434 protein-coding genes, 2 tRNA genes, 7 pseudogenes and 1 other annotated feature (2 of these 444 running past the window's edge) are annotated in these 461,373 nt (G+C 50.9%); of the genes and pseudogenes, 223 read left to right on the forward strand and 220 right to left on the reverse strand.

The annotated features are described in order from the left end of the window. Together ompW and JQN59_RS10980 are read left to right on the forward strand one after the other, a co-directional pair. On the forward strand, positions 1–88 hold the 3' end of the coding sequence (gene ompW, locus JQN59_RS10975) for an outer membrane protein OmpW (protein ID WP_003833354.1). It extends 551 nt beyond the left edge of the window; the window shows 88 of its 639 coding nt (coding positions 552–639); its start codon lies off the left edge, out of view; its stop codon occupies positions 86–88. Between the two features lie 441 nt (positions 89–529). Further along, positions 530–1,246, forward strand: coding sequence for a YebC/PmpR family DNA-binding transcriptional regulator (locus JQN59_RS10980; protein WP_003020658.1), 717 nt, complete (start codon positions 530–532; stop codon positions 1,244–1,246). 416 nt (positions 1,247–1,662) lie between these two features. Here JQN59_RS10980 and JQN59_RS10985 read toward each other — a convergent pair whose 3' ends face one another. After that, positions 1,663–2,100: a hypothetical protein gene (locus JQN59_RS10985; protein ID WP_223240868.1), complete on the reverse strand. Its 438-nt coding sequence runs from the start codon at positions 2,098–2,100 to the stop codon at positions 1,663–1,665. A gap of 258 nt (positions 2,101–2,358) precedes the next feature. Between JQN59_RS10985 and JQN59_RS10990 the strand changes: the two genes are divergently transcribed. Together JQN59_RS10990 and JQN59_RS10995 are read left to right on the forward strand one after the other, a co-directional pair. Beyond that, entirely contained in the window at positions 2,359–2,634 is a 276-nt protein-coding gene (locus JQN59_RS10990) for a hypothetical protein (RefSeq protein ID WP_003833349.1), read from the forward strand. A 186-nt stretch (positions 2,635–2,820) separates the two neighbouring features. Continuing rightward, positions 2,821–4,293: a GGDEF domain-containing protein gene (locus JQN59_RS10995; RefSeq protein WP_149607723.1), complete on the forward strand. Its 1,473-nt coding sequence runs from the start codon at positions 2,821–2,823 to the stop codon at positions 4,291–4,293. A 32-nt stretch (positions 4,294–4,325) separates the two neighbouring features. Here JQN59_RS10995 and trpA read toward each other — a convergent pair whose 3' ends face one another. From trpA to trpL, 6 genes are all read right to left on the reverse strand, one after another. After that, positions 4,326–5,132, reverse strand: a complete 807-nt coding sequence (trpA, locus tag JQN59_RS11000) for a tryptophan synthase subunit alpha (protein ID WP_008784942.1) — start codon at positions 5,130–5,132, stop codon at positions 4,326–4,328. Next, entirely contained in the window at positions 5,132–6,325 is a 1,194-nt protein-coding gene (gene trpB / locus JQN59_RS11005; RefSeq protein WP_003020645.1) for a tryptophan synthase subunit beta, read from the reverse strand. The genes trpA and trpB overlap by 1 nt, the downstream gene beginning before the upstream one ends. 10 nt (positions 6,326–6,335) lie before the next feature. Then, entirely contained in the window at positions 6,336–7,697 is a 1,362-nt protein-coding gene (gene trpCF / locus JQN59_RS11010) for a bifunctional indole-3-glycerol-phosphate synthase TrpC/phosphoribosylanthranilate isomerase TrpF (protein ID WP_239484222.1), read from the reverse strand. After that, complete coding sequence (trpD, locus tag JQN59_RS11015) at positions 7,698–9,293, reverse strand: bifunctional anthranilate synthase glutamate amidotransferase component TrpG/anthranilate phosphoribosyltransferase TrpD (RefSeq protein ID WP_003020639.1); 1,596 nt, start codon at positions 9,291–9,293, stop codon at positions 7,698–7,700. Then, complete coding sequence (locus JQN59_RS11020) at positions 9,293–10,855, reverse strand: anthranilate synthase component 1 (RefSeq protein WP_008784939.1); 1,563 nt, start codon at positions 10,853–10,855, stop codon at positions 9,293–9,295. The genes trpD and JQN59_RS11020 overlap by 1 nt, the downstream gene beginning before the upstream one ends. A gap of 23 nt (positions 10,856–10,878) precedes the next feature. Then, positions 10,879–10,973: a sequence feature (Trp leader region), on the reverse strand. Beyond that, positions 10,950–10,994: a trp operon leader peptide gene (gene trpL, locus JQN59_RS11025; protein ID WP_012905981.1), complete on the reverse strand. Its 45-nt coding sequence runs from the start codon at positions 10,992–10,994 to the stop codon at positions 10,950–10,952. Its footprint overlaps the feature before it by 24 nt. A 135-nt stretch (positions 10,995–11,129) precedes the next feature. Between trpL and rnm the strand changes: the two genes are divergently transcribed. From rnm to rluB, 3 genes are all read left to right on the forward strand, one after another. After that, positions 11,130–12,008: an RNase RNM gene (gene rnm / locus JQN59_RS11030; protein ID WP_008784938.1), complete on the forward strand. Its 879-nt coding sequence runs from the start codon at positions 11,130–11,132 to the stop codon at positions 12,006–12,008. Next, positions 12,005–12,625 (forward strand): L-threonylcarbamoyladenylate synthase, encoded by a 621-nt coding sequence (locus tag JQN59_RS11035; RefSeq protein WP_003833336.1) that lies wholly within the window; start codon positions 12,005–12,007, stop codon positions 12,623–12,625. Before rnm ends, JQN59_RS11035 begins: the two co-directional genes overlap by 4 nt. A gap of 100 nt (positions 12,626–12,725) precedes the next feature. Beyond that, positions 12,726–13,601 (forward strand): 23S rRNA pseudouridine(2605) synthase RluB, encoded by an 876-nt coding sequence (gene rluB, locus JQN59_RS11040; protein WP_003020625.1) that lies wholly within the window; start codon positions 12,726–12,728, stop codon positions 13,599–13,601. Between the two features lie 83 nt (positions 13,602–13,684). Here rluB and cobO read toward each other — a convergent pair whose 3' ends face one another. Continuing rightward, on the reverse strand, positions 13,685–14,275 hold the full coding sequence (cobO, locus tag JQN59_RS11045; RefSeq protein WP_149607725.1) for a cob(I)yrinic acid a,c-diamide adenosyltransferase: 591 nt from the start codon (positions 14,273–14,275) through the stop codon (positions 13,685–13,687). After that, entirely contained in the window at positions 14,272–15,033 is a 762-nt protein-coding gene (locus tag JQN59_RS11050; RefSeq protein ID WP_008784935.1) for a YciK family oxidoreductase, read from the reverse strand. Before JQN59_RS11050 ends, cobO begins: the two co-directional genes overlap by 4 nt. 221 nt (positions 15,034–15,254) lie before the next feature. Between JQN59_RS11050 and sohB the strand changes: the two genes are divergently transcribed. Further along, on the forward strand, positions 15,255–16,301 hold the full coding sequence (gene sohB, locus JQN59_RS11055) for a protease SohB (protein ID WP_048216263.1): 1,047 nt from the start codon (positions 15,255–15,257) through the stop codon (positions 16,299–16,301). Between the two features lie 108 nt (positions 16,302–16,409). On the opposite strand, the gene JQN59_RS11060 is transcribed toward sohB, so the two are convergent. Continuing rightward, entirely contained in the window at positions 16,410–16,661 is a 252-nt protein-coding gene (locus tag JQN59_RS11060; RefSeq protein WP_003020616.1) for a YciN family protein, read from the reverse strand. Positions 16,662–17,059: 398 nt separating this feature from the next. Here JQN59_RS11060 and topA point away from each other — a divergent pair, with 398 nt between their 5' ends. The 5 genes from topA to acnA all read left to right on the forward strand — a co-directional run bounded on the left by topA (position 17,060) and on the right by acnA (position 24,460). After that, positions 17,060–19,657, forward strand: coding sequence for a type I DNA topoisomerase (gene topA / locus JQN59_RS11065; protein WP_149607726.1), 2,598 nt, complete (start codon positions 17,060–17,062; stop codon positions 19,655–19,657). A 208-nt stretch (positions 19,658–19,865) separates the two neighbouring features. Then, positions 19,866–20,840, forward strand: coding sequence for an HTH-type transcriptional regulator CysB (cysB, locus tag JQN59_RS11070; protein WP_003020610.1), 975 nt, complete (start codon positions 19,866–19,868; stop codon positions 20,838–20,840). Positions 20,841–21,162: 322 nt separating this feature from the next. Continuing rightward, positions 21,163–21,303 (forward strand): YmiA family putative membrane protein, encoded by a 141-nt coding sequence (locus JQN59_RS11075; protein WP_213732144.1) that lies wholly within the window; start codon positions 21,163–21,165, stop codon positions 21,301–21,303. Between the two features lie 2 nt (positions 21,304–21,305). Continuing rightward, on the forward strand, positions 21,306–21,476 hold the full coding sequence (locus JQN59_RS11080) for a hypothetical protein (RefSeq protein WP_188110103.1): 171 nt from the start codon (positions 21,306–21,308) through the stop codon (positions 21,474–21,476). 308 nt (positions 21,477–21,784) lie between these two features. Then, a complete protein-coding gene (gene acnA / locus JQN59_RS11085) occupies positions 21,785–24,460 on the forward strand; it encodes an aconitate hydratase AcnA (protein ID WP_149607727.1) in 2,676 nt (891 codons plus the stop codon). A gap of 49 nt (positions 24,461–24,509) precedes the next feature. Here the strand turns inward: acnA and ribA are convergent, their stop codons facing one another. After that, entirely contained in the window at positions 24,510–25,100 is a 591-nt protein-coding gene (ribA, locus tag JQN59_RS11090) for a GTP cyclohydrolase II (protein ID WP_003020601.1), read from the reverse strand. A gap of 201 nt (positions 25,101–25,301) precedes the next feature. On the opposite strand from ribA, the gene pgpB reads away from it, so the two are divergent. From pgpB to yciH, 5 genes are all read left to right on the forward strand, one after another. After that, positions 25,302–26,066 carry a phosphatidylglycerophosphatase B gene (gene pgpB, locus JQN59_RS11095; RefSeq protein WP_032943604.1) on the forward strand — a complete coding sequence of 255 codons (765 nt, stop codon included), beginning with the start codon at positions 25,302–25,304 and terminating at the stop codon, positions 26,064–26,066. A 149-nt stretch (positions 26,067–26,215) separates the two neighbouring features. Further along, the gene (locus tag JQN59_RS11100; RefSeq protein ID WP_003020595.1) at positions 26,216–26,524 is read left to right on the forward strand and encodes a LapA family protein; all 309 of its coding nucleotides are present in this window, start codon (positions 26,216–26,218) and stop codon (positions 26,522–26,524) included. Positions 26,525–26,530: 6 nt separating this feature from the next. Continuing rightward, complete coding sequence (lapB, locus tag JQN59_RS11105) at positions 26,531–27,700, forward strand: lipopolysaccharide assembly protein LapB (RefSeq protein ID WP_008784929.1); 1,170 nt, start codon at positions 26,531–26,533, stop codon at positions 27,698–27,700. A gap of 190 nt (positions 27,701–27,890) precedes the next feature. Then, positions 27,891–28,628, forward strand: a complete 738-nt coding sequence (gene pyrF / locus JQN59_RS11110; protein WP_149607732.1) for an orotidine-5'-phosphate decarboxylase — start codon at positions 27,891–27,893, stop codon at positions 28,626–28,628. Then, positions 28,629–28,955 (forward strand): stress response translation initiation inhibitor YciH, encoded by a 327-nt coding sequence (gene yciH, locus JQN59_RS11115; protein ID WP_003833315.1) that lies wholly within the window; start codon positions 28,629–28,631, stop codon positions 28,953–28,955. It abuts the gene before it with no gap. 90 nt (positions 28,956–29,045) lie between these two features. Here the strand turns inward: yciH and osmB are convergent, their stop codons facing one another. The 7 genes from osmB to fabI all read right to left on the reverse strand — a co-directional run bounded on the left by osmB (position 29,046) and on the right by fabI (position 37,175). Further along, entirely contained in the window at positions 29,046–29,264 is a 219-nt protein-coding gene (osmB, locus tag JQN59_RS11120) for an osmotically-inducible lipoprotein OsmB (RefSeq protein ID WP_003020583.1), read from the reverse strand. A 268-nt stretch (positions 29,265–29,532) separates the two neighbouring features. After that, positions 29,533–30,285 carry a DNA-binding transcriptional regulator YciT gene (gene yciT, locus JQN59_RS11125; protein ID WP_003020580.1) on the reverse strand — a complete coding sequence of 251 codons (753 nt, stop codon included), beginning with the start codon at positions 30,283–30,285 and terminating at the stop codon, positions 29,533–29,535. A gap of 95 nt (positions 30,286–30,380) precedes the next feature. Continuing rightward, positions 30,381–30,563, reverse strand: coding sequence for a YciZ family protein (locus tag JQN59_RS11130; RefSeq protein ID WP_048223997.1), 183 nt, complete (start codon positions 30,561–30,563; stop codon positions 30,381–30,383). A gap of 183 nt (positions 30,564–30,746) precedes the next feature. After that, a complete protein-coding gene (gene pdeR / locus JQN59_RS11135) occupies positions 30,747–32,738 on the reverse strand; it encodes a cyclic di-GMP phosphodiesterase (RefSeq protein WP_048216266.1) in 1,992 nt (663 codons plus the stop codon). 265 nt (positions 32,739–33,003) lie between these two features. Then, the gene (locus tag JQN59_RS11140) at positions 33,004–34,938 is read right to left on the reverse strand and encodes an exoribonuclease II (protein WP_048216267.1); all 1,935 of its coding nucleotides are present in this window, start codon (positions 34,936–34,938) and stop codon (positions 33,004–33,006) included. Positions 34,939–35,027: 89 nt separating this feature from the next. Beyond that, a complete protein-coding gene (locus JQN59_RS11145; protein WP_103015355.1) occupies positions 35,028–36,173 on the reverse strand; it encodes a carboxymuconolactone decarboxylase family protein in 1,146 nt (381 codons plus the stop codon). 213 nt (positions 36,174–36,386) lie between these two features. Next, entirely contained in the window at positions 36,387–37,175 is a 789-nt protein-coding gene (fabI, locus tag JQN59_RS11150; RefSeq protein WP_020996373.1) for an enoyl-ACP reductase FabI, read from the reverse strand. A 442-nt stretch (positions 37,176–37,617) separates the two neighbouring features. Between fabI and JQN59_RS11155 the strand changes: the two genes are divergently transcribed. Continuing rightward, a complete protein-coding gene (locus JQN59_RS11155) occupies positions 37,618–38,310 on the forward strand; it encodes an EAL domain-containing protein (RefSeq protein WP_032943595.1) in 693 nt (230 codons plus the stop codon). A gap of 38 nt (positions 38,311–38,348) precedes the next feature. Here the strand turns inward: JQN59_RS11155 and sapF are convergent, their stop codons facing one another. The 6 genes from sapF to JQN59_RS11185 all read right to left on the reverse strand — a co-directional run bounded on the left by sapF (position 38,349) and on the right by JQN59_RS11185 (position 44,362). Then, a complete protein-coding gene (gene sapF, locus JQN59_RS11160) occupies positions 38,349–39,155 on the reverse strand; it encodes a peptide ABC transporter ATP-binding protein SapF (protein ID WP_003020558.1) in 807 nt (268 codons plus the stop codon). Position 39,156: 1 nt separating this feature from the next. After that, on the reverse strand, positions 39,157–40,149 hold the full coding sequence (sapD, locus tag JQN59_RS11165; protein WP_003020556.1) for a peptide ABC transporter ATP-binding protein SapD: 993 nt from the start codon (positions 40,147–40,149) through the stop codon (positions 39,157–39,159). After that, positions 40,149–41,039, reverse strand: a complete 891-nt coding sequence (gene sapC, locus JQN59_RS11170; protein ID WP_003833291.1) for a peptide ABC transporter permease SapC — start codon at positions 41,037–41,039, stop codon at positions 40,149–40,151. The genes sapD and sapC overlap by 1 nt, the downstream gene beginning before the upstream one ends. Continuing rightward, positions 41,026–41,991, reverse strand: a complete 966-nt coding sequence (sapB, locus tag JQN59_RS11175; RefSeq protein ID WP_003020545.1) for a peptide ABC transporter permease SapB — start codon at positions 41,989–41,991, stop codon at positions 41,026–41,028. The genes sapC and sapB overlap by 14 nt, the downstream gene beginning before the upstream one ends. After that, positions 41,988–43,631 carry an ABC transporter substrate-binding protein SapA gene (gene sapA, locus JQN59_RS11180; RefSeq protein ID WP_048223989.1) on the reverse strand — a complete coding sequence of 548 codons (1,644 nt, stop codon included), beginning with the start codon at positions 43,629–43,631 and terminating at the stop codon, positions 41,988–41,990. The genes sapB and sapA overlap by 4 nt, the downstream gene beginning before the upstream one ends. Positions 43,632–43,969: 338 nt before the next feature. Continuing rightward, the gene (locus JQN59_RS11185) at positions 43,970–44,362 is read right to left on the reverse strand and encodes a YdeI family stress tolerance OB fold protein (RefSeq protein WP_008784920.1); all 393 of its coding nucleotides are present in this window, start codon (positions 44,360–44,362) and stop codon (positions 43,970–43,972) included. A 247-nt stretch (positions 44,363–44,609) separates the two neighbouring features. Here JQN59_RS11185 and JQN59_RS11190 point away from each other — a divergent pair, with 247 nt between their 5' ends. Then, complete coding sequence (locus tag JQN59_RS11190) at positions 44,610–45,518, forward strand: SDR family oxidoreductase (RefSeq protein ID WP_149607728.1); 909 nt, start codon at positions 44,610–44,612, stop codon at positions 45,516–45,518. A 91-nt stretch (positions 45,519–45,609) separates the two neighbouring features. Here JQN59_RS11190 and JQN59_RS11195 read toward each other — a convergent pair whose 3' ends face one another. Further along, positions 45,610–46,254: a quinolone resistance pentapeptide repeat protein QnrB6 gene (locus JQN59_RS11195; RefSeq protein WP_001749994.1), complete on the reverse strand. Its 645-nt coding sequence runs from the start codon at positions 46,252–46,254 to the stop codon at positions 45,610–45,612. Between the two features lie 94 nt (positions 46,255–46,348). Further along, positions 46,349–47,338, reverse strand: a complete 990-nt coding sequence (pspF, locus tag JQN59_RS11200) for a phage shock protein operon transcriptional activator (protein WP_161495982.1) — start codon at positions 47,336–47,338, stop codon at positions 46,349–46,351. Between the two features lie 155 nt (positions 47,339–47,493). On the opposite strand from pspF, the gene pspA reads away from it, so the two are divergent. The 4 genes from pspA to pspD are packed head-to-tail and all read left to right on the forward strand — an operon-like array spanning position 47,494 to position 49,039. After that, positions 47,494–48,162 (forward strand): phage shock protein PspA, encoded by a 669-nt coding sequence (gene pspA, locus JQN59_RS11205; RefSeq protein ID WP_003020532.1) that lies wholly within the window; start codon positions 47,494–47,496, stop codon positions 48,160–48,162. 54 nt (positions 48,163–48,216) lie between these two features. Further along, complete coding sequence (gene pspB / locus JQN59_RS11210) at positions 48,217–48,441, forward strand: envelope stress response membrane protein PspB (RefSeq protein ID WP_003020509.1); 225 nt, start codon at positions 48,217–48,219, stop codon at positions 48,439–48,441. After that, the gene (gene pspC, locus JQN59_RS11215) at positions 48,441–48,800 is read left to right on the forward strand and encodes an envelope stress response membrane protein PspC (protein WP_003020497.1); all 360 of its coding nucleotides are present in this window, start codon (positions 48,441–48,443) and stop codon (positions 48,798–48,800) included. The genes pspB and pspC overlap by 1 nt, the downstream gene beginning before the upstream one ends. Before the next feature lie 8 nt (positions 48,801–48,808). Then, positions 48,809–49,039 (forward strand): phage shock protein PspD, encoded by a 231-nt coding sequence (gene pspD, locus JQN59_RS11220; RefSeq protein ID WP_003833267.1) that lies wholly within the window; start codon positions 48,809–48,811, stop codon positions 49,037–49,039. Positions 49,040–49,204: 165 nt separating this feature from the next. Here pspD and JQN59_RS26955 read toward each other — a convergent pair. Next, positions 49,205–49,330 (reverse strand): annotated as a pseudogene (locus JQN59_RS26955) (LacI family DNA-binding transcriptional regulator); the annotation flags it as partial. A 155-nt stretch (positions 49,331–49,485) separates the two neighbouring features. Between JQN59_RS26955 and pspE the strand changes: the two are divergent. The 4 genes from pspE to tyrR all read left to right on the forward strand — a co-directional run bounded on the left by pspE (position 49,486) and on the right by tyrR (position 54,093). Continuing rightward, positions 49,486–49,803 (forward strand): thiosulfate sulfurtransferase PspE, encoded by a 318-nt coding sequence (gene pspE, locus JQN59_RS11225; RefSeq protein WP_149607284.1) that lies wholly within the window; start codon positions 49,486–49,488, stop codon positions 49,801–49,803. Between the two features lie 142 nt (positions 49,804–49,945). Then, positions 49,946–51,343 (forward strand): YcjX family protein, encoded by a 1,398-nt coding sequence (locus tag JQN59_RS11230; protein ID WP_149607283.1) that lies wholly within the window; start codon positions 49,946–49,948, stop codon positions 51,341–51,343. After that, positions 51,340–52,401: a YcjF family protein gene (locus JQN59_RS11235; RefSeq protein ID WP_032943592.1), complete on the forward strand. Its 1,062-nt coding sequence runs from the start codon at positions 51,340–51,342 to the stop codon at positions 52,399–52,401. Before JQN59_RS11230 ends, JQN59_RS11235 begins: the two co-directional genes overlap by 4 nt. 147 nt (positions 52,402–52,548) lie before the next feature. Beyond that, positions 52,549–54,093, forward strand: coding sequence for a transcriptional regulator TyrR (gene tyrR, locus JQN59_RS11240; protein WP_008784910.1), 1,545 nt, complete (start codon positions 52,549–52,551; stop codon positions 54,091–54,093). 53 nt (positions 54,094–54,146) lie between these two features. Here the strand turns inward: tyrR and tpx are convergent, their stop codons facing one another. Continuing rightward, positions 54,147–54,653 (reverse strand): thiol peroxidase, encoded by a 507-nt coding sequence (gene tpx, locus JQN59_RS11245; RefSeq protein ID WP_003020437.1) that lies wholly within the window; start codon positions 54,651–54,653, stop codon positions 54,147–54,149. A 115-nt stretch (positions 54,654–54,768) separates the two neighbouring features. On the opposite strand from tpx, the gene ycjG reads away from it, so the two are divergent. Then, a complete protein-coding gene (ycjG, locus tag JQN59_RS11250; protein WP_149607282.1) occupies positions 54,769–55,734 on the forward strand; it encodes an L-Ala-D/L-Glu epimerase in 966 nt (321 codons plus the stop codon). Here ycjG and mpaA read toward each other — a convergent pair. Next, positions 55,709–56,437: a murein tripeptide amidase MpaA gene (gene mpaA, locus JQN59_RS11255; protein ID WP_048216283.1), complete on the reverse strand. Its 729-nt coding sequence runs from the start codon at positions 56,435–56,437 to the stop codon at positions 55,709–55,711. The genes ycjG and mpaA overlap by 26 nt on opposite strands. Before the next feature lie 184 nt (positions 56,438–56,621). Here mpaA and mppA point away from each other — a divergent pair, with 184 nt between their 5' ends. Next, positions 56,622–58,235 carry a murein tripeptide ABC transporter substrate-binding protein MppA gene (gene mppA / locus JQN59_RS11260; protein WP_008784907.1) on the forward strand — a complete coding sequence of 538 codons (1,614 nt, stop codon included), beginning with the start codon at positions 56,622–56,624 and terminating at the stop codon, positions 58,233–58,235. 37 nt (positions 58,236–58,272) lie between these two features. On the opposite strand, the gene JQN59_RS11265 is transcribed toward mppA, so the two are convergent. After that, positions 58,273–58,836 (reverse strand): MarR family winged helix-turn-helix transcriptional regulator, encoded by a 564-nt coding sequence (locus tag JQN59_RS11265; RefSeq protein ID WP_128317132.1) that lies wholly within the window; start codon positions 58,834–58,836, stop codon positions 58,273–58,275. 114 nt (positions 58,837–58,950) lie between these two features. On the opposite strand from JQN59_RS11265, the gene JQN59_RS11270 reads away from it, so the two are divergent. After that, positions 58,951–59,181: a glutaredoxin family protein gene (locus tag JQN59_RS11270; RefSeq protein WP_008784905.1), complete on the forward strand. Its 231-nt coding sequence runs from the start codon at positions 58,951–58,953 to the stop codon at positions 59,179–59,181. Positions 59,182–59,247: 66 nt separating this feature from the next. Next, the gene (locus JQN59_RS11275) at positions 59,248–59,532 is read left to right on the forward strand and encodes a Rho-binding antiterminator (RefSeq protein ID WP_149607281.1); all 285 of its coding nucleotides are present in this window, start codon (positions 59,248–59,250) and stop codon (positions 59,530–59,532) included. Here the strand turns inward: JQN59_RS11275 and JQN59_RS11280 are convergent. After that, a complete protein-coding gene (locus JQN59_RS11280) occupies positions 59,529–60,299 on the reverse strand; it encodes a DeoR/GlpR family DNA-binding transcription regulator (protein ID WP_149607280.1) in 771 nt (256 codons plus the stop codon). The two genes, JQN59_RS11275 and JQN59_RS11280, sit on opposite strands and share 4 nt — an antisense overlap. Before the next feature lie 120 nt (positions 60,300–60,419). Here JQN59_RS11280 and JQN59_RS11285 point away from each other — a divergent pair, with 120 nt between their 5' ends. The 4 genes from JQN59_RS11285 to JQN59_RS11300 all read left to right on the forward strand — a co-directional run bounded on the left by JQN59_RS11285 (position 60,420) and on the right by JQN59_RS11300 (position 63,141). Beyond that, positions 60,420–60,803 carry a VOC family protein gene (locus JQN59_RS11285; protein ID WP_048223950.1) on the forward strand — a complete coding sequence of 128 codons (384 nt, stop codon included), beginning with the start codon at positions 60,420–60,422 and terminating at the stop codon, positions 60,801–60,803. Between the two features lie 172 nt (positions 60,804–60,975). Beyond that, on the forward strand, positions 60,976–61,605 hold the full coding sequence (locus tag JQN59_RS11290; RefSeq protein ID WP_239484223.1) for a carboxymuconolactone decarboxylase family protein: 630 nt from the start codon (positions 60,976–60,978) through the stop codon (positions 61,603–61,605). Between the two features lie 32 nt (positions 61,606–61,637). Then, entirely contained in the window at positions 61,638–62,045 is a 408-nt protein-coding gene (locus JQN59_RS11295; protein WP_149607278.1) for a cupin domain-containing protein, read from the forward strand. Between the two features lie 43 nt (positions 62,046–62,088). Beyond that, positions 62,089–63,141: an NAD(P)-dependent alcohol dehydrogenase gene (locus JQN59_RS11300; RefSeq protein ID WP_126957483.1), complete on the forward strand. Its 1,053-nt coding sequence runs from the start codon at positions 62,089–62,091 to the stop codon at positions 63,139–63,141. Between the two features lie 38 nt (positions 63,142–63,179). Here the strand turns inward: JQN59_RS11300 and JQN59_RS11305 are convergent, their stop codons facing one another. Continuing rightward, on the reverse strand, positions 63,180–64,211 hold the full coding sequence (locus tag JQN59_RS11305) for a mechanosensitive ion channel family protein (protein WP_003843943.1): 1,032 nt from the start codon (positions 64,209–64,211) through the stop codon (positions 63,180–63,182). A 245-nt stretch (positions 64,212–64,456) separates the two neighbouring features. On the opposite strand from JQN59_RS11305, the gene JQN59_RS11310 reads away from it, so the two are divergent. Continuing rightward, positions 64,457–64,717, forward strand: coding sequence for a DUF2534 family protein (locus JQN59_RS11310; protein WP_003020403.1), 261 nt, complete (start codon positions 64,457–64,459; stop codon positions 64,715–64,717). 48 nt (positions 64,718–64,765) lie between these two features. Here JQN59_RS11310 and uspE read toward each other — a convergent pair whose 3' ends face one another. From uspE to ogt, 4 genes are all read right to left on the reverse strand, one after another. After that, positions 64,766–65,716 carry a universal stress protein UspE gene (gene uspE, locus JQN59_RS11315; RefSeq protein ID WP_003833229.1) on the reverse strand — a complete coding sequence of 317 codons (951 nt, stop codon included), beginning with the start codon at positions 65,714–65,716 and terminating at the stop codon, positions 64,766–64,768. A gap of 206 nt (positions 65,717–65,922) precedes the next feature. Further along, entirely contained in the window at positions 65,923–66,738 is an 816-nt protein-coding gene (locus JQN59_RS11320; protein WP_149607277.1) for an APH(3')-I family aminoglycoside O-phosphotransferase, read from the reverse strand. Between the two features lie 146 nt (positions 66,739–66,884). Continuing rightward, positions 66,885–67,637 carry a fumarate/nitrate reduction transcriptional regulator Fnr gene (gene fnr, locus JQN59_RS11325; protein ID WP_003020397.1) on the reverse strand — a complete coding sequence of 251 codons (753 nt, stop codon included), beginning with the start codon at positions 67,635–67,637 and terminating at the stop codon, positions 66,885–66,887. A 194-nt stretch (positions 67,638–67,831) separates the two neighbouring features. Continuing rightward, the gene (ogt, locus tag JQN59_RS11330; protein WP_048216289.1) at positions 67,832–68,347 is read right to left on the reverse strand and encodes a methylated-DNA--[protein]-cysteine S-methyltransferase; all 516 of its coding nucleotides are present in this window, start codon (positions 68,345–68,347) and stop codon (positions 67,832–67,834) included. A gap of 225 nt (positions 68,348–68,572) precedes the next feature. On the opposite strand from ogt, the gene smrA reads away from it, so the two are divergent. Then, positions 68,573–69,136: a DNA endonuclease SmrA gene (smrA, locus tag JQN59_RS11335; protein WP_048216290.1), complete on the forward strand. Its 564-nt coding sequence runs from the start codon at positions 68,573–68,575 to the stop codon at positions 69,134–69,136. A 12-nt stretch (positions 69,137–69,148) separates the two neighbouring features. On the opposite strand, the gene JQN59_RS11340 is transcribed toward smrA, so the two are convergent. Beyond that, positions 69,149–70,381 carry a GGDEF domain-containing protein gene (locus tag JQN59_RS11340; protein WP_149607276.1) on the reverse strand — a complete coding sequence of 411 codons (1,233 nt, stop codon included), beginning with the start codon at positions 70,379–70,381 and terminating at the stop codon, positions 69,149–69,151. Positions 70,382–70,447: 66 nt separating this feature from the next. After that, on the reverse strand, positions 70,448–72,562 hold the full coding sequence (locus JQN59_RS11345; RefSeq protein ID WP_111465508.1) for a putative bifunctional diguanylate cyclase/phosphodiesterase: 2,115 nt from the start codon (positions 72,560–72,562) through the stop codon (positions 70,448–70,450). A 411-nt stretch (positions 72,563–72,973) separates the two neighbouring features. On the opposite strand from JQN59_RS11345, the gene JQN59_RS11350 reads away from it, so the two are divergent. From JQN59_RS11350 to dbpA, 4 genes are all read left to right on the forward strand, one after another. Next, positions 72,974–74,083, forward strand: a complete 1,110-nt coding sequence (locus JQN59_RS11350) for a methyl-accepting chemotaxis protein (RefSeq protein ID WP_032943572.1) — start codon at positions 72,974–72,976, stop codon at positions 74,081–74,083. Positions 74,084–74,237: 154 nt separating this feature from the next. Beyond that, positions 74,238–75,221: a zinc transporter ZntB gene (gene zntB / locus JQN59_RS11355; RefSeq protein WP_149607275.1), complete on the forward strand. Its 984-nt coding sequence runs from the start codon at positions 74,238–74,240 to the stop codon at positions 75,219–75,221. A gap of 275 nt (positions 75,222–75,496) precedes the next feature. Beyond that, positions 75,497–75,664, forward strand: coding sequence for a proline-rich small protein YnaL (gene ynaL, locus JQN59_RS27175; protein WP_095533097.1), 168 nt, complete (start codon positions 75,497–75,499; stop codon positions 75,662–75,664). A gap of 28 nt (positions 75,665–75,692) precedes the next feature. Beyond that, on the forward strand, positions 75,693–77,066 hold the full coding sequence (dbpA, locus tag JQN59_RS11360) for an ATP-dependent RNA helicase DbpA (RefSeq protein ID WP_149607274.1): 1,374 nt from the start codon (positions 75,693–75,695) through the stop codon (positions 77,064–77,066). 78 nt (positions 77,067–77,144) lie between these two features. Here dbpA and ttcA read toward each other — a convergent pair whose 3' ends face one another. The 5 genes from ttcA to nifJ form a co-directional block, all read right to left on the reverse strand. Then, positions 77,145–78,080 (reverse strand): tRNA 2-thiocytidine(32) synthetase TtcA, encoded by a 936-nt coding sequence (gene ttcA, locus JQN59_RS11365; protein ID WP_149607273.1) that lies wholly within the window; start codon positions 78,078–78,080, stop codon positions 77,145–77,147. Between the two features lie 198 nt (positions 78,081–78,278). Further along, positions 78,279–78,713 carry a universal stress protein UspF gene (gene uspF / locus JQN59_RS11370; RefSeq protein WP_003833207.1) on the reverse strand — a complete coding sequence of 145 codons (435 nt, stop codon included), beginning with the start codon at positions 78,711–78,713 and terminating at the stop codon, positions 78,279–78,281. An 81-nt stretch (positions 78,714–78,794) separates the two neighbouring features. After that, complete coding sequence (locus JQN59_RS11375; protein WP_103015385.1) at positions 78,795–79,007, reverse strand: KTSC domain-containing protein; 213 nt, start codon at positions 79,005–79,007, stop codon at positions 78,795–78,797. Positions 79,008–79,154: 147 nt separating this feature from the next. Continuing rightward, entirely contained in the window at positions 79,155–80,282 is a 1,128-nt protein-coding gene (ompC, locus tag JQN59_RS11380) for a porin OmpC (protein ID WP_149607272.1), read from the reverse strand. 367 nt (positions 80,283–80,649) lie between these two features. Further along, the gene (gene nifJ, locus JQN59_RS11385) at positions 80,650–84,174 is read right to left on the reverse strand and encodes a pyruvate:ferredoxin (flavodoxin) oxidoreductase (protein WP_103015383.1); all 3,525 of its coding nucleotides are present in this window, start codon (positions 84,172–84,174) and stop codon (positions 80,650–80,652) included. Between the two features lie 274 nt (positions 84,175–84,448). Between nifJ and JQN59_RS11390 the strand changes: the two genes are divergently transcribed. Then, positions 84,449–84,715 (forward strand): putative hemolysin, encoded by a 267-nt coding sequence (locus tag JQN59_RS11390; protein WP_003833199.1) that lies wholly within the window; start codon positions 84,449–84,451, stop codon positions 84,713–84,715. A 13-nt stretch (positions 84,716–84,728) separates the two neighbouring features. Here JQN59_RS11390 and hslJ read toward each other — a convergent pair whose 3' ends face one another. Both hslJ and JQN59_RS11400 read right to left on the reverse strand, forming a co-directional pair. Further along, positions 84,729–85,148: a heat shock protein HslJ gene (hslJ, locus tag JQN59_RS11395; protein ID WP_048216300.1), complete on the reverse strand. Its 420-nt coding sequence runs from the start codon at positions 85,146–85,148 to the stop codon at positions 84,729–84,731. Positions 85,149–85,260: 112 nt separating this feature from the next. Beyond that, entirely contained in the window at positions 85,261–86,250 is a 990-nt protein-coding gene (locus tag JQN59_RS11400) for a 2-hydroxyacid dehydrogenase (protein WP_003833196.1), read from the reverse strand. A 616-nt stretch (positions 86,251–86,866) separates the two neighbouring features. On the opposite strand from JQN59_RS11400, the gene JQN59_RS11405 reads away from it, so the two are divergent. The 4 genes from JQN59_RS11405 (at position 86,867) to JQN59_RS11420 (ending at position 90,344) form a co-directional block, all read left to right on the forward strand. Next, the gene (locus JQN59_RS11405; RefSeq protein ID WP_103015382.1) at positions 86,867–89,506 is read left to right on the forward strand and encodes a YdbH family protein; all 2,640 of its coding nucleotides are present in this window, start codon (positions 86,867–86,869) and stop codon (positions 89,504–89,506) included. Then, complete coding sequence (locus JQN59_RS11410) at positions 89,503–89,694, forward strand: YnbE family lipoprotein (RefSeq protein ID WP_008784882.1); 192 nt, start codon at positions 89,503–89,505, stop codon at positions 89,692–89,694. The genes JQN59_RS11405 and JQN59_RS11410 overlap by 4 nt, the downstream gene beginning before the upstream one ends. Positions 89,695–89,701: 7 nt before the next feature. Then, on the forward strand, positions 89,702–90,028 hold the full coding sequence (locus JQN59_RS11415) for a YdbL family protein (RefSeq protein WP_032943562.1): 327 nt from the start codon (positions 89,702–89,704) through the stop codon (positions 90,026–90,028). 124 nt (positions 90,029–90,152) lie between these two features. Beyond that, the gene (locus tag JQN59_RS11420; protein WP_032943560.1) at positions 90,153–90,344 is read left to right on the forward strand and encodes a hypothetical protein; all 192 of its coding nucleotides are present in this window, start codon (positions 90,153–90,155) and stop codon (positions 90,342–90,344) included. A 44-nt stretch (positions 90,345–90,388) separates the two neighbouring features. Here the strand turns inward: JQN59_RS11420 and azoR are convergent, their stop codons facing one another. After that, on the reverse strand, positions 90,389–90,994 hold the full coding sequence (gene azoR / locus JQN59_RS11425) for an FMN-dependent NADH-azoreductase (RefSeq protein ID WP_003020341.1): 606 nt from the start codon (positions 90,992–90,994) through the stop codon (positions 90,389–90,391). A 201-nt stretch (positions 90,995–91,195) separates the two neighbouring features. Between azoR and hrpA the strand changes: the two genes are divergently transcribed. From hrpA to aldA, 3 genes are all read left to right on the forward strand, one after another. Next, positions 91,196–95,098 carry an ATP-dependent RNA helicase HrpA gene (gene hrpA / locus JQN59_RS11430; RefSeq protein WP_149607271.1) on the forward strand — a complete coding sequence of 1,301 codons (3,903 nt, stop codon included), beginning with the start codon at positions 91,196–91,198 and terminating at the stop codon, positions 95,096–95,098. Positions 95,099–95,183: 85 nt separating this feature from the next. Next, positions 95,184–95,975, forward strand: coding sequence for a YdcF family protein (locus JQN59_RS11435; RefSeq protein WP_149607270.1), 792 nt, complete (start codon positions 95,184–95,186; stop codon positions 95,973–95,975). Between the two features lie 199 nt (positions 95,976–96,174). Beyond that, positions 96,175–97,614 carry an aldehyde dehydrogenase gene (aldA, locus tag JQN59_RS11440; protein WP_149607269.1) on the forward strand — a complete coding sequence of 480 codons (1,440 nt, stop codon included), beginning with the start codon at positions 96,175–96,177 and terminating at the stop codon, positions 97,612–97,614. A gap of 41 nt (positions 97,615–97,655) precedes the next feature. Here aldA and JQN59_RS11445 read toward each other — a convergent pair whose 3' ends face one another. Further along, complete coding sequence (locus JQN59_RS11445; protein WP_149607268.1) at positions 97,656–98,582, reverse strand: alpha/beta hydrolase; 927 nt, start codon at positions 98,580–98,582, stop codon at positions 97,656–97,658. A gap of 126 nt (positions 98,583–98,708) precedes the next feature. Continuing rightward, complete coding sequence (gap, locus tag JQN59_RS11450; protein WP_149607267.1) at positions 98,709–99,710, reverse strand: type I glyceraldehyde-3-phosphate dehydrogenase; 1,002 nt, start codon at positions 99,708–99,710, stop codon at positions 98,709–98,711. A gap of 189 nt (positions 99,711–99,899) precedes the next feature. On the opposite strand from gap, the gene cybB reads away from it, so the two are divergent. Continuing rightward, the gene (gene cybB / locus JQN59_RS11455) at positions 99,900–100,430 is read left to right on the forward strand and encodes a cytochrome b561 (RefSeq protein WP_008784870.1); all 531 of its coding nucleotides are present in this window, start codon (positions 99,900–99,902) and stop codon (positions 100,428–100,430) included. A gap of 38 nt (positions 100,431–100,468) precedes the next feature. Here cybB and JQN59_RS11460 read toward each other — a convergent pair whose 3' ends face one another. Beyond that, positions 100,469–101,395, reverse strand: a complete 927-nt coding sequence (locus JQN59_RS11460) for a DMT family transporter (protein ID WP_149607266.1) — start codon at positions 101,393–101,395, stop codon at positions 100,469–100,471. A gap of 260 nt (positions 101,396–101,655) precedes the next feature. Between JQN59_RS11460 and JQN59_RS11465 the strand changes: the two genes are divergently transcribed. From JQN59_RS11465 to JQN59_RS11480, 4 genes are all read left to right on the forward strand, one after another. Continuing rightward, complete coding sequence (locus JQN59_RS11465; RefSeq protein ID WP_149607265.1) at positions 101,656–102,075, forward strand: translesion error-prone DNA polymerase V autoproteolytic subunit; 420 nt, start codon at positions 101,656–101,658, stop codon at positions 102,073–102,075. Between the two features lie 2 nt (positions 102,076–102,077). Then, on the forward strand, positions 102,078–103,346 hold the full coding sequence (locus JQN59_RS11470; protein WP_048214134.1) for a Y-family DNA polymerase: 1,269 nt from the start codon (positions 102,078–102,080) through the stop codon (positions 103,344–103,346). 150 nt (positions 103,347–103,496) lie between these two features. Then, the gene (gene ompA, locus JQN59_RS11475) at positions 103,497–104,543 is read left to right on the forward strand and encodes a porin OmpA (RefSeq protein ID WP_008784866.1); all 1,047 of its coding nucleotides are present in this window, start codon (positions 103,497–103,499) and stop codon (positions 104,541–104,543) included. 185 nt (positions 104,544–104,728) lie between these two features. Beyond that, complete coding sequence (locus tag JQN59_RS11480; protein ID WP_149607264.1) at positions 104,729–105,517, forward strand: hypothetical protein; 789 nt, start codon at positions 104,729–104,731, stop codon at positions 105,515–105,517. Between the two features lie 113 nt (positions 105,518–105,630). Here the strand turns inward: JQN59_RS11480 and JQN59_RS11485 are convergent, their stop codons facing one another. Continuing rightward, positions 105,631–106,032: an ion channel gene (locus tag JQN59_RS11485; protein ID WP_149607263.1), complete on the reverse strand. Its 402-nt coding sequence runs from the start codon at positions 106,030–106,032 to the stop codon at positions 105,631–105,633. 455 nt (positions 106,033–106,487) lie between these two features. Here JQN59_RS11485 and JQN59_RS11490 point away from each other — a divergent pair, with 455 nt between their 5' ends. The 3 genes from JQN59_RS11490 (at position 106,488) to JQN59_RS11500 (ending at position 109,772) form a co-directional block, all read left to right on the forward strand. After that, entirely contained in the window at positions 106,488–106,763 is a 276-nt protein-coding gene (locus JQN59_RS11490; RefSeq protein WP_003833178.1) for a metal/formaldehyde-sensitive transcriptional repressor, read from the forward strand. Between the two features lie 32 nt (positions 106,764–106,795). After that, positions 106,796–107,914 (forward strand): S-(hydroxymethyl)glutathione dehydrogenase/class III alcohol dehydrogenase, encoded by a 1,119-nt coding sequence (locus JQN59_RS11495; RefSeq protein ID WP_008784862.1) that lies wholly within the window; start codon positions 106,796–106,798, stop codon positions 107,912–107,914. 169 nt (positions 107,915–108,083) lie between these two features. Further along, positions 108,084–109,772: a methyl-accepting chemotaxis protein gene (locus tag JQN59_RS11500; protein ID WP_048214135.1), complete on the forward strand. Its 1,689-nt coding sequence runs from the start codon at positions 108,084–108,086 to the stop codon at positions 109,770–109,772. A 40-nt stretch (positions 109,773–109,812) separates the two neighbouring features. Here the strand turns inward: JQN59_RS11500 and pcaQ are convergent, their stop codons facing one another. Continuing rightward, complete coding sequence (gene pcaQ / locus JQN59_RS11505) at positions 109,813–110,736, reverse strand: pca operon transcription factor PcaQ (RefSeq protein WP_003020288.1); 924 nt, start codon at positions 110,734–110,736, stop codon at positions 109,813–109,815. Positions 110,737–110,967: 231 nt separating this feature from the next. Here pcaQ and JQN59_RS11510 point away from each other — a divergent pair, with 231 nt between their 5' ends. The 4 genes from JQN59_RS11510 (at position 110,968) to JQN59_RS11525 (ending at position 115,575) form a co-directional block, all read left to right on the forward strand. Next, positions 110,968–111,870: a manganese-dependent inorganic pyrophosphatase gene (locus JQN59_RS11510; RefSeq protein WP_128316883.1), complete on the forward strand. Its 903-nt coding sequence runs from the start codon at positions 110,968–110,970 to the stop codon at positions 111,868–111,870. A gap of 120 nt (positions 111,871–111,990) precedes the next feature. After that, on the forward strand, positions 111,991–113,334 hold the full coding sequence (hglS, locus tag JQN59_RS11515) for a 2-oxoadipate dioxygenase/decarboxylase HglS (protein WP_003020282.1): 1,344 nt from the start codon (positions 111,991–111,993) through the stop codon (positions 113,332–113,334). 193 nt (positions 113,335–113,527) lie between these two features. Next, complete coding sequence (locus JQN59_RS11520) at positions 113,528–115,183, forward strand: glucan biosynthesis protein D (RefSeq protein WP_100272422.1); 1,656 nt, start codon at positions 113,528–113,530, stop codon at positions 115,181–115,183. A 167-nt stretch (positions 115,184–115,350) separates the two neighbouring features. Next, positions 115,351–115,575, forward strand: coding sequence for a YdcH family protein (locus JQN59_RS11525; RefSeq protein WP_003833168.1), 225 nt, complete (start codon positions 115,351–115,353; stop codon positions 115,573–115,575). A gap of 66 nt (positions 115,576–115,641) precedes the next feature. Here the strand turns inward: JQN59_RS11525 and alr are convergent, their stop codons facing one another. Beyond that, positions 115,642–116,868: an alanine racemase gene (gene alr, locus JQN59_RS11530; RefSeq protein WP_149607262.1), complete on the reverse strand. Its 1,227-nt coding sequence runs from the start codon at positions 116,866–116,868 to the stop codon at positions 115,642–115,644. Between the two features lie 218 nt (positions 116,869–117,086). Here alr and rimL point away from each other — a divergent pair, with 218 nt between their 5' ends. Then, on the forward strand, positions 117,087–117,632 hold the full coding sequence (gene rimL / locus JQN59_RS11535) for a 50S ribosomal protein L7/L12-serine acetyltransferase (RefSeq protein ID WP_149607261.1): 546 nt from the start codon (positions 117,087–117,089) through the stop codon (positions 117,630–117,632). Here rimL and ydcK read toward each other — a convergent pair. Further along, positions 117,624–118,604, reverse strand: coding sequence for a YdcK family protein (gene ydcK, locus JQN59_RS11540; protein WP_048214140.1), 981 nt, complete (start codon positions 118,602–118,604; stop codon positions 117,624–117,626). The genes rimL and ydcK overlap by 9 nt on opposite strands. Positions 118,605–118,717: 113 nt before the next feature. On the opposite strand from ydcK, the gene tehA reads away from it, so the two are divergent. From tehA to JQN59_RS11555, 3 genes are all read left to right on the forward strand, one after another. Further along, positions 118,718–119,719: a dicarboxylate transporter/tellurite-resistance protein TehA gene (gene tehA, locus JQN59_RS11545; RefSeq protein ID WP_008784854.1), complete on the forward strand. Its 1,002-nt coding sequence runs from the start codon at positions 118,718–118,720 to the stop codon at positions 119,717–119,719. Continuing rightward, positions 119,719–120,315: a tellurite resistance methyltransferase TehB gene (tehB, locus tag JQN59_RS11550; protein WP_048227574.1), complete on the forward strand. Its 597-nt coding sequence runs from the start codon at positions 119,719–119,721 to the stop codon at positions 120,313–120,315. The genes tehA and tehB overlap by 1 nt, the downstream gene beginning before the upstream one ends. Before the next feature lie 155 nt (positions 120,316–120,470). After that, a complete protein-coding gene (locus JQN59_RS11555; protein ID WP_048214142.1) occupies positions 120,471–121,145 on the forward strand; it encodes a DUF3313 domain-containing protein in 675 nt (224 codons plus the stop codon). A gap of 37 nt (positions 121,146–121,182) precedes the next feature. Here JQN59_RS11555 and JQN59_RS11560 read toward each other — a convergent pair whose 3' ends face one another. Beyond that, entirely contained in the window at positions 121,183–122,091 is a 909-nt protein-coding gene (locus JQN59_RS11560) for a DMT family transporter (protein WP_032943534.1), read from the reverse strand. A 184-nt stretch (positions 122,092–122,275) separates the two neighbouring features. Here JQN59_RS11560 and JQN59_RS11565 point away from each other — a divergent pair, with 184 nt between their 5' ends. Next, a complete protein-coding gene (locus JQN59_RS11565; protein ID WP_048214144.1) occupies positions 122,276–123,145 on the forward strand; it encodes an AraC family transcriptional regulator in 870 nt (289 codons plus the stop codon). Here the strand turns inward: JQN59_RS11565 and JQN59_RS11570 are convergent. Then, positions 123,128–124,294 (reverse strand): benzoate/H(+) symporter BenE family transporter, encoded by a 1,167-nt coding sequence (locus JQN59_RS11570; protein WP_149607260.1) that lies wholly within the window; start codon positions 124,292–124,294, stop codon positions 123,128–123,130. The genes JQN59_RS11565 and JQN59_RS11570 overlap by 18 nt on opposite strands. 105 nt (positions 124,295–124,399) lie before the next feature. On the opposite strand from JQN59_RS11570, the gene JQN59_RS11575 reads away from it, so the two are divergent. Both JQN59_RS11575 and rlhA read left to right on the forward strand, forming a co-directional pair. Beyond that, positions 124,400–124,936, forward strand: a complete 537-nt coding sequence (locus JQN59_RS11575; RefSeq protein ID WP_048227578.1) for a helix-turn-helix domain-containing protein — start codon at positions 124,400–124,402, stop codon at positions 124,934–124,936. Positions 124,937–125,015: 79 nt separating this feature from the next. Further along, positions 125,016–126,977, forward strand: coding sequence for a 23S rRNA 5-hydroxycytidine C2501 synthase (gene rlhA / locus JQN59_RS11580; RefSeq protein ID WP_048227579.1), 1,962 nt, complete (start codon positions 125,016–125,018; stop codon positions 126,975–126,977). A 3-nt stretch (positions 126,978–126,980) separates the two neighbouring features. On the opposite strand, the gene JQN59_RS11585 is transcribed toward rlhA, so the two are convergent. The 4 genes from JQN59_RS11585 to JQN59_RS11600 form a co-directional block, all read right to left on the reverse strand. After that, on the reverse strand, positions 126,981–127,211 hold the full coding sequence (locus JQN59_RS11585; protein ID WP_003020233.1) for a DUF2554 family protein: 231 nt from the start codon (positions 127,209–127,211) through the stop codon (positions 126,981–126,983). Positions 127,212–127,400: 189 nt separating this feature from the next. After that, the gene (locus JQN59_RS11590; protein ID WP_003020230.1) at positions 127,401–127,526 is read right to left on the reverse strand and encodes a DUF2474 domain-containing protein; all 126 of its coding nucleotides are present in this window, start codon (positions 127,524–127,526) and stop codon (positions 127,401–127,403) included. After that, a complete protein-coding gene (gene cydB, locus JQN59_RS11595; protein WP_048214147.1) occupies positions 127,526–128,536 on the reverse strand; it encodes a cytochrome d ubiquinol oxidase subunit II in 1,011 nt (336 codons plus the stop codon). Before cydB ends, JQN59_RS11590 begins: the two co-directional genes overlap by 1 nt. Beyond that, positions 128,536–129,939: a cytochrome ubiquinol oxidase subunit I gene (locus JQN59_RS11600; RefSeq protein ID WP_060682173.1), complete on the reverse strand. Its 1,404-nt coding sequence runs from the start codon at positions 129,937–129,939 to the stop codon at positions 128,536–128,538. The genes cydB and JQN59_RS11600 overlap by 1 nt, the downstream gene beginning before the upstream one ends. 558 nt (positions 129,940–130,497) lie before the next feature. Between JQN59_RS11600 and JQN59_RS11605 the strand changes: the two genes are divergently transcribed. Further along, the gene (locus JQN59_RS11605; protein WP_149607259.1) at positions 130,498–131,175 is read left to right on the forward strand and encodes a hypothetical protein; all 678 of its coding nucleotides are present in this window, start codon (positions 130,498–130,500) and stop codon (positions 131,173–131,175) included. Here the strand turns inward: JQN59_RS11605 and JQN59_RS11610 are convergent. Next, complete coding sequence (locus JQN59_RS11610; protein WP_149607258.1) at positions 131,154–131,369, reverse strand: hypothetical protein; 216 nt, start codon at positions 131,367–131,369, stop codon at positions 131,154–131,156. The two genes, JQN59_RS11605 and JQN59_RS11610, sit on opposite strands and share 22 nt — an antisense overlap. A 347-nt stretch (positions 131,370–131,716) precedes the next feature. Here JQN59_RS11610 and JQN59_RS11615 point away from each other — a divergent pair. The 7 genes and pseudogenes from JQN59_RS11615 to patD form a co-directional block, all read left to right on the forward strand. Further along, positions 131,717–131,986: pseudogene (locus tag JQN59_RS11615) on the forward strand (type II toxin-antitoxin system HicB family antitoxin); the annotation flags it as partial. 92 nt (positions 131,987–132,078) lie between these two features. Beyond that, entirely contained in the window at positions 132,079–133,488 is a 1,410-nt protein-coding gene (locus tag JQN59_RS11620; protein ID WP_149607257.1) for an aminotransferase-like domain-containing protein, read from the forward strand. Positions 133,489–133,815: 327 nt separating this feature from the next. After that, positions 133,816–134,961, forward strand: coding sequence for a putative ABC transporter substrate-binding protein YdcS (ydcS, locus tag JQN59_RS11625; RefSeq protein ID WP_008784842.1), 1,146 nt, complete (start codon positions 133,816–133,818; stop codon positions 134,959–134,961). Positions 134,962–134,977: 16 nt separating this feature from the next. Next, positions 134,978–135,994, forward strand: a complete 1,017-nt coding sequence (locus tag JQN59_RS11630) for an ABC transporter ATP-binding protein (protein WP_003833135.1) — start codon at positions 134,978–134,980, stop codon at positions 135,992–135,994. Next, positions 135,995–136,939 (forward strand): ABC transporter permease, encoded by a 945-nt coding sequence (locus tag JQN59_RS11635; protein WP_003833133.1) that lies wholly within the window; start codon positions 135,995–135,997, stop codon positions 136,937–136,939. Then, positions 136,929–137,735 (forward strand): ABC transporter permease, encoded by an 807-nt coding sequence (locus tag JQN59_RS11640; RefSeq protein ID WP_149607256.1) that lies wholly within the window; start codon positions 136,929–136,931, stop codon positions 137,733–137,735. Before JQN59_RS11635 ends, JQN59_RS11640 begins: the two co-directional genes overlap by 11 nt. Positions 137,736–137,756: 21 nt before the next feature. Continuing rightward, complete coding sequence (patD, locus tag JQN59_RS11645; protein ID WP_204528201.1) at positions 137,757–139,184, forward strand: aminobutyraldehyde dehydrogenase; 1,428 nt, start codon at positions 137,757–137,759, stop codon at positions 139,182–139,184. A 193-nt stretch (positions 139,185–139,377) separates the two neighbouring features. Here the strand turns inward: patD and JQN59_RS11650 are convergent, their stop codons facing one another. Continuing rightward, positions 139,378–140,505, reverse strand: coding sequence for a multidrug effflux MFS transporter (locus tag JQN59_RS11650; protein WP_204528202.1), 1,128 nt, complete (start codon positions 140,503–140,505; stop codon positions 139,378–139,380). Positions 140,506–140,606: 101 nt separating this feature from the next. On the opposite strand from JQN59_RS11650, the gene JQN59_RS11655 reads away from it, so the two are divergent. Continuing rightward, on the forward strand, positions 140,607–141,386 hold the full coding sequence (locus JQN59_RS11655; protein WP_048214153.1) for an AraC family transcriptional regulator: 780 nt from the start codon (positions 140,607–140,609) through the stop codon (positions 141,384–141,386). A 119-nt stretch (positions 141,387–141,505) separates the two neighbouring features. On the opposite strand, the gene yncL is transcribed toward JQN59_RS11655, so the two are convergent. Beyond that, on the reverse strand, positions 141,506–141,601 hold the full coding sequence (gene yncL, locus JQN59_RS11660; protein ID WP_071524268.1) for a stress response membrane protein YncL: 96 nt from the start codon (positions 141,599–141,601) through the stop codon (positions 141,506–141,508). A 192-nt stretch (positions 141,602–141,793) separates the two neighbouring features. Here yncL and JQN59_RS11665 point away from each other — a divergent pair, with 192 nt between their 5' ends. Continuing rightward, positions 141,794–141,967 carry a GhoT/OrtT family toxin gene (locus tag JQN59_RS11665; protein ID WP_003020198.1) on the forward strand — a complete coding sequence of 58 codons (174 nt, stop codon included), beginning with the start codon at positions 141,794–141,796 and terminating at the stop codon, positions 141,965–141,967. A gap of 19 nt (positions 141,968–141,986) precedes the next feature. Here JQN59_RS11665 and JQN59_RS11670 read toward each other — a convergent pair whose 3' ends face one another. The 3 genes from JQN59_RS11670 to JQN59_RS11680 are packed head-to-tail and all read right to left on the reverse strand — an operon-like array spanning position 141,987 to position 148,439. Continuing rightward, positions 141,987–144,149 (reverse strand): virulence factor SrfC family protein, encoded by a 2,163-nt coding sequence (locus JQN59_RS11670; protein WP_149607255.1) that lies wholly within the window; start codon positions 144,147–144,149, stop codon positions 141,987–141,989. After that, positions 144,146–147,127, reverse strand: coding sequence for a virulence factor SrfB (locus tag JQN59_RS11675; protein WP_103014936.1), 2,982 nt, complete (start codon positions 147,125–147,127; stop codon positions 144,146–144,148). Before JQN59_RS11675 ends, JQN59_RS11670 begins: the two co-directional genes overlap by 4 nt. 4 nt (positions 147,128–147,131) lie before the next feature. Then, complete coding sequence (locus JQN59_RS11680) at positions 147,132–148,439, reverse strand: SrfA family protein (protein WP_149607254.1); 1,308 nt, start codon at positions 148,437–148,439, stop codon at positions 147,132–147,134. 282 nt (positions 148,440–148,721) lie between these two features. Here JQN59_RS11680 and JQN59_RS11685 point away from each other — a divergent pair, with 282 nt between their 5' ends. Both JQN59_RS11685 and JQN59_RS11690 read left to right on the forward strand, forming a co-directional pair. After that, positions 148,722–150,320 carry an ABC transporter substrate-binding protein gene (locus tag JQN59_RS11685; RefSeq protein WP_048227591.1) on the forward strand — a complete coding sequence of 533 codons (1,599 nt, stop codon included), beginning with the start codon at positions 148,722–148,724 and terminating at the stop codon, positions 150,318–150,320. 17 nt (positions 150,321–150,337) lie between these two features. Beyond that, the gene (locus JQN59_RS11690; protein WP_003020183.1) at positions 150,338–150,571 is read left to right on the forward strand and encodes a YdcY family protein; all 234 of its coding nucleotides are present in this window, start codon (positions 150,338–150,340) and stop codon (positions 150,569–150,571) included. A gap of 64 nt (positions 150,572–150,635) precedes the next feature. Here the strand turns inward: JQN59_RS11690 and JQN59_RS11695 are convergent, their stop codons facing one another. Continuing rightward, positions 150,636–151,085 carry a DMT family transporter gene (locus tag JQN59_RS11695; RefSeq protein WP_048227592.1) on the reverse strand — a complete coding sequence of 150 codons (450 nt, stop codon included), beginning with the start codon at positions 151,083–151,085 and terminating at the stop codon, positions 150,636–150,638. Beyond that, complete coding sequence (locus JQN59_RS11700; RefSeq protein WP_048214158.1) at positions 151,082–151,600, reverse strand: GNAT family N-acetyltransferase; 519 nt, start codon at positions 151,598–151,600, stop codon at positions 151,082–151,084. The genes JQN59_RS11695 and JQN59_RS11700 overlap by 4 nt, the downstream gene beginning before the upstream one ends. 37 nt (positions 151,601–151,637) lie before the next feature. On the opposite strand from JQN59_RS11700, the gene JQN59_RS11705 reads away from it, so the two are divergent. From JQN59_RS11705 to JQN59_RS11720, 4 genes are all read left to right on the forward strand, one after another. Then, positions 151,638–152,213 (forward strand): helix-turn-helix domain-containing protein, encoded by a 576-nt coding sequence (locus JQN59_RS11705; RefSeq protein WP_149607253.1) that lies wholly within the window; start codon positions 151,638–151,640, stop codon positions 152,211–152,213. A gap of 58 nt (positions 152,214–152,271) precedes the next feature. After that, positions 152,272–153,306: an NADP-dependent oxidoreductase gene (locus JQN59_RS11710; protein WP_149607252.1), complete on the forward strand. Its 1,035-nt coding sequence runs from the start codon at positions 152,272–152,274 to the stop codon at positions 153,304–153,306. A gap of 252 nt (positions 153,307–153,558) precedes the next feature. Beyond that, the gene (gene yncE, locus JQN59_RS11715; protein ID WP_149607251.1) at positions 153,559–154,620 is read left to right on the forward strand and encodes a 7-bladed beta-propeller protein YncE; all 1,062 of its coding nucleotides are present in this window, start codon (positions 153,559–153,561) and stop codon (positions 154,618–154,620) included. Positions 154,621–154,757: 137 nt separating this feature from the next. Beyond that, a complete protein-coding gene (locus tag JQN59_RS11720; protein WP_003020157.1) occupies positions 154,758–154,979 on the forward strand; it encodes a YgdI/YgdR family lipoprotein in 222 nt (73 codons plus the stop codon). 41 nt (positions 154,980–155,020) lie between these two features. On the opposite strand, the gene ansP is transcribed toward JQN59_RS11720, so the two are convergent. Both ansP and JQN59_RS11730 read right to left on the reverse strand, forming a co-directional pair. Further along, entirely contained in the window at positions 155,021–156,463 is a 1,443-nt protein-coding gene (ansP, locus tag JQN59_RS11725) for an L-asparagine permease (protein WP_149607250.1), read from the reverse strand. Positions 156,464–156,742: 279 nt separating this feature from the next. After that, positions 156,743–158,284 carry a methyl-accepting chemotaxis protein gene (locus JQN59_RS11730; protein ID WP_149607249.1) on the reverse strand — a complete coding sequence of 514 codons (1,542 nt, stop codon included), beginning with the start codon at positions 158,282–158,284 and terminating at the stop codon, positions 156,743–156,745. Between the two features lie 515 nt (positions 158,285–158,799). On the opposite strand from JQN59_RS11730, the gene JQN59_RS11735 reads away from it, so the two are divergent. From JQN59_RS11735 to JQN59_RS11765, 6 genes and pseudogenes are all read left to right on the forward strand, one after another. Then, the gene (locus JQN59_RS11735) at positions 158,800–159,798 is read left to right on the forward strand and encodes an LLM class flavin-dependent oxidoreductase (protein ID WP_149607248.1); all 999 of its coding nucleotides are present in this window, start codon (positions 158,800–158,802) and stop codon (positions 159,796–159,798) included. Next, positions 159,798–160,919 carry an amidohydrolase gene (locus tag JQN59_RS11740; RefSeq protein ID WP_048227597.1) on the forward strand — a complete coding sequence of 374 codons (1,122 nt, stop codon included), beginning with the start codon at positions 159,798–159,800 and terminating at the stop codon, positions 160,917–160,919. Before JQN59_RS11735 ends, JQN59_RS11740 begins: the two co-directional genes overlap by 1 nt. 25 nt (positions 160,920–160,944) lie before the next feature. Beyond that, a pseudogene (locus tag JQN59_RS26960) lies at positions 160,945–163,203 on the forward strand (NtaA/DmoA family FMN-dependent monooxygenase). Positions 163,204–163,213: 10 nt separating this feature from the next. Next, on the forward strand, positions 163,214–163,723 hold the full coding sequence (locus JQN59_RS11755) for a GNAT family N-acetyltransferase (protein WP_149607246.1): 510 nt from the start codon (positions 163,214–163,216) through the stop codon (positions 163,721–163,723). A gap of 9 nt (positions 163,724–163,732) precedes the next feature. Then, on the forward strand, positions 163,733–164,659 hold the full coding sequence (locus tag JQN59_RS11760; protein WP_008784820.1) for an amino acid ABC transporter permease: 927 nt from the start codon (positions 163,733–163,735) through the stop codon (positions 164,657–164,659). After that, positions 164,643–165,416 carry an amino acid ABC transporter ATP-binding protein gene (locus JQN59_RS11765; protein WP_149607245.1) on the forward strand — a complete coding sequence of 258 codons (774 nt, stop codon included), beginning with the start codon at positions 164,643–164,645 and terminating at the stop codon, positions 165,414–165,416. Before JQN59_RS11760 ends, JQN59_RS11765 begins: the two co-directional genes overlap by 17 nt. A gap of 35 nt (positions 165,417–165,451) precedes the next feature. Here the strand turns inward: JQN59_RS11765 and JQN59_RS11770 are convergent, their stop codons facing one another. Next, entirely contained in the window at positions 165,452–166,441 is a 990-nt protein-coding gene (locus JQN59_RS11770) for a zinc-dependent alcohol dehydrogenase family protein (protein WP_149607244.1), read from the reverse strand. A gap of 89 nt (positions 166,442–166,530) precedes the next feature. Next, positions 166,531–167,460 carry a LysR family transcriptional regulator gene (locus tag JQN59_RS11775; protein ID WP_149607243.1) on the reverse strand — a complete coding sequence of 310 codons (930 nt, stop codon included), beginning with the start codon at positions 167,458–167,460 and terminating at the stop codon, positions 166,531–166,533. A gap of 112 nt (positions 167,461–167,572) precedes the next feature. Here JQN59_RS11775 and JQN59_RS11780 point away from each other — a divergent pair, with 112 nt between their 5' ends. Beyond that, positions 167,573–168,190 (forward strand): glutathione S-transferase family protein, encoded by a 618-nt coding sequence (locus tag JQN59_RS11780; RefSeq protein WP_103014870.1) that lies wholly within the window; start codon positions 167,573–167,575, stop codon positions 168,188–168,190. A gap of 69 nt (positions 168,191–168,259) precedes the next feature. Here JQN59_RS11780 and JQN59_RS11785 read toward each other — a convergent pair whose 3' ends face one another. Then, entirely contained in the window at positions 168,260–169,570 is a 1,311-nt protein-coding gene (locus tag JQN59_RS11785) for an MFS transporter (protein ID WP_149607242.1), read from the reverse strand. Positions 169,571–169,644: 74 nt separating this feature from the next. After that, positions 169,645–170,841, reverse strand: a complete 1,197-nt coding sequence (locus JQN59_RS11790; protein WP_032943493.1) for an L-talarate/galactarate dehydratase — start codon at positions 170,839–170,841, stop codon at positions 169,645–169,647. Between the two features lie 321 nt (positions 170,842–171,162). Between JQN59_RS11790 and JQN59_RS11795 the strand changes: the two genes are divergently transcribed. Both JQN59_RS11795 and pptA read left to right on the forward strand, forming a co-directional pair. Next, on the forward strand, positions 171,163–172,167 hold the full coding sequence (locus JQN59_RS11795; protein ID WP_188110082.1) for a LacI family DNA-binding transcriptional regulator: 1,005 nt from the start codon (positions 171,163–171,165) through the stop codon (positions 172,165–172,167). Positions 172,168–172,201: 34 nt separating this feature from the next. Then, positions 172,202–172,429, forward strand: coding sequence for a tautomerase PptA (gene pptA / locus JQN59_RS11800; protein WP_048214171.1), 228 nt, complete (start codon positions 172,202–172,204; stop codon positions 172,427–172,429). Between the two features lie 37 nt (positions 172,430–172,466). Here the strand turns inward: pptA and JQN59_RS11805 are convergent, their stop codons facing one another. Continuing rightward, a complete protein-coding gene (locus tag JQN59_RS11805) occupies positions 172,467–174,443 on the reverse strand; it encodes an alkyl/aryl-sulfatase (RefSeq protein WP_057068212.1) in 1,977 nt (658 codons plus the stop codon). 213 nt (positions 174,444–174,656) lie between these two features. Continuing rightward, positions 174,657–175,229: a flavin reductase family protein gene (locus JQN59_RS11810; protein ID WP_003833054.1), complete on the reverse strand. Its 573-nt coding sequence runs from the start codon at positions 175,227–175,229 to the stop codon at positions 174,657–174,659. 157 nt (positions 175,230–175,386) lie between these two features. Here JQN59_RS11810 and nhoA point away from each other — a divergent pair, with 157 nt between their 5' ends. Further along, entirely contained in the window at positions 175,387–176,232 is an 846-nt protein-coding gene (gene nhoA / locus JQN59_RS11815) for an N-hydroxyarylamine O-acetyltransferase (protein ID WP_149607240.1), read from the forward strand. Between the two features lie 58 nt (positions 176,233–176,290). Here the strand turns inward: nhoA and JQN59_RS11820 are convergent, their stop codons facing one another. From JQN59_RS11820 to JQN59_RS11850, 7 genes are all read right to left on the reverse strand, one after another. Beyond that, a complete protein-coding gene (locus tag JQN59_RS11820; RefSeq protein WP_149607239.1) occupies positions 176,291–177,184 on the reverse strand; it encodes a PhzF family isomerase in 894 nt (297 codons plus the stop codon). A gap of 99 nt (positions 177,185–177,283) precedes the next feature. Beyond that, the gene (gene narI / locus JQN59_RS11825; protein ID WP_003833047.1) at positions 177,284–177,964 is read right to left on the reverse strand and encodes a respiratory nitrate reductase subunit gamma; all 681 of its coding nucleotides are present in this window, start codon (positions 177,962–177,964) and stop codon (positions 177,284–177,286) included. Beyond that, the gene (gene narW, locus JQN59_RS11830; protein WP_048214176.1) at positions 177,961–178,656 is read right to left on the reverse strand and encodes a nitrate reductase molybdenum cofactor assembly chaperone; all 696 of its coding nucleotides are present in this window, start codon (positions 178,654–178,656) and stop codon (positions 177,961–177,963) included. Before narW ends, narI begins: the two co-directional genes overlap by 4 nt. Continuing rightward, positions 178,656–180,200, reverse strand: a complete 1,545-nt coding sequence (gene narH / locus JQN59_RS11835) for a nitrate reductase subunit beta (protein ID WP_008784807.1) — start codon at positions 180,198–180,200, stop codon at positions 178,656–178,658. The genes narW and narH overlap by 1 nt, the downstream gene beginning before the upstream one ends. Further along, a complete protein-coding gene (locus JQN59_RS11840) occupies positions 180,197–183,937 on the reverse strand; it encodes a nitrate reductase subunit alpha (protein ID WP_008784806.1) in 3,741 nt (1,246 codons plus the stop codon). Before JQN59_RS11840 ends, narH begins: the two co-directional genes overlap by 4 nt. Positions 183,938–184,033: 96 nt before the next feature. After that, positions 184,034–185,419 (reverse strand): NarK family nitrate/nitrite MFS transporter, encoded by a 1,386-nt coding sequence (locus tag JQN59_RS11845; RefSeq protein WP_008784805.1) that lies wholly within the window; start codon positions 185,417–185,419, stop codon positions 184,034–184,036. A 212-nt stretch (positions 185,420–185,631) separates the two neighbouring features. Then, complete coding sequence (locus tag JQN59_RS11850) at positions 185,632–186,210, reverse strand: TetR family transcriptional regulator (protein ID WP_048214178.1); 579 nt, start codon at positions 186,208–186,210, stop codon at positions 185,632–185,634. A gap of 117 nt (positions 186,211–186,327) precedes the next feature. On the opposite strand from JQN59_RS11850, the gene JQN59_RS11855 reads away from it, so the two are divergent. After that, the gene (locus JQN59_RS11855; RefSeq protein ID WP_149607238.1) at positions 186,328–187,812 is read left to right on the forward strand and encodes an MFS transporter; all 1,485 of its coding nucleotides are present in this window, start codon (positions 186,328–186,330) and stop codon (positions 187,810–187,812) included. 3 nt (positions 187,813–187,815) lie between these two features. Here JQN59_RS11855 and JQN59_RS11860 read toward each other — a convergent pair whose 3' ends face one another. The 3 genes from JQN59_RS11860 to yddG all read right to left on the reverse strand — a co-directional run bounded on the left by JQN59_RS11860 (position 187,816) and on the right by yddG (position 190,768). Then, the gene (locus tag JQN59_RS11860; protein WP_149607291.1) at positions 187,816–188,196 is read right to left on the reverse strand and encodes a GFA family protein; all 381 of its coding nucleotides are present in this window, start codon (positions 188,194–188,196) and stop codon (positions 187,816–187,818) included. A 143-nt stretch (positions 188,197–188,339) separates the two neighbouring features. After that, positions 188,340–189,425 carry a porin OmpD gene (ompD, locus tag JQN59_RS11865; protein ID WP_048214180.1) on the reverse strand — a complete coding sequence of 362 codons (1,086 nt, stop codon included), beginning with the start codon at positions 189,423–189,425 and terminating at the stop codon, positions 188,340–188,342. Positions 189,426–189,886: 461 nt separating this feature from the next. Continuing rightward, a complete protein-coding gene (gene yddG, locus JQN59_RS11870) occupies positions 189,887–190,768 on the reverse strand; it encodes an aromatic amino acid efflux DMT transporter YddG (RefSeq protein ID WP_048214181.1) in 882 nt (293 codons plus the stop codon). A gap of 288 nt (positions 190,769–191,056) precedes the next feature. On the opposite strand from yddG, the gene fdnG reads away from it, so the two are divergent. From fdnG to JQN59_RS11890, 4 genes are all read left to right on the forward strand, one after another. Further along, the gene (fdnG, locus tag JQN59_RS11875) at positions 191,057–194,104 is read left to right on the forward strand and encodes a formate dehydrogenase-N subunit alpha (protein ID WP_095533095.1); all 3,048 of its coding nucleotides are present in this window, start codon (positions 191,057–191,059) and stop codon (positions 194,102–194,104) included. Between the two features lie 13 nt (positions 194,105–194,117). Beyond that, positions 194,118–195,002, forward strand: a complete 885-nt coding sequence (gene fdnH, locus JQN59_RS11880; RefSeq protein ID WP_003833024.1) for a formate dehydrogenase N subunit beta — start codon at positions 194,118–194,120, stop codon at positions 195,000–195,002. Continuing rightward, positions 194,995–195,651 (forward strand): formate dehydrogenase-N subunit gamma, encoded by a 657-nt coding sequence (gene fdnI / locus JQN59_RS11885; protein WP_003020054.1) that lies wholly within the window; start codon positions 194,995–194,997, stop codon positions 195,649–195,651. The genes fdnH and fdnI overlap by 8 nt, the downstream gene beginning before the upstream one ends. Before the next feature lie 129 nt (positions 195,652–195,780). After that, positions 195,781–196,383, forward strand: a complete 603-nt coding sequence (locus JQN59_RS11890; protein ID WP_003833020.1) for an inorganic diphosphatase — start codon at positions 195,781–195,783, stop codon at positions 196,381–196,383. A gap of 39 nt (positions 196,384–196,422) precedes the next feature. Here JQN59_RS11890 and JQN59_RS11895 read toward each other — a convergent pair whose 3' ends face one another. From JQN59_RS11895 to sra, 5 genes are all read right to left on the reverse strand, one after another. Beyond that, complete coding sequence (locus JQN59_RS11895) at positions 196,423–196,707, reverse strand: HigA family addiction module antitoxin (RefSeq protein ID WP_149607237.1); 285 nt, start codon at positions 196,705–196,707, stop codon at positions 196,423–196,425. Then, on the reverse strand, positions 196,707–196,985 hold the full coding sequence (locus JQN59_RS11900; protein WP_149607236.1) for a type II toxin-antitoxin system RelE/ParE family toxin: 279 nt from the start codon (positions 196,983–196,985) through the stop codon (positions 196,707–196,709). Before JQN59_RS11900 ends, JQN59_RS11895 begins: the two co-directional genes overlap by 1 nt. Before the next feature lie 220 nt (positions 196,986–197,205). Next, complete coding sequence (locus JQN59_RS11905) at positions 197,206–198,921, reverse strand: ABC-F family ATP-binding cassette domain-containing protein (RefSeq protein WP_149607235.1); 1,716 nt, start codon at positions 198,919–198,921, stop codon at positions 197,206–197,208. Positions 198,922–199,230: 309 nt separating this feature from the next. Beyond that, the gene (gene maeA / locus JQN59_RS11910; protein ID WP_071446387.1) at positions 199,231–200,928 is read right to left on the reverse strand and encodes a malate dehydrogenase; all 1,698 of its coding nucleotides are present in this window, start codon (positions 200,926–200,928) and stop codon (positions 199,231–199,233) included. Positions 200,929–201,107: 179 nt separating this feature from the next. After that, complete coding sequence (gene sra, locus JQN59_RS11915; protein WP_003833009.1) at positions 201,108–201,248, reverse strand: stationary-phase-induced ribosome-associated protein; 141 nt, start codon at positions 201,246–201,248, stop codon at positions 201,108–201,110. A gap of 227 nt (positions 201,249–201,475) precedes the next feature. Between sra and JQN59_RS11920 the strand changes: the two genes are divergently transcribed. Continuing rightward, positions 201,476–201,847 carry an OsmC family protein gene (locus tag JQN59_RS11920; RefSeq protein ID WP_204528203.1) on the forward strand — a complete coding sequence of 124 codons (372 nt, stop codon included), beginning with the start codon at positions 201,476–201,478 and terminating at the stop codon, positions 201,845–201,847. Positions 201,848–201,991: 144 nt separating this feature from the next. On the opposite strand, the gene JQN59_RS11925 is transcribed toward JQN59_RS11920, so the two are convergent. Genes JQN59_RS11925 through JQN59_RS11950 form a run of 6 tightly spaced genes read right to left on the reverse strand, consistent with a single transcriptional unit; the run spans position 201,992 to position 207,706 of the window. Continuing rightward, positions 201,992–202,762, reverse strand: coding sequence for a 3-hydroxybutyrate dehydrogenase (locus JQN59_RS11925; RefSeq protein ID WP_149607234.1), 771 nt, complete (start codon positions 202,760–202,762; stop codon positions 201,992–201,994). An 11-nt stretch (positions 202,763–202,773) separates the two neighbouring features. Continuing rightward, positions 202,774–204,168 carry a GntP family permease gene (locus tag JQN59_RS11930; RefSeq protein ID WP_196776256.1) on the reverse strand — a complete coding sequence of 465 codons (1,395 nt, stop codon included), beginning with the start codon at positions 204,166–204,168 and terminating at the stop codon, positions 202,774–202,776. A gap of 43 nt (positions 204,169–204,211) precedes the next feature. Further along, the gene (locus JQN59_RS11935; protein ID WP_149607233.1) at positions 204,212–205,135 is read right to left on the reverse strand and encodes a 3-hydroxyacyl-CoA dehydrogenase family protein; all 924 of its coding nucleotides are present in this window, start codon (positions 205,133–205,135) and stop codon (positions 204,212–204,214) included. Then, on the reverse strand, positions 205,125–206,330 hold the full coding sequence (locus JQN59_RS11940) for an acetyl-CoA C-acetyltransferase (protein WP_008784790.1): 1,206 nt from the start codon (positions 206,328–206,330) through the stop codon (positions 205,125–205,127). Before JQN59_RS11940 ends, JQN59_RS11935 begins: the two co-directional genes overlap by 11 nt. A gap of 10 nt (positions 206,331–206,340) precedes the next feature. Beyond that, positions 206,341–206,997 carry a CoA transferase subunit B gene (locus tag JQN59_RS11945; protein WP_008784789.1) on the reverse strand — a complete coding sequence of 219 codons (657 nt, stop codon included), beginning with the start codon at positions 206,995–206,997 and terminating at the stop codon, positions 206,341–206,343. 1 nt (position 206,998) lies between these two features. After that, positions 206,999–207,706: a CoA transferase subunit A gene (locus JQN59_RS11950; RefSeq protein WP_003020020.1), complete on the reverse strand. Its 708-nt coding sequence runs from the start codon at positions 207,704–207,706 to the stop codon at positions 206,999–207,001. 142 nt (positions 207,707–207,848) lie between these two features. Between JQN59_RS11950 and JQN59_RS11955 the strand changes: the two genes are divergently transcribed. Next, positions 207,849–208,739, forward strand: a complete 891-nt coding sequence (locus JQN59_RS11955) for a LysR family transcriptional regulator (RefSeq protein ID WP_003020016.1) — start codon at positions 207,849–207,851, stop codon at positions 208,737–208,739. Positions 208,740–208,758: 19 nt separating this feature from the next. Here the strand turns inward: JQN59_RS11955 and JQN59_RS11960 are convergent, their stop codons facing one another. Genes JQN59_RS11960 through JQN59_RS11990 form a run of 7 tightly spaced genes read right to left on the reverse strand, consistent with a single transcriptional unit; the run spans position 208,759 to position 215,676 of the window. Beyond that, a complete protein-coding gene (locus JQN59_RS11960) occupies positions 208,759–209,694 on the reverse strand; it encodes an ABC transporter ATP-binding protein (RefSeq protein ID WP_149607232.1) in 936 nt (311 codons plus the stop codon). Next, on the reverse strand, positions 209,687–210,673 hold the full coding sequence (locus tag JQN59_RS11965; RefSeq protein ID WP_048214188.1) for an ABC transporter ATP-binding protein: 987 nt from the start codon (positions 210,671–210,673) through the stop codon (positions 209,687–209,689). Before JQN59_RS11965 ends, JQN59_RS11960 begins: the two co-directional genes overlap by 8 nt. Next, complete coding sequence (gene ddpC, locus JQN59_RS11970; RefSeq protein WP_003832993.1) at positions 210,670–211,566, reverse strand: D,D-dipeptide ABC transporter permease; 897 nt, start codon at positions 211,564–211,566, stop codon at positions 210,670–210,672. Before ddpC ends, JQN59_RS11965 begins: the two co-directional genes overlap by 4 nt. Continuing rightward, the gene (locus JQN59_RS11975) at positions 211,563–212,585 is read right to left on the reverse strand and encodes an ABC transporter permease (RefSeq protein ID WP_003020008.1); all 1,023 of its coding nucleotides are present in this window, start codon (positions 212,583–212,585) and stop codon (positions 211,563–211,565) included. Before JQN59_RS11975 ends, ddpC begins: the two co-directional genes overlap by 4 nt. Positions 212,586–212,629: 44 nt before the next feature. Continuing rightward, the gene (locus JQN59_RS11980; protein ID WP_048214191.1) at positions 212,630–214,192 is read right to left on the reverse strand and encodes an ABC transporter substrate-binding protein; all 1,563 of its coding nucleotides are present in this window, start codon (positions 214,190–214,192) and stop codon (positions 212,630–212,632) included. Positions 214,193–214,207: 15 nt separating this feature from the next. Next, the gene (ddpX, locus tag JQN59_RS11985) at positions 214,208–214,795 is read right to left on the reverse strand and encodes a D-alanyl-D-alanine dipeptidase (protein WP_003832991.1); all 588 of its coding nucleotides are present in this window, start codon (positions 214,793–214,795) and stop codon (positions 214,208–214,210) included. Between the two features lie 14 nt (positions 214,796–214,809). Beyond that, positions 214,810–215,676, reverse strand: a complete 867-nt coding sequence (locus JQN59_RS11990) for a MurR/RpiR family transcriptional regulator (RefSeq protein WP_048226494.1) — start codon at positions 215,674–215,676, stop codon at positions 214,810–214,812. Between the two features lie 401 nt (positions 215,677–216,077). Between JQN59_RS11990 and hdeB the strand changes: the two genes are divergently transcribed. The 5 genes from hdeB to JQN59_RS12015 all read left to right on the forward strand — a co-directional run bounded on the left by hdeB (position 216,078) and on the right by JQN59_RS12015 (position 220,837). Then, a complete protein-coding gene (hdeB, locus tag JQN59_RS11995; RefSeq protein WP_003019999.1) occupies positions 216,078–216,407 on the forward strand; it encodes an acid-activated periplasmic chaperone HdeB in 330 nt (109 codons plus the stop codon). A gap of 155 nt (positions 216,408–216,562) precedes the next feature. Continuing rightward, positions 216,563–218,509, forward strand: a complete 1,947-nt coding sequence (locus JQN59_RS12000; protein ID WP_149607231.1) for a methyl-accepting chemotaxis protein — start codon at positions 216,563–216,565, stop codon at positions 218,507–218,509. A 176-nt stretch (positions 218,510–218,685) separates the two neighbouring features. Beyond that, positions 218,686–219,000 carry a helix-turn-helix domain-containing protein gene (locus tag JQN59_RS12005; protein ID WP_048214194.1) on the forward strand — a complete coding sequence of 105 codons (315 nt, stop codon included), beginning with the start codon at positions 218,686–218,688 and terminating at the stop codon, positions 218,998–219,000. Further along, positions 218,993–220,264, forward strand: a complete 1,272-nt coding sequence (locus JQN59_RS12010; RefSeq protein WP_048214195.1) for a type II toxin-antitoxin system HipA family toxin — start codon at positions 218,993–218,995, stop codon at positions 220,262–220,264. Before JQN59_RS12005 ends, JQN59_RS12010 begins: the two co-directional genes overlap by 8 nt. A gap of 54 nt (positions 220,265–220,318) precedes the next feature. Continuing rightward, positions 220,319–220,837, forward strand: a complete 519-nt coding sequence (locus JQN59_RS12015) for a hypothetical protein (protein WP_071446395.1) — start codon at positions 220,319–220,321, stop codon at positions 220,835–220,837. Here the strand turns inward: JQN59_RS12015 and JQN59_RS12020 are convergent. The 5 genes and pseudogenes from JQN59_RS12020 to JQN59_RS12040 form a co-directional block, all read right to left on the reverse strand. Then, positions 220,834–222,201: a glycoside hydrolase family 10 protein gene (locus JQN59_RS12020; protein ID WP_032943455.1), complete on the reverse strand. Its 1,368-nt coding sequence runs from the start codon at positions 222,199–222,201 to the stop codon at positions 220,834–220,836. The genes JQN59_RS12015 and JQN59_RS12020 overlap by 4 nt on opposite strands. 12 nt (positions 222,202–222,213) lie before the next feature. Continuing rightward, positions 222,214–222,501, reverse strand: a complete 288-nt coding sequence (locus tag JQN59_RS12025; protein WP_032943454.1) for a VF530 family DNA-binding protein — start codon at positions 222,499–222,501, stop codon at positions 222,214–222,216. Positions 222,502–222,635: 134 nt separating this feature from the next. Continuing rightward, complete coding sequence (locus JQN59_RS12030; RefSeq protein ID WP_188110081.1) at positions 222,636–223,964, reverse strand: HlyD family type I secretion periplasmic adaptor subunit; 1,329 nt, start codon at positions 223,962–223,964, stop codon at positions 222,636–222,638. After that, positions 223,964–225,703, reverse strand: coding sequence for a type I secretion system permease/ATPase (locus JQN59_RS12035; protein ID WP_149607229.1), 1,740 nt, complete (start codon positions 225,701–225,703; stop codon positions 223,964–223,966). Before JQN59_RS12035 ends, JQN59_RS12030 begins: the two co-directional genes overlap by 1 nt. A 10-nt stretch (positions 225,704–225,713) precedes the next feature. After that, positions 225,714–231,047 (reverse strand): annotated as a pseudogene (locus tag JQN59_RS12040) (peroxidase family protein). A gap of 632 nt (positions 231,048–231,679) precedes the next feature. Here JQN59_RS12040 and JQN59_RS12045 point away from each other — a divergent pair. After that, positions 231,680–232,867: an OmpP1/FadL family transporter gene (locus tag JQN59_RS12045; RefSeq protein WP_149607227.1), complete on the forward strand. Its 1,188-nt coding sequence runs from the start codon at positions 231,680–231,682 to the stop codon at positions 232,865–232,867. A 239-nt stretch (positions 232,868–233,106) separates the two neighbouring features. Further along, positions 233,107–233,736 (forward strand): winged helix-turn-helix transcriptional regulator, encoded by a 630-nt coding sequence (locus JQN59_RS12050; protein ID WP_008784772.1) that lies wholly within the window; start codon positions 233,107–233,109, stop codon positions 233,734–233,736. A 117-nt stretch (positions 233,737–233,853) separates the two neighbouring features. On the opposite strand, the gene JQN59_RS12055 is transcribed toward JQN59_RS12050, so the two are convergent. After that, a complete protein-coding gene (locus JQN59_RS12055) occupies positions 233,854–234,240 on the reverse strand; it encodes a hypothetical protein (RefSeq protein WP_149607226.1) in 387 nt (128 codons plus the stop codon). 243 nt (positions 234,241–234,483) lie between these two features. On the opposite strand from JQN59_RS12055, the gene JQN59_RS12060 reads away from it, so the two are divergent. The 4 genes from JQN59_RS12060 (at position 234,484) to JQN59_RS12075 (ending at position 238,963) form a co-directional block, all read left to right on the forward strand. Further along, on the forward strand, positions 234,484–236,466 hold the full coding sequence (locus JQN59_RS12060) for an alkyl/aryl-sulfatase (RefSeq protein ID WP_071692396.1): 1,983 nt from the start codon (positions 234,484–234,486) through the stop codon (positions 236,464–236,466). Positions 236,467–236,619: 153 nt separating this feature from the next. Further along, positions 236,620–236,886 (forward strand): type II toxin-antitoxin system TacA family antitoxin, encoded by a 267-nt coding sequence (locus tag JQN59_RS12065; protein ID WP_008784769.1) that lies wholly within the window; start codon positions 236,620–236,622, stop codon positions 236,884–236,886. After that, complete coding sequence (locus JQN59_RS12070) at positions 236,874–237,356, forward strand: GNAT family N-acetyltransferase (protein WP_048214201.1); 483 nt, start codon at positions 236,874–236,876, stop codon at positions 237,354–237,356. Before JQN59_RS12065 ends, JQN59_RS12070 begins: the two co-directional genes overlap by 13 nt. Before the next feature lie 203 nt (positions 237,357–237,559). Continuing rightward, complete coding sequence (locus JQN59_RS12075; protein ID WP_001567368.1) at positions 237,560–238,963, forward strand: ISNCY-like element ISKpn21 family transposase; 1,404 nt, start codon at positions 237,560–237,562, stop codon at positions 238,961–238,963. Positions 238,964–238,991: 28 nt separating this feature from the next. Here the strand turns inward: JQN59_RS12075 and JQN59_RS12080 are convergent, their stop codons facing one another. The 3 genes and pseudogenes from JQN59_RS12080 to JQN59_RS12090 form a co-directional block, all read right to left on the reverse strand. Beyond that, a complete protein-coding gene (locus tag JQN59_RS12080) occupies positions 238,992–239,624 on the reverse strand; it encodes a DUF6904 family protein (RefSeq protein ID WP_001567369.1) in 633 nt (210 codons plus the stop codon). 312 nt (positions 239,625–239,936) lie between these two features. Then, positions 239,937–240,152: pseudogene (locus tag JQN59_RS12085) on the reverse strand (fatty acid transporter); the annotation flags it as partial. A gap of 74 nt (positions 240,153–240,226) precedes the next feature. After that, positions 240,227–241,840 carry a mechanosensitive ion channel family protein gene (locus tag JQN59_RS12090; protein WP_103014885.1) on the reverse strand — a complete coding sequence of 538 codons (1,614 nt, stop codon included), beginning with the start codon at positions 241,838–241,840 and terminating at the stop codon, positions 240,227–240,229. 382 nt (positions 241,841–242,222) lie between these two features. Here JQN59_RS12090 and JQN59_RS12095 point away from each other — a divergent pair, with 382 nt between their 5' ends. Next, the gene (locus JQN59_RS12095; protein ID WP_149607225.1) at positions 242,223–242,600 is read left to right on the forward strand and encodes a hypothetical protein; all 378 of its coding nucleotides are present in this window, start codon (positions 242,223–242,225) and stop codon (positions 242,598–242,600) included. 52 nt (positions 242,601–242,652) lie between these two features. Further along, positions 242,653–243,489 (forward strand): DMT family transporter, encoded by an 837-nt coding sequence (locus JQN59_RS12100; protein WP_125363450.1) that lies wholly within the window; start codon positions 242,653–242,655, stop codon positions 243,487–243,489. Positions 243,490–243,498: 9 nt separating this feature from the next. On the opposite strand, the gene JQN59_RS12105 is transcribed toward JQN59_RS12100, so the two are convergent. Then, positions 243,499–244,020 (reverse strand): GNAT family N-acetyltransferase, encoded by a 522-nt coding sequence (locus JQN59_RS12105; protein ID WP_048226507.1) that lies wholly within the window; start codon positions 244,018–244,020, stop codon positions 243,499–243,501. A 110-nt stretch (positions 244,021–244,130) separates the two neighbouring features. On the opposite strand from JQN59_RS12105, the gene tam reads away from it, so the two are divergent. Continuing rightward, positions 244,131–244,889: a trans-aconitate 2-methyltransferase gene (tam, locus tag JQN59_RS12110; RefSeq protein ID WP_032943429.1), complete on the forward strand. Its 759-nt coding sequence runs from the start codon at positions 244,131–244,133 to the stop codon at positions 244,887–244,889. Positions 244,890–245,020: 131 nt separating this feature from the next. Continuing rightward, on the forward strand, positions 245,021–245,398 hold the full coding sequence (locus tag JQN59_RS12115; protein ID WP_003832953.1) for a GFA family protein: 378 nt from the start codon (positions 245,021–245,023) through the stop codon (positions 245,396–245,398). Here JQN59_RS12115 and JQN59_RS12120 read toward each other — a convergent pair. From JQN59_RS12120 to sad, 7 genes are all read right to left on the reverse strand, one after another. After that, positions 245,395–246,309, reverse strand: coding sequence for a bestrophin family protein (locus JQN59_RS12120; RefSeq protein ID WP_032943428.1), 915 nt, complete (start codon positions 246,307–246,309; stop codon positions 245,395–245,397). The genes JQN59_RS12115 and JQN59_RS12120 overlap by 4 nt on opposite strands. A gap of 215 nt (positions 246,310–246,524) precedes the next feature. Continuing rightward, entirely contained in the window at positions 246,525–247,976 is a 1,452-nt protein-coding gene (locus tag JQN59_RS12125) for a tagaturonate reductase (protein ID WP_008784755.1), read from the reverse strand. A 106-nt stretch (positions 247,977–248,082) separates the two neighbouring features. Next, positions 248,083–248,610, reverse strand: coding sequence for a GNAT family N-acetyltransferase (locus JQN59_RS12130; protein ID WP_149607224.1), 528 nt, complete (start codon positions 248,608–248,610; stop codon positions 248,083–248,085). Between the two features lie 80 nt (positions 248,611–248,690). Further along, positions 248,691–249,050, reverse strand: coding sequence for a DUF4186 domain-containing protein (locus JQN59_RS12135; protein ID WP_008784753.1), 360 nt, complete (start codon positions 249,048–249,050; stop codon positions 248,691–248,693). Further along, positions 249,050–249,976 carry a glutaminase B gene (gene glsB, locus JQN59_RS12140; protein WP_003832944.1) on the reverse strand — a complete coding sequence of 309 codons (927 nt, stop codon included), beginning with the start codon at positions 249,974–249,976 and terminating at the stop codon, positions 249,050–249,052. Before glsB ends, JQN59_RS12135 begins: the two co-directional genes overlap by 1 nt. A 62-nt stretch (positions 249,977–250,038) precedes the next feature. Next, on the reverse strand, positions 250,039–251,616 hold the full coding sequence (locus JQN59_RS12145) for a methyl-accepting chemotaxis protein (protein WP_149607223.1): 1,578 nt from the start codon (positions 251,614–251,616) through the stop codon (positions 250,039–250,041). A 103-nt stretch (positions 251,617–251,719) separates the two neighbouring features. Beyond that, positions 251,720–253,108: a succinate-semialdehyde dehydrogenase gene (gene sad, locus JQN59_RS12150; RefSeq protein WP_149607222.1), complete on the reverse strand. Its 1,389-nt coding sequence runs from the start codon at positions 253,106–253,108 to the stop codon at positions 251,720–251,722. Positions 253,109–253,210: 102 nt separating this feature from the next. Here sad and ptrR point away from each other — a divergent pair, with 102 nt between their 5' ends. Further along, the gene (gene ptrR / locus JQN59_RS12155; protein WP_008784750.1) at positions 253,211–254,086 is read left to right on the forward strand and encodes a putrescine utilization regulator PtrR; all 876 of its coding nucleotides are present in this window, start codon (positions 253,211–253,213) and stop codon (positions 254,084–254,086) included. A 222-nt stretch (positions 254,087–254,308) separates the two neighbouring features. Then, on the forward strand, positions 254,309–255,505 hold the full coding sequence (locus JQN59_RS12160) for a sugar transporter (RefSeq protein WP_149607221.1): 1,197 nt from the start codon (positions 254,309–254,311) through the stop codon (positions 255,503–255,505). A 37-nt stretch (positions 255,506–255,542) separates the two neighbouring features. Here the strand turns inward: JQN59_RS12160 and JQN59_RS12165 are convergent, their stop codons facing one another. Then, the gene (locus tag JQN59_RS12165) at positions 255,543–256,208 is read right to left on the reverse strand and encodes a MarC family NAAT transporter (protein ID WP_003832936.1); all 666 of its coding nucleotides are present in this window, start codon (positions 256,206–256,208) and stop codon (positions 255,543–255,545) included. A 257-nt stretch (positions 256,209–256,465) separates the two neighbouring features. On the opposite strand from JQN59_RS12165, the gene marR reads away from it, so the two are divergent. Genes marR through marB form a run of 3 tightly spaced genes read left to right on the forward strand, consistent with a single transcriptional unit; the run spans position 256,466 to position 257,551 of the window. Then, positions 256,466–256,900, forward strand: coding sequence for a multiple antibiotic resistance transcriptional regulator MarR (gene marR / locus JQN59_RS12170; protein WP_003832935.1), 435 nt, complete (start codon positions 256,466–256,468; stop codon positions 256,898–256,900). Positions 256,901–256,918: 18 nt separating this feature from the next. Continuing rightward, positions 256,919–257,302 carry an MDR efflux pump AcrAB transcriptional activator MarA gene (marA, locus tag JQN59_RS12175; RefSeq protein ID WP_003032424.1) on the forward strand — a complete coding sequence of 128 codons (384 nt, stop codon included), beginning with the start codon at positions 256,919–256,921 and terminating at the stop codon, positions 257,300–257,302. Positions 257,303–257,332: 30 nt separating this feature from the next. Further along, on the forward strand, positions 257,333–257,551 hold the full coding sequence (marB, locus tag JQN59_RS12180; protein WP_008784747.1) for a multiple antibiotic resistance protein MarB: 219 nt from the start codon (positions 257,333–257,335) through the stop codon (positions 257,549–257,551). Between the two features lie 30 nt (positions 257,552–257,581). Here the strand turns inward: marB and eamA are convergent, their stop codons facing one another. Next, positions 257,582–258,481 carry an O-acetylserine/cysteine exporter gene (gene eamA, locus JQN59_RS12185; protein WP_032943417.1) on the reverse strand — a complete coding sequence of 300 codons (900 nt, stop codon included), beginning with the start codon at positions 258,479–258,481 and terminating at the stop codon, positions 257,582–257,584. A gap of 198 nt (positions 258,482–258,679) precedes the next feature. Between eamA and ydeE the strand changes: the two genes are divergently transcribed. Then, positions 258,680–259,867 carry an efflux MFS transporter YdeE gene (gene ydeE, locus JQN59_RS12190; protein WP_032943415.1) on the forward strand — a complete coding sequence of 396 codons (1,188 nt, stop codon included), beginning with the start codon at positions 258,680–258,682 and terminating at the stop codon, positions 259,865–259,867. A gap of 40 nt (positions 259,868–259,907) precedes the next feature. On the opposite strand, the gene urtE is transcribed toward ydeE, so the two are convergent. From urtE to urtA, 5 genes are read right to left on the reverse strand one after another with little or no spacing between them, the layout of a single operon-like run. Then, positions 259,908–260,606 carry an urea ABC transporter ATP-binding subunit UrtE gene (urtE, locus tag JQN59_RS12195; protein WP_048214207.1) on the reverse strand — a complete coding sequence of 233 codons (699 nt, stop codon included), beginning with the start codon at positions 260,604–260,606 and terminating at the stop codon, positions 259,908–259,910. 9 nt (positions 260,607–260,615) lie between these two features. Next, positions 260,616–261,413, reverse strand: a complete 798-nt coding sequence (urtD, locus tag JQN59_RS12200) for an urea ABC transporter ATP-binding protein UrtD (protein ID WP_008784743.1) — start codon at positions 261,411–261,413, stop codon at positions 260,616–260,618. Next, on the reverse strand, positions 261,413–262,486 hold the full coding sequence (gene urtC, locus JQN59_RS12205) for an urea ABC transporter permease subunit UrtC (RefSeq protein ID WP_103014892.1): 1,074 nt from the start codon (positions 262,484–262,486) through the stop codon (positions 261,413–261,415). The genes urtD and urtC overlap by 1 nt, the downstream gene beginning before the upstream one ends. Beyond that, positions 262,486–264,060, reverse strand: a complete 1,575-nt coding sequence (urtB, locus tag JQN59_RS12210) for an urea ABC transporter permease subunit UrtB (protein ID WP_149607220.1) — start codon at positions 264,058–264,060, stop codon at positions 262,486–262,488. Before urtB ends, urtC begins: the two co-directional genes overlap by 1 nt. A 43-nt stretch (positions 264,061–264,103) precedes the next feature. After that, complete coding sequence (gene urtA / locus JQN59_RS12215) at positions 264,104–265,375, reverse strand: urea ABC transporter substrate-binding protein (protein ID WP_003832925.1); 1,272 nt, start codon at positions 265,373–265,375, stop codon at positions 264,104–264,106. A 486-nt stretch (positions 265,376–265,861) separates the two neighbouring features. Between urtA and mgtS the strand changes: the two genes are divergently transcribed. Next, positions 265,862–265,957: a protein MgtS gene (gene mgtS, locus JQN59_RS12220; protein WP_003032406.1), complete on the forward strand. Its 96-nt coding sequence runs from the start codon at positions 265,862–265,864 to the stop codon at positions 265,955–265,957. A 284-nt stretch (positions 265,958–266,241) separates the two neighbouring features. Here mgtS and JQN59_RS12225 read toward each other — a convergent pair whose 3' ends face one another. The 3 genes from JQN59_RS12225 to dcp all read right to left on the reverse strand — a co-directional run bounded on the left by JQN59_RS12225 (position 266,242) and on the right by dcp (position 269,848). Beyond that, positions 266,242–267,168: a diguanylate cyclase gene (locus tag JQN59_RS12225; protein ID WP_149607219.1), complete on the reverse strand. Its 927-nt coding sequence runs from the start codon at positions 267,166–267,168 to the stop codon at positions 266,242–266,244. Between the two features lie 155 nt (positions 267,169–267,323). Next, positions 267,324–267,584, reverse strand: coding sequence for a hypothetical protein (locus tag JQN59_RS12230; protein WP_020996405.1), 261 nt, complete (start codon positions 267,582–267,584; stop codon positions 267,324–267,326). Positions 267,585–267,802: 218 nt separating this feature from the next. Then, complete coding sequence (dcp, locus tag JQN59_RS12235; RefSeq protein WP_149607218.1) at positions 267,803–269,848, reverse strand: peptidyl-dipeptidase Dcp; 2,046 nt, start codon at positions 269,846–269,848, stop codon at positions 267,803–267,805. A 137-nt stretch (positions 269,849–269,985) separates the two neighbouring features. On the opposite strand from dcp, the gene ydfG reads away from it, so the two are divergent. From ydfG to ydfZ, 3 genes are all read left to right on the forward strand, one after another. Beyond that, a complete protein-coding gene (gene ydfG, locus JQN59_RS12240) occupies positions 269,986–270,732 on the forward strand; it encodes a bifunctional NADP-dependent 3-hydroxy acid dehydrogenase/3-hydroxypropionate dehydrogenase YdfG (RefSeq protein WP_048214214.1) in 747 nt (248 codons plus the stop codon). Between the two features lie 86 nt (positions 270,733–270,818). After that, positions 270,819–271,505 carry a GntR family transcriptional regulator gene (locus JQN59_RS12245; RefSeq protein WP_003032396.1) on the forward strand — a complete coding sequence of 229 codons (687 nt, stop codon included), beginning with the start codon at positions 270,819–270,821 and terminating at the stop codon, positions 271,503–271,505. Between the two features lie 191 nt (positions 271,506–271,696). Next, complete coding sequence (ydfZ, locus tag JQN59_RS12250; RefSeq protein WP_016156477.1) at positions 271,697–271,900, forward strand: putative selenium delivery protein YdfZ; 204 nt, start codon at positions 271,697–271,699, stop codon at positions 271,898–271,900. Positions 271,901–271,974: 74 nt separating this feature from the next. On the opposite strand, the gene JQN59_RS12255 is transcribed toward ydfZ, so the two are convergent. The 5 genes from JQN59_RS12255 to JQN59_RS12275 form a co-directional block, all read right to left on the reverse strand. Beyond that, positions 271,975–273,441: a mannitol dehydrogenase family protein gene (locus tag JQN59_RS12255; protein WP_149607217.1), complete on the reverse strand. Its 1,467-nt coding sequence runs from the start codon at positions 273,439–273,441 to the stop codon at positions 271,975–271,977. A 165-nt stretch (positions 273,442–273,606) separates the two neighbouring features. Continuing rightward, positions 273,607–274,986 (reverse strand): MFS transporter, encoded by a 1,380-nt coding sequence (locus JQN59_RS12260; RefSeq protein WP_111465661.1) that lies wholly within the window; start codon positions 274,984–274,986, stop codon positions 273,607–273,609. Positions 274,987–275,039: 53 nt separating this feature from the next. Continuing rightward, positions 275,040–276,059, reverse strand: coding sequence for a Zn-dependent oxidoreductase (locus JQN59_RS12265; RefSeq protein WP_048214216.1), 1,020 nt, complete (start codon positions 276,057–276,059; stop codon positions 275,040–275,042). A gap of 13 nt (positions 276,060–276,072) precedes the next feature. Beyond that, positions 276,073–277,287: a starvation-sensing protein RspA gene (gene rspA, locus JQN59_RS12270; RefSeq protein ID WP_204528078.1), complete on the reverse strand. Its 1,215-nt coding sequence runs from the start codon at positions 277,285–277,287 to the stop codon at positions 276,073–276,075. Positions 277,288–277,394: 107 nt separating this feature from the next. After that, the gene (locus tag JQN59_RS12275) at positions 277,395–277,721 is read right to left on the reverse strand and encodes a YnfA family protein (protein ID WP_008784733.1); all 327 of its coding nucleotides are present in this window, start codon (positions 277,719–277,721) and stop codon (positions 277,395–277,397) included. Between the two features lie 153 nt (positions 277,722–277,874). On the opposite strand from JQN59_RS12275, the gene JQN59_RS12280 reads away from it, so the two are divergent. Further along, the gene (locus tag JQN59_RS12280) at positions 277,875–278,216 is read left to right on the forward strand and encodes a DUF1283 family protein (RefSeq protein WP_003032382.1); all 342 of its coding nucleotides are present in this window, start codon (positions 277,875–277,877) and stop codon (positions 278,214–278,216) included. A gap of 35 nt (positions 278,217–278,251) precedes the next feature. Beyond that, positions 278,252–278,812, forward strand: a complete 561-nt coding sequence (gene speG, locus JQN59_RS12285) for a spermidine N1-acetyltransferase (RefSeq protein WP_008784731.1) — start codon at positions 278,252–278,254, stop codon at positions 278,810–278,812. Positions 278,813–278,818: 6 nt separating this feature from the next. Here speG and JQN59_RS12290 read toward each other — a convergent pair whose 3' ends face one another. After that, on the reverse strand, positions 278,819–279,529 hold the full coding sequence (locus tag JQN59_RS12290) for a YnfC family lipoprotein (RefSeq protein WP_149607216.1): 711 nt from the start codon (positions 279,527–279,529) through the stop codon (positions 278,819–278,821). Between the two features lie 102 nt (positions 279,530–279,631). Here JQN59_RS12290 and JQN59_RS12295 point away from each other — a divergent pair, with 102 nt between their 5' ends. The 6 genes from JQN59_RS12295 (at position 279,632) to clcB (ending at position 286,077) form a co-directional block, all read left to right on the forward strand. Then, positions 279,632–279,940, forward strand: coding sequence for a DUF1161 domain-containing protein (locus JQN59_RS12295; RefSeq protein ID WP_008784729.1), 309 nt, complete (start codon positions 279,632–279,634; stop codon positions 279,938–279,940). A 148-nt stretch (positions 279,941–280,088) separates the two neighbouring features. Then, the gene (ynfE, locus tag JQN59_RS12300; RefSeq protein ID WP_149607215.1) at positions 280,089–282,527 is read left to right on the forward strand and encodes a selenate/tellurate reductase subunit YnfE; all 2,439 of its coding nucleotides are present in this window, start codon (positions 280,089–280,091) and stop codon (positions 282,525–282,527) included. Between the two features lie 10 nt (positions 282,528–282,537). Beyond that, positions 282,538–283,155, forward strand: coding sequence for a dimethylsulfoxide reductase iron-sulfur subunit DmsB (dmsB, locus tag JQN59_RS12305; RefSeq protein WP_008784727.1), 618 nt, complete (start codon positions 282,538–282,540; stop codon positions 283,153–283,155). Between the two features lies 1 nt (position 283,156). Continuing rightward, on the forward strand, positions 283,157–284,011 hold the full coding sequence (locus tag JQN59_RS12310; protein WP_048214220.1) for a dimethyl sulfoxide reductase anchor subunit family protein: 855 nt from the start codon (positions 283,157–283,159) through the stop codon (positions 284,009–284,011). Positions 284,012–284,053: 42 nt separating this feature from the next. Beyond that, positions 284,054–284,668: a Tat proofreading chaperone DmsD gene (dmsD, locus tag JQN59_RS12315; protein WP_048214221.1), complete on the forward strand. Its 615-nt coding sequence runs from the start codon at positions 284,054–284,056 to the stop codon at positions 284,666–284,668. 119 nt (positions 284,669–284,787) lie between these two features. Further along, positions 284,788–286,077, forward strand: a complete 1,290-nt coding sequence (clcB, locus tag JQN59_RS12320) for a voltage-gated ClC-type chloride channel ClcB (RefSeq protein ID WP_048216317.1) — start codon at positions 284,788–284,790, stop codon at positions 286,075–286,077. Here clcB and bioD read toward each other — a convergent pair. The 3 genes from bioD to JQN59_RS12335 form a co-directional block, all read right to left on the reverse strand. After that, positions 286,033–286,728, reverse strand: coding sequence for a dethiobiotin synthase (gene bioD, locus JQN59_RS12325; protein WP_020996409.1), 696 nt, complete (start codon positions 286,726–286,728; stop codon positions 286,033–286,035). The two genes, clcB and bioD, sit on opposite strands and share 45 nt — an antisense overlap. A 125-nt stretch (positions 286,729–286,853) precedes the next feature. Continuing rightward, entirely contained in the window at positions 286,854–288,074 is a 1,221-nt protein-coding gene (gene mlc / locus JQN59_RS12330) for a sugar metabolism global transcriptional regulator Mlc (protein WP_048214222.1), read from the reverse strand. A gap of 128 nt (positions 288,075–288,202) precedes the next feature. Next, positions 288,203–289,102, reverse strand: coding sequence for a LysR family transcriptional regulator (locus tag JQN59_RS12335; RefSeq protein WP_048214223.1), 900 nt, complete (start codon positions 289,100–289,102; stop codon positions 288,203–288,205). A gap of 107 nt (positions 289,103–289,209) precedes the next feature. On the opposite strand from JQN59_RS12335, the gene JQN59_RS12340 reads away from it, so the two are divergent. After that, a complete protein-coding gene (locus tag JQN59_RS12340; RefSeq protein WP_003832886.1) occupies positions 289,210–290,463 on the forward strand; it encodes an MFS transporter in 1,254 nt (417 codons plus the stop codon). A gap of 33 nt (positions 290,464–290,496) precedes the next feature. Here JQN59_RS12340 and JQN59_RS12345 read toward each other — a convergent pair whose 3' ends face one another. From JQN59_RS12345 to JQN59_RS12355, 3 genes are all read right to left on the reverse strand, one after another. After that, positions 290,497–291,183 carry a CPBP family intramembrane glutamic endopeptidase gene (locus tag JQN59_RS12345; RefSeq protein ID WP_048214224.1) on the reverse strand — a complete coding sequence of 229 codons (687 nt, stop codon included), beginning with the start codon at positions 291,181–291,183 and terminating at the stop codon, positions 290,497–290,499. Positions 291,184–291,326: 143 nt separating this feature from the next. After that, positions 291,327–292,817 (reverse strand): sensor histidine kinase, encoded by a 1,491-nt coding sequence (locus JQN59_RS12350; RefSeq protein ID WP_149607214.1) that lies wholly within the window; start codon positions 292,815–292,817, stop codon positions 291,327–291,329. Next, complete coding sequence (locus JQN59_RS12355) at positions 292,814–293,536, reverse strand: response regulator transcription factor (RefSeq protein ID WP_008784719.1); 723 nt, start codon at positions 293,534–293,536, stop codon at positions 292,814–292,816. Before JQN59_RS12355 ends, JQN59_RS12350 begins: the two co-directional genes overlap by 4 nt. A gap of 189 nt (positions 293,537–293,725) precedes the next feature. Here JQN59_RS12355 and msrP point away from each other — a divergent pair, with 189 nt between their 5' ends. The 5 genes from msrP (at position 293,726) to JQN59_RS12380 (ending at position 298,517) form a co-directional block, all read left to right on the forward strand. Continuing rightward, positions 293,726–294,730 (forward strand): protein-methionine-sulfoxide reductase catalytic subunit MsrP, encoded by a 1,005-nt coding sequence (msrP, locus tag JQN59_RS12360; RefSeq protein ID WP_032943379.1) that lies wholly within the window; start codon positions 293,726–293,728, stop codon positions 294,728–294,730. Then, the gene (msrQ, locus tag JQN59_RS12365; protein WP_149607213.1) at positions 294,731–295,357 is read left to right on the forward strand and encodes a protein-methionine-sulfoxide reductase heme-binding subunit MsrQ; all 627 of its coding nucleotides are present in this window, start codon (positions 294,731–294,733) and stop codon (positions 295,355–295,357) included. Positions 295,358–295,404: 47 nt separating this feature from the next. Beyond that, a complete protein-coding gene (locus tag JQN59_RS12370; protein WP_149607212.1) occupies positions 295,405–296,892 on the forward strand; it encodes a carboxypeptidase M32 in 1,488 nt (495 codons plus the stop codon). Positions 296,893–297,029: 137 nt separating this feature from the next. Continuing rightward, positions 297,030–297,425 carry an acid resistance repetitive basic protein Asr gene (gene asr / locus JQN59_RS12375; protein WP_048214236.1) on the forward strand — a complete coding sequence of 132 codons (396 nt, stop codon included), beginning with the start codon at positions 297,030–297,032 and terminating at the stop codon, positions 297,423–297,425. A gap of 270 nt (positions 297,426–297,695) precedes the next feature. Continuing rightward, a complete protein-coding gene (locus JQN59_RS12380; protein ID WP_149607211.1) occupies positions 297,696–298,517 on the forward strand; it encodes a trypsin-like serine peptidase in 822 nt (273 codons plus the stop codon). A gap of 34 nt (positions 298,518–298,551) precedes the next feature. On the opposite strand, the gene mdtI is transcribed toward JQN59_RS12380, so the two are convergent. The 3 genes from mdtI to JQN59_RS27250 all read right to left on the reverse strand — a co-directional run bounded on the left by mdtI (position 298,552) and on the right by JQN59_RS27250 (position 299,511). Continuing rightward, positions 298,552–298,881, reverse strand: coding sequence for a multidrug/spermidine efflux SMR transporter subunit MdtI (mdtI, locus tag JQN59_RS12385; RefSeq protein WP_149607210.1), 330 nt, complete (start codon positions 298,879–298,881; stop codon positions 298,552–298,554). Further along, positions 298,868–299,233, reverse strand: coding sequence for a multidrug/spermidine efflux SMR transporter subunit MdtJ (mdtJ, locus tag JQN59_RS12390; protein WP_165612493.1), 366 nt, complete (start codon positions 299,231–299,233; stop codon positions 298,868–298,870). The genes mdtI and mdtJ overlap by 14 nt, the downstream gene beginning before the upstream one ends. A gap of 107 nt (positions 299,234–299,340) precedes the next feature. Further along, positions 299,341–299,511 (reverse strand): protein YdgV, encoded by a 171-nt coding sequence (locus JQN59_RS27250; RefSeq protein ID WP_087050578.1) that lies wholly within the window; start codon positions 299,509–299,511, stop codon positions 299,341–299,343. A gap of 138 nt (positions 299,512–299,649) precedes the next feature. On the opposite strand from JQN59_RS27250, the gene JQN59_RS12395 reads away from it, so the two are divergent. After that, positions 299,650–300,684 carry an AI-2E family transporter gene (locus tag JQN59_RS12395; protein ID WP_103014905.1) on the forward strand — a complete coding sequence of 345 codons (1,035 nt, stop codon included), beginning with the start codon at positions 299,650–299,652 and terminating at the stop codon, positions 300,682–300,684. A 31-nt stretch (positions 300,685–300,715) separates the two neighbouring features. Here JQN59_RS12395 and JQN59_RS12400 read toward each other — a convergent pair whose 3' ends face one another. After that, positions 300,716–301,912 (reverse strand): multidrug effflux MFS transporter, encoded by a 1,197-nt coding sequence (locus tag JQN59_RS12400; RefSeq protein ID WP_048235417.1) that lies wholly within the window; start codon positions 301,910–301,912, stop codon positions 300,716–300,718. Between the two features lie 262 nt (positions 301,913–302,174). On the opposite strand from JQN59_RS12400, the gene JQN59_RS12405 reads away from it, so the two are divergent. Next, positions 302,175–303,026, forward strand: coding sequence for an aldo/keto reductase (locus tag JQN59_RS12405; protein WP_149607209.1), 852 nt, complete (start codon positions 302,175–302,177; stop codon positions 303,024–303,026). 41 nt (positions 303,027–303,067) lie between these two features. Here JQN59_RS12405 and pntB read toward each other — a convergent pair whose 3' ends face one another. Next, a complete protein-coding gene (pntB, locus tag JQN59_RS12410; RefSeq protein ID WP_071446485.1) occupies positions 303,068–304,456 on the reverse strand; it encodes a Re/Si-specific NAD(P)(+) transhydrogenase subunit beta in 1,389 nt (462 codons plus the stop codon). Positions 304,457–304,466: 10 nt separating this feature from the next. Further along, entirely contained in the window at positions 304,467–305,996 is a 1,530-nt protein-coding gene (gene pntA, locus JQN59_RS12415) for a Re/Si-specific NAD(P)(+) transhydrogenase subunit alpha (RefSeq protein WP_149607208.1), read from the reverse strand. 524 nt (positions 305,997–306,520) lie between these two features. On the opposite strand from pntA, the gene ydgH reads away from it, so the two are divergent. The 6 genes from ydgH (at position 306,521) to folM (ending at position 312,981) form a co-directional block, all read left to right on the forward strand. Continuing rightward, complete coding sequence (gene ydgH / locus JQN59_RS12420; protein ID WP_003832856.1) at positions 306,521–307,465, forward strand: DUF1471 family protein YdgH; 945 nt, start codon at positions 306,521–306,523, stop codon at positions 307,463–307,465. Between the two features lie 245 nt (positions 307,466–307,710). Continuing rightward, positions 307,711–309,093: an amino acid permease gene (locus JQN59_RS12425; RefSeq protein WP_149607207.1), complete on the forward strand. Its 1,383-nt coding sequence runs from the start codon at positions 307,711–307,713 to the stop codon at positions 309,091–309,093. A 654-nt stretch (positions 309,094–309,747) separates the two neighbouring features. Beyond that, complete coding sequence (locus JQN59_RS12430; protein ID WP_149607206.1) at positions 309,748–310,887, forward strand: hypothetical protein; 1,140 nt, start codon at positions 309,748–309,750, stop codon at positions 310,885–310,887. Positions 310,888–310,932: 45 nt separating this feature from the next. Then, positions 310,933–311,460 (forward strand): hypothetical protein, encoded by a 528-nt coding sequence (locus tag JQN59_RS12435; protein ID WP_048214242.1) that lies wholly within the window; start codon positions 310,933–310,935, stop codon positions 311,458–311,460. Positions 311,461–311,513: 53 nt separating this feature from the next. Continuing rightward, positions 311,514–311,993, forward strand: a complete 480-nt coding sequence (locus tag JQN59_RS12440) for a hypothetical protein (protein WP_048214243.1) — start codon at positions 311,514–311,516, stop codon at positions 311,991–311,993. 265 nt (positions 311,994–312,258) lie between these two features. Continuing rightward, entirely contained in the window at positions 312,259–312,981 is a 723-nt protein-coding gene (gene folM, locus JQN59_RS12445) for a dihydromonapterin reductase (protein ID WP_048214244.1), read from the forward strand. Here folM and JQN59_RS12450 read toward each other — a convergent pair. Then, positions 312,978–313,313, reverse strand: coding sequence for a GlpM family protein (locus tag JQN59_RS12450; protein WP_008784705.1), 336 nt, complete (start codon positions 313,311–313,313; stop codon positions 312,978–312,980). The two genes, folM and JQN59_RS12450, sit on opposite strands and share 4 nt — an antisense overlap. A 117-nt stretch (positions 313,314–313,430) precedes the next feature. Between JQN59_RS12450 and rstA the strand changes: the two genes are divergently transcribed. Continuing rightward, positions 313,431–314,174: a two-component system response regulator RstA gene (gene rstA / locus JQN59_RS12455; protein ID WP_003832842.1), complete on the forward strand. Its 744-nt coding sequence runs from the start codon at positions 313,431–313,433 to the stop codon at positions 314,172–314,174. 91 nt (positions 314,175–314,265) lie between these two features. Here the strand turns inward: rstA and JQN59_RS12460 are convergent, their stop codons facing one another. Beyond that, positions 314,266–315,294: a HoxN/HupN/NixA family nickel/cobalt transporter gene (locus JQN59_RS12460; protein ID WP_149607205.1), complete on the reverse strand. Its 1,029-nt coding sequence runs from the start codon at positions 315,292–315,294 to the stop codon at positions 314,266–314,268. A gap of 120 nt (positions 315,295–315,414) precedes the next feature. Continuing rightward, on the reverse strand, positions 315,415–316,257 hold the full coding sequence (locus JQN59_RS12465; protein WP_149607204.1) for an aminoglycoside phosphotransferase family protein: 843 nt from the start codon (positions 316,255–316,257) through the stop codon (positions 315,415–315,417). A 189-nt stretch (positions 316,258–316,446) separates the two neighbouring features. Here JQN59_RS12465 and JQN59_RS12470 point away from each other — a divergent pair, with 189 nt between their 5' ends. After that, positions 316,447–317,238: an MBL fold hydrolase gene (locus tag JQN59_RS12470; protein WP_048214249.1), complete on the forward strand. Its 792-nt coding sequence runs from the start codon at positions 316,447–316,449 to the stop codon at positions 317,236–317,238. A 26-nt stretch (positions 317,239–317,264) separates the two neighbouring features. Here the strand turns inward: JQN59_RS12470 and JQN59_RS12475 are convergent, their stop codons facing one another. Then, the gene (locus JQN59_RS12475; RefSeq protein WP_048216318.1) at positions 317,265–317,609 is read right to left on the reverse strand and encodes a DUF1294 domain-containing protein; all 345 of its coding nucleotides are present in this window, start codon (positions 317,607–317,609) and stop codon (positions 317,265–317,267) included. 234 nt (positions 317,610–317,843) lie between these two features. Here JQN59_RS12475 and JQN59_RS27180 point away from each other — a divergent pair, with 234 nt between their 5' ends. From JQN59_RS27180 to tus, 3 genes are all read left to right on the forward strand, one after another. After that, the gene (locus tag JQN59_RS27180; protein ID WP_103014909.1) at positions 317,844–318,362 is read left to right on the forward strand and encodes a hypothetical protein; all 519 of its coding nucleotides are present in this window, start codon (positions 317,844–317,846) and stop codon (positions 318,360–318,362) included. A gap of 232 nt (positions 318,363–318,594) precedes the next feature. Continuing rightward, positions 318,595–319,896: a two-component system sensor histidine kinase RstB gene (gene rstB / locus JQN59_RS12485; protein WP_032943359.1), complete on the forward strand. Its 1,302-nt coding sequence runs from the start codon at positions 318,595–318,597 to the stop codon at positions 319,894–319,896. Between the two features lie 75 nt (positions 319,897–319,971). Beyond that, positions 319,972–320,901 (forward strand): DNA replication terminus site-binding protein, encoded by a 930-nt coding sequence (gene tus, locus JQN59_RS12490; RefSeq protein WP_103014910.1) that lies wholly within the window; start codon positions 319,972–319,974, stop codon positions 320,899–320,901. Here tus and fumC read toward each other — a convergent pair. Together fumC and fumB are read right to left on the reverse strand one after the other, a co-directional pair. Continuing rightward, the gene (gene fumC / locus JQN59_RS12495) at positions 320,898–322,301 is read right to left on the reverse strand and encodes a class II fumarate hydratase (RefSeq protein WP_048214253.1); all 1,404 of its coding nucleotides are present in this window, start codon (positions 322,299–322,301) and stop codon (positions 320,898–320,900) included. The two genes, tus and fumC, sit on opposite strands and share 4 nt — an antisense overlap. A gap of 141 nt (positions 322,302–322,442) precedes the next feature. Continuing rightward, on the reverse strand, positions 322,443–324,089 hold the full coding sequence (gene fumB, locus JQN59_RS12500) for a class I fumarate hydratase (protein WP_149607203.1): 1,647 nt from the start codon (positions 324,087–324,089) through the stop codon (positions 322,443–322,445). 262 nt (positions 324,090–324,351) lie between these two features. Here fumB and manA point away from each other — a divergent pair, with 262 nt between their 5' ends. Both manA and JQN59_RS12510 read left to right on the forward strand, forming a co-directional pair. Further along, positions 324,352–325,527, forward strand: coding sequence for a mannose-6-phosphate isomerase (gene manA / locus JQN59_RS12505; RefSeq protein WP_149607202.1), 1,176 nt, complete (start codon positions 324,352–324,354; stop codon positions 325,525–325,527). A gap of 106 nt (positions 325,528–325,633) precedes the next feature. After that, positions 325,634–327,142: a YdgA family protein gene (locus JQN59_RS12510; protein WP_100272901.1), complete on the forward strand. Its 1,509-nt coding sequence runs from the start codon at positions 325,634–325,636 to the stop codon at positions 327,140–327,142. 47 nt (positions 327,143–327,189) lie between these two features. Here JQN59_RS12510 and JQN59_RS12515 read toward each other — a convergent pair whose 3' ends face one another. Further along, a complete protein-coding gene (locus JQN59_RS12515) occupies positions 327,190–328,218 on the reverse strand; it encodes a Mal regulon transcriptional regulator MalI (RefSeq protein WP_048226587.1) in 1,029 nt (342 codons plus the stop codon). 169 nt (positions 328,219–328,387) lie between these two features. Here JQN59_RS12515 and malX point away from each other — a divergent pair, with 169 nt between their 5' ends. From malX to JQN59_RS12530, 3 genes are all read left to right on the forward strand, one after another. Further along, the gene (gene malX, locus JQN59_RS12520) at positions 328,388–329,980 is read left to right on the forward strand and encodes a maltose/glucose-specific PTS transporter subunit IIBC (protein WP_149607201.1); all 1,593 of its coding nucleotides are present in this window, start codon (positions 328,388–328,390) and stop codon (positions 329,978–329,980) included. Positions 329,981–329,990: 10 nt separating this feature from the next. Continuing rightward, complete coding sequence (locus JQN59_RS12525; RefSeq protein WP_149607200.1) at positions 329,991–331,163, forward strand: MalY/PatB family protein; 1,173 nt, start codon at positions 329,991–329,993, stop codon at positions 331,161–331,163. 374 nt (positions 331,164–331,537) lie between these two features. Beyond that, the gene (locus JQN59_RS12530; protein WP_239484185.1) at positions 331,538–332,710 is read left to right on the forward strand and encodes a GGDEF domain-containing protein; all 1,173 of its coding nucleotides are present in this window, start codon (positions 331,538–331,540) and stop codon (positions 332,708–332,710) included. A gap of 44 nt (positions 332,711–332,754) precedes the next feature. On the opposite strand, the gene JQN59_RS12535 is transcribed toward JQN59_RS12530, so the two are convergent. Continuing rightward, entirely contained in the window at positions 332,755–333,171 is a 417-nt protein-coding gene (locus tag JQN59_RS12535) for a DNA breaking-rejoining protein (protein ID WP_239484186.1), read from the reverse strand. Between the two features lie 442 nt (positions 333,172–333,613). On the opposite strand from JQN59_RS12535, the gene add reads away from it, so the two are divergent. Further along, the gene (gene add / locus JQN59_RS12540) at positions 333,614–334,615 is read left to right on the forward strand and encodes an adenosine deaminase (RefSeq protein WP_048214260.1); all 1,002 of its coding nucleotides are present in this window, start codon (positions 333,614–333,616) and stop codon (positions 334,613–334,615) included. Positions 334,616–334,719: 104 nt separating this feature from the next. Here add and JQN59_RS12545 read toward each other — a convergent pair whose 3' ends face one another. Beyond that, the gene (locus tag JQN59_RS12545) at positions 334,720–335,760 is read right to left on the reverse strand and encodes an oxidoreductase (protein ID WP_048214261.1); all 1,041 of its coding nucleotides are present in this window, start codon (positions 335,758–335,760) and stop codon (positions 334,720–334,722) included. A gap of 241 nt (positions 335,761–336,001) precedes the next feature. Between JQN59_RS12545 and blr the strand changes: the two genes are divergently transcribed. The 12 genes and pseudogenes from blr to gstA all read left to right on the forward strand — a co-directional run bounded on the left by blr (position 336,002) and on the right by gstA (position 346,259). Beyond that, positions 336,002–336,127, forward strand: a complete 126-nt coding sequence (blr, locus tag JQN59_RS12550) for a division septum protein Blr (RefSeq protein ID WP_003029134.1) — start codon at positions 336,002–336,004, stop codon at positions 336,125–336,127. Positions 336,128–336,418: 291 nt separating this feature from the next. Next, complete coding sequence (gene ydgT / locus JQN59_RS12555; RefSeq protein ID WP_008784684.1) at positions 336,419–336,634, forward strand: transcription modulator YdgT; 216 nt, start codon at positions 336,419–336,421, stop codon at positions 336,632–336,634. 91 nt (positions 336,635–336,725) lie between these two features. Continuing rightward, complete coding sequence (locus tag JQN59_RS12560; protein WP_020996422.1) at positions 336,726–337,166, forward strand: DUF2569 domain-containing protein; 441 nt, start codon at positions 336,726–336,728, stop codon at positions 337,164–337,166. Positions 337,167–337,241: 75 nt separating this feature from the next. After that, on the forward strand, positions 337,242–337,823 hold the full coding sequence (rsxA, locus tag JQN59_RS12565) for an electron transport complex subunit RsxA (RefSeq protein WP_048214262.1): 582 nt from the start codon (positions 337,242–337,244) through the stop codon (positions 337,821–337,823). After that, positions 337,823–338,401, forward strand: a complete 579-nt coding sequence (gene rsxB, locus JQN59_RS12570; RefSeq protein ID WP_032943340.1) for an electron transport complex subunit RsxB — start codon at positions 337,823–337,825, stop codon at positions 338,399–338,401. The genes rsxA and rsxB overlap by 1 nt, the downstream gene beginning before the upstream one ends. Further along, positions 338,394–340,418: pseudogene (gene rsxC, locus JQN59_RS12575) on the forward strand (electron transport complex subunit RsxC). The gene rsxB and the pseudogene rsxC overlap by 8 nt, the downstream one beginning before the upstream one ends. Beyond that, entirely contained in the window at positions 340,419–341,471 is a 1,053-nt protein-coding gene (gene rsxD / locus JQN59_RS12580; protein ID WP_008784680.1) for an electron transport complex subunit RsxD, read from the forward strand. Between the two features lie 9 nt (positions 341,472–341,480). After that, the gene (rsxG, locus tag JQN59_RS12585) at positions 341,481–342,101 is read left to right on the forward strand and encodes an electron transport complex subunit RsxG (protein WP_103014918.1); all 621 of its coding nucleotides are present in this window, start codon (positions 341,481–341,483) and stop codon (positions 342,099–342,101) included. 2 nt (positions 342,102–342,103) lie between these two features. Next, positions 342,104–342,796, forward strand: a complete 693-nt coding sequence (locus tag JQN59_RS12590) for an electron transport complex subunit E (RefSeq protein ID WP_008784678.1) — start codon at positions 342,104–342,106, stop codon at positions 342,794–342,796. Beyond that, a complete protein-coding gene (gene nth / locus JQN59_RS12595; protein WP_003029161.1) occupies positions 342,796–343,431 on the forward strand; it encodes an endonuclease III in 636 nt (211 codons plus the stop codon). The genes JQN59_RS12590 and nth overlap by 1 nt, the downstream gene beginning before the upstream one ends. Positions 343,432–344,044: 613 nt before the next feature. Beyond that, positions 344,045–345,550, forward strand: coding sequence for a dipeptide/tripeptide permease DtpA (gene dtpA, locus JQN59_RS12600; protein WP_020996425.1), 1,506 nt, complete (start codon positions 344,045–344,047; stop codon positions 345,548–345,550). A 103-nt stretch (positions 345,551–345,653) separates the two neighbouring features. Further along, positions 345,654–346,259, forward strand: a complete 606-nt coding sequence (gene gstA, locus JQN59_RS12605; RefSeq protein WP_003832787.1) for a glutathione transferase GstA — start codon at positions 345,654–345,656, stop codon at positions 346,257–346,259. A gap of 76 nt (positions 346,260–346,335) precedes the next feature. On the opposite strand, the gene pdxY is transcribed toward gstA, so the two are convergent. From pdxY to anmK, 5 genes are all read right to left on the reverse strand, one after another. Then, positions 346,336–347,196, reverse strand: a complete 861-nt coding sequence (gene pdxY, locus JQN59_RS12610; RefSeq protein ID WP_048214264.1) for a pyridoxal kinase PdxY — start codon at positions 347,194–347,196, stop codon at positions 346,336–346,338. Between the two features lie 64 nt (positions 347,197–347,260). Further along, positions 347,261–348,535 carry a tyrosine--tRNA ligase gene (gene tyrS, locus JQN59_RS12615; protein WP_020996426.1) on the reverse strand — a complete coding sequence of 425 codons (1,275 nt, stop codon included), beginning with the start codon at positions 348,533–348,535 and terminating at the stop codon, positions 347,261–347,263. A gap of 126 nt (positions 348,536–348,661) precedes the next feature. Next, entirely contained in the window at positions 348,662–349,318 is a 657-nt protein-coding gene (pdxH, locus tag JQN59_RS12620; protein ID WP_003029169.1) for a pyridoxamine 5'-phosphate oxidase, read from the reverse strand. A gap of 59 nt (positions 349,319–349,377) precedes the next feature. After that, complete coding sequence (mliC, locus tag JQN59_RS12625) at positions 349,378–349,707, reverse strand: C-type lysozyme inhibitor (RefSeq protein ID WP_003029170.1); 330 nt, start codon at positions 349,705–349,707, stop codon at positions 349,378–349,380. Between the two features lie 87 nt (positions 349,708–349,794). After that, entirely contained in the window at positions 349,795–350,916 is a 1,122-nt protein-coding gene (gene anmK / locus JQN59_RS12630) for an anhydro-N-acetylmuramic acid kinase (RefSeq protein WP_048214265.1), read from the reverse strand. A 274-nt stretch (positions 350,917–351,190) separates the two neighbouring features. Here anmK and slyB point away from each other — a divergent pair, with 274 nt between their 5' ends. Next, positions 351,191–351,658, forward strand: coding sequence for an outer membrane lipoprotein SlyB (slyB, locus tag JQN59_RS12635; protein ID WP_003029175.1), 468 nt, complete (start codon positions 351,191–351,193; stop codon positions 351,656–351,658). 46 nt (positions 351,659–351,704) lie between these two features. On the opposite strand, the gene slyA is transcribed toward slyB, so the two are convergent. After that, positions 351,705–352,145 carry a transcriptional regulator SlyA gene (gene slyA, locus JQN59_RS12640; protein ID WP_008784672.1) on the reverse strand — a complete coding sequence of 147 codons (441 nt, stop codon included), beginning with the start codon at positions 352,143–352,145 and terminating at the stop codon, positions 351,705–351,707. Positions 352,146–352,337: 192 nt separating this feature from the next. Between slyA and JQN59_RS12645 the strand changes: the two genes are divergently transcribed. The 3 genes and pseudogenes from JQN59_RS12645 (at position 352,338) to JQN59_RS12655 (ending at position 355,477) form a co-directional block, all read left to right on the forward strand. Beyond that, positions 352,338–352,574 carry a DUF1656 domain-containing protein gene (locus tag JQN59_RS12645; RefSeq protein ID WP_003029180.1) on the forward strand — a complete coding sequence of 79 codons (237 nt, stop codon included), beginning with the start codon at positions 352,338–352,340 and terminating at the stop codon, positions 352,572–352,574. 2 nt (positions 352,575–352,576) lie between these two features. Further along, positions 352,577–353,440 carry an efflux RND transporter periplasmic adaptor subunit gene (locus tag JQN59_RS12650; protein WP_048214266.1) on the forward strand — a complete coding sequence of 288 codons (864 nt, stop codon included), beginning with the start codon at positions 352,577–352,579 and terminating at the stop codon, positions 353,438–353,440. Then, positions 353,437–355,477, forward strand: a pseudogene (locus JQN59_RS12655) (FUSC family protein). The gene JQN59_RS12650 and the pseudogene JQN59_RS12655 overlap by 4 nt, the downstream one beginning before the upstream one ends. On the opposite strand, the gene sodC reads toward JQN59_RS12655, so the two are convergent. The 3 genes from sodC to JQN59_RS12670 all read right to left on the reverse strand — a co-directional run bounded on the left by sodC (position 355,453) and on the right by JQN59_RS12670 (position 357,244). Beyond that, a complete protein-coding gene (sodC, locus tag JQN59_RS12660; RefSeq protein WP_048214268.1) occupies positions 355,453–355,977 on the reverse strand; it encodes a superoxide dismutase [Cu-Zn] SodC in 525 nt (174 codons plus the stop codon). The pseudogene JQN59_RS12655 and the gene sodC sit on opposite strands and share 25 nt — an antisense overlap. Positions 355,978–356,058: 81 nt before the next feature. Beyond that, positions 356,059–356,955, reverse strand: coding sequence for an aldo/keto reductase (locus JQN59_RS12665; protein WP_048214269.1), 897 nt, complete (start codon positions 356,953–356,955; stop codon positions 356,059–356,061). A 49-nt stretch (positions 356,956–357,004) separates the two neighbouring features. After that, a complete protein-coding gene (locus tag JQN59_RS12670) occupies positions 357,005–357,244 on the reverse strand; it encodes a DUF1289 domain-containing protein (protein ID WP_003832768.1) in 240 nt (79 codons plus the stop codon). 101 nt (positions 357,245–357,345) lie between these two features. On the opposite strand from JQN59_RS12670, the gene JQN59_RS12675 reads away from it, so the two are divergent. The 4 genes from JQN59_RS12675 (at position 357,346) to rnt (ending at position 360,344) form a co-directional block, all read left to right on the forward strand. After that, positions 357,346–357,945, forward strand: a complete 600-nt coding sequence (locus JQN59_RS12675; RefSeq protein ID WP_003832766.1) for a TetR/AcrR family transcriptional regulator — start codon at positions 357,346–357,348, stop codon at positions 357,943–357,945. Positions 357,946–357,998: 53 nt separating this feature from the next. Next, a complete protein-coding gene (locus tag JQN59_RS12680) occupies positions 357,999–359,096 on the forward strand; it encodes an alkene reductase (RefSeq protein WP_032943320.1) in 1,098 nt (365 codons plus the stop codon). Positions 359,097–359,193: 97 nt separating this feature from the next. Next, entirely contained in the window at positions 359,194–359,601 is a 408-nt protein-coding gene (gloA, locus tag JQN59_RS12685) for a lactoylglutathione lyase (RefSeq protein WP_003832762.1), read from the forward strand. A gap of 95 nt (positions 359,602–359,696) precedes the next feature. Then, entirely contained in the window at positions 359,697–360,344 is a 648-nt protein-coding gene (rnt, locus tag JQN59_RS12690) for a ribonuclease T (protein ID WP_048226615.1), read from the forward strand. Positions 360,345–360,397: 53 nt separating this feature from the next. On the opposite strand, the gene grxD is transcribed toward rnt, so the two are convergent. Further along, positions 360,398–360,745 carry a monothiol glutaredoxin 4 gene (grxD, locus tag JQN59_RS12695; RefSeq protein ID WP_003832760.1) on the reverse strand — a complete coding sequence of 116 codons (348 nt, stop codon included), beginning with the start codon at positions 360,743–360,745 and terminating at the stop codon, positions 360,398–360,400. Between the two features lie 334 nt (positions 360,746–361,079). On the opposite strand from grxD, the gene JQN59_RS12700 reads away from it, so the two are divergent. Beyond that, positions 361,080–361,910 carry a C40 family peptidase gene (locus JQN59_RS12700; protein WP_008784666.1) on the forward strand — a complete coding sequence of 277 codons (831 nt, stop codon included), beginning with the start codon at positions 361,080–361,082 and terminating at the stop codon, positions 361,908–361,910. A gap of 127 nt (positions 361,911–362,037) precedes the next feature. Continuing rightward, entirely contained in the window at positions 362,038–362,619 is a 582-nt protein-coding gene (gene sodB / locus JQN59_RS12705; RefSeq protein WP_003029205.1) for a superoxide dismutase [Fe], read from the forward strand. Between the two features lie 39 nt (positions 362,620–362,658). On the opposite strand, the gene JQN59_RS12710 is transcribed toward sodB, so the two are convergent. Together JQN59_RS12710 and cydH are read right to left on the reverse strand one after the other, a co-directional pair. After that, a complete protein-coding gene (locus JQN59_RS12710; protein WP_008784665.1) occupies positions 362,659–363,828 on the reverse strand; it encodes an MFS transporter in 1,170 nt (389 codons plus the stop codon). A gap of 175 nt (positions 363,829–364,003) precedes the next feature. Further along, positions 364,004–364,093 (reverse strand): cytochrome bd-I accessory subunit CydH, encoded by a 90-nt coding sequence (cydH, locus tag JQN59_RS12715; RefSeq protein WP_003029209.1) that lies wholly within the window; start codon positions 364,091–364,093, stop codon positions 364,004–364,006. A 297-nt stretch (positions 364,094–364,390) separates the two neighbouring features. Here cydH and purR point away from each other — a divergent pair, with 297 nt between their 5' ends. After that, complete coding sequence (purR, locus tag JQN59_RS12720; RefSeq protein WP_003832757.1) at positions 364,391–365,416, forward strand: HTH-type transcriptional repressor PurR; 1,026 nt, start codon at positions 364,391–364,393, stop codon at positions 365,414–365,416. On the opposite strand, the gene punR is transcribed toward purR, so the two are convergent. Further along, the gene (gene punR / locus JQN59_RS12725) at positions 365,413–366,345 is read right to left on the reverse strand and encodes a DNA-binding transcriptional activator PunR (protein WP_003029215.1); all 933 of its coding nucleotides are present in this window, start codon (positions 366,343–366,345) and stop codon (positions 365,413–365,415) included. The two genes, purR and punR, sit on opposite strands and share 4 nt — an antisense overlap. 112 nt (positions 366,346–366,457) lie before the next feature. On the opposite strand from punR, the gene punC reads away from it, so the two are divergent. Next, positions 366,458–367,663: a purine nucleoside transporter PunC gene (punC, locus tag JQN59_RS12730; RefSeq protein ID WP_032943314.1), complete on the forward strand. Its 1,206-nt coding sequence runs from the start codon at positions 366,458–366,460 to the stop codon at positions 367,661–367,663. Between the two features lie 290 nt (positions 367,664–367,953). Continuing rightward, positions 367,954–369,102 (forward strand): cyclopropane fatty acyl phospholipid synthase, encoded by a 1,149-nt coding sequence (gene cfa / locus JQN59_RS12735; RefSeq protein ID WP_048214272.1) that lies wholly within the window; start codon positions 367,954–367,956, stop codon positions 369,100–369,102. A gap of 41 nt (positions 369,103–369,143) precedes the next feature. On the opposite strand, the gene JQN59_RS12740 is transcribed toward cfa, so the two are convergent. Next, positions 369,144–369,791 carry a riboflavin synthase gene (locus tag JQN59_RS12740; protein WP_003832752.1) on the reverse strand — a complete coding sequence of 216 codons (648 nt, stop codon included), beginning with the start codon at positions 369,789–369,791 and terminating at the stop codon, positions 369,144–369,146. A 217-nt stretch (positions 369,792–370,008) separates the two neighbouring features. On the opposite strand from JQN59_RS12740, the gene mdtK reads away from it, so the two are divergent. Beyond that, positions 370,009–371,382, forward strand: coding sequence for an MdtK family multidrug efflux MATE transporter (gene mdtK / locus JQN59_RS12745; RefSeq protein WP_149607195.1), 1,374 nt, complete (start codon positions 370,009–370,011; stop codon positions 371,380–371,382). A gap of 36 nt (positions 371,383–371,418) precedes the next feature. Here the strand turns inward: mdtK and JQN59_RS12750 are convergent, their stop codons facing one another. Next, positions 371,419–372,117: an RluA family pseudouridine synthase gene (locus JQN59_RS12750; RefSeq protein ID WP_008784660.1), complete on the reverse strand. Its 699-nt coding sequence runs from the start codon at positions 372,115–372,117 to the stop codon at positions 371,419–371,421. Positions 372,118–372,246: 129 nt separating this feature from the next. Here JQN59_RS12750 and JQN59_RS12755 point away from each other — a divergent pair, with 129 nt between their 5' ends. From JQN59_RS12755 to JQN59_RS12785, 7 genes are all read left to right on the forward strand, one after another. After that, entirely contained in the window at positions 372,247–373,038 is a 792-nt protein-coding gene (locus JQN59_RS12755; protein ID WP_048214274.1) for a PhzF family phenazine biosynthesis protein, read from the forward strand. 36 nt (positions 373,039–373,074) lie between these two features. Next, complete coding sequence (locus tag JQN59_RS12760; RefSeq protein WP_008784658.1) at positions 373,075–373,383, forward strand: monooxygenase; 309 nt, start codon at positions 373,075–373,077, stop codon at positions 373,381–373,383. Positions 373,384–373,628: 245 nt separating this feature from the next. Then, entirely contained in the window at positions 373,629–374,024 is a 396-nt protein-coding gene (locus tag JQN59_RS12765; protein ID WP_003832744.1) for a RidA family protein, read from the forward strand. A 27-nt stretch (positions 374,025–374,051) separates the two neighbouring features. Beyond that, positions 374,052–375,020 carry a threo-3-hydroxy-L-aspartate ammonia-lyase gene (locus tag JQN59_RS12770; RefSeq protein ID WP_149607194.1) on the forward strand — a complete coding sequence of 323 codons (969 nt, stop codon included), beginning with the start codon at positions 374,052–374,054 and terminating at the stop codon, positions 375,018–375,020. A 127-nt stretch (positions 375,021–375,147) separates the two neighbouring features. Then, complete coding sequence (locus JQN59_RS12775) at positions 375,148–375,789, forward strand: helix-turn-helix transcriptional regulator (protein ID WP_008784655.1); 642 nt, start codon at positions 375,148–375,150, stop codon at positions 375,787–375,789. Positions 375,790–376,200: 411 nt separating this feature from the next. Next, on the forward strand, positions 376,201–376,695 hold the full coding sequence (locus tag JQN59_RS12780) for a molybdopterin-dependent oxidoreductase (protein WP_003832739.1): 495 nt from the start codon (positions 376,201–376,203) through the stop codon (positions 376,693–376,695). A 17-nt stretch (positions 376,696–376,712) separates the two neighbouring features. Continuing rightward, positions 376,713–378,641, forward strand: coding sequence for a putative bifunctional diguanylate cyclase/phosphodiesterase (locus JQN59_RS12785; RefSeq protein ID WP_048235445.1), 1,929 nt, complete (start codon positions 376,713–376,715; stop codon positions 378,639–378,641). A gap of 12 nt (positions 378,642–378,653) precedes the next feature. Here JQN59_RS12785 and JQN59_RS12790 read toward each other — a convergent pair whose 3' ends face one another. From JQN59_RS12790 to JQN59_RS12820, 7 genes are all read right to left on the reverse strand, one after another. Next, the gene (locus tag JQN59_RS12790; protein WP_149607193.1) at positions 378,654–379,613 is read right to left on the reverse strand and encodes a YbgA family protein; all 960 of its coding nucleotides are present in this window, start codon (positions 379,611–379,613) and stop codon (positions 378,654–378,656) included. A 149-nt stretch (positions 379,614–379,762) separates the two neighbouring features. Then, the gene (locus JQN59_RS12795; RefSeq protein WP_149607192.1) at positions 379,763–380,713 is read right to left on the reverse strand and encodes a bifunctional helix-turn-helix transcriptional regulator/GNAT family N-acetyltransferase; all 951 of its coding nucleotides are present in this window, start codon (positions 380,711–380,713) and stop codon (positions 379,763–379,765) included. A gap of 309 nt (positions 380,714–381,022) precedes the next feature. Beyond that, positions 381,023–382,150: an alpha/beta fold hydrolase gene (locus JQN59_RS12800; protein ID WP_204528080.1), complete on the reverse strand. Its 1,128-nt coding sequence runs from the start codon at positions 382,148–382,150 to the stop codon at positions 381,023–381,025. Positions 382,151–382,537: 387 nt separating this feature from the next. Then, a complete protein-coding gene (locus JQN59_RS12805) occupies positions 382,538–383,254 on the reverse strand; it encodes an SDR family oxidoreductase (RefSeq protein WP_149607191.1) in 717 nt (238 codons plus the stop codon). A 91-nt stretch (positions 383,255–383,345) separates the two neighbouring features. Beyond that, complete coding sequence (locus tag JQN59_RS12810; RefSeq protein WP_149607190.1) at positions 383,346–384,380, reverse strand: NADP-dependent oxidoreductase; 1,035 nt, start codon at positions 384,378–384,380, stop codon at positions 383,346–383,348. Between the two features lie 83 nt (positions 384,381–384,463). Continuing rightward, the gene (locus JQN59_RS12815; protein WP_188110079.1) at positions 384,464–385,066 is read right to left on the reverse strand and encodes a TetR/AcrR family transcriptional regulator; all 603 of its coding nucleotides are present in this window, start codon (positions 385,064–385,066) and stop codon (positions 384,464–384,466) included. A gap of 101 nt (positions 385,067–385,167) precedes the next feature. Next, a complete protein-coding gene (locus tag JQN59_RS12820) occupies positions 385,168–386,577 on the reverse strand; it encodes an MATE family efflux transporter (protein WP_149607188.1) in 1,410 nt (469 codons plus the stop codon). Between the two features lie 219 nt (positions 386,578–386,796). Here JQN59_RS12820 and dsbA point away from each other — a divergent pair, with 219 nt between their 5' ends. From dsbA to trpS, 5 genes are all read left to right on the forward strand, one after another. Then, entirely contained in the window at positions 386,797–387,420 is a 624-nt protein-coding gene (dsbA, locus tag JQN59_RS12825; protein WP_149607187.1) for a thiol:disulfide interchange protein DsbA, read from the forward strand. A 304-nt stretch (positions 387,421–387,724) separates the two neighbouring features. Next, positions 387,725–388,090, forward strand: a complete 366-nt coding sequence (locus tag JQN59_RS12830) for a VOC family protein (RefSeq protein WP_149607186.1) — start codon at positions 387,725–387,727, stop codon at positions 388,088–388,090. Between the two features lie 299 nt (positions 388,091–388,389). Then, positions 388,390–389,499, forward strand: coding sequence for an AI-2E family transporter (locus tag JQN59_RS12835; RefSeq protein WP_003832733.1), 1,110 nt, complete (start codon positions 388,390–388,392; stop codon positions 389,497–389,499). A gap of 119 nt (positions 389,500–389,618) precedes the next feature. Further along, entirely contained in the window at positions 389,619–391,403 is a 1,785-nt protein-coding gene (locus JQN59_RS12840) for a diguanylate cyclase (protein WP_048214281.1), read from the forward strand. 215 nt (positions 391,404–391,618) lie between these two features. After that, positions 391,619–392,623, forward strand: coding sequence for a tryptophan--tRNA ligase (trpS, locus tag JQN59_RS12845; protein ID WP_032943285.1), 1,005 nt, complete (start codon positions 391,619–391,621; stop codon positions 392,621–392,623). A gap of 109 nt (positions 392,624–392,732) precedes the next feature. Here trpS and JQN59_RS12850 read toward each other — a convergent pair whose 3' ends face one another. The 4 genes from JQN59_RS12850 to JQN59_RS12865 form a co-directional block, all read right to left on the reverse strand. Beyond that, positions 392,733–393,776, reverse strand: coding sequence for a ParB/Srx family N-terminal domain-containing protein (locus JQN59_RS12850; RefSeq protein WP_149607185.1), 1,044 nt, complete (start codon positions 393,774–393,776; stop codon positions 392,733–392,735). 155 nt (positions 393,777–393,931) lie between these two features. Beyond that, on the reverse strand, positions 393,932–395,626 hold the full coding sequence (locus JQN59_RS12855; RefSeq protein WP_149607184.1) for an NAD-dependent malic enzyme: 1,695 nt from the start codon (positions 395,624–395,626) through the stop codon (positions 393,932–393,934). Between the two features lie 40 nt (positions 395,627–395,666). After that, on the reverse strand, positions 395,667–397,049 hold the full coding sequence (gene dcuC, locus JQN59_RS12860) for a C4-dicarboxylate transporter DcuC (protein ID WP_149607183.1): 1,383 nt from the start codon (positions 397,047–397,049) through the stop codon (positions 395,667–395,669). Between the two features lie 114 nt (positions 397,050–397,163). Next, positions 397,164–398,306: a M20 family metallopeptidase gene (locus JQN59_RS12865; RefSeq protein ID WP_149607182.1), complete on the reverse strand. Its 1,143-nt coding sequence runs from the start codon at positions 398,304–398,306 to the stop codon at positions 397,164–397,166. A gap of 114 nt (positions 398,307–398,420) precedes the next feature. On the opposite strand from JQN59_RS12865, the gene JQN59_RS12870 reads away from it, so the two are divergent. After that, on the forward strand, positions 398,421–399,335 hold the full coding sequence (locus tag JQN59_RS12870) for a LysR family transcriptional regulator (protein ID WP_149607181.1): 915 nt from the start codon (positions 398,421–398,423) through the stop codon (positions 399,333–399,335). A gap of 439 nt (positions 399,336–399,774) precedes the next feature. Here the strand turns inward: JQN59_RS12870 and JQN59_RS12875 are convergent, their stop codons facing one another. Then, positions 399,775–400,149: a winged helix-turn-helix transcriptional regulator gene (locus tag JQN59_RS12875; protein ID WP_149607180.1), complete on the reverse strand. Its 375-nt coding sequence runs from the start codon at positions 400,147–400,149 to the stop codon at positions 399,775–399,777. A 188-nt stretch (positions 400,150–400,337) separates the two neighbouring features. Between JQN59_RS12875 and JQN59_RS12880 the strand changes: the two genes are divergently transcribed. From JQN59_RS12880 to JQN59_RS12910, 7 genes are all read left to right on the forward strand, one after another. Further along, complete coding sequence (locus tag JQN59_RS12880; RefSeq protein ID WP_149607179.1) at positions 400,338–401,345, forward strand: zinc-binding alcohol dehydrogenase family protein; 1,008 nt, start codon at positions 400,338–400,340, stop codon at positions 401,343–401,345. A 44-nt stretch (positions 401,346–401,389) separates the two neighbouring features. Continuing rightward, entirely contained in the window at positions 401,390–402,367 is a 978-nt protein-coding gene (locus JQN59_RS12885) for a zinc-dependent alcohol dehydrogenase family protein (protein WP_149607178.1), read from the forward strand. A gap of 285 nt (positions 402,368–402,652) precedes the next feature. Further along, positions 402,653–402,985 (forward strand): EmrE family multidrug efflux SMR transporter, encoded by a 333-nt coding sequence (locus JQN59_RS12890; protein ID WP_063941528.1) that lies wholly within the window; start codon positions 402,653–402,655, stop codon positions 402,983–402,985. A 32-nt stretch (positions 402,986–403,017) separates the two neighbouring features. Continuing rightward, positions 403,018–403,566, forward strand: a complete 549-nt coding sequence (locus JQN59_RS12895) for a GNAT family N-acetyltransferase (RefSeq protein ID WP_048235455.1) — start codon at positions 403,018–403,020, stop codon at positions 403,564–403,566. A 168-nt stretch (positions 403,567–403,734) separates the two neighbouring features. Then, a complete protein-coding gene (locus tag JQN59_RS12900) occupies positions 403,735–404,217 on the forward strand; it encodes a glutathione peroxidase (RefSeq protein ID WP_149607177.1) in 483 nt (160 codons plus the stop codon). 199 nt (positions 404,218–404,416) lie between these two features. Then, positions 404,417–404,493: transfer RNA gene (locus JQN59_RS12905), tRNA-Val, on the forward strand. A gap of 4 nt (positions 404,494–404,497) precedes the next feature. Then, positions 404,498–404,574, forward strand: a tRNA-Val gene (locus JQN59_RS12910). Between the two features lie 178 nt (positions 404,575–404,752). Here the strand turns inward: JQN59_RS12910 and JQN59_RS12915 are convergent. The 3 genes from JQN59_RS12915 to JQN59_RS12925 all read right to left on the reverse strand — a co-directional run bounded on the left by JQN59_RS12915 (position 404,753) and on the right by JQN59_RS12925 (position 411,063). Continuing rightward, positions 404,753–406,414 carry a hypothetical protein gene (locus tag JQN59_RS12915; RefSeq protein WP_149607176.1) on the reverse strand — a complete coding sequence of 554 codons (1,662 nt, stop codon included), beginning with the start codon at positions 406,412–406,414 and terminating at the stop codon, positions 404,753–404,755. A 72-nt stretch (positions 406,415–406,486) separates the two neighbouring features. Next, a complete protein-coding gene (locus tag JQN59_RS12920; protein WP_219987902.1) occupies positions 406,487–407,149 on the reverse strand; it encodes a ZirU family protein in 663 nt (220 codons plus the stop codon). Between the two features lie 50 nt (positions 407,150–407,199). Beyond that, positions 407,200–411,063 carry an inverse autotransporter beta domain-containing protein gene (locus tag JQN59_RS12925; protein WP_149607175.1) on the reverse strand — a complete coding sequence of 1,288 codons (3,864 nt, stop codon included), beginning with the start codon at positions 411,061–411,063 and terminating at the stop codon, positions 407,200–407,202. Positions 411,064–411,616: 553 nt separating this feature from the next. On the opposite strand from JQN59_RS12925, the gene JQN59_RS12930 reads away from it, so the two are divergent. Together JQN59_RS12930 and JQN59_RS12935 are read left to right on the forward strand one after the other, a co-directional pair. Further along, entirely contained in the window at positions 411,617–412,552 is a 936-nt protein-coding gene (locus JQN59_RS12930) for a LysR family transcriptional regulator (protein WP_149607174.1), read from the forward strand. An 80-nt stretch (positions 412,553–412,632) separates the two neighbouring features. Further along, complete coding sequence (locus JQN59_RS12935) at positions 412,633–413,355, forward strand: substrate-binding domain-containing protein (RefSeq protein ID WP_149607173.1); 723 nt, start codon at positions 412,633–412,635, stop codon at positions 413,353–413,355. On the opposite strand, the gene JQN59_RS12940 is transcribed toward JQN59_RS12935, so the two are convergent. The 4 genes from JQN59_RS12940 to puuE all read right to left on the reverse strand — a co-directional run bounded on the left by JQN59_RS12940 (position 413,342) and on the right by puuE (position 417,577). Further along, the gene (locus JQN59_RS12940) at positions 413,342–414,094 is read right to left on the reverse strand and encodes an ABC transporter ATP-binding protein (protein ID WP_071446922.1); all 753 of its coding nucleotides are present in this window, start codon (positions 414,092–414,094) and stop codon (positions 413,342–413,344) included. The genes JQN59_RS12935 and JQN59_RS12940 overlap by 14 nt on opposite strands. Beyond that, a complete protein-coding gene (locus JQN59_RS12945) occupies positions 414,091–415,095 on the reverse strand; it encodes a FecCD family ABC transporter permease (protein ID WP_149607172.1) in 1,005 nt (334 codons plus the stop codon). Before JQN59_RS12945 ends, JQN59_RS12940 begins: the two co-directional genes overlap by 4 nt. After that, positions 415,082–416,137 carry an ABC transporter substrate-binding protein gene (locus tag JQN59_RS12950; protein WP_149607171.1) on the reverse strand — a complete coding sequence of 352 codons (1,056 nt, stop codon included), beginning with the start codon at positions 416,135–416,137 and terminating at the stop codon, positions 415,082–415,084. Before JQN59_RS12950 ends, JQN59_RS12945 begins: the two co-directional genes overlap by 14 nt. Before the next feature lie 177 nt (positions 416,138–416,314). Continuing rightward, a complete protein-coding gene (gene puuE, locus JQN59_RS12955; RefSeq protein WP_048214296.1) occupies positions 416,315–417,577 on the reverse strand; it encodes a 4-aminobutyrate transaminase in 1,263 nt (420 codons plus the stop codon). A 106-nt stretch (positions 417,578–417,683) separates the two neighbouring features. On the opposite strand from puuE, the gene pdxR reads away from it, so the two are divergent. Next, positions 417,684–419,159 carry a MocR-like pyridoxine biosynthesis transcription factor PdxR gene (gene pdxR / locus JQN59_RS12960; protein WP_149607170.1) on the forward strand — a complete coding sequence of 492 codons (1,476 nt, stop codon included), beginning with the start codon at positions 417,684–417,686 and terminating at the stop codon, positions 419,157–419,159. 43 nt (positions 419,160–419,202) lie between these two features. On the opposite strand, the gene JQN59_RS12965 is transcribed toward pdxR, so the two are convergent. The 4 genes from JQN59_RS12965 to JQN59_RS12980 form a co-directional block, all read right to left on the reverse strand. After that, a complete protein-coding gene (locus tag JQN59_RS12965) occupies positions 419,203–420,411 on the reverse strand; it encodes a c-type cytochrome (protein WP_149607169.1) in 1,209 nt (402 codons plus the stop codon). 3 nt (positions 420,412–420,414) lie between these two features. Beyond that, positions 420,415–422,307 carry an NAD(P)-binding protein gene (locus tag JQN59_RS12970; protein ID WP_103014628.1) on the reverse strand — a complete coding sequence of 631 codons (1,893 nt, stop codon included), beginning with the start codon at positions 422,305–422,307 and terminating at the stop codon, positions 420,415–420,417. An 88-nt stretch (positions 422,308–422,395) separates the two neighbouring features. Then, complete coding sequence (locus JQN59_RS12975) at positions 422,396–422,869, reverse strand: ester cyclase (protein ID WP_032943249.1); 474 nt, start codon at positions 422,867–422,869, stop codon at positions 422,396–422,398. Positions 422,870–422,880: 11 nt separating this feature from the next. Further along, a complete protein-coding gene (locus tag JQN59_RS12980) occupies positions 422,881–424,308 on the reverse strand; it encodes a gamma-aminobutyraldehyde dehydrogenase (RefSeq protein ID WP_149607168.1) in 1,428 nt (475 codons plus the stop codon). Between the two features lie 315 nt (positions 424,309–424,623). Here JQN59_RS12980 and JQN59_RS12985 point away from each other — a divergent pair, with 315 nt between their 5' ends. Continuing rightward, positions 424,624–425,349, forward strand: a complete 726-nt coding sequence (locus tag JQN59_RS12985) for a FadR/GntR family transcriptional regulator (protein ID WP_008784630.1) — start codon at positions 424,624–424,626, stop codon at positions 425,347–425,349. Between the two features lie 24 nt (positions 425,350–425,373). Then, positions 425,374–426,072, forward strand: a complete 699-nt coding sequence (locus tag JQN59_RS12990) for a cache domain-containing protein (protein ID WP_111465715.1) — start codon at positions 425,374–425,376, stop codon at positions 426,070–426,072. Positions 426,073–426,093: 21 nt separating this feature from the next. On the opposite strand, the gene JQN59_RS12995 is transcribed toward JQN59_RS12990, so the two are convergent. Then, the gene (locus tag JQN59_RS12995) at positions 426,094–427,575 is read right to left on the reverse strand and encodes an APC family permease (protein ID WP_149607167.1); all 1,482 of its coding nucleotides are present in this window, start codon (positions 427,573–427,575) and stop codon (positions 426,094–426,096) included. A gap of 332 nt (positions 427,576–427,907) precedes the next feature. On the opposite strand from JQN59_RS12995, the gene JQN59_RS13000 reads away from it, so the two are divergent. Next, on the forward strand, positions 427,908–428,048 hold the full coding sequence (locus tag JQN59_RS13000; protein WP_003832695.1) for a hypothetical protein: 141 nt from the start codon (positions 427,908–427,910) through the stop codon (positions 428,046–428,048). A gap of 52 nt (positions 428,049–428,100) precedes the next feature. Here the strand turns inward: JQN59_RS13000 and JQN59_RS13005 are convergent, their stop codons facing one another. Then, positions 428,101–428,994 carry a LysR family transcriptional regulator gene (locus JQN59_RS13005; RefSeq protein WP_048214301.1) on the reverse strand — a complete coding sequence of 298 codons (894 nt, stop codon included), beginning with the start codon at positions 428,992–428,994 and terminating at the stop codon, positions 428,101–428,103. A 305-nt stretch (positions 428,995–429,299) separates the two neighbouring features. Here JQN59_RS13005 and JQN59_RS13010 point away from each other — a divergent pair, with 305 nt between their 5' ends. From JQN59_RS13010 to JQN59_RS13025, 4 genes are read left to right on the forward strand one after another with little or no spacing between them, the layout of a single operon-like run. Continuing rightward, positions 429,300–430,133, forward strand: coding sequence for an ABC transporter substrate-binding protein (locus tag JQN59_RS13010; RefSeq protein ID WP_149607166.1), 834 nt, complete (start codon positions 429,300–429,302; stop codon positions 430,131–430,133). Position 430,134: 1 nt separating this feature from the next. Further along, positions 430,135–430,953, forward strand: a complete 819-nt coding sequence (locus tag JQN59_RS13015) for an amino acid ABC transporter ATP-binding protein (RefSeq protein ID WP_149607165.1) — start codon at positions 430,135–430,137, stop codon at positions 430,951–430,953. After that, positions 430,953–431,738: an amino acid ABC transporter permease gene (locus JQN59_RS13020; protein ID WP_149607164.1), complete on the forward strand. Its 786-nt coding sequence runs from the start codon at positions 430,953–430,955 to the stop codon at positions 431,736–431,738. The genes JQN59_RS13015 and JQN59_RS13020 overlap by 1 nt, the downstream gene beginning before the upstream one ends. Beyond that, positions 431,728–432,405 carry an amino acid ABC transporter permease gene (locus tag JQN59_RS13025; RefSeq protein ID WP_003832686.1) on the forward strand — a complete coding sequence of 226 codons (678 nt, stop codon included), beginning with the start codon at positions 431,728–431,730 and terminating at the stop codon, positions 432,403–432,405. The genes JQN59_RS13020 and JQN59_RS13025 overlap by 11 nt, the downstream gene beginning before the upstream one ends. A gap of 9 nt (positions 432,406–432,414) precedes the next feature. Here JQN59_RS13025 and ydhT read toward each other — a convergent pair whose 3' ends face one another. The 9 genes from ydhT to ttrS all read right to left on the reverse strand — a co-directional run bounded on the left by ydhT (position 432,415) and on the right by ttrS (position 441,360). Beyond that, positions 432,415–433,227 (reverse strand): protein YdhT, encoded by an 813-nt coding sequence (gene ydhT / locus JQN59_RS13030; protein ID WP_149607163.1) that lies wholly within the window; start codon positions 433,225–433,227, stop codon positions 432,415–432,417. Between the two features lie 3 nt (positions 433,228–433,230). Then, positions 433,231–434,016, reverse strand: a complete 786-nt coding sequence (gene phsC, locus JQN59_RS13035; protein WP_032943228.1) for a thiosulfate reductase cytochrome B subunit — start codon at positions 434,014–434,016, stop codon at positions 433,231–433,233. Further along, a complete protein-coding gene (locus tag JQN59_RS13040; protein WP_020996435.1) occupies positions 434,013–434,681 on the reverse strand; it encodes a 4Fe-4S dicluster domain-containing protein in 669 nt (222 codons plus the stop codon). Before JQN59_RS13040 ends, phsC begins: the two co-directional genes overlap by 4 nt. A gap of 64 nt (positions 434,682–434,745) precedes the next feature. Next, positions 434,746–435,411 carry a YdhW family putative oxidoreductase system protein gene (locus JQN59_RS13045; protein WP_149607162.1) on the reverse strand — a complete coding sequence of 222 codons (666 nt, stop codon included), beginning with the start codon at positions 435,409–435,411 and terminating at the stop codon, positions 434,746–434,748. 10 nt (positions 435,412–435,421) lie between these two features. After that, positions 435,422–437,524, reverse strand: coding sequence for an aldehyde ferredoxin oxidoreductase (locus JQN59_RS13050; protein ID WP_003832676.1), 2,103 nt, complete (start codon positions 437,522–437,524; stop codon positions 435,422–435,424). A 120-nt stretch (positions 437,525–437,644) separates the two neighbouring features. Further along, positions 437,645–438,271, reverse strand: a complete 627-nt coding sequence (locus JQN59_RS13055) for a ferredoxin-like protein (RefSeq protein ID WP_003029338.1) — start codon at positions 438,269–438,271, stop codon at positions 437,645–437,647. A 494-nt stretch (positions 438,272–438,765) separates the two neighbouring features. Beyond that, complete coding sequence (gene fumD / locus JQN59_RS13060; RefSeq protein ID WP_003029345.1) at positions 438,766–438,975, reverse strand: fumarate hydratase FumD; 210 nt, start codon at positions 438,973–438,975, stop codon at positions 438,766–438,768. A 92-nt stretch (positions 438,976–439,067) separates the two neighbouring features. Continuing rightward, a complete protein-coding gene (gene ttrR / locus JQN59_RS13065; protein WP_000974596.1) occupies positions 439,068–439,652 on the reverse strand; it encodes a tetrathionate respiration response regulator TtrR in 585 nt (194 codons plus the stop codon). Continuing rightward, a complete protein-coding gene (gene ttrS, locus JQN59_RS13070; protein ID WP_149607287.1) occupies positions 439,627–441,360 on the reverse strand; it encodes a tetrathionate respiration histidine kinase TtrS in 1,734 nt (577 codons plus the stop codon). Before ttrS ends, ttrR begins: the two co-directional genes overlap by 26 nt. Before the next feature lie 227 nt (positions 441,361–441,587). Here ttrS and ttrB point away from each other — a divergent pair, with 227 nt between their 5' ends. The 3 genes from ttrB to ttrA are packed head-to-tail and all read left to right on the forward strand — an operon-like array spanning position 441,588 to position 446,403. After that, positions 441,588–442,322: a tetrathionate reductase subunit TtrB gene (gene ttrB / locus JQN59_RS13075; RefSeq protein ID WP_000378466.1), complete on the forward strand. Its 735-nt coding sequence runs from the start codon at positions 441,588–441,590 to the stop codon at positions 442,320–442,322. Next, on the forward strand, positions 442,323–443,345 hold the full coding sequence (ttrC, locus tag JQN59_RS13080; protein WP_100272552.1) for a tetrathionate reductase subunit TtrC: 1,023 nt from the start codon (positions 442,323–442,325) through the stop codon (positions 443,343–443,345). Further along, on the forward strand, positions 443,338–446,403 hold the full coding sequence (ttrA, locus tag JQN59_RS13085) for a tetrathionate reductase subunit TtrA (protein ID WP_149607161.1): 3,066 nt from the start codon (positions 443,338–443,340) through the stop codon (positions 446,401–446,403). Before ttrC ends, ttrA begins: the two co-directional genes overlap by 8 nt. 93 nt (positions 446,404–446,496) lie before the next feature. On the opposite strand, the gene JQN59_RS13090 is transcribed toward ttrA, so the two are convergent. From JQN59_RS13090 to JQN59_RS13100, 3 genes are read right to left on the reverse strand one after another with little or no spacing between them, the layout of a single operon-like run. Further along, positions 446,497–447,309, reverse strand: coding sequence for a MetQ/NlpA family ABC transporter substrate-binding protein (locus JQN59_RS13090; protein WP_003029358.1), 813 nt, complete (start codon positions 447,307–447,309; stop codon positions 446,497–446,499). Between the two features lie 21 nt (positions 447,310–447,330). Further along, positions 447,331–447,999, reverse strand: a complete 669-nt coding sequence (locus tag JQN59_RS13095) for a methionine ABC transporter permease (RefSeq protein ID WP_048214308.1) — start codon at positions 447,997–447,999, stop codon at positions 447,331–447,333. Further along, a complete protein-coding gene (locus tag JQN59_RS13100; protein ID WP_149607160.1) occupies positions 447,992–449,014 on the reverse strand; it encodes a methionine ABC transporter ATP-binding protein in 1,023 nt (340 codons plus the stop codon). Before JQN59_RS13100 ends, JQN59_RS13095 begins: the two co-directional genes overlap by 8 nt. A 375-nt stretch (positions 449,015–449,389) precedes the next feature. On the opposite strand from JQN59_RS13100, the gene ynhH reads away from it, so the two are divergent. The 3 genes from ynhH to lpp all read left to right on the forward strand — a co-directional run bounded on the left by ynhH (position 449,390) and on the right by lpp (position 451,550). Further along, complete coding sequence (gene ynhH, locus JQN59_RS27185) at positions 449,390–449,584, forward strand: protein YnhH (RefSeq protein ID WP_244293978.1); 195 nt, start codon at positions 449,390–449,392, stop codon at positions 449,582–449,584. A gap of 7 nt (positions 449,585–449,591) precedes the next feature. Continuing rightward, positions 449,592–451,004, forward strand: coding sequence for a pyruvate kinase PykF (gene pykF / locus JQN59_RS13105; protein ID WP_003029366.1), 1,413 nt, complete (start codon positions 449,592–449,594; stop codon positions 451,002–451,004). Between the two features lie 309 nt (positions 451,005–451,313). Further along, entirely contained in the window at positions 451,314–451,550 is a 237-nt protein-coding gene (gene lpp, locus JQN59_RS13110; protein ID WP_003029373.1) for a murein lipoprotein Lpp, read from the forward strand. A 68-nt stretch (positions 451,551–451,618) separates the two neighbouring features. On the opposite strand, the gene ldtE is transcribed toward lpp, so the two are convergent. The 8 genes from ldtE to JQN59_RS13150 form a co-directional block, all read right to left on the reverse strand. Beyond that, entirely contained in the window at positions 451,619–452,623 is a 1,005-nt protein-coding gene (ldtE, locus tag JQN59_RS13115; protein ID WP_032943210.1) for a L,D-transpeptidase LdtE, read from the reverse strand. A gap of 123 nt (positions 452,624–452,746) precedes the next feature. Then, positions 452,747–453,163: a cysteine desulfuration protein SufE gene (sufE, locus tag JQN59_RS13120; protein WP_003832654.1), complete on the reverse strand. Its 417-nt coding sequence runs from the start codon at positions 453,161–453,163 to the stop codon at positions 452,747–452,749. Positions 453,164–453,175: 12 nt separating this feature from the next. Continuing rightward, on the reverse strand, positions 453,176–454,396 hold the full coding sequence (gene sufS / locus JQN59_RS13125; protein ID WP_008784609.1) for a cysteine desulfurase SufS: 1,221 nt from the start codon (positions 454,394–454,396) through the stop codon (positions 453,176–453,178). Continuing rightward, entirely contained in the window at positions 454,393–455,664 is a 1,272-nt protein-coding gene (gene sufD / locus JQN59_RS13130; protein WP_149607159.1) for a Fe-S cluster assembly protein SufD, read from the reverse strand. The genes sufS and sufD overlap by 4 nt, the downstream gene beginning before the upstream one ends. Continuing rightward, complete coding sequence (sufC, locus tag JQN59_RS13135; RefSeq protein ID WP_003832649.1) at positions 455,639–456,385, reverse strand: Fe-S cluster assembly ATPase SufC; 747 nt, start codon at positions 456,383–456,385, stop codon at positions 455,639–455,641. Before sufC ends, sufD begins: the two co-directional genes overlap by 26 nt. A 16-nt stretch (positions 456,386–456,401) precedes the next feature. After that, positions 456,402–457,889: a Fe-S cluster assembly protein SufB gene (sufB, locus tag JQN59_RS13140; RefSeq protein ID WP_020996440.1), complete on the reverse strand. Its 1,488-nt coding sequence runs from the start codon at positions 457,887–457,889 to the stop codon at positions 456,402–456,404. 8 nt (positions 457,890–457,897) lie between these two features. Continuing rightward, positions 457,898–458,266, reverse strand: a complete 369-nt coding sequence (sufA, locus tag JQN59_RS13145; RefSeq protein ID WP_003832645.1) for a Fe-S cluster assembly scaffold SufA — start codon at positions 458,264–458,266, stop codon at positions 457,898–457,900. A gap of 488 nt (positions 458,267–458,754) precedes the next feature. After that, a complete protein-coding gene (locus JQN59_RS13150; protein WP_048214311.1) occupies positions 458,755–459,630 on the reverse strand; it encodes a LysR family transcriptional regulator in 876 nt (291 codons plus the stop codon). Between the two features lie 121 nt (positions 459,631–459,751). Between JQN59_RS13150 and JQN59_RS13155 the strand changes: the two genes are divergently transcribed. Continuing rightward, a complete protein-coding gene (locus JQN59_RS13155; RefSeq protein WP_032943195.1) occupies positions 459,752–460,603 on the forward strand; it encodes a Vmh family MBL fold metallo-hydrolase in 852 nt (283 codons plus the stop codon). A gap of 67 nt (positions 460,604–460,670) precedes the next feature. Here the strand turns inward: JQN59_RS13155 and JQN59_RS13160 are convergent, their stop codons facing one another. The 3 genes from JQN59_RS13160 to ydiJ form a co-directional block, all read right to left on the reverse strand. Then, positions 460,671–460,859: a YdiH family protein gene (locus JQN59_RS13160; RefSeq protein ID WP_003030540.1), complete on the reverse strand. Its 189-nt coding sequence runs from the start codon at positions 460,857–460,859 to the stop codon at positions 460,671–460,673. A gap of 77 nt (positions 460,860–460,936) precedes the next feature. After that, positions 460,937–461,347 (reverse strand): 1,4-dihydroxy-2-naphthoyl-CoA hydrolase, encoded by a 411-nt coding sequence (gene menI, locus JQN59_RS13165; RefSeq protein ID WP_008784603.1) that lies wholly within the window; start codon positions 461,345–461,347, stop codon positions 460,937–460,939. Then, on the reverse strand, positions 461,344–461,373 hold the end of the coding sequence (ydiJ, locus tag JQN59_RS13170; protein ID WP_149607157.1) for a D-2-hydroxyglutarate dehydrogenase YdiJ. Its footprint extends 3,027 nt past the window's final position; only the last 30 of its 3,057 coding nucleotides appear in the window; its start codon lies beyond the right edge, outside the window — the gene reads right to left on this strand; it ends in the stop codon at positions 461,344–461,346. The genes menI and ydiJ overlap by 4 nt, the downstream gene beginning before the upstream one ends.

Genomic DNA, 461,373 nt, shown 5'->3' on the forward strand with positions numbered 1-461,373 from the left:
AAGCTATAAAATGGGTGGCGTCCAGCAGCGAGACAGTGTACGCCTCGATCCGTGGGTGTTTATGTTCTCTGCGGGTTATCGTTTTTAAGTTCTTCTGCAAAACCCCTGCAAAACCTTTCTGCAAAACTGGTCATCAAATGACCAGTTTTTTTCATTCTTTTCCGCGCGTGTCGTTGTCTTGAACGGCCATTATTTTGCGCCCCTGGCCTGACAAAATTTGTGTGTCGATACCTCGCTATAAGCAGTACTGCGCTAACTATAATAGCCAGTGTGTTTATCTGGAATATCACTTTTGTTTCTCTTCTCTTATGCATTATTGTTGCGGTTCATTTATTACGCACAAAAAAACCTGAAGATAGTCAGGGGATAATTTATCCAAAATGTTAACTATTGATAAAATTAAAGTAACATATCGTAAAATTTGGATATTTTATTTTTCATGGACGAGGATTTATACATCATGATATAATGTAATGCTAGGTTATTTACCTGTCGACTATGTAAATGAATTTTCGAGGAGATCATTCCAGTGGGACGTAAGTGGGCAAATATTGTTGCTAAAAAAACAGCTAAAGACGGTGCAACGTCTAATGTATATGCAAAATTCGGTGTAGAAATTTATGCTGCTGCTAAACAAGGCGAACCAGACCCAGAATTAAATACATCTTTAAAATTCGTTATTGAACGTGCTAAACAAGCGCAGGTTCCAAAACACGTTATTGATAAAGCCATTGATAAAGCCAAAGGCGGCAGCGATGAAACGTTCGTGCAAGGGCGTTATGAAGGTTTTGGTCCCAGTGGCTCACTGATTATCGCTGAAACATTGACTTCAAATGTTAACCGTACGATTGCTAATGTCCGCTCAATTTTTAATAAAAAAGGCGGGAATATCGGAGCGGCTGGTTCTGTCAGCTATATGTTTGATAATACCGGAGTGATTGTATTTGAAGGGACAGATCCTGACCACATTTTTGAAATTTTGCTTAATGCTGAAGTAGATGTTCGTGATGTAACCGAAGAAGAAGGAAACATCGTTATTTATACAGAATCTACAGATCTTCACAAAGGCATTGCAGCTTTAAAAGCCGCAGGGATTACTGAATTCTCTACCACAGAATTAGAGATGATTGCTCAATCAGAAATTGAACTTTCACCAGAAGATTTAGAAGTCTTTGCAGGGCTTGTTGATGCCCTTGAAGATGACGATGATGTTCAAAAAGTATATCATAACGTTGCTAATCTCTAATGATAGATTAAAAGAATCTGTCATTATGGCAGATTTTTTTAACTCATAAAGTTGTTATGAATAAGAATGTCTAGCCAGGTATGGCAATTCTAAAAAACAGATAAAAACCACTATCTTAAAAAATGTAATAATTAAAACCTATGGTCTTAACTTCTTAGGTACGCGATAAACGTTATACGTCCAATATGCCCCGCGATATCCTGCATCTACTCAGCGCCGCTATGAACAATTGAGATGTTAACTCCATCATTCCAGATCATTCTGATGCAAGCACAACGTGAGTTCCTCACTTATCGCTGTCCCGACATTATGAGTGAAGCTTTTCATCAGATAGTGTGGTCCGCTTCACGCTCAGAGTCGTCCAGCGATTGACAGTCTCAGGCAGTATGGAAACAATGAGTACAAGTACACTGTTATTACAAACTCGGATATTTTCCATCGTCATCAACTAAAAAAATCTGAGATAGATACCAGGTATCATTTTCTTTGGACAACTGATATTCATAAATAGGTGAATAATACTGCCTTGATAATTTTGTCGTTACGACCGCTATTTTTTCAGTAATCTGAACCGATATGATCTTCTCTTGCTCAGGGTCATGACTAGACTCAGAACCAAAAGCTATAGGCTCGCCCTGAAAACCAGGTTTTGTATATTTTTTCAAAAGCTCATTCCAACCCTTCTGGGCCTGGAGCATAACTTCTTGCTTTCCATCGTTCTGATTTCTCTGAAATGACTGGTCATTCCAATATTTATAATCCCTCTGGAAAGCGGTGACTACCTGTTCCGGAGTATTTGCCAGTATGTCCCCAGCGCTTAAAAATCCAACGCTTAACACAACTAATTTAATCAACAGATGTCTCAACAAGTTCACCCATATTTGGTATGATTTAAAGCAGTGTCTCGCAAGGGACTTTTTGAAGTCAACTTAATTAATAGCTGCACAACCAGGATGATTGAACTGTATAGATTCCGAGCATGCCTGACAGTGGTTAGCAACCAGGAAACATTCCCCTCGTTCTTCATTTAAACATTCTGGGGAAAACATCGAGCCTTTCTCCCTTTGATGTAGTGCTACTCTTTAAGCAAACCAACTTTGAGGGTATTGCTGATGATGTTGACCCGCCATCTGCTACAGCAAAAAATCACACTTCTGGAACCGTTCTCCGAAGACCAAACGGCAGCGTTTGCCGTGAGTGCTGCACGTGAGTTATTGCTTTACATGGATAAAATTGAGGCGCTGGAGAAAATTATTGCGACTCCGGTTACACTACCTTATTGCAGCGCAAGTCCGGTTTGTGAGATTGAGGCGGGCTATGCCGCAGGCGTAAACGACTGCCGCGAGGCCATCCGGCGGGCAGGATATCCTATCGAAGGTGATGATTAGTTTGCGCTTATGTTAACAAATATGTGCTTTTATTGTATAAAACTGTAACCTAAGCGCGCGGCTGTGGGCTACATCAACTTACCTGCTTCGGAGTGGCAAACATTCTCTATCAACGTACAACGCTGTTATGCAACAACATAAACGGGTAACCGATTTGGCAATACTGTTAACTATCAGGGTGGACTCGTGAAGATTGTGCAGGATAAGCTCAGAAACAGGCAGGCACTGCTGGTATCAGGGCTCATTACGTTGATATTTACTTCGTTGTTTCTGTTTATTATTTATGAACAGCGAATGGCCGCTGCCAGCGAAGGTGTCAACCGCCTGCAAGCGCGCATGATGGACATTTTTAACGATAACGAGCTGATCGCCGATGCGATTGGTGAGCGTTATCACCATATCAAAACGGGGGAACAATGCGGCGATATTTCAAAATTTGTTCTCCGGGATGAGGATGAATGGGGAATTAACGCCGATCCAAAGCGGCTGCATTCGGCGACGGGGACAATGGTTGCCCAGCAAACCAGTCACAACGCGCTGTGTATGTATACGGCGGCTGAATTTATTCGCGGTATGGTCAATGAGCTAAACCCGGGCAGCTTCGATGCACATCGTTATATCATCGCCAAAAATTCAGATTATTTTTACTGGTTTATGGCTTCCGATTCGCGCAATTTCAGTTTCTCTAATTCTGAAATGGCACGGGATATCACCAACTTTTTCTATCCTCCGGTCGATTTCTATACTCGATTACTGCAAAAAAACGTCAAAAACAAAGCCCTTAGTTCGACGAATTTTTATACCGATAAAATTACCGGTGAAAAAGCTTACAGCGTGGTGAGTTATATCTACGATCTGTCTGGCAAAGAGATATCAGACCAAATCGTAGCCTATCTGGTCTATGACCATTCAAAGCCCGAATTGCAGGAAGCGTTAGCCCAGGCATTTGACAACCAAATTCCACCGGAGCTGAATGTGGAGTTGGTGAATTTAACAAACCATGAGAGTCTCTGTTTATCCGGTAAATGTACCGGTCAATCCCGCTTTATGGTGCGCAATTTTTCGGAGAAATATGCGCTGCACTATTCGCTTTCATTAGGCCGTTTTATGGCGCGCGACGCACATGCCGGGATTGTTATCCTGCTGGCGCCGTTCTTTTTCATCATCATTAGCTTCTCGTTAAAGTCATGGCTAAACGAAAGCGACCTAAAAGTTTATATCGATACTCTGACCGGCTGTTTTAACCGCCGAATTCTCGACATCATCAAGCGTCGGGATTTATCACACTGCTCGGTGGTGCTACTTGACTGTAATAAGTTCAAGGCCGTCAATGACACCTGGGGCCACGCGGCAGGCGATCGTGCGCTGCAAATTATCGCCAACAGAATGCTGTCAAACACCCGCACCAGCCACGATATTGTGATTCGTACCGGTGGGGATGAATTTATGATCCTGCTGTTTCGATCGCAGGCAACTGACGCCATAGCAATCGCGCAACGTATTAGCGGGCAGGTGACCAGCCATGTGTTTGTGGTGGATGGCCATACCGTGCCATTGTCAGTATCGTGGGGAATTGCAGAGGTGAACGGTGAACTGGATGTGGCCATTCAGAATGCGGATAGCGCTATGTATAGAATGAAGCACACGAAAGAAGGATAAAACCGCCAGAAATTTCTGGCGGTTGATTTAGCTTACTGGTGGGTGGCGGCTTTCATCGTGCTGACAAACGCTTTCAGCTCAGCCAGCATCTGTTCCGGTGCCGCAACATTTTTCTCAATGATTTTCACAATTGCCGAGCCGGAAATTGCACCGGCGGCACCGGCTTCAATAGCACCAGCGACCTGTTCAGGCGCAGAAATACCAAAGCCCTGTAAAGAAGGTGGCGCACCATATTCTTTCAGCTTTTCGACCAGATGATGCAGCGGTAATGCCGCACGATTTTCGGCACCGGTCACGCCGGCACGTGAAAGCAGATAAGTGTAGCCACGACCATAAGAGGCAATCTGGCGTAGCAGTTCTTCATCAGCGTTCGGCGGGCAGATGAAAATCGGCGCGATGTTGTGGCGCAGCGCTGCAGTTCTGAACGGAGCTGACTCCTCAACCGGCACATCGGCTACCAACACAGAATCCACACCGACTTTCTCACAATGGGCGTAAAATTCATCAATGCCCTTACTAAAGACCAGGTTGGCATACATCAGCAACCCAATGGGAATCGTCGGATGCTTCTGGCGAATCAGCGCCAGCATTTCAAAGCATTGCGACGGTGTAACGCCGGCGGCAAACGCTCGCAGGGTGGCTTCCTGTATGGTCGGACCGTCTGCCAGCGGATCGGAGAACGGAATGCCGAGCTCAAGCGCGTCGGCACCGGCTTCAATCAGCGTATCAATGATTTTCAGTGACTGCTCAACAGACGGATCGCCCAGGGTTACGAAGGGGACAAAAGCGCCTTCTTTGCGGTCCTTCAGCTGTGCAAACAGGTTTTCGTAACGTTCCATCAGATTTCCCCTCGCGCTTTCAGAATATCGTGTACGGTGAAAATGTCTTTGTCTCCGCGACCGGAGAGATTAACCACCAGTAACTGCTCTTTTTCCGGATTCTCACGCATCATTTTCAACGCGTGCGCCAGGGCATGGGAGGACTCCAGTGCCGGAATAATTCCCTCGTGCAGACACAGCGTTTTGAAGGCTTCCAGTGCTTCATCATCGGTGATTGAAACATAATCAGCGCGACCAATGCTGTTCAGGTACGCATGCTGTGGCCCAACTGACGGGAAGTCCAGTCCTGCAGAAATAGAGTAAGACTCTTCAATCTGTCCTTCTTCGGTCTGCATCATCGGGGACTTCATGCCGAAGTAAATCCCGACACGACCATGCTTCAACGGCGCGCCGTGTTCTCCAGACTCAATCCCATGACCGCCTGGCTCTACGCCAATCAGACCGACGCTGGTTTCATTGATAAAGTCGGCGAACATACCGATGGCATTAGAACCGCCGCCCACGCAGGCGATAACGGCGTCCGGCAGACGACCTTCTTTTTCCAGAATCTGCGCCTTGGTTTCTTCACCGATCATGCGCTGGAATTCACGCACAATGGTCGGGAAGGGGTGCGGGCCAGCCGCCGTACCGAGCATGTAGTGCGCGGTATCGTAGCTGCCAGACCAGTCGCGAAGCGCTTCGTTACAGGCATCTTTAAGCGTTGCGGAACCGCTGTGAACGGGGATAACTTCAGCGCCCATCAAACGCATACGGAAAACGTTAGGCGACTGACGTTCAACATCTTTCGCGCCCATATAAATACGGCATTTCAACCCCAGCAGTGCGCTGGCGAGAGCAGATGCAACACCGTGCTGACCCGCGCCTGTTTCGGCGATGATTTCCGTTTTACCCATGCGCTTCGCCAGCAACGCCTGACCCAGCACCTGGTTGGTTTTGTGCGCGCCGCCGTGCAGTAAGTCTTCACGCTTGAGATACAGCGTTGTGTTGGTGCCTTGAGTAATGTTCTGGCACTTGGTCAGTGCGGTTGGGCGACCCGCATAGTTTTTCAGCAGATCTGTAAACTGCGCCTGAAATTCAGGATCCTTTTGTGCGCTGACAAAAGCTTCTTCCAGCTGGCGCAGGGCAGGCATCAGAATCTGTGGCACATACATACCGCCAAATTCACCAAAGTACGGATTGAGTAATGTTGTCATGTCCTTTTCCTTAATATGCGCGCAGCGTCTGAAAGACCGAAGCCAGAAGACGTGCATCTTTGATGCCCGGCTGTGACTCTACGCCAGAATTGAAATCGAGACCGGCACAGCCGGTTTTTGCCGCGTCAACGCAGTTATCTGCGCCGAGTCCGCCAGCCAGTAAAACGTTATTCAGCGATTGTCCGCCTAAAAGTGACCAGTCGAAGCGTTGACCGCTGCCGCCCTGGCCGTTGTCGAAGACGTATTTATCGACATGCTGATAATCACGGGCTGGCAACGTCTCGCTGACGCTGAGTGCCTTCCAGATTTGCACCTGTGCGGGCAGTAAGTCGCGCAGGGCGTCAACATAGGACTGGTCTTCGTTACCGTGCAGTTGCACGGCAGTTAGTCCCAGCTCCGCCGCTGTTGCGCTCACGTCGGCAATATCTGAGTTGCGAAACACCCCGACGTATTGCAGCGGCGCGCCGGTCATGACCTCTCGCGCCTGTGCAACGTTGACCGCGCGCGGTGATGTGGGGACAAAAATCAAGCCGCCGTAAATGGCGCCTGCTTCGTATGCCGCATTTGCATCCTGAGCCCGGGTTAAACCGCAGACTTTATTCTCGCCGAGCAGTACGCGACGCACGGCGGTATGCAGATCGTCATGCGACATCAGCGCAGAGCCAATCAGAAAACCGTTGGCGAAGTGGCTGAGCTCGCGCACCTGACCGTAAGTATTGATGCCGGACTCGCTGATGACGGTCACACCGTGACCCAGACGCGGTGCCAGTTGACGAGTGCGATTCAGATCAATCGACAGGTCGCGTAAATCACGGTTGTTGATACCAACGACTTTGGCGCCCAGTGCGATAGCACGCTCCAGCTCTTCTTCGTTACTGACTTCGGTCAGTACGCCCATTTTCAGGCTGTGGGCGACGGCGGCGAGTTGACGATATTGCTCATCATCGAGCACCGACAGCATCAGCAAACAGGCGTCCGCCTGGTAGAAACGCGCCAGGTAAATCTGGTAAGGATCGATAATAAAGTCCTTGCACAGAATCGGCTGCGGTGCGATGCGGCTGACGATAGGCAGGAAATCAAAGCTCCCCTGGAAATACTTCTCATCGGTCAGTACGGAGATCGCGGAAGCATAATGTTTATAGATGTTCGCAATCTGTGCCGGATCGAAGTCATCACGGATCACGCCTTTTGATGGAGATGCTTTTTTGCATTCCAGAATAAAGGCGGTGCGTGCACCTTGCAGCGCATCGTAGAAATCACGTGAGCCAGGCTGAACATCATTTTGAAAGCTGGCCAGCGGTTGTTGCTGTTTGCGGGCTTCTACCCAAATCGCCTTGTCTGCGACAATTTTCGCTAAAACGGTTTGCATCATTTACCCTCTTGCTGCCAGTGCAGTGACGCGGTCATAGGCCGCACCGCTACGCAGTACATTAATCACGGTTTGCGCATTGGCTTTTAAATCTTCTTCACCGTGCAGGCGCATTAACATGGCGACATTCGCGGCAACAGCAGCTTCATGAGCGGCTTCACCTTTACCTTGTAACAAGCGACTAAGAATGTCACGGTTTTCTTCCGGCGTGCCGCCAGCCAGCTGTTCTTGGTGGTAAGGCGTCAAACCAAAGTCTTCTGCCGTCAGTTGATAACTCTTGATTTCCCCATCGTGCAGCTCTGCCACAATGGTCGGCGCATGCAGCGAAACTTCGTCCATGCCACCACTGTGCACCACGGCTGCTCGTTGATATCCCAGCACGCGCAGCGTTTCAGCAATCGGTAGCACCAGTTCCGGGCTGTAAACGCCGATCAGCGCCAGCGGTGGATGCGCCGGGTTAATCAACGGGCCGAGCACGTTAAACAGCGTGCGGGTTTTCAGCTGCTGGCGTACCGGCATGGCATGGCGAAAACCGGTGTGATATTTCGGCGCAAACAGGAAGCACACCCCGAGGTCGTCTAGCGCCTGACGGGATTTATCAGCGTTCATATCCAGATTGATGCCAAATGCCGCTAACAGATCCGAAGAGCCAGACTTGCTGGAGACACTGCGGTTGCCGTGTTTGGCAACTTTCAGTCCGCAAGCCGCCGCAACAAAGGCGCTGGCGGTAGAAATATTGATGCTGTTGCTGCCGTCGCCGCCGGTACCGACAATATCGGCAAACAGATAATCAGGGCGCGGGAACGGGGCGGCGTTTTCCAGCAGCGCGGTTGCCGCACCGGCAATTTCATTCGGGTGTTCGCCACGAATTTTCATGCTCACCAGCGCCGCAGCCAGTTGTTCCGGCTTCAGTTCACCGCGAACGACTGCGGAAAACAGCTGGTGGCTTTCCTGCTGGGACAGCGTCTGGGCCTGATACAGTTTCTCCAGAATGGGTTGCAGCGTATTAGTTTGTTCAAGCTTCTGTTGCGCCCAGGCCAGCGTTTGTTCCAGCAAACGCGCGCCTTGGGTGGTCAGAATTGATTCCGGATGGAACTGGAAGCCGCAGACGCGATCGGTATCGTGACGCACCGCCATCACCATGCCGTTAAAGTGGGCGTTAATGGTCAATCCAGCAGGTACGTTGCTGCCAACCAGCGAATGATAGCGTGCCACCGGCAGCGGATTCGCCAGACCAGCAAACATCGCCTGACCGTCGTGTTCAATGCTGGACGCTTTGCCGTGCAGGATCTCTCCGGCCTGGCCCACATATCCACCATAGGCTTCAACAATGGCCTGGTGTCCCAGACAAATACCGATGATTGGCAGCTTGCCGCGCAAACGGGTTAACAGCTCCGGCATGCAACCTGCTTCGCTTGGCGCACCTGGTCCTGGAGAAAGCATCAGCACCGGATTTTTCATGGTTGCTAAGCGGTCAATCAACGTCTGGGCCGGAATATGGTTGCGGTAAATCACCACGTTGTGGCCATTAGTACGCAGCTGATCCGCCAGGTTGTAGGTAAAAGAATCGATGTTATCAAGCAGCAGAATGTCAGCCATTAGAAGGTCTCCTGTGCGTGGTGCGCGGTAGCGATAGCACGCAGAACCGCACGCGCTTTATTACGGGTTTCATCGGCTTCAGACTGCGGTACAGAATCCAGAACAATCCCGGCACCGGCTTGTACGGTGGCAATACCGTCTTCCACGAGGGCGGAGCGAATGACAATACAGGTATCCAGATCGCCATGCGCCGTGAAGTAACCTACCGCACCGCCGTAGCTGCCACGGCGACGACCCTCTGCCTCGGCGATAAGCTGCATGGCGCGAACTTTTGGCGCTCCGCTTAACGTGCCCATATTCATACAGGCGCGGTAAGCATGCAGAACATCCAGATCGCTACGCAATTCGCCGACCACGCGCGAAACCAGGTGCATAACGAAGGAGTAACGATCGACTTTTGTGAGGTCAGCAACATAGCGGCTGCCAGGCGTACAGATGCGCGCCAGGTCGTTACGCGCAAGGTCAACCAGCATCAGGTGCTCAGAAAGCTCTTTATGGTCGGTACGCATCTCCAGCTCGATACGGCTGTCGAGATCGCGATCAAGCGAACCGTCCGCACGACGACCACGCGGGCGAGTACCAGCAATCGGGTAGATCTCTATCTGGCGGCTGGTGGCATCATATTTCAGCGAGCTTTCCGGGGAGGCGCCAAACAGCGTGAAATCGTTGTCCTGCATGAAAAACATGTATGGGCTGGGGTTACTTTTCTTCAGCACATAGTAGGCCGCCAGAGGAGATGGGCAGGGCAGCGAGAAACGGCGGGATGGCACCACCTGGAAAATTTCGCCTGCGCGAATCGCTTTTTGCATGCCACGAACTACGGCGCCAAACTCTTCATCGCTCTGATTGCACTCGCAGCGCATCTGCGGGACTTCAGTGACCGGCAACGGCGGCGCAGGCTCGGTAAGCTGCTGGCTCAACTGCGCCAGCCGAGCGTTAAGACGCTGTTTTTCCGCATCATTGGGGGTAAAAATACTGGCCTGAATACGGGTGCTTTTTTTCTGGTGGTCGATAACCATCAGCGTTTCTGCCAGATAGAAGCAGTAGTCAGGGCAACGGTTGCCCGCTTCAAGCTGAGGTAAATCTTCAAAACCGGCAACCAGGTCGTAGGAAAAAAGACCGCCGAAGAACATCGCTTCACGTTCTTGCACAGGAACATTCACCAGCTCCTGCAATAAACGGAATGCATCAAATACGGACAGGGAGCATAAGCGGGCGTCTTCATCGAGCAGTGGGCTGACGGCAGGGAATCGCAGATGACGACCATTCGGCTGTTGTTCGTTCTCAACGCCAGCGGGCAGGGCAGCATCCAGCAGGGGCAGCAGCGATGCGCCGTTTGCGGACAAAGCCTGAATAGTGACAGTGTCACCGAGAGCGGTAATGCGTAATGCGCTGTCAACCAGCAGCAGGCTCTTCAGATCGTCTTTGCTGTCGATGTCTGCAGATTCCAGCAGCAGTGTTGCTGGACGTGCGCCACACACCTGATGAAACAGCGCCGTCGGATTCTCACGGTAGGCGGCATCGCAGGCAAGCAGTTCGAGTGTCGGTTTTTGAGTTTGCATCGTTATTCTCATTAATTTTGTTCAAAAAAAAGCCCGCTCATTTGGCGGGCCGGGTATCTGGTTGCATATTGCAGACGTAAGACACTGCCCGAAATCAGGAAGTGCGCCACCAACCGTGCAGAACAAATGTTGCTTTCATCTCAGATACCTTCTTCATGTGAACTTGCGTACTAGTTAACTAGTTCGATGGAATAAAGTCAACACCTGATTTCAGTATATTTGTCGAAACCGCTATGATGGGCGTGATACGACATTTATTGAAATGGGAGCCGCCTTGAGCGACACGAATTACGCAGTGATTTATGACCTGCACAGTCATACTACAGCCTCCGATGGGCGGTTAACGCCAGAAGCCTTAGTACACCGTGCGGTAGAGATGCGAGTCGGTACACTGGCGATCACCGATCATGACACCACGGCCGGCATTGCGGCGGCAAGAGAAGAAATTTCACGTTCAGGTTTAGCCTTAAATTTGATCCCTGGCGTAGAGATATCAACGGTCTGGGAAAACCATGAGATCCATATAGTGGGTCTGAACATTGATATCGCCCATCCCATGATGTGTGAATTTCTGGCGCAACAAACGGAACGTCGTCAGCAGCGTGCGCGCCTGATTGCCGAACGACTCGACAAAGCGCATATCCCCGGCGCGTGGGAAGGGGCGTTACGCCTGGCTGATGGCGGGGCGGTTACGCGGGGCCATTTTGCGCGTTTCCTGATGGAATGCGGAAAAGCCACAACCATGGCGGATGTCTTTAAAAAATATCTTGCCCGTGGGAAAACCGGTTACGTTCCGCCACAGTGGTGTACAATAGAACAAGCTATTGATGTCATTCATCATTCTGGCGGTAAGGCTGTTCTGGCTCATCCTGGGCGGTACGATCTTAGCGCTAAGTGGCTGAAAAGACTGGTTGCGCATTTTGCTGAACATCGCGGCGACGCGATGGAAGTAGCACAGTGCCAGCAGTCGCCCAATGAACGCACCCATCTGGCGACGCTTGCGCGTTCGCATCAACTGTGGGCATCGCAAGGGTCTGATTTTCATCTACCCTGCCCATGGATTGAGTTGGGTCGTAAACTTTGGTTGCCCGCAGGCGTAGAAGGTGTCTGGCAACTTTGGGAGCAGCCCGAGATCACAGAGAGGAAAGTATGAGTCAGTTTTTTTATATTCATCCCGAAAACCCGCAGCAGCGACTGATCAATCAGGCCGTTGAAATCGTGCGTAAAGGTGGGGTGATCGTCTATCCAACCGATTCCGGCTATGCGTTGGGCTGCAAAATTGAAGATAAAGGCGCCATGGAGCGCATTTGCCGCATCCGTCATCTGCCGGACGGGCACAACTTTACGCTGATGTGTCGTGACCTGTCCGAACTGTCGACCTATTCGTTTGTCGACAACGTGGCATTCCGTTTAATTAAAAACAACACGCCGGGTAACTACACCTTCATCCTGAAAGGGACGAAAGAAGTTCCGCGCCGTTTGTTGCAGGAAAAACGTAAGACCATCGGCCTGCGTGTGCCATCGAATCCGATTGCGCTGGCGCTGCTGGAAGCACTGGGCGAGCCGATGCTCTCTACATCGCTGATGCTGCCGGGCAGTGAATTTACTGAGTCAGACCCGGAAGAGATTAAAGACCGTCTGGAAAAACTGGTGGATTTGATTATTCACGGTGGCTATCTCGGTCAGCAGCCGACCACAGTCATCGATTTAACCGACGATTCCCCGGTGGTGTTGCGTGAAGGCGTCGGCGACGTTAAACCTTTCTTATAAGGGCGCGAACCGCTATACTACGCGGCCTTAAAATGGCGCTGACTGGCGCCGTTGATTCTCCTGTTCGACGCCTGTGAAGGCGACATCTAAAGGAAGCTCTATGAGCGAAAAGTTACAAAAAGTGCTGGCGCGCGCTGGCCACGGTTCTCGCCGTGAAATCGAATCTATTATTGCCGCGGGTCGCGTGAGCGTTGATGGCAAAATTGCCACGCTCGGCGATCGCGTTGAAGTCACTCCGGGTCTGAAAATCCGTATCGACGGTCATCTGATTTCGGTTAAAGAGTCTGCAGAGCAAATCTGCCGCGTTCTGGCCTATTACAAACCAGAGGGTGAACTGTGTACCCGCAACGACCCGGAAGGTCGTCCGACCGTGTTCGATCGTTTGCCAAAACTGCGTGATGCGCGCTGGATTGCCGTAGGGCGTCTGGACGTGAATACCTGCGGTTTACTGCTGTTTACCACCGATGGTGAACTGGCTAACCGCCTGATGCATCCAAGCCGTGAAGTTGAACGTGAATATGCGGTACGTGTGTTTGGTCAGGTTGATGATGCAAAACTGCGCGATCTGAGTCGTGGTGTACAGCTGGAAGATGGTCCGGCGGCATTTAAAACGATCAAGTTCAGCGGTGGTGAAGGGATCAACCAGTGGTATAACGTCACGCTGACCGAAGGGCGTAACCGTGAAGTCCGTCGCCTGTGGGAAGCTGTAGGTGTACAGGTAAGCCGTCTTATTCGTGTTCGTTACGGTGATATCCCGCTGCCGAAAGGCCTGCCGCGTGGTGGCTGGACCGAGCTTGACCTCGCGCAGACCAACTATCTGCGTGAACTGGTGGAATTGAAGCCGGAAACAACCTCTAAAGTTGCCGTCGAGAAAGATCGTCGTCGCATGAAGGCAAATCAGATCCGTCGTGCGGTGAAGCGCCACTCACAGGTCGGTAGCAGCCGTCGTCCGGGGGGGCGTAGCAACAACGGTTAATTATGAGTAGGCCTGATAAGCAAAGCGCCATCAGGCGTTAGCGTGGAGCCGGATGCGGCGCAAGCGCCTTATCCGGCCTGCTGTCAGTAATCAATCCCTATCTGGGCCTTCACGCCCGCTTCAAACGCATGCTTGACCGGGCGCAGCTCGCTGACCGTATCCGCTAACTCCAGAATATCGCGATGACATCCACGGCCGGTGATAATCACCGTTTGATGGGCAGGGCGCGCGTTTAGGGCAGTGATGACCTCTTCAAGCGGCAGATAGTCGTATGCCACCATATAGGTCAGCTCGTCCAGCACCACCATATCCAGTTCATCGTCGGCTAGCATCCGCTTGCAGTGTTCCCACACGGCCATACAGGCCGCGGTGTCGGACTCACGGTTTTGCGTTTCCCAGGTAAATCCTGTCGCCATAACCTGAAACTCTACACCGTGGGGTTCAAGTAAGTTACGTTCTCCGTTTGGCCACGTACCTTTAATAAATTGTACGACGCCGACTTTTTTACCGTGGCCCACCGCGCGCGTGGCGGTACCGAATGCGGCGGTGGTTTTACCCTTACCATTTCCGGTGAATACGATGATGATCCCGCGCTCGTCCGTAGCGGCGGCAACGCGTGCGTCAACCCGATCTTTTACGCGCTGTTGACGTTGCTGATAGCGTTCTTCACTCATTGGGCAATTCCTGGTTTACGGCCCGGCTGGGCGTCAAAAGTCATACCGGTTTTACGGCGGCTGTCATCGCCCATCAGCCACAGGTAGAGCGGCATAATATCGGCGGGAGTTTTCAATTTTTGTGGATCTTCCGTGGGGAATGCGCTGGCTCGCATGCCAGTTCGTGTTCCACCAGGATTGATACAGTTTACGCGCAGATGACGGTTTTGATACTCATCAGCCAGAACCTGCATCATCCCTTCGGTAGCAAATTTTGATGTGGCATACGCCCCCCAATTGGCGCGTCCCTGGCGGCCAACGCTGGAAGAGGTAAAGACCAGCGATCCGGCATCGGATTTGAGTAACAACGGCAGCAATGCCTGAGTCAGCATAAAAGTGGCATTCACATTTACCTGCATCACATCCTGCCAGACCTGCGGGTTTTGTTCACTCATTGGGCAAATATCGCCGAGTAATCCGGCGTTATGCAGTACGCCATCCAGACGTGGGAAATGTGCGGCAATGCGCTGTGCAAGCTGGTGACATTCTTCAGAGGTACAGGTCAGTAAATCCAGTGTAAACCACTGTGGTTGTGTTCCGTTTTCATCGGCGATAGTACGGGCAACCTGACGCAGTTTTTCTTCGTTACGCCCAAGCAGGATAACGGTCGCGCCATAGCGTGCATAGGTCTGCGCGGCTTCGCGTCCGATACCATCGCTGGCACCGGTGACAAGAATAATGCGGCCCTGTAAAAGGTCTTGTTTAGGTTGGTAATGCACGGCTACTCCTCGGCGACGCCCTGGCCATCTCGTTCGCAATAACTTTTGGGCTTTATGCCTTAAACCCTGTTCTTTTTCAATCAGCCAAAGGCAATAACACCGCAAAATGAACGCTTTGTCATGCTTTTTACTGATTCAGCACTGGATGTATGAAGCAAGACGAGGTGACACACCTGTTGTACACTGAGCGGAAGTCGCGTTGTTTAACCAAGGTGGGTCTTGTGGAATTGTTGTCTGAATATGGGCTGTTTTTGGCAAAAATTGTCACTGTCGTGGTGGCTATTGCAGTGGTGGTGATGCTGATCGTAAACGCGACACAACGCAAACGTCAGCGTGGGGAATTGCGGGTTATTAACCTCAGCGATCAATATAAAGAGATGAAGGAAGATCTGTCGCTGGCCTTATTGGATGGGCATCAGCAAAAATTCTGGCATAAGGCGCAGAAAAAGAAACAGAAGCTGGAGGCGAAGGCCGCCAAGGCAAAAGCGAAACTGGGTGACAGTACGTCATCAGATAAACCTCGTGTATGGGTGCTTGATTTTAAAGGCAGTATGGATGCCCATGAGGTCAGCGCATTACGTGAAGAGGTGACGGCGGTGCTGGCGGTTGTTAAACCTCAGGATCAGGTGGTGGTTCGTCTGGAAAGCCCGGGCGGTGTGGTACATGGTTATGGCCTGGCTGCGTCCCAGTTACAACGCCTGCGCGATAAGCAGATCCCACTGACCGTCACGGTAGATAAAGTCGCTGCTAGCGGCGGATATATGATGGCCTGCGTGGCAGATAAAATTGTTTCGGCGCCGTTTGCTATCGTCGGCTCAATTGGCGTGGTGGCGCAGATCCCGAACTTTAACCGCTTCCTGAAAGGGAAAGATATTGATATCGAACTGCACACCGCCGGACAGTACAAGCGTACGCTGACGTTGCTTGGCGAGAACACGGAAGAAGGGCGGCAGAAATTCCGTGAAGATCTGAACGAAACACATCATTTGTTTAAAGATTTTGTCCATCGTATGCGCCCGACTCTGGACATTGAGCAGGTTGCCACGGGTGAACACTGGTTTGGTCAACAGGCGCTGGCAAATGGGCTGGTGGATGAGATCAATACCAGCGATGAGGTGATCCTCGGGCTGATGGACGGTCGTGAAGTGTTGAACGTTCGCTATCTGCAGCGTAAAAAGCTGATGGATCGTTTTACCGGTAGTGCGGCGGAGAGCGCCGATCGTTTGCTGATGCGCTGGTGGCAGCGGGGGCAGAAGCCACTGATGTAAAATTGTCATTGCCGGATAGCGATGCTCACATATCCTATCCGGCCTACAAATAGGCATCAATGTAGGCTAGATAAGGTGTTGCCGCCATCCGGCAAGTTATTTCTCGAGTTAATCGATCAAGTGATACTTTTCAGAAAGTACGTGCGCCAGGTGTTTAAACATATTAAACACAGCCGTACTTTTGGGCGTTGGTAGCCCTTGCTCGTCTAAAAAGTAATCTCCGCTGAAAACCAGCACGCCGTTTCGCTGCGTAACGCCGGTGGCGACAATCCCCGCCAGCGTGTCCTCATGCTCACGAATGATTTTGTTGGCTTCAATCAGCAGTGTTTCGCGATCGATGGGTTGAGTGTCTTTATGCATGATTTACTCCTTAAACAAGGACATTAGTCTACGCTGAGCCCGCCTTATGGGTAAATATTCCCTGACATAAATGAAGGTTTTACGACAGTGTTACAACTGGCGAGATTTGTTTTTGCATGCTAATAAAGTTGCGTAACGCATTTTATCAGGTACAGTGTGACGCTTTCGTCAATCTGGCAACAGATTTGCTTGACATTCGACCAATACTTCGTCGTGCTAGAGCGTTTGTGAGAAAAAAAGCCTGTTAACTCAGTTACATGAGAGTTACATTACAAGCGCGAAACAGTTTAAGGGGTTGATATCCGCCGACGCAGAGACCATATCGATGTCTCGTCGCCAGTGGAAGGTGAATCAACGTGCGACGCATTCTGGAAGAATCAAATTAGGTAAAGGTGAATATGGGTAAAGCTCTTGTCATCGTTGAGTCCCCGGCAAAAGCCAAAACGATCAACAAGTATCTGGGTAATGACTACGTGGTGAAATCCAGCGTCGGTCATATCCGTGATTTGCCGACCAGTGGCTCAGCAACTAAAAAGAGCGCCGACTCAACCTCCACCAAAACGGCTAAAAAGCCCAAAAAGGATGAACGTGGCGCTCTCGTCAACCGTATGGGTGTTGACCCGTGGCACAACTGGGATGCGCGCTATGAAGTGCTGCCTGGTAAAGAGAAAGTTGTTTCTGAACTGAAGCAACTGGCTGAAAAAGCCGACCACATCTATCTCGCAACCGACCTTGACCGCGAAGGGGAAGCCATTGCATGGCACCTGCGGGAAGTCATCGGTGGCGACGACACCCGCTACAGCCGCGTGGTGTTTAACGAAATTACCAAAAATGCTATTCGCCAGGCGTTTGAAAAACCGGGCGAGTTGAACATCGATCGTGTTAATGCGCAACAGGCGCGCCGCTTTATGGACCGTGTTGTGGGCTATATGGTGTCGCCACTGCTGTGGAAAAAAATTGCGCGTGGTCTGTCTGCCGGTCGCGTACAGTCTGTGGCTGTGCGTCTGGTGGTTGAGCGTGAACGCGAAATCAAAGCATTTGTTCCAGAAGAGTTCTGGGAAATTGATGCTAACACGACCACGCCGGGCGGCGACGCGTTGCCGCTTGAGGTGACGCATCAAAATGACAAACCGTTCCGTCCTGTAAATCGGGAACAAACGCTTGCCGCCGTTAGCCTGTTGGAAAAAGCGCGCTATAGCGTCCAGGAACGTGAAGATAAACCGACAAGCAGCAAGCCGAGCGCACCGTTCATTACCTCCACGCTACAGCAGGCTGCGAGCACGCGTCTGGGCTTTGGTGTGAAGAAAACCATGATGATGGCGCAGCGCTTGTATGAAGCGGGTTACATCACTTACATGCGTACTGACTCAACCAACCTGAGCCAGGATGCTGTCACCATGGTTCGCGATTACATCAGTGATAATTTTGGCAAAAAATATTTGCCGGAGAGCGCGAACCAGTACGCCAGCAAAGAGAACTCGCAGGAAGCACACGAAGCTATCCGTCCTTCCGATGTCGCCGTACTGGCGGAGTCGCTGAAAGATATGGAAGCCGATGCGCAAAAACTGTATCAGCTGATCTGGCGCCAGTTTGTAGCTTGTCAGATGACGCCAGCGAAATATGACTCTACCACCCTGACCGTGGGTGCGGGTGATTTCCGTCTGAAAGCGCGTGGTCGTATTCTGCGCTTCGATGGTTGGACCAAAGTGATGCCAGCACTGCGTAAGGGCGATGAAGATCGCATCTTACCGGCGGTGGACAAAGGCGATACCTTGACGCTTATCGAGCTGACACCTGCGCAGCACTTCACCAAGCCGCCTGCACGCTTCAGTGAAGCTTCGCTGGTTAAAGAGCTTGAAAAGCGTGGCATTGGTCGTCCATCCACCTATGCGTCGATCATCTCTACGATTCAGGATCGCGGTTATGTTCGCGTTGAAAACCGTCGCTTCTACGCTGAAAAAATGGGTGAAATCGTCACCGATCGTCTGGAAGAAAACTTCCGCGAGCTGATGAACTACGATTTTACCGCGCAGATGGAAGACAGCCTCGACCAGGTGGCGAATCACGAAGCCGAATGGAAGGGCGTACTCGACAACTTCTTCACTGATTTTACTCAGCAGTTAGATAAAGCCGAGAAAGATCCTGAAGAAGGCGGTATGCGTCCGAACCAGATGGTGCTGACCAGCATTGATTGCCCGACCTGCGGACGCAAGATGGGTATTCGTACCGCCAGTACCGGCGTTTTCCTTGGTTGCTCCGGCTACGCACTTTCCCCGAAAGAGCGTTGCAAAACCACCATTAACCTGGTGCCGGAAAACGAAGTATTGAACGTGCTGGAAGGCGATGACGCGGAAACGAACGCATTGCGCGCCAAACGCCGCTGCCAGAAGTGCGGTACGGCAATGGACAGTTATCTCATCGATCCTAAGCGTAAATTGCATGTGTGTGGTAATAACCCAACCTGCGACGGCTACGAGATCGAAGAGGGTGAATTCCGTATCAAGGGTTATGACGGTCCTATCGTAGAGTGCGAAAAATGTGGTTCTGAAATGCACCTGAAAATGGGACGTTTCGGCAAATACATGGCGTGTACCAACGACGAGTGTAAAAATACCCGTAAGATCCTGCGTAACGGTGAAGTTGCTCCGCCGAAAGAAGATCCGGTTCCGCTACCGGAACTGCCGTGTGAAAAATCTGACGCGTATTTCGTGTTACGTGATGGTGCTGCAGGTATCTTCCTGGCGGCCAATACGTTCCCGAAATCACGTGAGACTCGTGCGCCGTTGGTGGAAGAGTTGTACCGCTTCCGCGATCGCCTGCCGGAAAAACTGCGTTATCTGGCAGATGCGCCGCAAACTGACCCGGATGGTAACAAGTCTATGGTTCGTTTCAGCCGTAAAACCAAGCAGCAATACGTTGCCGCTGAGAAAGACGGTAAGGCGACTGGCTGGTCCGCGTTCTTCGTTGACGGTAAATGGGTAGAAGGGAAGAAATAACAGCGTTTCGGCTGAATTTCTCCTCAAAGGGTCGCGTAAGCGGCCCTTTTTGTTTCTGGCATATTATTTTTTGTCATACCTATACAGCGTACATATAAATGATATAGTGGTTATAGTTAACAGACTTTTTATTATTAAATCGTATTAGCAGCGCCCACGAGCCTGCACTGAAACGATGATTTGATGGCGCGAATCGGGATGGCATAACATGAAATTACAGCAGCTTCGCTACATTGTTGAGGTGGTGAACCACAACCTTAATGTCTCCTCAACGGCGGAAGGGCTTTATACCTCTCAGCCCGGTATCAGTAAGCAAGTTCGTATGCTGGAAGATGAACTTGGCATCCAGATTTTCGCCCGTAGCGGTAAGCATCTGACCCAGGTTACGCCTGCGGGGCAGGAAGTTATCCGTATTGCGCGCGAAGTACTGTCTAAGGTAGATGCTATTAAGTCCGTTGCTGGCGAACATACCTGGCCGGATAAAGGCTCGCTGTATATCGCCACCACGCACACCCAGGCACGTTACGCTTTGCCGAACGTGATTAAAGGTTTTATTGAGCGATATCCTCGTGTTTCATTGCATATGCATCAGGGATCGCCGACGCAAATTGCCGAAGCCGTCTCGAAAGGGAATGCGGATTTTGCCATCGCGACGGAAGCCCTGCATCTGTATGACGATCTGGTGATGTTACCTTGCTACCACTGGAACCGTTCGATTGTCGTCACGCCGGATCATCCGCTGGCGGGAAAATCCTCGGTTTCTATTGAGGAACTGGCACAGTATCCACTGGTAACCTACACCTTTGGATTTACCGGGCGTTCGGAGCTGGACACCGCGTTTAACCGTGCGGGTCTGGAGCCGCGTATTGTTTTTACCGCGACCGATGCCGATGTTATTAAAACCTATGTCCGTCTGGGGCTCGGCGTGGGTGTAATTGCCAGTATGGCGGTTGATCCTGTTTCCGATCCTGACCTGGTACGTGTGGATGCGCACGATATCTTCAGCCATAGCACCACCAAAATTGGTTTTCGTCGCAGCACCTTCTTACGCAGTTACATGTATGATTTCATTCAACGTTTCGCGCCGCATCTGACGCGTGATGTGGTGGACACGGCGGTGGCTCTACGTTCCAACGATGATATTGAAGCCATGTTTAAAGATATTAAATTGCCTGAGAAATAATAACGGTTGTTACCTTGTCGGTATCCGTAAGCCGTAAGCATAAAGTGATACCGACGGGAGAGTCTTAATTTATTCATTATTTCTCCTCCTATATATTAACCATATATTATTTATGGAAAAAGTTCTCTAAAGTAGTTTCAAATTAGTCAGCTTGCCAAAAATCACTCTCAAATATTCATAATTGATCAAACAATTGATTTATTTATCAGATCGAGTCCGAAAATTAACTGGCTTTTTTTCGCCTTTTTTATTAGGATTCCTCCTATCTGATGATTAATTGTACCAATTGTTTGGTGCCTAAATGATAAGTGATTTCGATAGTATGAGGTTAGCGATGCCTTCAGGAAACCAGCCTGCACGCCGGGATCCCGCGATGAAACGTAAAGCCTGGTTCGCCGTGTTTCTTGGCTCTGCGATATTCTGGATTATTGTCGCACTCGTGGCCTGGAACGTGTGGGGGTAAGTATGTCCGCACCGGAGCAGCACTCTACCGTGACGCCAGCGTCTCATGACCATGAGCAAGAGAGCAAAACCGTAGCCGAGAAGGATCCAAAGATACCCGAATCCTGGAATCTCTCTCCTGAACAACGGGCGTTTATTGATCTCTTAACCGGTGATGATGAACAGAAACAATAATTCGTACGTATTTTATAATAATAACGATTACCTCGTGGCCTTAAATATCGAATCGTTTATCCCATGTATTCACCATCAGCCACCTAATCAACGTATTATCGATTGCGCTATTGCCTGCTGAATATTCATCCTATTCATCTACACGGCTAGATCTTACTCCCTACCATTGACCTCACTTCGCGCTTTTGTATCGCGCGCTACTTTTATCAATTTGGGTTGTTATCAAAGCGTTACATTTTGTTTGTGTTATCTTTAATACTAACCCTGAGGAAATCAGGGGATCCAACCCTGTCATTTAAGGAGGAGCTATGTCGTCGACCCTACGAGAAGCCAGTAAGGACACATTGCAGGTTAAAGATAAAACCTACCGCTACTACAGTTTACCTCTGGCCGCTAAATCACTGGGTGATATCACCCGACTACCCAAATCGCTGAAAGTGTTACTGGAAAACCTGCTTCGTTGGCAGGATGGTAATTCCGTAACCGAAGATGATATTCATGCGCTCGCACATTGGCTGAAGACTGCCCATGCCGATCGTGAAATTGCCTATCGACCCGCTCGTGTTCTGATGCAGGATTTTACCGGCGTGCCGGCGGTGGTCGATCTGGCTGCCATGCGCGAAGCGGTGAAACGTTTGGGCGGAGATACAGCAAAGGTGAATCCGCTTTCGCCAGTGGACCTTGTCATTGACCACTCGGTAACGGTGGACCGTTTTGGTGATGATGATGCTTTCGAAGAAAACGTACGCCTGGAAATGGAACGTAACCATGAGCGTTATGTGTTCCTGAAATGGGGACAGCAGGCATTTAGTCGCTTCAGCGTTGTACCACCAGGAACGGGGATTTGCCACCAGGTTAATCTTGAATACCTCGGCAAAGCCGTCTGGAGCGAGTTACAGGACGGTGAGTGGGTGGCTTACCCTGACACGTTGGTCGGAACCGATTCCCATACGACAATGATTAATGGTCTCGGTGTGCTGGGATGGGGCGTTGGAGGCATTGAGGCCGAAGCAGCAATGCTGGGTCAACCGGTCTCTATGCTTATCCCGGATGTTGTGGGCTTCAAACTGGTGGGAAAACTGCGGGAAGGCATCACCGCTACTGACCTGGTTTTAACCGTCACCCAGATGCTGCGTAAGCACGGCGTGGTCGGTAAATTCGTTGAATTCTACGGTGATGGGCTGGACACCTTACCGCTGGCCGATCGGGCAACCATTGCGAACATGTCACCGGAATACGGCGCAACCTGCGGTTTCTTCCCGATCGATAGCATCACTCTTGAATATATGCGTCTGAGTGGGCGCAGTGAGGAGCAGGTTGAGCTGGTCAGCGCCTATGCCAAAGCGCAGGGAATGTGGCGTAATCCTGGGGATGAACCCGTATTTACCAGTTCACTGGAGCTGGATATGGGCAGTGTAGAAGCTAGCCTTGCCGGACCGAAGCGTCCGCAGGATCGGGTGGCACTGGCTGATGTCCCGAAAGCGTTTTCGGCGAGTAATGAACTCGAAGTGAATAGCTCGCTGAAAGATCGCCAGCCAGTGGACTATACAATGAACGGTCACCAGTACCAGCTGCCGGATGGTGCTGTGGTTATTGCAGCGATCACTTCCTGTACCAACACCTCTAACCCAAGCGTATTGATGGCGGCGGGGCTGCTGGCGAAAAAAGCAGTGACGCTTGGTCTGAAACGTCAGCCATGGGTGAAAGCCTCGCTGGCGCCAGGATCGAAGGTGGTGTCTGATTATCTGGCGCAGGCAGGGTTCACGCTGTACCTTGATGAGCTGGGATTTAACCTTGTAGGTTATGGCTGTACCACCTGTATCGGTAACTCGGGTCCGTTACCCGATCCTATCGAGACTGCTATCAAAAAAGGCGACCTCACCGTTGGTGCTGTGCTTTCCGGCAACCGAAACTTTGAGGGGCGTATCCATCCGCTCGTGAAGACCAACTGGTTGGCGTCTCCGCCGCTGGTGGTGGCCTATGCGCTGGCGGGGAATATGAATATCAATCTGACTAAAGATCCGTTAGGGCATGACAGAAAGGGCGATCCCGTATATCTGAAAGATATCTGGCCGACGGCTCAGGAAATTGCCCGTGCCGTGGAGCAGGTCTCTACCGCCATGTTCCATAAAGAGTATGCTGAAGTGTTTGAAGGCACGCCGGAATGGAAAGCAATCCAGGTCGATCGGGCTGATACCTATGGCTGGCAGTCTGACTCAACCTATATCCGCTTGTCGCCGTTCTTCGATGGTATGCAGGCGACGCCGGATCCGGTCCAGGACATTCATGGTGCGCGTATCCTTGCAATGCTTGGAGATTCCGTCACCACTGACCATATTTCTCCTGCAGGTAGTATTAAGCCGGACAGCCCGGCGGGGCGTTATCTGCAAAGCCACGGCGTGGAGCGTAAAGATTTTAACTCCTACGGTTCACGACGCGGGAATCATGAAGTCATGATGCGTGGTACCTTTGCCAATATTCGTATTCGCAATGAGATGGTACCCGGCGTGGAAGGTGGGATGACGCGTCATTTGCCGGGAACTGAGGTAGTGGCTATCTATGATGCGGCTATGCAATATCAACAAGAGAATATTCCCCTGGCGGTTATTGCCGGGAAAGAGTATGGCTCTGGCTCCAGCCGCGACTGGGCGGCGAAAGGCCCGCGCTTGCTGGGGGTTCGCGTGGTTATCGCAGAGTCCTTTGAGCGAATTCACCGTTCTAATCTGATTGGTATGGGGATTTTACCGCTGGAATTCCCGCAGGGCGTCACGCGTAAAACGCTGGGACTAACCGGTGAGGAAGCGATCGATATTACGGATCTGCAAAACATCAAACCGGGTGCAACAGTGCCGGTGAGTATGGTTCGCTCGGATGGACGTAAAGAAGTTGTTTTATGCCGCTGCCGTATCGATACCGCGACGGAGCTAACGTACTACCAAAACGATGGCATTCTGCACTACGTGATTCGTAATATGTTGAGCTAGAATGTAAAAAGCCTGCGAGAGCAGGCTTTATTATCGGCGGTAACAACTATTACTTGCCCAGCAAATGTCCCATCTTGGCGGCTTTGGTGTCCAGGTAATGTTCATTGTTCGGGTTACGACCCACAATCAGCGGCACGCGTTCAACAATATTGATTCCCGCTTCGGTCAGAATTTCCACTTTTTTCGGGTTATTGGTCAGCAAACGAACTTCGTCCACACCAAGCAGCTTGAACATATCCGCACACAGCGTGAAATCACGCTCATCTGCCGCAAAGCCCAACTGATGGTTAGCTTCAACGGTATCATAACCCTGGTCCTGCAACGCGTAGGCGCGGATTTTATTGAGCAGGCCGATATTGCGTCCTTCCTGACGATGATAAAGCAGGATACCGCGCCCTTCTTCAGCAATATGGGTGAGAGCCGCTTCGAGCTGGAAACCGCAATCGCAACGCAGGCTAAACAATGCATCGCCAGTCAGACATTCGGAGTGGACACGGGCCAGGACAGGCGTTTGGCCTGTGATATCGCCAAAAACCAGTGCGACGTGATCGTGTCCGGTTGCCAGTTCTTCAAATCCCACCATCAGGAAATCACCCCAGGGGGTTGGCAGTTTGGCTTCTGCCACACGTTTAAGCTGCATGTAATTCTCCAGATTATGCTGGCACTGTCGTGCCGTCGCCTGTTGGCTTCTGTTCTATATTGCACTATTTTGCCATAAGGCAACGATGTTCACCTAATCGCGACAACGGATTCGCTTTTGGAATGGCACAAAATTGTCAATTTCCCCGGCATGCGCTTTTTTCAGTTATGATTGTGAGACTTATCGACGAAAGGAGAGGCAATGCTGTCAATTGCAAAGCGCACTGCGGTCGGGGCTGGGCTGCTACTTATTATGCCGGTTGCCGTATGGGTATCGGGCTGGAGCTGGCAGCCGGGACATAACGTTTGGTGGCTAAAATCTCTGTACTGGATAACGGAAACGGTGACGCAGCCGTGGGGCATTATCACTCACGTTGTTCTCTGTGCATGGTTTCTGTGGTGTCTGCGTTTTCGTCTGAAAGCTGCGGTAATGCTGTTTGCGATCCTGGCTGCGGCCATTTTAGTCGGTCAGGGCGTGAAGTCCTGGGTTAAAGACAGGGTGCAGGAACCTCGGCCCTTTGTCGTGTGGCTGGAAAAAACGCACCATATTCCGGTTGATGAGTTCTACACTTTAAAACGTAAAGAACGTGGTCACTTAGTTAAAGAGCAATTGGCCGAACAACAGGATATTCCGACGTTTCTACGTAAGCACTGGCAAAAAGAAACAGGGTTTGCCTTTCCGTCAGGGCATACGATGTTTGCCGCCAGTTGGGCTTTACTGGCCGTAGGGCTGTTATGGCCACGCCGACGTACGCTGACAATTGTGTTTTTACTTATCTGGGCTACGGGCGTTATGGGCAGTCGCTTGCTATTAGGCATGCACTGGCCCCGTGATTTGGTTGTTGCAACGCTGATTTCATGGTTGCTGGTAACGCTGGCGACATGGCTTGCGCAGCGGGTATGCGGACCATTAACGCCGCCTGTGCAGGAGGAAAAAGAAATCGCTCAGCGTGAACAAGAAAGTTAGCCATGATTGATTTTTCGAATTTTGCCCTTAAATCAGAAAGGGGAAAGCGCTTTTCCGTTTCGCACTCGTTGTGAAAATGGTAATTTAAAGGGCTCAACGCGGTAAGTTGTACACGATTTATTCGCTCAAACCACATAACGGGAAGTAATGTGAAATATTTACTCATTTTCTTACTGGTGTTGGCGATTTTTGTTATTTCGGTGACATTAGGTGCGCAAAACGATCAACAGGTTACGTTTAATTACCTGCTGGCTCAGGGTGAGTATCGTATCTCTACGCTGCTTGCTGTATTGTTTGCCGCAGGTTTTGCGATTGGTTGGTTAATTTGCGGCCTTTTCTGGCTGAAGGTTCGTGTGTCTCTTGCGCGTGCCGAACGTAAAATCAAACGACTGGAAAACCAGCTTACGCCTGCGACCGACGTTGCGGTTTCTGCCGATTCGTCGGTTGTGAAGGAATAATTATTTATGTTGGAGTTGTTGTTTCTGCTTTTGCCTGTAGCCGCTGCCTATGGGTGGTATATGGGTCGCAGAAGTGCGCAACAAACCAAGCAGGATGAAGCTAACCGTCTTTCCCGTGACTATGTCGCCGGGGTTAACTTCCTCCTGAGCAACCAACAAGACAAAGCGGTGGATCTGTTCCTCGATATGCTAAAAGAGGATACGGGCACCGTTGAGGCTCATCTCACCCTCGGAAACCTGTTTCGCTCGCGCGGTGAAGTCGACCGCGCAATCCGCATCCATCAAACGTTAATGGAAAGTGCTTCGCTGACCTACGAGCAGCGTTTGTTGGCCGTACAACAGCTGGGGCGCGACTACATGGCCGCAGGTCTGTACGACCGCGCGGAAGACATGTTTAATCAGCTTACCGATGAAACAGATTTTCGCGTCGGTGCATTACAGCAACTGCTGCAAATTTATCAGGCGACCAGCGAATGGCAGAAAGCGATTGATGTTGCAGAACGCCTGGTGAAGCTCGGTAAAGATAAACAACGTATCGAGATAGCTCACTTCTACTGCGAACTGGCCTTACAGCAGATGGGCAGCGACGATATGGATCGCGCCATGACGCTGTTGAAAAAAGGGGCTGCGGCAGACAAAAACAGTGCACGTGTTTCCATCATGATGGGCCGGGTGTACATGGTGAAAGGTGATTACGCGAAGGCCGTTGAAAGTCTGCAACGCGTGATTTCTCAGGATAAAGAACTGGTCAGCGAAACGCTGGAAATGCTGCAAAGCTGCTACCAGCATCTGGGGAAAAATGATGAGTGGGCCGAGTTTTTACGTCGGGCCGTTGAGGAGAATACTGGCGCCGCCGCAGAGCTGATGCTGGCCGATATTCTTGAAGCGCGTGAGGGGACTGATACCGCTCAGGTTTATATTACCCGCCAGCTACAACGCCATCCTACGATGCGCGTGTTCCACAAGTTGATGGATTACCATCTTAACGAAGCAGAAGAAGGGCGCGCGAAAGAGAGCCTGATGGTTCTGCGCGATATGGTTGGGGAGCAGGTGCGCAGCAAGCCGCGCTATCGTTGCCAGAAGTGCGGATTTACCGCATATACACTGTACTGGCACTGCCCATCCTGTCGCTCATGGTCAACCATTAAGCCTATTCGCGGACTTGATGGGCTGTAATTTTTAAAAAAACCTTACTTTAGTTACAACATACTAATGATGTGTAACCAATCCATCCTCAACCTCCGTTGCCAAATTCGCCTGGCAGAAATGTAATCGCGCCTGTTAATTTTCTATTGCCGCAGGTAGAATGCACGCCGTTTACCCATTTTGCGCCGCTGATGGCGCCCATCCTCAGGAAGGTCTGGTCATGACGTTTACTGCTTCATCTTCTTCTCGTGCTGTTACTGATACTCCTGTCGTTGTCGCTCTCGATTATTCCAATCGTGATAAAGCATTAGCTTTTGTCGACAGAATTGATCCTCGTGATTGCCGTTTGAAAGTGGGCAAAGAGATGTTCACGCTTTTTGGACCTCAGTTGGTTCGCGATCTACAACAGCGTGGCTTTGACGTCTTTCTTGATTTGAAATTTCATGATATTCCCAACACTACCGCGCATGCCGTTGCGGCAGCTGCCGAGCTTGGCGTGTGGATGGTTAACGTTCATGCTTCAGGTGGGGCGCGTATGATGACCGCTGCACGTGAAGCCCTGGTGCCTTTTGGTAAGGATGCGCCGCTGCTGATTGCAGTAACAGTTCTGACCAGTATGGAAGCCAGCGATCTTGCCGACCTTGGCGTGACGTTGTCACCTGCGGAGCATGCGGAAAGGCTGGCGCGCTTAACCCAACATTGTGGTTTGGATGGCGTCGTATGCTCCGCGCAGGAAGCAGTGCGATTCAAGCAGGCATTTGGCCAGGCATTTAAACTGGTAACGCCGGGTATTCGCCCTGAAGGTAGCGAGGCAGGCGACCAGCGTCGCATTATGACGCCGGAACAGGCACAGTCAGCTGGCGTGGATTATATGGTTATTGGTCGTCCGGTCACACAGTCGGCAGATCCGGCTCAGACGCTGAAGATGATCAATGCCTCCCTGAAACGAGGTGCGTAAATGAACGACTCAAATTCTCGTCTGGTCTACTCAACTGACACCGGGCGTATTGATGAACCGAAAGCCGTCCCAGAGCGTCCCAAAGGCGACGGCATTGTCCGTATCCAGCGACAGACCAGTGGCCGCAAAGGTAAGGGCGTGTGCCTGATTACTGGAATAGATCAGGACGATGCTGAACTGACCAAATTAGCTGCGGAACTGAAGAAAAAATGTGGTTGCGGCGGGGCAGTGAAGGATGGCGTGATTGAGATACAGGGTGATAAACGCGATCTGATTAAATCGCTGCTGGAAGCCAAAGGAATGAAAGTTAAATTGGCTGGCGGTTAATAAAAAAAGCCACGGAATTTTCCGTGGCTTTTTAATAATACAGACCTGAAAAAGTAAACGTATTATTATATCGAGCCGTTTAACCGTAAATTATTTACCCACCTGGTGGCCAATAATACCACCTACTGCAGCACCACCCAGCGTGCCCAGCGTGCTGCCGTCAGTCAGGACTGCACCACCGATTGCACCAGCACCAGCACCAATTGCGGTGTTACGGTCACGTTTGGACCAGTTAGAGCAGGCACTCAGCGACATTGCCAGAGTAATCGCCAAAATGGCAGCGGTCATTTTTTTGCTCGTTACTAACATAATACTTTCTCCTGAATTATTGATTCACGGAATCCAGTTTTCTTTAAGAATAGCGCTAAATTTAGGCTAACGAAGATATTTCCGTGAAACCGTTTAGCGAAGGCATGACAAACACTATCCTGAGATTGGAGGTTCGTTCCTGTTATATCGCTAACATTAATTTTACGACTTAATCCTGTTAACGACAGGTAAAAAGTCTTAATTGGACTGTCAGATAACTCTCAGAGAGGAGATGATTTGCCGACTGACAAATCATCTGCTGAAGATTTTATGCGTGCGCATCAATGATATTGACGGTTAATCCTGAATGCTCGAGCTGCATTTGTACGCTGGCGCTGAGTCTGGAATCCGTGACTACGCGGCTGAATCGCTCTAATGGACCCAGCGTGTAAGGGTGAATGGCTTCGAATTTTGAGCTGTCAGTAAGTACAATAACTTCTGCACCTTTTTCCAGCACCGCGTTAACCACATCAGAACGCATCATGTCGCGTCCGGTGAAGCCGGTGTCAGCCTGCCAGCCATCAATGCCGATAAAGGCCTTGCTGAAGTGTACCTGCTGGATGAACTGGCGAGTTAAGGGCCCCACCATGCTTTCGCTTTTTTTCTGATAGATGCCGCCAAGGAGAATCACTTCGCAGGGGGTTTCTTTCAGCAGATGGGCTATATAGCTGCTGACGGTAATGATGGTGACATCTTTTTGCTCCGCCAGCGTTCTGGCCAAGAGCGCATTGCTGCTGCCGTTTTCAATGAATACGGACTCGCCAGGGCTTACCAAAGATGCGGCAAATTCGGCCAGCTCACGCTTCAGCGTAAAATTAGTCATCATGCGCGTTTCCACATCATCACTGTTCAATGAAACAGCAAAACCGTGCGCACGGCGTAAATAGCTCTGTTTCTCCAGTGTGTTCAGATCCTGTCGAATCGTCACTTCTGAGACACCGGTGATTTTTGCCAGTTCGGCAACGCTCATCTGACCTTTATCAGTCACCATCTGCAAAATAGATTGTTGTCGGGAATTCATAATATTAATTTTATTGCGATATCGTATCGGAAATTAAACGGAAACTGCCTCATATGCAGTTTGCTGATAGCAGCGACATTAAAGGGTTAATGTCATCAGATCTCCCAGGGAGCCTTGTGATTTTTGGGCAAAGACTCGGCATCTTCTTTGGCCGTGTCTAGCAGCTCAGCCTTCAGAATTTCGAGATTGTGGATGGCTGAGTGGTAATCACCTGCAACGAGGATATCCAGCACGGTATCAATGCGTTCGGCCAGACGCTGAGCGTCGATATCAGACATGGTTATCATCCTAATGGCAATCGAGTTTGAATTTCATGATGCAGAATTTCATGGCAAAAGAGAAGGGAAAAATAGTATTAACTATCAATGATAGAAGAATATTATATATTCCGTGATTACATGCAGATAGGATCGTTACGTTATGTCCATTTATGGCTATTAACGACGTTTGATCCCACTGCGTTAGCGCGTTTTTTTATTCAGATGTCGTCGATACCAACGTTCAAATGCAGCCGCTGGCATTGGTTTGGCAAACAAAAAACCCTGACGTTCGTTGACGCCATTTTTGGTTAAAAAGGCATCCTCTTTCGCGCTTTCAACACCTTCGGCGATGACCTGCAGATTGAGTGCTTGTGCGACCGCAACAATGGCACGTACAAGCGACTGCGAAATAGGTTGTTTGTGTACATCCCTGACAAAGGTTTGATCCAATTTAATTGCATCAAGCGGGAAGCGGGCCAGTTGAGACAGTGACGAATATCCAGTACCAAAATCATCCAAATGGATTTGCGCCCCCAACTGGCTAAACTGCTGAATGACGGACAGTGCCAACTGCTCATTTTCAATCAAACTGCTTTCCGTTAACTCGACATCAATGGGGCAATATTCAAAGTCGAGTTCATGAAGCACCTGTTTGAGATCGGTAAATAGCGTCTGATCGGCGAGCTGGCGGGCAGAAACGTTTACCGCCACGCGCAGATTGATTCCCTTGGCGCGCCATTTTGCGACCTGACGCACAACGTCCAGAATAACCCAGCGACCCAGCGGAACAATAAGCCCTGATTCTTCGGCGTAGGAGATAAATTCCAGTGGTGGAATGAGGCCGCGTTCCGGAGACTGCCAGCGTACCAGCGCCTCCAGGCTGCGCACCTCGCCTCGCCAGGTTATCTTTGGCTGATAATGGATAACCAGTTGATCGTTTTCCAGCGCCTTGCGCAGGTTAGTATCCAGCCACAGGTATTCAAATACCCGCTGATTCATTTCCGGAGAGAAAACACAAAACTGTCCGCGGCCGCCTTCTTTCGCGGTGTACATGGCCGTATCGGCGTTACGAATGACGCTCTCGCAGTCCTGACCATGCTGTGGAGCGAGGGAAATACCAATAGAGCAGCCGGTATAGACTTCAATCAGGCCAATGCGAAAGGGTTGACGCAGGCGTGTCAGAATGCGCGATGCGGTAGCTTCCAGAGTGCTCTGGGACGTTTCGGTGGCAAGGACGATAAATTCATCACCGCCAAACCGAGCCAATAGCTGGTTGTCGTCAAGACAACTGAGAATTGCCAGCGACACGCTCTGCAACAGCTGATCGCCAAACATGTGCCCGTAGGCATCGTTCACCTTTTTGAAGTTATCCAGATCGAGATATACAATCCCAACCTGAGTATCACCTGCGTTCTCAATCGCATCGCTTATCAGCTCATGAATGGCGTTGCGGTTCGGTAATCCGGTGATGGAGTCGGTATTAGCCAACATCCGCAGGCGTTCCTGCGCGCGACGTTCTTCAGTGATATCGGTGCCGGAACAGATCAGAAATATTTCGTTCTTGCCGCTACCGTTATGTACAAACTTATTGCGAAAAAGAAACAGGCGCTGACCTTTGCAGGTCTTCACCCATCGTTCGACCTCATATGAGTTACCTTCGCGAAAAAAGACCTCGATGTTGCGTCTGGAGGCTGCGGCTTCACGTCGACTCATAAATAATGTGAATACACTTTGGCCAATAACTTCACGTTCTTTGAGGCCGGTGTACTCTTCACACAGGCGATTAAAACGCTGAATGTTGCCCATGCGGTCAAGAATGACAATAACGGAATTGGCTTCAGAAACGACCTGTTCGGCAAAAGAGAGCCCGTGAGCCAGGTCGCGGGCGACGGAAGGGGTGTCATCCCAGGCGGATGCGCTACCGGCCCATTCGCGTTTATTGATTTTTCGACCGACCAGATGCACAGATATGTCGTCATCTTCAATGGGTAACGTCATTAACAGACTTGACGTAATCACCGTCATCTCGCGAATGCGGTCGGCCTGCTCGGGTGATAATTCGATGGTCTGCTCAGCTTCTGCTGTTTCATCAATAGAGAAATGCAGGATGTTGCAATCCTCTGACAAACGCCAGTAGGGGTTATGAGTGCCCACATAGCTATACAACGTAACCAGCTCCCGGACGTCTTTCATGATGTGTACTATCCCGTTTAAAGCGCATAGAGCCTCAAAAGTAAGGGTAGCCATGATTCATTCAGGGTGATTATGGCTGAACGTATTGTTTTTTTTATATATTTATGTGTAATCCAGAATCCGTAAAAAGCAAAGCAAACGGAACTGAAAATAGTAAAAAAATAATTTTGACCGATTGAAAGAAGTGTAGTGCCTGGTGGGAATTTGGGCGGAAAAAAGAAAACGACCTTTCACAAAATGAGAAAGGTCGCTGGGTTACGACATTTTACATAGCGGGACGTGCGATAACGCTGCGGGTTTCCATGCGAACTTCGGCGATAGTTACGTCAATCACATCTGTGACTTTGTAAACCACTTCACCTTTGATTTGTACGGTACCACTTTCCTGGCTGCAGACCAGTTCGTCACGCACGGCGTGCAGGAAGGGGGCAGGAATAAAGGCAACAGCGCCATTATCAACCAAACGTACGCGCATGCCGCCGCGGCTGACGTCGATGATCTCGGCCGCAAAGCGGGTGTCGGTTCCGGCTTTATCACTCAGGAAACGGGCGTATAGCCAGTCACCCACGTCACGCTCAGCCATCCGGTTCAGGCGACGACGTTCCGCCATTTGCACAGTGGTATCATCCTGAGGTCGAGCGACGGTTTCGCCTTTGATGACAGCCTTAAGCAGACGGTGGTTGATCATATCGCCGTACTTACGGATTGGGGAAGTCCAGGTGGCATATGCCTCCAGACCAAGCCCAAAGTGTGGACCTGGCTCAATACTAATTTCAGCGTAAGACTGGAAGCGGCGAATTCGGCTGTCGAGGAAACCGGATGGCTGAGCATCTAGTTCGCGGCGCAGTTTGCAGAAACCTTCCAGTGTTAGTACTTCTTCGGCATCGACGTGCATACCGTGGGTTTTCAGCAGCGAGGCCAGAGCGTCGGCGTTGGCCGGGTCGAATCCCATATGGACGTTATAAATACCGAAGCCCAGCTTGTCGCGAAGCACACGGGCGGCGCAAATATTTGCCGCAATCATGGATTCTTCCACGATACGGTTTGCGATGCGGCGTGGCTCAGCGACGATGTCCAGTACTTCACCTTTTTCACCGAGAACGAAACGGTAATCCGGGCGATCTTTAAAGACCAGCGCGTGGTTATGACGCCACTCTCCTCGGCTCAGGCAAATACGGTGTAGCAGACGGATTTGTTCCGCAATCGCGTCGTTTTCTGGTTGCCACTCGCCAGTACCTTCCAGCCAGTCGGAAACATTGTCATAGGCCAGCTTCGCTTTAGACTCGATGGTTGCGGCGAAGAAGGTGATGTTGTCTTCAATCGTGCCATCGGCGGTAATGCTCATACGACAAGCTAAAACCGGGCGCACTTCGTTCGCGCGCAGAGAGCAGAGATCGTCAGACAATTCACGTGGTAACATCGGGATATTGAACCCCGGTAAATAATTGGTGAACGCGCGAATTTTTGCCGTTTTATCCAGCTTGCTGCCTTCTGCAATCCAGGCTGTTGGGTCGGCAATGGCGACGGTTAATTGTAGCGAGCCGTCAGCTTGTTCTTCAGCATACAGCGCATCGTCCATATCTTCGGTGCTGGCGCTGTCGATGGTGACGAAATTGAGGGCGGTTAAATCTTCACGAACCAGGCCTTCGTCCAGCATTTCGGTTGCTACACCGTCTGGGGCTTCTTTTTCCAGATTATGGCGTGCCAGTGTGACCCACCACGGGACAAAGTGGTCATCAGCAAAAGTGATAAATTGGGTTAACTCGGCGTAGAAGGTGCGATCGCCTTTCAGCGGATGGCGGCGCATTTCTGCAACAGCCCAGTCGCCTTCTTTAAATTCATGTTCAACGCCGCGGGTTGCACGACAAGGAATAGCATCTTTCAGTAACGGATGATCCGGCACAATGGACAGACGGTCATTTTTGCCCTGAACTTTACCCACGAAGCGCGTCAGGAAGGGTTCGATCAGTTCTTCCGGCTCAGCAGACTCACGATCTTTTTCTGTATGGATAACCGCAACAATACGGTCGCCATGCATCACTTTTTTCATCTGCGGCGGTGGAATGAAATAGCTTTTTTGTGCATCGACTTCCAGGAAGCCAAAGCCTTTTTCCGTGGCTTTTACCACCCCTTCAGCACGTGGCGTCTGGGAATGTAGTTGCTGTTTAAGCTGCGCTAGCAGCGGGTTGTCCTGAAGCATAATTGTCTATTTTCGTGGCTAAAAGAGCGGCTGACAGTTTTACGCGATTCTGCCAGTGGCAGCAAGCGCTCTTTCAGTAAGTGGATCGGTTAATCAGTGTCGCCCAGCGCGATTTTCAAGCGATTCAACCATCCGCACAATCCACTCCAGGCTAGCAGGTTAATGGCCTGCTCTGAAGAGATTCCCTGATCGAACAAAGGCGTTAACAGTGCGGTGCTAAAGCGGTCGGGCGCCCGGGTCAGCCATTGTACCGCCTGTAGGGTGACGCGCTCAACCGGATGTCGTTGTTCCCACCGTTGTAATTCACGTTCATCCTGACGAAGAACGGTAATGGCCTCGGTTAATTCATGAGCTGAATACGCATGTTCATTAAAACAGGCCACGCTGCCATTAATCCGTGAAGTCATCAGCGTCGCCAATGAAAATGCCTGCACTGGTATTCCGCTATGTTGCGTGCTGGAAATGAGCGACCCGAGTAAATCCAAAATGACGGGGGAATGTATCAGTAATGGCAGTAACGCTTGCAGTTCCTCGGGATAACGTCTGTCTATCGACTCATCATGATTAAGATGTTTTTCTATCGGGAATGGCGCAGCGTGCCAGGTTGTGTTTGTTGCATTAAATGGCGCAGCGTGAGCGAATTGTTGTATATCGAGACCCGGAATTCGGCGCACCGGATGTCCACACCAGGCCTGAAACAGGGCCACGATACGGGCCTGAAAACCGACGAATCCGATAATTTGATTCATCAGAATGCTATCGCTGGTGGTTAGCCCGACTGCATCCAGATGCTGGCGATCGCGCGCGCCTATCACGGCTGGAGAGCTGGCAAGTTGACGAGCATATTGGGTGATTTGCGCCAGTCGATGGTTACTTTCCCGCGAGGAGTCCGGCCCAGGAAGCGGTGTTAGACGCGCGGCATAGTGATTACATAATCGCTGGACGCCATATACCTGAGCGACGGTTAACGCCGTACTCATCCGTTCATAGGCACTGAATGTGTGCATCTGACTCAGATTTACGTGGGTCGGGAAGAGGATCTGTGCAAGTTTACGGGCAGGGATTAACCAGGATTGAAAAGGTAAAAGGGCGTCATCAGATATCGCCAGATCCAGTAAAAAGCAGTCGTCGACATGAGCGGCTTCCGGCACCAGCGGCAGAACATCTTGTGGATACATGCTGGATTGCGTCTCATGATACCAGTGGCTTTTGCCTTCAATTCGGCGTTGTTCCATGGGCGGTCCTTGGTCTAAAAAGTGGCGACCCGGACACGTCGTCATACCACTACGCCGGATCGTTTGCGCTGCAATATCCTGACGTAAGCAGAAGAGGGGATGAAAGATTGTTACGTGATAATAAATATCAGAAAAGCATATATGGGACAGGGTAGAGGGGAATTAAAAACGAGCATCATGGGCGACAGTGGGCCGCCCAGAAAGAGTGGAAGATTATTTCAGTTCTAGTTCATTCATTGCAGCGATGCTGAAACCACCGTCAACGTGTACGACTTCACCAGAGATACCGGCAGAAAGATCGGAACACAGGAATGCCGCAGAGTTGCCCACATCTTCAATGGTAACAGTGCGGCGAATCGGCGTAACAGCTTCGCAATGGGCCAGCATTTTACGGAAATCTTTGATACCGGAAGCGGCGAGGGTGCGGATTGGACCTGCGGAAATTGCGTTTACGCGTACGCCTTCAGGCCCCATTGCGTTAGCCATATAACGGACGTTTGCTTCCAATGAGGCTTTCGCCAGGCCCATCACGTTATAGTTAGGGATTGCACGCTCTGCGCCCAGATAGGACAACGTCAGTAGTGCAGAACCAGGGTTTAGCATGGAACGACATGCTTTTGCCATCGCAACAAAGCTATAAGCGCTAATGTCATGCGCAATTTTAAATCCTTCGCGGGTAACTGCGTTCACATAATCGCCATCCAGTTGGTCAGCAGGTGCGAAGCCGATGGAGTGTACGAAACCGTCGAATTTCGGCCAGGCTTTGCTCAGTTCAGCAAACATGGCGTCAATGCTGGCATCTTCAGCTACATCACACTGCAAAACAATGTTGGAGCCTAACTGCGCTGCAAATTCTTCCACACGACCTTTCAGCTTGTCGTTCTGGTAGGTGAACGCCAGTTCGGCACCTTCGCGATGCATCGCCTGAGCGATTCCCCATGCGATAGACAATTTACTGGCAAGGCCTGTCACCAGAATGCGCTTACCTGATAAAAAACCCATGGCTTTAATCCTTTTGGTTAACACTTATCTTTTATCAATCAATGAGTTATGATTGACACATTAAACACACTCGAAATTGGCCTGAAATTATATCCCACGCTTTTTCCCTGGAGAATGGTTATCCGCCTCACGTGACCTGTCACTTCATTACATGTGAGGAGTATATCATCCCCCTCCGCTTATGCTTCGTTCAGGCATCTAACGTCGGTGAATCAGAGAAAATACGAGGTTTCAAAGGCATTGAAATGGTATTATTTCATTGCTAGCTGATGTTAATAAACATAGCAAGGTAGGAACTTTCTTAAAACAAAAAATATGACAATATTCAGCTTGTTATGATATATTGTTTTTATCGATCAATATCGATTCATTGATCGATATTATTGATTGATTGTGATTAGAAGTGCATTATCAGGATGTTATGATCAATTGGAGTGGTCTTATGCACTATCATTTCATCGCGGAACCGATGAGAGACACAACAGATAAATTACTGGGTGTAGAGATTAACGCCCGGTTTACTTCAGATACGGTTCACCCGTTGCATCCAGATTTCATCATTTCAGCGTGGGATAGCGAACAAAAGCGTAATTTCATGCTCGAGCAAATTCGACTAATTGCCGAAAAGCGTGACTGGTTTGAGCGCAACAGCCTTATTTGCACCCTGAACCTCATTGACGAAATGGCGCTGCTGGCGATTGGTGATCCAGCCATCAAGTCGGCCTTACATGCTCTACCATTTATTGCACTGGAACTTTCAGAACGTTTTCTGTCGAATACCGTGTGCCTGAATAATTTGCTGATTAATTCACTTCGCGACGGCCCAAACGCATTGTGGTTGGGCGATCTTGGCTCCGGCAGCGTAGGGGCCAGTCCGCTGGTTTGCGGTCATTTTGACGTTGTGAAACTGGATCGCGGTTTCTTCCTGGAACAGGTAGAAAAACCGATGTTCCCGGTGCTTATCAAAAATATCAGGGAATATTGCGACCGTGTTGTGGTGAAGGGAGTAGAAACAGTACGACTTATCGACGAGGCCAGTACCGCAGGTGTCTGGGCAATGCAAGGTGGTGCCCTTTACCCGTCAGTCGCGTTTACCGAAGTTGATACGCTGCTCTTACCTACGTTGTGTCACTGATAGCAGATTGCCCCCCGGTTGAGGAGGGCAGCCGTATGCTAACGATCTTTTCGCCAGGCATCAGCGGTGAGCGCTTCGCCGAAATGACCTGCAATCAGGCGGCGGGTAAGTTCATGAAGAGGGGACGCCAGAACATCCGCTGTACTGCCGCGTTCTACCACTTCGCCCTGATGCATGACTAATACCTGATCGCTGATGTGCTTCATCATGCCAATATGTTGGGTCACATAGATATACGAAATCCCCTGTTTTTCCTGCAATTCCAGCATCAGATTTATGAGCTGTGAACGCATCGACATGTCCAGAGAGGCCAGGGCTTCGTCGGCGATAATGACTTTGGGGCGTAAAATGAGCGCACGGGCAAGGCCCAGACGCTGTTTTTGCCCTGGGGCCAACATATGTGGGTAATAGCTTACGTGATCGGGCAGCAGCCCGACCATGCGCATGGTCTCCACGATCTGTTTACGACGCTGCTCAGGCTCGAGGTCGGTATTCAGACGTAGCGGAAAATCGAGGATTTGCGAGATACGTTGCCGCGGATTAAGCGATGTTGACGGATCCTGGAAAATCATACGGATCCGCTGACTACGAAATGAATAATCGCCATATTTTAACGGATGATCGTCAATCAGCAGCTCACCGCTGGTGGGTTCAATCATACCCGCCAACATTTTAGCCAGCGTAGATTTCCCCGAACCGTTTTCACCAATGACGGCGAGCGTCTGACGTTCACGCAGGGTGAAACTCAGGGGCTTAACGGCCTCAACGGTCTGGCGGCGAAATAAACCTGTCCGGTAGCGAAAGGTTTTGCTCAGATTACGAACTTCGAGCAGGGTTTCTACCATCTCACTCTCTCTCCATGTTCAGCGGGAAATGACAGGCGTAGAGATGATTTTTTGCTCCGGTCAGTCTTGGAGTTTCAATACATTCGCGTTGTGCATAAGGACAGCGTGGCCCCAGACGGCAGCCGATGGGTAATTGTTCCAGCAATGGAATAGCTCCTGGCATGGTATTCAGGCGGCTTTTGTGCGGCATTGCGCTACCAAAATCCGGAATAGCGCGAATCAACGCTTGAGTATAAGGATGATGCGGAATTGTCACCAAATCTTTACTTGGCGCGGTTTCGACCGTTTGTCCGCAGTACATCACGTTGATTTTGTCAGCCCACTGGCTGAGCATTTGAAGGTCATGGCTTATCAACAAAATGGTAGTATTGCTGTTTTGATTCAGACGGGTTAGCAGACGGAAAATTTGCGCCTGGGTGGTTGGCTCCATCGCGTTCGTTGGTTCATCGGCAATCAGCAAACGCGGCTGATTCGCTAATGCGATAGCGATCATGACCTTCTGGCATTCTCCATCGGTCAGCTCATATGGAAAGCTGCGCATGGCGTCTTTATGGTCTTTTATCCCGACGCGGTGCAAGAGTTCAATCGCACGGCGTTTGCGCCAACCGATGCGCTGCCACCAGCGACCTTTGTAGGTCCATGCCGGAATATTTTGCATCAGTTGACGTCCGATACGCTCGGACGGATCGAGACATGACTGCGGCTCCTGAAAGATCATGGAGACGTTATGACCGACCAATTTGCGTCGTTCACGCGCCGAAAGGCGTAGCAGATCGATATCATCAAAACGCATACGGTCTGCGGTTACGCGCCAGTTATCTTTAGCAACCCCGCAAATGGCCTTAGCGATCAGACTTTTGCCTGATCCAGATTCACCGACCAGCCCGCGGATTTCACCCTCATTCAAGGTCATGCTGACACGATCAACAGCCTTAACCCAGTCGTCACCGGTTCTGAATTCAATGGTCAGGTTGCGGATATCCAGTAATGGCATTACTCCACCCCCGCAATAATTGCGCGGCGCACGCCGTCACCCAGTAGGTTAACCAGCAACACGCTTATCATAATTGCCGCGCCTGGCAGCATCACCGTCCACGGTGCGACATAAATCAGCTCCAGCGCGTCGCCGAGCATGGCTCCCCATTCCGGGGACGGCAGCTGTGCGCCAAGGTCGAGAAAACCCAGCGCGGCGATATCCAGAATCGCCATCGACAGTGCGCGGGTGATTTCAGTAATAAGGCCAGCGGTAATATTGGGCAGAACGGCGAACCACAGAATATTCAGTGTGGTTGCACCGTCCAGGCGAGCGGCAATGACGTACTCTTTCTCCAGCTCGTCATGCACCATGCTGTAAACGGAGCGCACCATGCGCGGCAGCAGCGCCAGCCAGACGGCAAACATGGCGTGTGTCAGATGCGGCCCGGCAAAGGCCACCACAATAATCGCCAGCAGCAGAGAAGGGATCGACAGCAGGGTGTCCAGAATGTGGTTCAGCACCGCAGAGCGCAAGCCGTGCGTCGCACCGGCAACTACGCCCAATACCAGGCCACACAGCGTGGCGGCAAGAGTAACGACAAACGCGCCGCCAACGGTCGGGGCCGCGCCGCTGAGCAGACGACTTAAAACGTCACGTCCCAGATCGTCAGTCCCGAGGAAGAATGAGACTTCGCCATAGCGCGACCATGACGGCGGTAAAAGCTGATAGCCGAGAAATTGCTGATCGATGCCGTAAGGGGCAAACCAACCACCAAAAATACACAGAATAGCCAGTCCCGCACAACCGTACAGGCCAATCATCGCAGTCGCATCACCATAGAAATTGCGCCATGCGGTGCGCAACGTACCTGGCGGGCGTTTTTCGCTATAGACGCTATCGTAAGGCATACCATTCCTTATGTTTCAGAGGGTTAGCCATAGCACCCAGAATATCAGAGATGACGTTAACGATGATAACCAGTGAACCAATCACCATCACGCCCGCTGAAATCGCCGCGTAATCCTGCTGGCGAATCGCGTTAATCAGCCAACGACCAAGACCTGGCCAGCTAAAGACCATCTCGGTGATCATCGCCAATGTCAGCATGGTGGAAAACTGTAAGCCCAGACGCGGGATCACCGGCGGAAGGGCATTGTGCAGGACGTGACGACGCAGAATCGTTAATCGTGACAAACCGCGCGTGGCCGCCGCTTTGACGTAGTTCTGATCAAAGACCTCAATGGTGCTGATACGCATCAGGCGGATGACTTCGGTGGTGGGCGCAACGGAGAGCGTCAGCACCGGGAGCACCATATGACGGATAGCGCTGACCAGCATTTCATCGCGCCAGGGCGAGTCGGAGATCCACGCATCAATAATGGCAAAACCGGTAACGGGTTTCACCTCGTAGAGAAGATCAAAACGCCCGGAAACGGGTAACCAGCCGAGGGTCAGCGAGAAGAGCAATGTCAGCAGCAGCGCCAGCCAAAAAACGGGGATAGAAAATCCCATCAGAGCCAATGCGCTGATGCAGCGGTCCTGCCATTTGTTCCGCGTGATACCGGCCAGCATACCAACGGGGATCCCAACCATTAGTGCAAAACCAAAGGCAAGAATGCACAGTTCCATTGTGGCCGGGAACACCTCTTTCAACTGCTCTGAGATTAACTGACCGTTGATACTGGATACGCCGAAATCCCAGTGAATGAGACCATTGAACCAGAATACCCAGGCGTTCCACAGCGATGCACCCTGTAACGGCGCATGAGGCGTGAAGTAGCTCAGGCTGAAGCCAATAAAGGTCAGGAAGAACAGGGTTACCAATAGCAATAAAAATCGACGCAAGGTGAAGATAATCATGGTTTTTTCACCTCATCTTTCTTTTCCCTGGAAACGCCGGCAAAAGAGGCATTACCGAATGGACTGAGCACCAACCCTTTTATGTCGTAACGATAAGCCTGCAGACGTAGTGAAGAGGCCAACGGCAGAATCGGTAACTCTTGTGCAAGAATATTTTGCGCTTCGTCATAGGCATCAATTCGCGATGAAAGCTGCTGTGAAGAGAGGGCCTTGCGAAGAATGCTGTCAAACTGCGGATTACACCAGTGGGCAAAGTTGGTCTGCGAATTGATGGCGGCACAGCTGAGCAACGGCCGGAAAAAACTGTCAGGATCGTTACTGTCCGTCGCCCAGCCGGATAACGTCAGATCATGGTTCATATCCATTAATCTCGCCTCCTGAAAACGACCTTCTACCGGGATGATCTTCACTTTCACACCCACCTGAGCCATATCTGCCTGAATCAGCTCGGCAGTTTTCAGCGGACTGGGGTTCCAGGCTTGAGAGCTGGTAGGGACCCAAAGTTGTAACGTCAGATTCTCCAAACCCAGCGCTTTTAGCTGCTCGCGCGATTTTGCCGGGTTGTATTCTGTAATTTTAGCTTCGTTATCATAAGCCCACGAGGCGCGAGGCAAAATAGATGCCGCGGTTTCTGCCGTCCCGTAGTAGATAGACTGCATTAAGCGCTGGTTGTTGATCGCTAGCGCCAGCGCATGCCGCACGGCAGGGTTATTCAACGGCGGTTTATTGGTGTTGAACGCCAGATAGGCAATGTTCATCCCCGGGCGCAGCGTCAGACGCAGGCGAGGGTCATCACGCAATATGCTGAGCTGGCTGGCGGCAGGCCAGGCCAGGACGTCGCACTCGCCAGTGAGTAATTTAGATAATCGTCCGGTTCCACCAGAGCCGAGATCCACTACGACCTGCGGCATCAGGGGGGTACCACGCCAGAATTTTTCATGTCGCTGCAACCGAATATATTGGCCGGCACGATTCTCTGAAAGCTGGTACGGGCCTGTGCCGACGGGTTGTCTGTCGAGCAACTCCTGGCGATCCTGTTTTGCCAGGTTAGCGGCATATTCGGCCGACATTACGGAGGCATAGTGTGTGGCAAGGTGCCACATAAAGGAGGCATCCGGTTGCGTTAAGCGGAATTCAACGGTGTTGTTGTCCAGTTTGCGCACACTTTGGACGTTATCGGCAAACTGCAGGCTGTCGAAGTAGGGGAAACTGCTGCCGTTCACATTGTGCCACGGATGGTGGCGATCAAAGATGCGCTGGAAGGTAAACACCACATCGTCTGCATTTAGTTTGCGGGTGGGGGTGAACCAGGCAGTCTTCTGAAACTGAACGTCACGACGCAGATGGAAGCGGTAGGTTGCGCCGTTATCCAGCACCTCCCAGCTTTCAGCCAGCTCAGGCACCAGCCGATAGGTGTAGGGATCTACATCAAGCAGTCGGTCATACAATTGGGCCGCTAACGTGTCGACGATGAGACCGCTGCTCGTTTTTTGTGGGTTGAACGTATTGACCTGCCCGCTGACGCAATAGACAAACCCACTGTCACGAATATCAGCGTGCGGAGGTTGCTCAGGCGCAGCAGCAGCCTGACCACTCAGAAATCCAGCCATCACGATCAGAGATGATAAAACCAGGCGCATAATTTTAATGGATTATATAAAGAGGCTATCTTACTAATACTTAATGACATTTGCCATTACCGTTTGTTTTTGGGAGTAACAGGCTCGATAAGCGCGAGTTCAACACCGCGACATGGTCAAAATTTATACCCGCTATCCACTTTGAATCTACTCTGTTAACTATCTTAGCATTTTCATGGCCCATCTGACTTGCTATAAACGCGTGATTCGCGGGTAGAAAGAAAAATGTGAGGGGAAAGAGGGAGGAAATCACCATGACGGGCAGAAGAGAGCATTCGCAAAATCGTGGGAATAAAGAAAATCGACCGGGAAGAGCGGCTTTCTTCCCGGTTATTGCGTTACTTCTGGATCTTATTTACGCGTACTACTGGTGGTTGCATTTTAGCGTCGAGGCTACCGTTAATACTGATCATTTGATCGGGTTTAACCGTTCGACCATCGAAAACCGCGTGTGGAATTAAAGTCAGGATACTGCCGGTTTTATCACGAAAGACAAATTTGTCTCCGTCTTGATCCTCGATGAGATTACCTCGCAGAGAAATGGTCGCACCGTCATGCATCGTTTTGGCCTGTTCGACAGTCATGATTCTTGCATCTTCAGTCCCACGATAACCTTCATCCAGAGCGTGGGCTGGCGGTGGAGCTGTATCATTTTTCAACCCACCGTTATCATCAGCAAGCGCTGGCGACAATAAAAAACAACATAATAATGGCGTTATGGATAATTTCATACGTTCTCCTTTTGCCAAGGTTGAAATGTTAAGTGTGGTTGCTATTTATTAACACTGCGAACTGGATAAGTCTCAAATAATATTGTTTAAATTAAATCTAACGTTGGTGGGGATATAAGCGCAACGGTAGAGGAAAGTAGGGGGGTAATATTCCGGGAAAATTAAGTGCAGCTTGATAATATAGGTCATGCCATTCATTTTGGTCTACGCTTATTAGTCTTTGTGATAAATAATGAGAGGTAATTGAATGGCTGGCTTAAACAAGGAAAAAAAGACCATTAATAAAACCAATTCTGCGCGTTTTCCGGCGCCGCCTTTTCAACAGCAGCAGCAGCCCTTTCCCGGGCTGGCGGGGAAAATGCAACCGCGCCCCGATCATGGAGAAGACAGCTATCAGGGAAGCGGTCGCCTGAATGGGCGCAAGGTATTAATTACCGGTGGGGATTCAGGGATTGGTCGTGCTGTTGCTATTGCCTATGCTCGTGAAGGCGCAGATGTTGCGATTAACTATTTACCTGAAGAAGAAGACGATGCGCGTGAAGTGGTCGATCTGATAAAAAAAACAGGCAGAAATGTTTTGGCCATCCCCGGAGATATCCGTGATGAGGCTTTTTGCGGTCATCTGGTAACACAGGCGGTAAAAGGACTGGGAGGGTTGGATATCCTCGTCAATAATGCGGGTCGTCAGCAATTTTGTGAGTCAATTGAGGAACTCACCACAGAAGACTTCGACGCAACATTCAAAACCAATGTTTACGCTATGTTTTGGATCACCAAAGCGGCCATACCCCATCTTTCACCAGACAGCGTGATAATTAATACCTCCTCCGTACAGGCTTATGAGCCAAGTGAAATCTTGCTTGATTATGCTCAGACTAAAGCAGCTATCGTGGCATTTACTAAATCGCTGGCGAAACAGCTGGCCCCGAAAGGGATCCGTGTCAATGCCGTCGCGCCGGGTCCATACTGGACTGTACTGCAGTGCTGTGGTGGTCAACCGCAGGAAAAGGTGGAGAAATTTGGGGCAAATGCGCCGCTGGGACGCCCTGGTCAACCGGTGGAAATCGCGCCGCTTTATGTCACCCTGGCCGCTCGGGAGAACAGCTATACGTCTGGTCAGGTCTGGTGTTCTGATGGGGGGACCGGAACCCTCTAACGTTTACGCTCTGTGCGTCGAAAGTGACTTTTAAGGCAAGGGCGGACACTATTGTATAAGGGCGGGAGCGGTACTTACCGCTCCGTGAATGCTAACCAATCACCGCGATGCCAAGCCGCTCCATGAGCAACGACGCCTGGTAGTTGTCCAGCTTAACGCCTTGTAAATCAACGCCCCGAATATCTAAGTCACCCAACTCCGAATTGGTCAGATCGCAATGTGTGAAGTTCGCTGCTCGCCAGTCGAAAGTCGAAAACTCGCCGCCGGAGAGATCTGAACCACTGAACGTCGCGCCCAGTACCTGGGCACCCATCCAACGGTTTTCCCACAGCTCACACTTTTCCAACACGACTTTCGAAAAATTGGCGTAGCTTAGATTGGTATTCGTGATATATGCGCTACAAAACCAGGTGCGCGTGGTGATCATATTCATAAAGCTTGCGCCGCGGAAATCTGCGCCTTGCGCACGACAGTGGCGAATTTCAATGCCAAGCGCACTGGCATTGCGAAAATCCGCCATGGATAAATCACAGCTTTTAAAAATGGCATCTTTCAGCATCGCACGACTAAAATTGCACCCTTTCTGGCTTTCACGATCATAGAACTGACAGCCGATAAATTCAGTGCCGCTCAGGTCGGCACCTGAAAAATCACAGTTAAAAAATGTACTATTTTCAATTTTCTCACCAGTGAAACGGTTTCTGTCAATTTTTTCGCCAACGAGTGCCAGAGCCATATTTGTACCTGTTTTTTTATACAGTAATGGCGTCATGGTAAACCCTGATGGGGTTATGCGTCAAATCCGCCAATATGACATCTGCAAATGTGCGTTAAATCTGGTGTTTTTTCAGCAAAGCGCGAAGCTGATGGTAAGTCAGCCCCAGTAATTCAGCGGCTTTTTTCTGGTTAAATTTTGCCTGCTGTAAGCTGGTTTGTAGAAAGTCTTTCTCTTGCTGCTGCTGGAATTCACGCAGATCCAGCGGTAACCCTACAGACATCGGTTTAGTTTCCGGCGCCTGCGGCTGCGTAGTGTGGCGGCGGAAGGGGTCAATGATTATCTCATCCAGCGGGTAATCACTGGTTCCATGCCGGTAAACGGATCGCTCCACGACGTTTTTCAGTTCACGAATATTGCCCGGCCAACGGTAGTGGAGGAGCGTTTCTCTGGCCTCGGCACTAAAACCCGGAAACAGAGGTAATCCGATCTCGCGGCACATCTGAATGGCAAAATGTTCGGCCATTAACATAATGTCACTTTGACGCTCGCGTAACGGTGGGAGTTGCACCACGTCAAAGGCCAGGCGATCCAGCAGGTCCGCGCGGAAAGTGCCTTCGCTAACCATGCGAGGTAAGTCGGCATTGGTCGCACAAACAAGTCGTACGTTAACCTGTAATGGTTGGCTACCACCTACGCGCTCCAGCTCGCCATATTCAATAACGCGCAGCAATTTTTCCTGTACCAACATCGGGGCAGTTGCCAGTTCATCGAGAAACAGCGTACCGCCGTCGGCGCGTTCGAAACGTCCTGGATGGCGTTTTTGCGCGCCGGTAAAGGCACCCGCTTCGTGACCAAACAGTTCGGAATCAAGCAAATTTTCGTTTAGCGCCGCGCAGTTAAGCGAAATAAACGGGCCTTGCCAGCGGGTGGAGAGGTAGTGCAGGCGGTTGGCGATAAGTTCTTTCCCGGTCCCGCGCTCACCTATAACCAGTACTGGTTTATCCAGCGGCGCGAGATGAGAAACCTGCTCCAGCACTTCAATAAAGCTGTTCGCTTCGCCCAGAAGATTATCTTTGTATCCTGCCATGATGAAATTCACCATTTGTTAGTGTTATTCACCAATTTACCCTAATTTTCGCAACAGGTAAAATTAGATATAATTAATAGAATCAATTAGATAAAAAGTTGGCACGCCCCGTGCATTACGAAAATAGCAGGGCATTGCCCGATATCAGAACAGTAAGTGAGGATTACATTATGGGTATTTTTTCTCGTTTTGCCGACATCGTGAACGCCAACATTAACGCGTTGCTGGAAAAGGCTGAAGATCCGCAGAAGCTGGTGCGGTTGATGATCCAGGAAATGGAAGACACGCTGGTTGAGGTACGTTCCAACTCAGCGCGTGCGCTGGCAGAAAAGAAACAATTATCTCGCCGTATTGAACAGGCCAGCGCGCAACAGGCAGAGTGGCAGGAAAAAGCTGAACTGGCGCTGCGTAAAGAGAAAGAAGATTTGGCGCGTTCTGCGTTAATTGAAAAGCAGAAACTGACCGATTTAATTGCCTCTCTGGAGCATGAGGTGACGCTGGTTGACGATACGCTGGCGCGTATGAAAAAAGAGATCGGTGAGCTGGAAAACAAACTTAGTGAAACCCGTGCTCGTCAGCAGGCGCTGATGCTGCGCCACCAAGCGGCGAGCTCTTCCCGTGATGTTCGTCGTCAACTGGACAGCGGTAAACTCGATGAAGCGATGGCGCGCTTTGAATCTTTCGAGCGTCGTATCGATCAGATGGAAGCCGAGGCTGAAAGCCATAACTTCGGTAAACAGAAGTCTCTGGATCAGCAATTTGCTGACCTGAAAGCAGATGATGAAATCAGCGAGCAGCTGGCGCAACTTAAAGCCAAAATGCAGCAAGACAAGCAATAATAACATCTGGCGGCGCCCGAACGCGCCGCCGCTCATCACCTGTAAGGAGTACTCATGAGCGCGCTATTTCTGGCTATCCCGTTAACCATCTTTGTGTTGTTCGTTTTACCGATTTGGCTCTGGCTGCACTACAGCAACCGTTCCAGTCGTGGCGAACTGTCGCAAAGTGAACAGCAACGCCTGGTTGAACTCAACGATGACGCACAGCGGATGCGCGAGCGCATTCAGGCGCTGGAAGACATCCTCGATGCTGAACATCCAAACTGGAGGGACCGCTAATGGGAGGCGTTAACCTGAACAAAAAACTGTGGCGTATTCCGCAGCAGGGCATGGTGAAGGGGGTTTGCGCAGGTATTGCGCATTATCTCGATGTGCCTGTGAAGCTGGTACGGATCCTGGTGGTGTTGTCAGTCTTTTTTGGCCTGGCCTTTTTCACCTTCGTCGCCTACATCGTGCTGACCTTTGTGTTGGATCCGATGCCGGATAATGTGGTTTCCGGCGAGCAGCAGCCATCAAGCGGTGAGCTGTTGGATGCCGTCGATCGCGAGCTGGCGGCTAGTGAAAAGCGTTTACGTGAAATGGAGCGTTATGTGACCTCCGATACTTTTTCCTTACGTAGTCGCTTCCGTCAATTGTGAGGACAGAAATGAACAATCGCTGGCAACGTGCCGGGCAAAGGGTTAAGCCGGGCTTTAAAATAGCAGGTAAGCTGGTGCTCCTGACCGCGCTGCGCTACGGCCCGGCGGGTGTAGCAGGGTGGGCGGTGAAGTCCGTCGCCCGACGCCCGCTAAAAATGCTGCTGGCGTTGGTTCTGGAACCGGTGTTGAGTCGGGCTGCGGCAAAATTGTCGAAACGCTATTCAGGTAATCAACCCTGATATTTGAATCAGCAAAAGCAAGCAACAATTAATCAACATTCCCTCAGTTAATTTGCGGCAGCTTACAAATATAATTTGGGGGCTGTCAGAATTCTTTTGGGTCGTTTCCACGGGTATTGAGGGTGAACTAAAAAATCTATTTCGCTGAGCATTAATACCCAGGTTTTATATCAGGAAGTCGGTCAGCAATATTTGTGTTCCTATCGTGATATTATGTAATCCTTTCTCTCCTGCAATCAGATTAAATAATAAATTACAGCTTTGCTCACCTAATTGTTGGGTAGGAACATCAAATGCGGGTAGAAAAATCAACAGGCTAACTGCGGCATGGGTAATCTGAGGAACAATCGTCCGCGCCTGCAGACGGTGATAATACGGTCGCAATATTTTCTTAAGAACTGGCGTATAGTGTAGAGGTAAATCCAACTATCAGTCAGGAAGATATTATGTTGAAAAAAGGTGTATTAGCATTGGCTCTGGTCATCGGCATGCCGGTTTACGCAGCCGAATACTGGATCGATGTTCGCGTTCCTGAACAGTACCAACAGCAGCATATTCAGGGGGCCGTCAATATTCCGTTAAAAGAAATGAAGGCACGTATTGCAGCTGAAGTTCCTGATAAGAACGACACTGTGAAGCTGTACTGCAACTCCGGGCGTCAATCGGGACAAGCGAAGGATATGTTGACTGAAATGGGCTATACGCAGGTGACGAATGAAGGTGGCATCAACCAGATCTCGCTTCCTAAAGTAGAGAATAAATAAGCCGTACGCAGTTCTTCTGCTCCTGGCGGTAAGAATAATGCCGCCAGGTACCGCCCAGGTAGTTGATAAGTAAGAATTGACCCCTATCTTTACTTCCTGTTTGTTATAATTTCTTCGGTTCCTTCAGCAAAACGGGATGGCGATGAAGCGACTTAAAAATGAACTCAATTCGCTGGTTAATCGCGGCGTAGACCGGCATTTACGCCTGGCTGTCACCGGACTTAGCCGCAGCGGTAAGACGGCGTTTATCACTGCGATGGTAAACCAGTTACTCAATATTCATGCCGGTGCGCGTCTGCCGTTGCTCAGCTGCGTGCGCGAAGAGCGTTTGCTCGGCGTAAAACGGGTTCCTCAACGCGATTTTGGCATTCCGCGCTTTACCTATGATGAGGGACTGGCGCAACTGTACGGCTCTCCGCCAACCTGGCCGACCCCTACGCGCGGCGTGAGTGAAATACGTCTGGCGCTGCGCTATAAATCCAATGACTCTTTACTGCGCCACTTTAAAGACACCTCCACGCTGTACCTGGAGATCGTCGATTATCCGGGGGAGTGGCTGCTCGATTTACCGATGCTGGCCCAGGATTATCTGAGCTGGTCGCGGCAAATGACCGGATTATTGCAGGGGCAGCGGGGCGAATGGTCGGCAAAATGGCGGCAGTTATGCCAGGGGCTGGATCCGTTGGCGCCTGCTGATGAAAACCGTCTGGCGGAAATTGCTGCCGCCTGGACGGAGTATCTGCATCAGTGTAAACAGCAGGGCCTGCATTTTATTCAACCGGGCCGTTTTGTCCTGCCCGGAGATATGGCGGGCGCGCCTGCGCTGCAATTCTTCCCGTGGCCGGATGTCGATGCCTGGGGGGAATCAAAGCTGGCGCAGGCTGACAAACACACCAACGCGGGCATGTTGCGCGAAAGATTCAATTATTACTGCGAAAAGGTCGTCAAAGGGTTTTATAAGAATCACTTCCTGCGCTTTGACCGCCAGATTGTGCTGGTCGATTGCCTGCAGCCGCTCAACAGCGGGCCACAGGCGTTCAACGACATGCGTCTGGCGCTTACCCAGTTGATGCAAAGCTTCCATTACGGGCAGCGTACGCTGTTTCGTCGGTTATTTTCTCCAGTGATCGACAAGCTGCTGTTTGCCGCCACCAAAGCCGACCACGTCACAGTCGATCAGCACGCCAATATGGTGTTGTTATTGCAGCAGCTGATCCAGGACGCATGGCAAAACGCGGCGTTCGAAGGTATCAGCATGGATTGTCTGGGGCTGGCATCGGTGCAGGCAACCACCAGCGGCTTGATCGATGTGAAAGGTGAAAAGATCCCGGCGCTGCGTGGTAATCGTCTGAGCGATGGCGAACCGCTGACCGTTTATCCTGGTGAAGTGCCCGCGCGACTGCCAGGACAGGCGTTCTGGGACCGCCAGGGATTTCAGTTTGAAGCATTTCGCCCGCAGGTTATGGATGTCGATAAACCCTTACCACATATCCGCCTCGATGCCGCGCTGGAGTTTTTAATAGGAGATAAATTGCGATGAGCGAGCCGTTAAAACCGCGTATCGACTTCTCAGGTCCGCTGGACGTGGAACAAAACACGGCGTTTAAAGCGCAGCAAATGTTCAACGAAACGGAGGCGCAGACTTTTTCTCCGGCGAAAGTGGATGAACCCCTGGAAGACGAAGGTCAGGCGGAGGCCGTCATTGATGCGGCCTTACGCCCCAAACGCAGTCTGTGGCGCAAGATGGTGATGGGCGGGCTGGCGCTGTTTGGCGTGAGCGTTGTTGCTCAGGGTGTGCAGTGGACCATGAACGCCTGGCAGACTCAGGACTGGGTCGCGCTGGGAGGATGTGCCGCAGGCGCATTGATTATCGGCGCAGGTGTCGGATCGGTGGCGACCGAGTGGCGCAGATTGTGGCGATTGCGTCAGCGCGCGCACGAACGTGATGAAGCGCGAGACTTGCTCCACAGCCATGGAACCGGAAAAGGTCGTGCATTTTGTGAAAAACTGGCGCAGCAGGCGGGTATCGATCAGTCTCATCCAGCATTGCAGCGTTGGTATGCCTCAATTCATGAAACACAGAACGATCGCGAAGTGGTCAGCCTGTATGCCCATCTGGTGCAGCCGGTGCTGGATGCGCAAGCCCGGCGTGAGATCAGTCGTTCAGCGGCAGAGTCCACGCTGATGATTGCAGTCAGTCCGTTGGCGCTGGTGGATATGGCGTTTATCGCCTGGCGAAATCTGCGGCTGATTAATCGCATTGCATCGCTGTATGGCATTGAACTTGGTTATTACAGCCGTCTGCGCCTGTTCCGCCTGGTGTTGTTGAATATCGCTTTTGCCGGGGCCAGTGAGCTGGTGCGGGAAGTAGGGATGGACTGGATGTCGCAGGATTTAGCCGCCCGCTTATCAACGCGTGCCGCACAGGGCATTGGCGCGGGGTTATTAACGGCGCGTCTGGGCATTAAAGCTATGGAGCTTTGCCGACCGCTGCCGTGGATCGATGATGATAAGCCACGACTGGGCGATTTTCGCCGTCAACTGATTGGTCAGGTGAAAGAGACCTTACAAAAGAACAAATCTCCGCGCGAAAGTTAGCTATAAAACAGGCGCCGATCGTATAACTTTACGCCCCGGCGCCTAATTTTCCAGCGCGCTGTCAATATTTGTTGACAGAGTTCTTCCTGCAAACCAAATACTGTCTTATCATTTAACACATAATCCCTTGTCCAGGTGAAGGTTCCTATGCGTTTGGAAGTCTTTTGTGAAGACCGTCTTGGTCTGACCCGCGAATTGCTCGATTTACTGGTGCTGAGAAGCATTGATTTACGCGGTATCGAGATTGACCCCATCGGGCGAATTTACCTTAATTTTGCGGAGCTGGAGTTCACCAACTTCAGCAGTCTGATGGCTGAAATCCGCCGTATTTCAGGGGTTACGGATGTGCGTACCGTACCCTGGATGCCTTCCGAACGTGAACATCTGGCGCTGAGTGCTCTGCTTGAAGCGTTGCCAGAACCGGTCCTTTCTCTTGATATGAAAAGCAAAGTTGAGATGGCGAACCCTGCGAGCTGTCAACTTTTTGCGCACACCCAGGAGCGGATGCGCAACCATACCGCAGCCCAGTTAATCAATGGGTTTAACTTTCAGCGCTGGCTGGAAAGCAATCCGCAGGATTCCCATAGCGAACATGTCGTGATTAACGGGCAGAATTTCCTGATGGAAATTACGCCTGTCCATTTGCAGGGCGAAAATCAGGAGCAGATGCTGACCGGCGCGGTGGTGATGTTGCGCTCCACCATCCGAATGGGACGTCAGCTGCAAAATATGACAACGCAGGATCTCAGTGCGTTTAGCCAGATTATTGCCGTCAGCGCCAAAATGAAACACGTCGTAGAACAGGCGCGCAAGCTGGCGACGCTGAGCGCGCCGCTGCTGATTACTGGTAATACCGGCACCGGCAAAGATCTCTTTGCTCACGCCTGCCATCTGGCAAGCCCACGTGCGTCGAAACCGTATCTGGCGCTGAACTGTGCATCAATCCCTGAAGATGCGGTTGAAAGCGAGCTGTTTGGCCATGCGCCGGAAGGCAAAAAAGGGTTCTTTGAGCAGGCGAATGGCGGTTCGGTTCTGTTAGATGAAATTGGCGAAATGTCGCCGCGTATGCAGACCAAATTGCTGCGTTTTCTCAATGACGGCACGTTCCGTCGCGTGGGAGAAGATCACGAAGTTCATGTTGATGTCCGTGTGATTTGCGCGACGCAAAAGAACCTTGTGGAGCTGGTGCAGAAAGGACTTTTCCGTGAGGACCTCTATTATCGTCTGAATGTACTGACGCTAAACCTGCCGCCGCTGCGCGATTGCCCACAAGATATTATGCCGCTTACCGAACTGTTTGTGGCGCGTTTTGCCGATGAACAGGGCGTGCCGCGTCCGAAGCTGTCCGCCGATCTCAGCACGGTGTTAACCCGTTACGGTTGGCCGGGCAACGTGCGTCAGCTTAAAAACGCTATCTACCGGGCGCTGACCCAGCTTGAAGGCTATGAGCTGCGGCCACAGGATATTTTGCTGCCGGATTATGATGCGGCAACGGTTGCGGTCGGAGAAGAGGTGATGGAAGGGTCGCTGGATGAAATTACCAGCCGCTTTGAACGCTCCGTGCTGACGCAGCTGTATATGAATTATCCCAGCACACGCAAGCTGGCCAAGCGCCTCGGCGTTTCGCATACCGCGATTGCCAATAAATTGCGCGAGTACGGCCTGAGCCAACAGAAAAAAAGCGAAGAGTAATACCGTAAATGAAAATGCCTCCATCCGGAGGCATTTTTGTATGCAAACGCAGCTTACGCTTTCAGTACGTCCAGCGCCGCTGTGTAGTCTGGTTCGTTGGTGATTTCATTGACCAGTTGGCTGAAAACAACATTGTCATTTTCATCGATAACAACTACGGCACGTGCGGCCAGACCTTTCAGCGGGCCTTCAGCGATTTCAACACCGTAGTTTTTCAGGAATTCTGCGTTGCGCAGGGTGGACAGCGTGATAACGTTGCTCAGACCTTCCGCGCCGCAAAAACGAGAGTGGGCGAATGGCAGGTCGGCCGAAATACACAGTACGACGGTATTGTCGATTTCTGTCGCCAGTTGGTTAAACTTACGTACCGATGCCGCGCAAACGCCAGTATCGATGCTTGGGAAAATATTCAGCACTTTGCGCTTGCCTGCAAACTGGCCCAGCGTAACGTCAGACAGGTCTTTAGCCACAAGGGTAAAAGCCTGAGCTTTGCTTCCAGCCTGAGGAATGGAGCCGGCAACTGCAACCGGGTTGCCCTGGAAATGAACGGTTTGTGACATGGTTATCTTCCTGTTTACATATAGTTAACGTCGAGGCTAGTTTATGCCATCAACAGTTAACACGGCAAACGCTATTTGCGGATATCCGCTTCAGGGACTGCATTAAGGAAAACAAATGAGAACAGTTAAGGTATATGAGGAAGCCTGGCCGCTGCACACTCCCTTTGTCATCGCCCGTGGGAGCAGGACCGAAGCGCATGTGGTTGTCGTCGAATTGACAGAAAATGGCGTCACAGGTATTGGCGAGTGCACACCGTACCCGCGCTACGGTGAAAGCGATGCCTCTGTCCTGGCGCAAATAATGAGCATTGCGCCACAACTGGAAAACGGACTGACGCGTGAAGAGCTGCAAAAGCTGCTGCCAGCAGGGGCTGCGCGAAATTCCGTAGACTGCGCGTTGTGGGATCTAAGTGCGCGTCAACAGCAGAAGTCGCTGGCGGAATTGGTGGGAAGTGAACTGGCGGAGGTGGTGACGACGGCGCAAACCGTAGTGATTGGCTCGCCGGAACAAATGGCTGCGAGCGCGGCTGCGCTGTGGGGAAATGGCGCAAAACTGCTGAAAGTTAAACTGGATGCTCGCTTAATTAGTGAGCGGATGGTTGCCATTCGTGCGGCTGTTCCTGACGCCACGATTATTGTCGACGCCAACGAATCCTGGCGGGCAGAAGGCCTTGCGGCACGCTGTCAGCTGCTGGCTGATTTAGGGGTGGCGATGCTGGAGCAGCCGCTGCCGGCCCAGGATGATGCCGCGCTGGAGAATTTTGTGCATCCGCTGCCCATCTGCGCAGATGAAAGTTGCCACACTCGCAGTAGCCTGAAAGCGCTGCACGGACGCTATGAAATGGTCAATATCAAACTGGACAAAACAGGCGGTCTGACGGAAGCACTGGCGCTGGCAACGGAAGCCCGCGAGCAGGGATTTGCGCTGATGCTGGGCTGCATGCTGTGTACCTCCCGGGCTATTGGTGCGGCGTTACCGCTTACGCCGCAGGTTAACTTTGCCGATCTTGATGGCCCTACGTGGCTGGCCAGCGATGCGGAGCCAGCCCTACATTTTACGACCGGGCAGCTCCATCCCTAGGGTGCCAGCGCAGCAGATTGGACATGGCCAGCAGGTATTTTTCGCTCGCTTCATCCGATGAAATGGGCGGAAATTCGGCGGTTATGCAGTGTAAATTCAGGTCTGCGCACCAGCTCCCAAAAGAGCCGGGCGTTTCATAACCTACGCTGGTGACCAGAGGCAATTCAAACGACTGTGCCAGCCACGAACCCAGCTCGCTGCTTCTGGGATCTTCAATACAGGCCAGTGGATCGTGAAAAGAGACTACCCAGGCGGGATGAATTCGGTGAATAAGCTGACACAACGCCTGGGTTTCTGGTTCCGAACCCGGACTTTCGCCGGTCAACAACACCACATCACGCTCTTCTGCGCTACTGTTCCAGCGATACACCGTTTCTCCCGCTTTCCAGTTTGCGGCGGGAAAATTACGGTTCAGATCGACGCCGTTCGCATTTGCGCGCAGTCCAAGCTGGCAACCGTCAGGGTTTACGGCCAGCACTACATGGTGGCGACGCAAGGAAGGGTTAAGCGTACGCAATGCGCAAGAAAGGGTAACGATCGAGGAGTTTTCGTCGCCGTGCGTTCCCGCCAGTATCAGGCCGCTTTCACGATCGGCTGCCAGTGCAGGAAACCAGATTAGCGGTGCGCCTAACAATGAACGTCCGTAATGTTCGGTTCCAGGTGGGAATGCGCCGCGCTCGGCACGGGGACGGGTAACGGTCATAGTCATCTCTGAATGCTTGGATTGTTACTCGCAGTGTTGTGCAAAATGTATGGATAATCAAATCGTTTTCACACACTTATCTTTTCAGGTGTAATATCACTTTCTTGTCGGAAGTTAATTGCATTTCCTGCTGGCGATACAAATAATTACACATTCACTTAGTAGCCGGAATTGAGGGTATCTTATGCAGCATTCTGTTTCAGTAACCTGTTGTGCGTTGTTGGTTAGCAGCATTTCTTTATCCTGGGCTGCTGATGTTCCCAGCGGAACGGTACTGGCAGAGAAACAAGAACTGGTGCGTCATATAAAAGACGAACCGGCGTCGCTTGATCCGGCAAAAGCCGTAGGGCTGCCTGAAATACAGGTTATTCGTGATCTATTTGAAGGGCTGGTCAACCAGAATGAGAAGGGTGAGATCGTGCCTGGCGTCGCTACCCAGTGGAAGAGTAACGATAACCGCATCTGGACGTTTACGCTGCGTGACAATGCGCAATGGGCGGATGGTACGCCGGTAACGGCGCAGGATTTTGTCTATAGCTGGCAGCGTCTGGTTGACCCAAAAACGCTGTCGCCGTTTGCCTGGTTTGCTGCGCTGGCGGGTATTAATAATGCTCAGGCTATTATCGATGGCAAAGCCACGCCTGATAAACTTGGCGTTAGTGCTGTCGATGCACGGACATTGAAAGTTCAACTAGATAAACCGCTGCCCTGGTTTGCCAATCTGACAGCGAGTTTTGCATTCTATCCGGTACAAAAAGCTAACGTTGAGAGCGGCAAAGAGTGGACCAAACCAGGCAATCTTATTGGTAACGGCGCCTATGTGCTCAAAGATCGCGTCGTGAACGAAAAACTGGAAGTGGTACCAAACACACATTATTGGGACAACGCCAAAACAGTGCTGCAAAAAGTCACCTTCCTGCCGATCAACCAGGAATCAGCTGCCACCAAGCGCTATCTTGCTGGTGATATTGATATCACGGAATCCTTCCCGAAAAATATGTACCAGAAACTGTTGAAGGATATCCCGGGTCAGGTTTACACCCCGCCGCAGCTTGGTACTTATTATTATGCTTTCAATACCCAGAAGGGACCGACCGCCGACTCACGCGTGCGGCTGGCACTCAGCATGACTATCGATCGTCGTCTGATGGCGGAGAAGGTATTGGGTACAGGTGAGAAGCCGGCATGGCATTTTACGCCGGATGTAACGGCAGGATTTGTGCCGGAACCTTCACCGTTTGAGCAAATGAGTCAGGAAGAACTGAACGCGCAGGCAAAAACGCTGCTGCGTGCGGCGGGCTATGGCCCACAGAAACCGCTTAAACTGACGCTGCTGTACAACACCTCAGAAAATCATCAGAAGATTGCTATCGCAGTGGCTTCTATGTGGAAGAAGAACCTCGGTGTTGACGTAAAACTGCAGAATCAGGAATGGAAAACGTATATCGACAGCCGTAATACCGGTAATTTTGATGTGATCCGCGCCTCATGGGTGGGTGACTACAATGAGCCTTCTACGTTCTTGTCGCTATTAACATCGACCCATACGGGCAATATCTCCCGATTTAATGATCCGGCGTACGACAAAGTGTTGACCCAGGCAACTCTGGAGAATACAGAGAAAGCGCGCAATGCCGATTATAACGCCGCGGAGAAAATTCTGATGGAACAGGCACCTATTGCACCGATTTATCAGTATACCAACGGGCGTTTAATTAAACCGTGGCTGAAAGGGTATCCGATTACTAACCCTGAAGATGTGGCCTATAGCCGCACAATGTATATCGTTAAGCACTAACAGAGATAATGGCTGGTGTGATTTTGCACCAGCCATTTTAAGTTTCCGGAGGCTGGTGCTCCCGGCAAATCAGCAACGCATCCTCTTCACTCAATCTCTCTTTCGTCAGATTACAATATCCCTGACCACCCGTTTTTTGGTGGAAGCGACAGCTATGGCAAAGTCCAAAGCCAGGCACATTGTTGGTCCTCTGGATCCCACGTAAAAGTTCAAACAGTAGCTCCTTAAGTACAGTCGCGCGTTCACCCATCGCCGTTTCACCCGCCACCAAAAACGTTGGCGGGAGCAGGGCGTCCAGTAACGTACCGGCTGATTCAGTTAACTGTAAATGTACGCTGCGTTTATCGCGGGCATCCTGCTTACGAACAATCAGTCCTTTGCTTTCTAGCAGCTTCAGCGATTGCGATACGGTGCCTTTGGTGAGGCCAAGGTAGTCCGTTACGCCAAGCGGCGTATTGGAATAACGGTTGCAACGGGCCAGATACATTAACGCGCTGAGTTGTACTGGCTGTAGATCCGCCAGTAAAGGGTGCTGGCGAAACCACATCCTTGTCAGGCTGGAAAGCCGGTCAAGTACGTCGAAAAGTGACATGTCGGGCATAACAAATCCTCCTCGGCATATAGTATCGATTAAAAACTATATTGACAAAGGATAAAAGCAGCGTAGCATGAATTATAGTATCGAATCGATACTATAATTTAAAGGAGATGTATTATGACTAAAGCTCGTTTCTATCATGCAGGTTGCCCGGTTTGTGTTTCCGCAGAACAGACACTTCTGCAGCATTTGTCTGCGGATGTTGAAATCGATGTGGTTCATCTGGGAGAGCAACCTGATCGGGTTGCTGAGGCTGAAGTGGCTGGCGTGAAATCTGTTCCGGCGCTGGTGATTGACGGCAATGTGCTGCATATTAATTTTGGCGCTCCCATTGAAGCGTTGAAATAGCTGGATAGTTCGGGAAGTTGCGTTGGCGATTTCCCGAATATACAAGACGTTGGGGAAGGTAGTGTGATGAAAACGACCGAAGAGTACCACCCGATAGATTGCGATCTTCATGATTATCTGGAAATCGCCTGCATGTACCACTATTGGTTGCGCATTGAACTAACGGATGGCGCATGTTTTGATGCTAAAGCGCTGACGACGTGTACCACCGTGGAAAAAGAAGAATTTCTGGTAGTGGAGCAATCTGAAAACCAGCAAAAAATCCGTCTGGATTGTCTGTCAGCGATCACCGCGCTGACGCCCGGAGCGACGTTTAGCACAGTTAGTTTTCAGCGAGCCTACCGCGGTTAGACTGTATAAATTCGAATGTCGTGCGCCTGGAACGCTGCGGCGTACTCTTTGCTGATGTTGTCCTCTACAACAATCACATCGATATTGCTGCTTTCGGTAACGACATATCGGGCGACGGCTGGGATTTTTTCAGCCGTTAGCGCGACGATAGTTTCATTACATTGTTTAATCACCGCTTTTTTGAACTCACAATCCGCATAATCAAATCCCGTTAAGCCGGATTCAGGCGACATCGCGCAGCCGCCAATAAATCCCTGATCGAATAAAATGTCCTGCACTTGCGCGATGGCGGAAGCTCCCACGCACCCACCTGAAGATCTCTGCACCACGCCACCCAGCATAATGACTTCAAACAGCGGTTTTTTTAGCAAAACGGCGGCAATCTCCGGTGAATTTGTCACCACGGTTAACGCCAGTTCGGCGGGCAGAGCTTCTGCCATTGCCAGATTGGTGCTACCCGTGTCGATAAAAATACAGCTTCCAGATTTGACCAGTCGGGCACATCTCTGCGCGATGTTGCTCTTTTTGGCTACATTAATACTCTTGCGTACGTCGATGTCTTCGGATTCAGGGAGTGTAATGACCGCGCCACCATAAACTTTTTTACACACGCCATCTTTGCTCAATTCATGCAAATCACGACGAATTGTATGTTCAGAAACGCCTAATCGGTTAGCGAGTTCAGAACAAATGACCCTGCCGTTTTCTTGCAGGATCTGAAAGATAAGCGCCTGGCGCTGTTCCGGGAATGCGGCGTAATCGAGCATAGATACTCCAGGTGAAATAAACATCGAGCAATAGAGTGCATGATCGTGCATTATGATTAACGATGTCAACATCCCTTACAGGGGCTGTACTATTCTGGATACAACGGGAAGAGGTTCGCTATGAAGATTGCGCATATGGCGTTATGGACACAGGATCTCGAGCAGCAAGCTCGCTTCTGGGTCTCGTTTTTTGACGGCAAGATCAACGAGAAATACCGCAGTAAAACCAATCCTGGTTTTGAATCTTATTTTGTCAAAATTGGCGAGGAAATTGCGATTGAGTTAATGACCAAACCGGGTCTTATCGGGCAGCAATCTGACAATAATCGTTGCGGATGGGTACACCTCGCCATTTCTGTTGGCGGCAATGAAAATGTTGATGCCATTGCATTGCAAGCGCAGGAACAGGGGATATTAGTCTCAGGTCCGCGCACTACTGGCGATGGTTATTACGAAGCGGTGATAAAAGATCCTGACGGCAATTTAATCGAGATTGTGGCGTAAGTCTTCATTCAGTTACCTGCAAATAAAGAGTACCTGCTGCTCATTATTGATGAGCACAGCTCATAAGTTTGTCCTTCTTTTCCTCTCTAATCACCGACACGTCGAGTCTCTATAATTTTACTGTTTTCAGCCCCCGGTGGTGCAATGTTGCCACCGTTTTGGAGAGTCGGATATGCAATACCAACTGAATGTCAGACAACAGGCAATCATTCCCATTGCGGCATTCACTGCCACAGGACAGATGGAAAAGTTGGACGTCGCGCTCAACGCCGGACTGGATGCAGGACTCACGCTCAATGAAGTAAAAGAGATCCTGCTACAGCTCTACGCATACTGCGGTTTCCCTCGCAGCCTGAACGGTCTGTCCTGCTTTATGTCGGTGGTGAAAAGTCGAAGCGAGAAAGGGCTTTCAGACGACGAAGGTAGAACGGCCACGCCGCCACCTGCAGACTGGAACAGTGTTCAGGCTGGGAGCCTAACTCAGACGCAACTGGTTGGACAGCCTGTAAGCGGTCCGCTGTTTGACTTTGCACCCGCTATTGATGTCTGGCTTAAAGCACATCTGTTTGGCGATATTTTTCAGCGAGATGTACTTGACTGGCAGGACCGTGAATGGGTGACCGTTTCGGCGCTGGCCGTTCTGGGCGGCGTTAACAGCCAGCTGAAAAGCCATTTTGCGATATGCCTTAACATCGGGATCCTCCCTGAGCAACTCAGTGAGTTTATTACGATACTCGAACAGCACTGTGGAGCCGGGATTGGGGAAAATGCCCGTACGGTTCTTGATGAATGTCTGGTATGAACACCGCGGACATTATCCATACTGGAGTCACTATGAACGAACAATTTGATGGTAACAGCGTCTTTCCACGTGGAGAGAAAAATGAAGCGTATGCGAAGTATTTCACTGGCGACAGCTATCTGACCATGCTCTCCATGGAAGGCGTGGTAATTGGCAATGTCGCATTTGAACCGGGTTGTCGTAACTTCTGGCATGTTCATCATGAGGGTGGACAAATATTGCTGGTGACCGGTGGCAGAGGCTGGTATCAGGAGTGGAATAAACCGGCACGTGAGCTGAAAACCGGCGATGTCGTGCACATTCCGGCGGGAATGAAACACTGGCACGGCGCCGCGCGTGATAGTTGGTTTGCCCATATCGCCTTGGAAATCCCGGCCCCTGGCGCGTCGAACGAATGGCTGGAACCGGTTAGCGACGCTGAGTACAACCTGCTGCCCTGAACTATGCTGGTTCTGGTAACACCTAATCCCTGAGGAGATCTCAATGGTCATGAATGTGAAGGGTTATGCTGCTCTGGCGGTGAAAGAAGATTTAGTCCCCCATAATTTTGTTCGTCGCGATCCGCGTGAAGATGATGTGGTTATCGATATTTTATACAGCGGTGTATGCCACTCGGATATTCACAACGCCTACAACGATTGGGGCGGTGCTAAATATCCGATGGTACCAGGGCATGAGATCATTGGCCGCGTGGTGCATGTTGGTAAGTCGGTAACAAAATTCAAAGTGGGCGATCTCGCAGGGGTCGGCTGCATGGTTGATTCGTGTCAACACTGTAGCGCCTGCGAGCAGGGGCTAGAGCAGTATTGCGAAGAAGGTAACACGCTAACGTATAACGATATCGACCGTCATGACGGTCTGCCTACTTTCGGCGGCTATTCTGACAAAATTGTCGTTACCGAAAAGTTTGTGGTGAAGGTCCCTGAAGGGATCGATTTACGCGGTGCGGCGCCGCTGCTTTGCGCCGGGATCACAACATGGTCGCCTCTGCGCCACTGGCAGGTAGGCGAGGGCAGTAAAGTCGCGGTTGTCGGTCTGGGTGGACTCGGGCATATGGCAATCAAACTTGCAAATGCGCTGGGCGCGGAAGTTACGCTGTTTACGCGTTCACCGGGCAAAGAAGCTGATGCCAGACGTTTGGGTGCCAGTCACGTTGTGCTTTCCACTGACAGTGAACAGATGAAAGCGACAGCGAATCAGTTTGATCTGATTATCGATACTGTGCCCTACGTTCATGACCTGAACCCTTATATCCCAACCCTGGCGCTAAGCGGTACGCTGGTGCTGGTTGGTTATCTTGGTGCGTTGGATCCGTTGCTGAATACGGTTCCCCTGATCCTTGGGCGTAGATCCGTGGCGGGTTCAGTTATCGGCGGTATTGCCGAAACGCAGGAGATGATGGATTTTTGCGGTCAGCATGGTATTACCGCCGATGTTGAAGTGATCGATATTCAGGATATTAATCGTGCCTGGCAGCGGATGTTGAAAAGCGATGTGAAATACCGCTTTGTAATTGATATTGCCTCATTGAAATAAGTACGAAAAAGACGCGGATTTCCGCGTCTTTTCTTTTGTTAGTGTGTCGATGGCGATGCTTCAGGATTATCCATATACAGCGTCTGGCTGGGGAATGCAAAGTCGGCACCGTTTGCCTGGACTATCGTGATAATCTTTAAATAAACGTCTTGCTGTACCGCGAGCCATTCCTTCCAGACGGTGGTTTTCGTGAAGCAATACACCATGATATTCAACGATGAATCGGCAAATTCATTAAAATAGACCAACAGAGTTTGTTTCTGGTCTATTCCAGGATGGTTTTGCAGCATTTCTCTGACCGACTCGACAACGGCACCGACTTTATCGGCATCCTCATATCGTAACCCGATCACCGTTTTAATTCGCCGGTTGGTCATGCGCCCTGGGTTTTCTACGCTGATGGAGGAGAAAATCGAGTTTGGCACATACAACGGACGATGGTCGAAGGTGTTTATTTTAGTCATTCGCCAGCCAATTTCTGCTACCGTGCCTTCAATATTGCGGTCCGGGGAGCGGATCCAATCGCCTATGCTAAACGGTCTGTCGAAATAGAGCATAATGCCTGAGAAAAAGTTGCTCAGAATATCTTTCCCCGCCATACCCACTGCGATACCGCCAATACCGCCAAAGGTTAACAGACCGGATAAGCTCATACCGAAGTGTTCGCCATACAGTAAAATGATGGCAACCACGATGGTAATCTTGATGATACGCGACAGGATCCTCGCGCTGGTGATATCTCTGCCTTTATTAATCTGCGTCTTTTCAAACTGATTAATCACCAGAAAAAGTTTGATGGTCAGGATCAACGCAATCAACGAGGTGCAGATAAAGTCGACCACGCTGGGGGAGATAAATTTCAGGCTGTAACTTTCGATAACGTTATTAGCAATGCTGCCAAACGTCCCAATGATAATGGCATAGACAAAAAATTGTGCGGCATGAAATATGAATCCTTTGCAGCGACGCTCTCCACGATGATACCAGACGCTCATCAGGACCAGCGCGGCACAGCAGCTAAGAATTACCGTCAAATTAAACGCATTATTCATAAACAGTTCAGCGATCATGATTCTTCCTGGCAACTCCGTGTTAGCTAAATATCATCTGACATCCTAATCCCCAGATATTTTACTCAGTTAAGGCGGTCAGATCATTAATCAAAAGGAGAGATAAATAATGCAATCAGCGCTATTTTCAGCGAAATAGCGCTGACGTCAACCCTGCATGCGGTTTATGTAGCAGACAGTCAGTTGATGTCATGGTATTGTTAGCGCAAAGTAACAAGGTTTTTCATTTGCAAAAGGACAGTACTATGATCATGGCTAAGCTGAAAACAGCGAAGGGACGGAAGTTTCTGTTGTGCCTGCTTGGAGTGTTTATTATCGCAGCGTCGGTCGTGACGCGAGCGACGATCGGTGGCGTTATTGAACAATATGACATTCCGCTATCCGACTGGACCGCTTCAATGTACGCCATTCAATCTGCAATGATTTGTGTCTACAGCATGGTGTTTACGATTCTGTTGGCTATCCCGCTTGGTATCTATTTCCTCGGCGGTGAGGAGCAACACTAGGCGTTTAAAATGCCGGATGATATCGCCATCCGGCATTTCATTGTGTGGTTAATCGTCTTCTTCGTCGTCCAGTTCAACTGGCGTCTGATATTCATCCGGCTTGATGACCAGCAGGTCACAGCGTAGATGATCGATAACCTGTTCCGCGGTATTACCAAGAAACGCAGCAGAAATACCGGTACGTCCGACGGTCCCCAATACCACAATACCCGCCTGCAAGTGCTCGGCTAAATCAGGAATGACCTCTTCAGGTAAGCCTTTTTCAACGTGCGTCACTTTCTCATCAATACTGAATTTCTGGCGTAGCGCCTTCATGGCCAGCAGATGCTGTCCACGGATTGCGTCGTTATAAACGCTGGGATCAAATTCAGGCAGTTCAATCGCGATGTTGATTGGTGTGACAGGGTAGGCGCCAACCAGATGCACTTCGGTATGGTTAACCTGTTCTGCAAGCTGTAGCGTCTCTTTGACCAGTTTTTCATTGAGCGCGTTGTGATAAGCCTCTTCACTGGCGAGGTTTACGGCAACCAGTGCTTTACCCCCTTCAGGCCATGGCTGGTCTTTCACCATCCATACCGGACTTGGACATTTACGCAATAAATGCCAGTCGGTTGGCGTAAATATTACGGCTTCGAGGCGGTCGTGTTGGTGCGCCATCTTGAGGACCAGATCATGCCTGGCACTGATGACTTCCTGGATGATGGCTTCAAAGGGTCGGTTATGCCAGACCACTTTAATCTCCAGAGGGATCCCTGCTTCGATGTAGTATTTCGCTTGTTCACGTATCCATGCAGTTCGCTGGCTGATGACCCCCTGACGCATTGCCGTACGCTCATCAGGCGACAGCAGGGTAGTCATTTCATAGGAAAAGTCATAGATCGGCAAAAAGGCTTTAATTTTGCCACCAATCCGTTGATGCAAATAAACAGCTCGCCGTAATGCTGGTTGATCGTCCTGGTTAGGGTCGATGACGACCAGCATATTTTTATACATAGCCATACAGGGTCTCCTTACAACTGTCATCGCAGTTTGTAACTAAAAGAGTAACCCAATAATGTGGTTTGAAACAGGGGAGAACCTCTAGCCAGATCAATAAATTGGGGAAATCTCCAGCTTTTATCTACATCCCGCTCAATTTAAACAATTTTTCTCAGCCTGTAGTGCACCGAATCTTCCGCTCGCTTTGGCAGTAATGCGCTGTAAATTTAAAAAAACTCATCAAGCATCAAGTGAAACTGCAATTTTTTCTCGTCGGGTTGAGGAATGCCATATTGTTGAAAAAACCTGTTTTGCAGTGAATGTGAAAATTCACCGAGGCAGTTCCAGAGAATAGCGAGATCCTGGTATTGATCGGCGATGCCAACTCGTCCCACATCAAGACACCCCACTATTTCATCATTACAAAAAATAATGTTATCCAGTGAAAAGTCACCGTGAGTAACAACAGGAACAGATGAGAAGGGCAAAAGAGTGTGCATCTTTTTCCAGACCTGTTCAACAGAACAGCCATTGCGTCCATCATCAAAATCTTCGGCATCAACAAGATTATTTTTCATCCGGTTTTGTGCCAGTGTGAGACGAAATTGGTGATTGCTGTTAAAGGGGCAGTTATTTACTGGAATGGCATGTAACCGACGCAAAAATGTCGCCAAAGCATCAACAATATCATCACTCATATCAGGGTGATCTTCTAACATCTGGAAGGCAGTTTTCCCTGGTATTGCCGTGGTGAGTAGCAATACTACGTCAGGCGTTCGGGAAAAATGCTTAACGTTTGGCAGCGGGATGTAATCTTTCAACCAGATGAGCCTGACCATTTCATCCGTAATATCATTGGCAACGCTACCGTTACCTTGCTTCAGATATAATTCAGGGGCATCCACTTTGTCGTAAAGTCGGTAGATGGCAGCACCAGATTGACCGACATGGTCGCGTGCCCATTTATAGCCATCAAGCTCATGGTCCAGGCTTGAGTTTAATTGCAAACGCGCGCAGGTGCTTTCCCTGTGAATATGATTCATAACATTCCTTTGTCTGAGTATGGATAAACGGCGGGTGCACACATTACAAGTTGATTATTAAAACAGGGAATAACCTCCTGCCAGATCAATAAATCGGGAAAATTTAGCGATTTGACAGAAGGATAACAGAGAGGCTTGCGGAAAGATTACGCAACGTTACGCGTGTGGCCGGCAAGAACTGCCAGCGCGTCGCTGTTCTCAATAGTGATATATTTGCCTTTCACCGCCAGCATGCCGCTTTTCTGGAAACGACCCAGCAGGCGGCTGATGGTTTCAACCGTCAGACCGAGGTAGTTACCGATGTCGCCACGGGTCATGGTCAGGCGGAATTCACGAGGCGAGAACCCACGCTGGGCGAAGCGACGAGACAGATTGTAGATAAAGGCCGCCAGGCGCTCTTCAGCGTTTTTCTTCGACAGCAACAGGATCATATCCTGGTCGCCTTTGATTTCGCCACTCATCAGACGCATCATCTGCTGACGCAGGTTCGGCATCTTACCGGACAGGTCATCAAGGGTTTCGAAAGGAATTTCGCATACCATTGAGGTTTCCAACGCCTGAGCAAAGCTCGGGTGATGGCCGCTGCCAATGGCGTCAAAACCTACCAGGTCACCCGCCAGATGGAAACCGGTAATTTGCTCATCGCCTTGTTCGGTAATGGTATAGCTTTTTATCGTTCCGGAGCGGATAGCGTAGAGTGATTTAAGCTCATCACCTGCTTTAAAGAGCGTCTGCCCTTTTTGGATAGGCTTTTTGCGCTCGATGATGTTATCGAGCTGGTCAAGCTCATGCTCGTTAAGTGTGAACGGGATGCAAAGCTGGCTGATGCTGCAATCCTGGCAATGGATAGCACAACCGCCAGACTGAATGCGCCGTATAATTCGCTTTTCCGGGATCATAGGTCTGCTCAAGCCGTAATTGATATTTGTCAATTTTTACATCTTTTTGGTGAGCACGTAAGCCTGAGCTACTCCCAATAGAGAATAATTCAGGCATAACTGGAGCGAATGTTTGTATCTGCTTGATTAACCACACTTAATCTGGGGCCGCATTATGCGGAAGTGTGATGAATAAGGCATTAATTGCCTGGAATCTAGAGTAGCAAATAACCTTCGTGGCGCAATAACCACTCTTTTCGTTGTACACCGCCGGCATATCCGGTCATGGTGCCGTTACGTCCAATGACGCGATGACAGGGGACCACAATGCTTACTGGATTGGAGCCATTAGCAGCGCCGACGGCTCTTGCAGCGCCGGGGCGCCCCAACTGTTCGGCCAACTGACCATAATGCATGACCTGCCCGCAGGGGATAGTGCGTAATGCTTGCCAGACTTCACGCTGGAAAGGCGTCCCAGCGGTTGCCGTTTCCAGCGTGTCAATTATGCTGAGGTTTCCGGCAAAATACTCAGAGAGTTTGTCGCTTAATCCACCAGGATTTTTGGCGGTAATGCGCTGATAACCTTCTGTACGGTAATGAATATCAAGCAATTGTGCCATGCGATCGCTGTGCTGATCCCATTCCACTGCGCGCAGGCGAAATTGCTCATCACAAATAACCCACAGCGGGCCCAGCGGCGTGTCGATGGTGTCTTCCAGTAAGTTAAGCATCCGTTTCTCTCATTACAGCATTCAGGCGAGGCTACACATTATCACGCCAGTGACCGTCGCAGCTATACCCCTAAAAACGGATATCAATTTGTCGTGAGTAGGTCGGTTCAGCGCGGAGGGTCCGGTTAATTATTGGAAATAACCGTAAACCGTTACCGGTATAGTTGTCGGTATAATAGTGCGCGGTTATGATAATGCTCGTCGCAATACGCTGGAGGATGAAACATGAACCTTGATGATGCATCGCTGTTTCTTGACGCTATGGGGGATGTTCAACCGCTGAAAAAACATGCCGATGTGCACTGGCAGCCCATGCGCAATCTTCGCACTCCGGCGCGTATTGATACGCTTCAACTGGATAATTTTCTCTCGACGGGATTTCTCGATATTGTCCCGTTGAATGTGCCGCTTGAGTTTCGTCGCGAAGGTTTACAGAACGGCGTGACTGACAAGCTGCGAAACGGAAAATACCCGCAGCAGGCGAGCCTTAATCTTATTCGCCAACCTGTTGAAACATGTCGCCAGATGCTCTTTAGCTTTATTCTGCAGGCGCAGCAGGAAGGGTTGCGTAACGTGTTGGTGATACACGGCAAGGGACGTGACGATAACTCCCATGCCAATATTGTTCGCAGCTACGTGGCGCGCTGGTTGACGGAATTTGACGACGTGCAAGCATACTGCGCCGCACTGCCGCATCACGGCGGCAGCGGGGCATGTTATGTGGCATTGCGTAAAACCGCACAGGCAAAACAGGACAACTGGGAGCGTCACGCTAAACGCAGTCGCTGAACGACGTAAACATCAGGCGGCCAGCACTCTGTTCCTGCCTTCGTTCTTGGCTTTGTACAACGCGTCGTCAACGCGTTTGAATAACTCATCGATGCTTTCATTTGTTTCGTGCCGAGCTACGCCAATGCTGACGGTAAAGCGGGGAAGGCCAGGGAGAGTCACTTTGGCCACTGTCGCCCGTATCACTTCTGCGAGATTGAGGGCAATATCTAACGAGGTTCGCGGCAGCAGCAGCACAAATTCTTCACCTCCCCAGCGAAAAATCAGATCGTCCTTTCTTGCACAAGATTCCAGTGTGCGTGCCAGAGCGCAAAGTACCTCATCACCTTTTAAATGACCAAAAAGATCGTTAATGCTTTTAAAGCGATCGGTGTCGATCAACAGCAGGCTGTAATCCTGTGTCAATGACATCGCGTGGGTCTGTTCCGGCTCGGTTACCTGATAAAAATGTCGGCGGTTAAGCAATCCCGTTAAGGCGTCACGCAGGGCCGCACGCTCAAGCTCCTGTTCCAGCCGCTTTTGCTCGGTAATATCATGAATAATGCACAACATGAGCTTATTACCGTAGATTTCGATTGGCCCGGCGTAGGTTTGTACGTGACGGGATGTGCCGTCTGCCAGTTTATGCACAAAATGCAAAGGCTTATGGCCACCGGGAAGATGGGCGATTTCATGCATCACCGGGAGTATATGACGGCCCAGCGTATTGATTTCCCATGTATGTTTCTGGCACATCGTATCATGGCTATAGCCATAAAAATTTAGCGCACTGAGATTTGCATCAACGATCAGCCCATCACGGGACGGATCGATAAGCAACATTGGGGCCGAGTTGGTCTGGAAAAAACGCGCGTAAAATCCCTGTTTTTTTCGCTGATAATTCGCTGAACGGCTCGCTTTCAGACCTTGCGAAGTCGGTGTTTCAATGCCTTCGAAAAGAATGACGTCACCTGATTCCGGCAGAGAGCGGATGGACAGGCGGCTGGCCATCGCGACGTCTTCACCTTCGCGGCAAACCGTAAGGATTTCTACAATGTCGTGATGATTTCTCAAATCGCTGAGATACATGGTTAAATCATTCTGGGCATGAGTTGAAAATATGCCCTTGCGGAGTAGAGAAAAGCAGGGGGACTGCATCAGTTCCCGTGCAACGGTATTAGCGAACACCAGTTCTTCGGTATGCGGCGAAACAATCCACACCGGCAGGGTTAATAAATCCAGTGAATGCAGCTCGGTTGTGCTCATCGATAATCCCGTTATCTTTATCTGCTGTGTTGCCCGTTTAATGGCATCTGTTTTTATATTACAGTCTCATAATGTTATTGATTGTTGAGGAGACAAAGACTGTACGATTCGCTGCTGCTTAATGTTGCTTTCCGTTGGAATCAATTCATGGATCTGATGCGCAGGCAACGGTTTTGCAAACAAGAAACCTTGCAGCACACCACATCCCATCTGGGTCAGGAGTATTTCCTGCTCCTGGGTCTCTATTCCTTCAGCCACCACTTGCATATTCATGGAGTGGGCTATGTCAATAATAGTAGACACAATCTTTGTATTTTTGCTGTTCTCGCTGATATCTTTAACAAATACTCTGTCAATTTTTAATTCCCGTGCCGGAAGAGACTTCAACATCAATATATTTGAATAACCGGTACCGAAATCATCAATAGAAACGGTGATCCCTAAAGCTGAAAATGCATTTAAGACTTCAGCGCTACGTTTTAAATTTTTAAGTGCTGTACTTTCAGTCAATTCCAGCGTGAGATATGCAGGTGACAGTTGATATTGTGCAAGGGCGCTGCAAACCACATCAACGATGTCATGTTGTTCAAACTGGGAAGGGGAAAGATTAACGGCGAGGGTCCATTCCGCATGGCCCTGTAACTTCCATTGATGTAACTGCTGGCATGCCTGCTGGATAACCCATTTCCCGACCGGAATGATAAGGCCTGTTTCTTCCAGCGCAGGCAGAAACTCTGCGGGTAACAGCATGCCGCGTTCCGGGTGATGCCAGCGTAATAACGCTTCAAAACCGGTCAGGGAATGATCTCCGGCGGTGTATTTGGGTTGGTACCAAAGCTCAAATTGATCGTGTTCCAGTGCTTGTGACAGTTCCTGTAAAAATGTCGGCGGTGTATCGGCGATAGCTTCCATTTCCGGGCTATAAATAGCCCAACCGTTTCTGCCAGCCTGTTTGACATGATACATCGCCATATCAGCCTTTACTTTTAACTCATGCAACGTGGAACCATGTTCAGGATAAATACTGCTTCCCGCACTTAACGAAACCCGAATGGTGTACCCAAACAGCGTGAAAGGATCACCAATCGCAGCCGCAATCCGGGTCAGCAGAGCGGTGATATCCTCTTTATTACAGTCAGGAACCAGAAGAATAAACTCATCTCCCCCCAGCCTCGCCAGCGTCATGGTGTCATCAAGGCAGCTGTAGATTCGCTGCGTACTGGCGATCAGCAACTGATCGCCGATGTGATGTCCCCAGGTATCGTTAACGACTTTGAAGCGATCGAGATCGATGAATACCAGAGCAAATTGATGCTGATGCAGTTTGGAATGCTGCAGACAGGCCTGTAAGCAGGCATCTATCTGTGTGCGATTGGCAAGTCCAGTAAGTGCGTCGAAGTGGACCTGATGCTCAAGCTGGCAGTTAAGTTGATGTAAGTTGTCTGCAAGTCGGGAGGTACGCAGTTGCGAATCCACCATCGACACCACCAGCATGATACCCAAAATAACCAGCGTGACGGCGCAGACCCAGACTGAGAGTTCCAGTGTGCTGAGTCCATTGTGTACCGTGTGTCCAAAATGGGTGAATGTTGCCGCTCCCATCCCGGTGTAATGCATAGAGGCAATCGCCAGCGCCATAATAAGGGCGGCGACAAGCCGATTGATCAGGGCTCGACGGGTATTTTGGCGTAAATGAAACGCCAGCCACAAACCTACACCAGATGCAACGATGGCAATCATCACTGAGAGCAGTATCAGCGAATGACTCCATAGGATGGCAACATGCTCAATGATGGCATACATGCCAACGTAGTGCATGGTGACGACACCGGCGCTTAATATTCCTGTGGCTACGACTAATCGTTTTGTTGAAAGCGTATTACCGGAAATGGCGATATTAATGGCGAGAGTTGCAGAAATGAGCGCAATAAAGAAAGAAAATGCCGTGAGCGAAAAATGGTAATTGATCGGCATACTCATTTTCATGGCCAGCATACCGATAAAATGCATTGACCAAATACCCATCCCTAGCGTAGCCCCGCCAGACAGGCGCCAGAAGGTTGATTCACGTCGATTGGAGATTGCCACCTTGCCCGCACTATCGAGAGCAATAAAAGAGGCAATAAACGCGACAACAAAGGAAATCCCAATCAATACAGGGTCCCACGACACGTTCAACATCATACTACCTATCGAAAAAAAGCCGTGGTAATAAATCTAGCAGGTTTTGTCCAGTTAACATGATAAAACCGGGAATGTTCTTATGTTTTTACACTGGTATTAGAGGAAACAGGAAGATAGTGAAAATAACGAGCCATTACTTATATAAACATTCACCAAATTTATAGTTCTGTGTGTTTTATGCTCTCCATGTGCTTGTCATCACAATAACCTGATGACTGGCATCATCACAGCCATTTGATGGAATAAAACACTGAACTAACAGGAATAAAAGGTGTAATTTCTTGCCTTAAGTAAAAGGATTGCAGGCTCTCATTGAAAGTTCAGCTTTCGTCGCAGAGCAATGGCATTCTGCATTGCAGGTGCTATAAAAAATAATATCTACATAATTTCTTAGTGCACAGGACTAAAATGTTAAATGATATTAGCGTCAGAACCTTCATTATTTTATTTCTGCTCATTTCGGCAGTTGCTCTCAATATTGTTGAGATGATTTTCTCGGCCGCGCCGGAAATTATAATTGGTACAAATGTGGTAAGCGTTATTTCTATATTATGCTTATGGTGGTATATGACGAAATACCTGGTCATGCCGATCAATACGGTAAAAAGGAGCATTGAGGAAGTGACGTCTGGGAATCTGGCGATCAGTATTCCTGAGTTTGGTAATAATTGTGCAGGTAGACTAATACCGGGCATCAATAGTTTATCGAGTAATATTTCAACACTCGTTAATGAGATCAGAACATCCTCACAAACGGCGATGGCGCTCTCTGAACAGCTTGCGGAACGCAGCGCCGAGCTTTCAGTGAAAACGGAACAACAATCCGGAGCATTGATGCAGACGGCTGCTAATATGGATGAGATAGCCGTTAATACGCGAAATAATGCTGACAACACGCAAATCGCCAGCGTCCAGGCAACAGTTGCCACGCAATGCGCCATTCAGGGTGGCGAATTAATGGTGCAGGTTGCGACAAATATGCGTTCAATCACCGAATGTGCACAGCAGATGACGGAAATTATTACGCTAATTGATGGTATCGCATTCCAGACAAATATTCTGGCATTGAATGCTGCCGTGGAAGCGGCGAGGGCCGGTGAACATGGCAAAGGTTTTTCCGTGGTGGCCGGTGAGGTCAGAATGCTTGCACACCGAAGTGCGGATGCTGCTAAGAATATTAAGCAGCTGATTGCGCAAACCCATCAAAATGTTCAGCAAGGTGCAGCTATTGTGCGTGAAGCAGAAAAAAATATGCATGATATTGTCGGTGGTGCCGGTCAATTAAACCAACTGATGGGCGAGATATTAACCACTACACAGGAGCAGGAGAAAGGAATTATCAGAATTACTCATGCACTGGCCGAACTGGAGAATGTAACCCAAAGTAATGCCATTATGGTTGATGAGCTTTCTGATTCCTCAGGTATCCTGAAAAACCAGGTGATTGATCTCCAGTCGCGAACACATAAATTTCGCTTAAGTAACGCTCTTGAGTCAGCGAGATGGCAGCGGGCTTAACCGGGTATCTCGAAGCAAGCGTCGTATTCGTTAGCGCTTTTCCTGTTATCAGAGACTTTTATGAATCATTTCAGCACAATGGGACAATGAGATATTGCTTAACATATTCTGACAGCTAGACTAACGAAAAAGGCTGAATGTTTGTGGAGGCGCTGTGGAAGCCATTAAGGGAAAGGATGTTAATGTGCCGGATGCCGTGTTTGCCTGGCTGCTGGATGGTCGAGGTGGCGTAAAACCGCTGAGCGATAATGATGTAATTGATAGTCAGCATCCCTGCTGGCTACACCTTAATTACACTCATCCTGAAAGCGCCCAATGGTTGGCGACAACACCTCTTCTTCCCAACAATGTGCGTGATGCGCTGGCGGGCGAAAGCACCCGACCACGCGTAAGCAAAGTAGGGGAAGGTACCTTGATCACGTTGCGCTGTATTAACGGCAGCACCGACGAGCGTCCTGACCAACTTGTGGCGATGCGTTTATATATGGATGAACGTCTGATTGTCTCAACCCGCCAGCGCAAAGTGCTGGCACTGGATGATGTGGTCAGCGATCTCCAGGAAGGGACAGGACCGGCTGATTGTGGCAGTTGGCTGGTGGATGTGTGTGATGCGCTAACCGACCATGCCAGCGAATTTATCGAACAGCTGCACGACAAGATTATTGATCTGGAAGATAACCTGCTCGATCAGCAGATCCCACCGCGTGGTTTTTTGGCTTTACTGCGTAAGCAGCTAATTGTGATGCGCCGTTATATGGCACCACAGCGTGATGTCTATGCCCGTCTGGCGAGTGAACGTTTACCCTGGATGACCGACGACCATCGGAGACGGATGCAGGATATCGCTGACAGGCTGGGGAGAGGGCTGGATGAAATAGACGCCTGTATTGCCCGGACCGGTATTATGGCGGATGAAATTGCGCAGGTGATGCAGGAGTCTCTGGCTCGCCGAACGTATACAATGTCATTGATGGCTATGGTTTTTCTTCCCAGCACATTTTTAACTGGGCTTTTCGGCGTTAACCTCGGCGGTATCCCCGGCGGTGGTTGGCAGTTTGGTTTCTCACTTTTTTGTATTCTGTTAGTGGTCCTGATTGGTGGTGTTACTTTATGGTTGCACCGTAGTAAATGGTTGTAACAACAACGTTTTTTAGTGGATTTTGCGCATGAAAACGTCCTGATTTTTGAGCGAAGTCAATAAACCATCTACCTATTCGGGGCAATATCTCTCTCGCAGGTGAATGCAACGTCAAGCGATGGGCGTTGCGCTCCATATTGTCTTACTTCCTTTTTTGAATTACTGCATAGCACAATTGATTCGTACGACGCCGACTTAGATTAGTCGGCTTTTTTTTGCCTGCAGGAAATCAGCGTCTACCCTAAAAGAGTCAACCTGAATGACTGGAGGGGTATATGACCTGTCTGATTGCAACGTCGAACACTGATTCGCTACCGACCGATCCGGTTCCCATTCCCGATCCCATACCTCGTCCGCAGCCCATGCCGGATCCGCCGCCGGATGAAGAACCGATTAAATTGTCGCATCACGGGCACAGATCTGCGAGGATACGCGCCTGCTGAATGTGAGTTTTTACCGCGAGATTAAATTGTGACCGCTTTTTCAACCCTGAATGTTTTACCTGCTGTTCAACTCGAGAATCTTAACGAGCTGGGCTATCTTGAAATGACGCCTGTTCAGGCTGCTGCGTTACCGGCAATCCTGGCGGGTAAAGATGTTCGCGTGCAGGCTAAAACCGGCAGTGGCAAAACGGCTGCTTTTGGTCTTGGGCTATTACAGCATATTGATGCCGCGCTGTTTCAGACGCAGTCTCTGGTACTGTGCCCAACGCGCGAGCTTGCCGACCAGGTGGCGGGTGAACTGCGTCGTTTAGCGCGCTTCCTGCCAAACACCAAGATCTTAACGCTGTGCGGTGGGCAACCTTTTGGCGCACAGCGTGACTCCCTGCAACATGCACCACATATTATTGTTGCCACACCGGGTCGTTTACTTGACCACCTGCAAAAAGGCACCGTTTCTCTGGATACCCTGAATACGCTGGTTATGGATGAAGCCGACCGCATGCTGGATATGGGCTTTAGCGATGCGATTGATGATGTCATTCGCTTTGCGCCTGCGTCACGTCAGACTTTGCTGTTTTCCGCAACCTGGCCGGAAGCCATTGCTGCTATCAGTGGCCGGGTACAGCAAAATCCATTAACGATTGAAATTGATACGGTCGATGCGTTACCGGCGATTGAACAGCAGTTTTTCGAAACCTCCAGCCACGGAAAAATTCCGCTGCTGCAAAAGCTACTCAGCCAGCATCAACCTGCATCGTGCGTGGTTTTTTGTAACACCAAAAAAGATTGTCAGGCCGTTTGTGATGCACTGAATGCGGCAGGGCAAAGCGCACTGTCATTACATGGCGACCTGGAACAGCGCGATCGCGATCAGACGCTGGTTCGTTTTGCCAACGGTAGCGCGCGCGTCCTGGTCGCAACCGATGTGGCTGCACGTGGCCTGGATATCAAATCACTTGAGCTGGTAGTTAACTTCGAACTGGCGTGGGATCCGGAAGTCCACGTCCACCGTATCGGACGAACTGCGCGTGCCGGCAACAGCGGTCTGGCGATTAGCTTCTGTGCGCCGGAAGAAGCGCAGCGTGCCAACATTCTTTCTGAAATGCTGCAACTGAAGCTGAATTGGCTAACTGCGCCAGTTAACGGCTCAATCCTGCCGCTGGAAGCAGAGATGGCGACGTTATGCATTGATGGCGGTAAAAAAGCGAAAATGCGTCCTGGCGATGTTCTGGGGGCTCTGACCGGTGACATTGGCCTGGATGGCGCTGATATCGGCAAAATTACTGTTCATCCGGCACACGTCTATGTCGCCGTCCGCCAGAACATAGCGCACAAGGCGTGGAAGCAATTACAAAACGGTAAGATTAAAGGCAAGACTTGCCGGGTCCGGTTATTGAAATAACTACCCGTTGGGGCGCCTGATGGCGCTCCGCTTATCAGGCCTACAGGCGCTTATGCACGTTGTAGGCCTGACAGACGCTTACTTCACTTCCACCACGTTCAGGCGTAATTCATTCAGTTGAGCATCATCTTCTTCTGGCTGCCAGCCCGCAGGCTGCAGCGGGATCTCTTCACGATCGAACGCTAAATCACCGCCGTTCACAACCTCTGAGCCGTGCTTAATGCCTTTAAAATCGAACAGATTGATATCGCTCAGATGTGAAGGTACAACGTTTTGCATTGCGCTGAACATGGTTTCAATGCGGCCTGGATAGCGTTTGTCCCAGTCACGCAGCATGTCGGCAATGACCTGACGCTGCAGGTTAGGCTGTGAGCCGCACAGATTGCACGGAATAATCGGGAAACCTTTCGCCTCGGAGAAACGCTCGATATCTTTCTCACGGCAGTAAGCCAGCGGGCGGATCACGATGTGCTTACCGTCATCACTCATCAGCTTCGGCGGCATGCCTTTCATTTTCCCGCCGTAGAACATGTTTAAAAACAGCGTTTGCAGGATGTCGTCGCGATGGTGGCCGAGCGCAATCTTGGTGGCACCTAACTCGGTTGCCGTACGGTACAGAATGCCGCGACGCAGGCGAGAGCAGAGCGAGCAGGTCGTTTTGCCTTCAGGGATTTTGTCTTTGACGATCCCGTAAGTGTTTTCTTCAACAATTTTATACTCAACGCCCAGCTGTTCCAGATACTCTGGCAGAATGTGCTCCGGGAAACCGGGTTGTTTTTGATCGAGATTAACCGCAACTAAGGAAAAACTGATCGGGGCGCTTTGCTGCAAATTACGCAGGATCTCCAGCATGGTATAGCTGTCTTTCCCGCCGGAAAGGCACACCATAATGCGATCGCCGTCTTCAATCATATTGAAATCGGCAATGGCTTCGCCCACGTTACGACGCAGACGTTTTTGCAATTTGTTCAGGTTGTATTGTTCTTTCTTGCTAATATCTTGATTTTGCGACATTTAATAGAGGCTCAATTCATAGTGTGGCATCAGAAGAGTATGCATCACGCCGGATAGTCCGGCAAAAGAAGTCTGATATAAAAACTGTGGCGTGTATGGTACGGATAAGCGGGAAAAATGTCAGCACATTTAGGACAGGAATCGAGGGGGATAAGGCGTAGAAACAAAAAGCCCGCAACGATGTGCGGGCCAGAAAGCTTAGCGGACTACCAGTACCGAACACTCCGCGTGACGCACTACCGCCGCGGCGTTAGAGCCCAGCAGGTAGGTGGTGATGTCAGGTCGGTGTGAGGCAATAATGACCATATCAGCCGGTAATTTTTTAGCGATCTCCAGAATCTTGTCTTTCGGCGCACCTTCTGCGACATGAACGTGCACTCGGTCCGTTGGGATATTGAACTTCTTGATAATCTCTTCCAGTTGAGATTTCGCTTCGGCTTTCAGATCGTCCATGGCCGGTAACTCTGCCGAGTAGGCCAGTCCCAGGGAAGCGTAATAGGGCAATGACGGAATGACGGTCAAAAAATGAACCTGTGCATCGTCGATCTTTGCTTCTGCTTCAACATGGGCAATAACGCGTTGAGTTAATTCTGAGTCTGAAATATCGATGGGTACAAGAATCGTTCTGTTCATAAAACCTCCTGTTTAAGTATCCACGTAAAGCTTACCGCGTAATGGCACTTTATGTACAATGACAACGATCACATTTTGGCATCACTTTATTTTGATTTCAGGAAATTTGCCTTTTATTACCCCATCGTAAAATCGGCCTTTAGAGACCACGATCAGGAAATCACGAAAAATACGGGCAGGGACCTGCTGATATTGCAGCGTAGCCAACTGGTGAAAGCGAATTTCTAGCGTGCAAGAGGATTCGTCATATCCGATGGATGCAATACGGGATGATTTTACAGGATGATGATTCATTGCAGGTATCCTCTACTACAGACCTTAATGCAAGATATCATCTATCAGAGATGTGTTTTAACGCAACAGATATAATGTTTTGAATGAGATAAAACAGAGTTACACAGAAAATAAGGATAGCCCGCCGTTGCCAGCGGGCTGACGAACTTAGAACTGGTAAACCAGGCCTACAGCAACTACGTCATCAGTAGAGATGTTTTTGCTGGTGTAGAAGCTATCGTCTTCATCCAGCAGGTTGATTTTGTAATCAACGTAGGTAGACATGTTTTTGTTGAAGTAGTAAGTCGCACCGATGTCTGCGTATTTAACCAGATCTTTGTCGCCGTCAGATCCGTTAGCGCCCAGATCCTGACCTTTAGACATCAGGAAGGAAACGGACGGACGCAGACCAAAGTCGAACTGGTACTGTGCAGTTACTTCGAAGTTCTGAGTTTTGTTGGCTACGCCGCTATCACCGTATGGAGTCATGTTGCGAGTTTCTGCATACATGGTTGCCAGATAGATGTTGTTCGCGTCGTATTTCATACCGACAGTCCAGGAATCAGCTTTGTCACCGCCAGCAACGTCGCCACCCGCAGTGGTCTGCTCGTTAGTACGGTCAGACGTGGTGTAAGCCGCACCGAAGCTTACGCCCATACCCAGATCGTAGGTAGAGGAGAGACCGAAGCCGTCACCGTTAGAGTTCTGAACGTTACGGCCAGTACCATTGCCGGTACCTTCCTGGTTGTATTCGTCGCTTTTCTGCTCGTTCGCACCCTGGTACTGCAGCGCGAAGTTCAGACCGTTCACCATACCGAAGAAGTCGGTGTTGCGGTAGGTTGCAACACCGTTTGCACGGCCGGTCATGAAGTTGTCGGCTTTGGTGTAAGAGTCGCCACCGAATTCTGGCAGCATATCGGTCCAACCTTCTACGTCGTACATAACGCCGTAGTTACGACCGTAGTCGAATGAACCGTAGTCGCCGAATTTCAGACCTGCAAAGGCCAGACGAGTAAAGTTGTTGCTGCGGTTGCTTTCAGTAGTGTTGGCATTTACCTGATATTCCCACTGGCCATAGCCGGTGAGCATATCGTTAATCTGAGTTTCGCCTTTGAAGCCGCCACGGAAATAAGTCTGATCGCCATCATTGCTGGCATCGTCAGAGAAGTAACGCAGACCATCAATTTTTCCGTAGAGATCTAATTTGTTGCCGTCTTTATTATAAACTTCTGCAGCGTGAGCAGCGCCTGCAGCCAGCAGGGCAGGAATTACGAGAGCCAGTACTTTTCTGTTCATTGAAATAATCCTTTAGTTTTTTTATTAACCTGTGACTACCCATGTAGGGAGTAAAAGCATGCTAAAGGAGAAGTTCCGTAAAGAGATAAATATGAATTGTTACGTCTTAAGTAAAACCTTAAACAAATAATTCTACGGAAATAGTGATAGTTGACATGAATGAGTTAATGAAAATATATATAAAATAAAAATTATACAATTGAATTTTGTTGGGCTATTCTGCGCGTGTTATATGCCTTTATTGTCACGTTTTATTTTTCGTTGGTATATTGATGACACTTATTAATTAGCCAGCGAATAAATTGACAAGCCCGAACAACTGTTCGGGCTTTTTTTTTGGTTCCGGGCTAATACTGAGAAAAACGTATTATTCGGTACCGCTCTTTTCCGCTTTGCCTGCCAGTTGGGCCAGGAAGTCGTAGCGTTTTTGCAAATCAGCCGTCGCATCCTTCCACAGCTGTTCTGCAACTTCTGGCTGTTGGGCGTTCAGGCGGCGGAAACGCTGCTCGTTAAGCAATGTTTCGGCCAGCGCATCTGACGGTGGGCGCGAGTCGAGCGCCAGCGGCAGCTTACCTTCGTCTGCTCGGCGTGGGTCAAAGCGGTACAGCGGCCAGAATCCGGTAGCCGTGAGTTGACGCATCTGATCGTGGCTTAGCGCGAGATCATAGCCATGCTCCTCACATGGGCTATACGCGATAATCAGCGACGGGCCGGGGTAGGATTCAGCTTCCTGGATAGCTTTGACCGTCTGATTCAACTGGGCGCCCAGAGAAATCTGTGCGACATAAACATGCCCGTACATCATCATGCTGACGCCAAGATCTTTGCGAGCCTTGCGCTTGCCATGCTCACCAAACTTGGTAACCGCCCCAAGCGGTGTGGCTTTCGACGCTTGTCCACCCGTGTTGGAGTAACACTGGGTATCCAGCACCAGAATATTGACGTTCTCGGTCAGACTCAGGACGTGATCCAGTCCGCCAAAACCAATATCATAAGCCCAGCCGTCGCCGCCAATCAGCCAGATGGACTTCTCGACCAGCGCGTCGGCATCGGTTAACAGTTGTTGTGCACCTTCGACATCTTTCAGATGCTGGCGCAGCGCAGCAACTTGCTCACGGCGTACTTCTGGCGTCGCTTCAGCATGCAGGGCGTCATTCAGTTCAGACGGAATATTATCCGCAAACTGCTCCAGCAAACGCATGACGCGCACACGGTGTTGATCCACCGTCAGGCGGAAGCCCAGACCAAACTCGGCGTTATCTTCGAACAGAGAGTTTGCCCACGCAGGTCCACGACCATTGACATCGGTCGTATACGGCGTTGAAGGGAGGTTACCGCCATAAATCGATGAACAGCCGGTCGCGTTAGCGATCAGCATGCGGTCGCCATACAGCTGCGTAAGCAGTTTGATATACGGTGTTTCACCACAACCAGAACAGGCGCCGGAATATTCAAACAGCGGAGTGATTAACTGCGAGGTACGGATATCAATGCGTTCAAGCTTGCTGCGGTCGATCTCCGGCAGATTGAGGAAGAAGTCATAGTTAACTTTTTCTTCTTCAACATGCTCAAGGCGCGACATCATATTGATGGCCTTGATTTCCGGGTTTTGGCGATCTTTTGCCGGGCAAACTTCGACACACAGATTACAGCCAGTGCAATCCTCTGGTGCAACCTGCAGGACATACTTCTGACCGCGCATATCGCGTGATTTCACATCCAAAGAATGCAGACTGGCAGGGGCGTTTTCCATCGCTTCAGGTGAAACCACTTTGGCGCGGATTGCCGAGTGCGGGCAAGCGGCAACGCAGTGGTTACACTGGGTACACAGTTCTTCCTTCCAGATGGGGATCTCTTCGGCGATATTGCGTTTTTCCCAACGCGTGGTGCCCATTGGCCAGGTACCGTCTGGCGGCAGCGCGGATACGGGGAGGGCATCACCCAGACCGGCGAGCATTGCCGCGGTGACGGTTTTCACGAAATCAGGTGCGGCATCAGAAACCACCGGTGGGCGGTTTGCGCTGTGCGGATCAACCGGCTGGAGTGCTACTTCGGCGACGGATTCGCGCGCCAGGGCCAGAGCCTGCCAGTTACGTTCAACCAGGTCCTGTCCTTTACTGCTGTAACTTTTCGCAATCGCCCCCTGCAATTCAGCCAACGCGCTGTCGCCGGGTAAGATTTGCGTCAAATGGAAGAAGGCCATTTGCATAACGGTGTTAATACGCGCTGCCAGACCGCATTCGCGGGCGATTTTGGCCGCATTAATCACGTAGAAATGGGCTTTCTTCTGATTCAGTACCGCCTGAACTTCCTGTGGCAGACGACCCCAGACTTCATCCACACTGTATGGCGTATTAAGCAGGAAGATACCGCCTGGTTTCAGGCGCTCGGCCATCTGATACTTATCGATAAATTGCAGCTGGTGACAGCCAACAAAATCGGCTTGTGAAACCAGATACGCTGATCGAATAGGCTGCTCGCTAACGCGCAGGTGGGAGACTGTCAGACCGCCTGCTTTTTTCGAGTCGTAGACGAAATAACCTTGCGCATACCATGGCGTCGAGTTACCAATAATTTTGATATTGTTTTTGGTGGCTGACACGCTACCGTCGCTGCCCAGCCCGTAAAACAGCGCTTCGAGCTTAGCCGTACCGGGCAGGGTGTTTTCCGGTAACGGTAGCGACAAGTTGGTGACATCATCATAGATACCGACCGTAAAGCGAGGTTTCGGCTTCGCGCTGCTCAGCTCATTAAAGACTGCCATCACGCAGTCTGGACCGAACTCTTTGGAAGAAAGGCCATAACGTCCGCCAATCACGCGCGGTAGCGTTTCTCGCTCGCCACAGTTAAAGGCTTCTGCTAACGCGGTCATTACGTCCAGATACAACGGTTCTGCCTGTGCGCCGGGTTCTTTGGTGCGATCCAGGACGGCGATGCTGCGTACGGTTTCCGGCAGCGCGCGCAGTAAATGTCTGGCAGAGAATGGACGGAACAGACGCACTTTCAGAACGCCAACTTTCTCGCCACGTGCCAGCAGATCTTCAACGACTTCTTCGCAGGTTCCAATCGCCGAGCCCATTAAGATAATGACGCGCTCAGCCTGAGGATGGCCGTAATATTCAAATGGCTGGTACTGGCGACCTGTCGCTGCGGCGAAATCGTTCATCGCCTGTTCTACATGATCGTAAACCGCGTTGTACCACGGGTTTGTTGCCTCGCGTGACTGGAAATAGGTGTCCGGGTTCGCAGACGTACCGCGAATAACCGGATGCTCAGGATTAAGCGCCCGAGCGCGATGAGCATCGATTTCCGCCTGCGGCATCAGTCCGAGGATCGTGTCGTCGGCCAGTGGCACAATTTTATTGATTTCATGGGATGTACGGAAACCATCAAAGAAATGAATAAACGGAACCCGGCTTTTCAGGGTGGCTATTTGCGAAATCAGCGCAAAGTCCTGTGCTTCCTGAACGCTGCTGGCACACAGCATCGCACATCCTGTCTGGCGCACCGCCATCACGTCGGAATGATCGCCAAAGATTGATAATGCGTGAGTAGCAATTGTACGAGCCGCAACGTGCAGTACAAACGGGGTCAACTGACCGGCCAGTTTGTACAGCGTTGGGATCATCAGCAACAGGCCCTGCGATGAGGTAAACGACGTAGAGAGCGCACCGGTCTGCAACGCGCCATGAACGGTTGCGATCGCGCCACCTTCTGACTGCATTTCTACGACGCGAGGGGTATCCCCCCACACGTTCTTAAGCCCGTTCCCGGCCCAGGCATCTGCCTGTTCAGCCATCGTCGAACTGGGCGTAATCGGGTAGATGGCGATAACCTCGCTGGTACGAAATGCGACTGAAGCAACCGCACCATTACCGTCAATTGTGATCATACTGACACCCTTACATTGCGCAAAAAGAGGGACACGCGTAACAGCGGCGAGTCCTGTAGTTATCTTTCTATTTTAGCAAAAGCGCTAAAGACAGATTTTCGCTTTTGTGTCCCTGGAATAAACAGAATGAATGGTTTGATCAAAGGAGCAGGCAAAAAATTGCCAGAAAATGTAAACAGTACGCATAAATGCGTATTTTGCCTCTCGACGGCGGTGTTTCCGCTGCCTATTATTTATGGCTGTGTCGTTTGGTTAATATTCAGAGGGGAGTAAGATGCGCGCAGCGTTTTGGGTAGGATGTGCCGCGTTATTATTATCGGCTTGTAGCAGCGAACCTGTTCAGCAGGCAACCGCCGCGCATGTCGCACCGGGCATGAAGGCAGCAATGTCCAGTTCAGGAGAAGCTAATTGCGCCATGATTGGCGGTTCGCTCTCTGTTGCTCGTCAACTGGATGGTTCTGCTATCGGGATGTGTGCGCTACCCAACGGCAAACGCTGTAGTGAGCAGTCGCTTGCCGCCGGAAGTTGTGGGAGCTATTAAGCCACCACGTTTCCTACATTAAATCCGCGAGTTTATACGTCAGCGTTTGTTCTGCTGTCGCCAGCGTTAACTGGTCAGCAGTCAGATCGACCTGTGCGCCTTGCTTAAACATTTCGCTGACGATCCCGTCGAGCGCGTTAAGCTGTGGATCGGCGCACATCATACGCGTCATCGCCATATCTTTTACCTTCAACTCACCGTCGGACAGCTTGCCCTGGCCGTGGAATTGATTACACATCTTTCCTGATACCGTCATGTTTTCGCCAAAACTTAACTCAGGTGGGTTGTTGGTGGCGGTGACGGCTTTACCATTCACGCTTTGCAAAACGAAGCGGTGATGCTGCAACTGTTCGCGATTGACGGAAACTTTTCCATTGCTCACACAGCCAGCCATCAGCATGCTGAGCGCAATCAACGTGACAACTTTCTTCATTAAATTTCTCTACGTTTGTGACGGGAATACATTCAATATAATAATGATACTGAATGTTTTATCATCGGTGATTGTCTGAAAATGCTCCCCTGACGCCAGGGGAGCACAGGTATTAGAAGAGGGCGTTTGGACAGGTCTCGCCTTTAGAGATTTGGGCCAGATTCTGCAGCGTGGTCTCAGAAATGCTGGTTAACGCTTCTGCGGTCAGGAATGCCTGATGACCGGTAAACAGCACGTTATGGCAGGCTGACAGACGACGGAATACATCATCCTGAATGACATCATTAGATTTATCTTCAAAGAACAGGTCGCGTTCGTTCTCATACACGTCCATACCCAGAGAACCAATTTTCTGGTTTTTCAGCGCATCGATAGCGGCTTGTGAGTCGATCAATGCACCACGACTGGTATTAATGACCATCACGCCGTTTTTCATTTGCTCAAAGGCTTCGTGATTGAGCAAATGATAATTCTCCGGTGTTAACGGGCAGTGCAGAGAGATGACATCTGACTCTGCAAACAGCGTTTTAAGATCGACATATTCAACGCCTAACTCCAGCGCAGCAGCGCTCGGGTAAGGATCGAACGCCAGCAGACGCATACCAAAACCTTTCAGGATCCGCAGCGCAGCGATACCGATTTTACCGGTACCGATCACCCCAGCGGTTTTGCCATACATAGTAAAACCGGTCAGCCCCTCAAGAGAGAAGTTGGCATCACGGGTACGCTGATAAGCGCGGTGAATACGGCGATTCAGCGTCATCATCATGCCAATCGCATGCTCAGCGACGGCCTCTGGTGAATAAGCTGGAACACGAACCACCTGCAGACCCAGCTCTTTTGCTGCGTCGAGATCGACGTTATTGAACCCGGCACAACGCAGCGCAATGTATTTCACGCCATGCTTTTTCAGTTCTTCCAGAACGGGGCGGCTGCCATCGTCGTTGACGAAAATGCACACAGCTTCACAGCCATGGGCGGTTTTCGCTGTTTTTTCCGTCAACAGAAAGTCAAAGAATTCAAGTTCAAAACCAAAAGCCTCGTTAACCTGCTGCAGATACTTCTTGTCGTACTGTTTTGTACTATAGATGGCGAGTTTCATAAGACTTTCTCCAGTGATTTTGACGTCACATTAATCCAATTCAAATTATTTTACAAAATCTAAAAAGTTATTGATAGTCATAGGCGTAATGAATAATTTCAGCGTATCTGTTGTTAGTGTGGGCAGGTTACACAATTTCAACAACTGGATATTTTTCTATCCAACTCAACACCTGAATATCGCGGCAGGTAAAAAGCCAGCCGAATCACATCCGGACAGCTACGCTTATACAGGTAGCAATTATCGGGAGGGGTTATGCTGACTCACTCTGAAGCAAAACGATGGGCCACCCTAATGCTCAAGGCGGCATTATGCGATGGTATGAAACCTGATGAGATTTCCCGGCAGGTACATCTGGTCTGCGATCATCATGGTAGGGAGTGCCTCGAAGAACTCATTGAGGAAATTCTGATAGAAGCAGGTCGTATCGGACCTAAACATAGCGATGGACAACTTAGGCCTCATTGAGTCTGAATCTTAATATCCCAGACGGCACGTGTAACAGCGTGCCTAGAAATCGGTTATCTATCCTTAATGTGGGCATATCCAGTTAAACATGCCACAATACAGGCCTAAACCGGCTTAAATTTTTGCTAAATCAGGATATTAACTACCCATGAAGGGTAAATATAAAGCCGTTCTGGCACTCCTCTTATTATTGATTCTCGTGCCGCTGACGCTAGTGATGACGCTTGGCCTGTGGGTGCCTACGTTGGTGGGTATCTGGTTACCCGTTGGAACACGCATCGCGCTGGATGAAAGCCCGCGGCTGACACGGCATGGGTTGCATATACCTGAACTCCGCTATCTGGTTGAAGATTGCCCGCTAGCACGCATCACTCAGGCGGATCTGTCTCACCCCAGCCGCTGGTTGCTCAATGTCGGGACCATTGAGTTGGATTCAGCTTGCCTGGCCAAATTGCCGCAGGCAGAGCCATCGCCGGCAGCGCCTAAAACGCTGGCTGAATGGCAGTCAATGCTGCCCAATACCTGGATTAACATCGACAAACTTATTCTTTCTCCATGGCAGGAATGGCAGGGAAAACTGTCACTCTCGCTCACTCCCACCACTCAACAGCTGCGTTACCAGGGGGAAAAAGTTAAATTCCATGGGCGTTTGCACGGGCAAAACCTCACGGTAACTGAGCTGGATGTTGCGGCATTTGAAGGCCAGCCGCCGGTAAAATTGGTCGGTGAATTTACTATGCCACTGGTTCCCGATGGGCTACCGGTAAGCGGTCATGCGGTTGCGACGTTAAGTCTGCCGCAAGAGCCTACGCTTGTGGACGCCGAACTGGAGTGGCAAGAAAACAGCGGACAACTGATTGTCATGGCGCGTGATAATGCCGATCCGCTGCTGGACCTTCCGTGGGAAATAACACGCCAGCAACTGACCATCAGCGACGGACGCTGGAACTGGCCTTATCAGGGATTCCCGTTAAGCGGGCGGTTGGGCATAAAAGTTGAGAACTGGCAGGCCGGACTGGAAAACGCGGTGGTGAGCGGGCGTCTGAACGTTCTGACGCATGGCGACGCCGGTAAAGGAAATGCCGTATTAACGCTGGGGCCGGGTAAGCTTGGCATGGATAGTAGCGAGATGCCGCTACAGTTGATCGGTGAAGCGAAACAGGGCGATCTGATCTTCTACGCGAAATTGCCCGCCAGACTTACCGGAAGTCTGAACGATCCACAATTGGCTTTTGAGCCAGGAGCGCTGCTGCGCTCACGTGGGCGGGTGATTGATTCGCTGGATATTGACGAGATTCGCTGGCCGCTGGCAGGCGTAAAAGTCACGCAACGTGGTGTGGATGGGCGTCTGCAGGCTATTTTACGTGCGCATGAAAACCAGATGGGGGGCTTTGAACTGCATCTGGATGGCCTGGCAAATGATTTTCTTCCTGATGCCGGTCGTTGGCAGTGGCGATATTGGGGAGAAGGCAGCTTTACGCCGATGCATGCCCGTTGGGACGTAGCGGGTAAGGGAGAATGGCATGACAACACCCTGAAGCTATTTGATCTTTCTACCGGATTTGATCATCTGCAATACGGCACGATGAAGGTGGAAAATCCGCGTCTGGTGATGGACGAACCGATAGTTTGGGTGCGGGATGCAACCAAACCGACATTTAGCGGCGCGCTGTCGCTGGACGCAGGGAACACCACCTTCACCGGGGGAAGCGTGTTACCACCATCGACGCTGAAGTTCAGCGTGGAAGGTAGCGATCCGACAATTTTCCAGTTCAAAGGCCAGCTTCACGCTGGGGCGATTGGGCCCGTACAGCTGAATGGTCGTTGGGACGGTATCCGCCTGCGCGGACAGGCCTGGTGGCCAAAACAATCGCTCACCGTATTCCAACCTCTGGTTCCACCTGACTGGAAAATGAAGCTACGTGAAGGTGATCTGTATGCGCAGGTCGCATTTTCGGCAGCCCCGGAGCAGGGCTTTGAAGCAGGCGGTCATGGGGTGTTAAAAGGCGGTAGCGCCTGGATGCCCGATAACCAAATCAACGGTGTCGATTTTGTATTGCCTTTCCGGTTTAGTGAAGGCGCATGGCAACTGGGTACGCGTGGACCTATTTCACTGCGTATTGCGGAAGTGGTGAATCAGGTGACGGTGAAGAATATCGCCGCCGATCTGCAGGGGGCGTACCCCTGGAGTGAAAACAACCCGTTACTGTTGAGCGATGTTAGTGCCGACCTGCTGGGTGGCAAAATCATCATGCAGCAACTGCGGATGCCGCAGCACGACCCGGCCTTATTGCGGGTGCAGAATATCTCTTCCAGCGAGCTTATCAGTGCGGTTAACCCCAAACAGTTCGCCATGTCTGGCCCGGTCAGTGGTGCGTTGCCATTATGGCTGGACAACGAAAAATGGATCATTAAAGACGGCTGGTTGACTAATCCAGGGCCGATGACGTTGCGTATTGATAAGGACACAGCGGATGCGGTCGTCAAAGATAACATGGCGGCGGGGGCGGCCATTAACTGGCTGCGTTATATGGAAATAAGCCATTCGTGGACGAAAATAAATCTGGATAACCTCGGTGTCTTAACCATGCAGTCAACCGTGACTGGCAATAGTCGGGTAGATGGCAAAGTAGGTACGGTTAATTTGAATTATACCCACGAGGAAAACGTCTTTACGCTATGGCGCAGTTTGCGTTTTGGCGACAATTTACAGGCATGGCTTGAACAAAATGCAGCGCTGCCGGAAACCCATTGCCCGGAAGGCAAGGAATGTGAGGAACAACAATGAAAACGATAGCTGCCATGCTAGGTCTGCTGACTTCATCTCTGCTGGTAGGATGTACTCCCAGAATCGAAGTGGCTGCGCCAAAAGAGCCCATCACCATTAATATGAACGTCAAAATCGAGCATGAGATCCATATCAAAGTTGATAAAGACGTCGAAAGTTTATTGAAATCGCGCAGCGATTTGTTCTGAGGTCATGATGAGAAAACAGTTTGCAGTGGCGCTGGTCGTCCTAAGTTTACTCAGCAGCAATACGTGGGCATTGACCCTGAATGAAGCCAGAACTCAGGGGCGAGTAGGGGAAACGCTCAATGGCTATCTGGTCGCATTGCAAACCGATGCCGAAACGCAGGCGCTGGTGAGTGAGATTAATAAAGCGCGCAACGCCAGCTATCAGCAACTGGCAGAGAGCAATAATATTCCGCCAGATGAAGTGGCAAAAATGGCCGGGCAAAAGCTGGTTGCTCGCGCTAAACCGGGAGAGTATGTGCAGGGTATAAATGGTAAGTGGTTGAGAAAAGAGTAAATCGCTTTTTCACACTGCCAGAGGGACACGACGCTGGATTATTCATCGACATCGCAATAGTTGCCACACGGCATAAAATGGATGCTGGTATAGTCCAACACCGGTCGCGTCGTAGGGTGAAATCATGTGGCTTCTCAAGTGGTACGTCTGGAATCGTTGGGTATTCAAGCTGTTAAGCCGGGATGTCGCGGAGCCTGAACAGTTTTTGCTTCATTGTTGGGAAGAGAATCTGGCGAAATGCAGGGATTATGCACCTATCTGGCGTGATATTAATCGCATTCACGGCAAACAGATACAGATGCAGGGAAAGAAGTAAGTGTCGGAGAAACCCTCCCACCGGATGGTGAGAGGGGGGAATTATCAGGCAGCTACCACGCTGTCGATAGCGGCTTTCGCGTCGGACTGTGCTTTAGACGCCACTTCCGGGCCGTAAGCAATACCTTCAGCAAAGACAACATTCACGTCGGTGATGCCGATAAAGCCCAGGAATACGTTCAGGTACGGCGTGATCAGGTCGGTTGGTGTGTCTTTATGAATACCACCACGGCTGGTCAGCACCACCGCGCGTTTACCTGTCACCAGACCTTCCGGGCCTTTCTCGGTATAACGGAAAGTCACACCTGCACGGGCAATCAGGTCAAAGTAGTTTTTCAGCTGCGTTGGGATGTTGAAGTTGTACATCGGCGCGGCGATAACAATCACATCATGCGCTTTCAGCTCAGCAATCAGCTCATCGGACAGCGCCAGCGCTTCTTGCTGACGCGGCGTCAGCGGTGTATCGCTCGGGCGCATCGCACCCACCAGTTCGCCGTCCAGTACCGGTACAGGATTTGCAGCCAGGTCACGGACAGTGATTTCATCAGCAGAGTGCTTTTCACGCCACTGTTCAACAAAATAATCAGACAACTGACCAGACTGAGAGTACCCTGCCAGAATACTGGATTTAAGAACTAATACCTTGCTCATGGGTGTTTCCTTTTATGTGTTTGAAGGGGTGGTGCCCCGTTGCTTGTTGACACTTTATTCACAATCCTGTCGCAGTGATAGCGCAATATATCGAATCCTATGTTCGAAATTATTGAACAACACATGAAAAGCGCCGATGTGGTACTCTATACCCATCATCTAAAAGAGATTTAACCCGGCAGAGCACTGCCTTTTAACGCTATGACAGAACAACAAAAATTAACCTTCAACATGTTGCAGCAACAGCTGGACTCACTGATGCTGCGTGACAGACAGCGTTTTTCCCGCCGCCTGCACGGTGTGAAGAAGGTTAAAAATCCTGATGCACAACAGGCCATTTACCAGGAGATGGCGAAAGAGATTGAGCTGGCAGCCGGTAAAGTTGTGCTGCGTGAAGCGGCGCGTCCGGAAATCCGCTACCCGGAAAACCTGCCCGTCAGCCAGAAAAAACAGGATATTCTGGAGGCAATCCGCGACCATCAGGTGGTGATTGTCGCCGGTGAGACCGGTTCGGGGAAAACCACCCAGTTACCCAAAATATGTATGGAACTGGGGCGCGGGGTAAAAGGGCTGATAGGCCATACCCAGCCGCGCCGTCTGGCGGCGCGTACTGTGGCGAATCGTATCGCGGAAGAACTGCAGACCGAGCCGGGCGGCTGTATCGGTTATAAGGTACGTTTCAGCGATCATGTAAGTGATAACACCATGGTCAAGCTGATGACGGACGGTATCCTGCTGGCAGAAATCCAACAGGATCGGCTGCTAATGCAGTACGACACCATTATCATCGATGAAGCGCATGAACGCAGTCTGAATATCGATTTTCTGCTCGGCTATCTGAAAGAACTTCTACCGCGTCGCCCGGATCTAAAAATTATCATCACTTCGGCGACCATCGATCCTGAACGTTTTTCAAAGCATTTCAATAACGCGCCGATTATCGAAGTCTCCGGCCGAACGTATCCGGTGGAAGTGCGCTATCGTCCAATTGTTGAAGATGCAGATGACACTGAGCGTGACCAGCTGCAGGCAATTTTTGATGCCGTAGATGAACTGGGGCGTGAAGGGCCAGGCGACATTCTGATCTTCATGAGCGGCGAACGTGAAATTCGCGATACCGCCGATGCGCTGAATAAGCTGGATTTGCGCCATACCGAAGTGCTACCGCTGTATGCGCGTCTTTCAAACAGCGAACAGAACCGCGTGTTCCAGTCGCACAGCGGTCGCCGTATCGTGCTGGCGACCAACGTGGCGGAAACGTCGCTGACCGTTCCGGGAATCAAATACGTAATTGACCCGGGCACCGCGCGTATCAGCCGTTACAGTTACCGCACCAAAGTTCAGCGCTTGCCGATTGAACCGGTGTCGCAGGCCTCTGCTAACCAGCGTAAAGGCCGCTGCGGTCGTGTTTCGGAAGGGATCTGTATTCGTCTGTATTCCGAAGACGATTTCCTGTCGCGTCCGGAGTTTACCGACCCGGAGATCCTGCGTACCAACCTGGCATCCGTTATTTTGCAGATGACCGCGTTGGGTCTGGGCGATATCGCGGCGTTCCCGTTTGTTGAAGCGCCGGATAAGCGCAATATTCAGGACGGTGTGCGCCTGCTCGAAGAGTTGGGGGCGATAACCACCGACGAACAGGCAACCGCATACAAGTTAACGCCGTTGGGCCGTCAGCTGTCGCAACTTCCGGTGGACCCACGGCTGGCGCGAATGGTGCTGGAAGCACAAAAACATGGTTGTGTGCGCGAAGCGATGATCATCACCTCGGCGCTGTCCATTCAGGATCCGCGCGAGCGTCCAATGGACAAGCAGCAGGCATCCGATGAGAAGCATCGCCGTTTCCACGACAAAGAGTCTGATTTTCTTGCATTTGTGAACCTGTGGAACTATCTCGGCGAGCAGCAAAAAGCGCTGTCGTCAAACCAGTTCCGTCGCCAGTGCAAACTTGATTTTCTGAACTACCTGCGCGTGCGTGAGTGGCAGGATATCTACACGCAACTGCGCCAGGTGGTGAAAGAGTTGGGTATTCCGGTCAACAGCGAACACGCTGAATATCGGGAGATCCACGTCGCGTTGCTGACCGGTTTACTGTCGCACATCGGGATGAAAGATACCGATAAACAGGAGTTTACCGGGGCGCGTAACGCTCGCTTCTCGATCTTCCCGGGTTCAGGTTTATTCAAAAAACCACCGAAGTGGACGATGGTGGCAGAGCTGGTGGAAACCAGTCGCCTGTGGGGACGTATTGCCGCGCGTATCGATCCCGAATGGGTGGAACCGGTAGCCCAGCATCTGATCAAACGTTCGTACAGTGAACCGCACTGGGAACGCGCGCAGGGCGCGGTCATGGCGACAGAAAAGGTCACCGTCTACGGCTTACCGATTGTTGCCGCCCGTAAGGTGAACTACAGCCAGATCGACCCGGCGCTGTCACGTGAACTGTTCATTCGTCATGCGCTGGTGGAAGGCGACTGGCAAACGCGCCATGCGTTTTTCCGTGACAATCTGAAGTTACGGGCTGAAGTGGAAGAGTTAGAGCACAAATCACGCCGTCGCGACATTCTGGTCGATGATGAGACGCTGTTTGAGTTTTACGACCAACGCATCAGCCATGACGTGGTTTCTGCTCGTCACTTTGATAGCTGGTGGAAAAAGGTCAGCCGTGAAACGCCGGATCTGCTCAACTTTGAAAAGAGCATGCTTATCAAAGAGGGTGCGGAGAAAATCAGTAAGCTGGATTATCCGAACTTCTGGCATCAGGGTAACCTTAAGCTGCGCCTGAGCTACCAGTTCGAACCTGGAGCCGATGCGGACGGTGTGACCGTACATATTCCACTCCCGCTGCTTAATCAGATCGAAGAGAGCGGTTTTGAATGGCAAATCCCGGGGCTGCGCCGCGAACTGGTGATCGCCCTGATTAAGTCGTTGCCAAAACCGGTACGACGCAACTTTGTGCCCGCGCCGAACTATGCGGAAGCGTTTTTAGGCCGCGTCACACCGCTGGAACTGCCGCTGCTGGACTCGCTGGAGCGTGAACTGCGCCGCATGACCGGCGTTACCGTTGACCGTGAAGACTGGCACTGGGATCAGGTGCCCGATCACCTAAAAATCACCTTCCGGGTGGTGGATGATAAAAATAAGAAGCTACAGGAAGGACGTTCGCTGCAAGATTTGAAGGATGCGCTGAAGGGTAAAGTTCAGGAAACATTGTCTGCGGTGGCCGATGACGGCATTGAACAGAGTGGGTTGCACATCTGGAGCTTCGGTCAGCTTCCGGAAAGTTACGAACAAAAACGCGGTAACTATAAGGTGAAAGCGTGGCCGGCGCTGGTCGATGAGCGTGACAGCGTTGCCATCAAACTGTTTGATAATCCGTTGGAACAACAGCAGGCGATGTGGTGCGGTTTACGCCGCCTGTTGCTGCTGAATATTCCTTCGCCAATCAAATATTTGCATGAGAAGCTGCCCAATAAAGCCAAGCTGGGGCTGTACTTTAACCCATACGGTAAAGTTCTGGATTTGATTGACGACTGTATCTCCTGCGGTGTGGATCAGTTAATTGACGCCAACGGTGGCCCGGTGTGGACTGAAGAAGGCTTTACCGCGCTGCATGAGAAAGTGCGGGCTGAACTGAACGATACGGTGGTGGAGATTGCGAAGCAGGTCGAACAGATCCTGACCGCAGTGTTTAATATCAATAAACGTCTGAAAGGGCGCGTGGATATGACCATGGCGCTGGGTCTCGCGGATATCAAATCGCAAATGGGCGGACTGGTGTATCGCGGGTTTGTTACCGGCAATGGTTTCAAACGCTTGGGCGATACGTTGCGTTATTTGCAGGCTATTGAAAAACGTCTGGAAAAACTGGCTATCGATCCGCACCGTGACCGTGCACAGATGCTGAAAGTGGACAGTGTGCAGCAGGCCTGGCAGCAGTGGTTCAATAAACTGCCTCCCGCGCGCCGTCAAGATGCCGATGTCAAAGAGATCCGCTGGATGATAGAAGAGCTGCGCGTCAGCTATTTTGCCCAGCAGCTTGGTACGCCGTATCCGATCTCCGATAAACGTATTCTGCAGGCGATGGAGCAGATTTCGGGATAAATCGGTGCAGGGCCGTAGGCCGGATGAGGTGTAGCCGCCACCCGGCATCTGTACCCGGTAAAGATAAACACCAGGAGTCATCAATATGAGTCAGTTTCCGACACTTTCCGCAACCACCCTTGCGGCTATCAATACCGTAGGGCGATGGCTAGCGCAGAATGATTTTACGGGGAATATCACCGTTCAGTCAGATTGCGTGATTCTGGCAGGGAACGCGGTTATTCCTACCATCGACGCCGCCTGTCGGATCGCGAAAGAGCAACAGGTTCCCTTGCTGATTAGCGGTGGTATCGGTCATTCCACGCGCTTTCTGTATGATGCGATTGCCCAGCATCCGCGTTATAGCATCATTCGTACTACCGGACGCGCGGAAGCGGCGATCCTTGCCGATATTGCTCACCAGTTCTGGCAAATTCCGGGTGAGAAAATTTGGGTGGAAGATCAGTCGACAAACTGCGGTGAGAATGCCCGGTTTAGCTGTGCATTACTGAATCAGGCGGCAGAAAGTATTCATACCGTCATTGTGGTGCAGGATCCCACGATGCAACGCCGCACAATGGCCACGTTTCAGCGCGTCACCCGCGATGAGTCGCATGCGCCGCGCTGGTTGAGTTTCCCTGGTTTCATCCCTGAACTGGCCCAACAGCACGACGGCGTGGATTTTGTGCCCGCCGCAGAAGGTCTGTGGTCGGTAGAACGCTATCTTTCTCTCATTACCGGTGAACTTCCGCGCCTGCGTGATGATGCAACCGGCTACGGGCCCTGTGGACACGATTTTATCGTACATGTTGATATACCCCAGGACGTCGAGCAAGCCTGGCAGCAGCTAAAAAATGATACCGCGTTGACCGACTTACTGGAGAGCCGTTCTCTGTAATTCTTGCTGCCCGTTTGTCGGTGTTTTACGGCAAACGGGCAGAAATCCCACCTGGTTTTTCTCTTTATTCTTACTTTTCCAGACGCTTTTATGAAGCAGTTCACAGAACCGCCACTCCAGCGATAATGCGTCATGCATGATTGATATTAATTAACAATAGTTTTACTTGTTAAAAACAAATCAATCACAGGAGAGCCGCATGTCAGTACCCGTACAACATCCTATGTATATCGATGGGCAGTTTGTGACCTGGCACGATGACGCCTGGATTGATGTCGTCAATCCGGCCACGGAAGAGATTATCTCGCGTATTCCCGATGGGCGTGCCGAAGATGCGCGTAAAGCGATCGATGCCGCGGATCGCGCTCAGCCGCAATGGGAAGCGTTGCCTGCCATTGAACGGGCAAACTGGTTACGCAAAATTTCTACAGGTATCCGCCAGCGAGCCGATGAAATCAGCGCGTTGATTGTGGCGGAAGGTGGAAAAATTCAACAACTGGCTGACGTTGAAGTCGCGTTTACCGCTGACTATATCGATTACATGGCGGAGTGGGCGCGTCGCTATGAAGGCGAGATCCTGCAAAGCGATCGCCCAGGTGAGAATATATTGCTGTTTAAGCGTGCACTGGGCGTGACGACGGGCATTCTGCCGTGGAACTTCCCGTTTTTCCTGATTGCCCGCAAACTGGCCCCCGCCTTGCTGACGGGAAATACCATCGTCATTAAGCCGAGTGAATTCACACCGAATAACGCCATCGCCTTTGCCAAAATTGTTGATGACATTGGTTTACCGCGCGGAGTCTTTAACCTGGTGCTGGGACGCGGTGAAACGGTCGGGCAGGAGCTGGCCGGAAACCCGAAGGTCGCCATGGTGAGCATGACCGGTAGCGTCGGTGCGGGTGAGAAAATTATGGCCGCAGCGGCCAAAAACATCACCAAAGTTTGTCTGGAGTTGGGTGGCAAGGCCCCGGCTATCGTGATGGACGATGCTGACCTTGAGCTGGCGGTGAAGGCTATTGTTGACTCGCGGGTGATCAATACCGGACAGGTATGCAACTGTGCCGAGCGCGTATACGTTCAGAAAGGTATCTATGACCAGTTCGTTAATCGTCTGGGTGAGGCGATGAAAGCCGTGCAGTTTGGCAATCCGGCCGAACGCAATGACATTGCGATGGGGCCGCTGATTAATGCCGCTGCGCTGGCGCGTGTAGAGCAAAAAGTCGAGCGAGCGGTGCAGGAAGGCGCCCGTGTGGTGCTGGGTGGTAAAGCCGTTGCTGGTAAAGGTTATTACTATCCGCCGACATTACTGTTAGACGTGCGCCAGGATATGGCGATTATGCACGAGGAGACGTTTGGTCCGGTGCTGCCGGTGGTGGCATTTGATACGCTGGAACAGGCGTTGACGATGGCCAATGACAGCGACTACGGACTGACCTCATCGATCTATACGCAGAATCTGAATACGGCAATGAAGGTGATTAAGGGGCTGAAGTTTGGCGAAACCTATATTAATCGCGAAAACTTCGAGGCGATGCAGGGCTTCCACGCTGGCTGGCGCAAGTCCGGGATTGGCGGGGCAGATGGTAAACACGGTCTGAATGAATACCTGCAAACACAGGTAGTGTATTTGCAGTCTTAAGTTTTTCGCCGGGTGAGCCTGTACGCCACCCGGCGCAATTCTCACACTTTGGTGGCGATCCAGTTCATCATCATTTCAGGCCAGATGGCCAGCGGTAACCCTTGCGCATCGCGAATACCAAATCCGTGCTTACCGCGTTCAAACAGATGCATTTCGACCGGAACGCCCAGCCCACGTAGCGAATTAAAGAAAACCAGGCTGTTTTCTACTTTCACCGCCGGATCGTCGATGGCGTGTAGCAGGAATGTCGGCGGTGTCGTGTTATCCACTCGATCTTCCAGAGAATAGTGGCGCAGATCTTCCTTTTCGGGCGTAGCGCCAACCAGCTCAAGACGAGAGCCCGGGTGGCCGATGTCTTCACGCAGAGTAATCACCGGGTAGACCAACGCCATGAACGCAGGACGCGTTGGTTGCTCGTCTATGCTATCAATCGGTGTATAAACCGGTTCGGCAAACCGGGTTCCCAGACTGGCGGCTACGTGACCACCGGAAGAGAAGCCCAACACACCGATACGATCAGGGTTAATTTTCCATTCATGGGCGTTGGCGCGAATGTAGCGCATGGCGCGCTGGGCATCGGCCAGCGGCGCGTTTGCACCTTCCTCATGGCCATCACCCGGCATGCGGTAGGTCATCACAAACAGGGTATAACCGCGGGCGTTAAAGAATGGTGCCAGTACGCTGCCTTCTTTATCCATCACCACGCGACGGTAAGAACCTCCCGGTGTAACAAGGATCCCTACGCCGTTAGGTTTTTCGGGGGCATAAACGGTAATTTCCGGGGCGCGAATACCGGTGACAGCACGATCATACTGAGATGTTCCTGTATGTCGGGGTTCTGGCGTAAAGACCGCATCGCTGTTTTTTGCTCCGGGGGCTTCACTCTGCGGCCAGAATGAGACGGTGGTTGCGTGGGCAACGGCTTGCTCCATCATGTTTTCTAACGTTTCACGACTCAGTGCTTCCATTACTATGCTCCCTCAGTGGCAAAGGTTAGCTATAGCACAGTCAGTGAATTGAAAACGGGGAGAGACTCACAACGTATTGAATTCGCGGGAAATGAAAGAGGGCGGAGGCAGGCCTCCGCCAGAACATTAGAGCTTGATAAATTTATCCAGCGTACGAATAAGCTGGGTGACAAAACCGTATTCGTTATCGTACCAGGCGACAATTTTTACCAGTTGCAGATCGCCCACTTCGGTAATCTCGGTTTGTGTTGCATCAAATACCGAACCGAAATGCGAGCCAATGACATCTGACGAGACGATTTCCTCGTCGGTATAACCAAACGACTCATTATTTTGCGTGGCTTTTTTCAGCGCGTTGTTGACCTCTTCAGCAGTGACTTTTTTCCCCAATATCGATACCAGTTCCGTGACAGATCCTGTTTTCACCGGAACACGCTGGGCATGGCCTTTTAATTTTCCGCTCAACGCCGGAATAACCAGACCAATGGCCTTGGCGGCACCAGTGGTATGGGGAATGATGTTCTCTGCTGCTGCCCGCGAGGCGCGCAGATCTTTCCCGCGTGGACCATCAACTAGCGACTGCGTTCCCGTGTAGGCGTGGATGGTGGTCATAGTGCCAAGCTGAATACCGAAGCTATCGTGCAGCGCTTTCGCCATCGGTGCCAGGCAGTTGGTGGTGCACGATGCGACCGAGATAACCCGATCGTTCGCATCCATTGTGTCGTCGTTGACGTTAAAGACAATGGTCTTCATGTCGCCAGCCGGGGCGGATATCAGCACTTTTTTGGCACCTGCATCCAGGTGCGCGTTGGCTTTTTCTGTCGAGGTATAAAAACCGGTGCATTCGATGATTATCTCAGCGCCAGTGGTTTTCCACGGGATATTTTTGGCCTCTTTTTCTGCGTAAACCGCGATTTTTTTACCGTCGACAATCAGCGCGTCTTCGGTAAAGTCGATGCTCCAGGGAAACGGGCCGTAGTTTGAATCGTGCTTTAACAGATAGGCGAGAATTTTGGGCGAGGTGAGGTCATTAATGGCCACAACCTCCACGTTGCTTTTGACTTCCAGTAGCCGACGCAATACCAGACGGCCGATACGACCAAAACCGTTAATGCCAATTTTACTCATGGTTTTCTCCTGTCAGGATGAGGCGGTACGACATATTTTCCTTACCAGGCTTAGTCCAGACAGGCATCCTCGGCAATAGCGGTTCTTGCGGTTAAGCGTAAGCGACTGAAAATGGGTGAACAAAAGTTAATGAATTTTTAACAAAAGCCCGTTATGTTGACGCATTATTGTTTTTATTCAGGAAGTGTTATGGGGAATAAGTATTCTGGCCTGCAAATCGGTATTCACTGGCTGGTCTTTTTGTTAGTTATTGTGGCCTATAGCGCCATGGAGTTTCGCGGATTTTTCCCGCGCAGCTATCGTCCCTTATTCAACATGGTGCACGTATCCTGTGGTATCACGATATTAACGCTGATGGTGGCGCGTCTGCTGGTCAGGCTGAAATATCCGGCACCGCCGATTGTGCCAAAACCAAAGCCAATGATGACCGGCATGGCGCATCTGGGGCATCTGGTTATCTATCTGTTGTTTATTGTGCTGCCTATTATTGGGCTGGTGATGATGTACAACCGGGGTAATCCGTGGATTGCATTCGGCATCGTTATGCCGCATGCGGCAGAGGCTAACTTTGATTTAGTGGATATGCTGAAGTCCTGGCACGTGACGCTGGCAAACCTGGGTTATTTTGTTATTGGTCTGCATGCCGTTGCCGCCCTGATGCATCACTATTTCTGGAAGGATAATACGCTGTTGCGCATGATGCCGCGTAAACGCTCCTGAGGTAATGCCCCGCAAATGCGGGGCATTTTTTTAGCCGATTAATTTTCGCAGGGTGGTGCTTTTCGTACGCTTTGAACCTGGGAGACGCGTTTTTTCAGGCTGACGATAGCCAGCGCAACAACAATCAGCACAATACCGCAGCCTTCAACAACGCCAGGCTCTTCACCCAGCAACCACCAGGAAAACAGAACGCCACAGACAGGTACCGCCAGCGTACTTAAGCTGGCAATACTGGCTGGTAAGTTACGCAACACAAACAGCCATAAACTCCATGCCAGCGCCGTCGCCAGCACGGCGCTATAAGCTAATGCCCAGAAAACGACAGGTTGCCAGTCTGGATCTCGCTGTGGAACCAGCCAGGCCACCAGGCTCATCACCAGCGCGGCATACAGCATCTGCCATGCGGTCAACGCTAACAGATCGATATTCGGATGGCGGGTATACATTCGCTTGGCGACAATCGCGCTGGCCCCCCAACTGATCCCAGAAAGGATCGCCAGTAGCGCGCTCTGCATTGAGGCAAAGTTCAGTTGCCATGGCTGTAAAACCAGCAATAATCCCGCTGCCGCCACGGCAATGGCGAAATACTGTAAACGCCGCATGCGTTCACCGAGGAAAATGGCGGCCATAATCACCACCCAGAATGGCATGGTATAACTCAGTATGGCTACTTTACCTGCACCGCCGCTGACTAGCGCCCATTGTGATAATCCAACCATGCCGCATGTTTGTAGCAAGGCGATCGCTAACGTATAGCCGAAAGGTGTCGGGCGCATTCCTCGGCCACGCAGTAACAGAACGATGAATAACAATAATGCGCCAAAAGAACAGCGTAGTGCGGTGAAGTCGAACGCGCCGATGTAGTGCGTGACCTGTTTCATCGCGATCCAGCTGTAGCTCCAGATGAGCGTTAAGGTGATGAGGCCGCCAATGGCCAGCGGATGATTTTTCCCTGCGGTGGTCATAATGTGTCCGTTTTAATGATTTTAGTACGCCACTATACGCGCTTTCAGGGCGCCGTAGTCGTTATCATTCCGGCTGAGTACATGTCGCGAAAATTTGTACTTTCTTCTGTGGAATAAAACCAAAAATTATTTTTCCAGATAGCATAAACGCTTACCGGCAAGATGATTAAACAACGCTCAGTTAGCCACGTCTGTCACTTGATCACTGTCCTCATTAAAACTACTGTATATAAATACAGTTATATGAGAGGCAGATTATTATGTTGTTTTTCCAGCCAGTTGAACATCCCGAAATCAAAAACTTCCCGCTATTTAGCGATCTCGTGCCCTGCGGTTTTCCTTCTCCGGCGCAGGATTACGTTGAGAAACGTATCGATCTTAACGACCTGTTGGTGCAGCATCCCAGCGCAACCTATTTTGTAAAATCGTCTGGCGACTCCATGATGGGGGCAGGGATCGGTGCTGGCGACTTGTTGGTAGTCGACAGTGCCAGAAAAGCGGCCCACGGAGACATTGTGATTGCTGCTATTGAAGGCGAATTCACCGTTAAGCGCCTGCAATTGCATCCGGTGGTGATGTTGAAGCCAGAGAACAGCGCCTACGCACCGATCATGATCGGCAGCGAGGACACGCTGGATATATTTGGCGTGGTGACATTTATCATTAAATCCGCGGGCTGATCATGTTTGCGCTGGTGGATGTTAATTCGTTTTATGCCAGTTGTGAATCGGCATTCCGACCGGACCTGAAAGGTAAACCCGTTGTTGTTCTTTCAAATAATGATGGCTGCGTCATTGCCAGCAGCGCGGAAGCGAAGGCGCTTGGCGTCAATATGGGAGCACCATACTTCAAACAGAAAGATCTGTTCAGGCGCTGCGGCGTGTTCTGCTTTAGTTCGAACTACGAGCTGTATGCGGATATGAGCAGCAGGGTAATGTCGATTCTGGAGGAGCTGTCTCCGCGCGTGGAAATGTACAGTATCGATGAAGCCTTTTGTGATTTAACTGGCGTGCGAAACTGCAGGGATCTTACAGATTTTGGTCGTGAAATCAGAGAAACCATTTTACAGAAAACGCGCCTCACGGTTGGGGTCGGTATCGCCCAGACCAAAACCCTGGCCAAGCTGGCGAACCATGCTGCCAAAAAGTGGCAGGAACAGACTGACGGGGTGGTGGATCTCTCGAATATTGAGCGTCAGCGTAAGCTGATGGCTGCGCTCCCGGTTGATGAAGTCTGGGGTGTCGGACGCCGTATCAGTAAAAAACTGGACGCTATGGGCATTAAAACGGTCTGCGACCTAGCGGATACCGATATTCGCTTTATCCGCAAACATTTCAACGTTGTGCTTGAGCGCACTGTGCGGGAATTGCGCGGTGAACCGTGCCTGGCGTTGGAAGAGTTTGCGCCAGTTAAGCAGGAGATCATTTGTTCAAGATCGTTTGGTGAAAAACTCACGGATTACAATGCGATGAGAGAGGCTATTTGTACCTATGCTGCACGTGCTGCGGAAAAATTACGCAGAGAGCACCAGTTCTGCCGGTTTATCTCTACGTTTATCAAAACCAGCCCATTTTCCCTGAATGAACCGTATTACGGTAACAGCGCATCGATAAAACTGCTGACACCAACCCAGGATAGTCGGGAAATTATAAGGGCGGCCACACGTAGTCTGGACGCAATATGGCGGGAGGGGCTGCGTTATCAAAAAGCAGGGGTCATGCTGGGCGATTTTTTTAGTTCTGGCGTTGCGCAGTTGAATCTGTTTGATGACAACGCCCCACGGCATAACAGCGATAAGCTGATGGCCGTTCTGGATACGCTCAATGCTGAAAAAGGTAAAGGAACGCTCTATTTTGCCGGACAAGGTATACAACAACCGTGGGCTATGAAGCGAGATATGCTTTCACCACGTTATACAACGAGATATAGCGATTTACTGCGGGTGGGATAGTCATTGTTATCGTAAATAAGCGTCCAGAGCGATTCTAAAACTGTCCAGAAATAAATAAAAAAACGATTATCAGCCTTCATTAAAAATCTTATTGTAGCGCCGACTAACAGATAACTAACTGACAAACGGCAAGTCTATAATAGGAAATTTATGAAAAAGACGCTTATTACACTCATTATTGCAAATGCACTGACCGCGACTACGGCATTTGCCGCAGCGGATGCGGGAACCTGGTATGCTGGTGGGAAATTTGGTTGGTCGCATTACTTTGATACCAGCGCAAGCCAGCAAACGGGGGCTAATGGTAATAAATATGGTGATGTCGGTTTTGATAGCGATAACGTCGGTGGTGGTGTATTTACAGGCTATCAGATTACTCCATGGCTGGCAGTTGAAGGCGGTTATGACTATTTAGGCAACATGCAATTCAACGGTAAAAATGGCGCATCTGGTTCTCAAATGAAAAGTCAGGGCCTGCAATTATCTCTGAAGGCAAGTTATGGTCTGACAGATAATTGGGATCTCTACGGCCGTGCAGGGGCAATGGGATATCGCGCGGAGTCAGATATTAAAGGCAATAACCGCTTTGATACCGGTGTGCGTCCGGTTGTGGCTGTTGGTACGGAATATGCCTTTAACAAGAACTGGGCTGGCCGCGTGGAATATCAATGGGTGAGCAATGTGGGTAATGAAAACCAGATTGGCGTATCAAGCGATGTTAGTTCCGTTACCGCTGGGTTGTCATATCGCTTTGGCCAGCATGACGACGCGGAGGTTACGCCTGCACCGGCAGTTGCCGCAACTCCTGCGCCTGAACCTCAGCGTTTTAACTTAAAATCTGATGTGATGTTTGGTTATGATTCAGCAGCATTAACCCCAGAAGGGAAAGCGGCGATTGCGCAGTTATACCGAAATCCCGGTCTGCAACCGGCCAAAGACAAAGCGACCGTTGTTATTGGCTATAGCGATCGCACCGGAGCCGCTGATTATAACCAGCAACTGTCAGCCCAGCGCGCGCAGGCTGTTGCCGATGAATTAGTCGCGTTAGGCATGCCAGCTGCAAATATTACTGCACAAGGACATGGTTCGAGTGATTCTGTCACGGGATCCAGTTGTGATGGGCAGACCGGACAGCAGCTGATTAATTGCCTTGCTCCAGATCGCCATGTCGTTGTTGAGATTACTGATAAGCACTAAATCGGTGTACAAAAGCCCTCCTCATTATTGAATGGGGAGGGCTTTTTTATTCGCACAGTGAACTATCATTAACTGTGACAAATTAAAGATGTTAGAGCGTAATTATGTTCATAGAATCCTTAGTTTCGAGAGCTAAAGGTAGATTATGGCGTTATTTTCTGCCACGGTTTACTCTGAAAAATCATGTGGATGATCAAGTATATAATTGCTATGGTGTTTATTTTTCGGATGTAAAACAAGAAAAATATCAGCTTGTGAATCTAAGAGGCAAAAATGTTGTGCTTGAAAAATGGCATGCTGAGCAGCACGCCTATATGGAGAAAATAAACCTTCCACTCAATGATATTGAAAAAATGAATGTTGAGATTATTCATTGGAGAAAGCAAGGTCCGTTAAGGTTTGATTCGATTTTTCTTTTTGCAATAAATTATTTTACGCGTATTGCTTATGCAAAAAATGCTCTGGCGAGAGCAAAAAGCAATCTCTTTTCTTCATTCGCCAGTAACAAGGCGTTGAATGGACTTGATCGTATAATGTTGCTACAGATGCTGGTGAACGAATATGTACATCAATCGCCAGAGAAAACTCACACTGGAGTGACATGTGATAAGGTTATTGATCTATTGTACGGGACGCTTTGGTATAAACATATCAAGAATGAAGATTTCAGGAGGAAGGTCTTTCTACTGCTCCAGTCACTTGTAATTACAGAGGATGTCAGATTTAGTAATGAAAAATATTATATACAAGGCAAGGCTATTTCAACAATTGTTTCATGGGAATCTGAAGATAAACGGGAAAAGCAGCAGATCAGGATCCAGAAAAATATTAGTCGTTTGATGCTTGTGATTACCGCGTCCACATTGATGATCACCCTAGCAATACTGGCTCAGGCAGGCCTTATTAATTTACATAATCTTTGGGTGCATCTGACACAGTTAAAACCAATCAGGGTGTTGTTCAAACTAATATGATAATAATCATCAATAGTCATTTTGTTTCTGGCGATCCGACAGGGGCTTCACGAGATGCTACGCCACCGTGTTTCTGTCAGATCGCCGAACCGCACATTCAAATTGTCACTTTATTATTTTTTAAACATGAATTTTAATTGCTGAAGAAACACCACCAGTACGGCTACGGACCAGCCTACCATGAGGGCACCGACAAGCCCTTCAGCTGCGCCAATCAATCGCCATTCTGCCGGTAATGTCACATCACCATAGCCAAGAGTTGCATAGCTTACGAGAGAGAAGTAACTGGCTGACTCCCAGTTTTCCAGCGCACCAGAAATTATGTAAAAAATTGCAAAAACGCCAGCTTCTGCGAGGTGTGCCATAAGAGCAGTTGCAACAACAATTACATTTCTGAATATGAAGTGAAATGTTGATTTTTTATTTATACGTAGTTTTTCCATTACCCATAACATCCAAAACGTATGAATTATAACGGTAATAGTTAATAGTGCGAAAACAAATAAAATTATCATGCTGGCTCTTTGGACGGTTAAGGGTATAGGGTTGAGTTGATATTTCTGGAATGTACACGGAAGGAAATATAAAGCCAAATACTATTCATGCAGATGATTATTAATGAATGTTGTTATTTAATTGTTTATTGTATAAAAAATTAAATTGGCTAGTTAAACGTGTTAAGAATCTGATGGTGATACTTTCATTGCAGAGAAAATAAAGCAATGCCATTCTTAAATCCTGCCTCGTCTTGCATATAAGTTGGTATCGACTTTGAAAATGCTGGAATAAAAAGGGCATTGTATGGATCGAGCAGCACCCTTGAGGGCACGTATGGGGCACCGAAAGGCTGCATATGTTCACACATGGCTGAAAGTGACTTAACCTAATCTACTGATATTAAATAAATCATATATTTTACAGCCAAATAACAAATCTGATAGTATACCACCCTATAGTATCTGGAGGGCGTATGCCGCATTCACCTGAAGACAAGAAACGCATTCTCACCCGTGTACGCCGTATTCGCGGTCAAGTTGATGCGCTTGAGCGTGCACTGGAATCTGGCGAACCGTGTCTGGCAATCCTGCAGCAAATTGCCGCCGTGCGCGGTGCATCCAATGGCCTGATGGGCGAAATGGTTGAGATCCATCTGAAAGACGAGCTGGTCAGCGGAGAAACAACGCCAGACCAGCGTGCCGTGCGCATGGCTGAAATCGGCCATCTTCTGCGTGCTTATCTAAAATAACATCATCACCTCGCAATAATGGGAAGAGACAAATGAAATCACGTGCAGCAGTTGCATTCGGCCCCGGCCAACCGTTAAAAATTGTCGAAATCGACGTCGCACCGCCAAAGAAAGGTGAAGTGCTGGTTAAAATTACCCATACCGGCGTGTGCCACACCGACGCCTTTACGCTCTCTGGCGACGATCCGGAAGGCGTATTCCCGGCGGTACTTGGCCATGAAGGTGGCGGCATTGTGGTTGAAGTAGGCGAAGGCGTCACCAGTCTGAAGCCGGGCGATCATGTGATCCCGCTGTACACCGCAGAGTGCGGCGAGTGTAAGTTCTGTAAATCGGGTAAAACCAACTTGTGCCAGGCCGTACGTGCGACCCAGGGCAAAGGTCTGATGCCGGATGGCACAACGCGCTTCTCGTATAACGGTGAGCCGATTTATCACTATATGGGCACCAGCACCTTCAGCGAATACACCGTTTGCGCGGAGATCTCTCTGGCGAAGGTTAACCCGCAGGCCCCGCTGGACAAAGTGTGTCTGCTGGGTTGTGGCGTGACCACCGGTATCGGAGCAGTCCATAACACCGCAAAAGTGAAAGAAGGCGACACCGTCGCCGTATTTGGTCTGGGCGGTATTGGTCTGGCGGTAATTCAGGGCGCGGTGCAGGCGAAAGCCGGGCGTATTCTGGCCGTTGATACCAATCCGGAAAAATTTAAGCTGGCAGGTGAAATGGGCGCGACTGATTTCATCAACCCGAAGGATTACGACAAACCGATTCAGGATGTGATCGTTGAGCTGACCGATGGCGGCGTGGATTTTAGCTTTGAATGTATCGGCAACGTTAACGTGATGCGCGCGGCACTGGAATGTTGCCATAAAGGATGGGGTGAAAGCATCATCATTGGCGTGGCAGGAGCAGGGCAAGAGATCAAAACGCGTCCGTTCCAACTGGTTACCGGGCGCGTCTGGCGCGGTTCCGCATTTGGCGGCGTGAAAGGGCGTACTCAACTTCCTGGCATGGTTGAAGAAGCAATGAGCGGGAAAATTCAGTTGGATCCCTTTATTACCCACCGTTTACCGCTGGAGCAGATTAACGAAGCGTTCGATTTAATGCATCAGGGTAAGTCCATCCGTACCGTTATCCACTTTGGCGATAACTGATTCATTGGCCAGCGGATTTAACCGCTGGCACTTTCCTGAATTTTTTAGAATTATGTTGTGAAAGTGTGACGAATCCGGCGCTTTTCACGGTAAGTAAACTTCCCGGATTGCCGATGACTATCTAACGGGCGTGTTTTCACGCATAAACCCTACAAGAGAGTCGACGGTCATGGACAACACTACATCGATGCAAGCCCAGCATAAACTGGGCTTTCTGCATCAAATCCGGCTGGTTCCGCTGTTTTCCTCCATTCTCGGTGGCATCCTTCTGCTGTTCGCCTTAAGTTCCGGACTGGCAAGCTATTTTCTTATGCAGGCCGATCGCGATCAGCGCGACGTGACCGATGAGATTCAGGTCAGGATGGGGTTATCTAACAGCTCTAACCATTTACGTACCGCACGTATCAACATGATCCACGCCGGCGCGGCGAGCCGTATTGCCGAAATGGATGACATGAAGGCCAATATTGCCGAGGCCGAAAAACGGATCAAGCAGTCGCAGGACGGTTTCAATGCTTATATGTCACGCGCGGTAAAAACGTCTGCCGATGAAGCGTTAGATGCTGAACTGAGCGCCAGCTTCAAAGCCTATATCGACGGCTTACAGCCTATGTTGAAGTACGCTAAAAACGGCATGTTTGAAGCGATCATCAACCATGAAAATGAACAGGCCAGACCGCTGGACTCTGCTTACAACAAGGTGTTGTTAAAAGCGATCGACATTCGTACCGCAAGGGCGAACCAGTTAAGCGAACAGGCGCACCAGCGTACACAGCTCGGCATGGCTTTTATGCTGGGTGCATTCGTTCTTGCGCTGGCGCTGACCGTGATGACGTTCATTGTTCTGCGTCGTACCGTCATTCACCCTCTGTTACGCGCGGCCAAGCGTATTGAGCAAATTTCCGCGGGCGATCTGACCATGCAAGATGAACCGACCGGGCGCAGCGAAATTGGTCGCCTGAGCCGCCATCTGCAGACAATGCAACGATCGTTGGGGAAAACGGTGGGTACGGTACGTCAGGGTGCGGAAGAAATATACCGCGGTACCAGTGAGATTTCGGCGGGTAATACCGATTTGTCTTCACGTACTGAACAACAGGCCGCAGCGATTGAACAAACGGCAGCCAGCATGGAAGAGCTGACCGCCACGGTGAAGCAAAACGCCGACAACGCGCATCACGCAAGTAAGCTGGCGGAAGATGCGTCCGGTAAGGCCAGTCGGGGCGGTCAGATGGTTTCTGGCGTGGTGAAAACCATGGGCAATATCTCAACGAGCTCGAAGAAAATCTCCGAAATCACAGCCGTGATTAATAGCATTGCTTTCCAGACCAATATCCTGGCGCTGAACGCGGCGGTTGAGGCGGCGCGGGCAGGAGAGCAGGGGCGTGGATTTGCCGTGGTCGCCAGTGAAGTCCGTACGTTGGCAAGCCGCAGCGCTCAGGCGGCAAAAGAGATTGAAGGATTGATCAGCGAATCGGTCCGACTGATTGACCAGGGCTCCGGAGAAGTCGTCGCGGCGGGCAATACGATGACGGATATTGTCGATGCGGTAAAACGCGTGACCGATATCATGCTGGAAATCGCGGCGGCTTCTGATGAGCAGAGCCGAGGTATCGTACAGGTGAGCCAGGCGATATCAGAAATGGATAAGGTGACGCAGCAAAATGCCTCGCTGGTTGAAGAAGCATCGGCTGCGGCGGCCTCTCTCGAAGAGCAGGCGGCGCGCTTAACGGAAGCCGTAGGTACATTTCGCTTAACGGGAACGAGTGCAATTAAACGCCCTCCCGTAACCACTACGCCTGACCATTCGCGTCCGCAGACGGCAACGGCCAGTGGCGATAACTGGGAAACGTTTTAACAATAAATTAAGGGACCTGATGGTCCCTTAATATTTGGCATCAAAACGGTACGGTTTTGCGTATTGCGGCGATGAGGATCTGCGCGGCCTGAGAGAGTTGCACATCGACACGGGTAAGAATACCGATGGGTTCACCCGCACCATGGGTAGGTATCGGCAACGACACCAGCGTCGCCTGGCGTAAATCCTCTCTAACCGCGCCTGAAGGGACAAACCACACATAGTCGTAATCAACCGTCAGCTGGCGGGAAAGCGATGCTGACAGCGTTTCAATGCAGCCTGGCGGCATTTTACAACCCTGACTTTGCAACAATGCTTCTGCGTGCTGGCGAGGCGCGGTTCCTTTTGGCGAAACCACCACCGGCCACTCCATTACCCGACTTAACGTGATGGTTTCCTGCAACAGCGGATGGTTAGGGCGCACGACCAGTTTAAGTGATTCCAGAAACAACAATTCATAGTTCAGACCGACCATTAATTCCGGATCGGCCATGCGACCAATGCCAAGATCGATTTCCCCGGATTTTAAACCTGCCAGAATCATCGGATTGCTCATGGTGGCGACCTGTAGCGTGGTCTCCATTTGCTGCTTGTGGAAAGGACCAATTACCGCAGGCAGAATGCCCAGTGCCGCGGTGGGTAAGGCCCCGATCCGTACGACATCAGTCTGCGATTCTTCGCGCTGATTTAACGCTTGTCCGGCGGTGTTGAGCGCATCCAGCACTCTTACCGCGTGGGTAAGAAACTGTTCTCCGGGCAGCGTTAACTGCGCGCCAAGGCGGCCACGTTCAAAGAGCCGGGTACCGGTCAGTTGCTCCAGTTCATTTAGCGTTTTGGAGAGAGCCGGTTGGCTCAGGTTAAGGGTCTCAGCCGCGCGCCCCAACGTTCCCTGCTGTGCAACGGCGACAAAAGTATGAAGGTGGCGCAAGCGAATGCGCTGATTGAACAGAACATTTTTTTCCATAAGCGATGTTAAAAACAGAGCCGTATCGGTGACAAGTAAAGTTGTTTGTTTTTGATAACCTGATAGCAAAATATTATTAACATTTATCATGTTTTACTTACAACTGATTTATTTTGCTTATGTTTTGTACAGCATTGCTGGGTGGTGGGATCATGGAAGGGAGTGTGCCCAGTCGTTATACTTTGGTGATTGTTTACTTTTGAACGATTTCTCTTCACAAGGCACTGATGAATGATACATGTAATAGGGCACCTTAATCCCGATAGCGATGCCATCTGCACCGCCGCAATGACGGCGCGTTGGCTTAGTTTACGTGGCCAGCAGGCGACGGCATGGCGTTTGGGCGAGCCTAATCGCGAAACGCAGTTTATCTTTGAGCATGCGGGGCTGACGATGCCTGAGCGGTTGACGTTTGAACTGACCGATCGTGATGTCTGGCTGGTCGATTTCACCGAGCCGGCCCAGGGACCGGAATCGTTAACAGAAAGTAACGTGGTGGGAATTATCGATCATCACCGACTTGGTGGGTTAGTCACCCGTCTGCCACCGGAAGTGTGGGTGAAGCCCGTCGGCAGTAGCGCAACCCTGCTGTGGCACCTGATGACGGAGGATGAACGCAACCAGTTATCTTCCGCTGAGGTTGTTTTACTGCTCGGTGCCGTATTGAGTGACACTGTCACGCTTCGTTCACCAACGACGACCACTGACGATCGCCAGGCGGTTGATGCGCTGGCCCAAAAAACCGGAGTGGATCTTGACGCTTTCAGTCGCGACCTGCTGTCAGCCAAAACAAGTGTGGAAGGGATGAGCGCCCGCGAGCTTCTGCAGAAAGACATTAAAACCTTCACCATCCATGGGCATTCAGTTTGTGTAGCGCAGCTTGAACTGTATGCGCTGCAACAGGTGGATGCGGTGCTGGACGATCTCCGTCAGGAAATGGCGCGCTATGCAGAAGAAAAGAACGCTGCGTTAGTCGTGCTGATGCTCACTGACATCAATCTGGGTGATACCAGCTTATGGTTTGCTGGAGCAGAACTTTCAGACATCCCGCAGCCTTGCAAGGTAGAAGGTATGCTTAGCCGTAAAAAACAGATGCTGCCCTGGCTGGAAAGTCATTTGAAACCACGCCAGTAGGTACTGTTCATCGTTTGTATGGGTGGGAAGTTTACGCGGGGTCACACTTTGTAAATTCTTCCCACCGGAGTCAGCGGCGTTTTCTACACTCCAGGTAATATTCACTGGAGGCATGACATTATGGCGAACACCATCACGGCAGATGAGATTCGGGAACAATTTTCGCAGGCAATGTCAGCAATGTACCAGCAGGAAGTCCCGCAGTACGGCACGTTGCTGGAACTTGTCGCTGATGTGAATCTGGCGGTACTGGAAAATAATCCGACGCTGCATGAAAAACTGGCGAATGCGGATGAACTGGCCCGGCTAAACGTTGAGCGTCATGGCGCCATTCGAGTGGGTACCGCGCAGGAGCTTTCTACGCTGCGCCGGATGTTTGCCGTTATGGGCATGTATCCGGTGAGTTATTACGATCTCTCCCAGGCGGGCGTCCCCGTACATTCCACAGCCTTTCGTCCCATCGACGATGCCTCGCTATCGCGCAACCCGTTTCGGGTATTCACCTCGTTATTACGGCTCGAACTAATCGAAAACGCCGCGCTGCGGCAAAAGGCCGCTGAGATCCTCGCGAAACGCGATATTTTCACTCGCCGTTGCCACGAACTACTGGATGAATTTGATGCGCAGGGCAGTTTTACATCTGAACAGGCGCAAGAATTTGTGCATGAAGCGCTGGAAACATTCCGCTGGCATCAGCACGCCACGGTCGATGAAGAGACCTATCACGCATTACATAACGAACACCGGCTGATTGCTGATGTAGTGTGCTTCCCCGGTTGTCATATCAACCATCTGACACCGCGAACGCTGGATATTGACCGGGTGCAGTCGATGATGCCGGAATGCGGCATTGAACCGAAAATACTGATTGAAGGGCCGCCGCGCCGCGAGGTGCCCATTTTATTGCGTCAGACCAGTTTCAAAGCGCTGGAAGAACCGGTGTTGTTTGCCGGTGAAATGCGCGGCACTCACACGGCACGTTTTGGTGAAATCGAACAGCGCGGCGTGGCCCTGACACCGAAAGGCAGAGCGTTGTACGACGAATTGCTGAATAAAGCGGGAACGGGGAAAGACAATCTGACGCACCAGCTACACCTTCAGGAAGTATTCAAGGCCTTCCCGGACAGCGAATTCCTGCTGCGCCAGCAGGGGCTAGCCTGGTTCCGCTATCGTCTGACGCCATCGGGTGAAGCGCATCGGCAGGCGATTCGCCCGGATGACGATCCGCAGCCGCTTATTGAACGGGGCTGGCTGGTTGCGCAACCCATCACCTACGAAGATTTTTTACCGGTGAGCGCCGCAGGAATTTTCCAGTCCAATTTGGGTAATGAAACACAGGCTCGCAGCCACGGAAATTCCAGCCGCGACGCGTTTGAACAGGCGCTGGGTTGCGCGGTTTATGATGAGTTTGCGCTGTATCAGGAGGCTCAAGAGCGAAGTAAACGTCGGTGTGGTTTACTTTAATGGAATTTACATGGGATTCGGTCTGTTCCCATCGACATAAAATATTTTCGATTTTGTACAGATAATCGGCGACCAACAATTGGATTATTAATGAATTTTGTCTAGAGTGAGCGGTCAGAAATGTGCACTCTCATGCCGCAGATTTTGACCGGCGCGGGACCATTTACACGACCAGAAGGACTCACTTTCAGGCATGAATCGCAGACGATTTATTAAAGGTTCAATGGCAATGGCCGCCGTGTGCGGAACCAGTGGTATTGCATCACTCTTTTCCCGCGCCGCCTTTGCGGCAGAGTCTGACATTGCAGACGGAAAAACCGTACGTTTTGATTTTTCCGTTCTGCAATCGATGGCCCATGACTTAGCACAGAAGCCCTGGGGCGGCGCACCGCGCGCGTTACCGGAAACGCTGGCGAAACTGACGCCGCAGGCCTACAACAGCATTCAATATGACGCAGAGCAGTCTCTGTGGAACAATGTTGAAAATCGTCAGCTTGATGCGCAGTTCTTCCACGTGGGAATGGGCTTCCGTCGCCGTGTACGCATGTTCTCGGTTGATGGTAGTACGCATATGGCGCGTGAAATTCACTTCCGTCCGGAACTGTTTAAATACAACGACGCGGGTGTGGATACCAAACAATTGGAAGGGCAGACTGACCTCGGATTCGCTGGATTCCGCGTGTTTAAAGCGCCAGAACTGGCCCGCCGCGATGTCGTTTCTTTCCTGGGCGCCAGCTATTTCCGCGCCGTGGATGACACCTATCAGTACGGTTTATCGGCCCGTGGTCTGGCGGTAGATACCTACACCGACAGCAAAGAAGAGTTTCCTGATTTCACCTCTTTCTGGTTTGAAACGGTTAAACCGGGCGCAACCTCTTTTACCGTGTATGCGCTTCTCGACAGCCCAAGCGTAACCGGCGCATTCAAGTTCGTGATCCACTGCGAGAAAACGCAGGTGATTATGGATGTACAAAACCACATCTATGCGCGCAAAGACATCAAGCAGCTCGGCATTGCGCCGATGACCAGCATGTTCAGCTGCGGCAACAATGAGCGTCGGATGTGCGACACTATTCACCCGCAAATCCATGACTCCGATCGTCTGGCGATGTGGCGGGGCAATGGCGAGTGGATCTGCCGTCCGCTGAATAACCCGCAAAAGCTGCAGTTCAACGCCTATACCGATAACAACCCGAAAGGGTTTGGCTTGCTGCAACTCGATCGCGACTTCTCCCATTATCAGGACATCATGGGCTGGTATAACAAGCGCCCAAGCCTGTGGGTGGAACCGCGCAACCAGTGGGGCAAGGGGACCATTGGTCTGATGGAGATCCCGACGACCGGCGAAACGCTGGATAACGTTGTCTGCTTCTGGCAGCCGGACAAGAAGATCAAAGCCGGCGATGAGCTGGAATTCAAATATCGCCTGTACTGGAGCGCTCAACCGCCGGTGCGTTCACCGCTGGCTCGCGTGATGGCGACCCGGACAGGCATGGGCGGTTTCCCGGAAGGATGGGCACCGGGCGAGCATTACCCAGAAAAATGGGCGCGTCGTTTTGCCGTTGACTTCGTTGGTGGCGATCTAAAAGCGGCTGCGCCGAAAGGCATTGAACCGGTGATTACGCTCTCCAGCGGTGAAGCGAAACAGATTGAGATCCTCTACGTGGAGCCTATCGATGGTTATCGCATTCAGTTTGACTGGTATCCGACCTCTGACTCAACCGAACCGGTAGATATGCGTATGTTCCTGCGTTGTCAGGGTGACGCCATCAGCGAAACCTGGCTGTATCAGTACTTCCCGCCAGCGCCGGATAAACGTCAGTACGTTGACGACCGCGAGATGCGTTAATCACGCCCTTTACGGCTCTCCTGATGGGGAGCCGTATCTGCAATCATCCTCATAACGACTCTGTACACTATTTACTCGATCCTGTTCGCATTTTTCTGTATGGCAAATGGGTACTCTGTGGGTGTGTATTTCTTATACACGTTCTTGTCCACTAACAGGGAGAAAGTATGTTTCCAGAATACAGAGACCTTATTTCCCGACTGAAATCCGAGAACCCTCGCTTTCTGTCCTTATTCGAAAAACACAACAGCCTTGATCATGAGATCTCCAGACTGGAAGGTTCGGATGGTCGGGGGTATAGTTTGGACATTGTTCGTCTTAAGAAACAGAAACTCCACCTGAAGGAAGATCTGCTCAAAATATTGCAAAAAGAGAGTGTCAGTGAGAGCTAAGTAGAACGGCGCTTGCTGTGTAAAAGGGCTTCCTGCGAGAAACGGAAGCCCTTCCTGTTTTAGGTGTTAATCGACCATCACGCGTTTGTTCGTCGCCCCCCAGAGGATCGACATTTCAGTGAACAACGCGCCGCTAATTTCTTCGACTTCTTCTGCACTAACCTGCGCATTTCCCTGTTTACCGAACAGCACCACTTCATCACCGGATGCAACCTGCGGCAAATCGGTTACATCGACGATCACGGTATTCATGGATGTTTTACCCAGTACCGGAACCCGCTGGCCGCGGATCAGCACGTGCCCTGCATTACTGAACACACGGCGATAACCATCGGCATAACCTGTCGGGATATTGGCCAGAACGGAATCACGTTTAAGGGTATAGGTTCTGTCATACCCGACGGTGTTTCCTTTGGGGTAATGGTTTACCGACGCGATGGCAGATTTAAACGTCATGACGCGTTTGTATTCGGTGCTGGCGATGGTATCGCCATAGAAAATACCGCCAACACGCACCATGTCGAGCCAGGATTCTGGAACGGTCAGGGTAGCGAACGTATTCGCGACATGCAGGGTGACATTTTCGCGCTTAAGCCCGGTAATTTTCAGTACCTGGGCTGATTGCGTATTGAAACGGGCCAGATCGCGTTTTACCACTGCCGCATCTTCTTCCGGGAAATGCGACATGATGCCGACAATTTTCAGGCCGGGTAATGCGGAAATAGCGCGTGCTTCTTCCAGACCTGCAGCGGTACTGACTTCCAGACCGTTACGCGACATACCGCCAGAGTTCAGCGCAAGATGGATACGAATAGTTTTACCTTTCTCTTGAGCGATTGCACTTAGACGCTTAGCCATATCCAGATTACCGATAAGCTCTTCGGTATCGAAATCCGCCGCCTGGCGCATCTCTTTTTCCGTCGCGTTACGCACGCGCATGAGCTGCGATGTATAGCCTGACTGGCGAACGGTACTAATCTCCTCGTTGCTGGCGATGCCAATACATTGTACGCCGTTTTGCATCATCACCGGTGTTACCAGTGAGAGATCGTGGCCATACGCGTCGCCTTTAAGAATGGCGCACATCCGGGTTTTATCTCCCAGCAGTTGCTGAACTTTATGAATGTTATATTCCAGCGCGCTACGGGAAATTTCCAGCGTGGTATTATCCACGACCTGTTGCTTATTGACGGCAAAGGGAACGGGGCCCGCTTGCGTGGTAGAAACAGGTTGGTGACAGGCGGTAATCAGTAAAAGCGGAATAAGTGCTAAACGACCCAAAGGTGCTGCCATGCTTGCTCCTTAGCAATAGAATGAAAGTGTTATTGTCATCATTACGGTCTATCCATGAGGGGATACCCGGATCACCAGAGTAACGGGTTCCACGCCAGAGATTCTTTCTAAGTGATTGCTGTTACAGCATAAAAATAAGACATCCTCGGTGCTAAACAGAGTAATATCGGCTACTGCCAGTCAGAAATGCCCCGTTTACGATCGCAAAGGAGATAAACATGTCAGAAATAATTATCGTTAGTGACGCGCTGGAACTGCGGGCGGTAGAAGAACACCACGTCACCCCTCTGCATCAGTTGGTGCTTAAAAATAAAACCTGGCTCCAACAGTCACTGAACTGGCCGCAGTTTGTCGAATCTGAGGACGACACGCGTAAGAACGTGCAGGGGAATATGATGTTGCACCAGCGCGGCTACGCCAAAATGTTCCTTATTTTCGAACAAGGGGAGGTGGCTGGCGTTATCTCGTTTAACCAGATAGAGCCGCTGAACAAAGCCGCTTATATTGGTTATTGGCTGTGTGAAGAGCACCAGGGCAAAGGCATTCTGTCTCAGGCGCTACAGGCAATGATTCATCATTATGCGCAGCGCCAGGAGATTCGCCGCTTCGTGATTAAATGTCGTGTAGATAACGTCAAGAGCAACCAGGTTGCACTGCGCAATGGCTTCCGACTGGAAGGATGTATGCAACAGGCGGAGTTCCTTAATGGCGATTACCATGACGTGAATCTCTACGCCCGCATCATTGATGGCTCTTCAGAATAAACCGGCGATAGGGGTGCGCGTGATACGTTGTTCGCCGTTGATCACTTTTGGCCCGCGCAGATGGATCGCATCACCATCAAAGGCTTCAACTTGGGCCTGATCGGTTATCTCAATATGATGCTCGATCAGCACTTCACCCAGAATACAGGCATAGCCTTCAATCAGGATGTGACCGTCAAGCTGGAGCGGTCCGCCACGTAATTGCGCATGCCCCCCAACCAGCACGTGGTGTTTCAGCACGCAGTTACCTTCAACCACCGCGTGTTCCGCCACCTGCGAGCTGTAGCGCAGGGTAGGAATGGCGTCTTCATCCGTTCCGGCGATGACGCGTGCATGCCCATAGACTTTGGCGCAATCGCAGATCCAGACATTATTCTCTTCGTTGCCTTCTATCCGTGCAAAATCAAAAACTTCAGCCCGATGTTCTATAAAGGCATAATTGATCATCGCATCGCCATAGATTTGCGCCTGATGCACCACGCGTGAATTGCTGACTGCCGCCCGCTCGTAAATTTGCAGGAGCTGGTCGCTTTCACGGGTTAACCCTCTGGCCGCAATGATTTCAGAGTCACACACAATGCGTGCATCACCGCAGATGAGGCACTCACCGCGAACAACAGAATCCTGAATGGTGACGTTGTCACGTATTTGCGCGTTATGGCTGATTTCTGCTCGGTCAATCCAGACGGCATCACCAATCTGCGCTCCATCTCTGACCACGCTTGCCTGTGTAATACGGGCGTCTCCGGTTATCGTCGCGCCGGAAAACGCGAGCGCATTCTCATCGTATATCCAGCAATTACCGCTTTGCGACAGAACGCTTTCATCATCAATCCAGCCGCCGGGCGTACCGGATCTAACATCATTAAAATCAATGAGTGCGATGATTTGGCGTAGTAATACACTTTTTTTATTGCCATTATCCAGGTAACTAAAGGAGCGAGATTCATCGCTTAGACGGTATTTGGTCATAGCTCATTTCCATGTTGCGCACCTTAGTTAAACGTAGCAAAGTTTTCTGCACTGGCTAAACCGGCAGATATTCCATAAAATGCATTTCAAATATACTTTAAAAAATAAACAAAATGAGTAAGAACAAACAGAGTGAACGGGTCCTCAATCTTCCGGCCGGTTATTTTGGCATGGTACTGGGTACAATTGGGATGGGATTTGCGTGGCGTTACGCCAGCCAAGTGTGGCCGGTGAGCCACTGGATTGGTGATGGCTTAGTCATCCTTGCAATGGTCATCTGGGGATTGCTGACGCTGGCCTTTCTGAGCCGTTTACTGCGTTTTCCGCATAGCGTACTGGCGGAAATTCGTCATCCGGTGATGAGTAGCTTTGTCAGTCTGTTTCCGGCCACCACGATGTTGGTCGCGATTGGATTTGTTCCGTGGTATCGACCGCTGGCGATTGGGTTATTCAGTATTGGCGTGGTCATACAGCTGGCATACGCAGCCTGGCAAACGGCAGGGCTGTGGCGTGGGGAGCATCCGGAAGAGGCCACCACGCCGGGTCTGTATCTGCCAACCGTTGCCAATAACTTTATCAGCGCCATGGCCTGTGGTGCACTTGGGTTCAACGATGCCGGATTGGTGTTTTTGGGCGCCGGGGTATTTTCATGGCTCAGCCTGGAGCCAGTGATTCTGCAACGTCTACGAAGCTGCGGCGAGCTGCCGACGGTTTTACGGACTTCACTTGGTATTCAGTTGGCACCCGCGCTGGTCGCCTGTAGCGCCTGGCTTAGCGTCAACGGTGGCGAGGGGGATACGTTAGCCAAAATGTTGTTCGGCTATGGTTTGCTGCAACTTCTGTTCATGCTACGCCTTATGCCGTGGTATTTGTCACAGCCGTTTAATGCGTCTTTCTGGAGCTTCTCGTTTGGCGTGTCGGCCCTGGCGACAACGGGATTGCATCTTGGACACGGCAGCGAATCAGGATTTTTTCATACGCTGTCTATCCCACTGTTTATTTTTACCAATTTTATCATTGCATTATTACTGATACGTACGTTTGCATTGCTGATGCAGGGGAAACTGCTCATCCGCACGGAGCGTGCTGCATTACTGAAATCTGAGGATAAATAATGACCCTTTGCGACGAAAACTACTTTACTGAAAAATATGATTTAACCCGTACGCATTCCGATGTCGTTGAAGCGGCAAAAGTGGTTGCGCCAGGTAAAACGTTAGATCTGGGCTGCGGTAACGGCCGAAACAGCCTGTACCTGGCGGCAAATGGCTATGACGTTACCGCATGGGATAAAAACCCCATGAGCATCGCTAACCTTGAGCGCATCAAAGCGGCTGAGGGGCTGACCAACCTGAACGCGAAGGTCGCTGACCTTAATGCGTTGCGTTTTGAGGGTGAATACGATTTTATTCTTTCTACCGTTGTACTGATGTTCCTTGAAGCCAAAACGATCCCTGGCCTTATTGAGAATATGCAACGTTGTACTAAACCGGGTGGATATAACTTAATCGTCGCAGCGATGGATACTGATGATTTTCCGTGCACAGTTGGTTTTCCGTTCGCGTTTAAAACCGGAGAATTACGCAACTATTACAGTGGGTGGGATCTGCTGAAATATAACGAAGACGTAGGTGAACTTCATCGTACAGATGAAAACGGTAATCGAATTAAACTGCGCTTTGCCACCATGCTGGCACGCAAAACTGCCTGAACCTCGCGTCTGGGTTAACTCTTTCTGCGTTCAGCATTTTTTGTGCTGAGCGCAGAGATAAAATTGTGCGGTGCTTACCATTTTTAGTACATCCAAAATGAAACTGTTTTGCTATCCTTTTTAGGCATCATTGCGAAAACTAAAGGGATCGTTTCATGCGTACTCAAACTTTATTTAAAGTTGCAGCGCTTACTGGCTTGTTGGCATTATCCGGCTGTGCGTCAAAAGTGACCGAGCCGGATAAATATTCTGGGTTTTTAAAAAATTACTCTGATCTGAAGGAAACAAAATCAGCCTCGGGACAAACGGTACTCCGTTGGGTTGACCCGAGCTACAACGAATCCAAATATGACAACATCGTGTATAACCCGGTAACGTATTATCCGGTTCCGAAACCTACTACGCAGGTAGGGCAGCAGGTTCTTGATCAATTACTGACCTATACCAATACACAGTTGAAATCCGCCATCAGCAAGCGTAAGCCTCTGGTTACGACCCCTGGACCGCGTAGCCTGATTTTCCGCGGGGCGATTACCGGTGTAGCGACCAGCAAAGAAGGACTGCAGTTCTATGAAGTGGTCCCGGTTGCACTGCTCGTTGCGGGAACGCAAATGGCGACGGGTCACCGTACCATGGATACCAACCTCTATTTCGAGGGTGAGTTGATTGATGCAGCGACCAATAAACCGGTGATTAAAGTTGTACGTAAGGGTGAAGGTAAAGACCTGAACAACGAAAGTACGCCGATGGCGTTCGAAACGTTGAAGAAAGTTGTTGATGACATGGCGACCGATGCCTCCATGTTTGATGTGAACAAAAAACCACAATAAAAATGATGAACGCACCATCTCAGGATGGTGCGTTTTTTTATGCCACACGACGACGATAGAGTAGTTTACCCATCAGCGCTTCCGGTCGGGCAAACATCACCAGATTTCCCAGTAAGATCAACACCAATCCGGCAATTGCATTAACTTGCCAGATGTATCCTTCATACAATGTTGACAGCGTCAGCGCCACCAGCGGGAACAGCAGCGTGCTGTATGCCGCCTTACTGGGACCAATGCGACCTACCAGCGTGAAATAAGCGCCAAAGGCAATCACTGAGCCGAAAATAGCAAGATATAACAGCGCGCTAAGATAGCTGAATGTCCACTGTGGCGTGAAGTTGTCGCCGCGCACCAGAGCAATGGCCGCGATCAGCAATGTGCCGTACAGCATGGCCCAACTGTTGGTGGTCAGTACTTCCAACCCTTTTTTCTGGTGACGCAGACTGATCATATTACCCAGTGAGAAGCCGAAGGTTCCCAGAGCGCTCAAACCGATGCCCAGCAGCAGTGAATGATTAAACCCGCTGTTGAGCAAATCCTGCCAGAACAGAGTCACGATGCCCGTCAGTCCCAGACCCGCTGCAATATAGAAGCGCAGCGGTGGTTTTTGACCAAAAAAGATGAAGCTATTGACTGCATTGAACAGGACGGCCATTGAGAAAATCACCGACTCCAGGCCGGTATTAATCCACGCCGCAGCCGTATAAAAACACCAGAAGTTAAAGCAAAAAACGCATCCACCCTGTAACAGACAAAACAGATGATCGCGACCAGACAGTTTGCGTAATTTACCGCTTAGCAACAGGATCACTATCATCACCGAGCTGGCAACGGCGAAGCGCCAAAAGATAGAAACCGGTGCAGAAACCGGACCTTGCTGCAAATAAATCGCAATCCATGTCGTTCCCCAAATAACCACCACCAGGCAGTACAACAGTGCGTTCATACGACTCTCTCTTTATGCTTTCAGACTTACACTGTGTCACGACGGAATGCAGGAGACTTTCATCGGCTTGCGGTGGACTTGCAAAATCTTGCGCTTTTTTTAGCGTAATAGTGAAAAGGCAGCTGTTAACGATATGTAGCTGATATAGACTGAAAGCCTGCTAACTTATTTTGAATGTGATGGTATGTCTCAGCCCTACGGTGCCTTTGAAAACTTGCGCAAACATAATGCCGTGCTGCATGAATCGGTTGCGTTACATTCAGGGATCCAACTGGCGGCCTGGTCGAACAAACGCGATACCATCACCCAGTATTGCGATCATCATACGCTCAGTTTATACATCGCAGATGGTTACGAGAGTTACCACAAGACGGCGGGAGGCTGGAAGAATGGCGGGGGACCAGACCGTTTTTGCCTGATGCCGAAGGAGAGTGAGTCCAGTTGGGATATTCGTGACGATCTTTCCTTTGTTCATCTCTATTGTACAGACGCCCATTTGCGCGAAGTGGGTGAAAAAGTCTGGGACAAAAGCCCCTATAGTTTCACGCTGGACGAGCATACGTTTGGCAGTGACCCGGGGATCACGGCGGTTTACCGTCAGTTTTTGCTTGGTAATGACTGGCAGCAACCGGCCAATCACCTCACGCTTAGCGCGGCATCTTCACTACTGTTAACGCATCTGATCCAGCATTACAGCAATGTGCAATGGCGACTTCCCGTTGTCACCGGAGGGCTTGCGCCTGCCACATTGCGCAACGTGCTGGCCTATATTGAAGCACATCTGGCGTATCCCATAACGTTGAGCGATCTGGCAGGTGAAGCAGCGCTAAGTGAATTCCATTTTGCCAGAATGTTTCGCCAGTCGATGAATATGGCGCCTCATCAGTACGTCATGCAACGCCGTATGGCGCTGGCGCAGCAACTGGTCTGTTGTTCATCACGCAGCTTGTCGGATATTGCAATGGCCTGTGGGTTCAGTTCGGCGAGCCATTTCAGTAACCGGTTTAAACAAGTGACGGGTAAAACGCCAACGCAGCTACGCGCGGCGAAATAACGTCAACACTGAGTAGCAGATACCGCCGACGACCAGCCCCCAGAATGCAGACCCAACACCAAATACCGTCAGACCACTGGCCGTAACCAGAAAAGTGACGATGGCCGCATCGCGTTCTGCTTCAATATGTAAGGCTTGAAATAAACTACCGCTAATCGTGCCGAGTAATGCCAGACCAGCAAGCATCTGGATCCAGCTTACGGGCAGGGCTGCCATCAGTCCTGTGACCGAACCGCCAAACACCCCAGCCAGAATGTAAAAGACACCCGCTGCCGCTGCGGCGAGCCAGCGTCGATTTGCATCTGGATGGGCTTCGGGGCTTTGGCAAATTGCTGCGGTTATGGCGGCGATGCAGATGGAATAGACGCCAAACGGCGAAAATAGCAGTGCCAGCAGACCCGTAAAAACAATCAGGGGTGAAACGGGTAACGAATATCCCGATGCTTTCATGGTCGCAATACCGGGGGCATTTTGCGAAGCCATAGTAACCAGAAACAGCGGTAGCGCAATGCTGATACAGTGGGCTAATGAAAAGTGTGGGGCAATAAACGCTGGCAATACCGGTGACAGATTAACACTATCGGTGACAATGTCACCTTTAACCAGGGCGATGGCTATACCTACCAACATTGCGGCGATTACGGCATACCGTGGGGCAATCACTTTTAGTACTAACCACGCCAGCAGCATGCTGCCGCACAAGATAAGCTCACTGTTCAGGCTATTGAACGCCTGCAAACCAAAACGCAGCAAGATCCCGGCCAGCATGGCCGATGCCAGCGAGTGGGGAATAATTTTCATCAGGCGGGCAAACAGCCCGGTTATACCGCACAGCACAATCAATGCATTAGCTACGATAAAAACACCGATAGCATCCTGAATCGATACCCCGTGCAGGCCCGTCACCAGCAGCGCGGCACCGGGCGTTGACCATGCGGTGAGTACAGGGGCGCGATACCACAATGTCAGCGCCAGCGTACTGACCCCCATTGCTAGCCCCAGTGCGGTCATCCAGCCTGCGATTTGTCCGGTCGTCGCACCTGCGGCGAGCGCCGCTTGCCAGATAATGGCCGCTGAACTGGCGTAGCCGACCAGGACAGCCACAAAACCCGACAAAACTGTAGGCAAGGGGATGGAAAATGTGCGCATAGCAACTCCGCGTGCGTTATAACGGTCAGTCACTGTAGCACTGTGCGTTATAGCGTACAAGTGCTAAGCTGTAGCCCCGAGAAAGGAGAGCGACGAAGGAGAAAAATGGACAACTTAACCCACTATCTGGCCACAACGCTCAAGACGCTACGTCACCAGCGTGAATGGAGCCTTTCGCGTCTGGCGGAGGAAACTGGCGTGTCAAAAGCGATGCTGGGGCAGATTGAGCGCAACGAATCCAGTCCAACGGTGGCAACATTGTGGAAAATAGCCACTGGACTGAACGTCCCGTTTTCAACGTTTATTTCACCACCAGAGTCAGACGGCACGCTAACATTCGATCCCCAGCAGCAGGCGATGGTCGTCACACCGTTGTTCCCGTGGGATCCGCAACTGTGCTTCGATCATTTTTCGATACTGCTGGCACCCGGCGCGCTCAGTGAATCTACTCCGCATGAAACCGGCGTAATTGAGCACGTGGTGGTGATTAGTGGTCTGCTGGATATGTGTATTGAGGGGCAGTGGCGCACCCTTAAATCCGGTGAAGGTGTCCGTTTCGCCGGAGATACGGCACATAGCTACCGTAACAGTAGCGAGCAAACGGTTCATTTTCACTCGCTGATCCATTACCCACGCGGTTAATCGGGAAAACTATTTCGAAACGCCGCGCTTGTGACTACAATAACCGCCATTTTTACCGCTTGTGGATGGTAACAACTGTATGCGCCAGCAGCCTCATCACCTTGAATTGTTAAGCCCGGCTCGGGATACCGCCATTGCGCGCGAAGCCATTTTGCACGGCGCAGACGCCGTTTACATTGGTGGACCAGGTTTTGGCGCGCGTCATAACGCCAGTAATAGCCTGAAAGATATAGCCGAATTAGTGCCTTTTGCCCATCGTTACGGGGCAAAAATCTTTGTGACGCTAAACACGATCTTGCATGATGATGAGCTGGAGCCCGCACAACGGTTAATTACCGATCTGTATCAGACCGGCGTTGATGCCCTGATCGTGCAGGATATGGGGATTCTGGAACTGGATATTCCCCCGATTGAACTGCACGCCAGCACCCAGTGCGATATTCGCAGCGTTGAGAAGGCGAAATTTCTATCCGATGTGGGATTCACCCAGATTGTGCTGGCGCGCGAACTGAGCCTTGAGCAGATTAGCGCTATCCATCAGGCTACTGATGCGACCATTGAGTTTTTCATTCACGGTGCGCTGTGCGTTGCCTATTCAGGGCAGTGTTATATTTCACATGCGCAAACCGGACGCAGCGCTAACCGCGGCGACTGTTCCCAGGCTTGCCGTCTGCCGTATACCCTGAAAGACGATCAGGGACGCGTGGTGTCCTATGAAAAACATCTGTTGTCGATGAAAGATAACGATCAGACCGCCAACCTGGGCGCGTTGATTGACGCAGGTGTGCGTTCCTTCAAAATTGAAGGGCGCTATAAGGACATGAGTTATGTGAAGAATATTACCGCGCATTATCGCCAGATGCTCGACGCCATCATTGAAGAACGCGGCGATCTGGCCCGTTCATCAGCGGGACGTACCGAACATTTCTTTACCCCATCCACAGAGAAAACCTTCCATCGCGGCAGTACCGATTATTTTGTGAATGCCCGTAAAGGGGATATTGGCGCATTCGACTCACCAAAGTTTATCGGTTTGCCGGTCGGCGAAGTCCTGAAGGTGGCGAAAGATCATCTCGATGTTGAGGTGACTGAACCGCTGGCAAACGGGGATGGCCTGAACGTGTTAATCAAACGTGAGGTTGTTGGATTTCGCGCCAACACCGTGGAAAAAACGGGGAACAATCGTTATCGGGTATGGCCGAATGAAATGCCCGCCGACCTGCACAAAGTGCGTCCGCATCATCCGCTGAATCGCAACCTCGATCATAACTGGCAGCAAGCGTTAACAAAAACTTCCAGCGAACGCCGTGTTGCGATCGATATTGAGCTCGGCGGCTGGCAGGAGCAGTTGATTCTGACGCTCACCAGTGAAGAGGGCGTGAGTATCACCCATACGTTGGACGGCCAGTTTGAGGAAGCGAACAATGCGGAAAAAGCGTTGAGTAACCTACAGGACGGACTGGCAAAACTTGGTCAGACGATGTACTACGCCCGTAATATTCAGGTGAATCTGCCGGGCGCACTGTTTGTGCCAAACGGTCAACTAAATCAGTTCCGGCGTGAAGCCGTTGATATGCTGGATGCAGCGCGCCTGCAAAGCTATCAGCGCGGTAGCCGCAAACCGGTATCTCAGCCAGCGCCGGTTTATCCACAAACGCACTTGAGTTTCCTGGCTAACGTCTACAACCAAAAAGCGCGTGAGTTTTATCACCGTTATGGCGTTCAGTTGATTGATGCAGCCTATGAAGCACATGAAGAAAAGGGCGAAGTGCCGGTGATGATCACCAAACATTGCCTGCGTTTCGCCTTTAACCTGTGTCCGAAACAGGCGAAAGGTAACATCAAAAGCTGGAAAGCAACACCGATGCAACTGGTTAACGGCGATGAAGTCCTGACGCTGAAATTTGATTGCCGACCGTGCGAAATGCACGTAATCGGCAAGATGAAGCACCACATTCTGAAGATGCCGTTGCCGGGCAGCGTCGTGGCTTCGGTCAGTCCAGAAGAACTGATGAAGACACTGCCGAAGCGCAAAGGTTAATCGTCAGCTCAGATGTGTATCGGGTTTGCGTGATTTTTGCCAGTGATGGTGTTCACGAAGATCGGCGGCGGATTCTTCCGCCGTCACTCGCAGCTCATCGCTGTCGGCCGTGTGTCGTAGTAAGTGATCGGCATCCTGCACCTGAAGATATTCATGTCCCTGATTAGTAGCGAAAAGTTGACCGGAAAAAAGCGCGCTGGCCAGCAATAACACCGTTAACCCTTTCTTAAACATCATGCACCCTCTGGTACGTTAGCTGCGGAATTGGCGATAATTTCGCCTGGTGACTATTCAATATTTTAATCGGGTTAATGACAATCTCTGTTTTGCCATTTCGATGTTTTTTACATATTTGTTTAGCCAGTGTTGGGATTTGTCACAACCGGGCAATACAGTGCTGCCCGGTTGTTTGCAAGGAGAGTATCAGGACTTGAATCCGGCGGCTGTCATCAGGAGACGAAAGAACATACCAACGGCGGCCAGGGCCAGCACGCTGCCGCCCCAGAGGATCACCAGCCACATCAGGCGTTTCCAGATTGTTTGTTGCATCAATGATACCCCTCACCATGTTGAACTTTGCCGCGGAAAACGTAGTAGCTCCAGAAGGTGTACACCAGGATTATCGGGATAATCAGCAGTGCGCCAACCAACATAAAGCCCTGACTTTGTGCCGGAGCCGCCGCCTGCCAGAGCGTAATAGACGGTGGAATGATATGTGGCCAGATACTGATCCCCAGCCCGCTAAACCCGAGAAAAATCAGCCCCAGCGTTAATACAAAAGGCAGTGTATGGCAGTTATGTTGCCCCAGCGAACGCCACAGCCAGAGACTGATAAGCGCAACCAGCAGCGGAACAGGCATCAGGAACCACAGGTTGGGCAGGCTAAACCAACGCTCGGCAATCGCGCTATGTGCCAGTGGTGTCCACAGGCTGATAATGGCAATCACAACCAACATTGCCAGCAGCAGTTGTTTGGCCACACTGCGCATTTTATCCTGCAACGGATTTTCGCTTTTCATCACCAGCCATGTCGCCCCCAGCAGGGCGTAAGCCACGACCAGACCAACACCGCAGAACAACGTGAACGGGGTCAACCAGTCGAAAGGACCGCCGCTGTAGCTGCGTCCGGTAACGGAAAATCCGTTGAGTACGGCACCCACCACGACACCTTGCGTGAATGTCGCGAGGATTGAACCGCCGAGAAAGGCTTTATCCCAGAATGGTCGGTGAGCCGGTGTGGCTTTGAAGCGAAACTCGAACGCGACGCCGCGAAAAATCAGGCCGATTAGCATCAGGGTCAACGGGATCGTCAGCGCATCGACAATCACCGCATAGGCCAGGGGGAAAGCGCCGAATAATCCGGCTCCGCCCAACACCAGCCAGGTTTCATTGCCGTCCCATACTGGGGCGACGCTGTTGACCATAACATCGCGGTCGTCAGCGTCCTGAATCGCTGGGAATAAAATGCCAATCCCGAGATCAAAACCGTCCATCACGATATACATCAGCGTGGCGAAGACGATAATCACAAACCAGATAACTGATAAATCGATACCCATTAGCGATGTGCCTCCGGTTGAGAATCGAGGACGGCGGCTGAAAGCGGCCGGGCAGGCGTGCCTGTCGGCGGAATGGTCGGGTCATCTTCCTGTGGCCCTTTACGGATCAGGCGGATCATGTAGCTGTAACCCACGCCAAACACTGAGCTGTACACCACAAAGAAGGACAGCAGGCTGATGCTCATATGTAAATCGCCATGTGCAGAAACCGCATCCGCCGTACGTTGCAGACCGTAAACCACCCAAGGCTGACGGCCAACTTCAGTGGTCACCCAACCGGCAAGGATGGCAATCAGACCGGAAGGACCCATCCACAAGGCAAAGCGCAGAAAAGGGCGCGAGGTGTATAAACGCTGCTTATAGCGCAGCCACAGGGCAAACGCGCCCAACAGGATCATCAGCATGCCTAGCCCGGCCATTATGCGAAACGACCAGAACACCATGGTGGAGTTGGGCCTGTCTTCTTTAGGAAACTCTTTTAGGGCCGGGACCTGTTTGTCCAGACTATGGGTCAGGATCAGACTGCCCAGCGCCGGGATTTCCAGCCCATAGCGGGTGCGTTCCTGCTCCATATCCGGCCAGCCGAACAGCAGCAGCGGAGTCGGTTCACCGGGGCGATTTTCCCAGTGTCCTTCAATCGCAGCAATTTTTGCCGGCTGATGCTTCAGCGTATTCAAACCGTGCATATCGCCAATCAAGGCCTGCAATGGAGCGACGATTAATGTCATCCACAGCGCCATCGAAAACATCGCTCGAATTGCTGGTGTGTTATTCCCGCGCAGCAAATGCCATGCCCCAGAGGCAGCAACAAACAACGCGCTACTCAGGAAGGCGGCAACCGACATATGCAGCAGACGATAGGGGAACGAAGGATTGAAAATAACGGCGAACCAGTCGACGGGAACGACCTGGCCGTTAACTATTTCATAGCCTTGCGGTGTCTGCATCCAGCTGTTGGAGGCGAGGATCCAGAAGGTTGAAATAATGGTACCCAGTGCGACCATGCAGGTGGCAAAGAAATGAAGCCCTGGACCAACCCGATTCCAGCCAAACAACATCACCCCAAGGAAACCAGCTTCGAGGAAGAAGGCGGTTAATACTTCATAGGTCAGTAACGGCCCAGTGATACTCCCGGCGAACTCGGAAAAACCACTCCAGTTGGTGCCGAACTGATAAGCCATCACCAGCCCGGAAACTACACCCATACCAAAATTTACGGCGAATATTTTCGACCAGAAATGGTAAAGCGATCGCCAGGTGGGATTTTTCGTTTTTAGCCATAGCCCTTCCAGCACAGCCAGATAACTGGCGAGCCCGATAGTAATAGCCGGAAAGATGATGTGAAAGGATACCGTAAACGCGAACTGGATCCTTGCCAGGTGAAACGCGTCAAGACCGAACATGCTTAACTCCGCAGGCAAAATTGATTTGGCGCAATTCTAAGTCTGAGGAGCAATGGAAGGCAGAAACAGAACAGTTCTTTTTAACCATAACAGTTACCCGACTGTTATGGGCCTTCCCCAAAACTCCTCCCCAATAATGGCTAAAATTAAATTGCCAGAATCACCCAACTGTCATTCCTTTCATCGTGATATTTCTCGGTCATTTTGGCCGATTTATGACCCAGCAGTCCTGCGTGCCGCGTTGTCCTTGCATTACCGCCAGCTAGCTGGCATAGCGACGACGGCATTCATACGGTTGAGTTCTCATGACGGTGTAGTGAGGGAAAGAGGGCGAATGGCATCACTGAGCTTCGGGTGACATCCGGTTATCGTGTCAATCAGACTGAAATGAACATGGTGATCCGCGACCAACAGCGGAACCGCCGGTACCTGCCTGGAATTTTTATCGCTGGTGAGCATTATTCTTAAAATGGACAGTCACGAGCTGTCTAATTATGGAATATACATAAGATGATCTCTATGATTGTATTTAAAATAATACCACATGGACCTTAAGGGATGGGATACGCAAAAGATTTGGCAAAGGAAATGCTCTCAGCTCTGAATTTAGAAAATGAAGGGATGCTGGTTGCATACATTAAAGGCTTGATTCACTTTCCTGTAGACTTGTATTCTCTCGCATCCGATTTTATCCATACCGATGACAGGCGGCAAAATATGGATGATAATATGAGGATTGCGGGACTAGTGAAGCGGGCAACATCAACGAAAAATATTAACATTGTGGAAAAAGCGGTCAATGTATTCATTGATGGTTTCATGCAGCACGTTAATTTATCTGATATCGTAACAAATGTAACAAAAGACACTGTAGCTTCTGCATTGGGTAGTTATACTTTCGGTGAACTTTCTGGTTTAAAAATTGGAGCCTTAATCTCTTCACGGATCACCGTGTCTATTGCTTTTAGTATGTCGGTCAGCACATTGTTAATGATTGGTGGTGGAGTATCAAGTGCTATACATGCTTCGAGATACCTAAAAATATCAAACTATGAAGTTTATCGGAAGCTTAAGGACTTGGGAGATTTAGATCTTCTCTATTTTGCTATTCAGGAGCGGGTTGAGCCATTTGAGAAAGCAACCAGATTATCAAAAGAAAATCCGGCTTTGTTCAAACAGGCGGTAGAGTATTTTTTTCAAGGGGGTGTAGCTCATCAATTTTTTGACAGGCGATAAAGCAACCAGCAAGTAAGAATCATTGCCACAGTAAATGTCCAACGTCCAAATATAAACATGTGAGCATATTTATCCCCGATAGAATCAGGATAAGCACTAAACATTAGTATTACATTTGATAATGTTGATGTTATTGCTAAGAATGCTGCTAAAGCGATCCCAACCCAGATTAAGAAAGATAATACTTGTTTCATTTACTAATCTCTTATCGGTTGCCAGACATTTTCATCTGGCAGTGTACTGAATCGAAACTAATGAGTAAATAATTAGATGTAACAAATTCATTTAGCCTAATTAATTGAATTTTCATGCTGGTAACTCTCTGGTTATCTGTGGATATTTTTCCGCAAACTCCATCGGCAACCTCTCACTTTCGGTGTGTCGTTAAATACTCCCTGTGGGATTTGAAGAAATTGCAGTTGCTTTGTTCCGGTTACTGCGAAAACCACAAAAGCGAAAGCAGGTTACGTTATAGAAAGCAAAAACTCCGGTAGGAATCCCTATGGTGTCAAATGGCGCAGGCTGCGCAAGCCGCATTGGTCACTTCGACGATAACGAACCGATTCCTTTACCTTCTGCAGTAGGTACTGAAACTGACTATGTGGAAATACCACTGAGCGTTGCGTCTAAGGTTCTGTTGTTAAATGCCTTTCTTGAATCCAATATCACCCAGCAGGAGTTGGCAAACAGGATCGGCAGGTCTAAGCAGGAAATTACTCGCTTATTCGATTTAAATCTCGCGACAAAAATTGATGCAGTGCAGATAGCTGTGCGCGCCGTAGGCAAAGAACTGTCATTACCGATGTTGTAAAACTGTTAACTATAACAGTTAAATAAAATACCCTGATTATGTAAACTGATATACACAGTGGTTGTCACCGACACCGGTAATCAGGACGAAAAATGAAAAAGTACCAGCGACTGGCAGAGCAAATTCGCGATCAAATTGCGTCTGGCGTATGGCAGCCAGGCGATCGCTTGCCATCCTTGCGTGAGCAGGTGGTCAGCAGCGGAATGAGTTTTATGACCGTCGGACACGCATACCAGTTGCTGGAAAGCCAGGGGCGGATTATTGCCCGACCGCAGTCTGGCTATTATGTCGCCGCGCGCCCCGAACGTGAATTTGCTGCGCCGCAGGTGCAGGTCATGCGCGATGAAGCGGTGGATATCAATACCTACATTTTTGATATGTTGCAGGCCAGCCGGGATGCGTCAGTGATGCCCTTTGCCTCCGCATTCCCCGACCCGCGTCTGTTTCCACTTCAGCAGTTGAACCGCTCGTTGGCGCAGGTGAGTAAAACCGCCACCGCCATGAGCGTGATTGAAAACCTGCCGCCGGGGAATGCTGACCTGCGTCATGCCATTGCCCGTCGCTATGCTCAACAGGGGATGACCATTTCACCTGACGAAATCGTCATCACCACCGGCGCGCTGGAAGCCCTTAATCTGAGCCTACAGGCAGTCACCGAACCGGGTGATTGGGTAATTGTCGAAAACCCCTGTTTTTACGGGGCGTTGCAGGCCCTGGAGCGATTACGTCTGAAGGCGCTTTCGATTGCCACCGACGTAAAAGAGGGGATCGATCTCACCGCGCTGGAGCAGGCGTTGCAGGAGTACTCGGTAAAAGCTTGCTGGCTAATGACCAACAGCCAAAATCCACTGGGTTTTACGCTCAGCGCAGAGAAAAAGGCGCGTCTGGTTGCCTTGCTGGAAAAATACCACGTAATACTGATTGAAGATGATGTTTACAGCGAGCTGTACTTTGGCCGCGAAAAACCGTTGCCCGCCAAAGCCTGGGATCGCGCCGACAGCGTTCTGCATTGTTCGTCCTTCTCGAAGTGTCTGGTACCAGGATTTCGTATTGGCTGGGTGGCAGCAGGGAAACATGCCCGGCGTATTCAGCGACTCCAGCTAATGAGCACCTTATCTACCAGTTCGCCCATGCAGCTTGCCCTTGTTGATTATCTTTCAACCCGGCGCTATGACGCGCATTTACGGCGCTTGCGTCGGCAACTGGCGGAACGTAAACAACAGGCCTGGCAAACGCTGCTGCGTCATCTTCCGGCGGAAGTCAACATTCACCACAACGACAGTGGTTATTTTCTGTGGCTGGAGCTGCCGGAACCGCTTGATGCCGGTGTGCTCAGTACCCATGCGCTGGCGCACCACATCAGTATTGCGCCGGGGAAAATGTTCTCGACCTCGGGAAGCTGGACACGTTTTTTTCGTTTTAATACTGCATGGCACTGGGGAGATCGCGAAGAGCAGGCCGTAAAACAGCTTGGTAAATTAATTCGTGAAATGATGAAATAAACCATAACGCGCTATTCAATATAAATGAATAGCGTGTTCTTATTTTCGAAATAGTGAATGCTGAACCACGGTATTATTTATATCGGGTGCGTCCATACAAAATATCAATAGTTAATACTATTGCCACCTCTGCGTCTAACTCCTTGTCTATACTCCGGAAGATTACCCCCTGGTCAGAGTCTGTAGCGTAATGAGCGTTAGCTCACAACCTGATTAAATTTCCTTGCGCCAACAGGAACGCTTACAACACCCCGACTATTTTTAGAAAAGGACATATATTTACGGCAAGGCTGCCGCTCAATATTTTTTAGACAGGAGTAAGACGTTATGAGCAAGCAGTTTGCCCTCAGTAGCCTGTGCGCACTCAGTATGACGCTGATGACTGCGCAGGCAGCCGAACCCCCCACATCATTAGATAAACCGGAAGGCCGCCTGGATATTATTGCCTGGCCGGGTTATATCGAACGTGGGCAAACCGATAAACAATATGACTGGGTCTCACAGTTTGAGAAAGATACCGGCTGCGCGGTTAATGTAAAAACGGCAGCCACATCTGATGAAATGGTCAGCCTGATGGCAAAAGGCGGCTACGACCTGGTTACCGCTTCTGGTGATGCCTCACTGCGCCTGATTATGGGAAAACGCGTTCAGCCAATTAATACCGCGCTGATCCCTAACTGGAAAACCATCGATCCACGCGTGGTAAAAGGCGAATGGTTTAACGTTGGCGGAAAAGTTTACGGCACACCGTACCAGTGGGGACCAAACCTGCTGATGTATAACACCAAAATTTTCCCAACGCCGCCGGATAGCTGGAGCGTGGTGTTTGTTGAGCAAAAACTTGAGGATGGGAAAAGCAATAAAGGTCGCGTTCAGGCCTACGATGGCCCGATCTATATTGCCGATGCCGCGTTATTCGTTAAAGCCACTCAGCCGCAGTTGGGTATTACCGATCCCTATCAGCTCACTGAAAAACAGTATCAGGCGGTGATCAAAGTCCTGAGCGATCAGCACGCGCTGATCCATCGCTATTGGCACGATACCACCGTGCAAATGAGCGATTTCAAAAACGAAGGCGTGGTAGCGTCAAGCGCCTGGCCTTATCAGGCTAACGCCTTGAAAGGCGAAGGTCAGCCAATTGCCACGGTCTTCCCAAAAGAAGGGGTTACCGGATGGGCTGATACCACCATGCTGCACAGTGAAGCGAAACACCCGGTTTGTGCTTACAAATGGATGAACTGGTCATTAACCCCGAAAGTACAGGGCGACGTAGCGGCCTGGTTTGGTTCTCTGCCAGTGGTGCCTGAAGGTTGTAAAGCCAGCCCGTTACTGGGTGAAAAGGGTTGTGAAACCAACGGCTATAGCTACTTTGACAAAATTGCCTTCTGGAAAACGCCGATTGCCGAAGGTGGAAAATTCGTTCCTTACAGTCGCTGGACGCAGGATTACATCGCCATCATGGGCGGTCGTTAATTCCGCTGGGGGTTTTATGACGTACGCAGTGGAGTTTCATAACGTCTCGCGTTTGTATGGGGATGTTCGTGCAGTTGATGGGGTAAGTATTGCGATTAACGACGGTGAGTTTTTCTCTATGCTGGGGCCATCCGGCTCCGGCAAGACCACTTGTCTGCGCCTGATTGCCGGGTTTGAGCAGCTGTCAGGCGGCGCAATTACCATTTTTGGTAAGCAGGCCAGCGAATTACCGCCCTGGGAACGGGACGTCAATACGGTATTTCAGGATTACGCGTTATTCCCGCACATGTCGATTCTCGACAACGTCGCTTACGGGCTGATGGTCAAAGGCATCGATAAAAAACAGCGCCACGCCAAAGCGCGAGAGGCGTTGGATAAAGTTGCGCTCGGTTTTGTTTATGAACGTAAACCGTCGCAGCTTTCCGGTGGGCAACGTCAGCGCGTGGCGATTGCCCGGGCACTGGTCAATGAGCCGCGCGTCCTGCTGTTGGATGAGCCGCTCGGGGCATTGGATCTTAAATTGCGTGAACAGATGCAGCTGGAACTGAAAAAATTACAGCAATCTCTTGGCATCACGTTCATTTTTGTTACTCACGATCAGGGTGAAGCCCTGTCGATGTCCGATCGTGTGGCGGTGTTTAATAACGGTCGCATTGAACAGGTAGATTCTCCGCGTGAACTGTATATGCGTCCACGTACGCCGTTTGTGGCAAGTTTCGTCGGGACGTCAAATGTCTTCGATGCGACGATGTCGGCGAACGTTTGCGGGCTACAGGGGATGTTCTCCCTGCGTCCGGAACATATTCGTTTGAATGATGCCGGGGGAGAAGTCCAGGCTACGGGAGTTATCCAGGCGGTGCAGTATCAGGGGGCGGCGACGCGGTTTGAACTAAAACTCGCCGGAGGGGAAAAATTGCTGGTTAGCCAGGCGAATCTGACGGGCGAAATGCTACCGTCAACGTTGTCGCCAGGTCAGCAGGTGATGGCATCCTGGTCACGCGACGTGATGGTACCGCTGGTTGAGGAGAGGTGAATGGCTATGAACGTCTTACATTCGCCTCCACAGTCGACCAACCTGAATCGGATCTCAGGTTACTTCTGGCGTAATCCGGGGCTGGGGCTGTTTTTGCTGCTCCTCGGACCGCTGATGTGGTTTGGCATCGTCTACTTTGGCTCATTACTGACGCTGTTGTGGCAAGGTTTTTATACCTTCGACGATTTCACCATGTCGGTCACACCAGACCTGACGCTGGCGAATTTGCAGGCGCTGTTTAATCCCGCTAACTACGACATCATTTTGCGCACTCTGACGATGGCGGTAGCGGTCACCATCGCCAGCGCGATTCTGGCGTTTCCGATGGCGTGGTATATGGCTCGCTATACCAGCGGCAAAATGAAGGCTTTTTTTTACATTGCCGTAATGTTGCCAATGTGGGCCAGCTACATCGTTAAAGCCTATGCGTGGACGCTGCTGTTGGCTAAAGACGGCGTGGCGCAGTGGTTTTTAACCCACCTTGGGCTGGAGCCGTTGCTGCTTTCGTTCCTGACATTGCCTGCGGTAGGCGGCAATACGCTGTCGACTTCAGGGTTAGGGCGTTTCCTGGTGTTCGTCTATATCTGGCTGCCGTTTATGATCCTGCCGGTACAGGCCGCGCTGGAGAGACTTCCGCCGTCGCTGTTACAGGCTTCTGCTGATTTGGGCGCGCGTCCGCGTCAAACCTTCCGCTATGTGGTGCTTCCATTGGCGATACCGGGTATTGCAGCGGGTTCGATCTTTACCTTCTCTCTGACGTTGGGTGACTTTATTGTGCCGCAACTGGTGGGACCGCCGGGTTATTTCATCGGCAACATGGTGTATTCGCAACAAGGGGCGATCGGCAATATGCCGATGGCGGCGGCATTTACTCTGGTGCCGATTGTGTTAATCGCACTGTATCTGGCGTTCGTGAAGCGTCTGGGAGCTTTCGATGCACTCTGAACGCGCACCCTGGCTACTCAAACTGGCGGCATGGGGCGGGGTTATTTTCCTGCACTTTCCCATCCTCATCATCGCCACCTATGCTTTTAATACTGAGGAGGCTGCTTTTAGTTTTCCACCCCAAGGATTAACGCTGAAGTGGTTTAGCGTTGCTGCGCAGCGTAGCGATATCCTGGAATCTGTGACGTTGTCACTTAAGATCGCTGCGTTGTCGACAGCTATTGCCCTTGTTCTGGGGACGCTGGCCGCGGCCGCGCTGTGGCGTAGGGACTTTTTTGGCAAAAGTGCAATATCGCTGTTGCTACTGTTGCCGATCGCGCTGCCGGGCATTATTACCGGCCTTGCGCTGTTGACCGCGTTTAAAACCATCAACCTGGAACCGGGTTTTCTCACGATCGTGGTGGGCCATGCGACATTTTGCGTGGTGGTGGTGTTTAACAACGTTGTGGCGCGTTTTCGCCGTACCTCATGGAGTCTGGTCGAAGCGTCTATGGATCTTGGCGCCAATGGCTGGCAAACCTTTCGTTATGTCGTGCTGCCAAATCTGGCATCGGCACTTCTGGCGGGGGGGATGCTGGCGTTTGCCTTGTCGTTTGATGAAATCATCGTGACAACGTTCACCGCCGGACATGAAAGAACACTTCCTCTGTGGTTGCTCAATCAATTGGGCCGTCCACGGGATGTGCCTGTCACCAACGTTGTGGCATTGCTGGTAATGCTGGTGACAACACTGCCAATTTTAGGGGCCTGGTGGCTAACGCGTGAAGGCGACACTCTCGCCAGAAACGGTAAATAAACGACGATATGGGAAATTGCTATGCAACATCAATTACTGATTAATGGCGAGCTGGTCAACGGTGAAGGTGAAAAGCAGCCAGTCTATAACCCTGCCACTGGTGAACTCATTCTGGAGATTGCTGAGGCGTCAGCCATGCAGGTTGATGCCGCTGTACGTGCGGCAGACGCCGCGTTTGCCACCTGGGGGCAAACCACGCCGAAAGTCCGCTCTGAACTGCTGCTGAAACTGGCGGATGCTATTGCTGATAACGCGCAAACCTTCGCTGAGCTGGAATCACTTAACTGCGGTAAACCGCTGCACTGTGTTCTCAACGATGAAATTCCCGCTATTGTCGATGTTTTCCGCTTCTTTGCCGGTGCGGCGCGTACCCTGCAAGGACAGGCGGCCGGTGAATATCTGGAAGGGCATACCTCGATGATTCGCCGTGATCCGCTGGGCGTGGTGGCTTCTATTGCGCCGTGGAACTATCCGCTGATGATGGCGGCGTGGAAGCTGGCTCCAGCGTTGGCGGCGGGGAACTGCGTGGTGATTAAACCGTCAGAAATTACTCCGCTGACAGCGCTTAAATTAGCCGAATTCGCCAAAGACATTTATCCGGCTGGCGTGATTAACGTGCTGTTTGGTCGCGGTAAAACGGTGGGCGATCCGCTGACCGGTCATGAAAAAGTGTGTATGGTTTCGCTGACCGGCTCCATTGCAACCGGCGAACACATTATTCAGCACACCGCGCCGTCAATTAAGCGTACGCATATGGAACTGGGCGGAAAAGCTCCGGTGATCATTTTTGATGATGCCGATCTGGATGCAGTGGTGAGCGGCGTGCGGACCTTTGGTTATTACAACGCCGGGCAGGACTGTACCGCCGCTTGCCGAATCTATGCCCAGAAAGGCATTTATGATGCACTGGTCGAAAAACTTGGCGCCGCCGTTGCCAGCCTGAAAATCGGTCCGCCGAATGATGAATCGACCGAGCTGGGACCAGTGAGCTCGCAGGCACATCTCGATCGCGTGACTAAAGCGGTCGATGAGGCTAAAGCGTTGGGCCATATTAAGGTCATCACCGGCGGTAAAAAAGTGGATGGTTCAGGCTACTATTTTGCCCCGACGCTGCTTGCTGGGGCGAAGCAGGACGATGCCATCGTACAGCGGGAAGTTTTCGGTCCGGTGGTCAGCGTGACCGTATTTGATGATGAAGATCAGGTGCTGGCATGGGCCAACGATTCGAAATACGGCCTGGCATCCTCCGTCTGGACCCGGGATGTTGGGCGAGCGCATCGCTTTAGCGCTCGCCTGCAATATGGTTGCACCTGGGTCAATACCCATTTCACGCTGGTTAGCGAGATGCCGCACGGTGGGCAAAAACAGTCCGGCTATGGAAAGGATATGTCGGTTTATGGGCTGGAGGATTACACGGTTATTCGCCATGTTATGATCAAGCATGAGTAATATCTTAAGCGCGATCGGCGAATGGGGCACGGATAGCTAAATATTGGCATACGTGTGTCTATACTATTCGCGCCACTGGCCTCGTCGCCATCGGACGGCGGTAAGTTGGAAATATCCGCGAGGTCAGGCTAATTGATACAACAAAGCCCCAGCATATAGCCGGGGCTTTGTGCTTTCAGGATCGCCATCGGGTTTATCTGCGGCCCAGGCTGCAAAGCCAGGCGAGTAGGGCACAGACGCTCAGAACCAGCCCCAGTTGCTGCACCATGCCTGCTAAACCCAGCATCATCCCAAGTAACAGGTAATAGCTTAATCCGAACAAAGCACCGGCGGCCCCGACCTGTTCACGGTAGTGACGCAGCGCCTGACTCAGCACATTGGGAATGGCGATACCATAGGCAATCACCACGCCGAACACCGGAATCAGGATCCACGCGGAGTGCTGTAAACACCATGCGACGAGACCTGACAACACTGCCAGCACACAGGCATAACGTACCAGTCGCTCCGGCGTCAGACCTGTCGTTAACAGTCTTCGGTTCAGCAGGCTACCTGACAGAGAAGCAAACGCAAGTAGCAACCCCGTCCAGCCAAAGGCTCTGGAGCTCCATCCTAATTGCCCAAAAAGAAACGGTGCCAGGCTGTAATAGTTAAACAGCATGGTGTTCAGCAGGGCAACCAGCATGGCGTTTTTCCGCAACTCACTGTCCCGCATCATGCGGGAAAATAGCGCGGCAAGCTTCGGGCTGAGCGTATGTTCGGGCCGGGTTTCTGGCAGCATGGTCGCTGTCAGTATTAGCAGTAGCAACGCCAACAGCACAAGGGCAACAAAGACACCGGTATGGCCGTACAGACTCACTAACCAACCTCCGCTTAGCAGGCCAAAAACCGGACTCAATGCCAGCGCGGCCCCCATCACGGAAAAGACGCGCGATAGCGCAGTTGATTCATAACTGTCCCTTAGCATGGTCTGTACCACGACCGACCCCGCAGCCGCACCGACGGCGGAGATCATCCGTGCCAGCAGCAAAACGCTGAAGTCGGTGGCAACAACGGCCAATGCGCAACCTGTTCCATAGCAGATAAGCCCTGCCAACATCGCCCAACGTCGTCCGATGCAGTCACTTAGCCAACCCCATATCGCTACGCCGACGGCAAAGGCAACAAAATAAACGGAGAGTGTTTGAGCCGCGCGCTCACTGCTTACGTGAAAAGAGGTAGCGATACCCGGCAATGCCGGGCTGTAAATGGTTTCCACCAGTTGTGGAAACATAATCAGTAGCGTAAGAAGCCACAGCGATGGGCGACGAAGTGTGTTCATAGCAATATCCAGAGAGACAGAAAACAGGCGGGCATTATTGCTGAAAGGGATATGTCGTATTACCATTATCAGGACTTTAAATATCAAATATCAGACAGATAATGAAAATTGCCCCTGATGATGCTTTTGATGCGGATAGCTTTGATAAACCGGTAATCGGTATTGCTGCCGATATGGGGGTACATGATTCCGGGCGGCACAGTCATCTTCGTCATCAGCTACTTTTTTCGGCAGCGGGAAGTATTACGATTGAGCTGGAGCAGGCCCTGTGTCTGCTACCGCCACGTCGTGCGGTTTGGATCCCGGCAGGCACGGTACATCGCGCCATAATGCGTGGTGTGATGGCTTATCGCTCTTTGTACTTTTCTACCGCATTGCCGTTATCTGAGTTACCGCTGCAGATAGTCGAAGTTAATCCGCTGTTTTTTGAAGTGATAGAACGTATGGCCTTCTGGCCATGGGAAATGCCTGCCGCACAGCAGTCCAGCCTCATTACCGTTTTTTGTGAGGAAATGCGTGCCGCCCGCACTGAAAACTGGACATTGCAGTATCCCTCAGATCCGCGGCTTAACGTGTGGCTCAAGGGATTACGCATGGGAGAATTGCCACCACGACTGAATCAATTGTCCCGACAGGTTGGGGCATGCGAGAGGACGATCAGCCGAATATTTATCAGGGATACCGGGATGAATTATCAGGACTGGCGGCAGCAATTTAGGCTGTTAAAAGCCATGGAGATGTTGGCTGACGGAGGCCATATCAGCCAGGTCGCGCAATATCTGGAGTTTGTCAGCGACAGTGCTTTTATTGCGTTCTTCCATCAACATACCGGCACAACACCTGGCCGATATTCGGGCAATATAATGCCGCAGAAGGATTAGGGGTATTACATATTAAGGATAATTTACCCAGTAATAGCAGAGTGGGAAGATCGTTTACTGATGGCAGAGAGAAGATCCTCTCTGCCAGCGGACGCTGCAATTAATCAAGAAGAGTTACATCAAGCAAACCAGCCGAACCTTGCGGATATCAGACTGAAAAGTCCTACAGCAGCAAATATATTTATCAGCACCACAGTTTTACTGGAAACATTCATTTTTGCCACCTTTCGTTTTAACCCTTATGGGTATAGTACGGCTTATAACTATCCGCAATAGTACGAATTCTGAACATAATGAAAATGGGTTGTTTTACAGCCGTTTTTCTTAAATTAATTAATAAAACTTGATGTGAGTCATGAAAAAGAGCATATTGCGCGCGATTTTCCCTTCTGGCCAGGATGCCTTAAATGTCCCTATACCAAAAAATGTTGGTTTTTTATGCGGTGATGGCCGTCATCACGGCAATCATCACCTGGTTTCTTTCCCGCGATAAAAAGCGGATCCGCTTTCTTAGCGCGGTATTAGTCGGGGCGACCTGGCCGATGAGTTTTCCCGTTGCGCTGATGTTTTCTCTTTTCTGATGACGGCGTATTCGCCGTTTCAGGAGAAAAGCAGGGCATCTAATCGTTTTTTGTCGGTTTCAGAGACATCCTGTGGGTGCTGATATCCCGCATTCTCATTCGCACGGGTGTACAAGGCAACCAGCCAGTCGTAAACGTAACGGCTTGCACCATGCGAGGGTTGTTCATCCAGCTTCGTCAGGCGTAACATCGGCGATTGCTTCGGCGCGCTAAAAATAGCCGATCCTTTTTGGATCCTGCTGGCAGGGCGCTGTTCCTCAGCAACGTCGGCAAATCCAAGCCAGGTAATAAAATCACCAATATCGGCGTGTAACTGCGCGGCACAGACATTTTCGCGCTGCATAATGCGCTGTAAGCGTTGTGGCATCTCCAGGCGATAGCTGGTGGTGACGAGAATGTCGGCAACCTGCCTTAACGTACGGGGATCGAGTCGTAAACGGCGGGCATTATTTTCATCGCGACACCACTGGCGCACGTGGTTAATCCACATTTTGTGTGCCTGATATCCGGTCTCCTGACTTTCCGGCGAGTGTAGTGTGTCACGCACCTCGGCAAACAGGTCAATCTCTTCATTAAATAAACCGCTTACCTGCTCCTCGCGAGGTTGCTGAATACGCAGCAGCGACTCAAAAATGCGCATCGGCGGGAGCAAACCATCCAGCAGTTCGCCATGTTTTGCCGCTTGCGCCTGTAACTGGCGGATCACCGACTCGTGGCTATCCGATTCAGCTTGAGCGGGATTAATCCAGCTTTTCAGAGTTTCGCGGATGCACCGTTGATGCTGCTCGCGTAGAGAAGTCAACCTGGCCTGGCGCTGCTGTGGTGAGGTTGCCTGAGTCAGCCATTCGACAAGACGTTGTAAGCTATGTTTATCCAGTGCCTGCAACGTGCCCCAATGCAGCCCGGGCTTGCCCATTAATTGCTGCACGGATTCATCAAGGTTTTGCTGGGTACTAAAACGCGCATCCTGCGGGGTAATGGCCCAAACCACGCCCGGTAATGCGGCATCATGAACAGGTTGGGTATCGTTGACCCAGCCCAACAGCTTGCGGGTGATGGCGGGCGTCTGGGCGCGGGCAGAAACCGCGTTGCAGATTAAGAGCACATCCGGTTGCAGGTGCTGGCGATAATGTTCCAGCATCCAGCCTAATTTTGCCTGCCACAGTGGATGAGGATGAGCATCCGGGGCGAGGGGGATATCGAGCAGATCGACATTCTCCAGCACCGAGTCTTCAACAGTCAGGACCAGCTCGCGCGTGAGCAGCGCCAGTGACGACAAAGAAAGACTGACCGCATTGAGCAACTGATGATTTTCAATCGGATGAACCACCACATCGCTTTGCGCCTCATTATTGCTGGTCAATGCCACCTGGGTCAGGAAACTTTCGGCAGGTAAACCAAAATGATCAACCAGCAGGCTCAGCGGGGCCGCTAATTCTTGCGCGTGTCCGGTTTGTTGCAACGTGTGCGCCAGCGCCAGCCACTGCTGCGTCAGCTCTGGTTGTTCTCCCCACAGTAACGCCCAGGCGTTTGCCCGGGTAGTCAGATCCAGTGCGGGCAGCAACGTGGCAAACTGATACCATAGTGCATCGTCAATTTGCTGCTGGTTTGCCGGTACGCAGGAGCGCCAGAAACGACCAATTGCCGCAACATCATGTGCGGTAATGCCCGGCACCGGGTGACGCTGACGCAGCGTTTGCCATTTTTCCAGGCGCGCCTCAATAATCGATTTCTCGACCTGTCGGTTGTCCGGGAGCGCGCTGAACTGGGCGATAAATAGCTGTACCAGTTCGGCTTCACTGAGTAACCGCAGACGCAACGGCCATTCGCTATCATGCGGATTTTCATCGCGCGTAAAACGGATCGCCATATTGGTTGGTGCATGGCCCGGATTAATATGCGAGAAATAATCAAAGCTGCGATCCGGGGTAACAATATTCACTTTGCCAGTGGCATTGCAGCACAATGCCGCCAGCAGATGTGCTTTTGCCGATTGTGAGTGTCCGTATAACCCTATACATCCTTGCGATGAAAAGGTCGTCTTCAGCGCAGATTCACTCACTGCGGCTAGCGTAAGCTGTGCCAGCAGGGCATCCGCTTCATCATCAAGACGCACCGCACGTTGACGGGTATCAGCGACCCACTCTATGGCGGCCTGCGCGGTATTTAACATCTTACTCATTTCAGGTACACGCTCCCGCTATCAATCCAGTAATGGCTTCCGCTATGGCGACGGTCTGCCAGCGTATTCAGTTTTAACGTTAAGGCATTGGCGGCAACGGGGGTGCCATCCTGTAACCAGGCATCACTCAGGATGAAGAATTCCGGGCCACTTTCTTTGCTGCCGCCGCGTAGCTGCAGCCGAACATTCAACACGCCATCTCCGGCGATAGTTTTTGCCAGTTCGGCAGAGTTTATGCTGAGCGTATACAGCGGCGTGGCAGGCCAGCGGCTGTTTGCCAGTTGCCGGAATCCTAACGTCACGTTGCCACGTAACGGGAAATGCAGCCGGGCATCCAGTTTCGCCCCGGGTTTATCCAGATCAATATCGTGATACCAGATGTTCTCATCACGCAGGGTATTGACCGTATTATCCAGCACACCGAGGAAGCGTACGGTCGAGTAAGCGCCGATATCGGCAGCTTTAAAGTTAAATCGTGGCAAACGCAAATCCAGCGCCAGGCTGCACAGCATAGCGCCTACAGCAGCGGTGGATTTAGGGTTACCAATCCGCCCCTGTTGGCTGAACGGATACCACTCATGCACGCGGTAGTTATCCATCCAGATCATACGGTTAACCGGAACAGGTTGCAGATGGCGGATCAACGCCTGTACACCCGGTAAACAGGCGGGCCTGCCGGTCACTAATAAGATATCGCAGCGATAATGTGAAATGGCCTCACAAACCGCGTGCAGCGGGGAAGTCAGGGTAAATTGACCCGCTAACAGTGCTTCTTGTAACTGCCTGAACTGTACCTGTAACGGCACGCTCAGAACATCAAACGCTGGCGACCCTGCTGGCAACGCATGGTCGATAGCCTGTTGGATGTAGTTCATCACGTTGCGCGTGGGTTGTTGACTCAGGAGTTCGCCAAAGGTGGCATGTAGCCCGGCGACCGGATCGTTAATATCGCTTTGTTCCCAGGCAGAGAGGACCGCATGACCAAGCGGCATAAAGAGCTGCAACGCCGTTTGTTGACGCAAAATCGCCTGGGTGTCAATGCGCCCGGAATCGCCAAACAGCGTGGCCAGCAATGCGGCGGCGTCGGTCACGCCAGCCTGTTGTAAGCGGGTTTGCAGCGCAGGCAACACGCAGCGCTGAATCACGTCCAGCAGCATGTCATCGCCCGCAACTTTAAAACCTTCACGGAACAGCAGATGCGGGGTAATTTTGACATTCGCGCCAACGCCGTCATCAAGCTGGTAATGAACGACAGCCATATCCGTTGTCCCGCCGCCAATATCGATCGATGCCACGCGCAGTGCTCGACCTTTAGTCTCACCAGGCTCCGGCAAACGGTCCGGGCGGGCAAGGGCGTTAAAGAACGATTCGGTGTGGCCATCGTAGTGTGAGATAGCCTCGTTATACAGCCACACCAGTTGCCCGCAGCTGGCTTCATCCCATTCCATCTGAATTTCAGGTACGGGAACCACACTCTTTTCCTGCTGCTTACGGGTGGTGAAGTCTTCATCCTGCGGGTGCCAGCCCATCGCTTTCCAGACCAGGGCAATAGCTTCAAACATGCGCAGGCGGAAAATCTCGCGCTCCTGTTTGGGCATCGCCGACGGTAGGGTCAGGATCAGCGTCCGCAACTGACGAGGAGACGCCGGGAATCCGAGGCGCAAACGCGTCGCTACGCTGTTAATTTGCCCCAGCGCCTGGGCCAGTATTTCGCACAGCATATGCGTCATCAGCGTGCTGCGGCTGTATTGTGGTGAGAACACTGGTAGACGATCGTCCTGCGGCAGGCTGAACAGCGGTTGCCCGTCATCGTTCATCAGGTTCATCAGCGGGAAGGCGGTAGCCAGCGGTTCGCGCTGGGTTTTGCCATTCATCTGGCTAAAGCGCCAGTCATGTAACACCGGCGTTTCATCCCACAGATAGCGGCGCGGGCTTGAGATCCCACTGTTGCCCTCGGTGCCCATACGCTGCATCGCCAGCTTACGGGCTTCATCACCCACACGCACAATCGACGGCCAGATAAAGGCGTCATCACGTCCGCTCTCAACGGAAAAGTGCTGCTTACCAAAGCGCGCTTCGGAAAACTCCAGCCGACTGGTGAATAGCGGATCGTTGAGGAACTGCGGCTCGCTTAACGAACGGACCTGCAATTCAGCGGTCTGACGCAGCCCGTCATTGGCATCCCCGTGATCTTCAATCAGGACACCACAGGTATGGGTATTACCGATATCCAAAATAAGATCGACGGGAATGGCGGGTGTGCTAAGGGTGTGCGTAACCAGTTTCACTTCCGGGACGGAAAGCTGCTCACCTAACAGGGTCAGCACATTCAGCCAGTGCGCCTGGTATTCAAAGTTACGCAGCGCCTGCTGGATCTCTTGTTCTGAGCGGTGCTCATGTTGGGTGACATGGTGCATAAAAGATTCGCGCAACCAGCCGTCAATCCAGGTCTGGTCAAGGAAATCAGCAATTTCGTTGTCATGCCAGGCCAGCGCAAACCGTGTACCGTTAAGCAGATCATTTTCGTTGGGGGTTAACGCCGCAGGGGCATTTTCAGTAAGCTGGCTGTCCAGCGCTACGGTAACACGGTGGGTGTTGCCCGCGCTGTCCGGCTGCGGCAGCTTTCGCACCTGCACGCGTGCCCAGTTATCCGGACCTTCAACAAACGTACGCGGCGGGTTAAAGCGCAAAAACGGCAGCGGCAGCCAGACGCCGTCGAGCACGTCCAGCGAATAGTGCAGCGTCTGAGTACTTTCCGGCTTCACCACTTCGGGTTGCGCGCCGGTGCTGCCCGGTAGGGTATAGCGTCCTGACGTCAGATCGAAGTCTAGTCTCAGTAGCGGACCGTTTGCCGTTTTGCGCACAAAGCGTCCGTGGTGCGCAGATTCCTGCGGCGTGAGGCCGAAATCCAGGAATTGCACACCGCTATTGGCGATGAGCGTCACGCTCTGTTTGTAATCACACAGATTCACCAACATAAAATCAGGCACCTATCTTTTTGATCGTCAGAGGGATTTCCGCGTGATCGTCATAACGCGCGGTACAGGCGGCGACGTCATTGGTTCCCGCTTTACAGGTAATTTCAGGCATCGGATAACGTGAACCGTCGGTACAACGGGCATTGCCGCGACTCTTAATCATTAATTCACCCGACTGGTGCAAACCAGAGAAAATCTCGGCACGACAAACAATATTGTCACCATGAACCACGCGCGCAGTGCCTTTATTGGCCTGAATCTGATAGCGCAGCGACGGCGCTTTGCCGCTCACCGGATCTTTAACATCGACTATGACGCGCCAGTTACCGTTGAGAAAACGCGTCGTTCCTGCCTTCATCTGGTTGGCATCCATCACCAGCGCATCTTTTGGAATTGCGGCGATCACCACCGGTCCTTCGACAGGTTTCTCTTTCTTCGCAGTTGGGGTCACTTCAGCACGATGCAGGGGCAGTGCAGATGTCAGTGCTGGCAGCGGTGCCATATCAACCATAGCGACTTCAATAGCGGCTACTGCGGGTACGGGCTGGGTGGTCTGTTGCTTCCACAGCAGCGGCCCAACGATGGCTGCAATAATCACTGCGGCAACGGGGAGGCTCCACAGCGGCAGGCGGCGTATGGGCTTCTCCTGTACCGGCGACGCAGTGACTTCAGGTTCGTTAACAATAACCGGGGGTTGAGGTTCAGGTTCAGCCGGTTTTGGCTGATCAACGACCGGCGTCAGTAAGGGGACATCGGCCTCGGCAAAGGTAATTTCCGGTGCGATTTCTTCTTCCTGTTCTGACTCTGCTACGGTAACCACAGGAGGAACATCGGCAATGCGCAGGCAGTCGAGCACATCGTCGCGGGGATTTTCATTCAGATTGACGAAGCCCCAGAACGTAATAACGGGTTTGCCATCAACCAGAAACACGTGATTTTCACCGGGAAATTGGATGGCTTTTTCGAGCAGCGAGCCAAACAGCTGTAGGGAGGTTTTCCCCGATTGCAGACTTTTACGGCTCAGGGACGCCGCATTTTCCAGCGTACTCCCCAGATAGCGCAGCGCACGAAAACGTGCTTCTTCATCAGCGGCTTTCCACGCCACGGCTTTCCCTTCTATCGGGGAATACCAGTCAACCCGATCGCCGTTGTCGTTAATTTGTGGGATCGCCAGACAATCCACCATCGCCTGCTGTTTACGCAGACGAAGCGTTTCACGAATTTGCAATGCTGAATCAAACACGGCCTGACCACCGCCGCCCACGGCCTGATAGTCATCCAAATTGCCGCTGCGCAAGAGAGTTTTTGCCACGTTGTTACCCCTTAGACTTCTTCACGTATCTACTTTACGTTTTATAAAAACGAGCAAACGGCGAAAGAGAGGCAAAAAGGGGCTAATTTTCATGGCATAGAGTGCCGGGAAAAATCTTGACGTTTTGAAAAAGACTTAAGGGAAATTAATTCGCTTGGAGTGATGAATTATTCAGCGAAATACACCGGATTAGAATAACCTGATAGTGATTTGTTATTGGTCAGTTTTTGTCAGCTATGCTCTGATATCCCTGTTAATAATAAAATAAGAAGGCTTATAACCATGATTGCAAGGAAAACGTTACTCGCGCTGGCTCTCAGCGCTGTCTTACCGTCAGGCGCTGCGTTCGCGGCCAATACTGACACCATCATCTATTGCTCTGAAGCATCTCCGGAGTCATTTAACCCGCAAATCGCCAGTTCAGGTCCTTCATTTGTGGCCAGTTCACAGGTGCTCTACAACCGACTCATCAACTTTGATCCGGTAAAGAATACCCCGATACCGTCTCTGGCAACGGACTGGACGATTTCCCCGGACGGTAAAACTTACACGTTTACCCTGCGTCAGGGCGTGAAATTCAACAGTAATAAATTCTTTAAACCGACCCGCGACTTCAACGCTGATGACGTGATTTTCTCGGTATTACGGCAGAAAGATGCTGATCATCCGTATCACAAGGTTTCTCAGGGAAGCTACGAATACTTTAACGATGTTGGTCTGGATAAACTGATTAAAGAAGTGAAGAAGGTCGATGATTATCACGTTCAGTTTGTCCTCAATGAACCTAATGCCGCGTTTCTTGCCGACTGGGGTATGGATTTTGCCTCCATCCTTTCTGCGGAATATGCCGACGCGATGCTGAAAAAAGGCACCCCGGAAAACGTCGATAACTGGCCGATTGGCACCGGTCCTTACGTGTTGCAACAGTACAAGCAGGACTCGCAAATCCGCTATCTTGCCAACCCTAACTACTGGGATGGTGCCGTTCCAACGAAGCACCTGATCTTCTCAATCACGCCAAACGTCCAGACGCGGCTGGCAAAACTGCAAACCAATGAGTGCCAGATAATCCCGGCGCCAGCCCCCGTACAGTTTGACGAGATTAAAAAGAATAAAGATTTGACGCTGCATTCGGTTGAAGCGCTGAACGTCGGATATCTGGCGTTTAATACCGAGAAAAAACCGTTTGATAACGTACTGGTGCGTCAGGCGCTAAACTACGCGACCGATAAAAAGGCCATTATTAACGCCGTCTTTTTAGGTTCCGGTACGGTGGCAAAATCGCCGATTCCGCCGAATATGATGGGCTTCAATAAAGATCTGCAGGATTACGCTTACGACCCGCAAAAGGCAAAAGATCTGCTGAAGCAGGCGGGGCTGGAAAACGGCTTTGAAGCGACGCTGTGGTCAATGCCGGTTCAGCGCCCTTACAACCCGAACTCCCGACGGATTGCTGAGATGATCCAGAGCGACTGGGCAAAGGTGGGCGTGAAGGCGAAAATTGTGTCGTACGAGTGGGGGGAATATCTCTCCGGAATGCGTAAAGGTGAGCATGACACCGCGTTGTTTGGCTGGATGTCAGACAACGGCGATCCGGATAACTTCGCCGATGTGCTGCTGGGCTGCGACAGCATAAAAACCGGATCTAACGCCGCGCGCTGGTGCGATAAAGAGTATAATTCGTTGGTTCAAAAGGCGAAGCTGGTGAGTAAACCGGAAGAGCGCGCCGCGCTTTACCAGCAATCGCAAGAGATTTTCTACCAGCAGGCTCCGTGGATAGCTCTGGCAAACGGTAAAACGTTCTACGCTACGCGCAGCAACGTCAGCGGATACAGCGTCAGCCTGATGGGCAGTGATTTTTCAAAAGCAAAATTAAATTAATGAGTTAAGGAGAGGTTATGTCGCATCTGGATGAGGTCAGCGCACGTGTTGATGCCGCCATTGAAGAGAGCGTCATTACGCATATGAATGAATTGCTGATTGAGCTCAGCGATGATGTCGCGTTGAGCCGGGAAGACCGCTATACCCAGCAACAGCGTTTGCGTACGGCTATCGCACATCATGGCCGTCAGCATAAAGAAGATATGGAAGCCCGTCGCGAACAGTTGACCAAAGGCGGCACAATCCTCTGATATTTCACTTATCCGACCTACAGGCACGTTCTGTAGGTCTGATAAGCGAAGCGCCATCAGGCAATTAAAATGAACGTCTCGCCACCAGCCACGCCCCGATGACCAACAGCACCGCGCCACAGACCGGACCTACCAACGCCCGCAGCGGCACGCCGTGACTACGTAGAATATCCAGCACCAGTCCGCCGATTAACTGGCTAGCCACCAGCACCGCGATAGTGGTAGCGGCCCCCACATTTTGGTACCCACTGATACTGGCAAAAACAAAGAACGATCCAAGCAATCCGGGGATGAGCGTCCACCAGCGCACGCTGGAAACCAGTTCTCCAAATCCCGCAGCTCCTTGCTTAAACCACAGTATGCTGACAAACAGCACGATCCCGACCAGCGAGTTAAGCAACATGGCGATGAGGATCGTCGAGGACGTCTGGGTGATGCGTACCATCAAGGTATTTTGCACCACCAGACCAATACCTGCGGCAATCAGAAAGGAGAGGGTCAGCGTCTGATTCATCTACAGGCATCCGGATCGCGGCGATCGTCTAGCTGTAACTGCATGAAGGTCAGATCCAGCCAACGGCCAAACTTGGTGCCAACCTGCGGCATTTGCGCGGTGGTTTTAAAACCCAGCAAGCTGTGCAGATGCAGTGATGCCTGATTCTGAGACTCAATACCTGCCACCATCACATGCTTGCCGCATGCGCGGGCTTCGTCTATCAGTCTGCTGAGCAGTGCCCGTCCTAGCCCTTTTCCCTGATGTTCAGGATGAACATACACCGAATGTTCAACGGTATGACGGAAGCCATCAAAGTTACGCCAGTCGCCAAAGGAGGCGTATCCTGTAACAACGCCATTCTCTTCACTCACCAGCACCGGATACCCCATCAATTGGCGGGCTTCATACCAGGAAATACGGTTTTCGGCATCGACCGTTTGATCGTTCCAGATAGCCGCCGTATGCAGTACCGCATGGTTGTAGATTTCTGCAATGGCGGCGCAGTCTTCTTTGCTGGCAAATCGAATTGACATGTTGAACCTCAGGGCTTGTTCACTATAGTATTACAATATGAATACTATTGAAGACAGCATAAATCAACGGATCAGTGCAAGAATTCGCATCGAGCGGGAATCTCGCGGTTGGTCACTCACGGAACTTGCCGAGCGCGCGGGTGTGTCGCGGGCCATGATCCATAAAATAGAACGCGGCGAGAGTAGTCCAACGGCTACGCTGCTGGGCAGGCTTTCCGGCGCGTTTGGCATTAGCATGTCTACCCTGATTGCGCGGGCTGAAATGCAAGAGGGCAAGCTGCTGCGATTCGTCGATCAGCCTGTTTGGTACGATCCACAAAGTCACTATCTGCGCCGCCATGTTTCACCGCGCAGCGATCTGCCTATCGATCTGGTGCAGATCGAATTACCCGCCGGAAGTGATATCCCGATGCCAGCCTCTTCCTATGTGCAGGCCAGACAACTTATCTGGTTACAGCAGGGAGAATTAGTCTTTGTCGAAGGAGACGTACGCCATGAAATGCAGGCAGGTGATTGCCTGGAACTTGGCCCGCCGAATGACTGTCGGTTTATCAATGAAGCCGCGCAACCCTGCGTTTACCTGGTTGTGCGGTTAAATCACGTCGTCAGCTAAATAGCAGGAACGGGCTGCTACTATTGATGGATTCATGCCAAAAGCAGAGGAGCACATCATGGGTCAACAGATTAATCGTAACCGTCGTTGGGTACTGGCTTCCCGCCCACATGGCGCGCCAGTCCCAGAGAACTTCCGTCTTGAAGAAGATGAAGTCGCAACACCGGGCGAAGGCCAGATGTTGTTGCGCACCGTTTATCTTTCCCTTGATCCCTACATGCGTGGCCGCATGAGCGATGAGCCATCTTACTCACCACCAGTAGAGATTGGTGGTGTTATGGTGGGGGGTACCGTAAGTCGCGTGGTGTCATCCCTCCATCCGGACTACCAGCCAGGCGAATGGGTATTGAGCTACAGCGGTTGGCAGGACTATGACATCTCCGACGGTAACGGGCTGGTGAAGCTTGGCGATCATCCCGAGCATCCTTCCTGGGCGCTGGGAGTTATGGGTATGCCGGGGTTTACCGCTTATATGGGCCTGCTGGATATCGGTCAGCCAAAAGCCGGGGAAACGCTGGTGGTAGCTGCCGCAACCGGGCCGGTTGGCGCAACGGTCGGGCAGATCGGTAAGCTTAAGGGTTGTCGGGTGATAGGTGTGGCGGGTGGGGCAGAGAAATGCCGACATGCCACCGAGGTCTTGGGTTTTGATGTCTGTCTCGATCACCACGCACAAGATTTTGCGCAACAACTGGCAAAAGCCTGCCCGCAGGGTATTGATATTTATTACGAAAACGTCGGTGGAAAAGTATTTGATGCCGTTCTGCCATTGCTCAATACCTCAGCGCGGATTCCGCTTTGTGGCCTGGTCAGCGGTTATAACGCAACGTCGCTTCCGGCCGGACCTGACAGATTACCGCTGTTAATGGCAACGCTGCTGAAAAAGCGTATCCGCATGCAGGGTTTTATCATTGGTCAGGATTATGGACACCGTATTCATGAGTTTCAGCGGGAGATGGGGCGCTGGGTTAAAGAGGGCAAAATCCACTACCGCGAGCAGGTGACCGACGGTCTGGAAAATGCGCCACAAACCTTTATCGGTCTGCTGACCGGCAAAAACTTCGGCAAGGTAGTGATTCGTCTTGCTGAGGAATGATGCGTAAAGGTGGAAGACGGTGAATGCCTGTAACCAGGCCTGCTTCGTACAAAATGTAGGCCTGGTAAAATGCCAATGTCGTTATCTGGTATTCATGGAGGAAATAAGAAGGTTACTACATGAAAGCGAATAAACACTCCACATTGAGATAAATAATGATTACTATTCTCATTCTTAAAAAGGCAAAACCATGATTTTGCTCATTGAAGCTATGTGAAGCAGTAACAAACGAATTTATCAAAGGGAGTCGTCATGTCTTTACGTCATCTGTTTTCGCCGCGTCTGCGTGGTTCTTTACTGTTAGGTTCACTGCTCGTTGCATCATCTTTTACTACGCAGGCTGCAGAAGAACTGCTGCGCAAAGCCGTCAGCAAAGGCGCCTATGAAATGGCGTACAGCCAGCAAGAGAACGCGCTGTGGCTGGCGACCTCACAGAGCCGCAAACTGGATACCGGCGGGGTGGTTTATCGTCTTGACCCGGTCACCCTCGAAGTGACCCAGGTGATTCATAACGATCTCAAACCGTTTGGTGCCACCATCAACAACGCCACGCAAACGCTGTGGTTCGGCAACACGGTAAACAGCGCGGTTACGGCGATGGATGCCAAAACCGGTGCGGTGAAAGGACGTCTGGTGCTGGATGCGCGTAAGCGTTCTGAAGACGTTCGCCCGCTGCAGCCGCGTGAGCTGGTCGCCGATGATGCCACCAACACGGTATACATTAGCGGTATTGGTAAAGAGAGCGTGATTTGGGTGGTGGACGGTGAGACGATCAAGCTGAAGGACACCATCCAGAATACCGGCAAAATGAGCACCGCTCTGGCTGTCGACAGCAAGGCTAAACGCCTGTACACCGCCAATGCCGACGGTGAATTCATTACCATTGACACCGCCACTAACAAAATTCTCAGCCGCAAAAAACTGCTGGATGACGGGAAAGAGCATTTCTTTATCAACCTGAGCCTGGACACAGCGGGCAACCGCGCCTTTGTCACCGACTCTAAAGCGGCGGAAGTGCTGGTAATCGATACCCGTAATGGCAATGTACTGGCAAAAGTAGCCGCGCCGGAATCCCTGGCCGTGTTGTTCAACCCAACGCGTAATGAAGCCTACGTGACTCATCGCCAGGCCGGTAAAGTGAGTGTGATCGACGCGAAAAGCTATAAAGTCGTCAAAACATTCGAGACCCCAACGTTCCCGAATAGCCTGGCGCTCTCCGCCGATGGTAAAACCCTGTACGTCAGCGTGAAACAGAAATCTACCCGCGAGCAGGAAGCCACTCAGCCGGACGATGTTATTCGTATTGCGCTATAAAACATCCGGAGGGGGAAACCCCTCCTGTCATTTCTCTAAACCCCACGATACGCCTCGTTACACCCCGCCAGTAGCCCGAGCCACTTCAGGGACTTACACTACGCCCTCAACGGCTAACTGAATAACACGGGAATACCATGAAAAAGCCATTTATCTGTCTTTGTGCAGGCGTAATGCTCTTTACCCTTGCAGGATGCACCACCGATTACGTCATGACGACCAAAAGTGGACAAACCATCACCACCCAGGGTAAGCCAAAACTGGATAAAGATACGGGAATGACCAGCTATACCGATCAGGATGGAAATGCGCGGGAAATTAACAGCAATGATGTAGCGCAGTTGATTGAAGCGAACTAAAAATGAAGGCCTGAAGGGTTAACCAGTCAGGCCTTCAGCCATTACGGCGCGGTGCGGTGGATTTCCGCGACGCGTTTACGCACGCCGAACCAGCCTGCAACCAGCAGGATGGCAATCAACGGTAATGACGCGATGGTGTAGGTGCCGTTTGGATAGTCAAACGCCATCAGCACCAGCACGCTCAGCAAGAACAGCAGCGTGAGCCATGAGGTAAACGGAGCGCCCGGCAGTTTAAAGCTGACGTCTGCCGTTTTACCTTCTTTTATGGCCCGACGCAGACGCATCTGACAGACCATGATAAAGCCCCACGACGCAATAATGCCCAACGACGCGAAGTTCAACACGATCTCAAACACCTGCGACGGTACCAGATAGTTCAGAAATACCCCGACGACATAGACGACCAACGTGGCGAGGATCCCAGCCCAGGGTACCTGCTGACGGCTCATTTTAGCCATGAATTTAGGCGCCGATCCGCCCATCGACATGGAACGTAAAATACGCCCGGTGCAATACAGCCCAGAGTTAAGGCTGGAAAGCGCCGCGGTGAGCACCACAATATTCATGATACTGCCGATATACGGCACGCCCAGTTTGGAGAAGAAGGTAACAAACGGGCTTTGCCCCGCCTGATAGGCATTCCACGGCAGTAACAGAACCAGCAGCACGACAGAACCCACATAGAACAGACCAATACGCCAGATAACGCTATTGATCGCTTTTGGCACCATGGTTTGCGGATCTTTGCATTCTCCAGCAGCGGTGCCCACCAGTTCAATGGAGGCAAACGCAAAAACTACCCCCTGAACCAGTACCAGCGCGGGAAGCAGACCATGTGGGAAGAATCCACCGTTGTCGGTGATCAGGTGAAAACCGGTGGCGTTACCATCCAGCGGCTTTCCAGTGCCTAAAAAGACGGTACCCACCACCAGGAAAATCACAATCGCCAGCACTTTGACCAGCGCAAACCAAAACTCCATCTCCGCGAACCACTTCACGCCGATCATGTTCATGGTGCCAACAATGGCCAGCGCCCCGAGGGCGAACACCCACTGCGGTACATCACCAAATGCGCCCCAGTAATGCATATACAACGCCACCGCGGTGATATCGACAATACCGGTCATCGCCCAGTTGATGAAGTACATCCAGCCAGCCACATAGGCGGCTTTCTCACCTAAAAATTCACGGGCGTAGGAGACAAAGCTGCCGCTGGAAGGGCGATGTAAAACCAGTTCACCAAGCGCGCGCAGTATAAAGAACGAAAAAATACCGCACACCAGATAGACCAGCGCCAAAGCAGGACCCGCCATTTGCAAGCGTGCGCCAGCCCCTAAAAACAACCCGGTACCAATTGCGCCACCAATGGCGATCATTTGTACCTGTCGATTCCCCATCGCTTTGTGATACCCCTCTTCGTGGGCATTCAACCAGCGTCGTTTCGCCGCATGTTGTTCCGCGGCTTGCATGTTGTTTGTGTTCATTACTTTTCCTGTTGACCTGACAAAAATACAAAATCCTTTTTGCCGCACCAGTTGCGGCGAAAACAGCGTTACCCTTCATTGTGTTACGGGGAAAACTGCCGGCCGAGCATCCTACATTCAATTGTTCGGTTCCGCAAAGCCCCGATAACAAGAATTCAGCATTTTTGTACAGCCAGCACTGGCGCGGTGTGGCCTCGATTCAGCCAATAAAAGAGAAGGGCGTAAATACGTAGATAGGTGTGCGCTTATCGAGACATTCACCCGATAAGCGCTGTAAGGTTATGCTGATACGCCAAAGACCTGAACGGCCTGCTGTAAGCGCGATGAACGTTGAGTCAGATCGGCGGTAGCATCGGTGACACGCTCCACCATCTCGGCGTTATTGTGTGTCATGGTGCCAACGCGTGAAATCGAATCGTTAATCAGATCCAGCGCCTGGGTTTGCTCACGCGTCGCCAGACTAATATCTTTGATCATCATCGACATCTGCAGGACGTCGCCAATCATCCCAGTGAGATGTGTTTCCGTTTGCTCCACCATTTTGACGCCGCTGTTAACGTTAGCGACATTCTTCTCAATCAGCTGTTTGATCTCTTTTGCTGCCGACGCCGAGTGCTGCGCCAGATTACGGACCTCTGCCGCCACAACGGCAAAACCACGCCCGGACTCCCCGGCTCGCGCGGCTTCAACCGCGGCATTGAGCGCCAGAATATTAGTCTGGAAAGCAATACTGTCGATAACGCCGATGATGTCGACTATCTGCCCGTTGTCACGCGATATCGCCTGCATCATGGCGATAGTTTGTTTCATAATATCGCCGCCTTCTGCCGCATTGGCGCTGGTTTTATCGGCCATGGTCATAGTATGAGCTGCAGTCTCAGCAGTTTGCTGTACCGCGCTACCAATTTCTTCAATGGCGGCAGCGGTTTGTTGCAGGTCGGCGGAGGTTTCTTCTGAACGCTTGTGCAGCGCCGTACCTTCTTTTGATACCCGCTGACTGATGGCGCGAATACCGGATATTTGCGTACTGACATCATCGACCAGGGAATTCAGATTAAGCCCGGACTGATTAACCAGACGCATCAGCATTCCGATCTCATCCACCCGATTTAAATGACAGTTATCAGGTTTTCTCCCGGATACCACTTTCTTCATTTGCGTCAGTAGCGTATTAACTGGCTGACAAATTTGATACTTAAGGTAAATAGCAAGCATCAGAAATAAGAACAATAACCCTCCCGCCTGAATAAATGGATTAACAGGAGTGAAGAGAAATAGCACAGCGAGCAGGGCGATTACCCCTAAAGAATAATTGACGCGCTGGCTAATGCTCAGCCATTTAAACATTGATGCCCATGACAATATTCCGCGACGAATGAAAATACCTTTAAAAAGACGAAACCCTTTAAGCTGCTGATTATTAATTTTTTGATATAAGCTTTCGCTTTGAGTTATTTCATCGCGCGAAGGAACGGTACGCACCGAGATGTAGCCGGTGAGTTTTTCATTGTGCCAGACCGGCGTAACGTTGGCGCGAACCCAGTAATGGTCGCCATTTTTTCGACGGTTTTTCACCATCCCCGTCCAGCTGTCTCCCTGCTGTAGCGTGTACCACATATCGGCGAACGCCGCGGGAGGCATATCGGGATGGCGAATAATATTATGTGGTTCGCCCATTAACTGCTGTTCGTTAAATCCGCTGGCATCAATAAACGCGGAGTTGGCGTAGGTAATATGACTTTCTTTATCCGTCGTAGAAAGCAGCGTCGCTTTATCGTTAAGTGCGTGCTCAATTTGTGTAACGGGCATGTTACTTTTCATAGAGGTCCCATGGTGCTATGTATAATCCATACAAAAATCCCCGCAATAAAATCGGGGGATATTAAAATCTGTTTTAAACCGTTTTAATAAGAAACGTTGCATTCTCTACTAATCATCAATTCTGTGGAAGTAGTTAAAATAAAAATTTCTATGTACATCATTCATCCTGTGTCATAAAAGTGAAACAATTAATACAAGCGTATAACGTGACAAGTCGTTTAAACTGACTTAACGTAAATCGCGTTAAAAAACCTTTTCGTAAAAAGAAAACTGGCATCAAATGATTTTGATGTTATTACCGTGATGCCAACGACCCTATTATATTTTGTAGGCTATTAATTGCGGGTATTTTTCAGTTGAGCGTTACGACCTGTACTGGGCGATCCAAATTTTAACCCTGGCAGCGACAGGGGTTGTTATCTACTTTTTAGCTGAGCAAATGTGAATTAAATGTTTCAGTATGGCTATTTGATAAATTAATAATAAAGACATGTTAACAAACATAGGCTCGTAACATGTCATATCGCCTGAGTATTCTGGATAAAAGCCCCATCGGGGAAGGTGAAACTGCCGCGACCGCGCTTTCCCGTACGTTGCGCCTGGCGCAACTGGCAGAAGAGTGGGGGTACCATCGTTTCTGGATCGCGGAACACCATAATACGGCACAGCTGGCCAGCCCATCGCCGGAGCTGGTGATCGCCTGGATCCTCGGGCAAACCCAGCATATCCGCGTAGGTTCCGGCGGCGTAATGCTGCAACATTACAGCCCGTACAAAGTGGCGGAAAACTTCAATCTTCTGGCATCGCTGGCTCCTGGACGTGTCGATCTCGGCGTAGGGAAAGCCCCTGGCGGCTTACCGCTGTCGACCCAGGCGTTACAGCATGGGCTGCATCAGGAAGAAAAAGGCAGTTTTGCCGACCAGCTTTCTTTGCTTAACGATTGGCTGGCGCTGAGCGGAACGGAAAGCGGGGAAACGGTATTCCCGACGCCAATTCCACCGATTTCACCGGAAAAGTTTGTACTGGGAGCCAGTGTGCAAAGCGCGCAGTTAGCAGCGCAATCCGACTGGGATTTCATCTTCGCAGCTCACCTCAATGGTGACAAAGCGTTATTGCATGACGTTTTGTCCTTCTGGCAGAGAAACAGTGCACGCCCGACGATAGTCGCCGTGCAGGTAATTGTGGCTGACAGTTACGACACCGCTGCGCAACTGGCGGAAAACGTACAAATCTGGGGCGTGGAGCTGGAAGATGGTCAACGTGTCACGGTAGCCAGCGAAGAACAGGCGCTGGCGTTTGCCGCTCAGTCTGGCAGCCCACCACGCAAAATCGCGCGTCGTGAGCAGGCGTTGCTATATGGTACCGCTCAGGAGGTGATGGCAAAGCTGAATGCTCTGCATACGCAATTTGGCATTGACGAGTTCATTATCGACACGCCAGTGGCGCAAGGGCATGCGCGTCTGACATCGCTGCGTTTGTTGGCGCAAGCCCATAACGCCGTGGAGGTGCTCTGATGACTCTCGGCTCAACGCTGATCGACTGGCGTCGTGAACTACATCAGCATCCGGAGCTTTCCCTGCAGGAGGAAGCAACCACGGCACGCATTCACGCCTGGTTGCACGCTGCGGACGTCGACATTCTGCCGTTCGAGCTGAAAACCGGTCTGGTAGCGGAAATTGGTCAAGGAGAAGATGTCATCGCGCTGCGGGCGGATATCGACGCGCTACCGATAGAAGAAAGCGCCGACGTTCCGTTTCGTTCACTCACGCCGGGCGTGATGCATGCCTGCGGGCATGACGTCCATACCAGCGTCATGCTTGGTGCAGCACTGCTGCTAAAACAGCAGGAAATAACCTTACCGGGGCGAGTCCGTATTTTGTTCCAGCCAGCTGAAGAGAGTTTCGGCGGCGCAAAAACGTTGATCCGCGCCGGTGCGCTGCAAAACGTAGCGGCTATTTTCGGTATGCACAATGAGCCCGGTTTGCCGGTGGGCGAATTTGCCACACGCGGCGGCGCATTTTATGCCAATGTCGATCGCTTCGTACTGCGCATTAATGGCAAGGGCGCACATGCGGCGCGTCCGCATGAAGGTAAGGATGCCATCCTGCTCGCCAGCCAACTGGTAACGGTGCTGCAAAGCGTTGCCAGTCGCGACGTTAACACGCTGGATTCGGTGGTGCTCAGCGTGACCCGTATTCAGGGAGGAAACACATGGAACGTTCTGCCGGAGTCCGTTGAGCTGGAAGGGACACTCAGAACGCACCGAACCCAGGTACAGCAGCAGGTTAAGGCTCGGGTTAATGACATTGCCGCCGGATTTGCCCACGCCTTTGGCGCACAAATCGACGTAATCTGGCATGCGGGACCAACCGCGTTGGTAAATGATGATCGTTGGGCCGATATTGCCACCGCGGTGGCGAAACAGTCAGGCTATACCACCCACCATGCCGACCTGCATATGGGCGGAGAGGATTTTGCCGTCTACCTGCAAAATACGCCTGGCGCATTTGTCAGTATTGGCAGCGCCAGTGAATACGGATTACATCACCCGGGATTCAATCCGGACGAGCGTTTAATTGAACCTGCCGCGCACTACTTTGCGCAGTTAGCAAAAACGGCATTCGCACACCTTTAAGTTTACCTGTTGGGTAGGGGTTATTATGGCTGAAAATCGGCAACTACGGCTCGGCACTATTCTACATGGCGCATCGGGAAATATGTCCGCATGGCGCCATCCGGTGGCTCAGGCTGATGCCAGTATTAATTTTGATTTTGTCAAAGAGACGGCGCTTATTGCGGAAAAAGGGAAGCTGGATTTTATTTTTGTCGCCGATGGTCTGTATATTAATGAAAAATCAATCCCGCACTTTTTAAATCGTTTTGAGCCGCTGACAGTATTATCCGCTTTGGCCAGTATCACCCAGAATCTGGGGCTGGTTGGCACGGTGTCCACATCATACAGCGAGCCGTTTACGACCGCACGGCAGTTCGCTAGCCTGGACCATCTCAGCCAGGGACGCGCGGGTTGGAACGTGGTGACGTCGCCTCTGGAAGGATCGGCAAAAAACTATTCTCGCGCTCAGCATCCAGAGCATGCCCAGCGTTATCGTATTGCCGATGAATATTTACAGGTAGTGAAAGGGCTGTGGGATTCCTGGGAAGAAGATGCTTTCACCCGTAATAAAACAAGTGGAGAATTTTTTAATCCGCAAAAGCTGCATACGCTTAACCATCATGGAGATTATTTCCAGGTCGCTGGGCCATTAAATATTGGGCGTACACCACAAGGCCGTCCGATTATATTTCAGGCGGGCGCTTCAGCAGATGGCAAGAAATTAGCGGCGCAGCATGCTGATGCCATTTTTACCCATCAGGAGTCGCTGGCAGAGGCTAAAGCGTTCTATCAGGATGTAAAAAGCCAGCTGGAAGTCGCCGGACGACATCCCGATCAACTGCATATATTCCAGGGCGTCAGCGTTATTGTTGGCGACAGCGCAGAAGACGTTGAGCAGCAGTATCAGACTACCGCTGCGCTGGTCTCCGTTACTGACGCGCTGAACTATCTTGGCCGCTACTTTGAACATCATGATTTTGCCCAATATCCGCTGGACGCACCGTTCCCGGATCTGGGCTCTCTCGGACAAAACAGCTTTCGCAGTACGACTGATGAGATCAAACGCAACGCACGCGAGCGTGGTTTAACACTTCGTCAGGTTGCTCTGGAAGCGGCCAGTCCACGTCCGCGTTTCAGCGGCACGCCACAACAGGTTGCCGACGGCCTGCAGCAGTGGTTCGACGAAAAAGCCGCAGACGGTTTTATCATCCAGGGTGGCACGCCGGATACCTTCCCGCGTTTTGTCGAACAGGTTGTCCCTGTGCTTCAGGCGCGCGGCCTGTTCCGCCATGAATATCCCGGTACGACCCTGCGCGCAAGCCTGGGATTAGCGACACCTGCAAATCAATTCACACAATAAGAGAAAAACGCTATGCAGAAAAAATCAGTATTTCTCGCGCTGTCACTGGCTTTCAGCGCGACCGTTTGGGCAAATGAGGTGACGATTAACGGCACCGGCGTAAGCCTGGAAGCCAATAAAGCGCCAATCAATACAGCAAAAAACCCGCAGGCGATCGCGCAGTTGCCCGCAAACTTGCACCTGGCCGTACCGGGCAAATTCACCGTGGCGATTGCCGGGCTCAGCCAGCCACCGCTGACCGTTTTTGCCGATGACAATAAGACGTTGATCGGCAGCGAGGCGGACATCGCGCGTCTGGTGGCTGACAGTCTGGGACTGGAACTCAACGTTGTTCCTACGTCATGGGAAGACTGGCCGCTGGGCGTCACTTCCGGCAAATACGATGCCGCGATCAGCAATATTACCGTCACCAAAGCACGCAAAGAAAAATTCGATTTCGCGACGTATCGGAAGGACTCTCTTGGCTTTTATGTCAAAACCGGTAGCAAGCTGAAGAAAATCGAGCAGGCGGAAGATATCGCAGGACTACGCATTATCGTCGGTTCGGGGACTAACCAGGAAGCCATTCTGTTGGCCTGGAACGATGAGAACGTGAAGAAAGGGTTACAGCCGTTTACGCCGGTGTATACCAAAGATGATGCCGCGCAAACCCTGGCCCTACAGTCGGGCCGCGCCGATGCGTACTTCGGTCCTAATGTAATCGGCGCGTGGAAAGCTGCACTTAACGGTAAAACGCAATTAGTGGGTAGCGTTGATGGCGGTTGGCCAAAAGCGGCACATATCGCTGTGACGCTGAAAAAAGACAGCGGCCTGGTTCTGCCGGTACAAACCGCCCTCAACGGCGTGATTGGCAACGGCGACTATGACAAGGTGCTGAATCGCTGGGGAGAAGGGGTGGAACGAATTCCACAATCTGAAATCAACCCGGCCGGTTTAGGCGACTAAGGAGGTCATCGTGAGCGATCAATTTCGCGTGCTCTCACCGGAAGCCAGCGAGCTGCAGCCCATTTTGAACGGTCTGTTCGGTGAATATGCCGCCCGCTATGGCGATTACTTTTCTCGCGACGCTGAAGTGGAACTGACCGAATGGTATCTGGCACCGCAGGGACTTTTTGTGGTACTGGAGCGCCGCGGCGAAATTATCGCCACCGGGGCTTACAAACCTTACGATAAAGATACCGCCGAGATTAAGCGCATCTGGACAAAAAACAGCCTGCGTCAGCAGGGGCTGGCGGCGCGCGTGGTGCAGGAACTGGAACGTAGAGCGCTGCTCGCAGGCTACAGCCGGATTTATCTGACCACGGGATTTCGCCAGCCGGAGGCCGTCAGACTTTATTTAAGCCAGGGCTACGATCCGCAATTTGATACGACGCGCGATCCCGAAGAGTACAGCCTGCCGCCGTTTGATGGACGGCTGCGCTTTACCAAACTGCTGACTATTGCCGGTCAGGCCAGAATCGCCTGAGGAGAGAAAATGAAAACGACAGATAGCATTAGAGTCGTACCGGCACGTTATCCCATGCGTACCGTAGGCGCGGTCATTGCCTTATTTGCCCTTGCGGTAATTCTCCAGTCCGTGGCGTTTAATCCGCGCTGGGAATGGAGCGTGTTTGCCCGCTGGTTCTTTGATCCGGTTATCTTGTCCGGCCTCGGGCAAACGCTGTTACTGACGCTGATCGGGACGCTGTTGAGTATTGTCATCGGCGGTCTGCTGGCGTTGGCGCGGCTTTCATCTTCCTGGCTGTTGAACGGTCTGGCATGGGGATACATCTGGCTGTTTCGTTCGTTACCGCTGATTGTGGTGCTGATCGTTTTGTACAACTTCTCCTATCTGTACGACACGTTGACGATTGGTATTCCGTTTACTCCCATTCAGTGGGGAAGTTTTGAGACCATCAATGTACTCGGTCAGTTTTCCACTGCGGTGGTTGGCCTGACGCTGGTGCAAAGCGCCTATACCGCTGAAATTATTCGGGGTGGATTTTTAGGGGTCGATCACGGTCAGTACGAGGCAGCGGCAGCACTGGGCTTACCAGCAGGGCGACGTACGCTGCGGATTATTCTGCCGCAGGCGCTGCGCACCATTTTGCCTGCTGGATTCAATGAAATCATCAGCCTGGCGAAAGGGACGGCGATGGTATATGTGCTGGCAATGCCGGAGCTGTTCTACACCATCCAGATGATATATAACCGCACGCAGGAAGTGATCCCGCTGCTGATGGTGGGTGCGGTATGGTATCTGGTGATCACCAGCGTCCTGTCGTTAATTCAGCACCTGGTTGAACGTGCGTTGGCACGCAGCGAACGACGTTCAGCGATCAACACAGCCCGGGTGAGTCGAGCAGAAAAACGCAGTCGTCAACGTCCACAGCAGGAGGCCGTCCATGTCCCGCTCGCCTGAAGGCCATATTTCTATTACCGGCGTTAGCAAATACTTTGGTCGCCACAAAGCGCTGGATAATGTGTCGCTGGAGATCCCTCCCGGTACGGTAACGGTTATTCTTGGCCCGTCCGGTTCAGGGAAATCCACACTCTTGCGGGCCATCAACCATCTGGAACGCGTCGATGAGGGGTTTATTCAAATCGATGGCGATTACATTGGCTATCGTCGGCAGGGAGACAAGCTGTATGAGCTGAAAGAGGCGGAAATTTTGCGCCAGCGCGTTAACGTCGGCTATGTGTTCCAGAACTTTAATCTGTTCCCGCACTTAACGGTTCTGGAGAATCTGATTGAAGCGCCCATTGCGCACGGACTGGCAACGCGTAAAACCGCCACCGAGCGGGCATTAACTCTGCTTGATGCGGTAGGGTTACGGAATAAAGCCGATGCCTGGTCGCGTCACTTATCCGGAGGTCAGCAGCAGCGTATCGCTATTGCCCGTGCGCTGGCGTTAAATCCGCGCGTCATGCTGTTTGATGAGCCTACATCTGCACTGGATCCTGAACTGGTCGGTGAAGTACTGGATGTCATTAAAGCGCTGGCGAAGTCGGGAACCACGCTAGTTGTGGTAACGCATGAGATTGGCTTCGCCCGGGAAGTGGCGGATCAGGTGGTGTTTATGGTCGATGGCAAAATCGTCGAGCAGGGCAGCAGCGAGCAAGTGCTGAATCATCCACGCCACACGCGCACTCAGCAGTTTTTGTCGAAAGTGCTTTGAGACACATTGCGGCACAAGGCTGTGCCGCACAGGGGTTATACAGTGACGACGATTTTGCCTACCTGGCCGTTGGCTTCCATGTATTGATGTGCTTCGACGATATCATCAAAGGCAAAGGTTTTATCAATCAGCGGCTTGAGCTGGCCAGACTGCAATCCTTCAAAGATAAACCGTTTCGCCCGCGCAAGTTTTTCTGCGTCCGAGGTGATTTCGAAAATCTCATAGCCGCGGAAGGTCAGATGACGACCGAGTATCTCAATGACCGGGATAGAAAGGTCACGTGAATCAAGCGAACCATACTGGAAAAAGAGCCCACCGGCTGGCATCACTTGGGCAATTTTTGCCACCGCTGGGCCACCGACCGGATCGAACACCACGCGGGTTCCTTTACCCTCAGTAATCCGCTGAATCTCGGCCACCAGATCCTGCTCCTGGCTTGCAATAACCTCTGCCGCGCCCAGTTGCAGCAACTGATCACGTTTCTCACTGGTCCGTGTCATCGCAATCGGTTTTGCTCCCCGCATGTTAGCAATCTGAATTGCCGCCAGTCCGACGCTGCTGGAAGCAGCATTGATCAGCACGTTATCACCGGGCTTAATATCCGCATATTCAACCAGCGCACCGAAAGCTGTCACATACATCATCCAGCTGGCAGCAGCCTCGGTAAAGCTTAGGTTTTGTGGATGCTTTACGACCGCGTGAGCGGGGGCATTAACGACTTCACCATACATTCCATATTGATGAAAGCTGAATGCCGGGATGACGCTAACGTAATCACCAGGTGCAAACTCACGTACGTTGTCTCCCACTGATTCAATGACTCCGGCAGCTTCATAACCCAGTCGCGCCGGGAAATTAGGTTGGTAAATATACTGTCCGGTGCGGTACATAACTTCCGCACGGTTGATACCAATAGCCCGCACGCGGATCTGAACCTCGTTTGCATCAGGTGCGCGAACCTGCATCTCCTGAATCTTCAGGACTTCAGCGCCACCAATTTGATTAAAAACTACGACCTTAGACATAGCAGACCTCAGTAAATTGTTCTGTATTGGGTCTGCACAATTTAACGACTCAGATGAGAGTGAAAAACCGCTGTTGCGGAACTTCACTATTACTTATTTTGTAATAATCCCTGAATCCGTGGTTTTTGTTGGCTAAAAAGTTCGCATAACCAGTCAATGAATACCCGAACCCGAGGGGCGAGATGACGTCTGTCCGGGTAAAGCACCGAAACTGGTTTTGATTCTCCGGTATAATCGGCCAGCACCTCAACAAGCTGGCCTGACTGAAGATAGGGAGCAAGGACAGCATGAACGCCACGTATAATGCCGAGTCCAGATAAGCAGCCGGTCAACAGAATATCGGAGTTATCAACGCTTATCCGCCCTGCGGGGGTGAACGATTCGGTTTTACCTTTATTGACGAAGGTCCACTCCAGCGCTTCGCGGTGACGCTCGCTGAAAAAGTTAAGTGCCTGGTGTCGGGATAAATCCTCTGGCGTCTGCGGTACGCCATGTTGTTGCAAATAATCCGGTGACGCACAGGTCACCATCTTTACTTCACCGAGTCGCCTGGATATCAGGGAAGAGTCTTGTAACTCGCCGATACGGATCATGCAGTCGATACCTTCGGCAAGCATATCGATTCTACGGTCGGTGGAGGTGAGTACCATCTCGATGTCAGGATATCGCGACTGGAAATCTTTCAGCGCAGGAACTAACACGGAGTGCGCCAGCGACAGAGGTGCATTAACCCTGAGTTTTCCGCGTGGCGGGCGGGCAGGTGAAAAAGAAGCCATGATGTCATCAACGTCACTGAGCAGGATTTTTGTGCGTTGGTAAAAGGCATCACCTTCTTCTGTCAGACTCACTTTACGAGTCGTGCGGTTAAGCAACTTTGCCCCCAGGTCGTCTTCAAGATGTTGGATAGCTTTGGTCACCGCAGGGCGGTGCAGGTGTAACACATCTGCGGCTCTGGCAAATCCACCTTGCTCAACAACCTGTATAAAAATGGTCATATATTCAAACATACTGGAACGCATTGCTTATTCTCCCCCGGTATTCGACCATTGTTATTATGAAAGTAATAATCATGCCTGCATAGGTTGCCGAATGCTGCTCTACACTTAGGGTTTTAACGTTGGGGGTTGCAGCATGATTAAGGTCTATGGGGTACCGGGCTGGGGATCGGCCATCAGTGAAGTGATGCTCACACTGGCGGAGATCCCTTACAGCTTTATTGATGTGGAAGGTTTTGACAGCGATGGTCCTTCGCGGGAGTTGCTTAAAACAATGAATCCGCTATGCCAGGTGCCCACGCTGGTACTGGAAAATGGCAGCGTGATGACGGAAACGGCGGCGATCGCGCTGATGATCCTCGATCGTCGCCCTGAACTTTCACCACCCGTTGGACACGCCGAACGCCAGCAGTTTCAGCGTCTGCTGATATGGTTGGTGGCAAATGTCTATCCCACGTTTACCTATGCCGATTATCCTGACCGATGGGTACCGGACGCCCCGGCGCAGTTGAAAAAGAACTGTATTGAGTACCGTAAATCCCTCTATATGTGGCTGAACAACCAGCTAAGCGCCGAGCCGTACGCATTGGGGGATCAGCTAACACTGCTGGACATTTACATTGCCGTTATGCGCACCTGGGGACCAGGGCATGACTGGTTTCAGGACAACACGCCGAATATTAGCGCCATCGCCGATGCGGTTTGTCAGCATCCGAGGCTGCGTACCGTACTGAAAAGCAATAAGATTATTTGAGTAAAAAACGCTGTTCCGCAGGAGTGCAAATCCCGGAACAGCGGGCGAACTATCGCCATAAGTTTTAAATTACGCGACAGAAGGGGTCAGCGTAATACGATCCAATGGACCCACGATAAACAGATAGGAAACCAGGCCGATCAGCCCCATCGAACCGACGTACAGAATGGCGTAATCAAAAGACTGGGTATTCGCCAGAATGATGCCGATCACCAGTGGCGTGATGATACTGGCCATATTGCCGCACATATTGAAAACGCCACCTGCAATACCGAGCACTTCTTTTGGCGAGGTATCGCTAAGTACGCACCATCCCAGATTGCCAAAACCTTTGGCGAAAAACGCCAGACTCATCGCCGCGATCACCACAAATTCTGACGAGGTGTAGTTGGCGATAACGATGACGCAGGAAAGCAGCATTCCGCAGATAACCGGCAGCTTACGGGCAATCGTCAGGCTGTAGCCGCGCTTTAAAAGCCAGTCGGAGAAAACACCGCCTAATAATCCACCGATAAAACCGGCAATGGCAGGGATACTGGCGACAAACCCCACTTTGAGGATCGACATGCCTTTCGCCTGATACAGATAAGTAGGGAACCAGGTCAGGAAGAACCAGGTAATGGATGTCACGCAGAACTGTCCGATATATACGCCAATCATCATGCGGTTGACGCAGACGCTTTTAATTTTCGCAAAGGTAATCTTCTGTGGTTCTTTTTTATTACCCAGCGACGGTTCACCACCGCCTTCCCGAATATAGTCAATTTCCTGCTGGTTCACCTTTGGATGATGCATTGGATCTCTGACTTTGACCAACCAGAAGATGCCAAGAATAACGCCTATTGCCCCAATGTAATAAAACACAAAGTGCCAACTGAGATTATGCAAAATAATCGTCATTAGCGGTGTAATAATCCCTAACGAGATATATTGCGCGGCCTGATAGACAGAGGTAACAAAGCCCCGTTCGTTATTAGGAAACCACTGCACGCTTAATCGGCTGTTGGCCGGAAAGGCCGGAGCTTCAATCGCACCCATCAGTAATCGTAAGATAATCAATACGACAAGCGGGCTGGCGTACAGATAAATGGTGCCCTGAAACATAGTGACCAGCGACCAGCCAATCAGTGCGCAGCCGTATACCAGACGCGAGCCATAGCGATCCAGCAGCCAGCCGCCGGGTAGTTGCATAATGACATAAGAAATACCGAAGGCAGAAAAGGCCAGCCCCATTGCTTCAGGATCAAAACCTAATTCTTTGCTCATAATCGGCGCCACGACGGATAACGTCGCGCGATCGGCGTAATTAAATACGGTCGCAAGAAACAGAAATATCAGAATGCCGTAACGCACTTTTGTACGCTTTATTATTGTGTTCATCACCCACTCCTTTCATAAGGTTGAGAGCGTTTTTGTAGGGGAGGATGGCGGGTATTGCTTACCCGCCAAATTAATTAAGGACGTTTGCCAAACTCGCAGGTTAATTGCGTCCAGCGGCGCGCCTGCTCGCTGATGCTGAAGCCCAGACCGTGACGATCGGAAACCCACATCCGGCCATCGCGCAGCTCAAGTTGTTCGTTAAATAACGGGTTCAGCCATTCGAAATGCTCCAGCCATGGTTCAAGCGGATAAGCGGCGGACAGATGCAGGTGAACTTCCATAGCGAAGTGCGGAGCCAACTTGCGACCATGTTTAGCCGCCAGGTCCATAATTTTCAGGAACGGTGAAATCCCTCCCACACGCGGTGCATCGGGCTGCACAAAATCGCTGGCATTGCCGAGGATCAGCTGTTCATGTTCGCGGAAGCTGGTCAGCATTTCACCGGTGGCAATCGGGGTATCAAGCGCGGCGGCCAGTTGGGCGTGGCCTTCAACATCGTAGGCGTCCAGCGGCTCTTCAATCCAGATTAGATTGAACTGCTCCATTTTACGTCCCATACGGATGGCGGTTTCCCGATCCCACTGCTGATTGGCATCGACCATTAGCGGGAAGTCATCCCCCAGCGCTTCACGCACCGCGGTCAAGCGGCGAATATCCTCAGCGCAGTTTGGCTGACCAACCTTGAGTTTGATACCACCAATGCCGTTTTCACGGGAAATAACCACGTTTTTTAGCACCTGATCCAGCGGCGTATGCAGGAATCCGCCGGAGGTGTTGTAGCACTGCACGGAGTCCCGATGCGCGCCAAGCAGTTTTGCCAGCGGCAATCCTGCACGCTTGGCTTTCATATCCCATAATGCGATATCGATAGGGGAGATGGCTTGTACCGCCATGCCGCTGCGCCCCACGGAAGCGCCAGCCCACAGCAGTTTGGTGTAGATCTTGTCAATGTCGTTTGGATCTTCGCCTAACAGGTTATCGGCAATTTCTTTGGCATGCGCATAGATTCCCTGGCCGCCAGCCCGCTTGGAGTAACTAAATCCCACGCCTTCAAACCCGTCGCGGCTGCGGATCTCGGCGATGATTATGGCGACTTCAGTTAGCGGTTTCTGGCGACCGGTGAGCACTTTGGCATCGCTCACGGGTGTTGCCAGAGGAAGGAAAGCCAGAGACAGTTTTACCCATTCAATACGGTCACCGGTTTCTGCTGCGGTTTTAGCGTTAGCCGATTTGGCATAGGTCACGGCATCGGAATTGGCACTTAAAGACATATTGTTCTCTCCTGGTGATAACAAATGATTGCGCTAACATTAAAAATGATAGCGCAATCACTGCGCCAGCGAATTGACTGCGATTTGAACAATTGCTCACAAATTCAGAGAGAAAAGGGGGGTAAATTATAAACGACGTCACATTCCAGTACTTTATGGAGAAATGCACAAATCATTGTGATTGCGCTATCATTTTGGATGGCAGCTTAATTAACTAAGCTGCTGTTTTCCCTGCGTTATTACCGATCGACGCTGGCAATAGCCAAAATCATGATGAATAATGCCAGCATAAATCGGCAATTTTTGACAAGGGCATCGACAGTGAAAAATCCCAAACCACCGCGCGCTCCCACGCTGGAAGATGTTGCCCGTACCGCGGGATTGTCACCCATGACGGTGAGCAGGGCGTTGAATACCCCGCAGCTGGTGCGCCCGAAAACGGTTGAAAAAGTGATGCAGGCGGTGCGCGCCACCGGCTATATTCCCAACGCACTGGCTGGGGGACTGGCGTCGCGTCGCAGCAAGCTTATCGCCGTGGTTATTCCGCAAATTAACAACAATATGTTTGTCGATACCATCCAGTCATTAAGTGATGAACTGGCAGAACGCGGATACCACATTTTGCTTTGCGTGTCGGGTTATACACCGCAAACTGAGGCAGAGCTGGTGGCGACGCTGCTTTCTCGTCGCCCGGATGGTGTAGTACTCACCGGTATTCATCATACCGCTGAGCTGAAAAAAGTGATTCTTAATGCGGCCATCCCGGTCGTGGAAATCTGGGATTTAACCCCAACACCCATCGATATGCTGGTCGGTTTTTCGCATGGAAAGGTCGGGCAAGCGGTGGCAGACTATCTGCTGAATAAAGGCTATCGACGTCCGGGGTTGTTATGGACTGCCGATCGCCGGGCAGGCCAGCGTAAACAAGGACTTTGCGATGCGTTGAGTCGTCATGGTATTACTGCTGACGCACAGGTGGACGTCCCACTTCCGGCCTCTCTGGCATTGGGACGCTCTGGATTAACGCAGCTATTGGCGGATCGCGAGTTTGATGTCATTGTCTGTAGCTCTGATACGCTAGCCCAGGGGGCGATCATGGAGGCCGAAAGTCGCGGTATACGCGTGCCGCAAGAGTTGGCGGTAATCGGTTTTGGCGATCTGGATTTTGCTGCCAGCAATCGGCCCGCCATCACCACCGTCAGCGTCGACAGACGGGCCATCGGGCAACGTGCTGCCTCACTGCTTGCCGATCGTATCGAACAAATTCCGCGTGAAGACGATATTATTGATGTCGGTTTTCATCTGGTAGAACGAGAGTCCGCATAAGTTACCTGCAACCCAAAACAATAAGGAATCTGCTATGCCGCACGTTGATATTAAATGTTTTCCTCGCTCTCTTACCGACGAACAGAAAACCGCCCTGGCGGCGGATATTACCGAGGTTATTATTCGTCATTTGCAAAGCAAAGACAGTTCAGTCAGCGTGGCGCTCAATGAAGTTGAGCCAGAGGCGTGGCAGGCCGTGTGGGATAAGGAAATTGCGCCGCAGATGGCGAGATTAATTAAAAAACCTGGCTACAGTATGTAAGAAAAAACGGGCGGAAATCCGCCCGTTTTCGTTGTGCTTATGGTGTAACGATGTTGAACCAGAATTCGAACTTATCCATATAGCCAAGCATGGCATCAAGCTTGGCGCCGTCACCGGTTATCTTCACGTCACCGCTGTCTTGTGCCTGTTTCAGCGTCACTTCCTTGAGGATGATTTTGTTCAGCGTGTCGCGATTTAGCGTGATAGTGGCGTCGGCATCTTTCGCTTCGGCATTGGCGGTATGGTTCAGGACGCCATTCTCCAGCTCAAGCTTATATTTACCGCCATCACTGCCAAGATCGATGTTAAACACCGACTTCGCATCACCCGCTTTTTGTCCGTTAATATGCACTGCCAGATAATCGAAGAACATTTCCGGCGTCATAGCACGAACGGTATCCGGGCTGGCGGTATTCGGGGTTGGGCCTTTGACCACGCCGTTACGCAGCTCTTGCGCGCCGGTCAGGTAGAAGTTACGCCACGGGCCGGATTCAGCCTGATAACCCAGTTGCTCAAGCGCATCTGCTTCCAGATTACGTGCAGCCTGGTTATTCGGATCGGCAAACACGACTTTGCTTACCACCTGTGCCACCCAGCGGTAGTTGCCCTGGTCATAGTCGGCTTTTGCTTTCTGCAAAATGGCGTCCGCACCACCCATGTAGTCGACAAATTTCTTCGCAGACTCTTCCGGCGGCAGCTCATCCAGCGTTGCCGGGTTGCCGTCAAACCAGCCGAGATAGAGCACATAGGTCGCTTTTACGTCATGGCTCACGGAACCATAGTAACCGCGGTTAGCCCAGGTATGTGCCAGTGAGTCCGGCAGCTTAAAGTTGGCAGCGATTTCATCGCGGGTCAGACCTTCGTTAGCCATGCGTAGCGTCTGGTCGTTGATGTAACGATACAGATCGCGCTGACTTTTCAGCAGGCTGACCACCTTGTCATTACCCCAGGTTGGCCAGTGGTGCTGCGCCATCAGCACTTCGGCTTTATCACCCCAGCGCACAATCGCTTCGTTGATGTATTTGGACCACGGCAGCGGCTCACGAATTTTGGCTCCGCGCAGGGAGTAGGTGTTGTGCAGGGTGTGGGTAACATCTTCTGCGGATTCAATCAGTTTCTTCTCTTCGATGTACCACAGCATTTCCGACGGTGCTTCGGAACCTGGGGCCAGCATGAAGTCATAGGTCAGGCCGTCGATGACCTCTTTTTGTCCATCTTTCTCAATGATATTTGTTGGCGCAATCAGGGTAACGGTTCCCGCGGAGGTCGTGGTTCCCAGTCCCGCGCCGACCTGGCCTTTGGCATCAGGTTTGAGTAGGTTGCCGTACATGTAGCTCGCGCGGCGGCTCATGACGTTACCGGCCATGATATTCTCAGCGACCGCGGCTTCCATAAAGCCGGCTGGCGCATAAACTTTCACTTTGCCCGCTTTAACGTCGGCTTCATCGACAACGCCGCGTACGCCGCCGTAATGGTCAACGTGGCTGTGGGTATAAATCACTGCAACAACTGGTTTTTTACCGCGGTTTTTAAAGTAAAGATCCATCCCGACTTTGGCCGTTTCTGCCGAGACCAGCGGGTCAACAACGGTGATGCCTTCTTTACCTTCAATAATGGTCATGTTTGACAGATCGAGGTTACGAATCTGGTAAACGCCATCCGTTACTTCAAACAGCCCGCTGATGTTGATCAACTGAGATTGACGCCACAGGCTCGGGTTTACCGTATCCGGGGCTTTATCGCCTTCTTTGATGAACGCGTACTGCTGCGGATTCCAGATAACATTTCCCTGCTCGCCCTTGATCACGTCCTGCGGGAGTGGGGCGATAAAGCCTTTGTGGGCGTCGGTAAAGTCGGTGTTATCGGAGAAGGGCAGTTGATTGTAAAGCGCGTTGTTGGCTTGTTGCGTGGCGGCTGTAGCGTCTTTGGGGGCTTCAGCGGCCATAAGGGGAACAGAAAACGATGTGAGTAACCCAGCAAGTATAAAACTTTGTGCGATTCTATTAAGTTGCATCGTAAAACCTCTCTGACACTTCAAAAGTACAGTTGGGGATGCTGCTTTGACGGATAGCGTTTTGATTAGGTATTTGAGTTAGTGCAAGATTAACTATAATTCACATGAATGATTAGGCAAGGAAGGCAGAGTAATTTATCTAACTGGTTTTTCAGAGGTTTTAAGAAAACAGTTGCGGATGACAGAGCAGAACTGCCATCCGTTAGCATACTATCATTCACCTGCGATAATACGTTTCCCGCTGGAGATAAACGTTCCGGCCCCAAGGTGATGCAGAGTATTGAGCTTGCCATCATCAAACTGCCAGCGTCCTTCCACGAAGGCTCGCTCATCAGCGGCAGCGGAGACCACTTCCCCAAACAGAGTGTCATATTTTTCCTGTGCCGCCGTGGCTGGCAACAGGCGACACTCCATCCAGGCCAGACATTTCGCTTCTATCAGCGGTAAACCTAGCACGGGTCCTTGCACCACGGGAATGCCGTAACAGTTGAATTTATCTTCCACGCGACCGGAAACGCTGCCTACGGCCCAGGTCCAGTTGACGGCGGCGATACCCGGAATAACGATGCCGAATTTACCGCTACGTTCAATGAGATCCCGCGACCAGGCGGTCTTATCAACAACAATTGCTACCCGCGGCGGCTCAAATTCCACGGGCATTGACCACGCCGCAGCCATCACATTTCGCCGCTCGGTATGCTCATCCCGGCTGGTTATCAATATCGTTGGGCCATGATTGAGTAGCCGACTGGCATGTTTTAATTCGATCGGACGAAAATGGCTCATGGATGCTCCTTGGCTGAGAGATAACGCACCACAATAAACATAGATATTAACGGTATTAGCGATTTTGTCGCCTCACAAGAATTAACAACGCACAAAATCGACAGCGTAAAACGAAAAATACGTTATAAGTACTGCATTAATCGAACAGGAACTCCGTATGACGCCTTTTTTAACCGCTTACTTTGCCCGTATTGGCTGGTCAGATTCGGCCAACGTCAACATTGAAACCTTGCAAGCGCTGCATTTACTGCATAACGCCGCGATTCCATTTGAAAACCTGGACGTATTACTGCCAAGGGAGATGCAGCTTGACGATTTGTCGCTGGAAGAGAAGCTGGTAACGGCGCGTCGTGGCGGTTATTGCTTTGAACAGAACGGCGTGTTTGAACGCGCGCTACGCGAAATCGGTTTTAACGTACGTAGCCTTCTCGGTCGCGTGGTACTGGCAAATCCGTCAAGCCTGCCGCCGCGCACGCATCGTCTGTTGCTGGTTGAATTGCAGGGAGAGCAGTGGATCGCCGACGTTGGTTTCGGCGGACAAACGCTGACGGCGCCGATTCGTCTGCAGGCCAACACTGAGCAGAAGACGCCACACGGCGAATATCGGCTGATTCAGGAAGGTGAAGATTGGATCCTCCAGTTCCGTCATCACGAACACTGGCAGTCAATGTACCGTTTCGATCTGGTCGTGCAGCATCAGAGCGATTATCTGATGGGCAACTTCTGGTCCGCACACTGGCCGCAATCACATTTTCGCCATCATCTGCTGATGTGCCGTCATCTGCCCGACGGCGGGAAATTAACGTTAACCAATTTTCACTTTACCCATTATCAGGATGGACATGCGGTAGAGCAGATTAATTTGCCTGACGTCGCCAGTTTGTATGCGTTGTTGCAAGAACGATTTGGACTGGGTGTGGATGACGTGAAGCATGGATTTACCGAAGATGAGCTGGCGACGGTCATGGCGGCGTTTGAAACGCATCCGGAGGCGGGGAAATAGGGGCATCGGAATTAATGCCGGATGCGGCGTCATCGCCTTATCCGGCCTACGGGAACAATTAAAAATCTATCGCCCATTCTGCGTGAAACAGGATCACCGCCGAACCGGTAATGGTGACTTTTTCCGGCTGGTTTTCACGGATAGTCACCGTCACATCAACAATCCCGTCGCGCCCGAGCGCACGGCCCTGATGCCCCTGAACACGTAACGTTTTGCCATCATGCGCCATCAGCCCATGGTGGACCAACCATGCGCCCATTGGACCGTTGGCATTACCGGTAACCGGGTCTTCCACAATACCAATAGCAGGTGAAAACATGCGGCCATCAGTGGCGTTTTCGCCCTCGCGGACTTGAAAAGGGAAGAAACCGTTACAGCCAATTTGCTGGCTGATAGCGGTCAAAGCCGGTAAATCAGGGGAAAGGGCGTCGAGATCCACCTCGGGCTTCAGTGGAATCATCACTTTCGAATGCCCAGTGGTGGCAACCTGAATGGGTAAGCCTGCCAGCATATCGTCTTCGCTCAGGTGCAGCGCATCGAGAATCGCAGTACGAACAGCGCCCTCCAGCGGAGGTTCAAAACCCGGTTCACCTTGCTCAAGGCTAATGCGATAGTCGTTCCCGGTAGCGTCAATATCCACCCGATGACGTCCGGCCAGCGAGGTTTGCCAGACCGTGCAGTTACCCAGACCCAGCACCTTAGCCCGCACATAATGCGCGGCGACGGTAGCATGCCCACAGATAGGAACTTCGACCGTCGGGGTGAAATAGCGGATGCGAACATCGCTGTCGTCACTGGTCAGCAGAAATGCGGTTTCTGAATGACGCAGCTCGCGAGCGATGAGCTGCATCTGCGCGTCACTCAGTCCATCAGCATGTAAAACCACACCTGCTGAGTTGCCGCGAAAAGGGACCGAGGTAAAGGCATCGACGTGGTAAACCTGTGGTTTCATTAGTGTTCTCCCTGAAATGGAGAAGCATCATAACGTACAAAAAGCGGGATAGCGATGCAGGCCCGGTAAGCGCAAGCGCTACCGGGCATCAGAGTTCAATTATCGGCGGGAACGCACTATCTGATAGCGGCGAGTGAAGTACTCAAACGGCGCACTCCATACGTGGACCAGACGGGTGAACGGGAATAGCAGGAAGATAGTCATCCCCAGAACCAGGTGCACACGGAAAATCAACGCCACGCCATCCAGATGTGCAGATGCACCGCCCTGGAAGGTCACCACTGACTGCGCCCAACCAACCAGTTTCAGCATTTCACTGCCGTCAGGATGCTGTGCGGAGAACGGGATGGTGGTTAAGCCGAGGATACACTGAATCAGCAGAACGCAAAGGATCAGAATATCAGCGGTGGAAGACGTTGCACGAATGCGCGGGTTGGTCAGACGCCGCACCAGCAAACCTGCGCCACCAACCAGCGTCAGTACGCCACAAAGCCCACCGGCAATCATCGCCATCTGTTGTTTCACCGCAATCGGCAGGAACCAGGCATACATCCAGTGCGGCGTTAGCATGCCGAACAGGTGACCGAAAAAGATCCCCAGAATGCCGATGTGGAACAGGTTTGACCACAGCACCATGCCGCGTTTGTCCAGCATCTGGCTGGAAGAGGCGCGCCAGGTGTATTGCCCGTAGTCATAGCGTAGCCAACTGCCGAGGATAAATACCGTACCGCACAGGTACGGGTAGATATCGTAAAAAAAGACGTTCAGGTACTGTATCATTTCGGGCCTCCCGCGCTGACGTCGACATACTGCGGCGCAACGTCCTGGCTAAAGCGTCGTTGATAGTTTTGTAACGGTGAACTGTCGCAGGCGGTGGCGTTATCCTCGATAAACTTCACCTGTTCCTCTTCCCACACCGCATCCAGCGCCTGACGGGTATCATCGCGGGTTTCAGCACCAACCTGCTTAGTGACGCTGTCACTTGAAAGAGGGCTTCCGGCAAGCAGCAGCAGTGCGTCAAACAGTTGATACCACGGCGTATCGCGCTGTTTTAAGCGCCCGCCCAACAGAGCCAGAATCGGTGCAACGTTCTGCAGTCCTTCTTTGGCCTGGTCCTCCGGCAACACGCTCAAATACTCCAGATACAACGGCAGGTGATCCGGTAGTTCGCGGCAGTCGAGCTGTAGCCCGACCTTTTCATACTGCGCCAGCAGATCAACCATCGCCTGACCCCGGTCACGGGACTCGGCGTGCACGTGCTCAAACAGCAGCAGAGAGGTGGCCCGGCCCCGGTCAAAGATTTCGCACCATTCCGCTTGTTTATCCAGCAGTGGCGCATTGAGCAATCCCTGGCTAAATTCGGTAAGCATGGGGGCATCGCTGGCCACAAGCGCCAGCGCGTCGTCTTTATACTCCCACAGCAGCTCGTCGGGATATTCCATCAGCAGGCCGATAACCTTCAGGATTTGCATTATTCACCCTCCGCTTTATCGCGCACTTCGGTGATGTCGATAGCATCGATACGGCTACTGTTAAAGAGGTTGAATTTGGTATCTGAGCCATGGCAGCCGTCACCGAAGGTAAATCCGCAGCCGTTTTTCTCCGGGAAGGCATCACGCGCCATTTCACGGTGGCTGGTCGGGATCACAAAGCGGTCCTCATAGTTGGCGATGGCCAGATAGCGATACATCTCTTCAACCTGCTCAACGGTCAAACCTACTTCCTCAATCGCGCGGGTGTCCGTCACGCCTTCCACTGTTTGCGCACGCATATAGTGGCGCATGGCCATCATACGTTTCAGCGCGCGCAGCACCGGACCGGTATCACCCGCACTGAGCATGTTGGCGAGGTACTGAACCGGAATTCGCAGCGACTCAACCGCAGGCAAAATGTTGCCATTGTGCGGCAGTCCGCCCGCGTCGGCGACCGACTGAATCGGTGACAATGGCGGTACATACCAGACCATCGGCAGGGTGCGATATTCCGGGTGCAGCGGCAGCGCCAGTTTCCAGTCCATCGCCATTTTGTATACTGGCGAACGTTGGGCCGCTTCGATGACGTTGTGCGGAATACCTTGTTTTAACGCCTCTTCAATGACCGCCGGATCGTGCGGATTGAGGAATACATCGCACTGACGCTCATAGAGATCGGTTTCATGCTCGGTGCTGGCCGCTTCTTCGATGCGGTCGGCGTCGTACAGCAATACGCCGAGATAACGGATACGTCCAACGCAGGTTTCCGAACATACCGTCGGCTGGCCGGACTCAATACGCGGATAGCAGAAAATGCACTTCTCTGACTTACCGCTCTTCCAGTTAAAGTAGATTTTTTTGTACGGACAGCCGCTGATGCACAAGCGCCAGCCGCGACATTTGTCCTGGTCGATCAGCACAATGCCGTCTTCTTCACGCTTATAGATAGCACCGCTTGGGCAGGTGGCGACACAGCTTGGGTTCAGGCAGTGTTCACAAAGTCGCGGTAAATACATCATGAAAGTGTTTTCGAACTGACCGTACATCTCCTTCTGCATCTTCTCGAAGTTACGGTCGCGGGCACGTTTTGAAAATTCGCCGCCAAGCAGTTCTTCCCAGTTTGGACCCCAGATAATCTTGTCCATCCGCTTACCATCGATCAGCGAACGCGGACGCGCGGTGGGCTGATTCTTGCTTTCCGGCGCGCTATGCAGATGCTGATAATCGTAGGTAAACGGCTCATAGTAATCATCGATTTGCGGGATCACCGGGTTGGCGAAAATTTTGGTGATGACGCCCATCTTACCGCCCAGACGCGGTCTTATCTTGCCGTTAACATCGCGAACCCAGCCGCCTTGCCACTCTTCCTGATCTTCCCAGTTCTTTGGATAGCCAATCCCCGGTTTAGTCTCGACGTTGTTAAACCACGCATATTCCATCCCTTCACGCCCGGTCCAGACGTTTTTACAGGTGACGGAGCAGGTGTGGCAGCCGATGCACTTATCCAGATTAAGAACCATGCCTACCTGTGAGCGTATTTTCATTTTTTCGCCTCCTGTACCTGATCGCGACCTTCATCATCCAGCCAGTTAATATTTTTCATTTTTCTAATCATGATGAACTCATCGCGGTTAGAGCCGACCGTACCGTAATAGTTGAAGCTGTATGCCAGCTGCGCATAGCCACCTATCATGTGCGTGGGTTTCGGGCAGACGCGGGTCACCGAGTTATGGATCCCGCCGCGCATCCCGGTCACCTCTGAGCCAGGGATATTCATGATTCGCTCCTGAGCGTGATACATCATGGTCATTCCCGGTGGCACGCGTTGACTCACCACTGCACGCGCGGTGAGCGCACCGTTGGCGTTGAAGGCTTCAATCCAGTCGTTATCCTCAATGCCCAGCTCTTTGGCATCGGTTTCACTGATCCAGACAATCGGTCCGCCGCGCGACAGCGTCAGCATCAGCAGGTTTTCGCTATAGGTGGAATGGATCCCCCATTTCTGGTGCGGCGTCAGGAAGTTGAGCGCTTTTTCCGGGAAGCCGTTAGGCGGAACCTCGCGCATTTCACTGACGCTGCGGGTATCGATAGGTGGACGATACGCCACCAGACTTTCACCAAACGCTCGCATCCACGCATGATCCTGATACAGCTGCTGGCGACCGGACAGGGTACGCCATGGGATCAGCTCGTGGACGTTGGTATAGCCTGCGTTATAGGAAACATGTTCACTTTCCAACCCGGACCAGGTGGGGCTGGAGATGATTTTGCGCGGCTGCGCCTGGATATCGCGAAAACGGATCTTCTCGTCTTCTTTGTTCAACGCCAGATGCGTATGGTCGCGTCCGGTCATCGCCCCCAGCGCTTCCCAGGCTTTCACCGCCACCTGACCGTTTGTTTCCGGTGCCAGGGCGAGGATCACCTCAGAGGCATCCAGCGCGGTGTCAATCAGCGGTCGGCCTTTTGCCGGGCCTTCGCGCTTGGTGTAGTTCAGCTTGCCGAGGAAATCGACTTCCGCCTGGGTATTCCACGCAATGCCTTTCCCGCCGTTACCGAGTTTGTCCATGAGCGGGCCAAGTGAAGTAAAGCGTTCGTAGGTGGCGGGGTAGTCACGCTCCACAACGGCGATATTCGGTGCCGTTTTGCCCGGGAGGAGATCGCATTCGCCTTTGCGCCAGTCCTGAATGTCAAACGGCTGCGCCAGCTCTGCCGGAGAGTCGTGTTGCAGCGGTTGCAATACCACATCCGTTTCTTGTCCAAGGTGTCCGACGCAAACCTCAGAAAATACTTTGGCGATGCCTTTATAAATTTCCCAGTCGCTCTTCGATTCCCATGCCGGGTCAACCGCCGCAGACAACGGGTGAATAAACGGATGCATATCCGAGGTATTCATATCGTCTTTTTCATACCAGGTAGCGGTTGGCAGAACGATATCGGAGAACAAACAGGTACTGGACATACGGAAATCGAGCGTGACCAGCAGATCGAGCTTGCCCTCTATCGCCGCCGACTGCCATTCAACCTCTTCAGGTTTAATACCCTCGCTTGAACCGAGCGCTTCCCCCTGGATCCCGCTTTCGGTACCCAGCAAATATTTGAGCATGTATTCATGCCCTTTACCGGAGGAGCCGAGCAGGTTAGAGCGCCAGACGAAGAGGTTGCGCGGATGGTTTTTGCCGTTATCTGGCTGTTCGCAGGCAAAACGAATATCACCTGACTTCAGCGCCTGTGCGGTGTATTGCGCAGGAGATAGCCCTGCTTGTTCGGCTTTTGCTTTAACAGTCAAAGGGTTGAGGTTAAGCTGCGGCGCAGACGGCAGCCAGCCCATCCTTTCAGCCCGCACGTTAAAGTCAATCAAATGTCCGCTAAACTTCGACGCGTCGGCCAGCGGAGAGAGGAGTTCCTGCGCGGTGAGTTTTTCATAACGCCACTGGCTGGAGTGGTTGTAGAAAAACGAAGTGCTGTTCATCTGACGCGGTGGTCGGTTCCAGTCCAGCGCAAAGGCCAGCGGCAACCAACCGGTTTGCGGTCGCAGTTTCTCCTGACCCACATAGTGCGCCCAGCCGCCGCCGCTTTGTCCCACGCAGCCACAGAACACCAGGATGTTAATCATGCCTCGGTAGTTCATATCCATGTGATACCAGTGGTTGACGCCAGCCCCGAGAATGATCATCGAACGGCCATGCGTTTTGTGCGCCGTATCAGCAAACTCACGGGCGATTTGTTCGATATGACGGCGTGGCACACCGGTAATTTGCTCGCCCCAGGCCGGGGTGTAGGCTTTCACTTCGCTGTAATCTTGCGCGCTATGAACGTCATCCAGACCACGATCGAGGCCATAATTCGCCAGCACCAGATCATAGACGCTCACCACCGGGCAACGGCTACCGTCAGCGAGGGTAAGATGTTTTACCGGCAGTTGACGGATCAGCACCGGTTCTTGTTTTACACTGCGAAAATGTGGGTTTTCGTTGCCGCCAAAATAGGGGAATGCCACGCCGGTCACTTCATCATGCTGACCAAGCAGCGAAAGAGAAAGTTCAGTTTCAGCGCCAGCCGCCAGTGGTTCCAGGTTCCATTTGCCTTTTTCCCCCCAGCGAAAACCGATAGATCCGTTCGGGACAACCAGTTCGCCAGCGCTGTTAAAGGCTACCGTTTTCCACTCTGGATTGTTGCTTTCTCCCAGACCATCGACAAGGTCTGAGGCGCGCATCATACGTCCAGGCACGTAGCTGCCATCTTCGCGGGCATCCAGTAAAACCAGCATCGGCATGTCGGTATAGCGACGACAGTAATTGAGGAAATAATCGCTGGGATTGTCGAGGTGGAACTCTTTCAGGATGACGTGGCCCATCGCCATTGCCAGCGCGCTGTCTGTCCCTTGTTTGGGTGCCAGCCACTGATCGCACAGTTTAGCGACTTCCGAGTAATCCGGCGTAATGGCAATCGTCTTGGTGCCTTTGTAGCGTACTTCTGTGAAAAAGTGCGCATCCGGGGTACGGGTCTGCGGCACGTTAGAGCCCCAGGCGATGATATAGCTGGAGTTATACCAGTCGGCGGATTCAGGAACGTCGGTCTGCTCGCCCCAGGTCATCGGTGACGCGGGCGGTAAGTCGCAGTACCAGTCATAGAAACTCAGACAGGTTCCGCCGATTAGCGAGAGATAGCGTGTGCCGGCGGCATAGGAAACCATCGACATCGCCGGGATCGGGGAGAAGCCGACCACGCGATCCGGGCCGTAGGTTTTCACCGTCCAGACGTTGGCGGCAGCAATCAGCTGATTAAGCTCTTTCCAGTTGGAACGGATAAATCCACCGCGCCCGCGTACCTGCTTGTAGCTCTGGCATTTTTGCGGGTCGTTCATAATGGATTCCCAGGCCAGCACCGGATCGGGCTGGCGGGAGAGGGCGTCGCGCCACAATTCGATTAAGCGTTTACGCACCAGCGGATATTTCAGGCGGTTAGCGCTATAGAGATACCACGAGTAGCTGGCGCCGCGTGGACAGCCACGGGGCTCATGATTTGGCAGGTCAGGACGAGTACGCGGGTAGTCGGTTTGCTGCGTTTCCCAGGTCACAAGCCCGTTTTTAACGTAGATCTTCCAGCTGCATGAGCCGGTACAGTTAACGCCGTGGGTAGAACGCACAATTTTGTCGAACTGCCAGCGCTGACGATAGCTGTCTTCCCAGTCCCGGTTGGTGTGCATCACTTGCCCATGCCCCTCGGCAAACGTATCGCCCTTTTGTTTAAAGTAGCGAAAGCGGTCTAACAGTTTACTCATGACATAACTCCTGCTTCGATAATATTGCCGACGGTGAATCGAACTCCAGGCCTAATCCGGCCAACCTAAATGTCCGATCCTGCGGTATCCATTTTGTTATTTTTTTTGTGATTTACGGCCATAGACCAACCAGGTCACCAGCACGCAGACGATGTAAAACACGAGGAATATTTTCATTGCGCCTACTGGCGAGCCGGTCAACGCCAGCGATGAGCCGAACGCTTTAGGAATGAAGAAGCCCCCCACTGCGCCAATAGCGGAAATAAATCCCAGGGCGGCTGCGGTATCGGTTACCGCTTCCCGCTGAGCCTGTTCTTCGGTACCACCATGCAGCTTCACCCGATAAATTGTGATTTTGCGAAAGATCACCGCAATCATCTGGAAGGTTGAACCGCTGCCCAGACCCGCGGTCAGGAACAAGCCCATAAACACCAGGTAAAACGCGATAAAGCTACCTTCGCCCGAGCCGGGCAAAGTGAGAAACAGCAGGGCGCTGAACAGTGCCATAAAGATGAAGTTAATTAGGGTGACACGCACACCACCAAACTTGTCAGAGATAACACCACCCGCCGATCGTGCAAGCGCGCCGATGAAGGGGCCGAAGAACGCCAGTTGCAGGATATTCACGTCGGGGAACTGGGTTTTCGCCAGCATGGCAAAGCCTGCCGAAAAACCGATAAATGAACCGAAGGTGGCGAGATACAGCAGACTTAATAACCACAGATGAAAACGCTTGAGTACCGGTAACTGGGAGGCAATTGAGGCCTTCGAGCTGGCAATGTCGTTCATTCCCATGCCCGCTGCCACAGTGGCTATCAGCAGTAACGGCACCCATATCCATGCTGCATTGGCCAGCGACAATAACGAGCCGTCAGCTTGCGGTACGCCCTGTACGCCCAAAAAGGTAAATATGGGCAGAAAGATCACCAGTGGCGCGATCAACTGCATCACGCTGACGCCGAGGTTGCCGAGACCACCGTTAACGCCTAATGCGCTACCTTGCTTCGCTTTGGGGAAGAAAAAGCTGATATTGCCCATGCTGGAGGCAAAGTTAGCGCCAGCAAAACCACACATCAGCGCAATGATTATAAATACTCCAAACGGAGTAGCGGTATTTTGCACGGCAAATCCGAGCCAGACGCAGGGAATAACCAGAATAATCGTGCTAAAAATGGTCCAGCGACGACCACCAAATATAGGTACCATAAAGGAGTAGGGTACGCGTAATATTGCACCAGAAAGAGATGGCAATGCCGTTAATAAAAACAGTTGGTCGGTGGTGAAATTAAAACCAATTTTATTCAGATTGACGGCTACGGCACTGAACAGCATCCAAACGCAAAACGCAAGAAGCAGGCAACTCACTGATATCCAGAGGTTTCTGCGCGCAATGTGCTTGCCTTTATTTTCCCAAAAACCGGGGTTCTCTGGTTTCCAGTCCGTTAAAAGATAACGATTATTTTTCTCATTTGATGATGACATATTATTCTCCATGCACATGCCGTTCATGAAAAAGAAATAAACGCATGCAGCGCCGCGCGGCTTCTTTTTAGAAACTATTGAAAAGTTTTAGGAATATTGACTGAAAGAATAGATAAAAAAGCGCAATAACGCGGCGTGATGGGAGAATTACACGTTGCTTAAGTGTTACTAATTGTAAACATAAAAGATGTATTGTTAATCCATCTATTACATCAAATAAATAACTCCTGCGTTATCATACGATCAAGATGACGATCGAATGCAGGATCGGCCATTTCCTCAATACCTAATATGTACATACCATCCAGGCCGCAGACTAATGCGATTAAGCGCCATGCGACGTCGGCGGCATCAGGCGCGGATGAGAACTCACCGGCTTTCTGTCCTTGTGTAATGATGTTGGCGGTTTCTTCGTGCCACATTCGCATGGTCAACAGGTAGGCGCTTTTAATTTCCGGATCTTTACCCGCAACAACCTGTGCTTCACGCCATAGCTTAATATAGGGTTCCAGACCACCATCTTCACTGCCTAGCATCGCATGCAGTCGCTCACGGAAACTGGCGTCTTCGCTGACCAGTTCGGCATCAAGTAGAGTGCGGATAAGGCGCACAAATGCCTGGGATTTGAGTTCGCCGGCAGAGGCGAAATGGTGATGTACCTGGCCCGTCGCGACGTGAGCTTCTGCAGCAATGCGTCGAACCGTCATGGCGGAAAATCCTTCTTCAAGTGCGACATGCATTGCTGCTTGCAGAATCACTTCCCGACGTTCATCCCGATTTAGATAGCTCATCATTCCTCCTGTACCCGTATAGATCGCAGTCTAACAAAAAGTTGGACATATGTTCAATTTTCCGTAGGATCGCTAAAGCTGGACATGTGTCCAGTTTTGGTTTCGTTAGGGAGTTTTATGTTTCGTCAGTGGTTAACGTTAGTCATTATTGTGCTGGTCTACATCCCTGTTGCGATTGATGCAACGGTGCTGCACGTTGCCGCGCCCACGCTGAGTATGACGCTGGGTGCCAGTGGCAACGAGCTGCTGTGGATCATTGATATTTATTCCCTGGTAATGGCCGGTATGGTATTGCCAATGGGTGCGCTGGGCGATCGCATCGGCTTTAAACGTCTGCTGCTGTTAGGCGGTGGATTATTTGGTCTCGCATCGCTGGCGGCCGCTTTTGCTCATAGCGCAAGCTGGCTGATTGCCACCCGGGCGGTATTGGCGATTGGCGCGGCGATGATTGTTCCGGCAACGCTGGCGGGTATTCGCGCCACGTTCTCTGAGCAACGGCATCGAAATATGGCGCTCGGCGTCTGGGCAGCGGTCGGTTCCGGCGGTGCGGCGTTTGGCCCATTGGTTGGCGGGATGCTGCTGGAGCACTTCTACTGGGGATCCGTGTTCTTAATCAATGTGCCAATTGTCCTGGTGGTAATGGCCTTAACCGCACGCTTAGTGCCACGCCAGGCCGGACGTCGCGATCAATCGTTAAATTTTGGTCATGCGATCATGCTGATTGTTGCCATTCTGCTGTTGGTTTACAGCGCTAAAACTGCGCTGAAAGGGCATACGGCGACCGTTGCCATCGCCCTGACGCTGTTAACCGGCGCTTTACTGTTGTGGCAGTTTGTCCGTATCCAGCTTGCGGCAGCTCGCCCGATGATTGATATGCGTCTGTTCACGCATCGCATTATCTTGAGCGGTGTAGTGATGGCGATGACCGCGATGATAACGCTGGTGGGTTTTGAGTTGCTGATGGCTCAGGAACTACAGTTTGTTCACGGTTTAACACCGTATCAGGCTGGATTGTTCATGCTGCCGGTGATGCTGGCAAGTGGTTTCAGCGGACCGATTGCCGGTATGTTGGTTTCACGCCTGGGATTACGTTGTGTCGCAACGGCAGGCATGGCACTGAGCGCCGTCAGTTTTTACGGCCTGGCGATGACGGATTTCAGTAGCCAACAGATACAAGCCTGGATGTTGATGGCTTTGCTCGGCTTCAGCGCCGCCAGTGCGCTCCTGGCTTCAACGGCGGCCATCATGGCAGCAGCGCCGGCGGAAAAAGCCGCGGCCGCTGGCGCCATCGAGACAATGGCTTATGAACTGGGGGCAGGACTTGGGATCGCTATCTTTGGCTTACTGCTGAGCCGTAGCTTTTCTGCATCGATTCTGCCGCCAGCCGGACTGAATCCGCAGGAAGTAGAACGTGCCTCATCGTCAATGGGGGAGGCGGTACAACTGGCGCACTCGCTCCCGTCGTCACTGAGTGAGGCATTGCTGACGGCTGCCAGAGAAGCGTTCACCTGGTCACATAGCGTGGCCTTAAGCAGCGCCGGCAGCATGCTTATCGTCTTAGCGATAGGAATGTGGTTCAGTCTGGCAAAGGTACAACGTTAATAACTAGTGAGCTAAATGACAGGGGTAATCCATCTCTTCGACTTCTTTCCCACTCAGTCGAGCGTATTGCCCCGTCAGTCTCCAGAACGCAGGCTGTGTTTCCGTATAGATCTCTGCCGCTAATATCAGGCGGCGGCGATCTACCTCATTAAGTTCCAGAAGTGTCCACGGAATAAAGTAGCGATCGCTGTCCGTCAACGTAAACCACAGTGGGCATCCGCAGCCGGAACAGAAGAACCGTTCACCACGGTTTGAAGAAGGAAAGTGCGAAGGTTCTGCCGATTCTGGCGACATCCGCGGGTGAGCGCTGGCTTCCAGATACATGGCGATGCCGCCTGACCATTTCTGACACAGCGTACAGTGGCAGGCATAGACATCCAGCATTTCGACGTCAACGGTAAAATGACTCTGTCCGCAAAGACAACGACCAGTGAATGTCTGCACGGCATACTCCTTATGACCGAGTCTACATTAAGAGAAAAAGCCAGCCCTTGGAGGACTGGCTTTGTATTCAGACTACAACAAAATTAGAACTGGTAGTTCAGACCAACAGCCACGATGTTGTCAGTTGACACTTTCGCTGCATTGGTGAAGTTGTTGTCATCCAGCAGGTTGATTTTGTAATCAACGAAGGTGGACATATTTTTGTTGAAGTAGTAAGTAGCACCCAGGTCTACGTATTCAACCAGATCCTGGTCGCCGTAACCGTTGATGTCTTTACCTTTGGATTTCAGGTAAGCGATGGACGGACGCAGACCGAAGTCGAACTGGTACTGAGCAACAGCTTCAAAGTTCTGTGCTTTATCTGCAATACCAGTAACACCGGAGCCACCATAGGTGGTCATGTTGCGGGTTTCGGAGTAGGTGGTTGCCAGGTAGATGTTGTTCGCATCATATTTCAGACCAGCAGCCCATACTTCAGCGTTTTTACCGGAAGCCATGAAACCGCCGTTACCTACAGACTGTTTGTCGGTACGGTCAGATTTCGCATAGGTAGCACCTACGCCGAAGCCTTCGTACTCATAAGTAGTAGACAGACCGAAGCCGTCACCGTTAGCTTCTTTCAGGTTGTCACGGTCATTTTTGCCCTGGTACTGAGCAGCAAAGTTCAGACCTTCAACCAGACCGAAGAAGTCGGTGTTACGGTAGGTTGCAACGCCAGTAGTACGGCCAGTCATGAATACGTCAGTCTGGGTCCAGGTATCACCACCGAACTCAGGCAGGACGTCGGTCCATGCGCCGATGTCGTATGCTACGCCGTAGTTACGACCGTAGTCGAAAGAACCGTATTCAGCGAATTTCAGACCAGCGAATGCCAGACGAGTTTTGTCGCTGTTGGAACCACCGGTGGATTCAGTACGGTTACCTTTGAATTCATATTCCCACTGACCAAAACCAACCAGCTGGTCATTGATCTGAGTTTCGCCTTTGAAGCCCAGACGCGCGTAGGTTTTGTCGCCATCGCTGCCGTTGTCGTCAGAGAAGTAATGCTGAGCGTGAACTTTACCGTAGATATCCAGTTTGTTTGCGTCTTTGTTATATACCTCAGCTGCGTTTACCGCACCTGCCGCCAACAGGCTAGTCACTGCCACTGCAACTAATTTAAGTTTCATTCTAAATAATCCTTATAATTTTTTCTTGGTGTGTTTCCTAAACCATTGCTAAACGAAGGGGTTCGTCAATGGCAAACTATTTTTAAATGACGCAGTGGTATAAGTTCAATAATAAGTTTCATAATATTGCGAAATATTTGAATTTGTGTGATCCAGATCTACATAATATAGCTGATTGTATTAATCTTTATATGTGACAAATCTGAATGGGTATATTTACGTAGGGGACTATTGTGCCGTCTATGGTTTAAATGGCGTTAGTCACGCAGGTATAATATATACATACTGAGGAATATAGATAAGCATGCAATATTTTCGGGAGTTAATTAATTACCAATTATTTAACATTAAATTAAACAAAAATAAACATAAACCACAAGTGGAATGAACATTTATTATTCATTAATTTGATTACAGTGTAGCCGGGTTTTAGATTTGCGCGATAAAACCCGGATTTTTTTTCAGGCGCGGCGTGTTGCCAACCAGCAAAGTAACGAACCCGCACAAACCATCAATGCACCCTGCCAGAAAGACAGCGACAACGGGGCGCTGAGTAACACAGCAGCCAGAGCGGAGGATAGCACTGGGGTAAAATAGGAACCTACGGCCATGATGGTCACGTTGCCATGCAAAATGCCAATATTCCACGCCGCATAGGCAAATCCTAACGTTAATGCCGCTGAGAACATTTTAATAGTCACCGAAGTGCTGAAATTCATTTCTGGTTGCGGAGTCATAAAATAGTAAACCCACAAACTTGCAGCCGTTAGTAAAACGAATACGGTAATACCGTTAAAGCCTTTTGCGTATTTATTGGTCACCGTGCAATACGTTGCCCAGATAAATGCGCCAAGAAAGGCGAGGAAATAGCTCAGCGGGCTGCTGGCAACGTTGTTTATAATTTCACCAGGATTAAGGCCATTTTCGCCACCCAATACCCAACAAACCCCGGTCAATGCGATAATTAATCCAGGGATTACCAGCCAGGTTGTTTTTTGACCATTAAATAAAATAGCAAACAATATTGTCAGACTCGGCCAGAGATAATTGACCATACCGACTTCAATAGCCTGGTGACGAGTAGCCGCATAACCGAGAGCCAGCGCTAAACATATTTCATAGGTAACAAAAAGCACGCTACCCGCGATTAAATAACGCACAGGAATTTTTCTGATATTCGGAAAGCCAACGGTAAAAATCAGCAACAGGCCACTTAACGAAAAAATCATTGCTGCGCCACCCGCAGGACCCAGTCCTTCACTTACCCCACGCATTAGCCCGACCATCGTGCTCCAGAGCACGATGGCAATGAGCCCAATTAACGTCGCTTTTTGTTTTGTCATTCTGATTGTCTGTCCATGGTGCTGGCAAAAATTCAAGCTGAAATTTATAGCACTTTTACACCGTAGCGCGCTAACTAATTACCTTTCACCTACCCCCTTATGGGTACAAAGGTTAAACAAAGTGCACTATTTAGTAGCGGAACCGTTTCGTTATTGATTTGACGCAAAAAAAATATGGATATAGCTGATAGTTTCGTCGCGAAGTTGTACATGTCATCTTTCAATTATGCCGCGCTGGCGCGATTTGAGAGATGTCCTGTACGAATCCCTGCAAAAAAGAGGAAAGCAATGGACGTCAGCCGCAGACAATTTTTTAAAATCTGCGCGGGCGGTATGGCGGGAACAACAGTAGCTGCTCTGGGTTTTGCACCCAAAATGGCACTGGCTCAGGCGCGAAACTATAAGCTGTTACGCGCCAAAGAGATCCGAAACACCTGCACATACTGTTCCGTAGGTTGCGGGCTATTAATGTATAGCCTGGGAGATGGAGCAAAAAACGCCAAAGAGTCGATTTACCATATTGAAGGGGATCCGGATCATCCGGTGAGCCGTGGGGCATTATGCCCTAAGGGCGCAGGATTACTGGATTACGTGCACAGTGAAAACCGTCTGCGTTACCCGGAATACCGTGCACCAGGTTCCGACAAATGGCAGCGTATCAGCTGGGATGAAGCATTCACCCGTATCGCGAAGCTGATGAAAACTGACCGTGACGCCAACTTTATTGAGAAGAATGAGCAGGGCGTAACGGTAAACCGCTGGCTTTCAACCGGGATGCTGTGTGCATCTGCGGCAAGTAATGAAACCGGTATGCTGACGCAAAAATTTGTGCGCTCACTCGGCATGCTGGCAGTAGACAACCAGGCGCGCGTCTGACACGGACCAACGGTAGCAAGTCTTGCTCCAACATTTGGTCGCGGTGCGATGACCAACCACTGGGTTGATATTAAAAACGCTAACGTCGTGATGGTGATGGGCGGTAACGCCGCTGAAGCACATCCAGTGGGATTCCGCTGGGCGATGGAAGCCAAAAACAACAATGATGCCACGCTGATTGTTGTTGACCCTCGTTTTACACGTACAGCTTCGGTGGCGGATATCTATGCGCCAATTCGTTCCGGCACGGACATTACGTTCCTGTCCGGCGTCTTGCTGTACCTGATTGAAAACAACAAAATTAACGCTGAATACGTTAAGCATTACACCAATGCCAGCCTGCTGGTGCGGGATGACTATGCTTTTGAAGACGGTCTGTTCAGCGGGTATGACGCGAAAAAACGCCAATACGATAAATCGTCCTGGAACTACCAGTTCGATGAAAACGGCTACGCGAAACGCGATGAAACGTTAAGCCATCCTCGCTGTGTCTGGAACCTGCTAAAACAGCACGTTTCCCGCTACACGCCGGATGTGGTGGAAAACATTTGTGGTACGCCGAAAGAAGACTTCCTGAAAGTCTGCGAAGTGCTGGCTTCCACCAGTGCAGCCGATCGCACCACCACGTTCCTGTACGCGCTGGGTTGGACTCAGCATACCGTCGGGGCACAGAACATCCGCACCATGGCGATGATCCAGTTGCTGCTCGGCAACATGGGGATGGCAGGTGGCGGTGTCAACGCCTTGCGCGGTCACTCCAACATTCAAGGGCTAACCGACTTAGGTCTGCTCTCTACCAGCCTGCCGGGCTACCTGACGCTGCCGTCAGAGAAACAGACAGACCTGCAAACCTATCTGGCCGCAAACACGCCAAAAGCGACATTGGCCGATCAGGTTAACTACTGGGGCAACTATCCGAAGTTCTTCGTCAGCCTGATGAAATCTTTCTACGGCAATGCAGCGCAGAAAGAAAATGACTGGGGCTTTGAGTGGCTGCCGAAGTGGGATCAGTCCTACGACGTCATTAAATACTTCAACATGATGGATAGCGGGAAAGTCACCGGCTACATCTGTCAGGGCTTTAACCCTGTTGCGTCCTTCCCGGACAAAAACAAAGTGGTGCAGAGCCTCAGCAAACTGAAGTATCTGGTGGTTATCGATCCGCTGGTGACCGAAACCTCAACGTTCTGGCAGAACCACGGTGAATCAAACGACGTTGACCCGGCGTCGATTCAGACCGAAGTTTTCCGTTTGCCTTCTACCTGCTTTGCAGAAGAAGACGGTTCCATCGCCAACTCCGGCCGCTGGCTGCAGTGGCACTGGAAAGGTCAGGATGCCCCTGGCGAAGCCCGCAACGACGGCGAAATCCTTGCCGGTATTTACCACCGTCTGCGCGACATGTATCGCACTGAAGGCGGTAAAGCTGTAGAACCCGTTCTGAAAATGAGCTGGAACTATAAGCAGCCGGACGAACCGCACTCCGAAGAAGTGGCGAAAGAGAATAACGGCTATGCGCTGGAAGATCTCTATGATGCCAACGGCGTGCTGGTTGCGAAGAAAGGTCAGTTGCTCAACAGCTTTGCGCTGCTGCGCGATGATGGTTCTACGTCATCATCCTGCTGGATTTATACCGGTAGCTGGACCGAGCAGGGCAACCAGATGGCCAATCGCGATAACGCCGACCCGTCAGGTCTCGGTAATACGCTGGGCTGGGCCTGGGCATGGCCGCTAAACCGTCGCGTGCTGTATAACCGCGCTTCGGCGGATCCGCAGGGTAAACCGTGGGATCCAAAACGCATGCTTATCCAGTGGAACGGTACGAAGTGGACGGGGAACGATATCCCGGACTTCAATACCGCGGCACCGGGCAGTGGCACCAATCCGTTTATCATGCAGCCGGAAGGGCTGGGGCGTCTGTTTGCTATCGATAAGATGGCGGAAGGTCCGTTCCCGGAACACTACGAGCCGATGGAAACGCCGCTGGGCACTAACCCGCTGCACCCGAATGTGATCTCCAACCCGGCAGCGCGTCTGTACGAAGCGGATAAACTCCGTATGGGCACGAAACAGGACTTCCCGTACGTCGGGACGACCTATCGTCTGACCGAACATTTCCATACCTGGACCAAGCACGCATTGTTGAATGCGATTGCCCAGCCAGAGCAGTTTGTGGAAATCAGCGAAACGCTGGCGGCAGCGAAGGGGATCAACAACGGCGATCACGTGAAAGTCAGCAGCAAACGTGGATTTATTCGCGCAGTTGCCGTGGTCACTCGTCGTCTGCGTACCCTGAACGTCAACGGTCAGCAGGTAGAAACGGTTGGGATCCCAATCCACTGGGGCTTTGAAGGAGTCGCGCGTAAAGGCTTTATCGCCAACACCCTGACGCCGAACGTCGGTGATGCAAACTCGCAAACGCCGGAATACAAAGCGTTTTTAGTTAACATCGAGAAGGCGTAAGGGAGGCGAACATATGTCTATGGAAACGCAGGACATCATCAAACGGTCCGCAACAAACTCCATCACGCCGCCACCTCAGGCTCGTGATTACAAAGCAGAGGTCGCGAAGCTGATCGACGTTTCCACCTGCATAGGCTGTAAGGCCTGTCAGGTGGCATGCTCAGAGTGGAACGATATCCGCGATGAAGTTGGCCACTGCGTCGGGGTTTATGACAACCCCGCCGATCTCAGCGCCAAGTCCTGGACGGTGATGCGATTTACCGAAACCGAACAGAACGGCAAGCTGGAGTGGTTGATTCGTAAAGACGGCTGTATGCACTGTGAAGATCCGGGCTGCCTGAAGGCGTGCCCGTCTGCCGGGGCCATCATCCAGTACGCCAACGGGATTGTCGATTTCCAGTCAGAGCACTGCATTGGCTGCGGCTACTGTATTGCCGGGTGTCCATTTAATATTCCGCGCCTCAATAAAGAGGATAACCGGGTGTATAAATGTACGCTGTGTGTGGACCGCGTCAGCGTCGGGCAGGAACCTGCCTGCGTGAAAACGTGTCCGACCGGGGCAATACATTTCGGCACCAAGCAGGAAATGCTGGAAATGGGCGAACAGCGTGTGGCAAAACTGAAAGCTCGCGGTTTTGAACATGCCGGTCTCTACAACCCGGAAGGTGTGGGCGGCACGCACGTCATGTACGTTCTGCATCATGCCAACCAGCCTGAACTGTATCACGGTCTGCCAAAAGACCCGCAGATAGATACCTCTATCAATCTGTGGAAAGGGGCGCTGAAGCCGCTGGCCGCTGCCGGATTTATCGCCACCTTCGCCGGACTGATTTACCACTACATTGGTATTGGTCCGAATAAGGAAGTGGACGACGACGAGGAGGATCATCATGAGTAAGTCGAAAATGATTGTGCGCACGAAGTTTATCGACCGCGCCTGTCACTGGACGGTGGTGATCTGCTTCTTCCTGGTAGCGCTGTCGGGGATTTCATTTTTCTTCCCGACTCTGCAATGGCTGACGCAAACCTTCGGTACGCCGCAGATGGGACGCATTTTGCACCCGTTCTTCGGCATACTGATCTTCGTGGCGCTGATGTTCATGTTTGTACGCTTTGTGCACCACAACATCCCGGATAAGAAAGATATTCCGTGGCTGAAAAACATTGTGGAAGTACTGAAAGGCAATGAACACAAAGTGGCAGATGTGGGCAAATACAACGCCGGGCAGAAAATGATGTTCTGGTCGATTATGAGCATGATTTTCGTGCTGCTGATTACCGGTATCATTATCTGGCGTCCGTACTTTGCGCAGTTCTTCCCGATGCAGGTCGTGCGCTATAGCCTGCTGATCCATGCGGCGGCGGGGATTATTCTGATGCACGCCATCCTCATCCATATGTATATGGCATTCTGGGTGAAAGGATCGATTAAAGGCATGGTTGAAGGGAAAGTGAGCCGTCGCTGGGCGAAGAAACATCACCCACGTTGGTATCGCGAAGTTGAAAGACAAGAAGCGAAAAAAGAGAGCGAGGAAGGGGTTAACTAATCTCTGATGTTCCCTCTACGCAATGGCGCTACATCGGTAGCGCCATTTTTTTGCCAAAAAAACGTCATGTTTCTGTCATCTGCTGAACGTAAGGTGTTGTCTTTCCGATAATAGAAGAGTTAAAAGACAATGCATCTGGTGAAAAAATTACTCGCAGTCAGCGTGTTTCTTTGTGCTTCAGCTCAGGCGCAGAACATCCTCGAATTTCCTCAGCCGGAGAACAACCCGGAAGAGTTTTATGCCGTAACCGAAATTCCGGCAGGTGGAATGATTAAATATGAAACCGACGCCAAAACCGGTTTTATCGTTGCCGATCGCTTCCAGTCAATGCCGGTTGCCTATCCCGCCAACTACGGTTCACTCACCCAGTCTTTAGCCGGTGACGGTGACCCGCTGGACGTCATTTTTTATACCCGTGCGCCGCTTGCTCCGGGAACGTTGATTAAGCTGCGCGCTATTGGCGTACTGAAGATGATCGACGGCGGTGAAAAGGACGACAAAATTGTCGCCGTTCCGGCCAGTAAAATTGACCCCACTTATGACGACATCAAAGAGTTAAGCGATCTGCCCAAGATTGAAGTTCAACGTCTGGAATCTTTCTTCCGCGTGTACAAAGATCTGCCGGAAGGGCGCAAGAAGGTCGAATTAAACGGTTTCAATGACGCCGCTACGGCAAAGCAAGAGATCAAACAGGCCTGGGATGCCTGGAAAGAGAAAAAACCTCAGCAATAAATGGTATGCCGGATGACAAAAGTTTATCCGGCATTTATATCACTGTACCGCCAGCTTACGCAGACTTGAAATATCCACGCTTTTTTGGGCCTCTGCCAGACTCCAGGTATTTTGCAGGTTTAACCACATTTCGGGTGAACTGCCAATCACTACGGAGAGTTTAATCGCCATCTCAGGCGTCAGAGCCGCTTTCCCGGTTAATAGTCGACTTGCCGTTGAAGGTGCAATCTCCATAGCTCTGGCAAACTCGCGCAGGCTGACATTGAGTTCTTCCAGCGCTTCCTGAATGATATCCCCAGGACGGGGATGATTTGCCATCTTCATCAATGATAGTCCTCGTAATCCAGTATGTACGCGTCGCCATTGACGAATTCAAACGTAATACGGCAGTTACCTGAAACAGAAATTTCCCATATGCCGTCGCGTTCCCCCACCAGAGGATGTAGCTTATAACCGGGCATATTGATCTCTGTAACCTTGCTTGCCGCATCAATAACGGCAAGTCTGTGTCGTAATCGTCGGACATGTTTCGCCATAACGCCTGATGTTCGTCCATGAAGAAACAAATCGCGCAATCCCTTGTGCCTGAAGTTCATGATCATCCGTATCATCCTTGTTCCTTCAAGAGGAACACTACCATCAATGTTCCGTTCAACGCAACACCAAGATTGCGATATTTAAAATTGTGCGGCGAATGTGCAAAAAGAAAAAGGGAGAAGGGGAATAACTGGAAAGCGTCACGCAAGAATTGCCGGATGCCTGGCCTACACGCGCATTTTGCTGATGTAGGCCGGATAAGCTTGCGCCATCCGGCAATAAAGATTACTCAAGTTGTGCGTTCAGACGTTCAATCTCCTTGCGCCATTGCGCCTGTAACAACGGTTTTTGATGTTTCGGCTTGCGGGCGAGATCGTCGGCCAGACGCTGCTCAAGATCGAGAAGTTGTTCCAGCAATCTATCGCTGTCACCGCTTATTTCAGTTTTCTCTTCGGCCACCGTTTTGGGAACGGTTATCTCCGCGGACGTTTCCCGAATACGCGCATTGACCGCCTCCAGATCGTGCCATTCACTGAGTTCGCCATTGTCGATTAACCAGAACCGGTTGCAGCTTTGGCTGATAAGCTGCCGGTCGTGACTGACCAGCAACACGCCGCCGTTATAGCTTTGTAGCGTTTCTGCCAGCGCCTCTTTGCCTTCCATATCCAGATGGTTGGTCGGTTCATCGAGCATCAGCAGACTGTAGCGCGCAAGCGTCAACCCAACAAACAGTAACCGGGAGCGCTCACCGCCGCTTAACGTGCTGACTCGCTGCGCATGACGAACCCACGGAAATCCCGCGCTAATCAATGCCATCTTGCGAATCTCTGGCTGCGGGGCAAACGCTTCCAGCGCGTCAAACAATGAATCGTTATCGGCAAGCTGATGCAGCGTCTGGTCGTAATAACCCAGGGTAACGCGCGGGTGTAACACCAGTGAAGGCGATGCCAGCTGTGACTGAAACTGTTGCCAGATAAGCCTTAATAGCGATGATTTCCCGCAACCGTTACGCCCGACAATCGCCACGCGATCGCCGCTTTTTAACCGGATACCGGCAATGGAAAACAGTGTATCTGCACCGGGAGCAGGGGCTACAGACAGATTGGTCATCTCCAGCAAACGATCTGCACGCAGGGCATCACCCTGCAATGTTAGTGTCCACTGACTTCCTGACGTCACTTCTGTTTGCACCTCTTTCAGGCGCTGTACCTGTTTTTCCATCTGCTTGGCCTTGCGGGAGAGATCTTCGTTGTCGTAGACCCGCCCCCAGGTTGCCAGCCGTTTGGCGCTGGCAGTCACCCGGTCTATCTCTTTTTGCTCAGCCTTGTGGCGCAAGGCATCGCTGGCGTCACTTTCTGCCAGAGCCTGACGCGCCGCGCTACAGGGTAGATCGAAGGCATGCAGGGTGCGATCGCGCAAGATCCAGGTTCCGTGAGTCACCGCGTCCAGCAGCTGCGGGTCGTGGGAAACCACCACAAAACTGCCAGACCAGTTCTGTAAGAACTGCTCCAGCCACAGTAATGTTGGCAAATCCAGGTGGTTACCCGGTTCATCCAGCAGCAGCAGGTCAGGATTACGCATCAGCGCCCGCGCTAATAGCAAGCGCGTGTGCTGGCCACCGCTCAACGTTTGCGCAGTCAGAGATAAATTCTCTGGCGTAAAACCCATTTCGGCAAGCAGTGCTTCAACTCGCCACTGCTGAGCTGCGCGTTCATGCTCGGGAAGTTGAGCGAGAACGGCTTCCTGTAGCGTAAGCGGCAGTATATCGTCAGGTAGATGTTGTTCTACACGCGCGAGATGGCAGTGATTCGCCTGCGCGATTGCCCCACTGGTGGGCGAGATCGTGCCATCGAGCAGTTTTAACAGCGTGCTTTTGCCGCAGCCGTTGTAACCGATAAGCCCGATGCGGTCGCCTTTTTTCAGGGTAAAGGAAAGATCGTCGAATAGCGTGCCGAATGCCGTATCAACGTGTAAGGATTGTGCGGTTAGTAATGTGCTCATTGTTGCTTACTCAAGAGTTACAGGCGTGAAAACGCCTCGTCAAACATCGCTGACGATAACCCGGTAAGCCCGAGAGAAGGGGATTTAGAAGTTAGCTTCGCTCAAGCAGAAGTTATCGCAGCACGATACCGATAACGCTTGAGCACTGGCGATCGCCAAAAGCATGTGAAACGATAAAACGTTCACAGTACAGCATAAGTATCCTCCTTTTGTTTTTCAAAATGTTAATCGGTGGTGAAAGTGTAATCGTAAGTTACGCAAAAGCGCAAGTGTTGAACGCCCGGCAGCAGTGTGCCGCCGGGCAAACCGTCAAATAGAGGTACGACGGTAGTCGCGATATTCTGCCTGCCAGAAATTATCGTCAATTGCCTGTTGCAGCGCTTCGGCGGAGGTTTTCACTGCCACACCTTGCTGCTGAGCCATTTTACCGACGGCAAAGGCAATGGCGCGAGAAACGGTCTGAATATCTTTCAGTTCTGGTAGCACCAGACCTTCACCGTTGAGCACCAGCGGTGAATACTGCGCTAGCGTTTCACTCGCCGACATCAGCATTTCATCAGTGATGCGCGACGCGCCAGACGCAATCACACCCAGGCCGATACCCGGGAAGATATAGGCGTTGTTACACTGGGCGATTGGGTAAATTTTATCTTTCCACAGTACCGGTGCGAACGGACTACCGGTCGCAACCAGCGCGTTACCTTCGGTCCAGGCGATAATATCCTGTGGTGTAGCTTCAACACGGGAAGTGGGGTTGGACAACGGCATGACGATCGGACGCGGACAATGCTTGTGCATTTCGCGGATGATCTCTTCGGTAAACAGGCCGGTTTGTCCGGAAACGCCAATCAGGATATCCGGCTTAACGTTGCGGACCACATCGAGCAACGACAGCACATCTTCTTGGGTATCCCAATGCTGGAGATTTTCGCGTTTTTGCACCAGTTTTGTCTGGAAGGAGAGCAGGTTCGGCATTTTGTCTGTTAACAGGCCGAAGCGGTCGACCATGAATACGCGTTGACGCGCCGCTTCTTCGCTTAAACCTTCACGCTGGATCTGCGCAACGATCTGCTCGGCGATCCCGCAACCGGCGGAACCTGCGCCGAGGAAGACGATGTTCTGTTCACTCAACTGGCTACCGGCCGCGCGGCTAGCCGCAATCAGCGTACCGACAGTAACCGCCGCGGTGCCCTGAATATCGTCGTTAAACGAGCAAATTTCATCACGATAACGGGTCAGCAGTGGCATAGCGTTTTTCTGGGCGAAATCTTCAAACTGCAACAGCACATCCGGCCAGCGATGCTTCACGGCCTGGATGAATTCATCAACGAATTCGTAGTATTCATCATCAGTGATACGCGGATTGCGCCAGCCCATATACAGCGGATCGTTCAGCAGTTGCTGATTGTTGGTCCCCACGTCCAGTACCACCGGAAGAGTATAGGCCGGGCTAATTCCGCCACATGCGGTATACAGCGACAGTTTACCGATTGGAATACCCATCCCGCCGATCCCCTGATCGCCAAGACCTAAAATACGTTCGCCATCGGTGACAACGATGACCTTGATATTGTGGTTAGGGACGTTTTGCAGGATATCGTCCATATTGTGGCGGTTCTGATAAGAGATAAACACGCCGCGTGCGCGACGATAGATCTCAGAGAAACGCTCACAGGCCGCGCCGACCGTTGGGGTATAGATAACTGGCATCATCTCATCCAGGTGATTATGCACCAGTCGGTAAAACAGGGTTTCGTTGGTGTCCTGGATGTTGCGCAGGTAAATATGTTTGTCGATTTCGGTTTTGAATCCCTGATATTGGATCCAGGCGCGTTCAGCCTGTTCCTCAATCGTCTCGACCACTTCCGGCAGTAACCCCAGCAGGTTGAAGTTACGGCGTTCTTCCACACTGAAGGCGCTCCCTTTATTCAGTAAAGGGAATTCCAGCAGTACCGGACCAGCGTAGGGGATGTAAAGGGAACGCAATTTTTTGGTTTCGTTTTCCATGTCACTCACTCTTTTTTGAATAACCGTCCCTGGCGCTCTTTATGATCGTATGTAGCCTGTCCGCCAGGGAAACGGGCGAAGTATAAAGCATTGTGAATGGGTTAAGGGGTTTTATAAGCAAAAACACCACTGCGGTTGCAATGGTGTTTATCTCGTTACTCAGTCAGACGTGCGAAAGGCTACTTGCCGTCAGTGCGGCGCTTTCTTCCAGTAGGATTATTGACCACGTTGGTTTTGTCACCTTCGGTCACGATTTTACGTTGATTTGAGATTTTGTGGTCCAGTCCGAGAATATGACGGGCCTGACGGTTCGATTTCATTCTAACTCCTTAATCCTGTTACTGGTTTCAAGGGCGAGCCCGTATGAGAACGGACGAAATACAACCTGATCTAAAGCCGATGTTCAACATAACGGCTTTCTGGATGGTCGGTCATTTTATCTGAAAGGTCAATGCTTAAGCGGCAAATGAGAACTATCCCGTATGTAACATGCTTTTTCTCAGCCGTCCTATACTAGTAACTCCGACGACAACACAGGAGAGCGGTAATGACTATCCATAAGAAAGGTCAGGCACACTGGGAAGGCGACATTAAGCGCGGCAAAGGCACTGTGTCGACCGAAAGTGGCGTGTTGAATCAGCAACCGTATGGGTTTAATACACGATTTGAAGGTGAGAAAGGCACCAATCCTGAAGAGTTGATTGGCGCGGCCCATGCAGCCTGCTTCTCGATGGCGCTTTCGCTGATGCTGGGTGAAGCGGGGTTTACCCCAGATGCCATTGATACCACTGCCGATGTTTCTCTGGATAAAGTAGATGCCGGGTTTGCGATCACTAAAGTCGCGTTGCATAGCCAGGTGAGCGTGCCGGGGATAGACGCCGCCACGTTTGACGGCATCATCCAGAAAGCAAAAGCCTGATGCCCGGTATCGCAGGTACTGAACGCGGAAATTACGCTGGATTATCAGCTGAAGTCTTAATCGTGGCGTGCCGGATGCGACTGCGTCTTATCCGGCCTACGATTGCGCCGGATGTAAGTCAGTCTTATCCGGCACCTGATGATGTTATTGCGCTACCCAACCGCCATCCATATTCCACGCCACGCCACGCACCTGCGCCGCACCGTCTGAACACAGAAATAGTGCCAGCTCACCTAACTGTTCCGGCGTGACGAATTCGCGCGACGGCTGCTTTTCCGACAGCAGGGCGTCACGCGCAGCCTCAGATTCTGCGCCTTCGGCAATACGCTTATCGATCTGCTGCTGGACCAGCGGCGTGAGCACCCAGCCGGGACACAGCGCATTGCAGGTGACACCCGTCTGCGCGGTTTCCAGTGCGATGGTCTTGGTGAATCCCACCACGCCGTGCTTCGCCGCTACGTAGGCAGATTTCTCTTTTGAGGCCACCAGGCCGTGAACAGAAGCGATATTAATGATGCGCCCCCAGTTTCGCGCGCGCATACCAGGAAGCGCCAGACGCGTGGTGTGAAAAACGGAAGAGAGATTAATGGCGATAATCGCGTTCCATTTATCAACCGGGAAGGTTTCCACCGGGGATACATGCTGGATTCCCGCGTTGTTGACCAGAATATCAACACCGCCGAATTCGCTCTCGGCATAGCGCATCATGTCGGCAATTTGCGCTTCATCGCTCAGATCCGCGCCATGATAACCTGGCGTTTTGCCATATTGCGCAACAGCGTCTTTGGCGGCATCCACATCACCAAACCCGTTGAGGATCAGGGTGGCGCCCGATTGCGCCAGCACCTGTGCGATACCTAATCCGATACCGCTGGTCGAGCCGGTAACCAGGGCGGTTTTTCCCGTTAAGTTCATGATGATTCTCCTTAAACAATTCCGGTGGTGTAGAAGACGCCGATGACAAACAGTACGGCCAGACTTTTAATGACGGTAATAGCAAAAATTCCGCCATACGCCTGACGGTGGCTGAGACCGGTGATAGCTAATAAGGTAATGACTGCGCCGTTATGCGGCAGGGTGTCCATACCGCCGCTGGCCATAGACGCCACGCGGTGAAAGACTTCAAGTGGGATATTGGCAGCGTGAGCGGCCGCGATAAAGGTGTCAGACATGGCGGCAAGGGCAATACTCATCCCGCCAGACGCCGAACCGGTGATCCCGGCGAGCGTAGTGATACTGATAGCTTCATTGAGCAGCGGGTCAGGAATAGCCGCCAGTGCTTTTGACAGTACAAGGAAACCTGGCAGGGCGGCGATCACTGCGCCAAAACCGTACTCTGACGCGGTGTTCATCGCCGCGAGGATCGCGCCGCCAACCGCCGTTCTGCTGCCTTCCGCCAGGCGACCTTTAATGTTGCGATAGCCGAAGAGCACCACCAGCAGGATCCCAGAAATCAGCGCCGCTTCCACTGCCCAGATAGCAGTGATTTTACCGACTTCGGTGGTAATCGGTTTGGCGAGACCCGGAAGCTCCAGTTGATGCGTGGCGCCATACCATTGCGGGATCCAGCGGGTAAACAGCAGGTTAAATACCCCAACCAGGATCAGCGGAGAGATCGCGATGATCGGGTTCGGCAGATTAATGTTATCCGGCGTTTCCGGCTCGTTTAACAGTTCAGTCCCATAGCCTTCATTCTTTGCCTGCGCTTTACGACGCTGACGTTCGAGATAAACCAGACCAACAACGATGATAAACACGGAACCTATCAGACCCAGCCACGGCGCGGCCCAGGCGTTGGTACCGAAGAAACTGGTCGGAATAATGTTCTGGATCTGCGGTGTGCCTGGCAGGGCATCCATGGTGAAGGAGAACGCGCCCAGCGCAACGGTTGCCGGGATCAGCCGCTTCGGGATATTGCTCTGACGGAACAGTTCGGCCGCGAACGGATACACCGCAAACGCCACGACGAACAGCGATACGCCGCCGTAGGTCAACAGCGCACATACCAGCACAATAACCGGAATGGCATGGCGACGGCCGAGAATGTTGATAGCGGCGGCAACAATGGAACGTGAAAACCCAGATAACTCGATTAACTTGCCAAACACTGCCCCCAGCAAGAACACCGGGAAGTAAAGCTTCACAAAACCGACCATTTTTTCCATAAACAGGCCGGTGAAAGCAGGGCCGACGGCGCTAGGTTCGGTAAGCAATACAGCACCTAATGCCGCGATGGGGGCAAACAGGATAACGCTATATCCGCGATAGGCTGCCAGCATCAGCAGGCCCAACGCTGCCAGGGCGATTAATACACTCATCATGACTCCTCAATATCATTGTTATAGTGGGGTACAGAAAGAGAAGTTACGGTTTCAGGGCAAAGCGCAGTTGATGCTCCCTGCGTTGCTGGATGTATTCCTTGCGCGAATCATCCCAGCGATAAAATCCCTGGCCGCTGCGCAACCCGGTATCACCGTTGGCAACCTTGTCAGCGACCAGCGACATCATGTCGCTGCCTGTTGCCAGTTCCGGAAGCAGATGCCGACAAATGTCCTGCACCGTAGAAAGTCCGGTCATATCAGCAGCCTCCAGCGGACCGACCATTGCATAGCGACGTCCGAGCGAGGCGCGCATCACCTGATCAACCACTTCTGCGCTGGCGATGCTGCTTTTAACGATATGTAGCGCTTCGCGCAGCAGGGCAAACTGCAGTCGATTGCCAACAAACCCTGGAGCGGCGCGGTCGAGCACCACCGCCTCAAGTTGCATCGCGATCAGTTGTTGTTGCAATTCATGGAGATATTCCGGCTTCGTTGCGGTGCCAGGTACAATTTCGACCAGCGGAATAAAATGTGGCGGGTGCCAGAAATGGGCGATCAGCAACCGTTCGGGATGGGTGAGTTTTTCTGCCAGCGCATCCGGCGGCAGGCCGCTGGTATTACTGGCAATAACGGCCTCCGGCGCGATCAGCTCTTCCAGTTGCGCATACAGTGCGTGTTTGAGTTCGAGCCGCTCCGGGATCGCTTCAATCAGTAACCGGCATGCGGCAATATCCTGTAGCGAGGTTGTGCCGTGCAGGCGAGCCACGACCGTCGCTTTTTCACCAATTGCAAATTGATCAGTGACAATCAGCTCATCCAGGATACCGCCAGCAACTCCGCTTATTTCTGCAATTCGGCTGCTATCGGTATCGTATAACCAGACATCGTAACCAAAACGGGCGAAGTGGGTAGCAATGCCGACACCCATTAACCCCGCGCCCAGAATGCAGATAGGCTTACTTTGCATGAGCTACCCCCTGCGGACGTTCTACCGCCAGCGCCACCCCCTGACCACCACCTACGCACAGCGTGGCCAATCCTTTGGCTGCGTTGCTACGCGCCATTTCATGCAGCAGCGTTACCAGAATTCGGCAACCTGATGCGCCAATCGGGTGCCCCAGCGCAATCGCACCGCCGTTCACGTTTACCCGGTTGCTGTCCCAGTTCAGGGATTCGCCAACCGCCAGCGCTTGCGCAGCAAAGGCTTCGTTGGCTTCGATAAGATCCACGTCATTTAGCGTCCAGCCAGCACGCTTCAGGCACTGGAGTGACGCTTCTACCGGCCCAATGCCCATAATGGCGGGATCGACGCCAGAAACCGCGTAGCCCGCCACCTGGGCAAGCACTGGCAGATTGAGTTCCGCCGCTTTGGCGGCGCTCATCAACATCACCGCGGCGGCACCATCATTGATGGATGATGCATTTCCGGCGGTCACCGTGCCGTTACCCGGACGAAACGCCGGTTTAAGTTGCGCCAGCTTGTCGGCCTGAGTATCCGGGCGAGGTTGTTCGTCACGGTCCACCACACGTGGCGGCTTTTTGCCCTGTGGGACGCTGACCGGCGTGATTTCCGCGTTAAAACGACCCGCTTCAATGGCGGCGGCAGCTTTTTGCTGGGAGTGCAGGGCAAAAGCGTCCTGCTGCTCACGACTGATTACGAACTTATCCGCCAGATTTTCGGCAGTAATACCCATGTGATAGTCGTTGAACGCATCCCACAGGCCGTCATGCACCACGCTGTCTTTCATACTGGCATGACCCAACCGCAGACCGGCCCGCGCGCCGTCGAGATAATAGGGCGCATTGCTCATGCTCTCCTGGCCCCCGGCAATCACGATTTGCGCATCGCCACAGCGAATCGCCTGTACCGCCTGATGCACCGCCTTCAGACCCGAACCACACACCAAGTTGATGGTTAACGCGGGCGTGGTGACCGGCAGTCCTGCCCGTAACGCCGTTTGTCTGGCCGGATTCTGACCGCAGCCCGCAGTCAGAACCTGACCTAAAATCACCTCATCAATTTGCTCAGGCGCCACAGCCGTTTTTTCCAGCAGCGAACGGATCACCACTGAACCAAGCTCAACCGCGGAAAGTGGTGCCAGCGCGCCATGAAAACTGCCAATCGGGGTGCGCGTTGCCGCGACAATGACAACATCCTGCATGGTCAGCTCCTCAGCTAAAGTGCATTTCGGGGACAGTTTCGGGAACGATCAGCTTGCCTGCTGTTCTGGCGACAATCTCATCCACGCTAATGCCCGGTGCGCGTTCACGCAGAATGAACGCACCGTCGGTAATTTCCAGCAGAGCCAGGTCGGTAAGCACACGTTTGATGCAGGCCACGCCGGTCAGCGGCAGGGTGCAGGCGGGAAGCAGTTTGGACTCACCGCTTTTGGAAGCATGGGTCATTACCACAATGATATTGTCGGCTCCGGCAACCAGATCCATCGCGCCGCCCATGCCTTTCACCATTTTTCCGGGGATCATCCATGAGGCGATATTGCCGTTAACATCGACTTCAAACGCACCGAGCACCGTCAGATCAACGTGGCCGCCGCGGATCATGGCGAAGGATTGCGCCGAGTCGAAAATCGCCGCGCCTTTGCGCGCCGTCACAGTCTGTTTCCCGGCGTTGATCATGTCGGCATCAATTTCGTCTTCTGTGGGAAACGGGCCCATACCCAGCAAACCGTTTTCTGATTGCAGCATCACATCCATGCCATCAGGGATGTAATTTGCCACCAGCGTGGGAATGCCGATCCCAAGGTTGACGTAATATCCGTCGCGCAGCTCGCGGGCGACGCGCATCGCCATTTGTTCACGCGTTAACATGTCAGGCTCCTTTCTGGCGCAGGGTGCGTTGTTCAATACGTTTTTCAAACTGCCCCTGAATAATGCGGTTAACGAAAATTCCGGGAGTGTGAATCGCAGCAGGGTCCAGTTCTCCGGGAGGGACAATTTCTTCGACTTCCACGACGGTAATGCGCCCGGCGGCGGCCATCAGCGGATTAAAATTCTGTGCGGTGTGGCGATAGATGACGTTGCCGTACCAGTCGGCTTTCCAGCCTTTAACCAACGCAAAATCACCGGTTATCGCCTGCTCAAGGATGTAAGGGCGTCCGGCAAACTCGCGAACCTCTTTCCCTTCCGCCACGGGGGTTCCATATCCGGTCGCGGTAAAAAATGCCGGGATCCCCGCGCCGCCCGCGCGCAACTGCTCTGCCAGCGTACCCTGTGGCGTCAGGATGGCTTCCAGTTCGCCGCTAAGCACCTGTTTCTCAAACAGGGCGTTTTCCCCCACATAGGACGCGACCACTTTGCGCACCTGACGCGTTTCCAGCAGCACGCCAAGGCCAAAGCCATCCACGCCACAGTTGTTTGATACAACGGTAAGTCCCTGAACCTCACGACGGCGTACTTCGGTAATCAGGTTTTCAGGGATCCCACATAAACCAAAACCGCCCGCCAGCAGCGTCATGTTGTCGGTCAGCCCTTCCAGCGCCTCTTGATAAGTGGCAACACGTTTATCCAGTCCAGCCATACACTTGCCTCCCCAGTTGTCCTTGCCGACATCATTGGGGGTGAAAAATGATTTGTTAATTTTAAATTTGTGACTCACTCATTGGGTTTTTTTATCAATTTAATGTTAATTAAAGGTATTCAACAAGTTAAAGGAATGCGAAATGGGAATGAGCATCAAACAGTTACGCGCGTTTTTAGCGGTAGCTCACACTCTGAATTTTGCTCATGCCAGCGAAAGACTGAATATGTCGCAACCCGCGTTAAGCCTGGCGATTAAAGGACTGGAAGATTCGCTGGGCGGGGCGTTACTGTTAAGAACAACTCGCAAAGTGACCCTGACGCAGGAGGGAGAAACGCTGCTGAATATGGGGCGACAGCTGCTGGCGGACTGGGAGAATACGGAAGAAGCCATGCGCCAGCGCTTTACGCTGCAGCGCGGTAAAATATCGATCGCCGCCATGCCCTCATTTGCCGCTAACGTCCTGCCATCGGTACTGAAAACATTTCGTGATTCTTATTCCGGTATCAACGTAACGGTTCACGATGTGATCAATGAACACGTGATTGAAATGGTCAGTGAAGGCCGGGTCGAGATGGGCATAGCCTTCGAGCCGGACTATTCGGGACATCTGCATTTCACGCCGCTCGGCGTGGATCGTTTTATCGCAATTGTGCCGCCAACCTGTCGGCTGGCAGACAGGGATCGTATTGCGTGGCGCGAACTGCTGACGCTGGATTTTATCACCCTGCAACGCCCGTCCGCCGTGCGGCTGATGCTGGAAGAACAACTGGTGCAAAGCGGACATACGCTGGAAGTAGCGCTGGAGAGCCACCAACTGGTGACCGTTGGCCGTCTGGTGGCTAACGGTCTGGGCGGTAGCGCCGTACCTGCACTATGCCGCACGCAAATGACAGAGTTAGGCGCAACCTGTATCGATCTGGATACGCCGGTGATCCAGCGTCGGATCGGGGTTTTGCGTTCGGCGCATCATAAATTATCTACCGCTTCCGAGGTGCTGGTGGATTCACTGAAAAAGGCGTATCGCACCTGACTTTTCTCAACGGCTCAGGTCATGTAACCGCCCGCCAGCAGCGAACGTCACATCCGGTATCACTCTTCAGCAATGCCTGTTTCTTCTCACAACCTTGGGTTGCCAATGGACATCTGTCACGGAAAAAGCAGCCCTGGGGCAACGTTCGGTTTCCCGGTAGCTCGGTTTTACGTAACACCAAATCTTCCGCCAGCGGTGCGCCCGTTTTAGGGACCGAGTCCAGTAATAATCGTGTGTACGGATGGGCGGGGTGAGTGAGAACCTGTTGGGCATCACCCAGCTCAACAATTTGCCCGAGGTACATCACCGCCACACGGTCGCTCATATGGCGGACCACCGACACGTTATGCGATATCAATACGTAGGTCAGGTTTCTGCGCGCCTGTAGCGACACCAGCAGGTTGAGAATTTGCGCCTGCACGGAGATATCCAGCGCTGAAGTGGGCTCATCGAGGACGATAACATCCGGCTCTGACGATAGCGCCCGGGCAATAGCAATACGTTGGCGCTGTCCACCGGAAAACGCGTGCGGCAAGCGGTCGAGATATTCAGGACGAATCCCCACCTGTCGTGCCAAATCCTCGGCAAGCAAGCGTCGTTCACGCTCCGGGCTCCGTTTTTGGATCCACACCGGTTCGGTAATTATCCGCCACACCGGTAAGCGCGGATCCAGTGATGAAAGCGGGTCCTGAAAGACCATTTGCATACCGTTATGCTGCTTATCACCACGGCGAGAATAGCTTCCCTGACTGGGTTTCAACATGCCCATCAACAGTTGCGCCAGCGTACTTTTTCCACAGCCGGATTCGCCAACAATCCCCAGCGTTTCACCCTGGCGAATCTGTAAATCCAGACCGTTGAGCGCATGCACCCGTTCCGTAACCTTGCCAAGCCAGTTTTTACGCGCAGGAAAGTTGACATGTACATCCTGCAGCGCCAGTAAAAAATCAGACATGTGTTGTCTCCAGTTGCGGATACCAGCAGGCAGATTGTTGATCTGCACCTCCCTGACTACTTAACACCGGCGTTTCTTCACAACGAGGACCAGCGGCAAAGCAGCGGTCGCGAAACGCGCATCCGGCAGGTAAGCAGGTTAGGTTCGGCACGGTGCCGGGAATGGCGGGCAGCAATGTGCGCGGTTCGCCGTGTTCCGGTGCACATTTCAGCAAGCCGATGGAATAGGGGTGCGTCGGGCGTTGAATAACGGTTTGCGTCGGGCCACTCTCAATCACGCTCCCGGCATACATGACGTACAACCGGTCGCATAACTGTGAAACCACCGCCATATCATGGCTGATAAATAACACCGCTGTTCCGCTGGCGCGTGCTTTTAACTTCAGCAAACGCAGCACCTGCAGTTGCACCGTGACGTCCAGTGCGGTGGTCGGTTCATCGGCAATGATAAGCTCCGGCTCGCACGAAAAGGCCAGCGCAATCATCACGCGTTGGCGCATCCCGCCTGAAAGCTCAAACGGAAAACGTTTCATGACCTCCGGCGCGTCCGGAATTTGCATCTCTTCCAGTAGAGCGACGGCTTTCTGGCGGGCATCCGTGCGGCTTAACGCCTGATGATGGCGGATCACCTCCACCATTTGCTGGCCGATGCGCCGGGTCGGATTCAGTGCCGTCATGGGCTCCTGAAAGATCATCGCGACACGTGCGCCACGCCATTGGCGCATTTGTTTCTCACTGGCGTTGAGCACATCTTCACCCAGCAGCGAAACGCGTCCCTGGTGAATACGATAGCTTCCCTCCGGTAGCAGACGCATGGTGAGCATGGCGGTCACGGACTTACCGGAACCGGATTCACCCACCACGCCAACGATTTCTCCGCGGTTGATATGCAGCGATACATGGTTCAGCGCATGCACATCAGCTTGATAGCCGGGGAAACTCAGATGCAAATCTTCGATTTCCAGTACGGGTTGTGTCATGACTGTTTTCCTCCGGCTTTCGGATCCAGCAGATCGCGAATACCATCGCCAAAGAGATTAAAGCCCACGGCGGTAATCAGAATGGCGGCGCCGGGGAAAGCGCAATACCACCACTGATCAAGCACGTAATTGCGGCCAATTGCGACCATCGCGCCCCATTCAGCGCTGGGCTGCTGCGCGCCCAGACCGATAAACCCGAGCGTGGCGGCCATCAGGATCGCACTGCCGATATCCAGCGACGCCTGAACAATGAGCGGCGGCAGAGAATTGCGTAAAATGTGCCAGCTAATCAGATGCCAGCGTGAAGCGCCGTAGGTCCGGGCAGCCTGTACATAAGTAAACTGGCGCACCACTAACGTCTGACCGCGGGCGAGGCGTACATAGAATGGGATACGGACGATTGCAATCGCCAGCATGGCGTTAAACAGGCTGGGGCCCAACGCGGCGGCCAACGCCATCGTCAGCACCAGCGAAGGAATGGACAGCATAATGTCCATCATCCGCATAATTATCGCGTCGGCACGCCCGCCCATGACACCCGACAAGCAACCCAACAGTGAGCCCAATCCCCCGGCGATGCCCACTACCACCAGACCCGCAACGACAGATTGCTGACTTCCTACCAGAACGCGGCTGAACAGATCGCGACCGACTTCATCGGTTCCAAACCAGTGAGCGGCTGACGGGGGCAGCAGGCGCGCACTCAAATTGATGGCATTCGGATCGTGGGGTGTTATCCACGGCGACAGCACCATCAGCAGCAGTATCAATACGATGATGACCCCGCCAACCAGCGTCAGCGGGCTACTTTTCATCATCCAGAACAGTTTGGCCCAGTCCGTGCGGCGGCGTGCTGTCTGAGGGGCAGTCGGTGTTTCTTGTGTGAGCATCATTCAGCACCTCCACGTCCAATTCGAGGGTCTACCCACAGATAAAGTAAATCCACCACCAGGTTGACCAGCACATAGGCGAACGAGACCACCACCGCAAATCCCATTACCGCCGGGAAGTCGAGTGCCTGAATTGAGGTCACCACCCAGGCACCCATGCCAGGCCAGGCAAAGACCGTTTCGGTCAAAACCGCACCGTAGAGCAGATCGCCCAGCGCCAGGCCGAGGACGGTGATTGATGGGATAAGTGCGTTAGGCAATGCATAGCACAGCACGATGTACCAGCCCGGGAGCCCGCTGGCGCGGGCGGTACGTATGTAATCTTCACTCAGTTGCTCCAGCATGGCGGAACGAATCTGACGAGCAACGATCCCAAGATGTACAAAAGCCAATGTCAGCGATGGCAAAATCAGGTGCTGAAGCGCATTGAAAAAGACTTCGCCGTTGCCTTCCAGCAGAGCATCAATCAGGTAGAAACCGGTGACGTGAGCAGGTGGATCCAGCCAGTCGTCTAAACGCCCACCGCCGGGTAAAATTTGCAGATGACCGTAAAACAGCACGATAACCCCCAGCCCCAGCCAGAATGCAGGCGTGGAGATACCGGTAATTGCCATTAGCCGAACAAGGTGATCAAGCCAGCGGTTACGCCAGACCGCAGATAAAATACCCAGCGGGATACCTATCACCAGCGCCAGCAACAAAGAGCAGAAAGCCAATTCAAGGGTCGCGGGGAAGAAAATGCGCAGCTCATCCAGTACCGGACGTCCGGTGCGAATGGAAGTGCCTAAATCGCCGTGAAAAATATCGCTGACATAGCGAAAAAACTGGACATACAGCGGTTGATTCAGCCCCAACTGTTGGCGAATATTTTCGACAATTTCATCGCTGGCACGGTCACCCGCCAGCAGCCGCGCGGGGTCGCCAGGTATCAGGTGTGAAATAATAAAGGTGATTACGCAAACACCGATAACCACCAGAATAAGTCCCCAGCATCGCTGGCGTAAAATACTCCAGAACGTCATTAGCTTCCCCTTGCGGAGCCAGAGCGGCTCCGCATAAACGTGGCTTATTTACTCATGGTGGAGATATTGAAGACCTGTTCCAGCATGGGGTTGAATACAAATCCTTTGACGTCTTTATTCATCGCCAGCTGATAGTTTTTCTGGAATAAATAGACGTAGGCTGCTTCATCAATCACGATGGTTTGCGCCTGCTGGTAGTCATTGGTTCTGGCCACCTGATCGGTTGTGGCCAGCGCGCTGCGCAGCAGCTTATCGACCTCACCGTTTTCATAGAACGAACGGTTACCGGGCAAACCCTTCTTATCTGACTCAAACCAGTAGTTCATAAACATGTACGGGTCGGCAAAATCCGGACTCCAGTTGCCAATGGCAATGTCGTAATCGCCTTTGCCCACGCGGTCGCGCATGGTGGCGTTTGCCAGTTTTTCCAGTTTCACCTTAATACCCAGTTTGCCAAGGCTTGCCTGGGTGGCGAGCGCGATAGGTTCCCAGTTAGGGTCATTATCAGAGTACAGGAAGCTCAGGCTTTCAGGTTTGCTAGCAACTTTGTCCCACGCGGCTTTGGCTTTGGCTTCATCGAAGCTGTACTGCATGGCCTTATCGTCAAAACCCCACATGCCTTCAGGGATCGGGCCACGCATTTGCTTTCCATTGCCGCTCAGGATCCCGTTAACCATGCCTTTATAATCAGTGGCCCACGAGATGGCACGGCGTAAATCCACCTGATTGAGCGGGGCTTTACTGTTGTTGAGATACAGATAGGTCACGCGCAGCGAGGGATAATCCGCCACGTTCACTTTGCCTTCCTGTTTCAAAGCGGCAAGCTGGTCAACAGGCAGCGCATCGGCAATGTCGATATCGCCACGCGACAATTGCAGGCGACGGGAGGCGCTTTCACCAATGATTTTGACTGAGACACGCTTAAATGTCGGTTTTGTACCGGGATAATGCGGGTTAGGCACCAGCACCAGTTGTTGTCCCTTTTGCCAGCTCTTCAGCATGAAGGGACCAGATCCAGCCGTGTTCTGCGCCAGGAATCCGCGGGCATCGTCTGCGGCATGCTCTTTTAAGATGGCCGGGTTAATGATTGAGGCACCGTCATTTGCCAGCGTATACAGAAACGGGGCAAACGGCTGGCTGAGGGTAAATTTCACCGTGTTGTTATCAATGACGTCGACCTTCAGATCTTTTGGGAAAGCCTCCGCAGGTCCCTGACCAATCTTGAGCAAACGTTCAAAGGATTGCTTTACCGCATCTGCCGTTACCGGCGTTCCGTCGGCGAATTTGGCATCGTTTTTCAGGGTAAACGTCCACTCTTTCTGATCGTCAGAGGCTTTCCAGCCGCTGGCTAAATCACCTTCAACTTCCGTGGAGCCTTTGCCTCCGTCGGTTTTGTATTGAACCAACCGCTGGTAGGAGGGATAGGTGACCGTCCAGTCATTGTTATCGATGGTCACGGCGGGGTCGAGCGTCTGCGGATCGGCGGCTTTACCAATCACCAACATATCTTTGGGAACGGCAGCCTGTGCGGCGGGCAGGGCAAATGCTAACGCAACGGCTATCAGAGCGGGGCGGAAAAACGTGTTTAACGCAGGTGTAGTCTTCATAACCAGGCTCCAGAATTAAAGGGGATGTTGTGTTGTTATGGGCGTGACAGTGTAACAATCTATTTGATCGTCAAGCAGCGGGTAACGGGCGGCATCAGGTAATTCAAAATGCCACCATTCACTGTTAATACCGACAAAACCACCGCCAAACATAATGGCATTGAGCAGCAGGCGGTTACGCTGCGCTGCCGGAGGTACAGACGGGTGCCAGGCGTGGGAACGGTCGTGCATTTCATCAAAACCGGCCCCCATATCAAGGAGATGGCCGCGATCGTCCATCAACGTGACGTCAATGGCCGTACCCCGACTGTGATTGGAACCAATCGCGACATCGACAACATACTGCGGGTCGGGACAGGCATTCCACAGTATCGCCTGCGCCTGCTGGGGGCGATACGCGTCGTACACCACAAGCTGCAGGCCGGCCAGTTGCGCAATACTGATGCTTTTAGCCAGCGCGGTAACCGCCTCAGTGTGCAACAGACAACGCGCTTCCCGGTAGATTGGTGCGCCGGTAATGTTGTCGGCAGTAGCGTATTTAAGATCGATATGCAGCGACGGAAATATCACCGACAGATCGACCAGTTCTGGGAGTTCTGACATAGCACGTTTCCTGTTTATTGTTCGAATTGACCAAATTGTTGTTGTAACTGGCGATTGGTTTGCAGGCGTCCTGCGAGGGTGTCACCCAGTTGCGCTACCACCGCAGAAAGTAATAAGTTGAACAGACAGCTCACCGGTGCCAGTGAGTCCCAGAAATGTCCGGTGTCAGTTTTTACCTGAAGTAAATCAATGGAATAATCCCTGGCCCATGGGCACCACACATCGGTAATGAGCGCCAGCGGAATGCAGCGCTCTGTGGCGACACGGCAATATTGTCGCGAAATAGCGGAGTAGGCGCGCATATCGGTAATAACCACGTAAGGCTGGCTGAATCCCGAGTTCAGCGACTCAACCCAACTGCCGGACAGGCCTTCGGAGTAGCTGACTTTAGGTCGCAGGTATTCCAGGTGACTAAAAAAGGCGTTGGCGATCCCGCGGGTGGACTGGATCCCGAGGATGTACACGGCTTCCGCATGCGCCAACTGCTGTGCAATGCGTAAAAACGTTTCGCCTTGTGCGAGCTGGTAGACGTGGGTAATAGCGTCGATCTCCAGCAACAGCGACTGCTGTGCCCGATCCGGCAGGCTTTGTTGCTGGTGCCAGGAGTCCAGTCGTTCATTCATTCCCCAGGGCTGATACGGAACAACGGGAAGCTCACGCAGACTGGCTTTGGCATCCTCCAGGTTACGAAAGCCCAGTTTACGCAGATAACGTCCGACGGTAATGCCACTGGTTCCGGTTGCTTTGGCGATGCCATCCGCGGTTTCAAATGGGATCTGCACAGCATGGGCTAACAGCCACCCGGCCACGCGCTTTTCGCTGGGCGTTAGCTGGCTAAAGGTTTGCTCTATGCGGGTAAATAACTCTGGTTTGGCTGTCATTACCTTCTCGCTGTTAGTTGTCTGTCAGATTCCGTATCTCTGTTAGCGAATTAACAATGCAGGACGCGTGCCATGTCAGTAACAGCGGCACGTCGGCTGTTTTTGTTAAAAATAAACCGATATTTATTAACCAATGATCAACATTTGTGCAGCGTAGTTCAGTTTTGGTGCAACGGCAGAGGAGGCAGGGTATGAATCTGCTGATTTCGTCGGAACGATCACATTGTGGGCAACATTTATCCCTCAGACATAAGAATCAGTAATGGGAAATATAAATTTCAGCCATATCAATAACAGCAATCTTTATTCTTATGACTGTAGGGGTATTATTTTTCGCGAGCTACATTAACGGTGTTAAGCGCAAGTGTAGATATTATTTATATTATAAATGGAGTACTACAATGAATAAATTCTCCCTTTCTACAGCAGGTATTCTGGTCGCAGCGCTGTTAACCAGTGTCAGCGTCAATGCAGCAACAGATAACGCTAAAACTGAAGTGACTCCAAAAGGCATGAACTGCCAGGAGTTTATTGATTTGAACCCACAAACTATGGCTCCGGTGGCCTTCTGGGTGCTCAATGAAGACGAAGACTTCAAAGGTGGTGACTACGTCGACTATAACGAAACCGTTACGACCGCAGTTCCTCTGACCGTCGAACTTTGTAAGAAGCATCCGCAGAGTGAATTAAGTAAAATAAAAGACGAAATCAAAAAAGAATTATCTAAATAAGATTTAACCGTTATTAAAACCCAGCCAAAGTGCTGGGTTTTGTTATTTGTGACGCTGTCACTTATTTGTTTTGCAATACTTAAGAAAACTTTATAAAGATATAAACGCCTGTGCCGATACTGGATAAAAGTTAGCCTTTTGCAGAAGGAGTTTGTATGGCCTGGTATCCTACTCGTATTTCAACGCGTTTAACCATCGGCGGCATTCTGCTGCTTGCAGTAACGACCCTTGTTATCGTGGTGATTATGCTCTGGCGCGGTCAGCCGCGCGTCGTTGAAATCAACACCGCCCTGATCGAAGAAACAGGGCAAGGTTTAACCCGTCAGTTGAGTACCGTATTGTCCCGAATTGAAGGTGAGACCGTCAGCCTGTCGCGACTGGCTGAAGTGTTGCCTAACGATGAATCACTGTATCAAAGCGTCGTTCCGCATCTTATTGGTGAAGGTAAAGACTCGATTATTACCGGCGGCGGCATCTGGCCAGAACCAGACGCCTTCACCCCAGGTGTGGAGAAAAGAAGCTTTTTCTGGGCGCGTAATGCTGAAGGAAAGCTGGTGTATTCCAATGATTATAACGTCGAAGGATCGAGTGGATACCACAATGAAAGCTGGTATCAACTGGCCAAAGACCATTCACAAAACAGCTGTTTATGGTCTGACGTTTACCGGGATGCCAGTTCAGGCGTCAACATGGTGACATGCAGCGTGCCTTATCAACAGGCGGGCAAGTTTGCCGGTGTCGCTACCACCGATATCCGTCTGGATAACGTCGCCACTTTCATGCAGCAGCAGGGAAACAGCACCGGTGGTTACGCATTTGTGGTAGACAAGCAGGGACAAATTCTCTATTTCCCGCAGGCCGACCTGGCAAAATATAAAACCATTAACGATTTGGCGCAAAGCGCGCAGTGGCTTATCCCGGTGCAAAACGGTCTGAAATCTTTGCGCCCGACAGATGGGGTGAAGACTATCACGCTGGCAAACGACAACGTCCTGAATACCGCGTCACAGGTAATGCTGTTCCCGATGCCAGATACCGGCTGGGTCGTAGGACTTGCAACCCCGGAATCTCGTATTGTCGGTCTTGCCAAAGTGATGATGCAGGACGTTCTGGAAGTATTGATCCCTATCATGACGCTGTTGCTGGTGGGATCATGGCTGGTGGTTCGTCGACTGATTTCACGTCTTGATGATACCCGTCAGGCACTTGATGATATCGCGCAGGGAGAAGGCGATCTTACCCGTCGTCTGGATGTTCGTGGCAAAGACGAGATTTCGGCTATCGCCGAGGCGTTTAACCTGTTCGTCGATAAAATCTCGGCCATCCTGATCACCGTCAGAAGCAGTAGCACAGTGGTAGCGAATAACGCCGTTAGCCTGGCTGACAGTAATATGGAGCTTTCATCTCGCGTAACGCAGCAGGCCGCTGCGCTGGAAGAGAGTTCGGCGGCTATGGAACAGCTAAATGCGACCGTTCATCAAAACGCCAGCAATACACAACTGGCGGATGAGCTATCCGATAGCACCGCGCAAACGGCCAACCGCTGCGGCGATGTGATGCAGGGCGTTATCTCTACGATGGATAACGTCAGCGCCTCATCCGGCAGAATGGTGGAAATTGTCGCGGTCATCGACAGCATTGCGTTCCAGACCAATATTCTCGCCCTGAATGCCGCGGTTGAAGCCGCCAGAGCGGGCGATGCAGGCAGAGGGTTTGCCGTCGTGGCCTCCGAAGTGCGCACGCTGGCTCAGCGCAGTGCCACCGCCGCGCAGGAAATTAAAACATTGATTGATGAATCCGTTTCTCATGTTGGTAGCGGAAGTCAGCAAATTCACAATGCCGGTGAGCGTCTGGGAGAACTGGTCAACAATGTGCGTCAGGTGCGCCAGTTGATGGGGGAAATACGCGTTGCGGGTGAAGAACAACGTAAGGGCGTTTCCGAAGTTACGCTGGCCGTTACCGAAATGGACAGCACCGTTCAGCAAAACGCCTCATTAATTGATGATGCCGCAGCACGGACGCAGGCGCTGAAAGAGGAGGCGGAACAACTGGCGTTGCTGGTCTCTTCCTTCAGGTTACCTGAGCCTGGCGTTGCCGGATAACCACACCATATCCGGGTACAGACAATGTGCCCGGATAACTCCAGTATAATGGTCCTTAAGCAAGATTTTCCGGTTTAACTCCTTTTTATTGTGTCTTATTATACTTTGAATCATTCCCCACTTAACTCTATAATATTGTGTGTAAAGTCGTTTTTATCCCAATAAGAGCCAATATTATGGATTTAACGCTAAATACTGCAGCTGATATCGTCAAACTGCTTTGCGACAGATTGCGTAAAGAACGACTCGCGCAGCAAATGACGCAAGCTGATGTTGCCGCGCGTTCAGGTGTCGGTGTGAATACCGTTTCAAATCTGGAAACCGGTAAGAATGTAGGATTTGAGAATCTGGTCAAAGTCGCGATGGTGTTAGGCTATGGCGATGCGCTGGAGGGGTTATTCAAACCCAGGATTGATAGTCTGGATGATATTTTGCGTTACGAAAAGAGCGCGGCACGTCAGCGGATCAAAAGGAAAAATTCTGATGCCTGAGCAAGTTGATGTCTTCTATGAAGGCTGGGGTGAGAAATGGCTGTGGGGCAAACTGGTGTCTTCCACAGCCCTGACCGGACGTCCGTTGATCGCCTTTGAATACAGTGAAGAGGCCTTACGTAAGGGGCTGGAACTGTCCCGACTGATGTTACCGCTGAACGGTCCCCGTTTACGCAGGGATTTCCCGGCTCATCAGCTGGGATTACCTGGGCCAGTCTATGATTCGCTACCTGACGGCTGGGGTATGCTGTTGATGGACCGACTATTTAAACGCCGCGGGCTCAACGCAGCACGCATTGGTCCATTGGAGCGCTTAACCTGGGTCGGCAACAACGCGATGGGCGCCATGACATTCCAGCCCGTTCAGTCAGATTCCGAGACGCTGTCAAAAGAGGATGTTCCTCTCGCACAACTGGCCGCTGAGGTTCAGGAAGTCCTGAGCGGCGAAGGCGGGGAATTCTTGCAAAAACTACTCCAGATGGGCGGTTCGCCACAGGGAGCAAGGCCTAAGGCGTTACTTTATCGTGACACTGTCACGTCTAAATTCACCACGGCGCCGCTACCCGGGAGCGAAAGCTGGCTGATTAAATTTCCCGCCAGGCATGAGCATGCTGAGGTATGTGCCATCGAAGCGGTTTATGCTGAATGCTTGCGCCAATGTGGGATCACCACGCCTGATACGGCGTATTTCAATCTGCCCGGCGGACAGGCGGCATTTGCCACTCGCCGTTTCGACCGTGACCAGTCGATACGTATTCCTATGCAGAGCCTGGCGGCACTTACCGGGGCAAATTACCAGATACCCGGCGCTTTAGACTACCGGGATTTTCTGCGCGCCACGCAGATTTGTACCAATGATGTCAGAGAAAAGGCAAAAGCGTTCGAACGCGTGGTTTTCAACGTGGCATTTAACAACCGCGACGATCATCCGAAGAATTTTGCCTATTTAATGTCATCCGATGGAGACTGGACTCTGGCTCCGGCTTACGATGTCACCTGGTGCGAAGGGCCTGGCGGGTATCACCAAATGGACGTGCTGGGAGAGGCGCTGGATATCAAAAGAAAGCACCTTCAGTCGCTTGGCGTTCAGGAAGCTGAGTTATCTGCTGACCATGTGAACGGCATAATCGAAAAAGTCTGTCACTTTGCCACGGCATTGAGCGCCATCGCCAGGGACAAATACCCCGATCAGATAACGCAATCCACGCTGAAGACGATTCAGAAACAAATTGATGATAATGTCCGTCGGTTAATGTCCCGGTAACGCAGATACAGCCGCTACACTTAGCGAAGAATTAAATCTGAGCGGGGCAATGTTATGGCTGAATTTGTCTTGGGTATGCTGGAACACACGCCAGTTTGGGTGTATCTGCTGTTTGCCTTTCTACTTTACAGAGGGATTAAAGCCAGAACACCCGCCACCGTCACGCTGGAAAAGCTGGCGCTGATCCCGGCTATTTTTCTGTTCTGGGATATCTACGATTTAATCACTTATCGCGACCCGACCCTCATTACCTATATCCAGTGGACGATAGGTATTATCAGCGGCGCGATAATTGGCTACATATTAATTAACCCAGACCGTTTGAGCCGCAGTAGCGCACCGCGGAGTATTCATCGTCCGGCAGATTATTCCGCATTGCCATTTATGTTGCTGGCATTCGGCGTTAAGTACGTTCTTGGCGTACTTAACGCCATTGCTCCCGACGTTTTACGTCAACCCGCAATGAGCGCTCTGGCTATCATTACAGGCGGCATGTTCGCCGGCGTTTTTGTGGGGAAATTTACCCGCTACGTGAGCGTCTGGCTCAGACTTCCCACTCAGGACAACTATTAACGTCCCCAACGATTACGAATATAGGTCACGGCTTCCTGCGTTTGCGGTTGATTAAGATAATCTTCGCGAAACAGGATCGTGCCGTTGATGTACGGTTCGGATTCGTTTAAATCGAGCTGCTTTTTCAGTTCCGGCACACCGCCTTTTACCGTCCAGTCTGGCTCTTTTCTCGATGGTTCACCAACTTTATACAGCGCTACACCAATGTAGAGGCGGGTGTTGGTTGATTTCACGACATCTGCCCACCATTTTGCCAGTACATCGTAACGCGCTGCGTCGCGGGCAAAAGGCCAGTAGAGTTGCGGTGCAATGTAATCCAGCAAACCTAGTTGCACCCAACGGCGGGTGTCTGCATACGACTCATCATACGCTGCCGCGCCGCGCGTGTCGGAGCCCGCTGGATCGTGCGAACGGTTGCGCCACACGCCCGCAGGACTGACGCCGAATTCAACCTCAGGCTTGAGTTTCTTGATGGTCCGCGATACCTGGGCAATCAGCCGTTGCGTGTTATCGCGACGCCAGTCAGCCTTGGAAGCGAATCCCTGGCCGTATCTTCTGAAGGTCTGGCTGTCGTTGAGCGCAGAGCCGGGAGATTCGGTATAGAAGTAATCATCAAACTGCACGCCATCAACCGGGTAATTCTCAACCACTTCCGCCACGATGCTGGTGATCCAGTCGCGCACGTCGGGAATACCGGGGTCTAACACAAAACGCTCGCCCGCAGTGCGGATCCAGTCCCGATGCAGGACGTATACGCTGGACGGCGTCTGTGACAGCGTGCTGTTTAATTCAGTGACCGTCGAAGGTTTGGTGTTCACGGAAACACGGTAGGGGTTAAGCCAGGCATGAACTTTCATTCCGCGTTTATGCGCTTCATCGAGCATAAACTGCAGCGGATCGTAACCCGGATCCTGGCCAATCGTACCGGTCAGGGTATCTGACCACGGTAGAATCTTTGACTTCCACAATGCGGTCCCATCGGGCTTAACCTGGAAAAAAACGGTGTTAATACCAAGCCGTTTCAGGTTGTCCAGCTTATCCGTCAGCGCTTTTTGCTGCAGGCTGATGCGTACGGCAGGCGAACTGATGTTCACGGATGAGATAGGTGGCCAGTCTAGACGTGAAACTGTCGCCAGCCAGATCCCGCGCACTGGCTCCTTGCTCTGCTGTGGTTTGCTCACCGGAGGTAGCGGAGTGGTTTTGGGGCCAGGCGGTTGTGAAGAACAGCTGCCCAGTAACAACATACTGCCTACGAGTACAGCAAACCATTTCATGTTGGTCAGCGGTAGTCTGGCACGAGAACGGGCGAGAATCTTCGCCAGTTTTTTCTGATAATTTCCTGAAAAGAAACCGGATGCTGCCATCTGATTTTGCTCTTATTTCTTTTTATTGCGGCTGTTAGCCCAGGGATCGAAGGCCGGTTCGGGGGTGTTGTTTGAGGCCAGGTCATGCAGCGAATCAAGGTACAGCGCTTCAACTTCTGCCCGCGCCCACGGCGTACGGCGCAGAAACTTCAGACTGGATTTAACGCTCGGTTCATTTTTAAAGCAGTTGATATTAATGCGTTGCGCCAGTTCAGCCCAACCATAACGTTCAACCAGGGCATTGACCTGCATTTCAAGCGTTACGCCATGTAAAGGGTCTTTAGAAATATGAGCATTCATATGAAGTCCAGTTCAGTGGTTCCAGATTTTGTCAGTAGTGAGACGGAAAGAAGGTTACAAGAAAGCAAAGCTGCCAGCAACGGCAGAAAACGGTATGGCGCGACAAGCCGTACGCCATACCGGCAATGGATGGCTCAATACTCTTTAAAAGCCAGTTCCAGACGGGCAATCAACGGTTTAAACAGGTAACTCATCAGGGTTCGCTCACCGGTCTTGATCGTCACGCTGGCAGGCATTCCCGCTTTAATTTTGTAATCGCCCAGCAAACGCGCGCCCTCTGCTGAAACCTGTACTTCCGCAAGGTAGTAAGGCTGCTGAGTGGCTTCATCAATTAAGCGGTCCGCCGAGATAGTCAGAACCCGGGCCGGAACCGACGGCAACAGGGCATGGTTAAGGGCAGGGAAAAGCACATCAACGGTTAAGCCGGGGACTAGTTTATCAATGGCATGCACGGGTATTTTGGCATCAATTTGCATGGGTTGTCCGGCGGCGACAATATCCATAAGATGTTCGCCGGGTTGAATGACGCCGCCCACGGTACTGACTTTAACATCCAGCACGATACCGTTAATCGGTGAGCGGATCTCGGTGTTATCCAGCTCGTGACGGATGGACACCAGTTCATCCTCCAGCATCGCCACTTCTTTTTGGTTTTCCGTCAGTTCAGACTCAACTTCACGTAAATATTGATGACGCACCTGGTAGGCTTTAATTTTTAATTCGTTTTGCTGCGATTTCAGTTTGGCAATGTTAAGAATATCTTCTGAAACGCTGCCAGATATTTCAGCCGCCTCGCGCTCCAGCACCAGTAATTGCGCTTTGGGGTAATAATTCTTTTCGCTCAGCGCGCGAATAGCCCCCAACTCCCGGTTAATCAGAGAAAACTGGTGGTCGCGATAGCCTTTTATTTTATTGAGATTATCCGTTTGCCCAACCAGACCATCGAGCGTCTCCTCAATCATCGACAGTTCGTCCTGAATCGTTTTGCGACGCGTATCGAAAAGCTTGGCCTGCAGATTTCTGACTTCTGTCAGCCGTTTATTGCCAGAGAATTGCTGCGTCAGCGTCGTATTAAAGCGGATCGCTTCCAGGCCATCGCGTTCTGCCAACAGACGATCTTCGATACTTTTTGCAGAAATATACTGGGCATTTAACGCGCTAAAACGCATTTCGAGCTGCATTTTATCCAACCGGACGAGAACCTGATTTTTCTTCACGAAGTCGCCTTCTTTGATAAAGATATCCGTTACCCGACCGCCGCTCAGATGCTGAATGGTTTTGCGGTTACTCGATACGGTTACCGTACCATCAGCGACCACGCCCGCATCTAACGGAGCTTGCACTGCCCAGAGGATAAAACTACCGACACCAAGCACAATGACGATCACGCCCCGGATAATCGGCGACCAGATATTGGTATCTACGCCAGCAGATGCCGTATTGTGGGGATTCTTTTTCATCATCAGGCCTCACGTTGCTGTTCAGTCGTGGATGGAGAAGGCGTAGCCACCGGTTTCAGTACGTTGGCCTGACGCAAATGGGCAAAAACCTGATCGCGGGTACCAAACTCCTGTATGGCGCCATCGTTAAGCAGCAAAACCTTATTGACCACGCCGAGCAGCGTCGGGCGGTGTGAGATAATGACGGTAGTTTGTCCCTGTGTACGAAGGGTATTGATGGCTTTAACGAGTGCGAATTCCCCCGCGTCGTCAAGATTGGCATTCGGTTCATCAAGCACGATAAACGCAGGGTTGTTGTAAACGGCGCGAGCCAGCCCGATACGCTGTCGCTGCCCGCCAGAGAGCTGGTATCCGCCTGCGCCCAACAGCGTGTCATAACCTTGTGGCAAGCGCAGGATCATCTCATGAACGCCTGCCAGTAAGGCGGCGGCGACGATAAGCTCACTGTCATTCTGCGCGAAACGGGCAATGTTTTGCGCGATGGTACCGTCAAACAGTTCTACATCCTGCGGCAGATAGCCAATAGACGGGCCTAGCAGCGCTTTATCCCACTGACAAATATCTGCGCCGTCTAATCTGACTTTCCCTGATAACGGTTTCCAGACACCAACCAGAACCTTTGCCAGCGAGGTTTTCCCTGAGGCTGAGGGGCCGATAATCCCCAGGACTTCACCTTGCTCCAGCTGGAATGCGATATTACGCAGTAGCGGGGAAGGCTGGCCGGGAGCTGCGGCGAAGACGCTTTCGACGCTGATGTTGCCGTTCGGACGCGGCAGGGTCAGTACCTCTTTCGGTGCCGGATACTCCTTCAGCAAGGTTGAGAGCTGATGCCACGCGCTACGAAACTGCACGAACTGCTTCCAGCTGCCAATAACTTGTTCTACCGGGTTGAGGACGCGGCCAAGAATGATCGAGGCGGCGATCATCAAGCCCGGAGTAATATGGCCACCGATCACCAGTAAAGCCCCGGCACCCAGCGCAATAGATTGCAGCAACACCCGCACAAAGCGGCTGAGGCTGCTCAACCCGGCCGTTTTGTCAGCAATCTGCGTTTGTAGCGCCAGCACTTTGTTATGCTGCTCCTGCCAGTTGGACTTCAGGGTCGAGAGCATTCCCATCGCCTCAATGGCATCGGCGTTTTGCAGCTGTTTATTCAGTTTGCTGGCATTGTTAATGGTTAAGGCGTGCGCTTGCTGAATCGGGCGTTTGGTAGAGATTTCCGAGACCAGCGCCAGAATAAATAATAACGTTATTCCGCCGAGAGAAAGGTATCCCAGCAGGGGATGGACCAAAAAAGCGATGAACAGATATATCGGCGTCCAGGGAATATCCAGCAGAGCGAACAGACTATTCCCGGAAAGAAACTGACGGAGCTGATCCAGTTCGGCTAAAGATTGCGCCGGGTTGTTATCGCCGGTAACCATCTTTCTTTTAAATGCCGCGTTAAAGACTAACTGGCTTAGCTTTATATCCAGCCGGTTGCCAAGCCTGACCATGACCTGCGCGCGGGCGGATTCAATCATGGCTATAACGATGTACAAGCCGACAATCAATAAGGTTAGCATTAACAGCGTGGTGGTATTTTTACTCACCAGCACGCGGTCGTATACTTGTAGCATATAAATTGCCGGCGCCAGCATAAGCATATTAATCACACAACTAAAAAACAACAGCATCAGAAAAGTGGGTTTCGTTCCTTTTAATGCATCATTCAGTTCTGTTGGCGTATGCTGGCGCGACATAGTCTTCTCCTTATACGATCAATGAACTATTGCCATTGTTGCTGGCAAGGGTGGTGGGCATTTCCAGATAAAAGTCACCAATATTCACGGTGGTTGAGTTGACGCCCACCAATGTGATGGTATCTGTACCGATAGTCACAATGGTGTTGCCATTGTTTCCGGTGATAGACACGCTGCTGGCAAAATTACCCGCGTTGATACCTAACAAGACGAGATCAAGGAAGTCCTGCCCGCCGTTGGGGTTACTGTCAAAACCGGTAATTCGGTCCTGCCCAAAGTTGGCGCCAAAGGCAAAGATATCGCTACCGGCACCACCGTCCAGAATGTCGTTACCTTCCTGACCATTGAGAATATCGTCCCCGCTACCGCCGGAGAGGGTATCCGCGCCCGCACCGCCAATCATGACGTCGTTACCAACTCCGCCTTGCAGGTTATCAGCGCCATCTCCGCCATCGAGGAAGTCATTCCCGATACCACCAAACAACTGGTCGTTACCGCCCATGCCGAACAGATAGTCGTTACCGGTCCCTCCCGTAATGGTGTTCGCAATGGCATTACCGGTACCGATAAAACTACCGCTGCCGGTAAATACCAGTTCTTCCACGTTATCGGTGAGGTCGTAGCTGCTGAGGTTGGTTCGGACAACGTCCGTGCCGCCATTCACACCTTCGATAACTACATCACCGAAATCATCAACGATGTAGGTATCATCGCCCGCGCCGCCGGTCATACTGTCGGCACCAAGCCCGCCATCAAGCGTGTCATTACCGGCATCACCTTGCAGAATATCTTGCCCCGCCTGACCAGAGAGGTTGTCGTTTCCCGCACCGCCAATGAGCAGATCGTCACCTGCACCGCCGAGTAAGGTGTCATTACCGCCTTCACCGCGTAGGATATCGCTCCAGGCAGTACCGACGAGGGTGTTAGCCCCGTTGGTACCCACAATCAGATCGCCCACAGGTTGTGTGGTGGTCGACGTCAGAACAACAGGGGGGTTGCCTTCATCGTCGACGACGGTAACGACCACCTGCAACGTTCTGCCAACCATAGCCTGACCCGGCGTATAGGTGGCGGAAGTCGCGCCGTTAATGTTGACGAATCCGGTTGGCGAACTCATTCTCCATTGATAAGTGAAATTACCGCCGCTCAGACCATCGGCGTCAGCAATGCCTGAAACCACCGCGGTCAGCGTCAGGCTTTCAGTTGGGGTGAGGTCGTTAATTACCGGCACACCAGTCGTGGCCTGATTTCGCGGTAGGATCGCCTGAGTTTGTGCCGACACCAGTGTTTCAGCGTCACCCATGCGGTCGTTAAAACTGGCTACCACACGCAGCGGTGCGCCCTGAATAGCGCCTGGCACTCTGAACTCAACGCCGGTTGCCTAATCTCGCCATTGGCCGTTGACGAATGCCTGCCAGGTCATGGTAATGGCCACATCCGCCGCCAGGCCGTTACCATCCAGCAAGTTCGCCACGTTGACGCGCAGCAGGTCGCCCACCGAAGGGTTAGGATTGCTGATGGTAAGATCGCCCGTCGCTTGCTGCGCCGTCACCCACAGCTGCTTCCCATCGCCAAACTCCAGTTTTTCGATGTTCAACAGACGATCGATGCCATCATTCAGGTTCAGCGCGGCATCCGGCGTGGCGTGATCGACGCGCAAGCTACCGTCTGCCATACGGGTAAAGACATAGTTGCTGCTAACATCACGGTACACCGCGACGTCAGTTTCCGTGCCGTTACCTTCATGCAGGATTTCTCGCACAATCGACAGCTGATTCGGTTTCAGCGTGCCGGCCAGCATGTACGATTTCAGTTCGGCCATTCCTTCGGCGCTGGTGAGTCCTGCCATACCCGTAACGGCAATACGCACGTTGAGCCATGCATCACCATCAATGATATCGTTACCAGCTTTACCCATAATGCGGTCGCTACCACCACCGCCGAGTAAAATATCGCTACCATCATCAGGGTTCAGGAGCACCGCGTCCGGATTTGTAGAACGCTCTACGCCGAGAATAGCCTGTAAACCGGTGATCCGGTCCGCACCTTCCTGGGTCAGGTTGTTAGAGAGGGGAACGCCCTGAACAGGCGCAGTACCTATCGGCTGTTCTGTCCCGGTCAGGATATCGTCGTATTTCCAGCCCGACAGCCCTTCAACAAGATCAAAACGGTCGCGTAGAATAAACTCCTGCTGGTTGACAAAAATAGGGATCCCAAGGTCAGAGTTAGCGCCATTTGGGTCGCCTTTATGGATAGCCCAGTCGAAACCGGCCATGCCATTATTGCGCTGGATCCCCGCGCCCTGAACCATGATGTCGTCACCGGCTTCGCCATCGTAGTCGGTGTCGTTACCCTGACCGTTAAGAACATCGTGACCGATAATGGTACTGTTGAAGAACAACTCAGAGTTGTCACCCGCCAGCGTGTCAAACCCGTCGCCACCTTCCAGCCAGTCATCGCCTTCGTTGCCCATCAGGAAATCACCACCCGAGCCGCCAAGCGCAAAGTCGTTATCCTGACCCGAGAAGACCTCCTGTGCATCTTCGCCGACCACCACGAAGTCGCTACCGCTGCCACCAAAGACCAGATCGTTTCCGTTACCGGAGAAGATAACGTCATGTCCGGCATCACCGTGCAGGAAGTCCGCATCACCTACAGGCGTACCGGTATCGGTAATAATGTCATCACCGTCACCACCATGGACCACGTCTGCTTCGTCGCCGCCGTCCAGTCGGTCATCTCCGCCATCACCCCACAGACTGTCGATCCCTTTACCGCCGATTAACGTATCATTGCCTGCCGTCCCTCCAAGCACCACATGCCCATCGCCGGTATATTTCAGATACCCGCCATCGGCAAAACTATCGCCGTCAACATCCGCACCTGGGTCACGACGCACCAACAACGGTGAGAGCAGATCCTTCAGTGGATTTCCCCATTTCGGGTCGATTTCCGTTTGCAGCACGCGGTTCACTTCAAAAATATGGTCCGGTGTCTGGAACAGATTTGCGGGCAGGTGGGAGGATCCCTCATCGCCAAGATCGCTGTTACGCATTACCAGCGCGGAAAACGAGTTGGCCTCCAGTTCATTGAGTAAGTTCAGCCCCTGAACGCGGCTCAGATAGTAGAAACGATCGCCGTCCTGAAGCATTTCCATTTGTGTTTCAAAGACGAAGTTGAAGGTTGAGCCGAGCATGCCGCCAAATTCATTTTTGCGCTCTGCCAGCCCGCCAATCCAGAAATCGACCATATTCAGGCCGGTCTCTTTGGTTGCCCACGCTCCGGTACTGTTAAAGAAATCCATCGCATCCGCAGGCGGGGCATTGTTAGCATCACCAAACAACAGGAAGTTTACCGCTGCACGCTTACCTTCAAGGCTGGTGGCATTGAGGATCAGCTCATGCTGACCATAGGCGGCCATAAAGTTAATGATTGAAGCGGGATTTTTCAGGTAGGTAGTGAAGTCAGCCCAACTGGTATAAGGCTTCAGTTGACTATCACCGCTTAATGCAAAAAACTGCTCGCGGGCCTGGTTCAGCGTCGGCATTGCGGTGTCACGGCCACGGGCTATATTAAGCGCGCCTAAATCGAGGGGCAGGCCGATGAGATTATTACGCAGAGCATCGGTAATAAATTCATCAATTTCGTTACCCACCTGACGCGTCATACCACGCACAATTGCGCCAATAGCCTGATCGTCCGTGACGGTGGCCCCGTTGATTTGATTAAATGCTACCGGATTCAGGAATGCTGAAATTAGGTCAATATCGCCGCTTTGCATATCAATGTCGGTGCGCGCCACGGTTTCTGTCAGCATTGAATGCCCAAAACGGTAAACCACATGCGCAAACTCGGCAAAGATCATCGGGTTTATATCCGCCGTGTTGGAGAAAACAAACGGATCGACGGCGGGTTGTACGGTACGGGCAAACTCCTCGAATACGAGGTGCTGATATTGCATTTCCGTGGAGAAACGACCTGCCTGGAATAGGTACTCACCGTTCCATACCAGCGTACTGGTATCGGCAGGTAATTCCGTGATTTGATGATTGGGCATCAACCACTGATTAATGAGGTCGATATCACCGGTTTCCAGCAGTGTTGTTTTATATTGCTCAACCAGACGGTTATGCTCGCTGTGAAAAACGGCGTGCACCGCGGTTAAACCTATATTTTCGTTCCCACGCCCGTCACCGGTAATAAAGTGACGATCGAGCAGTTCGTTATCATAGGTTCCTGCCGGTTGCGCTCCTTCGCCCCCAATCGCAGTGTCATCATCTGCCAGCAGACCCGCTTTTGGCGCGGCAGTATGCGCAATATCATCAAGAAACGCATGGCCGGTGCGGAATGTTCCCTCAGGCAACAGACCGCCGTTGGCTTCAACCAGTCCCCCGGTGGTAACAATCTGTACCTTTCCATTTTCACTTAAAATCAAATTACCATAGCGATCCGTAGCCAGCAGGGGAACATTAAACACATCCTGATCGGTGAGTTTAATGCCAAGCAGAGTTTCAGCCTGGTTTTTAACGTCGGCCCAGGTCGCCAGTCCACCGTTCGCACCGCCTAATAAATTCCCGGTAGGCTCAGGTTTCCCATCAATAATGACGTATTCGCGGATGAAAATCTGATGTGAAGGATGGGAGGTGTAGGTTTGGTTTTGGTCGATGAAGGGGGTAGTCAGGTTTACTGTCTCTCGGTTTTCATCCACCGTTGCCCGGGTTAATAGCATAAAGTTTGTCGACGACCCTTCAACATATAAAGGGTCATCCGGCTGTAGCGGAATGAAAACGATACCGTTGCCTCCTTTGGGAATCAAATCCAGACCGTGGTCAAAAAACTGGCCAAAGAAGGTCATCCAGCCGTTAAAAGCAGGGGAGAGACCGATATCGGGAGACTGGTTAGGAATGGATAACGTTTCTCCGTCTCCTGTAATAGTCCCCCCGCCGGGAGCATCTTTTAACGCGTTAAATACCTCCAGTGCGGCTGGGTTAGATGCCGTTTGATCGGAAATTAAGTTACTAATAATACGTGGGTCGGCATCAATAACGGTGCCACCAATTTGGATATAACTGGTCATTTGGTCCGCATCTTGCCAGTTTAACGCGGTTAATCTCGGCATTGTCTGGTCGGCAGAGCCATATAACTCCTGACCCGGTAGAAGATTATTCCATGAACCATCTACCGTGCGAAGTCCATAAGGTAATAGCGGGCTGGAAACTAATTCTCTAAGCAATTCAGCATTAACGCTACCATCTGGGTTAGTTGCCGCTTCGGATATTTTGATTTGCTTAAGAATAAAAGCAAGATCGTGCAGGGTGACAGTAAAGTCATATTGTGAGGCCATAAGTCATTACCCCTATCTTTACCTGTATTAGCTATCATCACTCTTTTCTTCCGCTTACAAAAAATGACAGAAGAATGAGTCGTATCAGATACCTGATTGTTATTGCATGATTAAAAATCCATATTTTAAAAATGATGTATCCATGACCAGATTAGCGTTATTCTCCTGAGGATTAGTTAGCACAATAAGATATTCACCTCACTTATATATTAGGTTTTAGAGGTTAACGATCATCGTGCCCCATTGAAATCAAAGACATATTTGAGACACGAAGTTTTGAGAAGACAAGGTCTCCTCAAGGCTGTAAAGGTTTTACTTTTTAAACCACATATTACAGTTATGTGATGATCATAACTATGGTTTTTCCGTTGGCGACTTCACTCATACTTTTTTATGAAAAGATTAAATTTTCATTTCTTTACATTAGAATTTATGACAAATCACTTATTAAGAAGAGTTCTCATTAAGTCGACTTTTAAGATGTCGTTGTGTTGAATTATAAAATTTAATATTGGATAAAATTTAACACGACATCATTCCTGATGCCTGATTATGCTATTAGCATAAATCAATACCGTGTGATAGCTGACCCTACGTTTAGTAAAGAACGACCTCTCCAAACAGGTAATACAATGAAAAAAAATATAATTTTTCTCTCCGGGATGATCTTTTCATCGGTCGATCACGCCAGTGCGCTCTATTTCTATGAAATCGGAACGGAGGATACCGCACTGGCTGGTGCAGGGCAGGCCGCTCGTGCTCAGGATGCCTCTACGCTGTTAACAAACCCTGCGGGGATGACTCGTTTACCTGACCATATGGTCACCGGAGGATTACAGGCGATGGGCGGAGATATTCCCTATACGCTGAATAATACGACAGATGGCAGACAAAGCCCCGGTAATGTAATGACGCTTTTCCCCAATGCCAGCATGTTTTATACGCAACGGCTGAGTGATACCGTTTCTGCCGGTTTGGGTTTGTACGGCAACTATGGGTTAGGTATCGACTTCGGCAACTGGGCAGGGGCTCGGTTAATTAAACAAAGTACCATGGTTGCGATGACGCTGAGTCCCGCCGTTGCATGGAAACTAAGTGATAAGGTGTCGGTTGGCGCAGCTGCAGGGCTAAACTATGGTTTTCTGTCGCTAAGCAGAGATGTCGATGGCCACGATGAGAAACAAAGCGATCATGACTGGGCGATGAATTACCACCTTGGGTTATTAATGGACATAACTGACAATACTCGGGCGGGTGTAACCTGGACCAGCAAGACTGATTATCATTTTAATATAGACGGGACAGCGCGTTTTCCCAATATACCTAATATTGGATATGATCTGCCGATCTCCACACAGGTCCGTGCTCCGCAGCAGGTGATGTTTAGTCTGGTTCACGATATCAACAGGCAGTGGTCAGTGATGGGCGATCTTGGCTGGCAGGACTGGAGTCAGTTTGGCAGCCCGCAGATTACAATAAATGGTCAGCAAAGCGATCGTGATAATCGTCTGAAAGATACATGGCATACAGCGCTGGGCGTGCAATATCATCCCGATGAGCAGTGGCGCATTAATGCCGGTATTGCATATGACAGTTCACCGTACAAATCGCAAAGTGATGTAGCGCTTTCGATGCCAACCGGCGATGAATGGCGACTTGCCACCGGTGCACAGTACCAGATTACGCCAGCCAGCAATATTGGCGTTGCCGTTGAGTATTTGCACATGCAGTCGTCCAACGTCAAATCTGATATCTTTGCAGGCCAATATAAGAACCCGTGGTTATGGTTTGCCAGTGTCAACTACAGCTATCAATTCTAGCGCCGTTATTCCCGATTAAATATCTCACGAATTGTTAATAGTCACCATAGCGGATTATCTATCCGGCGGTGTCTGGCGACCATCTGCTGGTGGTCTTATCACTCACGCTCGTTTAAATAAAAATAAATTTGTACTTTTATTATTGAGCAATTTATGGTTTTAATATGAATCTGTACTACCTTCATGGAATATAGGTAAAAGCATATTGTTTTCTCGATCAAAATAATACAGGTTTGATTATGCAAATTTCACCTCCGGTACGCCCAGAACAAAGCATACAACGCTTAATGCAAGCACTTGAACCGATTGCAGAAAAGATGAAGGTTGTGCCGCGGCGTCGTATCATGTGGAAATACAAGAATAAGCCTCAACTCTACCTTTTTTTGCAAGGGGAGCTGTCCATTTTACGTTCTTCTGATGGTCTGTTAATCGTGACCGTCTATGAACCCCATCTGTTCGGTATTGCCGAAATGATCCAACCGGTACACGGCCATTTATTGCGCGCTGAAGCTGAATCAACCTTATTACGCGTTGATGCCGATAAAGCACGAGAACTCTTTCATCAACAAGGCTTGTGGGAAGATGCGGCGGCAGTGCTTTCATATCATACGGGTTATCTCTTTTATCGTGATGATTTAGTCGTACAGCAGCGTACTTATTCAGTGATACGTAACCACCTCGAAGAGATGATTTTGTTGCCGGAAGAGACGCGCAAGCGAGTTTCTATTTTGGATTATATTCAGGATCGGACCCACTTATCGCGCAGCAGTGTTTTAAATGTTGTATCTGCGTTAAAAAAAGGAGGGTATATTGATTTTGAACGCGGAGGGTATCTTACTTCCATCAATAAATTACCTGAGCGCTTTTAAATAAACCCACAAACAAGTTACAAATCGATTTTCTAAATTTAATATTCTATTATAGTGGCATGCTATATATCAATCGCAAAAAAATCCTCCTCATCATTCTCTGAGGAGGATTTCTTGTTATTCAATAAGAGAGTTCACGGACTGATTAATGCTTAACAGTCCTGTTTGATTATGCTCCTTATAATAAAAATTGTTCATTTGCTGCATTTGTTCGAGCTTGGTTAAAGAAGCATAAACCTGGTATGCCTGGCTATGAACGTCAAACATCTCTCTTGGCTTAACCTCATGAAGATATTCATTTTTTAACGAACTCACGACGTTTTCAATTTGCTGTTTATTATCCTGGTATAAGGACAGGGATGCCGAGTCACTACTTGATTTTGACTCGGGTTGTGCCTGAACAACAGGGATCACCATTTTATTGATTTTAACAACTTTCTTTGGGGGAGAAGTATTACAGCCAGAAAGTATCCCAGTGATGAGAAGTAGATAGAGAGTGCGCATATATAGTGTTCTAAAGACAATGGATGCCAGCCATTATCTTTTTATACAGTCAGGTGTCTACAGCTATTTTGTTTAAATAAAAACAAAATGAAATTTAAAATTAAATGTCATTGCATTATATTGTTTCATAAGATCATGTTAGCCTACGAGCATTAGATCATAGAAACCTGATAAACACAGTATTACGGAAGCTTCTCAACAATCAGAGCAGCAGGGTTTCTAATATATTATTAGTGAGGATTTATGAAACTTAATAAACTAGTGAGTTATCTGGCATTAGCTGGCGTGTGTTCAACATCATTAATATCACTACCTGTATTGGCACAGGAAGGGGCAAAAGATGCGACTGCTCAGACCAAAAGTGCGAATGACGCCTTATATGGTCAATTGCCATTCACTGATAAAACCGATTTTATGAACGCTCATAAAGGTTTTATTGCTCCGCTTCCCAGTGAATTGATTAAAGGTAAGCAGGGAAATGTTGTTTGGGACCCTCAGCAATATGCCTTTATCAAAGAGGGCGAAAAAGCCCCCGACACGGTTAATCCAAGCCTGTGGCGTCAGTCGCAGTTGATCAATATTGGCGGCTTGTTCCAGGTCACTGATGGCGTGTATCAAATCCGTAATCTTGATCTCTCGAATATGACAATTATGGAAGGGAAAGAGGGCATTACGGTCATTGATCCGCTTGTCTCGGCAGAAACCGCGAAAGTAGGAATGGACCTTTATTATAAGAATCGCGGTAAAAGACCCGTTGTTGCCGTCATTTATACACACAGCCATGTTGATCACTACGGTGGCGTCCGCGGCGTGATTGATGACGCTGATGTGAAATCCGGGAAAGTGAAGGTATATGCACCGGCTGGTTTTATGAAGGAAGCTGTATCTGAAAATATTATGGCAGGTAACGCCATGAGTCGCCGAGCCAGTTACATGTACGGCAATCTGCTGAAACCGGATGCAAAAGGTCAGGTCGGTGCGGGTCTGGGGACGACAACCTCCGCCGGTACGGTGACGCTGATTGAACCCACTAACTATATTACCCACACCGGGCAGAAAGAAGTTATCGACGGTCTAACCTATGACTTCATGATGGCACCGGGATCGGAAGCACCTTCTGAAATGCTGTGGTATGTAGAAGAGAAGGGAATGATCGAAGCTGCAGAGGATGTCACCCATACGCTACATAACACTTATTCATTACGTGGCGCGAAGATCCGCGATCCGCTGGCATGGTCAAAATATATCAATGACGTTATTGGCCGCTGGGGTGGAAAGGCAAACATTATTATTGCTCAGCATCACTGGCCGACCTGGGGTAATGAAAATGTGGTGAAGTTAATGAAAAGTCAGCGTGATATGTACCGTTACATCAACGATCAGACGCTGCGTATGGCTAACCAGGGGCTGACCCGTGACGAAATCGCCGCTAACTTCAAACTGCCGTCTGGTCTGGAAAAATCATGGGCCAGCCGTGGATACTATGGTTCTGTCAGCCATGATGTGAAAGCAACGTATGTCTTTTACCTCGGCTGGTTCAACGGTAATCCGGCAACACTGAATGAATTACCGCCCGTTGATGCCGCGAAGAAATATGTCGATTATATGGGCGGCGCTGATGCAATCATGCAAAAAGCGAAAACGGATTACGCCCAGGGCAATTACCGTTGGGTGGCGCAAGTCACTAACAATATCGTCTTTGCTGATCCGAGCAATAAAGAAGCCCGTAATCTGGAAGCCGATGCCCTTGAACAAATGGGTTACCAGGCTGAGTCCGGTCCATGGCGTAATTTTTATCTGACAGGTGCACAAGAATTACGCAACGGTGTGGTAAAAGGCGCGACGCCAAATACCGCCAGCCCGGATACCGTTAAGGCCATGTCGCCGGAGATGTTCTTTGATTATCTCGCGGTACATATTAACGGAGAAAAAGCGGCAAATGCGCAGGCAGTCTTCAACGTCGATTTAGGTGCTGACGGCGGTAAATACAAACTGGAACTGGAAAACGGTGTTCTTAACCATAGCGCTGATGCACAGGCCAGCAACGCTGATGCCTCCATTACACTTAACCGTGCAACGTTGAACAAAATCATTCTCAAGGAAGAATCGCTGAAACAGGCAGAAGAGAAGGGTGATGTACAAATTTCCGGCAATCATGCCAAGCTTGATGAGTTCCTCGGGTATTTAGATAGCTTTGATTTCTGGTTTAACATGGTAACGCCTTAACTTTAGAGCCAAACCATGCCATAACCCGCCAGCACTGGCGGGTTTTTTATTGTTGCTTATCAGAGTATTGAGTTGTACGAGACTGTATAGCAGTTGCTATACATAAGCCTTATGGTATGCTTGTAAAGCAATTGCTATACAAGAGGCTTAATAATGAAATCAGATGTCCAGCTCAACCTTAGAGCTAAAGAATCCCAACGCGCGCTTATTGATGCGGCCGCAGAGATTCTACATAAATCGCGTACAGACTTTATTCTGGAAATGGCCTGCCAGGCGGCAGAGAACGTTATTCTCGATCGCCGAGTGTTTAATTTTAATGATGAACAATACGCTGAGTTTATCGAGATGCTTGATGCTCCGGTTGCCGAAGATCCCGCTATCAGGAAGCTACTGGCAAGGAAACCACAGTGGGATTTGTAACCGCACCAGAGCCGCTAACTCACATTCATCAATTGGCGGAATTTGTCAGCGGAGAAATTGTTCTCGATGATTGGTTAAAGCAAAAAGGGTTGAAAAATCAGGCTCTCGGTGCAACCAGGACGTTTGTTGTCTGCAAAACAGACACGCGACAAGTCGCTGGCTTTTATTCACTGGCCACTGGTAGCGTCAACCACACAGAAGCAACAGGCAATCTTCGGCGTAACATGCCAGATCCAATCCCCGTAATTATCCTTGCCAGATTGGCCGTAGATCTTTCTGTTCGTGGAAAAGGGTTAGGGGCCGATCTGCTTCACGATGCGGTACTGCGGTGTTACAAAGTGGCAGAAAATATTGGCGTGCGTGCCGTTATGGTGCATGTGCTCACAGACGAAGCTAAACGTTTTTATCTTCACCACGGATTCAAAGCATCTCAACTGCAGGAGCGAACTCTGTTCCTTGGGCTTTCATGATTGTAATGAGCAGAGGAGGTCAATGGCCAAACGTGGGCCACATGGGGATTCAACTGAGTACGTATCAAATTGCATTTAACATAATATACATTATGCGCACCAATGATGTAATGGCTCAATAGTAATGTCCGCCTGTGGCTCAATTCAGATGTCCGCGCTATGGTAAGCTTCACTGGTCCGTTTAAACTACCGGGAGGCATATCATGAGCGCAGAAAGCTCAGGAGTGTTTACTTTGAAAGAGATCAACCGGATCAAGATTATACAGGACGTCATTGAACGTCGCATCACAACGCGCCGTGCGGCCGAGCACCTCGGTATCAGCGACAGGCAATGCCGCAGACTTCTTGCCCGTTACCGTGAAGGCGGACCGCTTGGTATGGCCAGCAGACGATGTGGCATGCGTGGTAACCGCCAGTTGCCACCCGGGCTCGCAGATCAGGCTCTGGAACTGATCAAGACGCGTTATGCTGATTTCGGTCCGACTCTGGCGCGTGAAAAGCTCGAAGAACTCCACGGACTGTTTCTTGGCAAAGAAACTGTCCGGCGCATCATGGTGCGGGCTGGCTTATGGGTTCCCCGTAAACAACGTGCCGCAAGGATCCCTCAACCACGGTACCGGCGTCCGTGTACTGGTGAGCTGATACAAATAGATGGCTGTGATCACGACTGGTTTGAAGGCCGTGGCCCGGCCTGCACCGCGCTGGTCTATGTTGATGATGCAACCAGCAAACTGATGGAACTGTTGTTTGTTAAATCGGAGTCCACGTTTTCTTACTTCGAAGCCACGCGGCGCTATATCGATAAGCATGGTAAACCGCTGGCACTGTACAGCGATAAAGCCGGTGTTTTTCGTGTTAACAATAAACACGCCACAGGCGGAGACGGGCATACTCAGTTTGGGCGAGCCATGCATGAACTGAACATCCAGACTATCTGTGCAGAAACCAGTCCCGCCAAAGGGCGTGTAGAACGAGCTCACCTCACTTTACAGGATCGTCTGGTCAAAGAGCTGCGGTTACAGGGCATTTGTTCAATGGAGGCTGCAAATGACTTCGCTGAGGCCTATATGGCTGACTATAACCGCCGTTTTGGCAAAGTACCGCGACATGATTTTGACGTACACCGTGCTGTAGAACATGATGAGGACCTGGGGCTTATTTTCACTGTTCGTGAAAAACGTAAAGTCTCAAAATCGTTGACGATACAATATGATAAAATGTTGTACCTGATTGAAGACAGCGAACTGAGTCGCCGTGCAATAGGTAAATATATCGATGTGTATCACTATCCTGATGGCAGAAAAGAGCTGCGCCTGAACGGTACGCTACTTCCCTACTCTACCTACGACCGACTGTCAGAAATCGACCAGGGCGCGATTGTCGATAACAAGCGTCTTGGCCGAACCCTGGAGTTTATCAGTCTGGTGCAGAGCAAGCGGGATAACACGCGCTCTCAGTCAATTCCCGCTGGAGATGGCCCTTCCCGACGACGGCCAAAGCAGGAAGGGAAGAAATCCCAGCGCTCACTGGATAATGATGACATGCTCGAAGCACTCAAACAGCTTCAGTCACGTTCAGAGGACATTTTTGGTAAAAGAGCCCGCTGATGGTACTCACTGGCCGGACAGTGGTTGCTCACCAGTTGATATTGTCCGGCCAGACCCATGATGTATTATTCATTTCGTTCAGCATCTTTATGTCCTGCTTTTCACGGGCATACTTACCCCATAATGAATGAAAAGAACGAACAATACTGATTAACTGCTTTTTTCTTTGCTCCGGAGATAGGCTGATAAAATAGCAGCACCTGCTGTCAATATTATCCTCAATGAAATTAAAATCAGAGTCTGATGCATATTTTACTGTTAGCATAATATCATTCGACGTTGTTCTCTCAGACTCTGTTAATGCTGATTCTATCAGGTATTCAAAGGCATACATGACAGACAGCTGGTTTTTGTCTGTCTGAATATAACCCATTGAGTTTCTGAGTATTGAGGACTGTACCAGGACCAGAGGCCATAAAAGCTCAACACCATAAAGCTTATATGTATCATGTTGATCATACTGATGTTGCTCAACACGACGATTACCTTCCCGTGCTTTACGAATATCATAGGCAAGGGATAACATAAATCCGTCTTTAACTTTAATCAGTGGGCTTTCATCCACGATGTAATGAATGAGTTCATGTAATTCATTCAGGGCTTCTGAATCTCCCCACAGTATAAAACCTGCATTGTTCGGCGTTAACTCGTATCGAAGCATGGGCTCAATCATCCTGTTGTTTCAGTCGGAGGAAAGTCTATCAGTAAAGAGAATGAGAGATCAAAGTGGTCATTTTAATTGAGCTGGATAACGGACATTTCAATTGAGCCTTGACAAAAGTAAATAAAGGCTGAATCTGATGTTTTATGGTCATCCTTGTGCTGCTCAATAATGACGCCTCAAAACCCTTTCAAGCGCAGTTACCTCAACAGCGCTAACAGTTCTGGATGATGGCTCTCGACTGCAACTGGTTATGCAAATAGCTGTTTTATGTCTTCTACAATTCCACCGCGACTCTCACTTCACTGAACATTAGAACTGATAACTGTAGTTCACACTGGCAAACCACAGATACGGATTATCGTAACTCCCCTGATAAATTGATGGTGACTGTACGTGGGACGACTGCATATGCAGATACGACACGGCAGCACCGATATTGCTTTGTGGTGTAATTTGATATTGCGCTCCGGTAGCAAATCGCCATTCATCACCGGTCGGCATCGTCAGCGCCACATCGCTTTGCGAATGCTAGCTGCGTCTGAACGGTACTTACGTCATCCCCCTGATAGCGATAGCGAGAAGCAGAAAAAGCCAACGCATTATTTCCCGCCTTCTGGCGGTGTTGCGGGTGCGGTATACCAATTCTCTTTGGCCACCATCACGCTGTTTTCTGGCTGTAGCACAAAATTCGGAGACATAATCTGCACGTTAAATTCGTTGAAGACGTCCTGAATATTGCTATGCAGTTCATTACGGGCATCTGCCAGTGATACATCCGGCAGCAGGCGCACCTGCAATTCATAGGAAATATACCAGTCCATCAGACTCAGCTGACGCACCAACGGCGGCTGTGAAAGATCGATTCCTTTGGCCCGCTTGGCTGCCAACTCCAGCATTGCGTGGACCTGGCGCCAGGGCGTGTCGTAGCCAATGGTAACGCCGACCGTCAGGTTGACGCCGCCGTTGGTGCTCTGCGCGCTAAGGTTAGTAATTTTTCCACTAACCACTACCGCATTTGGCACTGTGACCACGTAATTTTCACGAGTGATAATTTTGGTCGCGAGCATACCAATTTCGCTTACCAATCCCTCGTTGTCCGCTACCCGAATCATGTCGCCTTTGCGCAGCGCGCGCGAATAGATCAAAACCAGTCCGCTCATTGCGTGGTTCATCACCCCGGCCGACCCCAGCGTGAGCATCAGGCCAAAGAAAACGCTGATACCTTTAAACGCCAGTGAATTGGCACCGGGCAAAAAGGGATAGGCTGCAGATAGCGCAAAGAGCCACACCACCACAGAGATTAACTTACGGGTTGCGCCCACGGTTTCTGGATGAATTCCAGGCAACTGCAAACGCCCTGCCTCCACCTGGTTGAGAACCACCTTAAGCAACTTCAGGATGAACGCCGTGATGAGAAAAATGATCAGGACGATCATCAAGCCAGGTAACGCTGAGACAATCGACAATGCAATATCACGCACTACGTGTACAGACCAGTCACCAAGGGACTCTCCCCAGACGCGCGTCCAGGGAAACAGGCTAAAGGCCCAACTCAGCCAAACGTAAAGTGCAACGATACCCAGCAGGATCATCAACAGTGCGTACAGGCGTGTCTCGATAGCGCCGATAAAACGCCGCCAACTCTGGGGGATCCAGCTTTTGTTCTCAAAAATGCGACGACGATAAACGCGTCTGACCCAACGCCAGGAACGGTATGCACCGAACCAAAACAGCACCAGTCCCACCAGACCAGCCATCGTTTTCACCGCCGACAGCGCCAGCCAGCCGCTGTTATACTGATCGCTCAATGCAGACCGCTGCGCCTCCATGCGCGCCAGTACGCGCTGCGCCGCCTGGTCGAGCGTAAGATCGTCTCCTTCGTCGAGATCGCCTTGTGTCAGCAACATCACCGGTTTACCGTTCATCACGATAAGCCTTCCCGGCTGGTTATAACGCGTGACCGACACAACCTGTAACGGTTCGCGAACATCGGCTTCAGTGAAATTTCGTAGCGTATTGCGGATGCGCAGCACCCGCTCTTCTGGCGTGGTAAGGCCGAATTTCGCCTGGAGCATGACAATCGGTTGATGAAAAATATAAACCGTTCGCGCGCGTTCCTTTTCGGTGGGTTCCTGACGAGGTTCCGCCGCATATGTGTTAACAACCAAAGAGGAAAGAAAGCACATTAAAAAAGCGATCACAATCCTGTTCATATTCGCCACCGAAAACGCGAGAATTATCGTTATTATTCAAAAAGCCAACGCAAATTTGATTGCTTTTTTTAGCATAGACCAGCCTTTCACTTACGCAATGTTAGTGAGAATGAGATCTTCATTTGATGTGAAAGATGATATGTCTCTGGGAAGGCTCTTATCTTCATCGTCGCTAATTTGAAACGCACATACCTCTGACCAAAAGTACATAGTCTCAATTATTACGTCATGAGATTTTGGCTTTGGAAGCTTTCATTTAAAAATATAAAGCCGCACATCTGTGATTTTTTAGCAATGGTATGTAATCGTTCGTTATATACTGAACCCGGTGACTTCACTTACTTTCAGAAATACGATAATAAAATTGAGTACATATCGGACAATGCGAAACAAAAAAAGCAAAACCATCCTACGCTTCATGCTATTGCTACTATTTACCTCTACGCTGTCGAGCTGCACATTAACCCGTGTTTCCGACAGCACACATGCCAAAGAGGTCGATGAGCTGAATGTTATTGGTCTGAGCCTGGAGGCAGCAAGGCAAAGAGCAACTGAAAAAGGTTTTGTGTGCAGCGAATACGGAAACGTGAACACGGTTGTAACCGAACAGGGTGAGCATCTATGGCTACAAACTGAATGCAGCAAGAAAAGTGCAGAGCTGTTCTGCCCACAAATGCGTTTTGTCGTTCTTAATGTCGATCCCAACACGAATAGAGTCGTTGATGTTGGCAATTATGTTAATCAACACACCTGTTTTTAAAGACAACACCTGCATCTTTTACTAATTATCGTATCGACTAAAGGACGTTATCTTGCTCATCAGAATCATCATCGCAATGGTCGCATTTGCCGGCAACTCCGTACTTTGCCGACTCGCGTTGAAGGGGATGCATGCTGATGCTATTTCATTCAGCAGCCTCCGGTTGATAAGTGGCGCAATTGCCCTTTTTTTATTTATTGCGATAACATCTGACAGCAGAAAATTTGAATTCAAGTGGTTAAATGCCCTGCTACTTTGCATCTATGTTTTTTCATTCTCCATTGCCTATGTTTCTCTCAGCACCGGCGCTGGTGCCCTGCTGCTCTTTGGTACCGTTCAGCTCGTCATGACAGTATGGGGGATAGCTCAGGGAGAAAAGCTCGTAATTTTAAAAATAACAGGAATACTCGGAGCATTGGCTGGAATAGCCATATTGCTGCTTCCTGGTGCAGAACGCCCTTCCCTGTATGCTGCAATAATGATGGTTATTGCTGGGTTAGCCTGGGCGTTCTACAGTATCACAGGGAAAAAAATCACGGATGCTGCTGCCTCTACCGGGGGGAATTTCATCCTGGCAATCCCGGTCGCATTGATTATTCCTCTGTTCTTCCGCTCTCATCTTCATATTGATATATATGGATTAGTTCTGGGCGTGCTTTCTGGTGCAATTACATCGGGAGGTGCATATCTGCTCTGGTATTCATTGCTCCCCTTACTCAGGTCCACAACGGCCAGTACTATTCAACTCAGCGTACCTTGTCTGGCCACTCTCGGTGGGATCATATTTTTGGGCGAAACGCTCACCGTCAGAATCCTTCTCGCAAGCATCATTATTTTGGCTGGAATTGGCTTAGTTATTTTCTCTGATATGAGAAAAGGAGCAAAATAGACTGATTAATTATCGGCAAAGACGATACAGAACATGTTGTGCCAATCGATGATCTGGCGGCAACGCGGGATGCGTAAACTCTTCTGTTTTATTCATACCAAGTCGTATCATCAGATTCTCTGACGGTTTATTCAGCACAGAAGTAAATGAAACGACTTCATTTAGCGCCAGTACGTCAAAAGCAAATGCAAGACTCGCTTGTGCGGCTTCTAACGCCAGACCCTGGTGCCAGTATGCTTTAGCAAGCCGCCAGCCAATTTCGGTACAGGGTGAAAAATGAAATTTATCAGGTTGTGGATGCAACCCCACACAGCCCACAAACTGGTGTGTTTCTTTTAGCTCTACGGCCCAAAATCCCCAGCCGCGTTCTGCAATACCTTCACTAAATCTATCGGCCAGGTTATCGCTTTCAGCTTTCTGTAGCGGCGCGGGGAAAAAACGCATCACGTCAGAATCGGCATTGAGTGCAGCAAAAGGGGCTCGGTCTTTAGCCTCCCACTGTCGCAATATCAACCTTGATGTTTCCAGCATATTCCTGCCCTTATCATTCATTTTCATATAATCTTCTAAAATAAGTGGCTCATCGGCAAGGTCTTATACCGCCCTTTTCCGACTTTTCCTCTCATACTGGAGATTTATACATGGCCGACTGGAACCCTTCGCTTTATCTGCAATATGCAACTGAACGTTCAAGACCCGCAGCAGAATTACTCAGCCGTGTGGCGTTAGAAAATGTCCGCTCAGTTGTTGATCTTGGTTGTGGTCCGGGAAACAGTACGGCATTGCTGCATCAGCGCTGGCCCACGGCAAAGACAACAGGTGTCGATTCTTCACCTGCTATGCTGAATGAAGCGCGCAACGCATTACCTGACTGCCATTTTATCGAAGCGGATATTAGCCAGTTTCAGCCCGAGCATCCCGTGGATCTGCTTTATGCAAATGCGTCGTTACAGTGGGTGCCCGATCACTATGAATTATTCCCACATTTGGTCTCACAACTGAGTCACAACGGTGTTCTGGCCGTGCAAATGCCGGATAACTGGCTGGAGCCCACGCATGTACTGATGCGCGAAGTGGCTTATGAACAAGATTACCCCGACCGGGGGCGTGCTCCGCTTCCTGGCGTTCACGCCTACTATGATATTTTGACCGAAGCGGGTTGTGATGTAGATATCTGGCGTACAACGTATTATCACATTATGGATTCGCATCAGGCGATTATCGACTGGGTAAGCTCAACGGGACTACGCCCCTGGTTACAGGATTTGAGCGAAAGCGAGCAGCGTCATTACCTGGCTCGCTACCATGAACTGCTTCAGGATCAATATCCGTTGCAGGAAAACGGCAATATTTTGCTGGCCTTTCCGCGGTTGTTTATTGTTGCCAGACGCAATAGTTAAGCGTTTATCATCAGACAGATCACAGGACAGGGCTACCGAGTATGCGCGCCCTCGCCTTTTTATCATAAGGATCTAGTGGCTATGTCAGGCATCTGCTAGTGTCTTGCCACATGTTACTGACGGGGGTTGTTATGTCTAAAGTCTACATTGGTGGGTGTCTGTGTGGCTCGATCCGCTTCACAGCCAGCAGTCCTAATAATTCCCATACCTGCTCATGCGATATATGCCGGAAACATACGGGTGCCCCGACCGTCGTCTGGATTGAGTTTGATGCAGAAAATGTAGAATGGACAGGAAAAGCCGGAAAACCGACAACCTGGCGCTCATCTGAAACCACCAGTCGGGCTTTTTGCCCTCAGTGCGGTAGTTCCGTGGGCGCCATCGATGACGCTCCGGTCATTGCGCTTTTAGCCGGCGCTTTTGACGATCCTAATGATGAAGATCTGGCGCCGGAGTTTCATTCGTTTTCTGATATGCGGCCAGCATGGTGGGAAACAGAACGAAACTAAGTTAGTTGGTAATGTTTATCCGGCATATGTTTTGCTGGCACATTGGTTTCATCGTTCATTTGCAGTAAATCGATTTCGATTGCATTGCAAATCGCATCCAGCGGCAGGTCATTGTTCTCAGTACCAAACGGATCTTCAAGCTCTTCCGCAAGCGCATCAAGCGAGATAAAAGTATAGGAAATCAGCACTGAAATAAACGGCGTCATGTAGTGAAGATCCACCACCAACGCGAATGGCAGCATGATACAAAACAGATAAACAGTGCGATGAAGGATCAAAGTATAAGCAAACGGAACGGGTGTATTCGCGATTCGCTCACAACCTGCCAGTACTGCCGACATATCATTTAATCTGTTGTTTAAACTATGAAATAATATATCGGACAGCTGCCCATCACGTCTGCGCACGGCCAACCACTCCCCCATCAGCAACAAAATGCGGTTTGCTGGCGATTGTGCGGCAAATACCGTCTGCAGATCTTTCTCGCTGAGATATTTCGCCAACGGCTCTGCCTGTGGGTTTCGACGTAATGTCATGCGTAAACAGTGGGCAAATGCGATTTGCAGACGAACAAACTGCCCCAGTTCGGCGTCATCCGGTAAGGTGGTTTTCACCTCGCGAAGTAGTGACCGGGAAGCAATCATCAACTGCCCCCACAGGTGTCGGGCTTCGACATAACGTGAATAGCAGGCGTTATTGCGAAAACCTAAAAAGATAGCAATCGCCACGCCCAGAATACTGAACGGTGCCAGGGTAAATTTGATACCCAACATCGTATACCAGGGCAACATGATGATAACGGCGATGGAGAGCAGGAAGTTCAGCAGCAGTCGTGAAAATATTTTAGATAATACGGAACCATGCCAGACGAATATCAGGCGCAGCCAGTGTTGTTGGGGACGAACGATCATGGTTATCTTCGGGAAAATGTGAAATCCGTCACATTAGACGCGATAGCGATCAATGTTGCAAGTTAATCGCAACATTATCCCAACAACTTTGGCCCTGCTTAAAATGAAGCCGCACCTAAGTCACAGACCGGGTTTATGATATAAACCACATAGTATGTTGTAACTAATGTATATCCAGAAAAAACCCGGCCTGAGCCGGGTTATCGGTAGTCGTCTTAGCACAGTGGCTTAACGGCTTCACGCATACCTTTTGCCAGAATGGTATCCAGATCGGCAGAGACCTGTTCCACCAGTCCAGAAACCTGCGTCAGATCTTGTTCCCAGTGTTCTTTGACACCCAGTACAGATTTGACCAACGCTTCGGTACTTATCTGGCGATCGCGATGCTGGGACCACAGCTGTTGAAAACGTTCTATCCAGTGCGCATCATCCTGAACCGGATAAGACTCACCGTTGCGCTCTCCACGATAAAAAGCAATTAACGCGGCAAGTGCAAACGTCAAACGCGCCGGCAGCTTACCGCTGGCCTGTTGCCCTGCCAGCAGTTGCGGCAATATACGGGTGCGGAACTTGGTCATGCCATTCAGGGCAATCGACAGCAGCTGATGTTTTATATACGGGTTGCAGAATCGACCGGTTACCGCGCTGGCGAAAGAAGCTAACTCATCACGTGGTAAATCCAGTACCGGAATGATCTCTTCATAGATCGCTTTCTCCACGAAAGCACAAATCTCAGCGTCATTCATCGCCTCGCCCACGGTGTCCAACCCTGCCTGCCAGGCAACAGGGACCAGCGCGGTGTGAGCACCGTTGAGAATCGCCACTTTGCGCTCTTTGTACGGTTTGATGTCATCCACGATCAGGACATTCAGCGGATACTTATCCAGACGTAGTTCTGCGGCTAATGACTTTGGCCCCTGAATGACAAACAGATAGAAGTGTTCTGCGGTATCGAGGAAAGCATCATGATAGCCCAGTTCTGCTTCGAGCTTAGCAACCTCATCACGCGGATAGCCGGTAACAATACGGTCCACCAGCGTGGAGCAAAATGCATTGGCCTGATCCAGCCACTGAATAAACGCTTCCGGCAGCGCCCATTCCTGAGCGTAGCGCAGAACCAGTTCACGCAGTGCATCACCGTTATAATCAATCAGTTCGCAAGGGATGATAATCCAGCCTTTATCCAATGCGCCGTTAAAATAGCTGAAGCGTTCGAACAGCAGACGCGTCAGTTTAGCCGGATAACTAACTGCTGGCGCGTCGTCAAACTTATCGCCCGCGTGGTAACTGATACCTGCTTCCGTGGTGTTAGAGAACACAAAACGCATATCAGGATTATGCGCCAGCTTCAGGAACTCATCGTATTCGCTATAGACGCTGATTTCACGGTTAACTGAACGAATTAGACGGGCATCACTGACGGCCTCGCCCTTCTCATTCAAACCACGAATGATAGTGGTATAGAGGCCATCCTGCGTACTCAGCGATGGCGGGAAGGAACTTTCGATAGGACGAACAATGACCACACCAGCGTTCAGATCGGTATGTTCGTTCAGCAGATCTACCTGCCAGTCTACAAAGGCGCGCAGGAAGTTTCCTTCACCAAACTGAATAATACGTTCAGGATACTGAGCACCGGGGAAATCGCGACGATTTAGTGTTTGCACAATGGGTTCCCTTTATGATTAGTCATACAACTTGATTGAATTGGTCCAATAGGTTAGCAAACTTTAATACATTGAAACCCTGTTTTGATCAATCCCCGGCGACAAATTAGAGCGTTTTATAGAAAAGTGTGGTTCCGGTCAGCATCCCATCGGGCATTTGGGCATAGTCAGGTATCACCCCTACCTTTTTCCACCCACAATTGTGGTAGAACAACTCCGCACCACTGCCCGTCGCCGTATCAAGCACCAGCAGCGTTTTACCTTGTTGACGCGCGCAACTTTCCAGTTCGTTCATCAATTCACGGGCCAGACCACTGCGTCGCGCTGAGGGGTGAACCAGCAGTTTGGCGACATCAGCACGATGAGGTTGATTTTCGGGTTGATCGATAATGAGTTGGACGGTACCGACAAGCACCCCCAGCGCATTCTGCGTACCAAGAACGATCCGTTCTCCGCGAGAAACACTTTGCGCGACCTTCATCCAGAAAGCCTCTGATTTTTCGCGATTAAAGGGCAGCATAAAACTGATGGAGGCGCCGTCATTGACGCACTGTTCAAGAACATCGCTGAGCTCGTCGATTCGCGACAGAATCTGTGCCGCGCTCAGCACAAAGCAGGGTTTGCCGGAAGCCATGGTTTCTCCTTAGATTGACCCCTTCATACTGCTTTTAACAATTACACAACACAAGGGGGGATATCATAGGATAATGTTATCTATGGCTTGTTCATTTGGAGCACTAACCAGTGGTAAATAACCGTGACAACGTAACGTTGCTGTTCATCGTTTAGCGCTACACCCTGAGGTATATCATGCCATTTCGCCAGACACCCTCGACAGCACGTCGCCGTAGCATGTTGAGCAATAAATACCGGGTGACCACGCATAGGAGTCTGTTTTCCATCATTGGCGGGAAACGCAGGTGCCAGTCGTTTAGCTATAAAATCCGCAGCATGTTGCTCGATAACTGGCGCCCCTTTATCCAGACAATACTGCCTTTCTTTCTGGCCAAGACGAAACCGCGAGCGAAACGTTGATTTCGCCAGCCGGGCAAAAAGAGGATCGAGCGTTTTCATCAGTAAACCGAGCGCCCCAGCTGTTGTGTTAATTGCTCCAGCACGGCGATACCGGCCAGTGAATTTCCCGCCGGATCCAGTTCCGGACTCCAGACAGCAATCGCCATCTCGTGTGGCACGATCGCCACGATGCCGCCACCCACACCTGATTTCGCCGGAAGCCCGACCCGCCAGGCAAATTCCCCTGCGTTCTGATACATGCCGCTGGTCGCCATCAGCGCATTGATCTGCCGGGCCTGCATAGGAGTGACCACAGGCTCAGCAAGATGAAAGGCATGCCCTTGATTTGCCAAAAAGACAAAAGTCCGCGCTAGTTCCACACAGCTCATTTTCAGCGCGCAGTAGTGAAAATAGTTCTGCAAAACGGTGGGCACGTCATGGTGAAAATTGCCGAAGGATTTCATCAACCATGCAATAGCGGCGTTACGCGCCGAGTGCTCAAACTCCGATCGCGCGACCGTCGCATCATAGGCGATATCCGAAACGCCGCTTAATGCCCGCACCACTTCCAGCATCCGTTGACGCGGTGCGCTTAGACGCCCTTGCAGCATATCGCAAACCACCAGCGCCCCGGCATTAATAAAGGGATTGCGAGGGATACCCTGCTCCATTTCCAGCTGCACCAGGGAGTTAAAAGGATGACCGGAAGGATCTTTGCCGACGCGCTGCCAGATCTCCTCTTCCTGATAGTGACGCATCGCCACGACCAGACTGAGCACCTTTGAAATCGACTGAATAGAAAAACGTTCTTGCGCATCTCCCGCCTGATAGTGCTGCCCATCAACGGTACAGATAGCAATACCCAGTTTTGAACCGTCGACGGAGGCTAATGCCGGAATGTAATCAGCGACTTTACCCTGACCAATCAGCGGACGAACCTGCTGCACAATGGTCTCTAAAATTGAATTGTCCATGGCCCTGGCCACAACATGCTCCTTGCTCGCAGGTATGAAAGGCCTGCGAGTATAACAGAGCTGAATACGCAGCGTCAGGCCGGAAGGCGGAATCTGGCCACGGCCTGCAAAAGCTGGTTAGATTCATGGTGAAGCTGTAAGGAAGAATCAGATGCAGCATTCACCAGATCACTGGTTTGTCGGGCTTCGCCGTTCAGGACATGAAGCTGACGGGTTAACTGGTGAATACTGTTCCCCTGATTTAACGTTGCAGTCGAAATATCGTTCAGTAACGCGCCGAGGTTTTCCACCAGTGCGATAACCTGCTGCAAATTCTTATCGAGTCCGTTAACCGCGTGAAAGCCCTCTTCAATGCCCTGTAACGAGTGTTTAATCAGTGTCTGAATGTTTTGCGTAGACTGACCGCTTTTTCGCGCCAGCAGCCCAACTTCTTTCGCAACCACGGCAAACCCGCGCCCTTGCTCCCCGGCATGTGCTGCCTCAATTGCGGCGTTGAGAGCCAGGATATTTGTCTGAAATGCAATGTTGTCGATAAGCGTTGTAATCCCTCGCATTTCAGACGAGCGAGTCACAATCGCCTGCATTGACGCATTTACCGTCGCCATCATTCGGTCTCCACCTGCCGCAATATCACGCGCCTGCACTGCGCGTTGATTCGCCAGTTCAGCAAAGCCACTGTTATCCTCAACATGCGTTTCCAGAACCGAAATATGCGATGTCACAGTGCTCAACTCTTCACTTTGTTTTGCCGACTGCTGGTATAGCTGTTTATTGTTCTGCGCAAGTTCGTTGATATTTCCTACCATTGCGGTGGTGGCATCATTCACCTGCCGCACCAGCGCGCAGAGCCCCTGCTGCATTGCAGCAATACGCGAACTTAATTGCGTCACTTCCCGATTAAACTGACTCACCTGCGGGGCTGGCCGAGAAAGATCCCCCGCCGCTAAAATATCGATATGATCGATCAGCCGTCGCAGCGGCATAATCACCCAACGGAACATACTACGCCAGACCAGAAAGGCGATAACCACCAGCACCAGAGGAATAAACAAAAATAGATTCTGTAAACGCTCAAGACTGGTCAACAGCTGCTGACGCCCAGCTTCCGCATGTCGCCCACTGTCCTGCTGAAAGCGCGCGTAATTAGCGTTAAAGTCTGTCTGAAAGGCCTGCACGGGTACGGCAAAAAACGCATCAATGGAACCTGACTGCATCAGCCCATCCGCCTGCTCCTGAATACCGCTATAAAAACGCTGATAGCTCTCAGTTAGTTCTGGATCCGACTGCGGCTTCATATCCCGCCAGGCATCCCATGCACTTTTTGACTGCGCCAGTGCCCGGTACGCCTCTTCCATTAACGGCCGCCAACTCCCGTCCGAACCGGTGGCGGCATCCTGCATAAAATAAATCCCCGCACGGTTAAGTAAATCGCTGGCAGATAATAACGCCACCCGCGCTTCATCGACCTTTGCCTGCTGCAAAAGCGCGAGTTGATTACGCCCTTCATTATGCTGTGCGTCACTGACTGAGGCCGAGAGCATCAAGGAGGACACGACCTGCAAAACAGAGAACAGCGCAATAATGCAAAAAATGCCGGTTAACAGACCGAACTGACGGGGTATTAAACGATGGAAAATTTGCGTTATGTTCATATTACTCTTCTGTATCAAAGCGTTAGCCGCGAGTGTACGGAGAGTAAATGACAGAAAAATTGCAGAAATAAGACAGGTGCCCCCAGTGGAGGCACCCACACCATCAAAGGCGGTTTTTCCAGACGGTCTGCACGTTACAAAACTCATGCAGGCCAAAGTGCGAAAGTTCGCGGCCAAAGCCACTTTTCTTCACACCACCAAACGCAACGCGGGCATCGCTGGCGCTGTAACCATTGATAAATACGCCACCACACTCCAGGCGTGACGCCATCTTCTGCGCCAGCGCTTCATCCGCAGCGAACACCGTGGCGGATAAGCCGAAATCACTGTCATTCGCCAGCGCTAAGGCATGTTCAGCATTCTTCGCCACGGTAATTGCCGCAACTGGACCAAACAGCTCCTGGCGGAACGCCGTCATCTCTGGAGTGACATCGCCCAGTACCGTCACGGCATAGTAATTTCCCTGACCAGCAATTTTTTCCCCGCCGAGAAGTAACCGTGCCCCTTCGGCAAGGGTAGCTTCTACCTGCTGGTGCAGCTCATCACGCAGATCAAATCGCGCCATCGGCCCCAGATCGTTTTCTTCGTTCAGCGGATCGCCCATTTTGAGCGCGCTCGCAGCGGCCACAAAGCGTGAAGTAAATTCTGCCGCAATCCCTTCTTCGATAATAAAGCGCTTGGCTGCCGCACAAACCTGCCCGGTGTTCTGATAACGCCCAGCGACCGCCGCCTTAACGGCCAGATCGAGGTCAGCATCATTGAGGACAATAAACGGATCGGAGCCGCCCAGTTCAAGCACACATTTTTTCAGCGCGGCACCCGCCTGGGCGCCAATCGCCGCCCCAGCACGTACACTGCCTGTCACCGTTACCGCCGTAATACGCGGGTCATTGATCATCTGACTGACCCCAGCGTTATCGGCATTAACCCAACCGTAAACCCCCGCGGGTACACCCGCATCAGCGAAAACCTGCGCAATAATTGCAGCACAGCCGGTTACGTTAGGCGCATGCTTTAACAAGTAGCCATTTCCAGCCAACAGTATCGGGACGGCACCTCGCATTACCTGCCAGAGCGGGAAGTTCCACGGCATGATCGCCAGAATGGTTCCTACCGGACGATATTCAATCACCGCCTGATTATTCTCCACCAGCGTAGGTTCCGGATTGAGCATCGCCGGTCCATGCTCGGCGTACCAGTCACACAATGCAGCTGACTTGGCGACTTCAGCACGCGCCTGCTTAATGGGTTTACCCATTTCACGTGAGATACACTGCGCCATCTCTTCCGCACGATGGCGCAGTGCTTGCCCGATCTGGCGCAGCGTTTGCGCACGGTGCTCAACGGAAGTATGTTTCCATTCGCTATAACCATTCGCGGCAAGGTTCAGCGCATGATCAATCTCTTCCGCGCTGGCCCACGGCGTCGCCGCCAGCCTTTCACCGCTGGCAGGGTCAATGGAAATCGCATGTGTTGCTGCTGTGATAGTCATAAGTGCCTCTCTTTATCGCAGGGTATGGTTATATCATGAGCATATTTACTCTTTCTGAAAAATGAATAATATTAACCATACCATTCACGAATAGAGAAGATTATGGATCTGACGCAGCTGGAAATGTTCAATGCCGTCGCGGAGACTGGCAGTATTACGCAGGCCGCCGCGAAGGTGCATCGCGTGCCATCCAATCTCACCACCCGTATACGTCAGCTTGAAGCCGACCTGGGCGTTGATCTGTTTATTCGTGAAAACCAGCGCCTGCGGCTTTCCCCATCCGGGCACAACTTTTTGCGCTACAGCCAGCGGATCCTGGCACTGGTTGAGGAAGCCAGGATGGTCGTCGCCGGGGATGAGCCACAAGGACTCTTCTCTCTCGGCTCGCTTGAAAGTACAGCAGCAGTTCGCATCCCCGCTACGCTGGCTGAATATAATCAGCGTTACCCCAAAATTCAGTTCGCGCTGGCGACAGGTCCTTCAGGCACAATGCTGGACGGCGTACTCGACGGAACATTGAACGCGGCCTTTGTCGATGGCCCAATTACCCATCCGGGACTTGAAGGAATGCCGGTCTACCGTGAAGAGATGATGATCGTGACGCCGCACGGCCATCCCCCCATTCAGCGGGCCAGCGACGTCAACGGTTGCAGTATTTACGCCTTTCGCGCCAACTGTTCCTATCGCCGCCATTTTGAAAGCTGGTTTCATGCCGATCGCGCCATGCCCGGCACCATTCATGAAATGGAGTCATATCACGGCATGCTGGCCTGCGTCATTGCCGGTGCGGGTATCGCACTGATCCCGCGATCGATGCTGGAGAGCATGCCAGGGCATCATCAGGTCAACGCCTGGCCACTAAGCGAGAACTGGCGCTGGCTGAATACATGGCTGGTCTGGCGCAGAGGTGCAATGACACGTCAACTGGAAGCGTTTATTGAGGTGTTGAACCCTCAGTTATCACACGACCCGGAGTAACTGGCGATCCTCAAAAAACATGAATACCTGTAAATCCGGGTGAAGTCATACGCCCGGAATTTCATTATTATTGAAATACTTAAAAATACGAGGAATGTTCGGCAACAAATTGTAGCGCCCTACCAATGAAATGAGATCCATATCACAAAATGATTGTATTTTCGCCAGCAAACGTTTTAAGATCGTGGCCTTACCTTTTCGCAGCTAATCCTCTTTTTTGATATGACAACAGACACTGTTTCCCGCAAGGTCGCGTGGCTACGGGTAGTTACGCTTGCCATTGCCGGTTTTATTTTCAATACCACCGAGTTTGTCCCTGTCGGCTTGCTGTCCGACATCGCACAAAGCTTCAATATGCAGACCGCTCAGGTCGGGATCATGCTGACGATCTACGCCTGGGTTGTCGCCCTGATGTCGCTCCCTTTTATGTTACTTACCAGTCAGGTGGAGCGCCGAAAACTGCTGATCTGTCTGTTTGTTGTGTTTATCGCCAGCCATGTGCTCTCTTTCCTGGCATGGAATTTTACCGTGCTGGTAATTAGCCGTATTGGTATTGCTTTTGCGCACGCTATTTTCTGGTCGATTACCGCATCGCTGGCGATCCGCCTGGCCCCTGCCGGTAAACGTGCACAGGCTCTCAGCCTGATTGCCACCGGCACCGCGCTGGCGATGGTGCTTGGCCTGCCAATCGGACGTATCGTCGGTCAGTATTTTGGCTGGCGTACGACCTTCTTCGCCATCGGTATGGGGGCGTTAGTTACCCTGCTTTGCCTGATTAAGCTCCTGCCCAAACTACCCAGTGAGCACTCCGGCTCTTTAAAAAGCCTGCCGGTGTTATTTCATCGTCCGGCATTGATGAGTCTGTATCTACTGACGGTGATTGTGGTCACCGCACATTACACGGCCTACAGCTATATCGAGCCGTTTGTGCAGACCGTCGCGGGTCTGAGCGCAAACTTTGCTACCGTGCTGTTGCTGGTTCTGGGTGGCGCGGGAATTGTCGGTAGCGTCATTTTCGGTAAGCTGGGGAATCTGCATGCATCCGTGCTGATTAGCAGTGCCATTGCCCTGTTGACGGTATGTCTGGTGCTGTTACTTCCCGCTGCTGACAGCGAAATGCACCTTGCTGTCCTGAGTATTTTCTGGGGCGTCGCCATCATGCTGATAGGTCTGGGTATGCAGGTGAAAGTGCTGGCACTTTCTCCGGATGCGACCGACGTCGCAATGGCGCTGTTCTCAGGTATCTTTAATATCGGTATTGGCGCTGGTGCGCTGGTAGGCAATCAGGTGAGTTTGCACTGGTCGATGTCTACGATTGGTTACGTCGGCGCAGTGCCTGCCGTGGTGGCGTTGATATGGTCGGTGATTATCTTTCGTAAATGGCCGGTATCGCTGGAAGAACAACCTCAGCATTCATAAAAAAATATGCCCGGTAGATATTACCGGGCACAGTGTTTTAAGCGTAGGTTTTGATAATTTCCAGCACGCCGTTAATAATAAACTGCACGCCCATACACACCAGCAAGAAGCCCATCAAACGAGAAATCGCTTCGATACCACCTTTGCCGACCAGGCGCATGATCCCCCCGGAACTGCGCAAACAGCCCCACAGGATAATCCCAACAACCGCAAAAATAATCGGCGGTGCGACCATGATCACCCAGTCCGGAAATTCGGAACCATGACGCACGGTTGACGCGGAACTGATGATCATCGCAATCGTCCCCGGACCGGCAGTGCTTGGCATAGCCAGCGGTACAAAGGCGATATTGGCAGTCGGCTCGTCTTCCAGCTCTTCTGACTTGCTTCTTGCTTCCGGAGAATCATGCGCCTTCTGCTGCGGAAACAGCATCCGGAAGCCGATAAACGCAACGATTAACCCACCCGCAATACGTAGTCCGGGAATCGAAATCCCGAAGGTATTCATCACCAGCTGCCCGGCATAGTACGCCACCATCATGATGGCAAACACGTAAACGGACGCCATGAGTGACTGACGGTTACGCTCTGCGCTGTTCATATTGCCGGCAAGGCCAAGGAACAACGCTACGGTGGTTAACGGGTTTGCCAACGGTAACAGGACTACCAGCCCCAGTCCTATTGCTTTAAACAAGTCCATCATAATGTCATCTTTCCTGTGCGTTAATCGTCAACGGCAAGTATACGGTGAAATCCGCGAGATAAGCCATTTTCGCGATGTAAGGATTCATTTTTCATCAGCACGTATAAACCATAATTATCAAACCGTTAAAATTCCACTCGCCAGGTATTAAGTCTGATGATTTAGCAAAACGTGGCATTTGCCGATCCATTCGTTTGACTTATATTTGCCTAAGCAATAATATCAGCCGTGACTAACTACTTGCCAGGGCAACCATTGTGAAAAACACCAGTGATCTGTTTAACGAAATCATCCCACTGGGTCGTTTGATCTATATGGTTAATCAGAAAAAAGATCGTTTGCTAAACGACTATCTGTCACCGCTGGATATCACGGCATCGCAGTTCAAGGTGCTCTGCTCCATCCGTTGCGCGGTGTGCATCACCCCTGTCGAATTGAAAAAAGTGCTGTCTGTCGACCTTGGCGCCCTGACGCGAATGCTGGACAGACTGGCCTGTAAAGGCTGGATCGAAAGGCTTCCGAATCCACATGACAAGCGTGGCGTGCTGGTGAAACTCACTGAGCATGGCGCAGCAATTTGCGAGCAGTGTCATCAATTAGTAGGGCAAGACCTGCACCAGGAACTAACAAAAAACTTAACGGCGGATGAAGTAGCCACACTTGAGCACTTGCTTAAGAGAATCCTGCCGTAAACAGAAAGAGGTATGACGATGTCCAGACGCAATACTGACACAATCACTATTCATAGCATTTTGGACTGGATCGAAAATAACCTTGAATCGCCGCTCTCGCTGGAAAAAGTGTCTGAGCGTTCAGGTTACTCCAAATGGCACCTGCAACGGATGTTTAAAAAAGAAACCGGTCATTCACTGGGTCAATACATTCGCAGCCGTAAAATGACTGAAATAGCGCAAAAATTAAAAGAGAGTAACGAGCCCATTCTTTATCTGGCAGAGCGTTACGGTTTTGAGTCTCAGCAGACGCTGACCCGGACATTCAAAAACTATTTTGATGTTCCGCCGCATAAGTACCGTATGACGAATATGCACGGCGAATCACGCTATTTGCTTCCACTCAATCAATGTAATTGCTAATCGCCAGTTAACGACGTAACCGAGGAAATCATGAAACTTCTGTCTTATGCAATGCTGGCCCTGATGTTTGTTATTTCGGGCCAGAGCATGGCGGAACAGACCGCGCAACCTGCCACCCAGAACAGTCGCGACGCGATGATTATGCCCCCTGCGCACGATCAGTCCCCGTTCGATTTTAATCATATGGGTGCAGGCAGCGACAAGTCCGACGAATTAGGTGTGCCTTATTACAATATGCGCAACCTGTAATTATATAGCCCCGCCACTGCGGGGCTTTTTTTAGCCCCTCACCGACGCAACCTTACGCAACCGAAAGCCAAACACATTGATATACAACCCTGCCATGATCAGTAGCGCACCGAGCAGTTGCAATCCGGTCAGCGTTTCATCCAGCAGCACGGCCGCACTCGCCAGTCCAACGACCGGCACCAACAGCGACAACGGCGCGACACGCCAGGTTTCATAGCGTCCGAGTAACGAACCCCAGATACCGTAACCCACAATGGTCGCCACAAACGCCAGATAAACCAGTGAAAGAATGGTGGTCATATCTATCTCCACCAGACTGTGGATCATTTGCGTTGGACCATCGAGAATTAATGAAGCAAGGAAGAACGGAGCAATAGGGATTAACGCGCTCCATACCACCAACGACATAACGGCTGGGCGCGAGGTATGCTGCATGATTTTTTTGTTAAAGATATTGCCGCAAGCCCAGCTTAGCGCCGCCGCTAGCGTCAGCATAAAACCGAGCATGCCAACATGCTGACCGTTCAGACTGGCCTCAATCAGTACCAGCACGCCAAATACCGCCAGCGCAATCCCTACCAATTGTTTACCCTGCAGGCGCTCACCGAAAGCAAATGCGCCCAGAACAATGGTAAAAAACGCCTGAGCCTGCAATACCAGAGAAGCTAACCCTGCAGGCATACCGAATTTGATAGCGCTAAAGAGAAATGCGAACTGCCCAAAACTGATGGTCAGGCCATAGCCGAGCAACAGCGAAAGTGGGATTTTCGGCCTGGCAACAAAGAGTATTGCCGGAAACGCCACCAGTAAAAAACGTAATCCCGCCAACATTAGCGGTGGCATATTGTGCAGACCCACTTTAATAACGACAAAGTTCAGTCCCCAAACCACGACAACCAGTAACGCTAACAACCCGTCTTTACGCGACATACCACCGCCCCTGCAAATATTAAATTTTTGTAAACAAGTTAAAGTAACGGAAATCGTTGTGCCGTAACAGATCATTATTTCAGGTAGGCCACGCAAGGCATTTTCGGACAACTTATTGAGTGTACATCACAGTTTTGACATGCTATTTGTTTCTTATATCTAAAAAAAACATAACAACATGCATTGTCGGGCAGGAAAATGAATATCTCTCTGAGAAGGTCCACTCTCGCGTTACTCGCGTCATCATTATTATTAACAATTGGCCGTGGCGCCACTCTGCCATTTATGACGATTTACCTCAGTCGGCAGTATCATCTGAGCGTTGACCTGATCGGCTATGCGATGACGGTCGCGCTGACCATTGGCGTGGTGTTCAGCCTTGGCTTTGGTATTCTGGCCGACAAGTTCGATAAAAAACGCTATATGCTGCTGGCAATTTGTGGCTTTGCTTCCGGCTTTATTGCAATCCCACTGGTGCATAACGTGGTGGTAGTGGTTTTACTCTTTGCCCTGATCAACTGTGCCTACTCCGTCTTCGCCACGGTGCTGAAGGCCTGGTTTGCCGATAATCTGTCTGCCACCAACAAGACTAAAATTTTCTCGCTTAACTATACCGTGCTGAATATTGGCTGGACCGTTGGTCCACCGCTGGGCACTCTACTGGTGATGCAAAGCATTAACCTGCCATTCTGGCTGGCTGCCGCCTGTTCAGCATTGCCACTGGTGTTTATCCAGACCTGGGTAAAACGTTCGACAGCACCATCAGAAGGTTTAAACGCCGCAGTGTGGTCCCCTTCGGTACTCCTGCGCGACCGGGCATTATTTTGGTTTACGTTATCGGCCTTTCTGGCATCGTTTGTTGGCGGTGCTTTTGCGTCCTGTATTTCGCAATACGTTATGGTGGTCGCCGATGGCGATTTTGCCGAGAAAGTGGTCGCGGTGGTCCTGCCCGTTAACGCCGCCATCGTAGTATCACTGCAATACGCGCTTGGCCGCAGGCTCACCGCCACGAATATCCGCCCGCTGATGACAGTGGGTACAGTCTTCTTTGTCGTTGGCCTGGTCGGTTTCGCTTTCTCCGGCAACAGTCTGTTGTTATGGGGGATTTCTGCTGCCTTTTTCACTATCGGCGAAGTCATTTACGCGCCTGGTGAATACATGCTTATCGACAACATCGCGCCAGCAGGCATGAAAGCCAGCTATTTTTCCGCCCAGTCGTTGGGCTGGCTTGGCGCAGCGGTTAACCCATTAGTCAGCGGCGTCATTTTAACCACATTGCCGCCATGGTCGCTGTTTGTCGCGCTGATAGTGGCGATCGTTCTTGCCTGGGCGCTCATGATAAAAGGCATGCGCGCCAAGCCCTGGGGGCAAACGGTGGTCTGCTGATGAGTATAGCGACAGAGCCGAAGCCGCTCTGTCGCATACCTCAGATTGCAACCAGTCCCCGAACGCCCTCGGCCTCCATATTTTTACCATCGCCGCTTTGAATAATGCTGCCCCGCGACATGAGCAGGTATTTGTCGGCCAGCTGCTGCGCAAAATCGTAGAACTGCTCCACCAGCAAAATAGCCATATCCCCCCGGTGCGCCAGTTGAGAAATCACCTGACCAATCTCTTTAATCACCGACGGCTGGATCCCTTCCGTTGGCTCATCAAGAATCAACAACTGTGGGCGACTTGCCAGCGCTCGTCCTATGGCCAGTTGCTGCTGTTGCCCGCCGGACAAATCTCCGCCACGCCGATGCTTCATCTCCTGTAAAACCGGAAAGAGCGCGTAAATATCATCCGGCACATGCCTGGCCTCCGGTGCTGAAAAACGGGAAAGACCGAGCAGCAGATTCTCTTCGACCGTCAAACGCGGAAAAATATCACGCCCCTGTGGGACATACGCCACACCGGCCCTGACCCGCTGATGCGGCTTCCAGTGAGTGACATTTTTATCCTGCCAGAGCACGCTTCCGCTACGGGCCGGAATAAGTCCCATCAGACACTTTAGTAGTGTTGTTTTCCCCACGCCGTTACGCCCCAGCAGGCATGTCACCTCACCGATACGCGCTTCAAAGCTCACCCCGCGCAGAATATGGCTGCCACCATAATATTGATTCAGTTCTTTCACCTGCAGCATATGAACTCCTTAACGCCCGAGATAGACCTCAATAACCTGCTCGTTGGCCTGCACATCGCGAAGACTCCCCTGAGCGAGGACACGTCCCTGATGTAATACTGTGACGCGATCGGCAATGGTTTCAACAAATCCCATATCGTGCTCAACAACCATCAGAGAGTGCTTTCCGGCAAGCTGGCGAAACAGCTCCGCCGTGTATTCCGTTTCCGCATCCGTCATCCCCGCCGCGGGTTCATCCAGTAGCAGTAAATGCGGCTCCTGCACCAGCAGCATGCCAATTTCGAGAAACTGTTTTTGCCCATGCGAAAGCAGACCGGCGCGGCGGGCCCGCTCATTACCCAGCCGCAACAGCGCCAGTACTTCATCAATACGATCCCGTTGTTCGCCTGAGAGTCGTGCCCGTAGAGCCCCCCAGACAGATTTATCATTTTTCAGCGCCAGCTCCAGGTTCTCTTCCACCGTTAATGCTTCAAATACCGTGGGCTTTTGAAATTTCCGTCCAATCCCCTGACGCGCGATGGCAATGGGATCCAGCGTTGTTAAATCGGTCGACTGATCGTATATCGCACGACCACTTTGCGGTCTGGTTTTACCGGTTATGACATCCATTAACGTCGTCTTCCCGGCGCCGTTGGGGCCAATAATACAGCGCAGCTCCCCGACGCCAATATTGAGCGAGAGATCCGTTAACGCCTGGAATCCGTCGAAATTAACGTTAATTTTTTCCAGTTGGAGTACCGGGTCCGTTTGTTCGCGAAACCGATCGCCCGGCATCTGGCGAGTAAAAAGTCCTTCATCCGGCTGCATTATTTGTCTCCTTTGCGAAACAGGCCAATCACACCACGAGGTAAAAAAAGCGTAACGCCAATAAAGATCAGGCCAAGAAACAGCTGCCAGTATTCCGGCATAATGACGGTAAACAGGCTTTTAGCACCGTTCACCAGTACAGCGCCAAATACCGGGCCGATCAGGGTTCCACGTCCGCCGAGAGCAACCCAAATCGCCGCTTCAATCGAGTTGGTCGGCGACATTTCGCTGGGGTTGATAATCCCTACCTGCGGGACATAAAGCGCCCCGGCCAGGCCGCACAGTACAGCGGAAAGCGTCCACACCAGTAACTTGAAACCTTTCGGATCGTAACCACAGAACATCAAACGGTTCTCGGCATCGCGCACGGCGGTCAGAATACGACCAAACTTACTGCGGCCCAGCGCAAGTCCCAGCCATATTGCCAGCACCAGCAGCATAACCGTCGCCAGAAACAGCGCGATCCTGGTGGACGTCGCGGTCACCGGAAACCCCAGAATGGTGGTAAAACCGGTAAAACCGTTATTTCCGCCAAAGCCGGTTTCATTGCGGAAAAACAGCAGCATTCCGGCGAAAGTCAGGGCCTGGGTCATGATGGAGAAATAGACACCTTTGATTTTTGAACGGAAGGCAAACCAACCAAATACCAGCGCCAGTAAGCCCGGCACCAGAACAACCAGCAGCATCGCCCAGAGAAAATGTTGCGTCCCCCACCAAAACCAGGGCAGCTCGCTCCACGACAGGAACGACATAAAGGCCGGTAATCCTTCGCCGGAAGCCTGGCGCATCAGGTACATTCCCATCGCATAGCCCCCCAGCGCGAAGAAGATACCGTGTCCCAGCGAGAGCATTCCGGCATAGCCCCACACCAGATCCAGCGCAACGGCCACAATGGCATAGCAGAGAATTTTCCCGGCCAGCGTCAACGTCCACACCGATATGGCCAGAGGATGATCCGCAGGTAACAGCGCAAGAAACGGCAGAATAATCAACGCCAGCAGTAAGCCCAGACCCAGCACGCGTGTTGCACGCGGCGCTTTACGCGCCAGCGTTATTGTCATTGGCATCGTCATCAGTCAATAACCCTCCCTTTCAGCGCGAACAGTCCCTGAGGTCGTTTCTGAATAAACAGAATGATCAACATCAGGATCATGATTTTGCCGAGAACCGCCCCCACCTGAGGCTCCAGAATTTTATTGAAGATCCCCAGCCCAAATGCCGCAGCCACGCTCCCGGCAAGCTGTCCAACGCCGCCCAGTACCACCACCAAAAACGAATCGATAATGTAGCTTTGCCCCAGCTCCGGTCCTACGTTACCTAGTTGCGAGAGCGCCACGCCTCCCAGTCCGGCAATTCCTGAACCAAGGCCGAAGGCCAGCATATCGACTCGTCCGGTAGGTACGCCGCAGCAGGCCGCCATATTGCGATTTTGCGTCACGGCACGCACGCGCAGCCCGAGGCGTGTTTTATTCAACAGCAGCCAGGTGAAGAACAGCACCAGCATGGCAAAGCCAAGCACCACTATTCGGTTCCACGGCAATATCAGATTGGCATAAACCTGAATGCCGCCGGAAAGCCATGCCGGATTGGCGACTTCCAGGTTTTGCGCGCCGAAAGTCATACGCACCAACTGGATGAGCATCAGGCTGATACCCCAGGTCGCCAGTAGCGTTTCAAGCGGACGGCCGTATAAATGGCGTATCACCCCACGCTCCAGAAGCATTCCTACTGCCGCAGTCAGCAAAAAGGCAACAGGGAGAGCAATAACCGGATACCAGGCCAACCATTGCGGAAAAAACTGGCCCATCAGCTGTTGCACCATCCAGGTACAGTACGCCCCGAGCATTAACATCTCGCCATGCGCCATATTGATGACGCCGAGTAATCCATAGGTTATCGCCAGACCTAATGCCGCAAGCAGCAAAATAGAACCCAGTGACAGTCCCATGAAAGCCTGCCCAAGAAGATCCCCAACCTTCATGCGATGCGAGATGGAATTCAGACTTTCGTCAGCGGCAGCACGCACTCGGGCATCGGGTTCATGTTCAGCCCTGGTGAATGGCTGCAGGCGCGCCTGAGTTTCAGGATCATTTGACGCCCCTAATAGTTCGATTGCCTGAAGCCTGACCTCCGGCGAGGTGCTGCTCAGTTGCAGATTTGCCAGTGCAATAGCGAGTGCGGATTTCACATCACCATCTGACTCCTGAGCCAGTCGTTGCTGTAAAAACGGCAGCATGCCCGGCTGCGCCTCACGCTGTAATGTACGAGCTGCCTTTAGCCTTACCGTGACACTGTCACTTAAAAGCTGATGGACAGCCAACGCTCCGGCTACCAGATTACGCAGGCGGTTAGTCAGGCGAATTTTTTTTAGCTCGCCGTTTGGGGCTGTCGCTGTTCCTAACGGCTGTACGTGCGAGCCGTTCATGATGAAGGCATTTTTCGTGTTATCGGTCAGCAGGTTCTCATCTCGCAGCGCGCTGAGCAGCGGGATGCGCTGAACGTCGGGATTCACCGCCCATTGTTCAAGCAAGGCGGCCTGCTGAGCACGGTTGGCGGCGGTAAAGGTATCAGCATCTGCGGCCTGGGCTATCCACGGCAAAAACCACATCAGCAACAACACACCACGAATAAAGCGCATAGCTTTCATGAGCGTTCTCCAAAGCATTACCCTCCCGCAGGAGGGCGTTAGATCAGTTGCTGGCGGTTTTCACAGGCTGTTCAGATTTTTTATCATTACCAGCGATGTACGGACTCCACGGCTGGGCGCGGACTGGCTCGTCGGTTTGCCACACCACGTTAAACTGGCCGTTGCCTTCAATCTCGCCAATCATGACGGGTTTATGCAGGTGATGGTTGGTCGCATCCATGGTCAGGGTAAAACCTGATGGCGCAGCGAAGGATTGCCCCGCCATAGCAGCACGAACTTTATCCACATCGGTGGTTCCGGCTTTTTCTACCGCCTGCGCCCACATATGCAGGCCAACATATGTGGCTTCCATTGGGTCGTTCGTCACCACCGAATCAGCATTCGGTAATTTGTGCGCTTTGGCATACGCCCGGTAATCAGCGACAAACTTTTTGTTGGCCGCATTATCGACGGACTCAAAGTAGTTCCAGGCGGCAAGGTTGCCCACCAGCGGTTTGGTATCAATACCGCGTAGCTCCTCCTCACCCACGGAAAAAGCCACCACCGGCACATCGGTGGCTTTCAGCCCCTGATTCGCTAACTCTTTATAGAACGGTACGTTAGAATCCCCATTGATGGTTGATACCACCGCCGTTTTTCCCCCTGCGGCGAATTTTTTAATACTGGCGACAATGGTCTGGTAATCGCTGTGTCCGAATGGGGTGTACACCTCTTCGATGTCTTTATCGGCGACCCCTTTTGAGTGCAAAAAGGCGCGTAAAATTTTGTTGGTCGTGCGCGGATAAACATAATCCGTGCCCAGCAGGAAGAAGCGTTTCGCGCTACCGCCGTCCTCACTCATCAGATACTCAACCGCAGGGATCGCCTGCTGATTGGGAGCTGCGCCGGTATAGAAGACGTTAGGCGACATCTCCTCACCTTCATATTGCACCGGGTAAAACAGCAGACCGTTTAACTCTTCAAATACCGGTAGAACCGATTTACGCGAAACCGATGTCCAGCAGCCGAAAACTGCCGCCACCTTGTCCTGACTCAGCAGTTGTCTTGCTTTTTCAGCAAATAACGGCCAGTTCGAGGCCGGGTCAACCACCACCGGTTCCAGCTTTTTACCCAACACACCGCCCTGAGCATTTATTTCATCGATGGTCATCAACGCCACATCTTTTAGCGGCGTTTCGGATATGGCCATCGTGCCGGATAACGAATGCATGATGCCAACCTTAATGGTGTCGGCTGCCTGAACGCTAAAACTCACGCCCATTGCGACAACAGAGGCAGAAAGTGCAAAAGCTTTTAAAAATGTACGACGCTGCATAGTTTCACTCCTGAAATTAGACTTGCTGAAAGCTCCGGTGCAGCCGGGCAGACAAAACGGTGCAAATTAAGGGTGTTCAGAAGTGATAAGGCAAAAACGATGCCAGATATTAAAACCTCATATAAAATCAACAAATTAGCATCTGACGCACATAGATCAGTATTACATTTTCCCGCCAAAAGGATTAATCACACGAAAAATTGAACCACCATGAGACAACTCTGCATTATAAACGTGCAACAATCTGTATCAGCAGCACACCGTCATAACAGCGTCTCAGGGTTTAAAAACAGGGTTATTTGTGCGCAGATAAATGTGTCTCGTCACTATTATTTATTTTATTCGACGTGATCATGTCAAAAATTTACTTTTCAGTCGAAATAATCACACAGTTCAGCCTTTGTTTAAGATTGAATTGCTACTATAGTCATAAGCGAGGTGAACTTAAGGTAAGAGAGGAAACTCACAGATAAAGGAGCATTTACTATGCTGGGTAATATGAATATTTTTATGGCTGTTCTGGGAATTATTTTATTTTCCGGTTTCCTGGCCGCGTATTTTAGCCACAGATGGGATGATTGATGAACGGAGATAGTCCTGCACCGACCCGGCCCCTTGTAGCGTAACTGCACAAGGGGCCATTTTTTTACCTGAATCGCACTCGCTGTGCCTTTTTCCTGATTTACAGATAAAAAAAACCGCCGGATAAACCAGCGGTAAATGCTTGCATGGATAGATTTGTGTTTTGCTTTTATACGCTATCTGGCAATTCCCTGCGAAGATAACGGATAGTCAGCTAACCTATCATCGACAACCCCAATGAAAGTTAAACGAAACGCAACTACCTCAAAGCGTTTTTCGAAAACTCACGCACTGAGGGGATACGAGGTTCCGTCATTGGTGTCCACCAACGCAATTTGCTCATTTTCATCCATAAACATGCAGCGATTCCTGCCGGTCTGTTTCCCCTGATACATCGCCCTGTCGGCCCGACCAAGCACGGTATCCAGCGTTTCACCCTGTTGAACCCGGGTTATGCCTGCCGTCACCGTGATACCGATCTCTCCCTCAGCGTAGGGAATTTTTTTCTGACCAATCAGACGACAAAGTCGCAAACCCGCCTGGCATGCCTGCTCGTCCGTTTTTGTTCTGATGATGATAATGAACTCTTCTCCACCGTAACGGTACGCCGCCTCATCATATCGCGTCCATGACAATAAATTTGATGCCAGAGCCCGCAATACCACGTCACCCACCAAATGGCCGTAGGTATCGTTAACGTATTTAAAACGATCGATATCTAACAACAATATATAAAGATTAAGCGGTTCGGCGTCGAGCAACTGCCGATCAAAAGACTCATCGAGCATTCTTCTGCCAGGTAAACCTGTTAATGCGTCGATATTACTGCGGATACTCAATAAATATATTTTGTAGTCCATTACAGATGAGGTAAATGCCAGCAGCGCATCCTGGAAGCTGTCGAAATGCCATGAATGGCTACGATTCTCCACGATAGCCATTAGCAATTTCTTGCCTGATAAATGCATCTTTTCGTGGGTGGCGCTTATCTTGCTTACGTAACTACAATCATCCTCATTGTACCGTGATTGATTATTAAGCCACTGTCCAAATCGACAAGCAAAATGCGAGTTTTCACCCATAATATCTGGCTGCGTAACATCTGAAGACACCACGCAGCGGAACATTGTCACTAACCATTTGTAGTGGGCATCAATGGACTTGTTCAACTCAATCAAAATTGCATCTATTTCCTTCGTATTTCTCATCATCACGTTCTCCCTCCCTGTTCGAGCGTTTCTGATGGAATTATCTTAACGATAAAAAAGAAAATTTATGTAAATTTTTTAATAGTAATTAATAAATCATAATTAACAGGATATTACGCTATACCATCTGTTGTGGCATAGCGTTGTCACTAAAGCGGTCAAACCAATAACGGTTCATTCAGCATTTCATTAAGCCCAATCACCTCTAATTGATCGGATGTGTAGGTTTTGTCGCCTCTGGCATATTGATACGCAGAACCATGGGAAAACCCGGATTCACGCGCTTCTTTATACCGTGCGATGATTTCAGCATTTGAGCGTGAAACATGTGGCGTAAACGGAGTGACGCTGGATTGCACAATTGTACTATCTGCACATCCGGACATAACAAGCACAGCTATTAGAACCCCTATTTTCATTAACAATTACCTGAGAAACCTGCCCGTACATGAACGCTAATCTTATCAAACATTCAAAGGCATCATCATTATTAAACCAGCATTCCTGAATATATTTCATCATCATTTGTTGATAACTATTATTGTCAGCTTTCATATAAAACCCTAAAAATTGCCATCTTTTAAAATAATAAAAAACCGGGCATCACGCCCGGCTCAATATTCTGGCTAATAATCTCTTAGACGCTCAAACCTCGATGCTCCAGCATCGGCTCCATTCGGGGATCGCGCCCACTCCACTGGCGGTAAAGTTCAGTTAAATCAGTACCGTTACCGCGGGACAAAATCGCTTCACGGAACTTTTGCCCGTTTTCACGAGTTAATCCGCCCTGCTCTACAAACCACTGATAGCCGTCATCGGCCAGCATTTGCGTCCATAAATAGGCATAATACCCTGCGGCATAGCCGCCGCCGAAGATATGGGCAAAATAGCTGCTGCGATAACGAGGCGGCACGGCCTTGAGATCCAAACCTTCAGCCGCCAGCGCCTGCTGTTCAAATTGATCGACCGAAAGAGATAACGCGCTCTTTTCCAGACTGTGCCAACGCATATCCAGCAATGCGGCACTGAGCAGTTCGGTCATGTCGTAACCTTTGTTGAACAGGCTGGCCCGCTGCATCTTATCCCGCAACGCCTGCGGCATTTGCTCCCCGGTATCAACATGACGAGCAAAATGAGCAAAGACCTGCGGATGACTCGCCCAGTGTTCGTTGATCTGCGAAGGAAACTCAACAAAATCACGCGGAGTGTTGGTCCCTGAAAGCGTGGCATAACGCTGAGTGGCGAACAGGCCGTGCAACGTGTGCCCAAACTCATGAAATAACGTAATAACATCATCCCACAATAACAATGCAGGCTGACCCTTTGCCGGTTTTTGATAATTACACACGTTGTAAATAACCGGCCGGGTTTCATTGAGTTGCGATTGCTCAACAAAATTGCCCATCCAGGCACCACCGCTTTTCGATTCCCGGGCAAAGAAATCGCCGTAAAATAACGCCAGCCCTACGCCATCGTGATCGAATATTTCCCATACCCGAACATCCGGGTGATAAACAGGAATGTCGAACCGTTCTATAAATTTTATGCCAAAGAGTTGATTAGCTGTCCAGAAAACGCCCTCGTTCAGCACCGTATCAAGGGCAAAGTAAGGTTTGAGCTGCGCCTCATCAAGAGCATATTTCTCACGACGAACCTGCTCGGCATAAAATGCCCAGTCCCAGGCCTCGACGTTAAATTTCCCCTGTTCGTGATTGATAACATTCTGGATTTCGGCCTGTTCATCCAATGCCCTGGCTCGCGCAGCGGGAACAATAGCCCGCATGAAATTCAGTGCCACTTCCGGTGTTTTTGCCATCTGATCGGCAATTTTCCATGCAGCGTAATTGGCAAAACCGAGTAGTTTCGCCTGCTGCATCCGGATCTCGACCAGTCGCTGAATAATCGCCCGAGTATCGTTAGCGTCATTGTTTTCTGCTCTCGTCCATGCGCGGTTGAACAGATTCTCACGGGTCTGGCGATCGCGTAACGCCGCAAGCGCCGGTTGCTGAGTCGTATTCAATAGCGGGATAACCCAACGCGCTTCAAGCCCTTTCTCCTTTGCAGCTTCGGCGGCAACAGCAATTTCCTCTGCGCTAAGTCCGTCCAGGTAACGTGCATCATCCACCACCAGAGCACCGGACTTGTTCGCCGCCAGCAGCCGTTGATTAAACTGGCTGGTCAACGTGGCGGACTCTGTATTGAGCGCTTTAAGGTTCGCTTTATCGACCTCATTCAGACGCGCGCCGGCTAATACAAAACGCTGGTGGATGACTTCCAGCAAGCGTAATGATTCGTTATCCAGCCCCAGCGAACCTCGCTGTTGCCAGACCGCTTCAACGCGCGAAAAAAGCGCGCCATTGAGATAAATATCATTGGCAAGGCTCGCCAGTTCTGCGGAAAACTCTTCGTCAAGGCGCTGTAGTTCATCGTTGGTGTGTGCCGCCGTCATCGCGAAGAAAACGCTGGTTACACGTGTGAGCAGCGTGCCGCTTTGTTCAAGCGCCAGCAACGTATTGGCAAAATCAGGGGCCTGCGGGTTTTGCACAATCGCCTCGATCTCTGCACGTTTTTGCCGCACGCCTTCATCGAACGCTGGGCGATAGTGCTGCACCTCTATCTGATCAAACTGCGGTGCCTGGTACGGCAACGTGCTGTGACGTAAAAAAGGATTCGTTAACGACATCTTTCACTCCTGAAAACGATTTGTTTACCAGAGTAGACTTCCCAGGAATCAACCGCAATCGCGTTACGCAGGAATAGCTCTGAACGGAAATGACGTGCTATGGTAGTGCTACATAAAAAGCGTTGAGGAACAGTGAGATGATCGTTTTAGTAACCGGAGCAACCGCAGGTTTTGGTGAGTGTATTACGCGTCGTTTTATTGAGAATGGGCATAAAGTTATTGCCACCGGACGCCGCCAGGAGCGCCTGCAGGAACTGAAAGAGGAATTGGGTGACCGCCTCTATACCGCGCAACTGGACGTACGTAATCGTGCATCGATTGAAGAGATGCTGGATGCCCTGCCTGCTGAATGGCGCAGTATTGATGTTCTGGTCAACAACGCGGGTCTGGCGCTGGGCCTTGAACCTGCTCACAAGGCCAGCATTGAAGACTGGGAGAATATGATCGACACCAACAACAAAGGGCTGGTTTATATGACCCGTGCCGTTCTGCCAGGCATGGTTGAACGCAACCGCGGTCATATTATCAATATCGGTTCTACCGCGGGCAGTTGGCCATACGCTGGCGGTAACGTCTACGGTGCGACCAAAGCGTTTGTTCGCCAGTTTAGCTTGAATTTACGTACTGATTTACACGGCACTGCAATTCGCGTTACCGACATCGAGCCGGGTCTGGTTGGCGGTACGGAGTTCTCTAATGTCCGTTTTAAAGGTGATGACGCCAAAGCTGAAAAAGCCTACGAAAATACCACGGCGCTGACTCCGCAAGATGTTACAGAAGCGGTATGGTGGGTGGCTTCTTTACCGGCTCATGTCAATATCAACACCCTTGAAATGATGCCTGTCACACAGTCTTTTGCCGGGCTGAGTATCCACCGGAGCTAATTTCTCTGCCCGGCCTTGCGCCGGGTATGGATAGCCTGAAAGAAGTGATAAAATATCCGGGTTAACTCTCTAAAAAGTAAGAATGAATGACCGTAGAAACGCAGCTCAACCCTACACAGCCAGTAAATCAACAGATTTACCGTATTCTTCGCCGTGATATCGTGCATTGTCTGATTGCACCCGGTACACCGCTGTCGGAGAAAGAGGTTTCCGTACGTTTTAATGTGTCACGCCAGCCGGTACGAGAAGCATTCATCAAACTGGCCGAGAACGGTCTGATTCAGATCCGCCCACAGCGTGGCAGCTACGTGAATAAAATTTCGCTGTCGCAGGTGCAAAACGGCTGTTTTGTTCGCCAGGCAATTGAATGTGCTGTGGTACGCCGTGCCGCATCGCTGATCAACGATCAACAGTGCTATCAGCTTGAACAAAATTTGCATCAGCAGCGCATCGCAATTGACCGAAAACAGATTAATGATTTCTTCCAGCTTGATGATGAGTTTCATCAGAAACTGGCTTTAATCGCCGAGTGCCAACTCGCCTGGGATACCGTTGAGAATATAAAGGCTACAATTGACCGCGTTCGTTATATGAGCCTGGATCATATTTCCCCGCCTGAAATGCTGCTACGCCAGCATCACGATATCTTTGCCGCCCTTGAGAAGCATGATGGCGATGCGGTCGAGCGCGCAATGATGCTCCATCTTCAGGAAATTGGTGAGTCCGTTCAGCTTATTCGTCAGGAAAATAGCGACTGGTTCAGCGAAGATTAATACTACGCTCACCTCACTCCGGGGTGAGTTTCTCCTGCGTTTTCCCCTCTCCCGCATAACTGCATAAAAAAAGCTGTGATTTTGATCGAAAACAAAAAAAATCATTAACGAGAAGCGTATTTATATTGCGCCCGTTACGTGGGACTAAAAGCCCACGGGCTTTGACGGTAAGTTGGAAAGGAGAAAACACCATGAAAACATACGATCGTAACCGTAACGCAATCACCACTGGCAGCCGCGTCATGATCAGCGACACCGGACTCACAGGCCGCATTACAGCGATAGATACCGATGGCCTGACCGCTGAGCAGATTCGCCGCGGGAAAACAGTGGAAATCGAAGGATGTGAAGGCAAATACGCCCCCCTCGAGCTGATTCGTTTAGGCATAAACTAATTGGTGTGAATGCCAGAAAACACAGCGCCATCTGGCCGTTGCAAGCCAGATGGCGACATAGAGCATAATCTTCGTTATTTCAGTTTTGCTGCATACTTCGCAACCGTCGCCTTCGCCCCTTCAGCCAGTAAAGTAAGATACGCTTGTGTGACCTGACGGTTGAACAGTTCAACCTGAGGCAGTTCGTGACCAAAAATAGCATCGATTGCCAGCAGCGCCTGAACGCGCTCTTCGCCCTCGTTACTGCTACGCACTGCATTCTGGATCACCGACAACAGTGGATCGCTAATTTCAATCGCCTGGCCCTGTTCATCCACACCACCGACGTAACGCATCCAACCAGCGACACCCAGTGCCAGTAGCGCAAAGTCACTACCGTGCAAAATGTGCCAACGAATGGAATCAAGCATACGCTGCGGCAGTTTTTGGCTACCGTCCATGGCGATCTGCCAGGTACGATGACGCAGCGCCGGATTGCTGTAGCGTTCAATTAACAGATCGGCGTAACGCTGTAGGTCAACACCTTTTACTTTCAGCGTAGGTGCTTGTTCCTGCAACATCAGCGCACGTGCAGCAAGACGATAGTTTTCATCGCCCATGCAATCGTTAATGTGTTGATATCCCGCCAGATACCCAAGATACGCAAGGAAAGAGTGGCTGCCGTTGAGCATACGCAGTTTCATCTCTTCAAACGGAATGACATCAGCCACCAGTTCCGCCCCGGCCTTTTCCCATTCAGGACGGCCGGCAACAAAGTTATCTTCAATTACCCACTGGCGGAACGGTTCACATGCCACGCCTGCCGGGTCGCGTACACCGGTGATATGTTCAATTTTGTCTAGTGTCTCCTGCGTAACCGCTGGGACAATGCGGTCAACCATTGTTGATGGGAAGGTCACATGTTGTTCGATCCACGCGGCCAGTTCCATATCCACCGCTCGGGCATATGCAGTGACAACATTGCGCATCACATGACCGTTTTCTGGCATGTTATCGCAGGACATCACGGTAAAGGCGGCTAAACCCGCAGCTTTGCGACGCGCCAGGGCTTCAACCACCACGCCCGGCGCAGTTTTTGGTTGTTTAGGGTTTTGCAGATCGGCTGCAATCATCGGGTTGTCTAACATCAGTTGGCCGGTCGCCGGAGAATGGCAGTATCCTTTCTCGGTGATGGTCAGGGAAACGATCGCGACCTGCGGTTCACACATCGCTGCCAGTACGCTTTCCAGACCATCAACCTGCGCATGCAATGCATTTTTCACCACGCCCACGACTCTCGCAGTCCAGGCATCAGCAGACATCTCTGCAACGGTATACAGATTATCTTGCTGTTTCAGATCGAAAATCTGCTGCTCGCCGCCAATCAGGTTCACTTCGCAGTAGCCCCAGTCACTGCCGTGATCGGCGGCCAGAATGTCAGCGTAAACACCTTGATGTGCGCGATGAAACGCGCCAAATCCCAGATGAACAATACGCGGAACCAGTTTTGTACGATCGTAGTCAGGAAGTGCAGCCTTTGCCGCTAAAAGCTTGTTTTGCATGGTATGGCCTACTTATAAATGAAATCAGGACTGTTCCAGAGTAACGCCTGTATGGTTGTATGTTTTGATTTGCATTAAGCTTTTTATGATTGGTATGACATCATGTAAAGCTGTGTAATAGCATGGGCAGCGTACGAGTACATCCGCCCATGCTACTGTCTGGTATCAGCTTGTCTGAGTCACCGAGCAACGAACCTTCGCGGCTTTATTTACCTCGGCAGCATCCTCAAGTACGCTTAGGTCGCGATCTTTCACTTCTGGCATCAGCAACGCGGAAATCAAACCAATCAGTGAGTAAGCGATGACCATCACCAGAATTGGCCACCAGGAATTAGTCATGTTGCAGAAAATACCCGCCAGAACCGGACCAAAACCAACAGCAACCAACCCGCCTGCTTCTTTTGAAATCGCCATTCGCGTAAACCGGTTACGCGCACCGAACATTTCCGCCATGGTAATATTTTCGAGAGCAAATAACCCCAATACAGCAAAATTATGAATAACAATCAGTGCCGTCATGATGACACCCGGGCTATACGTTTTATCCACTACAATTGACAGCATCGGGTAAGCCAAAATAATTGCCGAGATATTCAGGATAATATAAGGCAAACGACGACCAAACTTATCAGACAACCAGCCAAGCAACGGTATTGTAATAAAGCCCAACACCGAACTGATCATTAAGGCATCAGTGGGTATAGATTTATCAAATAACAGCGTCTGCACCAAATAACCGGCAAGGAAGGTTTGGATTAATCCTGAATTACCCGCCTGTCCAAAACGTAGGCCGGTTGCCAGCCAGAAAGATTTACTGGTAAACATCGCCCCCAGCGTATTTTCTGACGAATTATTTAATGCCGGAGCGTTTTCTTCATCATTCACTTTCTCAAATACCGGGCTTTCTTTGAGATTCATACGCAACCAGATGGCAAAGATCATCACCACGACACTCGCCAGGAACGGAATGCGCCAACCCCAGGCTAATAACTCCTCACGGTCGAGCGCAAAGAACATCACCGCCCAGATGGCCGTTGCGCTAAGGGTTCCACAGTTGGTCCCCATGGCAACAAGTGAGGAAATAATGCCACGTTTACCTTTTGGCGCGTACTCGGCAAGCATCGTGCCCGCACCCGAAATTTCAGCCCCCGCACCAAGCCCTTGCACGATACGCAGCGTCACCAGCAGCACAGGCGCAAAGATACCAATTTGTGCATATGTTGGCAGCACGCCAATTAAGGTCGTACAAATTCCCATCATCGTAATGGTAATAAACAGTACTTTTTTACGGCCGATGCTGTCTCCCATTTTGCCAAATATAAATGCCCCAACAATACGAGCAATATATCCTGCACCGTATGTACCCATCGCTAAAATAAGCGCCATGGCGGCTGACTGTTCCGGGAAAAATATTTCATGGAATACCAGTGCGGCACCCAAAGAATATAACTGAAAATCCATAAATTCGAGCGCAGTACCCAACCATCCGGATACGGCAGCTCTAACCAGATCTTTCGTGGATCTTTCGTGTTTTTCTTGATTCATATTGGCTATCTCTAAGAGGTAAGATGCGTACCACTTACTCGCAGTTATTTATATTATTCACTGAATGTAAGTAAGACTTTGCAGCAGTGCTGCTGATCTTTCTCAAACAATTCAATTGCGTCGGTAACGTGGTGATAGTCAAAAGTGTGAGTAATAAGTTGATTAGGATCGATAAGTCCGTTGACCAACCAATCAATCACAATCGGGAATTTGTTCGCATTTAATCTTGAGGAATAAATGGACAGTTCTTTCCCGGTAATGCCTTGTTGAATAATCTGACAAGGATCGCTGGAGAAGCCCATCAGAACAATTCGCGCGGCCGGCGATGCCAGCGTGATTGCCTCCTGTAAAATGGATGGATGGCAAGCTGCATCCACGATAATGGTCGGTTTTAGTCCGTTTTCCGCAAGGAACTCTTGCAACGAGTGCTGACTATTATTGATTGCCCAGTCTGCACCGCACTGCTTCGCCATGGCCAGGCGCTCATCGATTCTGTCAGCAATCACTACAGTTTTGACCTTATAGACACGCTTAAGCGCCTGTACAGTGGTCAATCCCATAGGCCCTGCGCCATAAATTAGCGCAATATCGTTTTCTGTTGGTTTAATTTGCCCGGTCACGTTTGCGGCGATAGTGAAAGGTTCCACCATAACGGCATGCTCATCAGGCACTGTATCGGGGATCGTCCAGGCATTTTTCGCTGGCACAACAGCGTACTCGCTGAAACCGCCATCGCGATGCACACCCAGCACCACCAGCGATGTACAAACGTTAGGTTTACCAATTGAACAGGGATAACAATGTCCGCAGCTGATGACCGGATCAACGGACACCCGTTCACCTATTCTCGAATGGTCAACACCGTCACCTACCGCCTCGATCACGCCATAAAACTCATGGCCAATCACGCGCGGGTATTGTGCAAATGGATTATGACCGCGATAAATATGACTGTCGGAACCACAAATCCCCGCAAGTTTCACTTTTACCCTCACCTCACCTGCTAAGGGTTCTGGCACCGGTCGTTCGGCGATAACCAGCGTATTCGGTTTTTCAATCACGATACTTTTCATAGCAAATCACTCCTTACCAGTTCCACAGCGTGCCATCTTCCAGGCGAGCAACGGGCAGATATGCAGGGTCATACGGATATTTCGCCGCCAGTTTTTCGTCAAACTCGATCCCAAGACCAGGTTTGTCTCCTGGATGCATATAGCCGTTATCAAAGGTCCAGTTATGTGGGAACACTTCCAGCATTTGCTCGGAATAGCCCATATATTCCTGTACGCCGAAGTTCGGCACCCACAGATCAAAATGCAGCGCGGCGGCCATGCACACAGGCGACAGATCGGAAGGTCCATGTGAACCGGTACGAACCTGATACAGCGACGCGAAATCAGCAATCCGGCGCATACCGGTGATACCACCCGCATGGGTGATGGTGGTGCGGATATAGTCGATCAGTTGTTCTTCAATAAGCTGTTTACAGTCCCAGATGCTGTTGAACACTTCCCCTACCGCAATCGGCGTGACCGTATGCTGGCGGATCAGGCGGAAGCACTCCTGGTTTTCAGCTGGCGTTGGGTCTTCCATCCAGAACAAACGGTACTGTTCAATGCTTTTGCCGAAACGGGCCGCTTCAATTGGCGTCAGACGGTGGTGCATATCGTGTAAAAGGTGTTCGTTGAAACCAAACTTGTCACGCACGGCAGCAAACAATTTTGGTGTGAAATCCAGGTATTTCTCCGTTGACCACAACTGCTCTTCCGGCCATTGCCCTTTGGTGGCGGGTTCATAGGCCAGTCCTTTGCCCTTAGACATACCGTAAGTGGTTTTCATACCCGGTACGCCGCACTGCACACGAATGGCTTTAAAGCCCATTTCTTTATGACGTGCATAATCTTCGAGTACGTCATCAACGGTATGGCCTGTGGTGTGGCAGTAGACCATAACCCCTTCACGAGAAGCACCGCCGAGCAACTGGTACAACGGCATATTCGCCGCTTTCGCTTTAATATCCCAGAGAGCCATATCCACCGCAGAAATCGCCGACATGGTGACCGGACCACGACGCCAGTACGCACCTTTGTAGAAAAACTGCCAGATGTCCTCAATACGATGCGCATCGCGACCAATAAGCTGCGAACACACGTGATCTTTCAGATACGACGCCACAGACAACTCGCGTCCATTTAACGTGGCATCTCCCAGCCCGGTGATCCCATCTTCTGTCGTAATTTTCAACGTTACAAAATTACGCCCAGGACAGGTGACAAACACTTCAGCCCCAACAATCTTCATTTCTTATTCCCTACATCTGTTCTTGTGATGCAGGAAACTTACTCAACTGAGCTACTACCATACAAGTATAAAGATCAAAAAAACACTGTTTGATCACAAAAAAGGCGCTATGCGCGCCCCCATCCAGCCACAATGATCAGCATGCCGCACAACGCCACCAGCGCGCCAGACCAGTCATATAAACTGAGTTTTACACCATCGACAATACGTAGCCATAGCAGCGCGGTCACCACGTAAACACCGCCATAGGCTGCGTATACACGCCCGCTGGCTGCCGGATGCAGTGTCAGCAACCAGACGAATAAAGCCAGTGACACCCCGGCGGGTATCAGCAACCAGGCTGTAGCTCCTCGCTTAAGCCAAAGCCAGGGTAAAAAGCAGCCAATAATTTCGCATAACGCGGTGATGAAAAAAAGAAATGTGGTCTTAAGCATTGATGTTATTCAGTTACCTTCGGTTTAACCATGATACGACAGAATCTCGTTAGCGTATCCATATCCACCGGGTGGGTATGCCCGCAAACTGGAATAGTGTAGAATTTAACCCTGTTTTATCGTTTTTACCCTTTCCCATAAAAGGAATTCACCATGAAAATTACACTGACCAAACGCCTGTGCCTGACGGCTATGCTGACGCTGGCTGCGGCTGTGTACACCTCTTCCGCATTTGCTGAAACCAGTAAACTGGTCATTGAATCCGGAGATAGTGCGCAAAGTCGTCAACAAGCCGCAATGGAAAAGGAACAATGGAACGATACGCGTCAGCTTCGCCAGAAAGTCAATAAACGTGCAGAGAAAGAGTGGGACAAAGCCGATACGGCCTTTGATAGCCGTGATAAGTGCGAGCAGAGCGCTAATATTAATGCGTACTGGGAACCTAACACCCTGCGCTGCCTCGACCGCCGTACTGGCCGCACCGTTGCCCCATAATCATTGCACTTTGAAGGATATTGAAAGGATACGATATGACTAGCGCCCTCAGTGTTAAGTTGCGCCCGCTGGAGCGTGAAGATTTACGATTCGTCCATCAGCTTGATAATAATGCCAGCGTAATGCGCTACTGGTTCGAAGAGCCTTACGAAGCGTTTGTTGAGCTGTCAGACCTGTATGACAAACACATCCACGACCAAAGCGAACGCCGCTTCGTGGTGGAGTGCGACGGTGAAAAAGCCGGGCTGGTGGAATTGGTTGAAATTAACCATGTACACCGCCGGGCCGAGTTCCAGATTATTATTTCGCCGGAATATCAGGGGAAGGGTCTGGCCTCACGGGCAGCAAAGCTGGCAATGGACTATGGCTTTACCGTGCTCAACCTCTATAAGCTGTATCTGATCGTCGATAAAGAGAACGAAAAGGCTATCCACATCTACCGTAAACTCGGTTTTATGGTGGAAGGCGAGCTGATCCATGAGTTCTTTATCAACGGTCAATACCGCAACACGATTCGTATGTGTATCTTCCAGCAGCAGTATCTGGCAGAGCACAAAACGGCAGGCCCTAATCTGCTGCCGCCTACCGCTCAGTAAACACGACTAGTAGTAGTCGATCGTGTTTTCAATCGAGTAATGATGTTCAACTGCCGGCTTCACGCTCTCATCAACGATAACAAGCTGGCAGTTGATCGGATTTGCGTATTCATCGTATTTGCACGTTTGTTTGACATTGCCTAACGGATGATTATTGAGCATGCTCACCGCGGTGTAATCTAACTTCTTCAATGGGTCAACCGACGGTTTAGCATCAACCTGCAAAGTGCTGTCCTTACTGACGGTTGTTTTGCCCAGCGGGTAGCCTTCGGCATCATATCGATACTGCACCTTCATCTCTTTCCCCGTGGCGGAAACGACAAAGCCGTTATCGTCGGTATCCCACACCACACCGGCAGCAGGCAGTTCAGCCAGTTGGCATTTGCCCTGTAAACGGATCCGTTTTTCCAGCGTTTCGGCATCCCGATAGTAGTTAGCATCCAGGACCAGCGCCATACCGGTATTGTTTTCGATATCGTGCAGTTCAAGGGTATCGAAACACCCTTCCTGTGACAGGGTACCAGCAACGCGCTTAGTGACCTCACCTTTGTCGTTGAGCAGCGTCTGACTGAAATCTTTCACCGGCCCGCGCAGCGGATCGAAATCAAACTCATTGGAAAAACTGGCCATTTCCGGCGTAAAGGAAACCAGCCCTTTGGCGTTATCACACCCAACCAGCACGATACACAGGAAACCTAACAGGGTCTGTTTCTTCACATTTTTCACCGGGATTAGAAGATAATTCTCAATCATATTAGCAAATACAGTTATTTACACCAGAAATGCTAATCTTAGTCTATGTCGATCATAAAGGAGCTGATGATGAAATACGTAACAGGAATTGCCGCGATCTTACTGGCAGTTGCATCCCCACAGGTTCTGGCGGCACCTGCGTCATGTGAACGCGTGAAAAGCGATATCGAGCAGCGCATCATCAATAATGGCGTCGCAGAGTCCAGCTTTACGCTGAACATTGTCCCCAACGATCAGGCCGATCAACCTGATTCACTGGTGGTAGGACATTGTGCAAACGATACGCACAAAATTCTCTACACCCGGACTAACAGTGGAAACGCCCCTGCCAACAGCTCGCCTGCACAGGACGGGCACGTCGCCGAACCGCAATAAATCATACCCTCCGTACGCGGAGGGTTACTCCAGTTTGATATGCATTAAGATGCCATACTCATAAATGGGTAAACTCACTCTATTATTAGCATGCTATTAATTTCGCTGTAGAGATTAGTATATAGCGATAACTATAATGGAGTGAGTTATGTCTGATACTGAGCAATATGGAGGCATTAGCCGCAGGATGTTAGTGAAATCCTCGGCTATAGGTTCGTTGGCGCTTGCCGCTGGCGGGTTATCGTTACCTTTTGGGATGCGCACCGCAGCTGCTGCGGTACAACAGGCAATGCAACCGGCTGAAGAGAAAGTGGTTTGGGGCGCTTGTTCCGTGAACTGCGGCAGTCGTTGTGCCCTGCAACTCCACGTCAAAGATGACGAGGTCGTATGGGTGGAGTCTGATACGACCGGAGACGATATTTATGGTCAGCACCAGGTGCGTGCCTGTTTGCGTGGACGCTCAATCCGTCGACGGATCAATCATCCGGACCGCCTCAATTATCCTATGAAGCGCGTGGGTAAACGCGGTGAGGGCAAATTCGAACGCATAACCTGGCAGGAAGCGCTGGATACCATCAGCACCAGTTTAAAAAATACCGTACAGAAATACGGTAATGAGGCCGTGTATATCAACTACACCTCTGGCATTGTCGGCGGCAATATTACTCGCTCCTCCCCTTATGCCTCGCTGGTCGCTCGATTGATGAACTGCTATGGCGGATTCCTGAGCCATTACGGCACATACAGTACCGCACAAATCGCGGCGGCAATGCCTTACACCTACGGCTCAAATGACGGCAACAGTACCTCTGACATTGAAAACACGAAGCTGGTGGTGATGTTCGGCAATAACCCTGCCGAAACGCGCATGAGCGGCGGTGGCATAACATACTTCCTTGAGCAGGCCCGGGAGCGTTCTAACGCCCGCATGATCGTCATCGACCCGCGTTATACCGATACCGCTGCGGGTCGTGAAGATGAGTGGATCCCTATCCGTCCGGGAACCGATGCCGCACTGGTGGCGGGAATCGCCTGGGTCCTGATTAACGAAGATCTGGTCGACCAGGCGTTCCTCGACACATATTGCGTCGGTTATGACGAGAAAACCCTACCCGCTGACGCCCCCGCTAACGGACATTACAAGGCCTATATACTTGGCAATGGCGATGACAGTGTCGCTAAAACGCCCCAATGGGCCTCGCATGTCACAGGGATCCCGGCCGAGCGCATCATTAAACTGGCACGGGAAATCGGTAGTACAAAACCGGCGTATATTTGTCAGGGTTGGGGTCCACAACGTCAAGCTAACGGCGAACTGACTTCGCGCGCGATCGCGATGCTGCCAATCCTGACCGGCAACGTTGGCATCAACGGCGGCAATAGCGGTGCACGAGAATCAACCTACACCATCACGATTGAACGCATGCCGCTGCCGGATAATCCCATCAAGACCCAGATATCCTGCTTTAGCTGGACCGACGCCATCGCCCGGGGTCCGGAAATGACCGCAACCCGCGATGGCGTGCGCGGTAAAGATAAGCTCGATGTACCGATTAAATTTATCTGGAACTACGCGGGCAACACCATTACTAATCAGCACTCAGATATCAATAAAACGCATGAGATCCTTCAGGATGATACGAAATGCGAAATGATAGTGGTCATCGAAAACTTCATGACCTCCTCAGCGAAATATGCCGATATCCTGCTGCCGGACCTAATGACCGTCGAACAGGAAGACATCATTCCTAACGACTATGCGGGCAACATGGGATACCTCATTTTTATTCAACCCGCGACGTCACCGAAGTTCGAACGCAAACCGATCTACTGGATAATGAGCGAAGTCGCCAAACGCCTTGGCAATGATATCTATCAACGGTTTACGGAAGGCCGTACTCAGGAACAGTGGCTCCAGTATCTGTATGCAAAAATGCTGGCCAAGGACCCCGCGCTCCCTTCTTATGACGAGCTGAAAAAAATGGGGATCTATAAACGCAAAGATCCTAACGGGCATTTTGTCGCTTATAAAAAATTCCGCGACGATCCGCAGGCCAATCCACTCAAAACACCGTCTGGAAAGATTGAAATTTACTCCAGCCGGCTGGCGAAAATTGCCAACACCTGGGAGTTGCAGAAGGATGAAGTAATTAGTCCACTTCCCGTCTACGCCTCCACGTTTGAAGGGTGGGACGATCCTAAACGCAGCGCATTTCCGCTGCAGTTGTTTGGCTTTCATTACAAATCCCGTACGCACTCCAGCTACGGCAATATTGATGTTCTGCAGGCGTCCTGTCGTCAGGAAGTGTGGATCAACCCCGTCGATGCCCAAAAGCGTGGTATTGCAAATGGCGATATGGTGCGGGTCTTTAACGACCGCGGGGAAGTACGTATTCCGGCCAAAGTGACGCCACGGATCCTGCCTGGCGTCAGCGCAATGGGCCAGGGTGCATGGCACGATGCCGATATGGCCGGCGACAAAATTGACCATGGCGCCTGCGTCAATACGCTGACAACACAGCGCCCTTCACCGCTGGCAAAAGGCAACCCACAGCACACTAATCTGGTCGAGATCGAGAAGGTTTAAGGACTAACCCATGACAACTCAGTATGGATTTTTTATTGATTCCAGTCGTTGCACCGGGTGCAAAACCTGCGAACTGGCCTGCAAAGACTACAAAGACCTCACTCCTGACGTCAGTTTCCGGCGGATTTACGAATATGCAGGTGGTGACTGGCAGGAAGACAACGGCGTCTGGCACCAGAACGTTTTTGCCTACTATCTCTCCATCTCCTGTAACCACTGCGAGGATCCGGCCTGCACCAAGGTTTGTCCAAGTGGTGCGATGCATAAGCGTGAGGATGGTTTTGTGGTGGTCGATGAAGACGTATGCATTGGCTGTCGCTACTGTCATATGGCCTGCCCGTACGGTGCGCCACAGTACAATGCTGCGAAAGGACATATGACCAAGTGTGATGGCTGCCATGATCGCGTGGCAGACGGCAAAAAGCCCATCTGCGTCGAGTCCTGTCCGCTGCGTGCGCTGGATTTTGGCCCCATCGACGAACTGCGCAAAAAACATGGTGAACTGGCTGCCGTCGCCCCGCTGCCGGGTGCGCACTTCACCAAACCAAATATTGTGATCAAACCAAACGCCAATTGCCGCCCGACCGGGGATACCACGGGTTTTCTGGCTAATCCAAAGGAGGTGTAATATGGGAAATGGATGGCATGAATGGCCGCTGGTACTGTTTACGGTGCTGGGCCAGTGCGTAGCCGGGGCGCTGATCGTCAGTGGTTGCGGCTGGCTGACAGCTAAAGACGAGCTGGCAAAACAACGTATCGTTCGCAGTATGTTTTTTCTCTGGCTGGTAATGGGCATCGCCTTTCTCGCCTCGGTTATGCATTTAGGTTCGCCGCTGCGCGCGTTTAACTCGCTGAACAAAATTGGCGCATCGGCGCTAAGTAACGAAATCGCCAGCGGTTCGCTGTTTTTCGCCGTCGGTGGCCTGTGGTGGCTGGTGGCGTTTCTCGGTAAAATGCCCGCAGCGTTAGGTAAAATCTGGCTGCTGTTGAGCATGTTGCTGGGCCTGGTATTTGTCTTTGCGATGACCAACGTCTACCAGATAGACACCGTCCCAACCTGGTATAACGGCTATACTACACTGGCGTTTTTCATGACGATGCTGCTCAGTGGACCGCTATTTGCCGCTCTGCTGCTGCGTGCTGCAGGTGTTTCTTTTAACGTCGTCAGATTCGCCGGTATCAGCGTATTGGCTCTGCTGGTTACGGTGGCCGTTATTGTGCTGCAGGGACTGTCACTCGGCGAGATCCACAGTTCGGTACAATCCGCCAGCGCGCTGGTTCCCGACTACGGCAGTTTACAGGTCTGGCGTGTGCTGCTGTTGGCTGCGGGTCTGGGTTGCTGGATATGTCCGTTGATCCGTCGCAAACGACCGTCCGTTGGCGGGTTGGCGCTCGGGTTAATTCTGGTGCTTGTCGGTGAAATCATTGGCCGCGGATTGTTTTACGGTTTACATATGACAGTCGGAATGGCTGTTGCAGGTTAACTTTCGGGTGCGGGGCAACCCGCACTGTTCAGGATTGTTTGCATGACCCATTTTTCACAACGAGACAACTTTTCTACTGCAGCGCGTGTGCTCGGCGCGCTGTTTTATTATGCCCCAGACAGTGCGGAAGCTTCGGCACTGGTCAGTGCATTAAGAACCGAAGGCTGGCAGTCGCAGTGGCCGCTTGAAAAGACAACGCTTTCGCCGTTAGTCGATCAGTTTCAGGCTGATGCCGATGAGTCTCTCCCGCAGGCCTGGCAACGTCTGTTTGTTGGGCCTTATGCGCTCCCTTCTCCGCCATGGGGATCCGTCTGGCTGGATCGTGAAAACGTGTTGTTTGGCGACTCCACGCTGGCATTACGCCAGTGGATGCGGGACAACGGCATCCAGTTTGCCATGCAGCAAAATGAGCCAGAAGATCACTTTGGTTCGCTGCTGTTGCTGACGGCCTGGCTTGCCGAGAACGAACGCCACACCGAGTGCGAGCAACTGCTGGCCTGGCATCTGTTCCCATGGTCATCGCGCTTCCTTAATGTGTTTATCGAAAAAGCCGACCATCCGTTCTACCAGGCGCTGGGTGAGCTGGCGCGTCTGACGCTGGCACAGTGGCAATCACAGTTACTGATCCCGGTAGCCGATAAGCCTTTGTTCCGTTAGTTTCGTCACAGGTAGGATGCGTCCTGCCTGTGGTGCATCCTGTTGCGCACGCTGAGCTTTTGCTTCTGTTACCTAATAGCCGCAAAATAGAGCGTCTGAATTTTCCAGTCTGGCCACTCATGCATCATTTACATGCTTACCCTGACCTGCGTGCCATGTTCCGCCGCCTGCTGATCGCCGCGTTGATTGGCGTCCTTGCTGCGCTGGCCGTCGCAGGATTTCGTCATGCCATGCTACTTCTCGAATGGTTGTTTCTGAGCAACAACACAGGGAGTCTGGTCAACGCAGCGACAAACCTTTCGCCCTTAAGGCGTATGCTGACACCTGCACTCGGCGGTCTGGCGGCTGGATTACTACTGTGGGGCTGGCAAAAATTTAACCGTTTACGTCCGCAGGCTCCCACTGATTATATGGAAGCCCTGCAAACCGACGGACAATTTGACGTCAGTGCAAGCCTGGTGAAATCGCTGGCATCGTTACTGGTGGTTGCCAGCGGGAGCGCCATCGGACGTGAAGGTGCCATGATTTTACTGGCGGCCCTGGCAGCCTCCTGCTTTGCTCAACGCTTTACCCCGCGTACAGAATGGAAGTTATGGATTGCCTGCGGCGCCGCTGCAGGTATGGCTGGAGCCTATCATGCCCCGCTGGCGGGCAGTTTATTTATTGCCGAAGTATTGTTTGGCACACTGATCCTCGCCTCACTGGGGCCGGTAGTGGTGTCCGCCGTAGTCGCATTACTCACCACCAATCTGCTTAGCGGCAGCAATGCGCTGCTGTATACCGTGCACCTGTCGCGGGAATTACATGCTCTGGAATACGTTATGATTGTCAGCACCGGTCTGGCTGCTGGCATCTGCGGACCGCTCTTCATGTGGTTGATGACCGCCAGCCATAATGTATTTTTGCGCTTAAAACTCTCGCCACCGTGGCAACTGGCGCTTGGCGGGTTGATCGTTGGCCTGCTTTCATTGCTCACGCCTACGGTCTGGGGTAATGGCTACAGCGTGGTGCAGTCATATTTACTTTCACCACCGCTGCTGGCCGTGGTTGGCGGGATTTTTATCTGCAAATTACTGGCGGTGCTTGCCAGCAGTGGATCCGGTGCTCCGGGTGGCGTGTTTACGCCAACGCTGTTTGTCGGCTTGTCGGTGGGCATGTTGCTGGGTCAGGTATGGGGATTATGGCTTCCGGGCTCGGATGAAATTGCCATTTTGCTGGGATTAACGGGGATGGCCACGCTGCTGGCGGCTACCACGCATGCACCAATAATGTCGACGTTGATGGTTTGTGAAATGACCGGGGAGTATCGCCTGCTCCCCGGATTACTGATCGCCTGTGTCCTGGCGTCGGTACTGTCGCGTACGTTACGCCACGACTCTATCTACCGACAGCACGCTGCCGAGCATTGAAAGGCGGATGTACTGCGACAACTCACGTTGCTCTGCACGAGGCAGATAAGGCAGTTCACCGATCAGCGGTGCAGGTAATTTTTTACCCAGCACATCAATGATTTCCGCATAATGCGCCAGCCCAGGGTTAATGCGATTCGCAACCCAGCCAATCAACGGCAGTCCGTCGCTGGCTATCGCCTGCGCGGTGAGGATCGCATGATTAATACAGCCTTCCTGGATACCCACTACCATCAGCACCGGCAGTTGTTCCTGCACCACCCACTCCGATAACGGACGCAGATCGTTCATCAAGCTCCGCCAGCCTCCGGTGCCTTCCACGACAACGTGATCGACTTTTTCGCTGAGGCTTGCGAGACCGTTGGATAACAGGGTGTAATTGACCGGACCACTATGCGCCACGCTACTTTCATCTTCGCTCAACGCAATTGGGTTAATCGCCTCATAAGGCAGCTCGATAGATGACACACTTTGCAGTACCAGTGCATCTTTGTTGCGCAGACCTTCGGGCGTCTCTTTGCTGCCTTTGGCTACAGGTTTGTAACCCGCAACGCTTTTACCCCCTGACGCTAACGCTTGTAGTAATGCGCGGGAAACCACGGTCTTCCCAACAGAAGTGTCTGTACCTGTAATAAAGAAACGCTTCAGCATCACTAACTCCACCGTTATGCTTTGAAAATATAAGTCAGGAAAATAAAACAGTGGAGAAAGTCTAAGGTATGACGACCAGGATCAGCTTGAGATAGCGCAATTTTTCGTACAACAGTTAAAAAATGTTAACCCTGTAATAGACGAATCAACAAAGAACCGTTATACATCGCGTCCTTCACGAGCGCCGCCCCCGCCATCGTCCCCTGATTGGTAAACTGGGTGCTTTCAACGACTATATGCTGACTGTAAGCCGGAAGCGCCTGCTGACGAATGCTGTCCGCAATGGTAGGGAACAAGATATCTGCCGCTTTGCTGAGCGGAGAGCCAATCAATATCTTTTGCGGGTTGAACAAATTCACCATGATGGCAAGAATTCGACCGACGTGGGTCCCAACGCCGCTAATGATATCTTTCGCCAATAAATCACCCTGCATGGCCGCCAGACACAGCGCGTCTACCGTTAACGGTTGCCCATGTAGAGAAGAACTCATTGACTGCTTCAGGCGCACCTGCGCCAATTCGAGCACGCTGTCGACGCTGGCGATTGTTTCCAGACAACCATGGTTGCCGCAATAGCAGCGTTTACCGTAGGGATCGACCTGCGTATGGCCAATCTCCACCAGGCTACTGCTGCCTGCATGCAGCAAATGGCCGTCAGTGATCACCCCGGCACCCACGTTATGATCGATCACCACCTGAATGACGTCACGCGCACCGCGCGATGCGCCAAAAAGCGCCTCGGCCATCGTCCAGGCGCTGATATCGTGCTGAATATACACCGGCACGCCGGTATGGTTCTCAAGCGCTTCGCCCAACGGCATCTCTTTGACATCTTCGTAAAATGGCATGCGATGAACGATACCGTTTTCAGTATCAATAATGCCGGGTAAGGTGATGGCGATGGAGGTTAAGCGCTCCAGCTTTTGCTGGTGGCGGATGAAAAACTGATCGACCTGGGTTATCACGCGATCCAGCAACGGCGTTTCACTGACCAGTGGCATGTCCAGGCAATCTTCAACCACCAGCTTGCTGCTCAGATCGCGTAGCGCCAGAAAAATCTCGCCACGACTGATACGAATGGATAAGTAGTGCCAGGCCTCCGTTTCGACAACCAGCCCAACGGCCGGACGACCACGGCTACCCGCTTCCTTGATTTCCAGCTCTTGCACCAAATGCGCTTCGAGCATTTCGCGGACAATTTTGGTAATACTGGCAGGCGCCAATTGTGCCAGGCGGGAGAGATCAATACGCGATACCGGACCCAGCTGATCAATCAGGCGATAAACCGCACCCGCATTGGTCTGCTTAATTTGATCGATATGCCCAGGCTGACTATCAGCAACCACCACTTACTCCCTTTATTTTCGCGCTCCGAAATAATCTGCGGGCTATGGTGAAGCACTTCAATGGCTTCCGTCAACTTTTTACTTAGCCTTGTGATTTACTGCACATTTTCACCCATTTTTAAACTAAATTAACCGCTCTGAACGGCCACCAGAAGCTGCTCGCGAAAGCGTTGCGCGGCATGACTTTGCTCATGATGCTTTGGCCACACTAACCACATTTCCGAGACAGCATCTTCTTCCGCTATCGGGATCCAACACATTTCATACAGTTGTACCCGTTTAAAAGAAGCAGGAAGTATAGAAACCCCTAATCCTGCGGCCACCAGCCCAATGATAGTCATCGCCTCGCCAACCTCCTGCGCAATCGTCGGCTTCAGTCCATAGCGACGCATCAGGCCCAGAATATCGTCATACAACCCTGTCCCCACATGGGGGTCAAAAAAGACAAATGGCTCATTCGCCAGTTCGGCCAACGTGACCACGGGTTTTTGCGCCAACGGATGCGCACGTGGGATCATTGCCATCAGTGGTTCATGCAGAATGATTTCACGCTCCAGCGTTTCCGGAAGCTGCGTATTGCGCAGAAGCCCCAAATCCAGCGTTCCTTCATTGAGCGGAGCAATTTGCTCACGCGTGTTCATTTCGCGGGTTTGCATATGCACTGCCGGGTAGCTTTGGCGAAACAGAGATAACGTATCTGAAACCGCTTTGATAAACGGCGCGGACGACGTAAAGCCGATACGCAATTCCCCTGCTTCTCCCAGATGCAAACGCTCAGCCCTGGCGGCGGCTTCATTAACCAGCCCGAGGATCTGCCGACTGTCCGCCAGAAACTGCTTTCCGGCAGAGGTCAGTGCCACGCTACGGTTAGTTCGGGCAAGTAACCGGGCGCCAACCTGCTGTTCAAGGATCTGGATCTGCTGACTTAGCGGCGGTTGCGAAATGTTTAACCGCGCCGCCGCCCGACCAAAATGCAACTCTTCGGCAACGGCCACAAAGTAACGTAAATGACGCAGTTCGATATTCATATTTTTAAAATATTATTTGAGATTATTAATATATTAGACAGAATATTGTGATTTTCATACTCTTAAGGCTGGTCCTGTAGACGTAATTGAATGAGCAAGGATTTCAAGTGAGCCGTACAACAACTGTCGATACCGCGCCAACAAGCGATGTTGATGAACAGATAGTTACCCCGCCGGATGGATTTATCAAACGCGGAACATCCCCATTTATGCGCGTCACGCTGGCGCTGTTTTCCGCCGGACTGGCGACTTTTGCCCTCCTCTATTGCGTACAACCCATACTACCAGTGCTCTCGCACGAGTTTGGGGTCTCTCCCGCAAGCAGCAGTATCTCGCTTTCCATCTCGACGGCGATGCTGGCGATAGGGTTACTGTTTACCGGCCCACTTTCAGATGCTATTGGCCGCAAGCCGGTGATGGTTACCGCGCTGCTGCTCGCCTCTTGTTGTACGCTGCTTTCAACGATGATGACCAGCTGGCACGGTATTTTAATCATGCGTGCTCTGATAGGACTTTCACTGAGCGGCGTCGCGGCGGTAGGGATGACCTATCTGAGTGAAGAAATTCATCCCAGTTTCGTCGCCTTCTCAATGGGCTTGTATATCAGCGGTAACTCGATTGGCGGTATGAGTGGTCGCTTGATCAGCGGTGTGTTTACCGACTTTTTTAACTGGCGTATCGCGCTGGCGGCGATCGGCTGTTTTGCCCTTGCCTCTGCACTGATGTTCTGGAAAATCTTACCGGAATCCCGTCATTTCAGACCTACGTCGCTGCGCCCGAAAACGTTGTTTATCAACTTCCGCTTGCACTGGCGCGACAAAGGTTTGCCGCTGCTGTTTGCGGAAGGTTTTTTACTGATGGGATCGTTTGTCACGCTGTTTAATTACATCGGCTACCGCCTGATGCTCTCCCCGTGGGAGCTCAGCCAGGCGGTTGTAGGTTTGTTATCTGTGGCGTATCTGACCGGGACCTGGAGTTCGCCAAAGGCGGGTTCTATGACCACTCGTTATGGCCGTGGCCCGGTAATGCTCTTTTCAACAGGCGTGATGTTGGTTGGACTTTTGATGACTCTGTTCACATCGCTATGGCTGATCTTCGCCGGGATGCTGCTCTTTTCAGCCGGGTTCTTTGCCGCGCACTCCGTAGCAAGCAGTTGGATTGGACCACGAGCAAAACGCGCTAAAGGCCAGGCTTCTTCTCTGTATCTGTTCAGCTATTATCTGGGATCCAGTATTGCCGGTACGCTGGGCGGTGTGTTCTGGCACAGCTATGGCTGGAACGGCGTGGGCGGATTTATCGCCCTGATGCTGGTGTTGGCGTTGCTGGTCGGTGCGCGTTTGCACCATCGACTGCACGTATAATCCACGATGCCCGGGTTCCGGGCATCACCTTCATCACCCTGGCTGTAACGTCTGAGCCGCCATCTGCAGAGCAATAACCGTCCCGTTCATCACTATATGCAGCAAAATTGGCATCAACAGACCGTTGCTTTTCAGTCTGGCCAGGATCAACACCTGCGACACAAGAAACAACATCAGCAACGTACGTAGATCCACATACTGCGTATGCATGATGGCAAAAATGACCGATACCACCACTGACGACAGCCAGGTTTTATTATTGAACCAGTACTGGAACGCGTTGAATAAACAGCCTCTGAAAACAATTTCTTCATAAACTGGCGCGATAAATATCAGGGTCAACGTAGATAACCACAACGCATAACTACTTAAGGATATTTGGCTGGTCACCCACGCTTCGGTTTGTCTGAGACCCAAAATCAATGGCAGGATAAGCTGAATAAACAGCAGCGCCGCGAACAAAATGGCAAACCACCTGGCGTTGAAAATGCCTTTGCCCAGTCCCTCTCTTTTTCTAAAGAAGAAATAATACAGCGGAACCAGCACAATAAATTCCAGCGCAAACAGCAGCGGAAAAAGTAACCCTTTGGCAAGCAGGTCCTGACTCGCGGGGAAAAACAACGGGGTAAACGTGAGGCCAAACATCAGTAAAAACATTGAAAAGCAGCCAGCAACTGCTTTAGTCCTGGCGATATACAGGTTGTCGGCATCCTGTGACATACGATCTCCTTGCGCTCATCGAAGATAAGTTGATGAATTACCTATGCATGATAAAAATTCTCATTATCACTGACAACCTACCAACTTTTACGCAATGCCCATGAGTACAATACCAAAACCCTCTTTACTCCGGAACTTCACCGTCAACTACACAGAGGAGAATCCGCCAGCGGCAACGAGAAACGGAAGCAGGCCCCTGCGGTTGAGCTAACCAGATGTATATCTCCTCCATGCAGTTCGAGCATTCTACGCACGATCAGTAAGCCCAGACCGCCGCGCTCGGCCCGCTGCTCACGGGGAATTAACGCGGTCGGGCGCTGAAACAATACTTCTCGCACAGCTTCTTCTACCCCTGGCCCGCTGTCCTGCACTTCGGCTAACAAACGGTCTTCATCACGCCAGACTTTTAGCCGCACTTCGCCTCCGTCAGGCGTATGACGGATAGCGTTATCCAGCAAATTCGTCACGACTCTTTCTATCATCGATAAATCGGCATTCACCAGCGGTAACGGCCCCGTTACGTCAAGGTGAAACTGCAAATGACGCGTGGCAACAGGGAGATCAAATTTCTGTGCCACGTCCTGGATCAATTCACCAATAGCAAAACGTTCACGCTGCGGTTTTATACCGCCATGCTCCAGCCTTGCCAGCTCAAACAGCTGTTGTGACAGATGGCGAACTTTATGCCCCTGGCGCAGCGCGATGCTAAGATAATGCCGGTTTTCCTCAGGCGTCATCGTATCGGCTTTCAGCGACAGCATTTCCAGATACCCCAACAGCGAAGTCAACGGCGTGCGTAGGTCGTGCGAAATATTGGCAATAAACTCTCTGCGCTGACGATCGCTGTCTGCTAATAAATCCCACTGCTGGGCAATTTTCTGCGCCAACTCGATAAACGCATTGTTCAGCAGCGCTATTTCATTCTCCGGTGCCGGTTCGGGATTTTTTTGTGCCAATTGTTTGATGACGGCAATGCTGTCCTTCTCCAGTTTTACCACCTGTTCGGTTAGCCTTTTTACTGGATTAGTCACCCATCGCCACACCAGAAAACCTGCAATTCCACCGGCTAATAAAACCAGTATTAACGTCCAGGCAACGGTATTCCAGAGCGTTTTTTGCCAGGCGGTATTCGCCAGCATATTCAGATCTTCGCCCTGCAGAATAATGTACAAATAGCCATGTAGCTCACCGTTATATAAAACTGGCGCGGCGCTGAATACCTTTTGCTGGCTGCTACGCGGATCGTTGCCATAGACGGGCAACGCAGCTGAGTTAAGGAAATCCTGTATCGGCTGTACGCTAATTTTCTGCCGCTGGATATGCCCCGGCGGTGCGGCATCAGCAAGTATTTCACCTGACGGTGAAATCAGATACAGCTCCACGCTGGGGTTAAGCGTCATCAGGTGATTAAACAATCCTTTTAACGCCTGGCGATTAATCTGCCCGCTGGTATCAATAAGCGACTCACTTTTGACAATCTTGCTCGCCAGCTCCAGCGAGAGCCTTTGCACCATGGCGTCGCCATACTGTTTACTGCTGCGGATCTGGACAACACTGACGGTAACCGCACAAATCAGCATAATGGCGGTAAAGACGAGGGTCAGACGCTGGCTCAGCGACAGGCGATAAATCATGGCTGATGCTCCGCGTTAACCGCAGCAAGCTTATAGCCTCGTCCCCAAACCGTGAGAATAATTTCCGGCTCCGCAGCATCCTTTTCAATTTTGGTCCGCAGGCGATTAATATGACTGTTCACCGTATGCTCATACCCTTCATGCTGGTAGCCCCACACCTGATCTAACAGCGCCTGACGCGAAAAGACCTCGCCTGGATGACGGGCGAAAAAATAGAGCAGATCGAATTCGCGCGGCGTTAAATCGAGGGATTTACCATGCAGCCGGACTTCCCGGGCTAATGGGTCAATCTCTACGCCATGAACGGTGATAATCCCCGCCTCCATACGTAGGTTCTGACTCATCGCTTCCTGACGACGAAACAATGCCTTTACCCGGGCCATCAACTCCAGCACCGAGAAAGGTTTGGCCAGATAATCATCGGCACCCATTTCCAGCCCCAATACACGGTGCGTTTCGCTGGTGCGGGCGCTGATGATAATGACGGGCAAATAAAAACTCATTTGGCGAATGCGACGACAAATCTCCAGCCCGTCGACACCCGGCAGCATCAGATCGAGGATAACGGCATCCCAAACGTGTTTCTCCAGTTGTTCAAGCGCACGAGCTCCATCTGCCTCATGAACAATCTCGTAACCCTCATCCTTTAGGCTAAGCTGCAAAAGTGAGGCAATATCGCTGTCATCTTCAACCAAAAATATCTTTTTCGCGCCTGCCATCAGTGTCATCCCCCTCTCGTCGTGCTGAAAGCTTACCTCAGGCAAGGGGCGGAAGTTATCACAAAATTTTTAACTTTTCGTGAGGATCCAGGGATACACATGCGAGCAGTATGTCGTCACAGACACGTCAGACATCAACAGGGAAACGTCGCTTTGTTTTCCTTAACATGAAAATAAGAAGGAAAAGTCATGCTAAAAAAACGTCCACTTCGGGAAGCAGATGTTACAGCCGAGTCAGTATTTTTTATGCAACGACGACAGATCCTCAAAGCACTTGGGATAGGTGCTGCTGCGGCCACGCTGTCCTCCCCTACACAGGCTAATTTGCTGGATTGGTTTAAAGGCAACGATCGTCCACCCGCACCCGCAGGCAAAGCGCTTGAGTTCACAAAGCCCGAACGCTGGCAAAACAGCCTGTCACTGACGCCAGAAGACAAGGTGACGGGCTACAACAATTTCTACGAATTTGGTCTGGATAAAGCCGATCCTGCCGCCAATGCCGGTAGCCTGAAAACCGATCCCTGGACGTTAACCATCAGCGGTGAGGTCAACAAACCTTTAACCTTGGATCATGATGCGCTGACCACACGCTTTCCATTAGAAGAGCGTATTTATCGGATGCGTTGCGTTGAGGCCTGGTCGATGGTTGTGCCGTGGGTGGGTTTTCCGTTGCATAAATTACTGGCGCTGGTTGAGCCGACTAGTCACGCCAGATACGTCGCTTTTGAAACACGCTACGCCCCTGATGAAATGCCGGGTCAGAAAGACCGCTTTATTGGCGGTGGGTTGAAATATCCCTATGTCGAAGGTCTTCGTTTGGATGAGGCTATGCACCCGCTCACACTTCTCACCGTAGGCGTATATGGCAAAGCATTGCCGCCGCAAAACGGGGCGCCGATACGCCTGACCGTGCCCTGGAAATACGGCTTCAAGGGCATTAAATCGATAGTCAGTATCAAGCTGACGCGCGAGCAGCCGCCGACGACCTGGAATATGTCTGCACCGAATGAATACGGATTTTACGCCAACGTAAATCCGCAGGTTGATCACCCTCGCTGGTCTCAGGCTACTGAGCGTTTTATCGGTTCGGGTGGCATTCTCGATGTACAGCGACAGCCCACGTTACCTTTTAATGGTTATGCCGATGAGGTGGCATCGTTATATCAGGGCATGGATCTTCGGGAGTATTTTTAAGTGAGGTTGACTGCAAAACAGATAACCGGCCTGAAAGTGCTGCTGCATCTCGCCGGTTTTTTACCCCTGCTATGGCTCTTCTGGGCCGCGCAGCATGGCGGGTTGGGTGCCGACCCGGGAAAAGATATCCAGCACTTTACGGGCATTACCGCGCTGAAGTTTTTGCTGGTTACCCTGCTGGTATCGCCGCTTGCGCGCTATGCAAAGCAGCCTTTGTTGTTTCGTACCCGGCGGTTGTTAGGTTTATGGTGCTTTGCATGGGCCACACTGCATATAACCAGCTATGCTCTGCTGGAACTGGGTATACAAAACTTGGGATTGTTGGGTCGTGAACTGGTTTCACGCCCATGGCTAATGCTGGGTATGGCCGGTTGGATTATCTTATTCCTGTTGACGTTGACCTCGACACAAGCCGCTCAGCGTAAAATGGGCAAACGCTGGCAAACATTGCACAACTACGTCTACCTGGCCGCCATTTTGCTACCGCTGCATTATCTGTGGTCGGTAAAAGTGTTATCACCGCTCCCTATTATCTACGCCATCTGTTTTGTGGTTCTGCTGGCTTTTCGCTATAAAAAACTGTTACGGAAAACCGGGTACAAAGGTGTGTTTATGAAAAGTGAGTGAATCACGGTAAACTTCTTAACCACACCTAAACAGAACGAGAACAAAAAATGAGTAACAATGATAATTACCATCAGCTCACCCGCACGTTCCAGCGGCTCTCTCGCTTCTCCCACCTCTCGGCAATCGCCAGTTGGGACATGTTTACCATGATGCCGCCAGGCGGCAGTAAAGCCCGAGCCGAAGCGTTGGCCGAGCTGAGCGTGCTTGAGCACCAACTGTTAACTGACCCGAAAGTGGCAACGTGGATTGCCGCAGCGCAACAGGAAGCTCTCAACGATGTAGAACAGGCGAACCTGCGCGAAATGTCTCGATTGCATCACCAGGCATCCTTGTTGCCCGAATCGTTGGTAGAAGCAAAATCACTTGCGGGAAGCCGCTGTGAGCATGCCTGGCGTAGCCAGCGACCAGCTAATGACTGGGAAGGATTTTCCGAAAACCTGAAAGAGGTTGTGAAGTATAGCCGCGAAGAAGCCCGACTGCGCGCAGAAGCAAAAGGTTGTTCGCCGTATGACGCGCTACTGGACATCTTTGAACCAGGAATGACCAGCGCTCAGTTGGATGTCCTTTTCGCAGACGTTAAAAGTTGGCTGCCCGATCTGCTAAACAAGGTGGTGGCAAAGCAGTCTCAACAGTCGCTCATCGCCCCGGTAGGTCCCTTCCCAACAGCTGTACAGCGAGAGCTGGGTCTTGAAACAATGGCACAGTTAGGTTTCGACTTTACCGCTGGTCGGCTGGATATCAGTGCACATCCTTTCTGTGGCGGCGTACCAGAAGATGTTCGCATTACCACCCGCTATGATGAAAACGAATTACTCAGCGCACTGTTTGGCGTGATCCATGAAACCGGTCATGCGCGCTATGAGCAAAACCTGCCACGCAGCTGGTCTGGGCAACCTATTGCTCTGGCACGCTCAACCGCCATTCATGAGTCCCAGAGTCTGTTCTTTGAGATGCAGCTGGGACGCAGTAAAGCCTTTCTGATGCGGTTAATTCCGGCTGTAACGCGCCACTTTGGCAATCAGGCAGCGTTTGAAGAAAGCAATTTCATCGCCTGGAACCAGCAGGTTAAACCCGGGTTTATCCGTGTTGATGCTGACGAGGTAAGCTATCCCGCTCACGTGATCCTGCGTTATGAAATCGAACGTGCGCTTATTAATGGCGATATTGAAGTGGATGATATCCCTGCATTGTGGAACGAGAAAATGCAGGCCTGGTTGGGGCTGTCAACGATCGGAAACTACCGTAACGGTTGTATGCAGGATATTCACTGGACTGACGGCGGCTTTGGCTACTTCCCTTCCTATACATTAGGCGCCATGTATGCAGCGCAGTTGTTCAGTGCCGCTAACCGCGCATTGCCTGATTTGAATCAGTCTATTGCCCAAGGTGAGTTCGGTGCTCTGTTTGAGTGGTTACGTCAGAACATCTGGCAGCATGGCAGCCGCTTTACTACTGAACAGCTTATTACCCAGGCGACCGGGGAGCCGCTCAGCAGCCGTTATTTCCGTTCTCATCTGGAATCCCGCTATTTGTAATCTCATACCGTGAGTCATTGTACATATCGTTACACGCCGAAACCAATGACTCACGGAAGCCCTGTGTTTACAGCGATATAGTTATTTCAACGGCCCCGCAGTGGGGTTGAATGAAAAACCAAATCGAGGGTATGAGAATGAAAAAAGTATTAGCTCTGGTTGTTGCCGCTGCTATGGGTCTGTCTTCTGCTGCTTTTGCTGCTGAAACAACTGCTACTACCGCTCCGACTGCTGCTGCAACCACCAAAGCAGCGCCGGCAAAAACCACGCATCATAAAAAACAGCACAAAGCAGCGCCGCAGAAAGCGCAGGCTGCCAAGAAACACGCTAAAAAATCCACCACTAAACCGGCTGTAGAACAAAAAGCGCCAGAGCAGAAAGCTCAGGCTGCTAAAAAACACACCAAAAAAGCAGCAACCAAGCCAGCAGCAGAACAAAAAGCACCAGAGCAGAAAGCTCAGGCCGCTAAAAAACACACCAAAAAAGCCGTAAAACACGACACCGCTAAACCAGCAGCTCAACCTGCAGCATAACGCATTTGTAGTTACTATGGCGTCCCCCACGCCATAGCATACGGCGCTAGATCAACCTGATGTAGCGCCGCCTTTCGGAGGGTAAAATGGTGTCACATTACCGCTTTGAGTTCATTCTTATTACTCTGATAATTTGCGCCCTCATTGCCATGCATTTTTATCTTTCCTGAGTGTAGTTATCTGATTTTACTCCCACTTTCTCGCCGTCCCGTCTATAGTATTAACTGAGGGTTTGCTGTTTATAATCATAATTCCCCACCAGAGTGTGATATGCATAAAACCATTGCTGTATTACTGGGCTCAATTTGTTTTTTTCCTGTTGTTGCGCATGCGGATCAGCCAGCAACGACCACCGCTGAAGCAGAAAACATAAAAACGCTGTTTTTTGGTCATGACGATCGCACGAAAGTAACGGACCCAACGCAATCACCGTGGGACGCTATCGGACAACTGGAAACCGCCAGTGGTAATCTGTGTACCGCCACGCTCATTTCACCGCATCTGGCCCTGACTGCCGGACACTGCTTGCTCGCTCCACCGAAAGGCAAACCGGATAAAGCCGTCGCGTTACGCTTTGTGTCGAGAAAGGGTGTCTGGCGCTATGAAATCCATGGAATCGAAGGACGGGTTGATCCCTCACTCGGTAAGCGTTTGAAAGCCGATGGCGATGGCTGGATTGTGCCGCCATCAGCAGCCCCGTGGGATTTTGGTCTGGTGGTGCTGCGTTACCCGCCTTCTGGAATCACGCCCCTACCATTATTTGAAGGTGATAAAGCGGCGTTAACCGCGGCGTTGAAAACCGCCGATCGTAAAGTCACACAGTCGGGCTATCCGGAAGATCATCTGGACGATTTGTACACCCATCAGGATTGCGTGGTGACCGGCTGGGCGCAGAATACCGTCTTGTCGCACCAGTGCGACACGCTACCGGGCGACAGCGGTTCACCGTTGATGCTGAAGACAGATTCAGGCTGGCAGTTGATTGGCGTACAAAGCTCCGCTCCGGCGGCAAAAGATCGCTGGCGAGCCGATAATCGCGCCATATCCGTGACCGGTTTTCGCGATAAGCTGGAAGAGTTGGCGCAGGAGTAACATATGCTGCCCGCATTAACGGGCAGCACGGATATCAGGCAAGTTTAATCATCACCATTCCGGCCAGCAGCAGCACCACGCCAATCCAGCCTTTATTATTCAGGCGCTGACCAAACAACACCCAACCAGCCGCTAACGTCGCGGCAATCCCAAACCCGCCCCACAAAGCGTAGGCAACAGAAAGGTCAATACCCTTTACCGCCTGCGACAGCGCGCTAAAGGCCGCTAACACGGCAGCCAGCGACAGCACGCCATAAATCTTGCGGCGAAATCCATCAGAAAACTTCAAAAAGACGTTAGCGACTATTTCCAGCACGATGGCCATGCCAAGCCAGGCACCATGAACCCACTCAAACTGCTGCATGGGTCACCTCTTTGCTCGTTTTGGCAGGTTTTCGAGTACCAGACTTGATCAGCACAATGCCTAATACCAGCGAGACCAGTCCAGCCACTTTCATCGTGGACAAGGTTTCGTCAAATAACAACACACTAAACAGCGTAATAAATAAAATACCGATACCTTCCCACAAGGCATAGGCCACACCAAGGGCAATTTTTTTAACAGCGAAACTAAGAAAAATATATGATAAGGCGATCATTACCAGCATTAAAATAAAGCCTGAATTACCATGGCCAACGCTTGCCCATTTCATTGACAGCGTACCAGTAATTTCAGCCGTGATGGCCAGACCTAATAATATCCAGTAAAACATGATGCTTCTCCTGCTTGAGAATATAGTCCTTTAGGCCTACTGCATGCAGTAAACCAAAAAATAAAATTAGTTAGCTCAGCGCACAGCGCCAGCTCAGGCAGAAGAAGGGACTAAAGCGCGTTGCGCCAGTGTTGCTCACCCGCAAGCAAGAAAGTGGAGGAGGTACGAAGAAGTGTAGGTAAACGCAAAAACATCCTGAACATATTGTCCATAATATTACAATTATCCGCAGTGTTGCTTCTCATCATCGCGGATGATAATTGTCCTCGGTAGTTAAACACAGATGATTTGTATCATAGCTTCAAGACGAACTCAAAGTCTTTTCACTTCTTTACCTGCCCCGTTTGATTTTTGTTATAACGGCTCGACGCAAATCACATTATTATGCAGATTCAAAAATGAAAAATGCGGGAATACACATGGCGAAACCGATCATCACGCTTAACGGTCTAAAAATAGTCATTATGCTGGGCATGCTGGTTATCATCCTGAGCGGTATTCGCTTTGCCGCAGATATCATCGTCCCCTTTATTCTGGCGTTATTTATAGCCGTTGTGCTCAATCCCGTGGTGCAGCGGATGGTCAAGCTTCGCATACCGCGCGTAATTGCGGTGTCATTGCTTATCGTTATTATTGTAATGTTAATGGTGCTGCTGTTGGCGTATTTAGGTACATCCTTAAATGAACTTGCGCGAACGCTACCGCAATATCGCTCTTCACTGGTTATCCCACTGAAAAATCTTGAACCATGGTTACAACGCGCAGGGATCGGCGTTTCCGTGGACGAGCTCGTCAAATATATCGATCCGAACGCAGCAATGACGCTGGTGACCAATTTACTGACGCAGCTTTCAAATGCTATGTCATCGATATTTTTACTGCTACTGACGGTAGTTTTTATGCTGCTGGAAGTACCGCAACTGCCCAACAAACTCAAACAAATGATGAGTCGCCCCATTGAAGGTATGGCGGCGATTCAACGCGCCATCGACAGCGTCTCCCACTATCTGGTGCTTAAAACGGCAATCAGCATTGTGACCGGGTTGGTCGCCTGGGGCATGCTTGCTGCATTGGATGTGCGCTTTGCCTTTGTCTGGGGATTACTGGCCTTCGCCCTGAACTACATCCCTAATATCGGTTCTGTATTGGCAGCCATTCCCCCTATCGCTCAGGTGCTGGCATTCAGCGGTCTTTACGATGCGCTGGTGGTTCTGGCAGGCTATCTGGTCATCAACCTGGTATTCGGGAATATCCTCGAGCCGCGGATCATGGGCCGCGGGCTGGGGCTGTCCACGTTGGTAGTATTTCTGTCGTTAATCTTCTGGGGCTGGTTGCTCGGTCCCGTGGGGATGCTGCTTTCTGTGCCGCTGACCATCATCGTGAAAATCGCGCTTGAGCAAACCAACGGCGGTCAAAGCATTGCCGTGCTGCTTAGCGATCTGAACAAAGAATGAGTTTTCGCCCCGCCATTACGGGGCATTTCCTTTATCGTTTCACGCGGAAAGCCAAAACGGCGCTTAACAGCGTAAATAGCGCTATTATCCACGCCATGGTCCAGGGCGTGCCATCACTGAAGGCGGCCAGCAGCAACGATGAGATAATACCGCTGCCATATTGCAACGCGCCAATCAGCGCCGAAGCTGAACCCGCAATGTTCGGTACCGCGTCCAACGCCGCGGCAGTCGACGTCGCGGCAATAATGCCATTCATCGAGAACAGCAGAAAAATGGAAACGATAATGGCAACAATTCCGCCTGACTCCAGTTTAACCAGCAGTGCAAGCGCCACTGCGGCCAGCGCCGCCAGCATCGTCGCATATTTCAGCAGTTGTTCCAGAGCATGTCGTTGAACCAGACGACGGTTAACCACGCTCATCGCCATAACACCGATAATGTTTAGCGCAAACAACCAGCCGTAATGCTGTGGATCAACATGGTAATAGCTAATATAAACAAACGGTGACCCGGTAATAAACGCGTACGCACCGACGTAATAAAACGTCAGGCTCAGGGTATAGCGCATAAAACGCCCATTCGTTAACAACGAGCGGTAATTACGAAATGCGCCAGCCAAAGAGGCTTTCACCCGTTTATCTTCCGGCAATGTTTCGGGCAGCCAGTTTAGGGAGATAAACATCAGCGCACCAATCACCACCAGCAGCCAAAAAATTGAGTGCCAGGTGCTCAGGCGAATAATTTGTCCGCCAATCAACGGTCCGGCGATTGGCGCAATCGCCATCACCAACACCAGGGTCGAGAGCATTTGCGCCGCACGAGTACGTGCAAAGAGATCGCGGATCATCGCTCGCGCCAGCATAGGTCCGGTACAGGCTCCAAGCGCCTGAAATACCCGCCAGAAAACAATTTGCGTGATACTTGTAGACAGCGCACACCCTGCGGAACCAATGATAAATAGCACCATGCCGATAAACAGCGGTTTGCGCCGCCCCATATGATCGCTAATCGGCCCCCAAATCAACTGTGCGATAGTAAAACCAATTAAGAAACCAGTAATCGTCAGCTCAACATTGCCATGTAAATCCTCGGCCATCGTCGGCATTGCTGGAAGATAAATATCGGTAGAAAGCGATGTAAAGGCCATCAGGCCACTGAGGATCAGAATAAAAGTAAGACCGGTCTGGCTTGCGGTAGTTACCGGTGAGGCATGTTCACGTGTACGCATAGTGCCCTGTCATGTTCTAAAAAGTCAGGTCGCAGTATATAGACAACGTATTGCCGTGATTAGACGGTTAAAACCGCATGAGTTTATGAACTGAGATCATGAATGGTGAAATCATATGCGTCATATTTTGTGACTGAGTTCCAACAATTACCTTTCAGAAATGAATTCTACTCATAGGTCCATGCGAATTTCACAGACTAATCGTATCAACACAGATTTGCTAATCTGCAGCCAATGCAACGATGATGCTCAGGAGAACCCAATGAATACAACAGTTCTGAATAACGGTGTTGAGATGCCCCTGCTCGGATTTGGCGTTTATCAAATGACTGATGCCAGCGAATGTGAGCAAGCCGTACGGGATGCCATTGATACAGGATATCGCCTGATTGATACCGCTGCCTCCTACCAGAATGAAACTCAGGTCGGCAATGCTCTTAAGCAAAGCGGAGTCCCCCGCGAGGCGCTTTTTGTGACTACCAAACTGTGGTTACAGGATACCAACTATGCGGGCGCAAAGGCGCAATTCGCACGTTCTCTGCAACGGCTTCAACTGGATTATATTGACCTTTATTTGATTCATCAGCCCTATGGCGATGTACACGGTGCCTGGCGCGCGATGGAAGAATTATATGAAGAAGGGAAAATCCGCGCGATTGGCGTGAGTAACTTTCATCCGGATCGTCTGGCGGATTTAATCGCTTTCAATCGCATTATTCCAGCCGTTAACCAGATTGAGGTGAATCCTTTTCATCAGCAGCCGCATGCCGTGGCCTGGATGCAGAGCCGGAATATTCAACCGCAAGCCTGGGCACCGTTCGCTGAAGGACGCAATGACCTGTTTCAGAACCCAGTCTTAGCGGCTATTGGTGAAAAATATGGCAAAAGCGTTGGTCAAGTCGTGCTGCGTTGGATTTATCAACGTGGGATTATTTCGCTGGCGAAAACCGTGCGTAAAACGCGGATGGCCGAGAATATTCAGGTGCTGGACTTTGCCCTAACGGCGGAAGATATGACGCAAATTGCCGCGATGGACAGCGGAACCAGTGCGTTCTTCTCGCATCGCGATCCGGCTCGTGTGGAATGGATCACCCAGCGTAAACTGGATGTTTAAAAAAACGGCCTCCGCAGAGGCCGTCTTACTTTTACTGGCAATTACAACGCTTTCAGGATCGCATCCACGCTGGCTTTGGCATCGCCAAACAGCATATGGGTGTTATCTTTAAAGAACAGCGGGTTCTGCACACCTGCATAGCCGGTGTTCATTGAACGTTTGAACACAATTACGTTCTGCGCTTTCCACACTTCCAGCACCGGCATGCCGGCGATCGGGCTGCGCGGGTCATCCTGCGCTGCTGGGTTTACCGTGTCGTTGGCACCAATGACCAGCACGGTATCAGTATCGGCGAAATCATCGTTGATCTCATCCATTTCCAGCACGATGTCATAAGGGACTTTGGCTTCCGCCAGCAGCACGTTCATATGACCTGGCAAGCGCCCTGCTACCGGGTGAATACCAAAACGCACTTTGATGCCGCGCGCGCGCAGTTTCTCAGTGATTTCCGCGACCGGATACTGTGCCTGAGCCACTGCCATGCCGTAGCCTGGGGTGATGATCACGGAGTGCGAGTTCTTCAGCATTTCTGCTGTGTCTTCCGCAGTAATCTCACGATGTTCGCCAACTTCTTCATCAGACCCGGTAGAAGAACCGTCAGAACCGAAGCCGCCCGCAATAACGCTGATGAACGAACGGTTCATTGCCTTACACATAATGTAAGACAGGATCGCACCGCTCGAACCTACCAGCGCACCGGTAACGATCAGCAGATCGTTGCTCAGCATAAAGCCCGCCGCTGCCGCCGCCCAACCTGAATAGGAGTTAAGCATTGAAACGACAACCGGCATATCCGCACCGCCGATGGACGCCACCAGATGCCAGCCAAAAGCCAGTGCAATAATGGTCATCACCAGCAGCGCCAGAACCTGCAGGCCCACGCTTTCGGTACGAACAAACACCACCAGCAGCAGGAAAGAAACAACCAGCGCCGCCAGGTTCATTTTGTGACGATTCGGCAGCATCAGCGGTTTAGAGGAGATCTTGCCGCGCAGTTTGCCAAAAGCCACCACAGAACCGGTAAAGGTCACCGCACCGATGAAGATACCCAGGAACACTTCCGTCAGGTGAATGTTCACCAGAATCGGTTCCAGGCCCGTATCGTGATACAGGTAGCTGTTGAAACCCACCAGTACCGCAGCCAGACCGACGAAGCTGTGCAGAATCGCCACCAGCTCCGGCATCTCGGTCATTTCGACTTTCTTCGCCAGACGAATACCAATCGCGCCGCCGATGATCATCGCTACCAGGATCCACGCAACGTTGCCGGTATCCGGACCAAAAATCGTAGCAATCAGCGCAATCGCCATCCCGGCGATGCCGTAGTTGTTACCCTGCTGAGAGGTTTCGTGTTTCGAAAGCCCCGCCAGACTAAAAATAAACAGGATCGCGGCAACAATGTATGCAGCTGTAACTAATCCTCCAGACATATGTTACCCCTTAGTTTTTCCGGAACATTTTCAGCATGCGCTGAGTCACGGTGAAGCCACCGAAAATATTAATGCTGGCAATAAGCACCGCGATAAAGCTCAGGAAACTCACCCAGCCACCCTGGCCAATTTGCAATAACGCCCCAACCACGATAATCCCCGAGATGGCGTTAGTCACAGACATCAGCGGAGTATGCAACGCATGTGACACATTCCAGACCACGTAGTAACCCACCACGCAGGAAAGCGCGAACACCGTAAAGTGACCAAGGAACTCTTTCGGCGCGACGTCGGCGAGCCAGCCAAACAAAATCACTACCAGCGCCATCAGCGCATATTTGCGCCACGGAGAGACAGGCTTTTTCTCTTCTTTCGGAGCAGGTGCAGCTTTTGGCGCAGCCTGCGGCTGAGCAGAAACCTGGATAGGCGGCGCAGGCCAGGTGATTTCACCCTCGCGAACCACCGTGACACCACGCACAACCACGTCGTCAAAATCGACGGTGATATTGCCGTCTTTCTCTTTGCACAACAGTTTGAGCAGGTTGACGAGGTTCGTGCCGTACAACTGGGAAGATTGCGTTGGCAAACGGCCAGGCAGATCGGTATAGCCGATAACCTTCACCCCGTTCTCGGTGGTGGTCACCTGATTAGGTACGGTATATTCGCAGTTACCGCCGTTTTGCGCGGCAAGATCGACAATTACGCTGCCCGCTTTCATCGAATCGACCATTTCACGGGTGATCAGTTTCGGGGCCGGTTTGCCCGGGATCAGCGCAGTGGTAACGATAATGTCGACGTCTTTCGCCTGCGCGGCGAAGAGTTCCATTTCGGCTTTGATGAACGCTTCGGACATCACTTTGGCATAGCCATCGCCGCTGCCCGCTTCTTCTTTAAAGTCCAGTTCAAGGAACTCTGCGCCCATACTCTGCACTTGTTCCTTCACTTCCGGACGGGTATCAAAAGCACGCACAATAGCACCCAGGCTGTTTGCCGCACCGATCGCCGCAAGACCTGCCACACCCGCACCAATCACCATGACCTTGGCAGGTGGAACCTTGCCTGCGGCGGTGATCTGGCCGGTGAAGAAGCGACCGAATTCATGTGCAGCTTCAACAATAGCGCGATACCCGGCGATGTTCGCCATCGAGCTTAAGGCATCCAGCGACTGTGCGCGCGAAATACGCGGCACGGAGTCCATCGCCATAACGGTCACGTTACGCTCTGCAAGTTTTTGCAGCAGCTCAGGGTTTTGCGCGGGCCAAAGAAAACTCACCAGCGTCGTGCCCGGATTGAGTAACGGAATTTCCACCTCCTCCGGCGCATTGACCTTCAGGATGATCTCTGACTGCCAGACTGCATTTTCATCAACAATTTCTGCGCCTGCTTGTACAAACGCCTTATCGTCAAAACTCGCCAGTTGACCTGCACCGCTTTCAACCGCGACGCTGAAACCCAGTTTAAGCAGCTGCTCAACCGTCTTCGGCGTGGCTGCAACGCGGGTTTCATTGGTTAACCGTTCTCTTGGTATGCCAATTCGCATAATGTTCCCTTCCATCTGTAATTATGATGATGGTTTATCAATGTTCGCACGAGGCATGCGCGCACTCTCGAGAGAGGTCAGTGTTACCTCAATAAAATAAAACAGTAACAAACTCTGTATAACCTACTGAAAATGACGCCTGTGATCTAGCGCCAAAAAACAGTATTTATTATGAAATTCGCAAAATAGAGATGAATCGAACCTCAGACAGATAAAATGCCCTAAAATAACCCGCAAAGGCTGATAATTCGCTCAAGCGAAGCGGCAAAACATGATTACCTACCTGCCAAAAACAATTGATTAACATTAAATTAACTTATGAAATTCAACTGCTTTATCAGTTTTGGTCACCAAACGCCGAAATTTTCGGCATATCACAAAATGTTATCGCTGTTGTTACCTAACGTGACACGATGAGTGAAAAATGACGCAGACACTGACACAATTTAAATGCAATAATCAGCGACGTTTCTAGTCAATAACAATACCAGTACCTGGTTTGCGCAAGGCGAAGGATTATTTTTATGAAGCTTAAGAACACTCTCCTGGCGTCCGCACTAATTTCTGCGACTGCTTTTTCTGTAAATGCAGCGACAGAATTGACGCCGGAGCAAGCGGCTGCCCTGAAACCCTATGACCGCATTGTGGTCACCGGTCGTTTTAATGCTATCGGTGATGCGGTTGCTGCCGTTTCGCGCCGTGCAGATAAAGACGGTGCAGCCTCCTTTTATGTTGTTGATACCTCAGATTTTGGCAGCGGCGGTAACTGGCGCGTTGTTGCCGACGTCTATAAAGCCGACGCTGAAAAAGCGGAAGCGTCAAAAAACCGTGTCATTAACGGCGTTATGGAATTGCCAAAAGATCAGGCCGTTCTGATAGAACCTTACGACACCGTTACAGTGCAAGGTTTCTACCGTAGCCAGCCTGAAGTAAACGATGCCATCACCAAAGCAGCGAAAGAGAAAGGTGCTTACTCCTTCTATATCGTGCGTCAGGTCGATGCCAACCAGGGCGGCAACCAGCGTATTACTGCATTCATCTATAAAGCTGATGCTAAAAAACGCATTGTACAAAGCCCTGATGCGATCCCAGCAGATTCAGATGCTGGTCGTGCCGCATTAGCAGCAGGTGGCGAAGCCGCGAAGAAAGTTGAGATCCCGGGCGTAGCAACTACCGCTTCTCCGAGTGCTGAAGTTGGCCGCTTCTTCGAAACGCAATCCACCAAAGGCGGACGTTACACTGTCACGTTGCCGGACGGAACCAAGGTTGAAGAGCTGAACAAAGCGACCGCCGCCATGATGGTACCGTTCGACAGCATCAAGTTCACCGGTAACTACGGCAACATGACGGAAGTCTCTTATCAGGTAGCAAAACGCGCAGCGAAGAAAGGCGCGAAGTACTATCACATTACCCGCCAGTGGTCAGAACGTGGTAACAACGTGACGATCAGCGCCGATCTGTATAAGTAATACCCAATGCCTTATCAGGTCTACAGTCCTTGTAGACCTGATAATTTCGCGCAGTTCTGTTTCCAGACAAAACAAAAACAGCAGTATTAAGACAACTTTTCACACTATTAGTCACAAATCTCTCTATCCCCATTGCATGCGTTCTCTTCTCTCCGTAAAATCCCGCGCCTTAGTGGCTTTCACCATTTTTATGCGGTTTGCCAAAATAATTATTCTCTCACTCTCGTTTTTGTAACTGGATACAAATGGAAAAGAAATTGGGTCTGAGCGCACTGACCGCGCTGGTTTTAAGCTCAATGCTCGGCGCTGGCGTTTTCAGCCTGCCACAAAATATGGCGGCAGTAGCCAGCCCGGCTGCATTACTGATTGGTTGGGCGATTACCGGTGCGGGTATTCTTTTGCTCGCCTTTGCCATGCTGATCCTGACGCGTATCCGTCCTGAACTGGACGGCGGTATCTTCACCTATGCACGTGAAGGTTTCGGCGAGTTGATTGGCTTCTGCTCTGCGTGGGGATACTGGCTGTGCGCTGTTATCGCTAACGTTTCGTATCTGGTCATCGTCTTCTCTGCGCTCAGTTTCTTTACCGACACACCGGAATTACGTCTGTTCGGCGACGGTAATACCTGGCAGTCGATTGTCGGCGCATCGGTACTGTTATGGATAGTCCATTTTCTGGTGTTGCGGGGAGTACAAACCGCGGCCAGCATTAACCTGGTCGCTACTCTGGCAAAACTACTGCCGCTAGGCCTCTTTATCGTGCTGGCGTTCATGCTGTTTAAGCTCGACACCTTTACTCTCGATTTTACCGGCGTCGCGTTGGGCGTGCCTGTCTGGGAGCAGGTCAAAAACACCATGCTCATCACCCTGTGGGTTTTCATTGGTGTGGAAGGTGCGGTGGTGGTATCTGCCCGCGCCAGAAATAAACGCGATGTTGGGCGCGCCACGCTGTTAGCTGTACTCGCCGCACTGGGCGTTTACCTGTTAGTCACCCTGCTATCCCTCGGCGTTGTCGCGCGGCCAGAACTGGCAGAGATCCGCAATCCATCAATGGCCGGTCTGATGGTTAAAATGATGGGGCCATGGGGCGAAATTATTATTGCCGCGGGTCTGATTGTTTCCGTGTGCGGTGCCTATTTAAGCTGGACGATTATGGCTGCAGAAGTGCCGTTCCTCGCCTCCACGCACAAAGCGTTTCCGCGTATTTTTGCACGACAGAATACACAGGGTGCGCCATCGGCATCGCTGTGGCTAACCAACATCTGTGTACAAATCTGCCTTGTGCTAATCTGGCTCACAGGCTCCGACTACAATACGTTACTGACAATCGCCTCAGAGATGATTCTGGTGCCCTATTTGCTGGTCGGCGCATTTCTGTTAAAAATTGCCACCCGTCCGATTCATAAGGCTGTCGGTATCGGCGCGAGTATTTATGGCATCTGGTTATTGTATGCGTCAGGTCCGATGCATCTGCTGCTGTCTGTAGTGTTGTATGCGCCAGGGCTGCTGGTTTTCCTTTATGCCCGTAAAACGCACACGCATGAAAACGTATTAAAACGCCAGGAGATGGCGCTGATCGGCCTGTTGCTTGTTGCTGCTGTGCCAGCTACCTGGATGCTGATAGGCTAACGTTATACCCATCGCTGGCTTCGGAAAATATCAGACTATGAATATCCTGATAAAGGATTATCGGGATATCATGGTTAACGCTGATTAATCGAAAATAATCGCTCTCGCTCTCCCTTCATGCTTGCCCCCACACTATTTGTTGTTGCGTGTGAAGCGCTTATCACAGCTCTCCAGATGATGATTCATCACAAGGTGTGATCCCCCCCTATTGAGTTCGAGTTATTCTTTCTACACTTCACAATCGCAAACTGCTTTACGGCGCAACAGTCAGTCACAATCACCTGCTTTATCTTCTTATGAATCACAACATAACATACAGAAACACATCATAACCTTCTCAATTTTTTGTTCACTTTTCATATTGATAAAAGATAAAAAAGAAATACCTCACGAACACACATACATCATAATACATGGACAAACAAAAGGACAATTAATCATCACACAATTAACTATTTGTGCTTTATGTTGTGTTGAGTTTATCATGCAGTTGTGTTGATATTTGTGTTTGATGATAATGCAACCCGTGCGCTGGTCCCACCAGCTACACTCCCCTCGTCAATTATGTCGGAAATAAAAAAGGTTTATTAATAGCTGTTACTGCATCGATTAATTATGTAATCGGCAGCATTTAGTCATTGAGGGACAAACAAAATGATAAACAAAGAATTAATGATGACACCCCCTATTAATCCTAAATGGAGTTTTAAAATGTTTAAGAAATCAGTGGTTGCAGTATTAATAGTTCTTCCTATGTCTGCTTTTGCTCATGGTCACGGTGGCCATGGAGGTATGGGCGGTCACAATTTTGGTGGCCATGGCCATGGTGGTAACATTGGTCATGCTTTTAGTGGTCATTCGTTTGGTGGTCACTTTGCGGAGCGCATGAATGCAGGTGGTGGCTTCACAGGATTCTCTAAAGGCTCCATCAATATGAGCGATCACCCCATTGCAGATAACACGACTCGTTCCATCAGTGTGAAAGATGGTGTCGTCACTAAAAACATTGCCTACAACGGTGTTAATGAACAATATTCTGCGACAACCACAATCAGTCAAGAAACAGGTGTGGTTCGTACCTCAACAGTTACTCGTGATGGTGTGACCAAAACAGCATCAACTGTTGTGTCGCCTGAAATGCGTTCCCACACCGTTGACGTGACGAACGGTGATGTAACGCATTTCTCCGATCATAGCTATGTTGAAGGCGTTGGCGGCCTGTCGATTCACGGCACTAAAGAAGGTGATGAGGCTATTGGTACAGTCACTGCATACAACGATGTATCCAACGCAGTGAAAACTACCCACGCGCTCAAAAATGCTGACCTGACTCGTGTAGCATCAACAGTGATTGCACCAACCATGCGTACTCATAACGTTATGGTGAAAGAAGGTGATCTCACAATCACTCACCTTCGTGGTTATGTTGGAAATGAGACTGTTGGGTATGGTTTCTCTAAGGGCGTAGCTAAAGAAGATGGTTATGCAATCGAAACTTCAGTCAACTCACTTGGCATAGCAACTGTTGGGGCATATGGCCCTAGTCACTATGCAGAGAAGGCAGAAAATCTGAAAACGGGTGAAGTGAAAACAATCACCGATATCACTCCGCCACAACCAACTCCTGTTGTCGTACACGTTGTACCCGTAACTCCTCTGACTCCTGCGACGCCTGTAAATCCTCCTGTCGTGGTTCACGTTGTTCCAGCATCAACGATTACCCCAGCCACTCCAGCGACTACCGTGTATAACGATAAACTCGGTGATAGTGTCATCTTGTATTGGAATATCTAAACTAAATGAGGCTGGAGCAATCCAGCCTTTTTAGAGGAAATAATTATGTCAGTTTTAACAGCAGCAGATTTTCTAAAACTTATTGATCTTGAACCATTCAAGAAGCCAAACAATGAAGCAGGTGTCTCTGTTCAGCGTGGTATTGAATTAGAAAAGCTACGCCTTGCTGTAAAAGAAGGTCATGTAAATCTCCGTTTTTTCCTCAAATGGTTAAATGCATCTGCTGGCTGCCGTTTACAAGAGCGATGGTTAAACAAGTTTTTCGCCGATGATCTCGGAGAAATTCCCGCAAGATTTCAGCAGTCCCCCAGTAAGAGCACAGAAGAAAAGCTAAAGGAAGAAGTTGCCCGTCTCACAGCGGAACTGAGAGCGTCACAGCAACAAAATCAGGTTATTGCTTCTATCGCTTCTGAGGACAATCAGAAAGCCATTTTTGCGGGTATCGTCGAACGTATCGAAGAAGAATCACAAGCTGAACTAAAAGCTTTTGCAGAGAAGGCCGCAACACGGGCAAAACAGAAAGCAATAGAGATGATGATAGCTATCTTTCCTAATTGGAAGCCATCAGATTGAACACAAGAGGCTGTGTGTATTATCATGCTTCCTTAATCATTTAAGGGTAGACAATGAAGAACGTAAATCTGATCTTACTCGGAGACAGCACACAGCCACAAGAACGCCGAATGAAAGAAGCGTTAAAGATAAGCAAGGACGTAAAACCTGCCGCTGTATTAGATGCTGTGAAAGAGGCGTATGAAGACACAGGCAAGAAACCTAAGCTGAACTATGCACAACTATCACGATGGAGAAAAGGTTTAACCTTCTATCGTTCACCACCGCCAGAAGACGCTGTAGATCAGTATTCAGATTTATTTTCCCCACTCTACCAACTCCTAGAGAATCCGGTGATTGTTGCTTCTATCGACATATCAGAATTTGAACAGAGATTGAAGATTCAGATTAAAGAACGAGAACAAAGATTGATTGAAGCAAGAAGGATTGAAGCAGAACGTATTCTACAAGAAGCAGAAGAAAGAGATCGCAGAAAGTTCACAGAAGAATTCAATAAAATAATGGATAAACTGAGAGAGCTTAGGAAAACGTAGCTACAATGGGGAGCCTGTTTTCTGGTTCCCTTTTTTAATGACTAATCATTCTATTACGTTAATCCCCCTCTCTCTATTACTCCTTCAACTATAGCCCGACTAAAATGTGCTCACCGCAAAATCAGGATGCTGTAACAAACCCCAACAACTTTATTCCTGTGTGCTACTGTGTACAAATGAGTTTGCACTGATCACCAATGTTTCATACACCACTTACACCCTTTCTCTTGTAAAATGCTGTTTTTAATGGAGCCTGAGTATAACAATGGGTAAAAAACCTCCTTTGCCAATTCTTATCACCGGAGGTGGTCGTCGTATCGGCCTCGCTGTCGCATGGCACTTTCTGAACCAAAAACAGCCAGTTATCGTCAGCTACCGAACTCACTATCCTGCCATTGACGGCCTGCGAGAAGCGGGCGCGATTTGTATCCCGGCTGACTTTTCCACGGATGAAGGCGTGCTGGCCTTTGCTGATGAGGTCAAAGCACAGACGGATGGCTTGCGCGCCATTGTGCACAATGCCAGCGCCTGGGTCGCCGAAAAACCCGGCACACCGCTCAGCGAAGTACTGTCACGCATGATGCAGATCCACGTCAATACGCCCTACCTGCTCAACCACGCGCTGGAAGGATTGCTACGCGGTCATGGGCACGCAGCCAGCGACATCATCCATTTTACGGATTATGTTGTGGAGCGTGGCAGCGACAAACACATTGCTTATGCTGCCAGCAAAGCGGCGCTGGATAATATGACCCGCTCGTTCGCGCGCAAACTGGCACCGGAAGTGAAAGTGAACGCGATTGCCCCCTCACTTATCCTGTTTAACGAGGGCGACGATGCAGAGTATCGCCAGCAGGCACTAAACAAATCACTGATGAAAACCGCGCCTGGTGAAAAAGAGGTCATTGATTTAATTGACTACCTACTAACCAGTTGTTTTGTCACCGGACGTAGTTTTGCCCTTGATGGCGGGCGTCATCTGCGTTAGTGCAGTTTGATCCAACAAAAGATCAGCAACCACGCGCTCAGGCTCCAGCACACTACTGCACCGCCGAGCGCGATGGGTAAGCGCATAAACCCGGTGAAATACCACAGTGAAACAAGGTAGACAAAATAGGGAATAATCGACCACATACTGAATACAATGGTTGTTCGTAACGCCTCGATCCCACGCTCACTGGCCACGATGTAGTGGGCAATCAACGCAAACGTCGGGAACAGTGGAATTAATCCAGCAATATAGTAATTCTTTGTTTTCGCCAGCAAACCTATCAACACCACCACCAGCGCACCTAGCGCCGCTTTTATAACGAGTCCCATCACTCTGCCTTAACACATCAATAACATCAGCCTCTAGCATAACGGAAGCGTTCTTGTTTAGAAAAGATTAATGGAAGGAAAAACCGGGGCGGTGTATGTTGGCGTTTTATATTCAAAATGAATGATATGAACACCATCGTATTTGTTGAAGATGATCCCGAAGTTGGCTCACTGATTGCAGCCTATCTGGCCCGGCATGATATTGAGGTTATCCTTGAACCTCGTGGTGATTTGGCCGAGGAGAAAATCCTGCATGTTCAACCCGATCTGGTGTTATTAGATATCATGCTGCCGGGCAAAGACGGGATGACTATCTGCCGCGATTTACGCGGACGCTGGCAAGGCCCGATTGTCCTGCTCACCTCGCTGGACAGCGACATGAACCATATCCTGGCGCTGGAAATGGGTGCCTGTGACTACATTCTGAAGACAACGCCGCCAGCTGTACTGCTGGCTCGTCTGCGCCTGCACCTGCGCCAGAATGAACACTCAGCACAGTCTAAAGGCATTCAAGCGGCAACCATCACTCCGCACACAACGCTGCGCTTTGGCACACTCACTATCGATCCCACCAACCGCTCCGTGCTGCTCGGCGGCGAGCAAATCTCTCTTTCCACCGCTGATTTTGAATTACTGTGGGAGTTGGCAACCCATGCCGGGCAGATTATGGACCGTGATGCGTTGCTAAAGAACCTGCGCGGCGTAAGTTATGACGGTATGGATCGCAGCGTTGATGTCGCGATTTCCCGGTTACGCAAAAAACTGCTCGATAACGCGACTGAACCCTATCGAATCAAAACGGTACGCAACAAAGGTTATCTGTTCGCACCGCACGCCTGGGACGACGAGCCGCAGAAGTAATCCAACCGGGCCGGTCACTTTGATCGGCCCTATTAATTATCTGGCGTTACACTGTCACTTAATATTATTTAACCCTATTATTGATAGCTAACTAACTAGACGTCAGTCCGTCGTATTTTTTCCAACGGTAGTTTACGGCGGAGATAATCCAGCAGCCGATAAAGACGCCAATAATCGCAAAACCAACATTCCCCATATGGTCACTCAAATTGCTGACGGTATCCCACAACCCCCCCTGAAGCGAAAACGCGTCAGAGAGAAGTCCCAGCGCCTCCAGCCCGCCAATAAATAGCGCAACAATCACGGAAGTCCTGGTAATGGTCATATTGTAATAGAGCTTACGTTGCGGCTTATTGAACGCCCATCCGTAGGCCTCAACCATCAGAATACTGTCGAGACAATCAATTAACGCCATACCGCAGGTAAACAGTGCCGGGAATACGAGAATTGACCAAACTGACATGCCGCTGGACGCGCTTGAAGCAGAAATTCCCAGCAGAGAAATTTCAGTGGCGGTATCAAAACCCAGACCAAACAGAAAGCCGACAAAATACATATGCCAGTCTTTACCTACCAGCCGAAACGCTGAGCGGAAAAGCCAGTTTAGGGGGCCTGAAACTGTAATGTCTTCCGTGGTGCCATCGTAAGTACCGGTGCGTTTAAGATGGCGGAATGCCTTCCAGACCTGGCAGAAAATAATGAGATTGATGGTAGCCAGAATCAGCAAAAATACGGCAGAAACCGTAGTTCCTATCAGACCGCCGACATTCTGAAACCATGCCATATGTTGCTTAAACACGCTGGTAGTTAACGCAATGCCAATGCTGGCCAGCACCACAATGGTAGAGTGTCCCAGAGAAAACCAGGCCCCCGTTGTCAGAGCACGTTTTTTCTGCTGCATGAGTTTACGCGTCGCGCTGTCTATCGCGGCGATATGATCGGCATCAACGGCATGGCGCAAACCATAGCACCACGCAATCAGACTCAGTGCCAGTAAGGAAGTGTTGTTGCGAAACGCGGTGAAAGCCCACAGCCACGCTACGATGTTTGCCCCGATGAGTAAGACCATCAACAAAAGAATATTCGGGCGTTTTTTTAATAATGAAAACAATGCGTTCATTGTTTCCGGCCTGTCAAATTTTCGCTCAACAACACACCACACCGCCGTTCATTGATTGATTAATACAACGTTTACCAGGCTAATGATAACTCTTAAGAATTACTAACCCAGTGTCGTAGATCAAAATTGATTACCACCTGAAGCAAGTTCTGCCATCGCTAGCTCCGCAATACGCAGAGGTACCGTTGCGCTGTCACCCTCTTGCAGAAACCAGACGGACGACAACCCACACCAGGCAACAATCCACATCAGTAAACGCTGCCGTTCAATTCTGGCGATTTCAGACACAATGTTGACTCGTTGCGTGAATATTTCCGGCTCAATGGCGACAGGTCTGGTAGGTTCGGCAAGATCGGGGTTAGTAAAGATATTGGCATAATCAAAGCCACGCTCGCCCACCAGCCCTTTGGGATCGATAGCCAGCCATCCTCTCGTTCCGAAATCAAGAATATTGCCGTGGTGTAGATCGCCATGTAATACGACTTCATCATGGGGTGAAGATAGCAGTACGTTTGCCACCGAATCACAACGCGTCAGGATACCGCCATGCTTTTTCGCGGCAGGCGCCAGATCGCGAAACCAATGGTGCAGAGGTGTTAACGCAGGCGTAGACGCATTTCGGGAGAGATGGAGTCTACTGGCAGCATGGCAAATAATGCGACAGGCCTGCGCATCGTTGCCAGTCCAGGACATGTCCGCTAAAGACCCTGTCCCTGTCGCACGTTCCAGCAGAATCGCCCCTACTGCATGAGCAAGTACTTTCGCTGCGCCATTTCCGTTCCACCAGACCATGAGTTCACAGCCGATCCGTTCACTGTCATCGTCGGTGATCTTTAGTATGGCTTTCTGACCGTTCTTGACCACCACCACAGGCAAAAGCTGCGATGTGTGAGTTTCAAACGGTTCACCATCTGGAGTGAGCCCCCAACGGTTGAGCCAGGTGTTGAACAGACGATTTTCCAAACAATATCCTCATTTTTCTCTGGAAGATGGTAATCAAAAGGATCCGTGTCGGCATTATTCCTGTTTTCTTTTGGTTGAGCCACAACCCCCACTTCCATCATCACTGACTTATCGGGTAGAGCACTAACAGGCACATCCTTGTGTATCTGTGTGCCATGCTGACTGTGTTCGGTATATGAGGAGGACACGATGATCACGTTATGCAAAACCTGTGGAACATCCTATGAGGTAACTGGCGCCCATCCGGAACATTGCGATATCTGCCTGGATGAACGTCAATATGTCCCCACAAGCGGGCAGAAATGGATCGATTTTGACACCCTGTGTGCATCGCATACAAATAAGTGGAAGCAACACGACAGTACTCTCCTCAGCATCCGCACCGTTCCTGATTTTGCAATTGATCAGCGCGCGTTTCTTGTGCGTACCCCAGAAGGAAATATTCTGTGGGACTGCATTGCCACGCTCGACGATGCCACAAAAACGCTAATAACGTCCCTTGGCGGCCTTAAGGCTATCGCGATTTCGCATCCTCATTACTACACCACCATGCAGGACTGGGCTGCGGAATTTAACGCGCCGATTTACCTTCATGCCAGCGACAGAGGGTGGGTAATGCGTGACAGCCCGTGGATTAGATTCTGGGATGGCGACACCATTGAGTTAACCCGTGACGTCACGATGATACGTCTCGGCGGGCACTTTGCTGGCGGCTGCGTCCTGCACTGGGCGCGTGACGAAGGCGTCGTGCTTTCTGGCGACATCGTTCAAGTTACACCAGGTGCCCATGCAGTCTCATTTATGTGGAGCTACCCCAATATGCTACCGTTGCCAGCCGCCACCGTCAGCGACATCATCCAACGCCTGAGAACAGTGAAATTTAAGCAACTTTACGGCGCATTTGAAGGTAAAGATATTACGCAAAATGCCGATGAAATTGTGCGCCGTTCAGGTGAAAAATATATTTCCTGCCTCAAATAAACCGGCAGTTTATTCACCAACCATGCTCAGGAGAGTAAAAATGGATATAGCTTATAAATCATGCCCATCACAGAAATACTCACTATAACACTGATAATGAAGTAGGTTTTGAAAGGCTGCTTTTGTGTTTTATGGCGAAAGATTTGTTGACCCGCTATCGCGCCGCCCCACCCGCCCACAACGCCAAACACCAGCAATGTGGATTCCGGCACTCTGCGCCAGTCCTTGCGTGCCGCCATTTTGTCCACGCCGTATAACAGCAACGTCAAAACGTTGGCGAGTAGAAACCATATAACAAGAGGATAAGCGGTGAAAATGCAGCCGACCGCTGCGAAAATGAGTAGCGAATAACAGCAGCGATTGAGATTCATATTTTCAGTCACAGCACTTTTCAGGAAGTATAGGCACGCATTATACGCAAGGTCAGTCATCCCTGCCACGGGTGAGAATATCCATTTTTTTATTATACCTATATCCCCAAAGATAGCGCAAATTCTCTGGTCTGCGGCGTACCTAACAATTCAAACAAGAGAGGCGTTTTCATTATTCAAAACAAATGGTAATTTATTAAACCCAAATGGAGAAATTGTTCTGGAGTCACAAGGATGAGAAAATACTCATATCCATATTTGTTTTTTGTTACCGTCTCATCTCTCGGCGCAATATTTCTCTTTTACTGGTGGAAGGTAACGATATACAGAGCGACATTTCTCTACCCGCTCACATCCAAATACCTCATGCTTATTTCTCTGGCAGTGTCATTGTTAATTACCTTATTTCTGGTAGGTAATGGGATAATGAAAAAAAGTCCCTTCCAAACCTATCTGAAATTATTTGGTGGCATCAGCATTGCCATGGTGCTGTTTTCAGTGATCATGGTTATGGCGATAACCTGGTTCATTCCGGGTGTCCCCTCGTCCTATACCGCCACATACGTCTATGCTACAGGAAGTTCTAAAAGCTGTTCGGGGGCTGATGTTGACGATCCGGATCTCGGGACTAACATCAGAATTTGCTATCCCGAAGGGAACTACGAATATAACAACACCATCTACGTTGAGAAACGAAGTAACCTTTTAGGTGCGGTCGTGACATACGCCAGAACAACCCCATCCCGATTTTGATTAACTTACAGCGTAGAAAGCAATGCGTGATCCAGCGAAAGGTCATTCCGCGCCCGTAGGAGCCATAAGAATGCAGAAAAGAGATATACAGTGTACTCTGCGTGGACAAGCACGCCGGATGGTGATCGGAGAACCTTTCTGAACCCACGCATCGGCGGATACCGCTGTGCCCACTTTTTTCCCCTGAGGGACACGTGCACTCGCTAACTTATTGAGCGTTCGGTGATTTTTTATGAAGAAACTGTTTGTGCAGTTTTACCTCCTGCTGTTTGTCTGCTTTTTGGTGATGACCCTGTTGGTCGGTTTGGTATACAAATTCACCGCAGAACGCGCAGGCAGACAGTCGCTCGACGATTTGATGAAAAGCTCGTTGTACCTGATGCGCAGTGAACTACGTGAAATCCCGCCACGCGACTGGGGTAAGACGCTGAAGGAGATGGATTTAAACCTCTCATTTGACCTGCGCGTTGAACCGCTGAATAAGTACACACTGGATGCCCCAACCATGCAGCGTTTGCGCGAAGGCGATATTGTGGCACTTGACGATCAATACACCTTTATTCAACGCATTCCTCGCAGCCATTATGTGCTGGCCGTCGGTCCGGTTCCCTACCTCTATTTTCTCCATCAAATGCGCTTGCTGGACATCGCGCTGATGGCGTTTATTGCTATCTCACTGGCCTTCCCGGTACTGATCTGGATGCGCCCGCACTGGCAGGAAATGCTCAGACTCGAATCCGCCGCACAACGTTTTGGTGAAGGTCATCTGAGTGAACGCCTTCATTTTGACAGCGGTTCCAGCTTTGAGCGCCTGGGCGTAGCGTTTAACCAAATGGCCGACAATATCAATGCGCTGATCGCCAGTAAAAAACAGCTCATCGATGGTATTGCCCATGAGCTTCGTACCCCGCTGGTACGTTTACGTTACCGGCTGGAAATGAGTGATAACCTCACCGAGCAGGAATCTCAGGCTCTGAATCGTGATATTGGCCAACTGGAAGCGTTGATCGAAGAGTTACTGACCTACGCCCGCCTGGATCGCCCGCAAAATGAACTGAAGCTCAGTGTACCGGACTTGCCTGCTTGGTTAACCACCCATCTGGAGGATGTGCAAAGCGTGAATCCTGACCGTGAGGTGCACTTACGTCATCTCGAAACTGGCGACTACGGCGCGTTGGATATGCGCCTGATGGAGCGGGTCCTGGATAATTTGCTGAACAATGCCCTGCGCTATTGCCAGTCTACAGTGCAAGCCAGTCTGCTGCTGAACGGCAATCAAGCCACGCTGGTAGTGGAAGACGACGGCCCCGGCATTGCACCAGACGCTCGCGAACAGATTTTTGAACCGTTTGTACGCCTTGACCCCAGCCGTGATCGGGCGACCGGGGGTTGTGGGCTTGGGTTAGCCATCGTCCACTCAATAGCGTTGGCTATGGGAGGGACGGTCGTCTGTGATAAAAGTGAACTTGGCGGTGCCCGGTTTACTTTCCGTTGGCCCGTCTGGCATAACATTCCTGAAATTTCGGCTGCCTGACCTATTCTGCTCGGTGGCCACGTGGTGGATGTTGTGTTATAAAAAAAAGTATGTTGTAACTAAAATGGTAAATCTATGGCCCGTTACGATCTCGTTGACCGCCTGAACGGCACCTTTCGCCAGATGGAACAAGAACTGGCGCTTCTGAACGAAAACCTGTTGCAGCAGACGCTGCTTATTGCCCGCGTATTCTCGTTACCGGAAGTGGTCAAAGAGGCAGAGCATGCCCCTCTGCAAAACATTGATGTTAAGCAGCATTTAGGCAAAGAGGCTGAAGCGCTGGCACTGCGTCATTACCGTCACCTGTTTATTCAACAGCAGTCCGAAAACCGCAGCAGCAAAGCGGCCGTCCGCCTACCGGGTGTATTGTGCTACCAGGTTGATAATGCGGGGCAATGTGCTCTGGAAGAACAAGTCCAGCGTATAAACCAGTTGAAAACCACCTTCGAGCGCATTGTTACAGTAGAATCAGGGCTGGCGCCGGCAGCACGTTTCGAATGGGTGCATCGCCACCTGCCGGGGCTGATTACACTGAATGCCTATCGCACGCTCACCGTTGTCAGAGATCCTGCCACCCTCCGATTCGGCTGGGCTAACAAGCACATTATTAAAAACCTGAAACGCGATGAAGTACTGCAGCAACTGGAAAAAAGCCTGACCTCACCGCGCAGCGTACATCCCTGGACACGTGAAGAATGGCAGGCGAAGCTTGAACGCGAATATCAGGATATCGCCGCCTTACCGCAGCAGGCCCGCCTGAAAATTAAAAGACCGGTAAAAGTGCAGCCTATTGCCCGAGTCTGGTACAAAGGAGAGCAAAAACAGGTGCAATATGCCTGCCCGACACCACTAATTGCACTGCTTAATAACGACAACGGTATGACCGTACCGGATATCGGCGAGTTACTGAATTACGATGCCGATAACGTTCAACATCGTTTTAAACCTCAGGCGCAGCCGTTGAGATTGATTATTCCCCGGCTGCACCTGTACGTTGCGGATTAACTGCCTGGCCGCATGCTGCCAACCATCAGTTCCGGACGTACCCAGCTGTCGAACTCCGCTTCGGTTAGATATCCCAGCGCCAGAGCGGAGGCTTTTAGCGTCAGCCCTTCTTTATGCGCTTTTTTGGCAATTTCAGCCGCTTTATCGTAACCGATATGGGTGTTGAGCGCGGTCACCAGCATCAGCGACTCATTGAGCAGTTGATCTATTCGTTCACGGTTGGGCTCGATTCCCATCGCGCAATGTTCATTGAAGCTTTCCATACCGTCCGCCAGCAGGCGTACCGACTGCAGGAAGTTGTGGATGACCATCGGTCGATAGACGTTGAGCTCAAAGTTACCTGACGCCCCGCCCATATTGATGGCGACATCGTTACCCATCACCTGGCAGCAAAGCATGGTCAGCGCTTCACACTGGGTAGGATTGACTTTACCCGGCATGATCGAGCTGCCCGGTTCATTTTCCGGAATTGAAATTTCGCCAATACCACAGCGCGGGCCAGATGCCAGCCAGCGTACATCGTTGGCGATTTTCATCAGCGACGCTGCCAGTCCTTTTAGCGCTCCGTGGGCATGAACCAGGGCATCGCAGGTGGCCAGCGCTTCAAATTTATTCGGAGCGGTAACGAACGGCGCGCAGGTAATGACCCGCAGTTCATCCGCGACCCGGCGGGCGTATTCGGGATGAGTGTTCAGTCCGGTACCTACCGCGGTTCCCCCCAACGCCAGTTCTGCTACATGCGGTAAACTGTTTTCAATGTGTCTGAGGTTATGTTCAAGCATTGCTACCCAGCCGGAAATCTCCTGGCCAAGCGTAAGTGGAGTTGCATCTTGCAGATGTGTACGACCAATTTTAACGATATCGGCGAAAGCGTGGGACTTATCACTGAGCGTTTTAGTCAACACATTTAATTTTGGGATCAAAGATTTACGCAGCGCCAGCAGTGCGGCAACGTGCATTGCGGTCGGGAAGACATCGTTCGAGCTTTGGCTTTTATTGACATCATCGTTGGGGTGTACTTTTCGCTCCATCCCCCGCACGCCGCCCAGCAATTCGCTGGCCCGGTTTGCCAGCACCTCGTTCATGTTCATATTGCTTTGCGTGCCTGAGCCGGTTTGCCAGATGGCCAGTGGAAACTCATCGCGGTGTTTATCTGCCAACACCTCATCTGCAGCCTGCATAATAGCCCTGGCTTTATCCTCCGCCAGCAGCCCCAGATCCTGGTTAACCTTTGCCGCGGCGCGTTTCGTCAGCGCCAGCGCATGGATCAGCGAGACCGGCATTTTCTCCGTAGAGATACGAAAATGCTCCAGCGAACGTTGGGTTTGCGCGCCCCAAAGCTTATCGGCAGGAACATCAATCGCCCCCATTGAATCATTCTCGCGGCGTACCGTTACCATTACCTGCTCCTTACATTAACAGTTGATTAGGTTATGTTTCGACATTGCCCATTTGCATTGGTCTTATGAGTATTAACGAGGATAAAACTGTCGTTTGGTGGTTCGTGCGGTAAAAAAAACCGCCCCGAAGGGCGGCTGACGTTACTTAACGCAGCGTGCGCACTGCGACGTCTGAATTTGCTTGAAGAAATCGTTGCCTTTGTCATCTACCAGAATAAATGCCGGGAAATCTTCTACTTCAATTTTCCAGATGGCTTCCATCCCGAGTTCCGGGTATTCCACGCACTCCAGGCCCTTGATACTGCCCTGAGCCAGTACCGCGGCGGGGCCGCCAATACTACCCAAATAGAAGCCGCCATGTTTATGGCAAGCATCGGTCACCTGCTGGCTGCGATTGCCTTTCGCCAGCATAATCATGCTCCCACCAGCGGCCTGAAGCTGGTCAACATACGAGTCCATACGTCCGGCAGTGGTTGGACCCAGCGAACCAGAGGCATAACCTTCCGGCGTTTTTGCCGGACCTGCGTAATAGATCGGGTGATCTTTAACATACTGCGGCAAACTTTCGCCGTTATCCAGACGTTCTTTCAGTTTCGCATGCGCAATATCACGGCCAACGATAATTGTACCGTTGAGCGACAGACGTGTGGAAACCGGATACTGGGAAAGCTGAGCCAGAATCTCTTTCATCGGACGATTGAGGTCAACACGTACCGCTTCGCCCTCTCCCGCCTGGCGCAGCTCTTCCGGTATAAATTTGCCAGGATTATGTTCCAGTTTTTCGATCCAGATACCTTCACGGTTGATCTTGGCTTTGATATTTCGATCGGCTGAGCAAGAAACACCCATGCCAACCGGACACGACGCGCCGTGACGCGGCAGGCGGATCACGCGGATATCATGCGCGAAGTACTTCCCACCAAACTGCGCGCCAAGCCCCAAATTCTGCGCCTCAATCAGCAGCTCTTTTTCCAGCTCTACATCGCGGAATGCCTGACCATGTTCGTTACCTTCTGTCGGCAGTTCGTCGTAGTATTTTGCAGAAGCCAGTTTGACCGTTTTCAGCGTGGCTTCTGCCGATGTTCCACCGATTACGAACGCGATATGATACGGCGGACAAGCCGCAGTGCCCAACGTACGCATTTTCTCAACCAGGTAATTTTTTAATTTGCCCGGTGTTAGCAGCGCTTTGGTTTCCTGGTACAGATAGGTTTTGTTCGCCGAACCACCGCCTTTGGCAATACACAGGAATTTGTATTCATCGCCGTCGACGGTATACAAATCGATTTGTGCTGGCAGGTTGGTACCGGTGTTCACCTCTTTATACATATCCAGCGCGGCGTTTTGTGAATAGCGCAGGTTGTCTTCGATGTAGGTGTTATAGACGCCTCGTGCCAGCGCCTCCTCATCACCCCCACCGGTCCAGACACGCTGACCTTTTTTACCCACGATAATCGCAGTTCCGGTGTCCTGACAGGTCGGCAAAATGCCTTTTGCCGCGATGTCAGAGTTACGCAGGAATTGCAGGGCCACATATTTGTCGTTTTCGCTGGCCTCCGGGTCGCGCAGAATATCAGCTACCTGCTGTTGATGTGCGGGACGCAGCATAAACGACGCATCATGAAAGGCCTGACGAGCCAGCAGGGTTAAGGCTTGCGGTGCAACTTTAACAATCTCCTGCCCTTCAAATTCGGCAACAGAGACATAGTCGCTGGTCAGCAGATAGTATTCGGTATCATCCTTTTTGAGGGGGAAAGGATGCTGATAATGAAAGGGTTTGTTTGACATTGTGCTCTCACTTACTGCTCGGTCTGGTTATTCTCTGGGCAGATGTTCCATTGCCCTGCTTCCCTGCCGCAGATCCGGTTGTAGAAGGAAGAGCTTTCTGCAACCGGAATTACTCAGGGTATTAAAAGCGAGTCACCATATCCTACACATTTTTTTAACAAAAACTGAGACAAGTACGACTTTTTACATGTGCAGGTTACTTCCCTCAGGGTTTCTTGGTTTAATAGCCGTAGAAAATTCAACATTGAAACAGGGCTTGATAATGCAAAAACTCATCAACTCAGTGCAGAACTACGCCTGGGGAAGTAAAACGGCGTTAACGGAACTCTATGGCATTGCCAACCCCACTCAGCAACCGATGGCTGAGTTGTGGATGGGCGCGCATCCGAAAAGCAGTTCGCAGGTTCTGGGCGCTGACGGTCAGACGGTTGCTCTGCGCGACGTTATCGAGCACGATAAATCCGCACTGCTAGGCGAAGCCGTAGCGCAACGTTTTGGTGAACTGCCCTTCCTGTTTAAAGTACTCTGCGCTGCTCAACCGCTTTCGATTCAGGTTCATCCTAACAAACACAATTCTGAAATTGGATTTGCCAAAGAAAACGCCGCGGGGATCCCGATGGATGCCGCCGAGCGCAACTACAAAGATCCTAACCACAAACCAGAACTGGTATTTGCTTTGACGCCTTTCCTGGCGATGAACGCATTCCGCGAGTTCTCTGACATTGTTGCATTGTTACAACCCGTTTCCGCCGCACATCCGGCTATTGCACATTTCCTGGAAGAGCCGAGTGCGGAACGTCTGAGCTATCTTTTCGCCAGCTTGCTGAATATGCAGGATGAGGAGAAATCCAATGCGTTAGCGATCCTGAAATCGGCGCTGAACAGCCAGCAGGGTGAACCCTGGCAAACCATCCGTCTGATCGCTGACGTCTACCCGAACGACAGTGGGCTTTTCTCCCCGCTGCTGCTCAATGTGGTGAAACTCAATCCAGGCGAGGCTATGTTCTTATTTGCCGAAACCCCGCACGCTTACCTGCAAGGTGTGGCGCTTGAGGTGATGGCTAACTCGGACAACGTGCTGCGCGCCGGACTGACGCCAAAATATATTGATATCCCGGAACTGGTCGCCAACGTGAAGTTTGTCGCCAAGCCAGCAAACCAGTTACTGACCACGCCGGTTGAATCTGATGGTGAACTGGACTTCCCAATCCCGGTTGACGATTTTGCGTTCTCCCTGCATGAGCTTACTACCAGTGGCGCAGATATCAGCCAGCAAAGTGCGGCCATTTTGTTCTGCATCGAGGGTGAAGCCGTGCTGAGCAAAGGCGAGCAACGTCTGGTTCTGCGACCGGGTGAATCGGCCTTTATTGGCGCGAATGAATCGCCGGTTAACATCAGTGGCGCAGGTCGTTTAGCCCGGGTTTATAACAAGCTATAGCAAGATACTGATATTTTTAACAACTCTTGCTAAGCTGTAGTGTGTTAAAGACATGTCACTCCTCCAGGCGTCTTCAAACGCCTGGTTTTATTTTATGGATATCGAAATGAAAAAATCGCTGGTAGCTGCGGGTGTGGTGGTTGCGCTGGGTATCGTCTGGACGGGCGGCGCCTGGTACACAGGTAAGAAACTTGAAACGCATCTCGCCGAGATGGTGACACAGGCAAACGATCAGTTAAAACGTTTCTCCCCTGAGGCGGGCATTGAACTGAGTTATCAAAACTACCAGCGCGGGGTGTTCAATAGCCAACTGCAATTGGTGGTGAAACCAATCGCCGGGCAGGCAGATTCCTGGCTAAAACCGGGGCAAAGTATCGTCCTGAATGAAACCGTCGATCACGGTCCATTCCCGCTGGCGCAACTGAAATCACTGAATCTGGTCCCGGCTATGGCCTCCGTGAAAACGACGCTGGTCAATAACGACGTTACCAAACCGCTGTTTGATATTGCCAAAGGTGAGTCGCCATTTGTCATTAACTCCCGTATCAGCTACAGCGGCGATACCCGTTCCGATCTCTCCCTCAAACCACTGAACTATGAGAAAGGCGACGAAAAAGTAGCCTTCAGCGGCGGGGAATTCCAATTTACAGCAGACAAAGAAGGTAATGCTGTCTCGCTGACAGGCAATGCGCAAAGCGGTGTGGTCAATGCGGTCAACGAGTATGACCAGAAAGTACAAATGACTTTCAATAACCTGAAAACTGAGGGTTCCAGCAGTATTGCCAGCTTTGGTGAGCGCATCGGCGACCAGAAATTGTCACTCGATAAACTGTCGATTTCCGTCGAAGGTAAAGAGTTGGCGGTTCTGGAAGGCATGGGTATTGATGGTAAATCCGATCTGATCAACGACGGTAAAACTGTCAACAGCCAGTTGGATTACACGCTGAACAGTCTGAAATTGCAGGGTCAGGATATGGGTAGCGGTAAACTGACGCTGAAAGTTGGCCAGATTGACGGTGAAGCACTACACCAGTTCAGTCAGCAATATAGTGCCCAAACCAAGGCACTGATGGCGCAGATTGATGTGGTACAAAATCCTGAGCTTTATCAGCAAAAAGTCACTGAAGCCTTCTTCAATGCGCTGCCGATTCTGATGAAAGGCGAGCCGGCTATCACCATTGCCCCGCTGAGCTGGAAAAATGCAAAAGGTGAAACCGCATTTAATCTGTCACTGCTGCTAAAAGATCCGACAGCAAATACTGAGGAACCACAAACGCTGGCTCAGGAAGTGGATCGTTCGGTCAAATCACTGGATGCTAAGCTGACGATTCCGGTTGATATGGCGACTGAGTTCATGACGCAGATTGCCAAAATTGAAGGCTATCAGCAGGAGCAAGCGGCCGATCTGGCGAAGCAACAGGTGAATGGCCTGGCGGCAATGGGTCAGATGTTCCGTATTACAACGATGCAGGACAACGTCATCGGCTCCAGCCTGCAATATGCAAACGGCCAGGTTACGTTAAACGGACAAAAAATGTCGCTGGATGAGTTTGTTGGTATGTTCGGTATGCCTTCTCTCGGCGAGCCGGATGTCCCGGCTATTCCGCAACAGTAAATACGCGTGACAACAGGCCCGATAACCGTGTGTTTATCGGGCCTTTTTTATTTTGCCACCACCAGCCGGGCGGAAAGCGTTAAGTTACGTGAATGACCATCATCGTGCCCAATGCGCTGTAGCATGCGCTCAGCAAGGGTATAACCCATTTCACGCGCGGGCGTGCAGGCCCAAATAATGGGGATATCGTCCAGTGCATTTTCCGCTACATCGGCAAACCCGGCTAACGAGATCTGCTGTTCGAAGTAGCGATCTACGCCAATTTCACCACTCTGACGCCCTGCTCTCATCAGGCCAAACCAGGCGCCAACGGCTATGGTTTCGTTGTAGCACACCACTGCGCTGATCGTTGGGTTACGACGTAACAGCGCAGTCACCTCCTCTGCGGCCTGCTTTTGGCTGGATGAGCACTCCAGCACCCAGTCGCTATGAAACGGTAAACCATACTTTAGCAATGTCGTACAATAGCCGCCGACACGCTCTGCACGGGTCAATGAAGAACTCTGCCCCCCCAACCACGCGATGCGCTGATGCCCATGGCGTATCAGATGTTCAACCAGCAATTGCGCTGCCTGCATGTTGTCAGGCCTGACGGTGTCAACGTCATCCAGGTAGCTGGCCCGAGACGCAAACACTACCGGAATCCCCTTATCGGCGGCCAGTTGTTGAAGGTCGTCGCTACTGCCGGCAGCCCCGGCGATCACCACACCATCAACCCCTTGATTAAGCAGCATAGCGAAACGCTGCGCCAGCTGTTCGCCATCTCTGCCACCATGTAATAAAAAAACCATGCGCCCCTGCGCTTCTAATGCTTCCGTCAGACCCGCTGTCAACTCGGCGTAAAACGGGGTGGAAAGGTCGCGCACGATCAAACCAATTACCCCGCTCTGGCCGCCACGCAGCGCTGATGCCTGGCGATTACGCACAAACCCCAGTTGCTCAATCGCGGCATTCACCCGTTCGCCGGTCGCGGATGAAATACGGCCTTTTCCACTGAGCACCAATGAGACGGTACTAACCGAAACGCCCGCGGCCAGCGCAACATCATGGATGGTTATTTTTTTGGCTATAGCCATAAAAACGGAAAACTCCCTGATAACGTGACGGATAAAACGTTTTATCAATCACTTATATTTATACGCCCTATTATCGTTCGATAATGTGATTTATACCGCACTAAAATTAGGTAAAACGTTTTATCTTCTCGCCATCATTAGTCAGCTAGCTTTTACGAGGAGTCGTTTGATGACGACGAGAACCACACCAAAAATTACGTTATGGGAATTTTTCCAGCAGTTGGGCAAAACCTTTATGCTGCCCGTGGCTCTGCTCTCATTCTGCGGGATCATGTTAGGGATCGGCAGCTCGTTAAGTAGTCATGATGTCTTAACGCTGATTCCGGCATTGGGTAATCCGGTACTGCAGGCTATTTTTACCTGGATGAGCAAAGTAGGCTCATTTGCGTTTAGCTTCTTACCGGTGATGTTCTGTATTGCCATACCTCTCGGCCTGGCCCGCGAGAACAAAGGCGTAGCGGCATTTGCCGGTTTTGTTGGTTATGCGGTGATGAACCTTGCCGTCAACTTCTGGTTAACCGCGAAAGGTATCTTGCCTACCACCGATGCCGCGATCCTGAAGGCCAACAACGTGCAGAATATCCTGGGGATCCAGTCGATCGACACAGGGATCCTCGGCGCTGTTATTGCCGGGATCATCGTCTGGATGCTGCATGAACGTTTCCACAACATTCGCCTGCCGGATGCACTGGCGTTCTTCGGCGGTACCCGCTTTGTACCAATTATCTCTTCGGTGGTGATGGGACTGGTCGGCCTGGTCATTCCCCTGGTTTGGCCGGTTTTCGCCATGGGCATTAACGGGCTCGGCCACATCATCAACAGCGCGGGCGAATTTGGTCCAATGCTGTTTGGTACCGGTGAACGTCTGCTGCTGCCGTTTGGTCTGCATCATATTCTGGTGGCGCTCATTCGCTTCACCGAAGCTGGCGGCACGCAGGAAGTCTGCGGTCACAGCGTGAGCGGCGCACTGACTATTTTCCAGGCTCAACTGAGCTGCCCGACAACACAAGGTTTCTCTGAAAGCGCAACCCGCTTCCTGTCGCAGGGTAAAATGCCGGCGTTCCTCGGGGGTTTGCCGGGGGCAGCGCTCGCTATGTACCACTGTGCTCGCCCTGAAAATCGTCATAAAATTAAAGGGCTGTTAATTTCTGGTCTCATTGCCTGCGTGATCGGCGGTACAACCGAACCACTCGAGTTCTTATTCCTGTTCGTTGCCCCTGTTTTGTATGTAATCCACGCCCTGCTGACCGGTCTTGGTTTCACCGTGATGGCTGTGTTAGGCGTCACCATCGGTAACACGGACGGTAACCTGATTGACTTTGTGGTATTCGGCATTCTGCACGGACTCTCTACCAAGTGGTATCTGGTCCCTGTCGTAGCTGCGATCTGGTTCGCGGTGTACTACGTGATCTTCCGTTTCGCCATCACACGCTTCAATCTCAAGACCCCGGGTCGGGACGTCGAAATTGCCAGCAATATCGAAAAAGTCATGGCGGGAGCACCGAGTAAATCCGGTTACAACGTCCCTGCCATTCTGGCGGCGCTGGGCGGTGCGGAAAACATTGTCAGCCTTGATAACTGCATTACCCGTCTGCGCTTGTCAGTGAAGGATATGTCGCTTGTGAACGTACAGGCACTGAAGGACAATCGCGCCATTGGCGTAGTGCAACTCAATCAGCATAATCTTCAGGTTGTTATTGGTCCGCAGGTCCAGTCAGTGAAAGACGAGATCGCAGTTCTGATGAACACCGTACAGGCTTAAGGACAATAATATGTTTGATTTTTCAAAAGTTGTGGACAGGCATGGTACCTGGTGTACCCAGTGGGATTACGTTGCCGACCGTTTTGGTTCAGCCGACCTGCTGCCGTTCACCATCTCCGATATGGATTTTGCCACCGCCCCCTGCATTCTGGAGGCGCTGACTCAGCGCCTGTCACATGGCGTGTTAGGTTACAGTCGCTGGAAAAATGATGAATTTCTGGCGGCGATTAGCCACTGGTTTCTCTCGCGTCATAATACCCAAATTGATCCTCAATCGCTGGTTTATGGCCCCTCGGTCATCTATATGGTGTCGGAGCTGATCCGCCAGTGGTCCTCAGCAGGGGATGCGGTGGTCATTCATACGCCAGCTTACGACGCGTTTTACAAAGCGATTAAAGGTAATCAGCGCCAGGTATGCGCTGTCGGACTTGAAAAACGCGCTGACGGCTGGTTTTGCGACATGGTTGCACTAGAGAAAGCCCTGTCCCGGCCTGAAAGCAAAATTCTCCTGCTTTGCAGCCCGCACAACCCAACCGGTAAGGTATGGACGCGCGATGAACTGGAAACCATGGCGGAACTGTGTCAGCGCCACGGTGTAAAAGTCATTTCTGATGAGATCCATATGGATATGGTATGGGCAGACCAGCCGCACATCCCGTGGAGTAACGTCGCACGCGACAGTTGGGCGCTGTTCACCTCCGGTTCAAAGAGCTTCAATATTCCGGCATTAACCGGGGCTTACGGGATTATTGAGGATGAGCAAAGTCGCAACGATTACCTCAGTGCGTTAAAGGGTCGGGATGGTCTTTCCTCACCTGCAGTGCTCGCGCTTAGCGCACATATCGCAGCCTACCAACAGGGCGCTAGCTGGCTTGATGCGCTGCGGGATTATCTTGCCAGTAACCTGCATTACATCGCGCACGAACTGAATGACGCATTCCCCGAACTGAACTGGCAGGTTCCGCAATCCACCTATCTGGCATGGATTGACTTGCGTCCACTCAACCTTGATGACCACGCACTGCAGGAAGCACTCATCCATCAGCAGAAAGTCGCCATCATGCCCGGATACACATACGGAGAAGAAGGACGCGGTTTTGTGCGCCTCAATGCCGGATGTCCACGTTCCAAACTTGAAAAAGGCGTTAAGGGGTTGATTAACGCCATCCGCACAATACGTTAAATAGTCTTGCGCAATGAAGAACTCATTGCGCAACTCCTTATATAAAAAAACAAATCTGTTTTTTATCGTTTTTTTAATACCAATTCCTCCCTGACTTTTCCTGCCAGTCAAAATCAACAGCAATAAAAATCAAAAAGACAAAATACAAAGCTGAGAAGATAGCCGAAATATAGCGCTGTTTTATATACATAAAAATCATGAATACAACACAAATAAACATTCACAGAAAGAATTTAACTTTTTTTTTACTCCTGTCCCTAACGACATCCATTTTTCTTTGGTATATCCCTTTTAGTAATCAGCGTTATAGCCTCTCTTTTTACCCGGTTATTGCAACCTTTGCTGGTGTATTGCACATTCAGACTGGGTGCTTTATGACGATGAATTACATGAGTTATCGGCGCAAAAAATATCTTTTACCCCTGGCCTGCGCATTCTATTGCTCGGGTCTTTTTTTATTTCTTGCCCTCTATATTTATTTTTATAAAAACGGCCTCCCCGGTGTTATCTACAACGACATTGCTGTTTTATATTTTATGAGAAATATGTTAATTACGGGGTTGTTTTTTGCTACATATTATCTGTACAGATTCAAGCATAAAAAAGGAAAATGCAGCAAAACAATAATTTATGCAACTTACGTGTGGAGCGTAGTGCACCTGGTAATGGCTACCCTCTATTCCATTCGCGTTACGCCAATCGCCTTTCAGTTAGTTGATACAGATACATTCGAATGGTTGCGCCCCTGGCGTGGGAGTTTTATTTATATCCTGATCATATTGTGGACCAGCATTATGTTGTTAGGGGCAAAATTAACCCGGCTAAAAACACAGTTTTGGGTAAGTATGTCACTGGTTGCCCTGAGCAATCTGTTAAGTGTCATCATTATGCTGAAGTACACGCATATAGACTCCGCTGGATGGTATCTCGCCAGAGGCCTGGAGTGCCTTAGCGCAATGGCCGTGATGATCGTGCTCATGTCTGATATTTTCAAGCGCTACAAAGCCTCACGTCAGGCCTATGAATTATCCTATGAAAATTCAGTCCGCGACCCGATGACTCGACTTTTCAACCGTGGCTATTTTTATAACGCACTCAGCAATGAGATTAAAATGACAGCGACCCATAACCCCCTGAGCATTATCTTTTGCGACATTGATTTCTTTAAGTCGGTCAATGACACCTGGGGACATTTGCAGGGTGACAGAGTGATAATTAAACTGTCAGAAATTATGCAGCGACTGAGTCGGCGTAACGACATCGTGGCGCGTATTGGCGGAGAAGAGTTTGCTATTTTGCTACCTGAAACTAACGCTGATGCAGCATTTAACATCGCAGAGCGAATCAGAAAACACGTAGAACAACAAACTCAGGCCACGACTAAAGGTGATTTTCCACGCATCATCACCATCAGCCTGGGTATCGTAACCTCGGTTGACAACCGTTCAGCCCCCGAACAACTAGCTGATTGCGCAGACCGCGCCCTGTATATGGCAAAAAACCGAGGCCGTAATTGCGTTGTGGCTTATTCTGGCGAAGAAGTTTAATAGCAAAGGAAAAGATCACCACCTGGGCGATCTTTTCCTCATGATCAGTTGGTAATTTTCATGTGCAGCTGGAATGCGTTGGTTTTCCCCTCATCCTTCGCCGCGCCTTTTTGATATATTCTGATGGTATACTTACCGCTGGCAGGCAGCGTATTTTTATAAGTATCACCACTCATCATGCCATCAAAAATGAATTGTTCGCCCGGTGCAATAATACTCATGAAAGGATGAGGCCAGGCGCTTTTCAGAACTGCTTGCATGGTCTGCCCTTTTTTGGCGACAAACGTATAATCTTTTGTTTTATCACCCGTAATTGTCCCCTTGATATCTGCACCACTTGTACCTTTCTTAAACTGGATTACATGCGTTTCATCCGCTTTATACGCCGCATGCGCAGGCGCAGTTGCCAGCAGGAAACTTCCACAGAACATTGTACTGACAATTAGCTTTACACTTTTCACTTTATTAATACCCTCAGTCGTTATTGTGTTTTTATAACATACCTCGCAGCACATTCATAAACTGGAAAGTGTCCATTTTTCGCTATTAGCAATGTTATTCAATAAATGTCTGAATAAAATAACACTGACAGGCAGGAATTAAATAAAAACGAGGTAAATAATCTTAAAATAAAATCCCTTCATTACACACATGTTGCAGGAAATGCGTTATTGCTTATTTTACGCCCGTCTTACCACCGCAAGGCATAAGCATCGTGATACGGTCTCAAGGATCAGGGAGTCGGAACACTACTCTGTTGGTGCGCTAACAGCATGGTCAACAATTTGGCGATACTTGCTTCCCCATAACCCCGAACTCTGCACTGCTTTTTTTAAAGTTTTTAGAGGAACATTTTTCTGTTGTATAATGGCCTGCACTTTACCTAAATACACGAGTGCGACCATGATTGATACTTCTCTCCCCCTGACCGACGTCCATCGCCACCTTGATGGTAACATCCGTGCACAAACGATCCTGGATCTGGGTCGTCAGTTCAACTTAACGCTTCCGGCACAAACGTTGGAAACGCTGATCCCTCATGTGCAAGTCACATCAACTGAGCCAGATTTAGTGAGCTTTTTATCCAAGCTCGACTGGGGAGTAAAGGTACTGGCCTCGCTGGATGCGTGTCGTCGAGTGGCGTTTGAGAATATTGAGGATGCAGCACGTAACGGTCTGCACTATGTTGAACTGCGTTTTTCCCCTGGCTACATGGCGATGGCGCATCAGCTCCCGGTTGCAGGTGTGGTTGAAGCCGTCATCGCAGGCGTACGCGAGGGCTGCAAGACCTTTGGCGTCGAAGCTCGCTTAATTGGCATTATGAGTCGTACTTTCGGCGAAGCCGCCTGTCTGCAGGAACTGGATGCGCTGTTAGCCCACCGAGACCATATTACGGCACTGGATCTGGCCGGTGACGAACTGGGGTTCCCGGGCAGCCTGTTCCTGTCTCACTTCAACCAGGCACGCGACGCCGGCTGGCGTATTACCGTGCATGCGGGCGAAGCCGCGGGACCAGAAAGCATCTGGCAGGCCATTAAAGAGCTAGGCGCTGAACGTATTGGCCACGGCGTTAAAGCCGTTGAAGATCGTGCGTTGATGGATTACCTCGCCGAGCACCGTATCGGTATCGAATCCTGCCTGACATCAAACATTCAGACCAGCACCGTTGCCTCACTAGCGAACCATCCGCTGAAAACGTTCCTTGAGCATGGCGTTATCGCCAGTTTGAATACGGACGACCCGGCTGTTCAGGGTGTGGATATTATTCACGAGTACACCATTGCCGCACCAGCTGCAGGCCTAACGCGCGAACAGATCCGTCAGGCCCAAATCAACGGTCTGGAAATGGCATTCCTGAGTAACGAAGAAAAACGAGCCTTGCGCGAGAAAGTCTCCGCAGCGTAACAGGTAAAGTGCCGGATGGCGCTAACGCTTATCCGGCCTACGTTGGTTTTCATTGTAGGCCGGATACGATGCCAGGAAGGTATCGCCTTGCGCCATTTACCTAATCAGGCAAGGCACAGCGTCGAACGATGTTTCGCAGATTCTATACCCAGCTCAATCAGCTCCATAATTTGGATAGCCTGTCTCGCCGGTACCGGGTTTTCACCGTTGCCGTTTAGCGCATCACGAATGCCAGCATAATACGCCGGATAGTTGCCCGGTACGGTTAGCCAGGTTTCTTCAACCTGCTCTTCGCCTTCTACTCGGGTCAATATGCCATCGCGCATATCATATCCCCAGTCTTCCTGAGGCAGGCGCTCGCCATTTTTCAGACGCTCTTCCTGTGGGTCAAGGCCATACTTCACATAGCTGCCACGCGATCCGTGCACAATATAACGGGCCGATTCTGCAGCAGCAAGCATGGTGCCATGCAGGATCACACGACGCTGCGGATACGTCAGGATGGCATGGAAGTAATCCGTCGCCTGCGCGCCCGGACGCAACTGGGCCAGGTCTACCGTCAGGCTGACAGGTAAACCAAACAGGTTAATCGCCTGATCCAAAAGATGCGGTGCTAAATCGTACCAGATACCGCTTCCCGGACCGCCCTGTTCACGCCAGCGGTCACGAACCTGTGGGCGGAAACGATCGAAATGGGATTCGAAATACGCTACCTCACCCAAAACACCATCCGCCAGCAGAGCTTTCAGCGTCAGAAAATCACTGTCCCAGCGACGGTTATGGAATACAGACAACACACGCCCCAGGCTACGTGCCAGCGCATCCAACTCACGTGCTTGTGACAGTGTCACGGTAAAGGGCTTATCAACAACCACATGTTTGCCCGCTTCCAACGCTGCTTTCGCTAACGGAAAGTGCGTGTCGTTTGGCGTGGGGATCACAATCAGGTCGATATTTGGATCGTTAAAAAGATGCTTAGGCTCAGCAACAACCGCCACCGTAGGCCAGTCTGCTTTCACTTTTGCTTCATCACTACTGGACACTGCAGCCAGTTCCAGACCCGGCGTGCCCACAATCAGTGGGGCATGGAAGGTTTTGCTGGCATAACCGTAGCCAATTAGCCCAACGCGGATGTTGTCACTCATGTTATTGCCTCTCAATTCAGGACTGACCTATTTCACACCATACCTTGCAACGTCTCAATAGTTTAATAACCTTTGCGCTACAAAGGTTGTTTTTTAACTTAAGTCAAACATATGCCACTTATGCTTAACTTGCAGCGAAAAAGAGGTAGAAATCGTTCCCAATCATCTTGCTGTATTAATGAGAGATTAGTAACATTTGCAGCCTGTGTTTATGGATAAATCAAAGCAAATGTCATCAGTAATGAATCGTCTTATTGAATTAACAGGTTGGATTGTTCTCGCCGTCTCCGTGATCCTGCTGGGTGTTGCCAATCATATTGACAATTACCAGCCACCAGAGCCCGTTGCGGCAGTGCAGAAGAAATAAGCATCAGCAGCCTTTTATTGCCCGGCAATTAACATTGGTAGTTGCAGGGTCTGCCGGTAAAAGATCGCTTTCTGTCAAAAAAAGCGAATTATGCCGCGTCCCGCTCCGCTGCATATTGCCAGCGATCGCTAAGCGCGTTACCCTTGCTCAAGACGCGCATAGCGCCTGATTTTTCACAGGTATGAACACTCTTCTTACATTTGCACGTAAATGCGCTTTTCCCTGTGCTCGTTGTTTATTTTTATATTTTCTACTCCATTGGTATTATTTTATTAATATGGATCTGCATTTATGACCGTTCAGGATTACTTATTAAAATTCCGCAAAATCAGTTCGCTCGAAAGTCTGGAAAAACTGTTCGACCATCTTAACTACACGCTCACCGACGATAACGACATTATCAATATGTACCGTGCCGCAGACCATCGCCGTGCGGAGCTTATCTCCGGAGGTCGTCTGTTTGATGTTGGTCAGGTACCTAAATCAGTCTGGCATTACGTGCAATAAAGAAGAAAGTAGCGCTCAACGTTAAAAGCTTTATAATAATTGCCCCAAAATGAATGGCATGATTGATTGCGCGCGTAAACCTGGAGAAGAGATGACTACAACACCGGCACAACGTATCGGAGGCTGGCTACTTGGGCCACTGGCCTGGCTGTTAGTCGCGTTGTTGAGCGCTTCGCTGGCGTTATTACTTTATGTCACTGCGCTGGCTACACCGCAAACCTTCAAAACGCTGGGTGAGCAAAGTACGGCAAACTTGCTGTTATGGGGCGTCTCCTTTATTACCGCGATCGCCATGTGGTATTACACACTGTGGCTGACGATTGCGTTTTTCAAACGCAGAGCCTGTGTGCCTAAGCATTACATTCTGTGGCTGCTGATCTCCGTGTTGCTGGCGATTAAAGCGTTTGCGTTTTCACCCGTCCCAGACGCTTTTGCCGTGCGCCAACTGCTGTTCCCATTACTGGCTGCAGCACTGTTGGTGCCCTACTTCAAACGATCGCAGCGCGTTAAATCGACGTTTGTGAACCCGTAATAACCCTACAGTTAACCTGTTGTCGCCTGTTGAAGATTGTCAGATAATAGGCGGCTTTTTATTTCAGGCCGAAAAATGACTGATTACCTGCTGCTGTTTGTCGGAACTGTACTGGTCAATAACTTTGTACTGGTGAAGTTTCTGGGCCTTTGCCCGTTTATGGGCGTTTCCAAAAAACTGGAAACCGCAATGGGTATGGGCCTTGCCACGACGTTTGTCATGACACTGGCATCCATCTGCGCTTGGCTGATTGATAACTGGATCCTAATTCCGCTCAATCTCATCTATCTGCGCACGCTGGCTTTTATTCTGGTTATCGCCGTCGTCGTGCAGTTTACCGAAATGGTTGTGCGCAAAACCAGCCCTGCGCTGTACCGCCTGCTGGGGATCTTCCTACCGCTGATCACCACTAACTGCGCAGTGTTAGGTGTGGCGCTACTGAACATCAACCTCGGCCATAACTTTTTACAGTCGGCGCTATACGGTTTTTCCGCCGCCGTCGGCTTCTCGCTGGTGATGGTACTGTTCGCCGCGATCCGCGAACGCCTCGCCGTGGCGGACGTCCCAGCGCCGTTTCGCGGCAATGCGATTGCGCTGATTACCGCTGGTTTAATGTCATTGGCCTTTATGGGCTTTAGTGGTTTGGTGAAGTTGTAATGAATGCTATCTGGATTGCCGTTGCCGCAGTGAGTCTACTGGGTCTGGCGTTCGGCGCTATTTTGGGGTACGCCTCACGACGTTTTGCCGTTGAAGATGATCCGGTCGTGGAGAAAATTGATGAAATTCTCCCGCAAAGCCAGTGTGGCCAGTGCGGCTATCCGGGCTGTCATCCTTATGCTGAGGCGATCGGCTCTCAGGGTGAAAAAATTAACCGTTGCGCCCCCGGCGGCGAAGCGGTGATGTTAAAAATTGCCGCCCTGCTGAATGTCGATCCGCAGCCTATTGATGGCGATGAACAAGACGTTACGCCGGTGCGAATGCTGGCGGTCATTGATGAAAACAACTGTATTGGGTGCACTAAGTGTATTCAGGCCTGCCCGGTCGATGCCATCGTGGGCGCGACCCGCGCCATGCACACGGTAATGAGCGATCTCTGCACCGGATGCAACCTGTGCGTTGACCCGTGCCCGACGCAATGTATTGAATTACGCCCGGTAGCCGAGACACCCGATAGCTGGAAATGGGATTTAAACACCATCCCTGTGCGCATCATTCCCGTGGAACAACATGTTTAAGTTATTCTCTGCATTCAGAAAAAATAAAATCTGGGACTTTGATGGCGGCATTCATCCACCAGAAATGAAAACCCAGTCAAACGGAACGCCGTTGCGACAGGTTCCGCTGGCGCCGCGTTTCGTTATTCCGCTGAAACAACATATTGGTGCGGAGGGTGAACTGTGCGTAAACGTGGGTGACACCGTGCTGCGTGGTCAGCCCTTAACCCGCGGACGAGGCAAAATGCTTCCAGTCCATGCGCCAACATCAGGCACCGTTGTTGCCATTGCCCCGCACTCCACCGCGCATCCTTCGGCACTGGCTGAGTTGAGCGTCATCATAGACGCCGATGGCGAAGATCGCTGGATTGAGCGAGACGGCTGGACCGATTATCGCTCCCACAGCCGGGAAGAGCTGATTGCGCGTATTCATCAGTACGGCGTCGCCGGGCTGGGTGGCGCAGGTTTTCCCACCGGCGTTAAACTGCAGGGCGGCGGAGATAAAATTGAAACGCTGATCATTAACGCCGCCGAATGCGAGCCGTACATTACGGCAGATGACCGCCTGATGCAGGACTGTGCCGCTCAGGTCGTCGAAGGTATCCGCATCCTGGCGCACATTCTTCAGCCACGCGAGATCCTCCTGGGTATCGAAGATAACAAACCGCAGGCAATATCTATGCTGCGCGCGGTGCTGGCTGATTCACACGACATTAGCCTACGCGTGATCCCCACCAAGTACCCGTCCGGCGGGGCCAAGCAGTTAACACAAATCCTGACCGGCAAGCAGGTTCCCCACGGCGGACGCTCCTCTGATATCGGCGTATTGATGCAAAACGTCGGAACCGCCTATGCAATTAAACGTGCAGTAATCGACGGAGAGCCGATCACCGAACGTGTCGTGACGCTAACAGGTGAAGCAGTCAGTCGTCCGGGCAACGTCTGGGCGCGTTTAGGTACGCCGGTTCGTCATCTGCTCAACGATGCGGGCTTCTGCCCTTCCGCCGACCAGATGGTGATTATGGGCGGGCCGCTGATGGGCTTTACGCTGCCGTGGCTGGATGTCCCGGTGGTGAAGATAACCAACTGTCTTCTGGCCCCCTCTGCCAGTGAAATGGGTGAAACGCCAGAAGAGAAAGGCTGCATTCGCTGTAGCGCATGCGCCGATGCCTGTCCGGCCGATCTCCTGCCACAACAGCTTTACTGGTTCAGTAAAGGGCAACAGCACGACAAAGCGACGGCCCACAATATCGCCGACTGTATTGAATGCGGTGCCTGCGCCTGGGTATGCCCAAGCAATATTCCACTGGTACAGTATTTCCGTCAGGAAAAAGCCGAGATTTACGCCATTAGTCAGGAAGAAAAGCGCGCCGCAGAAGCAAAAGCTCGGTTTGAAGCCCGACAGGCGCGCCTTGAACGTGAAAAAGCAGCACGTCTTGAACGCCATAAGAGCGCCGCTGCTCAGCCGGCGGCCAAAGATCATGATGCCATTGCCGCCGCGCTGGCTCGCGTAAAAGAAAAGCAGGCTCAGGCGCTGCAACCGGTGGTCATTCAGGCAGGTGAAAAACCTGACAATAGCGCCGTGATTGCCGCACGCGAGGCGCGTAAGGCGCAAGCTCGTGCTTCCCGTAAGGAAAACCCGCCGCAAAGTGAAGGCAGCAGCACGGGTACAGACCCGCGTAAAGCTGCCGTGGAAGCGGCAATTGCCCGCGCCAAAGCCCGCAAGCTTGAGCAAGAAGCGGTAACAGAAACGGCCGAACCGGTTGATCCGCGTAAGGCTGCCGTGGAAGCGGCAATCGCCCGCGCCAAAGCTCGCAAGCTCGAGCAGCAGGCGGTAACAGAAACAACCGAGCCCGTTGATCCGCGTAAAGCTGCCGTGGAAGCGGCAATCGCCCGCGCCAAAGCCCGCAAGCTAGAGCAGTAGGCGGTAGCCGAAACAGCCGAGCCGGTTGATCCACGTAAAGCCGCCGTCGCGGCCGCCATCGCACGCGCTCAGGCAAAGAAGGCCGCACAGCAGCAGGTTGTAAACGAGGAATAAATGGTATTCAGAATAGCAAGCTCCCCTTATACCCATAACCAGCGCCAGACATCGCGTATCATGATGCTGGTATTACTTGCTGCATTGCCGGGGATTGCCGCTCAGCTGTGGTTCTTCGGCTGGGGCACGTTGTTCCAGATCGTTCTCGCTGCCATCAGCGCTATTGCTGCCGAAGCGGGTGTGCTTAAACTGCGTAAACAACCCATTGTGGCAATTTTAAAAGACAACTCTGCGTTACTCACTGGGTTGCTTTTGGCCGTCAGTATTCCGCCCCTCGCGCCATGGTGGATGGTGGTATTAGGCACGGTATTTGCGGTTATCATTGCGAAACAGCTGTATGGCGGGCTCGGGCAGAACCCGTTTAACCCTGCCATGATTGGCTATGTCGTGCTGCTCATCTCATTTCCGGTACAGATGACCAGTTGGCTGCCGCCGCATGAAATTGCGGCCACGGTGCCTGGTTTCTTTGACGCCCTGAACGTTATTTTTAACGGACATACCGCCAGCGGCGGGGATATGAATTCGCTGCGTATGGGTATCGATGGTATCAGTCAGGCAACACCTCTTGATACCTTTAAGACATCCCTGCATGCCGGACGTACCGTTGAGCAGGTGATGCAATACCCGATCTACAGCGGCATGCTGGCAGGCGCTGGCTGGCAGTGGGTGAACCTTGCCTGGCTGGTTGGTGGTATCGTGCTGTTATGGCAAAAAGCGATTCGCTGGCATATCCCGGTTAGCTTCCTGCTGTCGCTCGCTGTTTGTGCCACTTTAGGTTGGATTTTTTCGCCAGACTCACTGGCATCGCCTCAGTTGCACTTGCTTTCCGGCGCGACGATGTTAGGTGCGTTCTTTATTCTTACCGATCCCGTTACAGCATCAACAACCAACCGTGGTCGTCTGATTTTTGGCGCGCTTGCGGGCCTGTTAGTGTGGTTGATACGCAGTTTTGGTGGTTATCCTGATGGCGTGGCTTTTGCCGTGTTGCTGGCAAATATCACGGTTCCCCTGATTGATTATTACACCCGCCCTCGCGTGTACGGACATCGCTAAGGACTAGATATGCTGAAAACGATTCGTAAACACGGTATTACACTGGCGCTGTTTGCTGCGGGCTCAACGGGGTTAACCGCAGCAATCAATCAATTAACCAAGTCAACCATTGATGAACAGGCCGCGATACAGCAAAAAACGCTGTTCGATCAGGTTCTGCCTGGCGATCGCTACAATAATAACTTGTCTGAAAGTTGTTATCTGGTCAATGCGCCGGCGTTAGGCAAAGGTACGCACCGTGTATATATTGCCCGCCAGGACGATCGTCCTGTTGCTGCGATTCTTGAAGCTACGGCGCCAGATGGTTATTCCGGGGCGATTCAACTGCTGGTGGGTGTCGATTTCACGGGTACCGTGTTGGGTACGCGGGTTACCGAACACCATGAAACGCCTGGGCTGGGCGATAAAATCGAACTGCGACTGTCCGACTGGATCACCCATTTTAGCGGTAAAACAATTTCTGCGGATAACACCTCTCACTGGGCAGTGAAAAAAGATGGCGGCGACTTTGACCAGTTTACTGGCGCAACCATTACACCACGTGCGGTGGTTAACGCGGTTAAACGTGCCGGCCTGTATGCGCAGACGCTGCCTGCGCAACTCCCTCAACTTAACGCCTGTGGAGAATAACCATGAGCGAAATTAAAGACGTGATTGTCCAGGGGTTATGGAAAAATAACTCCGCGCTTGTGCAACTACTCGGGATGTGTCCGCTGTTGGCCGTCACCTCTACCGCCACGAACGCGCTGGGGCTTGGACTTGCGACTACGCTCGTCCTGACGCTGACCAACCTGACGATTTCAGCCCTTCGCCGCTGGACACCGCCAGAAATTCGTATTCCGATTTATGTCATGATTATCGCCTCCGTGGTGAGTGCGGTACAGATGTTGATCAATGCCTACGCCTTCGGCCTGTATCAGTCTCTGGGCATCTTCATCCCGCTGATTGTAACCAACTGCATTGTTGTTGGCCGTGCAGAAGCCTTCGCCGCCAAAAAGGGCCCTGCACTATCCGCACTTGATGGTTTCTCCATCGGCATGGGCGCAACAGGTGCCATGTTTGTTCTGGGCTCGCTGCGTGAAATAATTGGTAACGGTACACTGTTTGATGGTGCAGACGGTTTATTGGGTAGCTGGGCCAAAGTCTTGCGCGTTGAGATCTTCCATACTGATACGCCGTTTCTGCTGGCCATGCTACCACCAGGCGCGTTTATTGGCCTGGGTCTGATGCTGGCAGTGAAGTATCTGATTGATGAGAAAATGAAGAAACGTCGTGCCGAGGCGGCTGTCGTGGACAGTCCCGCGGGTGAAACAGGGAATGCGTAATGAACAAAGCAAAACGTCTGGAAATACTGACGCGCCTGCGGGATAACAACCCGCATCCAACAACCGAGCTTAATTTTACATCGCCGTTTGAACTGTTGATTTCGGTCTTGCTCTCCGCACAAGCGACCGATGTCAGCGTCAATAAAGCGACGGCTAAGCTATACCCCGTCGCCAATACGCCTGCTGCGATGCTGGAGCTCGGTGTTGAAGGTGTTAAGTCCTACATCAAGACAATCGGTTTGTTTAACAGCAAAGCGGAAAACGTAATTAAAACCTGCCGCATTCTGCTGGAACAACATAATGGTGAAGTGCCTGAAGACCGTGCTGCGTTAGAAGCTCTCCCTGGAGTTGGGCGAAAGACGGCTAATGTAGTGTTAAATACCGCCTTTGGCTGGCCCACTATCGCCGTAGATACCCACATTTTTCGCGTCTGTAATCGCACGCAATTCGCCCCGGGTAAAAACGTCGAGCAGGTTGAAGAGAAGCTGCTGAAAGTCGTACCCAGTGAATTTAAAGTCGATTGCCATCACTGGTTAATTCTTCATGGCCGCTACACCTGCATCGCCAGAAAGCCGCGCTGTGGTTCCTGTATTATTGAAGATCTCTGCGAATTCAAAGAGAAAGTCGATATCTAATGCTGCCGGGGCATCCTCCTCGCCCCTTACATACATAACGATTAGTTATGCACTCCCCAGCGTTTATTTTCCCGACAATGATGCCATCCAATTGCTCATATCTAATGCAATATTCTTGTTAATTAACACCTGAGCAGGTTAATCGTTTTTTTAGCAAAAGAAATTTCTATCTATACGTGATCCAGATCATCCAGCTAACACAATGTTAATAAATTTTTATTTTTTAGTTAAGGTGACAATTAGATGACCTAACTGCACAGTTTCTAAACAAAACATTACACTGCCTATTTTTCAGATAATGGCCTATATCACTGGATTCAACCTTAAATAGCAGAACATATCGCCGCATTGCGGTTATGGCGGTGATTAAACAGTGTAAAAATCTGCCATTTTAGAAATGAAGAAATTTAACGCTAGATAACATTTCACAGCCCCGACGATTTCACCAGTCATGATATATGTAACAGATTATTACAAACCACTTGTCTGAATGGTCAAGATAGTGAACATTACTTGCCGTTTCCCCTCCCACTATAACAATCGGACGGATGAACTTGACTCATCACGTACCTGAACACCCCCGTTGATATGGGATGTAAAAAAAGAGGTAAAAGTGTCTACTGCAAACAATAAACCAACAGAAAGCGTAAGTTTAAACGCCTTCAAACAACCAAAAGCGTTCTATCTCATTTTCTCTATTGAGCTGTGGGAACGTTTTGGTTATTACGGCCTGCAAGGGATTATGGCCGTCTACCTGGTTAAACAGCTGGGTATGTCAGAAGCGGATTCCATCACCCTTTTCTCGTCCTTTAGCGCCCTGGTGTACGGTCTGGTTGCCATTGGCGGCTGGTTAGGTGATAAAGTTCTGGGAACAAAACGTGTCATTATGCTGGGTGCCGTTGTGCTGGCCATCGGTTATGCGTTGGTAGCATGGTCCGGTCACGATGCGGGTATCGTTTATATGGGCATGGCGGCCATCGCGGTCGGTAACGGCCTGTTTAAAGCAAACCCATCCTCCCTGCTCTCTACCTGCTATGCCAAAGATGACCCGCGTCTTGATGGTGCATTTACCATGTACTACATGTCCGTCAACATCGGTTCATTCTTCTCTATGCTGGCAACACCGTGGTTGGCTGCGCGTTACGGCTGGAGCACCGCGTTCGCTCTGAGCGTCGTGGGTATGCTGATTACCGTTGTTAACTTCGCATTCTGCCAGCGTTGGGTTAAACAGTACGGTTCTAAACCGGACTTTGAACCGATCAACTTCCGTAACCTGCTGCTGACCATTGCTGGTGTTGTGGTACTGATCGCGATTGCAACCTGGTTGCTGCACAACCAGCAGATCGCTCGTATGGTTCTGGGCGTCATTGCGCTGGGTATCGTGTTCATCTTCGGTAAAGAAGCCTTCACCATGCACGGTGCTGCGCGTCGTAAAATGATCGTCGCCTTCATCCTGATGCTGGAAGCGATTATCTTCTTCGTGCTGTACAGCCAGATGCCGACCTCACTGAACTTCTTTGCGATTCGTAACGTTGAGCACTCTATTCTTGGCATTGCTTTCGAACCTGAACAGTACCAGGCACTGAACCCGTTCTGGATCATCATTGGTAGCCCAATCCTCGCCGCTATCTATAACAAAATGGGCGATACCCTGCCGATGCCGACCAAGTTTGCGATTGGTATGGTGCTGTGTTCCGGTGCATTCCTGATCCTGCCGCTGGGCGCGAAATTCGCTACCGATGCGGGCATCGTTTCCGTTAACTGGTTGATTATCTGCTACGGTCTGCAAAGTATCGGTGAGCTGATGATCTCCGGTCTGGGTCTGGCAATGGTGGCACAGTTGGTTCCGCAGCGCCTGATGGGCTTCATCATGGGTAGCTGGTTCCTGACCACTGCCGGTGCAAACATCATCGGTGGCTACGTCGCTAACATGATGGCTGTACCAGAGAACGTGACTGACCCGCTGATGTCCCTTGAAGTCTACGGTCGTGTGTTCCTGCAGATTGGTGTTGCGACGGCTGTTATCGCTGTTCTGATGCTGCTGACGGCTCCGAAACTGAACCGTATGACTCAGGACGATGACGTCAATGAGAAAGCCTCTAAGGCCGCGACAGCGTAATTCTCAGGGAAACTCATTTTCAGGCCGCTAACTGTTGTTAGCGGCTTTTTTTTGCCTGAGGTAGCACTACCATACGATATACCTCAGCCAAAAGGAGTTACCGATGAAACTGTTCTACAAACCGGGCGCTTGTTCTCTCGCTTCCCACATCACACTTCGTGAGAGCGGTAAAGATTTCACGCTGGATGGTGTTGATCTGATGAAGAAACGTCTGGAAAATGGCGATGATTTTTTCGCGGTAAACCCAAAAGGGCAAGTTCCCGCACTGCTGCTGGATGACGGTACGCTACTTACCGAAGGTGTTGCCATCATGCAATACCTGGCGGACAGTGTGCCAGACCGCCAGCTCCTTGCCCCTACCAGCAGCCTCTCCCGTTACAAAACCATCGAATGGCTTAACTACATTGCGACTGAACTGCATAAAGGCTTTACGCCACTGTTCCGTCCCGATACGCCGGAAGACTTCAAGCCAACCGTTCGCGCGCTGCTGGAGAAAAAAATGCAGTATGTGAACGACTCGCTGAAAGATAACCAATGGATCTGCGGCCCGCGCTTCAGCATCGCCGACGCATATCTGTTTACCGTACTGCGTTGGGCCTATGCGGTTAAGCTGAATATGGCAGGATTAAGTAATATTGACGCCTATATGGCGCGAATGGCTGAACGCCCGGCGGTTGCCGCAGCGCTGAAAGCAGAAGGGTTAAATTAATAGTTGTTGCCGGGTGGCACTTACCCGGCCTACAGCTAAAATATGCCCGATAAGCGTGAGCGCCATCGGGCATTAATTACAGCTGAGTTGCACTAAAGTAGTGTTCAGGCTTCGCGATACGATCCTGTGCGGCCACAACCTGCAGCTCATACTCGTGCATATTTTTAGTGGCAATCATCACTTCGTACACCGCCGCAGTTACATGCTCAAGCGCCTGCTGTAAAGATGCGCCCTGCAGCAGTTTCACCAGCAACAAGCCACTCGTCACATCACCCACACCAACCGGTTGACGTGCGCCAAAATCGACTAACGGACGACTGATATGCCACGCCTGTTCAGCGGTGACCAGCAGCATCTCGAAACGGTCGGTGCTGATACCTGCGCGTGCCAGATGCTTCACCAGTACAATTTCTGGTCCCTGAGCGATCAGTTCACGCGCTGCTGCAACGGCCTCGTCGACATTGTTCACCGCATGCTCGCACAGAATTTCGAGCTCAACCAGATTCGGGGCAATAATGTCACTAGCCGGGAGCGCATGGCGTACATGAAATTCCGCCACTCCGGGTGCGACAATACACCCCTTTTCAGGGTGTCCCATCACCGGATCACAAAAGTATTTTGCCTGCGGGTTTGCCGCTTTTACTTTGCGAACAATACCCAAAATATGCTCGCCCTGTTCTGCTGAGCCAAGATAGCCGCTCAGTACTGCGTCACAGGTCTGGAGTTTATCAATATCAGCAATGCCCTGAACAATTTCAGTCAGGTGGCTCGGCGGCATAACGCAACCGGTCCATTTGCCATACTGCGTGTGGTTTGAAAACTGAACGGTATTCAGCGGCCAGACATTTGCGCCAAGACGACGCATCGGAAATTCTGCTGCACTGTTGCCCGCATGACCAAAAACAACGTGGGACTGGATGGCGAGGATATTCTTCATTTTACTTACCACAACCCTGAAAAAATAAAGGGGCGTAGTTTCCCACGCCCCTGCTAACTCAATCTTACTTCCAGCAAATCAGACAATAGTTCTTCTTGCCACGGCGCAGTAAGGTATAGCGCCCGAACAGGATATCACTATCCTGGAAGAAATATTCCGGATCGGACTGCTTCTCACCGTTGATGGTTACCGCGTTTGACGCAATGGTCTTACGTGCCTGACCGCGAGAAGGTTGCAGCTCGGAGTCCACCAGCGCCTGCATCAAATCGGCACCTTTGTCCATCTCGATCATCGGCACACCATCCTGCGCCAGCTGTTCGAAATCTGCTTCACTCAAATCGCTGAGATTGCCGTTGAACAAGCTTTCGGTAATGCGTTTTGCCGCGACCAGACCTTCTTCACCGTGAACCAGACGCGTAACCTGTTCGGCCAGAACATACTGGGCACGCGGCGCTTTACCGCTGTTTTTATCTTCTTCTTCCAGCGCATTGATTTCTTCAATGTCCATGAAAGTGAAGAATTTCAGGAAGCGATAAACGTCCGCATCGGCGGTGTTGATCCAGAACTGGTAGAATTTGTACGGACTGGTTTTCTTCGGATCCAGCCACACTGCGCCGCCTTCCGTCTTACCGAATTTGGTGCCATCAGCTTTAGTGATCAGCGGAACGGTCAGACCAAACACCTGATTCTGGTGCAAACGACGGGTTAAATCGATACCCGAAGTAATGTTACCCCACTGGTCAGAACCACCAATCTGCAGTGCCACGCCGTGCAGTTTGTTCAGGCAGGCAAAGTCATAACCCTGCAGCAGGTTGTAAGAAAACTCGGTAAAGGAGATCCCCTGATCGTCACGGTTCAGACGCTGCTTAACCGCTTCTTTGTTGATCATCTGGTTAACGGAGAAGTGTTTGCCGATATCACGCAGGAAAGTCAGTACGTTCATACCGCCAAACCAGTCGTAGTTGTTCGCAGCAATCGCCGAGTTGTCGCCACAGTCGAAATCGAGGAACGGTGCAACCTGTTTGCGGATTTTGTCCACCCACTCCTGCACGGTGTCTTCGGTATTCAGTTTACGCTCGGCGGCTTTAAAGCTCGGGTCACCAATCAGACCGGTTGCGCCACCTACCAGTGCAACAGGCTTATGGCCTGCCTGCTGGAAGCGTTTCAGGCATAACAATGGAACCAGATGCCCCAAATGCAAGCTGTCAGCGGTAGGATCGAAGCCGCAATAGAGCGCGATCGGGCCTTGCGCCAGTCGCTCTGCTAACGCTTCCTCGTCCGTCACCTGGGCCACCAGCCCCCGCTCTTGCAATTGTTTAATCAAGTTACTGCTTGCCATCAAAATCTCCATGTATAAAACGACTGCACCTTTGCCGGTACACGACTTTTCGCCTGATGCGAAAGAAACATAGAATAAAGCGCCGGATTGATCAGCACCAGCGCTTAAAACAAGAAATTTGCATCTTTAGGGGGCCAGGCGATCAATTTTCCACGCGTTATCTTCGCGTTGGTATAAAAAACGATCGTGCAGACGGTTTTCACCGCCCTGCCAGAACTCCATTTGTTCAATACTCACGCGAAAGCCGCCCCAGAAACTGGGCAGAGGAACTTCCCCTTGCTGAAACTTCTGCTTCAGTTCGAGGAATTTGCTTTCGAGAATACCGCGCGCGGAGATCCGACTGGATTGTTTTGAGACCCAGGCGCCAATCTGACTATCGCGTGGGCGACTGTGGAAGTATTTCACCACTTCGAGTGTGGAAAGACGCTCTGCCTTGCCGATCACCATCACCTGCCGTTCCAGCGTATGCCAGGGAAATAAAAGGCTGATGCGTGGATTTTTCTCGATCTGATGCGCCTTACGGCTACCAAGGTTGGTATAGAACACCAGCCCTTTGTCATCATAATGCTTGAGTAACACGATACGCTGATACGGCTGACCATTTTCATCGACGGTCGCAACGACCATTGCGGTGGGATCGGCCAGTTTGGCATCACAGGCTTGCCCCAGCCAGCGCTCAAACAGCGCAAGGGGTTCGGCGGGAAGATCGCGGCGGCGAAGACCGCCTTTCGTGTATTCACGGCGCAGATGCGCGATTTGCTGCAATTCGTCGTTATCAGACATGATGTTGGGCTACGGATTGTCAGTGGGTGACGCTATTGTGCGCCGCCCAGGTGAAAATCTCAACGCTTCGGGTTCTGTAACTGACAGTTATTTAGCACAATTCTGTCTCGTTTATAGACCGTTGCCTCGTCGCCTTTAGACCAAAATACGTAGATACCATCGGTATAACGTGCACCTGATGCCGACACGCCCTGTTTGAGGTTCAATAGCTGATTATCATAAACAAAGCTTGCCGTCTGGCGGGTATTGTTCAGCTTCACCGTCAGCGGTTTTTCGTCGCAGCGGTATTCAAGCGTATCCGTTTGCATACGCTCGACAAACTGGTTGTACACACTACAACCGCTAAGCAGTACGGGCAGACACACTAACAACAGTTTTTTCATAGCCATATCCTGAAGACTTTCCTGGTCCTGGAGGGTAATGGCACCCTCCCTAATATCCTTAGTTTACCGGCATACCGCGCTGAATAATTTCAGTTAACTCTGAGTTCGTGGATTGGCAGGATAAATTGCCCCTAAAACACTCGGCTCTGACGCCCCCGTCACAGAAGGTAAATTTCCCGGTAATCCGGCCAGCGTTCGCCACGCCAGCCAGGCAAAGGCTAACGCTTCCATATCATCACCGCTGATCCCGGCTTCATCGGTAGAGGTAACCTCTGTACCCGGTAATAATGCCGCCAGACGCATCATCAGCAGCGGATTACGACTGCCACCACCACATACCATGAGTCGATCACAGCCGCCGCTTAATAAGACCTGCTCTGAAATGGTTACTGCCGTCAGTTCGGCAAGCGTCGCCTGCACATCTCGTGGGCTAATTCCCGGAAACTGCGCCAGATGACGCTCTATCCAGCCGTAATTAAAATACTCACGGCCGGTGCTTTTCGGCGCAGACGCGGAAAAATAAGGATCGTTAAGCATATTCTGCAGCAACGGCAGGATCACCGTTCCTGAAATAGCCCACTGCGCATCTTTGTCGTAGGGCTGGCCACATTGCCGCCAGATCCATGCATCCATCAGCATATTGCCCGGCCCGGTGTCGTATCCGCGAACGGGTTGTTGCGGAATAAGCAGAGACAGATTGGCAATCCCGCCGATGTTTAACACCATTCGCCGTTCCGTTGGATGTGCCAGCAGTGCCTGATGAAACGCGGGAACGAGCGGTGCACCCTGCCCGCCAAGGGCGATATCACGTCGACGAAAATCGCCGACTACGGTTATCCCGGTACGCGCGACAATCTGGTTGTTATCACCAATTTGCAGCGTGTGCGGCGCAGCACCGTTCGGTTCATGCCACACGGTTTGCCCGTGGCAACCAATCGCAACGATATCCTGCGGTTTCAATTTTTCTTGCGCCAACAGCGAATTCACCGCCTCAGCAAATAGATAACCGAGCTGTGCATCTAACTGGCCAAACTGAGAAAGTGTAAGCTGCTGCCCCTGGCAGATATCCAGTATCGCTTGTTTAACATGAATGGGGATGGGCCAGGTCAGACTCGCCTGCTGCGCAACCATCGTTTCATCTATTGTCGCCAGCACAACATCGACGCCATCAAGGCTGGTTCCAGACATTACACCGATAAAACGGCCCGATTTCATAGGTCATCCTTTTAAGCAAATTAGCCTTGACACTCAACCATAAAGTGTCGACTAATGCCATGCTTCCTTAATGATTTTTGGTGGCTAATCATTACAATGATCGTTTAATTACATCAATTACATGAATGATTCGTTTATACTCGGTTGATCCGATTTCGGTTAAGATTTTCATATTGTTCCAGTAGAACATGTGACCTCAGGCTCACAAATGCCATATAATTTAGCCATGAAGGGTGCTTTATTAGCGTTTCGTGGTGACAAAGGAGATTTGTAAATGATTAAACGTGTGCTGATTGTTTCATTAATGGGCGTATCTTTAGCGGGTTGCGTTAACAATGACAGCCTTTCAGGCGACGTATATACCGCATCCGAAGCGAAACAAGTTCAGAACGTTACCTACGGTACGATTGTTCATGTTCGTCCGGTGCAAATCCAGGGTGGCGATGACGCAAACGTGATTGGTGCTATTGGTGGTGCGGTACTCGGCGGGTTCCTTGGTAACACCGTCGGCGGCGGTACGGGTCGTTCATTAGCGACGGCTGCAGGCGCAGTTGCCGGTGGCGTAGCGGGTCAAGGCGTACAAGGTGCGATGAATAAAACCCAGGGTGTGGAACTGGAAATCCGTAAGGATGATGGTAATACCATCATGGTGGTTCAGAAACAGGGTGCGACCAAGTTTTCAGCCGGCCAGCGCGTTGTTATGGCTAACAACGGCAGCCAGGTTACCGTGTCTCCACGCTAATCGAATTCACGTGTGGTCAGGCTCTGGCCACACGTAACTTATCGTTTCAACCCTGTGACTGCAGTTCAATAATATTGTGTTCGAGTTTGGCAACCAGCTTAATCAACAGATCAATTTCCTCAGCTGAAATCCCTTCCAGAATTTCTCCACGTGTTTTGTTGATCACCGCTTCCATATCAGCGATCAGCGGCTCAGCCTTCTCTGTCAGTTTAATTCTCTTAGCTCGACGATCGCTGGCGCAAGTCTGTCGTGAAATGAGTCCCTTTTCTTCCAACTGGTCAAGCGTACGTACCAACGAAGGCTGCTCGATGCCAATCGCTTTAGCCAACTGAATCTGCGATTGATCCGGCGGCAACTGATGAATGTTGTGCAGCGTAACCCAATGCGTCTGCGTCAACTCCAGAGGTTTCAGGCGATGGTCAATCAGAGCACGCCAAATGCGCACCAACCGTGCCAGATCAGAACCTAATGGCGATTCCAATTTCATCTCCTTATAATTAGCTTGCTAAGTTATTGTGCTGATTTTAGAATAGTGTGCAGCATTTGTATTCCCAAAACAAATGTATTGCCAAATTTGCTTACCGGCTGACATTTTTTCAGACATTATGCGTTACGGAGACTCATTGTCCCTTTTTTGCTAAACCTATAGCAATGCTCTCTTCCGCCAAGGATTTTGCCCGTGAAGTTTATGTTTAATGCAACAGGATTGCCCCTACAAGATTTAATGATCGGCGCATCTGTCTACTTTCCTCCTGTTTTCAAGGCGATTGTAGCAGGATTTATTCTCTGGCTGGTTGTTCATCGCCTGCTGCGCGACTGGATTTACTCCGGCGAAATCTGGCATCCCCTGCTAATGGATCTGTCACTCTTTACGCTTTGCGTATGTCTGGCCTTTGTTATGCTGATAGCGTGGTGATTATGTCGCTTAAAACCGTTAAATACTTCTCCACTATTATAGTCGCTGCAATCGCAGTTTTCGCCGGATGGTGGATGTGGAATTACTATATGCAGTCGCCCTGGACACGTGATGGCAAAGTACGCGCTGAGCAGGTCAGCATCACGCCGCAGGTGTCAGGCAGCATTAGCGAACTCTATGTAAAAGATAACCAGTTTGTGAATAAAGGCGATGTCCTTTTTATTATCGACAAGACGCCATTTCACATTGCTGAACTGAATGCGCAAGCGCAACTGGCAAAAGCGCAGTCTGACCTGGCGAAAGCCAATAACGAAGCCAACCGCCGCCGTCATTTATCGCAAAATTACATCTCAGCCGAGGATCTGGATACCGCAAATCTCAACGTGAAAGCCATGCAGGCAAGCGTTGAAGCAGCAGAAGCCAGTCTGCGCCAGGCCCAGTGGCAACTGACGCAAACGGTGGTCAAATCCCCCGTGGCGGGCTGGGTCACAAACCTGTCTACCCGTACCGGTGATTACGCCTCAACCGGTAAGCCCCTGTTTGCCCTTGTCGACAGTCACTCTTTTTATGTGATGGGATATTTTGAAGAAACCAAATTGCGCCATATTCGAGAAGGCGCACCTGCGACGATTACGCTCTACAGCGGCAATATAAAGTTACAGGGTCACGTTTCCAGTATTGGCCGTGCCATCTACGATCAAAGTGTGGAAAGTGATTCCGGCCTGATTCCCGACATCAAACCCAACGTGCCGTGGGTGCGTCTGGCGCAGCGTGTCCCGGTACGCATCGAATTCGACGCCTTGCCGCGGGAGGTCACGCTTGTGTCAGGTACAACCTGCAGCGTATCCATCGGCCAGCGTAAATGAAACTGCCCCGCCTGACACCAGGCAATTTGCCGTGGTTTAAAGCCACAGCGGCACAGTGGCGTTATGCGCTGCGTAACACCATTGCGATGTGTCTGGCGTTAACTTTTGCTTATTATCTGAATCTGGACGAGCCCTACTGGGCGATGACCTCGGCGGCGGTGGTTAGTTTTCCCACCGTTGGCGGGGTTATCAGCAAAAGTCTGGGTCGCGTGGCGGGTAGCCTACTGGGAGCCACCGCCGCATTGATTATTGCCGGTCATACTCTCAATGAGCCGTGGCTGTTTTTGCTGAGCATGTCAGTGTGGATCGGTTTTTGTACCTGGGCATGCGCGCATTTCACCAATAACGTTGCCTACGCCTTTCAACTGGCGGGTTATACGGCGGCGATCATTGCGTTTCCCATGGTCAATACCGTGGAAATTACGCAGTTATGGGATATCGCGCAGGCACGCGTGTGTGAAGTCATCGTCGGTATCCTGTGTGGCGGCGTGATGATGATGATCCTGCCCAGCACCTCCGATGGCACCACGTTACTGACTGCATTGAAAAACATGCATTCACGTTTACTGGAACATGCCAGTCTACTCTGGCAACCAGAAACCACGGATGCCATTCGCACAGCCCATGAAGGTGTTATCGGGCAGATTCTGACCATGAACCTGCTGCGTATTCAGGCATTCTGGAGTCATTACCGCTTTCGTCGCCAGAATGCTTTGCTCAATTCGCTGTTGCACCAGCAGTTACGGATGACCAGCGTGATTTCCAGCCTGCGCAGGATGCTGCTGAACTGGCCTAATCCCCCGTCCAACACCCGGGAAATCATCGAGCAGTTGCTCAGTGAACTAATAAAATCCAATGCGAATAGCTACACCGTCGCATGTATTATTGCCCCGCTGCGGCCCGTCGATGCCCGCGACTATCGACACGTCGCCTTCTGGCAACGACTGCGTTATTTTTGCCGGCTCTACCTGCGCAGCAGTCATTATCTGCATTTACTGGAAAATGGTGTTACCGCCGAGCGTATTAATATCGCCCGCACGCCGGGACTTGCCCGTCATACCGATAATGCGGAAGCTATCTGGAGCGGGTTGCGTACGTTCTGCACTTTGATGCTTATCGGCGCATGGAGCATTGGTGCACAATGGGAATCAGGCTCTGGCGCACTCACGCTCGCCGCGATCAGCAGTGTGCTGTATTCCGCCGTTACCACACCGTTCAAGTCGCTTTCTTTGCTGATGCGTACGCTGGTTCTACTGTCGCTATTTAGCTTTGTGGTTAAGTTTGGCCTGATGGTGCAAATTTCCGACCTCTGGCAGTTTATTCTCTTTCTCTTCCCACTACTCGCCACCATGCAACTGTTGAAGCTACAAATGCCTGCCCTGGCAGGTCTTTGGGGGCAGCTGATTGTATTTATGGGTTCGTTTATCGCGGTGACCAATCCGCCGGTATATGATTTTGCTGATTTCCTGAATGACAATATGGCGAAAATCACCGGCGTGGCGCTGTCATGGCTGGCCTTCGCCATTCTGCGCCCCGGATCGGATGCACGGAAAAGTCGCCGCCATATTCGCGCCCTGCGCCGGGATTTTGTCGATCAGCTCAGCCGACATCCATCACTCAGTGAAAACGAATTTGAATCGCTGACCTATCATCACGTCAGCCAGCTCAGCAACAGTCAGGATGCGCTGGCGCGACGCTGGTTATTACGTTGGGGGGTCGTTTTACTGAACTGCTCGCATGTGGTGTGGCAACTGCGCACCTGGGAGGCGCGTTCCGATCCGCTGGCTCGCGTCAGGGACGTGTGTATCTCGCTGCTACGCGATGTAATGAGCGAACGTGGCGTCCAGCAACGACCACTGAATGCCACGCTGAATGAGCTACAGCGCATCTGCGATACGCTTGCCCACCATCATCAACCCGCTGCGCAGGAACTGTCGGCACTGGTCTGGCGGCTACACTGCTCGCTTTCACAACTCGAACAGGCGCCGCCGCCGGGCACTCTCAGTCGTTGATTATTTGATAACACCACAGGCGTAGCGCGCTCCGCCACCGCCAAGCGGTTTCGGTTGATCGGACATATTATCGCCGCCCACATGGATCATCAGCGCCTTACCTTTAACCTCATCGAGCGTTTTAAGCCGCGGCGCAACGACCGGCGTTGTGGCGTTACCGTCGTTATTCACCACCAATAGCGGCAGGTCGCCCATATGACCTGCACCTTCCGGGCCTTCATGTTTGCCGGTTTGATGCGGATCATAATGGCCACCAGCCGATTCTGCGGCTGAGGCTTTCCCTTCTTTAATCGCGGGTTGGCAGCTGCCGTTCATATGCACATGGAAGCCATGTTCACCTGGCGGCAACGCTTTCAGATCGGGCGTAAACTCCAGCCCCTTTGCGGTTTCAGCAATAGTGACCGTACCAATCGCCTGGCCGACGCCTTGCGACGTGACCAGATTCATCGTCACTTTTTCTTCACTGGCAGCCTGCGCACCTGCACAGGCGAGTAGAGTGATGATGGCCAAACTCAAACGCTTCATAAGACCTCCGTCCAAAAGGTGTCTGATTGTTAAGTGTAAACCAGTGACACAATTTTGAACGGAGATGCGCCAAAAACGCGATTAGGGTACGTCGTAACCCAGCGCCGCTTTACGAATGCGGAACCATTGCTGGCGAGACATGTTCAGCGACTCAGACTCAATGGCAGCACGTACACGCTCTATTTTTCCTGAGCCAATAATCGGCAGCGGCTGAGACGGCAGACGTAAAATCCAGGCGTATACCACCTGTTCAATAGACTGCGCATTCAACTCTTCTGCGATCACGGCAAGCTCATTACGTAAAGGCTGGAAAGCATCATCATTAAACAGGCGACCACCGCCGAGACAGGACCAGGCCATCGGGCGAATGCGCAGCTGTTGCAGTTGATCTAAAGTACCATCCAACAGGAGCGGCTGATGTACTGGTGAAATTTCTACCTGGTTGGTCGCCAGAGTAAACGGCAGACGCGATTGCAGCAATGAGAACTGTGCCGGGGTGAAGTTGGAGACGCCAAAGTGACGCACTTTGCCACTATGGTGCAATTTTTTAAAAGCGTCGGCGACATCGTCAGCATCCATAAGCGGATCGGGACGGTGGATCAGCAGCAGATCAATATGATCGGTCGCCAGCAGCTTCAGCGACTCTTCCGCACTGGCAATAATATGTGCACTGTCGGTGATGTAGTGGCCCAGCGCATTTTCCGCGCGCGCCGTCGTCGCGATCCCGCATTTAGTCACAATCTGCATTTTTTCACGCAAATGCGGAGCCAGTTTCATTGCCTCACCAAACGCCGCTTCACACTGGTATCCACCGTAAATATCGGCGTGATCGACGGTGGTCACGCCAAGATCCAGATGCTCTTCAATAAAGCTGACTAGCTGGCGCGCGGACATATTCCAGTCCATCAGGCGCCAGTACCCCATCACAAAGCGAGAAAATTCCGGGCCTTGCGGCGCAATAGTAATACGCTGAACCATAGCAGCTTCCTTTTAAGTGAATGTGCCTCGAGTATACGCAATTACGCTTTTAAAAGAGTGAAGGTTGTTGCGGTTCTTCCGAAGGGTTGGCTTTGTTTGCACGTAATTTACGCATCAGGCGCTGACGACAAAGCCGCAGCACTTCCTGCTTTTGGGTATCGCTCATCTTTTGCCAGTTAAAACGCTCATCCCGACTGCGAAAACAGCCACGACAAAAGCCGCGTTCGTCAGACTGACATATTCCACGGCATGGGCTCTGGACGGGGAAAAACTCCAGCTGTTCGGCCACATCCCCTCCTTTAATAAGATTGATATACTTATTGAAGACGTTAACTGAATTTCTCGCAAGCGCTATTGCATTAGACCGACTGGTCTATTACACTCCTTTTCATGAACAAAATCACTGAACACGATACACGCGAACATCTGCTGGCGACTGGCGAACTGCTGTGTATGCAGCGCGGCTTCACCGGCATGGGTTTAAGCGAACTACTGAAAACCGCTGAAGTACCCAAAGGTTCGTTTTATCATTATTTTCGCTCTAAAGAAGCGTTCGGTGTCGCGATGCTGGAACGCCACTATGCGGCCTATCATCGGCGACTGGCTACGCACTTTGATACGGGAGCTGGAAACTATCGCGACCGCATTCTGGCCTACTATCAGGAAACCCTGAATCAGTTTAGTCAGCACGGCATTATTAGCGGCTGTTTAACAGTAAAACTGTCTGCCGAAGTGTGCGATCTGTCAGAAGATATGCGCACTGCGATGGATAAAGGCGCGCGGCACATTATTGTGCTGTTAGCGCAGGCGCTGGAGAAAGGTCAGGCCAGCCATTGTCTGTCTTTTGTTGGCGAGCCGTTACAGCAGGCGCAGGTACTGTATGCGCTGTGGCTTGGCGCCAACCTGCAGGCCAAGATTTCTCGTAGCGCCACTCCGCTGGAAAATGCGCTGGCGCACGTTAAAAACATCATCACAACGCCTGCCGTTTAACAGGCGTTTTTATTTTCTTTATTACTAGACGACCGGTCTATTCAGGAGTGCACATGTCATCTGAAAAACTGTTTTCCCCACTGAAAGTGGGTGCCATTACGGCAGCAAACCGCGTATTTATGGCGCCACTGACGCGTCTGCGCAGTATTGAGCCTGGCGACATCCCTACTCCGCTGATGGCCGAGTATTACCGTCAACGCGCCAGCGCGGGGCTTATCATCAGCGAAGCGACGCAGATTTCCGCACAGGCGAAAGGCTATGCCGGAGCACCCGGCTTACATAGCGAAGCACAAATTGCCGCATGGAAGAAAATCACTGCTGCCGTACACGCTGAGCAAGGTCATATTGCTGTCCAGTTGTGGCACACTGGACGCATCTCTCACGCCAGTCTGCAGCCAAACGGTCAAGCTCCAGTTGCACCTTCCGCGATTAGCGCTGGAACCCGCACCTCGCTGCGCGATGAAAACGGCCTGGCAACGCGTGCCGATACCTCAATGCCACGTGCGCTGGAAACTGAAGAGATTCCGGGCATCGTTAATGACTTCCGTCAGGCGATAGCCAATGCGCGCGAAGCGGGTTTCGATATGGTTGAACTGCACTCTGCCCACGGCTACCTGCTGCACCAGTTCCTGTCGCCAACGTCTAACCAGCGTACCGATCAATACGGTGGCAGCGTCGAAAATCGTGCGCGTCTGGTGCTGGAAGTGGTTGATGCCGGTATTAAAGAATGGGGTGCCGATCGCATTGGTATTCGCGTCTCCCCGATTGGCACTTTCCAGAACGTAGACAATGGTCCAAACGAAGAAGCCGATGCGCTGTATCTGATTGAACAATTGGGCAAGCGTGGAATCGCTTACCTGCACATGTCTGAGCCGGACTGGGCCGGTGGCGAGCCGTATTCCGATGCGTTCCGCGAAAAAGTGCGCGCGCGCTTCCACGGCCCTATCATTGGTGCTGGTGCTTACACCCCAGAAAAAGCAGAAGCGCTGATCGAGAAAGGTCTGATCGACGCCGTTGCTTTTGGTCGCGCCTATATTGCTAACCCGGATCTGGTGGCGCGTCTGCAACGCAAAGCAGAACTGAATCCGCAACGTGCCGAGAGCTTCTACGGCGGCGGCGCGGAAGGTTACACCGACTATCCTACCCTCTAACGTCACAATCTCCGTTCTGCCATTGATAGCGGCGTAACAACGCCGCTATACTAAAACAACATTTTGAATGTATTAGCCATTTTCGAAGGGGAAAAAGATGCGTTTACTCCATACCATGCTGCGCGTGGGTGACCTGCAGCGTTCCATCGAGTTTTATACCAACGTGCTGGGCATGAAGCTGCTGCGTACCAGCGAAAACCCTGAATACAAGTACTCTCTGGCTTTTGTCGGCTACGGTCCTGAAACCAGTGAAGCAGTAATCGAACTGACCTATAACTGGGGTGTCGACAAGTATGATCTGGGTACTGCCTATGGCCATATCGCCCTGAGCGTAGACAACGCGGCTGAAGCCTGTGAACGTATTCGCCAGAATGGCGGTAACGTAACGCGTGAAGCAGGTCCAGTAAAAGGCGGCACCACAGTGATTGCGTTCGTTGAAGATCCGGACGGCTACAAAATTGAGCTGATCGAAGAGAAAGACGCCGGGCGCGGCCTGGGCGATTAATCACCCCCTCGGGCGCAGATCGTCTGTGCCCATAGTTTTATACTCATCATTTTGCCATAATACGCGCTGCAATTTTCCCGTATTAAGAGACCCAGATGTCCGATAACGCTCAACTTTCCGGTCTGTGTGACCGTTTTCGTGGTTTTTATCCTGTCGTCATTGATGTCGAAACCGCAGGGTTCAATGCCAAAACCGATGCGCTGCTTGAGATTGCCGCCATCACACTGAAAATGGATGAACAAGGCTGGCTGATGCCGGACACGACGTTACATTTCCACGTAGAGCCGTTTGAAGGTGCCAATTTGCAACCGGAAGCGCTCGCCTTTAACGGTATTGACCCTAACAATCCGCTACGCGGTGCGGTCAGCGAATATGATGCTTTGCATGCCATCTTCAAAATGGTGCGTAAAGGCATTAAAGACAGCGGCTGCAATCGGGCAATCATGGTGGCGCATAACGCTACGTTCGACCACGGTTTTATGATGGCGGCGGCAGAACGCGCCTCGCTCAAACGTAATCCGTTCCATCCATTTGTCACCTTTGATACGGCGGCATTAAGCGGCCTGTCTCTGGGGCAGACTGTGTTGTCAAAAGCGTGCCTGGCGGCGGGAATGGAGTTTGACGGGAATCAGGCGCACTCGGCGTTGTATGACACCGAACGTACGGCCGTGCTGTTTTGCGAAATCGTTAACCGCTGGAAACGTCTCGGCGGTTGGCCTCTTCCCGTGCCTGAAGAAGCGTAACGGCGACATAAAAAAAGCGACCATTTCAGGTCGCTTTTTTACTTCTGCTGGTATTACTCAGCGTCCGGCTCTTCGGTTTTGTATTTCGCTGCTGTTTCTTTAATCAGCTGCTGCAACTCACCGCGCTGGTACATTTCGATCAAAATGTCACAACCGCCAACCAGCTCACCATCAACCCACAGTTGCGGGAAGGTCGGCCAGTTTGCGTATTTCGGCAGTTCGGCGCGAATATCCGGGTTCTGCAGAATATCAACGTAAGCAAAGCGTTCACCACAGGCTGACAGCGCCTGCACAGCCTGTGCGGAGAAACCGCAGCTTGGCAGTTTAGGGGAACCTTTCATGTACAGGAGAATCGGGTTTTCAGCGATCTGGCGCTGGATTTTTTCGATAGTGGTGCTCATTATCTTGCTTCCTTAAACTTCTTTTACGGCAGTAGTCTGACATTGTAACGGGTCAGACAGGCAACGGAAAATAACATTTTCATTACGCGTTATTATTTTATCCCCTGACGCTAAAAGTTGCATTCACAATCTCACTTATCCCCTTCAAACATGTGGATTTGATTATCCGTTCACCAACTCAAACGTTAATTGCTGTTTTTTTTTGCGATCGGTTACGAAACATAGTTTTAAACAAAAAAAGCTATTAACTTTCCCTCTTTCTATAGATTAGAATCATCAAGTTTTGAAAATCACACGCAGGCACGATAGACCTGCCTTACCAGAGGACTGCTCAGTGGCGCGGATAAACCGAATCTCGATCACGCTCTGTGCTTTGCTTTTTACTACACTGCCTTTTACGCCTATGGCTCATGCTTCCAAGCAGGCCAGGACGACACCTACCAGTACTCACCCACTCAAGACGGTAGATAAAAAGAAAAGCGCAACAACCAGCCAAAAAACAACAAAGACCAGCAAGAAAACGGCGACAAAGACCACCAGCAAAACCAGCACCAAAACCGCTTCCTCTTCTAAAAAACGCACAGCCACTCCGGCAAAGTCGACTAAAACTGCAAATCGCCGTGGTAAAACTGCCGCAGCACAAACCGCAGCCGTTACCTGGACGGAAAAATGCACACCGCGCAAAGGTCATAAACCTCGCTGCGTGAAGGTGAAAACCACTGCACCGACTACGCTTGCTGACGCACATAAAGTGAAAGTGCAGAAAGCGACTAAAACCGCTATGTCCACCTTGATGAACCAAATCGGCAAACCTTATCGTTGGGGCGGCTCCTCGCCAAGAACAGGGTTTGACTGCAGCGGTCTGGTTTATTACGCCTATAAAGATCTGGTGAAGTTCCGCATTCCGCGTACCGCGAATGAAATGTACCATCTGCGTGATGCCGCACCAATTGAACGTGGCGAACTGAAAAATGGTGATCTGGTATTCTTTCGTACCCAGGGTCGCGGAACAGCCGATCACGTCGGCGTCTACGTCGGCAACGGTAAGTTTATTCAGTCACCGCGCAGCGGGCAGGAAATTCAAATAACCTCTCTGAGCGAAGATTACTGGCAGCGCCACTATGTGGGCGCTCGTCGGGTAATGACGCCAAAAACAATTCGCTAAAAACTTACCCTACAGAACATGCTGTAGGGTAAGTTCTTCTTTTGCATAACCTTTCAATTTGCTACCCTATCCTTACTCACAATGAGGCTATTGTGTGTACTCAATATAAATAATAAGGAGAGAAGCAATGTCGTTTGAATTACCTGCATTACCGTATGCCAAAGATGCTCTGGCACCGCACATTTCTGCCGAAACGCTGGAATATCACTATGGCAAACACCATCAAACCTACGTGACCAATCTGAACAATCTGATTAAAGGCACGGCGTTTGAAGGCAAATCACTGGAAGAGATCGTTCGTAGCTCTGAAGGCGGTGTATTCAATAACGCAGCACAAGTATGGAACCACACATTCTACTGGAACTGCCTGGCACCGAACGCCGGTGGCGAACCAACCGGTAAACTGGCTGATGCAATTGCCGCCTCCTTTGGCAGCTTTGCAGATTTCAAAGCGCAGTTCACCGATGCCGCTATCAAAAACTTCGGTTCTGGCTGGACCTGGCTGGTTAAAGGAACGGATGGCAAACTGGCTATCGTCTCCACCTCCAACGCAGGTACTCCGCTGACCACCGACGCGACGCCGCTGATGACCGTTGACGTATGGGAACACGCCTACTACATCGATTATCGCAATGCCCGTCCTGGCTACCTGGAACATTTCTGGGCACTGGTGAACTGGGAATTTGTTGCGAAGAACTTCGCAGCATAAAAAAGATAACGCAGAAGGACTTCCTTCTGCGTTTTTGCATTAATTCGCGGTAGTGAAAGCCTCTTCAGGCTGTCTTCTTGCGGAAATGAACACCAGTAGCAGCGCAAGTCCCGCCACAATCGCCCCCATCACCGGCACAAAACTGTAGCCCAGGCCGCCAGATATCACCGCCCCACCGGCTGCCGCACCTAACGCATTCCCCAGGTTAAACGCGCCAATATTGACTGACGATGACAATCCAGGCGCTTCGCTGGCAACGCGCATCACACGCATCTGCAACGGTGGAACGACCGCAAACGTCGCCGCGCCCCAGACCACCATACTGACCGCCGCTCCCAGCTCATTACGCGCAAGGAAAGGAATGGCCAGCATAATAACCATCAGCAGCAGTAAAAAGCCTTTCAGCGTACCGTTGACTGAACGGTCAGCCAGTTTGCCGCCAAAATAGTTACCGATCGAGAAGCCAACGCCTATCAACACCAGCATCCCGGTAACAAATGCCGGTGTAGCATGAGTGATAGTATGCAGAACCGGCGAGATGTAGGTATACAGCGTGAACATCGCCCCAGCACCCAGTACGGTAGTCAGTAACGCCGACAACACCTGTGGGCGCATCAACACCGCCAGTTCGCTTCGGACATCCGGGCGCTCTCCTGCTCCACCCTTGGGTAGTGAGAAGAACAGGCTGACCATCGCAATGACGCCCAGCCCTGCAGTGGCCATAAACGACATACGCCAGCCGATGGTTTCACCAAGCCAGGTTGCCGCCGGAACGCCGCCAATATTGGCGATGGTTAACCCCATAAACATCGTTGCCACGGCGCTGGCCTGCTTATGTTTGGGTACCACACTGGCTGCAACCACAGAACCGAGACCAAAAAAGGCTCCATGGTTAAGACTGGTCAAAATACGCGATAGCATCAGCGTGGTGTAATCCGGCGAGATAGCCGAAAGCACATTACCCAGCGTGAAAATCGCCATCAGGAATATCAAAGCATTACGTCGCGCACGATGAGACAGCAGCAATGTCATCAGCGGTGCACCTACCATCACACCTACCGCATAAGCGCTGATCAGCATGCCAGCCGCCGGAATCGAGACGTCCACACCTTTGGCAATGACGGGCAACAACCCCATTGGCGAAAACTCGGTGGTGCCAATACCAAACGCCCCGATTGCCAGCGCCAGTAAAGGGTAATTGATTTTCATATTTCGACTCCATATCGTCGAGCCGTGGCACGACATAAAATAAGAGTCAAAAGCATGACATTGATCGCAAAATTAATAAAGTTAACAAAACTGCAAAAGACTTTTGCTTATTCGCAAACAATAGAGGGGAAAAACGAGTCGAAGGGATGAGGGAGAGCTAACTCCCTCGGGGAAATCAATGCAGCGCTGCGGTCAGACCACCCGCGACGATCAAACCCAGAACAATAATGGTAGTCACTAACGAAAATTTCAGATCGGTGCTCATCAAGTTTTCTCCTTTTTATTCCCACACAAAAAGTGATATTGCGCATTTTTACACACTTGAAAGCAAAAATCTCTCACGATTTATATTGATAACTGCTTTTAACTCTTCCCCTTTTCGTTAAGATCAGACAAAATTCCACGCTTACTTGATTAGCGTACCGGCCATTGACCCCTTCCTGACGTTCCGTGTCGTTTTCCCGGCGTGCCGCAACCCTTACGTTGCGATAAGGGTGTGTAAAGGCAAACGTTTACCTGGAGTATTCTCAGGAGCTTAGGATATGGTCTGGAGTGAGATGTAATGGCAACAATTAAAGATGTAGCGAAGCGAGCAAACGTTTCCACTACAACCGTATCACACGTAATTAACAAGACGCGCTTTGTCGCGGAAGAAACACGTAATGCTGTCTGGGCAGCAATCAAAGAACTGCACTATTCTCCGAGCGCAGTTGCCCGCAGCCTGAAGGTAAATCACACCAAGTCTATCGGCTTGCTGGCGACCAGCAGCGAAGCGGCCTATTTCGCCGAAATTATCGAAGCCGTTGAGAAAAACTGTTTCCAGAAAGGCTATACCCTGATCCTGGGTAACGCATGGAACAGTCTCGAAAAACAGCAGGCTTATCTGTCGATGATGGCGCAAAAGCGCGTTGATGGTCTGCTGGTGATGTGTTCTGAGTATCCGGAGTCGCTGCTTTCGATGCTCGAAGAGTATCGCCATATCCCGATGGTCGTCATGGACTGGGGCGAAGCAAAAGCCGACTTTACTGATACGGTCATTGATAACGCCTTCGAAGGCGGTTACATGGCGGGCCGGTATCTGGTAGAACGCGGTCATCGTGAGATTGGCGTGATCCCTGGCCCAATGGAACGTAACACCGGGGCCGGGCGTCTGGCTGGCTTTATGAAAGCGATGGAAGAAGCGCTGATTAAAGTGCCTGAAAACTGGATTGTCCAGGGCGATTTTGAGCCTGAATCCGGCTACCGCGCCATGCAGCAAATTCTGTCGCAGTCTCATCGTCCGACCGCGGTCTTCTGCGGTGGCGATATTATGGCAATGGGTGCGCTGTGCGCCGCTGACGAAATGGGACTGCGCGTACCGCAGGATGTCTCACTCATCGGCTACGACAACGTGCGCAACGCCCGCTTCTTCACGCCGGCCTTGACGACCATTCACCAGCCGAAGGATTCACTGGGTGAAACGGCCTTCAACATGCTGTTAGACCGTATCGTGAATAAACGTGAAGAGTCACAGTCTATCGAGGTGCATCCGCGCCTGGTTGAGCGTCGCTCCGTTGCCGACGGTCCGTTCCGCGATTACCGCCGTTAAGCCTGTTGTGCGGGAGTCTCATCTGGCTCCCGCAGCCATTCCTTATTCAACGTTTCACTATCTCCTAAATAGTCCAGCAGCCAACTCAATGCCGGTGACGTATCGTTCTGCTGCCATGTCAGGCAGCATGCGGCATCAGGAAAAGGGTTCTCCAGTTGCAGCGCAACCCATTTACCGCTATCGATCCACGGCTTGGCAAAATGCGTCGGTACCATGCCCACGCACAATCCCGCGGACAAACAGGTCGCAGAAGATTCCCAGTCCGGCACGACGACGCGCTTTTGGTTGTCCAGCAGCCAGGTAATACGCTTCGGCAATGTTCGGGAGGTATCTTCGCGCACCAGTGACGGCCAGTTGCGCAACGTGTCATCACTTAACGGTCCAGGCATTGACGCTAGTGGATGGTGGCTGGCTACCACGCAGCTCCAGCTCAGCATTCCCATATCGCGGAAGGTATAGCGCCCCCCGACCGGAATGGCCTGTGTGGCCCCGATGGCCAGCTCCACACGCCCATCAGACAGTGCGTCCCACACGCCGTTAAACACTTCCTGAAAAACTAACAACTCCACATCATCAAAGTGACGGTAGAAATCCACGATCATCTGTCGGGTACGATCCGGGCGGACAATGTTATCGACGGCGATCGCCAGCTGTCCGCGCCAGCCGTTGGCAATTTGCTGACATTGCTGGCGCGTGATCTGCATTTTTTTGATAACAGAGCGGCCTTCTTTTAAAAACCATGCCCCGGCAGGCGTTAATTCCACATCCCGATGGCGTCGCTCAAAAAGTGGCACCGCCAGCCACTCTTCCAGCTGGCGCACGGTGTAGCTTACCGCCGAAGGTACACGGTGCAGCTCCTGCGCGGCCGAACTAAAACTGCCGTTACGCGCAACCGCATCAACCACTTCAAGTGAATATTCCGACCACATATTCTGCCTGCAAAAAATTTGAAATCAGTAAGCAAATATTAGCGTTTCACAGCGAGAATTACACTCACTACACTCAGCGGCATTGTTCTACTGCTAAAAAAGAGAAATGATGATGCAACCTGGGAAAGGGTTTTTAGTCTGGCTGGCAGGTCTTAGCGTGCTCGGTTTTCTGGCAACGGATATGTATCTACCCGCCTTTGCTGCTATTCAGTCCGATCTGCAAACACCTGCATCTGCCGTCAGCGCCAGCCTGAGCTTGTTCTTAGCCGGTTTTGCCGTCGCGCAACTTTTGTGGGGGCCACTTTCCGACCACTACGGTCGCAAACCTATTTTGCTACTGGGTTTATCTATCTTTGCACTGGGCAGTCTGGGCATGCTGTGGGTTGAAAACGCCACTGGTCTGCTGGTACTGCGATTTGTTCAGGCCGTTGGCGTCTGTGCGGCATCGGTTATCTGGCAAGCGCTGGTGACCGATTATTATCCTTCACAAAAAGTAAACCGCATCTTTGCCACTATTATGCCGCTGGTCGGGTTATCTCCTGCACTCGCCCCGCTATTAGGTAGTTGGATCCTGGTACATTTTTCCTGGCAGGCCATTTTTGCCACTCTGTTTGCCATTACTCTGATTCTGATGCTTCCGGCTCTGCGTCTAAAGCCAACGGCTAAAGCGCGCGATGACAGCCAGGATAAACTGACTTTCGCCACCTTGCTGCGCTCGAAAACTTACCGTGGAAACGTGCTGATTTATGCCGCCTGTTCCGCGAGCTTTTTCGCATGGCTGACGGGTTCCCCGTTCATCCTCAGCGAAATGGGTTATAGCCCAGCGGTAATTGGTCTGAGCTATGTTCCGCAAACTATCGCCTTCTTAATTGGTGGTTACGGCTGTCGTGCAGCGCTGCAAAAATGGCAGGGTCGTCAGCTGCTGCCCTGGTTACTCATTCTGTATGCCTTCAGCGTTGTAGGCACCTGGGCGACCGGCTTTATTCATCATGTTGCATTGGCTGAAATCCTGATCCCATTCTGCGTTATGGCGATTGCGAACGGCGCGATCTACCCTATCGTTGTCGCGCAGGCATTACGCCCTTTCCCACAGGCCACGGGACGCGCAGCCGCATTGCAGAATACGCTGCAACTGGGTTTATGCTTCCTGGCAAGCCTTGTCGTTTCCTGGTTGATTGCCACCCCGCTGCTGACCACCACCAGCGTTATGCTGACAACAGTATTGCTGGCTGCTGTGGGTTACAAAATGCAGTCGCAGAAAACTGACGCCCCGCAAACAGATGATCGTGCGCAAGTTGCCCACGGAGAGTCGCACTAATAATGGTTGCGGGCATTTAGTTAGCCCGCTAACAATTATTGGTTGAATCGTCAAAAATTCAGGCATATACTGATTTTCAGTTGTTAAAAAAACGATAATTTTAATGCGTTAACGGGGACAAGAACGTTCCCGTTTTACCACGGATGGCCTTTTCGGCAAGGGTTTCTCCCTTCCTCTGTTCTACGTCGGATTATAGATTCGCGGATTAATTCCGTGAGATTTCTCACAAAGCCCAAAAAAGCGTCTACGCTGTTTTAAGGTTCTGATCACCGACCAGTGATGGAGAAGCTATGAGTTCATCATGTATAGAAGACGTCAGCGTACCGGATGATGACTGGTACCGCATTACCAATGAATTATTGAGCCGTGCAGGTATTGCTATTAATGGCCCTGCACCGGCTGATATTCGAGTAAAGAACCCCGATTTTTTCAAACGCGTATTGCAGGAAGGATCGTTAGGGTTGGGTGAAAGTTATATGGATGGCTGGTGGGAATGCGACCGGCTGGACATGTTTTTTAGTAAAGTCTTGCGCGCCGGTCTTGAAAACCAACTCCCCCGCCACTTTAAAGATACGCTACGTATCGCCACGGCTCGCCTGTTCAATTTACAGACCAAAAAACGTGCGTGGATGGTCGGCAAAGAACATTACGATTTGGGCAACGATCTCTTTACCCGCATGCTTGACCCCTATATGCAGTATTCCTGCGCCTACTGGAAAGATGCCAACACTTTGGAATCTGCCCAGCAGGCGAAGCTCAAAATGATTGCTGAAAAATTGCAACTGAAGCCAGGAATGCGGGTGCTTGATATTGGCTGTGGCTGGGGTGGTTTATCCCAGTTTATGGCATCGCAATATGGCGTGAGCGTGGTGGGTGTGACCATTTCGGCAGAACAGCAGAAAATGGCACAGGAACGTTGCGCTGGGCTGGATGTCACCATTTTGCTGCAGGATTATCGCGACCTGAACGACAAATTCGACCGCATTGTCTCCGTCGGCATGTTTGAACATGTTGGACCGAAGAACTACGCCACCTATTTTGAGGTGGTCGATCGTAATTTAAAACCGGATGGTCTCTTTTTACTGCATAGCATCGGCTCCAAAAAGACCGACAATAACGTTGATCCGTGGATCAATAAGTATATCTTCCCAAACGGGTGTTTGCCGTCAGTTCGCCAGATTGCCAACGCCAGCGAACCACATTTTGTGATGGAGGACTGGCATAATTTTGGCGCGGATTACGACACGACGCTGATGGCATGGCACGAGCGTTTCATGAGCTCCTGGCCTGAAATCGCCGATAACTACACCGAACGTTTCAAGCGGATGTTCAGCTATTATCTGAACGCCTGCGCCGGGGCGTTTCGTGCTCGAGATATTCAGCTATGGCAGGTGGTCTTTTCCCGCGGTGTTGAACACGGTCTGCGCGTTCCCCGCTAATCGTTTTCGCCCCCGTAGCAACGGGGGCTTTACTCTCAGGCTTAGGCTCCCGCTTCGCCCGTTATGTTGCTGATGGCGCTTTCACGCGCCGCCAGGACACGCTCAACGGTATCAACCACCGCCTGCGTTTGGGGATCGATTTCGATATTAACCCGTGCGCCCAGCTTTTTCTTGCCAAGCGTCGTACGCTCCAGCGTTTCCGGGATCAAATGTACACAGAAACGCGTCGGCGTCACTTCACCGACCGTCAGACTGATACCGTCAATACCAATAAATCCTTTGTACAGGATATATTTCATCAGCGACGGATCCTGGACTTTAAACCACACCTGACGGTTATTCTCCGAGGTCAGAATTTTCGACACTTCGGCAGTGGTCATAATATGGCCCGACATTAAATGTCCGCCAATCTCATCACTGAATTTTGCCGCACGTTCAACGTTAACCAAATCTCCAACCTTCAGATCGCCCAGGTTGGTGATACGCAGCGTTTCTTTCATCAGGTCGAAGCTTATCTGGTTACCGTTAATTTCGGTGACCGTCAGGCAGCACCCATTGTGGGCAACCGATGCGCCGGTCTCCAGCGCATCCAGCATATATTCAGGCAACTCCACAACATGCGTACGAAAATTCGGTTTTTCATCAATGGACACCAATTTTGCGGTGCCCTGCACAATACCCGTAAACATACTTCCTACTCCTGAACTCAATTAAGACATCTCTGCACAGCACAATAGCAGGTGGAAATTCAGGTTGCCAGCAATGCGCCACCAGCGCCTGTTTTTTCACTGGAGAATTACGTATTCCTCGCTACAATAGACTGAAATTTCCCCTGCTTTTTCTCCTTGCTGCCATATAAGGCGGCTTTTTTAGTCTCTCAAATAACAACAATATAGTGGTGTACACGTGCAAAAGTATGTAAGTGAAGCGCGTCAGTTATTAGCTCTGGCAATTCCGGTGATTCTTGCGCAAATCGCTCAAACCGCAATGGGATTCGTTGATACCGTCATGGCGGGCGGATACAGCGCGACGGATATGGCGGCAGTCGCCATTGGTACGTCCATCTGGCTACCGGCCATTCTGTTTGGTCACGGACTACTGCTGGCGTTGACGCCGGTAATTGCGCAACTCAATGGTTCCGGACGCCGCGACCGTATCGCCCATCAAATACGTCAGGGATTCTGGCTGGCGGGCAGCGTCTCCATGCTGATTATGGTTGTGCTATGGAATGCGGGGTACATTATTCGCTCCATGCATAACATCGACCCGGCACTTGCGGATAAAGCCGTTGGCTACCTGCGTGCCCTGCTGTGGGGTGCACCGGGTTATCTGTTCTTCCAGGTAGCCCGTAACCAGTGCGAAGGATTAGCCAAGACTAAACCGGCGATGGTGATGGGCTTTCTCGGCCTGCTGGTGAACATTCCGGTCAACTACGTTTTCATCTATGGGCATTTAGGCATGCCGGAACTGGGCGGCGTAGGTTGTGGTGTGGCAACAGCAGCGGTTTACTGGGTGATGTTTGTCGCCATGCTCTCTTACGTCAAACGTGCGCGTTCGATGCGCGATATCCGTAATGAGCGTGGTTTCCTGAAACCTGACACTGCAGTAATGAAGCGTCTGGTACAGCTGGGGTTACCTATCGCGCTGGCGTTATTTTTCGAAGTGACGTTGTTTGCGGTGGTCGCGCTGCTGGTTTCTCCACTGGGGATTGTCGACGTAGCCGGACATCAGATCGCACTGAACTTCAGCTCGTTAATGTTCGTCCTGCCAATGTCTCTGGCTGCCGCCGTCACCATTCGTGTCGGTTATCGTCTGGGCCAGGGTTCGACGCTGGATGCGCAAACCGCAGCCAGAACGGGTCTGGGTGTCGGTGTGTGCATGGCGGTCGTAACAGCGATTTTCACCGTGACATTCCGCGAGCATATTGCCCTGCTCTATAACAATAACCCGGAAGTTGTCGCCCTGGCGGCTCAGCTCATGTTACTGGCCGCTGTGTATCAAATTTCGGACTCTATCCAGGTTATTGGCAGCGGGATCCTGCGTGGTTATAAAGATACGCGTTCCATTTTCTTTATTACCTTTACGGCATACTGGGTGCTGGGCCTGCCGAGCGGTTATATTCTGGCGCTTACCGATCTGGTAGTTGACCGGATGGGACCGGCGGGATTCTGGATGGGCTTTATTATCGGCCTGACCTCTGCGGCGATACTGATGATGCTGCGGATGCGGTTTCTACAACGCCAACCATCAGCGGTTATTTTACAACGCGCTGCGCGATAACCTCATAAAAGCCGCCGCCAGGCGGCTTTTTTCGCCTCAAAAGGGGCTGGCGTTTTTGGCGTTCATCCACGCTTCACTAATGGGATGCCTGAAATGCAGTTCACTGGCATGTAGCATCAGCCGTGACGTTTGTTCAGTCCCCGGCAGCAGACGTCCACCGTACAGATCGCACCCCAAAATAGGATGTCCCAACTGCTGACAATGGATCCGTAGTTGATGGGTGCGCCCGGTTTCAGGGGTCAGTTGCACCCGCGTCAAGGGGAGCAACGTCCCCTCTTCCTGACGATGATAAAAACGCTCGACAACCTGATAGCGCGAGCGCGCGGGTTTGCCGTTGAGAGCACAAATCGACATCAATGGAAACAGCGCCGGGTCTTTGGCAATCGCGGCGTCGATAACCCCTTCGTCGTTCTCCAGATGCCCGCATAACAGCGCACTGTACACCTTAGTGACCGTCCGCTGGCTGAACTGCTGGCAAAGCGCGGCGTTAATAGCCTTGTTACGAGCGACCACCATCAGCCCAGAGGTGCCGAAATCAAGCCGATGTACCAGCGTGCAGCCAGGGTAAATCTGTACCAGCCGGTGATGTACCGAATCGAGATTCTGCGGATTTTTGCCCGACAGGCTAAGCAACCCGCTGGGTTTATTGATGAGCACCAGATGCTCGTCCTGATAGAGGGTCTCTATCTCGTCATGGCAAGGCGGGGCAATAAAGGTATCGAAGATCGTAGACATCAGGCGGCCAGAATGAGGTGTGGGAACGGATGATAACGAATTTTCACCACAGTGGCGAATCTGAGCATTGACCCAATGGCTGACATGGTAGAGTGTGATTTATCCTGAGTGCGATGAGAGGGTTACTCTGTGCAACAAATCGATTTTTACATGGTGGATGCCTTTACCACCACGACATTTGGCGGTAATGCCGCAGCTGTCTGTCCGCTCACGGACTGGTTGCCCGATGAAACATTATTAAAGATGGCGCAGCAGCATAACCAGTCAGAAACTGCTTTTTTTGTCGCCAATGAGAATGGCTTTGAGCTGCGTTGGTTTACCACTCAAGGTGAAATCAATCTGTGTGGGCATGCCACGCTTGCCGCTGCGCATGTCATCTTTGAACATCTGGATTACCCGGATACCAAAATCCATTTTGCTACCCGCTTTGTAGGACCGCTGACGGTCACGCGCTGCGGTGAATGGCTGACGCTTGATTTTCCAGCCTGGCAAAGCGAATCTGCCATGCCGCCCGCTTTACTGCTGGAAACATTAGGCATCACCGAATACAAAGAGGTGCGTGTGGCACGCGATTACATGGTAGTGCTGGAAAATCAACAGCAGGTTGAGGCTGTTCGCCCCAACATCCACGCCATGATTCCGCTGGGGAAAATGGTATGCATCACCGCGTCGGGTGACGGGGAATACGATTTTGTCAGCCGTTTCTTCTGCCCGGGTGAAGCCGTCGCGGAAGACCCGGTCACAGGCTCAGCACATAGCATGCTGATCCCTTACTGGGCTGAAAAACTGAATAAAACACAGATGCTGGCACGCCAGGTCTCTGAACGCGGCGGGGATTTACGCTGCCAGTTAGCAGGAACCCGTGTTTATATCAGTGGGCAGGCGATAACTTATCTGACCGGTAAAGTGCTGTTGCGCTAGCAGCCTTACCCAAAATAACCAATCCATGGAGGATTTATGTCGAACAAACTCGTGCAGATACACTTTGATTTTCATGGTCCGTTTGGGGCTGAGATGTCGAATCAGCTCGTTGAACTGGCAGAATCAATCAACCAGGAGCCGGGGTTCATCTGGAAAATCTGGACCGAGAACGAAGCAAATCACGAAGCGGGAGGCATCTACCTGTTCCAGGACGAAGACACCGCTCAGACCTATATCAAAAAGCATACCGCCCGCCTGAAGCACCTGGGTGTGGAGGAAGTAACGTTCAAAATCTTCGATATCAATGAACCGCTAAGTAAAATTAACCACGGTCATATCAGCTAAACTTTTGCCTTAGACGCCCCCTCCCGGGGCGTTTCTTCATTTCCCCCTGCTTTCCCCTTTCAACAGCGATATCCCCGTCACCGCTCCAGGACAGTGATTTAGCCTGTGCCACGTTTGCAGTAGTTCACAAAATCAGCGTTAGCGAAAACTATCGCTGGCCGAACGCACTATGAAGGAGTATAAAATAATACAAATAGTATTATTTTATACAAAATGAATCACAAACGGCGACTGGAGATTCTCATATGACCGCGGACATTACACTGAACTCATCTGCTGGAAGCTTCCCGCCAGCAGGTCATTACTCGCACAGTACAACGGCTGGCGGATTCGTCTTCATTTCCGGGCAATTGCCGGTCACTTTCGACGGCGAGAAAAAAGCGGATGCCTCTTTTGAAGATCAAACCCGGCTGGTACTCAAGAATATTGATGCTTGTCTGGCTGGTGCTGGGGCATCACGTCAGCATCTGGTGTCTGTTCGCGTCTATGTGACGGATATGAACCAGTGGCCGACGTTTAACAAAATCTATGGAGAGTGGATCGGTGATTTCCGTCCATCCCGTGCAGTAGCAGGTGTTGCGGAACTTCATTATGGTTTTGCGCTGGAAGTTGAAGCTATTGCGTTGGCCCCGCAAGCGTGACGTTTAACAACATACAGGTGAACAACAATGACTGAAATGACACTGCCTGATTATTACGATGTTGCCGCTGCGGCAGAGCGCATCGCAGATTATGCTAACAAAACGCCGGTGATGACCTCCCGAACGGTTAACGAAGAATTTGGCGCGGAAGTCTTCTTTAAGTGCGAAAACTTCCAGAGAATGGGCGCCTTCAAATTTCGCGGCGCTATGAATGCGCTACGTCAGTTCACCCCACAACAACGCGCTGCGGGCGTCGTGACATTTTCTTCCGGCAACCATGCACAGGCCATTGCCTTGTCGGCAAAGTTGTTAGGCATTCCAGCAACAATTATCATGCCGCATGATGCCCCGGCGGCCAAAGTTGCGGCGACGAAAGGCTATGGCGGAAAAGTGGTAACTTACGATCGCTATACTGAAGATCGTGAAAAAATTGGTCGGGACCTGGCAGAGAAACAGGGGTTAACGCTGATCCCCCCTTACGACCATCCGCACGTGATCGCAGGCCAGGGCACCGCCACAAAAGAGCTAATTGAAGAAGTGGGTCAGTTAGACGCCCTTTTCGTGTGTCTGGGCGGTGGCGGCCTGCTCTCAGGATCCGCCCTGGCGGCCAGACATCTGTCTCCTGACTGCATCATCTATGGTGTCGAACCTGAGGCGGGTAACGATGGTCAACAGTCGTTTCGTAGCGGCAAAATAGTTCATATCGATACGCCCAAAACCATTGCTGACGGTGCTCAGACTCAACATCTCGGGAACTATACGTTTCAGATTATCAAGCAAAACGTGAACGATATTCTGACTGTTTCAGACGCTGAGTTAATCGCCTCAATGAAATTTATCGCTGAACGCATGAAAATCGTCGTTGAGCCGACCGGGTGTTTGGGTTTTGCTGCCGCCAGAGCGCGTAAAGCTGAGCTTCGCGGCAAGAAAATCGGCATTATCATCAGCGGTGGAAACGTGGATATCAGTCGCTACAGTGAATTTCTGGCCGGATGATAAACAGGGTATCTGCCATGCAGATACCCTACTTTTACTGTCTGTACACTCCCGTCTGGAAAAACGCTCCCAGGTCACTGTAAACTGCTCGCAATCATGGCAACAGACATCACCGCAGGAGACTGGCATGCCAAAAACCGACAATAACTCGCTTCTCAGCCAAATTGATACTATCGCCAGGGGATTGAGTGAGACCTTCTCTCCGTTTTGCGAAGTGGTGGTTCATGACCTCAAAAATCCAGAACATGCCATTTTATCCATCCATAATAATCTTTCCGGACGTCAACCTGGCCAGCCAGCAACCGAGCTTGGCCTGGCGAGAATCGCATCACCTGACTTTCCCAGCATCATTGCGAACTACAGTAATCAGTTTGCCGATGGCCGTCCGGTGAAAAGTACCTCCATTGGCATCAAGGACGAAGACGGCAAATACGTAGCGGCACTTTGCCTGAATGTCGATATGACGCTGTTCCGTGGTATGCAGAGTGCTCTTGCGCGTTTTACTGAAACTGAAAATTCCCCCATTAAGGAACATATCGATCCCGGCAGTAATGAAGTCATCCGCCAGCGTATTGATGACTTTGCCGCTAAACGCGCGACGACGGCCCGAGCCCTTAAACCTCAAGACCGTAAGCTGCTGATTCAACAATTACGCCAGGACGGTTTGCTGAACGTACGCAAATCTATGGATACGGTTGCACAGCATCTGGGCGTATCGAGGGCCACCGCCTATCTGTATGCCCGCCAGTCAGCTCAGGCGGGTGAATAAACGGGTTCAGATAGACCGCACTTGCCACGTAGAGAATTTCTGTCCTTGATTACCGACACGAAGCGCTCCCGCTCCACTAAAGGCGGCTTCGTGCCCGATATAGTTACCCACCAGTAAACAACCAAATCCAGCTGCAGTGAAAAAAATAAACCTTTATTTTCGTGCGTATTTATTGGCACTGAGTAAATAGATGATTTATTTTTGTACATACATAGTGAAATTTAGCTTTACTCAAATAACACACTAGCATTTTTAATGCACCACAGCAGAACAGGTAACAACTAACTAACTGATTTAAAAGAGTTAAAAAGCCATTAAAGTTATTACACCAATAATACCCATGCAATATATATAAATAGCGTGATATCTAAATTATAATTCTTTAACATCCGGCTGATTGGTGAGGTAAGAATGCGATTAATGGTCATGTTGGTAAGCTTTGTACTCTCCACCCAGCTATGGGCAGGTGAACTTTCCAGGCCCACCGGTAAAGTGCTTTTAACGCTGTCGGGTAATATTGAAAATACAAATGCAGACGGGAAAGCCGTTTTTGATACCGCCAGCCTTGAGAAGCTGGGCATGGTCAGTTTCCAGACCACCTCCCCCTGGTATAATGGGCGCACTACCTTTACGGGTATTCCGCTACAAAAGCTCATGGATTATGTCGGGGCGAACGGCTCTGTTGTTAAGGTCACTGCGCTCAATGACTACACCACCGTTATCCCTCTTAGTGATTTCAAAAAATACAATGCTATCCTTGCGTTAAAAATCAACGGAAAATATATGCGCATCCGTGACAAAGGCCCGTTATTCATTGTGTACCCCTATGACAGCATGCCAGAACTGAATAATCAGATATATTATTCAAGGTCTGCATGGCAGGTCAGTAGTATGGATATTGAGTAAGCGTTCAGAGGAACATCATGAACAGAATACTGGCTGGCATCATCTTTTTTCTTTTTATATCTACCGGGTATATCTCTTTCCTCGTGCATGAACGGCAACAAGAGTTACAGAAACTGACTCACTACACCGATTCCTGGTCTGCTGCTCAGCTGGTATCACAATATTACCGATTTGAATCGTTGCTTGGTCTTTACACTATCGATGATACGATGAATCTCGATGATGTACGCATGCGCCTCGACATTATGCTTAGCCAGAGTGATTTGATAAAAGAAGGTGACCTGGGGCGCTACATCGAAAGCAATATAGCCCACCGCGAGCTGGCGGTAAAACTTGAAAATACCCTTAGTTTTCTGGATGTTAATCTAGAAAAAATGAACCGTTCAGCACTCCAGGCTTATCTGAAAAAAATGCATACTCTGGATGCGCCACTGGGTCGTCTTTCATCTGGTGCGTTAAACAAAGATGTTAACTCGATCAATAACGCCAACCAAAAAATTCAGACGCTGTACTATATTTATTCTGCAACCTCTGTGCTGCTGATAATACTGAGTGCGATTCTGGGCGTGCTCATTTTCTATCAAAACAGAAATATTCTGCGGGCGCACCTGCAGGTCAAGAGTCTTGCCGAAGAACTGCAGAAATCTAAAGAAAAACTGCAAATTCAGAATGCTAAACTGGAATATGACGTCTACCATGACTCTCTTACCGAGATGAATAACCGTCAGCTATTCTGGAGCGATTTAAATAAAACAATTGAGAGAGCAGAAAAAAATCACGATTCTGTGACTGTGATGTTGTTTGATTTAGATCGATTCAAAGAAGTAAATGATACGTATGGTCATGATGCCGGTGATATGTTGCTACGCCAGATATCTGACCGACTGGTTTCGATGAGTCTTACTTCGGATACGCTGTATCGCCTGGGTGGAGATGAATTTGCGTTTCTCTCAAGTGGCCTGACAGAAAGCCACGCCGTTTCGCGCGCCCAGAAAATATGTGAATTTATCAGCCAGCCCTACACTATTTATAACACGATTATCAACATAACCACCTGTGTTGGCATTGTTATCTCAGACACTGAACGTCGTTCCGACTATCTTTATAAATTTGCCGATCTGGCCCTTTATGAAGCCAAAGGTGAAGGCTCTGGTAAGATAAAAGTCTTCCGACAACGAATGTTAGAAAAGCTACAAGAAAGCAGAACGCTTGAGCATGATATGGCATTGGCAATAGTGAACAAAGAATTCGTGGTTTATTATCAGCCCATTGTTGACTCCTTCAGCCAGGAAATTTATAGCTATGAAGCCCTAATTCGTTGGCTCCATCCTCTAAAGGGCCTCCTGTCGCCGGATAACTTTATTCCTGTTGCTGAAAAAACCGGAATGATTAATGAGATGGGGAAAGCTGTGCTTGAAATTGCCTGCCGGGAAGCGGCTTGTTGGGCGGTTCCGGCTAAAATTTCAGTGAATGTCTCTCCTGTCCAGCTAAGCAGCAAAGCCTTTGTCGGTATCGTACTGTCTATTCTGAAAGAAACTGGACTCCCAGCCGATCGTCTTGAACTGGAAGTAACAGAATCCTCTCTCTTCACTGAGAGTACGACGCCGATGAACACACTTAACAAACTCAGAGCCATGGGTGTAAAAATCTCCATCGATGATTTTGGCACCGGATATTCTTCCCTTTCGCGCCTGAGCAGGCTTGCCTTCGATAAAATTAAAATAGACAAGTCGTTTGTCCATTCAATATCCACACAGGAAGATGCGCTTAATATCATCAAACTGATCACCGGCATGGCGAAATCCCTCAATATGAAGGCTGTTGCTGAAGGTGTTGAAACGCAGGAACAACTAAAAAGCCTTCAGGCGCTGGGCTGCGATTTCGCCCAAGGATATCTGTTTGGTAAACCTCAGCCTTGTATCGATGAGAAAATCAGAAACGGTTGAATCGCTCTCAGACTATTTGATCATCAACCGTAGCGCTAAATCATTCGGATAAGGATCAAAATAGTTCTGGGTAAGCAGATAGCTGTCTGGGTATTCAGCCAGATAGTGCTTGAGTAGCGTCAGAGGCGCCAATATTGGCAGCAGCCCACCGCTATAGTTGAGGATAACGTCACGTAACTCTCCGCGCTGGCGGGAGTTCAACCGTTCGCGGAAGTAGCCCTGGATATGCATCAGTACGTTGGTGTGATTTTTTCGTGAGGCGGGCTTTTTGAGGATCGTCATGAGCTTTTCACGATAGACAACGAAAAAAGCGTCCAAATCATCCCACTGGTGAAGCGAGGCAACGAATGGGCCGATTTCCCGGTAACCGGCCTGGTGATGAGCCAGAAGCTGGAGCTTATAGCGACTGTGAAAGTTGAGTAAGCCATGGCGAGTAAGACCATTGGCCCGCAGCCTGTTAAGCTCATGCAATGCGAACACGCGTTCGACAAAGTTCTCCCTCAGCACTGGATCGTGCAAGCGGCCATCTTCTTCGACTGGCAACCACGGGTAGGTTTCCATTAACGCGCCAGTAAACAGACCAGTCCCTTCTTTTCGCCCACGATTTCCCTTCTCGTCATACAGTCTCACTCTTTCCATACCGCAACTCGGTGATTTAGCACAGACGATAAAACCCGAGAGGCCACCAAGTCCCTGAAGATATGAGTTGGTGAAATCGGACATTTTATCGGTTACATCCTCACCAGGCGAATGGCTAAAACAGATGCGGACATTCCCTTGGGCGGTTTGAACCAGACGCAACGCGGGACGTGGTACAGGCAAACCGATGGACATCTCTGGGCAGACAGGTTTGAAAGTCACCCACTGAGCCAGCTCGTCCATTACAAACCCCATCCGTTTATGCCCACCGTCGAATCGCACGGCTGAACCAGTTAAACATCCACTAATCCCGATGACAGGCTGAGTGTTCATAGCGACCCCCTCGTTAATTGACGACCCTTTTCGGGAAAAAAATGACGGTTTCACTATTAAATCATAGCGTACGTTATCTGCTGTGAGTTCAACTGATAGATGCAAGTATTCAAAAATATCCTGGCCGCCAGGGTAAGTGGTTAGCGGTTTTAAGATGACTTTCGAGTGAACTGTTGCTCAGTAATAGTATTCCCCCATTGATCGCCTTCCCATTCTTTCGATAATTCAAATCCAAATGATTCGTACAATCGTCTTGCAGCAGTAAGTTTATTAAATGTCCACAATTGTACCGATGAGAATCTCTGCTCATCACAAAATCTCATCGCTTCTCCAACAAGCCTTCTACCCAATCCGCTGCCACGACACCCATCTTCAAGGATGAACCAGCGCAGATGCGCCTCATTATTCCCAAGGTCCTCACCGTCAATTGCAACTGAGCCGACTATGCGTTCATTCACCATTGCCAGCCAGATCTGATTACATGGCTTGTCCAGACGGTCAGAAAAATCAGCAAGACCTGCGGCAACCTTCCCTTCAAAAAAACTGCCGAAGTTATGTTCTCTGGCGTAATAGCTACCATGCATTTCAGTAATACGACCTATCATACCGGGATGATAACCCGTTACTATTTTGAAACTGTTACACACTTTGCCTTCAATTCTTTCACGACAGGCTTTCAACGCGCTGGCATAGGAAGAAAGACCTTGTAATACAGTTTGTTGTGTAAACGGATCGAGCTTACCAAGTGCCGCTCCGACACGTTGGTCAGCATAAGTATTGATGTTATGTACGGTCTCCATGCCCTTCCCGGTAAGGCTTAATCGTTTTGTCCTCGCATCTTCAGTAGAAGGACTTTCTTTAAGCTCTCCGGCTTCGACAAGTTTAGCGAGCATGCGGCTAACGCTGGATTTCTCTAGCCCCAAGACCTGGACCAGTTGAGCGGCTGTCAATGATCCATGAGTTTCAATTTCAAGCATGGCGTGAACTGCTGAAGGAGGATAGTCAGTTGCAGCCAGGTTTTGGTTCATGAACCCCAGCTCTCGCACCATTAAGCGTGATGCCGCACGTATGTTTTGTATATTACTTAGTTCAGAAATCATGAGCATTATCCTGCAACAATAGTTGTACCATGCAACCATTGATGTAAGGATTTTGTCAATCTCTTATTCTTTATCCGCTTCGTGCCAGGAGCGGAAGCTGTGGTGCCAGAGGTCCTCTAAACATTGATGGTTCATTTTGCAGGGATACTTACATTCCGATTGTCTCTCATCATGAGGATCGGAAAACCGATCCTCATCTGATCTACATTGCACCAGAGCCTGGCTGTCGACGAGCATCGCCCAGCACATTGGTATTGCGAATCACCGACGCTCCATGATTTGAAGTGCCCTCGCAGTGCGAGAAGCGGTTCAATTTTCGGAGCGATTCAATTTTTGCTGAACCTTTGTAAAGTATTCTGTGAGAGCCTGGTTGACCTCCTGACTGTGTTCCTGCTGTATCCAATGACTGCCATGTGGAATGATGACTTGTGTCACTTGTGGAACTAAATTCGGAAGAGCAGCCAGGCTGGCCTCACCATTCGGATTGGCGATGACGGGATCGTCACTGCCCGCGATAAACAGGGCTGGCTGTTGAATTTTTGCAGATTCCAGCGGGGCGCTGTCATACCAGTTTTGGTCGATGTTCCGATACCAATTGAATGCACCTCGAAAACCCGTCTTACGAAATTCATTCGTAATGTACTCTAAGTCTTTCTCCGACAGCCATTTAGGGAGTTCGTCGGGTACAGACTGGAAAGTAAGAAAACCATCACCTTTGTTCATCAGGAACGGCCGCCCCGAAGGGTCCGCTTTACCATGAGAGAAGAGGCGAATAAAGGTGCCGCGCGTATCCCGTTCGAATTCTGCTTCAGCGACACCTTCTTTTTGGAAGTAAGTCCAATAATGCATTTTATTGCCAGGGATGTTTCGAAGCATTTCAAGGGGCGGCATCGGCGCACGCGCCGTGAATGGGACACTAAGTGCAGCGATGGCAGGGAACATGTCCGGTCGTAATTGAGCTGCCAGCCACGTAGCGCTAGCGCCAAAATCATGGCCGACGAGGTATGCTTGCTCTTCGTTGTTGGCGTGCACCAGGCCAACTAAATCACCGACAATCCGCATCAAAGAATAACTCTTCGTATCCTTGGGAGCCTCCGTTTGCCCGTAACCTCTCATGTCTGGGACGACCACATGAAATCCAGCTTTTACCAGTGCAGGGATCTGATACCGCCATGAATACCATGACTCTGGCCATCCGTGGACGAGCACCACTAGAGGACCTTCTCCGGCTTCAACGTAATGCATGTTTATTCCGTTTATTTTCTTTATATGGTGTTTCAGGCGCAGGTCAATGTTGCCATTTCTCAGGGATGTAATCTGGCCAGTTTCCTCGGCTCCAGCTCGCGGTGCTGTCGGTGCAGAAGCCGCAAATGCAGAAGCCGCAAGTACAGAAGCCGCAACCGCGGTCAGTAAAAAAGTGCGGAGGTGGATGGTCATTGATATGCCTCTTTATTAAGTGCGTGAAGTGATAGGAAAACTGATTCCTGGCAGATGAAGCCACGACTCCACCAATCCTCCCGGCGGCCATCATAGTCATCAGCATCCATACCGGAAACCAAGTGCCACGCCAATTCAATTGTTCACGTGTATTAGGTATTTGCGCTGCAAAGACACTTTCAGCCTGACAGCACTATTCCCGGATGGTTGTATTTTTATTTCAGTATAAACAATAGGATTACTACGTTCTGCTCCAGATAACTATAATCTGCATGGCAGTATAAAAGCCATTATTAGAGTGGCAATATAGATGCAGCCATGCAGATCTAATTGAATTAGACTAATCTGGTCTCTGATTTAGCGTAATGGTAATGCTAAAAAATATTTTCAAAATGTAGAGAAGTGATGTTCCAGTCCTTTTGGATTACTCGCCCAGAAACCAGACGCCTGCTGTGAAATAGGATCAGGATAAATATCTTCGAGGTCGTTAATCAGTCCTTTAATAATCTCTTCTGCGGCACTATTTGCTGAGGTTTTTTCAAGCTGGAGTTCGGAAGACATTCGGGTGTCAACCGGACCTGGGTAAATACCCACTACTTTGATATTCTTTGTTTTCAGAAGGCCCCTGGCGGCCTGTGTTGCTGAGTGCATTGCCGCTTTAGATGCCGAATAACCTGCTGTAAATGACATAGGTGCCAGCGCCAGTATGCTCAGTACGTTGGCAATAACACCTCCACCATTTTTCTCCATCGCAGGAATAAAAGCCTGCATGACTCTCATGGTACCAAAGTAGTTAACGTCCATGTCCGAAGATAATTCTTCCTGAGTGGCAGTTGCAGCATTATTAGAAAGCATTGCACCGGCGTTATTCACTAAAATATCAATTGCGCCAATTTGTTCAACGGCTGCGGAAACATCTTCGGCTTTGGTAATATCAAGCTTGATAAAAAAAACTCTGTCATCACCGAAATCCGGTAAATTACTCAGTTCCCGGGTGCCAGCATAAATTTTCCCTGCACCATTCAAGATGAGAGCATTAACAAGCTCTGCACCAATACCACGATTGGCGCCTGTTACTAAAATTGTTTTACCCTGAATATTCATTTTATTACCTGTCTGTTTGCAAATTAAACATGAGTGAAGCGTCTATTTGGGAATAGACATACCTATGGTCAGGTATGTCGCTCTTTTACAATTAAAGTGGTTTAGCGACTTCAATGACTAACTTACCGAAGTTCTTACCTTCAAGCAGACCAATCAGGTGCTGTGGTGCGTTTTCTAATCCAGTTTCCATTTGCTCGCGATATTTGACTTTACCTTCTGCTACCCATTGGCTCATGTCAGTTGCAAACTCGTTGTAACGGTGGCTGTAGTCTTCAAAGATAATGAACCCCTGTACTTTCAGGCGTTTTACCAGGATTTGAACCATTAGCTGAGAAAGACGATCCGGACCTTCAGGAAGAGACGTCGCGTTATACAGAGAGATCAAACCACATACAGGAATTCGGGCGGCAGTATTCAGTAAAGGCATAACCGCATCAAACACTTTGCCACCGACGTTTTCATAGTAAACATCAATGCCGTCTGGACATGCTGCTGCAAGTTGTTCAGCAAAGTCATCCGCTTTGTGGTTAATACACGCATCCATACCTAACACGTCTACCGCGTAGCGACATTTTTCTTCACCGCCAGCAATGCCGACAACGCGACAGCCTTTGATTTTGCCAATCTGTCCAACAGTGCTACCCACTGGTCCGGTCGCCGAAGCAACCACGACAGTTTCTCCCGCTTTTGGTTGACCAATATCCAGCAAGCCCATATACGCCGTAAATCCTGGCATACCCAGAACACCGAGTGCCCATGAAGGATTTGCAGGGTTGTCACCAAGCTTCAAAAGGCCTTCACCACTGGATATGGAATACTTTTGCCAGCCTGTTGTGTACGCAAGCACCCATTCACCCACTTTGAAGTCAGGATTGTTTGATACTTCGATTTGACAAACAGTCCCGCCCACCATGACCTCGTTGAGGGCAACGGATTCTGCGTAAGACTCCGCATCGCTCATACGGCCGCGCATGTAAGGGTCAAGCGACAAATAGATAGTACGCAGCAGGACTTCGCCTTCTGTTGGCTCCGGCTTAGTAACAGTTTCTAAGCGGAAGTTTTCAGCTGTTGGCGCGCCGACGGGGCGTGAAGCCAGAACGATACGTTGGTTTGTTGAGTCGATCACTGGACTTTCCTTTTATTGTTTAACAAATAGACCGGTCGTCTAGTCGTGATTTAAAATGCTATCGAAATAGCATATGAATTCTGTTACCTGCCCTCCTGTATGGGCATTTTTTCTGCAAGCATTAATGCGTTTGCTTTACCATCGATAAGGAGTTGATCCGACACCTCTTTATCAGGAATTATGCGGGCCAGTTGCAATGTTCCAAGCATGACAGCCCAGATAGCTCCGGCAACGCGCATACGAGTTGCCGGATCGGCGTCTGTGGAAAGACAGTCTGAAATACGTGCAATAATCCTGGTTATCTTGTCAGACATCATGTCACGAGTGTCTTCCGGCCGAGTCCTCAGCTCAGACGCTAGCGCCGCGATTACGCATCCAAACTCTGGCGAGTCGCGATGTTCGGGTGTGAGGTACCTGTCCAGTATCTGTTTAATACTGAGGTTTTCATCGCTGTTTGGATCGCCAAATGCTGCACAAAATGTTTCATCCGCCGCGAGACACACCGCTTCTTTGATCAGCTCTTCTTTTGACTTAAAGTGGCTATAAAAGCCGCCCACCGTAAGTTCGGCATCGGCCATAAGGGTTGCAACCCCTACCTTTTCGATACCTTCCGCGCGAAACCTTTTTGACGCAGCTTCGACGATTTTTTTATGCGTTTCTTCTTTACGGTCTTTGGAATATCTCATGCTACGTTCCTCATCCTGCATTATCTGAATAGCATTATGGCGATAATGCTATTCAGGGCAAAGAATACGATCTATAACTTTATCTGGTAACCAACAACCGCTTAAGACCGGACCGTCCTGAGCGCGGACGAGTTCTGCTTATTGTATTTGGGCCACATCGCCCCCGAGCGGTCGATCACGACACTCATAAGAGCGGCTATCACCATAGATCCCATGACGATAATAAACAGTCCGGCCTGACCCACATTGAAGTACTCGACTGCAATCCATCCGCCACCGGCTGCGAGGATTAAACGAACGGTTCCGACCAGGAACATTTTCCACATATAACCGCTGCCCTGCGCAGCAAACCCGAGTGCAAACAAAATGCCGTTGGCTGCGTAGAAGGGAGCAACAATTTGCAGGTACAGCTCGCCAGTAACCAGAACGCTTTCATCATGCGTGAACAGGCGAAGCCAGACGCCAAGAAATACTGCGACAAACAGGCCGACAACCTCGGTGAATACCACACTGACAGCAACACCGACCCAGGCAATACGTTTCGCTCTGTCTATCTGACGGGCACCTACGTTAATTCCGACCATCGTCACAATGGCCGTACCGATCCCGAACAGTACGGGGATCAGAACATAGTCGAGACGGGATGCTGTACCAAAACCACCTATTGCATTGACACCAAACACGCCCACAGCGCCGGTGACCAGTAAAACCATTACATTGAGCTGAATAGTCCCCAGTGCAGCAAGCAGACCTACATTGAGAATTTCGCGGAAAAGAGGCCAGTGTAAGCTTACAAACATCATCCGGATACCAGCACGCCCACTGGACATGTAACGCAGCATAGCTATTGCCGCGACCCAGTAAAAAATATTAATTGCAATGCCAGCCCCTGCTAACCCGAAGCCCTCAATCGGCCCAAGGCCAAAAATCAGTAAAGGTGAAAGCGGGATCAGCACCAGGGCGCCTATCAGCGTGACGGTCGCAGGTACTTTAACATTGCCAATACCGCGTAATACGGCAGAAAGGAGATTGACGATCCAGATCGGCACAGATGCAAGAAATACATAGACAGAATATTCATGTGCAGCACTGAGTGCCTCGCCAGACCCGCCCATAGCCGCATAAATATGTTCGCCCAGACCGATAAAGAAAGCTGTAAAGGCAAGACCAAAGACAATAGCTACCACAACCGCATGCAGGATGAGTGCATTAACATCATCATGTTTCCCGGCACCCGTTGCTCGAGCTACAGCTGAGGCCACACCGCCACCAATGCCACCGGCAGCCATCATGGTCATCAGCATCCATACCGGGAAAACAAGTGCGACGCCAATCAGCGCTGGTGTTCCTAAAAACGATACGTAATACGTTTCAGCTACGCTGACTAACGTTTGCGCAATCAAAACGAGGATCGTAGGAACAGCGAGCTGCATCATTGGGCTAAAGACTGGCCCGTTAAGAATCGCTTCCTGCCGGGCTAGTTTGGCCGCCTCGCGACTGTCAGGTTTCATTTAAATCTCCAGAGTGTTTGAGCAGGCAGAAGACCTTGGGCTGGGCATAGTTTGCACCAGCGGGCTCTTTTATATTATGATCATAATACTATGAGATTCAAAAAAGAAAGCTCTTTATGAAACGCCATCGTTTCCTGGTGCTGAAATGATCTCTAAGTTACCGAAATTACGCGAAAAAAAATTTTCTTATCACTGAGTACAGTACGGGAGTTATGGATCATGAAGATTTTATTAGCAGCTTTTGCCTGCATTTTTCTCACAACCGCCGTTAATGCAGCGCAGTTTAATGAAGGGAAACAGTACATTTCTTTGAGCAAAACGGTACCTGATGCACCCGAAGTCATGGAGTTTTTTTCGTTCAACTGTCCGCATTGCTATCAGTTTGAACAGGTCATTCACGTCTCAGACAAAGTCGCTGAAAAACTACCGGCAAACGCGAAGATCGTTAAGTATCACGTCGAATTTCTTCCGCCATTAGGCAAAGAGCTGACTCAGGCCTGGGCAGTAGCAATCGCGTTAGGCGTTGAAGACAAAATCACTACCCCTATGTTCGAGTCGGTGCAAAAGAAACTCAGCATCAAGAATATTGATGATATCCGTAGCGTTTTTATTGATGCCGGTATCAAAGCAGAAGACTTTGATGGTGCGTGGAACAGCTTTGCTGTGAAAGCCTTAGTGGCTAAGCAGGAGAAAGCGGCCATGGATGTTGAACTTAGAGGGGTTCCGGCGATGTTCGTCAAAGGAAAATATCAGCTGAATCCGCAGGGGATGGACACAAGCTCGCTTGATATTTTTGTTCATCAGTACGCGGCGACAGTTAGCTATCTAATTGAAAATAAATAACCTCAACCTTTCAACAATGAAACCTGGCGGCAGTAATGACGCCAGGAACGATCTACTCAATTCCTTAAATCCATTCTTGTTGTAAGAGTAAAAAATTAACAAAACTGATGTGCCATTCCTAATGAATATTTAGGCGGGATACAAACCAGGCAATCAAAGAATCCAATTAAAACAGCAAAGGCAGGTACTGTAGATATATAGATCTCTAAATTGATGTTCATCACATTGACAGGTTCTTACGTGAATGCGACTTCAATCTCTTTATATACTCTTTATGTGTTCATATCTTCATGAGGAATAAAGAATGTTCGATCATGTGAAAATCGGTGTAAGTGATTACGAAAAAAGTAAAATTTTCTTTCTCAACGCGCTTCAGCCGCTTGGCGTAGAACTCATCGATGAAGGCACACCAAGCTACGGTGTTGAAATGGGCTCCGAGAATGTTTCACTTTGTCTGTTCCACACGAATGACAAGCCGGCTCCTCTGCATCTGGCGTTTGTCGCAAAAACCCGGCAGCAAGTTGATGAATTTTACAATGCTGCTTTGCGCACGGGAGCCCAGGATAACGGAGTACCTGGCTTACGTTCCTATAGCGAAAACTACTATGCCGCATTTGTCATTGCACCTGATGGCCATAATATTGAGGCGGTCTGCCATGCGCCGGACTGATTAAGGTGCAGTTTGGATATCGAAAAATTATTCGACGTTGATATTGAATCTGTCTGAAGAGCTGTAATAACGCTGCTTATTTGAAGTCAAGACATAAGAGTATCGTTGAAAAGAAGGAATTCGTATATGTCTAAGATTAAGTTTGAACTGAGGCGAGGATAGCTCTCCCGCCAGTGAAGCAAGGACAATAAGAATGTAGCCTTAGTGCAACATCTTTATTCTAAATATCTGCAGCTAAAGTTGGTAAATCCCCTGAACGGTTCTATAGTCGGGACTGCTTCTCATTACAGGGTTCACTAATGCGATTTAACGGACTGACTAAAGGTTTCTTCATTTTCATACTTGCCCTAGTGACCTGGGCGTTCTTCGATGTATTGTCCCCCTACTTTTCCGCCATTTTGTGGGCCGCGATATTAACGACTATCTTTAACCCGGTAAAAAACAGACTGCGTAGCGCGCTTGGCGAACGCAACGGGCTGGCATCGTTGATTACCATCGTCATTATCTGTCTGATTGTCTTTATCCCGCTGATGGTAATCCTGTCATCGCTGGCCATTGAACTGAACGTGGTATACACCAAACTGCAACAGAATGACACGCAGTTCCCGGAAGTCGTCACTTCTATTCTTTCGTACCTTCCTGATTGGGCCAGAGGATTTCTGGCAGAACACAATCTGGATGATGTCGCGCAGATCCAGAAAAAACTGTCCGATGTCGTGCTGCAAGGCGGCCAGTACCTTGCCGGCAGTGCATTTCTGATCGGGAAAGGCACATTCGGCTTTGCTATCAGTTTTGGCATCATGCTGTATCTGCTGTTCTTCTTACTGAAGGATGGACCGTATCTGGTGCGCCAGATTCTGGACTCATTACCCCTTTCTGATTTTGCCAAACAGCACCTGTTTGCCAAATTCGTCGGCGTGACGCGGGCAACCGTTAAGGGCACGGCGGTCGTCGCTTTGGTTCAGGGTATTCTTGGCGGCATCGCGTTTGCAATTGTGGATATCGACGGCAGCGTTCTGTGGGGAGCGTTGATGGCGTTTCTCTCCCTCGTGCCTGCCGTGGGCTCAGCGATCGTCTGGGTACCTGCAGCAATATTCCTGTTCGCCACCCACCAGCTATGGCAAGGGCTGTTTATCGTTGGCTTCTTCGTGATTATCGTTGGGCTGGTGGACAATATCCTGCGCCCGCTGCTGGTAGGTAAAGACACCAAAATGCCGGACTATCTGATTTTGATTACCACTCTCGGCGGCATGGAGATCTACGGCATTAACGGCTTTGTGATTGGCCCCCTGATTGCTGCACTATTCATAACCTGCTGGAACCTGTTTTCCGGGCGTGACCATGAAGGTAACGTGGAAGGAATCGACGAAGCCTTTATGGAAGAAGGAAAAAATCCTCCAGATTTATGATTGCAGGACGATAACAGAAGGCGGTTTCGGGACCGCCTTTTTTATTTTCACGCAAAATCATGCGTTTCCTATAATTGCAATCATGCGTATTCATTAATCGTCGCAGAAGGAACTAATCAGTGCGAATTGCCACAATCACCAACTGGGCCTATAGCGCGACGGTATGCCTGACCATCGCTTCAGGCGTTGTCATGCTGATGGCATCCAGCGCCGATAACACAGAACGCCAGGTGGTAGAACAGCGTTATCAGTTCGATCAACTTACCGAAGAAGTCGAACTCGATGCCTGGTCGCTGTCAGACCTGGCACGCGACTATGTTATTGCAAAAGATCCTGAGGTGCTTGACGCCTATCGTCAGAAAGAAACGTCGCTGAAAGCTGTTGAGCATCGTCTGTCGAAGCTCAAGGACCTTGGAGCAACGGATGAAGAGCTGGCGCTATTGCACGAAGGGCTGCAGATTGTTGATGCCCTGCAGGACGAGCAAGCTGCGGCGCTTGCCAGCATCGCGCGCGCAGAAGAGTCGCAGGCTATTGCCCTGCTCTATGGGAAAAGCTATGAACAGGAACTGGAACGCGCCCAGGACCGGATAGATCATTTCCGCCAACTGCTCGATAACCGCGTACGTAATACGATTGAAGATGCAACCCAGTCATCCCGCATGCTGCGGACGGCCTCTGAAGTGATGGTCGGTCTGACGGCGCTGCTGTTTTTATTCGTTCTCGGTTTCATTTTAAAGCGTCGCGTCCTGCGCCCCGTCGTGCGTTTGAGCGATGTCGTAAACCGTCTCGCATCGCAGGATTATGCCGTTGAGACGCCCAGTTTTAACCAGATAGATGAAATAGGCGACATGGCACAGGCGATCCGGATATTTCGCGAGAACGGTCTGGCGCGTCAGAGACTGGAGAAAGAGCGAGATGCCGACTGGGCAATCCGCGATCTGCTGGCGCGCATGACGCAACGTCTGCAGGGTTGCGAGAGTTTTGCCGATGTCATCAATGTGGCAGAGCTGTTTGCACCGAATATTGCTCCAGGTATTGCCGGGCGGCTTTACATACTGGACCAGGAACCCTGGCAAATGCGCTGCGTTGCACAATGGCTTTCTCCGCAGGGTAAAGCGGATGCGTTCCACCCGGACGAATGCTGGGCTGTGCGCCGCGGCCAGAGTCATCCTCCGGTACAAGGTGAACCCGATATCGCCTGCTACCATCTGCCAGAGTCATGCCAGCACCACACTCTGTGCGTCCCGCTGATTGCCCAGGGCGAAGCCATCGGCCTGCTCTCATTCCAGAACCTTAGCGATGATTCCGCCCCCTCCCGTGCATATCTGGAGCTGATGGCAGAAGCACTCGGCCTCGCATTAGCCAACCAGCGTCTGCGTGACGCCCTGCTGGAGAAAGCGCTCTACGATCCGCTAACCGGACTGCGCAACCGTCATCATCTTGAAGATACACTGCGTACCCAGATGAGCCAGGCAGTGCGTAACAAAGAACCGATCAGTTGCCTGATGATCGATATCGATCATTTTAAAAGTATTAATGACCGCTTTGGCCATGAGGCAGGCGATAGCGTAATCAAAAGTATCGCTGCGACTATTCAGCGCGTTGTCCACGACAGCGGCATGGCCTTCCGCTACGGCGGTGAAGAGTTTCTGGTACTGCTGGCCAATACGGATGAACAGGCCGCTAACCGCTTTGCTACGGAAATCTACAACGGCGTACGCGAACTGTCGCTGCGCTTTGGCGTTTCCGATATTGGACACGTGGATGTCTCTATAGGTGTCGCCAGTTACCCGCAGCATGCCCAGAGCGACAACCTGTTACGCGCCGCAGATGTCGCACTGTACCGCGCGAAAGAGTTAGGTCGTTCGCGCATTGTGAGCTTTGGCATGCTGGAAGCGAGCTGATAGGAGCCAGCACTTCGGGCATTGCTTTACCTCTACGCCAGGTGGTATGTTAATTGGATGAACACAAAACACGATATCAACGGTTTTAATCACAACCTGTGGTGGCTGCCTTCTTAAAGGCGGTCAGAATGTGTTTTCCTCATTTTAAATAACCGCCGAAAGGCGGTTATTTGCATTTAGAGACCCCTTTCGGTTTTATGACTAAGGAGTCTTACATGAACAATAAAACCATCATCCTCACTGGCGATCGTCCCACCGGCCCGCTGCATCTTGGCCATTATGTGGGGTCATTGCGCCAGCGCGCCACGCTGCAACACGATTATCAGCAGTTTATATTGGTGGCTGACCTACAAGGGTTAACCGATAACGGCAGCACACCGCAAAAGATCCGCAACAATATTCCCGAAGTACTTGCCGACTATCTTGCCGCAGGAATAGACCCGTCACTTACCACCATCTGTCTGCAATCTGCACTGCCTGCTCTCGCAGAGTTAACCGCGCTTTATATGAACATCGTCACCGTGGCTCGCGTGGAGCGTAATCCTACGGTCAAAAACGAAATTGCGCAGAAAGGGTTCGCCCGCTCGTTACCGGTTGGTTTTCTGGTTTATCCCATCAGTCAGGCGGCAGATATTACGGCCTTCAAAGCCGAAGTCGTTCCCGTCGGCGACGATCAGTTGCCAATGATTGAACAGACTAATGAGATAGTGCATAAGATGAATAGCCTGTTACCGGCCCCCGTCCTATCGCACTGCAAAGCGCTGCTGAGTGAAACCAGCCGCCTTCCAGGGATCGACGGAAATGCCAAAATGTCAAAATCGCTTGGTAACACATTGCTCCTGTCAGCCAGCGAAGAAACCATTCACCGCGCGGTTAGCGCAATGTACACCGACCCTAATCATCTGAAAGTGTCCGACCCAGGGCAAATAGACGGCAATATGGTATTCACTTACCTCGATGCTTTTCATCCGGATAAAGCAAAAGTGGCGGAAATGAAAGCGCATTACCAACGGGGTGGACTGGGTGACCGGACATGCAAAAACGAGCTGGAAGTGTGCTTGCAAGAACTCATCGCGCCAATGCGCGAGCGGCGTGCAACCTACATTCAGGATAAAGGCATGCTGATGGCGATGCTCAAAAAAGGAAGCGAGCAGGCGCACGAGATTACGCAGCAGACATTAAGAGAAGTGAAGCAAGGACTGGGTTTGCCGGTATTCTGATATCGAGTTGCAACAGGAGCGATAAGTAACGATGACTCCCGTCTGAATGCCACCGCCGGGAGTTATCAGAAGCTGGCTCGCGTTTTATCGAAAAAATTTAGGGTAAAAATCAATCTCCTTTAACCCGCTGAAAAATCTTGTCCCGATACGCATCAAGATGATGTTTTTGCAGATAACGTTCCACCTCCGTAGCCCATTGGGTTCCCTCACCGAGAGTAGCGCGGCTATGCGTTGACGCGTAAAGATATCGTCTGTCATAGAGACTAATCAGCGTCTGATTTACCGCATTGAAACTGTAATTGGGGTTGTTAGCCAGCTGCTTTTCCAGCGACTGAACGATACGCGCCTGATGGGCAGCATCGGCAGGATATTCCGTTTCATTAAGCTCGCTCAACACCAGAAATAAAGGGGGGATCTGCTCTTCGATCGCCGCCTGTAATCGATAATGCCCATCAAGGATCACATAAGATCCTAATCCGGCGATATACCAGACCAGTATCGGCGGCAACGTCCCCTCTCGGCATTTTTTACGCCACCATTTTAATCTCCCCGTATTGGGTTGAATGGCATAACGCCCCCGCAGCAAATAACCGCCCCACCACCAGTCAACCAATCTGACGTTTTCCGGCTGCGTCAGATCTGGGAAATCTTCACCGTACAGCGTCCACTGGCAGTTAATATTTTCAGTGCTTTCTGGCGCTGAGAAACGCCAGTTTTCTAACGCAATGGGTTGGGGACTGGAATAGCGCGATGAACATTGAATCGGTAACATCGGTCTTATCAACCAACGCTGCGGTGAGAGTAATGGTGTTGGCGCATTCATTAACTGACGAACAAAATACCGGCACCATTCGCCGATCCGCACCTGCTCGCCTTTGGCTTTTATCCGTTCAATATCTTCAGAAGTTACCGCAGGTAATATCTCCTGGCTCCGTGGATGATCTGCATTAAAAACCAGCCAAACGCCGGAATGATCTTCAAGCATTGAGGCCCAGAATAACGGCTCTCCGGCGAGCTGCAATGCCATACGCCCAAAATGGCCACTGAGCATTTCCATCGCTGGCTCAGTTCTTTGATTTTCTTTGAAGATCAGTTCCAACCCTTGCCACTGGTTATTACGATCAACCAGGTCTTTCCACCAATAATCTGTCATTGCCGCCTTCCCTGAGTAACGGGTTAATATCCCATGAGCTTCGCCATCGGTCAGCAAGGGTGTCTTGCGTTGAGAATAAGATGCATTGTGTCAAAATCCAACCTCCCTATCGATGAGTGGCGTCAATCCCCCTCCAGAGAGGGGGTTGATTAGCGTCAGTATGAGGTCCGTCTGTATTGACGATACTGCGGATGCCAAAAAATCTCGTCAATTTTGCCTCGTAATGATTCCTCCGGTATACGAATGGCTACGCCATCGCGTTGCGCTGCAATACCAACACTAAAGGCAATGGCCTTTGTTACCTCCTGAATATTATTTATATCCGGTAATAATGGAGAATCTTTATTGCTTTTCATTGGCGAAAAAGAGGCTAACGTTCGGCTTGCCGTTATTAACATATTTTCTGTAATTCGTGTGGCGCGGCTTGCCAGACACCCTAGACCAATACCAGGGAAGATGTAAACATTATTACATTGTGCAATGGGATACTCCTTTCCTTTGTATATTACGGGATTAAATGGACTTCCCGTTGCAACAATGGCGTTTCCATCTGTCCATTCAATAATATCTTCCGGCCTCGCCTCGACCCGCGAAGTTGGGTTGGATAACGGCATGATTATTGGGAGCTTACAGTACTTGTACATTTCCCTAATAATAGCTTCGCTAAACAAGCCTGGTTGGCCGGTAACACCTATCAACACCGTAGGATGTGCGTGACAAACAACATCCATCAGCGTCATTTTTTCGCTTTCCACACCCCAGCTTTCGACGATCGTTCGAGGCTGTGACAGTTGTCGCTGAAAAGGTGGAAGGTTTGCCTGGTCATCAGTCAACAATCCGAACCGATCCACCATATAAATTCTGGCGCGAGCTTCCACTTCAGACAAGCCTTCAGCGATCATCTGCTGAATAATATGCTCCGCAATACCGCAACCAGCCGATCCGGCCCCCAGAAATACAACTGTTTGCTCGCATAATGAACGACCGGAGACTGAGCTTGCCGCCATTAAACATCCTAGCGCGACGGCAGCAGTTCCCTGGATGTCGTCATTAAAACAGCACATCTCATCTCTGTATCGCTCCAGAAGAGGAAGTGCCGTTTGCTGAGCAAAATCCTCGAATTGCAGTAGGACCTCAGGCCATCGACGTTTAACCGCGTTTATGAACATATCCACAAACTCAAAATATTCTTCCCCGGTAATTCTTGGGTGACGCCATCCCATATAAAGAGGATCATTTAGCAGTTGAGAATTATTGGTTCCAACATCCAGCAGAATGGGTAATGTATTTGCCGGATTTATACCACCGCAGACGGTATACAAAGACAGTTTGCCGATTGGAATCCCCATGCCGCCAATACCTTGATCCCCAAGTCCCAGGATCCGTTCACCATCGGTGACGACGATGACACGAATATGCTGCTTCGTGGCATTGTGCAATATATCATCGATTTTATGGCGATCCGGCCATGCGATAAATAACCCTCTGGCCCTACGGTAAATATCAAAAAAATGTTCGCATGCATGGCCAACAACAGGTGTATAAATAATAGGTAGCATTTCTGCTAAATGTTTATTCACCAGATAATAGAATAGTGTTTCGTTAGTGTCCTGAATGTTCCTAAGGTAGATATGCTGTGCAATAGCAGACTTAAAATCGCTAAACTGGCGATATGCTCGATGGGATTGCTCCTCAATTGTTTCAACTGCATTGGGCAGCAATCCTTCCAGATTGAATATCACTCGTTCCTCTTCGCTAAAACCACTTCCTTTATTAAGAAGAGGAGATTCGAGTAGAACAGAACCTGAGTAAGGAATATAGAGCAAATTATCCACATTTTCATTTAACATAGTGTTCATCCAGATAAAAACCTTCCGTATTCAGTTACTCTTACATACTGGAAATTAGCGTATTAGCGATTAGCATAGTTATGATTCCACCAAGTGCCGGAATGACCGTTCTGCGCACGATCATAAATGGGGAACACTCTCCCGATTTACTGACGGCAATAATAATACCGGCAACAGGCGACATTGCGCGTCCCATCCCAGCCATCAGTTGCATTGGCAGAAGCATATGTACGGCGTTCATACCAAATTTTGTTGCAATAGACTGCGCCATACCGGCAAATGAAAAGAAGGCTGCAACCCCCGACCCTGTCAGTACGGCCGTTACCCCGACCAAACATGCCATTACAATCGTCATGCTGGTGAAACCAAAGCCAGCGTTATGTGTCGCATCGAGTAAATAATCCACTGCACCAATTTTTTGTAATCCCTGTGCGAAAATTTCGGCGCATACCAGTAATGAAACGATACTGGTAAACATACTCCCCATACCTTTAAAGAAGACTTGTACTCCCTTGCAGCACTCTTTAAAGTTTCGTTTTACACATAGCTCAAAAATAAAGGCGACAATAGTTCCGATAACCATTGCAGTCACGACATCGACTTTAATGGTATCAACAACCAACGGACTGAACACCAATACCAGAACGACAGGAAAAATGGGCAATAACCCGTAGAACTTAGGTGCTGGCACGTCATCTTTTTCAGCAATCTCGGGTTGCACAGCACATTGTGACGCAACAACATGTCCATCTTTTTTGTCAAAATATTTCGCCGTAAAATAGATTAATATAGAAACGACAACCATCACCGCCGCAGCTACCGGCATCTGATAATGAGCAAAATACAGTGCTGTTTCCATGCCAGCATATTCAGCAGCTAAGTTCGCGGTGCCAACGGCCGGCCCAAGATCCATAAAGGCACACATGCCAATCATAGCCGCGGCAGCAGCCTTACTTACCCCAAGCCGAACCAAAACCGGGAAAAATGTCACCAGCAATAACATTGCAAGGCCCGCAGCACTGGAGATGGCAACATGGAGCAATTGCGCAAAAATGTAGCCGATGGCAAGGATCAGGTAAGGTGCTTTTAAAGCCTCCAGCGGCCGAATGCAGACATCAACCATAGCCTTTGAAGCTTTAATATGATCCATATAGCTGGCGAAACCACCGGCCGCCATAATAATCAAACCGATCCCTGCTACCTGCGTTGATAATGAACCTTTTACAAAAGCAAATATATCAATCCAGACAGACCCTGTGGATTTTGCATTTCCATATAAGATACTTTTTTCAGGGTAGAAAATGGCTGTAATTGTTAACAAGGAAAGCCCCGCTAACAGCAAAACAGTTTGCGGCTGGTAATTTTTGATAATTAACCAAGCCGCAACGACAGTAATAACTATCGCAATAATAAAAGCACTCATAGATATTTCCTGTTATTTATTCGTCAAGATATCAATAATCCATATAGCCAAAGTGGTTACATGAGGATAACAAACAATAATGTCGTTGAGTGTGCATGATGTATTTAGCTAAAATTATGCCCCATCATCAGAATTAATATCGTTAAGCATCATTCCAGCAACCAGTGCGGTTCTGGTAACGATATTTTCGGGTAATATATGCTCATGGAGCGCATGGATACCGGCTCCTGTCGCACCAAGGCCATCTAATGTAGGAATACCTAACGCCGCGGTGAAGTTTCCATCACTACCACCTCCAGCCGATTTCGCGGTAATCGTAATGCCCAGTATTTCCGCAATCTTTTGCGCTTTTTCAAATAGCTGTTCGGAAGCTGAAGAACGTTCCATCGGTGGGCGAGTTTGCCCTCCTTCAATCCTGAGTTGACTACCCTGCAAATGAGGTGTCAAACGGGTGATAGCATCATGGATCCGTGCAGCTTCTGACTGATTTTCCACTCTGGTATCAATTTCTAATTCGGCATAATCCGCGACGACATTGACCCGACTGCCACCCCGTACAATACCAACGTTAACGGTGGTACCGCGCTCAGGATCATTCAACTCTCGCAATTTGAGGATCTGAAAAGCCATTTCCTCAATAGCACTAACCCCCTCTCCTGGATTATTGCCTGCATGCGCAGCAAGACCTGTGATAGCAATGCGGTAGCGGCCAGTGCCTTTACGGGCAATTTTTAAATCACCATGAGTTGTCGCCGGTTCAACAACCAATACTTGCTCAGATCCTGTAGCATTACGGATAATCCATTCCTTCGAACTTGGACTTCCGAGTTCTTCATCACTATTGCACAGGAAAACAATGCGCTTACCACCGAGATGCCCGCTCTCTTTTAACGCACGAACCGCCCAGATAGACTGAATCATCCCGGCTTTCATATCGAGGATCCCCGGGCCATACCATTTCCCCTCTTCTTCGCGAAGTGAGAGTACCCCTTTATCCCAGACCGTATCAAAATGCCCCAAAATTGTGGTTTGCGGGCCCTCTTTTCCCAGAACAAATTTTAACTGGTTACCGTAATGTGTCTGTTTTTCAGTTTCAGCCTGTATACCCAGACGCTTTTCGAAAATAGCTTTTAAAACGTCACCACAGTGGTCAACAGCAGCTTTATCAGTTGAAGGAGACTCAGCCAGTACCAAATCGCTGATATCTTCCATGATAAGGTCAGTATGTTTCTGTAAGTAATTAACAACGCTCTTCATTGCCACACTCTCCGCATAGGTATTTAGCATTAGTATGTGATGAATCCCGGTTGAAAAAGAATCAGGCTCCTATGCTATTATTGTTGCTTTCAGGTCAACAATAATGGCAAAAACATGACATTGAGCACCTATCCAGAAAAAGCGATCTGTTATTTATATATGGTCGGATTGTACGGTGGGATCCGCAGAGCCGCCGACATCCTTGGCTTTAACCCTTCGGTTGTCAGTCGCCAAATCTCTCTTCTGGAAAGAACAATACAGCTGCCATTATTGGAGAAAAGAGGACGTAACGTTGTCCTCACCGAGGCGGGAAGATTACTGGCTGATGACTACGCCATTACTCAACAAAAACGCAATGAACTTGAGCGGCAACTCAGCGATATGCGCCATATGCGTGGAGGGACAGTTACGCTGCGCGTTGGACAAGGGATGGTCCAGGAAATCATTACCCACGTCGTGAGCGATTTTGCCCAAATCTACCCGAATGTGTTTGTAGATATCACTTCTGGCAACATGGAAACGTCGATGGAACTCATTGCAAGAGGTGAAGTGGATATGGCCGTGGGATTTGGTCCCGTTGGGCAACCGGCACTTAAACGATATAGCTATAATCGGGGAGCCATTTGTGCCATTGTCAGGAAGGATCATGTTATTTCTGATTTAAAGAAAGTAACGCTTCAGGAACTTTCCCGGCATCGCCTGATTGCTATGCATGACAATTTTGGGCTTCAGCGATATCTCACTGCGATGTTTCGCGATGAAGCGATTATGTTCAGGCCATCCTACTGCTGTAATTTGTTTACCAGCGCAATAGCCCTGTGCCGTGCGGGACTGGGGATTGCTTTTATGACAGAACAAACCGCTAATGCAAATTCTTATCCTGGGGAATTGACGGCAATACCGATTGATCATCATATTGCCAGAGAGTGTCAGTGGCATGTATTGCGTAGCTCCGATCATCGTTTTACACCGGCTGCTCATTACTTATGGAAGTTGCTGTGTAATTATTTAAGTGACTCCAGCACGTAGAAATGTAAAAACATCACGCAGTTTAACAATCAGGTGTGACTCGCCCGAAGCACAGCCTGAGTAAATAGCATTCTGCAAAATTAACAAAATACAATCATTTCAAAACTCAAAAAAAAACATATAAATCATTACGATAAACAATTACTGGGACAGTTAATAGCGGGTTATAGCAGCTATTAATGTGTCCCTTTTTATGTCCCTGCTCCTAAAGATGCCCCCAAAATCACGCCTCAAGTGGGGTAAAACCACCCCAAAACCACACAGGTTATTCAAGCCTCTCATCATCCGTACTTATGGCCTTCAACTATTCAAATTTCACGTGAAAAACAGTACCTCCTAATACGACCGCTCAGAGCCAAATATAGTCATTCACACCCTGAGTTTTCTTTGAAAAACAGGCCGGAAAACATCAAAGGTACAAACCGCTAATCTATATGTATCATTTAGGTGTAGCCCGTTCACATTGAAAATTATCACCCCAATCACGCATTGCAAGTAAAACGGGTTTTAACGTGACTCCGAGCGGTGTGAGTTCATACTCCACTCTCGGTGGCACTTCTGCGTATACGGTACGGCTGATGATTCCATCAGCCTCCAGTTCGCGAAGCTGTAGCGTAATCATACGGCGAGTGGCGGTATCAATAAGCTTACACAGTTGGTTAAAACGCTGTTTCCCATCAAGCAAATGAAAAAGGATTATCGGTTTCCATAACCCGCCAATAACACCAAGTGTGACCTCAACAGAACATCCGGTGCGCCGAGTGTTGTGCTGGCGGGGTATTTTTTTATCCGAAAGCTCATCAGTATCATTCATGTAACTTAGTCTCAAAATTGTGCGTACTTGATAGGTTAATACCTGGCAGTATAATAGATTTACTACGTTATGGAATGAGTATGTATAAAGTAGTCCTGACAATAATTGTAAAAATGCCAAAACCAATGCTCTTCGAATAATAATTTAATACCTTTGATGCTAATTACTGTCATCAATCAGGAGGTTTTATGAAAGCAATAGCTATTACACACTCAGGTGATCAAGGCTATAATCTTGATTACCTCCTTGATATTGATATATCCGTTCCGGTTGCTACTGGCCGCGATCTTCTAATTGAAGTGAAGGCTGTTGCCGTCAATCCCGCCGACGTAAAAATTCGCGCCTGGCATAATACCAATATGTCTCGCATATTAGGCTGGGATGCAGTCGGCATTGTTAAATCGGTTGGTGAAAACGTGACGCTTTTTAAACCAGGTGATGAGGTCTGGTATGCTGGAGCATTAACGCGTCCGGGCTGCAACAGCGAATATCAACTGGTTGACGAGCGCATTGTAGCGCATAAGCCAACGTCAATAAGTCGTGCTGCGGCCGCCGCCATGCCATTGACGAGCATTACCGCGTGGGAGCTACTGTTCGATCGTCTGGGTATTGTGGAAGGCGGCAACGCTGGCGATACACTATTGATTGTTGGCGCTGCTGGTGGCGTGGGTTCCATGCTAACGCAACTGGCCCGTCAATTAACAAAAATGACGGTTATCGGCACCGCCTCCAGACCTGAAAGTAAGGAATGGGTGAGAAAAGTCGGTGCGCATGAAGTGATTGATCATAGTAAACCACTTGATGAAGAGTTGGCCCGTATCGGTATTAATGACGTCACCCATGTAGCAAGTTTGACGAATACAGACGAGCACTATCCAGAATATCTCAAGATTATCTCACCGCAAGGAAAATTAGGTATTGTAGATGATCCTGAATATATCAATGCGGTTCCATTGAAAGGGAAATGTATATCGCTGCATTGGGAAGCGATGTTTGTACGTTCAATATTTGAAACAGAAGACATGATCTGCCAACATTTATTACTTAGCAGAGTCGCAGACTTAGTGGATAGCGGCGTAATTCAGACTACACAAGGCGAACATTTCGGTAAAATTAATGCAGAGAACCTGCGTAAAGCCCATAAAAAAATAGAAACTGGCAGGATGATAGGAAAAATTGTTCTTGAGAACTTTTAATACGCTCCCTCTTTTGTAAATATCAAACTTTTTAAGGTCAAGATATGAAATGCTATAAATTAACCGGTCATTCCAGTCCTGCATTGAAACTTGAAACTGTCGCAACCAGCGCGCCGGGTCCCGGACAAGTCGCTATTGCCATTAAGGCCGTATCCTTAAACTACCGTGACCTGATCGTCACCGAGCATGCCAAAGACAGTGTTCCCGTGTCTGACGGAGCCGGTGTGATTGTTGAAGTGGGCGAAGGAGTGACGGACTATCAGGTGGACGACCGCGTTGTCATTGGCTTTATGCCAGACTGGGTAGACGGTAGCTATTCTGAGGCGAAGAAAGCCTCATCACTGGGTGGCCCTGGCGTTGATGGTGTCTTAACTGAGCGCTTTATTGTCTCCACCACCGGTATCTGCCGCATTCCTGATAGCCTCTCTTTTGAAGAGGCTGCAACCCTACCTTGTGCCGCGGTTACCGCATGGTCCGCGCTGTTTGAGCATGGCACGCTAACGCCAGGAAGTACTATTCTGCTCCAGGGTACAGGTGGCGTATCGATTTTTGCCTTGCAAATGGCCAAGCTGGCGGGCTACCGGGTTATCATCACCTCCAGTTCTGATGAAAAGCTGTCCAGAGCCCGTGAGCTTGGCGCCGATGAGACCATCAACTATAAAAAGACGCCAGAATGGGCAAATGAAGTGCTGAAACTGACTTATGGTAAGGGTGTTGACCTTGCTGTTGACGTGACCGGACCCGCCACGCTTAATTTAACCACGAAGGCCACGCGGTTTGGCGGTCGAATTTCGCTGATTGGCGTGCTTTCCGGGTTCAATGGTTCCATCGATATTGGCATCCTGGAAAAGCGCATTACGCTACAGGGCATCTATGTTGGACCGGTATCGACGCTAGAAAAAATCGCTTGTTCTGGCATCAAGCCCTATGTAGACCGGATATTTACCTTTGAAGAGGCCGAATTAGCTTATCAGACGCTAAAGAGAGGACAGCATTTCGGGAAGGTTGTCCTCCGATTCTGATGGGACCAGGAACGGTATGTTTGTAGACAACTGGATAGTAGATAACGTGTTGGTGTGTACTATCCGGCTATGCGCGAAAAATTGGTTATGTTTTTTCCTACTGCGGACACGCTTCCAATTCTAGCAATTTTGTTAGTCGTGTCCGCTTTTCGTTCACAGCGCACCTTGCGGCGCTTCACTAGATGCCATGATACGGGCATTTCAGTAGTAGTTTGGGCTGTGCTCAAACTCCCCCAACCCTTTGTGATACGATATTTGCTTTAAATTGTCACATGGGGTCAGATTTTGAATTCATACATTTTCCTTGCCGGGGCCATCGTAGCTGAAGTCATAGGTACAACCCTGATGAAGTTCTCTGACGGATTCACACGCCTATGGCCATCTGTAGCAACTATTGTGTGCTACTGCACAGCCTTTTATCTTCTCTCTCAGACCCTGTCGACTATTCCAACGGGTATTGCGTACGCAATTTGGTCAGGAGCTGGAATCGTATTAATCAGTCTTTTAGGCTGGTTGGTAAGTGGGCAAAAGCTAGATTTTCCGGCGATCGCAGGTATGCTTCTTATTTGTGCTGGGGTTCTGGTTATTAATATTTTTTCAAAATCCTCCCCACATTGATTCTCTTATCTTGCTCGAGTAGGAAAGTGCATATGAAAATACCAATACTCCATACGGAACACTTGCTGTTAAAACCATTAGAAGCCGAAGATGCCTCGCAGATTCAGGTGCTTTATCCCCGCTGGGAGATAGTTCGCTATATGGTCTCCTCAGTACCCTGGCCCTATCCTGATAACGGTGCGGAGAATTACGTCAATAACGTTGCCCTGCCTGATATGGAAAAAGGGATTGCGTGGATCTGGACTATCAGACTCCGTGAGGCCCCTGACGCTCTCATAGGTTTAATTTGCCTTTATGACGTTGAGGATAATAACCGTGGATTTTGGTTAGCTCCGGAATATCAGGGGCAGGGTTTTATGCGTGAGGCCAGTAATGTCGCTACGGATTACTGGTTTAATACGTTAAATAAGACGGTATTGCGTGCGCCGAAAGCCTCTCTCAATATCCGTTCCAAACGTATTTCAGACAGTAGCGGCATGCGGCTTATCAAGACGGAAAAGAAAGAGTATGTCAGCGGTTTGCTGGATTCTGAACTTTGGGAAATCACGCGCGACGAATGGAACGCTCGTCAGGTTGGTTAATATAAATTATGGAATGTCCATAACCGAACCGCAGAGAATTTCTATTTTTGCCCTGCACCAATGGCAAGTTTATTAATCCTGCAGTTGCGATCATAATAAATAGATACGCAGCGAAGCCTGTCACTCGCGGGCAACATTAGTAATGCTATCTTATTTGAGGATTCTGGCATGACCCCCTTTCATCAACTGACTGCCACCAGTTTGCATGGCCAGCCCATCTGTATGACTGACTACGCTGGCAAACTGGTTCTGGTGGTTAATACCGCCAGCCATTGTGGTTTCACTCCACAATATGCAGGCCTCGAAGCGCTCTACAAGAAGTACGCCGCTCAGGGTCTGGTGGTGCTTGGTTTTCCCTGCAACCAGTTCGGTAACCAGGAGCCCGGTGGAGCCGACGAAATCGCGCAAACCTGTCACATCAACTACGGTGTGAGCTTCCCGATGTTTGAGAAAGTGGAAGTCAACGGTGCCGCTACGCACCCGGTATTTCGTTACCTGAAAGACGAATTACCCGGCGTGCTGGGTGGGCGGATCCAGTGGAATTTTACTAAGTTCCTGATCGGGCGTGACGGCAAGCCGCTTAAGCGATTTGCCCCCTTCACTACCCCAGAGAAAATTGAAACCACCATCCTTACATTGCTTAAAGTCTGAGCGCCTCTGTAATTCAAACCGCCCCTGGTATGCCCCAGTTCGCTGTCTGAATAAAAAACACGCTGCAAAATCAACAAAATATAATCAACTTGCTTAATTACTCTGCAATCGCGTGAGATCAGGAAGAAAAATGCTATTTCCCTCTTGCCTCATTCGGTCTGTGCCGCTAATATTCGTCCCCGTTGTCACCTACAACGTTGCGTTCATAGCTCAGTTGGTTAGAGCACCACCTTGACATGGTGGGGGTCGTTGGTTCGAGTCCAATTGAACGCACCATTTTGCGTCCGTAGCTCAGTTGGTTAGAGCACCACCTTGACATGGTGGGGGTCGGTGGTTCGAGTCCACTCGGACGCACCAAATCATATCCCTTTGATTTGGTGCTATTTATTCATACTTCCTTTTTTATTTATTCAAAACAATCATTGTTAGTACGTCTTTGCGTATCACAAGCTTTCGTTGATGTGGCAAGATTTTGTCATGTCTGCCCGCAGGCAATAATCACCGAACAGGCAGACATTCAGTCAGGTTAAACAGCTCAATCAAGCGCCGTAATGCACACCACCCGATTGCTCTTTTTGGTGTAGGTGATCAGGCCGTTGCTCATATTTATCGTATTTTTACTTCCTAACTCGTCAACCCAGTAAGGTGCATTCACCCAACCGCCGCCAAAGTTGTACAACGCGCCCCACTCACTCCACCAGCGCCCCGTTGATGCCGAACGTTCTCCATTAAGCGTTGACTCTTCCGCTGTGGGTCTGCGGTATTCCTCTCCCTGTTTACCACACCAGTCATTATTGAATCCTGCTGGTGATGAACTGGTGATCAGCCATTTATTGACTGAAAACGTGTAAACATAGGATGCACTACCATCTTTCGCCCGGATAAGAATGGTTGCTGTTCTATCTACAGCGTCTGGTTTGCTGGCAAATTTAACAACGCCCTTTTCATTCACACTTAGCCATGACTTGTCATCACGCCAGTCATAATTTCGATTGTTTGCTGCATTGCCATTCATGCGTAACTGAAAACTGGCTCCCACAAAACCTGTGCGCGGAAAACCGCTGTTGGTATCAAACGTGACGCCGTTGACGTGGATAGTCGTCGTGGCCGGGACTGTAATATCTTCGCCCACGACGACCTGTTCACTAACCGTAGTGACCTGCGTTCCAACAACCGTGTCATAGCTCGCCGGAGTAGCTTCAACCACCAGATAGTGATTAACATCCTCTTGTACCGGGACATAGCTTTTTTCCACCGCGCCCACAATGGGCGTTTTACCCGATGTGCCCGCTGCGTTATCTGCCCTAAACCACTGAAAACGCGATCGATCAGGAATCGTAGGATTGCCGGAATACTGATAAGACAGCGTTACTGTTTGCCCTTCGCGCGGCGCGGGTATCGCTAAGTGACTGATCGCCGGAAGACCCTGAGCCGGCCCCGTCTTTGCACAAAATACCGTTTGCCGACTGCCATTTGATACTACGCTGGCATGCCCGTCGGTAAACACATCCCCGACCGAATGGTTTTCCTCACCCACCGCACGAGTCGTCCAGACTGCATTTCTGGCAGGAATGCCATAGGTATGCTGCAGATCGCCCATGGAATCCTCACCCACCCGATTGGCCCGAGTGAAGGTCACAAACATCGCCTGCAGGTCATCCACATCGGGTAAACGCATTCCATTGTTAGCGCAGTAATTGTACGCATCCCCCCAGCGCATCATGTTGGTGGTCTGCTGAAAGGCTAAAAACAGCGCAGCACGAGGAGGAAGGACCGGCGCTGCGGTCTCCGGGCTAATAAACGGCGCATCGGGACGGTCTGGGTCGGAAGGTTCCCTTTCTACGGGCAGCACTTCAACGGTCAGATAGTGCTTATTCTGCGCTTTGCCTGGAGAGAAACGCTGCCGGTCTGCCTCTGCAATCTCTTGCCCATCAGCCAGCCAGCGAAACAGACTTTCTTGTTTGCTTTCCTGTAATCCATCGGGATCATGAAACACATAGGCAATTTCCAGCTCATCTCCCTGTGCTGGATTAAACCCTGGCGCAGAAGTATTGATGATCTGCAATTGACCCGCAACGGGCGGACGCCCTTTTACGGTCGAAGTTTGCGCAGTGATCGCCAGCGCTTCAGTGGCGAAAAATACGCACAGGACTCCCGCAGCGCTATGCAGGAATAATGCGGCATGATTCAGCTTCATTGTTATAACAATCCGAGCGTTGGACGATTACACGCAGCAGCGTTTGACTGCTTCGCTGCCGCATATGAGGTATTAATGCACCTCAACCTGAATTTTACGTTTTTGGTCTGCCCCGACAGGCGTATATGTATTCCCGTTTGCTCCAGCGATATTCTGATACACGCCGGAACCAACAGCCGTTTCAATCTTCCACTGATACGTTGTGGCATTGCCGTTGGTACCATCAGCCAGTTGCACCACCGCATTCAGCGCAGTATCGACCTGCGGATAGCCATTGATCGCACCTTCAATCTGTACGGCGACAGGCGTGTTCGCCGAAGCTGTCGATAGCTCATTGGACGCAACTGCAATACCGCTATCCGGGTCAGTAATCGCCGGATCGGTATGTGGGGTAATCAGTACGGTGATTTTCTTGCCAAGATCGCCTGCCGTGACGGTATAGGTCTCACTCGTCGCACCGGTAATGTCTGCACCGTCCGCCTGCCACTGATACGTTTTTTGGCCCTCGGCGTCACCATCAGGATCGCTGAATGTCCCCTGTGCACTAATAGAAATCACGTCACCAATGTCGAAAACGCCGTTGCTGTTGGTATCTGCAGAAACAATCGTGCTCGGAGTGATCACCGGCGCACGACCTTTGACACTGTCGGTCGGGTCAGACAATACGGCCAGTGCGGGATATGACAGCAATAATAAAGCGCTGCTGGCGGTTAATGCGAAATTTTTGCTTTTCATAAAAGTACTCAACAATAGGATGGATTAAGGCGTCAGCCGGGAAAAAGGAATCATCGTGTTTCTTGTGTTTCAACGCGCAACGCGCGCTTTTGCCATTCGCGAGACACGACGTATTCACGATCTGTCGCCTGCGCAATAGCGGTAAACTGATTGCTGCCCACAGCGGTTTCCACCTGCCACTGAAAGCGTGAGGGTTGCTCTTCGCAGGCGCCCTCACCGCACATCACCACTGCGGATAATCGATCGCCCACCTGAGGATGACCGGTCAGTATTTGACCACCTCTCAGCACGTTTACCGATGAGGCGAATGGCGAAAAAGCGATCGCTACGTGTTGGCCCTGACCATTGACTGTAGCCAGTACTTCGCTACGCCCGGCCGTGGTGTTCGTAAAACGCGCGATCACGGTGCCTTTTTCGTCGGTCACGCCCTCGGCGGAGGCTATTGCGCCATGGCTCGCGTTAAATTTGACGCTTTGTCCAGCGAGCGGATTTCCAAACGCGTCCCGAACGGTTGCGCTGACTACATTCTCTGCGACGCCGTTGGCCAGTGCGTTATCCGCAATGACCCGTAGCTCTCCCGGGAAAATAGAAGCGCTACTCGCATCAGCCAGGAAAGTGAGTTCAACCTGCTGCACATGACCGTTAAACATGGCGGAAACCACAGATTTACCGGCAATGCGGCTGCTGACTGTCGCAATGGCTTCGCCCTGGTTATCGGTCATCACAGATGTCGGAACCGAGGCGCCATTAGTTGCGACAAATCGTACCGCCTGAGCAGTGGCAGGCTCTCCGTCAGCAGTGCTGATTTTGACCTTCACGCGATTGGCAGCAGTACCATTGGCCAACGCATTGTTCGTGATCGCTGTCGTTTCGCCATGTCCTGCCGCCCCTGTTTGTGGTGTTAGCGTGATACCTACAGCCGAAACGGGAAACGGATTGTCGTTCACGCTGACAGTAATTTGCGCCACACCCGCATTTACGCCCGACAAAGAGGCCTTATAGGTACCGTTGTTGTTATCGCTCACCGGGCTTAACGTTGTTCCTTCAAGGGTGCTTTTGAACGTCACCTTTTGCCCGGGAACCGGATTGCCTTGCTGGTCCAGCAGAACAAAATAAATAACCGATTCCGCGTTGCCATTCGCTTCAATGCGTTCTGGTACGGCACCTGTCCGGGATCGCTCAGGATCCAGACTGCCGCTATCCACGGTAAAATTGGTTTCCACCTTCTCCGTGTTGCCATTTATCTCCGCCACCACTGTGGCCTGGCCGGCCACTTTGCTGGTTAATGCAATGGTTGCCTCACCGTGAGCATCAGTGGTAGCCGACTGGGGAATTTCCGCATCGTTGTCGGCGTAAAGTCGAACGATTTCGCCAACCGCCGGGGTGCCATCCGCATTCAGCACCGTCACCTTGATGATATTCTCGTCTTCACCATCAGCCACGGCGTGATCGTCAACCACCATCAGCGTCTCGACGCTGGCCGCATTGTCATCCGGAATCAACTTCACCACCCTCGGCTCAATCGTCGTTACAACACCGTTTACGTGTGTGACTATTTCAGCCTTCCCGGTAGTGGTACCAGTGAGTGTTGCAACATAAGTACCGTCTTCACGGTTCGTGACATCACTGATGCTGGTTCCGGCGAGAGTCGTAGAAAATCTGACGTTCTTTTCTTTGAGTGGATTCCCGCTGCTGTCGGTTAACCGTAGCATCAGCAAAGACTCCGCGTTTCCATTGGCGGAGATTTGTTGCGGCGTCGCGCTTAAGGTGGATTGTGCCGGATCAACCGGGTTGCCTGTGGCCGTCAGTGTGACAGGACGACGCTGCGTTTTGGTCGGTACGTTCCCCTGAACGACCTGTACCAGACCTTTTCCGGCATTTATGCCACTCATCCTGGCATGATAGACGCCCGGTGAGATTTCCCGCACCTTGCCTGTCGTTGTGTTGTCGACACCAATAACCTGAAACGCAATATCCTCGAGTCCCGAAGCCGGTTCTCCCTGGCTGCTGTAGGCTTTAAAGGTGATATCAGCCACGTCGTAACCATCGGCTCTGATCACCGCAGGGCTGACCAGCAACGATGAACGTGTTCCGTCTGCTGCCACTGGGCTAAACAGCACGTCCGCGCTCTGGATAAGAACGGACACCCGAGCCGTGGCCTTCGCGGGGCCCGCCACGCTCGATACGACATGGTAAATCGCCTGGCCTGCGGCATTACTGACGATATCCTCTGCAGTTTTACTGCCATCAGCGAAGGTCATTCCCATGTTGATGGTTTTTCCACTCACCGGTTTTCCCGCATCATCCACCAGAGTTGCGGTAATCGTGACCGGCGTCTTACCATCGGCAGGCGCGCCGTTCCCCGCCACCCTGAGTTCATCATCAAAGGCCAGATTCACCGGTAATACATCGATTAACAATGTCTGAGTATTACTGGTATGCCCCTCGCTATCCTGTGCCTGGGCGACTAAACGATATTGATTTGCCACACCGTCCGTGGATTGTGTGTGTTGGTACGGCGGTAGCGTCAGGGAAAACAGATTGACGCTCAGTGCCCGAAATTCACCGCCAGCCGCCAGAAACGCGGCGTTATCCCACGTTATTTGCGACAGTGGATATTTGCCTGAAACAGTGGCTGAAACGGTATGTACCGTATATTCAGCGTCGTGGATAGCCTCTTCGGAAAGAGCCAACTGAAGCAGATCCTGCTCGCGATATTCCAGGATGATGACATTATTACGCTCTACCAGACTGTAACGACTGCCCTTGAGCTCGCGCAGTGATGCCACTTCATCAGGAGATATCTGGAATTTCAGGGACTCACCCAGTCGCCATGCGAGGTCCATCTGCACACGGGTGTTGCCCTCATCGCCCTTTTCCAGACTCTGCTCGATACCCAGCGTCATCAGTGGAAATGGCGTCCAGGTGACTCCAGTGGTGAAAGCCCAGGCATTTGTTTCTCGTTCATCCTCACTCGTCAGCCCGACCTCATCACCAAAATAGTGTTCGTAGATAAACTTGCCGCCAAAATGTGGATATTGTGGCAACCAGCCCTGCAGACGCACATCGAAACCGTTCGCCGGGCGCTCATCGTAATCTTTAACATCATCAGAGGATTGCCAGTCAGACAACCTCAAATAACCATTCCCCGAAAGCTGAAAATAATCCCGCCACAGCTCAGTTCCCACCCCTAAGCGGCGATTGTTTCCGGTTAGATCAGCATCATAAAAGGTGTTAAATCCCAGCATCCAATCACCGCTGAAATGACGAACACCTACGCCGGCGTTTACTGTATTTCGTTGGTCCTGATTTCGATAACCCAACTGCGTAAACAGGATGTTGTTCGTTGTTTCATGTAAAGGTACAAGCCAGTCAATACTGCTTTCATCAAGCGAAAATTCTTCATCAACGCTCAACTGCGTTTTCACCGTACCGAGTTTCCCCAGCCAATCATTGACTGTGTCATTCGCTTGACGGTTAATTTCAGCGCGCACTAACCCATTGGCCGCCTCTGCCACATCGCCATTTTCCAGTACTTTCGCCAGACCTGTTGCGCCACCCGCCAGGCGTTTAGCGCCCGCTTCACGATCCTGTCTTTCGTCCAGCGAGTGTGCAGCCTCCTTTGTCTTCCACTCACTGGATGATGACGACGGAATATCTATTTCATCTCCCGGACTTAATTGCGCAAAAGGCTTATTGAACGTTCTGAACTGGTTGAAATAATGCAGTTGAGTTGTCGTAAGCCCGAGGCGTTCTGCAATTGATGTCGTAGTTTCTCCGCTCTGCAATACATAAACAACGGAAGGCCGGGCAAGTAATTCGTTTTGCCACGGCGATGATTGTGGTGCGGTTGTTATTGCCGCCAGCACGGGTGTCGTTATGATCAGGCAAAGCCAGACAATTCTTTCAATCATAGTGTTAGAGGTTTTTGCTGGAAACTCAGGATTGAACTTGCCGTGGAGGTGAATAAAACGTTACCAGGCTATTAATAGTCTTTTAAGAATTAATTCTTAAATCATAAAATAAAGGGACAGCCATAAATTTGCGCGGTACTTTAGTCGGATTATTCTCATTCGTCCCGTACTAGATGCGCATAACATTATGCGTATTAGATATAATGTATGAGTGAGCTCGCCAGAACCGCAGTGAATCGTCTCTACACAGGTTGTTTATTTAACTTGTATGTATAATAATTATCAGGATAACAACATCGAACACTGAAGCTTGTTACATATTTATGGCTTTTTTGTTTTCTTACACAAACCATGTTATCTTACGCATCGGCATCACATGCTTAAAGAATATTGCAACGAACCCCACCCGCAGTTTAAATGGTATGTCCTTGCTATTTATTGTATTTATTTTTATATTAGATGAGCAGTCATACCTGCCATTTAAAAAGACGTCAGCGAAAACCCTGCGCGGTTGTATGCGGATAAAACTCATAAGGTATGACTGAGGCGATAAGTGGTACAAAAAATCGGTTTTAATGATAATGAGCTTCGAATACTTTATGAACTATCGTGTACCCGAAGCCTGAGCCAGGCCGCTGATAATCTGAAAATCGCACAGCCTAACATCAGCAGAACATTACAACAGCTTGAAGAACGTTTTGGTTTTTCCTTGTTTGATCGCTCATGCCGCCCCATCAGACTGACCCGCTTTGGAGAAGAACTTCTCCCTTATATCAAAAAACACATGAAGTCTTGTGATGATATTCAGACGTTTATGATGGCCTATAAACAAGCTTCTGATGGGTTTGTCAGGATCCACGCACCAACGGGTCAACTACTTTTTATCACCAAATATGTGATTCCAGGGTTGAAAGAAAAGCACCCTGAAATTAAATTAATGCTAACTACCAGTAACCTTAGTAACTCCGAATTCACGCTTGGGGTTCCTTTCAGTGATAACTGCGACATTCTTTTTACACATTCATTACCCGACAATGATGAACTGGTTGCCAGAAATATTGCGTCAATACCTGCAAATATTTATGGCACACGTGAAATGATTGCCCGTAATCCCATTCGTACTATTGCCGACTACACTCAAAGTCCATGTATTCTCTTTTTCTCTCATATGGAAAATAACCATAACATCTGGTATATCGATGATAAAACAAATGGTGAGAGAGTAAAAACCATCATCAATGGTGACTTTGCCTGTGATAACTCTTATGCAGCCATTGAGCTTGCGAAATCGGGTCTCGGTTATTTATTTATGCCTGATTTAATCATTAAAGAAACGAATCTTAACGTTCTGATACCTACTCTACCCGAAAATTACACTGCCAAATTGGAACTCTTTGTTATTTATAACAAAAAAACGGAGCAGCCTTTTCGGGTTCAATTAATTATCAATTCAATTGTCAACATACTCAAAGAACTACTTCACAAGTAATATCATTATTTCATTTCGCTACGCTCGCATATATAATAGCAAAATGTTTATGGCTTATCATATAAGGGATCAACGAGACAATGCCATCTCCAATCACATTATTCGCCGCAGGCAGTTTGCGGTTGGCATTTACGCCACTGATAAGCCAGTTCACGCGCATGAGTGGAATAGACGTTAAGGTTGAATATGGTCCGGCCGGTTTATTGCGTGAACGTATTGAAGCGGGAGAACCGTGTGCGCTCTTTGCCTCGGCCAACCGGGAACATCCGCAAAACCTGTTAGCACGTAATATTGCCTTCTCTACGCACACTTTTTGCTGGAACAAACTGAGCCTTGTCAGCAACCGAACCGGTGTCTGGCTGGATTTACTCCGCGACCCAACGCTGCGACCAGGTACATCAACGCCCGGCTGCGACCCTTCCGGAGACTATACCTGGGCATTTTTCGACAATATGGATGTACTGGAACCAGGACTCGGGCAACAGCTTCGGACGCGCGCAATCCCGCTGGTGGGTGGTCGAGATACGGTAAAAATCCCGCAAGGTGAACTGGCGAGCGCCTGGATCCTGCGCCAGGGGCTGGCCGATCTGTTTATCGGTTACGCGCATTACGTACACGCGCTGCGCGCGATGCCCGACGTACATTACGTGGCTATTCCCGATGAGCACAATATTCGCTGCGAATACCAACTGGCGGTGCTTGATGCATCCAATGAAGTCATGGCACTGGTTGAATTCATACTCTCCCGCGGCGGGCAGGAATTTCTTAGCGCCGCAGGATTCTTAACGCTTAACGACGAATAGAAAACAACGGTGCGATAAACGGCGTCTGGTAGTTCTCCACGCTGAGTTTTCTCAGCGTTAAGCCATAGGCCAGGAATAAATTCTCCTCCGTCACAATGCTGTTCGTGGGCCCTGCCCGCCATTTTCCTTCAGGGAGTAGCAGCAAAGTATGGGAAGCAACCTGTAACGCATGGAGCGGATCGTGGGTCGAAAAGAGAATACTGCATCCCTGTTGATGGGCCAGATCGCTGATGAGCTGCAGCACCACCTGCTGATTGGCGAGATCCAGCGCGGAACACGGTTCATCCAGTAACAGCGTTTGACACTCCGTCACCAGAGCCCGGGCAATCATCACCAACTGTTGCTGCCCGCCAGAAAGTGAGCCAAATGAGCTGGAGGCGAGATGCGCGATATTCAACTGCTCTAACGCCTGCATTGCTCTTTTTTGATCCTGCGGACTGGGTTGCGCAAACAGCTTCACGTGCTGTGCTCGCCCCATCAACACCACGTCGCTGACCGTGTACGGAAACGGCAGATGGCTATGCTGTGCCACAATCCCTATCCCACCGTTATTTTCAATATTCCCGCCTAAAGCAGGCAGCGTGCCGGTTAACGTATCGAGCAGTGTACTTTTACCCAGGCCGTTGCGTCCCAGCACGGCCCAGATCTCACCTTTCTGGCAACAGAACGTTAGCGGCTCAAATAGCGGCGTACGATACCCATAAGTAAGCTGATTTACACGCAGTGCGGCAGGTATCATGATTTCTCCCGACGGCTGGTACGAATGAGTAAGAAAGCAAACAACGGCGCGCCGAACAATGCGGTAATAATCCCCAACGGTATCTCCGCGTGCATCAGGGTGCGAGCAATATCGTCCACCACAATCATATATCCGCCCCCCAACCAGAAGGCGCACGGTAGTAAACGACGATGATCAACCCCCACCAGCAAACGCGCCAGATGCGGAATCACTAATCCAACCCAGGCAATACTGCCGCTGACCGCCACCTGAGCAGCGACCAAAAATGCGCAGCACACCAAAACGCTGCGTCGCAGAGGAACCACCGCTACACCCAGTGCTCTGGCATCTTTGTCATTGAGCGACAACAGGTTTATCCGCCAGCGTAGCTGGTACAAAACCGTCGCGGCGATACCGACCGGGACCGCCAACAGCAGCACTTTATGCCAGTTGGCCGTCGCGAAGCTGCCCAGTAGCCAGAACACAATATTAGGTAACGTCTCTTCGGTATCAGCCTGATACTGGATCAGGCTCACCAGCGCGGCAAAAAAACCGCTCAAAATGATACCCGACAGGATCAATACCAGCGTATTCTCCAGCCCCTGTAACGCAGCAATGGCATACACCAGTATCAACGCTGTCAGACCAAAGAAAAACGTTGATCCCATCATCAGCCAGGGCGAAAGACCGAGCAGGATGGCCAGTGTTCCACCAAAAGCCGCCCCCGACGTCACGCCGATAATATGCGGGTCGACCAGAGGGTTATGAAATACCCCTTGCAGCGTCGCGCCGCATAACCCAAGCGCGCCCCCCGCCAGCAGTGCCATCAGAATACGCGGTAGCCTGACCGTCCAGATAACCTGGCTGCCTATTCCCTCAGCGTCGCTATAGTGCGTCAGGTGGTAAAACACTTCGCTTAACGACAGCGGATACTGTCCGAGGCATAGCGAACTGACGCCCAGCAACAGGACCACAACGATTAAGAGCGGTTGCTGGGGCAAAATACGGTTACTTAGCTGCATCAGGCTGCCAGTTCACACGATAAAAACGTTGATAGTAGTCCTGGGCCTGCGCATCAACGTCTACGTTTTTATAGGCATCCGGATACAGTTTTTTGGCCATCCAAAGTTCACCGATCGCCAACGCTTCCGGCATCGGATAGCCCCAGGCTTTGGCATATTCAGGCATCAACCAGACGCGATGATTTTTCACCGCATCAATCCCCTGCCAGTTCGGATCGTTTTGGATCTCAGTTACCACCTGCGGATAGCGATCCTGGACAAAAATCACCTGCGGGTTCCACGCTAATACCTGCTCCAGCGCAACCTGACGGGCACCTTTCACACTGGCAGCCGCCACATTTAATCCCCCCGCGTGCTGCATCATCAGTCCCGTGTACTTCCCGGAGCCGTAAGTCATCAGATCGGGGTTAGCCATATAAATACGGACTTTTTGTGCATCCGGGATTTTTGCAACCGGCGCATTGAATTTTGCCCGCGCGGCAAAAACGTAGTCGATTAACGTTTCGGCCTGCGGTTTGCGCCCAACCACTTCCGCAATCAGGCGAATACCCTGCTTCAACCCTTCGTTGTAGACCTGCTCTTCATCGGCCATGGTCGGGTTCATTTTATTCTGTTGCCCGGTGGCATCCTTGCGTAATGAGATAGCCACGACCGGAATACCGGCGTTCTGAATCTGCTGGATCATCTCCGCGGGCGCATAGTTGGCGACAAAAACCACCTGCGGATGAATCGCCAACAAGCTTTCGATGTTCACGCTGGTGAGATCGCCTGGCGTCGGCAATGTAGTAATCGTCGGCATAAAGCGCGCAAATTCAGGCCCGAGCTGCTTTTTCCAGCTCGACATCACACCAACAATGTCCTGCTGGGCATTGAGCTGGACCAGAATATTCAACGTCTGGTGTTGCAGCACGACCACTTTGTCCACGTGGTCAGGAATCGTGACCTGTCGACCAAGCTGATCGGTGATCGTTCGGTCGGCCTGAGCAGAAAACGCAAACAACATGCTGGCGCAAACCAGCACAAAAGAGCGGAAAGTTAACATGGGATACCATCTGAATAGAGGAGTAAAAACGATATGCATTAAATTATATAACGAGAGGCCTGGCAACCCATTCGCGATAATTACCGCGCTACACACGAGGAAGATCAATTTATGCCAACAATAATAAAGCCGACGGTGATGACGACCGTCGGCTTTGGGTAAATGACAACTAACGAATTACTTGGTTGCTGCTTTGATAATATCTAGCGCTTTGGCGAACTGATCCTGCGGAATTGTCAGCGGGTAAAGGAAACGAATAACGTTGCCATACTGACCGCAGGTCAGCAGCAGTAATCCTTGCTCAAGGGCTTTCTTCTGCACGCGTTGTGCGGCGGCAGCGTTGGGTTCTCCTGTCGCTGCATCACTGAATTCAGCAGCAATCATAGAGCCTAAACCTCGCACTTCGGCCAGTTCAGGACACCCTGCTTGCGCGTCTGTCAGAGCGGCGCGCAACTGTTCGCCGAGAGCCGCCGCACGCTGGCATAACTGCTCATCACGAATGATATCCAGCACCGCATGGGCCGCCGCGATCGACAGCGGGTTTCCGGCGTAGGTTCCACCCAGACCACCTGGCGCAGGCGCATCCATAATTTCGGCTTTGCCCACGACGCCTGACAACGGCATGCCGCCCGCAAGGCTTTTCGCCATGGTCATCAGGTCCGCTTTATCGGCGTAATGATCCATCGCAAACAGCTGACCCGTACGGGCAAACCCGCTTTGTACTTCATCAGCGATCATCACGATGCCATGCTCGTCGCAAATACGGCGGATGGCAGCCACAAATTCTGGCGGTGCCACCACGAAGCCTCCTTCGCCCTGGACGGGTTCGAAAATAATCGCCGCAACCTGGGTTGGATCGATATCGGCTTTAAAAAGACGCTCAATCGCTTTTAGGGAATCCGCCGTGGAAATACCCTGCAATTCAGAAGGATACGGCGCATGGTAAACAGAACCAGGGAACGGGCCGAAACCTTTTTTATAGGGTGCCACCTTGCCGGTTAACGCCATCGTCATGTAAGTACGCCCGTGAAAACCACCGCCAAATGCGATAACGCCAGGACGGCCGGTATGCGCGCGCGCAATTTTCACCGCGTTTTCTACCGCTTCAGCCCCGGTAGTGAAGAATGTGGTTTTACGCTTGCCGTCGATTGGCGCAACGGCGTTGATTTTCTCAGCCAAAGACACATAGCTTTCGTACGGGACAATCTGATAAGCCGTATGGGTAAAAGCCTGAAGTTGCGCTTCGACTGCCTGCACCAGGCGAGGATGGCGGTGTCCGGTGTTCAGCACGGCAATCCCGGCGGCAAAATCGATGTACTGATTGCCTTCGATATCGGTAATTGTGCTGTTTTCTGCCGACTGAGCATAAAAATCACACATCACACCCACGCCACGCGGGGTGGCATCCAGACGACGTTGTTGCAGGTTTTTATTGTTCATTCTCTACACCTTGTCCATTAATACATTTCGGTTGAATTACCCTTTAAATTTAGACGCCGTCTGGTACTTTAATCGAGAGCCAAATCGTTTTATTTTAAGGATCCAAATGCGTTCACTTGCCGGAGATGTGATCAAGCATGCATTTAATCAGCAGACTGACGAAAAACTACATCGCCGCCTGTATGCCGCCATTTGTAGTTGCATCCTCGAAGGTAGCCTGAAACCGGCTACCCGAATGCCTCCGTCGCGTGACCTGGCAGGAGAGCTGACGCTATCGCGCAATACCGTCCTGCGGGTGTACGAACAGTTGCAAGCTGAAGGGTATATTTCCGCGCGCACCAGCAGCGGCACATTTGTGACCGACAGCGTGCTGGACAATCTCGACCTGCGTCCTGACAAAGAGCCTGTTACTGACGCTCAGGAAGATCACACCCGTTTATCCGCCCGCTGCCTTGAGCTGTTAGGTAATGCCAGCGCCAGTCCCCGTCAGTGGGGGGCATTTATTCCAGGCGTGCCTGATGTAGAGCATTTCCCGCACCGGGTACTCAAGAAAATTCAGGACAGGCTGGCAAGACGACTGCGCCCGGAGTTTCTCACTTACGATGCCACAGGCGGCGTGAATGAGCTAAAAGAAGCACTGGCAGACTATCTGCGCACCGCTCGCGGCGTACGGTGCTCACCGGAGCAAATTCTGATTACTGAAGGTATTCACCAGGCCCTGGATCTGGTGACCCGGACTTTATGCAACCCGGGCGATTACGCCTGGATTGAGGAACCGGGCTACTGGGGAATCAAAAATATTCTTCGCATCAATGCCGTTAATTTTTCGGCTATCCCGGTTGATGAACAAGGCATGGTCCCGCCGGATGCCGGCGAAACACCACCAAAACTAATTTTTGTGACACCGTCACATCAATACCCACTCGGTTCGGTAATGAGTCTGAGCCGCCGCCGGCAACTTCTCTTTCGCGCACGTGAAACGCGAAGTTGGATAGTGGAAGATGATTACGACAGTGAGTTCCGCTTTTCCGGCCAGCCGATTCCCTCTTTGCAGGGGCTGGAAGAAGAAACACCGGTCATTTACATCGGGACATTCAGTAAGACACTCTATCCCGCACTGCGACTCGGGTATGTCGTACTACCTAAATCGTTAGCCGCTCCGCTGAAAAAGGTTCATAACGACCTCTATCGTGGTGGGCATCTGTTGATTCAGGCCGCACTGGCGGAGTTTATTCGCGAGGGTTATTACGCGGCACACATTCGGAAAATGCGTCAGCTATACAGTCGTCGTCGCCAGATGCTGGTAGAGCTTATCAGCCACCAACTTGGTGAACATTTTCTTGGTTCTTTCAGCAGCAACGCCGGGCTGCATATGATCTTACAGTTACCCGCCGGGAGCGATGACACGGTCATTGCCCAACAGGCGAATGCGCAAGGGTTGTTGGTGCGCCCGCTGTCACGCTATTACGTAAATGAAGGGAAACGCAGCGGCCTGCTGCTGGGGTTTGCCAGTATTGAAGAGCATGAAATGACGGCGGCGTTTACCCGACTCGTGGATATTATCAGGGTAAACACCGTGTAAGCACTGCCGGATGAAGGTGCAAGCACCTTATCCGGCATACTGTTTAATGTGACGCTTTTTTAACGCCAGCCAGGTCTTCCTGGCTTACTTCGCTATTCCCTTCACCCCAACTTTTACGCACGTAGTTAATCACGTCGCGCATTTCGTTGTCGCTTAACAAGCCACCGTAGGCAGGCATCTTAAAGGAGACGCTGCCACGCGTTGTCGGTGTTTCTGCGCCGTGGGCAATCACTCTGAACAGCGGTGTCGGGTCATCAACCATCACCAGTGGATTGTTAACTAAAGAAGGCGCGTTATCATCCGTACCTTTCCCTTCCAGACCGTGACAAGTTGAACAGTAGCGGTTATAGGTCACTTTGCCCGCCTCAGGTGAATTCGACCAGGATGCTGTAGTCGCCGCAGCACGTACCGTTTCAGGCTTCGCACTTTTCAGGCTCAACAGATATTGGGCGATCGCCGTGGCATCTTCGTCGGTCAGATACTGTGTACTCTGCGTGACGACTTCAGCCATCGAACCTGAAACCGCGGCATGCTTGCTTTTACCGGTCAGCAACAGCGATTTTAACTCCTGCTCAGACATACCGGTGCCGCGCAGCGACGGTGCATACCAGCCGTCAATCATCGCGCCGCTCAGGTATTCGGCATCAGCATTAGTATACGCTTTTTCGTTCATCGCCATGCCTCTAGGGGTATGGCATGAACCGCAGTGTCCGGGACCTTCCACCAGATAAGCACCCCGTTTTACCAGGACAGCATTATCATCCGTTTTCGCGCCCTCTACAGCCGACACTGGCGCGTCGGTAAACAGCCAGTTCCAGATATGCAGCGGCCAGCGGGCGGAGAGTAGCCACGGAATAGCATTCTCTTTATTGGGCTGTGCTGACGGCGTGACGTCATGCATAAAATAGCTATACAGCGCCTTAACATCCTCGTCAGAAAGTTTTGCATAGGAGGGATAAGGCATAGCCGGATAGAGCGGATGACCATCTTTGGCAATCCCCTGCCGTACGGCTTTTTCAAAATCCTCGTAAGAATAATTTCCAATACCCTGCGTTTTGTCTGGGGTAATGTTGGTCGAATAAATATCCCCCACCGGAGTAGGAAACTTTTTGCCCCCCGCCATCGCCGCACCACCTTCAGCGGTGTGACAGGCGACGCAGTCTGAAATTCGCGCGATGTATTCACCGTTAGATTCAGCAGCGGAAACCGAAGCAGTAAATAAACAGGCGGCGAGAATGGTTACATTGCGCATAGATCACCCCATATCCTTGAGTTCATTAACCGCACGCCATGCCTGATCGATTGCCGTATGGGCATAAGCACTCCAGTCAGAATCGGAGTTAGCGATGGCAATGCGACCGACTGGCTGACGCGCCCGCTCGATAATTTCTGGCATCTTATCCATATCATCGAACAGCGAGTTGGCGTAGTACGCATAGCCATGCGCCCAGCGGTTAACCGTAATGGCGGCAATATCGCGTTGATTATCAAATCCGGTTGAGCCAAACATCTCCTGCAACTGGGAGCGAATCATCTCCTCATGCGCCGCAAAGGTGGTCCCCAGCAAATAGGCTCGTCCCAGACGGAACTGCTCTCTGGCCGACAGGTTACTGCCCGGATAGGTCGGCACATAGACCATATGAATGACCATCGGATCGTCCGGGGAGGCCGGATGTTGATACCCACCAATACTGACCGGATAGTCGAGCTTGACCCTGCTATAAGGTGCCGCCGGAGAATAAAACTCATGTACGCCAAGCTGTTTGAACGCCTGCCAGTTTTTGACCACCACGTTGGTGTACACCAGCGGTGCCTTCACGTTCAGTTTAAGATCCGCCTGCTGCTGTTCCGGCATCTCAGGCACCAGATACGGGATCATCATGTTATAACCTGCCATGATGGTGTTCTTACCGCGCACACGGTGCATTTTACCGTCACGCAGATAGGTCACCGCCACGCCATCCTGCACGTTGGCCGCATTAATCACCGTGCTGTTCAGGCGCAGGCGCGTGGTGTTTTCCGGCAGATCCAGCTTTTCGTAATGTAATCTGGCGAGGACAGAGTCTTCCATCGTGTTGCCCGGTAGCGCATCCGGCAGCATATATCTGACTAACAGGCGAGCTAACCCGGCGTTACCGTCCGGGAAGTGGTAAACATACGGCTCTTCGAGGTCGGCCAGCGACTCTCCGTCCAGCGGCGGTAACCCCATCCCTTCCATGCCGGGTAAGGCGCACGCCCTGGCATCACTACAAGAAATACCTTCAATACCAATAGCAAAGAAGTCGTTGGAACGCTGCTGGAAATAGAGCAGCGCCATTTTGCTCAAACCAACTTTTGTTGCCAAAAATTCACTGTAGCTGTGGGTATCCAGCCATTCCATTTTCTCATCGACCGTCATTCCCGGCAGGTAATCACCGGGCCGGACGTGCAGGTCGATCAGCGCTTTTCTGTCATTCTCACTTAGCGGAAAATCATTGATAAAGTCTTCAATTTTACGCCCATTGAGCCTGTCCGGCGGAATATCATCAGATACCGCGCGGCCCGGATCGCCGCTGACGATTTTTGTTTCGCCAAAATTCTTCTTATCGAAGAAAACGCCGCGACTGAGCTGCCAGTCGGGGTAGAAGTTTACGTCAAAACTCTCTTTCAACCGCGTGACGCTGACGCCCACGGTTTCCATCAACTTTTGTACTTCAGGGCTGAAATTATGCGCAGGGGACTGGAATGCTTCGCTGCCACCATAACCGAGTAATTTCTTACCCGAGCTGGTAAATTCATTGCGTTTGGCGTGTCCACCAAAGTCGTCATGGTTATCGAGGATCAGGATCCGGCTATTTTGCCCGGCAACTTGACGCCAAAAACAACCGGCAGCTAACCCGCTAATCCCGCCACCCACAATCACCAGATCGTACTCTTCCTCAACGGGCAGAGCGTTTAAATCAAAATGTTTATGCTCGCGGCCTAGCGCATGCGCCATTTCAAACGATCCAGGATGATTACCCCGCAGCCCCGTCAGCGCAGGAGGATAATAATTTCCATCTATAAATGCGTTTCCCTTTCCTGCCGCCCTGACCCACTCCAGCGGGGTAAGCCCCGCCGCAATAGTCACCGCGACGCCGTTGAGAAAATCACGTCTGGTAATTGCCATTAACTTTTTTCCTTATTGCTACACACTGCCTTTAATACGACACAAATAAGAGAGATACCCCTTCTTATTTATAAAGGGGTACAACCGACTACTTCACTGGCTTTAACTCTTCATCCAGTTTTTTAGAATCATAATAATCACCCTGCCAGGTGATTTTTCCTGCTTTAACATGAATATAGCTGACGCCTTCAAATTTGATCGGATTATTTGTCGGCGGACTCCCTGCCCATTCACCACTATTTTTGCCTGAAAATTCCCAACGAAAGGCCACGGTATCTTCGTCGTAGACGGGTTTTCCAACCATTTTCCAGCTAAGATCTGGAACCGCCTTAATAAAAGCGCCGATAACCTCTTTTTCTGCTTTTTCCCTGCCGTTTATCGGTTCTCCTGCGGCGGCATCATAATAGACCGCATCATCAGCAAGAAATTGAGCGGCTCGCGAAGCATCATGCGCATTCCACGCCGCCATATACTCTTTTACGGTATTCAGCGATGTACTTTCTGCCAGGCTATAGCCCGAGAACATCACTAATGAAAGCACCGCGATTTTTAATGTTTTCATCGTAATCCTCTCTATTCAGAAATGTCGCACATGATATGTTTCACCCGAGTGTATTCCTCGAGTGAATAAGATGAGAGATCTTTGCCGTACCCCGATTTTTTGAACCCGCCATGCGGCATTTCGGCGCACAGAGGAATGTGATTGTTAATCCACACCGTGCCAAAATCGAGGTCAATGCTGAAGCGTTGGGCGCGACCATGGTTACTGGTCCAGACGCTGGCGGCAAGACCATACTCCACATCATTCGCTTTGTGTAGTACCTCTTCGTCAGTAGAAAACGACTGAATAGTCATTAGTGGGCCAAATACTTCATACTGAATAGCTTCATCATTTTGATGTAATCCGGAGACGATCGTCGGCTCAAAATAGAAGCCTGGACCAGATCCTGCGCGCCCACCGGTTTCAATTTTTGCATGTGCCGGTAAACGCTCAATAAAGCCTTTAACCTGCTCCAGCTGATTCCGGCTATTCAATGCGCCGTACAGTGCATTTTGATCTTCTGGCGGCCCAAATTTGATACTTTTTGTTTTCTGGATCAGTTTTTCCAGAAACTCAGCGTAGATAGATTGCTCTACCAGAATCCGCGTAGCCGCTGTGCAATCCTGCCCGGCATTGAAAAAGCCTGCTGTGGTAATCGTCGCAATCGCCTTGTCCATATCTGCATCGGCGAACACGATTGCGGGCGCTTTCCCGCCCAATTCCAGGTGTGCTCGGGTCAGGTTTGCCGCCGCCGAAGCCGCAACCTGCAAACCCGCACGGACCGAACCGGTAATAGAAACCAATGAAGCCTTCGGGTTTGAAACCACCAGCGAACCAGTGCTGGCTTTGCCCAACACAACGTTAAACGCCCCTCTCGGGAACAACGGTGCGGCCAGTTCAGCCAACAGCAGCGTACTAACTGGCGTGGTGTCGCTTGGTTTTAACACCACCGTGTTGCCTGCCGCCAGCGCTGGTGCAATCTTCCACACCGCCATCATGAACGGGTAGTTCCACGGCGTCACTTGCCCAACAATACCCAGCGGTTCACGACGAATGGTTGAAGTAAATCCTGAGGAATATTCTCCGGCCGCCTTTCCTTCAAGACAGCGCGCCGCACCGGCAAAAAAGCGGATGGCATCGCAAGATGCTGCGATCTCCTCTTTCTCAATAAAATGGCGAAGCTGACCGGTTTCCTGACTCTGCGCGGTTACCAGTCGCTCAACGTTGCGTTCAATCTCATCGGCCAGCCGCAATAACGCCTTTTGCCGCTGTGCCGGCGTCGATTTTCGCCAGATGCTAAACGCCGCCTCCGCTGCTGAGTAAGCCTGCTCTACCTCCGCCTCGTTAGCGTTGGGAGATATTGCGTACGTTTCACCGTCAACCGGACTCACCAGTTCGAAGCTATCTTCGCTACTGCCTGCTACATAGTGCCCATTAATAAAATGCTTCAGGGTTTTCATGTTTGTCTCCTGCCAATTAATACATAAAGAATCTTATGTAATATATATATTGTAAAATTTTTTCAAATGCGCAACATTGACACTATGATAAGCCTCGCATTTTTAACTTAATTTTCACATTTGCAGGGTGAGGCTTTTTATTGCCAGCTGACGCGTTACGCCCAGCTCATCATAAGGTTATCGGGACACACATCCGCTTGTGCAGTGACGTTGCGCCCAGGCATGTAAAATAACTCGGCCATTCTTACCTTCCTTGCCCGACGGGCATGTGTTAAAAATGGTTGTTGTTTCAGGGAATTGAGTACAGAAAAGATTATGATTACTCACGCGGTCATATTTGCGCCTATCGGGCAGGTCAGTCGTTCAGACCAGATAGTCCAACGCCTTTCAAATGCCATTATCACGGGGTTGCTGGAGCCAAAAGAACAGCTCCCCAACGAAACTGATCTGGCAAAGATGATGGGTGTCTCACATATCACTATCAGAGAAGCGCTAAACACGCTTCGGGCTAATAATCTTATCCATACGGTTCGTGGTCGTAATGGCGGGAGTTTCGTTTGCGAAAATATTGATGGCAAAAATAGCGCCCTGCATCCGTTCAAGGCGATCAGTACGGATTATCTGTCTGATCTGGGTGAAATGCATTGCGCCATTATTAGCCATAGCGCGAGACTGGCTTCCCGACGGATGACCGGTGCGGATATCGCCAAATTTCGCGAGTTTGTCGAGGTGCTCAGAAAGGCAAACTCACCTGAGCTGATGACCCAGGCCGATATGCGTTGTCTGCTGGCGATTGCCGCCAGTTCGCATTCAGCGCGACTGGCCAATCAGGAGCTGCAGGTTCAGGCTGAATGGGCATCGCTGGTGGCGATACTTTATCGCACAGACAGTATTCATGCAGAAATTATCGCGCTTTATTCGGCGCTGGCCGATGCGCTGGCTGCTCACAACGAGGCAGAGTCAGTACAGTTTGCCACGCAGATCATCGACACGTTTACCTACTACCTTATTGAAAAAAAGCTGAAATATAACTCGAACTGACAATCAGTGAAGGCAGGACAGACAATGAGCTCTTCGACATCCCTAAGCGCATTAATTCGTAAAATTGATGACATTACTGTTTCTACCGTAGATTCTACCGTTGCGCTGGCGAGGAGCATCCATGAGGCGATTTCAGGGGTACAAAAGGCCTCAGCCGAGGTCGTTCTCGACCCCTCAGTCAGATCCACCGTTCAACAGCACATCAAGCGCACGCTCAATAACAACCATTACTGCTCAGGGGCGGGATTCGCCAGCCATATTGAGAGTACCGCAACCACAAAAGAGTACTGGTTGCTGGAGTGGTGGTATAAGAAAGACAATGGTTTGAGCCAGGCGCATCTGGATTTGGATCAGGCCACGCAACAACGACTGGACTTCAGAACCTTTGAGTGGTTTAAGCATTCTCCTCCGGCTGGCAAAGCCTATATCCACGGTCCCTACGTCGACTATATTTGCAATATCTCCTATACCCTAACGTCAGCCGTCCCGGTCTACTACAACAATCAGTTTCTCGGTGTTGCCGCGGTCGATCTGCTGGTCAGTCAGATAGAAGCCGAACTGCTTTCCTGTGCCCATCCTGACTATGTGATTCTGACTAATCTGGAAAACAGGATCATTTTCTCCAGTTGGCCACGTTTTCGCGTGGGTGAATTGCTGTCACCTGCAAACAGTACCGTGGTGTATCAGAGCGACTACTTTATCCTTTATCACTATCAAAACTAAGGGCCCGAAGGCCCTGAGTTTTTAGTTATCCTGCCCCATATTGAGCTTATTGGCGTACGCAATGGCGTCGTTTTCCGGCGCCGCTGAACGACCAAACGGACGGGTCAGGAACATATAAATAAGCCCCGAGCCAACAACAATCGCAAGGCCGAACAGAACCGTCCAACGATCGATGAAGTCGCTGCTGTCTGCCGGTTGCGCCAGTAACCAGATCCCGCACAATCCGTAAGCTAACGCCAGCACATTCACGATTACGCCCCAACCGCCAATGGTCCACTCTCCCACCGGTTTCCAGCCTTTCAGACGCTGACGCAGCGCGGCCAGCACAACCATCTGGAACGAGATGTAAATCCCGATAACAGCAAACGCGGTGATACGCGACAGGTTATCTGGCTGGAAATAAACCCAAACGCAGATGATCACTGGCAGCAGGCAACTGACGACCATGGCATTATCCGGAACACCATTTTTAGAGATTTTGGCCATCCATTCACTTCCCGGCAGCATTCTGTCGCGGGAGAAAGAAAAGATAAGACGGCTTAACGCAGCCTGCAGAGACAAAATGCACGACAACATGGCGATAATTGCAACGACGATAAAGACAGTCGCGCCAGTTTCGCCCAGAGCTTCATTAAGGATTGCCGGGATCGGATCGGACGTTTTGCCATTCACGATGCTGACCAGATTCGGTGATGCCAGCAAATAACCCATAACAGAAATAATGGCGGAAATCGCGCCGAATACGATGCTTAAAATCATCGCCACCGGGATCTTTTTACTTGGATTCTGCACCTCTTCCGCAACGTTACCGCAGGCCTCAAAGCCAAAGAACATAAACAGCCCCATCAGCGCAGCAGACATAAATGCGGTGGAGTAGCTGCCGTCATGAGCCAGCACGCCCATCGAGTCAAAAATCACAGAGAACGGCTGCGAACGGTGGAAAATCAGCAGATAAATCCCCAGCGCGATCACGCTGACAATTTCACACCAGAAACCAATTTTCGCCACCCGGGCCAGATTTTTAGTCCCGGACATATTAACGGCCATCATCAACAGCAGCAGCAGGACGGAAGTCACCAACATCGTGGCCGGCGTCTGACCATAGTGGAAGAGTGATTCAACAAACGTTGATGTATATTCCGCGATCGACGTAATGGTGACCACCAGCGCCCACAGGTAGATCCAGGCGGCGATCCACGCATACTTCTTGCCCCACAACCTTCTGGCCCAGGGGTAAAGCCCGCCGGTTATCGGATACTGGGAAGCGACCTCACCAAACACCAATGCAACCAAAAGTTGCCCACATGCGACGATTAAAATCCACCATACTGCGGGCGGCCCCGCCAGCGTTACGGCCAGCGCAAACAGCGAATAGACGGCGGTAAGCGGCGACAGGTAGGTAAAACCCAACGCAAAGTTTGAAATAAGACCGATCGAGCGATTGAACTGTTCTTTGCCATCTTTTTGAAAATTATCGTTTTTCTTATCAGGTGTCTGTTCCATATTGCTTTCTCTTTTGTGGAATAGTCGCAGGGTTGAACAATTAATGTATAAAAGATATTAAGTTATATGTATAGTGATTTTGTCGCAGATTTGTTAAAAATGATCGCGCATCACGTTAATGAAAAAGTGGAGATAAAACGGTAGAGAGAGCGAGAATTTTGCGGTATTTACAACCAACGATTCTTTAGCAATTGCGAACCATAGGCTATTTTGGCGGATAAATACGCACAGCGGATTGCGTTCGATGCTAAGTAGCAAGAATCGCTGCTGTTAAGCAACATTTTTGCAATATAATAACGTGATGTTAAACGCTGAACCTGAGCAGGTGAATGATGGAAATTGATCTCGATAATCTGGTCTTTGATGGACTGGAAGAAGCGCAAGAGCGTAACGCTGAACGTCTGGAAGATGCAGACAAGAAAGCGCAGGAAATTATTGCTGATAATGACTGCGGCGACGCCTGCAAAATCTGATTTCCAAACCGGCGCAATGCCGGTTTTTTATCGCCTGTTAACCCCACCCACTTCAGCCCGTATACCGTAAGGCCTCAATCAGTTGCGCAAAGGCGGCGGTATGCTGTTTTCGGCTGGGATAGTACAAATAATAGCCAGGAAAAGGTTCGCACCAGTCCTCCAACACTTTTTCCAATGCCCCCTCTGCAACAGCCTGCTCGACGGTGTCTTCCGGCACAAAAGCCAGCCCCATTCCCGCCATCGCTGCGCTAATTCGCGGGGGTAGATTGTTAAAAATAAGCTGCCCTTCCACCCGTACGCGCAAATCTTGCCCGTCTTTAGCAAACTCCCAGGCGTATAATCCGCCCAACGTCGGCATGCGCATGTTAATACAGCTATGATTTTGCAGGTCGTGAGGGGTTTTCGGTTTGCCATGACGAGCAAAATACGCCGGTGACCCCACCACTACCATACGCCAGTCCGGGCCAATTCTGACGGCGACCATGTCTTTTGCCACCTGCTCACCGAGCCGAATACCCGCGTCATAGCGGCCAGTCACGATATCCGTCAGACTATTGTCGATGGTCATTTCCACATTCACATCAGGGTAAGCCTGCAAAAACGGCTCCAGCGCGGGCCAGACGGTAGATTGCAATGCATGTTCGCCCAGCGTCAGGCGAATGTTACCGGCCACGCGCTGACGAACATCGGTTAATGCCAGCAGCTCTGTTTCAATGTCATCAAAACGCGGGCTGATACTGTTGATAAGCCGTTCTCCGGCTTCGGTCGGCGCAACGCTGCGCGTGGTGCGGGTCAGAAGCCGTACATCCAGCCGCTCTTCAAGCCCACGAATCGCATGGCTTAGCGCGGATTGCGAAACCCCAAGTTTTGCCGCTGCTCGGGTAAAACTACGCTCGCGGGCAACGATAATGAGATAATAGAGATCGTTAAAATTATCACGCAGCATGCTTATCCCCACTCCAGACCTGTTGTGACATATGGTACAGGTCCGGAGGGTATTCCAGTAGCATTTCTGGACATTAGCACAGCTCAACCTTATTCAAGCGTGCTCTCACACAAAAACCAAATGCGAATTATTACCAGGCTTATGCACGATTTTACCTTTCACTCATGCATTATTTTCACCCGCTATTAACACATCCTTCACTAATAACATTTTGTATATAGATAAGAATTTTTTCTTATTTTGTCCCAACCGTAAGTTATGGGAGCGTAAAAAGCACAAACCAAAAACTACAGGGATTTCATACAATGATGGCAACGAAAATTCACAGCGCTAAAAAAACACTTCTGGCACTCAGCGTGCTACTGGCCTCTGGCATTAGCGTTTCGCAGGCTCAGGCCGACCAATTGGCCGATATCAAAGCCGCAGGCGTAGTCAAAGTGGCGACATTTGACGCGAATCCTCCGTTTGGCTCCGTCGATGCCAAAACCCATAAGATTGTCGGCTACGACGTTGATTTTGCCGAAGCGCTGGCCAAATCCCTTGGTGTAAAACTGGAACTGGTCGCGACCAATCCGGCAAACCGCATTCCGTTATTACAATCCGGTAAAGCTGATTTAATCGTCGCGGATATCACGATTACACCTGAACGGGCGCAGGTAATAGATTTCTCCGTCCCATATTTTGTTACCGGCCAGCAGTTCCTTGTGCCAGCAAAATCTCCGGATAAGCTCGATGAATACGGCAAAGCGCGAATCGGCGCAGTAAAAGGGACTACCGGTGAGCAGGCGTTACATCAGCGCTTCCCGCAGTCGCGCGTGTTGGCCTACGACGATATCCCGCTGGCGTTAACCGCGCTACGCAACGGCAATGTTCAGGCCATTACCCAGGACAGTACGATTCTGGCCGGTTTATTAGGCGCTGCGCCGGATAAAGCGGATTTCAAAATTTTGCCGGACCTGCTGAGCAAAGAAGAGATCGGCGTGGGGGTAAAAAAAGGCGAACCCGCGCTGTTAAAAGCCGTCAACGATGAACTTTTGAAGCTGGAATCTACCGGTCAGGCAGCAAAAATTTATGATGTATGGTTCGGCCCTGAAACCAAAAATCCGCAGCCCCGCGCCTTTAAAATAGAAGCCCAGTAATATGCTCTCAGCTCTTTTTCCTCGATCCGCAGCTTCGGCTGCGGATTCTACCCAATTGGGTCAGGCAAGCGTCAAACTGCACAATGTGTTTAAACAGTATGACGCTCATACCGTACTTAACGGCGTCAGCCTGGCAGTTGAACCTGGTGAAGTGGTGACCATTCTGGGGCCTTCCGGCTCAGGAAAATCCACTCTTATACGTCTTATCAACCAGCTTGAGTCGCTCAGCGGTGGCGAAATTTTCATTGATGGTAAACCGATTAGCAAGTTGCGCGGGGCGGCATTACGCCAGTTACGCAGCCGTATCGGTTTCGTATTTCAGCAATTCAATCTCTATTCGCACCTGACTGCGCTGCAGAACATCGCGCTGGCGCTGGAATATGTTCACGGCTGGAACAAGACGGAAGCGGATCGTCGGGCACTTGAGTTGCTGGAAAAAGTGGGACTGGCGGAAAAAGCCAACGCCTATGCCGCGCAGTTGTCCGGTGGGCAGCAGCAGCGCGTGGCCATCGCCCGCGCACTGGCTTCGTCGCCACAAATTATTCTGTTTGATGAGCCCACTTCCGCGCTGGATCCGGAAATGATCGGCGAGGTATTACAGGTAATGAAAAATCTGGCCCACAGCGGTATCACCATGATCGTCGTGACCCACGAAATGCATTTTGCCCGCGAAATTGCCGATCGGGTGGTTTTCATCGATGGTGGCGATATTCTGGAAGTGGCCGCGCCGGAGGATTTTTTCGTCCGACCACAGCACCCGAGAACCCAGCGTTTCCTGAAAAAAGTGCTCGACCCGTTACACCAGGAGTCATCGTCATAATGCATGCAATGGACTGGCAGGGAGTGCTGAGTGGGCAACCCCTGCAATGGATAATTTCCGGTTTTCTCACCACGCTCTGGGTGACGCTGGCGGGTATTGTGCTCGCCACGCTCATTGCCATCTCACTGCTCGGCCTGCGCCTGACGGGCAATCGTCTCGCTAAAACGATGGTCGGGGTTTGGGTCTCGGTGTTTCGCAACACGCCTTTACTGGTGCAACTAATGCTCTGGTATTTTGCCGCCTGGAACTGGCTACCCCGTAACGTCATTAGCTTTATCAATGCCGATCATCCATGGTCAATTTTGCCGGGTGATGTCTGGTGGTTAACGCCGGAATTTATCTGTTCAGCATGGGGGTTGGGGGTATTTACCTCAGCATTTTTGGTTGAAGAGATCGCTTCGGGTTTACAGGCTGTTTCTGCCGGACAACGCGAGGCTGCCGTGGCGCAGGGGTTTTCATCCTGGACAATATTTCGTCACATTCTGCTGCCTCAGGGGCTGGCAAACGCCTGGCAACCGATTGTTGGGCAATATCTCAACCTGATGAAGCTTTCCTCGCTTGCCAGCGGTATTGGATTTGCTGAGCTCACCTACCAGGTACGGCAAATTGAGAGCTACAACGCGCACGCGCTGGAAGCCTTTGCCGTTGGCACTGCACTCTATCTGTTTACCGGCATCGTTCTGGGTATGCTGCTTACCCGTCTTGGCCCGCAGTCTGCGTCGGGTAAATCGTCAAAGATAAGAATGCGCATCTTCAGCGTCAGGAGCATACTGCATGATCGCTAATGTTTCGGTCATTACCGACAATCTTGACTATCTCCTGTGGGGACGTGTAGCTGAGGGGCAACCCGGTGGCGTCCTGCTCACTTTGCTGATGGCTATCGGTGCGGCTTTGCTGGCGCTGCCTGGCGGGATCGTTCTTGCCTGTTGTGCCTGGCGATTTCCGGGCGCGGTTCGCAACGGGTTGTTTATCTGGGCGGAATTTATTCGCGGCATTCCGCTCATCTTTGTGATTTTCTGGATGTGGTATTTGCTACCCATGCTGACCGGAAGCGATCTGCCCGGTGCCGTTACCGTGACGCTGGCGCTGGCATGGTTCACCGCCGCCTCGGTGATGCACTCGGTGTATGCTGGAATTAGCGCACTGCCTGGCGGGCAATATGAAGCGGCAGTCGTTCAGGGTTTTCGCCCGGATCAGGCCCTGTGGCTTATCTTGCTGCCGCAGGTGCTGCGTAACGTACTACCGTCGCTGACAGGGATTTTTATTGGGCTGCTGAAGGACACGTCACTGGCGTTTATCGTTAACGTGCCGGAACTCACGACAGTTGCCGGTCAGGTTAACAGCCGGGTGCAAATTTACCCCGCAGCCATTTTTATCTTTACCGGGCTGGTTTATTACCTGCTGTGCTTTAGCCTTGAAAAAATCACCCAGCGCCGATTCGCACTAAAATGACCTCTCGGCTCAGCATTCCACGAACTGATGGTCTTCGTTGAGCCGATATTTCACGCCCGCCCGAATGTTATTTTCCCCTTCAACGGCAAGCGCAAAACGCATTCTTTCGCCATCGTGATAAGCCAGCGCCGCACATCCGCCGGGACCAAGAATTATCGAGTCGACAGCACCGGTACTGGCAACAACGGCGTTCTCTCCGCTGGCAATAATGTGGATATTGTCCGCGCAGTTAGCGATTTTCGCCTCTGCGCCAAAACAGGCCAGTTGGGTTAAATCACCGCTACTGGCAATCCGATTTCGGTCGCCGAGTGAACTGATACGTACGCGCATGCCGGTACTGGCAATACGTGTTCCATCGCCCACACTGCTGATACGCGCCGAGTTTCCCGCAATCGCTATTCGCCCGCGATCGCCTGAACTGCCGATATGCGTGTTATAGCCTACACAGCCAATCCGTGCGCTGTAACCGGCACAGGCGATCTGTGCAGCATACCCGGCGCTGGCAATTTTAACGTTGTCACACGCACTGCTAAATCGGGCATAATCTTCCGCACTCGCCAACGGACGACTAGTTTCCCCCGCGGCTTGCTCACAGGAAATATTCCCCATTGCGTCAATATCCTGCTGAGCAAAACTCGCCTCTTCCCGCCATTTTGACCAGCCGTATTCCACCAGGCTATTTGCCCAATCGGAATACCCTTCCCGCTGGAGCGCACGATGAACATCGGCATAGCTTCCTCCTGCGGGAAACGCACGTAGAAACCAGCGGTACATGACGGGCCCAACACGCCAGGCCCGTAAGTCACTTCGCGTAATCATCATCGCTTAATGCCGGTGGTAGCCATCCACCATACACTTAAAGGTTTCGCCCGGCGTGCGCCCCGTAGTGCAGAGATAAAGATGCCCAAAAATGAAAAACAGACTGACTATTGCCAGCGCAAAATGCGCCTGAAGCAGCCAGTAACGCACCCCGGGGAACAGATCGCCGACGACCGTCGGGTAAAGCGATAACAATCCAGTGATCAGTAGCAGTGGCAACAAACCATACATCACGCCAACATAGGCCGCCTGCTGTAACGGATTAAATTTAGAGCGAGGTGAGGCCGGAAATGGGTGTGACTCGCCCTGCATAATGCCAAACAGGTAAAAACGAGTTTGTCTTTGCGCACGTGCGATCCAGCCCTGACGTTGAATAATATAGTGATGTCCGTTGCCGCCAATCAGGTTGATCAGCACAAAACCAATCCAGCAGGCAAGTAGCAAAAAGCCACAAACCTCATGAACGGTGAGCAGGCTTTTCATTACCGGTGCGCTAACGGCAGAGAAGTGATTGACCAGGCCACTAACCAGAAGCAACAGAAATAACAGCGCATTCGACCAGTGCCACAGGCGGACAGCCTTCGAATATAAATAGACCTTCTCACCATGCCCTGCCGACGCTTTATGCGCCGCCCGAAAGCGCAACATGGCGTGAAGCGCCAGCACCAGCCACATTCCCACCAGCATTAACCCGGCAACGACTAACCACACAGGCCAGTAGTCCGGTGAAAACAGGGGGACATACTGTGCAAGTTGGGCGTGAAACTGTTCGGCATTCTGCGACGCGTTCATACATTTTCCTTTTTAATCAAATGTTGACCGAACCGACGATACAGATGGGGTTTCCCGGCGCCTGCAAGTTGATATTCGTAATACTTGTTTTCTCGCAACCAGGTCTGAATTTCCGGGCTATCTTCACGACCGAAAATCAGCGCATGTTCCGGGCAAGCGTTAACACAGATCGGAGGGAAACCTTTTGCCAGCCGAGATTCAGCGCAGAAGTCGCATTTATCCGCCACTTTGGTTTGCGGGTTGAGATAGCGCACCTGATAAGGACACGCGCCAATACAGTAACTGCAGCCAATACAGCAAGACGTATCTACTCGCACAATACCGTTCTCATCTCGCCAGGAGGCACCGGTCGGACACACCTCAATACAAGGTGCATCATCACAATGCTGGCAGGACTGACGGAAGTAGTGATACAGCGTTTCGTTGTCGTTATCGGTTACCGGAATATGCGCTATAGACAAACGGCTGCCCTGGTCAGGTACATGGTTGGTTTTCCGGCATGCACGAGCGCAAATATTGCATCCGTTACACAGTGATTCGTCGTGAATCATGACGTAACGAACGGCTTTAGGGCTCCTGGTACTCGCTAACAGATTTTGACCTGGGCCGGTAAAAAAAATCACCGTCCCCATGCCAATGACAAATTTTCGTCGGGTGAAGGACATCGGGTTATCCTCTAATGCTGTGACAGTGGTCGTCCACACATTCCATGACATCAACCTGAATATTTCAGGGGTTCTGATACTGCTCAACCTCAAGCCATTCACAAAGGCCGTACGCTTTGCCATAACTCATAAAACGTTCGCTGAACAAATAAGGCTCCGCATTTGACGATTCCACAGTACGTATATCTGCGTAATCAGGGTGCGTTTCCATGGCCGTGAGCGCCGCTGAAATCTGCTGAGACTCAAAGCTGTACGGCGGTTGCGTCAACATGGCGACCTTATAGGGGCGAGGATACGTACGACCGTCGAAGCGTACCGCCTCGGCAATCGCACGACAGATGTCGTTTTCCACCACCTGCACGCACATGTCGGCGTAGTTTGCCGTCATGGTTTGCGTTGAGTAGAAATAGACATCTTCCACACCCTGCACACGGGTGATATCCGCGTCATTCGCGTCCTGGCACAGCATATCCAGCAGCGCGCTAAGATCGGTTTCAGGGACCGAATAAGGTGGCTGCAGAAACACGCTGCGCGCCACCAGGTGCCCCGATGCCGAATGCTGGCGGATAAAATCTGCCACAATCGACTCCGGGCTGGCGGCTTCCTGAACCTGCGGCGCAGTCACCCGCTCGACCGGCGGGTGAAACGCCTGTAGCCAGTGTCTCTTTTGGCTATCAACCTCGTCAGGAAGCGCCTCAACGGGTGCCTGAACGTTGCTCACGTTAGTCATCTCGCGTTCCTTACGCTGGCAACAGATCCTGCGCAGCCAAATCGGCTGCCACGTCTTCAAGTCCGAGTCGATTCAGGGTTTCACGCGTTGGGCAACCCAACTCGGGATCCCAGCCCATTTCCTGATAGAACATCGTCAGTGACTGGCGCATATCCTCCCTGTCCATCTTGTCGGTGCCTTCGGTGAAGACCGGAATTTTCGGATCTTTATCAAACACCCAGGAGCAGATGAGATCGTGTTCATTACGCATATCTTTGGTTTGCATCAGTTTGACCGTATAGGCACGATGCAGGGTAAAGATGCGTTCAGCGGCCAGGTCCAGACTCGCCTGCGTGGTTTCATCACCGGTGACTGCCTGGAAGAATTTCGCTTCCAGATCCAAATCTCCGCGATAGTTGCGGCTCTTGAGTGGTGAAACCGTCATCGGCCAAACCCAGTTACACAGCGTAACCGCGTTATGCAGGCAGACTTTCAGCAGCGTCCATTTGGCATATTTGATCTTGGCGGCATTGATTGGGGTATAGTTTTTGGTTTCGTCGTAGGCGTCCTGCGACCCAAATAACTCACCCGCCACTTCGCGCTGTAATTTCAGCGGCAAACCGGAACCGATGAAGTTGATATGGGTGTGCGCCATACAGTCACGGTTAAACATACAGTTGGTGATCGCCCCCACCTGCGCCGAGGCTTCGTTTGCATGGTGGACCGGAAAACCAAACGGCGACCACAGTTTATTTTTGGCATAACCCCAGTACTCTTCGCCCAAATCCCAGCGTTCAGCAATGGCATACGAACCGTCCGCAAGATGACTGAGTTCCCCCACGCGATGCGCCAGTCGATAGTAGAAATCTTTGATAAAGTTAGGATCGCCCGCCTCCAGTTGATCCCAACGGATCTCCGCGTACTCTTCGGCTGGCAGCACGCGTTTAAAGACGCCTTTCGAATAACAGTAGGTAAAGTCACGGTGCAGCTGGCCGTAGTTACACCAGATACCGTAATCGTCAAACAGGTTCAGTCCGATCAGGTTCCCTACGACTCGCCCATCGTCTTTATCGTCAAAATCTTTCGGGCCATTGGGGAAAATGGTGGTGTGAACAAAGTTCGCCACGCAGGTGTTGCCGCCGGTACTCGGCACGCCAAAATCCTTCACCCGCGGGACATTGAGCTGCGACATACAACGAATAGGGCATGAATGGCAGCCGCTCATTTTGACCGTGTATTTTTCTGCGGCTGGCCCCAGATCGAACACCGATTTATAGGTACGGAAACCCACTGTATTTTGGTTGCCTGGCGGGATTTCACCGGTTTCGATTGGCCCCCCTTCTGCCGCGCCCCAGAAAAGTCCCTTACGGGCTGTCCAGCGCGAGTTTGGCGAAGAGTATTCTGCCCAGGCCTGCGGGGTGCTTGGCACAACGTGGTTGTTGTTGGCGCCGATAAGCTCGGTCATCATGTAGTCATTGAGACGCTTCATCTCTTTACGATCGGCAATGTTGACGCCTTTGGTCCCTTCTACCGCAATGGCCTTCAGGTTTTTAGAACCCATCACCGCACCCGTACCTGCACCGCCGCTGTGGTTGCGGCTGTTGATCATGCAGGACAGTGGCACCAGATTCTCACCCGCCTGCCCAATAGCGGCAACGCAGGTTTCCGGGCTGGTAATCCGACAAATCTCTTCGGTTGTGGCGCGAGTCCCCTTGCCCCACAAGAAATCGGCTTTTTCGATGCTGACTTTATCGTCTTTGATGTTGATCCAGACCGGTGATGCGGACTTGCCTTCAATAATAATGGCGTCGTAACCGGCGAATTTCATTTGTGCAGCAAAGAAACCGCCCATATGGGCATCTACGACTAAGTTACCTTTAGTAAACGTCGATAAGGAGGTGATATTGACGCGGGAGCTACAGGGAGCGCCTGACCCCGTCAATGGTCCGGTGGCAAAAACCAGTTTATTCCCTTCATCAAAAGGCATGGTGCCTGGCGGGACTTCGTCGTACATAATTTTATAACCAAAGCCCATCCCACCGACAAATTTTTTAAATTTACTGGAATCTTCAAGGGTGATATTACCCGTGGTGAGATTGACCCGTAAAATATTACCTGTCCAACCATTAGCCATCATGTTTTCCTTTGCAAGAAGGTTTAATAGATATACCCGCCATTCTTAAGGCAGCTTTTTTATCCAAAACTGCAGTATTTTTGGCAATTAATGGCGCGAATCAGGTATGCCTGTTATCTATCAAACAGTAATATCTTTCCACTCGATAATTTTTAATGCCCCAGTCGGACAAGCATTGGCGCATTCTCCGCATAACACACATTTTGAGGATTTTTTCGTTTCGGTATTTACGGTCGCCATCATCCACGGGCAGGCTGTGGTACACGCGCTACAGCCAATACAGCGTTTGTGGTCCACCGCAATACAACCGTCTTCTTGTTTCCAGGTAATTGCACCAATTGGGCAGACCTTCATGCACTGCGGATCTTTACATTGTCGGCAGGTATCAGCGGTATAGTTTAAATCGCCATACAGCCCACCACCGGACCCGACGCCATCATCGCCAAAGAAGAAATTGCGATGGATTTTTATCCGGGAAAAGAAGGTCCCTACGGCACCATCGTTATAATTGGTACAGGATATTTCACAGCGGTGACAGCCCGTACAGCGGGCTCGCTGGGTCACCAGAACCCCTTTCGGCGTATTGATAAGCCCCACGGTCCCACTATCGACATCTTCCTGCTTACAACCAAATAGGGATAACAGCGCGGGGGCAATCGTTAATCCTGCCAGTCCTTTCCCTGATATCCGCAGGAATTCTAGTCGCGTTAAACCACAATCTAAAAATGGACGATCAACCTGGTTCATTTATTTCGCATCCTCTTCGCAAATGCTGTGGTAGCAACACATCCAAGCTAATTTAAACCAGCGCAGCTCAAGCCATATCGGGCGGTTAATGTTGCCAACAACACGTAAATTTTTGCCCTAACCTGATCGCGTAAATGACGGTGGTTAAACTGAATGAATCTAATCCTTTAGGGTTAGGCGCAGAAATAATGTGGTTATTCAGCATACATAGTCTTGATCGTCATCAATTAAAAAACGGAAGGGATATAATTAATGCGGAGTGAGATTTATTATCATTAAGAAATAGAGTGAAATAACAGCCTATTTAAATTACAAATATTTGTGAACCCTCTCCCAAATATAATACTGTACAGTCACCGATATATAAATAAATACATATCGATTTATAGTTCTCTACAACCAATTATTAACGGAGATAAATTATATAGATTGATAGATTAACGTATCGAGAATAAGAGGACGGCAAAAAATTTCTGCGGTCCTCTTTTTATGAATTAACCGGCCAATGCTTTAATTACGGTCTCAATAGCCTGTTTTTCTAACTCACTGCGCTTCACGCGCTGGTTAGCAAGGGTGGTTCTCAGTACTCCCGCAATGACGATATGCTTAGGTTCTTGTCCCAGATCGCGCATTTCCAGCACTACTTTACCGACTACTCTGCACATTTCACGGTACAACTCGTCGTCTTTCGTCTGATTTCCCATTTTTGCCCGCTCGTCATTAACTCAAACCAACAGCATATATCACTCTGAGGATTTAGACAAAATTCAATGAAAATCAAATAAATGTCATCATTCTACTGAATTCTCTGAAGTCGATTAACGAGCTCAGCAAGACTTCCTGCCTGCATTTTTTCCATCACCCGCGCCCGGTGCACTTCAACCGTACGCACGGCAATATTCATGGCATCAGCAATTTCCCGATTCATTAACCCTTTTGCTACCAGATGCGCCAGTTCCCGTTCTTTTGGCGTAAGTTGTTGGTAGCATGAGATGATCTCTTGTCGCGAGAACGCCGCTGCCGAGACCTGCAAGGCATGTTCTAATGCCGCCTGAAGCGGCACGGCTGACACCGGTTTTTGCAAAAAATCGACCGCGCCACGTTTCATTTGCTCAACCGCCATCGGCACGTCGCCGTGCCCGGTGAGAAAGACCACCGCCAGCGTACTTGCTTTCTGACGCATGATTTCATGCACAGCGTGCCCATCCAGTACCGGCATACGCATATCCAGCAGTAGTACGCCCACCTGGTGCAAATTTGCCTCGGCGAGGAATTTCTCGCCTTGCTCCCAGCAAGACACTTCATATCCCAGACTTTCCAATAAAAACGCACAGGCCTGGGTAACGGCAATGTCGTCATCCAGCAGATGAATTATCGCCACTACGGCCTCCTTCCTGATTTGGCTTAAAATACAATGTCACTCTCGCCCCCGCTTTACCGTCCGGGGCCTGCTGATTTTTGATCTCAATATCTCCGTTTGCGTAGCGCACCAGTCGCTGACAAATGGCCAGTCCTAGTCCCATACCTTCTTTGCGGGTGGTCATAAACGGCTGAAACGCCTGATACAACTGAGCCTCGTCAATACCTCCGGCATTATCCTGCACCTGAATACGCACGCCGCCATCCTTATGCAGGGCGCTAAACCATACCGTCGTAGCACCTGCCTGGGCGGCATTGAGTACCAGATTAGCCAGCACCTGCTCAAGAAGAACGCTTGGCAGCATCAACGTTAACGCCTTGCTAACCTGCGTGTGCAGCGTTACCGCCGGGAATTGCTGGGGCATGCGCAGTAATTGCCAGACGTGATGGATAGCATCGTGAACGTTGATGGCTTGCCAGCCATCGGTGAGTACCGGATTGCCCTGTGCCTGGCTGACCCACTGCCGGAGATTGCGCAGCGTATCGGCTCCTCGTTGTGCCTGGGCGTCTATGTGCTCAAGCGCGGGCAACAACGGATGCTGCTCATCCTGACCACGCAGGCGAATCAGACAGCCTTGGGCATAATGGCGGATAGCCGACAACGGCTGATTGAGCTCATGGGCAAAACCGGAGGTCATCTCCCCCAGCACGCTCATTTGGCGGGCAGTCTCCAGCGCCTGTTCCTGTTTGTGCAACAACACGTTGTTCCGCTCCAGCTGCCTGCCACGTCGGCGAACCAACAGCATCACCCAGATGTAATTGAGCGTAAGCAACAGCAATACGATGACCACGCCCCCCATCGCCAGTCGGTGTTGAATAAACCAGCTTTTGACATCCAGCCACAGCTGACGCTGCTGCGGATGCTGTCGGACGTCGCGCAGCAACGCTTCTACTTCACGGGTCGAGGCGGGCGCGCCCCAGCGAAACGTCGCGTTTTGCGGTGCATTGAACAGTACCCGCGTGACGCGATCGGCCAGCTCGTCACTCACAGCAGGTAGTGCGGCAAATGACCAGTCCGGATAGAGCGGCGTACTGGTTAAACAGGGAATTGAGGTCGGATGGTTCAACACGGTCATAAAATCGGTTTTACGGATGAGGCCTTCTTCATCCATTTTTTCCAGCAGGCACACCGGCACGATCACCGCCTGCACGGCTTTTTCACGTAATAAATAGAGTAAGGCATCGGCGGGAAATCCGGTAAACGTCAGACGTAAATCACGTTCAGGGCGCAGACCGGCATCACTGAGCGCTTTATATCCCAGCAAATAGCCGCCAAACGCCTGAGCATCAATGGCGCCAACCGTTTTGCCGATCAGATCGTGTGCGGAGGTTAACCCACTGTCGCGCCTGACGAGAATGGCGCTGCCAATCACGTTACTGGTGGCTTTCCCACCACGGGTGGATCGTAACGACGCCAGCCAGCGTAGCGCTGAGCGGCTGTTAAGCTGGACAAACTGCGCCGGATTGGTGACCACAAAGTGTACCGTTCCACGATTCACCGCCTCCTGCATCTGCCGCAGGTCCAGCGGTTGAATATGAAACTGCTCACCGGGGATTTGCTGATTCAACAAGGTTTCCAGCGGCTGCCAGTGATTACGTGTAGAAACCTCCCCGCGCATCGCCAAAACGCCAATGTTCCATGTCTGCGCCCTGACCGCGCCGCTTAGCATCCACAGCGACGCCAGTACCGTCAGACATCTTACTACGTTGCGTCCCACTCAATTATCCCTGTCAATTATGTTGTTTTAGATCAACAACAAGCCGGGTATGTGGTTAACCACAATAGAGTATACCCCGTCACGATTTTTACACTGTAAATCATTGAGATTCTTTATTCATCACACGCAAATCAACGGCGTGACCAATGTTTCGTTGTTGCATCGTGACGGGAAAAAATATGGACAGCAGTAAACGGCAGTTTCTCCAGCGACTGGGCGTCCTGACCGCTGGCGCATCACTGGTTCCGCTGGCTCAGGCGCAATTTCCCTTTTCGCCTGAACGCCACGAAGGCTCACAACAGCATCGCTACGCCATGCTGGTTGACCTGCGACGCTGTATCGGCTGCCAGGCCTGTACCGTCAGTTGCGCCATTGAAAACCAGACGCCACAGGGCGAATTTCGTACCCTCGTCAACCAGTATCAAGTACAGATTGAAGGCCAGCAAAGCGTTACCAACGTCCTGCTGCCGCGACTGTGCAACCATTGTGATAATCCCCCTTGCGTGCCCGTTTGCCCGGTACAAGCCACTTTCCAACGCGAAGACGGCATTGTGGTGGTCGACAACACACGCTGCGTGGGCTGCGCCTATTGCGTGCAGGCCTGCCCTTATGATGCGCGATTCATCAACCATGAAACGCAAACCGCCGATAAATGTACCTTTTGCGTTCACCGTCTAGAAGCGGGGCTGCTCCCGGCCTGTGTGGAATCCTGCGTCGGCGGCGCGCGCATCATTGGCGATATTAAAGATCCGCACAGCCGCATTTCACAAATGCTGCATGAACACCATGACGCCATCAAAGTCCTGAAGCCGGAAAGCGGTACGTCTCCTCACGTGTTCTATCTGGGGCTGGATGAGGCGTTTGTTACCCCATTGATGGGACGTGCTCAACCCGCTCTCTGGCAGGAGGTTTAAATGAACCATTCACTGATTATCGACGAGGTTCTGGCCCATCCCCAGGACGTAAGCTGGTTACCCTGGGCCGTACAATATTTCTTTTTCATCGGCATTGCCGCCTGCGCCGCGCTGTTCGCCTGCGTTCTCCACTGGCGCAAAAAAGAAACGGCAGACCTGGAGAATCTGACGCTGCTAATCGCCCTGACCTGCGCGATTACCGCGCCGCTGGCGCTGACCGCTGATCTACACCAAACCGCCCGCGTCTGGCATTTCTATGCGTATCCGACGCCATGGTCCTGGATGCCGTGGGGCGCGCTGTTTTTACCGCTGTTTACCGGTTTTTTAGGTCTGTGGTTTCTGGCGCAGCATGTGAAACGGCTAACGCTAAAAAGTTACAGCGTCACAAAATGGTTAGCACTTGGTAGCGCGCTGTCCGCCATCGGATTGCTGGTTTACACCGGCCGTGAAGTGTCGGTGGTACAGGCGCGTCCCATTTGGTTCAGTTACGCCTTTCCGGTTGCGATGTTCCTCAGCGCGCTGCAAACATTTCTTGCCCTGCTTATTGCCACGACAAATAGCAAGGACGCACTACCGCGTAAGCTAGCGTGGGGGCAAATGGTCACGTTGATCGCGCTGGCTATCGTGGTGGCGATCTGGGCGAGTGGTAATACGCTTTCCGGTTCGGCTATCCGTCATTGGCTGGATGTTGCCTCTTCAGCACAACACTACGCTATCGGTTGGGTTGCGCTATGGCTTGTTTCGCTTGCTCTTTGCGGGTTGGTTGTACGTTACCCCTTGTCGCTACCGCTGCGCATATTACTCGCTTTTAGCGCTATGGCGCTGTGCTGGCTAATGCGATGGACGTTACTCATCCAGGTGCAGACCGTACCGAAATTTAACGCGCAGTTTAATCCCTATACCCTGCCCGGCGGCACCGATGGCTGGCTGGCTATTGTGGGTACCTTCGGCCTGTGGATAGCACTGATTATTATTGTTCGTGAAGCCCTGAACGCGATCGCAAGGAGAATGCAACATGGCTAATTTAACCCGTCGTCAGTGGCTTAAAGTGGGCCTTGCCGTAGGTGGCATGGTGACTTTTGGCCTGAGTTATCGGGATGTGGCAAAGCGCGCGATAGACGGTTTGTTGGACGGAACCTCGGGCAAAATTACCCGTGACCGCATTTTTGCCAACGCGCTAATCCCAGAAGCCAACGCCCGGCCTCACTGGCAGCAAAACCCGCAGCAGGTGATCTCGATGACGCAGTGCTTTGGTTGCTGGACGCAGTGTGGTGTACGGGTTCGCGTTGACACTGAGCAAGGCAAAGTGCTGCGCATTGCGGGCAACCCTTATCATCCGTTGTCGCACGAGCACCATATAGACGCCTCCGTCCCCTTTGCCACGGCAATGGAACAATTGGCCGGGGAGTCAGGTCTTGACGCACGTTCCACCGCCTGCGCCCGTGGCGCAACCTTACTCGAAGGTCTGTACAGCCCGCTACGTATTCTGGAGCCTATGAAGCGCGTCGGTAAACGCGGTGAAGGAAAATGGCAGCGCATCAGCTTCGAACAGCTGATCAAAGAGGTGGTGGAAGGTGGCGATTTGTTTGGTGAAGGCCACGTTGATGGTCTGAGAGCCATCCACGATCCCACTACACCGCTTGATGCGAAACATCCCGGCTTTGGCCCAAAATCCAATCAACTGCTGGTCACCAATACCAGCGATGAAGGACGTGATACCTTTTTACGTCGCTTCGCACTGAACAGTTTCGGCAGTAAAAACTTCGGTGCTCATGGCGCTTACTGCGGCCTGGCCTATCGGGCCGGTTCCGGCGCGTTAATGGGCGATCTGGATAAAAATACCCACGTGAAACCCGACTGGGATAACGTCGAATTCGCGCTGTTTATGGGCACCTCTCCGGCGCAATCCGGCAACCCGTTTAAGCGCCAGGCCCGCCAGCTGGCCAGCGCCCGTTTACGTGACGACTTCCGCTATGTTGTGGTGGCGCCAGCCCTGCCATTAACCACGGTGCTGGCTGACGATCGCGGTCACTGGCAGCCCGTACGACCGGGAAGCGACTCCGCGCTGGCTATGGGAATGATAAGCTGGATTATCGATAAACAACGCTATAACGCTGATTATCTCGCCATTCCCGGCGTGCAGGCCATGCAGCAGGCTGGAGAAAAAAGCTGGACTAACGCTACGCATCTGGTGATTACCGATGAAATTCCAACGCTTGCCGGACAGCACCTGACCCTCGCCCATCTGAGTGCAAACGCAGCCCAGGAGCCGGTGGTCGTCAACGAGGCCGGTGAGATTGTCGCCGCCAGCAGTTGCCCGCGTGCTCAGCTGTTTGTTATCCGTGAAGTGACGCTGGCCGACGGGCAGACAGTAACGGTAAAAAGCAGCTTCCAGTGTCTGCGTGAGTCCGCAGAGAAACTGTCGCTAACGCAGTACAGCCAGCAGTGTGGGGTGTCAGAAGCAGACATTGCCGCTCTGGCCGACGCATTCACCCGCCACGGGCGTAAAGCGGCGGTGATCACGCACGGCGGAATGATGGCAGGCAATGGATTTTATAACGCCTGGTCGGTGATGATGCTCAATGCGCTTATTGGTAACCTCAGCCTTGAAGGCGGCGTGTTCGTCGGCGGCGGCAAGTTTAATGGCGCCACCGACGGTCCGCGCTACAACATGGACAGCTTCGCCGGGAAGGTAAAACCGAAAGGGTTAAGCATCGCGCGCAGTAAAACCGCTTATGAGTCTTCGGAAGAGTACCGCAATAAGGTGGCTGCAGGGCAATCGCCCTTCCCGGCTAAAGCACCGTGGTATCCGTTTGTCGCCGGTCAGCTTACCGAACTCCTCGTCTCGGCGCTTGAAGGTTACCCTTATCCGCTGAAAGCCTGGATCTCCAACATGACCAACCCGTTTTACGGCATTGCGGGATTACGCGGCGTGGCGGAAGAAAAGCTCAAGGATCCTGCTCGTCTGCCGCTGTTTATTGCCATTGACGCCTTTATGAACGAAACCACGGCGCTGGCAGATTACATCGTGCCGGATACCCACAACTTCGAAAGCTGGGGATTCAGCACTCCGTGGGCGGGCGTGGCCAGCAAAGCCACCACCGCGCGTTGGCCAGTTGTCAGATCGGCGACCAGCCTCACGGCTGATGGCCAACCGGCCTCGATGGAGTCTTTCTGTATCGCAGTGGCAAAGCGCATCGGGCTACCTGGATTCGGCGACAATGCAATTACCGATCCGCAAGGTAATCACTATCCGTTGAACCGTGCGGAAGATTACTACCTGCGTCTCGCGGCCAATATTGCGTTTATGGGCAAAGCTCCGGTTGCTGAAGCACAGCCGGAAGACATAGCGCTGACCGGGGTCCAGCGGATCATGCCTGTGATGACCCAAACGTTGAAAACCGATGAAATCAGCCGAGTGGCGTTTATCTACTCCCGCGGCGGGCGCTTTGCGCCGGACAACAGCGGGCGAGTTGATAACCGCGTCGGCAATGCCTGGGAAAAACCGCTCCAAATCTGGAATGCGAACGTCGCCGCGCACCGCCATGCGATTACTGGCGAGCGCTACAGCGGCTGCCCGGCCTGGTATCCATCACGTCTGTCAGATGGACGTGCAATCGAGGAGTTGTTCCCGGAACAAGAGTGGCCGTTGAAACTGATTTCCTTCAAATCCAATACCATGTCCAGCGCCACGGCGGTGATCCCACGCCTTCATCATCTGAAGCCGGTTAATCTGGTGGCGCTCAATCCACAGGATGGTCAGCGGTATGGTTTAGCACACGGCGATATCGTGCGTATCACCACTCCAGGTGGTCAGGCGCAAGCGCAGATAAGCCTGCTGCATGGCGTCATGCCGGGTGTCATCGCCATTGAACATGGTTACGGACATAAAGAAATGGGCGCGGCACGGCATACCCTCGATGGTGAACCGATGGCGTTTGATGAGCAGATTAAGTCGGGGATTAATCTCAACGAATTGGGTTTTGCGGACCCAACCCGACAGGTAGCCAATACCTGGCTTGACTGGGTGTCGGGTGCGTCGGTGCGTCAGGGGTTGCCAGCGAGAATTGAGCGAGTGTAGCTCTGCTGCCGCATGGCATCGCGAACGCGTTTTACCCGGCCTACAGGACGTCGTAGGCCGGATAAAGCACTCCGCCACCCAGCAAAAAGCAGATTAGTTGTTTACCGGGATCACCGCACCTTTATATTTAGTACGGATCCAGTCCTGGATCTCTTTTGAATGCAGGACATCAACCAACGCTACGATATCCTTTTTCTTCTCGTCGCCACGATGCACGGTAATGATGTTGGCATACGGGTTGTTTTCACCACTTTCAACGGCAATAGGATCTTTCACTGGATCCAGCCCGGCGTCGATGGCGTAGTTGGCGTTAATCACCACCGCATCGCCTTCGTCGTTGTTATACATCTGCGGTAACAGCGCGGCTTCCACGTTTGGCAGGAACTTCAGCTTTTTCGGGTTTTCGACGATATCGCTAATGCGCGCGGTTACTTTATCCACGCCTGGCTTCAGCTTGATCACCCCCTCTTTTTCGAAAATCGACAGAATACGGCCTTCCTCAGATACCGCATCACGCATGATGACTTTGCCGCCTTCCGGCAGATCTTTAAGTGATTTCACTTTTTTCGAATAGATACCAATCGGCTCAATGTGAATCGCTCCGGCGCTGACGAAGTCATACGTTTTATCGCCTGCATGGTCTTTAATCACGCTGTTCAGGTACGGAATATGCTGGAAGTAGTTGGCGTCAATCTCACGGCCAGCCAGCGCAGTGTTCGGCAGAATGTAATCCTGGAACGGTTTAATCTCCAGATCGATCCCCTGCTTCGCCAGAATCGGTTTGGCCTGTTCAAGGATCTCCGCATGCGGCACGTTAGACGCGCCAACGGTCAGAGTATCAGCCCAGGAGGCAAAGCTCAGGGCGCTTAAGGTTGCTGCGGCGAGTAACGTCAGTGATTTTTTCATGATAATGGTTTCCGTATTTTATTAGCGTTTATCTAACAGAGAGGTGATCACATCGCCGCAAAGCTGGATGATGAAGACAATGAGCAAAATCGTCACCGTCGCCACCAGCGTGACGTCGCTGTGGTTGCGCTGGAATCCTTCCAGATAGGCCAAATTCCCTAAACCACCGGCACCAATTACCCCTGCCATCGCGCTGTAGCTAACCAACGCAATTAGCGTCACGGTGATCCCGGACACCAGAGCAGGAGAGGATTCCGGCAGTAAAACTCGAAAAATAAGCGTGCTCAGCCGTGCGCCCATCGAACGCGTCGCTTCAATAACGCCTTTATCCACTTCACGCAGAGCGATTTCGACCAGACGCGCATAAAACGGCGCGGCCCCCACGATCAGCGCAGGCAACGCGGCATTGGCGCCGAGAATGGTGCCTACCATCGCTTTGGTAAACGGGATCAGCAGCACGATCAAAATGATGAATGGGATCGAACGAAAGATATTCACCACCAGTGAAATAGCACTATATACCGCACGATTAGGGAACAATCCGCCGCGCGCGGTCAGGAACAATGCCAGGCCAAGCGCGATGCCCAGGATAAAGGTCGCCGCCCCCGAAAGAGCTGTCATATACAGCGTTTCCTGGGTTGCCGCTAACAGTTGATCCCACTTCAGATGGGGAAACAGTTCTTCAGCCATGTTGAATCACCTCGCCTTCAATGTCGCTCTGGCGCAGGTCGGCCAAAATATTGTTCAATTGTTCCTCAGAGGCCACCACGTGCACCCAGAGTTGACCAAACACGCCGTGTGCGGTTTGCGTCATCTTGCCGTGCAAGATGTTGAACGGCAGGCCATAGCGCAGGGTCAATTCCCCAACCACAGGCCGATGGGTACGTTGCCCGGTAAAGGTTAATTTGATAACCACCCCACCCAACTCGCTTGCCAGCTGCGGATTAAATTCGTCTTCTTCGGTGTACTGGCTCACCTGACGAACAAACTGTCGGGTAATAGGCTGCTGAGGATGGGTAAAGACGCTGAGCACATCACCTTCCTCAACGACCTTGCCGTTTTCCATTACCGCGACGCGGTCGCAGATTTTGCGTACCACGTGCATTTCATGAGTGATCAGCACAATGGTTAATTTGAAACGACGGTTAATATCGAGGAGTAAATCGAGGATCTGATCGGTAGTTTGCGGATCAAGCGCCGAGGTGGCTTCGTCACACAGCAGGACATCTGGATTGTTCGCCAGCGCACGAGCAATTCCTACACGCTGTTTTTGCCCACCGCTGAGCTGGGAAGGATACGCATTTTCACGACCGCTCAGCCCAACCAGCGTAATCAGTTCAGCAACCCGCGCGTTGATGGACGCTTTGGACGCACCGGCGATTTGCATAGAGAACGCAATGTTTTCGCTAACGGTCCGCGACCACAGCAAATTGAAGTGTTGAAACACCATGCTGATTTTCAGTCGCGCCTGGCGTAACGATTCCCCACTGGCGGCCGAGATATCGTGGCCGTTAATCGTCACGCTGCCGGAGGTCGGTTTTTCGAGACCATTGAGCAAACGAATTAAAGTGCTTTTACCTGCCCCGCTGTAACCAATAATGCCGTAAATCTGTCCCTGTTCAACCGTCAGGTTGACGTTATCGACAGCGGTAATAGCAAGCCTGCCTGGCGTAAACACTTTCGAAATATTTTTCAGGACAATCATGTCGTTTAGGTATCCGCTGCTGCTTATTGTTCTTCTGCTAGCGCTTTTAGCTGTTTAGCAGTATGGATGTCCAAACGAGTGTAATCAGTGGAATTGGCTTTTAAAATGAATTAAAACGCATTTGATATAACTTTTAGGAATATAGTACTGTATCGACGTCAACGGCATAAAACGTAGTCATCGAGATGTTAAATGCTGTTTGTTGCGCAACAAATCGCAACGCCGGATAACCTCTTTATCCATACCGATGAACAAATTAATGAATAATTTTTGTAAAACTTCACAGAAGTGTTTTGAAACGCTGTTTCCATTTTCCTTTTTGATAATTTTCAGCGTATAATGCGCGCCAATTGTCTCTTGAATGGTTTCAGCACATTGACCTGTAAAACTCAACGACTACAGAACTCACCATCCCGTTGGGCTGAAACACAAGCACACATTCCTCTGCACGCTTTTTCGATGTCACCTATCCTTAGAGCGAGGCATCACAACTTTCGTAACTCAGGTTTAGCTTCCCATCCGTGCGCGATGGGAGCCAGATTTCCATATCCTTCTCAACTTAAAGACTAAGACTGTCATGAAAAAGACGAAAATTGTTTGCACCATCGGTCCGAAAACCGAATCCGAAGAGATGTTAACCAAAATGCTGGACGCGGGCATGAACGTCATGCGTCTGAACTTCTCCCACGGCGACTACGCAGAACACGGTCAGCGCATCAAGAATTTGCGCAACGTTATGAGCAAAACCGGCAAGAAAGCCGCAATCCTGCTCGACACCAAAGGTCCGGAAATCCGTACCATCAAACTGGAAGGCGGTAACGACGTTTCCCTGAAAGCGGGCCAGACCTTCACCTTCACCACCGACAAATCTGTCGTAGGCAACAACGAAATCGTTGCTGTAACTTACGAAGGCTTCACTAAAGATCTGTCTGTCGGCAACACCGTTCTGGTTGACGATGGTCTGATCGGCATGGAAGTTACCGCCATCGAAGGTAACAAAGTTATCTGTAAAGTGCTGAACAACGGCGACCTGGGCGAAAACAAAGGCGTTAACCTGCCGGGCGTTTCCATCGCGCTGCCAGCACTGGCTGAAAAAGACAAACAAGACTTGATCTTCGGTTGCGAGCAAGGCGTTGACTTCGTTGCAGCGTCCTTTATCCGTAAACGTTCTGACGTCGTTGAAATCCGTGAGCACCTGAAAGCGCACGGCGGCGAAAACATCCAGATCATCTCCAAAATCGAAAACCAGGAAGGCCTGAACAACTTCGACGAAATCCTCGAAGCGTCTGACGGCATCATGGTTGCGCGTGGCGATATGGGCGTTGAGATCCCGGTTGAAGAAGTTATCTTCGCGCAAAAGATGATCATCGAAAAATGTATCCGTGCACGTAAAGTCGTTATCACTGCGACCCAGATGCTGGACTCCATGATCAAAAACCCGCGTCCGACCCGCGCTGAAGCCGGTGACGTAGCGAACGCCATCCTCGACGGTACCGACGCAGTAATGCTGTCTGGCGAGTCTGCAAAAGGTAAATACCCGCTGGAAGCCGTTACCATCATGGCGACCATCTGTGAGCGTACTGACCGTGTGATGACCAGCCGTCTGGACTTCAACAACGACAGCCGCAAACTGCGCATCACCGAAGCCGTTTGCCGTGGCGCGGTTGAAACTGCTGAAAAACTGGACGCGCCGCTGATCGTCGTCGCAACCCAGGGTGGTAAATCCGCTCGCGCAGTACGTAAATACTTCCCGGATGCCACCATCCTGGCGCTGACCACCAACGAAACTACCGCGCGTCAGCTGGTGCTGAGCAAAGGCGTTGTTGCACAGGTGGTTAAAGAAATCAGCTCTACCGATGATTTCTATCGTCTGGGTAAAGAAGTCGCTCTGGAAAGCGGTCTGGCTCAGAAAGGTGACGTTGTGGTTATGGTTTCTGGTGCACTGGTTCCGAGCGGCACCACCAACACCGCATCCGTTCACGTGCTGTAATAATTCCATCGCGAATTAATTTGCTTAAAAAAGCGCCCTGGTGGCGCTTTTTTTATTTTATCGATAGCCACAATTAATAAAAAATCAAATCGGATTTCACTATCTAATCCGTGATTATCTAAGATGAATCCGATGGAAGCTTTCTGTTTTCACTCGGGTTTTTAGCCGTTTTTGCACAATTCGATGCTTCTTTGAGCGAACGATCAAAAATAAGTGCATTCCCATCAAAAAAATATTCTCAACATAAAAAAGTTTGTGTAATACTTGTAACGCTACATGGAGATTAACTCAATCTAGAGGGTATTAATAATGAATCGTACTAAACTGGTACTGGGCGCGGTAATCCTGGGTTCTACTCTGCTGGCAGGTTGCTCCAGCAACGCTAAAATCGATCAGCTGTCTTCTGACGTTCAGACTCTGAACGCTAAAGTTGACCAGCTGAGCAACGACGTGAACGCAATGCGTTCCGACGTTCAGGCTGCTAAAGATGACGCAGCTCGCGCTAACCAGCGTCTGGACAACGCAGCTACTAAATACCGCAAGTAATAGTATCTGTGTAATAAAAATGGCGCACATTGTGCGCCATTTTTTTTGCTCTGAATTCCCCTTCCCTGTTATTGCGTAGCGCGCACCTCAGCATCTCCTCCCGGCACGCCATTTTGCGCAGACTTCACTTCTGGCCCATTGCTCGCGACCGATGCTTGCCCGGCAGTGACGGTGACCGGATAACCTGCGCGACGATACAACGCCCTTTCCACCAGACTGTTATCCACCGCTTTATTGTCTTTAAACTGGGTAAAACCGGCTGGCAGCACATACGGCATGGTCTGGACGTTTTGTTCCTCTTCCGGCGACAGCGGTCGATGCACTTCGACATACCTCATGCCGTTCGGCTCAATCGAATATTTTATCGGCTCATTAATCACCCTCACCGGCGTGCCTGTGCGGACCTGAGCAAACAGTGCTTTAATGTCCGGCGCGTTCATGCGAATACAACCAGAACTCACACGCAGGCCCACGCTGTCCGGCGCGCTGGTGCCATGGATCAGATACTCACCGTTTCCATGCGCCAGACGCAGTGCAAAGCGTCCTAACGGGTTATTTGGCCCGGCAGGTACAACAGGCGGTAATGTGATGCCGCGCTCCAGAGAGCGTTTACGGATGCCTGGTGTAGGGGTCCAGGTAGGATTCGGGATTTTCTGCCCAACCCGGGTTTCCATTACCGGCGTTTCCAGCCCCTGCAAACCGATACCAATTGGGAATACCTGAACAATATTCTCTCCTGGCGGGAAGTAATACAGACGCAGTTCCGCCAGATTCACAATAATGCCTTCGCGTGGTGCATCCGGCAGCAGTAATTGTGAGGGAATAGTAATCAGGGTTCCGGGTTTAGGTACGGGGGCAATAGTGTTGTTGGCTTCAAGGATCAGCATGGCAGCGGTATCAAACTTACGGGCTATCGCCTGTAGGTTTTTATCGCCTTCCTGCACGGTGTAGGTTTGGTTTTGCCCAACAAGGCGGCTGTTCGCCTGGGGCAAAGGATAATCGACCGCCCATGCGGCCTGAATAGCGCTGTAAGCGCCGATTAGCATTAACGTAATAACAGACGCGCGTTTCATACTCACTCACCCCCCTGGCGTTCTTGCCGGACGGCGGCGAGCGCCCAATCCGGCTTACGAGTCACTGCGTTGCCTTACACGAACGCTTTCAAGTCGGTCTGAAAGTTAACGTGTTTTATCAGTTTAGCTAAGAGTTGCGGCTTTGGCGCGAATAGCCCGAATCATCGCCTCCAGCCCTTGTGAACGAGACGGCGTGAGGTGCTGTGCGAGCGCCATTTTTTCAAACCACGGACGCACATCAAAATTCACAATATCCTGGGCCGTCATGCGATCATACAAAATGAACACCACGGCAATAAGTCCTTTCACAATTGCCGCATCACTGTCGCCCTGTAATTCAATAATCCCTTCGCCATTCTGGTTCATAACAATCCATACCTGACTTTGACATCCCTGGATGCTATTTTCCGGGCAGCGTAAGTCGTCGTTTAATTCCGGCAAACGCTGACCCAGCTCAATAATGTACAGGTATTTCTCTTCCCAATTAGCGCAACGCAGAAAATTACGCAACAACTTTTCTTTATCCGGTAGCGCAGCCATAACGCCTCCCTGTTAGCCCAGTAAGTGATGAATACGCTTGAGGCCCGTTACCAGGCGATCCACTTCTTCATGGGTGTTGTACATTGCAATCGACGCCCGGCACATAGCAGGAACGTTATAGTAGGCCATCAGCGGCATAGCGCAGTGATGCCCCGTCCGCACGGCTATTCCATAGTTATCAAGAAAACTGCCGACGTCAAAGGCGTGATGTTTACCAAGGTTAAATGCAATCACACCCAGGCGGTTATCCGGTCCGTAGAGTGTCAAATCCGGCACATCCGCCAGCTGCTCCAACGCATAGCGCATCATGAACTGTTCATATTCGCTGATTTCAGTAAGCCCCAGTGCTGAAACATACTCAATAGCCGCGCCGAGTCCGATAATACCTCCGGTGTTTGGCGTTCCGGCTTCAAAACGCCAGGGGGCTTTAGCCCACGTTGTTCCCTGACTCAAACTCACCGTCGCAATCATTGAACCACCGCCTTCCCAGGGTGGCATCTCCTGCAACAGCGACTCTCTGGCATACAGAACGCCAATACCGGTTGGTCCATAAAGTTTATGCCCGGAGAAAACATAAAAATCGCAATCCAGTGCCTGGACATCCACCTGATGATGCATCACCGCCTGCGCGCCATCTACCAACACTTTTGCGCCGTATTGATGCGCCAGCTCAATCATTTCCGATAACGGGTTCTCGGTACCCAACACGTTAGAAACGTGGGTAATCGCCAGCAGTTGCGTACGATCGTCAAACAGCGTCGGCAGCGTCTCCAGCTGCAACGTACCATCGGCATTGAGCGGAATAACGCGCAGCTCTGCCCCTACGCGGGCACACAGCATCTGCCAGGGCACAATATTGGCGTGGTGCTCCATTTCACTGATGATAATGTTATCGCCCGCTCGCACATTGCTGCTGCCCCAGCTGTTCGCCACCAGATTGATGCCTTCCGTCGTACCACGAACAAACACCAGCTCTTCCGCTGAGCGGGCGTTAATAAACAACGAGGCAAGCTTGCGCACATTTTCCATTTTTTCCGTGGCCTGGGCGCTCAGCGTATGAATACCGCGGTGGACCGCCGCATAGCCGTGACGATAAAACTCGGCCTCGGCATCAATCACCTGATTGGGTTTTTGCGCGCTGGCAGCGCTGTCCAGATACGCCAACGGTAAACCGTTCACTTCACGCGTCAGGACCGGAAAGTCTGCCCGTACTTTTTCAATGGGAAATGTCATGCTGCGCCTCCCGGCAAGCGTTGGGCGATCCGCGCCAGTACCTGTTGTTTCAGCGTTTCATCGCCCAGGGCTTCCGTCAGCTCAGCGGCAAACGCATAGAGAATCATGTGTTGAGCATCCTGCTGGCCGATCCCTCGCGAACGCAGATAGAACATCTGTTCGTCGTCGATCCGTCCTACCGTCGCCCCGTGGCTGCATTTCACATCGTCGGCGTAAATTTCGAGCTGTGGCTTGGTATCCACCTCCGCCAGCTTTCCGAGCAACAAATTATTGTTGGTCATCTGACCGTCGGTTTTGATGGCGTGCTGGGCGACGTTGATCAGACCATTGAAGACCGCTCGTCCCTTATCGCTGACAATCGTTTTATGCAGTTGGCGACTGTTGCAATACCCTTTGTTGTGCTCAAGCCAGGTCCGTGTATCACAGACTTCATTTTTCACCGGCATCGCCAGACTGTTCAGCCGAAGCGTGGTGTTTTCACCGTTAAGCTGCGTACTGGTGTTATGGCGCAATACCGCATCACCAAGCAAGAAGCTGTGGCTAACGGCAGTAGCATCCGCGCCCAATTGAATGTCATTATGCGCGAAGTGGTGACTAAACGGATTTTCGAACACCAGTTTGATATGGCGCAAATGGGCGTTTGCCGCGACGTTCATCGTTAAGCGTGCGCCGGTGAAATGGCGACGCTCGCTGAGGCTGGCATAGTGTTCAATGACGGTGGCTTCTGCGCCTTCCGCTAGCTCCAGATGGTGGCGATAGTGCGCCGTATTCACCTCATCGCCCGCCAGCCCCTGGGTTATGTGCAGCAGCAGCAGCGGTTTCGCGGGGCGCTGGTTACGCTTCACCTGAATGTGCGTTACGCTACGGGACAGGCTTTCGGTAAGGTGCAAAAACACTTCCGGTTGGATAGCCGCTGGCAGCACCTGGCGCGCATCGTCAATGGTAATGTCAAAACCGCTACCGTCTGTACTGTCGCTGAGCGTCGGAGAGAATTGCCCGTCAACAAATACCAGTCGTACAGCATCAATTGTCGGCGACAACGCTGCACATTGGGCTGACGTTATCTCAGCGACATGACTGACAAACTGGCTGTTGGTTAATCCCTCCAGCGGCGTGTATTTCCAGTCCTCATGTTTACGCGTTGGCAGCCCCAGACGCAGCATCTGTTGCAAGTGCTGCTGCGCATGGTGTGAGCGTGTCTCCCCTTGCGTCTCAAACAGATGATGCCACTGTTGCAGCACGTTACTGCTGTTCGCTAAGCCAGCCATAACCTTGCTCCTCCAGTTGTTTGACCAGCGTAAAATCACCGGACTTCACAATTCGCCCCTGGTAGAGAACGTGAACAAAATCGGGTTTGATATAGTCCAGGATGCGCTGATAGTGAGTGACGATAATGAATGAGCGTTTCCCGTCACGCAGCGAGTTCACGCCATCCGCAACGATTTTCAGCGCATCAATATCCAGCCCGGAGTCTGACTCATCAAGAATGCACAACTGAGGCTCCAGCACGGCCATTTGCAGAATGTCATTACGTTTTTTCTCACCGCCGGAGAAACCGACGTTTACCGAGCGCGTGAGCAAATCCTCCGGCATCTTCAGCAGCGCTATTTTCTCTTCCATCAGATCCTGGAAGTCGAATCGATCCAGCGACTCTTCGCCACGGTAACTCCGCACCGCATTCAGCGCCGTTTGCAGGAAAAACTGGTTACTGACGCCAGGGATTTCCACCGGATACTGGAATGCCATAAAGATCCCTTCACCGGCCCGGTCTTCCGGCGACAGTTCCAGTAAATCCTTGCCGTTGAACTCTACCGTTCCGCCAGTGACGTCGTAGTCTTCCCGTCCAGCGAGAGTTGCGGAAAGCGTACTTTTCCCCGAACCGTTTGGTCCCATAATGGCGTGAACCTCTCCGGGGCGAACCTCAAGGCTCAACCCACGCAAGATCGCCTTATCTTCCACACTGACCTGTAAATCTTTGATGCTTAACATGTGCTTTCCTTAAAATTTAACCGACGCTGTGCTCAAGACTTATGGCGAGAAGTTTTTGCGCTTCCACAGCAAACTCCAGCGGCAGTTCAGAGAACACGTCTTTACAGAAACCATTCACGATCATCGAAATAGCATCTTCTTCACTGATGCCGCGCTGCAGGCAGTAAAACAACTGGTCTTCACCAATACGCGACGTGGTGGCTTCATGTTCAAGCTGGGCGCTATTGTTACGACACTCCACATACGGGAAGGTGTGTGCCCCACAATCCGCACCGATCAACATCGAATCGCATTGGGTATAGTTGCGTGCGTTAGTAGCGGTCGGCATGATTTTCACTAAGCCGCGATAACTGTTCTGGCTGTGTCCGGCGGAGATCCCTTTCGAGATAATGGTCGATTTGGTGTTTTTGCCAATGTGGATCATTTTGGTGCCGGTATCGGCCTGCTGATGTCCACTGGTCAGCGCGACGGAGTAGAATTCGCCGATCGAGTTGTCGCCACGCAAAATGCAGCTTGGGTATTTCCAGGTAATGGCCGAGCCGGTTTCCGACTGCGTCCACGACATTTTGCTGTTTTCGCCTTCGCAGAGTGCGCGCTTGGTGACGAAATTCAAAATACCGCCCGTATTGCCATCGCCGGGAAACCAGTTTTGCACCGTGGAGTATTTCACTTCGGCATCTTTGTGAATGATGACTTCCACCACCGCCGCGTGTAGTTGGTAACTGTCGCGCACCGGGGCTGAACAGCCTTCGATATAGCTGACGTAGCTGCCCTCATCCGCAACCAGAATGGTGCGTTCAAACTGCCCGGTTTTTTCCGCATTGATACGGAAATAGGTCGACAGCTCCATTGGGCAACGTACGCCTTTCGGTACATAAATAAACGTGCCGTCAGATGCCACCGCCGCATTCAGCGCGGCAAAGAAATTGTCATTGCCGGGGACAACCGTGCCCAGGTACTGTTTTACCAGCTCAGGATGATCGTGAATGGCCTCACCGAACGAACAGAAAATAATGCCCTGCTCCGCCAGTTTGTCGCGATAGGTGGTCGCTACCGATACCGAGTCGAAAATAGCATCAACCGCCACTTCTTTGCCTTCACGTACCGGCACGCCAAGCTGTTCGAATGCGTCCTCAACCTCTTTGCTTAAAAATGCATTCGCGCCCGTTTGCTGTACCGCTCCCGGTTCGGACGCACAGGTTTCATCGCAGTTACCGCAGGAAGGTGCGGAGTAATAGCTATACTCCTGATAATTCAGTTTGTCGTAATGCGCTTTAAGCCAGTGTGGTTCTTCCATGGTCAGCCACGCTTTAAAGGCATTCAGGCGAAATTCCAGCATCCAGTCGGGTTCATTTCGTTTTGCCGAAATCGCGCGCACGACATCTTCATTGATCCCTTTTGCCAGCTCATCGGTTTGCAGTTGGGTGAAGAAGCCCTCTTTGTAATTAAGGTGCCCGCCAGCCCAGGTGTTGACATCGTCAGTTGCTTCAGTATTACGAGACATAGTACCGCCTATACCCCAAAACTTTCGCCACAGCCGCATTCGTTCTGGGCTTTCGGGTTATGAAATTTAAATAACTGGTTTAATCCTTCGCGAACGAAATCGACTTCTGTACCGTCAATGAACGGCATCGCCTGCAACGGCACATAAAGTCTGGCGCCCTCCGTTTCAAACAGCAGATCGTCTTTTTCGGGTTGGCGGACGGTATCCAGCACGTAACCGAATCCCGCGCACCCTGTTTGCTTCACGCCTAAACGCACACCCAACATGTCAGGTTGCTTTGCCACCAGTTCACGGATATGCGCCGCAGCCGCTGGCGTTAACGTCAGCCCACGCCAGGCAAAATCGTCCGGGTTAAATGTTCCTGAATGCAATTCCATAGAGTTACCTCGAGTCACTAGCTTTTAAGCTATAACACCATGTTAGTGATAATGATTATCACTTCAACCCCTCAACAGCAGGGGCATTCGGGTTAATCGCCCTTTTTGACTACTTTTACTAAGCATAGACCCTGCAGCGAGGGTTTACAGGGATGGATTATTTTGTTCAATGCATTGATTAATAATGGATTATGAAAATCCAATCGTTCAGTCAGGTCAAATGACAAAAGATGTATGGAAAATGTCTATTTAAGGGATAGGTGGGGATGAAGGTAGGGAAAAACAATTCAAATAATAAACAAACAACAAAAAACCCTTAAGTCTGCTTGTTGGCAGGCTTAAGGGTTCCGGCCCCATCCGGCGCTTATCTCCGGCACTCATATTGGCTTAGCTCTTGAAGGGGCGATAAGAAGAATCTCATACACCGATTAGTTTTTTTTAACACTAATTGCGGTTTGACTATTTTATAAACGCGTTCAATCACATATTTAACGCTGTGCCTCACTGAGCGTGTCCAGCAGCAGGCGTAGCCCTGCGGGTTGATGTTCACGTGAAAGGTACAAACCATAAATCGGCAGGCATTTAGGTTGAAGTTCTGGCAGTAATCGAATTAGCTTTCCCTGCTCCAGCCCTTCCTGCGCCTCCAGCTCTGGCACCAACGCGATCCCCATTCCGGCCACCGCCGACTCGCAGAGCAGCGAAGAGATCCCTGCACTCAAATTCCCTTTAATTGCAACGGAGACAGACTGCCCCTGAGGATCCAAAAAGTGCCAGGATTGTCCGGCAAAACCGCTGTAGTACAGGCAATTGTGCCGTGTGAGATCGTCGATTGTCTCAGGTGTGCCATGTTGATGCAGATAATCTGCAGACGCGCAAAGCACCGATTTACAGTCGCCCAACCGACGGGCAATAGTCCCTGGCTCTGGATTATCTGTTATGCGGATCGCCACATCGATGCGTTCCCCCACAAGGCTTACCGGTTGATTATTGATCTCCACCTCAATACGTAATTGCGGATATTGCGCCATAAACGTCGGCAGAACCGGAGCAAGAATATGCATCGCGGTAAAATGGGCGCAGGCTACACGTAGCGTGCCGGAGGGAATTTGCGCGGCACTGGCGGCACCAATATCCAGCGAAAGTTGCGCCAGAGAACGTGTTTTCACTAATGCCTCTTCACCCGCTGGCGTGATCGTCAAGCGACGCGATGAGCGATGGATAAGCCTTGCGCCTGCCCATTTTTCCATCTCGTCGAGATAACGACTGACCATCGGACGGGAAAGCCCCAACGCACGCGCGGCTGCGCTCAGGCTACCCAAATCACAGATATGGTTGAATACCGTTGCCGCCATCACTCTGTCCATTGTTCCCATCCGATCGTTTTATGAAACTCAGCATGTCCTAATGAGGGAATTCTAACAGATCCGAATATCCTTAAAATACGGGAACTATCAAAAGACAATTTCCTGCACAAGGTTACCTGGTATGAAAGTTAAAACTCTGGCCCTGCTGTTACCTCTGTTTGCGTCTTCAGCTTTCGCCGCGCCGCTACAGCTGGACGTCTATAATCCACAGGATAAGGCTATTTTCCCGGTTTCTTCGACGCTGGTGTCTGGCCCAAAAGAGGCGATTTTGTTTGACGCCCAGTTCAGTACCAAAGATGGCGAACAACTGGTGCAAATGATTCGAGCCAGCGGTAAAACGCTGAAGGCTATTGTGATCACCTCCGGCGATCCGGATTTCTATTTTGGTTTGCAGCCCATCGTTGAGGCCTTCCCACAGGTAAAAGTCCTGGCAACGCCGCAGGTGGTAGACCATATCCGCGCCACCAAAGAGGCCAAGCTGCAGTTCTGGGGCCCGCAAATGAAGGACGGCGCACCAACATCGCTCACCGTTCCGCAGGCGACTACGCAAACGCAGTTCACGGTTGATGACGAAACGCTGGAACTGCGTCACGCCAACGATTATGCAGCGTATATCTGGATCCCGGCGAATCGAGCCATTATTGGCGGCACAGGCGTGGCTTCAGGTATTCACGTCTGGACGGCGGATACACAGTCTGAACAACAACGTAGTGCATGGCGTAGCGTACTGAGCGAAATGCAGAGCTTACAGCCCACTCAGGTGGTACCGGGTCATTACATTGGCGACCGCCCAACCGGTGATAAAGCTATTCGCTTCACCCAGGACTATTTGCAGTCGTTTGAGCAGGCGCTAGGGGCGAAAAAAGGATCGGGTTATGTGATTAAAACCATGACGGCAGCATGGCCAGGCCTTGCAGACGTAAGCTCGCTGGAACTAAGTGCAAAAGTTAACAGCGGCGAGATGAAGTGGTAATGAAGATTTAAGGCAAAAAATAACCCCGAACGCGTGTCGGGGTTTCGTTACGATAAGCATACCGGAATCAATGAACGCCCATGCGCCAGGCAAAATAGATCTCTTCTTTCAGTTCAGTGGAAGAGAGCGCCAACAGATCTGCAAACTCCAGCTCAAGCTGTTTCAGCCTTTTCAGGTACTGAGCCGGTGAAAGATCGGTTTTATCACGACGTAAAAATTCTATTGCCAGTTGGGCAGGGTCTAATTGGGTAGACATATCATCCTCGCTTGTGTTCAAAACCTGCACAGTATAACACCATTCCCTGTGCAGATAATGACCAAAAGCAATATGCATCACAAAATTGCGGTCGTCAGACGCGACGTGCAGCACAATCGACCCTGCTCATCGAAGATTTCTATTTGCCACACCTGGTGACGAGAACCTGTATGTAACGCGCGACATACGCCCCTGACGAGCCCTTCCCGTGCAGAACGGATATGGTTGGCGTTGATCTCCAGGCCCACCACTTTCTGCTCACCCTGAGTACACAAGTAGCCAGCTACCGAACCAATGCTTTCCGCCAGCACCACGGATGCGCCGCCGTGTAACAACCCAAAGGGTTGTTTGGTGCGATGGTCCACCGGCATCGTAGCTTCCAGCGTATCGTCGCCAATGTGCACAAAACGAATATCGAGCAACCCAACCATATTTCCTTCACCCATGGCATTGAGCGCCTCGAGTGTGACTTCACGTTTCCAGATCATCCTATAATCTCCAGCAGTGCCTGTAA

This window comes from Citrobacter sp. B72, assembly GCF_016894305.1.
GTDB lineage: Bacteria > Pseudomonadota > Gammaproteobacteria > Enterobacterales > Enterobacteriaceae > Citrobacter > Citrobacter portucalensis.

Bases quoted from the DNA above. Each gene is read 5' to 3' on its own strand.
- JQN59_RS10990 (WP_003833349.1), top strand. From the start codon at position 2,359: ATGATGTTGACCCGCCATCTGCTACAGCAAAAAATCACACTTCTGGAA.
- trpA (WP_008784942.1), bottom strand. From the start codon at position 5,132: ATGGAACGTTACGAAAACCTGTTTGCACAGCTGAAGGACCGCAAAGAA.
- trpB (WP_003020645.1), bottom strand. From the start codon at position 6,325: ATGACAACATTACTCAATCCGTACTTTGGTGAATTTGGCGGTATGTAT.
- trpCF (WP_239484222.1), bottom strand. From the start codon at position 7,697: ATGATGCAAACCGTTTTAGCGAAAATTGTCGCAGACAAGGCGATTTGG.
- trpD (WP_003020639.1), bottom strand. From the start codon at position 9,293: ATGGCTGACATTCTGCTGCTTGATAACATCGATTCTTTTACCTACAAC.
- JQN59_RS11020 (WP_008784939.1), bottom strand. From the start codon at position 10,855: ATGCAAACTCAAAAACCGACACTCGAACTGCTTGCCTGCGATGCCGCC.
- JQN59_RS11035 (WP_003833336.1), top strand. From the start codon at position 12,005: ATGAGTCAGTTTTTTTATATTCATCCCGAAAACCCGCAGCAGCGACTG.
- rluB (WP_003020625.1), top strand. From the start codon at position 12,726: ATGAGCGAAAAGTTACAAAAAGTGCTGGCGCGCGCTGGCCACGGTTCT.
- cobO (WP_149607725.1), bottom strand. From the start codon at position 14,275: ATGAGTGAAGAACGCTATCAGCAACGTCAACAGCGCGTAAAAGATCGG.
- JQN59_RS11060 (WP_003020616.1), bottom strand. From the start codon at position 16,661: ATGCATAAAGACACTCAACCCATCGATCGCGAAACACTGCTGATTGAA.
- topA (WP_149607726.1), top strand. From the start codon at position 17,060: ATGGGTAAAGCTCTTGTCATCGTTGAGTCCCCGGCAAAAGCCAAAACG.
- cysB (WP_003020610.1), top strand. From the start codon at position 19,866: ATGAAATTACAGCAGCTTCGCTACATTGTTGAGGTGGTGAACCACAAC.
- JQN59_RS11075 (WP_213732144.1), top strand. From the start codon at position 21,163: ATGAGGTTAGCGATGCCTTCAGGAAACCAGCCTGCACGCCGGGATCCC.
- JQN59_RS11080 (WP_188110103.1), top strand. From the start codon at position 21,306: ATGTCCGCACCGGAGCAGCACTCTACCGTGACGCCAGCGTCTCATGAC.
- acnA (WP_149607727.1), top strand. From the start codon at position 21,785: ATGTCGTCGACCCTACGAGAAGCCAGTAAGGACACATTGCAGGTTAAA.
- ribA (WP_003020601.1), bottom strand. From the start codon at position 25,100: ATGCAGCTTAAACGTGTGGCAGAAGCCAAACTGCCAACCCCCTGGGGT.
- pgpB (WP_032943604.1), top strand. From the start codon at position 25,302: ATGCTGTCAATTGCAAAGCGCACTGCGGTCGGGGCTGGGCTGCTACTT.
- lapB (WP_008784929.1), top strand. From the start codon at position 26,531: ATGTTGGAGTTGTTGTTTCTGCTTTTGCCTGTAGCCGCTGCCTATGGG.
- pyrF (WP_149607732.1), top strand. From the start codon at position 27,891: ATGACGTTTACTGCTTCATCTTCTTCTCGTGCTGTTACTGATACTCCT.
- yciH (WP_003833315.1), top strand. From the start codon at position 28,629: ATGAACGACTCAAATTCTCGTCTGGTCTACTCAACTGACACCGGGCGT.
- osmB (WP_003020583.1), bottom strand. From the start codon at position 29,264: ATGTTAGTAACGAGCAAAAAAATGACCGCTGCCATTTTGGCGATTACT.
- yciT (WP_003020580.1), bottom strand. From the start codon at position 30,285: ATGAATTCCCGACAACAATCTATTTTGCAGATGGTGACTGATAAAGGT.
- JQN59_RS11130 (WP_048223997.1), bottom strand. From the start codon at position 30,563: ATGTCTGATATCGACGCTCAGCGTCTGGCCGAACGCATTGATACCGTG.
- pdeR (WP_048216266.1), bottom strand. From the start codon at position 32,738: ATGAAAGACGTCCGGGAGCTGGTTACGTTGTATAGCTATGTGGGCACT.
- JQN59_RS11140 (WP_048216267.1), bottom strand. From the start codon at position 34,938: ATGCTTCAGGACAACCCGCTGCTAGCGCAGCTTAAACAGCAACTACAT.
- JQN59_RS11145 (WP_103015355.1), bottom strand. From the start codon at position 36,173: ATGGAACAACGCCGAATTGAAGGCAAAAGCCACTGGTATCATGAGACG.
- fabI (WP_020996373.1), bottom strand. From the start codon at position 37,175: ATGGGTTTTTTATCAGGTAAGCGCATTCTGGTGACAGGCCTTGCCAGT.
- JQN59_RS11155 (WP_032943595.1), top strand. From the start codon at position 37,618: ATGCACTATCATTTCATCGCGGAACCGATGAGAGACACAACAGATAAA.
- sapF (WP_003020558.1), bottom strand. From the start codon at position 39,155: ATGGTAGAAACCCTGCTCGAAGTTCGTAATCTGAGCAAAACCTTTCGC.
- sapD (WP_003020556.1), bottom strand. From the start codon at position 40,149: ATGCCATTACTGGATATCCGCAACCTGACCATTGAATTCAGAACCGGT.
- sapC (WP_003833291.1), bottom strand. From the start codon at position 41,039: ATGCCTTACGATAGCGTCTATAGCGAAAAACGCCCGCCAGGTACGTTG.
- sapB (WP_003020545.1), bottom strand. From the start codon at position 41,991: ATGATTATCTTCACCTTGCGTCGATTTTTATTGCTATTGGTAACCCTG.
- sapA (WP_048223989.1), bottom strand. From the start codon at position 43,631: ATGCGCCTGGTTTTATCATCTCTGATCGTGATGGCTGGATTTCTGAGT.
- JQN59_RS11185 (WP_008784920.1), bottom strand. From the start codon at position 44,362: ATGAAATTATCCATAACGCCATTATTATGTTGTTTTTTATTGTCGCCA.
- JQN59_RS11190 (WP_149607728.1), top strand. From the start codon at position 44,610: ATGGCTGGCTTAAACAAGGAAAAAAAGACCATTAATAAAACCAATTCT.
- JQN59_RS11195 (WP_001749994.1), bottom strand. From the start codon at position 46,254: ATGGCTCTGGCACTCGTTGGCGAAAAAATTGACAGAAACCGTTTCACT.
- pspF (WP_161495982.1), bottom strand. From the start codon at position 47,338: ATGGTGAATTTCATCATGGCAGGATACAAAGATAATCTTCTGGGCGAA.
- pspA (WP_003020532.1), top strand. From the start codon at position 47,494: ATGGGTATTTTTTCTCGTTTTGCCGACATCGTGAACGCCAACATTAAC.
- pspB (WP_003020509.1), top strand. From the start codon at position 48,217: ATGAGCGCGCTATTTCTGGCTATCCCGTTAACCATCTTTGTGTTGTTC.
- pspC (WP_003020497.1), top strand. From the start codon at position 48,441: ATGGGAGGCGTTAACCTGAACAAAAAACTGTGGCGTATTCCGCAGCAG.
- pspD (WP_003833267.1), top strand. From the start codon at position 48,809: ATGAACAATCGCTGGCAACGTGCCGGGCAAAGGGTTAAGCCGGGCTTT.
- pspE (WP_149607284.1), top strand. From the start codon at position 49,486: ATGTTGAAAAAAGGTGTATTAGCATTGGCTCTGGTCATCGGCATGCCG.
- JQN59_RS11230 (WP_149607283.1), top strand. From the start codon at position 49,946: ATGAAGCGACTTAAAAATGAACTCAATTCGCTGGTTAATCGCGGCGTA.
- JQN59_RS11235 (WP_032943592.1), top strand. From the start codon at position 51,340: ATGAGCGAGCCGTTAAAACCGCGTATCGACTTCTCAGGTCCGCTGGAC.
- tyrR (WP_008784910.1), top strand. From the start codon at position 52,549: ATGCGTTTGGAAGTCTTTTGTGAAGACCGTCTTGGTCTGACCCGCGAA.
- tpx (WP_003020437.1), bottom strand. From the start codon at position 54,653: ATGTCACAAACCGTTCATTTCCAGGGCAACCCGGTTGCAGTTGCCGGC.
- ycjG (WP_149607282.1), top strand. From the start codon at position 54,769: ATGAGAACAGTTAAGGTATATGAGGAAGCCTGGCCGCTGCACACTCCC.
- mpaA (WP_048216283.1), bottom strand. From the start codon at position 56,437: ATGACCGTTACCCGTCCCCGTGCCGAGCGCGGCGCATTCCCACCTGGA.
- mppA (WP_008784907.1), top strand. From the start codon at position 56,622: ATGCAGCATTCTGTTTCAGTAACCTGTTGTGCGTTGTTGGTTAGCAGC.
- JQN59_RS11265 (WP_128317132.1), bottom strand. From the start codon at position 58,836: ATGCCCGACATGTCACTTTTCGACGTACTTGACCGGCTTTCCAGCCTG.
- JQN59_RS11270 (WP_008784905.1), top strand. From the start codon at position 58,951: ATGACTAAAGCTCGTTTCTATCATGCAGGTTGCCCGGTTTGTGTTTCC.
- JQN59_RS11275 (WP_149607281.1), top strand. From the start codon at position 59,248: ATGAAAACGACCGAAGAGTACCACCCGATAGATTGCGATCTTCATGAT.
- JQN59_RS11280 (WP_149607280.1), bottom strand. From the start codon at position 60,299: ATGCTCGATTACGCCGCATTCCCGGAACAGCGCCAGGCGCTTATCTTT.
- JQN59_RS11285 (WP_048223950.1), top strand. From the start codon at position 60,420: ATGAAGATTGCGCATATGGCGTTATGGACACAGGATCTCGAGCAGCAA.
- JQN59_RS11290 (WP_239484223.1), top strand. From the start codon at position 60,976: ATGCAATACCAACTGAATGTCAGACAACAGGCAATCATTCCCATTGCG.
- JQN59_RS11295 (WP_149607278.1), top strand. From the start codon at position 61,638: ATGAACGAACAATTTGATGGTAACAGCGTCTTTCCACGTGGAGAGAAA.
- JQN59_RS11300 (WP_126957483.1), top strand. From the start codon at position 62,089: ATGGTCATGAATGTGAAGGGTTATGCTGCTCTGGCGGTGAAAGAAGAT.
- JQN59_RS11305 (WP_003843943.1), bottom strand. From the start codon at position 64,211: ATGATCGCTGAACTGTTTATGAATAATGCGTTTAATTTGACGGTAATT.
- JQN59_RS11310 (WP_003020403.1), top strand. From the start codon at position 64,457: ATGATCATGGCTAAGCTGAAAACAGCGAAGGGACGGAAGTTTCTGTTG.
- uspE (WP_003833229.1), bottom strand. From the start codon at position 65,716: ATGGCTATGTATAAAAATATGCTGGTCGTCATCGACCCTAACCAGGAC.
- JQN59_RS11320 (WP_149607277.1), bottom strand. From the start codon at position 66,738: ATGAATCATATTCACAGGGAAAGCACCTGCGCGCGTTTGCAATTAAAC.
- fnr (WP_003020397.1), bottom strand. From the start codon at position 67,637: ATGATCCCGGAAAAGCGAATTATACGGCGCATTCAGTCTGGCGGTTGT.
- ogt (WP_048216289.1), bottom strand. From the start codon at position 68,347: ATGCTTAACTTACTGGAAGACACCATCGACACGCCGCTGGGCCCGCTG.
- smrA (WP_048216290.1), top strand. From the start codon at position 68,573: ATGAACCTTGATGATGCATCGCTGTTTCTTGACGCTATGGGGGATGTT.
- JQN59_RS11340 (WP_149607276.1), bottom strand. From the start codon at position 70,381: ATGAGCACAACCGAGCTGCATTCACTGGATTTATTAACCCTGCCGGTG.
- JQN59_RS11345 (WP_111465508.1), bottom strand. From the start codon at position 72,562: ATGTTGAACGTGTCGTGGGACCCTGTATTGATTGGGATTTCCTTTGTT.
- JQN59_RS11350 (WP_032943572.1), top strand. From the start codon at position 72,974: ATGTTAAATGATATTAGCGTCAGAACCTTCATTATTTTATTTCTGCTC.
- ynaL (WP_095533097.1), top strand. From the start codon at position 75,497: ATGACCTGTCTGATTGCAACGTCGAACACTGATTCGCTACCGACCGAT.
- ttcA (WP_149607273.1), bottom strand. From the start codon at position 78,080: ATGTCGCAAAATCAAGATATTAGCAAGAAAGAACAATACAACCTGAAC.
- uspF (WP_003833207.1), bottom strand. From the start codon at position 78,713: ATGAACAGAACGATTCTTGTACCCATCGATATTTCAGACTCAGAATTA.
- JQN59_RS11375 (WP_103015385.1), bottom strand. From the start codon at position 79,007: ATGAATCATCATCCTGTAAAATCATCCCGTATTGCATCCATCGGATAT.
- ompC (WP_149607272.1), bottom strand. From the start codon at position 80,282: ATGAACAGAAAAGTACTGGCTCTCGTAATTCCTGCCCTGCTGGCTGCA.
- nifJ (WP_103015383.1), bottom strand. From the start codon at position 84,174: ATGATCACAATTGACGGTAATGGTGCGGTTGCTTCAGTCGCATTTCGT.
- JQN59_RS11390 (WP_003833199.1), top strand. From the start codon at position 84,449: ATGCGCGCAGCGTTTTGGGTAGGATGTGCCGCGTTATTATTATCGGCT.
- hslJ (WP_048216300.1), bottom strand. From the start codon at position 85,148: ATGAAGAAAGTTGTCACGTTGATTGCGCTCAGCATGCTGATGGCTGGC.
- JQN59_RS11400 (WP_003833196.1), bottom strand. From the start codon at position 86,250: ATGAAACTCGCCATCTATAGTACAAAACAGTACGACAAGAAGTATCTG.
- JQN59_RS11405 (WP_103015382.1), top strand. From the start codon at position 86,867: ATGAAGGGTAAATATAAAGCCGTTCTGGCACTCCTCTTATTATTGATT.
- JQN59_RS11410 (WP_008784882.1), top strand. From the start codon at position 89,503: ATGAAAACGATAGCTGCCATGCTAGGTCTGCTGACTTCATCTCTGCTG.
- JQN59_RS11415 (WP_032943562.1), top strand. From the start codon at position 89,702: ATGAGAAAACAGTTTGCAGTGGCGCTGGTCGTCCTAAGTTTACTCAGC.
- JQN59_RS11420 (WP_032943560.1), top strand. From the start codon at position 90,153: ATGTGGCTTCTCAAGTGGTACGTCTGGAATCGTTGGGTATTCAAGCTG.
- azoR (WP_003020341.1), bottom strand. From the start codon at position 90,994: ATGAGCAAGGTATTAGTTCTTAAATCCAGTATTCTGGCAGGGTACTCT.
- hrpA (WP_149607271.1), top strand. From the start codon at position 91,196: ATGACAGAACAACAAAAATTAACCTTCAACATGTTGCAGCAACAGCTG.
- JQN59_RS11435 (WP_149607270.1), top strand. From the start codon at position 95,184: ATGAGTCAGTTTCCGACACTTTCCGCAACCACCCTTGCGGCTATCAAT.
- aldA (WP_149607269.1), top strand. From the start codon at position 96,175: ATGTCAGTACCCGTACAACATCCTATGTATATCGATGGGCAGTTTGTG.
- JQN59_RS11445 (WP_149607268.1), bottom strand. From the start codon at position 98,582: ATGGAAGCACTGAGTCGTGAAACGTTAGAAAACATGATGGAGCAAGCC.
- gap (WP_149607267.1), bottom strand. From the start codon at position 99,710: ATGAGTAAAATTGGCATTAACGGTTTTGGTCGTATCGGCCGTCTGGTA.
- cybB (WP_008784870.1), top strand. From the start codon at position 99,900: ATGGGGAATAAGTATTCTGGCCTGCAAATCGGTATTCACTGGCTGGTC.
- JQN59_RS11460 (WP_149607266.1), bottom strand. From the start codon at position 101,395: ATGACCACCGCAGGGAAAAATCATCCGCTGGCCATTGGCGGCCTCATC.
- JQN59_RS11465 (WP_149607265.1), top strand. From the start codon at position 101,656: ATGTTGTTTTTCCAGCCAGTTGAACATCCCGAAATCAAAAACTTCCCG.
- JQN59_RS11470 (WP_048214134.1), top strand. From the start codon at position 102,078: ATGTTTGCGCTGGTGGATGTTAATTCGTTTTATGCCAGTTGTGAATCG.
- ompA (WP_008784866.1), top strand. From the start codon at position 103,497: ATGAAAAAGACGCTTATTACACTCATTATTGCAAATGCACTGACCGCG.
- JQN59_RS11485 (WP_149607263.1), bottom strand. From the start codon at position 106,032: ATGATAATTTTATTTGTTTTCGCACTATTAACTATTACCGTTATAATT.
- JQN59_RS11490 (WP_003833178.1), top strand. From the start codon at position 106,488: ATGCCGCATTCACCTGAAGACAAGAAACGCATTCTCACCCGTGTACGC.
- JQN59_RS11495 (WP_008784862.1), top strand. From the start codon at position 106,796: ATGAAATCACGTGCAGCAGTTGCATTCGGCCCCGGCCAACCGTTAAAA.
- JQN59_RS11500 (WP_048214135.1), top strand. From the start codon at position 108,084: ATGGACAACACTACATCGATGCAAGCCCAGCATAAACTGGGCTTTCTG.
- pcaQ (WP_003020288.1), bottom strand. From the start codon at position 110,736: ATGGAAAAAAATGTTCTGTTCAATCAGCGCATTCGCTTGCGCCACCTT.
- JQN59_RS11510 (WP_128316883.1), top strand. From the start codon at position 110,968: ATGATACATGTAATAGGGCACCTTAATCCCGATAGCGATGCCATCTGC.
- hglS (WP_003020282.1), top strand. From the start codon at position 111,991: ATGGCGAACACCATCACGGCAGATGAGATTCGGGAACAATTTTCGCAG.
- JQN59_RS11520 (WP_100272422.1), top strand. From the start codon at position 113,528: ATGAATCGCAGACGATTTATTAAAGGTTCAATGGCAATGGCCGCCGTG.
- JQN59_RS11525 (WP_003833168.1), top strand. From the start codon at position 115,351: ATGTTTCCAGAATACAGAGACCTTATTTCCCGACTGAAATCCGAGAAC.
- alr (WP_149607262.1), bottom strand. From the start codon at position 116,868: ATGGCAGCACCTTTGGGTCGTTTAGCACTTATTCCGCTTTTACTGATT.
- rimL (WP_149607261.1), top strand. From the start codon at position 117,087: ATGTCAGAAATAATTATCGTTAGTGACGCGCTGGAACTGCGGGCGGTA.
- ydcK (WP_048214140.1), bottom strand. From the start codon at position 118,604: ATGACCAAATACCGTCTAAGCGATGAATCTCGCTCCTTTAGTTACCTG.
- tehA (WP_008784854.1), top strand. From the start codon at position 118,718: ATGAGTAAGAACAAACAGAGTGAACGGGTCCTCAATCTTCCGGCCGGT.
- tehB (WP_048227574.1), top strand. From the start codon at position 119,719: ATGACCCTTTGCGACGAAAACTACTTTACTGAAAAATATGATTTAACC.
- JQN59_RS11555 (WP_048214142.1), top strand. From the start codon at position 120,471: ATGCGTACTCAAACTTTATTTAAAGTTGCAGCGCTTACTGGCTTGTTG.
- JQN59_RS11560 (WP_032943534.1), bottom strand. From the start codon at position 122,091: ATGAACGCACTGTTGTACTGCCTGGTGGTGGTTATTTGGGGAACGACA.
- JQN59_RS11565 (WP_048214144.1), top strand. From the start codon at position 122,276: ATGTCTCAGCCCTACGGTGCCTTTGAAAACTTGCGCAAACATAATGCC.
- JQN59_RS11570 (WP_149607260.1), bottom strand. From the start codon at position 124,294: ATGCGCACATTTTCCATCCCCTTGCCTACAGTTTTGTCGGGTTTTGTG.
- JQN59_RS11575 (WP_048227578.1), top strand. From the start codon at position 124,400: ATGGACAACTTAACCCACTATCTGGCCACAACGCTCAAGACGCTACGT.
- rlhA (WP_048227579.1), top strand. From the start codon at position 125,016: ATGCGCCAGCAGCCTCATCACCTTGAATTGTTAAGCCCGGCTCGGGAT.
- JQN59_RS11585 (WP_003020233.1), bottom strand. From the start codon at position 127,211: ATGTTTAAGAAAGGGTTAACGGTGTTATTGCTGGCCAGCGCGCTTTTT.
- JQN59_RS11590 (WP_003020230.1), bottom strand. From the start codon at position 127,526: ATGCAACAAACAATCTGGAAACGCCTGATGTGGCTGGTGATCCTCTGG.
- cydB (WP_048214147.1), bottom strand. From the start codon at position 128,536: ATGGGTATCGATTTATCAGTTATCTGGTTTGTGATTATCGTCTTCGCC.
- JQN59_RS11600 (WP_060682173.1), bottom strand. From the start codon at position 129,939: ATGTTCGGTCTTGACGCGTTTCACCTGGCAAGGATCCAGTTCGCGTTT.
- JQN59_RS11605 (WP_149607259.1), top strand. From the start codon at position 130,498: ATGGGATACGCAAAAGATTTGGCAAAGGAAATGCTCTCAGCTCTGAAT.
- JQN59_RS11610 (WP_149607258.1), bottom strand. From the start codon at position 131,369: ATGAAACAAGTATTATCTTTCTTAATCTGGGTTGGGATCGCTTTAGCA.
- JQN59_RS11620 (WP_149607257.1), top strand. From the start codon at position 132,079: ATGAAAAAGTACCAGCGACTGGCAGAGCAAATTCGCGATCAAATTGCG.
- ydcS (WP_008784842.1), top strand. From the start codon at position 133,816: ATGAGCAAGCAGTTTGCCCTCAGTAGCCTGTGCGCACTCAGTATGACG.
- JQN59_RS11630 (WP_003833135.1), top strand. From the start codon at position 134,978: ATGACGTACGCAGTGGAGTTTCATAACGTCTCGCGTTTGTATGGGGAT.
- JQN59_RS11635 (WP_003833133.1), top strand. From the start codon at position 135,995: ATGGCTATGAACGTCTTACATTCGCCTCCACAGTCGACCAACCTGAAT.
- JQN59_RS11640 (WP_149607256.1), top strand. From the start codon at position 136,929: ATGCACTCTGAACGCGCACCCTGGCTACTCAAACTGGCGGCATGGGGC.
- patD (WP_204528201.1), top strand. From the start codon at position 137,757: ATGCAACATCAATTACTGATTAATGGCGAGCTGGTCAACGGTGAAGGT.
- JQN59_RS11650 (WP_204528202.1), bottom strand. From the start codon at position 140,505: ATGAACACACTTCGTCGCCCATCGCTGTGGCTTCTTACGCTACTGATT.
- JQN59_RS11655 (WP_048214153.1), top strand. From the start codon at position 140,607: ATGAAAATTGCCCCTGATGATGCTTTTGATGCGGATAGCTTTGATAAA.
- yncL (WP_071524268.1), bottom strand. From the start codon at position 141,601: ATGAATGTTTCCAGTAAAACTGTGGTGCTGATAAATATATTTGCTGCT.
- JQN59_RS11665 (WP_003020198.1), top strand. From the start codon at position 141,794: ATGTCCCTATACCAAAAAATGTTGGTTTTTTATGCGGTGATGGCCGTC.
- JQN59_RS11670 (WP_149607255.1), bottom strand. From the start codon at position 144,149: ATGAGTAAGATGTTAAATACCGCGCAGGCCGCCATAGAGTGGGTCGCT.
- JQN59_RS11675 (WP_103014936.1), bottom strand. From the start codon at position 147,127: ATGTTGGTGAATCTGTGTGATTACAAACAGAGCGTGACGCTCATCGCC.
- JQN59_RS11685 (WP_048227591.1), top strand. From the start codon at position 148,722: ATGATTGCAAGGAAAACGTTACTCGCGCTGGCTCTCAGCGCTGTCTTA.
- JQN59_RS11690 (WP_003020183.1), top strand. From the start codon at position 150,338: ATGTCGCATCTGGATGAGGTCAGCGCACGTGTTGATGCCGCCATTGAA.
- JQN59_RS11695 (WP_048227592.1), bottom strand. From the start codon at position 151,085: ATGAATCAGACGCTGACCCTCTCCTTTCTGATTGCCGCAGGTATTGGT.
- JQN59_RS11700 (WP_048214158.1), bottom strand. From the start codon at position 151,600: ATGTCAATTCGATTTGCCAGCAAAGAAGACTGCGCCGCCATTGCAGAA.
- JQN59_RS11705 (WP_149607253.1), top strand. From the start codon at position 151,638: ATGAATACTATTGAAGACAGCATAAATCAACGGATCAGTGCAAGAATT.
- JQN59_RS11710 (WP_149607252.1), top strand. From the start codon at position 152,272: ATGGGTCAACAGATTAATCGTAACCGTCGTTGGGTACTGGCTTCCCGC.
- yncE (WP_149607251.1), top strand. From the start codon at position 153,559: ATGTCTTTACGTCATCTGTTTTCGCCGCGTCTGCGTGGTTCTTTACTG.
- JQN59_RS11720 (WP_003020157.1), top strand. From the start codon at position 154,758: ATGAAAAAGCCATTTATCTGTCTTTGTGCAGGCGTAATGCTCTTTACC.
- ansP (WP_149607250.1), bottom strand. From the start codon at position 156,463: ATGAACACAAACAACATGCAAGCCGCGGAACAACATGCGGCGAAACGA.
- JQN59_RS11730 (WP_149607249.1), bottom strand. From the start codon at position 158,284: ATGAAAAGTAACATGCCCGTTACACAAATTGAGCACGCACTTAACGAT.
- JQN59_RS11735 (WP_149607248.1), top strand. From the start codon at position 158,800: ATGTCATATCGCCTGAGTATTCTGGATAAAAGCCCCATCGGGGAAGGT.
- JQN59_RS11740 (WP_048227597.1), top strand. From the start codon at position 159,798: ATGACTCTCGGCTCAACGCTGATCGACTGGCGTCGTGAACTACATCAG.
- JQN59_RS11760 (WP_008784820.1), top strand. From the start codon at position 163,733: ATGAAAACGACAGATAGCATTAGAGTCGTACCGGCACGTTATCCCATG.
- JQN59_RS11765 (WP_149607245.1), top strand. From the start codon at position 164,643: ATGTCCCGCTCGCCTGAAGGCCATATTTCTATTACCGGCGTTAGCAAA.
- JQN59_RS11770 (WP_149607244.1), bottom strand. From the start codon at position 166,441: ATGTCTAAGGTCGTAGTTTTTAATCAAATTGGTGGCGCTGAAGTCCTG.
- JQN59_RS11775 (WP_149607243.1), bottom strand. From the start codon at position 167,460: ATGCGTTCCAGTATGTTTGAATATATGACCATTTTTATACAGGTTGTT.
- JQN59_RS11780 (WP_103014870.1), top strand. From the start codon at position 167,573: ATGATTAAGGTCTATGGGGTACCGGGCTGGGGATCGGCCATCAGTGAA.
- JQN59_RS11785 (WP_149607242.1), bottom strand. From the start codon at position 169,570: ATGAACACAATAATAAAGCGTACAAAAGTGCGTTACGGCATTCTGATA.
- JQN59_RS11790 (WP_032943493.1), bottom strand. From the start codon at position 170,841: ATGTCTTTAAGTGCCAATTCCGATGCCGTGACCTATGCCAAATCGGCT.
- pptA (WP_048214171.1), top strand. From the start codon at position 172,202: ATGCCGCACGTTGATATTAAATGTTTTCCTCGCTCTCTTACCGACGAA.
- JQN59_RS11805 (WP_057068212.1), bottom strand. From the start codon at position 174,443: ATGCAACTTAATAGAATCGCACAAAGTTTTATACTTGCTGGGTTACTC.
- JQN59_RS11810 (WP_003833054.1), bottom strand. From the start codon at position 175,229: ATGAGCCATTTTCGTCCGATCGAATTAAAACATGCCAGTCGGCTACTC.
- nhoA (WP_149607240.1), top strand. From the start codon at position 175,387: ATGACGCCTTTTTTAACCGCTTACTTTGCCCGTATTGGCTGGTCAGAT.
- JQN59_RS11820 (WP_149607239.1), bottom strand. From the start codon at position 177,184: ATGAAACCACAGGTTTACCACGTCGATGCCTTTACCTCGGTCCCTTTT.
- narI (WP_003833047.1), bottom strand. From the start codon at position 177,964: ATGATACAGTACCTGAACGTCTTTTTTTACGATATCTACCCGTACCTG.
- narW (WP_048214176.1), bottom strand. From the start codon at position 178,656: ATGCAAATCCTGAAGGTTATCGGCCTGCTGATGGAATATCCCGACGAG.
- narH (WP_008784807.1), bottom strand. From the start codon at position 180,200: ATGAAAATACGCTCACAGGTAGGCATGGTTCTTAATCTGGATAAGTGC.
- JQN59_RS11840 (WP_008784806.1), bottom strand. From the start codon at position 183,937: ATGAGTAAACTGTTAGACCGCTTTCGCTACTTTAAACAAAAGGGCGAT.
- JQN59_RS11845 (WP_008784805.1), bottom strand. From the start codon at position 185,419: ATGTCATCATCAAATGAGAAAAATAATCGTTATCTTTTAACGGACTGG.
- JQN59_RS11850 (WP_048214178.1), bottom strand. From the start codon at position 186,210: ATGAGCTATCTAAATCGGGATGAACGTCGGGAAGTGATTCTGCAAGCA.
- JQN59_RS11855 (WP_149607238.1), top strand. From the start codon at position 186,328: ATGTTTCGTCAGTGGTTAACGTTAGTCATTATTGTGCTGGTCTACATC.
- JQN59_RS11860 (WP_149607291.1), bottom strand. From the start codon at position 188,196: ATGCTGGATGTCTATGCCTGCCACTGTACGCTGTGTCAGAAATGGTCA.
- ompD (WP_048214180.1), bottom strand. From the start codon at position 189,425: ATGAAACTTAAATTAGTTGCAGTGGCAGTGACTAGCCTGTTGGCGGCA.
- yddG (WP_048214181.1), bottom strand. From the start codon at position 190,768: ATGACAAAACAAAAAGCGACGTTAATTGGGCTCATTGCCATCGTGCTC.
- fdnH (WP_003833024.1), top strand. From the start codon at position 194,118: ATGTCTATGGAAACGCAGGACATCATCAAACGGTCCGCAACAAACTCC.
- fdnI (WP_003020054.1), top strand. From the start codon at position 194,995: ATGAGTAAGTCGAAAATGATTGTGCGCACGAAGTTTATCGACCGCGCC.
- JQN59_RS11890 (WP_003833020.1), top strand. From the start codon at position 195,781: ATGCATCTGGTGAAAAAATTACTCGCAGTCAGCGTGTTTCTTTGTGCT.
- JQN59_RS11895 (WP_149607237.1), bottom strand. From the start codon at position 196,707: ATGAAGATGGCAAATCATCCCCGTCCTGGGGATATCATTCAGGAAGCG.
- JQN59_RS11900 (WP_149607236.1), bottom strand. From the start codon at position 196,985: ATGATCATGAACTTCAGGCACAAGGGATTGCGCGATTTGTTTCTTCAT.
- JQN59_RS11905 (WP_149607235.1), bottom strand. From the start codon at position 198,921: ATGAGCACATTACTAACCGCACAATCCTTACACGTTGATACGGCATTC.
- maeA (WP_071446387.1), bottom strand. From the start codon at position 200,928: ATGGAAAACGAAACCAAAAAATTGCGTTCCCTTTACATCCCCTACGCT.
- sra (WP_003833009.1), bottom strand. From the start codon at position 201,248: ATGAAATCGAACCGTCAGGCCCGTCATATTCTCGGACTGGACCACAAA.
- JQN59_RS11920 (WP_204528203.1), top strand. From the start codon at position 201,476: ATGACTATCCATAAGAAAGGTCAGGCACACTGGGAAGGCGACATTAAG.
- JQN59_RS11925 (WP_149607234.1), bottom strand. From the start codon at position 202,762: ATGAACTTAACGGGAAAAACCGCCCTGGTTACCGGCTCGACCAGCGGT.
- JQN59_RS11930 (WP_196776256.1), bottom strand. From the start codon at position 204,168: ATGATGAGTGTATTAATCGCCCTGGCAGCGTTGGGCCTGCTGATGCTG.
- JQN59_RS11935 (WP_149607233.1), bottom strand. From the start codon at position 205,135: ATGCAAAGTAAGCCTATCTGCATTCTGGGCGCGGGGTTAATGGGTGTC.
- JQN59_RS11940 (WP_008784790.1), bottom strand. From the start codon at position 206,330: ATGCAGGATGTTGTCATTGTCGCGGCAACGCGCACCCCGATTGGCAGT.
- JQN59_RS11945 (WP_008784789.1), bottom strand. From the start codon at position 206,997: ATGTTAACGCGTGAACAAATGGCGATGCGCGTCGCCCGCGAGCTGCGC.
- JQN59_RS11950 (WP_003020020.1), bottom strand. From the start codon at position 207,706: ATGGCTGGACTGGATAAACGTGTTGCCACTTATCAAGAGGCGCTGGAA.
- JQN59_RS11955 (WP_003020016.1), top strand. From the start codon at position 207,849: ATGGGAATGAGCATCAAACAGTTACGCGCGTTTTTAGCGGTAGCTCAC.
- JQN59_RS11960 (WP_149607232.1), bottom strand. From the start codon at position 209,694: ATGTCTGATTTTTTACTGGCGCTGCAGGATGTACATGTCAACTTTCCT.
- JQN59_RS11965 (WP_048214188.1), bottom strand. From the start codon at position 210,673: ATGACACAACCCGTACTGGAAATCGAAGATTTGCATCTGAGTTTCCCC.
- ddpC (WP_003832993.1), bottom strand. From the start codon at position 211,566: ATGATGCTCACACAAGAAACACCGACTGCCCCTCAGACAGCACGCCGC.
- JQN59_RS11975 (WP_003020008.1), bottom strand. From the start codon at position 212,585: ATGACGTTCTGGAGTATTTTACGCCAGCGATGCTGGGGACTTATTCTG.
- JQN59_RS11980 (WP_048214191.1), bottom strand. From the start codon at position 214,192: ATGAAGACTACACCTGCGTTAAACACGTTTTTCCGCCCCGCTCTGATA.
- ddpX (WP_003832991.1), bottom strand. From the start codon at position 214,795: ATGTCAGAACTCCCAGAACTGGTCGATCTGTCGGTGATATTTCCGTCG.
- JQN59_RS11990 (WP_048226494.1), bottom strand. From the start codon at position 215,676: ATGACAGCCAAACCAGAGTTATTTACCCGCATAGAGCAAACCTTTAGC.
- hdeB (WP_003019999.1), top strand. From the start codon at position 216,078: ATGAATAAATTCTCCCTTTCTACAGCAGGTATTCTGGTCGCAGCGCTG.
- JQN59_RS12000 (WP_149607231.1), top strand. From the start codon at position 216,563: ATGGCCTGGTATCCTACTCGTATTTCAACGCGTTTAACCATCGGCGGC.
- JQN59_RS12005 (WP_048214194.1), top strand. From the start codon at position 218,686: ATGGATTTAACGCTAAATACTGCAGCTGATATCGTCAAACTGCTTTGC.
- JQN59_RS12010 (WP_048214195.1), top strand. From the start codon at position 218,993: ATGCCTGAGCAAGTTGATGTCTTCTATGAAGGCTGGGGTGAGAAATGG.
- JQN59_RS12015 (WP_071446395.1), top strand. From the start codon at position 220,319: ATGGCTGAATTTGTCTTGGGTATGCTGGAACACACGCCAGTTTGGGTG.
- JQN59_RS12020 (WP_032943455.1), bottom strand. From the start codon at position 222,201: ATGGCAGCATCCGGTTTCTTTTCAGGAAATTATCAGAAAAAACTGGCG.
- JQN59_RS12025 (WP_032943454.1), bottom strand. From the start codon at position 222,501: ATGAATGCTCATATTTCTAAAGACCCTTTACATGGCGTAACGCTTGAA.
- JQN59_RS12030 (WP_188110081.1), bottom strand. From the start codon at position 223,964: ATGATGAAAAAGAATCCCCACAATACGGCATCTGCTGGCGTAGATACC.
- JQN59_RS12035 (WP_149607229.1), bottom strand. From the start codon at position 225,703: ATGTCGCGCCAGCATACGCCAACAGAACTGAATGATGCATTAAAAGGA.
- JQN59_RS12045 (WP_149607227.1), top strand. From the start codon at position 231,680: ATGAAAAAAAATATAATTTTTCTCTCCGGGATGATCTTTTCATCGGTC.
- JQN59_RS12050 (WP_008784772.1), top strand. From the start codon at position 233,107: ATGCAAATTTCACCTCCGGTACGCCCAGAACAAAGCATACAACGCTTA.
- JQN59_RS12055 (WP_149607226.1), bottom strand. From the start codon at position 234,240: ATGCGCACTCTCTATCTACTTCTCATCACTGGGATACTTTCTGGCTGT.
- JQN59_RS12060 (WP_071692396.1), top strand. From the start codon at position 234,484: ATGAAACTTAATAAACTAGTGAGTTATCTGGCATTAGCTGGCGTGTGT.
- JQN59_RS12065 (WP_008784769.1), top strand. From the start codon at position 236,620: ATGAAATCAGATGTCCAGCTCAACCTTAGAGCTAAAGAATCCCAACGC.
- JQN59_RS12075 (WP_001567368.1), top strand. From the start codon at position 237,560: ATGAGCGCAGAAAGCTCAGGAGTGTTTACTTTGAAAGAGATCAACCGG.
- JQN59_RS12080 (WP_001567369.1), bottom strand. From the start codon at position 239,624: ATGCTTCGATACGAGTTAACGCCGAACAATGCAGGTTTTATACTGTGG.
- JQN59_RS12090 (WP_103014885.1), bottom strand. From the start codon at position 241,840: ATGAACAGGATTGTGATCGCTTTTTTAATGTGCTTTCTTTCCTCTTTG.
- JQN59_RS12095 (WP_149607225.1), top strand. From the start codon at position 242,223: ATGCGAAACAAAAAAAGCAAAACCATCCTACGCTTCATGCTATTGCTA.
- JQN59_RS12105 (WP_048226507.1), bottom strand. From the start codon at position 244,020: ATGCTGGAAACATCAAGGTTGATATTGCGACAGTGGGAGGCTAAAGAC.
- tam (WP_032943429.1), top strand. From the start codon at position 244,131: ATGGCCGACTGGAACCCTTCGCTTTATCTGCAATATGCAACTGAACGT.
- JQN59_RS12115 (WP_003832953.1), top strand. From the start codon at position 245,021: ATGTCTAAAGTCTACATTGGTGGGTGTCTGTGTGGCTCGATCCGCTTC.
- JQN59_RS12120 (WP_032943428.1), bottom strand. From the start codon at position 246,309: ATGATCGTTCGTCCCCAACAACACTGGCTGCGCCTGATATTCGTCTGG.
- JQN59_RS12130 (WP_149607224.1), bottom strand. From the start codon at position 248,610: ATGGCTTCCGGCAAACCCTGCTTTGTGCTGAGCGCGGCACAGATTCTG.
- JQN59_RS12135 (WP_008784753.1), bottom strand. From the start codon at position 249,050: ATGAAAACGCTCGATCCTCTTTTTGCCCGGCTGGCGAAATCAACGTTT.
- JQN59_RS12145 (WP_149607223.1), bottom strand. From the start codon at position 251,616: ATGAACATAACGCAAATTTTCCATCGTTTAATACCCCGTCAGTTCGGT.
- sad (WP_149607222.1), bottom strand. From the start codon at position 253,108: ATGACTATCACAGCAGCAACACATGCGATTTCCATTGACCCTGCCAGC.
- ptrR (WP_008784750.1), top strand. From the start codon at position 253,211: ATGGATCTGACGCAGCTGGAAATGTTCAATGCCGTCGCGGAGACTGGC.
- JQN59_RS12160 (WP_149607221.1), top strand. From the start codon at position 254,309: ATGACAACAGACACTGTTTCCCGCAAGGTCGCGTGGCTACGGGTAGTT.
- JQN59_RS12165 (WP_003832936.1), bottom strand. From the start codon at position 256,208: ATGATGGACTTGTTTAAAGCAATAGGACTGGGGCTGGTAGTCCTGTTA.
- marA (WP_003032424.1), top strand. From the start codon at position 256,919: ATGTCCAGACGCAATACTGACACAATCACTATTCATAGCATTTTGGAC.
- marB (WP_008784747.1), top strand. From the start codon at position 257,333: ATGAAACTTCTGTCTTATGCAATGCTGGCCCTGATGTTTGTTATTTCG.
- eamA (WP_032943417.1), bottom strand. From the start codon at position 258,481: ATGTCGCGTAAAGACGGGTTGTTAGCGTTACTGGTTGTCGTGGTTTGG.
- ydeE (WP_032943415.1), top strand. From the start codon at position 258,680: ATGAATATCTCTCTGAGAAGGTCCACTCTCGCGTTACTCGCGTCATCA.
- urtE (WP_048214207.1), bottom strand. From the start codon at position 260,606: ATGCTGCAGGTGAAAGAACTGAATCAATATTATGGTGGCAGCCATATT.
- urtD (WP_008784743.1), bottom strand. From the start codon at position 261,413: ATGCAGCCGGATGAAGGACTTTTTACTCGCCAGATGCCGGGCGATCGG.
- urtC (WP_103014892.1), bottom strand. From the start codon at position 262,486: ATGACGATGCCAATGACAATAACGCTGGCGCGTAAAGCGCCGCGTGCA.
- urtB (WP_149607220.1), bottom strand. From the start codon at position 264,060: ATGAAAGCTATGCGCTTTATTCGTGGTGTGTTGTTGCTGATGTGGTTT.
- urtA (WP_003832925.1), bottom strand. From the start codon at position 265,375: ATGCAGCGTCGTACATTTTTAAAAGCTTTTGCACTTTCTGCCTCTGTT.
- mgtS (WP_003032406.1), top strand. From the start codon at position 265,862: ATGCTGGGTAATATGAATATTTTTATGGCTGTTCTGGGAATTATTTTA.
- JQN59_RS12225 (WP_149607219.1), bottom strand. From the start codon at position 267,168: ATGATGAGAAATACGAAGGAAATAGATGCAATTTTGATTGAGTTGAAC.
- JQN59_RS12230 (WP_020996405.1), bottom strand. From the start codon at position 267,584: ATGAAAATAGGGGTTCTAATAGCTGTGCTTGTTATGTCCGGATGTGCA.
- dcp (WP_149607218.1), bottom strand. From the start codon at position 269,848: ATGTCGTTAACGAATCCTTTTTTACGTCACAGCACGTTGCCGTACCAG.
- ydfG (WP_048214214.1), top strand. From the start codon at position 269,986: ATGATCGTTTTAGTAACCGGAGCAACCGCAGGTTTTGGTGAGTGTATT.
- JQN59_RS12245 (WP_003032396.1), top strand. From the start codon at position 270,819: ATGACCGTAGAAACGCAGCTCAACCCTACACAGCCAGTAAATCAACAG.
- ydfZ (WP_016156477.1), top strand. From the start codon at position 271,697: ATGAAAACATACGATCGTAACCGTAACGCAATCACCACTGGCAGCCGC.
- JQN59_RS12255 (WP_149607217.1), bottom strand. From the start codon at position 273,441: ATGCAAAACAAGCTTTTAGCGGCAAAGGCTGCACTTCCTGACTACGAT.
- JQN59_RS12260 (WP_111465661.1), bottom strand. From the start codon at position 274,986: ATGAATCAAGAAAAACACGAAAGATCCACGAAAGATCTGGTTAGAGCT.
- JQN59_RS12265 (WP_048214216.1), bottom strand. From the start codon at position 276,059: ATGAAAAGTATCGTGATTGAAAAACCGAATACGCTGGTTATCGCCGAA.
- rspA (WP_204528078.1), bottom strand. From the start codon at position 277,287: ATGAAGATTGTTGGGGCTGAAGTGTTTGTCACCTGTCCTGGGCGTAAT.
- JQN59_RS12275 (WP_008784733.1), bottom strand. From the start codon at position 277,721: ATGCTTAAGACCACATTTCTTTTTTTCATCACCGCGTTATGCGAAATT.
- JQN59_RS12280 (WP_003032382.1), top strand. From the start codon at position 277,875: ATGAAAATTACACTGACCAAACGCCTGTGCCTGACGGCTATGCTGACG.
- speG (WP_008784731.1), top strand. From the start codon at position 278,252: ATGACTAGCGCCCTCAGTGTTAAGTTGCGCCCGCTGGAGCGTGAAGAT.
- JQN59_RS12295 (WP_008784729.1), top strand. From the start codon at position 279,632: ATGATGAAATACGTAACAGGAATTGCCGCGATCTTACTGGCAGTTGCA.
- ynfE (WP_149607215.1), top strand. From the start codon at position 280,089: ATGTCTGATACTGAGCAATATGGAGGCATTAGCCGCAGGATGTTAGTG.
- dmsB (WP_008784727.1), top strand. From the start codon at position 282,538: ATGACAACTCAGTATGGATTTTTTATTGATTCCAGTCGTTGCACCGGG.
- JQN59_RS12310 (WP_048214220.1), top strand. From the start codon at position 283,157: ATGGGAAATGGATGGCATGAATGGCCGCTGGTACTGTTTACGGTGCTG.
- dmsD (WP_048214221.1), top strand. From the start codon at position 284,054: ATGACCCATTTTTCACAACGAGACAACTTTTCTACTGCAGCGCGTGTG.
- clcB (WP_048216317.1), top strand. From the start codon at position 284,788: ATGCATCATTTACATGCTTACCCTGACCTGCGTGCCATGTTCCGCCGC.
- bioD (WP_020996409.1), bottom strand. From the start codon at position 286,728: ATGCTGAAGCGTTTCTTTATTACAGGTACAGACACTTCTGTTGGGAAG.
- JQN59_RS12335 (WP_048214223.1), bottom strand. From the start codon at position 289,102: ATGAATATCGAACTGCGTCATTTACGTTACTTTGTGGCCGTTGCCGAA.
- JQN59_RS12345 (WP_048214224.1), bottom strand. From the start codon at position 291,183: ATGTCACAGGATGCCGACAACCTGTATATCGCCAGGACTAAAGCAGTT.
- JQN59_RS12350 (WP_149607214.1), bottom strand. From the start codon at position 292,817: ATGATTTATCGCCTGTCGCTGAGCCAGCGTCTGACCCTCGTCTTTACC.
- JQN59_RS12355 (WP_008784719.1), bottom strand. From the start codon at position 293,536: ATGGCAGGCGCGAAAAAGATATTTTTGGTTGAAGATGACAGCGATATT.
- msrP (WP_032943379.1), top strand. From the start codon at position 293,726: ATGCTAAAAAAACGTCCACTTCGGGAAGCAGATGTTACAGCCGAGTCA.
- JQN59_RS12370 (WP_149607212.1), top strand. From the start codon at position 295,405: ATGAGTAACAATGATAATTACCATCAGCTCACCCGCACGTTCCAGCGG.
- asr (WP_048214236.1), top strand. From the start codon at position 297,030: ATGAAAAAAGTATTAGCTCTGGTTGTTGCCGCTGCTATGGGTCTGTCT.
- JQN59_RS12380 (WP_149607211.1), top strand. From the start codon at position 297,696: ATGCATAAAACCATTGCTGTATTACTGGGCTCAATTTGTTTTTTTCCT.
- mdtI (WP_149607210.1), bottom strand. From the start codon at position 298,881: ATGCAGCAGTTTGAGTGGGTTCATGGTGCCTGGCTTGGCATGGCCATC.
- JQN59_RS12395 (WP_103014905.1), top strand. From the start codon at position 299,650: ATGGCGAAACCGATCATCACGCTTAACGGTCTAAAAATAGTCATTATG.
- JQN59_RS12400 (WP_048235417.1), bottom strand. From the start codon at position 301,912: ATGCGTACACGTGAACATGCCTCACCGGTAACTACCGCAAGCCAGACC.
- JQN59_RS12405 (WP_149607209.1), top strand. From the start codon at position 302,175: ATGAATACAACAGTTCTGAATAACGGTGTTGAGATGCCCCTGCTCGGA.
- pntB (WP_071446485.1), bottom strand. From the start codon at position 304,456: ATGTCTGGAGGATTAGTTACAGCTGCATACATTGTTGCCGCGATCCTG.
- pntA (WP_149607208.1), bottom strand. From the start codon at position 305,996: ATGCGAATTGGCATACCAAGAGAACGGTTAACCAATGAAACCCGCGTT.
- ydgH (WP_003832856.1), top strand. From the start codon at position 306,521: ATGAAGCTTAAGAACACTCTCCTGGCGTCCGCACTAATTTCTGCGACT.
- JQN59_RS12425 (WP_149607207.1), top strand. From the start codon at position 307,711: ATGGAAAAGAAATTGGGTCTGAGCGCACTGACCGCGCTGGTTTTAAGC.
- JQN59_RS12430 (WP_149607206.1), top strand. From the start codon at position 309,748: ATGATAAACAAAGAATTAATGATGACACCCCCTATTAATCCTAAATGG.
- JQN59_RS12435 (WP_048214242.1), top strand. From the start codon at position 310,933: ATGTCAGTTTTAACAGCAGCAGATTTTCTAAAACTTATTGATCTTGAA.
- JQN59_RS12440 (WP_048214243.1), top strand. From the start codon at position 311,514: ATGAAGAACGTAAATCTGATCTTACTCGGAGACAGCACACAGCCACAA.
- folM (WP_048214244.1), top strand. From the start codon at position 312,259: ATGGGTAAAAAACCTCCTTTGCCAATTCTTATCACCGGAGGTGGTCGT.
- JQN59_RS12450 (WP_008784705.1), bottom strand. From the start codon at position 313,313: ATGGGACTCGTTATAAAAGCGGCGCTAGGTGCGCTGGTGGTGGTGTTG.
- rstA (WP_003832842.1), top strand. From the start codon at position 313,431: ATGAATGATATGAACACCATCGTATTTGTTGAAGATGATCCCGAAGTT.
- JQN59_RS12460 (WP_149607205.1), bottom strand. From the start codon at position 315,294: ATGAACGCATTGTTTTCATTATTAAAAAAACGCCCGAATATTCTTTTG.
- JQN59_RS12470 (WP_048214249.1), top strand. From the start codon at position 316,447: ATGATCACGTTATGCAAAACCTGTGGAACATCCTATGAGGTAACTGGC.
- JQN59_RS12475 (WP_048216318.1), bottom strand. From the start codon at position 317,609: ATGAATCTCAATCGCTGCTGTTATTCGCTACTCATTTTCGCAGCGGTC.
- JQN59_RS27180 (WP_103014909.1), top strand. From the start codon at position 317,844: ATGAGAAAATACTCATATCCATATTTGTTTTTTGTTACCGTCTCATCT.
- rstB (WP_032943359.1), top strand. From the start codon at position 318,595: ATGAAGAAACTGTTTGTGCAGTTTTACCTCCTGCTGTTTGTCTGCTTT.
- tus (WP_103014910.1), top strand. From the start codon at position 319,972: ATGGCCCGTTACGATCTCGTTGACCGCCTGAACGGCACCTTTCGCCAG.
- fumC (WP_048214253.1), bottom strand. From the start codon at position 322,301: ATGGTAACGGTACGCCGCGAGAATGATTCAATGGGGGCGATTGATGTT.
- fumB (WP_149607203.1), bottom strand. From the start codon at position 324,089: ATGTCAAACAAACCCTTTCATTATCAGCATCCTTTCCCCCTCAAAAAG.
- manA (WP_149607202.1), top strand. From the start codon at position 324,352: ATGCAAAAACTCATCAACTCAGTGCAGAACTACGCCTGGGGAAGTAAA.
- JQN59_RS12510 (WP_100272901.1), top strand. From the start codon at position 325,634: ATGAAAAAATCGCTGGTAGCTGCGGGTGTGGTGGTTGCGCTGGGTATC.
- JQN59_RS12515 (WP_048226587.1), bottom strand. From the start codon at position 328,218: ATGGCTATAGCCAAAAAAATAACCATCCATGATGTTGCGCTGGCCGCG.
- malX (WP_149607201.1), top strand. From the start codon at position 328,388: ATGACGACGAGAACCACACCAAAAATTACGTTATGGGAATTTTTCCAG.
- JQN59_RS12525 (WP_149607200.1), top strand. From the start codon at position 329,991: ATGTTTGATTTTTCAAAAGTTGTGGACAGGCATGGTACCTGGTGTACC.
- JQN59_RS12530 (WP_239484185.1), top strand. From the start codon at position 331,538: ATGACGATGAATTACATGAGTTATCGGCGCAAAAAATATCTTTTACCC.
- add (WP_048214260.1), top strand. From the start codon at position 333,614: ATGATTGATACTTCTCTCCCCCTGACCGACGTCCATCGCCACCTTGAT.
- JQN59_RS12545 (WP_048214261.1), bottom strand. From the start codon at position 335,760: ATGAGTGACAACATCCGCGTTGGGCTAATTGGCTACGGTTATGCCAGC.
- blr (WP_003029134.1), top strand. From the start codon at position 336,002: ATGAATCGTCTTATTGAATTAACAGGTTGGATTGTTCTCGCCGTCTCC.
- ydgT (WP_008784684.1), top strand. From the start codon at position 336,419: ATGACCGTTCAGGATTACTTATTAAAATTCCGCAAAATCAGTTCGCTC.
- JQN59_RS12560 (WP_020996422.1), top strand. From the start codon at position 336,726: ATGACTACAACACCGGCACAACGTATCGGAGGCTGGCTACTTGGGCCA.
- rsxA (WP_048214262.1), top strand. From the start codon at position 337,242: ATGACTGATTACCTGCTGCTGTTTGTCGGAACTGTACTGGTCAATAAC.
- rsxB (WP_032943340.1), top strand. From the start codon at position 337,823: ATGAATGCTATCTGGATTGCCGTTGCCGCAGTGAGTCTACTGGGTCTG.
- rsxD (WP_008784680.1), top strand. From the start codon at position 340,419: ATGGTATTCAGAATAGCAAGCTCCCCTTATACCCATAACCAGCGCCAG.
- rsxG (WP_103014918.1), top strand. From the start codon at position 341,481: ATGCTGAAAACGATTCGTAAACACGGTATTACACTGGCGCTGTTTGCT.
- JQN59_RS12590 (WP_008784678.1), top strand. From the start codon at position 342,104: ATGAGCGAAATTAAAGACGTGATTGTCCAGGGGTTATGGAAAAATAAC.
- nth (WP_003029161.1), top strand. From the start codon at position 342,796: ATGAACAAAGCAAAACGTCTGGAAATACTGACGCGCCTGCGGGATAAC.
- gstA (WP_003832787.1), top strand. From the start codon at position 345,654: ATGAAACTGTTCTACAAACCGGGCGCTTGTTCTCTCGCTTCCCACATC.
- pdxY (WP_048214264.1), bottom strand. From the start codon at position 347,196: ATGAAGAATATCCTCGCCATCCAGTCCCACGTTGTTTTTGGTCATGCG.
- tyrS (WP_020996426.1), bottom strand. From the start codon at position 348,535: ATGGCAAGCAGTAACTTGATTAAACAATTGCAAGAGCGGGGGCTGGTG.
- pdxH (WP_003029169.1), bottom strand. From the start codon at position 349,318: ATGTCTGATAACGACGAATTGCAGCAAATCGCGCATCTGCGCCGTGAA.
- mliC (WP_003029170.1), bottom strand. From the start codon at position 349,707: ATGGCTATGAAAAAACTGTTGTTAGTGTGTCTGCCCGTACTGCTTAGC.
- anmK (WP_048214265.1), bottom strand. From the start codon at position 350,916: ATGAAATCGGGCCGTTTTATCGGTGTAATGTCTGGAACCAGCCTTGAT.
- slyB (WP_003029175.1), top strand. From the start codon at position 351,191: ATGATTAAACGTGTGCTGATTGTTTCATTAATGGGCGTATCTTTAGCG.
- slyA (WP_008784672.1), bottom strand. From the start codon at position 352,145: ATGAAATTGGAATCGCCATTAGGTTCTGATCTGGCACGGTTGGTGCGC.
- JQN59_RS12650 (WP_048214266.1), top strand. From the start codon at position 352,577: ATGTCGCTTAAAACCGTTAAATACTTCTCCACTATTATAGTCGCTGCA.
- sodC (WP_048214268.1), bottom strand. From the start codon at position 355,977: ATGAAGCGTTTGAGTTTGGCCATCATCACTCTACTCGCCTGTGCAGGT.
- JQN59_RS12665 (WP_048214269.1), bottom strand. From the start codon at position 356,955: ATGGTTCAGCGTATTACTATTGCGCCGCAAGGCCCGGAATTTTCTCGC.
- JQN59_RS12675 (WP_003832766.1), top strand. From the start codon at position 357,346: ATGAACAAAATCACTGAACACGATACACGCGAACATCTGCTGGCGACT.
- JQN59_RS12680 (WP_032943320.1), top strand. From the start codon at position 357,999: ATGTCATCTGAAAAACTGTTTTCCCCACTGAAAGTGGGTGCCATTACG.
- gloA (WP_003832762.1), top strand. From the start codon at position 359,194: ATGCGTTTACTCCATACCATGCTGCGCGTGGGTGACCTGCAGCGTTCC.
- rnt (WP_048226615.1), top strand. From the start codon at position 359,697: ATGTCCGATAACGCTCAACTTTCCGGTCTGTGTGACCGTTTTCGTGGT.
- grxD (WP_003832760.1), bottom strand. From the start codon at position 360,745: ATGAGCACCACTATCGAAAAAATCCAGCGCCAGATCGCTGAAAACCCG.
- sodB (WP_003029205.1), top strand. From the start codon at position 362,038: ATGTCGTTTGAATTACCTGCATTACCGTATGCCAAAGATGCTCTGGCA.
- JQN59_RS12710 (WP_008784665.1), bottom strand. From the start codon at position 363,828: ATGAAAATCAATTACCCTTTACTGGCGCTGGCAATCGGGGCGTTTGGT.
- cydH (WP_003029209.1), bottom strand. From the start codon at position 364,093: ATGAGCACCGATCTGAAATTTTCGTTAGTGACTACCATTATTGTTCTG.
- purR (WP_003832757.1), top strand. From the start codon at position 364,391: ATGGCAACAATTAAAGATGTAGCGAAGCGAGCAAACGTTTCCACTACA.
- punR (WP_003029215.1), bottom strand. From the start codon at position 366,345: ATGTGGTCGGAATATTCACTTGAAGTGGTTGATGCGGTTGCGCGTAAC.
- punC (WP_032943314.1), top strand. From the start codon at position 366,458: ATGCAACCTGGGAAAGGGTTTTTAGTCTGGCTGGCAGGTCTTAGCGTG.
- cfa (WP_048214272.1), top strand. From the start codon at position 367,954: ATGAGTTCATCATGTATAGAAGACGTCAGCGTACCGGATGATGACTGG.
- JQN59_RS12740 (WP_003832752.1), bottom strand. From the start codon at position 369,791: ATGTTTACGGGTATTGTGCAGGGCACCGCAAAATTGGTGTCCATTGAT.
- JQN59_RS12750 (WP_008784660.1), bottom strand. From the start codon at position 372,117: ATGTCTACGATCTTCGATACCTTTATTGCCCCGCCTTGCCATGACGAG.
- JQN59_RS12760 (WP_008784658.1), top strand. From the start codon at position 373,075: ATGTCGAACAAACTCGTGCAGATACACTTTGATTTTCATGGTCCGTTT.
- JQN59_RS12765 (WP_003832744.1), top strand. From the start codon at position 373,629: ATGACCGCGGACATTACACTGAACTCATCTGCTGGAAGCTTCCCGCCA.
- JQN59_RS12770 (WP_149607194.1), top strand. From the start codon at position 374,052: ATGACTGAAATGACACTGCCTGATTATTACGATGTTGCCGCTGCGGCA.
- JQN59_RS12775 (WP_008784655.1), top strand. From the start codon at position 375,148: ATGCCAAAAACCGACAATAACTCGCTTCTCAGCCAAATTGATACTATC.
- JQN59_RS12780 (WP_003832739.1), top strand. From the start codon at position 376,201: ATGCGATTAATGGTCATGTTGGTAAGCTTTGTACTCTCCACCCAGCTA.
- JQN59_RS12785 (WP_048235445.1), top strand. From the start codon at position 376,713: ATGAACAGAATACTGGCTGGCATCATCTTTTTTCTTTTTATATCTACC.
- JQN59_RS12790 (WP_149607193.1), bottom strand. From the start codon at position 379,613: ATGAACACTCAGCCTGTCATCGGGATTAGTGGATGTTTAACTGGTTCA.
- JQN59_RS12795 (WP_149607192.1), bottom strand. From the start codon at position 380,713: ATGATTTCTGAACTAAGTAATATACAAAACATACGTGCGGCATCACGC.
- JQN59_RS12800 (WP_204528080.1), bottom strand. From the start codon at position 382,150: ATGACCATCCACCTCCGCACTTTTTTACTGACCGCGGTTGCGGCTTCT.
- JQN59_RS12805 (WP_149607191.1), bottom strand. From the start codon at position 383,254: ATGAATATTCAGGGTAAAACAATTTTAGTAACAGGCGCCAATCGTGGT.
- JQN59_RS12815 (WP_188110079.1), bottom strand. From the start codon at position 385,066: ATGAGATATTCCAAAGACCGTAAAGAAGAAACGCATAAAAAAATCGTC.
- JQN59_RS12820 (WP_149607188.1), bottom strand. From the start codon at position 386,577: ATGAAACCTGACAGTCGCGAGGCGGCCAAACTAGCCCGGCAGGAAGCG.
- dsbA (WP_149607187.1), top strand. From the start codon at position 386,797: ATGAAGATTTTATTAGCAGCTTTTGCCTGCATTTTTCTCACAACCGCC.
- JQN59_RS12830 (WP_149607186.1), top strand. From the start codon at position 387,725: ATGTTCGATCATGTGAAAATCGGTGTAAGTGATTACGAAAAAAGTAAA.
- JQN59_RS12835 (WP_003832733.1), top strand. From the start codon at position 388,390: ATGCGATTTAACGGACTGACTAAAGGTTTCTTCATTTTCATACTTGCC.
- trpS (WP_032943285.1), top strand. From the start codon at position 391,619: ATGAACAATAAAACCATCATCCTCACTGGCGATCGTCCCACCGGCCCG.
- JQN59_RS12850 (WP_149607185.1), bottom strand. From the start codon at position 393,776: ATGACAGATTATTGGTGGAAAGACCTGGTTGATCGTAATAACCAGTGG.
- JQN59_RS12855 (WP_149607184.1), bottom strand. From the start codon at position 395,626: ATGTTAAATGAAAATGTGGATAATTTGCTCTATATTCCTTACTCAGGT.
- dcuC (WP_149607183.1), bottom strand. From the start codon at position 397,049: ATGAGTGCTTTTATTATTGCGATAGTTATTACTGTCGTTGCGGCTTGG.
- JQN59_RS12865 (WP_149607182.1), bottom strand. From the start codon at position 398,306: ATGAAGAGCGTTGTTAATTACTTACAGAAACATACTGACCTTATCATG.
- JQN59_RS12870 (WP_149607181.1), top strand. From the start codon at position 398,421: ATGACATTGAGCACCTATCCAGAAAAAGCGATCTGTTATTTATATATG.
- JQN59_RS12875 (WP_149607180.1), bottom strand. From the start codon at position 400,149: ATGAATGATACTGATGAGCTTTCGGATAAAAAAATACCCCGCCAGCAC.
- JQN59_RS12880 (WP_149607179.1), top strand. From the start codon at position 400,338: ATGAAAGCAATAGCTATTACACACTCAGGTGATCAAGGCTATAATCTT.
- JQN59_RS12885 (WP_149607178.1), top strand. From the start codon at position 401,390: ATGAAATGCTATAAATTAACCGGTCATTCCAGTCCTGCATTGAAACTT.
- JQN59_RS12895 (WP_048235455.1), top strand. From the start codon at position 403,018: ATGAAAATACCAATACTCCATACGGAACACTTGCTGTTAAAACCATTA.
- JQN59_RS12900 (WP_149607177.1), top strand. From the start codon at position 403,735: ATGACCCCCTTTCATCAACTGACTGCCACCAGTTTGCATGGCCAGCCC.
- JQN59_RS12915 (WP_149607176.1), bottom strand. From the start codon at position 406,414: ATGAAGCTGAATCATGCCGCATTATTCCTGCATAGCGCTGCGGGAGTC.
- JQN59_RS12920 (WP_219987902.1), bottom strand. From the start codon at position 407,149: ATGAAAAGCAAAAATTTCGCATTAACCGCCAGCAGCGCTTTATTATTG.
- JQN59_RS12925 (WP_149607175.1), bottom strand. From the start codon at position 411,063: ATGATTGAAAGAATTGTCTGGCTTTGCCTGATCATAACGACACCCGTG.
- JQN59_RS12935 (WP_149607173.1), top strand. From the start codon at position 412,633: ATGCCATCTCCAATCACATTATTCGCCGCAGGCAGTTTGCGGTTGGCA.
- JQN59_RS12940 (WP_071446922.1), bottom strand. From the start codon at position 414,094: ATGATACCTGCCGCACTGCGTGTAAATCAGCTTACTTATGGGTATCGT.
- JQN59_RS12945 (WP_149607172.1), bottom strand. From the start codon at position 415,095: ATGCAGCTAAGTAACCGTATTTTGCCCCAGCAACCGCTCTTAATCGTT.
- JQN59_RS12950 (WP_149607171.1), bottom strand. From the start codon at position 416,137: ATGTTAACTTTCCGCTCTTTTGTGCTGGTTTGCGCCAGCATGTTGTTT.
- puuE (WP_048214296.1), bottom strand. From the start codon at position 417,577: ATGAACAATAAAAACCTGCAACAACGTCGTCTGGATGCCACCCCGCGT.
- pdxR (WP_149607170.1), top strand. From the start codon at position 417,684: ATGCGTTCACTTGCCGGAGATGTGATCAAGCATGCATTTAATCAGCAG.
- JQN59_RS12965 (WP_149607169.1), bottom strand. From the start codon at position 420,411: ATGCGCAATGTAACCATTCTCGCCGCCTGTTTATTTACTGCTTCGGTT.
- JQN59_RS12970 (WP_103014628.1), bottom strand. From the start codon at position 422,307: ATGGCAATTACCAGACGTGATTTTCTCAACGGCGTCGCGGTGACTATT.
- JQN59_RS12975 (WP_032943249.1), bottom strand. From the start codon at position 422,869: ATGAAAACATTAAAAATCGCGGTGCTTTCATTAGTGATGTTCTCGGGC.
- JQN59_RS12980 (WP_149607168.1), bottom strand. From the start codon at position 424,308: ATGAAAACCCTGAAGCATTTTATTAATGGGCACTATGTAGCAGGCAGT.
- JQN59_RS12985 (WP_008784630.1), top strand. From the start codon at position 424,624: ATGATTACTCACGCGGTCATATTTGCGCCTATCGGGCAGGTCAGTCGT.
- JQN59_RS12990 (WP_111465715.1), top strand. From the start codon at position 425,374: ATGAGCTCTTCGACATCCCTAAGCGCATTAATTCGTAAAATTGATGAC.
- JQN59_RS12995 (WP_149607167.1), bottom strand. From the start codon at position 427,575: ATGGAACAGACACCTGATAAGAAAAACGATAATTTTCAAAAAGATGGC.
- JQN59_RS13000 (WP_003832695.1), top strand. From the start codon at position 427,908: ATGGAAATTGATCTCGATAATCTGGTCTTTGATGGACTGGAAGAAGCG.
- JQN59_RS13005 (WP_048214301.1), bottom strand. From the start codon at position 428,994: ATGCTGCGTGATAATTTTAACGATCTCTATTATCTCATTATCGTTGCC.
- JQN59_RS13010 (WP_149607166.1), top strand. From the start codon at position 429,300: ATGATGGCAACGAAAATTCACAGCGCTAAAAAAACACTTCTGGCACTC.
- JQN59_RS13015 (WP_149607165.1), top strand. From the start codon at position 430,135: ATGCTCTCAGCTCTTTTTCCTCGATCCGCAGCTTCGGCTGCGGATTCT.
- JQN59_RS13020 (WP_149607164.1), top strand. From the start codon at position 430,953: ATGCATGCAATGGACTGGCAGGGAGTGCTGAGTGGGCAACCCCTGCAA.
- JQN59_RS13025 (WP_003832686.1), top strand. From the start codon at position 431,728: ATGATCGCTAATGTTTCGGTCATTACCGACAATCTTGACTATCTCCTG.
- ydhT (WP_149607163.1), bottom strand. From the start codon at position 433,227: ATGATGATTACGCGAAGTGACTTACGGGCCTGGCGTGTTGGGCCCGTC.
- phsC (WP_032943228.1), bottom strand. From the start codon at position 434,016: ATGAACGCGTCGCAGAATGCCGAACAGTTTCACGCCCAACTTGCACAG.
- JQN59_RS13040 (WP_020996435.1), bottom strand. From the start codon at position 434,681: ATGTCCTTCACCCGACGAAAATTTGTCATTGGCATGGGGACGGTGATT.
- JQN59_RS13045 (WP_149607162.1), bottom strand. From the start codon at position 435,411: ATGACTAACGTGAGCAACGTTCAGGCACCCGTTGAGGCGCTTCCTGAC.
- JQN59_RS13050 (WP_003832676.1), bottom strand. From the start codon at position 437,524: ATGGCTAATGGTTGGACAGGTAATATTTTACGGGTCAATCTCACCACG.
- JQN59_RS13055 (WP_003029338.1), bottom strand. From the start codon at position 438,271: ATGAACCAGGTTGATCGTCCATTTTTAGATTGTGGTTTAACGCGACTA.
- fumD (WP_003029345.1), bottom strand. From the start codon at position 438,975: ATGGGAAATCAGACGAAAGACGACGAGTTGTACCGTGAAATGTGCAGA.
- ttrS (WP_149607287.1), bottom strand. From the start codon at position 441,360: ATGCTAAGCGGCGCGGTCAGGGCGCAGACATGGAACATTGGCGTTTTG.
- ttrB (WP_000378466.1), top strand. From the start codon at position 441,588: ATGGACAGCAGTAAACGGCAGTTTCTCCAGCGACTGGGCGTCCTGACC.
- ttrC (WP_100272552.1), top strand. From the start codon at position 442,323: ATGAACCATTCACTGATTATCGACGAGGTTCTGGCCCATCCCCAGGAC.
- ttrA (WP_149607161.1), top strand. From the start codon at position 443,338: ATGGCTAATTTAACCCGTCGTCAGTGGCTTAAAGTGGGCCTTGCCGTA.
- JQN59_RS13090 (WP_003029358.1), bottom strand. From the start codon at position 447,309: ATGAAAAAATCACTGACGTTACTCGCCGCAGCAACCTTAAGCGCCCTG.
- JQN59_RS13095 (WP_048214308.1), bottom strand. From the start codon at position 447,999: ATGGCTGAAGAACTGTTTCCCCATCTGAAGTGGGATCAACTGTTAGCG.
- JQN59_RS13100 (WP_149607160.1), bottom strand. From the start codon at position 449,014: ATGATTGTCCTGAAAAATATTTCGAAAGTGTTTACGCCAGGCAGGCTT.
- pykF (WP_003029366.1), top strand. From the start codon at position 449,592: ATGAAAAAGACGAAAATTGTTTGCACCATCGGTCCGAAAACCGAATCC.
- lpp (WP_003029373.1), top strand. From the start codon at position 451,314: ATGAATCGTACTAAACTGGTACTGGGCGCGGTAATCCTGGGTTCTACT.
- ldtE (WP_032943210.1), bottom strand. From the start codon at position 452,623: ATGAAACGCGCGTCTGTTATTACGTTAATGCTAATCGGCGCTTACAGC.
- sufE (WP_003832654.1), bottom strand. From the start codon at position 453,163: ATGGCTGCGCTACCGGATAAAGAAAAGTTGTTGCGTAATTTTCTGCGT.
- sufS (WP_008784609.1), bottom strand. From the start codon at position 454,396: ATGACATTTCCCATTGAAAAAGTACGGGCAGACTTTCCGGTCCTGACG.
- sufD (WP_149607159.1), bottom strand. From the start codon at position 455,664: ATGGCTGGCTTAGCGAACAGCAGTAACGTGCTGCAACAGTGGCATCAT.
- sufC (WP_003832649.1), bottom strand. From the start codon at position 456,385: ATGTTAAGCATCAAAGATTTACAGGTCAGTGTGGAAGATAAGGCGATC.
- sufB (WP_020996440.1), bottom strand. From the start codon at position 457,889: ATGTCTCGTAATACTGAAGCAACTGACGATGTCAACACCTGGGCTGGC.
- sufA (WP_003832645.1), bottom strand. From the start codon at position 458,266: ATGGAATTGCATTCAGGAACATTTAACCCGGACGATTTTGCCTGGCGT.
- JQN59_RS13150 (WP_048214311.1), bottom strand. From the start codon at position 459,630: ATGGACAGAGTGATGGCGGCAACGGTATTCAACCATATCTGTGATTTG.
- JQN59_RS13155 (WP_032943195.1), top strand. From the start codon at position 459,752: ATGAAAGTTAAAACTCTGGCCCTGCTGTTACCTCTGTTTGCGTCTTCA.
- JQN59_RS13160 (WP_003030540.1), bottom strand. From the start codon at position 460,859: ATGTCTACCCAATTAGACCCTGCCCAACTGGCAATAGAATTTTTACGT.
- menI (WP_008784603.1), bottom strand. From the start codon at position 461,347: ATGATCTGGAAACGTGAAGTCACACTCGAGGCGCTCAATGCCATGGGT.